Genomic DNA, 461,373 nt, shown 5'->3' on the forward strand with positions numbered 1-461,373 from the left:
ATTTGGCGCGGTAAACCGCCAGCGAGGCCTTATTCATCTTCTTCTGCTCCGCCGCTGTCATCGCTGTCGCTTGGGCTGGCTTCAGTGGCCGGACGCAAGATCCAGCCCTCGTCGTCGGCGGTGACGCTGATACCGGCCTGCGCCAAGGTGCTTTGCCACTCCTGATCATTACCGCCACGACGGGCGTCGCTGAGCAGACTCAGTTGCAAAGTGCCGTCGACAAATGCCAGCCGCTCGACACTGCCGGCCATCGACGGCATGCCGCTGCCGGCCTGCAACACCAGGCGATTGAAAGTCTGCGCCGGATCATCCGCCGCGCCCTTCTGCCGCGCCGCCAGTTGCTGACGGGCCTGTTGCAACGGGTTGAGAATCACCGGCAACTCGGGGAAGGCCTGTTTGACCCGCAGGTTCATCTGGGATTTCAGTTGCTGACCCTGCCCGGCTTCGCGGGCGGCATACAGGTTCAAACCGATCACCCACACCGCCACGGCCAGCGCCGAAAACCCAATCGCTCGGCCCCAACCACGATGCTCGGTGTTTTGCGTTTGCACCGCTCCATGCAGCCCCCAACCGGGTAACGGCCCAGTCCAGCGCTGCGCATCGGTCATCGGCAGTTCGGCGCCCGGCGGCGGTTGCTCACCGATCCAGTGCAAAGTCACACCCGGTTCCCACACAACACCGTCGAGGCCGTCATCGAACAACGGCTGCACCCGCGCGGCTTGCACGCTGTCGCGCAGCAACAGATGCCCGTCCTGCACGCAAGCGACGGTGCCGGGCAGCACCGGCAAACGGTACGGCGCCGGGTAGAGACCGCGCAGGTTCAGCCCAGCGCTTTTCAGCAACTGACCAAAGCGCAACAACGACTGCCGAGGCGCCCAGGCGATCTGCACCTGCCCGGCCTCGTCCCGCGAACTGTGCGCGATGTGCATCTCGCTGCTGTCGCCGAGCATCAGGGCCTGCGCCGCACATTGCACCGCCGCGACAATCTTGTTGGCGGGCAGCGGCGGCAAATCGAGACTCGCCAACAGGCTGTCAGCTGGGTGCAGAAAACACACCAGCGCCGGCAGTTTCGACTGCTGACTCAACTGACTCAAACTGAGGCGTTCTTCCCGCGTGACCTGGCCCTGACGATCCAGCCAGGCGCAGTGCAATTCACTGTGCAAATCCAGCTCCGCCAAGGGCGGCAACGCCACTTTCAACTGGCTCATACGCCCACCCGCGACCAGATCACTTGCGGCAAGCGGTCCTGACTGCGATGCAACAACGCCTCAAGACTGACCCGGCGCTGATCGCGTCGCGCCTCGCCGCGCAGGCGAAACCAGTCACTGGTGATGCCAACCTTGACGCTGGTCAGCTCCAGTTGCGGCATGCGCAAGCGGTTAACGAAATCGCCACGGTTGATAAACCAGCGCCCGGCATCGCGCTCGGCGATCAGCGTATTGGCACGCTCCAGCGACAGCCCCGGCACATAAGCCGCCAACACCGGCGCGGTGGCGGTATTGCCGTTGAGCCAAGTGGTCGCGGGGATCACCGTCAGGTACGGCGCCAGTTTGCCGATCAGCGCCTCATTAACGCCGTCGACACTGCGCAAATCATCGATGCTGCGCAGCATCGGCAGCGTCGGATTCTGTGGTTTGTGTGAAGCGTTTGGCGACGTCGCGCGGCCACTGTCGAAGCCGCTTTTCGGCGCCTCGGCAATCTGCGCATTCAGCAGTCGCGGGTAGGACGCAATCACCCGCTGACTGATGCGCTGACTCAACCCGGCGCTGACCCCGATCAACTCGCACAAGCGCTGAAACGCCGCCACCTGCGCCTCATCGACCCGCTCGTTGGCCACCAGATTGCGCAGGTTGAACTTGCCCTGCTCGTCTTCCAGTCGGCCTTCAAACCCCTGGACAGTCAGACGCTGCGCCCACGGCTGATCGAGCCGTGTCAACGGATCACGCTGACGTGCGTCCCAGAGCAATTGCCGGCTGATCTCCAGCCCACCCTGCACCACCCAACGCCCCTGCACGCGCTGCTGATCCGCCTCCAGCGCACGGGTCGACACGCTCTGGCGCGTCAACATGCCCGCCGCGATCACCGCCACCACGGCCGCAATCAACAACGCGCTGATAATCGCCATGCCCTCTTGCTTCGCCCCGTCAGGCGAACGGCTGTTCATGGCCGGCCTTACAGCTGCCAGGAACCGATATCGGCGTTCACGCCGTCGCCGTCAGGCTGACCGTCGGCACCGAGGGAAAAGATGTCGATCTCGCCGTTGGCGCCGGGGTTGAGGTACTGATAAGGACGACCCCACGGATCGTTCGGCAAGCGCTCCAGATACGAGCGCCAATTGCTGTTCTTCGCATCCGCCGGCCGCTCCACCAGCACTTTCAGGCCCTGACTCTGATTCGGGTAAGTGCCGTGATCGAGGCGATACAGCTTCAAGGCCTGCATCAACCCACCAATGTCCTGCTTCGCCGCCGTCGCCCGCGCCTGATCCGGCCGGTCGAGCACCTTGGGCACCACCATCGCCGCCAAAATCCCCAGAATCACCACGACCACCATGATCTCAATCAGGGTAAAACCCTCCTGACCACGCGGCTTGCGCAACGATTGATGAAGCGATTTGAAAGGTGCGATATCCATCTCGACATTCCCTGGCTTGATTCGATTCGACGCGCAGTGTTGCAAGAAGATATGTCAGGGATGTTGAAAATCCTCGGGTGTTTTCGTCGTCAAGCCGTCAAGGACGGGGGTTAGCGTCGAGGGCTGGGTTTGGGGTTTGGGCGGTTTATGCGTGCGCGTTCGCGGGAAGAGGGTTTCACGTTGATTGAGGTGCTGGTGGCGCTGGCGATTATTGCCGTGGCGATGTCGGCGGCTGTGCGCGTGGCGGGGTTGATGACGCAGAGTAGCGGGGTTTTGCGGGATCGCTCGGTGGCGCTGATTGCGGCGCAAAGCCGCATGGCCGAGCTGCGGTTGGAAGGTAAATTGCCGATGGGCATGAAAGCGCAAGACTGCGATCAGGGGCGGTTGTTGCTGCGTTGCGAACAGGTAATCGCAGCGGCAGAGAATGGGCGATTGCTGAAGATCGGCATTCAAGTATTCGACCGCAACCAGGATACGCCGCCGTTGGCCAGGCTTGAGACATTGTTGTCTCGAACGGAAAGCCCCTCACCCTAGCCCTCTCCCAAGGGAGAGGGAACCGATTCGGGGATATTCGAAAGCTAGACCGACTTGAAAGCTGATCATTGAATCCAAATTCGCCAAAGCTCAACAAAGCCCTGATCGAAAGCTCTTCACCAAAGCTAAAACCGCTAAGGTCCTTCACCAAGGCCAAAACCGCTAAGGTCGTTCACCAAAACCATAATCGCCAAAATCTTCCAGGTCGATGTACCCCGCAAGACACCTCGGTCAGCCCCCTCTCCCTCCGGGAGAGGGCTGGGGTGAGGGCCGCTTCTGCTCACGCCCCCCAGAATCACCAAAGCCATAATCGCCAAAATCTTTCAGGTCGATGTACCCCGCAAGACACCTCGGTCGGCCCCCTCGCCCCCCGGGAGAGGGCTGGGGTGAGGGCCGCTTCTGCTCACGTCCCCAGAATCACCAAATCCATAATCGCCAAAATCTTCCAGGTCGATGTACCCCGCAAGACAACTCGGTCGGCCCCCTCGCCCCCCGGGAGAGGGCTGGGGTGAGGGTCGCTTCTGCTTCCGAGGTACCAAGAAAGTACACCCGATCAATCACCACGCGATCCCTACATCCGCTCGATCATTTCCAAAGCCTGGCATCCACCAAAAGCAGTGATGGCACAACAATGGTATCGTCCACTCCTTTTCAACATTTCTGACAGTGTATGAACAAAACCAAATCCTCAATCCCGGCCGTTGCTCCCGCATCAGGCATCCCTGAATCAATGGATACCTGACATGGCCAACGCATCGCAGAACGCGAGATTAAACAAGCTGCTGGCTGACAGCGAAGCCAGTCTCGCCACAGCTGAATCCAATGCCGACCTGTTAAAGACGATCCATGAGTTCGTCTCATACAATGGCCCGCTAAAATTCAGTTTCACACGCGCATGGTGGTTTTTCGGCGTTGGCTCGTTATTGATCGCGAGCGCTGTGGCCTTATATGCCTATATGAATACCTACACCGTCGCTGCTTTTTTCTACCAGCGGGAAATTGATCCCACCTTGTTCGGCATGGCCACTGGTTTGCTTGGCGTGTTACTTGTCGGTGGAAGTCTGACATGGATGAAAACCAAATCTGATCGCCTGCCTTCGCTCAGTAGCAGAATGGCGCGACTGTCATCCTACTTCCACAACGGATTGTCCCGCCTGGAAGAAGACCCGCGCTACACCCTCAGTAAGCTGAATGCGCAGTTTGCTGATTACCGACGGGGCAACTACAGCCGCGAGTTGCTGCAGTCGATGCAAGGTGTATTTACCGGTCCACTGCACAACCTCACTTACGAGTACCACCGCCTGCACTACGTCGACAAACGAACAGTCAAAACCACTGTTAACGACGGCAAGGGAGGCACCAAAACAGAGACTCGAACGGTGTATGACCACTACGACCGCTACAGTCTGGTCATCGACTTTCCATGGGTCACCGGCGTATCGGTCAGAACTGATGGACAATCACAAAACGACTATCCGAGCCACATGGACACAGCGTCTCCGGATTTTAATAAAGCGTTCCGTTTAACCGGGCGCAGCGAGATGACCTGTGCGAAGTTCATCAAACCTTCGACGGTGCTGCACTTGCTGAAGGTATTCAACGTACTCAAGGTTCCGAACCTGGAGTTTGCCGACAGTGGAAAGCTCTGCCTCAGCTTCGCTACCAGCGACCTACTCACGTTCGTTAATCAATACTCACTGTCTTCACCCAACGAGTTTTACGCAGAAATTGCTGCAGGTATCAAACTGCCGCGCCTGGTGTCTGCGCTCCAATGGAGCCATGCACTCAGTGAACTGCACGATGACAACTTTGCCTCCTCCCCCCTAACAAGCCGCCAAGAGAAGTAAGCCATGGACACTACACTCACCCTCGCCATTGTTATTGCTTTAGTCATCATCGTAGCGGGCGTCATCATCTACAACGGCATTGTTGGCGGCCACAACCGAGTACAACGTGCCTGGTCGGACGTCCTCGTTTACGAACGCCAGAAGACAAAAGTGCTCGACCAACTGCAAAAAGTGCTCGCAGACTTCATGGTCTTCGAGTCCAGCCTGCTCGAAAAAATCGCCGGCCTGCGCAGCGCGATCCACAGCCTGCCTGCTAAAGCGGACGGCAATGCCCTCGCGACAGTAGAAACAGCTTCTAGAGAGCTGATGGGCGGCTTGCGCGTCACCTTCGAGGCTTACCCTGATCTGAAAGCATCCGAAGCGGCGAACAACATGATGCGTGAGATTACCGAACAGCAAGAAAACGTCGGCGCGGCCATCACCATCTACAACCGCAACGTCGAACTGTTCAACAACTCCATCGAAATGTTCCCAGGCTCCGTCGTCAATGGCCTGTTCAACAAGAAATCGCCGGTAATACCGTTCTCCGATGCCGAAGCGTCGCAAGGCTTCTCCTACACCCCGAATTTCTGATTCGCACAATGCGTCGACCATCAGCCATGAGGGTGATGGTCGACCACCTGCCTCCTCAGCCGAACACAATGTCCGTGCCCAACCTAAGCCCCTGTAGGAGTGAGCCTGCTCGCGAAAGCGCAAGAATGAACACCCGATCAATCACCAAGTGATCCCGACACCCGCCTTACCCCGGCAATTGCAAATTATCCAACGCCCGATTCACCGCCAGCTCTCCCTATAACTGAACACGGCAATCGCTCGAACATCGGCTTCCGCCCGCCCGATGACTGACCAACCAGCCATCCCTGCCAGACATTCATATGCCGATCAGCGTTGCGGATAAGGCACACCCAGCTCCCAACGTGATTGCCAATGCGCGATGTATTGACGCGAAACCTCCGGCATATCTCGAATCACCACCACGTTTTCCGAGTTGGCGGTTTCGGCGGACGGCGCGAAATTGAACGAACCGGTTTCGACCGTATTCCCGTCAACAATGATGGTTTTGTCGTGATGGAGATGGAAATGTTCATTGGTGCGCAGTTCCACGCCGTTCAAAACCACAAGGTCCATCGCCGCCTTACTGGACTTGCCCAGATTTCGCTTTTTATCGACCACTATGCGCACCTCCACCCCACGTTTCTGCGCATCAATCAAAGCCTGCACGATATCGGGAGCCTGGAACGCATAGGCGAGCATTTGAATACTGTGCTGCGCAGACCCGATGGTTTCCAAAACCAGCTTTCGCGCAGAGCCTTCCGGGGAAAAACCGACTTGAACGCTTGGTTCGGCATGGGATGTGGTCGCAATACTCAGCAAGATCGCCAGCGCGGCGCATTGCAATCCAGTCATGTTTGAAGACCTTGAGTTGAACAGGCGGGACGTTTTAGTTGCAGGATGTCAGTCCGTGTGAACGATAACATGGCCATTATTCGCGGCAACGAGGTAGCGCCGTGGACAAGTTTTTCTTTCTCCATCGCGAGGTATATCTGCCTCGTCTCATCACTCGATACACGCCACTCTTGGGGCATCTTCCATCCCCGAAAAGGTCAAGCAACATGCTCAATGGTAAATCTGCGCTGATTACGGGTGGCTCGTCAGGTATTGGCCTCGCCACAGCACGATTGATGCTGGTAGCGGAGATCGTGGTTGATGGCGGTCGAGCGGAGCTTTGAATCTTGCGACTGAATACTGATCTGACACGCCGCACCCTCGTTCATGGCGCATTGCTGCCGTGGGTCGCATCCCCGGCTGCGGGCGTCCAGCGGCGCATGCTTCATCGCGACGGGGAAGAAAAAGCCCAGGCGACCTCATTGGTTCGCTATGCGGCGGGGAGCACCTTCCGCCCGCATAGTCATCCCGGGGGTGAAGAATTTCTGGTGCTTGAAGGGATCTTTCAAGATGAACGCGGCGACTACCCCGCTGGCACCTACGTGCGCAATCCTCCCGGCAGCAGCCACACACCGGCATCAACCACGGGTTGCGTGATTTTTGTAAGGTTGCAGCAATTCGACAAAGATGATGTGCGCGAGTGCGTCGTCTGTCCCGACCAACATCAAACGCACTCTGACACCCGAACGCTCTTCAGTGGCCACGACGAACACGTGACCCTGCATGACTGTCCGGCAGGCACACTGCTGGAACTCTCCAACGAAGCCGGTATCGAGTTATTGATACTGTCCGGCTCTGCGGTTGAAAACGGCGACCTGCTCCAGCCTTTATCCTGGCTACGCCTGCCGCCGGGCATTGCGTTACGTGCAATGATCGGAAATGCCGGCGCTCGTATCTGGATCAAGCGCAGGCGCGCCACAGATTCAGTCGCCGAGCTTTCCTGAAGCTTGCGCAAGCAGCCATTCGCGGAAGGCTTTTATCTTCGCCAGATCCGCCACTTCGGGCCGATGAACGATGTAATAAGCGAACGCCAGCGGACAGCTTGCTTCGCCAAAGGGACGGACCAACCGCCCTGCCTCCAGGTCATCCCGCAGCATGACACTGCGCCCAAGCGCCAGGCCCTGCCCGTCAATCGCCGCCTGCAGCACGGCGGCAGAATTGTTGATGCGCAGCCCATGCTCGGCATTGATAGCGGAATGTCCCGAGGCGTCGAGCCATGTCCGCCACGTCGGATAATCGGGATCGGCAACCATCGACAAGTCGTGGATCAACGTCGCTTCGGCGAGTTTGCTGGCTGACAGTCGCCCCTGTTCAAGCAACGGATAAGTCGGCGCACAGACCGGGTACATCTCTTCGTCCATCAGCTTGATCGCCGTCAGCCCCGGCCAACGTCCGGTGCCATAACGCACGCCGATGTCCACGCCTTCGGCAACAAAATCCACAGGCCTGAGATTGGTGTCCAACAGGACATCGATCCGAGGGTGCGCCAACTGAAAACGTTCGATGCGGGGCAACAGCCATTTGGCAGCAAACGCCGGGCTCACTGCCACCGTCAATCCGCTGCTGAGCGAACCTTCCTTCAACCGCGCCAACCCCATGCGCAGGTAGTCGAATCCCTCCCGGATATCGGGCAATGCCTCCCGAGCAACGTCGGTCGGAACCAGCCGCGCAGAACCGCTGGAGGCCCGATTGAACAACGCGACCCCCAGCCATGACTCCAGCGTACGCACCTGCTGCCCCACTGCTGCCGACGTCACGTGCAGCTCAGTGGCAGCAGCCGAGAAACTTTGATGCCGGGCGGCTGCTTCAAATGCCCGGAGAGCGTTGAGATACATCGGCGTATTCATGGGTTAAAGATTTTCTTTAATGGATGAAAAAGAATTCTGGTTTGTGCGGCACCTGTCCGAAGCGAAGAATAGCAGCCAAGGCCAACGCTCATAAGGGCAACCGATAGACAGCCCCAATGAATGGCACAAACGCTCCTATCTTACTCAGCCACAGGACATCCTCAACATGAAAAGATTTTCTTCCAAAGTCGCTATCGTCACCGGTGGTGGTTCAGGTATCGGTAAAGAAGTCGCACAGCGCCTGGTTGCCGAAGGCGCGAGTGTGGTGATCACCGGTCGCGATGCAGCCAAACTCGACAAAGCCGCAGCCCAGATCGACCCTACCGGCAAGCACGTACGCATCCTGGCTGCGGACATTGCCAAACCCGCCTCTGCCAAAGCGCTGGTGGCGCTTGCGACTGCCGAGTTCGGCGGAGTGGACATTCTGATCAACAACGCAGGCGTGTTTAATCCGAAACCGTTCCTGGAGTTGGACGAGGATGAATACGACGGTTTCATCGATATCATCCTCAAAGGCAAGTTCTTCATGGCCCAGGCAGCGGCCAAGGCGATGCAACTGCGTGGCGGCGGCGTCATCGTGCAAACCGGTTCCCTGTGGGCACTGCAAGCCATCGGCGCCACCCCTTCTGCGGCCTATTCGGCGGCCAATGCGGGCGTGCATGCACTGACCCGAAACCTGGCCATTGAACTGGCCTCCTCCAACATTCGCATCAACACCGTTGCGCCAGCCGTGGTTGAAACGCCGGTGTACAACACCTTCATGGACAGCGAACAGGTCAAGGCCGTACTGCCGACTTTCAACGCATTCCATCCGCTGGGGCGCAATGGCCAGCCAGCCGATGTCGCAGAAGCGATTCTGTTTTTGGCGTCCGAGCAAGCGTCCTGGATCACCGGTACCGTCCTGCCTGTCGACGGCGGCGTAACTGCCGGCCGCATTTGAGGAGCGCATCATGATGCTGGACTGGAATGACTATCGCGAAAATCTGCTGAACCGCGTCGGCGATCTTGCCAAGCTATCACCGGATACCGTTCGAGGCCTTCAAGTAATGGACGGCGCAGGTGCAAAAACCGGGCATCTGGACGCCAAGACGCATGAGTTGATCGCGTTGGCCGTAGCCATCACTACACGCTGCGATGGCTGCATCGCCGTCCACACCAAAGCAGCGGCCAGGCACGGCGCTACCCGTGAAGAAATTGCCGAAGCACTGGGCGTGGCCATCGCACTCAATGCCGGCGCAGCGGTGACCTATTCAGCTCGGGTTCTCGACGCCTATGCAGCGCTCGAAAACAACTGATCATTAATCCCGAAGCCCCCCGCACTCCCCAAAAACACTCCGGGCGTGCGGGTTTAGGCATGTCCCCGGAGCATGACCATGAACAACCTGAGGGTAGCGATTATCGGAGGCGGCTTGAGCGGACTATACACGGCCCGTTTGCTGACGCAGATGAACGTCGCTTTCGTATTATTCGAAGCCCGCGAGCGGCTGGGCGGACGCATCCTCTCGACGCCCGGCAACGGCCCCGCCCATGACCTCGGTCCTGCGTGGTGGTGGCCTGATTTTCAGCCTCGCATGGCGGCACTCATATCGGCGCTGGGACTTACCGTTTTCCTCCAGTACAGCGATGGCGCAACATTGCTGGAAAAGTCCCCGCATGAAACGGCCAAGCGTGTCCGCGGGTACGCATCAGGCAATCCCTCGATGCGCATCCAGGGCGGCGTCTCGCAACTGACACAAGCCCTCGCCGCACACATTGCCCCTGAGCGAGTCGTCTTGAATGCCCGAATCAGCGGCATGCGATTGTCAGACTCCGGCATCACGCTACACACAGACGCTGGGCAAGGTGTGAGCGAGCAATCCTTCACTCACGTCATCAGCGCTGTGCCGTTACGCCTGCTTGCACAAGACATCCACTTCGAACCCCGGCTGTCACCAGCGATTATCCAACGCTGGTCCGGGACACCGACATGGATGGCTCCCCATGCCAAGTACGTCGCCCTTTACGACCGCCCTTTCTGGCGCGACGAGGGGCTCAGCGGAACGGCGCAAAGTCATGTCGGACCGATGGTCGAAATCCATGACGCCTCCGATGCCAGTGGGAGCGCCGCACTGTTTGGATTTGTCGGTATCCCGGCAACAGAACGCCTGGCAATGGTCGAGGCCGCGCTGCTGGAGCAATGCCGCCTTCAGCTGGTTCGCCTCTTCGGCGGACAAGCTGCCACACCTGTTGCGCACTACATCAAAGACTGGGCCGCCGACCGACTGACCGCCTCCCCTGCTGATCTCGAAACCAGACAGCACCACCTCGCCACGGGTTACAGCAGGCCAGATCAGGATGCCTGGTCCAAGCGGTTACTGGTGTCAGGGACCGAGGCATCCATTGAGCACAACGGCTACATGGAAGGTGCACTCGATGCCGCCGAATCAGCGGTAGAGCGGCTGCGGATGTTGGTTGAGCAATGAACCTGTCGCGCTACCTATTCCCGGAAAAGATCATCAGCCGCACCAGCCAACTACCCTTCAAAGTCGCAATGTATCTGCATGCTCTCTGTCGGGTTGCGATGAATCTTGAAGCCGCACTGCATCAGCGCAGCCTTGACCTCGTTGAGAACGCTGAGATGTTCAGCCGCCCTGGTGTGTTGAAGGCTCGGCGATGTAAATACGCCCAACGGCAAAAATCGCAGTCTCCTGCCATTCAGAATGATGGAAACATCGACATGAGAGCCATCCACGTCATGCCCATTGGAGCCGAATATATCGCTCACTTCGTCTTTTCGGCCAGGGTAGCAAGCGCAAAACAACCGGATGCCCAGCCACCTCGACAAGAACCTGAATAACCCCAGCTGACTGCTTTTATTTTCATATCCCCGAACGAGCAGTAGTTGAACCGACGGGGGAAGCTTGGACTGCGCTTCAATCAATTTATGGAAGACATTTTGTTCAATGAGTACTTCAGAGGATGGCCAGCGAGGCTTGACCTTCAAGCCCTGATTCTCTCCCTTGAGAAGGGTCAACATAGCGTTCGCGCTCTACTTTCAACTATCTGATTTCTCAAAATTTAGCATGAGCAAGCATCCCTGCGCTTACAGACAAAAGTCCAGGCTGTCGGGCCGCCATCGCGGCCAAGCCAACTCCCCCAAGTTTCAGCGCCGGACACAAAATCCGTAACCAACCCAAAACCCCGTGGGAGCGAGCCTGCTCGCGAAGGCGCCAGAACAGACACCCAATCAATCACCAGATGTACCCGACACCCACATCAATCCGCCAATTGCAGATTATCCAGCGCCCGATTCACCGCCAGTTCCCCAAGCATGATCAACTGCGCAATCCCCAACAACGCCCGCCGCTGCGACGCCGGCAACAGACTGGCGACGTTCTGCGCAATGGTTTGCGCCGAAGCGAGCGTTTCGCTGGCATCGATCAGCAGTTCTTCATTTTTGTTGTCCGCAGTCACGGCGTACATCCCGCGGATTTTACGTGGGGGCGGCGTGGAACCGGGTGGACAGAGGTAATGGTCGAGCGCGCGGTCGGCGGCTTCGTGGAGTTTTTTTGAGTCGAGGGATTCGTAGGGGGAAACCGAGTCGGTTTCGGGCGGGTTGGGTGTTGGTTTGATCATGGTGAAGCTCCTTGATGACTGGAGCCGCCACCGTTCGCGGTCAAACAAACAGGGTGGCAGCTGTACGCGGGTTGACCGACCGGACATCAAGGAATCCGGCACACCCGAAGGTGTCCCACGCACAGCCACCGCGACATGATTTCAGACAATGCCTGAACACGTGCAGAACGCTGGCGCGCCTTGATATTGGGCGGACGGTCAAATCCGATCACTGATTCGTCAGCGACCGCACCACAATAGAACCCACCCCCAAAGCGCACAAGCCGGCGGATTCTGGCGTAGCTGTAGGCAAAGGCGCAAGGATGTGTAGCCTGGGAGAGTGTTTGGAGATGTCTTTTTAAACGTTGGTGTTTATCGGAATCCTCATTGCGTCTCGGATCCCACGACAGAGCCGTCCCTTGCCACAACAGACGCAAGCTTCAGGCGAACGCATCCCCCTGAAGCTGATATGGAGCCATCGCCTCCATTACACCGAGGCAATAGTGGTTATGCGAATTCTGTTCTTTGCATAATGACTGACCGGCCATGTTTAGGGTGCTTGTTATGCCAGCCTCCGCTGATCAAAACTCCGCTGTCGTTTTATGCGCAGCTTCCAATAACGACCTGGAAGAACTGGTAGCCATCAGGATTGAGGCAATGCGCGAAAGCCTTGAACGGCTTGGACGATTTAACCCGGATCGTGCGCGCGAACGATTTCTTGGTGGGTTCGACGTTAACAGCACACGCCGCATAGAAGTATCAGGTGATCTGGTCGGTTTTGTCGTAATCAAAGACCATCACAGCGAGCTACTGCTTGACCACTTGTATGTGATACCCAGTGCGCAAGGAGCAGGAATCGGCTCTGAAGTGCTTACTCGGATTTTCAGAGAGGCTGATGAGATCGGGCGTCCCATCAAGGTGGGTGCTCTGAAGGAAAGCGCTTCCAATCGTTTTTACACTCGCCATGGCTTCGTGTTCGTCGAAAGCGGTGAATTCGATAATTATTATGTCCGGGCTAGCGGTAATGCCGTTAATTTGGGCGACTAGGCAGATCTTGATACGGTGCCACGTCAGAGGTTGTACCGTTAGATGGGCATCTGCATTCAAAAGGGACGGATCTACTTTTCAAAAATAAATCCGTCCCCTTTTCCTCCTGTAGGAACTGCCGAAGGCTCAGGCAACGGAAACAACGTATGTGTCATCGCCATCGCTGCCAGCCCAGCTCCCAAAGGTTTTCAGCGCCGGACACGACATTCCTGACCAACACAAAACCCTGTGGGAGCGGGCTTTGCGACACCTTGCCAAGTACAGTGTCACTCGAGTGCAGATCTAGCGATAATGCCGTCATCACGTCTTACATCCCGCCCATACTTCAGGATCCATTCACCGTGAAGCTGCCCACTGCCCTAGCAAGCTACTTCGATGCCCTCAACGAGGAACGGCTTCAGATAAGTCTGCGTCGGTTGGAAGGCGACTTCAGCTGCGAAGGCGGAACATCTGACCTGATCACAGATTGTTTCCTAGACAACGACGCAACCCTATTCGAGAAAGCTATACCTTGGTTGCAGGAGGCCGTAAAAGAAGCAGCTTTCATGGACAGCATCCTGCGCTCAGAGCGCAAGAGGCTAGGAGAAGAATTGGAGCGGCTTCATATCCACCCAATCTATAACTGCAGAGAAATAGAGATCAGGAAGCGAGAACTCGATGATATGTGCCTCGAGAGTCTTCAAGAGCGAGCCCTGCGTTCTTACGACGATTTTTGCTCTACCTTAGTGGCCGCAAAGGACTTTACTACTCGCCAGTGCAAGAAAAACTTCTTCCTCACCAGCGTGCTGCGCATCCTGTATGAAGCGCACTGTACAGAGGAGCGCGAGCGACGCAGATACATGCGAGAGCCGCAAAGATCTACGCAACTCTACCAGTACTACAAGGCCGCGGATGTCGACTTGCTTGAGACCGACGCACAATATAGCAAGTACCACTTGTACTCAGCCACCGAGAATACAGAACTACTAATAGGAATACCCAATAGGATTTTCGACCCGCAACGACCGCTACAACTGTTTATCGAAAATACCCCAGAACATGTGCTCTGGCTGTTCGAGCGCTTGCGCAATGAGGGACTAATCAAAGATCTCGCACTGCTGGCCAGCAACGATGTGTTGATTGAAACGGACAAGCACATATTTGTCACGTTGGGCTATGAGATCGTCACTGTACCGCTAACGATGCACAATTTGCCCCGACAACCGGACGGGGCGGTGCTACGAACAGTACTCCGCAAAAGCAGTTCGCCGAACGATAGAACTGCCGTATCGCCCTCGGTTTCGTTTTTTTACGGGCCGGATAGTGAGGATAAGATTTGGTGTTCGATTACCGCGGACAGCATGACCTTTGAGGAAATTGCCCACGTCCCGGAGCTGCTTGAGGACTGCGCAGTGACTCGGATGATTCACTTGGAATATTTCATCGACGGAGGTCGGCTATTCGTTTCGCACATCGACCACGAATTCATTTTTTACACACACGAGGAGTTTGACCTGCGCGCCGACGATTTCAGTCAGAAAGGCAACGCTCGTAAACGTTTGAAGACTTTCAAGATCGATCGCTCCGCCATCCCCTTTATACTGGACGACGGCACTTTCTTCGTTCATACGCTCATTGATGCTTGTTTCGAAAGGCCGTACCTGCTCATGGACTTCTTACTCGACATGCTCGATCAGCGCAAATGATCTACGCGGCTGTCGGTATTCATCCATGACACGCCCCCATGCCCCCATCAATGCTAGCTTTCTCCCAGCAGCAAAATAGGGACGGATTTATCTTCCAGAAAATAGATCTATCCCCAATTTTTCTGGGTGCGATGCCGATCGCAGCAACAAAGTGGGCGGCGCTTCCCGAAGGTCCAGGCAAGAAGAATCACTATCCTCCGCAACCTTATGCCGAGTATTCGGACTTTTTATCGACCTACAAATCTGCGGGAGGAACTGTCCAATGAAGGTTTCAATCCTCGTACTCATCGCACTTTATTGCACGGGTATCAGCACAGCGTTTGCCGATGGCTCACAGGCACCATACGACAAGCGCGAGCCAGCAGGCATCGTCTTCGGTGAGCGTTTGGTTGCGGCCAAGTCGAAGCTCCTCAAGCAAGGATGGAAGCCGACGCAGATGCATACCAACGACGGCTATGAATACAGCGGCGTGGAGAAGGAACTGGCTGCACACAAGTTCTTCGAACTGGATACCTGCTCGTTTGATAGCTCGCGCTGCATCTTGTACTACGCGAAGAAAGGAACTTGCCTACGCGTCGATACGATAGGTGAGCAATTCAATGACATGTGGCTTACGCGATGGACCCACGAATGTCCCGATTCGCCTCAATAACCAAATGAAAACCGCGCAGGACAGTAACCGACCCGCTCCCACAGGTTTCAGCGCCGAACACGATACCCGTGACCACCACAAAACCCTGTAGGAGTGAGCCTGCTCGCGAAGGCGCCAGAAAGAACACCCGATCAATCATCGAGTAATCCCGACACCCACATCAATCCGCCAATTGCAGATTATCCAGCGCCCGATTCACCGCCAGCTCCCCAAGCATTATCAACTGCGCAATCCCCAACAACGCCCGACGCTGCGCCGCCGGCAACAGGCTGGCGCAGTCCTGCGCAATGGTTTTGGCCGAAGCGAGTGTTTCACTGGCATCGATCAGCAATTCTTCGTTTTTGTTGTCCGCAGTCACGGCATACATCCCGCGGATTCTACGTGGGGGCGGCGTAGACCCGGGCGGACAGAGGTAATGGTCGAGGGCGCGGTCGGCGGCTTCGTGGAGTTTTTTTGAGTCGAGGGATTCGTAGGGGGAAACCGAGTCGGTTTCGGGCGGATTGGGTGTTGGTTTGATCATGGTGAAGCTCCATTTTTATACCTGGTGGAACCACCAACACCCGTCGCTAAACAAGTAAGGGTGGCAGCTGTGCGCGGGTTAGCGAACCGAGAGGTATAAGACCCGGCAGACCCGAAGGTCTCCCACGCACAGCCACCATATCGTCGTCGCAAACGTCTGCGACAAACTGGAGCGTCGTTGTACTTATACCTGGTCGGGTCGCTAAACCCGGTCGCTGGGTTGCCAGCGACACGTAGACGATATAGACCAGGTACAAAGCGTACAAGCCGGCGGATTCTGGCGTAGCTGTAGGCAAAGGCGCAAGCGTGTGTAGCCTGAGAGAGTGACTGGAGATGTCTTTTTAAACGTTAGTGTTTATCGCCCCTCCACTACCTCACCCTAAATATATCTTTCCCTATGCGTATGTCCTTCTTCTATTCCAATAGTTTCGAGGAACGTACATCTAACGAAGCGGCTTCCATTGCGCGAACCGTTACGATGATAGCTCCTCGTGCCCGAACAATATCCAAAAGCAGGTATCCGCGAAAGCTGGATATCCACTGGCAGTAAATCCAAGCCCAAATCGGAAATCCTGCACTCCCATGAGACATTTATAAAAAACATCGACCACCAAACTAAATTAGCGCGAAAAATAAGAGGGGAATCGCGCAAGCACCGAAATTATCAAAGGTTGATACTCATTGATCGATTCCTGGGTCAAGCCCATAGGACTAACTTTAGAAATCTCAGTCGCAATCATTTTAACCACTTCCCGATCAGGATAATTTCCAGCATACAATCCGATTTCAATATCAGAACCCAGTCCGTATTTAAGACGACTCTGCAACCCGCGAAGGAGGATGACACAGTCGTCCAACATTCCTTTCACCTCAAGTATGTCTGCAACACCACCAACATAAAGCATCGCTTCGTAACCCAGAAACTTATCGCAAAACTCAATAATATTATCAATGGTCACCGCACGCTTTTGCTTACCCGCTTGGTAGTGGCCTTTCGATAATTTAACATACTCAAGCAACGCGTTATAGCTTTGCCCATTGATCCATCTAGATGCAATACCTAATGACAGAGCTTCAGGCATAATTTTGTGACCTATTGAACCTTGTGACAGTTGCATAACAAGAGTCCAAACCACCCGCAACGCATCTTCACAAGATTCCGAAAGACCAAGATCAAATTGATTATTATTTAACCACTCCTCTACAACCAACAACTGATCGATGCCTAACAACGAACGCCCGTAGCCTTTATAAAACTTCACATCCAAAGCTTTCATTTTGTCGAAAATATGGACAAACAATGCTATCAGACTATTTTGTTCATCTTCTGTCGCAAGGCTATATGCCAAGGTCTCTTTAGCTAACCCCTCAATATCAGCTACATCAGCATCCTGGTCATCACCGACATATGCAATAATATAGCTCTCCAACGCACGAAGCCGATCTATCCGTGAGTTCATTTCGAATATCAACGAATCAAAATCCCTTTTCCTATACTTGTCTTTTTCAACTGCCCGGAGATCAATCGCACGCTGTAGCCAAGAATGAGCGTTGGAAAGAAAATCCAAAACATCAATAGTTGAGCCAGGATTAGAAAATTTCTCTACCAAACCTTTTAGACTACTCAAACAGTCTAGAGCACTATCAAAATTCAAAAGCTCTTTAACCTGTCGCCATTTTTTGAACCCTGCGGTCGACCTACGATTATCAAAAATTTGTGGATCAGTAAATATTACATTCCCTTCTGTGTAATACCCAGATCGACCGGCACGCCCCATCAGATTTTGAAAGTCTCGAGTAGATATCGCATTACCAGCCTGAAAAGTACTCGTAATAAGAAGATATCGAATCGGCAAATTTACGCCCTGTGCTAGCGTAGACGTACAAACCACTAGCGAAGCTTTTCCATTCGACAGTGCCCACTCCACAGATGAACGTAGTCCTGCAGGGATATTTGAGCTATGCGGCATTACACCTATCTTAATCGCCTTTGCGTATTCACAACCCCCCATATGCAAAGACGCCAAATAATATAATTTCGCTACTTCTTCAGGGTCACCTGCTGACGCGGGCAATGGTAAGTCCACCCCCTTCTCAAAAATACTCACCAAGTCCTTACAAACAGATCTTACGACAACCTTAGTCCCACAAAAAATAGCAGCACCCCCCAACTCGCAAAGCTTCACTGCCAAGTAGGATGCGACCTCCCGACTATTTAGCCTATCGGGATAACTCCTGACCTTCCCCTTATTCTCTCTAATCTCAATAGGTTGTAATAGGCCGGGAACAAAATATTGATTACTGTCTAGCATCCCCTGATCGAAAAACTGAATACCGCCACCGCCTGGAGTACCCGACCAAGTAGCGAAGCCAATTGCTCTGACTGTCGGAAGAACTTTCGCCCCTTGGATTTCTATTCCTGCTTCAAAGTTAAGCCAGTCACCTATTGACTTAGCATTTGCCATTACTGCTGATATCATAACCTTTTGCGTCTCCGGACTCACTGCATCTCGAAGATAGGATATGAGTAACTCGTATGTAACTCCACGCTTGCCAGTGTCAAATTGGTGACCTTCATCAAACAGCAATAGGTCTATGCTTGCTGCCAACTCATCTTCATGCCGCAAAAGATAGGCCAATTTCTCTGGCGTTGTTATAAGCACACTTCCCTTGGATCGCTCTCTATACGCATCACCAAGTAGAAATTTAAAAAATTCCGAATCTGCCTCGGTAATTTGATTCAGGTCTGGAAGATCATTAATCAGAACGTCATCTGAAGCAAATGCAACTCTGAATGAATCCGATATCTCGGCACACAGAGCTCGAAATGGAGCAACCAAAATTATCAGTTTTGCTCTACCGGATAGTAAAGCACTTCGAACTATTAGTTCCATTGCTCTACTTTTTCCAGCGCTTGTAGGCATCTGCACGACAGCAGACACTCCTTTTAATACACCCTCTTCTCCCATCAAACGTTGAGCCGGCCATAGCTCCTTCATAAAACTAGATCTAGCTAAGATTGATCTCCACGCTTCCAAATCAAGCTCGGTATATAACGGCAGACAAATACGAGATGAATTCCTCATTTTCACCTGTACTACAGCACAAATTACGTCTATAAAAAGCAAGTCTCTGTCTGACCCAGCGCTGTACACCATTTCCCGCAGCTTAAGGGCGCTAGTGTTGACCTCAATATCCGATACTCCCCCCTCATAAAACGAATTTAAATTGTTCACCAGCCTAGTAGCACCTTCCGAAAAATAACCACCTGGCTGACGGTACCAACTATGTTGATGATCAGATTTCAGAACCCAAATCAACACCCCCTCCAGACGGTGAGTGCTCAGTTCGTAATCATATGGGATTTCTTTAGCTAACACGGAAGAGCTTCCTGGCATGTCAGCTAGGTAATATGCAGAAGCACCAAGCATTCTTAAGTACACGCCAGACTTATCAAGAAGACCCGATCCATCAAGTGAATCAAAATACTGTGCAACATCTACAAGCTGTTCTTTAAGACCAGCCAACTCCTTGAAATCTTCATTCTTCAGCGTTAGTGCAGCTAGTTGCCCTAATATGCCAATCGTCAAAATTATGAGCGCGAAAGGATCATCAGCCAATGGAGGATGAATATCCTCAGACACCTTCAACTCTTTCAGCTTCGCCGTCGCTTTAGACAGACCTAGCAATCTTTTAGATCGAGCCTCAAGCTTCATTCGCACCTCGCTCGTAAAGTGCATCAATCAGAGGTATCAAACTATCTCCGCGTATCACGAGCATTTCAACATTACCTTTATAAGGATGTGCGTTTGCCGTTGTCAAAGCGAGTTTCGTCAAATTAAAAGAGGATGTACTTACAACCGCGGCAGCGCCGTACCCCTTATCATATGGATGATCTGAATAATTTTGAAATCTAGCAATTGTTGATAATCCTTGAGCATCTCTCTTATCACCCAATCTTTGCCGCATCGCGTTTAATGTTTCAGCCAAACGGATATCATCCTTAGCTGAATCATCCACCGCCTTTTGTAGCACCTTAGCTCTACCTTTTTCCGATGCGAGCGCCTTAATTTCATAAATTAGTAAATGATCACTGGCACTTGGCGAGGAGTTATTCCACTTAAAGCCCACTACATCTGAACCCTTCGCCGATTCGTTCGCTATAATTTTTCTATCCCATCGTGTTCTAGGAACATCGTAGCCACGCAGGTACTGCATGTAATCCGCAACTAATATTTCAGCAAAATCCCCGGACCTAATACTAGGTCCTGGCTTTTTCGTTTTGGAGGGAAACTTTATCCCCATTAAATAATTGTAACTGGTAACATGAGATGGCTTGATATACTTTAAATCATCATCACTACAGTAATGGCGCCTAAAGTGCCCAGCCCAAGCCGACATTGTTAATTGGTCGGCTATATCGTGTCGAAGTTCAAAGATTGGAACGGTTCGACCACAGGCGGAACTGAATTGACCAGTATTCTTCAACCATCCAATGTGAATAAGACTCACGCTTCAGCTCCCTAAGATAACGTGCCATTCGAACGCGCACTGGCCACATGCCTCCTTTATTAGCCGAGTTTCGTCTTTTTATCCAGGTTCTTAATCTTTTATCACTTTGCAGATCTTTCCTGAGCCTACCCACTACCGGTGATACGCGCACGGAATCCCCTGACTGACGCGTGAGGACGATCGGGAACGTGAGCCATGGCCGACATGGCGTACATTGAGAATGTGATTCTTAACGTTCTGAACAAGAGGTTCAGGCATCCATGGGAAGCATGCTAAAGAATGCTGCTCCAGCAGAGGGCAAGGGAATCAGAGGCCGCTAACTATGAGTCATCCCTGTGAATTGCTGGCTCGAATATCCGATTTTATTGAAAGCAGACGCAAATACTCTGCTCCGGGCTTGCGGCTTTTTTTGGAACAGCACTTGAACCGTAATCATCTGAACGGCAAAAGCAACCGACCTCCTGTAATCACGGCCTCACCAACCTCGGCATCTCAACCCCCCCACCAACCTCTCCACCCCCAACCGCACCCTCTCCCCCCTGCTCAATCACCACCCCATCCCTCTCCACCGCTACCAACTTCACCCCAGGCCCCACCCTCTCCCCCTGCAAAAAACTCCTCGGCGGCCCATCGTTCAGGCTCAATATCGCCACCGCCCCCCGACTCCCCGCCATCACCCCGCTCACCTTGATATCCATCGGCGCTGTTTGATTGGAAAACCACTGCAACGCTGGGCTATCACTGCGCGCCGCCAGCAATTGCGGGGGCGCTGCCGGGGTGTGTGATTCGGCGGAGGTCAGCAGCAGCGACGACCACGTCGCCACGCCGACCAGCGCTGCGAGCAGTGCGAGTGCCTGGACCATTTGGGGTGGGGAAACGCGTGCGGTGAAGGTCATGGGTTGAATCTCCTTTTTATCCCTGCTGTCAGCCTACGCGGCAATTCTCTCCGTTTTATTTCACACGCCTTACATGTTGGCCGTGCAGGATGTTGCTCTACGCAAAGGAGCGCGCTAGCGATGAACAGGCAACAGGGTTTTACGCTGATCGAGTTGATGGTGGTGCTGGTGATCATTGGCATCGCCAGTGCGGCGATCAGCTTGAGTATCAAGCCCGATCCGTTGCAGTTATTGCGCAAGGATGCGGAGCGCGTGGCGCAGTTGCTGCAGGTGGCGCAGGCGGAGGCGCGCGCGGATGGCCGGCCGATTGTGTGGGTGAGTGATGCCAAGGGGTTTCGATTTAGTCGGCGCAGTGACAGTGGCAAGGGGTTTGATCATTTCGCGCAGGATCCGCAGTTGCGGCCGCGTGCCTGGCAGAGTCCGAAGATGGAGGTGCGGGTGGAGCCGAAACAGAGGGTGGTGCTGAACGCTGAGTGGATCAATCCGCCGCTGCAATTGACGTTGTCGGATGGCTTGAATCGGTTGAGTGTGCTGCGCGATGGCACGGGCCGGATCAGTCTGCAATGAAGCGCCAGCAAGGGTTTACGTTGATTGAGGTGATGGTCGCGATTTTGTTGATGGCGGTGGTGAGTTTGATTGCCTGGCGGGGGTTGGACAGTGTGACGCGGGCGGACAGTCATTTGCAGGCGAGTAGTGAGCAGAGTGACAGTTTGTTGCGGGCGTTGAATCAGTTGCAGCGGGATGTGGATATGCGGGCGGGGATTGAGTTGACCGAGCCGAAGAAGGTGGGGGTGGATGATGAGCCGCCTACTGCCCCGCCCGCGATTACTGTGCGTAGTAGCGACAGTCAGGGGTTTCGGCTGGAGATCATTCGTACGGCGGCGGATCAACCGGGGGCTTTGCAGCGGGTGCGTTGGTGGGTCAAGGGCGACACTTTGTACCGCGCGGTGGCTGAGGCGCGGAGTCGGTATCCGTTGCCGGCGCCTGGGAATGGGGTTGCTGTTTTGCAGGATGTGAGTGATGTGCAGGTTCGGGTTTGGGAGGTGGATAAAGGGTGGCGGCAGTTGAGTGGTAATCGGCGGGAGGATCCGTTGGGGTTGGAGATATACCTGACCCGCCAAACACCCCAAGGGCCTGAGAAATACCGTCAAGTGATTGGTCCACTGCAATAAACCAGCATCACAGCACAAGTCCAAGGGCGCGGTCTTGGATTCCTCACGCCCTTCGTCTTGGAAATGTCATTACGTTGACGGGCCGATGCAGACCGCGCTGGCCTTCATGGACTGATCGGCGTCGTAGGCGATTACAGGATGCCGCTCAGCACTTCTTCCAAGCTTTCACCATCTGAGTTCTCAAAAAGACCGCCCTCACCAAACAAAACCTGAATGTTGGCCTGTTTGAAGAAATCCGCTTCTGCAAAATCGGATGCTGTGCTCGCAGGCAGCACCAGGATGAGCTTGGTATCAACATCTCCGAAACGATGCCGGTAGTAGGCAAGCTGGCCAAATCCAGCGTAGAGCTGTGCTGACATGGCGCTGCTGGTTTTGACCTCAAAAATCACCTTGGCCTTTTCTGTGGCTCTGCTGACTAGCGCCAAATCGACACGGTGCTTGCCAACCTTGAGCTCGGAATTTCCCTTAACGAGTTCATCCAGCTTGCGATGGAGGGCATTACAGAGCGGGCCGTGTAGATACTGGTATTCGCATTTGTCCTGCCCAGGTACATAAGACTTGCTGCCCTCAAATTCTTCCCGCTCCCGCCACTTAGCGCCCGATTCGTCTTCGTCGTCGGGGGCCGGATCTGAGTTCTCGGCATCATCTCCAAGCTCCGCCTTTCTTTGCTCCTTGAGCCGCTTCACCTTGAATAGGAACTCGGCAATGTCATTCGCGATACTCGGGGAGTTTGTTGAGGACACAGCGATTACGTCTGCGTTCCGACCGTCGTCTGCTACCTCCATCAACCAATCCTGAAAGTGCTCGAGCGCATCTCTGCGGGGCACCCGGCCACGAAATGCCGTGAAGGTACCGCGATGACCAATTAGAGTTTCGCCGTCAGGACCAGCTATCAAAACCCCTGAAACCTTGCGGTTGAGGCCGTCAGGAATGTTGATCTCAGCGTCGGGAGAGAGTATCCCGCCCTCAAAACCCAGCTTGAACAGGTGTGCTTGTCTCCCATCCCAAGGCGGAGGAATAGCGAACAGCATTTCCCCAAGATCGGTTTCCAATGCATAGGTAAGGCAGGGTGCTCTATCTCCACTCGGAAATGCCCACACCTCTTCCCCGCGGGGCTCTGCCTGATCGATCAGAACCTTTTGAAAAGATCGAATGCCTCTACGAAGCCGAGCGTTCCCTGTAATTACCTGCACCAATCTCTCCCTTCGTTCACCTAGGAGGCCACCGGATCTTCGAAAGAATCAATGGCCCAAATTTCGCGATGCTAGCACTTTGACACGCCTCTATGTTACCTGCTGCTGCACAACCCAGAAGCCGTATTAGGCCAGTTCGCCTGCCCGAGAATAGGGCGGGCCCACTGATAACGGTATGACTGTAAGGAAGCCTTCGCGAGCAAGCTCGCACGGGGGTGGTGGTGGTGGTGTTGGCGGGTGTGGGTTAGCTGAGGACGACTACGCCGCCGGGTAGTTCGGTGCATTTGATGCCGTAGGCATCGCGGATGAGCAGTGCGACGCCGGCGAGTTGGTCAAGGCTAAAGCGAGCCTGCACCCGGCGTTGGCCGAGTTCGCGGTTGAGCAGCAGCAACATGCCGGGGCGGTAACGGTTGATTTCGTCGATCATCTGGCTGAGGGTCGCGCCGTTGAAGACCAGCACTTGTTGGCGCCAGTTCATCACTGCGGCTGTGTCGACGCTTTGTACGCTGCCGACTTGTCGCGCGTCGTAGGTCACCTGCTGTCCCGGTTCAAGACGCAGGCTACGCCCCTCAACATCCACTTCAACCGCACCATCAAGGCAAGTCACGCAGACTTGTTGATCAGTGTTACGCAAGTTGAAACGCCCCTGACTGGCCCGCAACCACCCTCCCCCAGCCTGCATCGCCAACGGCAACCGCGCGGTCTGCACTTCAACTTCACCACTAACCAGCTCAAAACCCTGAACACCCTCAGACACCGCACGCTGATTAATCCGCGTCTGAGTATTCAGCTCCAGGCTCACACCCTGCGCCGGTTCGAAACGACGCTGCTGGCCGACTTCAGTGATGTAGTCAGCGCCCAGCCCTTCAAAGCCACCGGGAATCGTCCCGCGCACCAGCAAAAACGCCGCCGACGCAGCAATCGCGCCACCGAGAAAAGCACGTCGGCCAAACCCGCGCGGTGCCTGCATCTGCTCCACGGCCGGTTGCAGTTGCTGCCACAACCGCTTGGCATCTTCGAACGCGCGGGCATGTTCGGCACTCCGCTCGCACCATTCGCGCAATGCGCGGGCGTCGGCCACGGTGGCGCTACCGGAGGTCAGCAGGACCAGCCAGTCGCGGGCTTCGCTGTGCAGATTGTCGGCCGCCGATGGCTCAGCAGGTGTCAGTCGAAAGATGTTCAAACGCGCAGATTCTCAACGAATTGATCGGGCACTATTCAGAAGACGGTTTTCCGGCCCCGCGACCGAACCGCTGAAACACTTTTCTTTCCAGTTTCGCGGCACAAAAGCCCAATGCGGCTTTGATTTCCTTCTCGACCATGCGCGTGGAAATGCCGAAACGCTGGGAAATTTCCAAGTGCGGCGCCTCTTCCAGACGCGCCGCAATGAAGATCTTGCGACGCCGTGCCGGTAGCTCGTACAAAGCGCTGAGCAGCGACTGGATTTCCTTTTGCCCGCCCACTACCCGCGCCGGGTCGAGGGCTTCGTCGCCGATTTGCAGCAGTTCCTCGACTTCCTCGCCGGTGAGCAGGCGCGCATCGGCCTGACGGCGGTCGGCGGCGATGTTCAGGGCCATGCGATAGAGGTAGGCATTGGGCCGCAGGACGTTCGGCGGCGTCTCCATGCGGTCGACGCGCAGGTAGGTTTCGTGCAGCACGTCGTTGGCCAGATCCTCCGAGCCGAGACGCCTGCGCAGGCGCACCCGAAAGTCCTCGTAGGACGTCAGGAACAGCTGGACCATCGAACCTTGTCCGGTGTCTTTCATCCCCCGGAAACTCCTTCCCATTTCGTGCATTCCATGCGTTTTCCTGACGACTCCGGTAACAACAGCAACGTGACTGGCTGACGCAAGGCGCTGGGCGTCGGCCGGTCGATCTTGAGATTGCGAAAACTTTCCACCAGCGCGTTGTCGCGCCGTATATCGCCGGTCGATGTGACCAACCGGTTGTGCTGCACCACGCCGTCGCGGCCGACCCACACCTGCAACACCGCGCGATAACTGCCCGGGCGGGTCAGCGGCGAGCGGCACAGGTTGCGCTCGATTGCCGCTTGCACCGCCGTGGCGTAACTGCGGTTGACGGCGACGCTTTCGGGCGTCTGTTTTTGCGGCGGCGTCGGTACGTCTTCGACCTGCGCCACTTGCAACGTGAACGCGTCGTCACGGGCATAACGCGCCATCAAACCACTGCCGCCGAGCAATCGACGCAGGGCATCGGCGGCGGTGTATTCACCGTCCACCGCCAACGAGCGACGACCGCGACTCAACTGGCTGTCGACCAGCACCGCAACGCCAGTGGCGTGGCTGTACTGATCCAGCGCGCGGGCCAGATCCTGTGCCGGAATGTGCAGCGTCATCCGCAGGTCCGCCGGCACCGCGTCGGCCATGGCGTGGCCCGCCGCACAGCCGAGCAGCCACCCCAGACACATCCGGCGTACAAGTCTCGTTGAACGCTGAAAACCGTCCCTGGAAATGCCTCGCTGCACGGCTGACGAATCCTTGGAAATCGTCATCCTGAGGGCTGTTTATGAATCTGGTGTGACGGGCGGTGCAAAAAAACCATCACGGGAATTGCGCAAGGCTTGCACTAGACTCAAGCCATAGCGCGGCCTCTCCGGGCCGGCCAGGAGGCGAGCATGAAAACACTGTGGCGATTGAGCCTTGGCGGGCTGTTGTTGATGGCGCTGTCGAGCACTTATGCCGAGCAGCCATTGGGCTGTGTGGAGGTGACAGTTGGTGGCTACAAGGCACCGAATTACGACTGTTTGAGCCAGCAGATGGGCAACAACCCTGAAGGCGCTGCGGCGGCGGAGAAGAATCAGGAGGCGCTGAATGTGCCGGTTAATAAGCGGCCGCCGAATCAGGTTGGCCTGGCGACACCGGCGGCGACCAGTACGCGGATGGGCAACACCTTCGGCACCTCGGTGAAACCGCAACGGCCGGCGAATTAAGTGAATATCGAGATTGGAAGATCGCAGCCTGCGACAGCTCCTACAGGGGATAAAAAACGCGACATCCAACTGACTGAAGATCCATTGTGGTGAGGGGATTTATCCCCGTTCGGCTGCGCAGCAGTCGTAAATCGGGTGCACCGGCTGTGCCTGATGTACCGAGTTCTGAGGTTTTGGGGCTGCTACGCAACCCAACGGGGATAAATCCCCTCGCCACAGGGGGAGTGTGTACGTTAGCCGCTTGGGGTTTGGCGGAAGCTGACGGCTCGGCGGTTCCACGCAGCCTGCGGCAGCTTCTACGGGGGATAAAAAACGCGACATCCAACTGACTGAAGATCCATTGTGGTGAGGGGATTTATCCCCGTTCGGCTGCGCAGCAGTCGTAAATCGGGTGAACAGGGTGTGCCTGATGTACCGAGTTCTGAGGTTTTGGGGCTGCTTCGCAACCCAACGGGGATAAATCCCCTCGCCACAGGGGAATGTGTACGTCAGCCGCTTGGGGTTTGGCGGAAGCTGACGGCTCGGCGGTTCCAGCTTAGGGAGCCTTCAAGATCAAAAGATCGCAGCCTGCGGCAGCTCCTACGGGGGATCAAGAGACCTGGCTGAACGAACAACCATTGTGGTGAGGGGATTTATCCCCGTTGGGTTGCGAAGCAGCCCCAAAACAATCCGACGTTGATCTGTCAGGTAGACCGAGTCCGCTGGATTGGCGACTGCTGCGCAGCCGAACGGGGATAAATCCCCTCGCCACAGGGGGAGTGTGTGCGTTAGTCGCTGGGGGTTTGGCGGAAGCTGACGGCCAGGCGGTTCCAGCTGTTGATGGTGGTGACGGCCATGGTCAGGTCGACCATTTCGCCTTCGTTGAATTGCTCGCGCGCGTGCTGATATACCTCATCCGGCACGCGGCTTTCCGCTAACAACGTCACCGCCTCGGCCCAGGCCAGCGCCGCACGCTCGCGCGGGTTGAAGAAGTTGCTGTCGCGCCACACCGCGATCGCAAACAGACGCCGATCGCTCTCCCCGGCTCGTCGTGCGTCGACCGAATGCATGTCGGTACAGAATGCGCAGCCGTTGAGTTGTGAGGCGCGGATCCTGATCAATTGCAGCAGCGGCTGCTCGATACTGAGGTTGGCGGTCAGCGCCTCCATGGCAATCATCGCTTTCATCGCCTTGGGCGAAGCGTTGTAGTAATCCAGGCGCGGGGACATGGCGGTTCTCGGTAGACGGAATAATGACTTCACCGTAAACGCCGAAAGCGGCGCATTACAGCCCCAATTGCACGGAAAACCGCTACACCATTGCCTCCTGCCCCTGCGCAGATCCCCTGTGGGAGCGAGCCTGCTCGCGAAGGCGTCAGGTCAGTCAGGCCATTTTTGAATGACACACCGCATTCGCGAGCAGGCTCGCTCCCACAGGGGTTAGTGACCAATTTGGAGTTTTTCGGGTAGGCAACTATTGCCGGTCCCACAACAGCGGTAATCTGGCGGGCACGCCTAATAGCCTCGGGAGCCTCGTCGGTATGGAACTTCATGTCGTGATCAACGGCCGCAAGGATCTTGCTGGTCAGTTGTATCAGCAGCTGCGCGGGGCCATCGAGTCCGGGCGCCTGGCCGCTGGCACGCAATTGCCGCCCAGCCGTTTGCTCGCCGAGCAACTGGGTATTTCGCGCAAGACCATTTCCGACACCTACGCGCAGCTGACCTACGAAAACTTCCTCACCGGGGTCATCGGCAAAGGCACTTACGTCAACGCGCGTCCGGCGCAGATTCAGCGCAAACAGAGTCACACCGAACTGGCCAGTGCCGAGGTGATCGAGAGCTGGCGCAATCTGCCGGTATTTCTGCGCCATCCGACGCTGGAAGGCTCGCTGCGCTACGACTTTATCGGTGGGGCGACCAGCAAGGGCCAGTTTCCGCAGGATGACTGGCGCCGCTGCGTCGCTCATGCGATGCGGCAGATGGGCCAGTCCAAAGGCTTCTACAGTGTTGCCGAAGGCCTGCCGGCGCTGCGCAATGCGATTGCCCGGCATATCGCGTTTTCACGGGGTATCAATTGCCAGGACGAAGACATCGTCGTGTGCAACGGCGCGCAACAGGCGCTGGACTTGATCACCCGTGTATTGATCCGCCCCGGCAGTCTGGTCGCCATGGAGGATCCGGGTTATCCGCCAGCACGTCTGTTGTTCGGCACCCATGGCGCCGAAGTGGTCGGGATTCCGGTGGACGCCGAAGGCATTCAGGTCGAACACATCCCCGATGGCACGCGCCTCATCTATGTCACGCCGTCGCACCAGTTCCCGCTGGGCATGCCAATGAGTCAGGCGCGCCGCGAAGCCCTGCTGGCTCGCGCCCACGAACTGGGCGCGATCATCATCGAGGACGACTACGACAGCGAGTTTCGCTACGAAGGGCGGCCTACCGATTCGTTGTTCAATCTCGACCAGCGCGGCATCGTCGCTTATGTCGGCACTTTTTCGAAAACCCTGTTACCCGAGCTGCGCCTGGGTTACGCAATTCTGCCGCCGGCTATCCTTGAAGCGGTAATCCGCGCCAAGCAACTCACCGACCTGCACGCCTCCACCCTGCCGCAATGGGCGCTGGCGAAGTTCATCGCTGAAGGCTGCCTGCTCAAACATATCCGCCGCTGTCACGCGATTTATGCGCAGCGCCGCGAGCGGATTCTCGCGCGGATGGCCACCGATCTGGCGCCATGGCTGGACGCGGTGCCTGCCAGCGCCGGCTTCCACATGGCGGTGTTCTGCAAGGTGCCCATCGACCTGCCGCTGGTGATCGAACTGGCGAAAAAAGTCGAAGTCGGCCTGTACTCCATCAATGGTTTTTATCATCAGCAGCCCGCGAAAAACGGCCTGTACTTCGGCTTTGGCGCCATCGAAACCCTCGACATCGATATCGCTCTGGATCGCCTGCGCGACATTCTGCAACAAGTTGCCTGAATGATTGGTCTGGGCGATTAACCGCCGATTGGTTATTGGTGATCAGCAGGTGCAGGCCTATTCTGCACAGGCGTTATCCCTCAGTGAGCAGGATTCGTCCGGCCTGATTCAGGAGTGTGAGCAATGTCCAACGAAGTGATCAATACGGTCCAGGTGCAGGCTGCCGCAGGCCGCTCGGATGAACTGGGCAGGCAGCTGCAGAAGATCGTCGAGACTCTGCGCGAAACCCCGGGCTGCGATTCCTACCTGGTCGACCGCTGCCCCGAGGACAGTCACCGCTGGACGGTCAGTGCGCGCTGGCAATCGGAAGCGGCGATGCAGGCGCACTTCAACCGGCCCGAGGCGCAAGGGTTTATTGACCTGATCGATAGCCGATTGGCCAATAGCGTCGATTTCAACAGCTTCCCTATCGTCTGATCTGACGCCATCGCTGGCAAGCCAGCTCCCACAGGGTTCAGCGTCGTTCGATAATTAAATGAACGACACAAAACCTGTGGGAGCTGGCTTGCCAGCGATGGCGTATCTGGAAGCGCTGAAAATCCACAGATTGGTCACCTGATCTTCCCGAATATTGGCCGTTTGAATGCACCTCCCCGCGGACTACTGTGATTGCACCCCCAACCCTCACAGGTAATCCGCCATGAAACGCCTGCCCTTGCTCGTCTCTGCCCTCGCCTTAAGCCTTTGCGCCTCGGCCGCTTTCGCCCACGACCCGTCCGAAAAGGTCACCGTGCTGCAAGACCAGATGCTGAAAAACGCTCCCGGCAAAAAAGCCATGATGATCGAGGTCGACTACAAACCCGGTCAGTCCTCCATCGCCCACAAGCACGACGGCACTGCGATGGCCTACGTGCTCGAAGGTGAAGTGATTTCCCAGGTCAAGGGCGAACAGGCGATCACCTACAAGAAGGGCCAGTTCTGGTACGAGCCCGCCGGCTCCGAACATCTGGTGTCGAAGAATGCCAGCAAAACCAAACCCGCCAAGTTGCTGGTGTTCATGGTGCTGTCCCCGGATGAGCAAGTGCTGATCCCGCTGAAAAACTGATGGATGTTTAATCAGCCTGTCTAGTCCTGAAATAGGTTTACACCTATTTCGTTCTCAAAACGCTCGATGCACCGCATCGGGCGTTTTGCATTTCAACGATAGATGCGGTCGCTTGCTGTTGTAGATGTTTACTGACTCGTCGACCATTTGAACCGCCTCAGCCAGATCTTTGGGTCGGTGAAGCAGAAACTCTGTCTTCAAGATTCCGTTAACCCGCTCTGCCAAGGCGTTCTGATAACAGTCATACCCATCGGTCATCGAGCACAGGATTCCATGCTTGGCATGCAGCTTCTGGTAGAGGTCAGAGCAATATTGCGAGCCGCGATCCGAGTGATGCACCAGCGCCTGATCGGTTCTTCTGCCCCGTAAAGCCTTGTTCATCGCTTGAATGACTGATTCGGCGTGCAAGGTTTCATGCACGTGATGACCAACGATCTTGCGAGAGTAGGCATCTGTAACCAAGCTCACGTACGCAACGCTTTGCTCGGTGGGTAAATACGTTATGTCCGCGACCCAGACCTGTTCGGGACCAGTGGCGGTCACTTGATCGGGGCCAGGTTTCAACCGGTTGGGATGTCGGCGGAAGCGATGATGACTGTCAGTGGTCTTGTGATAGGCGCGCTTGCGTGGCACCAATTGGCGACTATCTCGCAGGATATCGAACAGCCGGTCGCGACCGACTGTGCGCGATAGCTCCGGCTCGGACTGCATAAGGCCATGCAACTTGCGAGTGCCCAGTCGAGGCATCTGAAGGCGTGTTTCCAAGACAAACCCCAGCACTTTTCGGGCATGGCTGACTTGCGCGTCATAAGCCCGGTTTCGCTTGTAGTACGCCTGCGGGGAAATACCCAGAAACTGGCAAGCCCTGCGAATACTCAGGCCTTGGATTTGCCCTTGGGTGAGGACTTGCCGGATCGCTTTTTTACGACAGAAACACCGTAATCATTCTTCAACACGTCAACGACCGCCTCGAAGAACTGGGCCTTCTGATTGGCAAGGGCGAGCTTTTCTTCAAGCTCCTTGATTCGCTGTTCAGGCGTCAGCGGCAAACTTTGTTCGTCCATCGGTCGGCTCCTCTGGGCGCGAATAGAGGCGCCCTGGCTCCAGTCCTGCCGCCCATGCTTGCGTAGCCACACCAACACAGTCGACCGACCCTGAATTCCATAGCGCCGTTGAGCCTCTTTATAACTCAACTCGCCTTTTTCAACCTGATCAACGACTGCCAATTTAAAGCCCAGCGTGTAATCACGCTGGCTGCGCCTTTTTCCCGTATCCATTGATTCCTCCTGAAGATAAGTCAGAAGGTGTAAACCTTATTCAGGACGAGACAGCCATAAATAAAAAGGCGCAAATCATCGATTTGCGCCTTTTTATTTCTCGGCGCAATTAACCGAATCGGCTTACAGCAAATAAAACTATTCAACAGCAAACTTGACAGCAAATTGTCAGCTTGCTTACAGCCTCGCGGGTTTAGTCTGAATTAACGGTCAACAACGACCACCACTCAAACTTTCCGACTGATGTTGTTTCACGGGAGAAACACCATGAAACTTGCCTTTGCCAGTACCTTGGCGATATCGGTTCTAGCCTTGTCCGCCTGCTCGGTGCCCACCGCACCGAAAGCCGTTTCATCACTCGACACGCTGTTCACACAACCGATCGGCCGCAGCAGCGCCGGCCAGGTCAAAAGCGGCCCTGGCGTATCGCTTGGCGTGGTCTACAGCCCAAGCACGCAGAGCAACCGCGAATACCTGCGTGACTATCAGGCCAATGCCGGCACCGGTTTCGGCCAGAGCCTGCTGGTGCAACCGATCCATGACGCCTACGTTGCCACGTCAAAACCAGACATGGCGGTGGATTGGGTCAACGCCTCCCTGCAACGTCAGTTCGGTTCAGTGACGGTGTATCCGGACATGCAAAGCCTGCGCGCGGCCCGGCCGGACGTGGTCGCCATCGTCGACACCCACAGCCAATTGATCACCTCGCGCAGCTCCGATATCAAGGCCGATGTCAGTGCCGATTTTTATGATGCGCGGTTGAACTATATCGGTACGGCGAAAGGCTCGGACGCGAAAGAACTGACGCCGGTGTGGGCGGACTTCAAACGTTCGGAAGAGATTGTGGCTGATATTAATCAGCAGCAGGATGTGCAAGTTCGGGCGCTGCAGAAGTTTGACCAGTCGCTCAGTAATTTATTGACCAGGCCGACAGATAAAGTGTCGATGCTTGATAGTAAACAAGGTCAAAAGTTGTATTGATATAAAAGACGTCATCGCGAGCAGGCTCACTCCTACAGGGGGAGCGCATTTCACCTGTAGGAGTGAGCCTGCTCGCGATGAGTCCATAACAGCCACCTAAAAACCTCAGGCAGAAAAAAGCCCCGGCATCTCACGATACCGGGGCTTTTTCATTCAGCGCTTACTTAAGCCAGCTCAGGCTCGGCATTGGCAGTGACAGGTGCCACCACCGCTTGCCCACTCAAGGCCAGATCCAGCAGCTCACGGTTGGCCACCGCATACATGGCGTAGTCCGTGCCGCTCGCCGCACGAATTTCCACCAGCATGGCGCGCCAGCGCGAGATCATGCCTTCGTGCTGTTCCATCCACAGCGCCAGACGTGCTTCCACGTCCAGAGTGCCGTCGCCCTGTTGCAGGACGGAGATGGTGATCGCACGTTGCTGCCAATCGACATCGTCACGGAACGCTTCACGGGCCAGGGCTTGCCAGTTGTTTTCAACTGGCAGCGCGCTGATCTGTTGCAGGTACCAGGTGATGTCGAGCGCACTGCCCACGGCGAAGTAGGCTTTCGCCACTTCTGCAGGGTTCTGGCCAGTCACGTCGGAGGCTTCGATGATCGGCAGCAGGGTGTACAGGTGCGAGGTGCCCGCAACCATACGCGCCAGCAACTCCGGCACACCGGCTTCGACGTACGCCTGATAACGCGCCTGCCAGTTTTCACGGATTTCGCCGCTGAGCAGTTCGTCGAGCTTCAGACCCAGCTCTTTCAGGTGCGGACCGAAGTGCGCCGTGTCACGGGCAGCGTTCTGCTCGTTGCGACGGGCACGCAGGAACCAGCGCGTAGCGCGACGGCCCAGACGCATCAACTCGTCCATCAGCTCCAGCTGGACGTCAGCGCTGACCTGGTAGTCCAGCGCTTCGATCTGACGGAACCAGTGCGGGAGGTGGAAGATGTCGCGCACGATCACATAAGCGCCCGCCACGTTCGCCGGGCTCATGCCGGTCGACTCTTTGAGTCGTTGAACGAAGGTGATGCCCATGTGGTTGACCAGATCGTTGGCGATCTGGGTGCTGACGATCTCGCGTTTCAGGCGGTGACGACGCATGGCTTCGGAGAACTTGCTGACCAGGGTCGGCGGGAACGCCGTTTCCATGTCGCGGGTCAGGTAATCGTCGTCCGGCACCAAGGAGCCCAGCAACTGCTCCTTGAGGTCGATCTTGCTGTACGAGATCAGTACCGACAGCTCAGGACGGGTCAAGCCATGGCCATCGGCGATGCGCTCGGCCAGTTGCTCTTCGGTCGGCAGGAACTCGATGGCGCGATCCAGCTTGCCGCGGCCTTCCAGATCGCCCATCAGACGCTTGTACTCAGCGATGCGCTCGTAGGCACGACGCGCTGCCAGAGACAGCGCCTGAGTCTGCTTGTAGTTGTTGCCCAGCACCAGACCACCGACTTCGTCGGTCATGCTCGCCAGCAACTGGTTGCGTTGCTTGTCGGTCATGTCGCCGGCCTGAACCACCTCGTTCAGCAGGATCTTGATGTTTACTTCGTGGTCGGAGCAGTCAACGCCACCGGCGTTGTCGATGAAGTCGGTGTTGGAACCGCCGCCATTCAGACCGAATTCAACACGACCCAGTTGGGTCATGCCGAGGTTACCGCCCTCGCCCACGACTTTGCAGCGCAGTTCGTTACCGTTCACGCGCAGTGCATCGTTGGCCTTGTCGCCAACATCGGCGTGGCTTTCAGTGCTGGCCTTGACGTAAGTACCGATACCGCCGTTCCACAGCAGATCCACCGGCGCCTTGAGCAAGGCGTTCAGCAGTTCGGTCGGGGTCAGCTTGTCGGCCTTGATGTCGAAGCGTTCTTTCATCTGCGCCGAGATAGCAATGCTCTTCGCGCTGCGCGAGAAGATACCGCCACCTTCGGACATGATGCTGGTGTCGTAATCGGTCCAGGCCGAACGCGGCAGCTCGAACATGCGCTGACGCTCGACGAAGCTGGTCGCCGGGTTCGGGTTTGGATCGATGAAGATGTGCAGGTGGTTGAAGGCCGCGACCAGTTGCAGCTTGTCGGACATCAACAGGCCGTTACCGAACACGTCACCGGCCATGTCGCCGACGCCCACTACGGTGATGCTGTCTTCCTGAACATTGATGCCGCGCTCGCGGAAGTGACGTTGTACGCCAACCCACGCGCCTTTGGCGGTAATGCCCATTTTCTTGTGGTCGTAACCCGCCGAACCACCGGAGGCAAACGCGTCACCCAGCCAGAAGCCGTAGTCGATGGCGATGCCGTTGGCGATGTCGGAGAAGGTTGCAGTGCCCTTGTCCGCTGCCACGACCAGGTACGGGTCATCGTCGTCATGACGCACGACGTTGACCGGCGGCACCAGTGCGCCGTCTTTCAGGTTGTCGGTGATATCCAGCAGACCCGAGATGAAAATGCGGTAGCAGGCGATGCCCTCGGCCGCGATCTCGTCACGGCTGCCGCCCAATGGCAAGCGACGCGGCAGGAAGCCGCCCTTCGCGCCCACTGGCACGATGACCGAGTTCTTCACTTGTTGAGCTTTTACCAGGCCGAGGACTTCGGTACGGAAGTCTTCTTCACGGTCGGACCAGCGCAGGCCACCACGGGCGACGTTACCGAAGCGCAGGTGTACGCCTTCAACGCGTGGCGAGTAGACGAAGATTTCAAACTTCGGCACTGGCTTCGGCAGTTCAGGGATCGCGTGCGGGTTGAACTTGAAGCTGAAGTACGACTTGTTCTGGCCGTTGGCATCAGTCTGGTAGAAGTTGGTACGCAGGGTCGCTTTTATCAGGTCAAGGTAACGACGCAGGATGCGGTCTTCGTTGAGCACCTGAACATCGTCCAGGGCGTTCAGAATCGCTTGTTCCAGACGCTGTTGCTTGTCTTCCAGATCGTCGTCGCTGAGTTTGCGCGCCAGATAGAAGCGAGTCTTGAACAACCGGGTCAGCTCGCGAGCGATGTCGGTGTGGTTGTTCAGGGTGCTGGCGATGTAACCCAGGTCGAAGCCCAGACGAATCTGCTTCAGATAACGCGCGTAAGCACGCAGCAGCGCGACGTCGCGCCATGGCAGACCGGCAGTCAGTACCAGACGGTTGAAAGCATCGTTTTCGGCATCGCCGCTGACGATGTGAATGAACGCGTCCTGCAACGTGTCGTTGAGCTGCTGGATGTCGAGGTCCAGGCCTTCAGCGGCAGTGAACGCGAAGTCGTGAATCCAGAACTCGCGGCCATTGGTGTGGCGCAGACGGTACGGGAACTCGCCCAGCACGCGCAGGCCGAGGTTTTCCAGAATCGGCAGAACGTCGGACAGCGCCAGCGGCGTGTCGGCGTGATACAGCTTGCAATGCAACTCGCGTTGGCCAGAGACCTGACCCAGCGGCTGATAGAAGCTCATCACCAGCGGATTTTTTTCGTTCAGGCTCAGCAGGTGCTGCATGTCGACCACGGCCGAATGCGCAGCGAAACGCTCGCGGTAGCCCGCCGGGAAGCCTTTCGGGAAGTCCGCCAGCACGTTGGTGCCATGGGCTTCGCCGAAGCTTTCGACCGTCAGTGCGGCGTAGTCGTCCTGCCAGCTGCGGCAGGCCTGCACGACTTCTTTTTCCAGCAGCAGCGGATCGATGTCGAGACGGTTTTTCGGGTCGACACGCAGGATCAGCTGTACGCGAGCCAGCACGGACTCAGAGAAGAATGTCCAGAATTCGCAATCGGACGCCTTCAGGCGTTCCATCAAGACTTGCTGGATCTTCTGGCGAACTTCGGTGGAGTAGATGTCGCGCGGCACGTAGGCCAGGCAGTAGCAGAAGCGACCGTACGGGTCTTTGCGCAGGAACACGCGAATCTTGTTGCGTTCCTGGATCTGCACGATCGACATCACGGTGCTGAACAGTTCGTCGACCGGGGTCTGGAACAGGTCGTCACGCGGCAGGACTTCAAGCACCTGCGCCAGTTCCTTGCCCAGGTGCGCCTTGGACTGGAAGCCGGAACGGTGTTCGATTTCAGCGACCTTGCGGCGGATGAACGGGATGACCCGCACGCTCTCGCCATACACCGAAGAGGTGTACAGGCCCATGAAGCGGTGTTCCTTGATGACCTTGCCGTCGGCGTCGATTTCACGGATCGACACGTAGTCCGGGTAGGCCGGACGGTGTACGCGGCTTGGGTGCGCAGCCTTGGCGAACGACAGCAGGGTCGGTTCGCGCAGGTAGTTGACGGCGTAGTCTTCGATGCGCAGGTCATCGTAGGTCAGGCCGGTGCGCAGCAGCTTGGTCAGGCCGAGGAAGGAGTTCTGGTCGTACTCGATGTGGCCGCCATCGGCCTGATCGGTCACCACGAACTCTTCGTAGCCGAGGAAGGTGAAGTGGTTGCCCACCAGCCATTCCAGGAAGCTTTTGATTTCGTTCTTTTCGTCGGCGTCGACGGCAAACGCGCTGTTGTCGAGCTGGGTGAGGATTTCCTGCACCTTGGCTTTCATCGGTTCGAAATCGGCGACCGCGACGCGGACTTCACCGAGAACCTGCTCCAGCTCTTTGCTCAGCACATTCAGTTCGGCCGCGTTGGCGCAGCGGTCGATTTCCAGGTACATCAGCGACTCTTGCAGAATGCCATCGCCCTGGGTGCCTTTCGGCAGAACTTCCAGCAGCTCGCCCTTGCTGCCACGACGTACGCTGAGCACGGTGGTTTGCAGGGTGTGGATGCTGTAGCCGCGGCGGTTCAGCTCGGTGCGGACCGAGTCGACCAGAAACGGCAGGTCATGGTGCAGGACTTCGACCGCGGTGTGGGTCGACTGCCAGCCATGACGTTCGTAATCGGGGTTGTAGACGCGCACTTGCGGTTGCGCGTGATCGAAGCGCTCAAGCAGGCGCCACGCAGAGAGAGTACAGCCAGCGAGGTCGGAGAGGCGACGTTGAGTCAGCTCGTCCAGAGAAATGATGCCGAAGAATTGTTCAGCGAACAGCGCCACTTGTGGCAGTGCCTGTTCACTGATGTGCTGCGCCAGTGCCGCTTGCAGTTGGTGCTGGAAGTCGGCTTTGCTGGCTGCGGTGAAGAACGCCATCTGTGGTACTCCGCTTAAGCTTGTTATTGATGGAAAGCGTCGCGTGCAACACCCCTTTCGGGGCTTGTGTCGCCCTGTTCCTGATTCTCGGGCAGAGGAAACAGGGGGACAGGTGGGTGAAGCTGGACGAGACACTCAGGTCACATTCACCTTCCATAGAATGGGCATCTGCAAAAACGACTGCCAGGGCTGCCGACAATGCCTTTACGGGTGCTCATCCGTTGCGCAGCTTAATGGGTGCGACAATGTGTCTGCTTGCGGTGCTGCGACATATTCGGTCATTGGCACGTAAACGAGGGCTTTCGCACCGGTAAACACTAGCACTCGTGGCGCAAAACGCTGGCCTGAATCCCCGTTTTTACGGTACATGCGTGCCAGAAATGATCATTGACCCACGTCTTGTTCACGACACATCCTCTGACACTCTCACATGCAGAAATTCCCGAGGGCTGGCAGAATCGCGCCCATTAGCGACCAACACGCCCCTTGAGGCAGGAATTGACCATGCAAATGACCACCGCCCTACTGATCGTCAACCCGTGCGACGACGAAGAAGACAACATGGCCATGCTCTGCTGCCATAGCGACAAGGGCGACATGTTCCTGATGAGCCGCTATCCGGACGAGGATGAGCTGGAGATTACGCTGGATGGCGAGCCTTCTACCCTGGAGGGCGTGAAAGTCACCCTGAGCAAGACCCTGCTGAAGATCGAAATCGCCGCGGCGGATGCCGATGTGCTGAATGGCGATGATGTGCTGGAGATCAGCTTTAACCCGGATATGGTGGATATGGATGAGGTTGAGGAAACCTTGAAGAACATCCTCGATGGGACGGGTACCTTCATTAACGAAATTTGATGTCGTCTGGGCTGGCCCTATCGCGAGCAGGCTCACTCCTACAGTTCGGTTGTACGACGATCCATTGTAGGAGTGAGCCTGCTCGCGATGGGGCCGGCACAGGCAACCAATCACTCCCCGCTACAAAAATCCAACAATTCCCCCAGTCATTTCCCGCACTTTGCGCAAAATGCCGTTAGTCGCCACCCCCCGCGATGGATTAAAGTAACGCCCCCAGCCCCGGCGTTATTCGAACGCCTGTGGCCACCCCTTTCCAGGAACAGTCACCGATGGAACATCGTGAAGCGCTGCTGGCGCTGCGAACCTTTCTTTCAACGCAGATTCTCGGCCAGGAAAAACTCATCGAGCGTTTGCTCATCGCCTTGCTCGCCGACGGCCACATGCTGGTCGAGGGCGCTCCGGGCCTGGCCAAGACCAAAGCGATCAAAGAACTCGCCGAGGGCATCGAAGCCCAGTTCCATCGCATCCAGTTCACCCCCGACCTGTTGCCGGCCGACATCACCGGCACCGAGATCTATCGCCCGGAAACCGGCAGTTTCGTGTTCCAGCAAGGGCCGATTTTCCACAATCTGGTGCTGGCGGACGAAATCAACCGTGCGCCGGCCAAGGTGCAATCGGCGCTGCTCGAAGCCATGGCCGAGCGTCAGGTCAGTGTCGGCCGCAGCACGTACGAACTGTCACCGCTGTTTCTGGTGATGGCCACGCAGAACCCGATCGAGCAGGAAGGCACGTACCCACTGCCGGAAGCGCAGCTCGACCGCTTCCTGATGCACGTCAAAATCGGCTTCCCCGACGCCGCCGTCGAACGCCGCATCCTCCAGCAAGCACGTGGCGAAGCGCTGAACGGTGAAACCAAGCCGGAACGCCGCGTGAGCCAGCAGGCGATCTTCGCCGCGCGCAAGGAAATCCTCGGTCTGTACATGGCCGACGCCGTGGAGGAATACCTGGTGCAACTGGTCATGGCCACGCGCACGCCGGCCAAGTTCGACCCGGAAATGGCCGAGTGGATCGCCTATGGCGCCAGCCCGCGTGGCTCGATTGCCCTCGACCGCTGCGCCCGCGCCCATGCCTGGCTGGCCGGTCGCGACTTCGTCAGCCCGGAAGACATTCAAGCCGTGCTGTTCGATGTGTTGCGTCACCGCATCATTCTGTCGTTTGAAGCCGAAGCCGCCGGCATCGATCAGGATCGGGTGGTGCAGCGGATTCTCGACGTCGTAGCCGTCGCTTGACCCCCATGAACGCCCCCCTGCCGTCCGAACCGGGCATCCGCATCAGCCTCACCGACCTGATCGAGATGCGCCACCGTGTGCGTGAAGTGCAGCTGTTTTCCACGCCGAGTCAGCGCAGCCCGCTGATCGGCCTGCATCACTCGAAATTCCGAGGCCGTGGGGTCGACTTCGATCAGGTGCGGGTCTATCAGGCCGGCGACGACGTGCGCACCATCGACTGGCGCGTGACCGCGCGTACGCAAGAGCCGCACACCAAGCTGTTCCATGAAGAACGCGAACGGCCGATCTTCATCATGGTCGAGCAAAGCACGCGGCTGTTTTTCGGCTCGGGACTGATGTTCAAATCGGTGCTGGCAGCGCAAGTGGCGGCACTGATCGGCTGGGCGGCGCTCGGCCACAACGACCGCGTCGGCGGACTGGTGTTTGGCGACAACGAGCACTACGAAATAAAGCCACGGCGTAGCAAACAGAGCCTGCTCCAATTGCTCAATCGTCTGGTCAAGGTCAATCAATCGCTACACAGCGAGCGCGAACCGGATCGCGATGCGTTTGGCGTCGCCCTGCGCCGCGCCCGCGAAGTGCTTCGCCCCGGCAGCCTGGCCATCGTGATCTGCGACGAGCGCGCACTGTCCGACAGCGCCGAACAACAGCTGAGCCTGCTATCGCGTCACTGCGATCTGCTGATGCTGCCAATCTCTGATCCGCTGGATCACGCCCTGCCCGCTGCCGGGCTTTTGAGATTTGCCGAACGTGGCGCGCAGCTTGAAATCGACACGCTCAACTTCGACCTGCGCCAGACCTACCGCGCGCAAGCCGAAGCGCGAATCGCGCGCTGGGAACTGCTCGCGCAAAAGCTGCGCGTGCTACTGATGCCGCTGAGCACGCAAAGCGAGATGGTCGAGCAGATGCGCGAGTTCCTCAATCCGCAGCGTCCGGGGAAAGGTCGATGAACGGCCTCGAACAACTGCAGCCGCTGATCTCGCCGCCACCGATTGCCTTCTGGCCACCGGCGCCGGGCTGGTGGCTGCTGCTGTTGTTATTGCCGCTGCTCGGTTTCGCCGCGTGGAAGCTGCGCCGCTTCATTCCCATGAAGAAACGCCCGATCGTGCGTGCCGAACAGCCACTCGACCCGGTGCGCATCGCCGCCCTCGCCGAACTGGCACAAATGCCCAAACCCTACGACGGCGCTCCGGCCGGCGCTTGGCTGCAACAACTCAACGGCCTGCTCAAACGTCTGTGCCGCAACCATTACCCTTACAGCCAGAGCCACACCCTCAACGGGCGTAAATGGCTGGCCTTCCTCGACAATCGCTGCCCGGCGGCCGGCCTGACGCGCTGGATGGTGTTGGTCGAAGGCGCCTACAAACCGGAATGCAAACTCGACGACAAAGCCATTGCCGGCCTGACTCAAGCCGTCGACACGTGGATTCGCAAACATGTTTGAGTTCGCCTGGCCGTGGATCTTTGTGCTGTTGCCGCTGCCGTGGGTGATGCGTCTGGTGCTGCCGGTGGCCGACAGCGGCGAGCCGGCGCTGAAGGTCAGCTTCCTCGCTGATCTGGAAGGTCTCGCCCGCCGCCGTGCCCGCGCCAATCTGCCGGCGTGGCGCCAACAAGCGCCGTTCATGCTTCTGTGGCTGTTGCTGCTGACCGCTGCTGCCCGCCCGCAATGGCTGGGTGAGCCATTACCGATTGCCGCCAGCGGTCGTGATTTGCTGGTCGCGGTAGACGTGTCCGGCTCAATGGACTTCCCCGACATGCAGTGGCAGGACGAAGACGTCAGCCGCCTCTCCCTCGTTCAGCATTTGCTCGGCGATTTCCTTGAAAGCCGCGACGGCGACCGGGTCGGTTTAATCCTGTTCGGCAGTCAGGCCTATCTGCAAGCGCCGCTGACCTTCGACCGACGTACCGTGCGTGTGTGGCTCGACGAGGCGCGGATCGGCATCGCCGGCAAAAACACCGCCATCGGCGACGCCATCGGTCTGGCGCTGAAACGCCTGCGCATGCGTCCGGCACAAAGCCGCGTGCTGATTCTGGTTACCGACGGCGCCAACAATGGCGGTGAGATCGATCCGTTGACCGCCGCCAGACTCGCGGCCAGCGAAGGCGTGAAAATCTACCCGATCGGCATCGGCGCCAACCCCGAGGACAGCGGCTCGACCGGCCTGCTTGGCGTCAATCCGAGCCTGGACCTCGACGAGCCTGCGTTGAAAGCCATCGCCGAGGTCACTGGCGGCCAGTATTTCCGTGCTCACGACGGCAAGGAACTGCAAGCCATCAAAGACACACTCGACCAGCTCGAACCAGTGACTCAACAACCGACTCAGGCGCGCCCGGCACAAGCCTTGTACCACTGGCCTCTGGCGCTGGCGCTGTGGTTGAGCCTGTTACTGGTCGCCCGTGAATTGTGGCCGGACAACCCGCTGCAACGCCTGTTCAGCAAGGAGCTTTATCTGCAAAGTCCGCTGCCTGACTGGCGCGAGCGTCTCAAGCGTTTGCGCCTGCGGAGGCGCCGATGATCGCGCTCTGGCCGCACTGGTTCCGCCCTTGGTGGTTGCTGTTATTGCCGCTGCTGGGCTGGTTGCTCTGGCAACTGTGGCACCGGCAAAAACGCGCCGGACGCTGGCAGATGATTCTGCCGCCGGCGTTTCACGCCACCCTGCTCAGCGGCGGTAACGGTCGCGACAGCAAACTGCCGTGGATCGCACTGGGCGCGGCGTGGCTGCTGACCATTCTGGCGCTACTCGGGCCGAGCTGGGAGCGCGTCGAACAGACCAGCCAGAAACCCGCCGATCCCTTGGTGGTAGTACTTGAACTGACCCCGGAGATGCTCGCCACCGACTCCCCACCGAGCCGATTGGAACAGGCACGGCGCAAGCTGTTCGACCTGCTGCAGGCGCGCAGCGATGCGCAGACCGCCATCGTCGTCTACGCCGGCAGCGCGCACACCTTGGTGCCGCTGTCGGATGACCTGGCGACCAGTCGTAATCTGCTCGATGCACTCAAGCCATCGTTGATGCCGGAAAGCGGTCATCGCGCCGATCTGGCGGTGAGCAAAGCGCTGGCCCTGTTGAAACAGGGCGCACTGGGTCAGGGGCGGATTCTGCTGATCGGCTCGTCCTTGAACGAAGAGGAACGTCAAGGCATTCGCCGTGCGCTCAGCGGGCAATCTGCACAACTGCTGATGCTCGGCGTTGGCACCGCTGAAGGTGCGCCGATTGCCCAGGAGGACGGTAGCTTCCTCAAGGATGAGCAAGGCGCAATCCGTGTGCCGCAACTCGACAGCCCTGGCTTGAGCGCTTTCCTCAACAGCGTCGGCGGTGAGTACCACCCGGCCCGGCTCGACGAAGCGGATCTCGGTGCGCTTGGCCTGCTCAACGGGCCGCGCAGTTTGCGCGACGATGGCCAGACCGTGCGCCTCGACACTTGGGCCGATCAAGGTTACTGGCTATTGTTGCCGCTGTTGCTGCTGGCGGCCTGTGCCGGGCGTCGTGGCTGGTTGTTCTGCCTGCCGCTGCTGTTCTGCCTGCCGCAGCCGAGCTACGCTTTCGACTTTGAAGATTTGTGGCTGCGCCCGGACCAACAGGGCCTGCACTTGCTCAAGCAGAAACGCCCCGCCGAAGCGGCGCAACATTTTGAAGATCACCAGTGGCAAGGGGTGGCGTTGTACGAAGCCGGCGACTACAGTGGCGCCGCCCAGCGCTTCGCCGAGGGCAGCGATGCCCGCGCCCACTACAATCGTGGCAATGCATTGGCAAAAAGTGGTGAGCTGGAAGCCGCGATAGACGCCTACGAGCAGGCGCTGGAACTGCAACCGGATCTGCGCCCGGCGCAGACCAACAAGGCTCTGGTGGAAAATCTGCTGAAGCAGAAAAACGCGCCACCACCCGCCGAACCGGACAGCAAACCGGACAGCAAACCGAACGAACAGAGTCTGCCGGGCGACGAAACACCGCCCGCGACTGCGCCGCCACCGGCAGTAAAAAGTGAAACGCAAAGCGACGCGCAACCGGCCGAGCCCGCCAGCGAGCCGCCGCCGACCAGCCCACCGCAGCCAGGTCCCAACGAGGTGCCGGGCAGCGATGAGGAAGAGCAAACGGACACCGTGCCCACGCTGCGCCCGAGCGAAAATAACCTCGAAGGCGAGCAGCGCCAGGCATTGGAACAATGGCTAGGCAAGATCCCGGATGACCCGGGCGAACTGCTGCGACGCAAATTCTGGTACGAACAGCAACAACATCAGGATCAGGAAAACACTCGATGACCCGCTTCACCGCTCTCTTGCTGCCCCTGCTGATCTGCTCGGCCACCGCCCAGGCGGCCGAGCTGACCGCCAGCGTGGATCGCAGTCGCCTGAATTCCGGCGAGACGGTCGAGCTCACCCTCGAAACCAGTGATGTCACGCAGTTCGGCAAACCCGACCTGACACCGCTGGAACCGCTGTTCGAAGTGCGCGGCACGCGGCAGGTCAACCAGCTCAACACCCTCAATGGCGACAACCGCGCAACCACGCGCTGGATCATCACGCTGCTGCCCAAAGAGAATGGCAGCGTGGTGATTCCGCCGCTGCAAATGGGTGATGTGCAGAGCCAGCCGATCACTGTGCAAGTGGTCGAAAGCGACACCCGCGAAGACAAAAACAGCCTCGACCCGGTATTCATCGAAGTCAGCCTCGACCAGCCCAGCGTCTACGTGCAGGCCCAGGCAATCCTGACCCTGCGCATCTATCATTCGGTGTCGCTGTACGACGACAGCAGCCTGACCCCGCTGCAAATTGCCGATGCGCGCATTGAACAACTGGGCGATACCCGCACCTACGAGAAAGACATCAACGGTGTGCGTCACGGCGTCATCGAGATGCGCTACGCGATTTACCCGCAGCACAGTGGGTTGCTGACCATTACGCCGCAGACTTTCAGCGCGACACTGGTCGATACTCAGCCCGCTCAAGACGCAAGCGCGCAAGGGCCGAAACCGGGCAAGCTGATGCGCGTCAGTTCTTCAGAGATCCCGCTGACGGTCAAACCGAAACCCCTGACCTACCCCGCCGATGCCCCGTGGTTGCCGGCGCGCAGCCTGAGCCTCAGCGAAAGCTGGAACCCGGAGCCTGAGCATACTCAGGTCGGCGATTCGCTGACGCGCAGCCTGACACTCAAAGTCGAAGGCCTGGCCAGCTCGCAACTGCCGGCGCTACCCGCCACCGACGTCAACGGCCTGCGCCGTTACCCCGATCAACCCGTGTTGACCAACCAAAGCAGCGACCGTGGCCTGATCGGCAGCCGCGAAGAACGCGAAGCGCTGGTGCCCAGCCGTAGCGGTGCAATCGAACTGCCGACGGTGGACGTGGTGTGGTGGAACACCTTCGAAGATCATCTGGAACACAGCAGCCTGCCGGCGCGCACCCTGCAAGTGGCGAACAACCCAAGCCTGCAAGTCGACACCCCGGCCGGCACCCTGCAACCGAGCGTCGTTGATAACGATGTGTTGTGGTGGTGGAAACTCAGCACCCTGATTCTGGCCTGCACCACCCTGCTCGGCTTCGGCCTGTGGTGGCGCGCACGCTGGCAACCGGCGGTGCATCGCGCCGCACAAACCGGCCCGAGCCCGCGCACGTTGCTGGATGACATCAAGCGTGCGAGCCAGGCCAACGACCCGCAAGCCACGCGGCAGGCACTGGATGCCTGGGCGCGGCAGCAGCCGGAGACATTGGCGGACATGGCGGCGCGGTTTGTGCCGTTGTCGGATGCCCTGGATGGGCTGAATGGGGCGCTGTACAGCGAAACCGGCCAGCATTGGCAGGGTGAAGATTTGTGGCGAGCGATCCGCACGATTCCGACCGCTGAGCGCGTACACGACCCAGTGGGCGACAGTGGCCTGCCACCACTTTATCCGAAGTAAAAAATAGCTGAGGAAAATCGGAATCGATAGTTGAATTTCGTTGGTACTTGCTCGCCTTCGCGATAGGAGAAAACAAAAGCCTTCCAGGGTTCACCGCGCTTGACTGCGTTGGCCTGTAATTCGTCTACCAGACGAAGAATGATCGCGCCGTTGATGTCGTTCTCGACGTTCTAGGCCTCTACGCCGTCCTTCTCAACGCACAGCTGCGTCTCAATATATCCTCACCCAGTTCGACACCATAACGAAACGCATCATAGCCATGAACTACGCCGGTTTCGACCAGCTGGAAAATTTCCTGGGTAGTTTTTATATTTTCAGTGATCACTCTATTTAGCCCCTGCCAATTTATTCACACTTGATCAGCTGCTCAGAGCTCTGCTTACTGCTCCACTCACGATTGACTTCCCATTTATTGACTTTCAAATCCAAAAAACTGCAATCGCTAAAAACCTCTCTATCCTGAAAATAAGAAACGGGAACGCTTCCCCATGCCTGACTGACCAAAGCGTCTCTCTCAGGCAAGTGAGCCCCTGTTTCCAATACAACAGCATTTCTATTGCTCATGAGAACGCGTTACAGATAACGGACCTGTTTTGAGAAGTGGTTTTTTCTATTTCCTGCAGCCTAAACATAGTCCATCCAGTCATCAGAATTAACAGAGCGTCCCTTTTCAAGGAAAGCCTTGTAGCGCTCCCTGTATTTATCTAGAGAAACATCTGCAACGTTTATGAAAACAAATCCGCTCTGTCTCTCTTCAACAGACAAAGACACTGGATCTATTTTTATCGGAGCACCGCTTACCACAACCCCCGACAATTTTGACCGATGAAATATAAAGCTCTTCCCTCCCGCCAGCGGAAGAATTAGCTCTGCAACAGCAAATATTATCTCCGGTTTTGAAATTTCATACCTATCACCTTCCTCATAGTTTTCCGAGTGGTTTTCCGGAATAAGAAACAATCTGTAATCTATAATTACCAACCATCCTCGCAAGTCAACACAATCGCCAACAGTCACTGTTACTCCCCACCCACAATAGCGCTATATAGAACCTAGACAGACAACCTTCCTTAACCGAGCATCTTCAATCATTCAATATTTGAAAAATAAGGGTCAACACCCTCACGGATCAATCGCTCCTGCAACTCAAACAAAAACTTAATAACCGCTTCCTCACCCATGGCTGCGGTCAGCGCTTCCTGTTCCGAAATCTCATCCTCACGCATGACATCCACGTGATTACCCGCGTCGTACTTGATGAAATAACTTTCGTGGCGCCGACAAATTTCCACATCGCGAAATTTGAAAAACAAATTATCCATGCTGGCTCACCCTGTACAGAACCACTTGCCGACTTCTGTTAAAGAAGGAAAAGCGTGCGGACAGTTTCCATGTCCGACTGGATAATCTCCAGCTATCGCCATCGACATCTGCCTCAAGCAGATTATCAACGCTGCACTTGCTGTAGGTCTGCACCAGAAGGTGAGGCAAAGTGAGGATTTGTAGCGGACGATTCGTACTATTCCGGCGGCGGAGCGGGTGCACGATCCTGTTGGGGATGGTCGGTTGCCGCCCTTACATCCAAAGTAGAATCGTCCCCGGCTTTGCTCAGTCGACGCCGGTAAAGTCCACATAAACAGCCTCGACGATGGCGCCTTCCTCACCGATATCAGGTGCGTAGAACCGCAGCCCCAAACGCTCCACGTTGAAGCCTGAGTTATTGAAAACCAGTAACTCACCTTGCCCCGTCAGGAACAGCTGAACGACAAGTACCTCTTCGCCTGCCAATCGCTGACCGCGCCAGGTGAATTGGGCCCATTTCAAAAACTCTACACCGACGACCATCAAGGCATCATCGAAGTAGACATGAAGTCCCAAATCATCATATGCGTCGGTCGGGACAACGGAACCCGGACCTTTCAAAAACTCGTCAAAGGGGCTTTCGAGCGCCGACCTCGCATCGTCACGGGTCATACCTGCGCGAATCAGCCCAAGGTCTCGAGGGCCGCGCAAGTCAAAATCAATGCTCATTCATTAAAGCCTTTCGAGTTATTGATCGATTACTACCGCTTCCGAAAGAATCTCCAACTCCCCCCAGAGAGCTGAAAGCCCGAGACGTGTTACATAGGTCCCGTAGTCAAAATAAGGCTCGACCCCGATAGCCTCCACTCCAAACCAGGTGGCATCACATTCCGGGCACAGAAACAGCTCTGTACCAGTAGTCTTGATTCGGACATGCGCGATGTAGTCCTGCTCACACCTTGGGCAAGCTTTCCTCACCTTCGGACTTGAAACCAAAATAAAGCCCCACTCATCTAATAATTTTATTGCAGCCTTGCCGGACAGCTTGAAGTCAAACTATCGAGCAGGGACACCAACAATTCGTAGGCCAATCCATATTCCCCCACCAGATCCAGCCACTCGCGAACTTTGGCCATCCTCTCAGCGTAACCCAAGATCCAGGTGGAAAGCTGGCTGCCAATTCTGACTGGGCTTCCAGTTCTTCGAGCACCCAAGCCGTCGTCAGATTTTCATACCCCATATGTCTCAAGAAACGCCTCGTCACTCGATTCAACGGTAAGCACTGCTTCCTCATACCCCTCGAGGTCATCGCTCAGCCAGGTTTCCCCTGGGCGCAGCAGATGAAACTTCACCGTCGCATCGAATTCGTCACCCGAAATGGCTCCCTGCAGAACTCCCGGCAGACCTGACTTGTTCCACGCCTCAAACACTAAAGACAAGTACGAGAGCGCGCATGCCAAAAAATCAGCGTTTACATAATCATCGGTATGGATTGAATTAACGAAACATTCATATCCCGTTCTATCTGGGAAACTCTTCAGGCTTACATGCTTCTGGAAGCTCACCAGACTCGTCAGAAAAACACAGCCATCCCGCTCCACGAAACCGGAGCTTGCGATATCCGCCAATTCGCCGTCCAGAGAAGCGCACCCCACACGAGCGAGCATTTGCTCCATTTCACTGTTAAGTTTCACACACTTCCCTCAAGCATCACGCCACTCCGCCAGGCACCAGGAGCTGCAAGGGTGTATCGTGCACGGACAAATGCCACTCATCCAAAGACGAGAGTTTTCTCGAAGTCCCATAAAAATCCGGCTCTTGCTCCACATCCTGAAGTCTCATGTTCCGACTCCCAAACTCAATGGCCCAACCTGGTAGAAAGTAATATCCGGGCCATAGTTCTGCTCTGAGTTCGACACCTCGACACAGAACACCTTCTCTGGAAACTTCTCTTTCAGCACCATGCGCCACGCAAAACCAATCACATTGCACAACTGAAGAAATACATCATCCGAAACATCACTGGCACCCTGGCCAAAAACGTCATAGATCCTCACAACATTCAATAACTGCTCAGTCTTTGGAAGATCACCGGAGGCCAGGACAAAACACCTGTCAAACACTTCATTTGAAAAATTTCGCTCTAAAAATACCCCACCCTTGGCGACCACAAAGTCCGGGAAGAACATCTTGGAAAACAACAAAACATGGTCGGGCCTGCATTGGTCAAAGATATACGAATGAACATCCAGACTTTCCTGACTCGACCATTGGTTTTTCCAGGAACCATACGCTTGGGTGTCAGTAACAGAGGGTATCGAATTGACCCGTTTCATTGCACTTGCTCCAAACTCTATCCCTGTGTGAGCTATCGTGGCGTGGAGGTTGAAGCCCGACAAAATCGCCCGCCCGCAAAATGATATCAATATAGTGGCTCGATGGTAGGTAATCGGCGTTGGGTCGTCAATTAATGGGCTCACCGAAATCATGGCCTTCACCTTCCGGACAAGCCCTCCGCTCGCAATAATCTGTAAACTCTCCCCTCTTTCGCCGCCCTTCATTTCCTCGCGGCCATCACCTCTTTAATTGTTGCGGAGTCCACCTTGCGTCTGTTTCACACCTCCGACTGGCACCTTGGGCAAAACCTGCACGGCCAGGAGCGCGATTTCGAGCATGCGTGCTTTCTCGAATGGCTGCTGGGCCAATTGAAACTGGCGCAGCCGGATGTGCTGTTGATTGCCGGTGACATCTTCGACACGGTCAATCCGCCGGTCAAAGCCCAGGAACGCCTTTACGATTTCATCGTCAGCGCCCATGAACAGCAGCCGTTGCTGACCATCGTGATGATTGCCGGCAACCACGATTCCGGATCGCGGATCGAGTTACCCGCGCCGCTGATGCGCCGTTTGCGCACGCATGCGTTGGGTCGGGTGCTGTGGCTGGATGACGGGCAATTGGATGCCGAACGCCTGCTGCTGCCGTTGCCGGATAAAACCGGCGAAATCGCCGCGTGGTGCCTGGCGCTGCCGTTCCTGCGCCCGGCGGAGGTGACCGGCGCGCACTTGGGCGACAACTATCTGCGTGGCATCGGTCAGGTACATGAATGGCTGATCGCAGCGGCCAACGCCAAGCGCCAACCGGGTCAGGCGCTGATTGCCATCAGTCACGCGCACATGGCCGGCGGTTCGGTGTCGGAAGACTCCGAGCGCAGCCTGATCATCGGCAACGCCGAAGCCCTGCCCGCCAGCCTGTTCGGGCCGAGCATCAGTTACGTCGCACTTGGCCATTTGCATAAGCCGCAGAAGGTCAACGGTGAGGAGCGCATTCGCTACAGCGGTTCGCCGATTCCGTTGTCGTTCTCCGAGATCAAATATGAGCATCAGATTCTCGACGTCCTGCTTGAGGGTGAAACCCTGATCAGCGTCGAGTCGAAACACATTCCGAGATCGGTTCAGCTACAACGCATCGGCCCGGCGCCGCTGGCCGAGATCCTGCTGCAACTGGCGGACTTGCCAAACATCGACCTGCTCGCCGAAACCCAGCGCCAGCCGTGGCTGGAGGTGCGCGTAACCCTCGACGAGCCGCAACCGGACCTGCGCCATCAAGTGGAAAACGCCCTGCAAGGCAAAGCCGTGCGGCTGGTGCGCATCGCCGCTGAATACGCCGGCAACCGAGGCGCTGACGGCGAAGAGGACGGCACCACGCTGATCGAACTAGACCAACTCACCCCGCAGGAACTGTTCAGCCGCGCCTGGCTCGACAACTACGGCAACGAGGTCGATGAGCAGACGCTGAAGGACTTCGCCGAACTGCTGCAAGACGTGCAACTGGAGGGCGAGCAGCCATGAAGATTCTCGCCATTCGCTTGAAGAACCTCGCCTCGCTGGCCGGGCCGTTCGAGATTGATTTCACCGCTGAACCGTTGGCCAGCGCTGGTTTGTTCGCGATCACCGGCCCGACCGGCGCCGGTAAAAGCACCCTACTCGACGCCTTGTGCCTGGCGCTGTTCGGCGCCGTGCCGCGCCTGAACAACACCGGCCGCGACGCAAAAGTCCCCGATGCCGACGGCGAAATCGCCACTGGCGACCCGCGCACCTTGTTGCGTCGCGGTACCGGCGAAGGTTATGCCGAAGTGGATTTCGTCGGTGTCGATGGCCGCCGTTATCGGGCGCGCTGGGAGGCCAATCGCGCCCGCGAGAAGGCCGGCGGCAAGTTGCAGGCCAGTCGTCAGAGCCTGCGCGATATCGATCAGGATCAACTGCTCGCCAGCCAGAAAGGCGAGTACAAGACGCAACTGGAAGCCGCGCTGGGCCTCAACTTCGAGCAGTTCACCCGCGCCGTGTTGTTGGCCCAGAGCGAGTTCAGCGCATTCCTAAAGGCTGACGATAACGACCGTAGCGAGTTGCTGGAAAAACTCACCGACACCGCGCTGTACACCCGCCTCGGCCGCCGCGCCTTCGATAAAACCAAAGAGGCCCGCGAAGCGCACAAGCTGTTGCAGGATCAGGCCACCGGGGTCACGCCGCTGGCGCCCGAAGCCCGTGCAGAACTGGATGAGCGCTTCAACGCCGCGCAGCAGCAACAGAAGTTGCAGCAAGCGCAACTCAAGCAGCTTGAGCAACAGCACAGCTGGCTCAGGGATCTGCGGCTTTTACAGGACGCGCAACAAGCCGCCACCGAACAATTGCACAGCGCACAGCAGCAATGGCAAGGTCTGGCCGGAGAACGCGTGAAGCTGACGCGTCTGGAGCAACTCGGCCCACAGCGGCATCAGTTCGCACGCAAAACCGAACTCGATGCGTTGCTGGCGCCGTTGGCGGCACAGATTGCCGAGCACACCCGGCAGCACGCCGAACTGACTGAACGCCAGACGCAACTTGAGCAGACTCTCGATGCCGCGAAAGTCGCACTGACCGACGCGCAACAAAGACAAAACGAAAACGCACCGCTGCTGCGTCAGGCCTTTGAAGAGCAAAGCACCCTCGCCCGTTTGGCCAGGGAAGTCGCCGCTTGTGCTGAAGCCAGAGCCAATGCGCAGCAGGCCTGTACCGATGGCCAGAGCGCCATTCAAACCTTGCAGGAAAAGCAGGGCCAGGTCGCCGAACGCTTGCAACGCATCGCCACCGAGCTGGAACAAAGCGCCCATCTGGCGCCGCTAAGCGACGCCTGGAATGCCTATCGCGATCGTCTCCAGCAATTGATGTTGATCGGCAATCGGCTGAACAAGGGGCAGGCCGAACTGGCGAACCTCGAACAAAACGCCACTCGCAGCGCCGAGGAGTTGACCGCGCAGAAGCAGCAACTTGAAGTGCTGTTCAACGAGGCCGGCGCCGAACCCGACGCCGTAGCTGAACAGATCGGCATCCTAGGCACGCTGCTGCAGGACAACCGTAAACAACTGCGCGCGTTCGAAGACCTGTCGCGCCTGTGGGCCACGCAGCAGGAGTTGGACAAGCGCGGCGCCGAACTGCAACAACGCCAGCTCAGCGCTCAACAGCAACGTGAGCGCCTGACCCAGGACGGCGTGAAAAGCAAAGCCGAACTGACCATCGCCGAGCAAACCCTCAACGTCACCCGCGAACTGCTTGAGCGCCAACGCCTGGCGCGCAGTGCCAGTGTCGAAGAGTTGCGTGAGCAGTTGCAGGATGACCAGCCATGCCCGGTGTGCGGCAGCAACGAGCACCCCTACCATCAGCCGGAAGCATTGCTGCAAAGCCTCGGTCGCCACGACGAAAGCGAGCAAGCCAATGCGCAGCAAGTCGTCGATCAACTCAAGGAAAAGCTCAGCGAACTGCGCGCCGACGTGGGGGCTGTCATTGCTCAGCAAAAAGAGTTGCTGCAACAGCAGGAACAATTGGCGAGTCAGCAACAGGCCCTCGCGCCGAGCCTCGACGCGCATCCGTTGTCCGCGCAGTTGCTGAATCAGCACGCCGACAAGCGCGACGCCTGGCTGCTGCGCCAGAACGAACAGTTGAACCAGAGCATCACTCAGGACGAACAACGCCAGAACGCCCTGCTCACCCTGCAACAGGATGCCGCGCGCCTGACGCAACAATTGCGTCAGGCGGAAACCGCGCACCAGCAAGCGGCGCAACACCTGAGTAATCAGCAACGCGAACTGAGCAGTGACCGTCAGCGCCTCGACGAAGAGCTGACGGCGTTCGGCAATCTGCTGCCCGCCGAGACTCTTGAAGCCTTGCGCCTGGAGCCGGCGGCGACGTTCATGCAGCTCGACCGGCAGATCGCTGAGCGCCTGGCGCAAGTCGATCAACAGAAAGAAGAACTGGCCGAGCAACAGCAACGCCAGCAGACGCTGGACAAAGAACAGGATCGTCAGCAAACCCGCGTGCAGCAGGCGCAAACGGCTGAGCAGCAGTTCAACGCGCTGGCCGGACAACAGCAAATCTGCCAGGAAAAACTCGCGCAATTGCTCGGCGAGCACAGCAGCGCCGAGCACTGGCAACAGCAGTTGGAACAGGCTGTAGAACAGGCGCGCAACGCCGAAACCACGACGGCGCAGGATCTGCAAAACGTCCGCACACAGCTCGTGCAGATCGCTGCCGAACTGAAGGCACAGCAACAACGTTTACACGCGCTGGAAAACGAAGATCAGGATCTGGCCGGCAAGATTGCTGACTGGCGCGCCCGTCACCCGGAACTGGATGACGGTGGCCTCGAAGACCTGTTACGAGTCGACGATGCGCAATTCGCCGATCTGCGCCAACGCTTGCAGCAAAACGAAAAAGCCGTCGAGCAGGCCAAGGTGTTGTTGCAGGAGCGCGATCAGCGCCTGCTGGACCATCAGGCCCAGCACAACGGCAACCTCGACGCCGAACAACTCGCCAGTGCCCTGACTGATCTGCAAAACCAATTCACCGTCAGCGAGCAGCACTGCGCCGAATTGCGCGCTAAACAGGTCGAGGATCAACGCCGGCAGAACGCCAATCAGGCGCTGGCGCAACAGATCGCTGATGCCTACGCCGAGTTTCAGCGCTGGGCGCGACTGAGTGCGCTGATCGGCTCCGCTACCGGCGACACCTTCCGCAAGATAGCCCAGGCCTACAACCTCGACTTGCTGTTGCATCACGCCAACGTACAACTGCGCCAACTGGTCAAACGCTATCGCCTGAAACGCGGCGGCAGCATGCTCGGCCTGTTGGTGATGGACACCGAAATGGGTGATGAACTGCGCTCGGTGCATTCGTTGTCCGGCGGCGAGACGTTCCTGGTGTCGCTGGCGTTGGCGTTGGGCCTGGCGTCGATGGCGTCGAGCACGCTGAAAATCGAATCGCTGTTTATCGACGAAGGCTTTGGCAGCCTCGATCCGGAATCCCTGCAACTGGCGATGGACGCGCTCGATGGCTTGCAGGCGCAGGGCCGCAAAGTCGCGGTGATCTCCCACGTGCAGGAAATGCACGAACGGATTCCGGTGCAGATTCAGGTGCAGCGTCAGGGCAACGGGTTAAGCACGCTGGAGGTGAAATGAACACGCTGTACTCCTTCCGCCGCTGCCCGTACGCCATGCGTGCGCGGATGGCGTTACGTTACTCGGGTGTACCGGTGGACATCGTCGAGGTCAGCCTCAAAGCGAAACCGGCGGAGATGCTGGCGATCTCGCCAAAAGGCACGGTGCCAGTACTGGATGCGGGCGGGCTGGTGATTGATGAGAGCCTGGATATCATGCGCTGGGCGTTGGCGCAGAATGATCCGGACAACTGGCTACTCGACGGGGACTCGTTCGGGGCGTTATGGATGGACAAGCTGATTCAGGGCAACGATCAAGTGTTCAAGGTGCACCTGAATCGCTACAAGTACGCCGAGCGCTATCCCGAACAGCGGATGGAGGTTTATCGGGCTGAGGGCGCGTTGTTTTTGCAGAAGCTGGATGAGTTGCTGACGGATCGCGATTATTTGCTGACTGATCATCCGAGTCTGGCGGATATCGCCCTGCTGCCGTTCGTTCGGCAGTTTGCGCACGTAGATCGCGAGTGGTTTGCGCAGGCGCCTTACCCGCGTCTGCAGGCTTGGTTGCACAATTTCCTCGAGTCCGACCTCTTCACCTCGATCATGAAGAAATAACCCCACCTCTCCTGTAAATGAGTAACCCTGTGGTGAGGGGATTTATTGTGGCGAGGGGATTTATCCCCGTTCGGCTGCGAAGCAGTCGTGAAACCATTCTATGCGGTGAGTCAGGCAAATTTGAGTTGCAGGATTTGGGGCTGCTTCGCAGCCCAACGGGGATAAATCCCCTCGCCACAAATGTGTATATCTCCAGAAAAGTGGTCAGCCTGTTATAGGTTAGGCCAACACTTGGCACATCCCGAGCGCCATGCAATCCACTTCGAAGGGGCCGAGGAAATTGGCGGCGGCCTTCACCGGTGGATTCCCCGCCATCAGCCCCAACGTATTCGCCCGTTCGATGTTATGCGCAATGGTGTGATTGGCCTCTATGGCCCGCGCCAGCCCGCCGACCGAGCCTTGGCCGATTCCCAGCAATGAAGCGCCGTTGGTCATGACCGCCAGACTGGCGATGACCCAAAGTCTGTAGCCTTTCATGCGCCGCCAACTCCCGCGAGTTCAGCCCGGTCGACCATCACGCTCTGCGAGCGGACTTCAAACTGGATGCCGGGGTGAGCGACTTCAATCGGTGCGCTGAAGCGGTGTTCCATTTGCGAGGCGATGCTGACGACCAGCACCACGGCCAGGTAAAGACCGATGGCCAGGTAGGCGCCAAGTTTGGCTGAATGAATGATTGCGCTGGCCATGGTGTTCTCCGTGGGCATGTTTCGATGGCCACAGAATCGATCAAAACAGCTGAGGCAACCACTCAGGGTTTGCCATAGTGAACATCAGCTTCGTTGATTATTTAGCCGGTCTATTTGCGCGGTTGAGAAAACCTATGACTGTGCTTCACGCACACGTGTAGGAGCTGCCGAAGGCTGCGATCTATTGACGTTGAAGATCAAAAGATCGCAGCCTTCGGCAGCTCCTACAGGGGAGTTTTGTGCAGACTTTCAGTGTTGGGCTTTGTGATCCAGGGCGGCGTAGAAATTGGCGCTCTGTTGCAGGTATTTCTGGGTGTAGCTCTGGGTGTGGGATTTTTTGCTGCTGATTTCAACGTTGGCGCTGGCTGGCAGAACCACGGTGGCAGAGATGGCGGAAGCGGCAATAACGGAGAAGAGATTGAAGTTCATGGCGGTAACCCTCGTGTTCGGTTGGCTTGCTTGCCCGGTTGGGCTGTGAAGCAAACTTAACGCTCGACGGTTACTTGCTTGAAATGCTTTGTAGCATTACCGGATATCAGCGCGATTAATACATAGAGACAGGCCCCGTAAACCGGGGCCTGTGGCTTATTGTCGCACCAGGAACTTGAGGTCGCTCGGCGCGTCCATCGGCAGTTTCTGCACAGTTTTGCCGAGCAGACCGGTCTTGCCATCGCGCTCGACGACGACAATCTGGTTGCTCTTCTGGTTGGCGATCAGCAGGAATTTGCCACTCGGATCGAGGCTGAATTCGCGCGGGTGATCGCCTTCCACCGAACGCTTTTGCAGCTCTTTAAGCTGAGCGGTCGCCGGATCAATGCTGAACACCAGCAACTGATTGGCAGTGCCACGGTTGCTGACGTAGAGGAACTTGCCATCCGCCGAGGCGTGCAGCGCTGCGCCAGCCTTGTCCGAAGTTGGCTGACCGGCAGCCAGATCGACCAGTTGCGTCTGGGTCAGCACACCGTCGTGGTAGTCGAACACCGCGACTTGCGCACTCATTTCCATGGTCAGCCAGGCGTGTTTGCCGTCAGCGCTGAACAACAGGTGACGCGGACCGCTGCCCGCTGGCAACGCAACAGAAGGCGTTTTCGCCGGGGTCAGCGGCAGATCCGGGTTGGCCTTCGGGTCGAATTGGTAGATGAAGACTTTGTCCGCACCGAGGTCGTTGGAGAACACATAGCGTCCGTCCGGCGAGGACACGGTCGAATGCACGTGGTTCGACGCCTGGCGCTCGGGATTGACCCGACTCGCCGGGTGCGCACTCATCTGCACCACGGGTTTGAGTTTGCCATCAGCCCCCACCGGCAAGACCGCGAGGGTTCCGCCCGGATCTTCCACCACCGAATAGTTGCTGACGAACAGGTGGCTGGCGTCACCGCTGAGGCTCGAATGCGTCGGCTCGTTGCCCAAGCTCTGCACCTGATTGATCAGGCTCAGCGCGTGGGTTTTCGGATCGATCGCATAGCTGCTGACGCGGCCGACCGGATCTTTCTGGCCCGGGCCGTTTTCATTGACCACAAACAGGCGATGCTGGTCTTTGGAGAGGGTCAGCCAGGACGGGTTTTCGCTCTTGACCACTTGCAGCGGTTTCGCATCGATCTGGCCAGTGGTGCTATCGAAGTTCATTCGATAGATGCCTTGGCTGCTGCCGGCGGTGTAGGAGCCGACCAGCAACTGGAAATTTTCGGCACTGGCGCTGGAAATGCCCATCGCGCCGACGCTGCCAGCCATCAGCAGTGGCCAGAATTTACGCATTTTCATCAGTTTCATCCTCATCATCGCTGCTGCTGACTACATCGCCGAGGCAGACAAGGCGGTGCTCGCCGGTGGTTTTGGTGTCGCTGGCATAACCAATGACCAGCCAGCTCTGCAGATCTTCATCAAACGTGGCCGCTTCAACCTGCGCGGGGGTGAACTCCCAATGCTTGGCCGCTCGACCATCGATGCATTCGATGTGCAGGTTGTCGTCTTCGTCGAGGGCGAATTCGAAGGCATGCAGGCCGTCGATTTCGACCATACCGCAGTGTTCGAGGGCGTTGAGAAGGGTTTGGGCAGTCATGGCAATCAAGTCTTTCAGGGGGAAACCGGCAATGATAGCTCATTGTCGCTGGAGAACCCTGTGGGAGCTGCGGTGCGACGATTCGACTTGCCAGCGATGGCGGCGGCACATCCAACATAGATGTGTCTGACAGATTGCTATCGCTGGCAAGCCAGCTCCCACAGGTTTTTGTGGTGTGACTTAAAGCGCATCGCGCGAAGGTTTGCCGTCCACGAGGCGCTGGACGCGCAACGGGTTGGCGTTTTTCAGCGGCTCCGGCAGCAAGCTGTCCGGGTAGTTCTGGTAACACACCGGGCGCAGGAAACGGTCGATCGCCAACGTACCGACCGAGGTGCCGCGCGCATCGGACGTCGCCGGGTACGGCCCGCCGTGCACCATCGAATCGCACACTTCAACACCGGTCGGATAGCCGTTGAGCAGAATCCGTCCGACCTTCTGTTCCAGCAACGGCGTCAGCTCAGGGAAGCGTTCGAAGTCCGCCAGCTCGCCGATAATCGTCGCGGTAAGTTGCCCGTGCAGCCCCTGCAACGCGGCGCTGAGTTGCGCCTTGTCCGCCACTTCGACGACCACCGTGGTCGGGCCGAACACTTCTTCTTGCAGCACTTCGTCTCCGTTGATCAACAGACTGACGTCAGCCTTGAACAGCTGCGGCTGCGCTTGATTGCCCTGCTGCGGATGGCCGGCCAGATGTTCGATGCCGGGATGCGCCAGCAGCTTCTGCAAGCCTTTGCCATAGCTGCCGAGGGTGCCGGCGTTGAGCATGGTTTGCGCCGGCTGATCGCCCATCAACCCGGCGACCTGCTGCACAAACGCGCTGAACTGCGGCGAGCGAATACCGATGACCAATCCCGGGTTGGTACAGAACTGACCACAGCCCTGCACCACCGACGCAGTCAGGTCGCGGGCGACGGTTTCCGAGCGTTCGGCCAATGCCTGCGGCAGGATGATCACCGGGTTGATGCTCGACATTTCGGCAAACACCGGGATCGGCTGCGGGCGCGCCGCAGCCATATCGCACAATGCCCGACCGCCCTTGAGCGACCCGGTGAAGCCAACGGCCTGAATCGCCGGGTGTTTGACCAGCCATTCACCGACGCCACCGCCGTAGATCATGTTGAACACGCCGGCCGGCATCGCGGTTTTTCCGCCGCGCGGATCAGTGCATCGGCGACCAGTTCTGCTGTCGCCATGTGACCGCTGTGGGCCTTGAACACCACTGGGCAACCGGCGGCCAGTGCCGACGCGGTATCGCCACCCGCAGTGGAGAACGCCAGCGGAAAGTTGCTCGCGCCGAACACGGCGACAGGGCCGAGGCCGATGCGGTATTGACGCAGATCCGGGCGTGGTAATGGCTGGCGATCCGGCAGCGGCAGATCAATTCGCGCACCGTAGAAATCGCCACGGCGCAGGACTTTGGCGAACAACCGCATTTGCCCGCTGGTGCGACCACGTTCGCCCTGAATGCGCCCGGCCGGCAATGCGGTTTCGCGGCAGACCACCGCAACGAAATCATCGCCAAGGGCGTCGAGTTCATCGGCAATCGCATCGAGAAACTGCGCGCGGCGTTCAGCGCTGAGGCTGCGATAGGCCGGGTAGGCAGCGGCGGCGGCTTTGGCGGCGGCGTCGACCTCTTCCATCGTGGCCTGAATGAAATCGTGTGGCAGTTGCTCGCCGGTGCTGGCGTCAACGCTGTGCAGTTTGACGTCGCCAGCAGCGCTGCGCTGACCGCCGATGTAGTTGTGACCGAGAATCTGAGTCATGGGATCTCCTTAAAGGGTGCCGATGCTGTCCGGTTCAAAAGCCGCTGCAATCGGCACAATGCCGTTGACCAGCGGTGCGCCGAATTCGCCCTGGCTGATTTCGAACACGTCACCCGGTTGGGTCCGAATGCCGTCGGCGAAGGACAGGGTCGCGGTGCCGAAGAAATGAATGTGCACGTCGCCTGGACGCAGGAACTGGCGGTATTTGAAGTGGTGGTACTCGAGGTTCGCCAGGCTGTGGCACATGTTCGCCTCGCCACTGAGAAATTCGTTCTGCCAGAGTACTTCGCCATCACGCAGGATGCGGCTGGTGCCCGCAAGGTGTTGAGGCAATTCACCGGTACGAAGTTCCGGGCCATAGCTGCAACTGCGCAATTTCGAGTGCGCCAGGTACAGGTAATTCTTGCGTTCCATGACGTGATCGGAGAACTCGTTGCCCACGGCGAACCCGAGGCGATAGGGTTTGCCGTCATGACCGATGACGTAGAGGCCGGCCATTTCGGGCTCCTCGCCGGCGTCTTCGGCGAACGGCGGCACCGGGAACGGCTGGCCCGGACGCACGACGATGCTGCCATCGCCCTTGTAGAACCATTCCGGTTGTACGCCGGCCTGCCCCGCCGCCGGTTTACCGCCCTCCACGCCCCATTTGAAGATGCGCATGGTGTCGGTCATCGTCGCTTCGTCGCCAGCCTGCTGGTGCATTTTGTCCCGCGCCGAGGCGCTGCCCAGGTGCGTCAGACCGGTACCGCTGACCAGCATGTGCGCCGGATCCGGGTGATCGAGTGGCGGCAGGATGCGCAGTTGCGCGAGCAGTTCGGCGTAGTCATGGCTGAAGCCGAGGCCGAGGGTTTGCACTTGCTGCTCCAGCGTGTGGCCAGCCTCGATGGCGGCCAGCGCCAGATCGCGCACGCTGCGCGCGTCCTGCACCTCGCGCACCAGACCGTTATCGACCACGCCAACGCGGCGCTCGCCGTTGCTTAACTCGAATTGAACCAGATGCATATTCTTCTCCTATTCCTTCGAAAACACCGCTGATCCCTGTGGGAGCGAGCCTGCTCGCGAAAGCGGTGTATCAGTCACCTCAAATGTTGAATGGGGCCGGCCTCTTCGCGAGCAGGCTCGCTCCCACATGGGGCCAGCGTTGGGCTGTCAGGTACGGGTGGCGCCTCGGGCGCTGGCGGCGAATTGCTCGACTGGCAGCACGTGTTTACGTTCCAGCACACGGTAGACGATGCCGGTCAGGATCAAGCCGAACACCATCACCCCGGAAAGGAAATACAGGCCTGAAGCCAGGTTGCCGGTGTACTCCTTTAACGCACCAATCACGAACGGCCCGATGTAACCGCCCAGATTCCCCACCGAGTTGATCAACGCAATCCCCGCCGCCGCACTCGCGCCGGCAAAGAAGCGCCCCGGCAAGGTCCAGAACACCGCCGTGCAGGAAAACAGCGCGAACGCCACCAGACACAGGGCCGCCAGTTGCGCCACCGGCAACGACAACCAGGCACTGAGAAACAGGCCAATCGCACCCAGCACGTAAAGAACGGCGAGATGCCCGTAACGATCATTCAAGCGGTCGGAACTGCGCGGCACGATCAGCAAACCGATGATCCCGAAGATGTACGGCACCGACGACACGAAACCTGTCACCACATCGCTGCCGCCAAACTGTTTGATCAGCGTCGGCAACCACAGACCGAGGCCATAAATGCTCAACGTCACCGGCAGATAAAACAGCGCCAGCAGCAACACGCGTTTGTCTTTCAGCGCGTGCAATGGATTGCCGTGACGGGTCTGACCGTATGCCTGCAGATCCTTTTTCAGCTCGCCGGTCAGCCAGTCTTTTTCTGCCTGATCCATCCACTTCACTTGCTGCGGGCCATCCGGCAGCCAGCGCAATACCGGCCAGGTCAGCAGAATCGCCGGAGTACCGATGACGATGAACAGCCATTGCCAGCCGTGCAGACCGAGGACGCCGTCCATGCCAAGCAAACCGCCGGACACTGGGCCAGTGATCATCATCGCGATCGGTTGGGAGAGGATAAACAGCCCGAGGATCTTGCCGCGATGGCGCACCGGGAACCATTGGGTGATGTAGTAGAGAACGCCGGGGAAGAACCCCGCCTCGGCCGCGCCGAGCAGAAAGCGCATCACGTAGAAACTGTGCGGGCCCTGGACGAAGGCCATGCCGATGGTGATCGCGCCCCAGGTGATCATGATCCGCGCGAACCAGCGCCGCGCGCCGAAGCGTTCGAGCATCAGGTTGCTGGGAATTTCGAGGAGGAAGTAACCAATGAAGAACAGCCCGGCACCGAGGCCATAGGCCGCATCGCCGATGCCGATGTCGGCGCCCATATGCAGCTTGGCGAAACCGACGGCGGAGCGATCCACATAGGCGATCAGGTACAGCAGGATCAGGAAGGGAATCAGTTTCAGCGTGATGCGCCGGATTAGCCGCAATTCCTGGCTCATGAGATCGGTCTCCGATTGTTGTTTTTATAGAACCTCGGGGGACGCCTCTCACGGAAAACCGTCAGGGCCATCCCTCCGTCGAAAACGACTATATAGTAATACTAATTACCCAACAACCACTTCCAAACCGCGGTTTTTGCGCTTATGTTAGGCCATCGCTGGAACACTATAGTCATACAATAAGAGAATCGATCATGTCTGATAAGAAACCCACCCTGCGCTCCGCCCAATGGTTTGGCACCGCCGACAAGAACGGCTTCATGTACCGCAGCTGGATGAAGAATCAGGGCATCGCCGACCACCAGTTCCATGGCAAACCGATCATCGGTATCTGCAATACCTGGTCGGAACTGACCCCGTGCAACGCGCACTTCCGCCAGATCGCGGAGCACGTCAAACGCGGGGTGATCGAGGCCGGTGGCTTTCCAGTGGAATTCCCGGTGTTCTCCAACGGCGAATCGAACCTGCGCCCGACCGCCATGCTCACCCGCAACCTGGCGAGCATGGATGTTGAGGAAGCGATTCGCGGCAACCCGATTGACGGCGTGGTGCTGCTGACCGGGTGCGACAAAACCACTCCGGCACTGTTGATGGGCGCGGCCAGTTGCGATGTGCCGGCGATTGTTGTCACTGGCGGGCCGATGTTGAACGGCAAGCACAAGGGTAAGGACATCGGTTCCGGCACCGTGGTCTGGCAGCTCAGCGAACAGGTCAAGGCCGGCACCATCACCATCGACGATTTCCTTGCGGCCGAGGGCGGCATGTCGCGTTCGGCGGGCACCTGCAACACCATGGGCACCGCATCGACCATGGCCTGCATGGCTGAAGCACTCGGCACTTCGCTGCCGCACAACGCAGCGATTCCGGCAGTGGATGCGCGACGTTATGTGTTGGCCCACATGTCCGGCATGCGTGCCGTGGAGATGGTGCGCGAAGATCTGAAACTGTCGAAGATTCTGACTAAAGAAGCCTTCGAAAACGCCATCCGCGTGAATGCTGCCATCGGCGGTTCGACCAACGCGGTGATTCACTTGAAAGCCATCGCCGGGCGCATTGGCGTCGAGCTGGACCTCGACGACTGGACGCGCATCGGGCGCGGCATGCCGACCATCGTCGACCTGCAACCGTCCGGGCGTTTCCTGATGGAGGAGTTTTATTACGCCGGTGGTTTGCCAGCGGTGCTGCGCCGTCTCGGTGAAGCCAATCTGATTCCCCACCCGAATGCGCTGACGGTCAACGGCAAGACGCTCGGCGAGAACACCAAGGACGCGCCGATCTATGGCGAAGACGAGGTGATCCGCACGCTCGACAATCCGATCCGCGCCGACGGCGGCATCTGCGTATTGCGCGGCAACCTGGCGCCACTCGGCGCTGTGCTCAAACCCTCCGCCGCGACCCCGGAACTGATGCAGCATCGCGGCCGTGCGGTGGTGTTCGAGAACTTCGACATGTACAAGGCGCGGATCAACGATCCGGAGCTGGGCGTCGACAAGGATTCGATTCTGGTGATGAAGAACTGTGGGCCGAAGGGTTATCCGGGCATGGCTGAAGTGGGCAACATGGGGTTGCCGGCCAAGCTGTTGGCCCAGGGTGTGACGGACATGGTGCGCATCTCTGACGCGCGGATGAGCGGCACGGCGTACGGCACGGTGGTTTTGCACGTTGCCCCGGAAGCCGCAGCCGGCGGGCCTTTGGCGACGGTAAAAGAAGGCGACTGGATCGAGCTGGATTGCGCGACCGGGCGTCTGCATCTGGATATTCCGGATGCTGAGTTGGCCGCGCGGATGGCGGATCTGCAGCCACCGCAGCAATTGCTGGTGGGCGGCTATCGTCAGTTGTACATCGACCACGTGCTGCAGGCGGATCAGGGTTGCGACTTTGACTTTTTGGTCGGCTGCCGTGGTGCGGAAGTCCCCCGTCATTCCCATTAAGATCAAAAGATCGCAGCCTGCGGCAGCTCCTACATTGGAATGCATTCCCCTGTGGGAGCGAGCCTGCTCGCTGTCAGTCAATATACAGTTGCCTGACCCACCGCTTTCGCGAGCAGGCTCGCTCCCACATTTGGCTTGTGTATCTGCCTCAAGATTGTGTCGTGCCTGCTATGATGCGCGGCATCTCCATCGCTCAGGATCGCGTCGTTCCCCATGGATTACCGCAAACCCTCCGACCGCAAAAGCATGCATTCGCGCATCGTCCAGGAACTGGGCATGCAGATCGTTTCCGGACGCTTCAAGCCCGACGACAAGCTGCCCGCCGAAGCCCTGCTCTGCGAGGAGTACGCGGTCAGCCGGCCGGTGCTGCGTGAAGCCACGCGGGTGCTGGTGGCCAAGGGGCTGGTGTATTCCAAGCCGCGCGTCGGCACGGTGGTCAAGGCGCGCCGCGAATGGCACATGCTCGACCCGGACGTGCTGCACTGGCTGATGCAAAGCAGCCCGCAGAATGAATTCTTCAATGTGCTGACCAGTGTGCGCAGCATCATCGAACCCGCCGCTGCCGCCCTCGCCGCCCAGCATGCGACCGAGGCTGACATCGCGGCCATCGGCGAAGCCTACCAACGCATGGAAGCGGCGCCGACACCGGAAGCCTTGCTGCAACCGGACCTGGATTTTCACAGCCGAATTGCCGACGCGACCCACAACGACCTGCTGGCTAATCTTTGCAACATGTTGTCGGTGGCGATTGCCGAGGCGTTGAAGCATTCGAATCAGCGGCCGAATCTGCATGAACTGGCGTTGCCGAGGCATAAGGCTATTCTTACCGCGATCGAGAATCGTGATGCGCTTGGGGCACGGCATGCGACGTTGGTGCAGCTGGATGATGCCCGAAGTGCACTAAGTGTCGTGCTCGGAACAGAACTGTCTTAACGCTTGAATTCTCTTGCCCTCACCCTAGCCCTCTCCCAGAGGTAGAGGGGACCGACCGAGGCGTGCTTCGTCATACATCGACCTGAAAATCCGAGTCGATTATGGATTCAAAGCGAATCGTTCAAGTCGGCGTAAATCTCCAATCTCCCCCCAATCAGTCCCCTCTCCCTCAGGGAGAGGGTTAGGGTGAGGGGCTGTTGATCTTGAACCACAAAAAAAGCCGCAACCCTGAGGTTGCGGCTTTGTCGTTTCAGCCTTTCAGATCAGTGGGCAAACAGCGAATTGCCCTTCTGCCCCGCCAGTTTCTCCGGTTTGATCAGGAACTTGGCCAGTGCCGGCAGCAGCCACAGCGCACCGAACATGTTCCACAGCAGCATGAAGGTCAGCATCAGGCCCATGTCGGCCTGGAACTTGATTGCCGAGAAGATCCAGGTGCACACGCCGATTGCCAGGCAGAGGCCGGTGAACAGCACCGCTTTACCGGTGGATTTCAGCGTCTGGTAATAGGCTTCCTGCAACGGCAAACCGGCGCGCAGGAAACTTTCCAGGCGGCTGTAAATGTAGATGCCGTAGTCGACGCCAATCCCCACACCCAGTGCCACCACCGGCAAAGTCGCGACCTTCACGCCAATGCCCATGAACGCCATCAGTGCGTTACCCAGCACCGAAGTCAGCACCAGCGGCAAGACGATGCACAGGGTCGCTGCCCATGAACGGAAGGTGATCATGCACATCACCGCCACGCAGATGTACACCAGGATCAGGATGGTCAACTCAGCCTGTTTGATGACTTCGTTGGTCGCCGCTTCGATCCCGGCGTTACCGGCGGCGAGGATGAATTCCAGACCGTCCTTGTTGTTGTCCTTGGCGAATTCCTGCACCGCATGCACCGCACGATCAAGGGTTTCGGCCTTGTGATCGTTGAGGAACACCAGCACCGGCGCCAGCGAGCAACTGTTGTTGTACAAGCCGTCCGCCCTGGCAATCGAGTTGTTCAGTACATCGGGGTTACGCGACAGGGTTTCCCATTTCAGGTTGCCCTCGTTCATGCCCTTGATCATCTGCTTGGACACGGTCACCAGCGAGATCGCCGACTGCACGCCCTCGGTGTTCTGCATCTTCCACATCAGCTCATCAATGGGCGCCATGGCTTCGTAGCGCGAGCAGCCTTCGTCCTTGGTCTTGACCATGACCACCAACACATCGGAACTGGTCGAGTAGTTATTGATGATGAAGTTGTTGTCCTTGTTGTAGCGCGAATCAGGATGCAGTTCCGGCGCGCCCTGGTCGAGGTCACCGATTTTCAGATTCTGGCTGTACCAGAGGCCGCCACCGAAGGCGATCAGCGCCAGTGCGATGGAGATCGGGGCAACTTTCGGGCTGGCGAAGTTCGACAGCAGGCGCCAGAACGGATGTTCGCGATTCGCGTCTTTTTTGCTCTTGGCAATCGCACGCTTGCTGATGCCGACGTACGAAATGGCTACCGGCAACAGAATCAGGTTGGTGAACACGATCACCGCCACGCCGATGGATGCGCCGATGGCCAGTTCGCGGATCACGCCGATGTCGATAATCAGCAGCGTGATGAAACCCACCGCATCGGCGAGAATCGCGATCATCCCCGGCAGGAACAGTTGCCGGAACGTGCGTCGTGCCGCGGTCAACGCGTTGTCGGCCTCGCTGGATTGCAGGGCGATCCCGTTGATCTTCTGCACGCCATGGGAAATACCGATGGCGAAGATCAGGAACGGCACCAGCATCGAATACGGATCAAGTCCGAAGCCGAAAAAGTGCATCAGGCCCAGTTGCCAGACCACTGCCACCAGCGTGGTACTCAACACCGCGATGGTGCTGCGCAGGCAGTTGGTGAACCACAGCAGCAGGATCAGGGTGATGACGAAGGCGATGCCGAAGAACATCACCACCATCACCAGACCATCAATCAGGTCACCGACCTTCTTGGCGAAACCGACAATGTGAATCTTGACGTTGGGGTTCTGCGCTTCGAACTTGTTGCGGATCTTGTCTTCCAGTTCATGGGAGAACTGGCGATAGTCCAGCGCCAGCAACTTGCCCTGATCCTGCGGGTCCGGGTAAGACTCCAGCAGCGGAATGTCGACGATGCTCGACTTGAAGTCGTTGGCCACCAGACGCCCGACCTGACCGGACTTGAGCACGTTGTTGCGCAGCATGTCGAGGCTGTCCGGCGAGCCGTCGTAGCTTTGCGGGATCACTTCACCGCCGGCAAAACCCTCTTCGGTCACTTCGGTCCAGCGAACGCTCGGGCTCCACAGCGACTTCAGGCCGGAGCGGTCAACGCCAGAGATGTAGAACACTTCGTCGTTGATCTGGCGCAGGGTCTCCATGTACTCCTTGGAGAAGATGTCGCCATCTTTGGCCTCCACCGAAATACGCACGGTGTTGCCCAGGTTCGCCAGATCGTTGCGGTGCTCCATCATCTTTTCGATGAAAGGATGCTTGAGCGGAATCATTTTTTCGAAACTGGTGGACGGCCGGATCAGCGTGGCTTGCCAGAACAGGAAAACGCTCACCACCAGGCAGATCAGGATCACGGCCGGGCGGTTGTTGAAAATCAGGCGCTCAAGAAATGTCGCCTTGTCCTGATGATGAGAGCTCAAGGAAGTCATAGCTGCGCCTTCTTATTATTGACATCGGCACCATTGGGCAGCGTGGTATGGACGCCGCCCTGCCCGGTCAGAATCAGGTTGCCGTCACCCGCGGCGGTGACCGACGACAGGGAAATACGATCCGCACGGTTGAACACACTGAAGGTTTCGCCGTTGTCGCTGCTGCTGATCACCGACCCGCCGTTGCCGACGATCACGATGGAACCGTCCTTGAGCAAGGTCGCGCCGGACAGACCGAATTCCAGCGAACCGCGTGCAGCCTTGACGTTGATCTGGGTCCAGGTGCTGCCGAAATCGCTGGAGCGATAAAGGTTGCCGCGCAAACCGTAGGCCAGCAGCGTCTGTGGCTGGGCGGTACCGATCACGCCAAACAGCGAACCTTCATAGGGGCCCTGGATTTTCTCCCAGGTCTGGCCCCAGTCGGCGGAGCGGAACATGCTGCCCTGTTCGCCGACGATGAACAGCCCGGCGTCTTTGACGGCGGCAATGGCATTGAGGTGGAACTGGTCCTGGTTGTCGAGGCGGTCGCTGACGTCTTCCCAGTGTTTGCCGCCATCAATGGTCTCCAGCAGTGCGCCGTAAGCCCCCACGGCGAGACCGCTGTTGATGTCCTTGAACCAGACGTCGAGCAGCGGCGATTCACGTTTGAGGTCTTCGAACTGTTTGTTCCAGGTCAGGCCGCCGTCCTCGCTGGCGAGGATCTGCGCGTCGTGGCCAACCGCCCAGCCGTGCTTGTCGTCGACAAAATACACCGCCGTCAGCAGTTGCCGGCTCGGCACCTTGGCCTGGGTCCAGGTCTGGCCCTGGTCATCGGAATAGAGAATGTGCCCACGATCCCCGACCGCTACCAATCGCGCTCCGGCGTGGACGACATCGAGCATCAGGCTTTTCGCGGCTTTGGCTGACTCGGTGGCATACACCACGTCGGCCGGTGCCTCGGCGGCAATCACAGGTGCCGACAATGTGGCAAAGCCCAGCAGCGAGAGTGCTGTGGCCAGCAACGCGGTGTTGCGTAACGCCGGCGGGCGGCAACGACTCATAGACCTTCCCCTATTTATTATTGTTAGGCCAATTGGCCTTCAAGGGCGCCGCAAGGGTGCTCCGCTAGCGGCTGGTCAGAAGCATAGTCCTGAAACCCGCAATCCAGAGCCCCTTCGGAAGCTGGCTCATCCTATCGGGCTTTAGAAACGTCTGACAATCGGCGCCACGTTATCTTTTGTTAACCAAAAGCGGCCCCGTATTGCCGAGATATTCCCCCTGTAGGAGTGAGCCTGCTCGCGATAGCGGTGTGTCAGTTGGCGAATCCTTACCTGACACACCGCTATCGCGAGCAGGCTCACTCCTACAGGGGATCGTGGGGGCTTTGGGATTTGAATGCATGACCATTCGCCGGAGTGATGCGGCAAATGTTGCGAGGGGGACTTGCACGATCGGTATTATGGTATACCATCAGACGCACAGACACTCTCAATCCCTCAACGGAGCAGCTCATGAGTTTCGAAATTCGCAAGATCGTCAGCTATGTAGAAGAGACTTTCATTGAAGGCGGCAAAGCCACTGACAAGCCGGTGACCATGGTCGGCCTCGCCGTGGTGATGAAAAATCCTTGGGTGGGCAACGGTTTCGTTGAAGACCTAAAGCCGCAGATCCGCGCCAACTGCTCCGACCTCGGCGCGATGATGGTTGAGCGTCTGGTCGGCATCATTGGCGGTGCGCAAAAGATCGAGGCTTACGGCAAAGCGGCGGTGGTAGGTGCTGACGGCGAGATCGAACACGCCTCCGCCGTGATTCACACCCTGCGCTTCGGCAACCACTATCGCGAAGCGGTAAAAGCCAAGAGCTACCTGAGCTTCACCAACAAGCGCGGTGGCCCGGGCACGTCGATTCAGATCCCGATGATGCACAAGGACGACGAAGGCCTGCGTTCGCACTACATCACTCTGGAAATGCAGATCGAAGACGCGCCGCGTGCCGACGAAATCGTCGTCGTGCTGGGTTGCGCCGACGGTGGTCGCCTGCACCCGCGCATCGGTAACCGCTACATCGATCTGGAAGAACTGGCTGCCGAAAAAGCCCAGTAATCACAATAAAAGGCATTGCAGGAGCGCTCCATGATTCGGCTCACCGCTGAACTCACCCCGGCTGGCACCAGTTTCCTGGCGACCGGCCAAGGCCAGCCCGTGGTTTTGATCCACGGCGTGGGCCTGAACAAAGAAATGTGGGGCGGCCAGATCGTCGGCCTCGCCACGCAATACCAGGTGATCGCCTACGACATGCTGGGCCACGGTGCCAGTCCGCGACCGGCCAGTGGCACCGACCTGCTCGGTTATGCCGATCAATTGCTGGAGCTGCTCGATCATCTCAATCTGCCGCAGGCCGCAGTGATCGGCTTCTCCATGGGCGGGCTGGTAGCGCGGGCATTCGCCTTGCATTACCCGGAGCGCCTGCAAAGCCTGGTGGTGTTGAACAGTGTGTTCAACCGAAGCAAAGAACAGCGTGCCGGTGTCATCGCGCGTACGGCGCAGGCCGCCGAACACGGCCCGGACGCCAATGCCGAAGCGGCGTTGTCGCGCTGGTTCAGTCGCGAATATCAAGCTGCCAATCCAGCGCAGATCGCTGCGATCCGCCAGACCCTGGCCGGCAATGATCCGCAAGGCTATCTGACCACCTACGAACTGTTCGCCACCCAAGACATGTACCGCGCCGACGACCTGGGCAGCATTCAGGCGCCGACGCTGATCGCTACCGGCGAACTCGACCCCGGTTCGACCCCGGAAATGGCCGAGCAACTGGCCTGGCGCATCCCCGGCGCGAAGGTTGCCGTGCTGCCCGAGCAACGGCATATGATGCCGGTAGAGTCGCCGCGCCTGGTCAATCAGACGTTGCTGGAATTTCTCCAATTCGCACACTCCCGACAAAACCATATAAAGGGGATCGTTGCATGACACTCGCACGCTTCCAGATGTGCATCGGCGGAGAATGGGTCGACGCCCTCTCCGGCAAGACCTTCGAAAGCCTCAACCCGGCGTCCGCTCAGGCATGGGCGGAATTGCCCGACGCCGATGAAGCAGATGTCGAACGCGCCGTGCAATCGGCACAAAGCGCTTTCGACAGCCCGGCATGGCGCGGCTTGACCGCCACCGCGCGCGGCAAACTGCTGCGCCGTCTCGGTGATCTGATTGCCGAGAACAAGGAACACCTGGCGCAGCTGGAAAGCCGCGACAATGGCAAGCTGATCCGCGAGACCCGTGGTCAGGTCAGCTATCTGCCGGAATTCTTTCACTACACCGCAGGTCTCGCCGACAAGCTCGAAGGCGGCACGCTGCCGCTGGATAAGCCCGACCTGTTCGCCTACACCGTGCACGAAGCGATGGGCGTGGTCGCCGCGATCATTCCGTGGAACAGCCCGCTGTACCTGACCGCGATCAAACTCGCCCCGGCCCTCGCCGCCGGCAATACGATTGTGATCAAACCGTCCGAACACGCCTCGGCGACCATTCTTGAGCTGGCGCGTTTGGCCCTCGAGGCCGGGATTCCGCCGGGCGTGGTCAACGTCGTCACCGGTTACGGCCCGAGTACTGGCGCTGCCCTCACCCGCCATCCGCTGATCCGCAAGATCGCCTTCACTGGCGGTGCAGCGACCGCGCGGCATGTGGTGCGCAGCAGCGCCGAGAACTTCGCCAAACTGTCGCTGGAACTGGGCGGCAAGTCGCCGAACATCATCTTCGCCGATGCCGATCTGGACAGTGCGATCAACGGCGCGATTGCCGGGATCTACGCGGCCTCAGGTCAAAGCTGTGTGTCGGGTTCGCGCCTGTTGGTGCAGGACGAAATCTACGACGAATTCGTCAATCGGCTGGTCGAGCGCGCCCAGCGCATTCGCATCGGCAACCCGCAGGAAGACGCCAGCGAAATGGGCCCGATGGCCACCGCGCAGCAACTGGCGGTGGTCGAAGGTCTTGTCGCTGATGCCATCGCTGAAGGTGCGCGTTTGCGTACTGGCGGCAAGCGCCCGACGGGTCTCGGCGAAGGCTGGTTCTACGAGCCGACGCTGTTCGAATGCGACCGTAATTCGATGAAGATCATGCAGGAAGAAGTCTTCGGCCCGGTAGCTTCGGTGATCCGTTTCAAAGATGAAGCCGAAGCCCTGGCGATCGCCAACGACTCGCAGTTCGGCCTCGCCGCCGGCATCTGGACCCGCGACCTCGGTCGCGCCCATCGCCTCGCGCGCGACGTGCGTTCGGGGATCATCTGGGTCAACACCTACCGTGCGGTGTCGGCAATGGCGCCGATCGGCGGCTTCAAGAACAGTGGCTATGGACGCGAAAGCGGCATCGACTCGGTGCTGGCCTACACCGAACTGAAAACGGTGTGGATCAACCTTTCTCAGGCACCCATGCCTGATCCGTTTGTGATGCGCTAGGAGTCCTGCGAAATGATCGAACCCGGCATTTACAAAGACGTCATGAGCTCGTTCCCGTCCGGCGTCACGGTGGTTACGACGCTTGACCCGGACGGCGGCATCGTCGGCATTACCGCCAGTGCCTTCAGCGCGCTGTCGATTGACCCGGCGCTGGTGCTGTTCTGCCCCAACTACGCTTCCGACACATACCCGGTACTGCGCGACAGCAAGAAATTCGCGATCCATTTGCTGTCCGCCGACCAGACCGCCGAAGCCTATGCCTTCGCGGGTAAAGGCAAGGACAAGGCCAAGAGTATCGAGTGGCATTTGAGCGAACTCGGTAACCCGATCCTGGCCAAGGCGACGGCGATCATCGAATGCGAGTTGTGGCGTGAATACGATGGTGGTGATCACGCGATCATTGTTGGCGCGGTGAAGAATCTGATCCTGCCCGAGCAACCGGTGACGCCGATGATCTACCACAAAGGCAAGCTCGGCCCGTTGCCAACCCTTGCTTGAGAGAACAATGCAAAACCCTGTGGGAGCTGGCTTGCCAGCGATGACGTCGGAACATTCAACATCAATGCTGACTGAACCACCGCTATCGCTGGCAAGCCAGCTCCCACAGGGATTGAGGTGAGGCAAAGAATATGAGTAACGAGAAGTATGAGAAAGGCCTGAAGATCCGCACTCAGGTATTGGGCGAAGCCTATGTGCAACGCTCGATGGAGAACGCCGACGACTTCACCCGCCCCCTGCAGGAAATGGTCACTGAATACTGCTGGGGTCATGTCTGGGGTCGTGAAGGCTTGTCGCTCAAGGAGCGCAGCATGATCAACCTGGCGATGATCTCGGCGCTCAACCGTCCGCACGAACTCAAGCTGCATGTGCGCGGCGCCTTGCGTAACGGCCTGAGTCGTGAGCAAATACGCGAAATTCTGCTTCAGGTCGGCATTTATTGCGGCGTCCCGGCGGCCGTGGACAGTTTCCGGCTCGCCCGTGAAGCCTTCGCCGAAGCCGACGCCGAGGCCTCCAGTTAACCCCTCGGCTGTTTTGATGCCCGTCTGGCATGGACAGCCACAGTAAAGAGCGGACCCCATGAAACGCCAGCCACTCGACGACAGCTTCAAGGTCAATCGCAACCCCGTTACCCTGCGCGAAATCGTGCTGGATAAACTGCGTAGCGCGATCATGAATTTCCAGCTTATGCCAGGAGATCGTCTGGTCGAGCGCGATCTGTGCGATCGCCTGGGCGTCAGCCGTACTTCGGTGCGCGAAGCCTTGCGTCACCTCGAATCCGAAGGCCTGGTGGAATTCGCCGACGCCAAGGGCCCGCGCGTGGCGATCATCACCCTCGCCGACGCCGTCGACATCTACGAACTGCGTTGTGTGCTTGAAGGCCTGATCGTTCAGCTGTTCACCCTGCGCGCCAAAGCCAAGGACATCAAAGCCCTGGAGAAGGCCCTCGACGAGAACCGCAAGGCACTCAAGGACGGCGAACTGCAACAGGTGATCGACTCGGTGCAGGGCTTCTACGACGTACTGCTGGAAGGTTCGGGCAACCATGTCGCGGCGACTCAGCTGCGTCAGTTGCAGGCGCGCATCAGCTACTTGCGCGCGACTTCGGTTTCTCAGGAAAACCGTCGCGGCGCCAGTAATCAGGAAATGGAAAAAATGGTCGCGGCGATCAAGAGCGGTGATCCGCTGGCGGCGCATCAGGCCTGTGTTGATCACGTTCGCGCGGCGGCTGCCGTTGCTCTCGATTACCTCAAGCGCAAGCAGGAAGAGACCGGGGCTACCCCGCCGATCACCCTGCCGATCGCCTTGAAAGAACCCCGTATAGGTCACTGATATGTTCAGCCCGAGCTATTGCCCGAAATGCGGTGGCCCTGACCTCGGTCAGCAGATACCGGCGGGCGATACGCACGAGCGCCTGATGTGCCGCGGCTGCGGCTACATCCACTACATCAATCCGAAGATCATTGCCGGCTGCATCATCGAGCAGGACGGCAAATATCTGCTGTGCCAACGGGCGATCCCACCGCGCCCGGGCACCTGGACGTTGCCGGCCGGTTTCATGGAAAGCGGCGAAACCACCGAGCAAGCGGCCATCCGTGAAGTCTGGGAAGAAAGCGGCGTGCGCGCGGAAATCGTTTCGCCGTATTCGATCTTCAGCGTGCCGAAGATCAGCGAGGTCTACATCATCTTCCGCGCCATCGCGTTGGAGATCACCGGGCAGTACGGGCCCGAGACCCTGGATTACAAATTCTTCGCCCCCGAAGACATCCCGTGGGAGCAGATCTATTACCCGGCGATCCGGCAGATTCTCGAGCGCTATATCGAAGAGCGCCAGGCTGGGATTTACGGGATCTACATGGGCAACGACGACAGCGGCAAGATTCACTTTATCCGCTGAAAACGCAGTCCGCTCTTTGTAGGAGTGAGCCTGCTCGCGATAGCGGTGGGTCAGTCGTGATGATGTTGACTGATGAAACGCTATCGCGAGCAGGCTCACTCCTACAGGGGTTCTGCGGTGTCTGTTAGATAGGGGCGATGCCCTCGACGATGACGATCTGCGCCTTTGCCCATTCCTCGCGGTAGCTTTTCGCTTCCTGGTACGCCGCCGAGTGGTAGCACGCCACCGCTTTTTCGTAGCTCTCGAACTCGATCACCACGCTGCGTTGCGGCGTCTCGCGCCCTTCCATCGCTTCGCTGCGCCCGCCTCTGGCCAGAAACTTCGCGCCGAACTCGGCGAACGCCGCCGGCGCGCGCTGGGTGTATTGGCTGTAGTGATCGGCATCGGCTATATCCACATGAGCAATCCAGTACGCCTTCATAGTGACCTCTTTGTTGATTTTGTATTATGGTATACCAATATATTTCCAACGAACCCTGAGAGTCCAGCATGGCCTTCAACAGCATCGAAGAAATTATCGAAGATTACCGCCTCGGCAAAATGGTTCTGCTGGTCGATGACGAAGACCGCGAAAACGAGGGCGACCTGTTGCTGGCCGCCGACCGTTGCACGCCCGAGGCAATCAGCTTCATGGCCCGTGAAGCGCGCGGGCTGATTTGCCTGACGCTGACCGACGACCATTGCCAGCGTTTGGGCCTGGAGCAAATGGTGCCGGCCAATGGCAGCGTGTTCAGCACCGCGTTTACTGTGTCGATTGAAGCAGCGGTTGGCGTAACCACCGGTATTTCCGCTGCCGACCGCGCCTGTACGGTTGCGGCCGCCGTAGCAAAAGATGCGCGCGCTGAAGACCTGGTGCAGCCGGGTCATATCTTTCCGTTGCGTGCCAAGGAAGGTGGCGTGCTGACTCGTGCCGGCCATACCGAAGCGGGTTGTGATCTGGCGCGCCTCGCCGGTTTCACCCCCGCCTCGGTGATTGTCGAAGTGATGAATGACGACGGCACCATGGCTCGTCGCCCAGACCTGGAAGTGTTCGCTCGCAAGCACGGGATCAAGATCGGCACCATTGCCGACCTGATCCACTACCGCTTGAGCACTGAACACACCATCGAGCGAATTGGCGAACGCGAGCTGCCGACAGTGCACGGCACGTTCCGTTTGATCACGTTTGAGGATCGCATCGAGGGCGGCGTGCACATGGCGATGGTCATGGGCGATCTGCGCCGTGAAGAGCCGACGTTGGTGCGCGTGCATGTGATCGACCCGCTGCGTGATCTGGTCGGCGCCGAGTACAGCGGGCCGACGAACTGGACGCTGTGGGCGGCGCTGCAACGGGTGGCCGCTGAAGGGCATGGGGTTGTGGTGGTGCTGGCCAATCATGAGTCATCGCAGGCATTGCTGGAGCGAGTGCCGCAACTGACCCAGCCGCCACGACAGTTCAGCCGCTCGCAGTCGCGGATTTATTCGGAGGTGGGGACTGGGGCGCAGATTCTGCAGAACCTCGGCGTTGGCAAACTCCGCCATCTCGGCCCACCGCTGAAATACGCCGGCCTGACCGGCTATGACCTGGAAGTGGTCGAAAGCATCCCCTTCACCGAATAACCGTTACGAGTGATCCCCTGTGGCGAGGGGATTTATCCCCGTTGGCCAGCGTAGCTGGCCCCTAATCCTGCGAAAGCGATCCGTCTGGAATATCGCCTTTTCTGCTTTCAGGGCTGCTCCGCCGCCCAACGGGGATAAATCCCCTCGCCACAGTTTCATCCACTGCACATTTTCGGTGAAAGCCAAAAAACGCGTCTGCCAGATAACCGGTAAGGCAAAGTGCTTGCACAAAGCTTGGAATACCATAATATGATATTCCATAGACCGGACGCTCCAACGAACGTCCAGCTACTGCTCCCGTCAGGCGGGCAACAATGCAAGCCCGCTCAAAAACACAACAATGAGGGCGTAAAAATGGTGTTGAACAAAGCTGCAACCGCGATCTTTTTTGCGGGACTGCTCAGCGTCACCGGCCAGGCTGCAATGGCTGCCGAAAGCGTGAACTTCGTCAGCTGGGGCGGTAGCACCCAGGATGCGCAGAAACAGGCTTGGGCCGATCCGTTCAGCAAGGCCAGCGGCATCACCGTCGTGCAGGACGGCCCGACCGACTACGGCAAACTCAAAGCCATGGTCGAGAGCGGTAACGTGCAGTGGGACGTGGTCGATGTCGAAGCCGACTTCGCCCTGCGCGCCGCGGCTGAAGGCCTGCTCGAACCCCTCGATTTCAAAGTCATCCCGCGCGACAAGATCGACCCGCGTTTCGTCAGCGACTACGGCGTCGGCTCGTTCTTCTTCTCCTTCGTCCTTGGCTACAACGAGGGCAAACTCGGCGCCAACAAGCCGCAGGACTGGAGCGCCCTGTTCGACACCAAAACCTATCCCGGCAAACGCGCCCTCTACAAATGGCCAAGCCCTGGCGTGCTCGAACTGGCGCTGCTGGCCGACGGCGTAGCGGCCGACAAGCTCTACCCGCTGGATCTGGATCGTGCCTTCAAGAAACTCGACACCATCAAGAAAGACATCGTCTGGTGGGGCGGCGGCGCGCAGTCGCAGCAGTTGCTGGCGTCCGGTGAAGCGAGCATGGGCCAGTTCTGGAACGGTCGCATTCACGCCCTGCAAGAAGACGGCGCCCCGGTCGGCGTGAGCTGGAAGCAGAACCTGGTCATGGCCGACATTCTGGTGATTCCAAAGGGCTCGAAAAACAAGGACGCGGCGATGAAGTTCCTGGCCAATGCCAGCAGCGCCAAAGGCCAGGCCGACTTCTCCAACCTGACCGCCTACGCCCCGGTCAACGTCGACAGTGTCGCGCGCCTGGACTCGGTGCTGGCCCCGAACCTGCCGACTGCCTACGCTAAGGATCAGATCACTCTTGATTTCGCGTACTGGGCCAAAAATGGCCAGGCCATCGCGACACGGTGGAACGAATGGCTGGTCAAATGAAAATGGCAGCCATCGCGTCCCGTCCCTCCACTGCCACCGGGAGCGCGACCAGCGCTGCCGGTTCGGCCCACGGAACACAGGCGGTTGCGATGCAGCAAGCCCCGTCCCTCAGACAACGCTGGCGCGGCGCCGGCAACCTCGTCCCGGCGCTGTTGTTCATCGGCCTGTTCTTTCTCGCGCCGTTGATTGGCCTGCTGTTGCGCGGCGTGCTCGAACCGACGCCTGGCCTTGGCAACTATGAACAACTGTTCGCCAACTCGGCGTATGCCCGCGTGCTGCTCAACACCTTTTCGGTGGCCGGCCTGGTGACGCTGTTCAGCCTGCTGCTGGGCTTTCCGCTGGCCTGGGCGATCACATTGGTGCCGCGCGGCTGGGGTCGCTGGATCCTCAACATCGTGCTGCTGTCGATGTGGACCAGCCTGCTCGCCCGCACCTATTCATGGCTGGTGCTGCTGCAAGCGTCGGGCGTGATCAACAAGGCCTTGATGGCGATGGGCATCATCGATCAGCCGCTGGAAATGGTGCACAACCTGACCGGCGTGGTAATCGGCATGAGCTACATCATGATCCCGTTCATCGTGCTGCCGTTGCAGGCGACCATGCAGGCCATCGACCCGATGATTCTGCAAGCCGGCTCGATCTGCGGCGCCAGTCCGTGGACCAACTTCTTCCGGGTGTTCCTGCCGCTGTGCCGGCCAGGCCTGGCGTCCGGCGGGTTGATGGTGTTCGTGATGTCGCTCGGTTACTACGTGACCCCGGCGCTGCTCGGCGGGGCGCAGAACATGATGCTGCCCGAGTTCATCATTCAGCAGGTGCAATCGTTCCTCAACTGGGGCCTGGCGAGTGCCGGCGCCGCGTTGCTGATCGCGATCACTTTGGTGCTGTTCTACTTCTACCTGAAGCTTCAGCCGGAATCCCCGGTTGGCGCCAGTAACGCGAGGTAAGCCGACATGCTCCTGACTCCCAACGCGATGAGCCGGCGCATGCGCTTCGGCCTCTACGCCACCACCGGGCTGATCGGTTTGTTCCTGCTGTTGCCGATCGTTTTCATCGTGCTGCTGTCGTTCGGTTCATCACAGTGGCTGGTGTTTCCGCCACCGGGCTGGACGCTGAAATGGTACGGCCAGTTCTTCTCCAATCCTGACTGGATGAACGCCGCAGCCGCCAGCCTCAAGGTTGCCATACTGACGACAATCTGCGCCGTGGCCCTCGGTTTGCCGACTGCGTTTGCGCTGGTGCGCGGACGCTTTCCTGGCCGGGAAATGCTTTACGGTCTGTTCACCCTGCCGATGATCGTGCCACTGGTGATCATCGCCGTGGCGGTGTACGCGCTGTTTCTCAAGCTCGGTTACACCGGAACGATGTTTGCCTTTGTCGTCAGCCATGTGATCGTCGCGCTGCCGTTCACCATCATCTCGATCATCAATTCGCTGAAGCTGTTCGATCAGTCGATTGAAGACGCGGCGGTGATCTGCGGTGCCTCGCGCCTGCAAGCGGTGTTCAAGGTGACGTTCCCGGCGATTCGTCCGGGCATGGTCGCCGGCGCCCTCTTCGCCTTTCTGGTTTCGTGGGACGAAGTGGTGCTCAGCGTGATGATGGCCAGCCCGACCCTGCAAACCCTTCCCGTGAAAATGTGGACCACCTTGCGCCAGGATCTGACGCCAGTGATCGCCGTCGCCTCGACGCTGCTGATCGGCTTGTCTGTGTTGGTCATGGTCATCGCCGCCGCACTGCGCCGGCGCAACGAAATCAGCGCCTGAGCGCCCAGGAGTACGACATGAGTGCCGTGATCAAAGACGCTTCCCAGCAGAACGACAAACCCCTGGTCAGCCTGCGCAATCTGAACAAGCACTACGGCGATTTTGCTGCCGTCGACAACATCTCGCTGGACATCAAGGACGGCGAGTTCCTGACCTTCCTCGGCTCCAGCGGCTCGGGAAAAAGCACCACGCTGTCGATGCTTGCCGGGTTTGAAACACCGAGCAGTGGCGAGATTCTGGTCAACGGCCAATCGTTGGTGAACGTACCGCCGCACAAGCGCGACATCGGCATGGTGTTCCAGCGTTATTCGCTGTTCCCGCATCTGTCGGTGCGCGACAACATTGCCTTTCCATTGGCAATCCGCAAACTCGCCGCTGCCGAACGCGACAAGCGTGTCGACGCCATGCTGAAACTGGTACAGCTTGACCAGTTCGCCCATCGCCGCCCTTCGCAACTGTCTGGTGGTCAGCAGCAGCGGGTCGCCATTGCCCGGGCGCTGGTCTACGAGCCACGCATTCTGTTGATGGACGAACCGCTCGGTGCGCTGGATAAAAAGCTGCGCGAAGATCTGCAGGATGAACTGCGCCAACTGCATCGCCGCTTGGGCATCACCATTGTTTACGTGACCCACGATCAGGAAGAAGCCATGCGTTTATCACAACGCATCGCGATTTTCAGTCACGGCAAGATTGTCGGTTTGGGCAGCGGTTACGACCTTTATCAGAATCCGCCGAATGCGTTTGTGGCGTCGTTTCTGGGCAATTCGAATTTCCTCAAACTCAAGGCGCAGGGCAATGCGGCGGCGAGTTTTGAAGGGCAGTCGTTGTCGATAAGGCTGACGGCTGGCTTGCACACGGATCAGGATGTGCTGTTGATGGTGCGGCCGGAAAAAGCGCAGGCGTTGAGCGCACAGCAGGCGCTCAATGAGCCGTTGGCGGCGGGTTGGAATGAGGTGTCGGCGAAGGTGGTGGAAGTACTGTTCCTCGGCGAGAGTCAAACGTGCAGCGTGGTGACTTCGGGCGGGACTTCGATGACGGTGAAGGCACTGTCGGCGGCGGGCATGCCGCTCAAGGCAGGGGATCCGGTGAAAGTGCGCTGGGCCACTGCCGACGCCTGCGTCTACACCGAATGGACCGAGAGCGACCTCAACAAGGCTGCCGGTTCTCACTGATAGCGAGTTGTCCGTGAGAATTTACCCCCTCACCCCAGCCCTCTCCCCCAGGGGGACGAGGGGGAAAGGGAGCTGATCTTCGTGCTATTCAAAATCCGGGGCGACTCGGTATCCCACGTCGACGCACCTCGAAAGAACACCTCGATCAGTCCCCTCTCCCTCCGGGAGAGGGCTAGGGTGAGGGGAACAGACGACGCGGTATCAAACAATAGCGCGATAGCCTTCGATCTCATCCGGCCACGCCGTGAGGATTTCGAAGCCCGTTTCAGTCACCGCGACCATATGCTCCCACTGCGCCGACAATGAGCCATCCTTGGTCAGTACGGTCCAGCCATCCGGCATGTTCTTCACATGACGCTTGCCGGCATTGAGCATCGGCTCCACGGTAAAAATCATCCCGGCCTTGAGCTTCATGCCCTGATTCGGGAAGCCGTAATGCAGAATCTGCGGTTCATCGTGGTAGACCTTGCCGATCCCGTGGCCGCAGTACTCGCGCACCACGCTGAAGCCTTCCTTCTCCGCCAGCGTCTGGATCGCGTGACCGATATCGCCCAAGGTGGCGCCCGGTTTGACCACGCGGATACCCGCGCACATGGCCTCGTAAGTGGTCTTGATCAGGTGCTGCGCCTCAGGCGTTGCCTCACCGACCACGTACATGCGACTGGTGTCGCCGAACCAGCCGTCCTTGATCACGGCGATGTCGAGGTTGACGATATCGCCATCCTTCAACGGCGTGCCCGACGGGATGCCGTGACAGACCACATCATTGACCGACGCGCAGACGGTTTTCGGAAAACCGTGATAACCGACGTTGGCCGGCACGGCTTTCTGCACATTGACGATGTAGTCGTTGCACAGCCGATCCAGCTCATCGGTGGTGACGCCAGCCTTGACGTGCGGCACCAGCATCGCCAGCACTTCGGCGGCGAGTTTACCGGCAGCGCGCGATTGGGCGATGTCGGCCGGGGTGTTGATCTTGATCTGGTTTCTCATGCGCTGACGGCTTCCTGAGTCAGTTGTTGCAGATCCAGCCCGCCGTTCTGTTCGGCGCGGATCAGCAAGCGGCAAATGGCGCTGTGGTCGAGGTTGGGGTGCAGCTCGGCGAGCATGCCGATGCGCATCCAGTGCTCGGCCTGCGCGTTGATCGAGCGGCTGAGGGCGTTGCTGGAGATACGCAAGTTCTCGTGCATGTCCTCTGAAATCTTTACGATGCCCATATTCAAATCCGATACGAAGTGTATATGGATCGTATATTAGCCAACCACCACCCAGAATTGCAAACACGCACAACCTGTAGAAGCTGCCGAAGGGATTTCACTGAATTTCAGGCAAAAAAAAAGCTGCCAAAACTGGCAGCCGAAAACTTTAAGAACACGCGATGTATTGGCCCAAGCATAGACGCCAAATAATGACAGTGTCATGACAACCGACAATTCACTGAACCGCCCCTGTCCCGTCATCAGGATGTCATCAAGACAACGGCAGAATCCTCGCAAACCGTCTTGAGCCTTGAGGCGGATGTTTTGCAAGGACTCCCATGAAAGAAGACGCCTCGCTGTTTGCCGCCATCGACCTGGGTTCGAATGCATTTCGCATGATGATCGGCCAATCGGTGCGCAGCAGAAAGGGCTTCATGATCCAGGAAGTGAAAACCTTGCGTGAGCCTGTGCGGCTGGCCGAGGGGTTTGATGGCGGCGCACTGGACGCGTTGGCACTCGATCGTGGCTGGCAGGCGTTGGCGCGCTTCGGCAAGAAATTGCGTGGTTTCGAGGCGGGCCGGGTTCGCGCCGTCGCCACCAGCGCCGTGCGTGAGGCCGACAATGCGCAGCTGTTTCTGGCCAGTGCCGAGCGGCATCTGGGCTTTCGAATCGACGTCATATCCGGGCAAGAAGAGGCGCGACTGGTGTATGCCGGTGTCGCGCACACCTTGCCGGGCGCTGAGGATATGCGCTTGGTCGTCGATATCGGCGGCGGTTCCACCGAGCTGATTCTGGGTCAGGGCTCGCAGCCGTTGCTGACCGAAAGCATCGCCATCGGCAGCGGCACTTTGAGCACGCGGTTCTTCCGCGGTGGCGACATTTCTCCCGGCGCCCTGCAAGAAGCCGAACGCGTGGCCATCCTGCAATTTGAACAAGTCGCGCGGCGCTATCGGGCTCAGGGCTGGCAGCAGACCATTGGTTCCTCAGGCACAGCGCGCATGTTGGCCAAAGTGCTCAAGGCCAATCACCTCAATGACTTCGGCAAGGGTGGCATCACCTATGCCGGGCTGTTGCGTTTGTCATTGCTGTTGCTGAAGGTGAACAACGTTCAGCAACTGAAACTCGCCGGCCTGCAACCTCATCGCCAGAGCATCCTGCCCGGCGGCCTGGTGTTGATGCTGGCAGCATTCAAAGTCTTCGGCATCTCGCAAATGGCCCCCTCCGAACCGGGCCTGCGCCTCGGCGTACTGCACGGCCTGATGAGCAACCACTGACCTTTGTAGGAGCAGAGCTTGCTCGCGAAGGCGGCGTGTCTGACGACACTTGTCTCGCCTGACCCACCGCGATCGCCAGCAGGCTGGCTCCCACAATGTTTATGGGCAGAACCAAAAAACTGTGTGGCTGGCTCGCCAGCGATGCGGTTATTACATTCAAGGAAAATTGCGAACGTGCTGACGCCTTCGCGAGCAAGCTCGGCTCCTACAGGGTTTGGCGGCGTACACACAATCACTGTAGGAGCAGAGCTTGCTCGCGAAGGCGGCGTGTCTGCCGACGCTTGCTCGCCTGACCCACCGCAATCGCCAGCAGACTGGCTCCCCCAATGCTTGGCGGCGTACACACAATCACTGTAGGAGCAGAGCTTGCTCGCGAAGGCTGCGTGTCTGACGACACTTGTCTCGCCTGCCCCACCGCAATCGCCAGCAAGCCTGGTTTAGCGCTTCAAGCCAGTTCTTTGCGCAACTGTCGTGCAGCGGTCACCATGTGTACCAACGCTGCTTCGGTTTCCGGCCAGCCGCGGGTTTTCAGGCCGCAGTCCGGGTTGACCCACAGGCGCTCGGCTGGAATGCGTTTGGAGGCCTTGCGCAGCAAGTTGGCCATTTCCGATGCATCCGGAATGCGCGGCGAGTGGATGTCGTAGACGCCCGGGCCGATTTCGTTCGGGTAAGCGAAGGCTTCGAAAGCGTCGAGCAACTCCATGTCCGAACGCGACGTTTCGATGGTGATCACGTCGGCATCCATCGCCGCGATGGACTCGATCACATCGTTGAACTCGCTGTAGCACATGTGTGTATGGATCTGCGTTTCGTCACGCACACCGCTGGCGCACAGACGGAACACTTCGGTCGCCCAGTCCAGATAATGCTGCCACTGCGCCTGACGCAACGGCAGACCTTCACGGAACGCCGCTTCATCGATCTGTACGATCTTGATGCCGGCGGCTTCCAGATCGACCACTTCGTCGCGGATTGCCAGCGCCAGTTGTCGAGCCTGCACTTCACGGCTGACATCTTCACGCGGGAACGACCACATCAGCATCGTCACCGGACCGGTCAGCATGCCTTTCATGACCTTGTCGGTCAGGCCCTGGGCGTAGCGGATCCACTCGACCGTCATGGCTTTCGGTCTGCTCAGGTCGCCGAAAATCACTGCCGGTTTCACACAACGCGAACCGTAGCTTTGCACCCAACCGAAACGGGTGAACACGTAGCCGTCGAGTTGCTCGGCGAAGTACTCGACCATATCGTTGCGTTCGGCTTCACCGTGCACCAGCACGTCGAGGCCCAAGCGCTCCTGGATTTCCACCGCGTGGCGGATCTCGCTGTGCATCGCCTCGGTGTATTCGGCGGCGCTCAGCTTGCCTTGCTTGAACGATTGGCGTGCCAGACGGATCGACGCGGTTTGCGGGAAAGAACCGATGGTCGTGGTCGGGAACAGCGGCAGATCCAGCCCGGCGCGCTGCTTGGCGATTCGCTTTGCAAACGGCGATTGACGCTGACTGTCGTTGGCGGTGATCGCGGCAACACGCGCCTGAACGGCGGGTTTGTGAATACGTGGCGACGCAGCGCGAGCAGCCTGCACCGAACGGCTTTCGGTCAATGCGCGGAGCACTTTGGGCGCTTCCGGTTCGTTGACGGCGTGCGCCAGAACAGCCACTTCTTCGCACTTTTGCACAGCGAATGCCAGCCAGCTCTTCAGCTCGGCATCGAGTTTATCTTCACGTCCCAGATCCACCGGGCTGTGCAGCAGCGAGCAGGACGGCGCGACCCACAGGCGATCACCCAAACGCTCATGAGCGTGCTGCAAGGTGGCCAAGGCATTCTCCAGATCGCAGCGCCAGACGTTACGGCCGTTGACCACACCCAGCGACAACACTTTATAAGCTGGCAAGCGATCAAGAATGGTCGGGTATTGTTCCGGCGCACGCACCAGATCGATGTGCAGACCGTCGACTGGCAGGTTCGCCGCCAGGCCGAGGTTTTCTTCCAGGCCACCGAAGTAAGTGGCGAGCAGTTTCTTCAGCGGATCGCGCTGGATCTGGTTGTAGGCACGCTCAAAGGCGTTTTTCCATTCCTGCGGCAGGTCGAGCACCAGAATTGGTTCGTCGATCTGCACCCACTCCACGCCTTGGGCAGCAAGGCGCGCGAAAATCTGGCCGTACAGCGGCAGCAAACGATCGAGCAATTCCAGTTTGTCGAACTCGGCGCCTTTGGCCTTGCCCAGCCACAGATAAGTCAGTGGACCAATGATCACTGGCTTGACGTTGTGACCCAGTGCACGGGCTTCATCGACTTCTTCGAAGAGCTGATCCCAGCCCAGCTGGAACTGTTGATCGGCGCTGAACTCAGGGACCAGGTAGTGATAGTTGGTGTCGAACCACTTGGTCATTTCCTGTGCGTGGGCACCGCCGCAGCAACTGTCGCTGACGCCGCGCGCCATGCCGAACAGGGTTTGCAGGCTGGCTTTGCCATCGTGCGGACGAAAACGCTCAGGGATCACTCCGAACATCAGCGAGTGGGTCAGAACCTGGTCATACCAGGCGAAGTCGCCGACCGGCAGCAGCTCGATTCCGGCGTTCTTCTGCAAGTCCCAGTGCGCCTTGCGCAGTTCGCGACCGACGTCACGCAGGCCGGCCTCGTTCAGTTCTCCTTTCCAGAACGCCTCTTGCGCTTTCTTCAGTTCGCGGTCGCGACCGATGCGCGGAAATCCAAGGGAATGGGCCAGTGCCATAACAAACAACTCCAATGTCTTGTTGATGGCGCCATTGTCGGCATCGGCGACGAGTGAGACAAACTCATATTAATATTGATCATCACAAGTTTCTCTCATGATCGAATGATCGTTGTCTGCCGCCGGAAAAATTCCAGCGCGTGCCTGACCGAGCGGATTGCACTGCAGGATATTCGCTCATAGATCAAGCTGTTCGACGCCATGAAGACGCCCTTTGAATACTCAATGGCGCCTCGATATAAACGCGCTCGAAACAGCCACGCACACTCTTTGATTCGGTTCTATCGTTAGATCGAAATGGCTGTATTTGCGGCGGACTAAAGGTTGCGACAGAGGATGTCTGCGCCTATGTTGCAGGCGAGCTTTTCCCCCGCGAATGGAACGCGATCAACACCACAAAGAGGTGAAGAAATGTCTAAGGAATCACGCCCTGCCGTACTTGGGCTGATCGGCAATACTCCGCTGGTTCAAGTCACTCGCTTTGATACCGGGCCGTGCACACTGTTTCTCAAGCTTGAATCACAGAACCCCGGCGGCTCGATCAAGGATCGCGTCGGCCTGGCGATGATCGACGCGGCTGAGCGTGACGGTCGCCTGCAACCGGGCGGCACCATTGTCGAGGCCACTGCCGGCAACACCGGCCTGGGCCTGGCGCTGGTCGGCCGCGCCAAAGGCTACCGCGTCGTGCTGGTGGTACCGGACAAAATGTCCACCGAGAAAGTCCTGCACCTGAAGGCCATGGGCGCTGAAGTGCACATCACCCGCTCCGATGTCGGCAAGGGTCACCCCGAGTATTACCAGGACGTCGCGGCACGTTTGGCCAAAGACATTCCCGGCGCCTTCTTCGCCGATCAATTCAACAACCCCGCCAACCCCCTCGCCCACGAATGCTCTACAGCGCCGGAGATCTGGGCGCAGACCGAGCATGACCTGGATGCCATCGTCGTCGGCGTCGGTTCGGCCGGTACGCTCACCGGGCTGAGCCGCTTCTTCAAACGCGTGCAACCGGATCTGGAAATGGTTTTGGCCGATCCGGTAGGTTCGGTGATGGCTGAATACAGCCGCAGCGGCAAGATGACCACACCCGGCTCGTGGGCCGTCGAAGGCATCGGCGAAGACTTTATCCCGTCGATCACCGACCTCACCAGCGTGCGCCACGCCTACTCGATCAGCGATGAAGAAAGCTTCGATCACGCCCGGCAATTGCTGCGTGCCGAAGGTATTCTCGGCGGCTCGTCGACCGGCACCTTGCTCGCTGCTGCCCTGCGTTATTGCCGCGAACAGACCGAACCGAAACGCGTGGTGAGTTTCGTCTGCGACACCGGCACGCGCTACCTGTCGAAGGTCTACAACGACCAGTGGATGACTGATCAGGGGCTTTTGCAGCGCAAACGCTATGGCGATTTGCGCGATCTGATCGCCCGCCGTTTCGAGGATGGCCGAGTTATCAGCGTCGGTCCCGACGACACGTTGCTGACCGCGTTTCAGCGCATGCGTCTGGCCGACGTTTCGCAATTGCCGGTGCTGGTTGAGGGCAAGCAACTGGTCGGCGTGATCGACGAATCGGACATCCTGCTGCCGGTGCACGAAGACGCCGCACGCTTCAGCCAATCGGTCTCCAGCGTGATGACCGACAAACTGCAAACCCTTGCGCCCGGCGCCGCGCTCGCCGAGCTGGAAGCGGTGCTCAGTCGTGGCCTCGTGGCCATCATCGCCGATGCTTCAGGCTTCCACGGCCTGATCACCCGCACCGACATGCTCAACCAATTACGGAGATCCCTCGCATGAGTCAGCACGACGATAAATCCCAAGGCTTCGCGACCCGAGTGATCCACGCCGGTCAGGCGCCGGATCCGACCACCGGCGCACTGATGCCGCCGATCTATGCCAACTCCACTTATCTGCAAGACAGCCCAGGCGTGCATAAGGGTTTCGACTACGGCCGCTCGCACAACCCGACGCGGTTTGCGCTGGAACGCTGCGTGGCGGATCTGGAAGGTGGCACCCAGGCGTTTGCGTTCGCTTCCGGGCTGGCAACGATTTCCACGGTGCTGGAACTGATCGACGCCGGTTCGCACGTCATCTCCGGCAATGACTTGTACGGCGGCACCTTCCGCCTGTTCGACAAGGTGCGCCAACGCAGCGCCGGGCATCGTTTCAGCTACGTCGATCTGACTGACCTGTCGGCATTCGAAGCGGCGTTGCAGGACGACACGCGTCTGGTCATTGTCGAGTCGCCGACCAACCCGCTGCTGAGCCTGTCCGATCTGGCGGCCATTGCCCGTATCTGCCGTGCGCGCGGGATCATCAGCGTGGCCGACAACACGTTTGCCAGCCCCTATATCCAGCGACCGCTGGAGCTGGGTTTCGACATCGTGCTGCACTCGACCACCAAGTACCTGAACGGTCACTCCGATGTAATTGGCGGTATTGCCGTGGTCGGGCAGAACGCTGAACTGGCGGAAAAACTGGGTTTCCTGCAAAACGCCGTGGGCGCGATTTCCGGGCCATTCGATGCGTTTCTGACCTTGCGCGGGGTGAAAACCCTGGCGCTGCGCATGGAGCGTCATTGCAGCAACGCACTGGATCTGGCGCGGTGGCTGGAGCAGCAGCCGCAGGTAAAACGCGTCTACTACCCGGGTCTCGAGTCGCACCCGCAACATGAATTGGCCAAGCGCCAGATGCGGGGTTTCGGCGGGATGATTTCCGTGGATCTGAACAGCGATCTGGCCGGCGCGCGGCGCTTCCTTGAGAACGTGAAGATCTTCGCACTGGCGGAAAGCCTTGGCGGTGTCGAAAGTCTGATCGAGCATCCGGCGATCATGACCCACGCGACCATTCCACCTGAAACCCGCGCAAAACTGGGGATCGGTGATGGCCTGGTGCGTCTGTCGGTGGGCGTTGAGGACATTGAAGACCTGCGCGCTGACCTGGCGCATGCGCTGACTAAAATCTAAGTTTGCAAGAACGACAAAGCCCGCCATAAGCGGGCTTTGTTTGTTCGAGTAGGCGGCCAGTGCTGGTCTCTGGCTTACAAGGTTTATCGGGCTTCCCACAGTACTGGGCCAACGTGAAAAAAATTGGCGGCCTCAGCTGCTTCACACGGCGTAAGGGCTGGATCTCAGCGCGGAGATCTTTCTAACCGTGTACCCTTCGGAGCGCGCCCCACGCTCCCTTGCTATCCGCTTGCGCATCAGTCTGCGTCTTCGCCTACACCTTTGAGCCTAGCAAAAGGTCGCGAATACGGAGCAAGGTTTTTAGACTGATTTCAGCTTTGCCCCTCAAGTCCAGTAACTGAAGCACCTATCGCCCCTGACGCACTCTGGCCGGCTCAACGCCTGTGCGGTTTTGCCTGCATGGAGATGTTGGCTGTGCTGGCTTAATCGATGGCTTCAGGAAATCGCCCGCGAACTGGACATATCGCCGTTCACGGAACGCATCCACGTGTCGTCGCTGTTGCGCACACTCAACGTGCCCTCGCGCGCAGCCGCCGCCGTAAAATACACAGGAACCCTGTAGGAGCTGCCGCAGGCTGCGATCTTTTGATTTTGTTTTTAAAAGACAAGATCAAAAGATCGCAGCCTGCGGCAGCTCCTACATGGGGTTATGGGTCGACCTGGGCCATCAACTCCGGCACTGATTCCGGGCGCTTTGCGTAACGCTGGGCCAGCACGGCACAGACCATCAACTGGATCTGGTGGAACAGCATCAGCGGCAGAATCAGCACGCCGATGGTGCTGCCGGCGAACAATACCTGCGCCATGGGAACGCCTGTGGCCAGGCTCTTTTTAGAACCGCAGAACAGGATGGTGATGCGGTCTTCCTGACTGAAACCGAACACTTTGCCCAACAGCGTCGACGCCAGCAACACCAGCGCCAGCAGGATGCAGCAGACCACCACCAACCCCAACAGCTCGATGACCGGAATCTGGTGCCAGATGCCTTCGTTGACCGCTTCGCTGAACGCGCCGTAGACCACCAGCAGAATCGAGCCCTGATCGACAAATTTCAGCCAGTTTTTATTGCGCCCGACCCACGCGCCGATCCAGCGACGGGCGATCTGCCCGGCAATGAATGGCAGTAGCAACTGCACGCTGATTTTCAAGATCGCATCAAGGGTCGAACCGCCGTCGCCGTGGACGTCGAGCAGCAGCGTCACCAGCAATGGCGTGAGGAAAATCCCGAACAGGCTCGATGCGGCCGCGCTGCAAATCGCCGCTGGAATGTTGCCCCGAGCCAGAGAAGTGAAGGCAATCGCCGACTGCACGGTGGCTGGAAGTGCGCACAGATACAGCATGCCCATGTACAACTTGTCGCCGATCAACGGCGACAGCAGCGGTTTCAGCGCCAGGCCCAGTAACGGGAAAAGGACAAACGTCAGGCCGAACACCAACAGATGCAGGCGCCAGTGGCCGGCGCCGGCAATGATCGATTCACGGGAAAGTTTGGCGCCGTGCAGGAAAAACAGCAGCGCAATCGCCAGGTTGGTCAGCCAGCCGAAGCCAACCGCGACCTGACCGCTGGCCGGCAGGAAGCTGGCCAGCAGCACGACGCCAATCAGCGTCAGGGTGAAGTTGTCGGGCAAAAATCTTGGGCGAGTCATGGTGTTTTTATCCGGGGGTTGCCAGTGCGTGCTGACGACTCTAACGTGACTGTAAATTACCGACTAACGCCGAAGGGCCACAAGATGCCGCCTAAAGGACACGACAAAAGCATCCGGCGCAGTATTCCCGGGCTGCCCAGCCTGCCGCGCCCGCTCTACGGACGCACCGAATCGCTGCCCAATCGCGCCCTGACCCGCCGCCACAGCCACCCATGGGTGCAATTGTCCTACGCGATTCAGGGTGTGCTGGAAGTACAGACCAGCGCCGGCCGCTTCGTCGCGCCGCCAGAGCGCGCGGTGTGGATTCCGGCGGGTGTGCCGCATCGGGTGTTCAGTTCGCCGCAGACCGAGATGCGCAGCCTGTACATCGATTGCAGCGTTGCCGGCTGGGCGGTTGGGCACTGTCATGTGCTCGGCGTGAATGACTTGCTCAGGGAGCTGATTCGCGCATTCAGTCAGGTGCCGGTGGAATATGACCAGAGTGGCCCACATGGACGTCTCGCCCAAGTGATCCTCGACCAACTGGCCGACGCCCCAGCCATCGACCTGATGCTGCCGCTGCCCCAGGACGCGCGTTTGCGGCAGATCTACCAGAGCCTGGAGCAGCATCCGGAACAACAGACCACGTTGAGCCATTGGAGCGAAAAATTCGGCGTCACTGAAAAAACCCTGACCCGTCTGTTCCTGCGTGACACCGGCCTGACCTTCCGCGCCTGGCGCCAGCGCTTGCGCCTGCTTGGCGCACTGACGCCGCTGGAGAAAGGCGAACGCGTGACAGACGTGGCACTGGCCTGCGGGTACGACTCGACGTCGGCATTTATCGCCGCGTTCCGCCAGCAATTTGGCGAAACACCGGGGGAGTTTTTTCGTTGAGACTACTTGCAAAACGAAATGTCGGTGGTCATCGCTGAAGATGCTGCTCAGTGAGGGGTTGTGCCATGGGGCTCACCGGCTAAACAACGAAGATTGGGAGCGTGATCGCCCGACACTTCGTTTTTATCGAACTCTGCCGCAGAAATAAACGATTTTTCTTCCACGCAAACTCGTCGCTAGCATGAGCTCGACTGACCCCGAGCCCATAAAAGATCAGGAGCGTGCAATGTCAGCCCACGTCATCAATATCGGCGAACCCTGGATGTGGGGCGCCTTCATCGTCTTCGTTCTGGCCATGCTGGCATTGGATCTGTTTGTGTTCGGGGGGCGCAAGGCGCATCGGGTGTCAGTGCGCGAAGCCTTGTCCTGGGTCATTGCCTGGTGCTTGTTGGCGTTGAGTTTCGCCGCCCTGCTCTGGTGGTACCTGAACGGCACGTTCGGCACCGACATCGCCCGGCAGAAAACCCTGGAATTTCTCATCGGTTATCTGATCGAGCAATCGCTGTCGATCGATAACATGTTCATCTTCGTGATGATCTTTGGCTACTTCGCCGTACCGCCGGAGTTGCAGCGACGGGTGCTGCTGTACGGCGTACTCGGGGCGATCGTGATGCGCGCGGCGATGATTTTCGCCGGCGTGTGGCTGGTGTCGCAGTTCGAGTGGTTGCTGTATGCCTTCGGCGTGTTCCTGGTCATCACCGGAATCAAGATGCTGGTGTTCGCCGAGCAACAACCGGACCTCGACAACAACCCGTTGCTGCGTTGGGTGCGCGGGCACTTGCGCATCACCAGCGGCTTCCATGGCGAGCGGTTTTTCATCCTGCAAAACGGCGTACGCTGGGCGACGCCGATGTTTCTGGTGTTGGTGTTGATCGAGGCCAGTGACTTGATGTTCGCGGTCGACAGCATCCCGGCGATCTTCGCCGTGACCACTGACCCGTTCATTATCTTCACCTCGAACATCTTCGCGATCATGGGCCTACGGGCGCTGTACTTCCTGCTGGCGGACATGGCTGAACGCTTTCACTTGCTCAAGTACGGCCTGGCGATTGTGCTGGTATTCATCGGTGGAAAAATGGTGGCGATGCCGTGGTTCCACCTGCCGGTGGAATGGTCGTTGGCGGTGGTGGGTGGGGTCATCCTCGGCTCAGTCCTGCTGAGTCTGGTGACGAGCAAAAACAAAGCCCCCGGACAAAACTCAAACCTGTAGGAGCCGAGCTTGCTCGCGAAGAGGCCGGCACACCAAATATGAATATTGGATGTGCCGACGCTTTCGCGAGCAAGCTCGGCTCCTACAAAGGGCGGGTTTATTTATCGGACTTGATGCTGGTCCAGACGCGGGTGCGTACGCGTTCGAGTTTTTGCGGCAACGGCTGGACCACGTAGAGGGTTTTCAGGGCTTCTGGCGTTGGCGTCAGGTTCGGGTTGTCGGTGATCTCTTTGTTGATCAGCGCCATCGAATCCTTGTTCGCGTTCGGGTAGCCGAGGAAATCACTGATCGGTGCGATGACTTTCGGATCAAGCAAGGTGTTGAGGAACTCGTGGGCCTCTTCGACGTTTTTCGCGCTCTTCGGAATGGCAAAAGTGTCGAACCAGATCGGCGCGCCTTCCTTCGGCAAGCGCCAGTCGACCACCACGCCGTTGCCCGCCTCTTTGGCGCGATTGCCGAACTGGTAGAAACTGCCGGAGTAACCGATGGCCACGCAGATGTCGCCGTTGGCGATGTCGGTCATGTACTTGGCCGAATTGAAGTAGGTCACGTAGGGGCGAACCTTGAGCATCAGCTCCTTGGCTTTTTCATAGTCGGCGGGGTTCTGACTGTTCGGGTCGAGGCCGAGATAATGCAAGGCCAGCGGCAGGATTTCCGACGGCGAATCAAGCATCGCCACGCCGCAGGATTTGAGCTTTTCCATGTTCTCCGGTTTGAACACCAGATCCCAACTGTCCACCGGCGCGTTGTCGCCCAGGGCAGCCTTGACCTTGGCCGGGTTGAAGCCGATCAGCACCGTGCCGACCATGTAAGGCACGCCGTACTGGTTGCCGGGGTCGTTCTTGTCCAGCAGTTTCAACAGCGCCGGGTCCTGGTGACTCCAGTTCGGCAGCTTCGACTTGTCGAGTTTCTGGAACACACCGGCCTTGATCTGCGTGTCGAGGAACTGGTTCGACGGCACAACGAGGTCATAGCCGGAGTTACCGGTGAGCAGTTTGGCTTCCAGGGATTCATTGGTGTCGAAGGTGTCCCAGGTCACTTTGATGCCGCTTTTTGCTGCGAAGTCCTTGGGTACGGCCGGCAGAATGTAGTCGGCCCAGTTATAAACCCGCAGTTCGCGTTGCTCGGCCTGGACGGCGCTGGCCAGCAGCGTCAGTCCACACACGGTGGCACCCAGAATGCGTTTCATCGTGACCATGGTTGTATCCCCAGAATGCGGCGTGAGTTCGATGGTTTTTATGTTCTGTACACGGCAGCGGCTGTAAAGGTAGCCGGGGTAAAAAAGGTCCAGCGTCTAGTTGTGGCTTTGATTCTTGCCGACAGCGTAGACGGATCACAGTGGGGGATGGGCCAAAAGGGGATCGATGTGGCCAATATGAATGACCACCCGGATGCGCGAGCATCCCGCGAATCACTTGTAGCGAGGGGATTTATCCCCGATGGGCTGCGAAGCGGCCCCCCCGTTCAATCCTGGGGAGAAACGCATTCGCTGATTTGACGACTGCTTCGCAGCCGATCGGGGATAAATCCCCTCGCCACAGTTTTGGCTGCGGGGGGACTTAGTCTGTGTAGCCCAGTTGTGCCACCCTGCTCTGTTGAGCCTGGCCACGTGTCGCTAGGCAGTAATACAGCGGCACCGTGACCACCAGGCCGACCAGCCACGACAGATCCGCACCATCGACCAGGTTGGCGTAAGGCCCGACATACAACGAGGTGTTGGCGAACGGCAACTGCACGATGATGCCGATGAAGTAGGCAACGATCGCGTGCAGATTGAAACGACCATAAATGCCACCGTCAGCCTGGAAGATCGAGGCGATGTCGTAGCAACCGCGCTTGATCAGGTAGAAATCGATCAGGTTGATCGACGCCCACGGCACCAGCACCAGCAACAGCGCCAGAATCAGCCCGATGAACTGGGAAATGAAATCCGCCGAAGCTCCAAGCGCCACCACACAGCAACCCGCCAACACCACGCTCGACAACACCACGCGCACTTTGATGCTCGGCGTCCATTGACTGGCAAACGTCTGGATCGAGGTGATGATCGACAGCACCGCGCCGTACAGATTGAGCGCGTTGTGGCTGATGATATTGAGCAGAAACAGCACCATCAGAATCGGCCCCAACCACCCGGTCGACTGCTTGACCGCGACCATCGCCTCGGTGCCTTCCGGGGTCGCCAGCACCGCAACGGCGCCGAAGCTGAACGACAGAATCGTGCCCAGCGTCGCCCCGAGATACGTGGCCCAGAACGGCTTGGCGATGCCGATGTCCGCCGGCAAGTAGCGCGAATAGTCAGAGACGTACGGCGAGAAGCTGATCTGCCAGATGATCCCGAGCGACACCGTCGCCAACCAGCCCGACAGGTTGAAGCTGCCGCGCGTGAGGAAGTCCGTCGGCAAGTCATGGCTGAAGATATAGATGAACCCGGCCAGCAACGCGCTGCCCATCACCCAGGTGCCGATGCGATTCAGCGTGTGAATGAAGTTGTAACCGATCACACCAATCGCTGTGGCTGCCAACGCACCGACCAGAATGCTCAGCGGCGCCGGCACTGACGGCGCGATGCCGACAATGGACTTACCGGCAAGCACAATGTTGGAAATGAAGAAACCGATGTAGATGAGCGCCGCGAAGAACACGATCAGCAGCGCACCATAACGGCCGAACTGACCGCGACTCTGGACCATTTGCGGAATGCCCATGCGCGGACCTTGCGCCGAGGCCAGCGCAATCACCACGCCGCCGATCATGTGCCCCAGCGCAATCGCCAGCAGCCCCCAGAACAAATCGAGATGGAACACCTGAACCACCATGGCGCCGGTGACGATGGGCAGTGGCGCAATGTTGGTGCTGAACCAAAGGGTGAAAAGGTCGCGGGCCTTCCCGTGGCGTTCCGCGAGTGGGACGTAGTCGACCGTGTGATTCTCGATCAACGGATCTTGCCGGGACATCTGGGACATATGCATGAACTCGAGTTTGTCTGTTCTTATCGTTGTATGAAGCCAAACCGGGGGGACTCTCTGGCCGCCCCTCAGATGCCAACCATATTATGGTATTCCACACTTTGCACAAGACTGATCCGCTGATTTGCACGCTATCTGATCCGCTATCCTCGCTGAACCCGCCCTCCTTTAGCTAGACAAAAGCCCCGTAAACATTGCGTTTCTCACGAAAGTGGCACGTTTATCGGTTCACCTAAAAAGATCTTGCAAAGAAGGTATTACGGTATACCATCAGACCTACAAACAAATAAAAACCGAGTCAAAACACCCGAGGACCACCCAATGATCGATGCCGCCATCTACAAACAAGTCATGGGCTCGTTCCCGTCCGGCGTCACTGTTATCACCACGCTGGACGACGACGGTCAGATCGTCGGCCTGACCGCCAGCGCCTTCAGCTCGTTATCGATGGAGCCGGCGTTGGTGCTGTTCTGCCCCAACTACAGCTCCGACTCCTATCCGGTTTTAATCAAGAACAAACGTTTTGCCATTCATGTTTTGTCCGGCGGCCAGCAAACCGAAGCCTACGCTTTCGCCCGTAAAGGCAAGGACAAGGCGCAAGGCATCGAGTGGACATTGAGCGAGCTGGGCAACCCGATCCTGGCCAATGCAACGGCGGTGATCGAGTGCGAGTTGTGGCGCGAATATGAAGGGGGCGACCACGCGATCATGGTCGGCGCCGTGAAGAACCTCATCGTTCCCGAACAGATCGCCGGGCCACTGGTTTACTGCCACGGCAAAATGGGCGCCCTGCCCGTTGTGGCCTGATCCCCCAATCAACACATAGCCCATGTGGGAGCGAGCCTGCTCGCGAAGCGGTTGCGTCAGACAACAATGTGTTGAATGACACAGCGCCTTCGCGAGCAGGCTCGCTCCCACAGGTTTTTAGGGTGTTTGGGCTGGCGGGGTCAGGTACGGAACCGGCTCACCAGCTGATTCAACGTCTGCGACAACGCCGTCAGGTTCTGCGCATCCTGCCGCGTCGAATCTGCCAGGCTCGCGACCAACTGCGCATCGCCATGAATCTGGCTGATGTGCCGATTGATGTCCTCGGCTACTTGATGCTGTTCCTCTGCCGCTGTGGCGATCTGCGTGTTCATGTTGCGGATCACGTCCACCGACTCACGAATCAACCCGAAACTCGCCCGCGCCTCGTTGATCGACACCACGGTTTCTTGCGACACCTCAAGGCTGGCGTGCATCTGCTTGCCCATCTGATGGGTGCGCCGCGCCAGATTGCCGAGCAAGGCATCGATCTCGCCCGTGGAGTCGGCCGTACGTTTGGCCAGTGCACGGACTTCATCCGCGACCACGGCAAAACCACGGCCCTGCTCACCGGCTCGCGCGGCCTCGATAGCAGCATTCAACGCCAGCAAATTAGTCTGTTCGGCGATGGATCGAATGGTGCCGAGGATCGACTGGATATCGTTGCTGTCTTGCTCCAGTTGCTGCATCGACTCGGCGCTGTGGCCGATCTCCTGGCTCAGACGTCCGACGTTATTCACCGCCGCATCGATCTGCTGCTGCCCGGTACGGGCCTGCCGCTGACCGTTGTCCGCCGAGTCTGCTGCCTGACTGCACGACCGCGCGACCTCGTTGGAAGTGGCGACCATTTCATGAAACGCCGTCGAGACCATGTCCACCGCCTCGCGCTGGCGTGAAGCAACTTCGGCCATTTCCGCCGAGACTTCAGTGGCGCTGCCTGAGCTGCTGTGAATCTGTCCGGCCGCCTGACCGATGCGTTGAATCAACGTGCGAATGGCTTCGAGAAACTGATTGAACCAGCCGGCCAACTGCGCCGTTTCGTCCTGCCCGCGCACGTCAAGTCGCGCCGTCAGATCACCTTCACCTTGCGCGATGCCTTCCAGCCCGCTGGCCACCCCGCGAATCGGCTTGACCATCAACCCGGCAAACCACGCCCCGGCCACAGCGAACAGCAGCGCGCAAGCGACCGCAATAGCGGCGATGATCCAGGTCAGACGTGTCGCCCCGGCCATGACTTCGCTGGCCTTGACCACACCGACAAAGCGCCAGCCCAACACCTCTGACGGCCAGACCAACGCCATGTAACGCTCGCCGGCCAGTTCAACTTCCACAAGACCTTTGCCCGCCTCGGCCAGTTGTTTGTAGCCGTCGCCCAAAGCGTCAAGTTGCTTGAAGTTGTGCGCCGGATCACTTGGGTCGACGAGCACCGTATTGTCAGCTTCCATCAGCATCAGATAACCGCTGTCGCCGAGGCGAATTTGCTTGACCAGATCGGTCAGTTGCTTGAGCGACACATCGATATTCACCACCCCGGCATTGCTGCCCAGTTGGTTATTGAAGCTGCGCACCGTGCTGACCAGCACCACGTCATCAGCCGCCCAGTAATAAGCATCAGTGCGCAGCGTCTTGCCGGGATTGGCCATCGCGGTTTTGTACCAGGGCCGCGTGCGCGGGTCGTAATTAGCCAGCTTCGGATCGCCCGGCCAGAACAGATACCCGCCCTGCTCCGTGCCCAGCGACAGATAGGTGTACGCCGGATGCGCCTTGGCCAGCCCGGCAAACAGCTGGAACAGTTGTGGGTCCTGCGGCCCCATCGGCACCTGCGCCGCATCACTGCTCAGATAACGTTTGAGGCTGGCGTCGATGCCCTGCAATTGCGGATGCTCGGCCAGATACGCGACGTTCTGGCTGATGCCCTCGAAGAACAGCTGCATGGCGTTTTCGACCTGGCGTACTTCCCTCCCGGTGCTGTCGATAAAGTTGTCCCGCGCGCCATCCCGTACATTGAGGATGATCAACACAGCCACCAGCAACACCGGCAGGCTGGCGATCACCGCGAACGCCAGGGTCAATTTTTGTTTGATGTTCATCTACTGCGCCTTCCTTGTTCGAAGTGTCGGTCAGAAATATTTTGCGGATATTCCGTATTATGGTATACCAATATTCAATCAACCGACCAGCCGTCCTTGAAGGCGTGCTTGAATGGTGAGAAGACTTGCGAGCGTTCAGCGCTCATGCCAGTGACACAGGCCCGCAAACGACCGGCCATCAACAAAAGATCCGAGGTAGCGTCATGAAATTTTCCCTGTTCGTACACATGGAACGCTGGGACGAAAGCGTCAGCCACCGCCAACTGTTCGAAGACTTGACCGAACTGACCCTGATGGCCGAGGCCGGCGGTTTCAGCACCGTGTGGATCGGCGAACACCACGCCATGGAATACACCATCTCGCCGAGCCCGATGCCGCTGCTGGCCTACCTCGCGGCGAAAACCACGACCATCCACCTCGGCGCCGGCACCATCATCGCGCCGTTCTGGCACCCGTTGCGGGTCGCCGGTGAATGCGCGTTGCTCGACGTCATCAGCAACGGCCGCATGGAAGTCGGCCTGGCCCGTGGCGCCTATCAGGTTGAATTTGATCGCATGGCCGGTGGCATGCCTGCGTCATCCGGCGGCCAGGCGCTGCGCGAGATGGTTCCGGTGGTCCGCGCCCTGTGGCAAGGCGACTACGCCCACGACGGCGATATCTGGAAATTCCCCACTTCCACCAGCGTGCCGAAACCGATCCAGAAGCCCAACCCGCCGATGTGGATCGCCGCCCGCGACCCGGATTCGCACAACTTCGCCGTGGCCAACGGCTGCAACGTGATGGTCACGCCGCTGATGAAGGGCGACGAAGAAGTTCTCGATCTGAAGAACAAATTCCAGACCGCGCTGGACAACAATCCGGACGTGCCGCGCCCGCAGTTGATGGTGCTGCGCCACACTCACGTACACACCGCTGATGACCCGGACGGCTGGAAAGTCGGCGCCAAAGCGATCTCGCGGTTCTACCGCACCTTCGACGCGTGGTTCGGCAACAAGCAGACCCCGGTCAACGGCTTCCTCGCGCCGAGCCCGGAAGAGAAGTTTGCCGGGCGTCCGGAGTTTGAACTGGAAAGCCTGCACAAGACGGCGATGATCGGTACGCCGGAAGAAATCATCCCGCGCATCAAGTACTACCAGGAACTCGGAGTGGATGAGTTCAGTTTCTGGTGCGACAACAGCTTGCCGCATGAAGAGAAGAAGAAATCGCTGGAGCTGTTTATCAAGCACGTGGTGCCGGCGTTTCGTTGAAAAGCGTGTACTAGAGGCGCAATAAAAAGGGGCGAATTCATCGATATGAATTCGCCCCTTTTTGCACTTGTCAGCGAGTGAAAAACTAGCCCTGAACGGAGCCTTTTCGACTCCTGCGCAGCTGCTTCAACGTGAAACGCAATTTGCGCACCCCGTGAGCAATGCGCGGAAACAGCAATGTCCAGCGAGGATGCACCACCACCCCGCAATCACGGCTGTCTTGTCGAGTCATCGAAGTGATCTGCCGCGGCAACGGCACACCGTACTTGATGCACTTGGTGATCAGTGCATCGACATTGCGCTCCATGAAATTCAACGCAACTTCCCGCCCGGCATTGAACGACCCAACGTGTTTCTTCAACGCTGCCAGGGTGTCGCGGTACGCGGCATAACTGCCCATCACGTACTCGACATCCTTATGGCTTTGCGTCAGCGAGCCGCTCCTGACCCGTTGAAAGTAATAGTCCGCCGCGGTGGCAAACGTGGCGTGGCTGTGCAGATAAATGTTCATGCTGAACACATGATCTTCGTGAGCGCGCCCTTCCAGCCGCACCGCGAAACGCTCGCACACCGAACGCTTGAAAATGTACTGCCACGTCGCCGCGTGATACTTGCCGGAGAGAATCAGGTCCTCAAGCAAGTCGCGCCCGGCATCGAACCAGCCGCTACGGCTGGCGGCAGTGTTGCGACGCAGCATTTGCCTTTTGCCGTCAGTTTCGGTGAATGAACGCTTGGAAAAGTAAAACAGCTCAAGTGCAGGGTTCGCCTGGACTTGTTCGACCAGCGTACTGAACATTTCAGGGCTGACCACATCGTCCGGATCGCAGAAGAACACATACTCCCCGCTCGCCAGCGCCAGGCCGTTGCGCCGTGCTGCACCCACACCCTGATTATCCTGGGTCACCACTTTGACGTCCGCACGATGGCCAAAGCCTTCCTCAATGACGCCAAGTGTGCCGTCGGTCGAGCCGTCGTTGATCAGGATGATTTCATGCAACGGCACGGGCTGGTTGATCAGCGAATCGAGCGTTTCAGCGATGTAGGACTCAACGTTATACGTGGGAATGACAACGGAGATTTTCGGAACAGACACGTTGTTGAGCACCTGAAATGACGGCGTAGGCCGATAACGGGAATTATTGAGGCAAGGTTGACGTGCGGAGAACTCAGGAAGGCACGTTTAAACGACCCACGGCAAAGCGATGCCAAAATGATGGCTCATCATAAATGGTCACCGTTGGAGCGTCAAAGAGCGCAAGCAGCGTTACTGCGACATTTCGTTGCTGAGGTCACTGTTTACGTATAAATGACGAGCGATAAACGACGTGCCGGTCATGTTGTAAAATACCGACTGGTGTGAATCGCACCTACCTTTTAATAACGGATCCACTTTCCTGTAGGAATTAATTTCGGCGCATTCGGATCAACCAAATAAAGCCATTCTGGCTCATGCCCTACCGTACCGATCAAAACACCTAGCGTATCTGGATGATCGGGCATTGCGCCTGAATGTATAGCGCCTATGTAACTGTTTTCGCCATAAGGATTGTGCATCTGAAATCGCAAAGTACCATCCGCATTAAAAATCGCTGCATTGCTCGGATATCCGAAAAACCAAGAATTCTCTGAACCACTAAAGTTGTAAGGCTCTTTTTCAAAAACCACAAAAACCCCGGTTCTATCTGGCAATATATTTAGCACCTCTTGTATTGAAACATCAACCTCCACACCATTATCCAGCACCAAATACTGCCGACGCCTTACTACACAACGTCCTTTTGAATCGTGAATATATTGTTTTATATCTTCAAAACTAGTGCCTCCTCCATCCCAGGCATCAAAGCGCTCAAAAACGACACCATTGTCCAGTTCTACAACCGTTACAACCTTATCTATTAAAGTTTTCACTTTAGCGTACTCACTGCGATCTTGTCTCCCTCACAAAGCTTTTACAAAAAAGTAAAATAGGGAGAACTTTATTTTTTCAGAAGAATATCAAAGCCAATTCATGCTTCACTCGACATTCAGTAACGAATCCACTTCCCTGTAGGAATCAATTTCGGCGTTTCAGGATCAACCAAATAAAGCCATTCTGGCTCATGTCCTACCGTACCGATTAATACACCTAACGTATCTGGATGCTCGGGCATCGCACCTGTGTGTATAGCGCCTATGTAACTGCCTTTTCCATCGGGGTTGTACAACTGAAAACGCAATGTTCCATCACCGTTGAAGATAGCAGCATTGTGAGGGCACACAAAAAACCAAGGTGCTTCAGCAGAGCTAAACCTGTGCGGCTTTTCCTTAAACACCACCAGTACCCCAGTCCTATCAGGCAATATGTATGGGATACCAGCAGCGAAAAATACAACCTCTGAACCACTATCTAAAACTATATAATTTTTTTCTCTACAACCTCACTCACATTCACATGTTTAACTTGCGCCATTTCGACTTCAAAAGCGGTTCTCCTGCCCTGCCAATCACAATAGCGCTCAAAAACTGCTCCATCAGCATGCACCACCTCAGTCCTTATACATTCTACAAGATCAATCATTTCATCGACTTCAAACTGTAAAAAACGGCGAAACAAATGGGACGGATTTATTTTCAGACACATTCATCAAAAAACCAGCCCACTTCCACTCGATATTCAATAGCGAATCCACTTCCCTGTGGGAACCAATTTCGGCGCATCAGGATCAACCAAATAAAGCCATTCTGGCTCATGCCCTACCGTACCGATCAAAACACCTAGCGCATTTGGATGTTCGGGCATTGCGCCGGAATGTATGTCACCTATGTAACTGTTCTCTCCATAAGGATTATGCACCTGAAAACGTAAAGTACCATCCGCATTATAAATCGCTGCATTGTTAGGATACCCGAAAAACCATGGGGTTTCGCGACTACTAAGCTTATAAGGCTCCTGACCAAACACCACCAGAACACCGGATCTATCCGGCAGAATAATAATCGACTCATTTATGGGCATTTCAACTTCAACACCACTATCTAAAACCAAAGCCTGTCGCACACTGATCACTTTGTGCTCTTGAGCGTAAATCATATTTTTTTTTCGTTCTTCAAAGCTCGTACACGCGCCATCCCAACGAACAAACTCATGAAATGTGTGCCCACCTTCATATTCGTCCGTTAATCGAACTTCGCTAATTAAATCTTTCATTCTAGCGACCTCACCGACTTCATATTGACCTCATAAAGCTCCGGATTAGTTCTAGGTGATTTATCCATGAAATTCACCTGATGCCCTCCGCCAGGCAAGTGAACGCCATTGAGTTTATCCCACATATCGCCAACGGTTCCCTCGCGCGTGCCTACACCCGGCTTAATCGTAAATTCAATCTGGAACAGTTTTCCACTTTTAAACTCTTCAGAAACTGCGAGTTTATTCCTGACATCTGCTACTGAATTTATTGGCGTATCGGTTGCCCACGCCCCAAGAGCTGAGGATGGACTTCTACCATCCTTAAGTTCGTTCCGCATCTTATTAAGCTGACTTTCGTTGATAGTCATCGTCATCGTTCGCGGCTGATCCAATACCTTATCTGTCACGATTGTCCCCTCTTTCCAAGCTGGACGTTGTGTCCCCCAGTAAGGAGGATCTATTCCACCTGACTGCTCTTTCAGGAGCAGATCATTCGCTGTTTTCTGATCATCCACACGCGGCAGACCATCACGATCAGTGACCAGTCCAGCGTTGATATTCTCCGCACGATGCTCTCTCCCCGGAGCAAAGTCACGCTGTCCAGACAGTCCAAAACCCTCTGCATCGCGAGAGGCGTTGAATTCAACTCTAGAGACTTCAGATGTGGCGCCTGTGGCAGTGCCAGTCTTCTTCGGGGCCAAAACCAACGCCCCAGTCCCTTCGAGGTATTTCCCTGCACCTTTGAGCAGTATTAATTCAAGTGCGGCTTTTGCTGCTTCCGTCCCGTAGTCACGAAGCGGATTCACATCACCGGGGTATGTTGCACTGCTGAAGGACGCAAGTACCCTGTCGCCTTGGGTGTATTCGTAAGGTGCAAACAGTCGCCCGGTAGCTTCCCAGCTTTCCAGGAAGGAAGCGGCACCCGCTGCTCCGGACAGTGCCGGCAGAGTGCAACCAACGAAAGTGACGCAAGCAGGGCTTGTCAATACCGCCCCGCTGTAACCCGCTACAGCGCCGGCCCCGGCGAGTATCGCCTGGACGGCATTACCAGTACGTTGAGCACTTTCTTCATTGCGCACCAAGCCATCGTTGACCTGGTCCCATTTCGAATATTCGTCAAAGGCTCTGGTGGCGAAAAGCGCATTTTGTGCATCCTTGAACCCTCTGCCATCGGCCTCCAGTGCTGTCAGCGCCTCATAATTGGCTTTGTCATCGGGGTGAACCGAAGCACTGCAATGAACCAGGGCGCAAGCTGCCGCTCTGAGTTGGTACGCTTTTTCGGGGTTTTCTTTTTGCAGCTTTTCCAGCGCCAAGACTTCTTTTTGATGGAGCTGACGGTTGTACTGGTCAGCCATCAAAGCGACCCACGATGCCTTGTTAACGTCTCCGCCGGCCAATCCAGCGGCTGTCAAACCGACAATCTGGGAAAATGCCTCGCGCAACCTGGGCAGCGTGTCGAACGTAGAGTTGAGTGCTCCAGCCATGGCCTGACTGGCGCCTGCGGCCACCGCGCCGGTTTTGAAATCTCCACCGGTTGCGCTGGATATCGCGCCGCCCATCAACGCGTGCAACGCGGTGCGGCCAACGCCGCCCTCGGCCCACATTGCCATACCAGTCGTATCACCCACATCATGTGCCGCTTGCCAGTGATCCTGGGCGTAGCCCCCGACAAAGTTGAACGCGGTGGCGGCAGCCACATTGCCTGCCTGGGAAATCAGCCCTTCCTTCAGGTTCTGGCTATAGCTCCCCCCGCTGATCACGGTTTTTATGGCCCCGCCTGCAAGCCCCTGTGCACCTGCATGAACAGCGAATCCACCAATATCTTGAAGAGTGTTTAGGTCAAATCCTTTTCCAGTGAGGTGTTCGGGTTGGCCACCACGATGCCGTCGGCCTGCGCCCAAATCGGTTGCCAGAACATGACGTTCGCCAAGAGAAATGCCAGGCCGCGCTTGGGCATGCCCAGAAAGTGTTCGCGGTTTTTTTCGGCAGCAGCAGGCTGACTGGCCAGAAAGGCCAGTTGACGGATGTCCATGTCAGAATCTCGTGGCGAGCAGTTTTAGAGGAAGAATTCCAGGTGGAAATAAATCGGAGCTTCGCGCTCGGTCAGCGCATCCGGTCGTTCCAGAGAGTGCGCGAAGGTCACGCCAGCGGAGACATGCTGGCCACGGGCGAACAGGTCCAGCGAGTTGCTCGACATGCGGCCGTGCTGATCGCCGTTGTAGCGACCGTTCTGGATCACGCCCTGGTCGTAGCCCAGGCTGGTGCCGTATTCGGAGAACACCGGTTGCAGCCACTCGACAGTCACCGGACGCGTCCAGCGCAAATCGTTACGCCAGTAACCACCGCTGTCGCCGGACAGCGACTGGTCCTTGTAGCCACGAATCGATGGCGATCCGCCGAGGCTGGTGCGCTGCGGACTGAACAGCACGTCCTCACTGCGCTGGCCGGTCATCAGGCTGCTGAAGCTGAACGATTCGCCCCAGAGTTTGAACGGCTGCAAGTAGCTCAGGGTCGCGGTGTATTTGCGGTAGCGTGCGTCGGGTTCGCCCGGTCCCGGATCGTGGCTGCCTTGCGCGTCAAAGGCACCGATGCCTTCCTGCATCCCGGCATCGAAGTTGACGAAGGCACTGCCGACGCGGCGACCGTGGTTGAAACCGAACTGCGCTTCGCTGATGCGGTTGCTGCTCAGTCTGAGTTTGCTGTCTTCGATGAAGTTGTTGGTGCGCATGTACGACAGACCGGCGCTGAGAGACGTCTTGCTGACCGAGTCGCGATGGATCACGCGTTCAGCGCGAAACTGATGGTTTTCGCTGTCGCCGGTCTGCTTGAAGTTGTAGAGGTTGGCGGCGATTTGCGAGCGGTACTCGCTCTGGCTGTAGGTGTAGTTGAAGTTCCACCAGCCCCACGGCACGTTGTAGCTGAGCATGGCGTTGTTGGAAGTGTGCTGATGATCGGTCATCGCATCGTGACCGCCGCGCAGGCTCAACTGATCGGCAAGACCCAACGGGCTGTCCCAATCAAACGTCGTGCCCCACTGCTGTTCACCAGTGCTGCGCTGGCCGTCGTTATTGCGCGACAGGCCAACGCGCCACGGTTTCTGTGGAGTGTTGGTGACCAGCACTTCGCTGCCGCCGACGTTCTGCCCCGGTGCCAACTCCATTTTTGCCTGATTGGACGGCAGGCGATTGAGCTGATCGACCATTTGCTCGATCTCGCGCAGGTTGACCAGTTCACCAGTCTTGCCGGGAAACGCCATGGCCAGTTCGCGATCCGAGATTTTGCTGTTTTCGGCGCCCTTGAGGCCTTCGAGTTTGCCCTCGACCACCAGCACTTTCAGGTGCCCGCCGGACAAATCCTGTTGCGGCAGATAGGCGCGGCTGGTGACCAGGCCCTTTTCGATGTAGTAATCGGTGATGACTTTAAGCAACTCGTTGAGCTGCGGCACGCCGAGGCATTCACCGATGTAGGGTTTGAGCAGACGAGTCCTGGCGCTCTCCGAAAGGCTGTCGGCGCCCTTAAGCTCAATGTCTTTGATCGGGAAGCAACGGGTATCGGTCGGCGCTGCCGGTTGCGCAGGTTTGACTTCCTTGCCCGGCAAATCCTTGAGTTCTTCGAGGCGTCGCTGCTGCTCTTCGAGCAAGCGATTCTGACGTTCGCGAATCAGGTCGGTTTCACCAGGTGTGGGTGCAGCGAAAGCACTCTGGAGTGGAGAAAGGCACAGCAAAGCTACGCACAACCTCGTCACGAGGACGGGTGGGTACATGTTCGATCCCTTGAGACGGAAAGTGACATCAAAATAGTGGCGCGATATTAGATAGCCATCACTTTGGCGTCAAACAATCGTTTCAACCTTTTGTCGGGCTTGTATCAAGGATTGAACAATCGAAGCCATTGCGGCTCGCCCAGCACTGCTTTTGCCAATCAGTGCTCAACAGCCAAGCGGGTCGCTACATCCTCCGGTGCAAGCACACGACCATCGGCGGCCACCAATTCCAGCTTGCGAATCGGCTGGCGATTCTGCGCATCAACCATCACCGAGCCCGTCTCACCCGCCTCGTACATGAACTCCCCGCCCCACTGCGACAGCGCAACGATCACCGTCTGCAGGGCTTTCCCCCGTTCTGTGAGCACGTATTCCTTGTACGCGCCGCCATCCGCCGCCGGGACGGTTTGCATGATCCCCTGCTCCACCAGCGCCTTGAGCCGGGCGCTGAGCATGTTCTTGGCGATATCCAGGTTCTTCTGAAAATCACTGAATCGCCGAATGCCGTCCAGTGCATCACGGATGATCAGTAGCGACCACCAGTCGCCGATCAGGTCGAGTGTCCGGGCGACCGGGCAGGCGGCGCCTTGCAGGCTTTTGCGCTTCACGTGAACGTACTCCATCAAATCAATGGTCAGCCTGACGGCTCAGGGTTGCATCATACAACTCTGTCACGGGTTGGCGATCTTGCGCGGGTCAAACCTGACCCAGCACTTGCATACAAGTAGTGGAACGACTTTGCGCCGATAGTGAATGGAGCCATTTCGGCTTCACGAGCGATCCCTGACGCAAGGAGTTTGCATGAGCACGTTCTTCACTCAAGACGGCATCGAAATCTATTACAAGGATTGGGGCAGCGGTAAGCCCGTACTGTTCAGCCACGGCTGGCCGCTGGATGCCGACATGTGGGAATACCAGATGGAATACCTGAGCAGTCGCGGTTACCGCACCATCGCCTTCGACCGTCGTGGTTTCGGTCGTTCCGAGCAACCGTGGAACGGCTATGACTACGACACCTTCGCCGACGACATCGCGCAACTGATCAATCATCTGGACCTGCGTGAAGTGACACTGGTGGGCTTCTCCATGGGCGGCGGCGACGTCAGCCGCTACATCGCCCGGCATGGCAGCGAGCGCGTGGCCGGGCTGGTCTTGCTGGGCGCGGTGACACCGTTGTTCGGCAAGAAGGCCGACTTCCCGCAAGGCGTCGACAAGTCGGTGTTCGACGGGATCAAGGCCGGTCTGCTGAAGGATCGCGCGCAGTTCATCGCCGATTTCGCCGCGCCGTTTTACGGCACCAACCAGGGCCAGAGCGTTTCTGCCGGTGTGCTCACCCAAACCCTCAACGTCGCGCTGCTGGCGTCGCTTAAAGGCACCGTGGATTGCGTGACGGCGTTCTCGGAAACCGACTTCCGTCCGGACCTGGCCAAGATCGACGTGCCGACCCTGGTGATCCATGGCGACGGCGACCAGATCGTGCCGTTTGAAACCACCGGCAAACAGGCGGCGGCGCAGATCAAGGGTGCCGAGCTGAAGGTTTATGCAGGCGCACCGCATGGGTTTGCGGTGACGCATGCACAAGAACTGAATGAAGACCTGTTGGCGTTCCTCAACCGATAAACCCTTCCAAGGTTCCCGCTACCCTTGTGGCGAGGGGATTTATCCCCGTTGGACTGCGCAGCAGTCCCTTTTTGAAATCAAAAGAGGGGCCGCTTCGCGCCCCAACGGGGATAAATCCCCTCGCCACGATAATCACTCAGACATTGCTTTTTTGTACGCAATCTTCGTTGTTGATCTTCGAGGAAAGCGCCGTATTTAAAGGCTTTCAGCCCTCTGCATCAGAATTTTATCTTCACATCCCAGCTTAATAATATTTTACCGATACCCCCCTCCTCCCTAGTCTGACCGCAAGCAAAACGGACAAGCCAACAGCGCCCGAATCCAACTGCCTTGCTAGGAAGGATGTAGAGATGACCACTGAAATAATAAAAACAGACACGCTGATTGTGGGTGCCGGCCAAGCAGGAGTGGCCATGAGTGAACACCTGAGCAAACTCGGTGTGCCGCACCTCGTGCTGGAGCGCAATCGCATTGCCGAACGCTGGCGCACCGGGCGTTGGGACTCGCTGGTGGCCAACGGTCCGGCGTGGCATGACCGCTTCCCGGGCTTGGAATTCGATGATGTCGATCCCGACGGTTTCGCCCCAAAGGAACGCGTGGCCGATTACTTCGAAGCCTATGCGAAGAAATTCAATGCGCCGATTCGTACCGGCGTCGACGTCAAAAGCGTGGTGCGCAATGTGGGTCGCCCAGGCTTCACCGTCGAGACCTCCGAGGGCGTGATCGAAGCCAGCCGCGTGGTTGCTGCTACCGGCCCGTTTCAGAAACCGGTGATCCCGGCGATTGCCCCGCAAGACCAACGTCTGCTGCAAATCCACTCCGCCGACTATCGCAACCCGCAGCAACTGCCGGAAGGCGCGGTGCTGGTGGTCGGCGCGGGTTCGTCGGGCGTGCAGATTGCTGATGAACTGCAGCGCTCCGGCAAGCAGGTTTACCTCTCGGTCGGCGCCCACGACCGCCCGCCTCGCGCTTACCGCAACCGCGATTTCTGCTGGTGGCTGGGGGTACTTGGCGAGTGGGATCAGGCGGCGATGAAGCCTGGCCGCGAGCACGTGACCATTGCGGTCAGCGGTGCCCATGGCGGGCGCACCATCGATTTCCGTGGGCTGGCCCATCGTGGCATGACCCTGGTCGGCGTCACCGAGTCGTTCAACAACGGCGTGGTGACCTTCAAACAGGATCTGGTCGGCAACCTCAATCGCGGCGACGAAAACTATCTGGCGCTGTTGGACGCTGCCGACGCTTACATCGAGCGCAATGGTCTGGATCTGCCGGAAGAACCTGAAGCGCGCGAAACCTATCCAGAACCTGAATGCGTGAAAAATCCGCTGGCCGATCTGGATCTGGCCAAGGCAGGTATCACCTCGATCATCTGGGCGACAGGTTTTGCCGTGGATTACTCCTGGCTGCAAGTGAACGCTTTCGATGACAAGGGCAAACCGGTGCATCAGCGCGGTGTGTCGAGTGAGCCGGGGGTTTATTTCCTCGGTCTGCCGTGGCAGTCGCGTCGCGGTTCGTCGTTCATCTGGGGCGTATGGCACGACGCCAAACACGTCGCCGACCACATCGCCACCCAGCGCAAGTATCTGGACTATCGCGATGCAGAGCAGCGTGAAGCCGCCCTGCATACCCCTGCACACAGCAAAGCCGCCGACACCGTCGACGCTTGATTCCCCTCTTTGGCCCAGGCGCCGATTGCGCCGGGCAAATCATCTTCAGGAGCTGCACATGAGCACGCCAACCCACACCCGTATTCGCATGTTCAACACCAAAGACACCTACCCGAACCAGACCCTGGACAACGACCTCTGCCAGGCCGTCCGTGCCGGCAACACCGTGTATGTGCGGGGCCAGGTCGGTACTGATTTCGACGGCAATCTGGTGGGCCTCGGCGATCCTCGCGCGCAGGCCGAACAGGCCATGCGCAACGTCAAGCAACTGCTGGAAGAAGCCGGCAGCGACATGAGTCACATCGTCAAGACCACCACCTACCTGATCGACCCGCGTTATCGCGAGGCGGTGTATGGGGAAGTCGGCAAGTGGCTCAAAGGGGTGTTTCCGATTTCGACCGGGTTGGTGGTGTCAGCGTTGGGGCAACCACAGTGGTTGATGGAGATTGATGTGATTGCAGTAATTCCCGAGTAAGGCATCACACCGCGTTGTGGCTTTCGCGGGCAAGCCTTGCTCCTACAGAAGCAGATCTTTGTAGGAGCAGAGCTTGCTCGCGAAGAGGCCCTAAAGGACAACCATTTCCTCAAAAAGGATTAAAACCATGACCTTTTCAATCGCCGCCCGCTGCGCCGAAACCGGCCAGTTCGGTATCGCCATCAGTTCTTCCAGCATCGCCGTCGGCGCCCGTTGCCCATGGCTGCTGCCGGGCGTCGGCGCGGTATCGAGCCAGAACATCACCCTGCCGTCGCTCGGCCCGGAAGTCCTTGCGCTGATGGAGCAAGGCCTGGCGCCTGACGACGCGCTGGACAAAGTGCTCACGCGCAACGGCTACAGCCAGTACCGCCAGATCACCGCAATCAATCACCTCGGCCAGACCGCTCATTTCAGTGGCGCACAAACCCTCGGCGTCAACAATGCGGTTCCCGGCGAACAATGCGTGGCGGCCGGCAACATGCTCGCCGGGCGCTCGGTGATCGAGGCGATGGTCAGTGCCTTTGAAGGCGGCGAAGGGCAACTCGCCGACCGTCTGCTCAAAGCCCTGCACGCCGCTCAAGCCCTTGGTGGCGAAGCCGGTCCGGTGCATTCGGCAGCCGTCGTGGTCGTCGGCGAACAGACCTGGCCCATCGTTAACCTGCGTGTGGATTGGGCCGATGAAGACCCGATCGGCCAGTTGCAAAAACTCTGGGATGCCTATCAGCCGCAATTGCAGGACTACATCAATCGCGCCCTCGATCCCGCCAAGGCACCGGGCTACGGCGTCGCCGGTGATGATCGATGAACAGCGTCGAGTTGCTCAGGGCGCTGGTGGCGTTCGATACCACCAGCCGCGAATCCAACTTGCACCTGATCGAGTTCGTCCGTGATTACCTCGCCGGTTTCGACGTGCCGTGCGCGCTGATCTACAACGACGAGCGCAGCAAGGCCAACCTGTTCGCCACGATTGGTCCGGCCGATCAGCCGGGCATCGTGCTGTCCGGGCACACCGATGTGGTCCCGGTCGATGGCCAGCCGTGGACGCTGCCGCCGTTCGAGCTCAGCGAGCGCGACGGCAAACTGTTCGGCCGTGGCACGGCGGACATGAAGGGCTACATCGCTTGCGTGCTCGCCCTGGTGCCTTCGCTGGTGCAGGCCTCGTTGCGCATGCCAGTGCACATCGCCCTGTCTTATGACGAAGAGGTCGGCTGCCTCGGCGTGCGCTCGTTGCTCAAGGTTCTGCAACAGCGTCCAGTCAAACCGCTGCTGTGCATCATCGGCGAACCGACCGAGCTGCAACCGGTGCTCGGCCACAAGGGCAAACTGGCAATGCGCTGCGATGTGCACGGTCATCCATGCCATTCGGCCTATGCGCCGCTGGGGGTTAACGCCATCGAATACGCCGCCGAACTGATCGGCGAACTGGGTCGCCTCGGCCAGCAACTGAGAGCGCCGGAACTTCACGATGCGCGCTTTGATCCGCCCTACAGCACCGTGCAAACCGGGGTCATCAGTGGCGGCAAGGCGCTGAATATCGTTCCTGCCGATTGCCGTTTCGACTTCGAGATACGCGCCCTGCCCTCACAGGATCCGGCGCGGGTCGCCGAGGCGCTGCAAGCCTACGCCGAACGTGAGGTGCTGCCGCGGATGCGCGCGGTCAGTGAGCACAGCGCTATCCGTTTCAGCGAGTTGTCGGCATATCCGGGGCTGGTCACCGATGCGCAGAGTCAGGCTGCCGAGTTGATTGCGGCGTTCTGCGATTCGACGGATTTCGGCACCGTGGCGTTCGGCACCGAAGGTGGTCTGTTTGATGCGGTGGGCATTGCCACGGTGGTCTGCGGGCCTGGCAGCATGGATCAGGGCCACAAACCCGATGAGTTTGTCAGCCTCGATCAGTTGCACGCTTGCGATGAGATGCTTCAGCGCATGCTGGCATTTATCCGCGGTTGAAACCCGGCTCGACTGCGCTCACGCGTACAGTCGGGCCAACTCCTCACGGCAATGATCGACAAACAACTGCACCGGTTTGGTCAGTTGTACGCGCCGCAACCAAGCCGCCGACAATCCCGAACCGGTCACGGTTTCCGCCAGCGGCACACAGACGACTTTCTGGCCGTCGTAGGTGTAGTCGCTGAACGGTTTGGTCACCAGAATCGAAAAGCCGAAACCATTTGCCACCATGCCGCGCACCATCTCGATCGACGGCGAGCTGAAGACGATGTTTGGCGTCAGTCCGCGTTCTTCAAAAATGCTCACGAAATAGGTTCGGCTCGGCACGACGTCGAGCAGGATCATCGGCTCTAGCACCAGATCATGCAGCGACACTTTTGCCTGTTGCGCGAAGCGGTGGTCGGCCGGCAGCAAGGCGTACGGCTGTTGCGGCGGCATCAACGGGGTGGTTTCGATGGTGCTGTCGAGGTCGTGTTCGAACATCATCGCCACGTCGATGCTGCCGGCGGTCAGCGCCTGCACCAGTTCCTGTTGTTCGCCATCGCGAATGCGGATTTCCACCCCCGGCCAACGCTGCTTGAAACCGGCGATCAGACGCGGCAGGTAGAGCGGCGCGACGGTTTCGAAACAGCCGATATCGATCTGCCCGGCGACCACGTCATTGTCCGCCAGGGCGTTCTGTTCGAACTCATGAGCCACGCGCAACAGCTCCAGCGCCTTGCGATAGAAACGCGAGCCGCTGGGCGTCAGCGAAACACCCTGGGCATGGTGGCGGATGAACAGCTGCACGCCGAAGCTCTCTTCAAGATGCTTGATCGCGGTGGACACCGATGGCTGCGCGATATAGAGCTTGCGCGAGGCCTCGGCGACGCTGCCGCAGTCGGCGGTGGTGACGAAGTATTTGAGCTGACGCAGGTTGTAGGCAGCCATGAGGGACCTCCAGAAAGATTAAAAGATCGCAGCCTTCGGCAGCTCCTACAGTGAGCACCCTGTGTAACTCCTGACAGGAGAGAAGCCTGAACATACCGGAGCTGCGTGCTACCCGGAGCATATTTTTTTTAAGGTCTGTAGCAACAAACTTACTAATTTATCTATCCCGAGCCTTTGCACATGATCACTTCAACAAGAAATGCGCCGTCCGTGCCGGCGCTCACCGAAGTACGTCCACGTACTCATCCTTGCCTTGGAGTTCGTCATGGCTACCCCTGCAGCAGCATCCTCCGCTCCGCTGATTGAAAAACACACGATAGGATACGTGCCCCCCGAAGATCGCCACGGAAAGGTCAGGGATCTGTTCACGCTCTGGTTCGGCGGCAACATCGCGCCGTTGCCCATCGTTACCGGTGCGCTGGGCGTGCAGTTGTTTCACTTGAATCTGGTCTGGGGCATCGTCGCGATTCTAGTCGGCCACCTGGTGGGCGGCGTGTTGATGGCGCTGCACTCCGCGCAAGGCCCGCAGATGGGCATTCCGCAAATGATCCAGAGCCGCGCGCAGTTCGGCTCCCTCGGCGCCCTGCTGGTGGTGCTGATTGCCGGCGTCATGTACATCGGCTTCTTCGCCTCCAACATCGTTCTCGCCGGCAAGTCGTTGCACGGCGTGGTCGACAGCGTTCCGGTGCCGGTCGGCATCGTCATCGGCGCCATCGGTTCGGGGATCATCGGTATCATCGGCTACCGCTTCATCCACGTGCTCAACCGCATCGGCACCTGGGTGTTGGGGATCGGCATCGTCGTCGGTTTCGGCTACATCTTCACCCACATTCAAACCGATGACTTCTTCACGCGCGGCAGCTTCAATCTCTCTGGCTGGCTCGCCACCGTATCGCTCGCCGCGCTGTGGCAAATCGCGTTTGCACCGTACGTGTCCGACTATTCGCGTTACTTGCCGGCTGACGTAAAAGTCTCGTCGACGTTCTGGACGACGTATCTGGGTTCGGCGCTGGGCTCGAGCCTGGCGTTCGTGTTCGGCGCCGTTGCGGTGCTGGCGACGCCCGTGGGCATGGACACCATGGACGCGGTCAAACTCGCCACCGGTTCCATTGGCCCGCTGATGCTGGTGCTGTTCCTGCTCAGCGTGATCAGCCACAACGCCCTCAACCTCTACGGCGCGGTGCTGTCGCTGATCACCCTGGTGCAGACCTTCGCTTACCGCTGGATCCCCACCGCCAAGAGCCGCGCGGTGATCTCGGTCATCGTGTTGCTGGCCTGCTGCTTTGCTGCGGTAGGCGCGTCGAAGGACTTCATCGGCCACTTCGTCGACATGGTGCTGGTGTTGCTGGTGGTGTTGGTACCGTGGACGGCGATCAACCTGATCGACTTCTACGCGATCCACAAGGGCCAGTACGACATCCAGTCGATCTTCCAGGTCGACGGCGGCATCTACGGGCGCTACAACCCGCAGGCGTTGCTGGCTTACGCAATCGGCATCGCCGTGCAGATCCCGTTCATGAACACGCCGCTGTACGTCGGCCCGGTGTCGGCGCACATCAACGGCGCGGATCTGTCGTGGCTGGTGGGCTTGCTGGTGACGTCACCGTTGTACTTCTGGCTGGCCAATCGTGACACCTCCTACCGTCGGCGGATGATGGGCGGGAAGTTGGCGAGCGGCCTGTGATTTGATTCGATGAAAAAAGAAGGCCCGCCACGCGCGGGTCTTCTTCGTTTCGGTGTGGTATTTCTTCACGTCCGACGACTAGAGGGAGGCGAATCCAATGCTGCGAATACTCGGTAAGGCTTCATCGATCAACGTGCGCAAAGTGCTGTGGACCTGCGCTGAACTGCAGATTCCCTTTGAGCGTGAAGACTGGGGCTCGGGGTTCCGGTCGACGCAGACTGCGGAGTTTCTCGCGCTGAATCCATGCGCCATGGTGCCGGTGATCCAGGACGGGGATTTCACGCTGTGGGAGTCCAACACGATCATCCGTTATCTGGCGGCGCGCTATGACGGCGCGCAACTGTATCCGGTTGAGCCAATGGCCCGGGCGCGGGTAGACCAATGGATTGACTGGCAGGCGTCGGAGCTGAATCGCTCGTGGTCATATCCGCTGATGTCGCTGGTGCGCCAGTCGCCGGATTATCAGGACAGCGCTGCGTTGGCCAACGGTATCGAGCAATGGTCGCAGAACATGGCGATCCTCGATCGGCAGCTGGCCTCGACCGGTGCTTACGTCAGTGGCAATGAGTTCTCACTGGCGGACATCCCGATCGGGTTGTCGGTAAACCGCTGGTTCGAAACGCCGCTTGAACATCCGCACTTGCCGGCCGTCAGTGCCTATTACGATCGTTTGAACCAACGCGAAGGCTATCGCCTGTACGGCCGAAACGGCACGCCATGAAGTAAAAAACCTCTGATCCCGAAACCGGGATCAGAGGTTCTGGTCAGCCTGAAGGAATAATCAGGCCGGAACGCCCAGAATGATGTGCGAAGCCTTGATCACAGCAGTCGCGCTGACGCCTTTGGCGAGGCCCAGTTCAACAACGGCATCGCGAGTTACGATCGAGTAAACCTTGGAACCGCCGGCCAGTTCGATCACCACTTCAGCGTTGACCGCGCCATCAGTGACGCTCAGCACTTTGCCTTCCAGGCAGTTGCGCGCCGAGAGACGAATGTCGCTGGATTCGGTCATCAACATTACCCATGGCGCCTTGACCAGTGCGACAGCCTCTTTGCCGACGGCAATGCCGAGGTTCTTGATGCTTTCCATGGTCACGACGGCAACCAATTGCTCACCGCCCGACAGGGTCAAAACCACTTCGGCGTTGACGGCGCCGGCCTGAACATTGCTGACTTTGCCTTTGAATACGTTGCGTGCACTGACTTTCATGACGGGCGCCCTTTTTTTGACTTTAGAGTTAGGAAACGGCGTGCATCATCGAAGTTGACGCTATATAAAAACAACTACAGCGCTGCGCTCTGTTGTCACGCCTGCACGTAAACCCATGCATCGACCCCAGACTTTAGCAGCACGCTGACGCGTTTGTAGTCCGCCACTTCGTATTCATCCGCAGCAGCCAGTTCCTCTGCAGTAATTCGGAAAACCGTGCCGACAATCTCGTCGGCCGCATTGCCGCTTTCCTGCACGATCGGGTGATGGGTTTTGCCGCTGGTGGCGAGCACGGCAGGATCGGTAATCTCGACCATTTGCTGTCTGTAGCCCGGCAGACTGTCCGCGCGACCCTCCAACTCACGGCCAAAGTTGGACAGCTGCACGGCGCGATCCTGCAAAGTGCCGTAGGAAAACAGCAGCACGGTTTGGGGTGTCGGGTGGGTCATGAGGTTTCCTTAAATGAGCAAGTCTTCGTAAAACGCGCCGAACGGCCGTTGCGGGTGAGCAATCTGGATTTCCAGTATCCATACACCGGCATTCGGGGCCTGATCGAAGTCGCCCAGATCGCCGCCACGATGAATCGCATGAGGAAAGTCACTGACCCGGTGGCCCTTGATGTTGAGGTTCAGCACCCAACCCATCGCCTCGGCCTGGTCGCTGGCATAGCGGTACAGTTCGACACCGGAAACACCTTCGCGCCAGAAAGCTTCGACGCGGTCGAACAGTTCCTTGGCAGCTGCCGCACAGGCAATCATCTCCGGGTCGGAGCCTGTGGTGTAGGTCGCGCCCGCATCGCCTTCGTGCCCATGCCAGACCACGCCCATGTCGATAAAGAAAATGTCCTCTTCACCCAACACCGGATCACCCTCAGAGCGCTGTTTGAAGGTCTTCAGCGTGTTGGCGCCGAAACGGATCAACAGCGGATGCCAGATCCGGTCCATGCCCAGTTCAGCGAGGATTTCCTTGCCGCGGGCGATCGCTTCGGACTCAAGCATGCCGGGTTTGATCACTTTGGCAATGGCGTCGACGGCTTCCCAGGTCAGTTGCTGGGCACGGCTCATCGTTTCCAGTACAAAACGATCGCCGACCGCTTCCTTGCCGCTCAAGGCGGTTTTTTCGCTCAGGGCTGTGGTCATTTACGGGTTCCTCATGGCTGCGCTGTATAGTTTTTTATATTGCGAAACGCCGATAAAGATACAGCCATGACACAAAGTGTCAATTACTCTTCTGCACGCACCACGCCGCGCTCCTCCAGCAAGCGCACAAACATGCTCAAACTGCGCGACACCGTGCCCCGTCGCCACACCAGCCAAGTGGTCAGATAACGAAAGTCCGCCGCCAACGGCCAAACGCTGACCGTCGCACTGCCCGGCATGCTCTGGAGCATTTTGCGCGGCATCAACGCCAGCCCGGCACCCGCGCTCACGCAAGCGAGCATGCCGTGGTAAGACTCCATCTCGAAGATCTTGCCCGGCACGGCGGCGTCGGTGCTGAACCATTTTTCGAAGTGATGACGATAGGAACAGTTGGAGCGGAAGGCATAAATGTTCTCGCCGTTCACGTCCGCTGCGCGCTGAACGGGCGCGTGATGCAGCGGCGCGATGATGACCATTTCTTCTTCGAAAGCCGGCACGCCTTCCAGCGTCGGGTGCAGCACCGGGCCATCGACGAACGCCGCCGCAAGACGCCCGGACAGCACGCCGTCGATCATCGTCCCCGAAGGCCCGGTGGACAGGTCGAGATCGACTTTCGGGTGCAACTGGTTATACGCGGCGAGCAATTCGGGAATACGCACCGCCGCGGTACTTTCCAGCGAACCCAGCGGGAACGCGCCTTGCGGCTCCTCGCCCGCCACGGTCGCCCGCGCCTCTTGGACCAGGTCGAGAATGCGCCGCGCATACTCAAGAAAACTCCAGCCTGCCGGTGACAGGCGCAAACGGCTTTTTTCGCGAATAAACAGATCAACGCCCAGATCCTGCTCAAGCTGTTTGATCCGCGTGGTCAGGTTCGACGGCACACGGTGAATCTGCGCGGCGGCGGCGCTGATGCTGCCGTGCTCGGCAACGGCTTTGAAGATTTCCAGTTGCACCAGATCCACGGTCATTCTCCAAACGTGAAAGAAACGATCTTTATTATTCAGTTTCCAGAAAACAAATGCCACCCTACTCTAGGCCCATCCACTGAACACGCAGGACGACGCCATGAGCCAGATTTCCAGCCAGACCCACGCCATTTCGATCAACCCCGCCACCGGCAAGCAGATCGGCCACTACGCCTTTGAATCCGCGACCGCCCTCGACGCTGCGCTGACCCGCGCCGCTTACGGATTCGGAAAGTGGAAGCGCAAGCCGCTGCAGGATCGTTCGCGCTTGCTGAGCGCCCTCGCCGCCGCATTGCGCGAAACGGCTGAAGCGATGGCAACCATGATCACCCTGGAGATGGGCAAGCCGATTGCTCAGGCACGCGGTGAAATCGAGAAGTGCGCCAAGCTCTGCGAGTGGTACGCCGAACACGGCCCGGCCATGCTTGATGCTGAACCGACCCAGGTCGAAGGTGGCAAGGCGCGCATTGAGTACCGCCCGCTCGGCCCTATCCTCGCGGTGATGCCGTGGAACTTCCCGATCTGGCAAGTGCTGCGCGGCGCAGTGCCGGCGCTGATCGCGGGCAACACTTATGTGCTCAAGCACGCGCCGAACGTGATGGGCAGCGCCTATTTGTTGCGCGATGCCTTCACCCGCGCCGGTTTTGCCGACGGTGTGTTTGAAGTAATCAACGTCACCCCGGAAGGCGTTTCCAGCGCCATCGCCGATCCGCGCATCGCCGCTGTAACCCTGACCGGCAGCGTCCGCGCTGGCATGGCCATCGGTGCTCAGGCCGGTGCCGCGCTGAAAAAATGCGTGCTGGAATTGGGCGGTTCCGATCCGTTTATCGTGCTTAACGATGCGGATCTCGACGAAGCCGTGCAAGCCGCCGTCATCGGTCGCTACCAGAACTCCGGGCAGGTCTGCGCCGCCGCCAAGCGCCTGATCATCGAAGAAGGCGTGGTCGAGGAGTTCACCCGCAAATTCGTCGAAGCCACACGCAAATTGAAGGTTGGCGACCCGCTGGCCGCCGACACCTACATCGGCCCGATGGCGCGTTTCGATCTGCGCGATGAATTGGATCAGCAGGTGCGCGACACCCTTGAGGAAGGCGCGACCCTGCTGCTCGGCGGCGGCAAATCCGCAGGTGCCGGCAACTATTACGAGCCGACCGTGCTGGCCAACGTCACCGATCGCATGACCTCGTTCAAACAGGAACTGTTCGGCCCGGTCGCCTCGATCATCACCGCTCGCGATTGCGCCCATGCCGTGGCCTTGGCCAACGACAGCGAATTTGGTCTGACCGCCACGATTTACACCGCCAACGTTCAACTGGCCCAACAACTGACCAGCGAACTGGAAACCGGCGGCGTGTTCATCAATGGCTACTCCGCCAGCGACCCACGCGTGACCTTCGGTGGCGTGAAGAAAAGCGGTTTCGGCCGCGAACTGTCGCACTTCGGCGTACGCGAGTTCTGCAATGCGCAAACCGTGTGGCTGGATCGCAAGTAATCCGCAAACCCACAAGGTCTTGCGCAACGGACTCAGATCCATTCACAACACAAAAACCGTAGGAGCAAAGCTTGCTCGCGAAGGGGCCGTGTCAGTTAACCCCTTGTTGACTGAAACACCGCTTTCGCGAGCAAGCTCGGCTCCTACAGGGTTTTGTGCTGGTAGCTCAGATTCCATTCACAACGCCAAAACCGTAGGAGCAAAGCTTGCTCGCGAAGGGGCCGGTCAGTTAACCCCGTTGTCGACTGATAGACCGCTTTCGCGAGCAAGCTCGGCTCCTACAAAGGTTTGTGCTGTTGGCTCAGATTTCACTCACAACACCAAAACCGTAGGAGCAAAGCTTGCTCGCGAAGGGGCCGTGTCAGTTAACCCCGTTGTCGACTGATAGACCGCTTTCGCGAGCAAGCTCGGCTCCTACAAAGGTTTGTGCTGATGGCTCCGATTTCATTCACAACGCAAAACCGTAGGAGCAAAGCTTGCTCGCGAAGGGGCCGGTCAGTTAACCCCGTTGTCGACTGACACACCGCTTTCGCGAGCAAGCTCGGCTCCTACAAAGGTTTGTGCTGAGAACTCAGATTTCACTCACAACGCCAAAACCGTAGGAGCAAAGCTTGCTCGCGAAGGGGCCGTGTCAGTTAACACCGTTGTCGACTGAAACACCGCTTTCGCGAGCAAGCTCGGCTCCTACAAAGGTTTGTGCTGATGGCTCAGATTTCACTCACAACACAAAACCGTAGGAGCAAAGCTTGCTCGCGAAGGGGCCGGTCAGTTAACCCCGTTGTCGACTGACACACCGCTTTCGCGAGCAAGCTCGGCTCCTACAAAGGTTTGTGCTGTTGGCTCGGATTTCACTCATAACGCAAAACCGTAGGAGCAAAGCTTGCTCGCGATGGGGCCGTGTCAGTTAACACCGTTGTCGACTGACACACCGCTTTCGCGAGCAAGCTCGGCTCCTACAAAGGTTTGTGCTGAGGAATCAGATTTCATTCACAACACAAAAACCGTAGGAGCAAAGCTTGCTCGCGAAGGGGCCGGTCAGTTAATGCCGTTGTTGACTGATAGACCGCTTTCGCGAGCAAACGCAATCAGCATGGGCCTGCAGGTATTTCAATCAGGTGATGTCGCGGCGTCGGGCCTTCAGCGCCGAGAACCCGCGACCACAAAGCCAAAACCCAAACCCAATCGATATTGATTCCAAGAAAAGCCAACCTGTAGTCGTCAGCCAAGTTGCCCAATAGCCTCAGCCTTCTATAGTGATCAAGTCCCCCTGCCCTTGCGGCCTGATGTCGAGCGTTGTCCATGGTCAACACCGAGCACCTGATCATCTGTGAGCATTGCGACTGTGTGTATGAAAAAGTCGTACTGGCCAAACACCAGAAAACCCTCTGCGCCCGCTGCGGCGGTGTGCTCCAGCGCTATAACGGTTTGACGGTGGAGCAACGCCTGGCCCTGACTTTCACCGCGGCCATGTTGTGGTTGTTCGCCAATTTCTATCCGGTGATGAGCATCAGCCTCAAAGGCCTGAAAAACAGCGCCACACTGTGGGATTCGGTGCTGGCGTTGAGTCAGGGGCCGATTACGTTCATGGCAATGGTCGCGGCGATTTCGATCATCATTGCCCCGGCGTTTCAACTGGTGTTGCTGGTCTGGGTACTGAGTTTCGCCCTCCGCTCGCAACGCGCACCGGGCTTCAAACTGTGCATGCGCTGGCTGGAAACCCTGCGGCCGTGGAGCATGCTCGAAGTGTGTCTGCTGGGGGCGATGGTGGCGGTGTTCAAACTTGCCGGCCTGCTCGACGTGTTGCCCGGCATCGGCTTGTTCGCACTGGCCGTGCTGAGCTTGATGATGATCCGCATTGCCGGTCGCGACATCCGTGACCTCTGGGACATTCTATGAAGCGACCACCGACTGCCAGCGAACTCAATCTGTGCCTGTGCCACAGTTGCGGACTGGCCTGCGACATGTCCGACGAGCCGCACCAATGCCCGCGCTGTGATGCGCCGCTGCATCGGCGCAAGACCAACTCGCTGACGCGCACCTGGGCCTACATGCTCGCCGCACTGGCGTTTTACATACCGGCCAATCTGCTGCCGGTGATGAACACCAGCATGCTCGGCAGCGGTGCCGACAGCACGATCATGAGTGGCGTGCTGGAGTTTTGGGAAGGCGGCGCCTGGGACATTGCGCTGATCATTTTCATCGCCAGCATCGCCGTGCCGGGGATCAAGTTCGTCGCCCTGACACTGCTGCTGACGACCGTACAGCGCGACAGCGCCTGGGCGCGCAAGGAACGCTCGAAGCTGTACCGTTTCGTCGAGTTGATCGGCTATTGGTCGATGCTCGACGTCCTCGTCGTGGCACTGGTCGCAGCGTTGGTGAAGTTTCAGGCGCTGGGCGATATCGAACCGCGACCGGGCATTCTGTTCTTTGGCCTGGTCGTGGTGTTCACCATGCTAGCGGCGATGAGCTTCGATCCACGCCTGATCTGGGACAAGGACGTCGACACCTCGCTCAGCGACGAAGAACCTCAAGCAGCACCTGCAACGGATGGCGCAGTGCCTGATCCGACTGGCGCTTGACCTGGATGCGGCAGGAATAACCGGTGGCCAGTGCTTCGCCCTTCTCCGCCGGCGCCTCGACCTGACGCGCCCACGACTGCTCGTAGATCACCGCCGACGTTTCGCGGTTGCGCGCCTCATGCCCGTAAGTGCCGGACATGCCACAGCAGCCGGTGGCCTGCGTCGCCAGTTGCAAACCGACACGGTCGAACACCTGCTCCCACTGGCGGGTGGCGGCCGGGACATTGGTTTTCTCGGTGCAGTGCGCGAGCAGTCGGAACGACGCGGTTTTGGCCTGAAGTGCCTGCTCCGGCATGACGTTGAGTAACCACTCCTGCACCAGCGCGACTTCCGGGCATTGCTGCATGCCCGGCACTTTCAGGTATTCCTGGCGATACACCAGGGTCATCGCCGGATCGAGCCCGAGCAAAGGCACGCCAATGTCCGCCAATTCACGTAACTGCCGGGCATTGCGCAGGGCCGCGCGGTTGAATGCCGAGAGAAAGCCCTGCACATGCAACGGCTTGCCGTTGGCGCTGAACGGCGCCAGATAGACCTGATAACCGAGACGTGAAATCAGCTCGACCAGATCGGCCAGCAACGGAGCTTCGAAGTAGCGGGTAAACGCGTCCTGCACCAACACTACGCTGCGTTCGCGTTGCGCCGGGGTCAGCGTCGACAAGGTCGCCACCGTCGCCGGCCGCACCTGCCAACGACGCATCGCCGCATGGAAATCGAAACGGCTGAGCAAGGGCACATCGACCATGCCACCGACGCGCTCCAGAACGCCGCGAATCAGCGCCGCGCCCATCAAACCGTTGTACAGCGCCGGAATGCGCGCCATGTACGGAATGCTGTACTCCAGCGAGGCAATCAGATAATCCCGCGCCGGGCGCAGATAACGACCGTGATACAGCTCGAGAAAGCGCGAACGAAACTCCGGCACGTTGACCTTCACCGGGCACTGGCCCGAGCAGGATTTGCACGCCAGACACCCGGCCATGGCGTCATACACTTCATGGGAGAAGTCTTCGGTTTGCGTGCGGGTGTTGCGCCAGCGCTGCCACAACGTGCTGAAAAACGCCGGCTTGCGAATGGCCTCCGACAGCACGTCGACACCCGCCTCGCCCTGCAACCGCAGCCACTCACGGATCAACGAGGCGCGGCCCTTGGGCGACTGTGCGCGTTCACGCGTGGCTTTCCACGACGGGCACATCGCGTCATCGGGATCAAAGTTGTAGCAGGCGCCATTGCCGTTGCAATGCATGGCGGCACCGTAGTCCTGCCAGACTTTCTCGTCGATCTGCCGATCCAGCTCGCCACGCAGGGTCACCTCATCGATTTTCAGCAGCTTCGCATCGGTGTTGGCCGGGGTAGCGATCTTGCCCGGATTGAACTGATTGAACGGGTCAAACGCGGCCTTCAGCGCTTGCAGCGCCGGGTACAGATCACCGAAAAATGCCGGCGCGTACTCCGACCGCAGACCTTTACCGTGCTCGCCCCAGAGCAGGCCGCCGTAGCGCTGGGTCAACGCGGCAACGCCGTCGGACACCGGGCGCACCAGCGCCGCCTGCTGCGGGTCTTTCATGTCGAGAATCGGCCGCACGTGCAGTACGCCGGCATCGACGTGGCCGAACATGCCGTACTGCAAGCCGTGGCTGTCGAGCAAATCGCGCAGCTCAGCGATGTATTCCGCGAGGTGTTGCGGCGGTACAGCGGTGTCTTCGACAAACGGTTGCGGCCGCGCTTCACCGGCGACGTTGCCGAGCAGGCCGACCGCGCGTTTACGCATACCGTAAACCTTGCTCACCGCCGCTTGCCCGACTGCCAGCGTGTGACCCAATCGCTCGACGGTTCGATCGCTGCTCAAGTGCTCGATGAACGACTCGACCCGACGCTGCAGGTCTTCTGGGTCATCCCCGCAAAATTCAACGAGGTTGATGCCCAGGGTCGGCCGCTCGGCACTTTGCGGAAAATACTCCGCGACGCCGTGCCAGACGATGTCCTGCATCGCCAACAGCAACACTTTCGAGTCGACGGTTTCGATCGACAGCGGCTTGAGCGCCATCAGCGCCCGCGCATCGCGCAATGCGTCCATGAACCCGGCGTAGCGGATGTTAACCAGCATCGTGTGTTTGGGGATCGGCAGCACATTGAGCCGCGCCTCGACGACAAAACCCAGCGAACCTTCCGCACCGCAGAGCACGCTGTTGAGGTTGAAGCGCTGGTCGGCCTCGCGCAGATGCGCGAGGTCGTAACCGGTCAGGCAGCGGTTCAGATCAGGAAAGCGTTGCTTGATCAGTTCGCCCTGCTCATCAATGATCTGTCGCGCGCAACGGTAGACTTCGCCGACCCGATCTTCACGGGCACACAGTGCGCTCAGTTCGCTTTCCTCAAGCGGCAGACCGTGCAGACGCTCGCCGCCGCGCAGGATCATGTCGAGTTCAAGCACATGGTCGCGGGTCTTGCCATAGGTGCAACTGCCCTGGCCGCTGGCGTCGGTGTTGATCATGCCGCCGACGGTCGCGCGGTTGGAGGTTGACAGCTCCGGAGCGAAAAACAGCCCGGCGGACTTCAGCGCCGCATTGAGCTGATCCTTGACCACCCCGGCCTGCACGCGCACCCAGCGCTGCTCGACGTTGATCTCCAGAATGCGGTTCATGTGCCGCGACAGGTCGACAACGATGCCGTCGGTCAACGATTGGCCATTGGTTCCCGTGCCGCCGCCGCGCGGGGTGATCACCACCTGTTGGTATGCAGGCTCAGCGATCAGCCGTGCCACCCGCGCGACGTCGTCGGCATCCATGGGAAACACCGCCGCTTGCGGCAGGCGTTGATAGATCGAGTTATCGGTTGCGAGCACCACGCGACTGGCGTAATCGGCGCTGATTTCACCGCGAAAGCCGCTGGCCTTGAGGGCTTTGAGGAACTGCTGATAATCGGTGGTCAGTGCGGTGGCGGGCGACAGCTGGGCAATCATCGGTCGGGGTATCTCAGGTCAAAATCAGGCGATGTGGCGGTGAACAGTTGTACGCAACGAATGATTGCGTCAGGCTCCGCCATCTAATGGTGCCCATGTTCATTGCTGGCGAACATTGGGACAACCGTAAATTCCACCCGCTATTGATGACTTTTGCGAATGAATCCGCGCACGCTCACCCCTTCCATGTCGTTATTACTGGCCTTCGAGGCGGCCGCGCGCCACGAAAGCTATACCCGCGCCGCCCACGAACTGTCTCTGACACAAAGCGCCGTCAGCCGTCAGGTGCAGATTCTCGAGAAGATGCTCGGCATGCGCCTGTTCAGTCGTGAAGGTCGGCAAGTGGTGCTCACCGACGTCGGGCGCATGTACCAACGCGAACTGGCCGAGGCGCTTGGGCAGATCCGTAGCGCGACCCTGCAAGCCATGGCGTTTGGTTCAGGCATACACAGCTTGCGCCTGGCGACGCTGCCGACCTTTGGTTCGAAATGGTTGTTGCCGCGACTGAAGGATTTCTACACCGCGCACCCTGGCATGACCGTGCACCTGCACTCGCGCATCGAGGCGATTGACTTCGATACCAGTGAAATCGACGCCGCGATCTGCGTCGGCAGCGGCGAATGGCCGGGGCTGAGTGCTCTGCCGCTGCACACGGAAGAGCTGGTGGTGATCGCCAGTGCGCAACTGTCTGCCGCTGAGCGCAATGACGCCGAACAGCACATCGCCGGACAATTGCTGCTCAACGTCAGCAGCAATGCTCAGGCGTGGGCGGAATGGTTCAGTCATCACACGCTGCCGCATCGCAGCATGCGCATCGGGCCGAGCTTTGAAATGACCGCGCATTTGATACAGGCGGTGCGGGCCAATATTGGTGTGGGGCTGGTACCACGGATTCTGGTGGAAGATGAGTTGCTCAACGGCGAACTCCTGCAACTGGGAGAACCGATCACCAGTCGGCGCAGCTATTACCTGGTCTATCCGCCGCGCAACGAAACGCTGCCGTCGCTGAAGGCGTTTCGGGATTGGCTGATAGAGACGCTGTGAAAATCTTCTGCGGTCTCCGAGTCACCTTCGCGAGCACGCTCCGCTCCCTCAATGGCTCTGCGCGACTCGCAAAACCATTGCAGGAGACAAGCTTGCCGCGGCAGAACAATGACAACCCGCTGCCGCGCACGCAAAGGGTTGGCACCCAAGATCAGACTGATTACGCAACCACAGGAATCATCGGATCCGCCGCCGCGAGCGCACTCTCGCGATCAGCCGCTGGCGGATAAATCCACTGGGTGTTGATCTGAGTCTTCAGGGTTTTGCCTTCCTGCCTGACCAGTTTCACCTGACGATCCCAACCCTCGGTGTACACCGCACCCCAGGCACCGAGATCCAGACAGGTCACGTATTTCGGCTGGCTATACGGCGTCGGATCGACGCCGAGCAGCTGCGCCGCGACATTATTGCCCGCATGACGACCCAGCGAGATCGCGTGCTGGCAGGTCATCAGTGCGTAGTTGCCGAGGCTGTCGGTGGCAGCGTACGCCACGTCGCCCGTGGCGAAGATGTCGTCCTGGCCGATGACTTTGAGGTGGGCATCGACGTGCAGGCGACCTTGTTTATCGCGCTCGCCCGGAATCTGCTCAGTGAGCGAGCTGGCGCGCACGCCAGTGGTCCAGATCACGGTGTTCGCTTCGATACGCTGACCGTCCGACAGTGTCACGCCACCGGCATCGACCGACTGCACAGAAACGCCCAGGCGCCATTCAACACCCAGCTCTTCGCTGGCCTCGACGATGGACTTGCTGATCTCTTCGCCCATCGAAGCGCCGATCTTCAGTCCGCGATCAATGACGATCACCTTGATATCAGCGCCCTCAGCGAAAATCTCGCGCAGACGTCCGGGCAGTTCTGTCGCCGTTTCGATGCCGGTAAATCCACCACCGGCGACAACCACGGTATTGCGCGCCTGGCTGTGCGGCAGGTCTTTCAGGGATTTCAAATGAGCCTCCAGACGGATGGCCGCTTCTATGCGATCAACATCGAAGGCGTGCTGAGCAACGCCTGGAGTGCCCGACTGGGCCAGACCGCTGCCGCTGGCCAGAACGAGTTTGTCGTAGTGGAACACTTGATGGATGCCGGCGGCATCGCTGTAGCCGACGGTTTTCGCCGCCACGTCAATGGTCTCGGCGGCGCCTTTGATGAAGTGAACGCCGACCACTTCGAACAGTTCGTGGAGCGGCGCTGCCAGTTGATGAGCATTCGGCTCATAGAAGCGCGGACGCACGCGCAACTCTGCCTGCGGCGCCAGAACGCTGATCTCAACGTCTGCACGACCCTGAAGATCAACCAGCCGTGCCGCACTCAACGCCGACCACATACCGCCAAAACCTGCACCGATAACCAGAATCTGCTGCTTCATTGTGACGCTCCAAAAAAAACAAACCGTTGAAAGAGATGCCGAGAATTTTTCCGAACGGCATTCGCTGCCACTCCGATAGCTCCGACTCTATTGGTCGTACTTATAGCTAACAAGTCAGATAATTCGATTGGTTTAATCTATTTAATCGATACCGATAGAAAGCGGAGCACTAACAAAACTCAACGTTTCACTGGATTAAGGCGTTAAAACAGACACATCCCACGTAATCGGCAGATTGCCTGGTCGTATTCGGGCTGGTAGTATTTACGACAAATTCAGTCGGAATTAGATATGTCTCTTTACAGTGCTGGGGTCGAATACGGCATTCATTGCCTGGCCTTTCTGGTAGGCAGCGGCGGTGACAGCCGCGAGGCCAGCGTGCGCGATCTTGCGGAGTTGCAAGGTGTTCCCGTGGAATATCTGGCGAAGATCTTCACCAAACTGGCCAAGGGCAAACTGGTGGTGGCCAGTGAGGGCGTACGCGGCGGCTTTAGCCTGGCGCGGCCAGCCGATGAAATCACCCTGCTCGACATCGTCAACGCCATCGACGGGCGCAAGAACATTTTCGAATGCCGCGACATCCGCGGGCGTTGCGCCCTGTTTGAGGGCAATCCGCCGGAGTGGGCAATAGAAGGAACCTGCTCGATTCACGGCGCGATGATGACCGCGCAAAAGCGCATGGAAGAAGCCCTTGCCCAACAGACCATCCTTGACATTGCGAGAAAGGTCGGGCGCAAGGCACCGGCGGAATTCGGCCAGCAAGTGGAAAACTGGATTCAGGATCGGCGAGAGAAAAAAGGCAACGTTGGCAGCATCCCCCTGACCGATATTTCTGACTGAGCGCCGCCCGCGGGCATAAAAAAAGCAGAAACCGTTGCCGCGGTTTCTGCTTTTTTGTACCTGAAAACAGCCTTACAGGCAGTCGCGCACCGATTTACGCAACGAGCCGGACTTGGCCCAGGGCGGCCCCTGATACAACGACACCCGGCTGCCATCCTTGTATTTGACGACATCGAGGATTTCGTCGGCAGTAATGACGCTCGGCGCGGTGATGCGATAACCGTTGGAGATTGACGTTTGCGTAGTCTTGGCAACGTCTTGCTGCCACAACGGTAATACACACGCGGCATAGTCTTTGGGTGCCTTGCCGCTGGTCTTGCTGACATTCGGCTCACCCGGCACCAGTGACGCCGGCAAAGAGCACCCTGCCAACATAACCAACGCCAAACTACCGATCCACATCCGCATGGTGTTTCCCTGCTCTGAAAAAAAGCGAATGTAACGTGTAACAGGGTGCACATCCATCGTGGCGCTGCGTCTTTGTGCATGTTTGGACAATTTTTCACAACCGCTCGGCCCAATCACCGACAAGCCTTGCCCCGCAGGCACAAAATACGACTACTCTTTTCTACCGAGAACGTTCTGGAGGTGATCATGCGGCTCAATGAATACGAACACGAACTTCAGCGCGACCTGCAAAGCGTCGCATCGGACTTACGCTGGTCGGCTGTCGACCTCAAACGTATCGCTGAGCAGTTGCGCAAATCCGGCAACGAAGCGGATGCGCAAACTGTATTGAGATCCTGCGAAGTGTTGCAAAGCGATGAAGAGCGCTTGCAGCTCTATGCAAAGGAAGTGAAAGCACGCGCGATCAGTCGCACCAAAGTCCACTGATCGCGAACTGACCCCGCCCGCAAACAAGAAGCCCCGGCAATCCCCGGGGCTCTTTCGTTACCTTCAATCAGCGTGTTGTGTGACTTTGCACGCGTGCCGAGCGTTTTTTGTAGCCGGGAAGTGCTGCGGCATACGCCAGCGCCTCCTCTCTGTTGGCAAACGACGCGAGCCGGTCACCCTGCGTGCAAACACGCCACGGGCCGTTGTTCACACTGAGCACGTCATAGCCGTTCATGTGCATCTTGTTCAGCATCGGAATGCTCATGGGCACCTCCTTTTTGCTAACGGTGGGTTCAACTTCACGCTTTCACCTTACACCCGGAGCCCCATCAGGTGCCAACCAGGTATCGCCCTGCCCCCCCGGCGGGCCGAGGCGCAGGCACTTTTCACTCATGCACATGCTCCAAGTCCCGACGGAACCTTTGAATTCGGCCTCGGCTCGAATATTGCAAATTCATTACATTTTTATGACGCGTGGTAAACAGGTAACAGATGAAAGTACGTGCAACCGTCATTTGCGAACAGGATCGCCATGTTCTCCTGGTACGCAAACCCCGCTGCCGCTGGACATTGCCCGGCGGCAAAGTCGAGCCTGGAGAAACCCGCGCCGGTGCCGCCGTGCGCGAATTGCAGGAAGAAACCGGGTTGGATGCCGACGATGTGTTGTATTTGATGGAATTGCAAACCGGCAGCACGCGGCATCACGTCTTCGAAGCGTCAGTGCTGAACATTGACGACCTGCGCCCGCAAAACGAGATCATCGATTGCATCTGGCACCCACTGGACGCAGTGCAGAATCTGAATACCAGCGAGGCGACACTGCGCATCGTCCAGGCATTTCAAAGGCGTCTATAAAAGGTTAACAAGGAATCAGCCGGCGAAAGCCCTGCGCCCCGCACTGATTTCGGTGCGCAACTCACCGATAAAATTGGAAATGTCACGGATCGTGACGAGATGCTCCGGGGAAACGCCATTCAGCAGTAATTCCACGCGCCCGCTGCAGGGCTCGTAGACTTTGATCTGCAGCAGCCCTGGCGACGTCTCAATGCAGTCGCATTTGAACGCTGGAAAGCCGGACTCGACGATGTGGCAAATGTCGGTAATGGCAAGCATGGGCGCACGCCTCGCAGGCGGTGAATCGATCGATCCGTTGAGCATAGATGAGCTATTTGTGTCGTGCTCGACACCAGAATGCCAACTCGCTCACAACTTCCGCGCGCTTACTCAGTGGGCATCGTGATCCCAGACCCAGTTCCAGATACCCGGCAACTCCACTGCCTCCGAACTCTGCTGAACCGTGCGTGCCAGCGCGGCTTTCTCCAGTGCCACGTGATCATCATAAAACGGCTTGTCCGCCAGCCTCACGCCCGTGGTCGCAGCGCTGTCGAGGAGGATTTGCAGGTATTCACGGGTATGTCGCGCGGTGTAACGGTTAAGGTCGTGAAAGGTCACCACCACCGGAATCACGCCATCGACCGTGGGAAATTTCCCCAGCGCAATCTCTTCGCGCACGACCGATAGCTGACGCAACAGGTTCGCCCGACGACGCGGGCTGGCATTGAAACCCCAGATCTTGCCGTCATTGGCACTCAAATCCGTAAGCAACACATGCAAGCCATGCTGTTGATAGGCGGCGAACGTGCGCTTGTCGTAATTCCAGAACGGCGGTCGCAGCAACGTCGGTTGAGCGCCGGTAATAGCGGCGATATCAGCCGTGCCATTGGTCAACGACTCTTCGAGCTGCTGCGGATCAAGCGAGCGATGGTTGGTGTGCCAGTGGGTCGCGGTGTGGAAACCGAGAATATGCCCTTCAGCGTGCTCGCGGCGCATGATGCTGCGCCCAATGTCGCTGTTGCCGGCGCGGGGCGCGCGGGTCTGGACGAAAAATACCGCTTTTATGTTCGCTTGCAGCGGATTGTCCTTCAGGCTGTCGAGTACCGTCGCCGAAGGGTTCCAGAAACTCGAGGCACTGGGGCCGTCATCGAAGGTCAGCAGGAAACGCACTGGCGCCTGCGCCTTGAGGCGGGTTTCGGTTTGCGCGGTCATTTCGATCGGCGCAGCAATGCAGCCGGCCAGCCCGAGAGCAATCACCGCTGCACATACAAGTTTGAATCCGGAGGTCATGTTTTGCCTTGAGCCCGACCACTGTGGTCATGTTGTCGATTGGCAAAACTCCTTCGCCCTTATCCCTCCCTGCGCCCGGATCTGCGAGCCGGGGTTGGATAAGGTACACAGGGTTTGGTTCCGGCGCTCGTTCAGTTGGCCAACGCCTGTTCAAAAGAGCTGTCGATAATCCCCGCCGTGGCCAGCGGTGCCGGCAGCGCTTTGACTTTGAAGAGGAAATCCGCAGTGCTTTGCAGGTCTGCGGCGGCTTGCTGATCGACCGGCCCGACGGTCATGTGCGCCTGGCGCAACCAGTGCCGCGAAACCTGCTGATCGAGATTGGCCTTCTTCGCCCACAGGTCGGCGTACTCGTCGGTATGGCTGTCGACCCAGGCGCGCGCCAACTTCAAACGCCCGAGAAAATCGGCGATGGCTTGACGTTTACTGTCGATTGACGGGGCGGAGGCTGCGATAGCGCTGAGCCCCGGCATCAGATTTTTTGCCGTGAGAATCGGTCGTGCACCGGAGAACACGATCTGCTGGGAAATGTACGGTTCCCACACCGGGAACGCATCGATGCTGCCTTGCGGCAACGCGGCGGCGGCATCGATCGGCATCAGTTTGACGAAGTCGACGTAATTTTCCGGCAGACCGCCCTGTTCCAACGCGCGCAAGGTCAACTGCTGACTCCAGGCGCCTGGCCAATAGGCGACTTTCTTGCCCTTCAGGTCGGCGATGGTTTTTACCGGTGAATCCTTCGGCACCAGCAACGCAATGGTGTCGGGGTTCTGGCGTGACACGCCGATCAATTTCACCGGCGCCTGTTTTGCCGCCAGAAACAGAAACCCCGAATCGCCTAGAAAACCCAGGTCGAGCGAACCGGTTTGCAACGCCTCGGCCAGCGGTGCTGCTGCCTGGAAGTGTTTCCAGTCGACCGTATAAGGCGCGTCTTTCAATACGCCGGACGCTTCCACGGAAGCGCGGATGTTGTAGTAGTTCTGATCACCCACATGCAGAACCACCGGCTCGGCGGCGTAAGAAGAAAGAGGTGAGGCAAACAGTGCAGCGGTCAGCGCACCGCGGAGGAACCGGGAAATCTTCATGGCGAGTCCTGCAAAATAGGGATTGCATAGACCATAACGCTCTTGATATTCGATTTTTAAATTCGATTAATGCATAAGCTCATCACTGTCGATTTTTACTGTTTGCTCAGCAACAGCGGCTCACTGAAGTGTTCACTACGCAACAGTTAAAAAACCCTGAACAGCGTCCAAACCCACGTAATCCGGCCCTTCGGCACGCATGGCACAGAGCCTGCAATATTCCATTCATGCAGGACGCATTCGTTAAAAATATCTTTTTGGACATAAAAAACCTGTGCATTCGCCGGAGCGCCCCATGACATCGTTCATTCCTCGTTTTAAAACTCTGCTGGTCGCCAGCGCCCTGGCGCTGGCCTTGAACCCGGTCGCCCACGCGGCCGAAACTGCGCCGACGGAAGTACACCTGGATTACGCCTACTACTCGCCAGTGAGCCTGGTCTTGAAGAATTTCGGTTTCCTCGAAAAAGCCCTGCCCAATACCAAAGTCAGCTGGGTACTGAGCCAGGGCAGCAACCGTTCGCTGGAATACCTCAACAGTGGCGGCGTTGATTTCGCCTCCAGCGCCAGCCTCGCCGCCGTTTTGAGTCGCGCCAACGGCAGCCCGATCAAATCGGTTTACGTTTATAGCCGCGCCGAATGGACGGCGTTGGTGGTGCGCAAAGACTCGCCGTATCAATCCATCGCCGACCTCAAGGGCAAGAAAATCGCCGCCACCAAAGGCACCGATCCGTACCTGTTCACCTTGCGCAGCCTGCAACAGGCCGGCCTGAAAAAAGACGACGTTGAACTGGTACACCTGCAACATCCGGATGGCCGCACGGCGCTGGAAAAAGGCGATGTCGACGCCTGGGCCGGCCTTGATCCGCACATGGCGGCCAGCCAGGTGCAGGCGGGTTCGCGCTTGCTCTACCGCAACCCGGCCTTCAACAGTTACGGGGTGATCAGCGTCACTGAGCAATATGCCAAGGAGCATCCGCAAACCATCGAGACGGTGATCAAGGCCTACGAACAGGCCCGCGACTGGGCGCTGAAAAACCCTGACGCGTTCGCCGCCCTGCTCGCCAAGGAATCCGGACTGCCGCTGGACGTGGCCAAGTTGCAGTTGTCGCGCACCGACCTCAGCAGCCCGCAGCTCACGGCCAACGACATCAGCGCCTCCAAGGCTGCCGCGCCGATTCTGGTCTCCGAAGAGCTGGTGCGTCGCGGGGTGAATGTCGATCAGGTGATCGATCAATTGCTCGACAGCGGTGTGCAGCAAGCCGTCGCCCGCCAGTAATCGAACAGGCTCACCGCCAATCCGCGCGCGTCGCGGATTTGTCGTGAGCGGAGCCACATTCATGACGAGTCACAGCAAAGACCTGCCCGTACCACTCGCCGCGCCACGCCGGCAGCCAGCTCTTCTCAACCCGGCATGGCGGCGCCGCGGCAAAGGCCTGGCCTTACCGGCGCTGATCGTAGTGCTGCTGGAAATAATCGTACGCATCGGCTGGCTGCCGTCTTACCAGATGCCTGCGCCGAGCGAGATAGCCCTGACCCTCGCCGACCTCGCCGAAGGCGCTTTGTGGAAACACATCGGCGCCAGCCTGGTTCGCGTCCTGCTGGGGTTTGCCATTGGTGCCAGTCTGGCGCTGGTGTTTGCCGCGTGGGTCGGTTTGAGCCGCGAAGCCGAGGCGTATCTGGAGCCAACCTTCGCCGCGCTACGCGCGATTCCGAGCCTGGCCTGGGTGCCGCTGTTGTTACTGTGGCTGGGCATCGACGAGACCTCGAAAATCGTTTTGATCGCCATCGGCGCGTTTTTCCCGGTGTACGTCAATGTCGTCGCGGCCATTCGCAACATTGATCGCAAACTGGTGGAGGTCGGTCATATCTATGGCTTCAGCCACTTGCAACTGGTGCGGCGAATCTTGCTGCCCGCCGCCCTGCCCGGCCTGTTCACCGGATTACGCAGCGGCATGAGCCTGGCCTGGATGTTTCTCGTTGCGGCCGAGTTGATCGCCGCCACCAAAGGCCTGGGTTATCTGCTCAGTGACGGCCGCGAAACCTCACGCCCGGACATCGTGCTGGCGGCAATCATCGTCTTGGCCTTGCTCGGCAAGCTCAGCGACGGCTTGCTCGCGGTGCTTGAACGACGCTGGCTGACCTGGCGCGATGCGTTCACCGGTCAGGGCGCGCAGGACTAGTACAAGGAAGCGACTACGCTGAAATTTCCTACCGGAGATTCAGCCATGTGCGGAAGACTCTCGCAGTACCGAGGCATCCACGACTTCGTCGCCGTCCTGAGCATTCCCGATGCGTTAATCAATCATGTCGGCGATGCGCCGCTGAGTCGCTACAACGCCGCGCCGACCACATCGCTGGCCGTGCTCCACCAGCATGAGCAGGCATTATACGCCGACAACTTGCGCTGGGGCTGGCGCCCGCACTGGGCCAAGGACCGCGCCGCGCCGATCAATGCGCGGGTGGAGAAAGTCGCCCATGGCCCGTTCTTTCGCGCGATCTGGCGCCATCGGCTGATCGTACCCGTCGACAACTGGTTTGAATGGGTCGATGACGACGACAAAACCCGACAACCCTGGCTGATTCGTCGGGCAGATCAAGGGCCGGTTTTCTGCGCAGCCATCGGTCAATGTCCTACGCCCCAGGTGCAGGCTCGGGACGACGATGGCTTCGTGATCATCACCGCCGACAGCGTCGGCGGAATGCTCGATATCCATGACCGACGGCCCGTGGTGTTCCGCGCAGAATTGGTGCACGAATGGCTCGACCCGGCAACGCCTGCCGAACGCGCCGAACAAATGCTCCTGTTCGAAGGCGAAAGCCCGGAGGCGTTCGAATGGCACAAAGTCGGCAAAGCAGTGGGCAACTCACGCAATCAGGGCGCCAACTTAATTATTGAGCAAGCCTAAATATCGCCGAATGCCCCCCGTTTTCTCATGTAGGAGCTGCCGCAGGCTGCGATCTTCTGACTTTGATTTTTCGCAAAAAATATCAAGATCAAAAGATCGCAGCCTGCGGCAGCTCCTACCGGTGAGCCGGTGGTGTTACAGAGGGTGTTTCATTCTTGAGACAGCTTTAATAAAACAGTCGTTTGAGCGAACTAACCGCCTGTCTGACATTTCAATCGTCATACATACATTTAGAGGCGCTACGGATAGCATGCGCGCCGCCTTTCCGATTGACATACCAGTTGACCAAAGAGTCAACAGTCAGGAATCCCCTACAACTTTTACAAGCCTTGCAGAGAACTAAGTTGCGCGACGATTTTGCAATCAAACAGGTCGGTGGCCTGGAGTGTATTTATCTGTCGATGACAGAACGCTTTGAACTCGACTGTTTTATCGGCCACTACATCAAGACCCGAAACCTGCGTAGCGTTCCCGATATCGAACGCGTCCTGCGCAGCACCCTCGAAGGCTATCCAGGTCACCCGCCGGTGATGGTCAACGAGCTCAATGCCTGGATCGACAGAACGCTGGGATATCGGGCTTCACACCCCGATTTCACACAGCTGGACGATATCTGAAACGACGAAAAAGCCCCGCACCAGCGGGGCTTTCTTCGTATAGGAGCGATCAAGGTTTCAGATCCGGCCATGAAAGCTCTTTGCCGTCATCGTGCTTCCACGTCTGCTCCTTGCGTTTCTCACGCTCGATCTCTTCTTCTGTCGGCTCATCGACTTCTTCGTCGTCATCCGCCCGCTCTTGCTCGGTCGTCATGTGCACCTCGCTCCAGTTAAAAGACTGTACATGGACAAAGTGTAGAACAATTTTACCAGTGCAACTTACAACCACCAACGCAGTAAAAAGAAGAAGACCATGCTCAATAACATGCTGAGCAATGTATTACGGGTGTAAATGACCAGTGCTATGGCAACCAGCGAACTAAGCAGGTACGGATTATCCCACTGCAAATTCAACTGTTTGTCCGGCATAAACACAATGGGCCCGCAGATCGCCGTGAGCATTCCAGGCACCGCAAAACCAAGGAATTGCCGCGCATTACTGCTCAACCGAACCGGCAAACGCGGCTCGAGAAACACATAGCGATTGAGGAACACCAAAATCCCCATGCCGAAAATCACTGCCCAAACCATCATGTGCGCCCCCAATACAGCTTGTTGCAGATAAACCCGGCGGTCATCCCCGCCAACCCCGACAGCACCAGCGCCGAGCCCCACTGCCAATAGCTGAACAGCACCGAACAGAACAACGAAACCGCCACGCAAACCACCGTTGGCACGTTACGCACCACCGGCGTGATCAGGGCAATGAAGGTCGCGGCAATCGAGAAGTCCAGCCCCAGATGCTCCAGCCCGGGAATGCTGCTGCCAAGGACAATGCCGGCCAGGGTGAAGAGGTTCCAGGCGATGTAAAACGTCAGCCCGACACCCAGTGCGTACCAACGATTGAACTGCTGGCGATCATGCTGGCTGGTCAGCGCAAACAATTCATCGGTGAGCAAAAAGCCCAGGCCAATCCGCCAACGCCCCGGCAGCGGTGAAATCACCGAGCGCATGCTCATGCCGTAAAGCAAATGTTGCGATGTGAGCAGCAGCGTGGTCAGCAGAATCGAGAAAATCCCCGCGCCGCCCTTGAGCATGCCGATCGCCACCAGTTGCGCAGCGCCGGCAAAGACAATGCTCGACAAGCCCTGGCCTTGCAGTGGCGTGAGGTTGGCTTCGATCGCCATGGAACCGGCCAGTAGGCCCCAGGGCGCGGTGGCCAACGACAGCGGCATGATCGCCGCAGCACCGCGAAGGAACGCACTGCGCGGCATGAGTGAGTCAGACATAACGCTCTTCAACCGAGGAAACAGCCCACGACTGTGCCAGCAATCGGCGTTTTCTGGCTTGAACAATCTTGCGCACTTGCGGGAAATCGGCCAATCGCGGGCAAGCCATCAAGGCTCGCCACACGCAGGCGTTGAAGTGTCCCTTCGCGACCGTGCCTCAAGCAGTAACGCTCTGACTGGCGTAACATGACGCCCCTCGCAAACACGTCAGGAAGACACCATGCTGTACCGAATCGCAGCCGACGGGCTGGTGCTGTTTCATTTGTGCTTTATCTTGTTCGTGCTGTTTGGCGGGCTGCTGGTACTCAAGTGGCCGCGCCTGATGTGGCTGCATTTGCCGGCCGCAGCCTGGGGCGTTGCCGTCGAAGTGCTGCACTTGACTTGCCCGCTGACGTACTGGGAAAACCTCATGCGCCACGCCGCCGGGCAGACTGAATATGCGGGCGGTTTCATCGAGCATTACATCTGGCCAATCATCTACCCGGCTGGGCTTACCCCGCAGATCCAGTTAGCACTCGGCAGCGTAGTCTTGGCGATCAACCTGTTGGTTTACGGACGAATGCTCCGTGCGCGCAAACTTCGCCGAGCGCTGTAGGCAAACCTCTCAGCGCGATGCCTGCTTCAAGGCTTCCAGCCAGGCCGGATCCAGGCGCGCCTGATCGGTATCGAGACCGAGCGCCTGCATCCGCTCTTTATGCGCTTCGACTTCGCGCCACAGTTGCCCATGATCGCTGGAGTTACCGTCCAGTTCATGCATCTGCATCAACGCCAAATGATAGAAGCGCAGCACCTTCATGGCCGTCGGATCATTCTTCTCAACCGCGGCCGTCACCTGATGCATCACATTGGTGATGCTCATCAGGTTGCGCTTGAGCCGCCAGCTATAGACGGCCGGCGCCATCCACGTCTGATGCCAGAAACGCCCACGCAACAACCCCGCCGTCAGCAGAAACGCCAGAAACACTCCGCCCACGTTAAAGCGCAGGTTGTCACCGCCAGGCTCGCCGAACAGTGCCACTGCAACGCTGGAAAACAACATCGCCAGTACCAAAAACAGCACGGCAATAATGATCGTGCTGCGCCGGGTCTGCTGGCGAAAAGTGGCGGCATCCATCGGCTGAATTTCGAACATCACAAATGACTTCCTTGAGCGACAAAAGGGGCAATCAAAAAAACTCGCCGACGCATTATCGCCTCAACGAGGGATTTAGCTATGCTGGGGCTCCTTTTCATCTTTTCAGCGTCCAACGGGGACATGGCGGTACAGCGCAGATCGTGCCATCTTCATTCATGGATACACACTATTCGGATGCCATCCGCCTGGTTTTGGGATGACATCGTTTTAAGGATCATTGCATGACCCAACGACACGTAATCAATGCCTCGGTCAGCCCGAAAGGCAGCCTGGAAACCCTTTCTCAACGTGAAGTTCAGCAACTGAGCGAAGCCGGATCCGGCAGCACCTACACGCTCTTCCGCCAGTGCGCCCTGGCCATCCTCAACACCGGCGCCCATGTCGATAACGCCAAGACCATTCTCGAAGCCTACAAGGACTTCGAAATCCGCATTCACCAACAGGATCGCGGTGTACGCCTGGAGCTGCTGAACGCTCCGGCCGACGCCTTTGTCGACGGCGAAATGATCGCCAGCACCCGCGAAATGCTCTTCAGCGCCCTGCGCGACATCGTCTACACCGAAAACGAACTCGACAGCCAACGCATCGACCTGAGCACCTCGCAGGGCATCAGTGATTACGTTTTCCACCTGCTGCGCAACGCGCGCACCCTGCGTCCGGGTGTCGAGCCGAAAATCGTCGTGTGCTGGGGCGGTCACTCGATCAACACCGAAGAGTACAAATACACCAAAAAAGTCGGCCACGAACTTGGCCTGCGCAGCCTCGACATCTGCACTGGCTGCGGCCCCGGCGTGATGAAAGGCCCGATGAAAGGCGCGACCATCGCCCACGCCAAACAGCGCATTCACGGCGGTCGCTACCTCGGTCTGACCGAGCCGGGCATCATCGCCGCCGAAGCGCCAAACCCGATCGTCAACGAGCTGGTGATCCTGCCGGACATCGAAAAACGCCTGGAAGCCTTTGTGCGTGTCGGCCACGGCATCATCATCTTCCCGGGCGGCGCCGGCACGGCTGAAGAGTTCCTCTACCTGCTCGGCATCCTCATGCACCCGGACAACGAAGGCCTGCCGTTCCCGGTAATCCTGACCGGGCCGAAACATGCCGCAGCGTATCTGGAGCAGCTCGATGCATTCGTCATCGCGACCCTCGGCGAGGCCGCTAGGCAGCACTACGAAATCATCATCGACGACCCGGCCGAAGTCGCACGGCAGATGACCCAGGGCCTGAAAGCGGTGAAACAGTTCCGCCGCGAGCGCAACGACGCGTTCCACTTCAACTGGCTGTTGAAGATCGACGAAGGCTTCCAGCGCCCGTTCGATCCGACCCACGAAAACATGGCCAACCTGAAACTGCACCGCGACCAGCCACCGCATGAACTGGCGGCGAACCTGCGCCGGGCTTTTTCGGGCATCGTCGCCGGCAACGTCAAGGACAAAGGCATTCGCCTGATCGAAGAACACGGGCCGTATCAGATCCGTGGTGACGCAGCGATCATGCAACCGCTGGACGCGCTGCTCAAAGCCTTCGTCGCCCAGCACCGGATGAAGCTGCCGGGTGGCGCGGCGTACGTGCCGTGCTACCAGGTTGTAGCGTAACGCCCCTGCAGGAGTGAGCCCGCGCGCGATAGCGGGCAGGCTCACTCCTGCATTTTTCATATCCGCCCCGCCTAACCGATCCGTCCTGTTTTCTGACACAAAAGCCCCGCAGATTCCTCACGACAGCCACCCTCGGCTCGTAATAAGCTGCGCGATCGATTTTTTCAGGGACGAGTCATGAAACGGATTGTCGCGTGGCTGCTGTCATGCCTGGCCATGGGGGCCAACGCAGCCGATCTGCAACTGCTCACCGACAACCACCCGCCGCTGCATTTTCTGCAAGGCGAGCAACTGGTGGGCTTCGGCGTCGAGGTGGTGCAGGCGCTGGCGGAACAGACCGGCGACCGCATTCACCTGCAACAAGTACCGCTGTTGCGCGCCCTGCGCATGGCCAGTGAGACACCCGACACCGGCGTTTTCACCGTGCTACGCACCGACGAGCGTGATAACCGCTACCAGTGGGTCGGGCCGTTGATTGAAGTCGAAACCGCGTTGTACGCGCGCTCCAACAACCAGCCGCCAGTGCACTCACTGGAAGAGGCCGACCAACTGGGGCGCATTACCGTCCCGCGTAAATGGCTGATCTACAGCTACTTGCAACAGCAAAACCTGAAAAACCTCTACGGGGTCGAAACACAAGAGCAGATGATGCGTCTGTTCAGCCTCGGACGAACCGACTTTGTCGTTTCCGACACTTTGTCCAGCGCCGCCCTCGCCCGCGATCAAGGCATGGAGCCCGGGCGTTTGCAGTATCAGATCCCGTTGATGCGGCAAGACACCTACATCGCCTTCTCCCCGCAAACCGATCCCGGACAGGTCGCTCGCTGGCAAAAAGCCCTGGAAACCCTGCGCACCAGCGGGCGACTGGAACAGCTGCGTCAGCGCTGGCTGGTAGGTGCACTGCCAAGATAATTATGGCCATCGCCGGCAAGCCCGCCCCCAACAGGCACTAGTTATAGCCAGGAATCTAAGTGACACCGCAGAACCTGTGGGAGCTGGCTTGCCAGCGATGAGGCCCGATAAAACAACCTCAACCTGAAAGATGCGCGGCCAATGCCTTCGCCTGCAACGCAACATCCGTCACCGCCGTACTCTCCCACCACATCCCACGCAGCGGCGGCCCCATGGCGAACAACCGTTCGGCGGGAACCCCTTCCGCATCCAGTACCGCACCCTTGGCAGTCGCCGCAATCCCCAACGCCAACGGCCCCGGTTGCACCAACCCGCGAGCCAGCAGCTGTTGCGGCAAAGGTCGTGCGACACGGCGCCAGTCGTACTCGATGCCACTGGAATTGATCAAAGCCGCGCCATGGATCACGCAGGTTTCAGCCTCACCACGGCGACGAATACGGATACCCACGCCGTCCTCCGCTCGCGGCTCAAGCCCTTTGAACGAAGCCGCCTGAATCCGCAATCGACCTTCTTTGTGCAACCGCTCAACGAGCTCGGCACTCAGCGGCGGCGAACGATGGTGATGGCTTTCCCACCACGGCCGCACGTGCCGTACGAATTGTCGCCGTTGCACGTCAGTCGCCTGACTCCACAACCGCGGGATATGCACCCGGACGGTGTCCAGCGGCGCCTGCCAGTCGACGCCTTGGGCGATGGCATCGCGGCAATGCCGACGCACTTCGTGCAGTAGCTGTCGCGGCGTGCGAATACTCGGATCGTCACCCAGAAAATCCGCCCACGACGGCGGCTGCCGACGCACATGCGGCAGCAAGCCGTGGCGCGAAAACACCTCGATCGGCCCGCGATGCCCGGCCTGCTCCAGCGAAACAACGGCGTCAACCATGGTCAGGCCGGAGCCGATGATCAACACGCTGGATTGCGGATCGAGCTGGCGCATGGCGGTGACGTCCCAAGGGTCGAGCGCCGCGGCGTTAAGGCCACTGGATCGAGTTTGCGGCGTGCGTGCGGCGGGAAACATACCCGTGGCGATCACCGCGAATGCTCCCTGCAGGTTCTGCCCGTCGTTCAACGTGAGCCGCACCGAATCAGCGTGCATCTGCAGATCAACCACCTCTGCCTGCACGTGCTCGACTGTGGAACCGTGTCGAGCGCCAACCGCTCGCGCCTCGGTCAGACGTTGCTGCACGTAGACACCAAACATTCCGCGCGGCGGGAACAGCTCGCAGACCGGCACATTCTGCTCGGCAGACTGCGGCCAGCCCCCTGAGGCAATGTGTTCGGTCAGCCATTGTGTCAGGTCGTCAGGATTATCCGGATCGACGCTCATTCGTGCCGCATTGCCATTCAGCGTATGGCCCAACTCGACTGCGCTGTAGGCCTCGCCACGACCCAACTCGGCGCGCGGTTCGATGATCAGAATCTTGCGCTGACGAGGCAGGCGCAGCAATTGCACCGCGAGCATGGTGCCGCTGAGCCCACCACCAATAATCAGGATGTCCGCATTCTGGCTCATTCAAATCACCACATTACGCACAAACCGCGCCGCCACTTCACCATCGTTTCGATAGGCGTGCGGCTGGTTGCTGGCAAACATGAAAAACTCCCCGGTGCCGATGTGCTGTGGCTGATCACCCAACATCAGCGTCAGACAGCCCTCGAACACGTAGATTTGCTCACTCCAGCCGTCGGCATCCGGCTGCGATGGATATACCTCACCCGGTTGCAGGCACCATTCCCATTGCTCGACTTCACGGGTCGCGGTGGCTTTCGACAGCAATACAGCTTTACTGCCCGGGATGCTTCCGGCCCATGCCACTTCGTTGATTCGGCTCGGATCGCGCGCGTCGGGTGCCTGGATCAAGTCGCTGAAGGCAACGTCGAGTGCTTCGGCAACGCGATCCAGAGTGGTCAGGCTGACATTCTTTTCGCCCGCCTCGATCGCCACCAACATCCGCCGACTGACCCCGGATTTTTCCGCAAGCGCGGTCTGACTCATGTCCGCCGCATGGCGCAAGCGCCGAACGTTCTGGCTGACGTGCTGGAGGACGGACATTCTTTGGCTGGAATCTTTGGGCACTATATTGCTCACTCGGTGGGGTTGGGCAGTATACTGCGCAACGTTGGGCGCATTGTGCGTCCTGCCTTTTATAGTGCGCAAGGTCATGACGTCGGCGAACAACTCCCCCACTTCCCTCCGTTTCTCCCGTTTCAGCAAAGCCGAATGCGTGTTGGTGCTGATTACCATGGTCTGGGGCGGCACATTTTTGCTGGTTCAGCACGCGATGACCGTCAGCGGGCCGATGTTCTTCGTCGGCCTGCGCTTTGCGGCGGCAGCGTGCATCGTTGCGCTGTTCTCCTGGCGCCATCTGCGCGACTTGACCCTGTTTGAACTCAAGGCCGGCGCCTTTATTGGCGTAGCAATCATGCTCGGTTACGGCTTGCAGACAGTCGGGCTGCAAACCATTCCAAGCAGTCAGTCGGCGTTCATTACTGCGCTGTATGTGCCGTTCGTGCCGTTGCTGCAATGGCTGGTGCTGGGACGGCGGCCGGGGCTGATGCCGAGCATCGGCATCATGTTGGCGTTTACCGGGCTGATGCTGTTGTCGGGGCCGTCGGGCGCCTCGCTGAATTTCAGCCCCGGTGAAATTGCCACGCTGATCAGTGCCATCGCCATTGCCGCCGAGATCATTTTGATCAGCACCTATGCCGGGCAGGTTGATGTACGCCGGGTGACCGTGGTGCAACTGGCGACGACGTCGGTGTTGTCGTTTCTGTTGGTCGTGCCAACCGGTGAAGTGATTGCGGATTTCTCCTGGACGCTGCTGGTGACTGCGCTGGGATTGGGCGCGGCGAGTGCGGCGATTCAGGTGGCGATGAACTGGGCGCAGAAGAGTGTTTCGCCGACGCGGGCAACCTTGATCTATGCCGGTGAGCCGGTGTGGGCAGGGATTGTCGGGCGGATTGCCGGGGAGCGGTTGCCGGCGATTGCGTTGCTGGGCGCCGGGTTGATTGTGGCGGCGGTAATTGTCAGTGAGTTGAAGACCAAGGGTAAGGTCGTCGAGGCTGAGGAAGAGCTGGAGCGGGGAGTGTCATAAATTTTGTGTTCGGGCATAACATGCTGCAGAGGTGCATGTATGCCAACCAAAAAGAAACCGGCCCGTGAGGCCAAGCGTGACCTTCCGTCCATTCCAAAAGAGCTGATCGACCAGTTCCTCAGCGAGACGATGAGTGCCGAAGCGATTCAGGATGCCGCGATGGCGTTCAAAAAGGCGCTTATCGAAAGAGCCCTTGGTGCCGAGTTGGGACTTCACCTTGGCTATCCTCAGGGCGCGGAGCGCCCTGAGGATTCGAGTAACCAGCGTAACGGCAAGAGCGGCAAAACCGTGCTGACCGATGACGGCCCGTTGCGTCTGGATATTCCCAGAGACCGTGACGGCAGCTTTTCTCCGATTTTGATCCCCAAACACGAGCGGCGTTTTACAGGCTTTGATGACAAGATCATTGCCATGTATGCCCGCGGCATGAGCGTTCGTGAGATTCGTGCATTTCTCTCGGAACAGTACGCAACAGATGTCTCCCATGACTTCATCAGCACCGTTACCGACGCTGTTCTGGAGGAAGTCAGTACGTGGCAACAACGGCCCCTCGAGCCCATGTACCCGGTCATTTTCTTTGATGCGCTGCGGGTTAAAATCCGTGATGAAGGCGTGGTTCGCAACAAAGCGATTTACCTGGCTCTGGGCGTACTTCCGGACGGCACCCGCGACATTCTGGGCATCTGGATTGAGAACACAGAGGGCGCCAAGTTCTGGATGAAAGTCTTCAACGACCTTAAAACCCGAGGTGTCGAAGATGTCCTGATTGCGGTAACGGATGGTCTCAAAGGCATGCCTGAAGCCTTGAGTGCAGTGTTTCCTCAGACAGCGTTGCAGACATGCATCGTTCACCTGATCCGCAACAGCCTTGATTACGCGGCATGGGACAAGCGTCGCGAACTGGCCAAGGCCCTGAAACCGATTTATCAAGCACTCAACGCCGAAGTCGCCGAGCAAGCTCTGGATGCCTTCGAATCGGGGCCTTGGGGCAAGCAATATCCAACGGTGGTTGCAGCCTGGCGACGCGCTTGGGATCGAGTTATCCCGTTCTTTGTGTTCCCGCCAGCCATACGAAAGGTGATCTACACCACCAATGCCATCGAGAGTATCAACTCGCAGCTGCGCAAGATCATCAAGACAAGAGGTCACTTTCCAACCGACGAAGCCGCGACGAAACTGATCTGGCTGGCACTGCAAAACATCACCGCCAACTGGGGAAGCGCCGCCCATGACTGGAAAAACGCTATGAATCAATTTGCGGTTTTGTACGGGGACCGATTCATCAGGTCTAACTGGTGAAATGAAGGCCTGCCTGACGGCAGGCCATTAACGGCCCGCACACAAAAAATCTGACACTCTCCTGGAGCGGGAAACACAGGGTTGATGCGCAACATTTCAGCGTCTGCCCCAGCGCTTTCGTGAGCAGGCTCGCTCCTACATTTTGAAATACATTCCAATGTGGGAGCGAGCCTGCTCGTGAAAGGGCCATCTGCTACGGCATCCCTGCCCGCTGAAACAATGCCAAACAGTTAATTTCAGACTACTTTGTAGGATTCTGAGACATCCTGGCGTTTGGTGATCGGGGAGCTGGCACGTATGATGCTTCACAAACTTCCGCAGATTAGAAGCCTATGTCCCTGATAGTTCTACTGCTTCTGCCATTCATTGGCAGCTGTCTGGCAGCGGTGCTGCCACACAACGCGCGTAATACCGAATCCCTGTTGGCAGGTCTGGTCGCTTTGATCGGCACTGTTCAGGTTGCGCTGTTGTATCCGCAAATCGCCCATGGCGGCGTCATTCGTGAAGAGTTCATGTGGCTGCCCAGCCTCGGCCTGAACTTTGTTCTGCGCATGGACGGCTTCGCCTGGCTGTTCTCGATGCTGGTGCTGGGCATCGGCACCCTCGTCTCTTTGTACGCCCGCTACTACATGTCACCGGACGATCCGGTGCCGCGTTTCTTCGCGTTTTTCCTGGCGTTCATGGGCGCCATGCTCGGCCTGGTGATCTCCGGCAACCTGATCCAGATCGTGTTTTTCTGGGAGCTGACCAGCCTTTTCTCGTTCCTGCTGATCGGCTACTGGCACCACCGCGCCGACGCCCGACGCGGCGCTTATATGGCGCTGATGGTGACCGGCGCGGGCGGACTATGCCTGCTGGCGGGGGTCATGATCCTCGGCCATGTCGTCGGCAGCTATGACCTCGACAAGGTCCTGGCCGCCGGCGATCTGATTCGCGCACATGCCCTCTACCCTATTCTGTTACCCCTCATTCTCATCGGCGCACTCAGCAAAAGTGCCCAATTCCCGTTTCACTTCTGGTTGCCCCATGCAATGGCGGCGCCGACACCCGTCTCTGCGTATCTGCACTCGGCAACCATGGTCAAGGCCGGGGTGTTCCTGCTCGCGCGCCTGTGGCCGTCACTGTCCGGCAGCGAAGAATGGTTCTACATCGTCAGCGGCGCGGGCGCGTGCACGCTGTTGCTGGGCGCCTATTGCGCGATGTTCCAGAACGACCTCAAGGGATTGCTCGCCTACTCGACCATCAGCCACCTCGGTCTGATCACCCTGTTGCTGGGTCTGAACAGTCCGCTGGCGGCCGTCGCAGCGGTGTTCCACATCCTCAACCACGCTACGTTCAAGGCCTCGCTGTTCATGGCGGCGGGGATCATCGACCACGAAAGCGGCACTCGCGATATCCGCAAGCTCAGCGGCCTGATCAAACTGATCCCGTTCACGGCGACGCTGGCCATGGTCGCCAGCGCCTCGATGGCTGGCGTGCCGTTGCTGAATGGTTTCCTCTCGAAAGAGATGTTCTTCGCCGAAACCGTGTTCATCAATGCCACGGCGTGGGTAGAGATGTCCTTGCCGATTGTCGCGACCATCGCCGGTATGTTCAGCGTCGCTTACTCCCTGCGCTTCACCGTTGATGTGTTCTTCGGGCCGCCGGCCACCGACCTGCCGCACACGCCACACGAACCGCCGCGCTGGATGCGTGCCCCGGTCGAGTTGCTGGTGTTCACCTGCCTGCTAGTGGGGATTTTCCCGGCGCAAATCGTCGGCCCGCTGCTCGCGGCTGCCGCGCTGCCCGTGGTCGGTGGCGCACTGCCTGAATACAGCCTGGCCATCTGGCATGGCCTGAATGCGCCGATGATCATGAGCCTGATTGCCATGTCCGGCGGCATCGTCCTGTACCTGCTGTTGCGCAACCAGTTCAAACGCGGCCGCTTCAAATACCCGCCACTGGTGGGCCGCTTCAATGGCAAGCGCCTGTTCGAGCGCAGCCTGGTGGTGATGATGCGCATGGCCCGTCGTCTGGAGCGGCGTCTGGGCACCAAGCGTCTGCAAATGCAATTGTTCCTGATGGTGCTGGCGGCAGTGCTCGCCGGCCTGATTCCAATGTTGCACAGCAGCCTGAGCTGGGGCGACCGGCCGAAGATCCCGGGCTCCATCGTCTTCGTGACCCTGTGGCTGCTGGCGATTGCCTGTGCGCTGGGTGCCGCCTGGCAAGCCAAATATCACCGTCTCGCCGCTCTGACCATGGTCAGCGTCTGCGGGTTGATGACCTGCGTGACCTTCGTCTGGTTCTCCGCGCCGGATCTGGCGCTGACGCAACTGGCCGTAGAAGTGGTCACCACCGTGTTGATCCTGCTCGGACTGCGCTGGCTGCCACGCCGTATCGAAGAAGTCTCGCCACTGCCGAGCAGCCTGCGCAAGGCACGCATTCGTCGTCTGCGCGACTTGCTGTTGTCGGTCGCCGTCGGCGGCGGCATGGCGCTGTTGTCTTACGCCATGCTCACGCGGCAGACGCCGAACGACATCTCCTCGTTCTACCTCAGTCGCGCCATGCCCGAGGGCGGTGGCAGCAACGTGGTCAACGTGATGCTGGTGGACTTCCGCGGCTTCGACACCCTCGGCGAAATCACCGTGCTGGTCGCTGTGGCACTGACAGTGTTCGCCCTGCTGCGCCGCTTCCGCCCACCGAAAGAAAGTCTGCAATTGCCGGCCCAGCAGCGTTTGCTGGCACCGGACGTGGTTACCGATCTGGTCAACCCGCGTTCGGCCAGCGACACCGCGCTCGGCTTCATGATGGTGCCGGCGGTGCTGGTGCGGCTGCTGCTGCCGATTGCGCTGGTGGTCTCGTTCTACCTGTTCATGCGCGGGCACAATCAGCCGGGCGGCGGTTTTGTCGCCGGGTTGGTGATGTCGGTGGCGTTCATCCTGCAATACATGGTTGCCGGCACACAGTGGGTCGAGGCGCAAATGAGCCTGCGACCGCTGCGCTGGATGGGCACCGGATTGCTGTTCGCCACGGCCACCGGTCTGGGGGCGATGCTGGTGGGCTATCCGTTCCTGACAACGCACACCTGGCATTTCACCTTGCCGCTGCTCGGTGACATCCATATCGCCAGCGCACTGTTCTTCGACGTTGGCGTGTATGGCGTGGTGGTCGGTTCGACGCTGTTGATCCTCACCGCCCTCGCCCACCAATCGGTGCGGGGTCACAAGACCGCATCGCTGCCCAAGTCCGTCGCCAGCAAAGGAGCCGTCTGATGGAAGAAGTCATCGCAATCGCCATCGGCGTTCTCGCCGCGTCGGGCGTCTGGTTGATCCTGCGGCCACGAACTTTTCAGGTGGTCATGGGCCTGTGCTTGCTGTCGTACGCGGTCAACCTGTTCATCTTCAGCATGGGCAGCCTGTTCATCGGCAAGGAGCCGGTGATCAAGGACGGCGTCACGCAAGACTTGCTGCATTACACCGATCCGCTGCCACAAGCACTGGTACTGACGGCGATCGTCATCAGCTTCGCCATGACTGCGTTGTTCCTCGTCGTTCTGCTCGCTTCGCGCGGCCTGACCGGCACCGACCACGTCGACGGCCGGGAGCCTAAAGAATGATGGCGATGACTCACCTGATCGCCGCACCGATTCTGCTGCCGTTGCTGACCGCCGCCATCATGCTGATGCTTGGCGAACGGCACCGGCCGCTGAAGGCGAAAATCAACCTGTTCTCCAGCCTCGTCGGTCTGTTCATTTCGGTCATGCTGCTGCAATGGACGCAAACCACCGGCGTGCCAGGCTCCATCGGCGTTTACTTGCCCGGTAACTGGCAGGCGCCGTTCGGCATTGTGCTGGTGGTTGATCGCCTGTCGGCGCTGATGCTGGTGCTGACCGGGATCATCGGCGTCAGCGCTCTGTTGTTTGCGATGGCGCGTTGGGACGGTGCCGGTTCGAGCTTCCACGCACTGTTTCAGATTCAACTGATGGGCCTGTATGGCGCGTTCCTGACGGCGGATCTGTTCAACCTGTTCGTGTTCTTCGAAGTGTTACTCGCCGCCTCTTATGGCCTCTTGCTGCACGGCTCGGGCCGGGCGCGGGTGTCGTCGGGGCTGCATTACATTTCGATCAACCTGCTGGCCTCGTCGTTGTTCCTGATTGGCGCGGCGCTGATATACGGCGTCACCGGCACCCTGAACATGGCCGATCTGGCGCTGAAGATTCCGCTGGTACCTGAGGCTGACCGTGGCTTGCTGCACGCAGGCGCAGGGATTCTGGCGGTAGCGTTTCTGGCCAAGGCTGGCATGTGGCCGCTGAATTTCTGGCTGGTACCGGCCTACTCCTCGGCCAGCGCGCCAGTCGCGGCAATGTTCGCGATCATGACCAAAGTCGGCATCTACACCCTGCTGCGCCTGTGGACGCTGCTGTTTTCCGGGCAGGCTGGCGCGTCTGCATTCTTCGGTGGCGACTGGTTGATCTACGGCGGCATGGCGACCATGGCCTGCGCGGCGCTGGCGATTCTTGCTGCGCAACGACTGGAGCGCATCGCCAGCCTGAGCATTCTGGTGTCGGCCGGCATTCTGCTGTCGGCTATCGGTTTCGCTCAACCGAACCTGATTGGCGCGGCGCTGTTCTACATGGTCAGCTCGACCCTGGCGCTGAGCGCACTGTTTCTGCTGGCTGAATTGATCGAGCGCTCGCGCTCGGCCAACGAGATCCCGCTGGAAGACGAAAGCGAACTGCTACCGCGTCCACAAGAATCCCTGCAACCGCCCAAAGGCATCAACCTCGACGACGAGCAGAAAGCCGTGGTCGGTCAGGTCATCCCGTGGACCATGGCGTTTCTTGGCCTGAGCTTCATTGCCTGCGCCCTGCTGATCATCGGCATGCCGCCGCTGTCCGGGTTCATTGGCAAGCTCAACCTGATGGACGCGCTGCTGAATCCACTGGGCCTGGGCACCGGCGCACCGATCTCCAATGCGGCGTGGGCGCTGCTGGCGCTGTTGATCCTCTCCGGGCTGGCTTCGTTGATGGCGTTCTCGCGCCTCGGCATCCAGCGTTTCTGGACGCCCGAGGAGCGCCCTTCGCCGCTGCTGCGCAAACTCGAATGCGCGCCGATCTTTCTGCTGTTGGGGCTGAGCATCGCTCTGACCTTCAAGGCCGAGCCGCTGCTGCGCTACACCCAGGCCACCGCCGAGGCGCTGAACAATCCGCAGCAATACGTCATGGCGGTGCTCGGCACCCGCGCAGTACCGAGCCCGGAAAGCAAAGCCGCGATGCTGGAGGTGCAGCCATGAAGCGCGTGTTCCCTGCACCCTTGCTATCGCTGTCACTGTGGGCCTTGTGGCTGACCCTGAACCTGTCGATCAGCCCCGGCAACCTGCTGATCGGCGCAGTGCTGGGTTTCGCTGCACCGTTGATGATGCGCAAATTGCGTCCTAAACAGGTACGCATTCGCCGTCCGGGGACGATTCTGCGTCTGTTCCTGCTGGTTGGCCGTGACGTGGTGACGTCAAACCTGATCGTCGCCTGGGGCGTTCTCAATGCCGGTCGCCGTCCACTGCGCTCACGCTTCGTCAAAGTGCCGCTCGATCTGCGCGACGCCCACGGCCTGGCGACACTGGCGATGATCTGCACCGTGGTGCCCGGCACGGTGTGGTCGGAACTGTCGCTGGATCGCAGCATTCTGTTGCTGCACGTTTGGGATCTGGATGACGAAGCGCAGTTCATTGAGCACTTCAAAACCGCGTATGAGCGGCCGTTGATGGAGATTTTCGAATGAGCCCGTTACTGTCGAACGCCATTCTGCTAACGCTGTTTCTGTTCTCGCTGGCCATGGTGCTGACCCTGATTCGTCTGTTCAAAGGCCCATCAGCGCAGGATCGGGTCTTGGCGCTGGACTACCTGTACATCGTCGCCATGCTGATGATGCTGACCCTGGGCATTCGCTACGCCAGTGACACGTACTTCGAAGCGGCGCTGCTGATTGCGCTGTTCGGCTTCGTCGGCTCGTTTGCGCTGGCAAAATTCCTGCTGCGTGGCGAGGTGATCGAATGAATGCTGAATTATCTCTGTGGGTCGAAATTCCGGTGGCAATCCTGCTGGTGCTCAGCGGTATGTTTGCGCTGATCGGTGCGATCGGGTTATTGCGCATGAAGGATTATTTCCAGCGCATGCACCCACCGGCACTGGCCTCAACGCTCGGCGCATGGTGCGTGGCGCTGGCCTCGATCATCTGCTTTTCGGCGCTCAAGTCCGGGCCGGTAGTGCACGCTTGGCTGATCCCGATTCTGCTGGCAATCACCGTGCCGGTAACCACGCTGCTGCTGGCCCGCGCCGCATTGTTTCGCAAGCGCATGGCTGGGGATGATGTGCCGGCAGAGGTGAGCAGCCGCCGTACCGAAAGCGGCAGCTGAACCGTTAAAAGATCGCAGCCTTCGGCAGCCCCTACATTGATCCCTGTAGGAGTTGCCGAAGGCTGCGATCTTTTGACTTTGCCCTTTCTCAAACCCACGCCACCGCCAACAACCCCGCCCCTAACGCCAGGCACAACGGCGAATACACCCAGGTATCCAGTCGAGCAAACCGCGAGCCCTTCACTTCCTTGAAAAACCCCACCAGATTCGAATCACCAATCGCCCGGGCAAACATCAACAGCGCAATCGCACTGATCACCCACTGCAACGCTTTGTGACTGACCGCCGGCATCCCCCAACCAACCCGCATACACACCAACGCAGCAATCGTTAACAACGCAGCAGCCACCACCAGCGTCAGCCAGCCCGACGGTTTGAACGCCGGACGCACCGTTGCGACAAAACCGCGCACCGGCACCTGCGGCACCACCACTGCCGCCGCCCACTGCCCACCCAGCGCCCAATACACGTGCATCAAGGCGATCACCGCAAAAATTGTCACCAGCCATTGAGCCAATACAAAGGTCATGGTTGAAATCCTTGGAAAGGGATTTGAACAAATCATCCTAGTCGGCATTTTTTGAAGTGCACGACCGATCAGCGGTACGGTAAAGTGCCGCCCCATGAAATTCTCCCGTACCGATCGCTCACTGCTGGCCTGGATGCTTTATTGCTGCGTCCTGTTCAACGTGTTCGCGTGCAGCATCGGTCACGGACAAATGGTCGGCATGCAACTCAACGGCATCGGCGGCCAATTCTGTACAGTCGACCCGGCCACTCAAGCGCCGTTGGCATCCAATCCCACCGAAGAACAACTGCCGACCCTGTCCAAGGCGTTCGGTTGTCCGCTGTGCTCGGTCGGTGGTGGCATGGGGCCGGCGTTCAACTCCAGCCTGACCCTGGCGATCCTCCCGGAACAACACAGCCCGCCGCTGGCGCCCATCGTCAGCGCCGACCTCCCTGCCCGCTTCACCTGGCCCTCGGCCAACCCTCGCGCCCCTCCGCTCGCCTGAGTGTCCGTGCCTTTTGATTTGTCAGCCCACTGCGCCAACGCGCGGCGTTCGCCTGTGCGCTGACTCCTAGACAAGCATTCAGGATTCAACGATGAAACAACTCACTCTGCTGGCGAGCCTGTGCGGCTGCCTGTCCGTTAACGTCTGGGCGCAATCCACCGTGGATCTGGCGCCAATCACCATCGACGGCGAAGCCGGTAACGAGCCGGGCCTGAGCCTCGACCAATCCAGCGGCATGGCCTCACGCCTCGGTCTGAGCGTACGCGACACGCCCGCCTCGGTCGCCATCGCCAATCGCAACGACATCGAACGCCACGGCGCGCAGAACTTCCAGGACGCCGCCAACACCCTGCCCGGCGTAAACGCCAGCGCACCTCCGGGGTTTGGCGGCTTTGTCTCCTATCGCGGCTTCACCAGCAGCCAGATCACCCAGATGTTCAACGGCATCAACGTCTCCGGCGGCCTCGCCCGGCCGGTAGATGCGTGGATTTATGATCGAGTGGAACTGGTCGGCGGCCCATCGTCCTTGATCAACGGTGCCGGCTCCGTGGGCGGCTCGCTGAACTACGTGACCAAACTGGCCTCTCGCCAAGAGCAAGCCATTGAAGGCCGCGTCAGCTACGGCACCTACGACACCACCGAAACCGCTTTCGGCCTCAACCACGCGCTGACCGCCCCCGGCGCCGATGTGCAGCACTACGCGCGCCTCGACGTCAGCCACAACACCGGCAACGGTTACATCGACCGTCAGCAGCGCGATGCCTGGAGCGTGGCGTTCTCCTTGCTCAGCGACCTCACCCCGAACCTGTCGCACACCCTGGCATTGGAATATCAGGACGAACACGAGGACAGCCCTTACTGGGGCACTCCAGTGCTCAATCCCAAGGCGGGCGAGTTGAAAATCGATAAACACAACCGTTTCAACAATTACAACGTCGATGACGGCCGCTACGAACAGCGGACGATATGGGTGCGCTCGATCATCGATTACCGCATCAATGACAGCACCACGCTGCGTAACACGCTGTATCACCTCGACAGCCAGCGCGACTACCGTAATCTTGAAACCTACCAGTACAACGCTGACAACAGCGCAGTAAACCGTTCCACCGCGTATCAGGTGCGCCATCAGGGCGAGCAGAACGGCAACCAGTTCGAACTGCGCCACGACAACACGCTGTTCGGTCTTGATACGACCTGGTCGGGGGGCTTCGAGTACAAGGTCAATCAAACCACCAACTCGCCGCTGAATATCAAAGGGGCGAGCACGGTTGACCCGAACAACTACCGGCCGGGGTATTTTTATGACATTCCAGGCACCAACCCAACACTGATCAGCGACAAGACCAACGAAGTCACGACCAAGGCGCTGTTCGTGGAGAACCGTCTGGCGCTGACCGACAAATTGTCGCTGCTCACCGGCCTGCGTTATGACGACATCGACCTCGACGTGACCAACCACCGCACCGTGACCGCCGCCAACCCCAAGCACCTGAAACGCAGTTGGGATCCGGTCACCGGCCGCGCAGGTCTGAGCTATCAGTTCATTCCGTCAGCCAACGTTTATGTGCAATACAGCACGGCCGCCGAGCAACCGAATGGCACTCAGGACTTCGATGTCTCGACCGGCAAGCAATGGGAAATCGGCAGCAAATTCGACTACCTGAATGGCCGTGGCTCGGCGACGGTGGCGGCTTATACGATTGAGCGAAAGGACTTCGCCGTGACCGATCCACTCGATCCGACCGGCAGTATTCCGGTTGGCCAGCAGACGTCGAAAGGGATAGAGATCGCGAGTTCGTTGCGGATCACCGACAAGCTGTTGGCTGAAGGCAACTTCGCCTGGGTGAATGCGCAGTACGACGATTTCACCGAGAAAAACGCCGCAGGTGCGGTGGTTTCACGCAAGGGCAATACGCCCACCAATGTGCCGGATCGGGTCGGCAATCTGTGGCTGACCTATGATTTTTCGCCGCAATGGCAAGGTGGGGTGGATGCGCGGTACGTCGCGTCGGTGTTTGCCGATAGCGCCAACACCATGACCGTGCCGTCGTACACGTTGTTCGGCAGCTTCATCAGCTACAAAGTCGACTCGCACACGACAGTGACCGGGCGCGTGCGCAACCTGACCAATGAGGTGTACGCCGAATTTGCGCATGTTTCGCCAGCGTATTACCTCGGCACGCCGCGCACCTTCGAGTTGGCCGTACAGACCCGATTCTGAATCCCGACTTGTAGGAGCTGCCGCAGGCTGCGATCTTTTGATCGTTTTTTTACCAACAAGATCAAAAGATCGCAGCCTGCGGCAGCTCCTACATAAGCGGTGCGATTAGAGGTTGGCGGATACTTTTTCCGCCACATCCTTCGGCAACCACGCCTGCCACACGTCCGGGTGTGCCTTCATGAATGCCACCGCCGCATCGCGTGGCGCGGTGTGTTTCTCGCTCATCTCGGCCAGCGCCTTGTTCAACGGCTCGATCGGAAAATCGACCTTGCTGAAGAACTCGGTAATCTGCGGATATTGCTTTTGAAACGGCGTCGACACGCCAATCGACAGCTTGGAGGCCAGCGAACGCGTTGGTTTCGGATTGGGATTATCAGCGTCGGTCAGGGTCTTCCACGCCTCAGCATCAAACGGCGGCTCTTCCAGTTGCACCAGTTTGAATTTGCCGAGCAGCGGCGTCGGTGACCAGTAGTAAAACAGCACCGGTTTGCCGCGACGAATCGAGGAACTGATCTCGGCATCCAGCGCCGCACCCGAGCCACTGCGGAAATTGGTGTAGTCATCCTGCAGCCCATAAGCGGTCAGCTTCTGTTTATTGACCACTTCCGACGTCCAGCCAATCGGGCTATTGAGGAAACGCCCCTTGCTCGGGGCTTCCGGGTCCTTGAACACGTCCTTGTACTTTTTCAGATCACTGACACTGCGCAAATCCGGCGCCAATGGCTTGATGCCTTTGGCCGGGTCACCCTTGATCACGTATTCCGGCACCCACCAACCTTCAGTCGCGCCCTTGACCGTGTCGCCCAGGCTGACGACTTTGCCTTCGGCCTCAGCCTTGACCCACACCGGACTGCGCCCGGCCCACTCCTCGCCAATCACCTGAATGTCATTGTTGGCCAGTGCCGTTTCCAGGGTGATGGTGGTACCGGGTAGCGTGTCGGTCGGCAGTCCGTAGCCCTTCTCGACGATGATCCGCAGGACATCCGTGATCAGACTGCCGCTTTCCCAGTTCAGGTCGGCAAAATGGATCGGCGCCTCTGCCGCCATCACCGACTGCGCCGACGTCAGCAAGCCGAATGTGGCCACGCTCGCGGCCAACAACCGTCGAAATCCGTTCATGCATTGCACCTCATGCTGTTCACAGCAATAGCAGGATGGCCTGACAGAAGACCGCAAGCCTCTGAATACTCAGTCAACTGACTGTAGCCGAGGTTCCTGCTTTTTCCGGGGCCGAGCCCGGAAGAGGTTATGAATCAGACTTTTCCTGCAAGCTTTGCAGCTCTCTTCTGACCATGCTGGCGTATTCCGCGGGGCGCAACGTATAGAGCTGCGCTGCCACCCAGTTCAGCCACGTGCCTTGCATTTCGGCCTTCGCCGCGAACAAGCGCCGAGCCTCATCGCGCGCCGTGTCGAGGTTCTGCGAATGGAAATCTGCGCGGCTCACTCGCTGGCCTTGAACGTCACCAGTTCGCCCTTGCGCCACTTGGCGGCTTTGGCGGTGACGGCTTTCAGGGTTTTGGTCAGGCCTTCCTGCAGTTGCGCATGGGCGGCGAACACGGTCACCACGCTATGGCCTTCCTTGAACAGAATCGCGTGGCCATCGGCGGTTTCGACGAAGGCGTAATCGCCGATGCCATAAACCGTCATTTTGATTTCGCGAAAACGGATGTCCATCTTGCCGCCTTCACGGCTAGGCAAGACCGACGCACTGAAATGATCGCCAACCTTGAGCTTGAGCCCCGGTTTGTCATCGACCACCAAAGCGCTTTCGGTGTCGATTTCGGCAACGTAAATGCCTTCGGCGTTTTGCTCGGTGATGTAAACAAAACGCGACTGGAACAACTTGACCAGCTTTGCACGCAAATCACCCAGCACGAACAAAGCATGCATATCGAGGTTACTGACTGCCAAAGAAACATCCCCACATGTGGAAAAACCGTCCACGGAAAACGCGCACGGCAAAAATAACGGCAAGGCCGACGGTGCTGCCAAATGACTCAAATAAAAGCCCGAAGTGAGCAGAGTGCTCAATCGATCGCGAGGCGCGTAAGACTACTGGAATGTCACTCGCGAAACTCGTGCCGATGTCGCCAAACCTTGAAGGAAAAATCCTTGCTGGCGGCCAGAGAATACTGACTACAAACTTTAGGGAAAATTCTCACTAAAAAAAGCACTTTTCCGACATATCGCCCGTGAAAAATTGCTTTAGATAAGCACTGTCGTCAACAGGTACTGGCGATTCTAGAGCAGCAATGCTCGTTACGACTACCCGAAACGGCTTGTAAATATCAGCCGACCGATGAAAAGGACTTCACATGTGCACGTTGACTCACTTTGCCTCACACCCTGTCGCCTCGAGCAATTCGCCGTTTATCCTGCATATCAGCAACGTAAACGAGCTGCCGGTGCCCGCGTTGAACGTCCAGCCCCCCAAATTCAAGGTGATTCCGGCCGGGACAGCGTTCTTTCATATCCAGGAAACATCCACCGGACGCGTAAGAGGTTTCCGCAAAGATCACAACCAGGCCTGCGCCCTCGCCCGCTCATTAGAGTTGCAGATCGAACTCCTGGCCAGCGACTGCCTCAGATAAAGAGAATGATCGACAGCGCCATTCCGGCGCACGTAATAGGAGCACACGATGGATCTGGAAGCTTACAACTTGAAAACCCTGTTCGATCAATTGGGTCTGCCTTCGGACAACAAGGCTATCGACGACTTCATCGAAGCGCATCCACTGAGTCCTGACACCAAATTAGTCGATGCGCCCTTCTGGTCGGCGAGTCAAAAACAAACGCTTGAAGAGTGGATTGGCAAAGACGACGACAGAGCAATCGTCTTCGACGAACTCAACGTGCGCCTGCACGACGGCAAGTAACCCTTATCAGTGCAGGCTGTCCCAAGGCTCGGCTTTCAACTGCGCGAGCCATGCAGCCTTGCACTCCTCTGCCTCGTCACGACTGGCAAACGCGGTGCCGCGTCGCTCACCATTGAGCAACACTACCCAGCAAACGCTTTGCCCCATCGCCCTTAAACCGGCAGGCACACCGCTGCCGATCATCACGGCAACATCGACTCTGCATTGCATGCGGACCTCTCGAAATCATTAGCAACCTAACTAAGTGGCCAGATTAATGCTTTCTTTCGAGAGGAAACAGCAACCCCCATGCACAGATTCATTGCATCTGAAGTAACAATCGATCAGCGCGCACGTTCAGGTTTATAGCCCAGACGCAAACCACCCCAATGCCGGCCCTTGATCATGATTGGCACCGAGAGGTCATGCATCAGCTCGCCGGTGTCGCGGGTGTAGGTCTGCAACAACACCGGTTTTTGGTGGCTGCCACAGCGAATGCCCGTGCGATCGGCAAACTTGCGTTTGGTGCGATTGTTGACCGCATCGACCTGCACATCACCGGTCAGCGGCTGACTAAACGCCTGATTGTGCGTCGGCACATAACCCTGCTGCGTGCAGGCAATGGCAAAAACCAAGCCTTCGTGACGCGGCAGCAGAGGCTCCTGAATCGCCGGCAGCACCTGGTCGGTGTAACGGTCGAACCGGGTTTGATATTTGGGCGGCTGGGTATTCGCGATCGCCTGATACTGGCGATCGAACAGATCTTCCAGGCTGATCCGCCCCTGCTCGACATCCGCCTCGAAGCGCGCCGCAATCTGGCTCGCCCCATCGCGCGCCAGGTCGTAGATGCGCTGGTGATAGTCATCCAGCCCGACTTCGGCCAGTCGCTCGCTGATCGTCTCGGCCTGCCCTTCCATCTGCACCGCCGCTTCGGCGAGGCGTCGGGTTTGCTGGTCGCTGATCGCCAGATCGCTGCGCATTTGCTCGATGGCTTTGAACAGACTGTCGAGTTGCTCGCGGTTGGTCTCCGCGCCTCGGGCAATCTCGCCGACCTGACCTTCCACCCCGGCAGCCAGTCGCGCGATGTTCTGCAGATGCTGACCGGTGAGCTCGACCTGCTCGACGCCTGTGTGCAGATCGCTGGACAGCTCACGAATCTGCTCCACCACCTGCGCGGTGCGTTGCTGAATATCGGCAACCATCTCACCGACTTCACCGGTCGCCGACGCCGTGCGCGCCGCCAGCCCGCGCACCTCATCCGCGACCACGGCAAAACCGCGACCATGTTCGCCAGCCCGCGCCGCTTCGATCGCTGCGTTCAAGGCCAACAGATTGGTCTGGCTGGCAATCGACTGAATCACCAGCGTCACGCGCTGAATGTCGTCGCTGCGCACGCTCAACGCCTCGATCAACTCGCGGCTGGTATTGGCGCGCTGACTGAGTTGATGCATGCGCGAAATCGAATCAACCAGTTCCGTACGCCCCGCCGCACTGCTGTGATGCGCTTCACTCGCGGCCTCCAGCGCTTCACGGCTGAGCTGTGAAGTGGCGTGTTCGGTGGCGATCATCACCTCGGCATTACTGACAATTCGCGCCGCCGCATCCAGTTGCGATTCGAGCTTGCTTGCCAGTTCCTTGACCGAAAACGCCACACCCGCCGCCGACAACGCGTTGTGGCTGGTGGTGTAGGAAAGGTCGCGGGTCAGATCGGAAATAGCGCTGCCAGTGTCGGCAGGCGGTACAGCGGGGACGGCTCGGGCGCGCAGGCGCGGCAGCCAGATAATCAGCACCGCCAACGGCATACCAACGTAAAGCGACCACTCACCCAGCGTCATGCCGGCCAACAACAGCATCAGGGCGATGCTTTGCAGGGTCGGAGCGATCCAGCGGTTTTTCGGCAAAAGCACTGGTGCAGGCAGAGCCCCAACCAGAGATCCATCTCTCGTCATTTCAACACCCCACGCTTGTTCTCATTGTTGTGACTGCATTAAACGCCACTACAACGCCACTACAACGCCATTATCCATGGTCCGTTAGTCGTGGGGTCTGCAGCAGGTCAATGAACCGCGTGGAAATATCACAGACGAGCAAAAACAAAGATCGCAGCCCCAACAACCCCAAGTGGAGCTGCCGAAGGCTGCGATCTTTTCCAGGTGCCCCCATTCAAAGGGTCACCCCACAGAATCAGGCCTGACGCTGGTGCTTATCGATCTGCTCGTGACGCTCTTGAGCTTCGATGCAGTACTTGGTGGTCGGGCTGATCAGCAGGCGCTTCAGGCCAATGGCCTCGCCGCTGTCGTCGCACCAGCCAAAGCTGTCTTCCTTGATGCGCTCAAGGGCTTGTTCCAATTGCGGCAGCATGCGCTGGTCGCGATCGATCGCGTTCACCAGCCAGGTGCGCTCTTCTTCAACCGAAGCCGCGTCCGCCGGGTCAGCCGGGGTGTCCAGGCTTTCGATGGCGATGCGGTTTTGCTCAATGCGCTCGTGGGTTTCGACTTTCATGTTCTGCAACAGCTCAGTGAAGAAAGCGTGCTGCTCGGCATTCATGTAGTCATCTGCCGGCATGGCCAGCAACTTGTCCTTTGTCATTGATATCTCTATAAAAAAACGTGCATTAAGGCGAATTAGGGAGCGTTTCGACGAACCGTGTCCGGTCGACGAAAAGGCATCGTTTATTGCAAACGCCACCCGGCACTCAATTTACGAGGGGCGGCAGTCTAAGGCCCGTTTGAGGCCTCAGCAACTGTAAATACAGGGAATCTGTCCAACAAAGCCCGGAAACTGCTCTGACACAGGCTTCATAGCGGTCATCGGAGTGCGTTTATAGCAAGAAATTCAGTCGAGCGGCTGTATATAGAAGACAAACGGCTAACAGAGCAATCTCGGATCGCCGCATTTTCATGCGCCAGTGCATCGTTTCAGCCAAGCAGACCCGCAAAAGCCCTCCTAATATCAGCCACACCGCAACCCTCCTGTGGCGAGCCAGATTGCTCCCTCGCCACAGGATGATCGATCAGCCCGAAGGATGACTTATGCCCCGCCCCGATCTGCCGGCCAATGAAGCGCAGCCGCTCGCCAGCCCCCCGATCAACGCCGAGCGCTTACTGCAACTGATCACCGAAGAATACGAAGCCCTGCCACGCCAGCTCAAACGCATCGCCAGCTACATGAGCCAGCAGAGCGACAGGATCATGGTCGATCGCATCAGCGACATCGCCCGAGAGTGCGAGGTCCACCCGTCCGCCATCGTGCGCTTCTCGCAACGCTTTGGTTTTAGCGGCTTCAGCGAAATGCAGGCGCTGTTTCGCAGCGCCTACACCCACAAAGCCTCGCCCGTGCAGAACTACCAACAACGCATCCGCAGCATGATCGCCAACCAGTCGCAGAAAGCCAGCGACGGCGACCTCGCCCGCGAATGCATTGACGCCACCCGCTCCGGCATCGAACGCCTGGGCCGTGAACTCGACGATGTTGCGTTCGAAACAGCCGTCGACCTCATCGCCAACGCCGACAACATCTACGTCGTCGGCGTACGCCGTTCCTTCGCCGTAGCCGACTACCTCGTTTACAACTTGCAACACACTCACAAGCGCATTCAACTGGTTTCCGGGCTCGGCGGCAGCTATCGCGAGCAGATGCGCAGCGTGCGCGCCAACGACCTGGTCATCGCCATCAGCTTCACCCCCTACGCCAAGGAAACCCAACACTGCCTGCGCTACGCCCGCCAGCAACGGGCCAACACGCTAATCCTCACCGACAGCCACCTCTCGCCCCTGGCAAAACACGCCAACAGCGTGTTGCTGGTCAACGAAGGCAGCGCCCTCGCCTTTCGTTCGCTGAGCGCAACGCTGTGCCTGTGTCAGGCGTTGTTCGTGGCAGTAGCCTATCGCCTTGAACTGAATGTCGATGAGATTCACGAACAAGCCGGATTCGACGACTGACATTTTCCTCAAGCTCGGCTAGGTTATGCCTTCCCATCGGATTGACTTGAAGGAACGCGTCATGAAATTGATCGGCATGCTCGACTCCCCTTACGTGCGCCGCGTAGCGATCTCCGCCAAACGCCTGGGGATTGACCTCGAACACGAGTCAGTCTCGGTGTTCCGCCACTTCGAGCAATTCCAGCAGATCAACCCGGTGGTCAAAGCGCCTACGCTGATCCTCGATGACGGCGTGGTGCTCATGGACTCGACGCTGATCCTCGACTACCTCGAAGCCAGTTCAGGCAAAAGCCTGCTGCCGAAAGAATTGCGCCAACGCGCCCACGCCCTGCGCCTGATCGGCCTCAGCCTCGCCGCCTGCGAAAAAGCCGTGCAGCTTTATTACGAACGCAACCTGCGCCCGGCCGATATCCAATACCAACCGTGGGTCGAACGCGTCGAAGGCCAACTCGCCGCCGCGTTTACCGCCCTCGAACAAGAACTCGAGCAAAACGGCCTGCCCACCGACGGCACCCTGACCCAGGCCGGCATCAGCCTCGCCGTCGCGTGGAGCTTCACCGACCTCGTCGTCCCCGACCAGATCGACACCCGGCGCTACCCCCATATCGCGCAATACACCGCCTACGCCGAAACGCTCGAAGCGTTCGTCAGCACGCCGATGAACTGACCGTGAGCACCACCGACACCGCCGCCCCGGCGTTAAAGGAAATCTTCAACGCCGAACGCCTGCGACATATCGCTGACGAAATGAGCGCCGTGTATCCCGCGTTCAAGGCCAAGGCGTTTCTCAAACATGCTCAGGACGGACTTGCTGAGTTATCAGTGATGCAACGCATGGCGCGTGTCAGCGAAAGCCTGCATGCCGTGCTGCCGCTGGGTTACGAAGATTCACTCGACGTGCTTTTTCAGCTAGCACCACGGCTCAACAGTGGATTCGTCAGCATGTGCCTGCCGCACTACGTCGCGAGCTACGGCGGGCACGCATTCGATACCTCCATGGAAGCCCTGAAATACTTCACGACGTTCGGCTCATCCGAATTCGCCATCCGCCACTTTCTGCGCAGCGACCTGGAACGCTCGCTTGAATTGATGCACGACTGGGCACAAGACGAAAACCACCACGTCCGCCGCCTCGCCAGCGAAGGCAGCCGCCCTCGCCTGCCTTGGTCGTTTCGGCTGGAAGCGGTGCAAGCCAATCCTCAGTTGGCCGCCGGAATATTGGATCGATTGAAGGCCGACGACAGCCTCTACGTGCGCAAGTCCGTGGCGAATCACCTGAATGACGTCACCAAAGAGCACCCGGAATGGGTGCTGGATGTGATTGAGGGTTGGTCGCTGGAGAACAAACACACCGCGTGGATTGCCAAGCATGCGTTGCGGAGTTTGATCAAACAGGGGGACGTGCGCGCGCTGACGGTGATTGGCGCGGGGGCGAAGGCTGAGGTTGAGTTGCTGGATGTGCGGGTTGAACCGGCGGTGGTGCAGTTGGGTGAGACGATTACGTTGTCGTTTACGGTGAAGTCCACCGTGGCGCATGAGCAGCGGTTGGTGATTGATTATGCGATTGACTATGTGAAGGCGAATGGCGGGGTTTCGAGGAAGGTTTTTAAGTTGAAGACGGTGGCGTTGGCGGGGTTTGGGAGTGAGGTGGTCCGGCGGAGTCAGCAGATTAAGGACTTCACTACGCGCAAGCATCATGTTGGGCGGCATGGGGTTCGGGTGATGGTTAATGGTGAGGTGTTGGCCGAGGCAGGGTTTGACATCGTCATAGGCTGATGGCTTTGAACGACTAGGGGGTGGGGCTGCTTTCTTGAATGTGGGTTGACTGATGAAATGCGTTTTGGCTATTCGAATGATTCGCAACGTGACAGATTTATTTTTTGAAGAGAGTGTCAGATTTTTTGTGTGCGGGCCGTTAATGGCCTGCCGTCAGGCAGGCCTTCATTTCACCAGTTAGACCTGATGAATCGGTCCCCGTACAAAACCGCAAATTGATTCATAGCGTTTTTCCAGTCATGGGCGGCGCTTCCCCAGTTGGCGGTGATGTTTTGCAGTGCCAGCCAGATCAGTTTCGTCGCGGCTTCGTCGGTTGGAAAGTGACCTCTTGTCTTGATGATCTTGCGCAGCTGCGAGTTGATACTCTCGATGGCATTGGTGGTGTAGATCACCTTTCGTATGGCTGGCGGGAACACAAAGAACGGGATAACTCGATCCCAAGCGCGTCGCCAGGCTGCAACCACCGTTGGATATTGCTTGCCCCAAGGCCCCGATTCGAAGGCATCCAGAGCTTGCTCGGCGACTTCGGCGTTGAGTGCTTGATAAATCGGTTTCAGGGCCTTGGCCAGTTCGCGACGCTTGTCCCATGCCGCGTAATCAAGGCTGTTGCGGATCAGGTGAACGATGCATGTCTGCAACGCTGTCTGAGGAAACACTGCACTCAAGGCTTCAGGCATGCCTTTGAGACCATCCGTTACCGCAATCAGGACATCTTCGACACCTCGGGTTTTAAGGTCGTTGAAGACTTTCATCCAGAACTTGGCGCCCTCTGTGTTCTCAATCCAGATGCCCAGAATGTCGCGGGTGCCGTCCGGAAGTACGCCCAGAGCCAGGTAAATCGCTTTGTTGCGAACCACGCCTTCATCACGGATTTTAACCCGCAGCGCATCAAAGAAAATGACCGGGTACATGGGCTCGAGGGGCCGTTGTTGCCACGTACTGACTTCCTCCAGAACAGCGTCGGTAACGGTGCTGATGAAGTCATGGGAGACATCTGTTGCGTACTGTTCCGAGAGAAATGCACGAATCTCACGAACGCTCATGCCGCGGGCATACATGGCAATGATCTTGTCATCAAAGCCTGTAAAACGCCGCTCGTGTTTGGGGATCAAAATCGGAGAAAAGCTGCCGTCACGGTCTCTGGGAATATCCAGACGCAACGGGCCGTCATCGGTCAGCACGGTTTTGCCGCTCTTGCCGTTACGCTGGTTACTCGAATCCTCAGGGCGCTCCGCGCCCTGAGGATAGCCAAGGTGAAGTCCCAACTCGGCACCAAGGGCTCTTTCGATAAGCGCCTTTTTGAACGCCATCGCGGCATCCTGAATCGCTTCGGCACTCATCGTCTCGCTGAGGAACTGGTCGATCAGCTCTTTTGGAATGGACGGAAGGTCACGCTTGGCCTCACGGGCCGGTTTCTTTTTGGTTGGCATACATGCACCTCTGCAGCATGTTATGCCCGAACACAAAATTTATGACACTCCCTTTTTGAATATTAAGCTATGCAGATCTATCTCTGCATAGTTCCCCGCCTCGCTGTTGTATAGAAAGATCGAGGACACACTCAGCTCAACTTGTAAAAACTCAACGAGCATTCTGAGACAGCGACTTGCAGGCATAGAAGTCGGCCATACTATCGTTGCTTTACCGAGTTCATCATCGTAAGTCCTAATATGAAGCTCATTCATTTCACTCCGAATCACATAGTTGAACCCGCGGTACTCATACCCCAAATATGGGTCAACATCATCAAAGCGTGCAATTCTTTCAATTTTCAAAGCAGTCTCCTGAAAGGGGGACGGATTTATTTTCAGAAAATAAGTCGGTCTCTTTTGATTCGCTGGTTTTGTGGCTAAGGAAGGTTCGCGCCTGATCAAGAGCAAGCTCCCTCGCCACAGATTGTTGCTCGCCCAGCCTATTTCATTCCGGTGACGGGCTCTGAAACTGGCTGCTTCAGTTCGACGTTATCCAACGCCTTGTTAACCGCCAATTCACCCAACATCACCACTTGAGCGATGCCTTGCAATGTGTGGCGGTGTGGCCCGTCCAGCGTTCCGGCGAAATCGCCGAGCATCACCGTTGCCGATGCCAGGGACTCGCAGGCGTTTGCCAGTAATGACTCGGTGTCGGTTTGCGGGTTGACCATGAACATGCTGCTGGGGCTGTAGGGCGTGGCCGTATTCGTGGCCGTCGGCAAAAGGTAATGATCGAGGGCGCGTTCAGCGGCTTCGTGGAGTTTTCTTGAACCTAATGATTCATAAGGCGATATCGGATCTGTAACCGCTGAATGGGTTGTGGGTTCAGACATCAGGAACTCCAAGCAAGTACCCATCGGGTACTGCAAAAAAATGATCATCCTGTAGGAGCTGCCGCAGGCTGCGATCTTTTGATCTTGATTGTGAAAAAACAAGATCAAAAGATCGCAGCCTTCGGCAGCTCCTACATGGAACTCTGATTTGTGTATGAAGGGGTGGGGCCCTTCATACGGTCTGTCGGTTAGTTGGGTAGGCGGCGGCTATCCAGTATTCGATTGACCATGAGTTCGCTCAGCATGATCACCTGATGCAGCATCAGCATGGCTCGGCGTTGGGAGTGGTCGACGACGTCGCCGATGTCGCGCGCCATGTCGCTGGCGGCTGCCAATGATTCGCAGGCTTCGACGAGCAAGGTTTCTTCGTCCACGGAGGGATCGACGAGGAAGATCTTGCTGGACTTGCGGGAGGGGATTGAGAGTTTCAGTGAGCCAGGATTGAGATAGAAGTTGATGGCGCGGTCGGTCGCCTCTTTTATCTTTTGGGGTTCAAGCGTTGGGTCGTACGGGATCGGATCGGCGTCCGGTGGGTTGGGCGTTACTTTGAACATAGATGAAGTCTCGTATCGAAATAAATAGGAGCCCTCACCCTCGCTACCAAACGATGGGTGGCGGCCATGCGCGGGTTGGTAGACCGGTCGATACGAAACCCGGCGCTCACGAATGAGCCCCACGCATGTCCACCAAAAAAACGCCGCCAAATAGAATGACGACATAGGGTGGCGCAATACGAACGTATCAAAGCGGGCTACCAAACCCGATCACTGTTTTGCAGTGACCGGGAAACGATATAGCCCGCCCCATAGCGGCGTATGCCGGCGGATTCTGTAGTAGGCGTAGGCAACGGCGCAAGCTGACGTAGCCTTTATGGAGTAACAGTTCGTGTAATTTAAACGTGCTTTAAGCGTTACGTTTACGCGCGGAAAGCGCCCGCCTCCTTCGTGGTGTTTTCCTACAAACCGTTAGTGATCCAGCCGCACAGGTCCCGGGGAGAAATCGGCGCCAGACCACGATTAAATCCTGCCACCTCGCTTTTTCCTTTATTGCAGGACGGCTTACCAACTCCCGTAAGGAATGCCCCACTTCTCGATATACCGTTTGGATTTCTCACTGACGGGATAGGCGTAGCGCCCTCCATTCTTGCCCTGACTCGGCCCCAGTGGTTCGATCTCAGCCTGTGCCCGAGCCACTTTGATCGCTTTATGGCAAGAGTCCTTGACCCAAGCCTGCACGACTCCGCCGGGAGCGAGCCCCAAGTAGACCGACGCCATAAATCGCGCTTCTTGATCAGGAGTTTCCGGGCATCGTTTGTGGATGGATGACGCCATCAGTTGCCTTGCTTGCTCAGGAATATCCACCCAGGCTTGCCAGGTTTTCTTTTCAACGATTGACTGCCACCGGACATAGATTCGGACGGGAAGACCGGCGCCCACCACTTGTTTACCACTGCCGTCCACGATTGACCAACCGCGCGCTGACTCGGTGCCGTCTTCAGGCTCACCACCCGCCGCAGAGCCACCATTTGCTCGGTAGTAGACCCTACCGGTGATGTCTTGGACGGAACTGTCCTCTACCCAAACCTGCATGTAATCCGGTTCGACGAAGGCCAGTTCCCACCATTCGGACTTGGGGTCATTCGTTCCGGAGAATGGGTCAGCAGATTGGCAGCCAGTCAAGAACAACACGCATAGCAGGGTCACAATTAATTTCATTACCAAAGCGTCCAATCAGGTACGTGAGGATGTTGCACGCGAATCGAGTCTGCCGTAGGAGCGTTGATGTAGACAGCTCTTATACCGCTACCATCTCTGCGCCCAAGAGGGTGGTTCCAGTTTGCAGAGGTGTGAATGTACTTCAGTTTCAGAAGCTGTTCTTCCTCAGAAGTGACGTTGTAGTCCTTGGCCAAGAACCGATCACACAGCGCTTGTAGTTCTGAGGGGATAGCCAGGTCTGGAGTGTCTGGGATGTCTTTAAACCGAACGCCCTTCTCTTTTGCCAATTGGTGCATTACTCGCAGATAAACCCTGGACAGCATGCCGCTTACAGGGCGTTTGAGCTGGACCGCAGCGTACACGCGCTTCATGCGTGGGCTGATCCCATTGGGCTGGCTATTTGGTAAAGGAGTCGCATCAGGCGTGACGATTTCCAGCATTTCTGAAGGCCAACCTTTCGCAAGCCATTGATCTTTGACTATCGCAGCGTCACGGTAAATCGAGGTAGCAGATACATCAGTGAATTGCGAAACATCAAGTGTTTGCATCGGGCTGATAAGCACGTTTTCTTGCGCTTCTTGGAGGTAACCACCACCCAGATCAGAGTGAACACCCGGCAAGGTGATTTCCAGATGATCGGGTTTAACACGACTCAGAGCGAAGTTGGCTCGACATTCATCGCGGGCTGTCAGTTGAACAACGTCGGAAAAAAATCGTCGATCCAAGTACAGCTTGATGCCCGTCGCGATGGAGCTTTTGATGTTGCCCAGATTGGACCAGCCAGCAATTGAGGGCACGGTGTCGAACAGACCAATAAAGCCCATATTGATGCTGCTTTTATATTGATCATTGAAGGTTGAGCTGAACCCTCTCGCGCTGCTCCGCAAAACCTCCCCGAGCGGCCCCTGCTTTCCACGGGCAATTTCATTGGCAAAATGTCGGGCGGCAGCAGCTCCACGACTGAAGCCAAACGTATCGAAAGTCAGAGAGGTGATTTCACTATTGGGAATGTTCGCTAACACGCCTTCGATGCGCAGTTTGATCTCTGAAAATGAGAACTGAACACGACCCGCAACGCCCGTTTCGCCTCGGCCTGTACCAGCCCCGAGAGTGCTGTCCTCTTCGCCTGAGCGGGTACCGATACCTTGGATATAGACCATACGGAACGCTTGCTTATGCGAGCTATCGCCTTCGGCATTTTGAGGCGCGTAGTACAAGTCACTAAGTTTTTGCACATTGCTGGTGTCGTTGCCATAGCTGCTGTCCGGATTTTTCATGAACGGCTTGCAACTGGCATCAATGTCTTCGGCGGCAATTGGATGATGGGCGCCGCACAGCAAGCCCGCAGCAGCATTACTAGCGTTATTGCCGGTACCGTCGAAGAACACTCCGATACGCAAGGCAATGCCGATTTTTTCACGCGCCGACGCAGGCTCTTTCCCGTGCTTCTCATACTCAGCCCAACGCTGGGCATGAATATCGACGGGTTTGGCTTCTGCGTAGCGATGGTTTTTTGGTGGGTTGGGGACGTAACCACTCAATCCTTGATTCCTTGTTCTGATCCTTGAAGAACGGCGCGAAGGGTGACAGTCGAGACTGCGTGGCACAAGCCGTGGCCCTGTGCCAGCGTTGTTCAGACCGCGTTTAGTGACGAGGGTTTCGCCTCGTTGCGGTGGGTGGTCAGAGGGCGATTTTTACGCTGTCCAACGCTTGATTTACTGCGAGTTCGCCGAGCATCACGTTCTGCGCAATGCCGAGCGCAGCCTTGCGGTGAGACATGTCGGACTCGGGGCAAAGTTGATGAGCATTTCACTGGCCGAACCGAGGGTTTTGCTGTCGTTGGCGACGGATTAATTTCGGAAAATACGTGGGTCTCGTTTGATTCGCTAATTTAGTGGCGAAGGGAGATTCGCGCCTCATTGGGAGCAAGCTCCCTCGCCACAGATCGTTGGCTGCTCAGCCTATTTCATTCCGCTGACGGGCTCTGAAACTGGCTGCTTAAGTTCAACGTTATCCAACGCCTTGTTGACCGCCAATTCCCCCAACATCACCACTTGAGCGATGCCTTGCAAGGTGTGGCGGTTCGGCCCGTCCAGTGTGCCGGCGAAATCGCCGAGCATCACCGTTGCCGATGCCAGGGACTCGCAGGCGTTTGCCAGTAATGACTCGGTGTCGGTTTGCGGGTTGACCATGAACATGCTGCTGGGACTATAAGGCGTGGCCGTACTTGTGGCCGCCGGCAAAAGGTAATGATCGAGGGCGCGCTCGGCGGCTTCGTGGAGTTTTCTTGAACCTAAGGATTCGTAAGGTGATATCGGATCTGTAACCGCTGAATGGGTTGTGGTTTCAGACATCAGGAACTCCAAGCAAGTACCCATCGGGTACTGCAAAAAAATGATCATCCTGTAGGAGCTGCCGCAGGCTGCGATCTTTTGATCTTGCCTTTGATTGTAAAAAAGCAGATCAAAAGATCGCAGCCTTCGGCAGCTCCTACATGGAACTCTGATTTGTGTATGAAGGGGTGAGGCCCTTCATACGGTCTGTCGGCTAGTTGGGTAGGCGGCGGCTATCCAGTATTCGATTGACCATGAGTTCGCTCAGCATGATCACCTGATGCAGCATCAGCATGGCTCGGCGTTGGGAGTGGTCGACGACGTCGCCGATGTCGCGCGCCATGTCGCTGGCGGCAGCCAATGATTCGCAGGCTTCGACGAGTAGGGTTTCTTCGTCCACCGCAGGGTCGACGAGGAAGATCCTTGTGGTCTTGCGGGAGGGGATTGAGAGTTTCAGTGAGCCGGGGTTGAGATAGAAGTTGATGGCGCGGTCGGTCGCCTCTTTTATCTTTAGGGGTTCAAGCGTTGGATCGTACGGGATCGGATCGGCGTCCGGTGGGTTTGGCGTGGACTTGCCCCTTCAAAACCGGACACCAACTCCCCGTTAAATTGATGCCACTGCCAAGCGCCTGAACTCCCTCGGTGAACGGTAGTTCAAGGCGCTGTGCGGATGCTGCTCGTTGTAATGTTCGAAGGCAATTGCCAAGTTACGCAGCGCCGTTTCTCGATCCGGCTTGGGCATGTGCGCCACGTAATCACGCTTGATCGTCTTCACGAAGCTCTCTGCCATGCCATTACTCTGTGGGCTACGCACCGGTGTGGTCACCGGCTGCAAGCCGATCTGTCGAGCAAACAGGCGCGTCTGTTCGGCGGTGTAGGCCGAACCGTTATCGCTGAGCCACTGCACCGGCGTTGCAGGCAGCTGATCACCGAAGCGCTTCTCCACGCTTTCCAACATCAAGTCGCGGATGTCATCGCCGCTGTACCCGGTTGGGCTGGCTACCCAGCCGATGGCTTCGCGATCACAGCAGTCCAGGGCGAAGGTCACGCTCAGTTTAGCGCCGTCCTCGCAACGGAATTCAAAGCCGTCCGAGCACCAACGCGTATCGCTGGTTTGCACCGCAATACGGCCTTCGTGCCGACGCGGCACGCCGGGTTGTTTGATCCGGCGTTCAAGTAGCAGGTTGTGATCACGCATCACCCGGTAAACCCGCTTCACGTTGATCGCGGGTAGCAACTGGGTTTCACGGACGCGACGCAGCAATCCCCAGACTCGACGGTAGCCATAGCTGGGCAGTTCGCTGACCTGTTGCTGGATTTCGGCCACCAACTCAGCGTCGTTCACAGGCCTGCTTCGCCGTGTCTTGGGCGATACCGATTGCTTGATTCGAACCGTTAATTGCGAGCGCGCCACACCGAGACATTCGCTGACCAGTTTCACTGGTCGTCCCCCGGCAACAAGGGTGAGTGCGCAATCCATTTTCGCGACCGGGCGATCTCCACGGCTTCTTTGAGGATTTCCGCTTCCATCGTTTTTTTGCCCAGCATCCGTTGCAGCTCACGGATCTGCTTGAGCGCATCGCTCAGCTCGGAGGCCGGCACCACGGCTTCGCCCGCGCTGACCGCCGACAGGCTGCCGTCCTGATACAGCTTGCGCCACAGGAATAATTGGTTGGCATTGATGCCGTTGCGCCGAGCGACGACCGACACACCTTGCCCTGGCTCAAGGCTCTCGCGAACCATGGCCAGCTTTTGCTCTGGGCTCCAGCGGCGCCGCCGCTCCTGGCCCAAAAGCTCCCCATTCTTATCGTTGCTGTTAGTCATAAACATAACCGTTTGCCTATCCCTTATCGTAAGGGGGAAACGGTGTCCTGTCTTTCATGGGGCTCGTTCATGGCGTTACTTTGAACACGGTGAAACTCCTAGTTAATTAAAAGGAGCCTTCACATTCGCTACCAAACGAAGGTGGTGGCCATACGCGGGTTGGTAGACCGGTAACTAGGACCCGGCACACCCGAAGGTGTCCTGCGCATGGCCACCATTGAGCAGCGACCTGGAGAGGTCTGCAAACGGTGTGCGATGCGACTAGTTATGGCGGGCTACCAAACCCGATCACTGTTTTCCAGCGACCGACAGACAATAGAACCCGCGAGCTAGGCGCACAAGCCAGCGGATTCTGGCTTAGTCGTAGGCAATGGCGCAAGGCGTTGTAGGGCTTAGGTGGTTGCTGGAGGCTTCGTTTAAACAGGAAGGTTATTTCCTGTTTAGTGGTCAGCGGCAAGGATTGGCTTGGCGCTTTCGGGTTTTGGCTGGGTTGGGATTTTTGGTGCGGCTGAAGGCGTTTTCGCGAGCAAGCTTTGCTCCTACGGGAGTATGGGGCGGTAGGGGTTTTGGGGGCGTCGGCTTGGAATGCGGCGCCCTGCACTTCTGCGGGTTTGCTATGGAAAGCGGTGTTGGAACGTGCGCCAGGCAATCGGAGACAAAGCCCCGTTCAAGGAGATGCAGGTGCTGTTTATCGACTCCTATGCGGCCAATTTGCAGGCGGATGAGCTCGATGCGGCGATTCGTGCCCACTTCAATCCCGAACAAGCCAAGAGCATTTTTGCTGACACACCCGACAGACCCGGGTTGTCCGTTTTGGCGAAGTGCACACTTCGTGAAGGACGGCCCGGTTTCAGCCGACGCCGCTTGGCTGATGGTTGGAAGCTGTCCGCCAAACTGCTCTAGCAAAATGGATCCGCCCTGGTTCCTTCGCTGTAGAACTTTGCGTTCAGTTGAATTTCCCGAGGTAGGTAAACGTTGCTGTGCTTTCTGGTGAGCGCACTGGCGACTCAACCTGAGTTGACGCCGAGCGTCTATCCCCCCAGATAGCATTCATCCCCACCAGAATGAGGTGGGTAAATGCTGTCGCTGTAGCTGCCACTCGTTCTCTCTCGGACGGGCTCTGGATCTGCGCGATGAGATCTTCCGGATTATTGGCAAGCTCCACGAAATCCGAGTCCATGTGGAACCCTAGCTCCTCTGATAACCGCCACGTCGGATTGCGCTCTTCCCATGCCGAGTACTCGCTGTCGGATGCTGTTTCGAGAGGCTGCGGCTCCCACTGTTCGAAAACAAATTGCTGTGCCTCGGCCTCACTGGCGAATGTCGCCCCGAAGAGATGGAAGGGCCAGTAATCCTCTTGCATGGCAAGGTCTCAACGCTTGAAAAGTGGTCGGGATAATAGACGAAAGGTGTTGAGAACGCCGGTTGTAGCGGATGCGCGCCTGCCGGTGACTGACGGGTTTCCAACAAGACCGCAAGGTATCCGCATGTCGATATCAGACACGATGGTGGCGTGATCAGGCATCTGAATCAGCAGAAAAGCCGGGTAAGGTGACGCGTCTTTTCATAAAAATAGCCGCATCGAAATGATCGGTTTGATAAGAACTGCAGCGTTTGAAGGGGGATCTTTCCAAGCTATTCGGCAGGCAACAACGATGCTCGGCTGCCCCTTTTCAACCCGCTTAAATGTCGATCAGCAGAGAATAAAAAAAACAATGATTAGCCCGAACTCCAAGGATTCGAGTAGCCAATTGGCGCAGGGCTTCAAGCCTCGTCACGTCACCATGCTGTCAATCGCCGGCATCATCGGTGCCGGTTTGTTCGTAGGCTCAGGACACGCCATCGCAGCGGCCGGTCCGGCGGTGCTGCTGGCGTATCTTTTCTCAGGGTTGCTCGTCGTTCTGGTCATGCGCATGCTCGGCGAAATGGCGGTGGCCAATCCCGACACCGGTTCGTTTTCCACCTATGCCGATCAGGCCATCGGGCGTTGGGCCGGTTTTACCATCGGTTGGCTTTACTGGTGGTTCTGGGTGCTGGTGATTCCGATCGAAGCGCTGGCGGCCGGCCATGTGCTGCACCAATGGTTTCCGCAGATCGATGCCTGGCTGTTCGCCTTGGTGTCGATCATTGCGCTGGTGGTGACCAACCTGTTCAGCGTGTCGAAATATGGTGAGTTCGAGTTCTGGTTTGCGATGGCCAAGGTCGTGGCGATCATTGGTTTTATTGGTGTTGGTTTTGCTGTGTTGATGGGCTGGGTGCCCGACCGGGAAGTCAGCGGGTTGAGCGGTTTGATGGCTGAACACGGTGGCTTTGCTCCTAATGGGCTGTCGGCGGTTGTCGGCGCTTTCATCACCATCATGTTCAGTTTCATCGGTACGGAAGCTGTGACCATCGCCGCCGCCGAATCGAATGACCCGGCGCGCAACATTGCCAAGGCAACGCGTTCGGTAATCTGGCGCATCGGCGTGTTTTACCTGCTGTCGATTTTCGTGGTGATTTCCGTGGTGCCTTGGAATGACCCGTTGCTGGCCTCGGTCGGTTCGTATCAGCGGGCGCTGGAAATCATGAACATTCCCCACGCCAAGTTCATGGTCGATGTGGTCGTGCTGATTGCCGTGGCCAGTTGCATGAACTCCTCGATCTACATTGCCTCGCGCATGTTGTACTCGCTGGGCCGTCGTGGCGATGCGCCGAAAGCGCTGAAGGCGACCTCTTCGGAAGGCGTGCCACGCGCAGCCGTTATCGCCAGCACGGTGCTCGGCGCGGCGATTACCGTGTGGAGCTACATCATGCCCGCCGGGCTGTTTGAATTCCTGCTGGCCAGCTCCGGGGCGATTGCGTTGCTGGTGTACCTGGCGATTGCGGTGTCGCAGTTGCGTATGCGCAAGCTGTTGCGTCAACGCAACGTCGAGCTGACCTTCCGCATGTGGCTGTTTCCCTGGCTGACCTGGCTGGTGATCGTGTTCATCTGCGCGGCGCTGGCGGTGATGATGCTCACCCCGCAACACCGCACCGAAGTCACCACAACCATCGGACTGGCGCTGGTGATTTCCTTCCTCGGGCTGGTGACGTCGCGTGACCCAGCGCAGGCTGCGCGAGTGACGTCTGCGGGGTAAATCGACGCAAAGGCTTCGGGAAATCACATCCAAATCTATCCCTGCTGTTGCTCGGCATAATTCGGCAGCTCGATGGCATCCGCTTTCGGCGAAAGGATTTTCCCGAACAAGCGCTTGAACCCCGGCGCGGTGGCCAATCTCAGCACCGCGTGGCCGAGGGCGATGCCAAGGCGCGAATGTGGCGAGGCCAGTCTGGGTGCGAACTTGGGCACGCTTTGCGCCTGATCGACGTAAGGTCGCATGAGTTTTTCGTAGGCCGCGAAGGCCTGAACGTGGTCAGCGTGGCGACCCAATTCGCCGGCCAGCACGTAGGCGCCGCAAAGTCCCAGGCTGGTGCCCATGCCGCTGATGGGCGAGGCGCAGTAGGCGGCGTCCCCCACCAGCACGACGCGCCCTTTGGACCAGCGGGGCATTTTGACCTGCCCTACCGCGTCCAGATAAAGATCGCTCGCCTGCTCCAGCGCTGCGAGCACGCGCGGCGTCTCCCAGCCGGCGTCGGCAAATATCTGTTTGAGCAATGATTTCTGTTCGGCCTGCGTGAGTTTCTCGTAGCCGCTCGGCGCTTGCTGAAAAGACAGAAAGGCCCGCGTGGTGCCGAGGTTGTCCGGGCGCAGGCAGACACAACGGCCGCCGGGGATGTTGTGCCAGCGCATGATCTGGCCGTCGCTCGGCTGCCGGGGCACGGTGAAATAAGCGGTGTAGAGATCCAGCGGACGACGCTCGACTTCGTCGCCGAATACCTGATTGCGCGTCGCCGAACCAATCCCTTCGGCGACGATGACCAGATCGTAGACCTGCTCATCACCCTGCTCGAAGCGCACCTGCACCTGTTCACCATCGTCTTGAAGAGTTGCGATGCTGTCGCCGAATCGGTAGCGGACCCGGTCCTGACTGTGCTGGATCAACAGCTTGGCCAGCTCGCCGCGCAGGATCTCCAGCTCGGCGATCGGCCCGTCACCGTCGAACGCGTCGACCGCAATAAACGCTTTGGTGCAATTGTCTTGGTCAACAAACGCGATGCCCTGCTCATGGGTGGTGTTCGCCCGAATCCGCTCCTCCAGGCCCATGCGTTGCACGACAACGCGGCCAGCGCCACGCACGTCGATCGTCTGCCCACCATCGCGAAACGCCGGCGCCCGCTCGACCACGGTGACGTCCATGCCCTGCCGGGACAACCAATACGCCAGCGCCGGGCCGGCAATGCTTGCGCCGGTTATAAGCACTTTTTGCGGTTTCATTGCGCGTCCTCACGGGTGGGTTCGGTGCTGCCTGGCAAGGTGCTGCGGTAGACCTCGATCACTTGCCCGAGAAATGCCTCGACCACGGCACGATCCTCACCTTCGAGGGCACCGAGCACCGTCGTCAGGCCATTGAGCATTGGCGCGATGTGCCGATAGGCCTGCGCCACTGAGTCGGGCAGCGGGCACACCAGCACCCGCCGCTTGTCATCGAGCTGGCGCTCGCGGACGACATGCCCGGCGCGTTCCAGTCGGTCGATGACTTGGGTGATGCCGGCGGTGGTCACTGAAAGTCGCGTGGCGAGTTCGGTTGGCGGCAAGGGGCCGTCAGTGATCAGATGCTCCAGTGCGGCCATGTCGGTTTGATTGATGCCGAGCGCGGTGCCGAGATTGCCCGCGGCTTTGCGCGTCAGGATGGCGATTTGCTGGAGCTGCTGGCCGACGGGGTCCGTGGCGATTTGCAGGCTGCGGGGGTCTTCGGCGGGGGTGACGATGGCTTCATGCGGGGTTGTCCGGGGTTTAGCGTGGGGTGGTTGAGGGGTGAACTTAGCATGTAGCTAACTTGCTTAGCTAGTTTTCCGGGGCCGTTGAGCGGAGATCAAAAGATCGCAGCCTTCGGCAGCTCCTACAGGGGGCGGTCGGGGTTGGAGCAGATGAATTCGTCGGGGGATAGGGAAATGGGTTGGCGTAGATGAGGCCTTTCGGGGGTTAGGGGATTGTGCCGGAGAAGATCGGTTCGACCGGGCCGCTCAGGGTGACGGTGTCGGTGCCGTTCCAGTGGACGGTGACGGGGCCGCCGTCGCATTCGACGATGACGGTTTGGTCGAGCAGGCCTCGGCGGATGCCGTTTACTGCGGCGCCGCAAGCGCAGGAGCCGGAGCCGAGCGGAATCGCGCCATTGCGTTCCCAGATGCGCAGGCGGATGTGGCTGCGGTCGATGATTTGGACGAAGTGCACGTTGGTTTTGTGCGGGAACAGCGGGTGGGTTTCGAGGGTTGGGCCGAGGGCGGCGAGGTCGAGGATGTTGAGGTCTTCGACGAAATAGGTGCAATGCGGGTTACCCATGCTGCACGCGGCGGGTTCGCCGGGAAGCGGCAGCACAAGCGTGTCGTATGCCTCGGCCAGGGGAATGTCGGCCCAGTCGAGCAGCGGTTGGCCCATGTCGACCGAGATCAGTCCGCTGGGCGTGCGTTCACAGTGGAGCACACCGCGTTGGGTGCGCAGGGTGATCGATTTTCGGCTGGCTTCGCGCATCAGTCGGTCGGCGGCGCCTCGGGTGGCGCTGCCGCACACGTCGAGCGCCGAACCGTCGGCGTTCCAGAACTGCAGCCGGGCTTCGGCATCCGCGCAATCGAGCAACACGGCGAGTTGGTTGAAACCGATGCCTCGGTGGCGATCACCCAGCTGTCGGGCCAGTTCGCTGGTGATCGGGTTGGTGGTGTTTCGCGCATCGACCACGACGAAGTCATCGCCGTTGGCGTGCATTTTATGGAAGCTCAGCGGCATCGGTGGCGCCTCGACTGCGGGTCATGTGAATGAGCGCTGAGCGACCGCCGTTCGGCGCCGGTCGCTCTTCGATGGCGAACGGCACGAAGCCGAGTTTCGGGTAGAGCAACAGACCGGCGGTGTTTTCGTTGAAGCAGGACAGTTGCACTTCGTTGGCCTGGTACTTTTCGAAGGCCAGTGCCGTCATCGTTTCGATGATGTATCGGGCGACGCCTTGGCCTCGCGCATAGGGCGCGACGATGACGTTGCCGATGCAACAGATGCCGTTGTGTTCAGCGCGGTAGAAATTGGCGAAACCGACGAACTCGCCGTTGGCAAGGAACACCGTGGAGTCGAAGCGCTGGCTGATCGCAGTGTGCATCTGCTCTGCCGTCAGCGGGTACTGCGCTTTCGGGAACATGAAGTACAACTCTTGAACACCCTGCGGAAAACCGCAGATGGTTGTGACATCGTCGGCCGTCACTGGCCGATGGGAGAAGTTCATGGCTGCCCTGCCCTCATTTTTTGTCCTTGGCCAGATGATGCGCGACCAGTGCGTTGGCATGGCCGTGGCCCATGCCGTGCTCATCTTTGAGCCAGGCAACCAGCTCCATGTGTTTTTTGTCGGTGACGCTGGCGAGCAGACTCAACCAGTGGTCGATGGGCTGGCCGTACTTCTTTTCGATGGACGGAAAGTAGGATGCCGGGCCTTTGACTTTGTTGTCTTCGCTCATGCTGCAAGCTCCCTGTGGTCGCGACGGAGAGTCGGCTGACGCTCCTTGTCGGCATGCCATAGAGTGGACGCGCGTCGTGGTCCCGGCAAGTGGCTGCAGTGCTTCAGTTCAAACCGACTTTGAGGGATCGCTCGGACGACCATGAATCCTGGCCTGCCGGCAATATCGGTTCGGCCGGAATGCGGTATTTGCCGAAGGCGTTGAGCACGACCTGGTCGACGTCAGCGTTGCCCGAGCTTTCGAGCACTGCGATGTGCGGCACATTCGAACCCGGTTTGCCTTGCACTTGCAGCGTCACCGGTTTGCTCGCGGTGCCGCGCTGGATTTGCTTCTTCAGGGCAATCTCGATGTCCATGGTCGTACGATTGAGACTCTTGCGACTGGTGTCGCTCCAGACGTCGTTGTAGCGCTGGGTCTGTTCAGGTGTCAGCGCCACTCCTTGAGCGCGAATCCGTTGAATACCCTGCCACGAGACATCGCCGGCATGCTGGCTGGCCTCAACGTAATACATCATTGCCCCGAACAGATCCTGTGGGCCACCACGGCCCTCTTCCATCAATCGGGCCAATGCGAGTTTGCTTTTATCGCTGTCGGTGTTGGTCAGCGCCAACTGATAAAGCCGTCGCGCTTCCACGTCGTTGCGCGGCTGCCCGTGGCCTTCCTCGGCCATGCGCGCGAGTCTTTCGTTACCGGCGCCATCCACGGCAGCGACCGATTCGTACAGCGATCTGGCCTTGCCGAAGTCTTGTGGCAGGCCACCGCGACCGGATTCGTACAAGCCACCGAGTTCGGTCTTGCAGCGCACGTTGCCGTTGTCGCTGGCGTTACGGACAAATTGCACCTCGTTCGCGGTGATTTCTTTCTTCCCGCCAATAAGCATGCATTGGATATTCGCAAAGCTCTGTTGCATGGGACTTTGTACCGGGGCGGTCTGACACCCGGCGATGACGCCTGTGATGGCCAGAACGAGCAATGCCTTTTTCATGTAATGCATCCGTGGAATCGTGTGAATGTAATCGGCTGACGTACGCAAAAAATGAAGCCCTGTAGGAGCTGCCGCAGGCTGCGATCTTTTGATCTTAAAACCGACAGGCCAGAAACCCGTCCCACACCTGCGCAAAGGAGCCATTCAACAGCAGTACATCAACCCTGACCTGCATGAAAACCCGGCGCGACGATTTCGACTTTGATCTTGTCCGGATCTTCACAGAAAAGCGCGTAGTGCTGCGGGCCGCCGGCGTATGGATGATCGCTCTCATAAAGAACACGAAATCCCTGAGCCCGCACCCATGCCGTCAGTTCGTCGACTTGCGCCTGAGAGCTGGCGTGGAAGGCGAGATGATTCAAGCCGACGCCTCTGCGGTTGAAGTCACTTTGCAGATCGCTTGCCTGAACAAAAACCAGGTAAGTGCCGTTGAGGATATAGCTGCGGCCGTCAGGCCAGTTCTGGTGCTCGGCATAGCCGAGCATCTCGAGCAACGGTCGCCAAAAGCGCAGCGATACTTCCAGGGACGTGACATTGATTTCAACGTGGTGAAGCATGCCGGTTTTTGGCATGTCGCTGCTTGAATGGCTACTGGTCATCTGCTGCATTTCCATGAGTTTCGTTAAGCGTTTTCAATAGCGTGTGCCGACTCCATGGCCCGCAGTATCTCGGCACATGCACTATCAATGGGGATCCACACCGTGCGTGTCATCGGGCGACGTCGTCATCCAGTGTTTCGATCAAGGCGTCCACGCATCCGCGTTCACGGCGCTTGCCTCAAGCCTGTGCAAAGCTTCGTGACCTGCTTCGAGCAATGACGACGCCGATCACCTTGGGCGCGTTGCGGCACACAGTATCTGATGTTCCATTATTGGCGGCCGTTCGTCACTCTCGCGAGTGAGTCGTCCATTTGGCGGGTATCTGCTTCGGCACTTGAACACTGCAACGTCTCGGGAACGGCCACCCAAAGCAGAATCAACGCGGCGGCGGCGACCACCGCCAGAGTCAGGAACGCGGCACTGTAGCCGGCGGCCTGCACCACGAATCCCGCAAGGCCGTTACTCAATGCAGCGCCCAGACCGAACGCAGTCGAGAGTGCGCCCAGGCTGACGTTGAAATGCCCGGTGCCCAACGTGAGGTCTTTCACCACCACTGGAAACAGCGCGCCGAAAATCCCCGCGCCCACACCGTCGAGCAACTGCACCGCGACCAGCCAATAAGGGTCGTCGGACCACACATAGAGCACGCCACGCAACGGCAAAATCAGGAAGCCTGCGAGCAGCAACGGCTTGCGCCCCCAGACATCGGCCTTGGCCCCGCACAGCAACGCGACGGGCACCATGACCAACTGCGCCGCCACGATGCAGGCGGAGGTCAGTGGCGTGGCCATCTGCAAATTGGCTTGCGCCAGTTTCTGGCTCACCAGCGGCAGCATCGCCGCGTTCGCCAAGTGGAACAACGCGCAGCACACGGCAAACATCAGCAGCGGTTTGTTCTTGAGGAGTACCGACAAACCAGAGGGTTGTGTGCCATGCCCGGCACCGCCGGGGTTCAGGCCCCGCGCCAGATCATGGTCGATGGCCTTTGGCGAAACAAAGGACACGGCGATGACACTGGCGAGCGCCATCGCCGCCATGAGATAGAACACCGCTACCGGGCCGAACAGGTAGGCAAACAAGCCTGCCAACAACGCCGCACAGGCGTTGCCGGCGTGGTTGAACGTTTCGTTGCGCCCAGTGCGGCGGGTGAACGCGCGAGGCCCGGTGATGCCCAGAGTGATCGCCGAAATGGCAGGAGCAAAAATCGATGCGGCGACAGCGCTGAGGGCTTGAGTCAGCGCCACCAGACTGAATGAGGTAACAAAAGGCAGCAGCAGACAACTGCCCGTCACCAGCAACGCCGCAATGACAATGATCGCCCGTTTGCGACGCGTACTATCGACCAATGCGCCTGCTGGGGTTTGCGTGATGAGCGCGGCGATTCCGGCAATGGTCATCACCAGGCCTATGCTGGCCGGGTCCCATTGATGAACCGCCAGCAGGTAAATCGCCAGATAGGGCCCGAGCCCGTCGCGCACGTCAGCGAGGAAGAAGTTCAGGCTGTCCAGTGACAGGTTGTTGCGACGATCAAGATGAGTGGCCACGGGCAGCGTCTTCGATATTCGAGGTCGTGCGAATTGAATCGACCTCCGCCAATTGAGTGACCTGTGGCTCAGCCAGTTAGTTGCATGGGCCAACTATCCTCGCCTGCGATTAAAACCAGAGCTGAAACACCCCTCCGTCCAGGCCTTCGCCCGGCACATCGTCCAGTAGGCCGAAGCGACGCATGGCGATTTTCTTCAGAACCTTGATCGAATCTCAGCGCATGCAGTTCATTCAATGAACTGCTTGGCCGGATCTATGCTCAAAGCGTCCAGAGCCCCGTCCCTACCCTTTCGGTCACCGCAACCCATGCTCAAAAACCTTTGGTACGTCATCCTTCCCTCATCGCATTTGACCCAAGAGATCGCGCCGATACGCCTGCTCGGCCAGGCGTTTGTCGCCTTCCGCGACAGCCACGGCAAGGCACGTCTGCTGTCCGATATTTGCGTGCACCGTGGGGGTTCGCTATCGGCCGGGGCCAAGGTCGGCGACAGCGTGCAGTGCCCCTACCACGGCTGGCGCTTCGACGGAGACGGCCGGTGCGTGCAGATTCCCGCTCAGCCCACTCTGCGGATCCCGGAGAAGGCGCGGGTTGATGCGTACCCGACAGCGGAACGCTACGGTTGGATTTGGGCCTTTCTAGGCGATTTGCCAGAGGCTGAACGCCCGCCGCTTCCTGCCCTGGATTGGCTCGATGATGCCAACGTTCGCGTGGTCAGTGGGCACTTTGACTGGGAAGCCAGTTGGGATCGGGTCATCGAGAACGGGCTGGATTTTGCACACGCGCCTTTCGTGCATGGTTCGACCTTCGGCGACCCGGCTCATCCGGAAATCGAAGCGTTCGACGTCGACAGCGATGCGTGGCAGGGTCAGGCCCGAATGTTGATGAAGCGACCCAAGCGCACCGGGCTGTTCAGGCGCAAATCAGCCACCGAGCAGGTCAGCGTGACAACCGTGCCCGGGTTTCATTTGTCAGGCCCCTGTACCACGCTGCAATTGCAATTACCCAATGGCTGGCGGATCTACATTGTTGCTGCCCATGTGCCAGTGGACGCCAACCGCACGCGCACGTGGTGGATGATGGGGCGCACGTTTCTACGCTCGCGCTTGCTCGACGGACGCTTCGTCGCCAGCAATCTGAAGATTTTCCGACAGGATCACGCAGTGCTGCGCAACGTGCGCCCGGAGCGCGTACCGGACTCCTGGCAGCAAGAAGTTTCGTTGAAGTCCGATGCGCTGCAGATCGCCTTGCGCAAACGCCTTCGCGAACTGGAACGCCTGGGCTGGCAGATCGATGAAGCACGGCTCGCCCGCGACTTTACCGGGCGCAAGGCCTGCGCCATTCCGTGCCCCGAACGACGCAACAGCAGTGCCTGGGCGATCGAACCGATTCCGCTGATCGACGTAACCGCCAACAGTTGAATCAGGGCTTTTTCTCGCATTCAGATCGACCGCTGATTGACCCTTGCCATCAACTGCTCGGCACTTTCCTTGCGTTCGGAGTAGCGGTCGACCAGATGCGTCTGCTGATCGCGCAATAACACGGTGAACTTCACCAGTTCCTCCATCACGTCGACCACACGGTCGTAGAACGGCGACGGTTTCATCCGTCCTGCCTCGTCGAATTCCATGTAGGCCTTGGGCACCGAAGATTGGTTGGGGATGGTGAACATACGCATCCAGCGGCCCAACACGCGCAGTTGATTGACCACGTTGAACGACTGCGACCCGCCGCAGACCTGCATCACCGCAAGGGTCTTGCCCTGTGTCGGGCGCACGGCGCCGAGTTCCAGCGGGACCCAGTCGATCTGCGCCTTGAACACAGCAGACATGGCGCCGTGACGTTCCGGCGAGCACCAGACCTGCCCTTCCGACCACAGCACCAGATCGCGCAGTTCCTGAACCTTGGGGTGGTCGACGGGCGCGTCGTCGGGCAGTGGCAGACCGGAGGGGTTGAAGATGCGCGTTTCGGCGCCGAAGTGTTCGAGCAACCGAGCGGCCTCCTCCACCAGTAACCGGCTGAATGAGCGCTCGCGCGTGGAGCCGTACAGCAACAGGATGCGTGGTTTGTGCTCGCCGGGCTTCGACGGTTTGGCGTTATCGAACAAGCTGGAATCGAGGTTTGGCAGGTGGGCTGACATGAGTGTTCCTTAAAGCGCGCCGATGCGATCGAGCGCAGTTTTCAATTCATCGCGGCTGAGGTTTTCAAAGGGCAGATCAAGGAAGGCCTGGCAGCGCTGGCCGATATGGGTCAATGTCGCGCGGAAAGCGGCATTCACCGAAGCCTCGTCACCGGCCACCTCAGAGGGATCTTCCAGTCCCCAATGGGCCTTGAGCGCCGGGCCGAAATACACCGGGCAGGCCTCGCCGGCGGCTTTGTCGCACACGGTGATGACGATGTCTGGCGGGTTGCCTTCGAAAGCGTCGTTGCCTTTGCTGTGCAAACCATCAATGGCAATGCCGGCCTGTTGTAGCGTCGACAGGCTGCGCGGCAGCACCTGGCCTTTGGGAAAACTGCCGGCACTGACCGCCTCAAATCCGGGCGGCGCCAAGTGATTGAACATGGCTTCCGAGAGGATGCTGCGGCAGCTGTTGGCCGTGCACATGAACAGGATTCGCATGGTTTTTCTCTCTCAGCAGCAGGCGGCTTCGCGAACCGGGCGGCCATCCATGTTTTGCAGACGGGCCGCGTTGTCCTTGAGCCAATCAGTGTTGGCCCCAGACGTCACCTGGAGAACTTCGCGAACCCAATCGGGCAGCTGCGGATTGAGGCGGTAGTAGACCCATTGCCCCTGACGGCGATCGAGCAGCAGGCCATTGCTGCGCAGTTGCGCGAGGTGACGGCTGATCTTCGGCTGGCTGTCGTCAAGCGCGCACATCAGCTCGCAAACACAGAGTTCACCTTGATCGGCAATCAGCAGGATGGCGCGCACACGGGTTTCGTCGGCGAGGCTTTTGAAGACTTCGGTGGGGGTGATCATGGAACGGCACCAATACATGCGGAAAATCGAATATACGGATATCCATATATAAATCAACCCGGATCAAAAGATCGCAGCCTTCGGCAGCGCCTACACCGCCCCTGTAGGAGCTGCCGAAGGCTGCGATCTTTTGACTTTAAAGGTTAAGCAACAACCCCTGCTCCGCCTCACACAGCCCCACCACATAATCCCAGACCACTCGCAGTCGCACCGATTTGTGCAACTCGCGCCGGGTGCTGATCCAGTAACTGCGCTCGATGCTTTCATCCGGTAGCAATGCCACCAGATCCGGATCGGACTCGGCCATGTAGCAAGGCAGCACCGCAATGCCCAACCCCGACCGCGCTGCCTCCTGCTGGGCGATGACGCTGGTGCTATGGAACACCACGCGAGGATTGCGGCAGAAACTGTTGAGAAACATCAACTCCTGACTGAACAGCAAATCATCCACATACCCGATCCAGGCATGCCGGCCAAGGTCTTCACGGCTTTGCAGCGACGGTGCTTTATCCAGATAGGCCTGACTGGCATACAGCGCGAGGCGGTAATCCGTGAGTTTGCGCGTCACCAGCATGTCTGCCGCCGGCCGCTCCAGATGAATGCTGATCTCCGCCTCACGATTGAGAATGCTGACAAAGCGCGGCACCGCGACCAGTTCCACTTCCAGTCCCGGATAGCGTTCGAACAAGCCGATCATGCGACTGGCAAGAAACTTGATGCCCAGCCCTTCGGTGACGCCGACACGAATCTTGCCCAGCGGCGCGGTGGATTGGGTGATCTCTTCCTGTGCCAGCAACGCAACGTTTTCCATCGCCTCAGCATGTTTGAGCAGCGCCTCCCCCGCCGGGGTCATCTCATAGCCTTGCGCATGCTGAACAAACAACGCAGTGCCGAGGCTTTTTTCAATGGCCTCGATGTGGCGGGCGACGGTGGCGTGGGTGGTGTTGAGTCGGCGGGCGGCGGTGAGCAGGCGGCCGCTGCGTTGCAGTTCGAGAAAAAACCGCAGGTCGTTCCAGTCGAACATGGCGGGTCCTTGTCGGCTATCGTCTATGAGTGCTGTTTAAAAACGCACAGCGGCTGCGCAAAAACTAACATTCTTTTGACGAAAGCTAACAACTAGAGTGTCCGACAATAAAAACAAAAAGCGAGGTCAGGGAATGCAGACTTCCCTCGATGAATATGACTACATCGTGGTCGGCGCCGGCCCTGCCGGGTGCTTGCTGGCCAATCGGCTGTCGGCCGATCCGCACCAGCGTGTGCTGTTGCTCGAAGCCGGCGGACGCGACAACTATGCGTGGATTCACATTCCTGTGGGTTACCTGTTCTGCATCGGCAACCCGCGCACTGACTGGTGCTTCAAGACTGAAGAACAAGCGGGCCTCAATGGCCGCGCGCTGAGTTATCCGCGCGGCAAGGTGCTGGGCGGGTGTTCTTCCATCAACGGCATGATCTATATGCGCGGCCAGGCCGGCGACTATGACGGCTGGGCGGCCGAAGGCAATCCGGGCTGGGCCTGGAATGATGTGCTGCCGCTGTTCAAACAAAGCGAAAACCACTTTGCCGGCGCCGCTGAATTTCACGGTGCCAAGGGTGAATGGCGCGTCGAACAACAGCGCTTGTCATGGCCGATTCTGGATGCGTTTCGCAGTGCGGCCGAGCAAAGCGGCATCGCCAGCATCGAAGACTTCAATCAGGGCGACAACGAGGGTTGCGGCTACTTTCAGGTCAATCAAAAGGCCGGGGTGCGCTGGAACGCGGCGAAGGCGTTTCTGAAGCCGATTCGTGACCGGGCGAATCTGACGGTGCTGACCGGGGTTGAGGTGGATCGCGTGCTGCTGGAGGGCGGCCGCGCATCGAAGGTCAGCGCCCGCCACGAAGCTCAGGTGAAAAGCTTCAAGGCGCGCAAGGAGATTGTGTTGTGTGCCGGTTCTGTCGGTTCGCCGAGCATTCTGCAGCGCTCGGGAATTGGCCCGCGTCCGCTGCTGGAACGCCTCGGCATCGGCGTGATTCATGAACTGCCGGGGGTGGGCGGCAATCTGCAGGATCACCTGCAATTACGCCTGATCTACAAGCTGGAAAATGCCCGCACGCTGAACCAGATCGCAGGCAGCGTGTGGGGCAAGATGGGCATGGGCCTGCGTTATCTCTATGACCGCAGCGGGCCGTTGTCGATGGCGCCAAGTCAATTGGGAGCGTTTGCGCGGTCGGGGCCCGAGCAGACGTCGGCGAATCTGGAGTATCACGTGCAGCCATTGTCACTGGAGCGCTTTGGCGAGCCGTTGCACAGTTTTCCGGCGTTCACTGCTTCAGTGTGTGATTTACGCCCGCAGAGCCGTGGACGCATCGAGATTCGCTCGGCGGATCCGGCGGAGGGGCCACTGATTCAACCCAATTATCTGAGCCACCCCGAAGATTTACGTGTGGCGGCAGACGCCATTCGCCTGACCCGCCGCATCGTCAGTGCCCCCGCCCTGCAAGCGTTCAAACCGGTCGAGTATCTGCCCGGTGCCAGCCTGCAAAGCGAAGAAGAGTTGCAGGAAGCGGCGGCGAAGATCGGCACGACGATCTTCCACCCGGTCGGCACGTGCCGCATGGGCAATGACGGTGAGGCGGTGGTCGACGCGCAACTTCGCGTTCACGGCGTGCCGGGTTTGCGCATTGCCGACGCCTCGATCATGCCGCGCATCACCTCGGGCAACACCTGTTCGCCTACGCTGATGATTGCCGAGAAGGCTGCACAACTGATCCTCAACCCCAACACCAGGAGCAGCACCCCAAAACCGGAGCTGGCCCAAACCCTGTAGGAGCTGCCGCAGGCTGCGATCTTTTGATTTTAAATTTTTGAAATCAAAACCAAGATCAAAAGATCGCAGCCTTCGGCAGCTCCTACAGGGGATATGCGTTTGATTCATGGACATCGAGCACCAGTGGAACAACAAAAACAATCACTGTGAGGGATACCGATATGTCAGAACACGCTCAGCCGCTGGACACCGCAAGCGGCGCCAGCACCCGTAACGACACGCAGAAAGTCATCTTCGCCTCGTCCTTGGGGACGGTGTTCGAGTGGTATGACTTCTTCCTCTACGGCGCCCTCGCGGCAGTCATCAGCAAGCAGTTCTTCGCCGGGGTCAACGACACCACGGCGTTTATCTTCGCGCTGATGGCTTTCGCCGCGGGGTTCGTCGTGCGGCCATTCGGGGCGCTGGTGTTCGGTCGGTTGGGGGACATGATCGGGCGCAAATACACCTTCCTCGCGACCATCATCCTGATGGGCATCGCGACCTTCTGCGTCGGCCTGTTGCCGACCTACGCCAGCATCGGCATCGCCGCGCCAATCATTCTGGTGGTGTTGCGCATGCTTCAGGGCCTGGCACTCGGCGGTGAATACGGTGGCGCTGCGACCTACGTCGCGGAGCACGCGCCGATCGGCAAACGCGGTTTCCACACCAGTTGGATTCAATCCACCGCCACCCTCGGCCTGCTGCTATCGCTGTTGGTAGTGCTCGGTTGCCGCTATTTCACCGGCGATCAGTTTGAAGTGTGGGGCTGGCGCATTCCGTTCCTGTTGTCGATTGTGCTGCTGGGCATTTCCACCTGGATTCGCCTGAGCCTGCACGAATCGCCGGCCTATCTGAAAATGAAAGAGGAAGGCAAAACCTCGAAGGCGCCGATCCGCGAATCGTTCGGCAAATGGGAAAACCTCAAAGTCGTGCTGATCGCGCTGTTCAGCATCAATGCCGGGCAAGCGGTGACCTTCTACGCCGCGCAGTTTTACGTGCTGTTCTTCCTCACCCAGTTCCTGAAAATGGATCCGGCGGTGGCCAACACACTGCTGATCATCAGCGTGGTGATCGGCGCGCCGTTCTTCATCATTTTTGGCTGGCTGTCGGACAAGGTCGGCCGTAAACCCGTACTGATGCTCGGCCTGTTGCTGGCGACGGCGCTGTACTTCCCGATCTTCAAATCGCTGGCGCATTACGCTAACCCGGCCATCGATCAGGCCAGCCGTCAGGCGCCGATCACAGTGTTGGCAGATCCGGCGACCTGCACGTTCCAGTTCGATCCGGTGGGCAAGGCCAAATTCGACAGCCCGTGCGATAAGGTCAAGACCTTCCTGGTCAAGCAAGGCCTGCCCTACTCCAGCGCCGCTGCGCCTGCTGGCAGCGCCGTGCAAGTGAGCGTCGGCGACGTCAAACTCGACGGTTACGACGAAGCCGCACTGCGCGGTGCGATTACCCTGGCCGGCTACCCGCAACAGGCGGATATGCAGCAGATCAACAAGCCGATGATTGTGGCGTTGATTGTCGCGCTGATCATCATTTCGGCCATGTGCTACGGGCCGTTGGCGGCGCTGATGGTGGAGCTGTTCCCGACGCGGATTCGCTACACCTCGATGTCGCTGCCGTACCACATTGGTAACGGCTGGTTTGGCGGGTTTCTGCCGACGGTGTCGTTTGCGCTGGTGGTGTACACCGGAGACATCTTCTATGGGCTGTGGTACCCGGTGCTGATTACCGGGGTGAGCCTGGTGGTGGGAATGATCTGCCTGCGCGAAACCAAAAACATCGACCTCGACAAAAACTGAGCCTACCCCCCCCTGTGGAGAGAGGGATTTATCCCCTCTCCACAGGTTGTTGATCTTAGTGAGTTCAGGCCTCGGCCTTGATCACCTCGAACTTCACTTGATCGGGGTAGAACGCCACGTAATCGCGTATCGGCGCGACCGACACTTTCGGATTTTCGTAAGTCCACACCGCGTTCGCGCCCTCATGCCCCGGCACTTGCAGGCTGAAGTAGTTGGCGTCGCCCTTGTACGGGCAGTAGCTGGTGTGGTCGGTGCGGGCGAAGTATTTTTCGTCGATGTCTTCGCGAGGAACGTAATACACCGGCGGATAGTTGGCCTCGTTGAGGACCATCACATGGGAAGAAGCAGCGACCTGAATGCCGTGAAACTTCACCAGCAGGCAGCCGGCGAGTTGTTCGAGGGTGATGACGGGGCTGAGGCCAGAGCTTTTCATGGGTTTCTCCTGAATACGGCAAAGAGACCGGTTCAGGTATAGCCCATAGGGTCAGGTCAGGGCGATTTTGCAGCCGAACGGCCAGAAGCCCCTCACCCCAAGCCCTCTCCCGGAGGGAGAAGGAGCCTACCGAGGTGTCTTTCGTTCTACACCGACCTGAAAGTGCTTCTTCGATTATGGATTCAGCAAAGTGCTATCAGGTCGGCGTATGTCTTCAGCATTCCCCGATCGGTCTCCTCTCCCACTGGGAGAGGGTTAGGGTGAGGGCCGCGTGTTCAGGCATCACGCAACAATATCAGTCGCCACCGCCTGCCCCACCACACCCACGGCAAAATCAACCTGCCCCTGCCCCGTCAGGTCGACCAGCAGCCCGGTCTGACCGTTCTGCGCGTAGTACGTCAGGATCGCATCGCCAGCATGGCCGGTGAAATTACTGACGAAGTTCAGCGTAGCGGAACCCGAAGCAAACTCGGCAATGCCCGACAGGTCGATCTTGTCCAGGCCGCTTTTGAAATCCATGATCCAGTCCGGCTGGTTGTTGGTCGAGTCGCTTGCCGCGCCGAACACGAAGATGTCCGCACCCTCGCCGCCCCACAGCACATCCGCGCCGCCACCGCCGTAAAGGATGTCGTTGCCGGCGCCGCCGAACAGATGGTTGATCGCCGCGTTGCCGATCAGCAGGTCATTGCCCGAACCGCCCACCGCATTCTCGACGGTCACACCGTAAGCAATGGAAACGTTACCCACCAGGCCGCCGACATCGGAGAACGAACCTTCATTGAGGTTGATCTTCTGGTTCTGGGTGAAACCCGAGAAATTCAGAGTGTCATCACCGCCCCCGTCCCACACCGAGAACACCAGTTTCGACGACGCCGACGTGGCGCTGTAGAAATCGCGCCCGGCATTGGAACCGAAACCGTAGGTGGTGTCGCCGGCACGGGTCTCGTAGTTAGCGCCGTAAAGTTTCTGCACCGCAACGATGTCGTCCAGCAGCGGTGCCGATGCATAGGCCCCGCTGCCGTCCTTGCTGAAGTTCTGGTCAGTGTTGGCTTCGCTCCAGTAGCTCATCAGGCTGTAACCACGGGTGTCTTCGGCGTACTTGGCGTCGTTGTAGGTGGGGTTGCCGTTGCCGGCGTTGTAGGCGCCCGGGTGCGACAGACCGAGGGTGTGACCAATTTCGTGGGTCAGGGTCTGACGCCCGTAGTTGTTGGTGTCGGGGGTCTTGTTGACCTGATATTGATTGTTGATCAGGTACCACGACTGACCGTCATAGCTACTGCCGCTCGGCAAGTAGGCGAACGCCGCGCCGCCGGTGCTGACATCGTAGTTGCCGAAGGTCATGTGGCCATCGCCGCCCTTGCCTTCGCTGAAGGTGACATTGGCGACGTCGGCCCAGGATTGCATGGCCAGCACGGCTTGCGCCTTTTGCTGGGCGCTGAATTCACTGAAGTTGCCCAGCTTGGCGTTGTAGTTCGCCGGTTTCTCGGTGAGGAAGTTGTAGCTGAGGTCGATTTTGCCGTCAGCGTTTTTATCGCCCCACGACAGGCCCTTGCGGAGGATTTCGTCAGCGGCCTGGTCGGCGGTGAACGAGGGTTTGCCGTTGACCAGCGTGTCACCGCCACGGTCGTAGAGGTGGCTGAAGGTGTCGATGGCGGTAAACGCCGTGCTGGCGCTGGAGGATGCTTGAGGCATGGTGTACGTCCTTGTTTCAGAGTAGTCAGTGTCCGACAGACTACGGCGATCTCCTGGCGAGACCGTCCTGTCGCGCGCGTTGTTGAGACGCTGGGAACCTGACACACGCCCAGACAACGGCGCTAATCAATTTCTCGATAGAGCCGTATGCCGTCCCTGTATTGCCCGTCACTTGCGGCAATGCTTTTTATCTGTATATCCATACAGATAAAAGTTGCCCCTGGCGCCAAGTCCGGCCATTCTGTGCACCTGTTCCGACCTTGATCGACGATGGTGGTTATGCGGCTGTACCTCTGTGAAAAACCTTCCCAGGCCAAAGACATTGCGGCCGTGCTCGGTGCCCGGCGCCGGGGCGATGGCTGCTGGCTGGGAACGGACGTCACGGTGACCTGGTGCATCGGCCACTTGCTCGAAACCGCGCCGCCGGATGCCTACGACGCGCGCTACAAACGCTGGGTCCTGGCGGATCTGCCGATCATTCCGGACAAATGGAAGATGACCGTCAAGCCGCGCACCGCCAGCCAGTACAAAGCGGTGAAACGCCTGCTCGGCGAGGCCAGCGAGCTGATCATCGCTACCGATGCCGACCGTGAGGGCGAAATGATCGCCCGGGAACTGGTCGAGCACTGCCGCTATCGCGGGCCGATCCGCCGCCTGTGGTTGTCGGCACTGGACGAAGCGTCAATCCGCAAGGCGTTGGCGGCATTGAAGCCCGGCGCCGAGACATTCAGCCTGTATCACTCGGCACTGGGTCGCTCACGGGCAGATTGGCTGATCGGTATGAACATGAGTCGTCTGTTCACCCTCCTCGGCCGGCAATCCGGTTACCAAGGGGTGCTACCGGTCGGTCGAGTGCAGACGCCGACGCTAAGGCTGGTTGTGGATCGCGACCGCAGCATCGCCGACTTCGTGCCGGTGCCGTACTGGGCGATCGACGTGCAACTGCTGCACAACGGCACCTCGTTTACTGCGCAGTGGCGCGCGCCGTCGGATGCCTGTGACGATCAGGATCGCTGTCTGAATCAGGCGCTGGCACAACAAGCCGCCGCCGCACTCAACAGCGCCGCCAGTGCTCGGGTGATCAAGTTGAAGACCGAGCGTATGCGCGAAGTCGCGCCGCTGCCCTTCGATCTCGGCACTTTGCAGGAAGTCTGCTCGAAGAAGCTCGGCCTCGGCGCGCAGGAAACCCTCGACATCGCCCAGGCACTGTACGAAACCTACAAAGTCGTCACCTACCCACGCAGCGATTGCGGTTATCTGCCGCTGAGCCAGCACAGCGAGGCGCCAGGGATTCTCGCGGCGCTACGTCAGGCCGATCCGAGCCTTGAAGCGTTGAATGGGTTTCTTGAGCCTCAACGCAAGTCGCGTGCGTGGAACGACGCCAAGGTCAGCGCTCACCACGGCATCATCCCCACCGCCGCCGCGAAGAACCTCGAACGCCTGAGTGGCAAGCACCGTGCGGTCTACACGCTGATTCGCGCGCGCTATCTGGCGCAGTTCCTGCCCAATCATGAATACGATCGCACCCAGGCCGACTTCGATTGCAACGGTGAAGCGTTGCGCGCTGTCGGCAAGCAGATCATCGAGCCCGGTTGGAAACGCGCCCTGCCTGAGGCATTGGCACCGGCCAAGGGCCGTGAGGCGCCTGCGCCGCAAACCTTGCCGACATTGAGCCAAGGGGCTGAATGCGCTGTCGCGGAGGTGAAGTTCAAGGATCTGTGGACGCAACCGCCCAAGCCTTATACCGAAGGCGATTTGATCAAGGCGATGAAAAACGTCGCCAAACTGGTCGAAGATCCCCTGCTCAAGCAGAAGCTCAAGGACACCACTGGGATCGGCACCGAAGCGACCCGAGCGTCGATCATTCAGGGCTTGCTGGATCGCGGCTATCTGGTGAAAAACGGCAAGGCACTGGCCGCGACACCTGCCGCGTTCAGCCTGATCGACGCCGTGCCCCGCGCGATTGCCGACCCCGGCACCACGGCGATCTGGGAACAGGCGCTGGACATGGTGCAGAGTGGCGAGATGAGTCTCGAAGAGTTCGTCACCAAACAGGCCGCATGGATGAGCAAACAGGTGACCCGCTGCTCGGCGCTGAGCCTGACTATCAGCGGCCCACCACCGACCGGCAAAGCAGCCGCACCGTGGAAGAAAAAACGCAAATCAACGCGAAGCCCAACCAAGCGCACAGCCAAAACCACCGGCAAATAGAATCCCCTCGCCACAGTTTTGGGTTCAATCCAGACTATTGTGTCAGGAGTCTTATCGCCGGGAGTGAACGCCCAATGCCCATCATCGAACTGCACCCCGCCCAACGCGATGAACTACAAACCATCGAAAACCTCATGCAGTTCTACATGTACGACTTCAGCCAATGGCTGCCGCTCAAATTGGCCGAGCACGGTTTCTTCAGCATCCAGCCGAAAGATGATTACTGGCGCCACCCGGCCACTCAACCGTTCCTGATCCGCGTCGACGGCGAACTCGCCGGGTTCGTGACCGTCGACAACGAAACCCATATCGACGGTGCCGAACACAACATTGGTTACTTTTTCCTCACGCGACGTTTTCGTGGCCAAGGTGTCGCCCAGTTTGTCGTCTCCACCCTCTTGAGCCGCCTCCCCGGTCAGTGGCAAATTTTCCATATCGACGCCAACCTGCCTGCACAACTCTTCTGGGCACGGCTGATTCCTGAATTGAGCGGCGGCGATTTCACCCTTCAACAACGTGAAGTAGACGGTTATCCGTGTACGTTCTACCTCCTGCGCACGCCTTTTTCCGTTGCGTGAACGGATCCTTTCTCATTCCAAAACAGCTTTGTCCGACAATATGTAGTGCTCAAAAATAATCACTACAAAACCGTTGACGGCGTCGTTTTGCTTTTGCATGATGAGGACGTTCCCCGATCGGGAACACGGGTAACACGCTTGAGCAAACTCGTCTGACCGCCGAGTTGTTTTTTCCGGATACACGCTGCCCACAAGGCAGATTGAAGAAGCTGACCTGGCCTGAACGTCCAGTACAAGGACGAGAAGCGCTGGCGAAAATTCTCAAGACGCTTGTGGTCGACACTGAAAATGTCGTCAAGGAGCCTCCCGGTTTTCGCTGCTTCTCCTCGTTGTGACGCTATCGCGTAGCAGTTATTCAACACGACTACATGCAACAGATGCACGACCCCGTACTTCATACGGGCGACCGCTGACGTCCTGGTTTCGGTGCCAGGGATCAACTAACCGATGGGCTACTTGTATTAGCGAATCAACTTTGAAAGATCACCAGACTGGTCAAGGGGCAAAAATGATGAATCTGAACAATCAACCGACTATCGAAGAACTGGCTCGTATGTTCGCGGCGCAAAAAGACAGCCACGACAGCCATATTCTGTGGATCAGCAAATCGGGTCAGGTGCATATCGACTGCCTGGCACCGCACGCTGGTGAAGAAGAGTTCGACCAGAACAACCAGAACCTGCTGGCCCGCCTGAAGATGTACCGTCGCGGCCACGGCTATGTCGGCAAAAAAGCCGCCGCCGACAAGGACTTCATCGGGAATGTTCTGCAAACGCTGAAACAGGCGTGGGACTCGATGCAGAACAAAAACGAAGTACGGGTGATTGATCGGTTCTGCTGATTTACAACTTCAATAATCAAAAGGGCCTGTTCCTGCCAAGGAACAGGCCCTTTTTACATCCGGAATTCACCCCATAACCTGTAGGAGCAGAGCTTGCTCGCGAAAGCGGCGGATCAGCCAATAGAAATATCCGACCGGATTGACCTTCGCGGGCAAGCCTTGCTCCTACAAAGCGTATGTTTGCAGGACGAGGTGGGTGAAGGCCACGGCTGCGGCGCTGTGATAGTTGTTCTTGCGTCGTAACAATGCCGCCCCGCGCTGCGGTGCTTCGCTGTCGACCTGCAACCGCCGCAGCGCCCGATCTTCAGTGGCAATCGCCTGTGGCAGCATCGTCGCCATCGGCGCATGCCGGACCACCTCCAGCAACGTGCTCACTGAGTTCACCTCGATTCGCACCTTGGGCGTAATCCCGTGCTGACGAAAATACTCATCCACCGATAAGCGCGTGATGAAGTCCGGGGCCAACAAGGCGAAGTCCAACTGCGCGATGTCACTCGGCGTCAGTACTGACGCGCTGTCATACAACGGATGCTCGCGTCCGACCATCACCCCCAACGTCTCGACAAACGCCGGAATGCATTCGATATCCGGATTGCGCACTGGCGTAAACGCAATCGCAACATCCAGCGAATCATCCGCCAGCCCCGCCTCGATGTCGTCCATCGACAGCTCGAAAATCTCCAGATGAATCCCGGGAAACCGCGCCGCGAAGTCGCGCACCAAAGGCCCGACCAGATACGCCATGAACGTTGGCGTCATTGCCAGACGCAAGTTGCCACGGGACAAATCTTTCACGTCGTGCAAGGCGCGCTTGCCCGCCTCCAGTTCCACCAACACCCGCCGTGCACATTCGATGTAGGCCTCGCCGGCATCGGTGGCTTTGACCGTGCGTGAAGTGCGATCAAACAGCGTCACACCGAGAGTTTCCTCCAGTTGGCGAATCTGTTGCGACAAGGTCGGTTGCGAGACATGCAACGCCTCGGCCGCACGCGTGAAACCGCCGTGATCGGCAACAGCCAGTAGATAACGCAAATGTCGCAGCAGCATGGGGCACACCATCTATAGGCAGGACTTATGCGTTGCATTGTATATGGATCTTGGACGCTATGGATCAATCGGCAGAAGATCAATCCCACACAGCAAGCCAACCCCTGAAAGGAGTGACAACATGCAACAGTCCCACGCCTACAACGACACCCGCCTGGCCCTGACCACCCGTGTTCTCGACGCCAAGGCACGCAAAGATCTGTCGTGGCAGGACCTCGCCGAAGGCACCGGTCTTAGCCTGGCCTATGTCACCGCCGCCCTGCTCGGCCAACATCCGTTGCCGGAAAACGCTGCCCAGGTCGTAGGCGACAAGCTGCAGCTCACCCCCGAAGACGTCGCAGCGATGCAGATCATTCCATTGCGTGGCAGCCTCAGCGGCGTGCCGACCGACCCGACCATCTACCGCTTCCACGAAATGATCCAGATCTACGGCACCACGCTGAAAGCGCTGGTTCACGAACAGTTCGGTGACGGCATCATCAGCGCGATCAACTTCAAGCTCGACATCAAGAAAGTCGAAGACCCTGAAGGCGGCTCCCGCGCCGTGGTCACCCTCGACGGCAAATTCCTGCCCCTGCGTCCGTTCTGATGTGCCCCGGCCCGCACCTCGATTGCGGGCCTTCCCGATCTCCCTGCAAGAGGACACGCACATGAAAGCCCTGATCGACGGTTTCTTGAAATTTCAGAACGAAGCTTTTCCGCAACGCACCGAGTTGTTCAAGCACCTGGCGACCACGCAGCAGCCCGGCACCCTGTTCATCACGTGTTCCGACAGCCGTGTCGTGCCGGAACTGCTGACTCAGCAAGAGCCTGGCGAATTATTCGTGATCCGCAACGCAGGCAATATCGTGCCCTCTTACAGTCCGCATCCGGGCGGGGTTTCGGCAACGGTGGAATACGCGGTAGCGGTGCTTGGGGTGACCGACATTGTGATCTGCGGCCATTCGGACTGCGGCGCAATGACCGCGATTGCCCAGTGCAAATGCATGGATCACCTGCCCGCCGTCAGCGGCTGGCTGCAACACGCCGAGTCGGCGAAAGTGGTCAACGAAGCGCGGGCGCACGCCAATGACGCGGCGAAATTGAGTTCGATGGTGCGCGAAAACGTGATCGCGCAATTGGCGAATATCCAGACTCACCCGAGCGTGCGCCTGGCCCAGGAGAAAGGCCTGCTGAACCTGCATGGCTGGGTGTATGACATCGAGACGGGTTCGATCGATGCGCTGTCGTCGGATCGGCGCACGTTTGTACCGTTGGCGGAGCAGCCGGCGACGTGTGCGGTTTACGCAAACAGCGCTGACGCAGCCTGAAACACCCGTGCAGGAGCTGCCGAAGGTTGCGATTTTTTGATCTTGAAAACCAACATCAAAAGATCGCAGCCTGCGGCAGCTCCTACAGTGAGGGGTCTGTGTTGCCGGGGTATCAGCGTTTTACGCTGAGGTCGATTTGGCTCATGCGGCTGCGCACGGTGAACACACCGTCACCCGAAAGAATCGCACTGCGCGCAAACAACCGCCCGCTTTCCCAGTTCGAAAGCCCCAGCTCCGGCTTGTTCAACGCGTACTGTCCATCGACCCAACGGGTGATGCCGTTGCCCACGAACGGCGCATTGACCGCGTTATAGAAACGCTCCTGAACGGCGGCATTTTCACTGATCAGCGACACGGTGAATTGCGGGCTGTAACGGTTGAACAGCGCGATCGCCTGATCCAGATCGTCGACGATCATCAGGCTGACTTCCGGGGTTTCTTCCCACTCCCACTCGCGACCTAATGCTGATTCCGCCAGCGGTTCGGCCAGCGCTTCGGTCTGATAACCCTCGGCGCGATAGACCTCGACCGTCGCGTTCTGCCACTCGGTCGGCAAGCAGCTTTCGCTGCCTTCGACGAGGTGCAATTTGCAGCCCTGGCCGCGCGCAGTGCCGGCCTGTTGCAGCGCATCGAGGAACAGAGGCACCAGCTCATCTGCACGATCACGCTGAATCAGGCAGACGTTCAGGGTATTGCAGACTTTACGATCCAGCGAATTGCGCACCACCGCGGCGAAGCGCTTGGCGTCGGCCTCGCGATCAGCGATCAACCACGCACCACCAGTGCCATGCAGGCTGACGGCTGTGCCCGCCTGCTGGGCGATGCTGCCCAACTGGCTGACGGCCCGGCCCGAGCCGCGAGCCACTGCCAGCGACAGACGCCGATCGGCAAACATCGCCCAACCGGCGGCATGGTTGACGCTTTCGACCAACGACACCGCACCGACCGGCAAACCGGCTTCGGCCAGTGCCGGATTCAGGGCATGGGTGACGATGGCTTGCGCCGTGCCCAAGGCATCGCTACCGATGCGCAACACGGCAGTATTGCCGGTGCGCAATACCCCGGCCGCATCAGCGAACACATTCGGCCGACCTTCGAAGACAAACGCGACGATGCCCAGTGGCGAGACCACTTGCTCAACCTTCCAGCCATCGTGCTCGACGCTGCTGATGACTTTGCCACGGGTGGGCGCGGCATCGCGCCAGGCACGCAGGCCGGCGATCATGTCGCGGCGCATGCGCTCGTCGGCGAGCAGTCGGGTGGTGGAACGACCGCGCGCCTTGGCCCGTTCGATGTCGGCAAGGTTCGCCGCCTCGATCAGCACCCAGCACTCTGGGGTTTCCAGGCGTTGTGCGAACAGGTCGAAGAAACGGCTGATCGCTTCATCGGTCACCGCCGACAACGCGGTGAATGCAAACGCCGCACGCTCGATTGCCACCGAAGCCGCTTGTTGATCCGCTACCGGAATCAGCAGCAACTCGCCACTCACCTGCTCCACCAGCAGGTGGTCACCGGGCTGAAAACGCGCGGCCAGATCGGGGCTGACCACGGTGACGCGGTTACCGGCGAAAGGGATCGGCGTGCCAGCGACGAGACGTTCGAGTGCAAGAGACATGAAGCGGATTCACCATGCAGGGAGCGGCCGGAAAATGTATAGGAACACCCTCCCCCCAAGCAACCCAAAACGCTGTAGGAGCAAAGCTTGCTCGCGAAAGCGGTGGGTCAGAGGCATCTGTATTGCCTGATGTACCGCCTTCGCGAGCAAGCTTTGCTCCTACAAGGCGGATGCGGTGGGTCAGAGGCATCTGTATTGCCTGTTGCACCGTCTTCGCGAGCAAACACCCTCCCCCCAAGCAACCCAAAACGCTGTAGGAGCAAAGCTTGCTCGCGAATGCGGTGGGTCAGAGGCATCTGTATTGCCTGTTGCACCGTCTTCGCGAGCAAGCTTTGCTCCTACAAGGCGATGGCGGTGGTTCAGGCAATACTCATGCTGGATGTTCCGGCCTCATCGCTGGCAAGCCAGCTCCCACAGGGATTTGGGGGATTGGCTCAGAAGACTGACCAGCCGATCCGTGAACTGAGCATTTCCAGGGCTGCCATGCCTGCCAGCGAGTTGCCGGCGGCGTTGAGTTCCGGCGACCACACGCACACGGTGAACTGCCCCGGCACTACCGCGACGATGCCGCCGCCGACGCCGCTCTTGCCGGGCAGTCCGACGCGATAAGCGAAATTGCCTGCTTCGTCGTACAGACCGCTGGTGGCCATGATCGAGTTGACTTGCTGGGTCTGGCGCCGCGTGAGGATCTGTTCACCACTGTGCTTGCAGAAGCCATCGTTGGCCAGAAAGCAAAACGCCCGGGCCAGATCGATGCAGTTCATGCGCAACGCACAGTGGCTGAAGTAACTGCGCAAGACTGCTTCGACATCGTTATGGAAGTTGCCGAACGACTGCATCAGGTACGCCATCGCCGCATTGCGCGCGCGGTGCTGATACTCGGAGTCGGCGACTTTACCGTCGATCATGATCTGCGGATTACCCGACAGGCGCCGCACGAAGTCACGCATCGACAGGGTCGGGGCGGCGAAGCGTGACTGGTTGATGTCGCAGATCACCAGCGCACCAGCATTGATGAACGGATTGCGCGGGCGCCCGCGTTCGAACTCCAGTTGCACCAACGAGTTAAAGGGCTGCCCCGAGGGCTCATGTCCCAGACGCTCCCAGATCGACTCACCGGAATGATCGATGGCCTGCACCAGGCTGAACACCTTGGAAATACTCTGCACCGAGAACGGCGTTTCGGCGTCGCCGGCGCAGTACATTTCGCCGTCGTTGCCATACACAGCGATGCCCAATTGATTGGCCGGCACAGTGCCGAGGGCAGGAATGTAGTCAGCCACTTTGCCTTGCCCGATCAGGGGCCGGACAGCGTCAAGGATCTCGTTCAACAGCGCTTGCATGCCGGGTTCCGAAGTCTCGCCCCATGGGATCGCGGGGACACTGGGGCTAGACGCTGCGGATCACTGCCGAATCACACCGGCACGCACACGGACAATGTAGGAGCTGCCGGAGGCTGCGATCTTTTGATCTTGAAAAACAACATCAAAAGATCGCCGCCTTCGGCAGCTCCTACCGCGGCTCAGTTGATCAATGGGCCCGGTCGAGGCCCGCGAGCAATGCGCTGTCGCGGCTGTAGATGTCCGGCGCGTAACGCACGTGGCCATCGTTGCCGACTTGCGCCGTCCAGTAGGTCATCAGGATCGGCACGGGTGCCGAGAGACGGAACTCATGCGTGGTACCTGTCGCCAACAACGTTTCCGTGCGGGCCTTTTCCGCCGGGCTCAGCAGCAGATCACGCAGTTGCATTGGGTGCTCGACGCGCACACAACCGGAACTGAACGCTCGCGGGCCCTTGTCGAACAGTGCCTTGCTCGGCGTGTCATGCAGGTACACCGAGAACGGATTGGGGAAGCGTATGACCATTTGCCCCAGGGGGTTGCGCGGCCCGGCATCCTGACGCAAAAGGATGTTGCCCGGGTTGTCCCAGTCGATGTCCGCCGCCGCCAGAGGCTGGCCGTTGGCGTCGAGCACTTGCAGGTTCTGTCGGCTGAGGAAGGTTTGATCCTTGCGGATCGCCGGCAGTTTGTCTTCTTTCCAGATGGTCGGCGGCACCGTCCATGTCGGGTTCAGGGTCAGGCGCGTCACGCGGGATTTGAGCAACGGCGTCTGGCGTTCGGCGCGGCCGACCTGGGTGCGGGTTTGCCATACCGGCTGGCCGCCCTGATACAGGGTCAATTCGGCAGCGGCGACGTTGACCAGCAAACCATTGGGCTCCATGTCCTGGGCCATCCAGCGGAAGCGCTCGAGGTTGACGCGCAACTGTTCGCGGCGGGTCAGCGGGCTGATGTTCAGTTCGGCAATCGTCCCCGGCCCGACCACACCGTCAGCCTGCAACGAATGATTGGCCTGGAAACTCTTCACTGCCTCCACCAGCACGCCATCGTAGGCATTGCCGGGCGTACCGACGGCATGGGTCAGATAGCCTTCGCTGTACAAACGCTGGGCCAGTTCCGGCACGCGTTTGTCTTCCATTTCGGGACGCAGCAACGGGCCGTTGCCGACCGACTGCCATTGCGGCAAAGCCTTTAGCCTTTGCGCAGCGTAGAGATGACGCAGGTTTTGATATTGGGCCAGACGCGGACGCGCGAGGTCGAACGCCGCAGGAATGTCCTGCATGCCCGGCACGGCGATCGCCAACAATTCCGCCTGACGGTCACGCGGGGTGTCGTCGGCATGCCACAGCGGCTCGAAATGCGACTGCAGCAAGCGGCCGTAATGCAGATCCTGCAGGGCTTGCAGGTAGTAGTGGCTGATGTCGATATCGGCGCATAACTCGCCGTCCTGCGGAGGCACCGCCGCCACCGCATAGCGCTTGGGATTGAGGCCATCGTCGGCCAACAGTTGCAATTGCCCCTGCAAAGCCTGCAATCGCCCGGACTCGCGCGCCCACACCGGCATCCAGTCCTGCTGCTCATAGAACGCCTGCAACTGCACCAGCGCCGGGCCGTTGAGGTGCGCGGCAACGGCCGGACACGCCTGTGGCAGACTGAGCAACACGGCCTGCAACGGACTCTGCGGCTCGACCGGTAATTCCGCCGGTGGCGTCGGCAGTGTTTGCAGCGGCGGCAGCGACTCCTCGGCACAAGCGACAAACGGCGCTGCGAGCAAACAAATGCTCAAGTAGCATGCGTACTTTTTGAACAACTGCTTTACTCCAGTCCATGGCCGTCTTGATGACGGTCAACCTTACATCAGGTGCGCTGAACAGTCAGGCTCGATCTTTGGGCTTGGCGGGGTCGACTGGGAGTCAGGAGCCAAAGTGCCAAATGAGTAGCCAGTGAGGACACTTTATAAATGTTGACGTTTTTGCGCCGACTTCTGCTGACCACCGCAACCGTTGTTGCTGTGACCAGTCCAGCTTTTGCCGCCGGCAAGCCATCGCCGGTTCTCTTCACCAGCCTCGCGCACGCCGCGCCAGAACTCAATCCCCAGGCGCTGAAAGGTGCATTGAGCGCCATGCAATGCGCGGTCAACAACGGTGCGAAACCGTCCCGCCACCTGGCAATCATCGATTATTCGCAACCGTCCACCGCTCGCCGTTTGTGGATTTTTGACCTGACCCGAAAAAAACTGGTACTGCGTGACCTCGTTGCGCATGGCTCCAACTCCGGGGAAAACTTTGCTACGCAGTTTTCCAATCGTGAAGGCAGTTACCAGTCGAGTCTTGGACTGTTCCGCACGCAGGAAAGTTACAGTGGCACCCACGGTTATTCGTTGCGCATGGATGGGCTGGAGCCTGGTTTCAACGATATGGCCCGTGATCGCGCCATCGTCATCCACGCCGCCAGTTACGTGAACCCGTTGTGGAGCAAAAAACAGGGGCGCATCGGTCGCAGCCAGGGTTGCCCGGCAGTGCGACCGCAGGTTGCCAAGCAGGTGATCGACAAGCTCAAGGATGGTCAGTACATGTTCTCGTGGTACCCGGATCAGCACTGGCTGAAATCCTCACCCTACCTCAACTGTCAGCCGCAACAGGTGGCGAGCATCCTCAACACCCACGCCAGCTAAAAGACAGCGCAAACCTATGTTTGGCTTGCCGCTGATGTGACCAGCCAGCTCAACATCAAGGTTGACTGACAGACCTCTCCCACCATTTGGTCCTGGTTCGGCTGATGATCAGTGCCATGCCCATCAGCCCGGTGGCAACGCCAAAAGTGCTGTGCAAGCCGCTGGCGATCATGGCCGCAGGCGCCTCGGTCGGGTTGCCGGTGGCCAGGGCAAACACCGCCCCCATCGCCGCAGCGCCGGTGATCAAACCCAGATTGCGCGCCAGCCCAAGTAACGCAGACACCACACCACGCTGGTCCTGACCGACACCGGCCATCAACCCGGTATTGTTGGCCGCCTGAAACAACGCGTAACTGGCTGCGATCACCGTCATTGGCAGCACATAGGCAGGCAGCCCGAGACTCATCGGCAACAGTGCCAACAAGCTGCAACCGCAGACCATCCCGAACAACGCGCCCGGCACCATCCGTCGTGCGCCGAAGCGATCTACCAGACGTCCGGCCGGGACACCGCCAAGCGCGGCCAGCAACGGCCCGACCGACAACACCAGGCCGACCATCGCACCGCTGAGGCCCAAGCCACGGCTCAGGTAAAACGGCCCGACCACCAGCGTAGTCATCATCACTGACGTCACCAGCAACGTCAGCAGCAGACTGCTGCTCAGTCGCCGATCGGCGAACAGTGACAAGCGTATCAGCGGCGCCCTGGCTTTCGTTTCGACCAACACGAACACTCCCGCACCGCACAGGCTGACCATCAGCAACATCAGCGTCAGACCTTGCAGCGTCATCGCCAACGCATAAGCCGCCAGCGTCAACACCAGCACCGCGGTGCCCCAATAATCAAATGCAACCCGCGTGCTGGCGGTTCGATCGGCCGGTAGATAGCGATACACCAACCCTGCATTGAGTAAGCCCAACGGCACGTTGAGCAGAAATATCGACTGCCAGCCGACATGCGTCATCAACAGTCCGCCCAGCGAAGGCCCGAGGGAGGTGCCCGTCGCCGACATCGTTGCCAGCAGCCCCATCGCACTGCCCGCCCGCGTTTTTGGCACCGCATCTGCCACCAGCGCCAGCGTCAAGGCGAACATGATCGCCGCGCCGAGTCCTTGCACCGCGCGCGCGCCGATCAGCCAGCCAAGTCCGGGAGCCAGTGCGCAGCACAACGAGGCCGCGGTAAAAATGCCAATTCCGATCAACAGCAAGCGCCGCCGACCGAAACCATCGCCCAGACGCCCGACGCTGACAATCAACGTGGTGATCGCCAGCAGGTAAGCCAGAACGATCCATTGCACCTGCCGAAACGTCGCATCAAACGCGGCTGCCAGCGTCGGCAGCCCGGCGTTGGCAATGCTGGTGTCCAGCGACGGCATCAGCATCGACAGTGCCAGACTGGTCAGCGCCCAGCGGGCTGAAGTGCTCAAGGGTTCTCGGGGCATGGGGCCGCTCACAGTGCAAAGGTCAGGCACGCTAGCCTGAGCCTCGACAATACAAGGCGCAAGACGCATGCTTTGCACTCGATACCTGCACGGAACGCCATGTCATGCCTGCACCGGATCTGAACCTGCTGATCACCCTCGACGTGTTGCTACGCGAAGGCAGCGTCGCCCGCGCCGCCAAATGCCTGCGGTTGAGCCCTTCGGCCATGAGCCGCGCCCTCGCCCGCTTGCGCGAGACCACTGGCGATCCACTGCTGGTGCGGGCGGGTCGCTGCCTGGTGCCGACGCCCCGCGCGTTGGCACTGCGTGAACGCGTCAGTCAACTGGTGCAGGAAGCCGAAGCGGTTTTGCGACCTGCCGAGATACTCGATCCCGGCCAGTTGCGCCGCACGTTCACCTTGCGCAACACCGACGGTTTTGTCGAAACCTTTGCCGCCGCCCTGCTCGCCCGCATCGCTGAGGAGGCGCCCGGCGTGCGCCTGCGTTTCGTGCAGAAAGCCGACAAGGACAGCACACCGTTGCGCGAAGGCCGAGTGGATCTGGAGACCGGCGTGGTCGACGACAGCACCGATCCGACGCTGCACAGCCGAATGCTGTTTCAGGATCAGTGGATCGGTGTCGTGCGCGAGGGGCATCCATTGAGTTCGGGCAAGGTCAGCGCCGAACGCTTTGCTTCAGGCCAGCACATCCTGATCTCACGGCGTGGTCGCAACAGCGGTCCGGTCGACGAAGCGCTGCTCGCGTCGGGGCTGACGCGGGACATCGTCACCTCATTTGGCGGATTTTCGGCGGCGCTGACGCTGGTCCGCGAATCAGACCTGATCGCCACCGTCCCGGAGCGCCACACGCGTAAATTGCGCACCGGGCTGCACAGTTTCGCGCTGCCATTCGAGATGCCGCCGATCAGCGTCTCCATGCTCTGGCACCCGCGCATGGATGCCGACCCGGCGCACCGCTGGTTGCGCGATTGTCTGCGTCAGGTCTGCGCCTAACGCGCATCGCCACCCGCAGGTTTATAGAAGAGGAATTTCTTCGTCTCAGCGGTTTTGGTGTATTCCCTGGCCCAGCTCGGATGCACGTTGCGGTCATGGAAGTACAGCGCGCCGTGGGTGTGATCCGGTAACTGACGATTCAGCGCCTTGCCGGCGATTTCCTTGGCCAAGGCATATTCGGCGTCTTCCTTGACCTGATCCGGCTTGCCATCGCACCACCACGAGAACTGGCAGCTTTTGGTTTCCGAACCCTGCTTGACCACCTCGCAGACCGTGCCGGGAAACCCGTCGTGGCCGAGGCGGTTCATCACCACATTGGCCACCGCTTCCATTTCCGGAGTGTCCTTGCCCTTGGCTTCCCAATAGATACTGCGTGCCAGGCACGTAAGCGGATCATCCAGCGGCGCGGCGCCGGCCGGGTCCACCGCTTGCGCTTCGGTCGGCGTGATCGCTTCGGATTTTGGAGCCGGTGCCGCGCTGACTTTGTCGGCGGCTTTTTCTTCCAGCACCTGGGCTTTCTCTTCGGCCTTGGCCTTGATCGGGGCTTGGTCAGTGGCCAGTGCAGCACCTGCCAAGAGGGTTAATACGAGACAACCAGCCAACCATTTAAAACCCATGTCAGTTCTTCCGGCAGGGCCCGAGTCGGGCAACGTGTTACGTGGGGGAGACGCCCGGTTTGCGGGCTCTTCGCAGAGTGTAGACGGCAAATTCCGGCGCATCGTTCCGCAGAAAAAAGCGCCGAATGAAGAAAAAGACATTGCACCCACCGGGGGCGTTTCGCGCATCATGGGCGCATTCAGCCCAAGGGAGATTTCCATGCGCTTCATGCCATCCATTTTGCGCGTTGCCGCGCTGTCCGCAGGCCTGGCTTGCGCCGCCTCGGCCATGGCCACCGATGAATCGCAACTGGTCGAGTCGATCAACAGCTACCGCAGCCAACCGCAGCGTTGCGGCACGCAGGCCTCCAGCGAATTGCCGCCGCTGTCCGCCGATCCACGGTTGATCCTGCCCGCCAGTGGCGCCGTCGACCTGCAACAAGCGATGGCGCGCGCCAGCTATCCGATGGTCAACGTGCAGGCGATCACGCTCAACGGCCCGCGCGATGCGGCGTCGGCGATGACGGCCATTCAGGAGAGTTTCTGTCAGGTGGTGCTGGATCCGCAGTTCGTCGATGTCGGCGTCAGCCGCGCTGATCGCGACTGGCGTATCGTGCTGGCGCGACCGCTGCTGTCGGCCAAACTCAGCGATGCGCAAGGCGAAGGTCAGAAACTGCTCGAACAGCTCAACGCCGCGCGCAGCCAGCCTCGGCAATGCGGTGATCAAGCGTTTGCAGCGGCAGCGCCCTTGGCCTGGAACGCCATGCTGGGCGGCGTAGCCCAGGATCACAGCCGCGACATGGCCAACAAAAACTACTTTGATCACAAGGATCGCGACGGCCGCACGCCGGGCGACCGCGCCGAGTTGGCCGGTTACAGCGGGCAACTGGTCGGCGAAAACATCGCTGCCGGCCAGGACACCGTGCGCAAGGTGGTCGACGGCTGGATCGCCAGCCCCGGCCATTGCGCCAATCTGATGAACCCGCAGTACAAGGAACTCGGCGCAGCCTATGCCACCGACCCTAAAAGCGATGCGGGGATCTATTGGACGGCGATGTTCGGCGCGCAATAAGCGCCATCAACGCCGCTCTTTCACAGGGGCTGATGATCAGTTGGCGACTGGAATCCACGCCGCCCGCGCAACATTGGCCGTATCACCAAACGCCGGCAGCTTCTGCGCCAGATCACGGACGTTCTTCACATCCAGATCGAGCAACTGCTGGCGGGTGATCAGCGTCGGCGGCACCAGCACCTGGTGCCCCGGATTTTCCCCGGCAATCAACATTGCCAGACTGCGCACACTGATTGCCCCGGCGACTTGCGGATTGACTGCCGCCGTCGCCGCCCAGGCGCTGTCAGGTTCTTTCATGATCTGAATATCAGCGGTGGAAATGTCGGCGCTGTAGATTTTCACTTTGCTCGCCAATCCCGCTTCGTCGACGGCGATTTTCGCGCCTTTGGCAAACTCGTCGAACGGCGCGAAGATCACGCTGATCCCGGGATTGGCGCGCAGCACGGCGCTGGCCTGATCGGCCACCGAGTTGGCGATCGGTGGATTCAGCGTGCCAAACCGTGCCTTCTCGACGATCCCCGGATTGGCCTTCTTCACCTGACTCCAGATCTCGTCGCGGCGCTCCATCGGCGTGAAGCCGCTGATGTACACATAGCCCGCATCAAACTTCGTGCCGTTGTCCTTCACCGCCTGGTCCAGTGCCAGACGCGCCAATGCGTGGTGGTCCTGCTCCACCTGGGTCACTTGCGCGGTGTTGAGGTCGACATCGAAGGCGACGACTTTGATGCCTTTGGCGATGGCCCGGTCAATCGGCCCCTTGAGGGTTTCTGCCAGGCCTAGCTGCACGATGATGCCGTCCACGCCCAGATCAATCGCCTGATCGATCATCTCGCCCTGACTCGCGGCCTGCTGCCGCGCATCGAACACACGCAGATTGGCGCCCAGCGCTTCGGTCTGTTTCTCCACGCCGCGCAAATACGCTTCCGGGAAATCCCCGGAAAACAGATACCCCACCAACGCAATCTGCACCTGACCTTTATCGAAGGGTGCAGGCGCGCCGGGTAATGCCTTGGCCTGCGCGTTCAACGCCAGCGTCGACAGCAACGCTGTGGCGAGGCAATGGCGGGCGAATTGTTTGATTGAACCGTGCATACAACTTCCTTGACTGAAAGCGGCTCAACGCGCCCGATGCGCGAGGCCGAAGGTGAACATCAGGGCCAGCACCAACACCAGTCCCTTGACGAAATCCTGTGCGTAGTACGGCGCGTTGAGCATGGTCAGACCATTCAACAACGCAGCCACCAACAGCGCCCCGACCAGCGTGCCGAACGCATTGGGCTTCTTCGCACCGAGCACGGCAAAACCGATCAGCGCGGCGCCGAGTGCGTCCAGCACCAGACCGTTACCCGAACTGACATCGCCACGCCCCAGCCGCGCCGCGAGCAACAGGCCGCCCAACGACGCCAACAGCGACGACAACACATAAGCCAGCAGCTTGAAGCGCTGCACGGGCGCACCGGCCAATAGCGCGGCCTGCTCATTGCCGCCAATGGCATAGAACAAACGACCGATGCGCGTGCGCTCCAGAAACAGCCATACCGCCAGCGCGACCACAGCGGTGATCAACACCGGAATCGGCACGACGTCCCACAACCGTCCACGCCCCAACGCGAGAAATGCCGCACTGAATGTGCCCTCGGTTTCCACGCCGCTGGGCAACGTCATGCCCACCGCAATCGAGCGCCCGCCCGTGGGAATCAGTTGCACACCGATCACCAGAAACATGCTGCCCAGCGTCGCCAGAATGTCCGGCACCCGCAATTTGACGATCAGCCAACCGTTGAGCAGCCCGACCAAGGCACCGCCCGCAAGGCTGATCAACACCGCCGGCACCGCGCCCCAGCCGAGCACCACCATCACGTAGCTGGCGATCATCAGGCTCATCGCTGCCACTGCGCCGATGGACAGGTCGAGGCCGCCGACCGCCATGGTCAACGTCACGCCCAGCGCCAGCAGCGCAACGATCGACACCGACTGGAGCACGCTGAACAGATTACCGACACGTAGGAACGCCGGTTCGGCAACGCTGAAAAACACCACGATCAGCGCCAGCAGCCACAACAGGCCATAACGGATCAACGCCTGCAGCAGGCGCTCGGCGGGTGCCGGGGTGGTCGATAACAGGGAACTTGAATCAGGCACTCGCTCTGCTCCTTGAGGTGGCATGAAGGGGATTTTCAATGACGTCGGTGCCGGCCAGGGCGGCGACCAGATCGGCGCGGCTGAGTGCGGCGCGCGGGTACTCGGCGACCACCGCGTGATCGCGTACCAGCAGAATGCGGTCGGCGATTTCCAGGGCTTCGTCGGCGTCGGCGCAAATCACCAGAGTCGCTCGACCCTGGGCACTGTCGCGCAGCAGTTGGCCGATCTCCCGGCGGGCGCGGACGTCGACACCCTGAAACGGCTCGTCGAGGATCAGCACCCGCCCATCGCCAAGCAGCCAGCGGCCGAGCACGACTTTCTGCTGATTGCCGCCGGACAACGCCGCCATCGGCACATCAATGCCAGCGGTCTTGATCCCCAACGCTGCGACTTGCGCCTCGACCGCCGCCGCTTCGGCGCGATTGCGGATAAACCCACCGCGCGTGAAGCGTTGCAGAAACGGCAAGGTCAACGTGCGACGCAGGGAAAAATCCGCCACCAGCGACTGACTGGCGCGATCCTCGGCGGCGAAAAACACGCCGCTGCGAATCGCCTCGCGGGGCGAACCGGCCAGCCAGTCATTGCCGTCCAGTTGCAAGGTTCCGCCAGCGGCGGTGCGCAAGCCGAACAACACCTCGGCGATTTCGCTTTTCCCGGCGCCGAGCAACCCGGTCAGCACCACCACTTCGTTTTCGTGCAGGCTCAGATCGAAGGTTTTTGACCCGGGCAGGACTTTCATTGCGCTGAGCTTGAGCACTTCGTGCCCGGCCACACGCGGGACGTAGACATGTTCGGCCAGCGCCTGCCCGAGCATCGCCTGCACGGCCTCGGGTAATTGCCGCGAGGTGAACTCCCCGGCCAATCGTCCGTCACGCAACACAATCGCGCGATCCGCGACCCGTTGCAGATCCGAGAGCCGATGGGAGATGTACAGAATCGCCACGCCACGGCTGCGCAAGGTATCGATCAAGCCAAATAATCGCTGCGCTTCGGCATCCGACAGCGCCGCCGTCGGCTCATCGAGAATCAACAGGCGCGGCTGCAAAGCGAACGCGCGAGCGAGCACGACCAATTGCCGTTCGGCCTGACCGAGAAGCTCGATGGGTTGCTCCAGCGGCAAGGTCAGGCCAAGCCCGGCAGCAATCTGCGCGGCACGTTCCAGCAGACGTTTGCGATTGAGCCAGAAGTCGGCATCAGGCCGGCACAGTTCATCGAGCAGCAGGTTTTCCGCGACGCTCAATCCCGGCGCGATGCCTTCGTTGATCTGCTGATGCACCGCAACAATGCCGAGCCGTCGCGCCGACAGCGGCGAACTGAAATGTTGCGACTGAGCATCGATGCTGATCGCGCCGCCATCAGCACTCTGGCTTCCGGCCAGAATCTTCACCAGGGTCGACTTGCCCGCGCCATTGGCGCCAAGCAACGCCACCACTTCAGCGGGATAAATGTCCAGGCTGACCCGGTCCAGCGCCCGGTTCGAGCCAAACAACTTGCTCAACTCACGTACACGAATCAGCGGCTCACGGGCCACGGCGACAGGCGCACTCATAAAATTCCTTAACGTCGATGAGCCAGCGAACGCACCAGCCGATCGCCCAGGCTCTGCACGCCCTGAACGAGAATGACCAACACCACCACGGTGGCGACCATCACTTCATTGTTGAAGCGCTGATAGCCGTAACGGATCGCCAGATCACCCAAACCGCCGCCACCGATGACCCCGGCCATCGAGGAAAAACCGATCAGCATCACCAGCGTCAGCGTGATCCCCGCCAGCAATGCCGGCAGCGCTTCGGGCAGCAGCACTTTGAAAATCACGTGGCGAATGTCACCGCCCATGGCGAGGATCGCTTCGATACGGCCCTTGTCGACTTCGTCCAAAGCGTTCTCGACGATACGGGCGAAGAACGGAAACGCGCCGATGGTGATCGGTACCACGGCGGCGGTGCTGCCCAGCGTCGTGCCGACCACCAGCCGGGTCAGCGGAATCAGAGCAATCAGCATGACCACGAACGGCAACGAACGGCCGAGGTTGACCACGCTGCTCAGCGCCGCGTTGAAGCGCGGCATCGGGTACAGCCCGGTGCGGCGGCTGATGAACAGCAACACGCCCAGCGGCAGGCCGATCAATAGCGTGAACAACCCGGCGAGCAAGACCATGTACAGGGTTTCACCGGTGGCGTTGAACACCAGTTGGAGGATTTCATTCCAGTCGATGCTGCGGTTCATGAGTGCGCCGCCCTTACGCCGTATTGCTTGAGAAAGCTCAGCCCCGGCGAGTCATGGCCTAGGGGCAATCCGCAGGCAGGACGCAGCGAGCTGCCGAGCGGGGATTGCGCATCAGCCAACAGCCGAGGCACTGGCCCGGACTCGACCAGGCGTCCATTGGCCATGAACACTGCGTGATCGCAGATCGATTTGACCACGTCCAGTTCGTGGGTGATCAGCACGATGGTCAGGCCCAGTTGGCGGTTGATGTCGCGCAGCAGTTCAAGGATCGACGCGGTGGTTTCCGGGTCGAGGGCGCTGGTGGCTTCGTCCGACAGCAGATACGCCGGCTCCGCCGCCAAGGCTCGGGCGATGCCGACCCGCTGCTTCTGGCCTCCGGACAATTGCGAAGGAAAGGCTTGCGCCTTGTCGCTCAAGCCGACCAGTTCCAGCAGCTCGCGAACCCGCACGTGTCGCCACGGTTTGCCGACGTTGGCAATCTCCAGCGGCACGGCGATGTTGTCGAAGACGTTGCGCGAATGCAGCAGATTGAAACCCTGGAAGATCATGCCGATGCGCTGGCGTTGTCGGCGCAGGTCGCTGTCGGACAGGGTCAGCAGATCGACACCATCAATCAGAATCCTTCCGCTGTCCGGTCGTTCGAGCAGGTTGAGGCAACGCAGCAGCGTCGATTTACCCGCCCCGCTACGCCCGAGAATCCCGTACACCGCACCGTCGGGAATGCTCAGCGACACTTGATCCAGCGCCGGTGCCGACGCTGAGGGATAGGTCTTGCTCAACTGCTCGACGATGATCATGGCTTGCCGCCCGCCACCGGGATCACCGAACCGGCAAAGTGCTCGGTGATGTACTTGGCGACTTCCGGCGAGGTCAGGTCTTTGGCCAATTGCGCAATGCGTGGATCGTTCTGCAGTTTCGGTGTGGTCACCAGAATGTTCGCGTAGGGATTGTGCTCGGCCTTTTCCAGGCCCAGCGCGTCCTTGGCCGGCACCAGTCCGGCGTCCAGCGCATAGTTGCCGTTGATCACCGCCAGATCGACGTCGTCCAGCGAGCGTGGAATCTGCGGTGATTCGATTTCGAGAATTTTCAGCTGTTTCGGGTTTTCGGCGATGTCCTTGGGCGTTGCCTGATCGGCAGCCGGATCGTTGAAGCCGGGTTTGAGTTTGATCAGGCCGTTGTCCTGTAACAGGTACAGCGCGCGGCTCAGATTTGTGACGTTATTGGGCACGGCGATGGTGCCTTTAACCGGCACGTCGGCGAAGCTTTTGTGACGGTGCGAGTAGATGCCCAAGGGCTCGATGTGCACCGTGGCGGCCACTGCAAGTTTTTCACCGAGGGCCTGTTCCTGGGATTTCAGGTACGGCAGATGCTGGAAGTAATTGGCATCGACATCGCCATGCACCAACAGCTCGTTGGAGTTCACGCCGTTGGGGATTTCAATGACCTTGAGGTTGAGTTGCGGATCAATTTTCTGGATGTACGCGAGGATCTGCGCGTGGGGCACCGGATCGGCCGCAACACGCAGCGGTTCCAGCGCTTGAGCACCGAACGAAGTCACCAGTGCGCCGAGGACGGCCAGGGTCAAACCTGCTTTTTTCAACATAACGAATGTCCTTGAGCGAGTGATCAATCAGGCGGTTTTGCGCGCAGGGGCTGGCGGCAATAGCGCATCGGCATAGAAACGCTGGGCGACATCAGGATGTGAGCGCAAACGACCCTTGAGGTAGTTCCAGCCAACATCGCGAAACAATGGATTCAGCGGATCACTTGCCGGCCCGCGTGCCTCACGCAACAGCGCGGTGGGCAATGGGTAAAGCGGCACCGTGGCATCGAGTTGTGCACCGAGGAAGAAGGCGATGGACAGGCGCTCGCTGCCGTCGGGTGGTGAAACCACGCGATGCACCGTGGCGCGCAGATAACCGTTGGTGGCCAGTTCAAGCAATTCGCCAATGTTCACCACCAAGGTGTTTTCGCGGGGCAATGCGTCGATCCAGCGGCCCTCTTCGATTTCGACTTGCAGGCCAGCCTGTTGGTCTTGCAGCAGGAAGCTGAGGAAACCGGAATCTTTGTGCGCACCGACGCCTTGATGGCTGGCCTCGCTCGCCTGGCCGGGATAGCGCATCAACTTGATGTGTTCGTTGGGTTTGTCGCCGTAGAGCTGATCAAAAGCGTCTGCTCTTAGCGATAGCGCCTGAGCGAACGCCCGCAGCAGGCGCAACGACATGCGCGTCATCGCTTGTTGCCATTCGAGCAGCAGCGGTTTCAGTTCTGGCAATGCCGCCGGCCATTGGTTGGGGCCTTGCAGCCGAGCCCACAATGGGCTGTCCGGGTCTGAGGGCAGGACCTCGCGTTCCGCGCCCAGATCAAACTGCTCACGCTGATCGGGCTGACCGCGAGTGATCTCCGAGGCGGCGCGGTTGTAGCCGCGAAAGTGCGCTGAGTTGATCATGCCGACAGCGGTTTTCTCGCTGTCGGGCAAGGCGAAGAATTGCCGGGCGTGAGCCTGCACCTGCTGGAGCAAGGCACTGTCGATGCCATGGCCGGTGAGATAGAAGAACCCGACATCGCGGGCGGCGTGGCGCAGGCTTTCAAGAAACTCGTAACGCTGTGGCGCAGTGCCTTCGAACAGCGAAAGGTCGAGCGTCGGTAATGCGGTGATGTCGAGGGTATGCGGCATGATTCACTCCCGTGTGAACCAAACCTGAAGAGCCTTTGATCGATTCAGCGTGCGCCGTCATGGCAATCGGGGGTCTATCGGTTTGATGCGTTTATTCGTCGTTGAGGACAAAACTAAACGATCTTAAAAACAGCGGGCCAATATCTTTTTTGCATTACCTTAGGCCTGTTTTCCCCTCACCCCAGCCCTCTCCCAGAGGTAGAGGGGGCCGACCGTGGTGTCTGGCGTGATACATCGACCTGAAAGATCGTGGCGATTATGGATTCGGCAGAAAACGTTCAGGTCGGCGTATCTCGCGAGCATCCCCCATTCAGTCCCCTCTCCCTCCGGGAGAGGGGGCCGACCGTGGTGTCTGGCGTGATACATCGACCTGAAAGATCGTGGCGATTATGGATTCGGCAGAAAACGTTCAGGTCGGCGTATCTCGCGAGCATCCCCCATTCAGTCCCCTCTCCCTCCGGGAGAGGGTTAGGGTGAGGGCCACAAACGACGCGGTATCAATCCGTTTGCAACGCGCGGGGGCGCTGGCTGCGCTGTTCGGCGCTGGCGTCTGGCGCGGGTTGCAGCTGGAAGTCGAACTTGAGTTTGGCGTGGCGTCCCAATGTTTCGTGCTCATGGAACACCACCTCGCCGACCAACCCTTCACGGGTCGCGTAAGCAAAGTCATCCCACAAATATTGATCGCCCGACAGATTGATCTGTGTGGTCAGGTGTCGATGCCCCGGTGCGCTGATGAAAAAGTGCACGTGGGCCGGACGCTGGCCGTGGCGGCCGAGCAGGTCCAGGCATTCCTGAGTAGGGCCTTGCGGGTCGCAGCCATAGCCCGATGGCACGATGCTGCGGGCGCGGTAGCGGCCCTCGGCGTCGGTGATGATCCGTCGGCGCAGGTTGTAATCGGACTGGCTTGGGTCGAAGAACGAATAGGTGCCTTGGGTGTTGGCTTGCCACACGTCGACGGTGGCGCCAGCCAGCGGTTGGCCATGCAGGTCGAACACCTGACCCTCGAGGAACATCACGGTAGCGACGCCCTCCTCGCTGCCGTCATCCATCCGGCACTCACCCTCACACAGCGGCGCGCCAGCGACGTAAAGCGGGCCTTCGATGGTGCGCGGTGTGCCGCCGGTCAAGCCGATCTGCGCGTCCTTGGCGTCCTGCAACAAGTCGAGAAAATGCTCGATGCCGAGACCTGCAACCAACAAACCGGCTTCCGAACGACCGCCCAGACGATTGAGGTAGTCGACGGCTTTCCAGAACTCGTCGTCGCTGATTTCCAGGTCTTCAATCAGCTTGGCGCAGTCCTGCAGCACGCGCAGGACGATGGTTTTCAAGCGCGAGCTACCGTCGTCGTTGGTGAAACCGGCGGCTTCGGCGAAGAATTTTTGCAACTCGGGGGTGTGGGCAATTTTCACGGTCATGGTGGCTTACCTCATCTTGTTGTTGTGTGAACGCAGTTCTTCAAACCAGGCAAGATCCCTGTGGGTAGCTGGCAAGCCAGCTCCAACAGGGTTCAGAAGCGAATCGGGTGTCTGACTTCAGCGGTCGTCGGCGTGGATCGACGACGGATGGCGGCAGAGGCCGTCGATCTCGATGTCCATGTACGGGAACAGCGGCAGCAACATCAGCGTGTCATGCAGGGCCTCGACGCTGGGCACGTCGAACACGCTGTAATTGGCGTAGTGGCCGGCGATGCGCCACAGATGCCGCCACTGGCCTTCGCGTTGCAGCCGTTGCGCCAGTTCTTTCTCGTCGGCCTTGAGTCGAGTGGCGACGGCCGGGTCCATGTCAGCGGGCAATTTCACGGTCATTTTTACGTGGAAGAGCATGGTGTTCTCCTGTTTGAGTGGCGGCGAAAATGCGCCAGACGCTGTTCATCCAGCGTCAGGCCGAGGCCCGGGGTTCTGGGGATGTGCAGGTGAAAATCGCGGTACTCGGGCCTTTCAATGACGATGTCTTCAGTCAGCAGCAGCGGCCCGAACAGCTCGGTGTCCCAGGTCAATTGCTTGAGCGTGAGGAAGGCGTGAGCCGAGGCCAGGGTGCCGATCGAGCCTTCGAGCATGGTCCCGCCGTACAGCGCGATGCCGGCGGCCTCGGCGATATGCGCGGTGCGCAGCACGGCACGCGGGCCTCCGTTCTTGGCGATTTTCAGGGCGAACACACTGGCCGCACCGTCGGCAGCGAGGCTGAAGGCGTCTTCGACACTTTCGATGGATTCGTCAGCCATGATCGGTGCGGGGCTGCGCTGGTTCAGGCGAACTTGCCCGGAGCGGTTGATCCGCGAAATCGGCTGTTCGATCAGGTCAATGCCGTTGTCACCCAATACCTGACAGCCGCGAATCGCTTGGGATTCATCCCAATACTGATTGACGTCGACGCGCACACTGGCGCGCTCGCCCAAGGCTTTTTTGATCGCTACGGCGTGTTTGAGATCCTGCTCCAGCGGGTTGGCACCGATCTTCAATTTGAAGATGCGATGGCGCCGCGCTTCGAGCATGTGTTCTGCTTCGGCGATGTCGCGGGCGGTTTCACCGCTGGCCAAGGTCCAGGCCACTTCAAGGCTGTCGCGCACGCGGCCACCGAGCAGTTCACTGACCGGTAGACCGAGGCGTTTACCTTGCGCGTCGAGCAGTGCGCTTTCGATACCCGACTTGGCGAAGGTGTTGCCCTTGGCGAGTTTGTCGAGCTTGTGCATGGCTGCGTTGATGTTGTCGGCGTCCATGCCCAACAGCACCGGCGCCAGATGCGCATCGATGTTGGCTTTGATGCTTTCCGGGCTTTCGTAACCGTAGGCAAGGCCACCGATGGTGGTCGCCTCGCCGATGCCTTCGACGCCATCGCTGCAACGCAGGCGCAGGATCACCAGCGTTTGCTTCTGCATCGTGTGCATCGCCAGTTTGTGCGGGCGGATGGTGGGCAAGTCGACGATGATCGTCGTCAGGCTTTCAATCAGAATCGGGTTCATTTCAGTGTCCTTTGAAGTGTGCTCAACCGAGATCGCCGCCACCGACCGGCAAGGTCACGCCGGTGATGTACGAGGCGTCGTCGGAGGCAAGAAACAGGATCGCGCCGACCTGTTCGTCGAGGCTGCCGTAGCGTTTCATCAGGCTGCTGTCGAGGGTTTGCGCGACGATTTGCTGGTACCAGGCATGCTCCTGCGACGACTGTTCACTGGTATTGCGCGGGATACGCCGTGGCGGCGCTTCGGTGCCGCCCGGTGCCGTGGCATTGACGCGGATGCCGCGCTCAGCGTTCTCGAACGCCAGGCACGCGGTGAGCGCGTTGACGCCGCCCTTTGCCGCGCCGTACGGCACGCGGTTGACACTGCGGGTGGCAATCGACGAGACATTGACGATGGCGCCCCGGCCCTGCTTGAGCATGTACGGCAGGGCTGCGTGGCAGCACCACAGGGTCGGAAACAACGAGCGACGCACTTCGGCCTCGATCTGCTCGACGTCGTAGTGCTCGAACGGCTTGGCCCAAATCGTGCCGCCGACGTTGTTGATCAGCACGTCGAGACGGCCGAAGGCGTTGATGGCTTCAGCCATGACTCGCGCACAATCGGCGTATTGCTCAAGGTCGGCAGTCAGCGCCACCACGCCCGCGCCTTGCAGTTCGTGAACCAGTTCGGAGCGGTCGACGGCGACCACTTGTGCGCCTTCGGCCAGCAGGCGTTCGCAGACGCGGCGGCCGATGCCCTGCGCCGCGCCGGTAACCAGTGCGACTTTGTTGGAGAATCTGTTGTTCATGACAACCTCGACTGAAACAAATATCGAAACCTGTGGTGAGGGACAGACCCACAGATGGGTGTCAGGCAGCAGCGAATTTTTCGAAGTAGAAATTCACCGGGGTGATGCCCTGCTCGCGGATGTATTGGCTGACCGCTTCAACCATCGGCGGTGGCCCGCACAGGTAGACGTCGACATCACCTTCGTTGAGGTGACGCGGTTCGATGTGTTGGGTGACGTAGCCCTTGAGTGGGTGCGCGCTTTGCGGGTTGGCCACGCAGGCGCCGAAGCTGAAATTGGCGATGCGGGCGGCAAAGGCTTCGAGGCGATCGAGCTCAACCAGGTCGAAGTCATTGGTCACACCGTAGATCAGGTGCACCGGATGCTCACTGCCCTGCTCGGCAATTTTTTCCAGCATCGCGGTGAACGGTGCCAGCCCCGTGCCACCCGCGAGCAAGAGCAGCGGCCGCTTGATGTCGCGCAGGTAAAAACTGCCCAGCGGCCCGGCCAGATTCAAGCTGTCGCCGGCCTTCGCCAGGCCGGTGAGAAAGCTGCTCATCAAGCCGCCGGGGACGTTGCGGATCAGGAAGCTGACCTCGCCATCCTTCTGCAAGGAACTGAATGAATACGCCCGGCTTTGCTGACTGCCCGGCACTTGCAGGTTGACGTACTGCCCCGGCAAAAACGCCAGTTTGCTCAGCGCCTCGCCCTTGATCGACAGGGCAATGGTGCTTTCGGACAACTGCCGCACAGCGCTGATCGAGGCCTGAAAACTCGCCTGTTCGGTCTTGCATACCTGCGAGCCGACCGGCACGCGTATTACGCAGTCACTCTCGGCGCGCATCTGGCAGGTCAGGACGTAACCCTGGGCGAGTTCATCGTCAGTCAGGGCGTCTTCGATGAAGTTGTCGCCCATGGCATAACGCCCGGCTTCGGCGAAACATTTGCAGGTACCGCAGGCGCCGTCACGGCAGTCCAGCGGGATGTTGATGCCTTGGCGATACGCCGCGTCGGCGACGGTTTCATGGCCACCGGCCTCGATGAAACGGGTGACGCCGTCTTCAAAATTCAGTGCGATCTGGAAATTCATGGTGCACCTCGCCGTGTCGACTAGATGTGATAGATGTCGATGACCTGACGGACGTAATCGTTTTTCAGCACGACTTTCTTGGCCTTGATCAGCGGCAGGTCACCGCGCAGGTCGAGGCTGTAGAAACTGCTGCCGAAGTAGCTGTCGGTGACCTGATAGCGAAAGCTCAGGGTGTGCCAGTTGAAGCGCACCTGGCAGTGGCCTTCGCCGTGCTCGACGATTTCGATGTTGCTCAGGTTGTGCGAGGTGCGGGTGTCGGGAAGGGTCGCGCTGGAGCGCTCGGTCTTGATCCGAAAAATACGGTCTTCGAGGCCGCCCCGGTTGCCGTACCAGATCAGTGAAATTTCGCTTTGCGGGTCTTCGGTGAGCGTGTCGTTATCGTCCCAGGCCGGCATCCAGAACGTCGCATCGGCGGCGTACAGTTCCAGCCATTGATCCCACTGACCGTCATCGAGATAACGCGCTTCGCGGTAGAGAAAATCACGCACGGTGTCGTAGAGGTTGCTCATCACACAGCCTCCACAGGGATCAGTTGTGGCTCGCTGGCGGCAGCCTTGAGCATGGTTTCCTGCCAATACTTGTGTTGCAGCACAAACAGGCCTTCGTCCTCGGTACGCATGCCGGACAGCAGCGGTTTCAGATTGATTTCCTCGGCCGCTGCATCAGCGCCTTCGACCCAATGGGTCGCCCCACGGGACATGTCGTTCCAGCCGCGTCCGCCGCCGTAACCGGTCTGGCAGCTGCGAAATTCTTCGAGGTCATCCGGCGTGGCCATGCCACTGACGTTGAAGAAATCTTCGTACTGGCGAATGCGTTTGGCGCGGGCCTCGGCGCTCTCGCCTTTGGGGGCGATGCAGTAAATGGTGATCTCAGTCTTGTCGACCGCGATCGGCCGGGCGATACGGATCTGCGAACTGAACTGATCCATCAGGTACACGTTGGGGTATAGACACAGGTTGCGCGAGTTCTCGATCATCCAGTCGGCACGGGCCTGGCCGAAGTCACGAGCGAGTTCGTCACGGCGCTCGTAGGCCGGGCGATCCTCGGGGTTGGCCCAGCGGGTCCAGAGCAGCAGGTGACCGTGATCGAAGGAGTAGAAACCGCCGCCCTTCTTCGCCCAGCTGCCTGCGCTCATGGTCTTGATCGCTTCACCGGCTTCACGCTGCTGACGCTGATTCTGGGTGGCGGCGTAGTTCCAGTGCACGGAGCTGACGTGGTAGCCGTCGGCGCCGTTTTCGGCGGTGAGTTTCCAGTTGCCCTCGTAGATGTAGGAACTGGAACCGCGCAGCACTTCCAGACCTTGCGGCGACTGGTCGACGATCATGTCGATGATCTTCGCTGACTCGCCGAGGTGTTCACTGAGGGATTTCACTTCGGCATTCAGGCTGCCGAACAGAAAGCCGCGATACGACTCGAAACGCGCGACCTTGGTCAGGTCATGTGAGCCTTCGCAGTTGAAAGCTGCGGGATAACCGGCCTCGCTCGGGTCTTTGACCTTGAGCAGTTTGCCGCTGTTGTTGAAGGTCCAGCCATGGAACGGGCAGGTGTAGCTGGAACGGTTGCCGGATTTATGCCGGCAGAGCATGGCGCCGCGATGGCTGCAGGCGTTGAGAAACGCGTTGAGCACACCGTCCTTGTTGCGCGCGATAAAGATCGGCTGGCGCCCCATGGTGGTGGTCAGAAAGTCGTTGTTGTTGGGGATCTGGCTTTCGTGGGCGAGATAAATCCAGTTGCCTTCGAAGATGTGCGCCATCTCCAGTTCGAACAGACGCGGATCGGTGAACATCTCCCGCTTGCAGCGGTAGGCGCCCTTCTCCTTGTCTTCTTCAAGCATGGCATTGAGGTAGTCGATTCCCAGGGACATGGCCGGGGCCTCCATTGTTATTGTTCAGGCCAGGTCAGATTAGGGAGGCGATGCAAGGGGCAATAGCCGAATCCTGCAGATCGCTATCCGTTTTGTGCAGGATGGCGCGGCAGGTGATTCGGATTGTTTCGAGGCGGGCGATTCAGTGGCGGCGTTTGAAGGTCTGCGACGGCAGTTCGCCGAATTGCTGGTGATAGCTGGCGGAGAAGCGGCCCAGGTGCAGGAAGCCGTAGTCCAGCGCCAGCTCAGTGAGGTTGCGCACCGGGCAACTCGGATCGCTGAGGCAGGTGTGGATGCGTTCCAGTTTGCGCTGACGGATGTATTGCATCGGCGTGACGCCGAGCTGGCGCTGGAACAACGTGTAGAGAGAACGCGGGCTCATGCGTGCCTGCACGGCCAACTGCTCGGCAGGCAGATCGAGCTTCAGGTTGCGTTCGATGTAATCGAGGATGCGTTCGAAGCTGATGCTGGGTGAGTTGAGGCTCTCACGGCTGACGTTGGTGCTCATCAGCGAAATCAGTTTGCTGCCGACGATCTGTGCGTAATGTTCCTGCACCCGCAGCAACGGATCGCTGGCCTCGGCTTCCTGACAGATCATCGCCAGGAGGTTGGTGAAACCTTCCAGCTCATCGAGTCGGTAGTGATTGCGCAGAAAACGAATACCGCTCGCCGGCCGCCCCCAGCGCTGCTCATCGCACACCGATTCGAGGACGCTGACCGGCACCTTGAGAATGAATTTCTCGCAGTCATCCGAATACGTCAGATCGACCGGATCGTCTGGATTGATCAACAGCAACTCGCCCGGCACCAGATGCTGCTCACGCTTGTGCCCACGCCACAGGCAATTGCCTTGCAGCAGCACTTGAAGGTGAAACACGGTTTCCAGCGCCAGTGACGTCACCCGCACGCTGCCGCCATAACTGATGCGCGCCAGATCGAGGTCGGCCAGTTTGCGATGATTGAGGCTGGCTTGCGGATGGGTGGATGGCGACAGGCCGATGAAGTGCTGGCCGACGTGCTGGTTGACGTAGTCGGAAACGGCATACGGGTCTGCGTGACGAAACACGCTGCTGCGATCGCTCAGCAGATGGCTGTCCATGGGGCGGGGCTCGTTCTTGTCGTTATGGTTTTACGGCATCACCGGCCACACTACGCCGGAGCGCTGAGGCGAGCAATTGGACCAAAGATCGGGTGTCCGGTAATCGAACACTTTCAGACAAAATCACACCCCTGCCCCCCTGTAGGAGCTGCCGAAGGCTGCGATATTTTGCTCTGGATCTTAAAAAACCAACATCAAAAGATCGCAGCCTTCGGCAGCTCCTACAGGGGGTGCGATAAGCGCCGGTGAGCAGATTTTGGCGTCGATCGCTTTGTTGCAGGCGATGGCCGCGGTGGAGCGTTTGGCCCCTTCGCGGGCAAGCCTTGCTCCTACTGTGGGAGCAAGGCTTGCCCGCGAAAGCGTTTGCCCGATCACCCGTCTTTCAAGGCACTGGACACAAATCCCGACCCACATTGATCGCAGTAAAACCCGTCAACCAGTTGCTGCAGAGGCGCTGCTGTTCGATTCCTTCCTGATTAAAACGACTTCGCCATCAAACACCGGCAAACGGACTATTTTTCCAACGGCAGAAATCGCAGGCAGGGAAACCCCGTTCTCATGCGCAGTTGCTGGATGGGCTGGACACTTTCTTTGTCGCCCGTTTTCTGCACTACAGCGATCCCGCAGTATTGCTGGTCGTATTTGAAAACAGGAATGAGACCTGGCTTGGTTTCACTCCAGGAACCGGACTTCACCAGGTAAGTCGCGCCGGCCTGCGGCGTGAAAGCAAACGGTATCTGGCATTGAGTGCCACCCACGACATTGCGATACATGAGGACAAGCTCTTGGTTCGCGGCGATTTTTGATTCAATGAAGTCACCGTTGTAGGGCAACGGCGTATACCCGGCGTAGCAGGTCTTTTCGCTGAAAGTGATGGCGTCCAGCGAGGTGCCGCGATCGTATTTCAAACGAACGGTTGCAGAAGGCTCACCCTCACGCGGGAATTCGTATTGCTTGCCCATGAAGAACGAAGTGCAGCCATTCAGCGCAAACGTTGCGGCCAGGAGTACTCCCCAGCCCATCTTGTGAAAACCGTACATCAACTGCTCCCTGATAGTTTCGGATCTCCTTCCAGTAGCCAGGAGCCGGACGTTATTCAACTGTTGTCTTATGGTCTGACTCGGCTGAATGCGCCAAAACTTAATGTTGCAGGCGTTTACCCTCGAGATAGACTGATCCGGGCTGCTGCGTTTTTTTTCCACACGCTCTGGCATGCCAAGGATTATTTGCACTTGGCCAATACCACCTGACACGTGTTGGGCGTGCCCCCGGAGCGCCCGGCGTAACGGATGCAGTTGTTCAGTGACTTCTGCCGCGCAATGCTCAGACTGGAACCCCAGGCGAGGCCGCCCTCGCCCACCGTTGGCAACGCCTTGGCGTAGCAGCTGTCGCCGACGCCTGAGGGCGGATAATGTTTGCGGCTGGAGCAACCCGCGGTCAGGGTCACGCTGAGGGCTGCCAGGGTTAACGCAAGCCATGGCGAGCATCGGTGTTGCAGTGTGCCGATCATCGCGTTTCACCTGGGGCTTGAGGGTTTTGACCTGTGGAGTCTAGCCGCTTGGGCTTGGCTATCTGCACAAATCTTCTAAACGCCGGCGCCATTGCGCGGTATTTTAGCGGGCCGTACCGTTCAACGTTTCACCCTGATTTCTGGAGCTTTCCGTGGATAAACGCAACTGGATCGAGCTGTCCCAGGATGTCGATACCGGGATTGAATCGATTCGCGCGCATTTTCAGGGGCATGCCTACGACCCGCATTGGCATGACAGCTTTCTCGTGGGCGTCACCGAGCAAGGCGTGCAGCAGTTCAATTGTCGCCGTGTGCGCCATCGCAGCACGCCGGGCAATGTCTTTCTGCTGGAACCGGGGGAGATCCACGATGGGCATGCGCCGACCGAGGACGGCTTTACTTATTCGATGCTCTACCTCGATCCGCACTGGCTGGAGCGCGAACTGCATGCGCTGTTCGAGGATGCACCGGCCGACAGCCAGCCCGGTTTTGCCGATACGCTGAGTCAGGATCCTCACCTTTCCACGGCCATTGCTCAAGCCTTCCACGCCTTGCATGACGGCGATTTACGCATCGTCCGTCAGACCGCCATCGACGGCCTGCTGGGCGCGCTCACCCGCCATCTCGATTGGCGCAAACGTCAGGATTTCGATCCGCGCCTACCCTTGATCGCTCAGGTTGCGCGCGATTATCTGCACGCGCACGCCTACGAGGACATTGGTCTGGATGACCTGGCACGGGTTTGCGGGGTGGATCGTTTTCGATTGACCCGCGCCTTCAAGGCAGCCTTTGGCCTGGCGCCGCATGCTTACCTGATCCAGTTGCGCCTGGCCAAGGCCCGGCAGTTGCTCGCGCGCGGGGATTCACCGGCGCAGGTTGCCAGCGTGCTCGGCTTTGCCGATCAGAGTCACTTGGGGCGCTGGTTTCGACGTGCTTATCAACTGACCCCGGCGGACTACCGCAAGCGCTGCTCAAACCTTCCAGACTGATGCGCCGCGACTGACGATCATGGCTCCCTGTTTCTGACTTTCAGGGAATCTGCATCATGGCCTCGTTACTGCCCTTTCTGTTGTTTGCTTTCGTTGCGTCGATCACACCGGGGCCGACCAACATTCTGGTGTTGAGCCACAGTTCGCGCCAAGGATTGCTCGCCACGCTGCCGATCATTTTTGCTGCCTGCGCGGCGGCGGCACTGATTGTCCTGGTGGTTGGGCTCGGTGCCGGCGAGACGCTGCTGCGGTTTCCGCGCGTACAGCAAGCCATGGCTTGGGGCGGTGTGCTCTGGTTGAGTTGGCTGGCCTGGCAGATCTTCCGCAGTGCACCGCCTTCGCTGGACCCTGCGCTTGCGCAAGATCAAGGCATCAGCGTGATGGGCGCTGCGCTTTTGCAATTGGTCAATCCCAAGGTGTGGCTGATGGCTGTGGCCGTGGTCAGCGTGTTTGTCGGCGGCGGTGACAAGACGCTGCGGCTGCTGGTGTTGTCGCTGGCCTTTCTGTTGGTGTCGCTGCCGTGCATGACGTTCTGGGCGCTGCTGGGTGTTGGCAGTGCGCGGCTGTTCGGCACACCGCAGGCGTTCAAGCGGATGAATGCAGGGCTGGCGCTGTTACTGCTGCTGTCGGCATGGCTCACCGTCCTCGCCTGAAATCCCGACTGCGGCAGCTCCTACAGGGGTGTTCCAGTGGTTTCAATCACCCTCACAACCGCGATCCCGATAGCTGGTTTCGTCGAACTCGGGAAAGTCGCGCTTCATCGATTCAATATTTTTTCTCGCCTACATAGGAGGCCATCAGTGCCCCGTGGCCTGACGGTATTGGCGTGGGGTGAACCCGGTCGAGGCCTTGAACTGGCGGGTGAAAGCGCTGTGATCGGTGTAGCCGCATTGCAGTGCCACGTCGGTGATCGGCAGGTCGGTGTGCAGCAATCGATGGGCGTGTTCCAGGCGCACTTTCTGGATCATTTGCCGGGGCGTCAGGTGGAACACCCGTTTGCAGTAGCGCTCAAGTTGCGCGACGGAAATGCCAGCGATGCGGGTCAGTTCACCGAGCGTGACACGACGATTGAAGTGGGCCCGAATATGCTCGTCGACAGCGGCCAGCCGCTCAAACGCCGGATGAGTTTCACTGGCTGATTGCAGGTCGACCGAGATGCCCGCCAAACCGATGATTTCACCGTCGCGGTTGTACAACGGCTGTTTGTGGGTCAGGCACCAGCCCGGTTCGCGACTGCCGTACAGATGCAGTTCGAGCTGATCCTCCAGCACAAACCCCTCTTCCAGCACTTTGCGATCCTGCTCGGTGTAGCCCGGCCCCAACTGCGCTGGGAACACTTGCGCGCTGGTTTTGCCGAGCAGCGGGCGCAAATCCTTCAAGCCACAACGCTGCACCAGTGTGCGGTTGGCCAGCACATATCGGGCCTGCATATCCTTGATGAATATCGCTGCATTGGGGATCACGTCGAGCATCGGCAACAGCAGCGCGGCGCCGGCCACCAGCGCTTCGAGGGTCTGCGGACGATTGCCGTCAGTGCCTTGGGACAGAATCGAAAACGCGCCCTGCATCAAAGATCTCTCCCCTGTAATTGGTCAAGCCAGGTGCCCGCCCGCGCGGCATTCGCCAGCAGATTGCAACATCGTCGAAGGCGTGTCGAGGGCCGCGTTTGTTCTAGGCAATTGTGCTGATTTCGTCATCGATCTCGCGGCAAAACATCAATCGCAGCCCTCTCGATCAGTTCAAAGTCTGGCCCCAGTGACACCACAACTGCCTATCCAATAACTCACAAGAAGGCGATGCCATGTCAGGCCAAGGCAAGTTCAAAAAACAGCTTTCACTGATCGACCTCACATTTATCGGACTGGGTGCCATCTTCGGCTCCGGCTGGTTGTTCGCGGCCAGTCATGTGTCCGCCATCGCCGGGCCGGCAGGGATTTTTTCCTGGCTGCTGGGTGGCTTCGCGGTGTTGTTGCTGGGCATCGTTTACTGCGAATTGGGCGCGGCATTACCACGTGCCGGCGGCGTGGTGCGCTATCCGGTTTACTCCCATGGGCCGCTGCTCGGTTACCTGATGGGCTTCATCACACTGATCGCGTTTTCCAGTCTGGTGGCGATCGAAGTGGTTGCCTCGCGCCAATACGCAGCGGCGTGGTTCCCCGGCCTGACCAAGGCCGGCAGCGGCGACCCGACCCTCCTCGGCTGGCTGTTGCAGTTCGGCCTGCTCTGTGTGTTTTTCCTGCTCAACTACCGCAGCGTGAAAACCTTCGCCAAGGCCAACAACCTGGTGAGTGTTTTCAAGTTCATCGTGCCGCTGCTGGTGATTGGCGTGCTGTTTACCTTCTTCAAACCGGAAAACTTCCAGGTACAGGGTTTTGCGCCGTTCGGCCTCTCCGGTGTGGAGATGGCGGTGTCGGCGGGCGGCGTCATCTTCGCTTATCTGGGGCTGACGCCGATCATCTCCGTGGCCAGTGAAGTGAAGAATCCGCAGCGCACCATTCCCATTGCGCTGATCCTCTCGGTGCTGTTGTCCACACTGATCTACGTACTGCTGCAAATGGCTTTCCTCGGCAGCATCCCGACGGAAATGCTCGCCAACGGCTGGGCCGGTATCAGCAAGGAATTTGCCCTGCCATACCGCGACATCGCACTGGCGCTGGGCGTCGGTTGGCTGGCCTATCTGGTGGTGGCCGACGCGGTGATCTCACCAAGCGGCTGCGGCAACATCTACATGAACGCGACCCCGCGGGTGATTTACGGTTGGGCGCAAACCGGCACGTTTTTCAAGGTGTTCACCCGCATCGACGAGAAGTCCGGCATTCCGCGTCCGGCGCTGTGGCTGACCTTCGCCCTGTCGGTGTTCTGGACCCTGCCCTTCCCGTCGTGGGAGGCGCTGATCAACGTGGTCTCCGCCGCGCTGGTATTGAGCTACGCCGTGGCCCCGGTGTCGGTGGCTGCGTTGCGCCGCAATGCGCCGGACATGCCGCGGCCGTTTCGGGTCAAGTGCATGGGCGTGCTCGGGCCGGTGTCGTTCATCATCGCCGCGTTGATCGTCTACTGGTCGGGCTGGAGCACGGTGTCCTGGCTGCTTGGCCTGCAAATCCTGATGTTCGTGGTGTATCTGCTGTGTGGCCGCTGGGTGCCGACCGCGCACCTCAATCTGGCCAGCCAGGTGCGCTCGTCAGCGTGGTTGATCGCCTTCTACGCGGTGACCATCGTGCTGTCGAAACTCGGCACCTTTGGTGGTCTGGGCATTCTCACCCACCCGTTCGACACCCTCGTCGTGGCGGCTTTCGCGACCGGTATCTATTACTGGGGGGCGGCGACCGGCGTGCCGGCGCACCTGCTGCGCCTTGAGGACGACGATGAAGAAAGCGAAGTCGCCTCCCCCGCCATCAACGTGACGGCGCGCCCTGCCGGCGCCTACTGAAATGACCCAACGGGACTTATTCATGAAACGAGTACACGTCATTGATTCCCACACCGGCGGCGAACCGACGCGCCTGGTAATGAACGGCTTCCCGTCACTGTCCGGCCGGACCATCGCCGAGCAACGCGATGCCTTGCGCACTGAGCACGATGCATGGCGCCGCGCCTGCCTGCTGGAGCCGCGTGGCAACGACGTGCTGGTCGGCGCGCTGTATTGCCAGCCGGTCTCGCCCGATGCCACGTGCGGGGTGATTTTCTTCAACAACGCCGGTTATCTGGGCATGTGCGGCCACGGCACCATTGGTTTGATCAACTCATTGCAGTACCTCGGCCAGATTGCGCCGGGCGAGCACAAGATCGACACGCCGGTCGGCACGGTCAGCGCCACCCTGCATGACGACGGTAGCGTCACGCTGGGCAACGTGCCCGCCTACCGCCACCGCAAACAGGTAGCGGTGGATGTGCCGGGATTCGGCCGTGTGTTCGGTGATATCGCCTATGGCGGCAACTGGTTTTTCCTCGTCTCCGAGCACGGCCAGACGCTGAGCTTGGACAACGTCGAGCACCTCACGGCGTACACCTGGGCGATGCTCAAAGCTCTCGAAGATCAGGGCATTTGCGGCGAAGACGGCGCGGTGATCGACCACATCGAACTGTTCGCCGACGACGCCCATGCCGACAGCCGCAACTTCGTCATGTGCCCCGGCAAGGCCTACGACCGCTCGCCTTGCGGCACCGGCACCAGCGCCAAACTCGCCTGCCTGGCCGCCGACGACAAGCTGCAACCCGGCGAGCGCTGGGTGCAGGCGAGCATCACCGGCAGCCAGTTCGAAGGTCGCTTCGAATGGGAGGGCGAACGCATTCGTCCCTACATCACCGGCCGCGCCTACATGACCGCCGACAGCACCTTGCTGATCGACGAAACAGACCCGTTTGCGTGGGGCATCTGAGCCGCCGCGCAGCCGTTTCACCTCAATTTGAATGATGTGCCAAGGAGTTAAAACAATGAGCGACAACATCTTCACTGGTTGCATGCCGGCCCTGATGACCCCGTGCACCGCCGAGCGCAAACCGGACTTCGATGCACTGGTGGCCAAGGGTCGCGAATTGATCGATATCGGCATGAGCGCCGTGGTCTATTGCGGTTCCATGGGCGACTGGCCGTTGCTCACCGAAGCCGAACGTCAGGAGGGCGTAGCGCGCCTGGTCGCCGCCGGCATTCCAACGATTGTCGGTACCGGCGCGGTAAATACGCGTGAAGCGGTTGCTCATGCCGCGCACGCGGCGAAAGTCGGCGCGCAAGGCTTGATGGTGATTCCGCGTGTGCTGTCCCGAGGCGCTTCGGCTTCCGCGCAAAAAGCCCACTTTGCGGCGATTCTGCAAGCCGCACCGAACCTGCCGGCGGTGATCTACAACAGCCCCTACTACGGCTTCGCGACCCGCGCCGACCTGTTCTTCGAACTGCGCAGCGAGTACCCGAACCTGATCGGCTTCAAAGAATTTGGCGGTGGCGCCGACCTGCGCTACGCCGCCGAAAACATCACCTCCAAGGACGATGACGTGACGCTGATGGTCGGCGTCGACACGCAAGTGGTGCACGGTTTCGTCAACTGCAACGCCACTGGCGCGATCACCGGCATTGGCAATGCCCTGCCGCGCGAAGTCCTGCAACTGGTGGCGCTGAGCAAGAAGGCGGCCCAGGGTGATGCGCAGGCCCGCCGTCAGGCGCGCGAGCTGGAATCAGCGTTGGCGGTGCTGTCGTCGTTCGATGAAGGCTGCGATCTGGTGCTGTATTACAAGCATTTGATGGTGCTCAACGGCGACAAGGAATACACCCTGCACTTCAACGAGACCGATGCGTTGAGCGACTCGCAACGTCGTTATGCCGAGAAGCAGTATTCGCTGTTCCGTCACTGGTACGAGAACTGGTCGGCGGAGCAAAACTTCGCCTGATCGCTTCAGCTCTCCCTGCCGTGAATTTCGCCGATTCACGGCAGGCACTACTTTCTTCATCAGGAATACACCATGACTCTGACGGGCCACATGCTGATCGGGCAGAACTCTGTCGCAGGCAATCGCCAAGCCATTCGCGGGATCAACCCGGCCACGGATACCGCACTGGAACCGGCGTATGCCGGCGGAGCGGCCGAGCATGTCGACCAAGCCTGCGCGTTGGCCTGGACAGCGTTCGACGCTTATCGCGAGACAACCCTGAATGTCCGCGCTGAATTTCTTGAAAGCATTGCCGTGGAAATAGAAGCCCTCGGTGATGAGCTGATTGATCGTGCCATGGCCGAAACCGGTCTACCGCGCCCGCGTTTGCTGGGTGAAAGAGGTCGTACCTGCCAGCAATTGCGGATGTTTGCTCGCACCGTTCGGGCCGGAGAATGGCTGGACGTTCGCGTCGACGCTGCGCAACCGCAACGCCAGCCGATGCCGCGCTCGGATTTGCGTCAGCGCCAGATTGCGCTGGGGCCGGTGGTGGTGTTTGGCGCGAGCAATTTCCCGTTGGCGTTTTCCGTCGCGGGCGGTGACACCGCATCGGCACTGGCGGCCGGTTGCCCGGTGATCGTCAAGGCACACGGTGCGCATCCCGGCACCAGCGAACTGGTTGGCCGCGCAGTGGCTCGGGCGGTGAACACCTGTGGTTTGCCGGACGGTGTGTTTTCACTGTTGTACGGTTCCGGGCGCGAAGTGGGCATTGCGCTGGTCAGCGACCCACGCATCAAAGCCGTCGGTTTTACCGGCTCGCGCAGCGGTGGTCTGGCGTTGATTGCAGCAGCGCAGGCACGGCCCGAGCCGATTCCGGTGTACGCGGAAATGAGTTCGATCAATCCGGTGTTGCTGTTCCCCGCCGCACTGCGCAATCGTGGTCAAGCGTTGGCTGAAGGATTTGTCGCCTCGCTGACCCTCGGTGCCGGGCAGTTCTGCACCAATCCAGGTTTGCTGATCGCTCGCAAGGGGCCGGCGCTGGACACCTTTATCGCGGCAGTTGCCGAACGGGTTCTCGGCAGCCCGGTGCAGACTATGCTGACCCCGGGGATTTTCAACGCCTATGAATCGGCGGTGAATGCACTGGCAGAGAATCCTCGGGCGCAGATGGCTGCCAGCGGCCAGTTGGGTAGCGGCCCGAACCAATGTCAATCCCATGTATTCGTCACCGAAGCCGTCGATTTTCTTGCAGATCATCACCTGCAAGGCGAGGCGTTTGGCGCCACCTCGCTGGTCGTGCAATGCGCGAGTGACGAGGAGATCAGGCAAGTCACCGAACATCTGGAAGGCCAATTGACCGCCACCCTGCACCTTGACGATGAAGATCTTCAGCAAGCCCGAGCATTGCTGCCGATACTGGAACGCAAAGCCGGTCGCCTGTTGGTCAACGGCTGGCCGACTGGCGTGGAAGTCTGCGATGCCATGGTGCACGGTGGGCCCTTCCCGGCAACTTCAGACTCGCGCACGACGTCGGTGGGCACCGCGGCAATCCTGCGTTTCCTGCGTCCGGTGTGCTATCAGGATTTCCCCGACAGTTTGTTGCCCAGCGCACTGAAACACAGCAACCCTTTGCACTTGAGTCGCCTGCTCGATGGGCACAGGGAAGCACTGAACAATGGTGAATAACGTCTCCTACGACATCGCGGTGGTCGGTGCCGGCATCATTGGCGTCGCCTGCGCACTGCGCCTCGCGCGCCAGGGTTTGCGCGTGGTCGTCATCGATCAACAAGCACCCGGCCACGGCGCCTCGTTCGGCAACGCCGGGCATCTGGCGACCGAACAGGTGTTCCCGATTGCCGATGCATCGATCCTCAAGCGCCTGCCGGCGATGCTGCTCGACCCGATGGGCCCATTGCGACTGGACTGGAAATACCTGCCCCGCGCCCTGCCGTGGTTCACGCGGCTGCTGCTGAACCTACGGCCGGAGACGTTTCAGAGGACTGTTGCGGGGTTGCGCGCACTCAACGAAAGCAGCCTGGATGCTTGGCAGCGCTTGCTCGCGGACATCGCGCGGCCTGATCTGCTCAGGATCGACGGTTCATTGCTGGTGTTCGAACGTCCCGAATCGCGTCAGGCCCTCGACGCATTGCAAGCTCGATTGCGTCAGCAGGAAGTGCCCGTCGATTACTGGCAGGCCAAGGCCATTCAGGAAACTGCGCCGCAACTCAGCGAGCAGATTCAGGGCGGTTTGTTCTTCCCGCGCACCGGCCACTTCATTGACCCGTATCGCGTGGTGTGTGAACTGGTCGAAGCGGCAAAGGCGAGCGGCGTGAGTTTCGTCCAACAGCAGGTCAAGGGCGGCCATGTGCAGGAGCACGGCGTTTCGCTGATCACCGGCAACGGTGGCTTGTTGGCTAAACGCGTGCTGATTGCCTGTGGCGCCCACTCGGCAAAACTCACCGCCGCGCTGACCGGCAAGCAAGTCCCGCTGGACACCGAGCGCGGTTATCACCTGATGCTGCCTCAGGAACATGATCGCCTGCCCTTCCCTGTCACTTCGCTGGAACGCAAGTTCATCATGACGCCAATGTCCGAAGGCTTGCGGCTGGCGGGCACGGTCGAATTCGCCGGGCTGGAGAAACCACCGAGTATGGAGCGCGCGTGGCAGTTGCATCGGTTGAGTCAGGGCTTGTTTCGCCAGGATCTCAGCGCCGAAGCAGCGACACCGTGGATGGGCTTTCGCCCGTCGTTGCCGGACTCATTGCCGGTGATTGACCAAGTGTGTGGGGGCAAGGTGTTGCTTGCGTTTGGTCATCAGCATCTGGGGCTGACGCAGGCGGCGGTGACGGCGGAGATGGTGGCGGGGATGGTTTTTCCGACAGTAGAAAGCCGCAAAAGTGCTTTGCCGAGCATCGAGCGTTACAGGCTTGATCGCTTCTGATATCGCCCTGTAGGAGCTGCGGCACGCTGCGATCTTTTGATCCTGAAATAAAGATCAAAAGATCGCAGCGTGCCGCAGCTCCTACAGGGTTATGTGCACGGCGTTGTGTTCAGGCGTCGAAGAACGGCTCGACCGCGACCCGACTGCCGACAAAAAAACTATCCGCCACCAACCGCAGCGGCTGCAGATCCAGATCACTGGCTTTATCGCCAATCAACTGTTGATAGTGCCGATACACCGCCGCGTATTCACCCTCCTCCGACACCGCTTGGCGCACTCCATCAATACTCAACAGTGCCCCACCGTTATCCAGGCGCAGTAACCCTTCAGCACAGCGAACCTCGATGCTCCACAGCTCATCGTGCCCGTGATCAAAATCAAATTCCGCTCGCACATCGAGTTGGCGCGCATCTGACATTTTGATCGACGCGGCAATCGGCGATTGGCAGTTGCTCGGTACGCGCAACTCAGCCGATTCGACAAACAGCGGCAATGCCAGCAGATGGGTGACGATTGATAAGGCGTTGATGCCCGGATCGAATACGCCGAGGCCACCGGGTTGCCAGATCCACGTCTGGCCGGGGTGCCATTTGCGCACGTCTTCTTTCCAGTCGATCTGCACGCTTTGCAGGGTGCGGCTGGCCAGCCAGTCACGGGCGGCGGCAATGCCCGGTGCGTAGCGTGAGTGCCAGGCGAACAAGGCGCTGACGCCTTGCTCCGAGGCCTGATCCACCAGCGCCATGGCCTCACCCAAGGTCGCGCACGGCGGCTTTTCGACCAGTACATGTTTGCCGGCGGCCAGCGCTTGTTGCACCAGTGCGAAGCGCCCCTGTGGCGGCGTGCAGAAGGCAATCGCATCAACCTGCGGGCCGTTTTCGAGCAACTCGCTCAGGGACTGAAAATTCTCTACACCGGGGCAAGGCTTGCCTTGGGTGGCGACAGACACCAACTGGAATCCGGGATTGGCGTTGATCGCCGGGACGTGTTGATCCTGGGCGATTTTGCCGTAACCCACCAGACCGAGACGGATCGGTTGCATCAATGACTCCTGCTTTGATTTTGTTTTAGTCAGAACCGGCAGATTACCTGCAAACAGGGCGAGCGTCTGTCGGCGCAACGTCACAAGGTCTCGCAGGATCAGGCAAGGATTGCACAGGAATGCACTACTGCACGCGTGGGCAAAACCCCAAGAATGTCCCCACGACAAACCGATTGAGGACGTTCCCATGCTTGTACAAGCCTACGGTGCCCACGCTGGCGATAAACCCCTGGAACCCATGCAGATCGAGCGTCGCGCGCCGGCAGCCCATGACGTGCAGATCGATATCGCGTTCTGCGGCATCTGCCACTCGGACCTGCATCAGGTGCGCGCCGAATGGGCTGGCACGCAATTTCCTTGCGTTCCGGGTCACGAAATTGTTGGTCGCGTCTCGGCCGTCGGTGCGCACGTGGCGGATTACAAGGTTGGCGATCTGGTCGGTGTCGGTTGCATCGTCGACAGCTGCAAACACTGCGACGACTGCGAAAGCGGTCTGGAAAATTACTGCGACGGGATGATCGGCACCTACAACTTCCCGACCCCGGACGCACCGGGCTGGACGCTCGGCGGCTACGCACAAAACATCGTCGTGCACGAACGCTACGTGCTGCGCATCCGCCACCCCGAAGCGCAACTGGCGGCCGTTGCTCCACTGCTGTGCGCGGGTATCACTACCTACTCGCCGCTGCGTCACTGGAACGCCGGACCGGGCAAAAAAGTCGGCGTGGTCGGCATCGGTGGCCTCGGTCATATGGGCATCAAACTGGCGCATGCGCTGGGCGCGCATGTCGTGGCCTTTACCACCTCCGAATCCAAGCGCGACGCGGCAAAAGCGTTGGGTGCCGATGAGGTGGTGGTGTCGCGCAATGCCGAGGAAATGGCCGCGCACGCGAAGAGTTTCGATTTGATCCTCAACACCGTCGCGGCACCGCACGATCTCGATGCCTTTCTCGTGCTGCTCAAGCGCGATGGCGCACTGACGCTGGTCGGCGCGCCGGCCACCTCGCATCCATCGCCGAACGTGTTCAACCTGATCATGAAACGGCGCACGATTGCCGGGTCAATGATCGGCGGCATTGCCGAGACACAGGAGATGCTCGACTTCTGTGCCGAGCACGGCATCGTCTCGGACATCGAACTGATCCGCGCCGAGCAGATCAACGACGCCTACGAGCGCATGCTCAAGGGCGACGTGAAGTATCGCTTTGTGATCGACAACGCCACCCTCGCGGGCTGACCGCACAAGCCCTTTGGCAGCACGGTGCTGCCAAAGGGCAGACCCGATTCTGTCGCAGGGATTTGACATGCCCGGCGTTGCTCGACAAAGTCGCACCCCTTTTGCGGCCGCAAATGCCGCAGGTTTGTGTTGAGCAGGGGTTGCCGTTGAACGAACAGACATTGTCCATGCGCCTGGAGCGCGTGGCTGCGCACGTGCCAGCCGGCGCACGGCTGGCCGATATCGGCTCGGATCACGGCTATCTGCCGGTGGCACTGATGCGCCGTGGTGTCATTGCAGCCGCGGTGGCTGGCGAAGTGGCGTTGACGCCGTTTCGCTCGGCCGAACGCACCGTTCGCGAAAACGACCTGCACGATCACATCACGGTTCGCCAGGCCAATGGTCTGGCGGCGATCAAACCCGACGATGGCATCACCGTGATCACCGTCTGCGGCATGGGCGGCGAGACCATCCGCGACATCCTCGCCAGCGGTAAAGCCCACCTGAGCGGCACCGAACGCCTGATCCTGCAACCCAACGGCGGCGAGCAACCGCTGCGCCAATGGCTGATGGATAACGGCTACCGCATCCTCTTCGAGGAAATCCTGCGCGAGAACCGCTTCGACTACGAAATCATCGTCGCCGAACGCGCCACAGCCGTGACCTACACCGACCAGGAACTGTACTTCGGCCCGTTGCAAATGCAGGCACGCAGCCCGGCGTTTCTGAGCAAATGGCAACGCAAGCTGCGCCACAAGCAAAACACCTTGAGCCAACTTGCCCGTGCACAGAAAGCCCTCCCGGAAGGCACGGTGCAAGACGTCGCCCGGCAAGCACAGTGGATCAGCGAGTTGTTGACGAGCACCGCCGCCCCCTCGCCACGTCCATTGCCGTTGCTGAGCAGTCGCCAGCCTTGTAGGAGCAAGGCTTGCCCGCGAAGGCGACAGCAGGCACAACATCGCCACGTCAGAGATACCGCGTTCGCGAGCAAGCTCGGTTCCTACAGGGTGTGGTTTGAACATTGCGCTGGCTCTGGCGACACAGGTAGTATTGAGAGAGATTCTCACTAACATCTGGAAAGCCCACCAGTGCAATCTCCCCCGTCCAGCAAGCTGGGATTCTTTTTCAGCGACCATCACCGTTGGCTGCTGCAACACATCAATCGCCAGGTGCGCAATCACGCGGACGCCGAGGACACTGCCGCCGATACGTTTTGCCAATTGCTGGTGGCTCGCGTCGATCCGGACTCCATCGAACAACCGCGCGCGTACCTGTCGACCATTGCGCGGCGGCTGATCTTCGACCGTCATCGCCGACGCAAACTGGAACTTGCTTACATTGAGCGGTTGTCTGCGTTGCCAGAGGTGCTGGTGCCCTCCCCCGAAGAACAACTGCAATTGATTGAAGCACTGGTCGCCATCGACCGGGCGATCGACGGTTTGCCATTGATCGTAAAAGCCACGTTCCTCTACAGCCAACTGGATGGCCTGAGCTACGTGGCGATTGCGCAAAAACTCGGGCTGTCGGAGCGCACGGTCAGCCGCTACATGAAACAGGCGTTGCGTCAGTGCTACCTGTGCGAAATGGCCTCATGAGCAAGCCGCGCCTCGATCCGGTCAGCGAGCAAGCCATCGACTGGATGGTCGCACTGCGCGCGGGTACGCCTGACGCCGCCCTGCAGGAGCGCTTCAACGCCTGGCTGGCGAGCGATCGTGCTCACCGTCAGGCGTGGGACAAACTGCACGAACGCCTCGGCGCTTCGTTCAATACGGTTCGCGCGCTGGATCGGCGCTTGCCCGGTCAGGCTGGCGAAGCCCGTCAGGTGTTATTGCAGCCAAACGCTTCGCGCCGCGACGCCTTGCGCGTGATTGCCGGCCTCGGCTTGCTTGGCGGCAGCCTGTGGCTTGGCAGCAAAAGCCATTTCGGTGAGTCGCTGCTGGCCGATCTGCACACCGGACGTGGCCAGCGTCAGAATTTCAATTTGAGCGATGGCAGCCGCCTGAGCCTCAACGCCGACAGCGCGGTGGATCTGCGTTTCGATGGCCAGCAACGCATGGTCATTCTGCGCCACGGCGAACTGGTGATCGACGTCGCACCCGACCCGAGCCGACCGCTGATCGTGCGCACTGCCGAAGGTGACATGCGCGCCTTGGGCACGCGCTTTCTCGTCGCTCAGGAGCAGGACGCCAGCCGTCTCGTGGTGTTGCAGCATTCAGTCGAAGCGCGGTTGTTTGACGGCACCACACAAATCGTCCGCGAAGGTCAGGCCGTTGTCCTCTCCTCGCGCAACATCACCTTTGCCCGCGACGACGAGCGTCGCCGAGCCGAATGGTTGAACGGCAGATTGAATGTGCTCGATGAGTCGCTGGAGCAAGTGGTCGATGCGCTACGCCCCTACCATCGCGGTTTTGTGCGCGTAGCACCTGAGGTGCGAGGTTTGCGCGTGCAGGGCGTGTTTCCGCTCGATGATCCCGAACGAACCTTCGGTGCCCTGGCCGAAACCCTGCCGATTCGTGTGGAACGCTACAGCCCATGGCTGACGTTGATCGGCAAAAAATGAGCGCGAAAAAATATTTTATGAAAATCGTTCTTGTTTGTGTCCGGTTTTCATTTCTCATCCGACCTATCTCCTGACGCTTTTACAAAAACAGGAGAATGTTGTGTTCAACACGTGGCCCCGTAACCTTTCCGCTGCCGTTGCATTGGCAACGCTGTCGACTTCAGCGCTGGCGCAAGACCTGACGTTCAACCTGCCGGCAGGCCCTCTCGCCAGCACGCTCAATGCCATTGCCGGCCAGAGCGGGCAGATCATTTCGCTGGAGCCGGCACTGGTGCAGGGCAAACGTGCGCCGGCAGTGACCGGCCAAATGCCCGCTGAACAAGCCATGCAGAAAGCGTTGGCGGGCAGCGGTTTGCAGTTGCGCGTGACGGGGCAAGGCAACTTCAGCGTCGAGCCGGCCCGCGATAACAGTGCCGCCGTGCAATTGGACGCGACGAACATCGTCGAACGCAGCTTCGACGCCACCACCGAAGGCTCGGGCTCCTACGCCGCGCGTGCCGTGACCATCGGCAAAGGCACTCATACGCTGAAGGAAATTCCGCAGTCGATCACGGTAATGACCCGCAAACAGATGGATGATCAAGGCCTCACCGATCTCAAGGACGCGGCGAACAAAACCACAGGTCTGGTCGGTGTTCAGGGCGTGGGCAAAGGCATGATCCTCACCTCGCGCGGTTTTCAGATCGATGACTGGCAGTACGACGGCGTACCGATCCCGCGCAACTTCTATGGCTTGGGCAACTGGGCGACGCAGGATCTGATTTTCTTCGACCGCCTGGAAATTCTCCGTGGCGCATCCGGCCTGCTGCAAGGCACCGGCAGCCCGGGCGGCGCGATCAATCTGGTGCGCAAACGCGGTCAGAATGCGCCGACCGTGACCATTACCGGCAAGGCCGGCTCCTGGGATCACTACGGCCTGCAACTGGATGCCGGTGGCCCGCTGAATTCATCGGGCACCGTACGCGGGCGCTTCGTTGCCGACGAAGACCAGAGCCAGTCGTTCGTCGATTACGAATGGAGCAAAACCCACTCGCTCTACGGCGCACTGGACTTCGATCTGCGCGACGACACTACGCTCGGTCTGGCCATCAGCAACTCTGATGGCGAGTCACGCCCGATGATCCGTGGCCTGCCTCGCTACTCCGACGGCAAGCCGTTGAATGTGCCGCGATCGACCTACGGCGGCGCGCGCTGGAACCATCTGGACATCGACGTCACCACGCTTTACGCCGATCTGGAGCACCGCTTCAACGACGATTGGGCATTCAAGGTCGGCGCAGTGCGCATGGATGAAACCAACAAGGGCAAAAGCCAGCGTCTGCAAACCAGCGGCGACGGTATCAACCCCGATGGCAGCGGCATTCAATACGCGGACTTCGTCACCGATTTCGACTCGACCAAACTCGGTCTCGACATGAATGTCACCGGCCACTTCGAAGCCTTGTCGATGGCCCACGAAGTGATGCTCGGCGGCAACTATTCCAAATACACGTCCGACGACAAATACGCTCGAACCTTTAACACCAACAGCACTGACACGATTTTCGACATCGACCATGACCGGCCGGACATCAGTTACGAAGGGCTACTGAACACACCGGGCGGCCAAGGTACGCCGAGCAAATACGACATTCGCCAAAAGGGCTTGTATGGCAGTTGGCGCGTAAAACCGATCGACTCGCTGACTCTGGTGCTGGGCTCGCGCGTCAGTTGGTTCGACTACAGCTACAAGTACGCAACGCAAAGAGCCTTCAGCAATGTGGCGATCCCTCAACCGGAAAGCACCATGAACGAAACCGGCGAAGTCACACCGTATGCCGGTATCGTCTACGACTTGAGCCGCGAGTGGGCGGTGTACGCCAGCTACACCGACGTGTTCGAGCCGCAGACCAACCGCACGGCGAGCGGCACGGCGCTCAAACCGGTGGTGGGCAGCAACTACGAAGTCGGCCTCAAGGGCGAATTGCTGGATGGCCGGGTGAATACCTCGCTGGCGCTGTTCCGCTACGACCAGGAGAACCGCGCCATCAACGACCTCGCGTCGGGCATGGTCTGCGACGGTTGGTATTGCTCCAATGCCGCCGGCAAAGTCCGCAGCCAAGGGATCGAAGCCGAGATCAGCGGCGAAGTCCTGAACAACCTGCAACTCTTCGCCGGCTACACCTACAACACCACCAAATACCTCGATGACCCGGACAACGAAGGCAAAGTCTTCAGCACCTGGACGCCGAAACACATGCTGCGGGTGTGGGGCGATTACCAGTTCAGCGGTGACTGGGAACGCGTCAGTACAGGCCTTGGTTTCACCACGCAAAGCCATACGCTGGGCTATGAACACACCTACGACGTGGCGGGTTATACCGTCTGGAGCGCTCGCCTCGGCTACCAGTTGAGCAAGGAAATCGGTCTGGCGGTGAACGCCAACAACCTGTTCGACAAGCGCTATTACGCCGCTGCGTACAACCAGCTCAATGGCAACAACAACTTCGGCGATCCGCGCAATGTGATGTTCAGCGTGAAGTACACGCCAGAGTTCTGAGGCGAGCTATCAGCGCTGACCTGTCCGCCAGGTCGGCGCTGGGTAACCATGCGCTCAGGCGCGCAGCAGTTGCCTGGTCATGGCCATCGACGTATTCAAGGATTGCCCCGTACGCTGCAACTTGTTCAGCAAACTGGCGCCCAACCACAGTTGGTACAAGGTTTCCGCCAGTTGCCGGGCATCGCCCTCGGGCAGGCTCTTTTCAGCCTGGCCCTGCTCGATGCATTCGGTGATGCGCGCCACCACTTGTTCGGCGCCATCACGCAAGGTGAGGCGCATCGACTCGGACAAGTCGGCGACTTCGGCACTGAGTTTCACCACCAGACATTCGTCGCCGTGACCTTCCAGGGTGCAGCGATCCTGCCAGCCCTGCCAGTAATCCATCAGCCGTTCATACGCCGTCAGCCCAGGCAACGTCAGGCGTTGCTGCATGTCCGCCAGATAGCCAACGAAGTAATCCGCAAGCAAGGCCTGGCCGTACAGCTCTTTGGATTTGAAGTAGTGATAGAACGAGCCCTTGGGCACGCCGGCGGTTTGCAGGATTTCGTTGAGGCCGACACTGGTGAAGCCCTTCTCGGCCATCATCCGGTGGCCGGTGTCGAGCAAATGTTGGCGGGTATCGTCGTAGGTCGGTTTCATGGGGTGCTGATTACCAAACAATAGACCAGTCGTATATTTCACAGGATGGGAAGTTTGCCACACCTGCCGACGAAAAATCTTCCGATAAAAAAATACTAGACGACTGGTCTAATTGGAAACTATGCTGCGCCCCGTCAACTGAATTCCGGGTGTCGACGCAACGCGAATCCCTCGTGCCGCGATATCACCCAGCCAACCCAGGGTGCTCTATGAAAATCTTGATGGTTCTGACTTCCCACGATCAACTCGGCAACACCGGCAAGAAAACCGGCTTCTGGCTGGAAGAGTTCGCCGCCCCCTACTTCGCATTCAAGGATGCCGGCGCCGACGTCACGCTGGTTTCGCCAGCCGGTGGGCAGCCACCACTCGACCCGAAAAGCGATGAGCCCGACGCACAGACGGCTGAAACCGATCGCTTCCGCAATGACCAGGCCGCCCAACAGGCACTGGCCAACACCGGACGCCTGGCCGACGTCAGCGCTGATGATTTCGATGCGGTGTTTTACCCAGGTGGCCACGGCCCGCTGTGGGATCTGGCCGAAGACAAACACTCGATCGCCTTGATCGAAGCCTTCGACCGCAGCAACAAGCCACACGGTTTTGTCTGCCATGCACCGGGCGTATTGCGTCATGTGGTCGGGGCTGATGGCAAACCGTTGATTCAGCATCGCGAAGTCACCGGTTTCACCAATTCCGAAGAAGCGGCCGTCGGCCTGACGGATGTCGTGCCATTCCTGATCGAAGACGAGTTCCAGCGTCTCGGTGGCCGTTACTCGAAAGTCGCCGACTGGCAAGTGCATGTGGTCGCCGATGGGCAACTGGTCACCGGCCAGAACCCTGCCAGCTCCGCCGCCGTTGCCGAAAAACTGCTGAACATGCTCGGCTGATTATTGGCGCAAGTTTCCACGAATGACCTTTCATCCGAACGCCGTGTGCGCGTCGCACGGCGTTTTTTTCGCCCGAGAAATAGTCGACTGGTCTAATAAACCACTGACAAGGTACCCCATGAATAACAGCGCTTTCTTCACGCCCGCCACACTGGGCCTGCACACCCTGAAAAACCGTATCGTCCTGCCGCCCCTGACCCGTCAGCGCAGCACACAGCCAGGCAACATCGCCAATGAATTGATGGCCGAGTATTACCAGCAGCGTGCCGGCGCCGGTTTGCTCGTCACCGAAGGCACGCAAATCGAACCGCGCGGCCAGGGTTACGCCTGGACGCCGGGCATTCATACCCCCGAGCAAATTGCCGGGTGGCGCAAAGTCACCGAGGCTGTGCACGCCGTCGACGGGGTGATTTTCGCCCAGCTCTGGCACGTCGGCCGCGTCTCCCACACCGCGTTGCAACCTGGCGGCGCAGCGCCGGTATCGGCCTCGGCCGTGGCCACCGACCGAGTCAGCGTGTTCATCGAAACCGCGCCGGGTGCCGGTGAATTGGTCGCACCCTCCGCGCCTCGCGCACTGAGCACCGATGAAGTGCAGGACTTGATTCAGCTGTACATCCAGGCCGCACGCAACGCCATGGACGCCGGGTTCGACGGCATCGAACTGCATTGCGCCAATGGTTATCTGGTCAACCAGTTCATCTCCGCCCACAGCAATCTGCGCACCGATCAATACGGCGGTTCGCTGCACAATCGCCTGCGCTTTTTGCGTGAAGTGGTGGCCGGTGTCGCCGAATGCATCGGCAAAGAAAAAGTCGGCGTGCGTTTCGCGCCGTTGTTCACCACCACCGACGAAGCGCGGACGTATCTGGGCATGGTCGAGGAAGATCCGCACAGCACTTACATCGAAGCCATCAAAGTGCTGGAAGACGTCGGCATTGCTTACCTGTCCATCGCCGAAGCCGATTGGGACAACGCGCCAGCGATGCCACAAACCTTTCGTCAGGCCGTACGCGACACGTTCAGCGGCGCGATCATTTACGCCGGCCGCTACAACGCCGAATCGGGCGCGCAGTTGCTCGACTCAGGCCTTGCCGACTTTGTCGCGTTCGGCCGCCCGTTCATGGCCAACCCGGACCTGCCGGCGCGCATTGCCAATGACTGGCCATTGAATCCGCTGAACCCGGCGACGGTGTATGGCGGCAATGCCGAAGGCTATGTCGATTACCCTGTTTACAGCGCATAACGCAACGATCAAACCGGATCAGTGAATGCTCCCGTCTCGGCGGGAGCCTTGCGTTACATCGCGCAGCAACGTTGTCCCTCCCATTCCTGGGCTTTCCCAAAGCCTCGATCCAGCAAGTGCCCGCCTCCAGAAAAAATTCACGCTGCATTGTCAGTTTGATTATTTCGGCCTATCTTTAAAAAACCTATACAAGCAGTCACCATATGTACAAGCAACGCCGACGCCATTGACGGCCAAGGTTGACGGCGGAGGTTGCTCTGCGCGCAACATTTCGCGCGATGTCGACTGAAAGCTCTGTCGATTTTGCGCCGCGGACGCCCGGTAAACCTGTACAGAAAAAGCAATCCGTACAATCAACTTCACCCATGTTCACTCCCGCTCAACCGTGTGATCAGAGAGAACCTCTATGACCCGTCTATTGGCTTTACTGGCGCTGGCGCTCAGCCTGACCAGCTGCGGCAGCGTCGATGTCGACCACTACGCCAACCAGCAACCGTCGCTGGATCTGGTGCAGTTCTTCAGCAAGCCTGTCAAAGCCTGGGGGATCTTTCAGAAACGCTCGGGCGAAGTTGCCAAGCGCTTCGAGGTCGACGTCCAGAGTCATCGCGAGGGTAATAATCTGATTCTCGACGAGCGCTTCCTTTACAGCGATGGCACTCGTGAACGTCGCGTCTGGACGCTGACCCCGCAAGGGGATGGCCACTGGCGCGGCCGCGCTGGCGATGTCGTGGGCGAAGCAACGGGGCAAGTGGCCGGCAACGCATTACGTTGGCGCTACCGCCTGAGCCTTCCGGTCGATGGCTCCGTTTATGAGGTGAGCATGGACGACTGGATGTACCTGATGGACGACGACACCCTGATCAATCGCACCAGCATGTCCAAGTTCGGTGTCGAAGTGGGCCAGGTGACGCTGTTTTTCCGCCGCCAGGCCGGGGCAGAACATCAATGAACGATTCGCTCTACAGGACTCACCTTGATGCACGCCGGAGCAAAGCGCTGCGGCTGCATTTTTTTTGCTGACACCTTGTTGATGCACCTGACGTTGCGGGACTCTACCGAATGAACAAAGTTAATCGCTTGTACCTGATCCTCGGCGATCAACTGTCGTTTGACCTCGCCTCGTTGCAGGGGCTCGATCGCGCAAGTGATGCGGTCTTGATGGTCGAGGTCATGGAGGAAGCGAGCCATGTGCCTCACCACCCGCAGAAGATCGTCCTGATCTTCAGCGCCATGCGCCATTTCGCCAAGGCGCTGCAGGCCCGAGGCGTACGCGTCGAGTACGTCACTCTGGAAGACCCGAATAACAGTGGATCGGTGCCGGCTGAATTGCGACGCTGGCAGGCCCTCCTGCAACCGGCCGAACTGCACGTCACTGAGTGCGGCGACTGGCGCCTGGAGCAGTCTCTCAAGGAGTGCGGTGTAGCCATTGATTGGCACGCCGATACGCGTTTTCTGTGCAGTCGCGCCGAATTCAGCGCGTGGGCGGCCGGCAAAAAACAGCTGCGCATGGAGTTCTTCTACCGTGAGATGCGCCGCAAGAGCCGCTTACTGATCAATGGCGACGGTACACCGGTCGGCGGTGCCTGGAACTTTGACGCGGAAAACCGCAAAGCCCTGCCCAAGGGCGTGAAAGCCCCCTACCCGGTCGGCTTTTCCGCAGACGCCATTACCCGCGAAGTACTCGCGCTGGTCAAACAGCGCTTCAGCCACCACTACGGTGTCGTGGATGATTTCAACTATCCGGTTACCCACGCCGACGCTCAATCGTTATGGAATTACTTTCTGGATTACGGCCTGGCCGGATTCGGCGACTACCAGGACGCCATGGCCAACGATGAGCCGTTTCTGTTTCATGCGCGCATCAGTGCTGCGCTGAATATCGGTCTGCTCGATCTGCGGCAGCTGTGCAGTGACGTCGAGTCGGCTTACTGGTCAGGCAGCATTGCGCTCAACGCCGCCGAGGGATTCATTCGGCAACTGATCGGCTGGCGCGAATACGTACGCGGTGTTTACTGGCTGAAGATGCCTGATTACGCCCAAGGCAATTCATTCGCCAACAGCAGGCCTTTGCCAGCGTTCTACTGGACTGGCGAAACGCAGATGAACTGCATGCGCCAGGCGATCGGTCAAAGCCTGCAACACGCCTACGCCCATCACATCCAGCGGCTCATGGTCACGGGTAACTTTGCCCTGCTTGCCGGCATCGCCCCGAGCCAGATCTGCGAGTGGTACCTGGCGATCTACATGGACGCTTTCGACTGGGTGGAACTGCCCAACACCCTCGGCATGGTCATGCACGCTGACGGAGGTTACCTCGGCTCCAAGCCTTACTGCGCCAGCGGGCAATACATCAATCGCATGTCTGATTACTGTCGCGGCTGCGCCTACAAGGTCAGCGAAAGCACCGCCGACAACGCCTGCCCGTTCAATGCGCTGTACTGGCATTTTCTGCTGCGCCATGGCGATTTGCTGCGTGGCAATCAGCGTATGGCCATGATGTACAAAAACCTCGACCGTATGCCTCAAGCCAAGCAGCAGGCGCTTTGGCAGCGAGGACAGAAGTTGCTCGACATCCTCGATAACGGCGAAGCGTTATGAAACAGGCTGCACGCACTGTTGCGGGTGCAACTAAAACATCGGCCGGCGTGTCAATGGTGGGATTCCCGATCCAGGTTTGAACCGTGTTTAATAAACGCCAACAAAAACCAACAAAGCCCGAGTGGTGAAAATTCTGAAACGGCTTACTCGCGAAGAACTGGAGGCAGAGCTCTTGCATCTGCGCCAGGTTCTGCAGAACAGCGCAGCAGCAACGCCGAACATGGCCGCCCAACTGGCCGCCAGCCGGGCGGCGCTCGCCAGTAGCGAAGCGCGTTTCAGCACCATCCTGGAAACCATCGAGGCAGCGTTCGCCATCGTCAAAGTCAAGTTCGACGCCGACGACCGCCCCGTGGATTACTGCTTTGTTGAAGCCAACCCGGCATTCGAACGGCACGCAGGCGTCAACCTGCGGGGTAAATGGGTCACCGAGTTCGCGCCCAATCTGGAGAGTTTCTGGTTCGAAACCTATGGCCACGTGGCCAAGACCGGAGAACCGGCGAACTTCGAGAATTACGCCAATACCTTTGAACGCTGGTTCGATGTGCGCGCCGTGCGTGTCGGTGACCCCGCCGATCGACAAATCGCGATCTTTTTCAGTGACGTCACCGAACGCCGAGCGGCCGAGGAACGGCTGCGGATCAGCGAGGCGGTAGCGCGGGAAAACGTCGAGCGCGTGCAACTGGCCCTCGCCGCCGGCGCCATTATCGGCACCTGGCATTGGGACCTGCCGACGGATCGCTTCACCGTGGACGAAGCCTTCGCCAGGGTTTTTGACCTTGATCCGGCGCTGGGCCACATCGGTCTGAGCCTGGAGCAAGTGGTAACCACCGTCCACCCCGATGACCGGGACGGGGTCACGGGCGCGATCAATGAAGCGATTGCCCGTGGTGGCGCCTATTCCCATCAATACCGGGTGCGCGGCGCCGATGGAAAATACAGCTGGATCGAAGCCAACGGGCGTGTCGAGTGCGCCGATGACGGTACCCCGCTGCGCTTTCCCGGGGTACTCATCGATGTTGAGGATCGGCGCAATGTCGAGGCCGAGCGAGATCGCGCGAACGCGGCATTGCGCGCGCTCAACGAAACACTGGAACAACGCGTATCCGCGCGCACGGCCGACCTCATGCAAGCCGAGGAAAAACTGCGCCAGTCGCAAAAGATGGAAGCCGTCGGTCAACTGACCGGCGGCCTGGCCCACGACTTCAACAATCTGCTGGCCGGCATCTCGGCCGCTCTGGAACTGATGGACAAACGTATCGGTCAAGGCCGTTTCAAGGACGTCGACAAATACATGGTGACCGCCCAGAGCGCGACCAAACGTGCCGCCGCCCTGACCCACCGCTTGCTGGCCTTCTCCCGCCGCCAGACACTCGATCCACGGCCGACGGATGTCAACATCCTGATCGTCGGGATGACCGAACTGATCCAGCGCACCGTAGGCCCCGGCATTCGTTTGAAAACGGTCGCGGCCGCGCAATTGTGGCCGACGCTCGTCGATGCCAGCCAACTGGAAAACGCCCTGCTGAATCTGTGTATCAACGCCCGCGATGCCATGCCTGATGGCGGGCGTATCACCGTCGAAACGGCCAATCGCGCCATTGATGCTGCGTCGGCCAGCGCGCTGGACATACCCGAAGGTGAGTACCTGTGCCTGTGCGTCACGGACACCGGAACCGGCATGGCGCCCGACATCATCGCCAAAGCCTTCGACCCGTTTTTCACCACCAAACCACTTGGCCAGGGCACCGGTCTGGGGCTGTCGATGATCTACGGGTTCACCAAGCAATCCGGCGGACAGGTGCGCGCGCAGTCGCAAGTCGGCCAAGGCACCACGATGTGTATCTACCTGCCACGCTACTACGGTGAGGCGCTGCAAAATCACGATGCCACGCACAGCACGACAACACCGCTTGCGAAACCAGGCGAGACGATTCTGATTGTCGACGACGAACCCACGCTGCGCATGTTGCTCAACGATGTGCTTGGCGAACTGGGTTATAACCTGCTGGAAGCCGGCGACAGCGTCGAAGGCTTGCAAGTCTTGCGCTCGAATGCGCAAATCGACTTGCTCATCACCGATGTCGGATTACCGGGCGGCATGAACGGACGACAACTGGCCGATGCGGGCCGGGCCATCCGGCCAAAACTGAAGACTTTGTTCATTACCGGCTACGCAGAAAATGCTGTCATTGGCAGCAGTCAACTCGGGCCGGGCATGCAAGTGCTGACCAAGCCTTTTGCGGTCGACACCCTGGTTTCACGGGTCAATAGCCTGATAGCCGCCAACGTTGAATGAGGCCCCCGCGATCACTCGCGCGGATCGTCGCCATCTTCTCCTGCAACGCAAAAAGCCTGCTTTTCAGGGCAGGCTTGGCGATGCAGCAATGCGTGATTACTTCTGCTGAGCGGTCAGCGCCGCGTAGCCATTCATCAGGTTGCGATAGTTAGGGATCCGCTGCGACAGCAGATTGCCCAGGCCTTCAATGTCGTTGCGCCAGTCACGGTGCAACTCACACGCCACTGAAAACCAGTTCATCAGTTGCGCGCCAGCCTGGGTCATGCGACTCCATGCCGCCTGCTGCACGGTGGTATTGAAGGTGCCGGAAGCATCGGTCACGACAAACACCTCAAACCCTTCCGCCAGCGCCGACAACGTCGGGAACGCCACACACACATCCGTCACTACGCCGGCAATGATGATCTGCTTACGGCCGGTAGCCTTGATCGCCTTGACAAAGTCTTCGTTGTCCCAGGCGTTGATCTGGCCTGGACGAGCAATGTACGGCGCATCCGGGAACATCTCTTTCAGTTCCGGCACCAGCGGGCCGTTCGGGCCTTGTTCGAAACTGGTGGTGAGGATGGTCGGCAAATTGAAGAATTTGGCGAGATCAGCCAGGGCCAGAACGTTGTTCTTGAACTCGTTCGGCGAGAAGTCCTGCACCAGCGAAATCAGCCCGGTCTGGTGATCGACCAGCAGCACGATGGCGTCGTCTTTGTTCAGGCGGTTGTAGGTTGGAGTGGTCATGGTGTGCGTCCCTTTTCGATGTTGGAAGTTGTTGTTGCGTTCAAGTTGGGTACAGATTACTGACGCATCGAACGGGGATAAATCAGTTGAAAGGCGTTTCACTGTCAACCCAAAAGGGACAATCGATATTACTGTTCGAACGCCTTGGGCGTCAGCACTGGCCGGCCCCACTCGGCACGTCCAGCCCGACCTTGACCCGGTCCAGCGCCACGATGGTCTTGAACCAGGTGACGTTAGCGTTTTCGGCAAACAGTTTCCGCGCCAGCAGCTGGTACTCCTGCATGCTGGCAACCGTCAACACGAGGACAAAGTCCACTTCGCCGGTGACGTAGTAGCACTGCTGAACTTCGGGTACGGCAAAGTGCGCTTTCATGGCCTCCAGCGCTTCGAGGCTGGTACGTTCGGCCATCACTTCGACAATGATGGTAATCGGTCGCCCTACCGCCGTCGGGTCGACAATGGCGACATTGCCGGTGATGACGCCCGCTTCTTCCATTCGTTTGATACGGCGCTGAACAGCGGCTGTGCTGAGGTTTACCTGCTCGGCCATCAGGCGCAACGGCGTGGTGTTGTCGCGCTGGACGAGGTCGAGGATGGCCCGGTCGAACTTGTCCAGTGAGTCGAAAGCTGCGAGGTTTTTGGCCATGGTCAATCCGTGAGAAATTTTCTCGAAAACTAGCAGAAAACCGCGACCCTTTATCTGATCGTGAGAAATATTATCGTGCTCGCCGCCTGCATTCGCAGCGACTCACACAGGATTTCATTGGCATGGTCGCTCTGTTTCATCTTTCTCCCGTCCTGTTGGTCACCGCCATGCTCGTCGTGCTGCGCCGCCCACCCGTACACGCAGCCATCGCAGGCACGTTGTTGGTGGTAGTGCTGTGGCTCGCTGGTATCGCTGATGCGTGGCAATGGGCGAGCCTGCTCGCCGCCGCCGAAGACACCGTCGTGCTGTTCGCCAGCACCGCTTTCGTGATTGTGCCGGGGCTGGCGTTCGTCATCGTCATCGAGCGTCTGGGCGTGAATCTGGCCCTGAGCCAATGGGTGCGTTCGCTGGGACTGGGACGCGGCGATCAACTGGTGTTCATCGTTCTCGGACTGGCACCGTTGCTGGAAGCCATGACCGGTTTCGGCGTGTCCTTGATCGCCACGGTGCCGTTGCTCTTGAGCCTATTCGAGCGCCGGGTTGCGCTGCGCATTGCCCTGACCGGCATGGCCATCATGCCGTGGGGAACGTTGGGCCTGGCCACGGTGATCGGCGCCTCGCTGGCTCATCTTGACGCGCGGGCGCTGGCGGCGACTTCAGCACTGACCAGTGCACCGGTGTTCCTCGTTTTGAGTGCGCTGGCGCTGTTCCTCGCCGGCGTGCGTGAGGCGCGGGAATGGCGCGCGCTGGGTCTGTTCTGGCTGGTGTTTGTCGGCGTGCTCTACGTGGCGAGTCGCTGGCTGGGGCCGGAAGTCGCCGGTGTCGCGGCGGGACTGCTGACCGCCAGCACCGTTCTGGCCAGTGGGTTATGGCGTCTGCATCGCCGCAGCAACGGCCACGGTTCAGTGCACTGGCCACGTCAGGCCTGGCCGTATCTGGCGCTGATTGTCAGCATTGTTGCGTTGAAAACCTTGTGGGCCCTCACCGCCTGGCAGGATCTGTGGGTCGTTCACGGTGCCCAAGTGACCTGGAAACCCCTGGCCTCGCCGGGTGTTGCCTTGCTGCTGGTGTTGCTCGGGCTGGAACTGCATCGGCGGAAAACACCGCGCTCAACGAGCCCCGACATCAGCCTGCCGGCAGCCTTGGTGGCGCGGGCCAAGCGACCGCTGCTGACGATTTTTTTCTTCCTGGCGATGTCGCAGATGATGGTCAAGGCCGGATTCCTCGCGGGCCTGATGCAACTGCTCGCCGGCCTGTCGCCCACCGCAGCAACATCTGTGGTTAGCCTGCTGGGCGCACTGTCGGGTTACATGACCGGATCGAACGTCGGTGGCAACGCGATCTTCATGCCGGCCATCGCGATGCTCCCGGACGCCTCGCGCCTGTTGCTGGCGGCGGCACAAAACAGCGCAGCAGGCCATGCCGCCCTGGGCTCGCTGTCGATTGTCATGTTGATTCTCGGGCTGGCCAAGACCCAAGGCACCGAGGAAGGCGAACTGATCAGGTTCGGCTTCGCACTGGCGTGCCTCAACACCGCGCTGGTGGCGGTGGCCGCAGGTTTACTCAGTGGCAGGATCGGATAGGCACGCGCCAAGTCAGGCTTGCGCGGTTATGAGCTAATAACGCCTTCATTAAACGGTCGTCGAAACGTTGTACTAGGATAGGATCGTCGTCTGGAAATGTTTTTGCCGGCCATGGAGCTTCACGCCGGTATTCCAGGGACGCGAGTACCCCATTGCAACTCATGGACGAACAATATGAACTCACACCTGTTCCCGCATATCGGCAAGGTCATCGCCAGCACCGGCAGCCGGCATTTTCCGCGCATGCTGCATGACCTGATCCTCACCCAACTGGCCGTCGATGCCACCCATATTCGGCAGATGCGTGTCGAGCCGGTGGGCCGTGCCACCCGCCGCAATGAACCCGAACCGTTGAAAGAAGCCGCGTTGCTCGCCGAAACGGTGTTTTCCGAGCACAACGCAGCGACCGCCCATGACCTGCCGAACCCTGATTCGTCGACAGTCACCGATGCCTCGCAACTGCATCTGACCCGGCGCAAGGACGGCTACCGCTATGTGATTTCGGTGTATCGCAACGATCAGTCGCAACGTTTTTCCGCGCAGGAGCGCAGCCGCCTGCAAGATATTTCGCCGCTGCTGCTGCCGATGGTAGAAAAACACATCTGTGCCCTGCAACCGGCCGATCCCGACTGCGAACGCCCGGCCGAGGCCACCGAAGGCTCGGGCATCGAGACCCTGCGCCTGCGCTTCAATGAGCGTTTGCAGCAATTGGGGTTGAGCCTGTCGAACCGTGAAAGCGAAGTGTGTATCGGCCTGCTCGCCGGGCGCACGGCCCCGGAGCTGGCCGAACAGTTGCAGCTCAAGGTCAACACCGTGGAGAGCTACCTCAAGCGCGCCGCGATCAAACTCGGCATCAGCGGGCGACATTCATTGATGCGCTGGATGTATTCGCCGCTGGAGACGTCTGCGTCGAGTGCGGCTTGATACACAGGGATTAGCGAGAGCTTCGGTTTTTTTCGGTGTGTCAGTGAGATTCTCCCCCTCACCCCGGCCCTCTCTCCCATAGGGGCGAGGGGGAAAGGGAGCCTGCCTTTGTGCTTTTCAAAATCCGAGTTCGACCCGGTATCCCACATCGGCGCAACTCGAAAGATCAGCACGCTCAGTCCCCTCGCCCTCCGGGAGAGGGTCAGGGTGAGGGGTAGCTCTTAATCCCGTGCCAACGCTTCAATCGGGTCAAGTCGCGAGGCGTTGCGCGCCGGGACGAAGCCGAAGACGATGCCGATCAGCGTCGAGCAGATCACCGCCGTGAGCACCGAGGTCAGCGAGAAGACCATCTCCCATTCCTTGATAAACAGCGAAAACAGATGCCCGATGGCATACGAGAGCGAAATCCCGATCGCCCCGCCCAACAGACACACCATCACCGCCTCCACCAGAAACTGCTGACGAATGTCCGACTGCCGCGCGCCCACCGCCATGCGAATGCCGATTTCGCGGGTCCGTTCAGTCACTGACACCAGCATGATATTCATCACGCCGATACCGCCGACCACCAACGAAATCACCGCGATCAGTGACAGCAGCAACGCCAGTGAGCGGCTGGTTTTCTGTACCGTCTGCAAGACACTGTCGAGGTTGTTGGTGAAGAAGTCCTTGCTGCCGTGGCGTTGCAGCAACAATTGCGTGACGTGTTCCTCCACCACCTTGCTCGGCTGGCCGTCCTTCATGCGCACGCTGATGCTGTCCAGATAACGCTGACCCAACACCCGCCCGGCCGCCGTTTCGTAGGGCACCCAGACGTTAAGGGTCTTGCCCGAGGCAAACAGGCCTTTATCCTGCGCCGCCACGCCGATCACCGTGCATGGCAGGTTACCGATCAGAATCACCTGACCCAATGGATCAACATCCTGTCCGAACAGGCGCTGGCGGGTGTTGTGATCGATCACCACCACCTGCGCCTGGCGCCGCGCATCGCTTTCGCTGAACGGGATGCCCGCCGCCATCTTGATCCCGCGCACCTTGAAATACTGATCGCTGACACCGTTGACCTGCGCATCCAGATCGATATTGCGATAGCGCAGCAACAGGCTGCGGCCGATCATCGGCGTGGCGCTGTCGACGTAGTACAGCTGATTCAGCGCCGTGACATCGGCAGGCGTCAACGTTTCGATGGACGCTGCACGCTTGTCACCGTAACTGCTGCCGGGATAGACATCGATGGTATTGCTGCCGATGGCCGCGATGTCCTTGAGCACGTAGTTCTTGGCGCCCTCGCCAACCGCCGAGATCGACACCACCGAGGTGATGCCGATAACAATCCCGAGCATGGTCAGCAAGGTGCGCATGCGATGGGAAATCAATGCGACCCAGGCCATGCTGAAGGCCTCCTTGAACAGTCCGAGACTGGCGACCAGACGCCGTGAGGCCGTCGCTTTCGGCGCCACCGGCTCGTCACTGAGCAAGTGCGTGGTGTCACGTTCGTTGGCGCGGTCGCTGAGGATTTCGCCGTCACTGACTTCGATGATGCGCTCGGCGTTGGCCGCGACTTTCGGGTCATGGGTGACCAGAATCACCGTGTGCCCGGCGGCGTGCAGCTCCAGCAGGATGCGCATCACTTCTTTGCCGCTGGCAGTGTCCAGCGCGCCGGTCGGCTCGTCGGCGAGGATCACTTCGCCGCCATTCATCAAGGCCCGGGCGATACTAACGCGCTGCTGTTGGCCACCGGACAACTGGCTCGGACGGTGCGTCAGGTGACCCTCCAGTCCCAGCCGTGCCAACAACTCCTTGGCCCGGGCATGGCGCTGAAGCTGAGGCGTGCCGGCGTAAATCGCTGGCATCTCGACGTTGTGCATCGCGCTCAAGTGCGGCAGCAAGTGGTAGCGCTGGAAGATGAAACCGAAATAATCGCGGCGCAATTCGGCCAGCGCCTGATTGTCCAGATCGCGGGTTTCCCGGCCATTGATCTTGTAGCTGCCGGCGGTCGCGTAATCGAGGCACCCGAGGATGTTCATCAGCGTCGACTTACCCGAGCCGGAGGCGCCGATGATCGCAACCATTTCCCCGGCATTGATCGTCAGGTTGATGTTCTTCAAGGCCAGAAACTCGCGATCGCCGGCGGTGAAACTGCGGGTGATACCGGTGAGCTGTAACAGGGGCTCAGTCATGCTCAGGCCCCCGCCACATTGGTCAGCGGATCACCGATGACCACGCGATCGCCTTCAGCCAGACCGCCATTGATCTGCACTTTGACGTTGTTGTTGATCCCGGTCTGCACATTGCGCGACTGCGCGTGGCCCTTTCCGTCCAGTACACGCACCGGAAAACTGCCGTCGGCGTTACGTGGCCCGAGCGCCGCCACCGGCACGGTCAGCACCGACTTGGCGGTGTCGAGGACGATACGCACCTGCGCGGTCATCGAAATACGCAGGCGATGGTCGGGATTCGGCACCTCGAACAGCGCGTTGTAAAACACCGCAGCGCTCTGTTTCGGCGTGCCGGTGGGTGCCGTTTCGAGAAAATTCTGCGGTGCCGGTTCCGTGCCGCGCAGCTTGGCGTAATAGCGTTTGTCTTCGCCAAGAATGGTGAAATACACCTCCTGCCCCGGCGCAATGTGAATCACATCGGCTTCCGAGACTTGCGCCTTGACTGTCATGGTGTCCAGATCTGCCAGCTTCAGCAGGATCGGCGCCAGTTGGTTGGCGATCACCGTCTGCCCTTCCTGCGTGACGACCCCGACCACGTCGCCATCGATCGGCGCGACAATCCGTGTGTACGCCAGATTGACCTTGGCCGTGTCGATCTGGATGTGCGCGCTCTTGATCTGCGCATCCAGCGACATCAGGTTGGCCTGCTGCACCCGGTAGTTCGACTCGGCGGTTTCAAAATCCTGGCGCGAGATCGACGCATCCTCCTGCAGGTTCTGATAACGCTGGTAAATCGCCTTGGTCTGCGTGAGCTGGGCTTGCGTGGCGCGTTTCTGCGCTTGCAGGTTTTCCTCATCGACCTGAGCCTGACGCAAGGTGTTTTGCAGCACCAGCGGATCGATCTCCGCCAGCCACTGACCTTTTTTCACCTTGTCGCCGACCTTGACCTTCAGCGATTTCAGTTGGCCGGAGACCTGCGCACCGACATCAACCTGTTTGATCCCTTCGAGCACGCCGGTGGCCAGCACCGCGTTCTCGATGTCATCGCGTTCGACCGTGGCGGTCAGGTACTGCGGCGCCTCTGCCGGTGCCTGCACCGTGTAAAACACCAACCCCGCCACCACTGCCAACGCCAATCCCATACCGACTTTGCGCCACTTCGACTTTTCCATAAATAACCACAAGTCCGTTCAGGATTGAGCCCGGCGCGACGCCGGGCTCTGGTAGATAAACAACGATCAGGACAATATTTCGCCCGTTGGCACTTTCAGCCCGTCATGCCACCACGCCGCGAGACTGAAGACGTTGGGCGCCTTGAGAATCGTGAAATGGTTCCCCGGCCCGTACCACACCGCCAGATCCGCGACCTGGCGCTGCCAGCCCTCGACCATCGCCGCCTGCTCGCGCTGATTGCCCCACGCATCCAGCGTCGGATCATCGACCAGCGCCAGGCGCACCGGCCCGGTATAGGCCAGTTGTGGTTGATAGACCGTGCGCAGTGCCGTGGCGAAGGTGCGAACCGGGCCATGCATCGCATCAGGCGCGGCGCGCTCCGACAGCACGCCGGCCTGCACCACGCCGGCATGCAGCAAGTGCATTTGCGTGGCGTCATCGGCCTCGGCGAACGTCTGCGGATCAATCTCCAGCGACTTGCCACTGGACAGTTGCAGCGTCTCGATCAAGCGCTCCAGCGCCGCCGTAGCGGTGTACGGTTTGCCCGCCGAGCCGTTGCCGCCCGGCGCCTCGCTGTCGATCAACGTCAGTGATGCCACCTCCCGCCCGGCCGCTTGCAACTGCGCCGCCATGGCATGCGCCACCCAACCGCCGAACGAATGGCCGATCAAATGCACCGCACCTTGCGGGTACAACTGCTCGATGGCTTGCAGGTAGAACGCCGCTGCAGCCTCGACCTGACTGTGCGGCACACTGTTGCCGTCCAGCCCGCGCGGTTGCAGACCAATGATCGGCCACTCCGGGCCGATTGCTTCGGTGAGGTGAATGAACCCGGTGACGCTGTCACCCGCCCCCGGCACACAGAAAATCGGCGCATGACCAAGGTGCCCGGTCTGGATCGTCAGCAGCGGCTGATACACCGCTGCTGCTGGCGCGACTACAGCCTCAAGCGCCTGTGTGATGGCTTGTCCCAGCGCCTGAATATCCGGGTTTTTCATCATGCTGCGGTGATCACCGGGAATGTCGATGCACTGCAGCAGACGGCTGTCGAAGCGCTCCTCCCAGCCGCGTGTCGGGCTTGGCACAGACTGGCCCTCCATCAATGCCTGAGCGCGGAACAGATGAATCGTCTGGCTGGCCGGGCTTACCCGGTAATGCGCCAAGGCCAGGCGATGCGCCGCTTCACGATCGAAGTAATGCCAGGCATCGGCCGTGCTGACCGTCGCCAGTTCCGGATCGGTCAGTTGCTGATCCTGGCAACGCTGGAACAGCGCGTGGAAATCCAGTTGTTCGATGTCGGCTTCCAGTGCCTGCACTGCCGCCAGCGCGGCGGCGCCTTCTGCACCGCGCATCATCGAACGCCCCCGGCAATGCCCCAGTAACTGGCGCTTGTCGAGATCCTTGCCGCTCCACATTGCCTTGTCCTGAGCCAGTGAATTGGGTGCGTAGCTGTCGAGCATGCCGATGAAGTCGACCAGTTGGTCCTGGCCAAGCAATTGCTGGGCAACTTCATGCGCCAGCACGCCGCCGAACGACCATCCCGCCAGACGATACGGCCCGTTTGGCTGCACCGATCGGATGATCCCGGCCATCCGCCTGGCCATGCATTCGATTGTGCGTAGCTGTGGCTGACCCAGCGGCACGCCGGGCAGGCCATAAATCGCAAACTCGCCGCCAATGTGCTGCGCCAGCGTCGGGAAATACACGTCGCGGCCACTGAATTCATGAACCAGGAACAGCGGAGTGCCACGCTCCCCGGCACGCACTACGACCAACCCCTCCGGTTGCCCGGCGACCTCGCCCCGACCGAGCAATGCGGCGGCCGACTCGATACTCGGGTGCTGGAACAATTCGGCCAGCGACACGTGCAATCCGCCGCGTTGCAGCAGATTGACCAACCGCACCGCGAGCAAAGAATGCCCACCCAATTCGAAGAAGTTGTCGTGACGACCGACCTGCTCGACGCCAAGCACTTCGGCCCAGATCCGCGCCATCGCAGTTTCAACCTCGCCTTGCGGCGCCACATAAGGACGGTTGATCACTGCGTCTGCGCCCGGCTCTGGCAAGGCCTTGCGGTCGACCTTGTCGTTGGGGGTCAGCGGCAATGCCTCGAGCACCACGTAGGCGCCGGGCACCATGTATGCCGGCAAACGCTCCAGCACATGGGCGCGCAAGACGTCCAGGTCTGGCGCCTGCAGCCCGGCCCGCACGGTGTACCAGGCCACCAGACGTTCATCGCGGACCATCACCACGGCTTCGCGAATGGCCGGGTGTTCGATCAGCCGCGCTTCGATTTCACCCGGCTCCAGACGCAAGCCGCGCAGCTTGATCTGGAAGTCATTGCGCCCGAGGAATTCCAGATCACCGTCGTTGTTGTAGCGCGCCATGTCGCCGGTGCGGTACAGGCGATCACCCGGCACGAAAGGACTGTCGATAAAACGCTCGGCCTGCATGTCAGGCAGTGCGTGATAACCACGCGCCACACCCACGCCGCCGATGTGCAACTGGCCGCTGACACCCTGTGGCACCGGTTGATCGTGCGCATCGAGAACGTACAAGCGCGTATTGCTCAGCGCTTTGCCGATCGGCACCCCGTTGTGCGGCACCGGCTGATCCGGCTCAAGCGTCCAGCCGGTGCTGTCGACCGTGGTTTCAGTCGGGCCGTAAACGTTATGCAACCGTACCCACGGCAGGCGATCACGCACCTGACGCGCCAGCGCCGCACTGAGCTCGCCGCCACCGTTGAGCACATCGGTGAGGCTGGTGCACTGGCTGACATCATCCTGTTCGATGAAGTCCTGCAGCAGCGCCGGTACAAACTTGACCACCGTCACTTGATGCTCGCGAATCGCCTGCACCACATAAGCCGAATCGCGGTTGCCATCGGGCCGCGCCAGTACCAGACGCAGGCCGGAACACAGCGGCCAGAAGATCTCCCACACCGAACTGTCGAAGCTGAACGGTGCCTTTTGCAGCAACGCACCGTGTTCGGTCGGCGGACTGAGCTGCGACCCCCAATGCACCATATTGCAGGCGCTGCGATGCTCGATCATCACGCCTTTCGGCAGGCCGGTGGAGCCGGAGGTGTAGATCATGTAGGCCAGGTTGGTAGCGCTCAGGCCCGGCACCTGCGGATCGTAATCGGGCAGGTGCTGCCAGGTACCGAGATCGAGGTCGATCAACGTCGTCGTATCCACGTCGAACAATGACCGGGTAGCCGCCTGCACCAGCACCGCAACCGGCGCGCTGTCCTTGAGCATGTACGCCAGACGCTCCGCCGGATATCCCGGATCCAGCGGCACATACGCCCCGCCCGCTTTGAGAATGCCCAGCAGACCGACCACCAGATCCAGTCCGCGCTCGACGCAGATCGCCACACGTGAATCCGGCTGCACGCCCTGCTCGCGCAAGTGATGGGCCAGTTGGTTGGCTCGCGCATTGAGTTGGCCGTAGGTGAGGCACCCGGCTTCGGACTGCACGGCAATGGCATCGGGTTTATCGCGTACCTGCGCCTCGAACAAGTGGTGCAACGGCTGTTCCAGCGCGCAGTCGACTTCGCTGGCATTGAAATCGAGCAACAAGCGCTGACGTTCTTCCTGTGCCAGCAACGGCACCTGCTCCAGCAGCGCTTGGTCATCAGTCACCAGCGCAGCGAGCAACTGCTGGAAGTAACCGACAAAACGCCGCACCGTCGCCTCATCGAACAATGCCGTGGCATAACGCAGCGAGCCGCGAACGCCATCGGCGCTTTCACCCAGACTCAGCGACAGGTCGAACTTCACAAAGTGGCTTTCCCCCGCTACACCTTCCAGCGTCAGGTCACCGAGCTGCAGACTCGGGCCGTCATTGTTGTCCCAGCTCAGCAGGGTCTGGAACAGCGCGCTGTGGGCCAGACTGCGCAGCGGTTTGCTGATGTCCACCACGTGCTCGAACGGCAGATCCTGATGCGCCTGCGCCGCCAGGGTTTGCGCCTTGACCCGTTGCAGCAACGCTTCGCCGCTCAGCGCGCCAGATGTGTCGATGCGCAGGGCCAGCGTGTTGACGAACATACCGATCAAGCCTTCGATCTCGGCGCGGGTACGGTTGGCTACCGGCGAGCCGATCACCACGTCGGTCTGCCCGGACAAGCGACTGAGCAACATTGCCCAGGCGCTCAGGATCACCATGTACGGCGTCACCGCGCGACGCTGACACAGCGCTTTAAGTCCGCGACTCAGAGGCTCGTCCAGCACCACGTCGACATGGCTGCCGGCAAAGTTCTGTTGCGCCGGACGCGGGCGATCGGTCGGCAGGGTCAGCAACGCCGGCACACCGGCCAGGTTGTGCTGCCAGTAATCGCTCTGACGTTGCAGCACCTCACCACTGAGCCAACGGCGTTGCCACACTGCGTAATCGCTGTACTGCAACGCCAGCGGCGGCAGCGGATCTTCCTCATCATGGCTGAACGCCTGGTACAACGCCGCCAACTCACGGGTCAGCACACCCAGTGACCAGCCATCGGAGATGATGTGATGCATCGTCAGCAACAGCACATGGTGATCGTCGGCCAGGCGCACCAGACGTCCGCGAATCAGCGGATCGTGCGCAAGGCTGAACGATGCGCTGGCTTGCTCTTCGATCAAGCCACGCAAGGCGTTGTCGGCCTGCGGGTGCCGGCGCAAATCTTCAACCTGCAACAAAAACCCGGTGTCAGCCGGCAAGATCACTACCTGTGCCTGATCGTCGATCTGGCTGAAGCGACTGCGCAGGGTTTCGTGGCGCTCGACAATGCGTGCCAGTGCCCGTTGCAGGGCGTCTTCATCCAGCCGACCGCGCAGACGCAGACCGAGCGGGATGTTGTACGCCGTGTTGCCACCGTCCATTTGCGCCAGGAACCACAGGCGCTGCTGTGCAAACGACAGCGGCAACGCTTGATCACGCGGGGCCGGCAGAATGTCCGGCAGCGTGCTGCGCCCGGCCCGGCTCAATACTTGCGCCACCACCGCCAGTTCCGGATTAGCGAACAGCTCGGCCAGGGTCAACTCTACGTTCAGCTGTTGCCGGACCTGCGACAGCATGCGCATCGCCAGCAACGAATGGCCGCCCAACTCGAAGAAATTGTCGTGTCGACCAACCTGCTCTACCTGCAACAACCCGGCCCAGATCCGCGCCAGGTGTTCTTCCAGGGCAGTGACCGGCGCTGCATAGACCCGACTGAGCATGGCAGCCGACGTCGGTGCCGGCAGCGCCTTGCGGTCGATCTTGCCGTTGTTGTTCAGCGGCAACACTTCCAGTTGGACCCATGCCGTCGGCACCATGTAGTCCGGCAGGCGCGCCAACAATCGGCCGTGCAGGTCGACGCTGTCCAGTTGCCCCTCGTGCGCGGTGTAATACGCGACCAGACGCGTGGTCTCCTGACCGTCGCGACGTGCCAGCACCACCGCCTCCTTGATTCCCGGGCAATTCAGCAACCGATTTTCGATTTCTCCCAGCTCGATACGGAAGCCACGGATTTTCACCTGATCGTCATTGCGCCCGATGCAGTCCAGTTGCCCCGGCGCCAGCCAGCGTGCGAGGTCGCCGGTGCGGTAGAGCAGCGCACCCGGTTTTTCACTAAACGGATCGCAGAGGAATTTCTCGGCGGTCAGATCCGGTCGATTCAGGTAACCCAGCGCCACGCCCTGCCCGCCGATGTACAGCTCGCCGGTCACGCCCATCGGCACGGGTTGCTGATACGCGTCGAGCACGTACACCTGCGTGTTGCCGATGGGCCCGCCAATCGGCACGCTCTCGGCATTTTCAGCCACCTCCTTCACTTCGAACGTCGTTGCGTAGGTGGTGGTTTCCGTCGGGCCGTAGCAATGCACGATGCGCAGATTCGGCGCCTCGGCCAGCAGCGTGCGGAACGCCGCCGGATCGCCACGCTCACCGCCGCACAGCAGAATCCGCAGGCCTTTGAGCGCCTGCGGGATCAGTTGCACGTATTGGTTGAACAGCGCGGTGGTGACGAACAGGATCGTCGCGCCACGGGTGCTCAACTCACGACCGAAAGCGGTCGGATCAAGCAAGGTCTGATGATCGATGATCACCACGCGACCGCCATTGAGCAGCGGCCCCCAGATGTCCATGGTGCTGGCGTCGAACGCCGGGTTCGAGGCGAAGACCACACGATCCTGCGGATTGAAATCGGCGTAACCGTTGTTGAGCACCAACCGGCCGATGCCACGGTGCGGCACCATCACCCCTTTCGGCGTGCCGGTGGAACCGGAGGTGTACATGATGTACGCCAGCGCCTCGGAAGACTGCACAAGGTTCGGGTTATGCGTCGGCTGGCCGTTGAGGGTCAGCGTGTCCAGATCGATGCGCGGCGCCGCGTAGTCGATCACTTCACTCCTCAAGGTCAACAATGCCACCGCTCGGCAATCCTCGACCATGAACGCCTGACGCTCGCTCGGCGCATTGATATCCAGCGGCACGTAGGCTGCCGCACATTTGGCGATTGCCAGTTGCGCCACCAGCAACTCCAGCGAACGTGGCAGCAGGATCGCCACGTGATCACCCGGTTGCACGCCCTGGCCGATCAGGTGATGGGCCAGGCGGTTGGCCTGCGCGTTCAGTTCGAAATAGCTCAGCGATTGCGCGCCATGCTCCGCCGCCACAGCCTTCGGATGCGCTGCCGCTTGTTGCTGGAAAATCCCGTGCACGGTCAGGGTCTGCGGGTAATCGCGCGCCGTGGCGTTGAAGTCGTACAGCACCTGCTGGCGCTCATCCGCCGCCAGCAGCGGCACCTGTTCCAGTACCGTTTGATCCCCCGCAATCATCGCTTCGAGCAGACGTTCGAAGTAACCGATGTAACGTGCAATCGTCGACGCATCGAACAGCGCCGTGGCGTAGTTGAGCGCGCCGCGAATCACGCCGTTGACCTCGCCCAGTGTCAGCGTCAGGTCAAATTTGGCGACATCGCCCGACCCGGCAACGCCCTCCAGCGTCAGCTCGCCCAAGGCCAGTTGCGGGCCGACGTTGCCCTCCCAGCTCAGTGTGGTCTGGAACAGCGGACTGTGCGCCAGGCAGCGAACCGGCCGGGTAATTTCCACCACTTGCTCGAACGGCAGATCCTGATGCGCCTGCGCCTCCAGTGTCCGCGCCTTGACCCGCGCCAGCAGCGCTTCGACGCTCGGCGCGCCCGAGGTGTCGATACGCAGGGCAAGCGTGTTGACGAACATGCCGATCAAACCTTCGATTTCAGCACGGCTGCGGTTGGCCACTGGCGAACCGATGACCACATCGGATTGCCCGGACAGACGACTCATCAGCAATGCCCAGGCGCTCATGACAGTCATGAACAAGGTCACGCCATGACGTTGGCTCAAAGCCTTGAGCGCCATGCTCAAGCGCTCGTCCAGCAGCACGTCGACGTTGCCGCCGGTGTAATCCTGTTGTGCCGGGCGCGGTCGATCGGTAGGCAGCGTCAACAAGGCCGGCGCGCCGTCGAGGGTCTGCTGCCAGTAGTCGCTTTGCCGCTGCAGCACCTCACCGCTGAGCCAGCGCCGCTGCCACACGGCGTAGTCGCCGTATTGCAGCGCCAGTGGCGGCAGCGGATCAGGCTGCCCCTGGCTGAACGCTTGATACAAGGCCATCAACTCAGCGGTCAGCACGCCCATCGACCAGCCATCGGCGACGATGTGATGCACGGTCAACAGCAGCACATGATGCTCGTCGGCCAGACGCACCAACCGTCCGCGAATCAACGAATCGTTCTGCAGATCGAAAGCGCTCGAAGCTTCCTGTGTCATCAATGTCTGCAAAGTCTGCTCGGCGTGCGGCTGTTGACGCAGGTCGTCCACGCGCAAGAGCACACTGCTGTCGACCGGGGCAATTGCCACCTGTGCGGTGTCGTCGAGGCTGACGAAACGGCTGCGCAGGGTTTCGTGGCGCGCAACGATTCGCGCCAGCGCCGCTTGCAATGCATCGACATCCAGGTGACCGCGCAGGCGCAAACCGAGAGGAATGTTGTACGCCAAGTTGCCGCCGGCCATCTGCGCGAGGAACCACAGACGTTGCTGGGCGAAGGACATCGGCAGCGGTTGATCACGCGGTGCCGGCACAATGTCCGGTAGCGCGCTGCGCCCGGCGCGCTTCAATACTTCGGCCACTGCACTCAATTGGGCGTCGGCAAACAGATCACTCAGCGCCAGTTCGACGCCGAGACGCTGACGGATCAGCGAGACCATGCGCATCGCCAACAGCGAATGGCCGCCGAGTTCGAAGAAGTGATCGTGACGGCCGACCTGCTCGACGTGCAGCACTTCGGCCCAGATCTGCGCCAGCGCGGTTTCCAGTTGGCCTTGCGGCGCCACATATTCGCGAGTCGACAGCGCGGCCAGATCCGGTTTCGGCAAGGCCTTGCGGTCGACCTTGCCATTGGCGGTCAGCGGCAATGCCTCGAGCCGGACAAACGCCGCCGGCACCATGTAGTCCGGCAACTGCGCCAGCAGCTGCTCGCGCAACTCGCCCACCGGCAGTGGCTCGGCCCCGGCTTGTTCGGTGAAATACGCCACCAGTCGCGGCTGACCGGGTTGGTCCTCGCGGGCCAGCAGCACCGCTTCATTGATACCGGGGAGCTGATTGAGGCGGGTCTCGATTTCACCCAACTCAATGCGCATGCCGCGGATTTTCACCTGGTCATCGTTACGCCCCAGATAATCGAGCGAACCGTCGTCACGCCAGCGGGCAAGGTCACCGGTGCGGTACATGCGCGCATTCGGCAAGGGGCTGAACGGGTCTTGCAGGAAACGCTCGGCGGTCAGATCGGCGCGGTTCAGATACCCCCGAGCCACCCCTGCACCACCGACGTACAACTCGCCCATCACGCCGAACGGCACCGGGCGTTGTTGCTCGTCAAGCAAGTAAACCGCTGCGTTCGCCACCGGTTTGCCGATGTGCAACGCCGCGCCGACTTCAATGCGCCCGGAAGTGGCAACTACCGTGGCCTCGGTGGGCCCGTAGTTGTTGATCACGGCGAAGCGCTGCTGACGGCTGAACTGACGCAAGCGATCGCCACCGATCAGCAAGGTGCGCAAGGTTGGGTGATCGAGGTTCTGGCTGAACGCGTATTCGGCGACCGGAGTCGGCAAAAAGCTCACGTCCAGCGGTTGCGCGCGCCACCAATCGAGCAGCGCATCAATGTCTTCAGCGCCGTCATGGGTCGGCGCCAGGTGCAGGGTCGCGCCCGCGCACAGGGCCGGCCAGACTTCCCACGCCATCGCATCGAAACCGAAGCCAGCAAGACTTGAGGTGTGGTTGCCGGAGTGTAAGTCGAACGCTTCACAGTGCCAGTCGACCAGGTTGCACAGCGTCTGATGCTCGACCATGACGCCTTTGGGCAAACCGGTCGAACCCGAGGTGTAGATCACGTACACCAGATGCGCAGCGCTCAAGCCCGGCACTGCAGGGTTGTGTTGCGCCTGCGCCGGCCATGCGCACAGGTCGACATCGATCACTGGCACGCTCAGCCGCGGCAGTCGCTCGTGCAGATCGCTTTGCGTGAGCACCGCGACCGGCGCGCTGTCGCTCAATAAATAACTGATCCGCTCGGCGGGATGCGCCGGATCGATCGGCACATAACCGGCGCCCGCCTTGAGAATGGCGACCAGCCCGACCAGTGTGTCGAGACCCCGACGGGCGACGATGGCCACGCGGTCGTCGGCTTTCACCCCGTTGGCGATCAAGTGATGCGCCAACGCATTGGCCTGGCGATTGAGTTGCAAGTAAGTCAGTGGCTGCCCGGCAAACACCGCTGCCACAGCCTGCGGACGCTCGGCGACCTGCGATTCGAAACGCTGGGCAATCGTCAAACCACGCGGGTAGTTGGCCTCGGTCGCGTTGAAACCCACCAACAACAGTTCACGCTCGTGCATCGGCAAGATCGACAACCGATCAAAGCCCACGTGCGGCGTGTGCTCCAGTGCATCGAGCAATACGCGCAATGCACCCTGCATGTACTCGCAGATGCGTTGTGCATCAATGCCCGCTCCGGCCAATGCGGTCAGGCTGAAACCCTCACCGAAATCGTCAACGCTGAGGGTCAGGCGATAGTTGGTGTGCTCCTCGGCCTTGAGCAATTGCATGCCTTGCCACGCCGCGTGCCCCTCGGCCGATGCAGGCCCGGCCGGCGCGCTGTGACGGTAGTTGAGCAGGGTGCTGAACAGCGGCGTACCCGACGGCATGGCGCTGCATTGTTGCGCCTGCGCCAACTGCGCATGCTCATGAGCCAGCAACTGACTCAAACGTTGATGGGTTGCCAGCGCGGCACCTTTGACACTGTGCGCATTGAGCTCAATGCACAGCGGCAAGGTGTTGATGAACACGCCGAGCGCCCGTTCCGAGCCTTCACCACCCTGCAATCGGCCGAGCAACACCGTGCCGAATACCACGGCGTCGCGCCCGGACAATTGCCCCAGCACCTGCGCCCAGGCGAGGTGCATCAGGCTGGCGGCGCTGACGCCCAGGCGTCGTGCCTGTTGACGTACGCCATGGCTCAGTGGACGTTCCAGCGTCAGCTGCGCCTGTTGCGCAGGTCCGTCGTGGGCCAGATTCTGACCGTAGGGCAAGGTCGGTTCGTCGACATTGCCAAGCATCTCGCGGAAGAAGCTTTCGTGCTGCTGATCGCTCAACCCCGACAACGTCTGCGCCACGTAGTTGCGATACGGCACCGACGCGGCGAGACGCTGTGGCTGGTCGAGCAGGAAGGCCTGCATTTCATGTTGCAGCACCTCCAGCGCGACGTGGTCCATCACCAGATGATGGAACAGCAGCAATGCCACGACACGCTGATTGACCGCATCCCACGCGTGGACCACACGTATCTGCGGCGCCTGATTGACGGCCATGCGGTACTGACCGACATCGAAGCAACGGCGCAATTGCTCCAGCACATCACCGCTGGCGCTATCCAGCGCAACGCCTTCGCAGACCAGCGACGCCCGGCGCCAGACTACTTGCACCGGGTTTTCCAGACCCTCCCAGAACAACGAGGTGCGCAGAATGTCATGGCGCTGAATCACCTTCTGCAAGGCTTCGGTGAAGGTGTGCAGACGCTGTTCATCGGCAAATGCAAACTGCGCCTGCAGGACGTACGGATCGCCCTGCGCGGCAGACAGATGATGGAACAGAATGCCCGTCTGCAATGGCGCCAAAGGGTAGATATCCTGCACATTGGCCGCGCCGCCCGGAATGCTGGCGACGATACGGTCAACAGCCTCTTGATCAAGTGTGACCAGCGACAGCATCTCGGGGGTGATGCGCGTGCAATCGGCGGTGATGCGATTGGCCGGTACTTCGGCCTCGGGTTCACCACCCACGGCAGCCGCCAATGCCGCCAGTGTCGGCTGGTTGAACAGCACGCGAATGTCAGCGCTCAGGCCGGCGCGACGCATTTTCGCCACGAGGTTGACCGCCAGCAGCGAGTGGCCACCCAGTTCAAAGAAGTGATCGTGGCGCCCTACCCGCTCGACATTGAGCAATTCAGCCCACAGTCGCGCGAGGGCGATTTCCACCTCGCCGACCGGCGCTTCGTATTCGCGTGAGATCAGTGCTGTCAGATTCGGGGCCGGCAGCGCCTTACGGTCAAGTTTGCCGTTGGGACTCAGCGGCAGTGCATCGAGATGCACAAACACCACGGGCACCATGTAGTCCGGCAAGTGCTCCAGCAGGTGATCGCGCAGCACGTCGATTTCAAGCCTCTCGCCGGTGTAGTACGCAACCAGACGCTTGTCGCCCGGCACGTCTTCGCGAGCCAGCACCGCCGCTTCCTGCACACCAGCAATCTGGGTCAGACGCGCCTGGATTTCACCCAGTTCGATGCGCAGACCGCGGATTTTCACCTGATCGTCGTTACGGCCCAGGTATTCGATGTTGCCGTCGGCCAGATAGCGAGCGACGTCACCGGTGCGGTACATGCGCCCGCTGGCCTGGAACGGATCGTCGAGGAAGCGTTCGGCGCTCAGCTGCGGTCGGTTCAGATAACCCCGTGCCACCTGCACACCGCCGATGTACAACTCACCGACCACGCCTTGCGGCACAGGTTGTTGTTGGCCGTCGAGGATGTACATCCGGGTGTTGGCGATCGGTTTGCCGATCGGTGTGTTGTCCGGGGTTTGCTCCAGTGGCCCGGAGCAATTCCACGCGGTGACGTCGACGGCGGCTTCGGTCGGGCCGTAGAGGTTATGCAACTCGCTGCCCGGCAATTGCAGTTTGAAACGCCGTACCAGACTGCCCGGCAACGCTTCACCGCTGCACATCACCTGACGCAGGCTGTCGCAGCGTGTGGTGTCGCTGTTAGCGAGGAATACGTCGAGCATCGACGGCACAAAGTGCAGCGTGGTGATGTGTTCGCGTTCGATCACTTCGCTCAGGTACTGCGGATCCTTGTGCCCGCCGGGCTGCGCCATGACCAGTCGTGCGCCCGTCATCAACGGCCAGAAAAACTCCCACACCGACACGTCGAAACTGAACGGGGTTTTCTGTAAAACCGTGTCAGCCGCCGTCAGTTGATAAGCGTCCTGCATCCACAGCAGGCGGTTGACCACCCCGCGGTGTTCGTTGATCACGCCCTTCGGCTGACCGGTCGAGCCGGAGGTGTAAATCACGTAGGCAGTGTGTTGCGGGGTCAACTCAGCGACGCATAGATTGCCCGTCGGCTGCGATTGCCAATGCGCTTGATCGAGATCGATCACCGCTGCGGCCATCTCACCGAGCAGCTCGCGCGTGGAACCCTGTACCAAAACCGCCAGGGGCGCACTGTCCTCCAGCATGTAGGCCAGACGCTCCAGCGGATACGCCGGATCCAGCGGCACGTAACCGCCACCGGCCTTGAGGATCGCCAGCAGTCCGATGACCATGTCCAGACCACGCTCGACGCAAATCGCCACCCGCGAATCAGGCTGCACTCCCAAGCCACGCAGGTGCCACGCCAGTTGGTTGGCCCTGGCGTTGAGTTCGGCGAAGCTCAGGCGCTGCGCGTCACTCTGCAACGCAATCGCCGACGGCGTGCGCGCTACTTGCGCCCCGAACAGACCATGAATCGTCTGCTCAAGGTTGTAATCCGCTGTCGTCGCATTGAAGTCGCCCAACAAACGTTGCTGTTCGTCCTGCGCCAATAGCGGTGCGTGCTCCAGCACCGTTTGATCGTTGGCGACCATCGCCTGCAACAGACGCTGGAAATACCCGACAAAACGCAGCACCGTCGCCTCGTCGAACAATGCGGTGGCGTACTCCAGCGAACCCCGAATCACCCCGTTGGCCTCGCCCAGGCTCAGCGACAAATCAAACTTGGCAAAGTGGCTCGGCTCGGCCACGCCTTCCAGCGTCAAATCACCGAGGGCCAGCGCCGGACCTTCGAGAGCGTCCCAACTCAGCAACGTCTGGAACACCGGACTGTGCGCTAGGCTGCGCAGCGGACGAATAATCTCCACCACTTGTTCGAACGGCAGATCCTGATGCGTCTGCGCGGCCAGCGTCAGCGCCTTGACCCGCGCCAACAGCGCTTCAACGCTGAGCTCGCCCGAGGTATCGATGCGCATGGCCAGGGTGTTGACGAACATGCCGATCAAGCCTTCGATCTCGGCTCGGTTGCGGTTGGCCACGGGCGAGCCGATCACGACTTCCGCCTGACCGGACAACCGACTGAGCAGCATTGCCCAGGCGCTCATCAGCGTCATGTACAACGTCACGCCGTGCCGTTGGCCCAGCGCCTTGAGGCCGGCGCTCAAGCGTTCGTCGAGCACAACGTCGACACTGCTGCCGGCATAGTCTTGCTGTGCCGGGCGCGCACGATCGGTCGGCAACATCAGCAACGCTGGCGCGCCCGCGAGATGCTGCTGCCAGTATTCGCTTTGGCGCTGCAACACCTCGCCGCTGAGCCAGCGTCGCTGCCACACCGCGTAGTCGGTGTATTGCAATGCCAGCGGCGGCAGCGGATCAGGCTGGCCATGGCTGAACGCTTGATACAACGCCATCAGTTCGCGGGTCAAAACCCCCATCGACCAGCCATCGGAGATGATGTGGTGCAGGGTCAGCAACAGCACATGGTGATCGTCGGCCAGACGCACCAGGCGTCCGCGAATCAGCGCATCGTCCTGCAAATCGAACGGCCCCGACGCTTCGCCCTGAATCAGCGCCTGCAAGGTTTCATCGGGTTGCGGGTGCTGGCGCAGGTCTTCGATACGCAGCAGCAGGCCGCTGTCGACCGGGGCGATCAGCACTTGCGCTTCGTCGTTGTACTGGGCGAATCGGCTGCGCAGGGTTTCATGACGGGCGACGATGCGTGCCAGTGCACGTTGCAACGCATCGTCGTCGAGTCGGCCGCGCAGGCGCAGGGCCACGGGAATGTTGTAAGCGGTGTTGGCACCTTCCATCTGTGCCAGAAACCACAGGCGTTGCTGGGCGAACGACAGCGGCAAGGCGCCCTCACGCGGTACCGGCAGGATTTGCGGTTGCGCACAGCGCCCGGCGGCGCTGAGAACCGCAGCGACCGCTGCCAGTTCGGCGTTGGCGAACAAATCCCCCAGAGCCAACTCCACACCCAGCCGTTGCCGCACTTGCGAGACCATGCGCATTGCCAGCAGCGAATGGCCACCGAGTTCGAAAAAGTGATCCTGTCGCCCGACCCGCTCGACTTGCAGCACATCGGCCCAGATCTGCGCCAGCGCGGTTTCCACCTCGCCTTCGGGCACTGCATATTCACGGGTGAACAGCGCCGCACGCTCGGGTTTCGGCAGGGCCTTGCGGTCGACCTTGCCATTGGCGGTCAACGGCAGCGCGTCGAGTTTGACGAACGCCACCGGCACCATGTACTCCGGCAACTGGGTCAGCAGGTGCGCACGCAACTCGGCCACGGCCAGTGGTTCGACCTGACTCTGCTCGGTGAAATAGGCCACCAGCCGCGGTTGACCGGGATCATCTTCACGGGCCAGCAACACGGCTTCCTGAATGCCGGGCAACTGGTTGAGGCGGGTTTCGATTTCGCCGAGTTCGATGCGCACACCACGGATTTTCACCTGATCGTCGTTGCGCCCCAGGTAGTCAATCGTGCCATCGGCGCGCCAACGCGCGAGGTCGCCGGTGCGATACATGCGCGCATTCGGCACAGTGCTGAATGGGTCGTGGAGGAAGCGCTCGGCGCTCAGGTCGGCACGGTTCAAATAGCCACGCGCAACCCCCGCGCCGCCAACATACAACTCGCCCATGACGCCAATCGGCACAGGCCGCTGCTGTTCATCCAGCAGGTACACCGTGGCGTTGGCCACCGGTTTGCCGATGTGCAAGGCATCGCCCGCCTCGATGCGTCCAGAGGTCGCGACCACAGTGGCCTCGGTCGGACCGTAGTTGTTGATTACATCGAATTGCTGATTGCGGCTGAACTGGCGCAGGCGATCGCCACCGATCAGCAGTGTGCGCAGCGTCGGGTGTTCGAGGTTCTGGCTGAAGGCGTATTCAGCCACGGGCGTCGGCAGGAAACTCACGTCCAGTGGCTGCGCGCGCCACCAGTCGAGCAGCGCATCGATGTCCTCGGTGCCTTCGTGAGTCGGTGCCAGGTGCAAGGTCGCGCCGGCGCACAACGCCGGCCAGACTTCCCACGCCATCGCGTCGAAACCGAACCCGGCAAGGCTTGAGGTATGGCGACCGGCGCACAGATCAAACGCGCTGCAATGCCAGTCGACCAGATTCGACAGGGTGCGGTGCTCGACCATCACGCCTTTGGGCAGGCCGGTGGAACCGGAGGTGTAGATCACGTAGGCCAGGTGCGCCGGGGTCAGGCCCGGCACGTGCGGATCACAGGTTTCGCTCAGGGGCCAGGTCAGCGGGTCGAGATCGATCACCGGCACCTGCAGCGCCGGCAAGCGCTCACGCAGAGTGTTCTGGGTCAGTACGGCAACGGGGGCGCTGTCGCTGAGCAAGTAATGCAGACGCTCGGCCGGGTGCGCCGGGTCGACCGGCACATAACCGGCGCCCGCCTTGAGAATAGCGACCAACCCGACCAAGGTATCGAGGCCACGGCGGGCGACGATGGCGACGCGATCATCGGGTTTTACACCGAGCGCGATCAGATGATGGGCCAAGGCGTTTGCATGCCGGTTGAGCTCGGCATAGCTCAATTGCTCAGCCAAAAACTCTGCGGCCAACGCTTCTGGCCGCTGCGCCGCTTGCGCCTCGAACCGTTGGGCAATGGTCATTGTTGCCGGGAAGTCGGCATGGGTGGCATTGAATGCCAGCAGCACCTGCTCGCGCTCTGCCGCCGGCAGAATCGGCAATTGGTTGATCGCGGTGTCGGGCGATTGCTCCAGCGCCAGCACCAGACTTTCCAGTGCGCAGTGCAGGTAATCGCAGAGGCGCTGTGGATCGACCTCGGTGGTCGCCAGCAACGTCAGGCTGAAGGCATCGCCGAAATCATCGACGCTGAGGGTCAGCGGGTAGTTCGTGCGTTCTTCGGAGCTGATCGTGCTGATGCCTTCCCACGCGGCCAGGGTTTCGTCACCGGCCGTCGCCGCCGTGTGGCTGTGACGGTAATTGAGCAAGGCGCTGAACAGCGGCGTCGGCGCAACCACGCCGCTGCAACGCTGGGCCAATGCCAGTGGCGCGTGTTCGTGACGCATCAACGTGGTCAGGCGTTTGTGGGTCGCCTCCACCGCCGCGCGCACGCCTTGCGCATCGACATCGACCCGCAGCGGCAAGGTGTTGATGAAGATTCCCAGTGCTCGCTCGGTGGCTTCGGCGCCCTGCATGCGCCCCATCAGCACCGTACCGAAGACCACGCTGTGTTTGCCGGTAAGCGTGGCCAATACCTGCGCCCAGCCCAGATGAAACAGGCTCGCGGCACTCACGCCGAGCTGCCGCGCCTGCACGCGCAGACGCTGGCCAAGCAGCGGGTTGATCGGCTGGCTCAGTTCGGCGATACCGAGGCCGTCGCCCTGCACGTCCTGCAAACCGTACGGCAGCGTCGGCTCGGCAATGTCCCCGAGCATCTCGCGAAAAAACGCCTCGTGTTCGGCTTCGCTGATGCCCAGTCGCGCTTGCGCCACGTAATTGCGAAACGGCACCGGGCGCCCGAGCGATTCACCCTGACCGGTAAGGCAGGCGAGCAGTTCGTGACGCACCACGTCGAGCGCCGAGTGGTCCAGCGCCATGTGATGGAACAGCAACGTCGCGACCACGCGCTGACCGTCCTCATCCCACGCGTAGGCCAGACGCATCATCGGGGCGTGCTTGACGTCTAGACGGAAATGCCGCGCATCGAAGCGCTCGTGCAATTGCTGCAGCGCATCGGTATCGCCGTCTTGCAACACGACCTCTTCCATCGGCAACTGCGCCTGGCGCCAGACCACTTGCAGCGGCACGTCCAGCCCTTCCCAATGCACCGCCGTGCGCAAGATGTCGTGGCGATCGATGACCTTTTGCAAGGCTTGAGCGAAGTCCTGCAGACGCTCGCGGCTGCTGAACGCAAAGTACGATTGCATGACGTACGGATCGCCCTGCTCGTTGCTGGCGTGGTGATAGAGAATGCCTTCCTGCAACGGCGCCAGGGGATAGATATCCTGCACATTGGCAGCGCCACCCGGGACGGCGGCGATCAAGCGGTCGAGGGTTGGTTGATCGACTTCAGCCAGGGTCACCATCGCCGGCGTGATGTGCGTGCTGCCGGGAAGAATGCCGTTGGCCGGCACGTCGATCTGACCGGCCCGGGCGGCCGAGTATTGCCCCGCCTTGATCAGTTCGATCAGTGCCGGTTTATGCTCGCGCAGCGCCGCCAGCAGCGCCGGATCGCTCAATGCCTGTTTGTTGCCGTTTACGCGCAATTGCTCATCGGTCACCGCCAACTGAATGTCTTTTGCCTTCAGGGTTGCCAACAGTTCGAGCACATTCACAGGACGATCTCCATTCTTTCCGTAATTGCGGCGTAGCCGGCCAGGGTCGGTTGTTCGAACAACGCCCTGACATCGGCTTCCATGCCTTCCTGACGTAACCGGCCGATCAGACTGACCGCCAGTAATGAGTGACCACCCAATTCAAAGAAATGGTCGTGGCGCCCTACCCGTTCGACGTTGAGCAACTCGGCCCATAGCCGTGCGAGGGTGATTTCGACGTCGCCGACCGGCGCTTCGTATTCGCGTTTTTTCAGCGATTGCTGATCCGGCGCCGGCAGCGCCTTGCGGTCGAGCTTGCCGTTGGGGCTCAGCGGCAGCGCATCGAGATGCACGAACACGGCGGGCACCATGTAGTCCGGCAAGTGCTCGAGCAAATGACTGCGCAGCACGTCGATGTCCAGCCGTTCTCCGGTGTAGTACGCGAGCAGACGTTTATCGCCGGGCACGTCTTCACGGGCCACCACCACGGCCTCCTGTACGCCTTCGATCTGGGCAAGCCGCGCCTGAATTTCTCCCAGTTCGATGCGCAAACCACGGATCTTCACCTGATCGTCGTTACGGCCCAGGTATTCGATGTTGCCGTCAGGCCGATACCGCGCGACGTCGCCGGTGCGGTACATCCGCCCGTTGGCTTGGAACGGGTCGTCGAGGAAGCGCTCGGAACTTAGCTCAGGCCGGTTCAGATAACCTCGCGCAACCTGTACGCCGCCGATGTACAACTCGCCGACCACGCCTTGCGGCACCGGCTGCTGGTGCGCATCGAGGATGTACAGGCGGGTGTTGGCGATCGGTTTGCCGATCGGGGTGTTGTCCGGGGTCTGCTCGATAGGCCCGGCGCAATCCCACGCGGTGACGTCGACAGCCGCTTCGGTCGGGCCGTACAGGTTATGCAATCCGCTGCCCGGCAATTGCAGTTTGAAGCGCCGCACCAGACTGCCCGGCAACGCTTCACCACTGCACATCACCTGACGCACGCCGTCGCAGCGCGCGGTGTCGCTGTTGGCGAGGAACACATCAAGCATCGACGGTACAAAGTGCAGCGTGGTGATGTTTTCACGCTCGATCACCTCGCTCAGGTACTGCGGATCCTTGTGCCCGCCGGGCTGGGCCATGACCAGTCGCGCGCCGGTCATCAGCGGCCAGAAGAACTCCCACACCGACACGTCGAAGCTGAACGGGGTTTTCTGCAACACCGAGTCGGCAGCGCTCAGGCGATAGGCGTCCTGCATCCACAGCAAGCGGTTGACCACACCGGCATGCTCGTTGACCACGCCTTTGGGCTGGCCGGTCGAGCCGGAGGTGTAGATCACGTACGCAGTGTGCTGTGGCGTCAGCGCCGGGATCTGCGGATTGTCGGCAGACAAGGATTGCCAGCTGTTCTGATCGAGGTCGACTACCGTTGCCGAGATGTCTTGCAGCAACGCGCGGGTCGCCGCGTGCACCAGCACCACGCTTGGCGCGCTGTCCTCGAGCATGTAGGCCAGACGCTCCGGCGGATAGGTCGGGTCCAGCGGTACATAACCAGCGCCAGCCTTGTTGATCGCCAGCAGGCCAATGACCATTTCCAGGCTGCGTTCGACGCAGATCGCCACCCGCGAATCCACTTGCACGCCAAGGCTGATCAAGTGCCTGGCCAAGCGATTGGCGCGCTCGTTCAACTGGGTGTAGCTCAATGTCTGATCGCCGATGACGAGCGCCACAGCCTGTGGCGTACGCCGCACCTGCGCCTCGAACAAACCGTGCAGCGTCTGCTGCAAATCGTAATTGACGTGGGTGTCGTTGAGGCCGAACAGCAACGCCTGTCGCTCCTCTTCCGGCAACACGCTCAGGCGGTTCAAGGGTTGCTGTGGCGTGTGTTCCAACGCTTCAACCAGCGCGCTCAGCGCGTTCTGCATGAACTGACCGATGCGTGCCGCCCCCAGGCGCGACGGGGTCATTACTGTCAGTTCAAAAGTGTTGCCCAGATCATCGACGTTCAGGGTCAACGGATAGTTGGTGCGTTCCTCACCGGCCAGGGACTGGATGCCTTGCCAGGCTTCACGCTTGGCGTCCTGGCGGGTTTCATTGTCGCTGTGCCGGTAGTTGAGCATCGCACTGAACAACGGCGAGGGCGCCGCGACACCGCTGCAACGCTGGGCCAGTGCCAGCGAAGCATGTTCGTGGGCCAACAGCGCACTGAGCCGCGCATGGGTCGCCTTGACCCCGGCGCGCACGCTGGTTTCGTCGACCTCCACACGCAAAGGCAGGGTGTTGATGAACATGCCCAGCCCGCGATCCGCGCCCGCCCCGCCCTGCATGCGGCCAAGCAGCACCGTGCCGAAGACCACCCGCTCCTGACCGGACGTTGCCGCCAACACTTGCGCCCAGGCGAGGTGGAACAGACTGGCAACGCTAACGCCCAGCAACCGCGCCTGACTGCGCAGACGCTGCGCCACCACGGCGGGCAGTGCCTGGCAGACTTCCTCGATGTCATTGCCGTCGCCGTGCACATCTTGCAAACCGAATGGCAGCGTCGGTTCATCGATGTCCCCGAGCATCTCGCGGAAGAACGCTTCGTGCTCTTGCTCGCTGACGCCAAGGCGGGTCTGCGCAACATAATTGCGGTACGGCACAGCGGCCTCCGGCAGCCACTCATCACCCTGCAAAATCGCCTGCATTTCTGCGCTGACCACCGCCAGCGCGGTGTGGTCCATGGCGATGTGGTGGAACAGCAGCATGGCCACAACGCGCTGATTGTGAGGATCGAGGGCATACACCAGACGCATTAGCGGCGCCTGTTCCAGGTCCAGACGCCAGTGCCGCGCATCGAAGCGCGCACGCAATTGATCGATGGCATCACCCTGCGCCGGCTCCAGCGCCACCGCGTGTACCGGCAGCTCGGCACGCCGCCAGACCACTTGCACTGGCGCCGTGAGCCCTTGCCAGGCAATGGACGTGCGCAGGATGTCGTGGCGCGTCATGACCTGGCGCAACGCCGCAGCGAACGCTTGAACCCGCTCGATGCTGTCGAACGCCAGACACGATTGCAGCAGGTACGGATCGCCCTGCGCGGCGCTGAGGTGGTGAAACAGAATCCCTTCCTGCAACGGCGCCAGCGGATAAATATCCTGCACGTTGGCCGCGCCACCCGGCACCGTGGCGACGATGCGCTCGATGCTGGCCTGATCCAGTTGCACCAGTGGCAGCATGTCCGGAGTGATGTGCGTGCAATCGGCGGCAATCAGATTGTCCGGCACTGCGACCTCGCGACCGCTACCCACCGCCGCAGCGAGTGCGGCCAACGTCGGTTGGCTGAACAGCACGCGCACGTCGGTGCTCAGATCGACCTGGCGCATGCGCTCGATCAGCGTCACCGCCAGCAATGAATGCCCGCCCAACTCGAAGAAATTATCGTGACGACCGACCTGCTCGACGTTGAGTACGTCCGACCAGATCTGCGCCAGCGCGATTTCCACCGAACCTTGCGGTGCAACATATTCGCGGCTCAACCACGCCGTTTGATCCGGTTCCGGCAATGCCTTGCGGTCGAGTTTGCCGTTGGCCGTCAGCGGCAGTGCTTGCAGGCGCACGTAGGCGGCAGGCACCAAAGCTTGCGGCAACTGCGCTTGCAGATGATTGCGCAAATCCTCGATCTCGACGTTCAGGCGTTCGGTAAACCACGCCAGCAACTGGCCGTCGCGCACCAGCACCACGCAATCCTGCACGGCTTCGTGACCGCTCAGCGCCGCCTCGATTTCGCCCAGCTCGACGCGCACGCCGCGCAGTTTGACCTGATCATCGTTACGTCCCAGGTATTCGACGCTACCGTCGGCGAGCCAGCGAGCAAGGTCGCCAGTGCGGTACATGCGCGCCTGTGGCTCATCGCTGAACGGGTCGTCGAGGAAGCGCTCGGCGCTCAGCTCTGGCCGGTTCAGATAACCGCGCGCCACACCGGCACCCCCGACATACAACTCGCCGGCGACGCCGACCGGCACAGGGCGCTGCTGGTCGTCGAGCAGATAAACCCTGGCGTTGGCCATTGGCCGACCGATGTGCAGCACCTGCCCGGCCGCGACGGCGCCGGAGGTGGCAACCACCGTGGCTTCGGTCGGACCGTAGTTGTTGATCACCGCGAAGGTCTGTTCACGCGGGAACTGGCGCAATTTGTCGCCACCGATCAACAGCGTGCGCAAGGTCGGATGACCGAGGTCGCGACTGAATGCATATTCGGCCACCGGCGTCGGCAGGAAACTCACCTGCAACGGCTGCGCGCGCCACCATTCCAACAATTCATCCAAGTGCTCGTTGCGCACCGACTGCGGTGGCAGGTGCAGGGTCGCGCCGACGCACAGCGACGGCCAGACCTCCCACGCCATGGCATCGAAACCGAAGCCGGCGACACTCGACGTGTGGCTGCCGGCGCGCAGATCAAAGGCCTCGCAGTGCCAGTGCACAAGGTTTTCCAGTGTTGCGTGTTCGACCATCACGCCTTTCGGCTGGCCGGTGGAGCCGGAGGTGTAGATCACATAGGCCAGATGCGCCGGGGTCAGCGTCGGCAATTGCGGGTTACTGTCGCAGAGCTGTTGCCAGGTGGGGTTGTCCAGATCAATCAGCGGCACGCTTCCAAGCAAATCAGCCGTCGCAGCCTGCGCCAGCACCGCCATCGGCGCGCTGTCCTGCAACAGATAGGCGATGCGTTCCGCCGGGTACGCCGGGTCGACCGGCACATAACCGGCGCCGGCCTTGAGGATCGCCAGCAACGCGACAAGCATGTCCGGGCTGCGGCGCAGGCACACGGCGATGCGGTCATCGGGCTGCAAGCCGAGCCCGAGCAAGTGATGGGCCAGGCGATTGGCGCGCTGATTGAGCTGCGCGTAGGTCAGTTGCTGCGTGCCTTGAACCACTGCCAAAGCATCCGGTTGCTGCTCGGCCTGAGCTTCGACCAAGCGGTGGATCGTCGCGCCACGCGGATAGGCCGCTGAGTGCTGGTTGAAGCCGACCAGCACGTGCTCGTACTCGGCCACCGAAAGCACTGGCAAACGGTTGAGCGGACGTTGCGGCGTCTGCTCCAGTGCCGTCACCAGATGTTCGAGTGCGGTGTGCATGTAACCGCAGATTCGTTGCGCACCGATGTCGACGAGCGCCAGCACGTCCAAGGCAAAACCTTCGCCCAGATCATCCACCGACAGGGTCAGCGGATAATTGCTGCGCTCCTCGCCGCCAAGCATGCGCACGCCTTGCCAGATGCCCTGACCGTCGTGCGGCTGTTGTTCGGCGGCGCTGTGCCGGTAGTTGAGCAAGGCGCTGAACAGCGGTGCGGAACCGGTCATGGCACTGCAACGTTGGGCCAGCGCCAGTGAGGCGTGTTCATGACCGAGCAGCGCCGTCAGCCGTGCGTGGGTGGTTTTCACCCCGGCGCGCACGCCTTCCGTGAGATCGACCCGCAGCGGCAAGGTGTTGATGAACACCCCCAACGTGCGGTCGGCACCCTCGCCGCCCTGCATGCGCCCCATCAACACAGTGCCGAACACCACGTCGCGGCGCCCGGACACCACGCCCAACACCTGCGCCCAGGCCATGTGCATCAGGCTCGCCGGGCTGACACCCAACTGCCGGGCCTGTTCACGCAGGCGCAGATTGAGTGCGGCATCGACCGGTTGCAGCGCTTCTTCAATGCCGCGCCCGTCACCCTGCACATCCTGCAAACCGAAGGGCAAGGTCGGCTCGTCGATATCACCGAGCATCTCGCGGAAGAACGCTTCGTGTTCCTGCTCATCGGCGCCGAGACGGGCCTGCGCCACGTAGTTACGGTACGGCATCGGCGGCGTCAGCGTGTCGAACTGATCGAACATCAACGCGTGCATTTCCCGACCGATAACGTCCATGGCGGTGTGGTCGAGAATCGAGTGATGGAACAGCACGATGGCGACCACTTGCTGTTGCAACGGATCCTCGGCGTAGACCATGCGAATCAGCGGCGCCTGATTCAGGTCGAGGCGGTAATGCCGGGCATCGAAACGTGCGTGCAATTGTTCGAGAATGTCGCCGTTCTGCGCCTCCAGCGGCAATTGCTGCACGACCATCTGCGCTTCGCGCCAGACCACCTGCTGCGGGCTGGGCAGGCCTTCCCAGACCACGCTGGTGCGCAGAATGTCGTGACGGGCGATGACCTGCTGCAAGTGTGCGGCGAAGGTCTGCAAACGTTCGAGACTGTCGAAAGCCAGACGCGATTGCAGCAGGTACGGATCGCCCTGTTCAGCGCTCAAGTGGTGATAAAGAATGCCTTCCTGCAACGGTGCCAGCGGATAGATATCCTGCACATTGGCGGCGCCGCCCGGCACCGTGGCGACGATGCGCTCGATGCTGGCCTGATCCAATGTGGTCAGGGTCAGCATGTCGGGCGTGATGCGGGTGCAATCGGCCGGAATCAGATTGGCCGGCACTTCGATTTCCCGTCCACTGCCCAAGGCACGCGCCAAAGCAGCAAGGCTCGGTTGGTTGAACAGCACCCGCACGTCGGCGCTCAAACCGGCCCGACGCATGCGTTCGATCAGGCTCACCGCCAGCAGCGAATGGCCACCGAGTTCGAAGAAATTATCGTGACGGCCAATCTGTTCGATGTTCAGTACGTCGGCCCAGATTTTCGCCAGCGCAATCTCCACCGAACCTTGTGGCGCTTCATATTCGCGGCTGAGCCAGGCGTGCTGATCCGGCTCGGGCAAGGCCTTGCGGTCGAGTTTGCCGTGAGCGGTCAGCGGCAGGCTGTGCAGGCGCACGTAAGCCGCCGGCACCAACGTGTCCGGCAGTCGGGTTTGCAGGTGGCGATGCAGGTCGCCGGTTTCGACAGGATCGATTTCGGTGAACCATGCAACCAGACGCCCATCACGCACCAGCACAACGCATTCGCGGACCTTGTCGTGGGCGCTCAACGCCGCTTCGATTTCGCCAAGCTCGATGCGCACGCCGCGCAGCTTCACCTGATCATCGTTGCGCCCCAGGTATTCGATGTTGCCGTCAGCCAGCCAGCGCGCGAGGTCACCGGTGCGGTACATGCGCGCCTGCGGTTCATCGCTGAACGGGTCGTCGAGAAAGTGTGCGGCGGTCAGTTCCGGTCGATTCAGGTAGCCACGTGCAACCCCGGCGCCACCGACATACAACTCGCCCTGCACACCGCTCGGTACAGGTTGTTGCTGACGATCCAGCAGGTAAACCCGCGCATTGGCGATCGGCCGGCCGATGTGCAAAACCCGGCCGGGCTCGATCAGCCCGGAAGTCGCTACCACCGTGGCTTCGGTCGGACCGTAGTTATTGATCACCGCGAAGGTCTGATCACGCGGAAATTGCCGCAACTTGTCGCCACCGATCAGCAGCGTGCGCAGGGTTGGATGGCCCAGTTCACGACTGAATGCGTATTCGGCCACCGGGGTCGGCAGAAAGCTCACCTGCAGCGGTTGCGTGCGCCACCACTCGAGCAGTTCATCGAGGTGTTCATTGCCGATCGAGGACGGCGGCAGGTGCAAGGTCGCGCCGACACACAGTGCCGGCCAGACTTCCCACGCCATCGCATCGAAACCGCAACCGGCGACGCTGGCGGTGTGGCTGCCAGCGTGCAGATCGAAGGTTTCGGCGTGCCAGTGCACGAGGTTTTCCAACGTCCGGTGCTCGACCATCACGCCTTTCGGCTGACCGGTAGAACCCGAGGTGTAGATCACGTAGGCCAGATTCGCCGGCGTCAGCACCGGCCGTTGCGGATTGTTGTCCGGCAAGTGCTGCCAGTCGCTGGCGTCCAGATCGATCACCGGCACCCTGCCGAGCAGTTCGCGTGTCGACGCCTGCGCCAGCACCGCGATCGGGTCGCTGTCCTGCAACAGGTAGGCGATGCGCTCAGCCGGGTAATCCGGATCAATTGGCACATAACCCGCGCCAGCCTTGAGAATCGCCAGCAGCGCAACGAGCATGTCCGGGCCACGACGCAGGCACAACGCGACACGGTCATCGACTTGCACGCCGAGGCCGATCAGGTGGTGAGCGAGGCGATTGGCGCGCTGATTCAGTTCGCGGTAGCTGAGCCGTTGCTCGCCTTGCACCACCGCCAGGGCCTCGGGATGCGCCGCTACTTGCGCTTCGAACAGGCGCGGCACGGTCTGCGCGGGCGGGTATTCACGACCGCTGATATTGAAGCCGACCAGCACCCGTTGGCGCTCGCTCGGCGACACAATCGACAGTTGCTGCAACGGCGCCGTCGGCGTGTACTCCAGCGCCGTGACCAGGCTGTACAAAGCGGTCTGCAAGTAATCGCAGACCCGCGCGCCATCCACCTGCGGCACGGCTTGCACGCTCAAACGGAAACCTTCGCCAAGGTCGTCGACACTGACCACCAGCGGATAATTGCTGCGCTCGCGCGAGCTGAGAATCTGCACGCCATCCCACGCTACAGCGGCCGACTCGGGCGCACTGTGGCGGTAGTTGAGCAAGGTGCTGAACAGCGCCTGCGAACCGGCGACACCGCTGCAACGCTGGGCCAGCGCCAGCGAGGCTTGCTCGTGACCGAGCAACCGCGCCAGGCGCGCATGGGTGGCACGCACGCCGTTTTCTACCGATTCAACACCGACGCTGACGCGCAGCGGCAAGGTGTTGATAAACATGCCCAGCGCCCGATCAGCGCCGTCTCCGCCCTGCATGCGCCCGAGCAGCACGGTGCCGAACACCACGTCCTGCTGGCCGGAAACCTGTGCCAGGACCTGAGCCCAGCCCTGATGCACCAGGCTCGCGACACTGATACCGAGACGCCGCGCCTGCTCGCGCAGACGTTGGCCGAGGCCGGCATCCAGCATCAAGTAACTGTCGAGAATGTCGCTGCCGTCGCCGTGCACGTTCTGCAAACCGAAGGCCACAGACGGCTCGTCAATGTCGGCGAGCATCTCGCGGAAAAATGCTTCGTGGGCCTGATCATCGGCCCCGAGCCGCGCCTGTGCGACAAAGTTACGATACTGCACCGGCGGCGGCAGATCGACGCTACGGCCGAGCATGACGTCGCTCATTTCCGCAACCAGCACTTCCAGAGCGGTGTGATCGAGGACGATATGGTGCATCAGGAGAATGCCGATCCAGCGGTTATGCGACCGATCTTCGGTGTAGACAAAGCGCATCAGCGGCGCGCGATTGAGGTCCAGGCGATAGTGCCGCGGATCGAAACGCGCCTGCATCTGCGCCAGTACATCGCCGTCGAGCTCATCGGCATCGACGCGTTCCAGCGCCAGCGGCGCCTCGCGCCAGACCACTTGCACCGCCTCTTCCAGCCCTTCCCAGACAATGCCGGTGCGCAGAATGTCATGGCGCTTGATCACGCTGTTCAAGGCACGGACGAAGTCTTTGATCTGCGCCAGACCGTCGAAGGCGAATTGCGTCTGCAACACATACGGATCACCGGTACTGGTTGCCAGATGGTGATAGAGAATCCCCGCCTGCAACGGCGCCAGAGCATAAATATCCTGCACATTGGCAATACCGCCCGGCACGCTGGCGATGACACGGTCAACCGCGGCTTGATCGAGATGGGTCAGCGGCAGCATGGCCGGGGTAATGCGCGAGCATCCCGGCTCGATCAGGTTGTCCGGCACGACGATGACGCGCTCATTGCTCAAGGTCGCCGCCAGCGCCGCCACGCTTGGCTGGCCGAACAGCACGCGCACGTCGCAATGCAAATCCTGCTGGCGCATGCGCTCGATCAGCTTCACCGCCAGCAACGAATGACCGCCGAGTTCGAAGAAGTTGTCATGGCGACCGACCTGCTCGACGCCCAGTAATGTTTGCCAGAGCCCGGCAATCAGCGTTTCCACGGCACCGACCGGTGCTTCGAAACCACGCCGGGCAAAGGCCTCGCTGTCCGGCGCCGGCAAGGCTTTGCGGTCCAGCTTGCCGTTGGTGGTCAGCGGCAAAGCGTCCAGACGCACGAACGCGCTCGGCACCATGTACTCAGCCAGCGACGCCAGCAGTTGATCGCGCAATTGCGCCACGTCCGGCGCGGCGCCTGCGTCGGCCAGCCAGTACGCGACCAGACGTTGATCGCCGGGGCTGTCCTCACGAGCGATCACCACGGCTTCACGCACACCTGCGCAGGCCGCCAAACGAGCTTCGATTTCTCCCAGTTCAATGCGGAAACCGCGAATCTTCACCTGATCGTCATTGCGGCCCAGGTATTCGAGGCTACCGTCGGCGGCCCAGCGTGCGAGGTCGCCGGTTTTGTACAACCGCGCATCGGCGTTTTCACCGAACGGATCATTGATAAAACGCTCGGCCGTCAGCGCTTCACGGTTCAGATAACCGCGCGCGACACCTGCGCCGCCAACGTACAACTCGCCAATCACGCCGGCCGGAACCGGTTCACGCTGAGCATCGAGGACATACAGTTGCAGGTCGGGAATGCGCACACCAATCGGGCTGACGCCGACCAACTGCGCATCGGCAGCCTGCAACGGCCGATAGGTCACGTGCACGGTGGTTTCGGTGATGCCGTACATATTCACCAGCCGCGTACCGGCATTGCCGACCCGCGCATACCACGGTTTGAGCAGGCCCGGCTCCAACGCTTCGCCACCGAAGATCACTTCACGCAGGGAGTGCTGCAACGGACTGCGACCCTGTGCGGCGATCAATTGGCGGAACGCGCTCGGCGTCTGGTTGAGCACGGTTACGCCGGTTTTACACAGCAGTGCATAGCAGTCGTCTGGCGAACGGCTGACGGCTTGCGGGACCAGCAGCAATTGCCCGCCAAACGCCAGCGCGCCCCAGATTTCCCACACCGAGAAGTCGAACGCGAAGGAATGGAATAGCGCCCCGATGTCCTGCTGATTGAACTCGAACCAGTCATGGGTGGCAGAAAACAGCCGCGCCACATTGCGGTGCTCGACCATCACACCTTTGGGCAAACCGGTGGAGCCGGAGGTGTAGATCACGTAGGCCAAATGGGCTGGTGTCAGTTCGGGGATCTGCGGATTGCTGTCGAGTTCGGCCTTCAGGTGGCCGCTGTCGAGGTCGATCTGCGGCACGTCGAGATCAGCCACGCACTCGCGCGTCGCGGCTTGCAGGAGCACGGCTGCCGGGGCGCTGTCCTGCAAGGTGAAATGAATACGCTCCAGTGGATAGGCCGGGTCGATCGGCACGTAACCGGCGCCGGCCTTGAGTACGCCGAGCAGGCCGATGATCATTTGCGGGCCACGTTCGACGCAGATGGCCACGCGATCGTCAGGACGAATGTTCAGCGCCAGAAGGTGGTGGGCGACCTGATTGGCGCGGCGGTTGAGTTCGCCGTAGCTGAGCGTCTGCCCTTCGAAAATCAACGCCGTGGCGTCCGGGCGGGCGCGCGCACGGACTTCGAATTGCTGGTGAATCAGCGGCGTTTCGGCGAACTGCGCCAGCGGAGCATTGCCGCCGCGCAGCAGCTGTTGGCGTTCGCTGGCTGGGAGGATTTGCAGAGTGTGCAGCGGCGCATCAGGCGTGTGTTGCAGGGCCGTGGCCAGGCTTTCCAGCGCGGCATTCAGATAAGCCGTCATGCGCTCGGCGCCGAGCACGGCATCCGCCAGCGCGGTGATACGCAAGTCTTCGCCGAGGTCATCGATGTTGATCGTCAGCGGATAGTTGGTGCGCCCTCGGACGCCCACCATTTGTACACCGGAGGCAATGTCGATCACGTCAGCGATTGCTTCGGCGCTGTTGTGCCGATAATTGAGGATCGCGCTGAACAGTGGCGTTGGCACAGCCACTGCGCTGCAGCGTTGGGCCAGGGCCAGCGAGGCTTGCTCATGGGCCAGCAACGCGGTCAGGCGCCGATGTGCCGCCAGCACGCCAGCACGCACGCTCTGCTCGCCGACATCAACCCGCAGCGGCAGCGTGTTGATGAACATCCCCAACGCCTGCTCACCGCCCTCGCCCGCGTCCATCCGCCCCAGCAGCACGGTGCCGAACACCACCGCCGTGCGCCCGGACAATTGCCCCAGTACCCGCGCCAGTGCCACGTGCGTCAGGCTTGCAACACTCACGCCCAACTGCCGAGCCTGTTCGCGCAACTGCCGGATCAAGCGACCGTCGAGCATCAACGAGGCTTGCTCGATGGCGTGGCCGTCGCCCTGTACATCCTGCACACCGCACGGCAGCGTTGGCTCGTCGATGTCGGCAAGCATCTCGCGGAAAAACGCTTCCTGAGCCTGCTCATTGCCAGCATTGCGTGCCCTGGCCAAATGATCGCGATACGGCACCGCCGCCGACACTTGCGCGGTCTGCCCGAGCAGATAGGCTTGAATTTCCCGGCGTATCACCTCCAGCGCCACGTGATCAATGATCATGTGATGAAACAGCAACAGCGCGACAACGCGGCCCTCGGCGGGATCCTGCGCATAGACGATGCGCAGCAGCGGCGCTAGCTGGATGTCGAGACGGAAGTTCTGTAGCGCGTGACGTTCGAGCAGTTGCGCCAGCACGTCGGCACCGCTATCGACGATGATTTCCTGACACACCAGCGGCGCCTCGCGCCAGACCACTTGCACGGCCTCGTCGAGGTATTCCCAGACAAACGAAGTGCGCAGGATATCGTGCCGTTTGACCACCCAACGCAACGCCTGCGCGAACGCCTCCAGCCGTTCCTGGCTGTCGAACACGAAGAGCGCCTGAGAGCTGTAGGGGTCGCCGGCAACCGCCGAGAGATGGTGATAAAGCATGCCCTCCTGTAACGCGGACAGCGGATAAATATCCTGCACATTGGCGGCGCCACCCGGCACCGTGGCAACGATGCGGTCAAGCGCTTCCTGCTGCAGATTTACCAGCGGCAGCATGTCCGGGGTGATGCGAAAGGCCGGGCTCAACCAGTCACCGCCGTGTTCGGCGACCAGCTCCAGCAGTTGCGCCTTGTGCGCCGAAAGGCTATCCCACAACGCATCATCCAGCGCGTCGTCGCTGCCCAGAATGACCAAGTCTTCATCTTCCTGTTGAAGGCGGATCGCATGGGTGGAAATAACAGCCATCAGTTCGCTGAAATGCATGAGGTAACCTGCTGTAAATACGGAAAAAAGGAGCGCGCAGCAGCGAGTCCGTGCACACGGCGCGCAGCCTGGAAAAACTAAAACATCGGGGCGTGGGTGTCTGACATGGGAAGCGGGGACAAGCCACCTGCGTGAGCACCGCAGCCCCCTGTGGGAGCGAGCCTGCTCGCGAAAGCGGTGTGTCAGTCGACATCAACATTGACTGAACCAACGCCTTCGCGAGCAGGCTCGCTCCCACAGGGCTTGCGTCCGACGGTCAGAGGCGGCGCTTGCGGTTGAGACTTGGGATGGTGGTCTGGGCGATTTCGACCTGCCTGGCCTGCCGCGAGGTCTGTGCCGCCAGCGCGGCCAGCGTCGGCTGACTGAACAGCGTCCGCGCGTCGACATGCAGCCCGGCCAGACGCATGCGCGCCACCAGACTGACCGCCAGCAACGAATGCCCGCCCAGTTCAAAGAAGTTGTCGTGGCGCCCAACCTGCTCGACCTTGAGCACTTGCGCCCAGATCTGCGCCAGGGCCATTTCCACGTCCCCTTCGGGTGCCGCATAAGGACGACTGAGCAGCGCCTCCGCCCCCGGCTCCGGCAACGCCTTGCGGTCGATTTTGTCGTTGGGCGTCAAGGGCAGCGCCGCCAGCATCACGTAAGCGCCGGGCACCATGAACTCCGGCAACCTCGCCAACACATGCGCGCGCAAGGCTTCAAGCGTGGGCGCAGCGACGCCGGTACGCACTGAGTAATACGCCACCAGTCGTTCATCGCGTACCAGCACCACCGCCTCGCGGATCGCCGGGTGCTCGAGCAGGCGCGCTTCAATCTCGCCCAGCTCAAGGCGAACCCCGCGCAGCTTGACCTGAAAGTCATTGCGACCGAGGAACTCGAGATTGCCGTCAGCGCCGTAACGCACCAGATCGCCGGTGCGATACAAGCGATCACCGGCCACGAACGGGCTGTCGATAAAGCGTTCGGCCTGCAGTTGCGGCAGCCCCAGATAGCCGCGCGCCACGCCCACCCCGCCAATGTGCAAATGCCCGCTGACGCCAAGCGGCACCGGTTGATCGCAGCCATCGAGGACATACAGCCGCGTGTTGCTCAGCGCCTTGCCGATCGGCACCAGTGTCGGCGGCACCGGCTCGCCGGGCTCCAGCGTCCAGCCGCTGCTGTCGACCGTGGTTTCGGTCGGCCCGTAGACGTTGTGCAGACGCACCCACGGCAGGCGCTCGCGCACTTGCCGTGCCAGGGCTACGGTTAACTCGCCGCCACCGTTGAGCACGTCGGTGAGGCTGGTGCACAGGCTGACGTCGTCCTGTTCGATGAACTGCTGCAACAGCGCCGGGACGAACTTGACCACGGTAATGTTCTGCTCGCGGATCACTTGCGTCACATAGGCCGAATCGCGATTGCCATCGGCGCGCGCAAGCACCAGACGCATGCCCGAACACAGCGGCCAGAAAATCTCCCACACCGAACTGTCGAAACTGTACGGGGCCTTTTGCAGCAACGCGCCGTGGTCAGTGGGCGGCGCAAGTTGCGAGCCCCAGTGCACCATGTTGCAGGCGCTGCGGTGCTCGATCATCACCCCCTTCGGCGTACCGGTGGAGCCGGAGGTGTAGATCATGTAGGCCAGATTCGCTGCGCCAAGACCCGGCACTTGCGGATTGTCGTGCGGCTGCTCCTGCCATGCACCGAGGTCGAGATCGATCAGCGGCACGCCGGGTTCGCTCAGCAGATCGCGCGTCGCGGCATGCACCAGCAGCGCGACCGGCGCGCTGTCCTGCAACATGTAGTTCAGCCGTTGCAGCGGATAATCCGGATCGAGCGGCACATAAGCACCTCCGGCCTTGAGAATGCCCAACAGGCCGATCACCAGCTCAGGCCCGCGCTCGACGCAGATGGCTACGCGCGAATCCGGCTGTACGCCCAGCCCGCGCAGATAATGGGCCAAGCGGTTGGCTTGCTCGTTCAGTTCGCGATAGGTCAGGCACTTCTCGGCGAATTGCACCGCAACGGCATCCGGCTTGCGCTGCACCTGTTGTTCGAACAGCGCTTGCAGCGGCTGGTCCATCGGGCAATCGACTGCCGTATCGTTGAACTCAATCAGCAGCTGTTGCAGCTCTGCTCGCGACAGCAACGGCAGACTGTTCAACGGCCGTTGCGGGGTAGTTTCCAGCGTCTCGACCAAGCCGCTCAAGGCCGCCTGCACGTATGCGCAAATCCGTTGTGCGCCAATGTCCGACAAGGTTCTGGTGGTCAGGCGCAAGCCCGTGCCGAGGTCATCGACACTCAGGGTAAACGGGTAATTGGTGCGTTCCTCGTTGGCCAAGGTCTCGATGCCCTGCCAGGTTTGCCGAGAGGTTTTTTGCTCGACATCATCGCTGTGCCGGTAGTTGAGCAAGGCACTGAACAGCGGCGCAGGTGCGGCGACGCCACTGCAACGCTGGGCCAGCGCCAATGAGGCGTGTTCATGACCGAGTAAAGCGCTCAGGCGCGCATGGGTGGATTGCACCGCCGTGCGCGCGCCCTCGCCGATATCGACCCGCAGCGGCAAGGTGTTGATGAACACCCCCAACGCTCGGTCTGCGCCCGCGCCGCCCTGCATTCGGCCCATCAGCACCGTGCCGAACACCACACTTTGCTGGCCAGAGGTCGCCGCCAACACTTGCGCCCAGGCGAGATGAATCAAACTGGCGACACTCACGCCAGCCAGACGCACCTGCTGTTGCATGCGCTGATAGAGATCGGGCGCCACGGTTTGCTCGGCTTCTTCGATGTTGCTGCCGTCGCCCTGGACGTTCTGCAAAGCGAACGGCAAGGTCGGCTCGTCGATGTCGCCGAGCATCTGGCGAAAGAACGCTTCATGCTCCTGCTCGCTGACGCCGAATCGCGTTTGCGCCACATAGTTGCGATACGGCACCGGTGCTGCCAGCGGTTCGCCGTGCCCGGACAGGCTGGCGTGAATTTCTTCGCGCATCGCCTCCAATGCGATGTGATCCATCGCCAGATGGTGGAACAGCAAGATGCCCACCACCCGGTTTTGCGCCGGGTCACGGGCAACCATCAGGCGCAGCAGCGGCGCCTGGCTTATGTCGAGGCGATAACGCCGCGCGTCGAAGCGCTGGTGTAATTGATCGATGATCGCGCCGTGGGCAGGATCAAGCTCAACCTCTTGCACCGGCAAAATGGCCTCGCGCCACACCACTTGAACCGGTGACGTCAGCCCTTCCCAAACCACTGCCGTGCGCAGGATGTCGTGGCGCGCCATGACCTGACGCAACGCAGCGGCGAAGGCCTCGACCCGCTCGAGACTGTCGAACGCCAGCAGTGATTGCAGCAGGTACGGATCGCCCTGTGCGGCGGTAATGTGGTGATAGAGAATGCCTTCCTGCAACGGCGCCAACGGGTAGATGTCCTGCACATTGGCGGCACCGCCCGGCACGGTGGCGACGATACGCTCGATCATCTCCTGATCCAGTTGCACCAATGGCAGCAGGTCCGGCGTGATGTGCGTGCAATCGGCGGCAATACGGTTGGCCGGCACCTCGACTTCGCGGCCGCTGCCCTCCGCTGCTGCCAGCGCTGCCAGCGTCGGTTGATTGAACAACACCCGCACATCGCTGCTCATGCCGATCTGGCGCATGCGTTCGATCAGCCCCACCGCCAACAACGAGTGGCCGCCCAGCTCAAAGAAATGATCGTGCCGTCCTACCCGCTCGACCTGCAAAACCTCGGCCCAGATCTGCGCCAGGGCAATTTCGACATCACCCTGTGGCGCCTCGTATTCGCGACGGATCAACGCTTCCGGCCCCGGTACCGGCAGGGCCTGGCGATCGAGCTTGCCGTTGGCCGTCAGGGGCAAACTCGCCAGGCGCACGTAAGCGGCCGGTAGCATCGCGGCCGGCAATCGCGACGTCAGATGCGCGTGCAGTCGCAGGATATCCAGCGCCTCACGTTCGGTGAACCACGCCAACAATTGGCCATCGCGCACCAGCACCACCGCTTCTTGCACCGCATCATGGCTGGCAAGAGCGGCTTCGATTTCGCCCAGTTCGACACGCACACCGCGCACTTTTACCTGGTCATCGTTACGGCCGATGTACTCAAGGTTGCCGTCGGCGCGCCAACGTGCGAGGTCGCCCGTGCGATACAGGCGCGCATCCGGCTGCGCACTGAACGGGTCGTCGAGGAAGCGTTCGGCCGTCAATTCCGGGCGATTCAGATAGCCCCGTGCAACCCCGGCGCCGCCGACATACAGCTCGCCGATGATGCCAATCGGCACCGGGCGCTGTTGATCATCGAGCAAATAAGCCGTGGCATTACTCACCGGTTTGCCGATGTGCAACGCTTGCCCCGGCGTGATCAGGCCTGAAGTGGCGACCACCGTGGCTTCGGTCGGGCCATAGTTGTTGACCACCGCAAAACCCTGCGCGCGATTGAACTGGCGCAGGCGATCGCCGCCGATCAACAAGGTGCGCAAGGTCGGGTGATCGAGTTGTTTGCTGAAGGCGTATTCGGCAATCGGCGTGGGCAAAAAGCTGACGTCCAGCGGCTGCGCTCGCCACCACGCCAGCAGCGCGTCGATGTCTTCGTTGCCGTCGGTTGCGGGTGAAAAATGCACCGTCGCCCCGGCACACAACGCCGGCCAGACCTCCCACGCCATCGCGTCGAAACCGAAGCCGGCCAGGCTCGACGTGTGCTGCCCCGGGCCGAGACCGAAAGCCTCGCAGTGCCAGTCGACCAGATTGCCCAAAGTGCGGTGTTCGACCATCACGCCTTTGGGCAACCCGGTGGAGCCGGAGGTGTAAATCACGTAGGCGAGGTTGCCGGGGTTGAGCCCGGCCACTTCGGGATCGGTGAGGCTGTCGAGCGACCATTCGCACCGATCAAGCTCGATGACGGGCAGCGCTGTCGCGGGTAAGCGCTCGCGCAGATCGCTTTGGGTCAGCAGCGCGACCGGCGTGCTGTCGCTGAGCAGATAGTTCAGGCGCTCGGGCGGATGCGCCGGGTCAATCGGCACATACGCCGCGCCGGCCTTGAGCGTTGCCAGCAGCCCGACCAATGTTTCCAGGCCTCTGCGGGCAATAATCGCAATCCGGTCATCAGGTCGTACACCGAGGCCCAGCAGATGATGGGCCAGCGCATTGGCTTGCCGGTTCAGCTCGGCGTAACTCAGCGTCCGTCCCTGGTGAGTCGCGACCACAGCATCCGGCTGTTCGGCAACCCGCGACGCGAAGCGTTGATGAATCGTCTGGTTTTGCGAATAGCTGACCCGAGTGTCATTCCACTTATGTAGCAGGGCGAGCTCGGCCGGGCTGTTCAGGTTGAAATCGGCGACGGCCCGCTCAGGAGATTCCAGGCCTTGCCGCAGAATCAGCAACAAGTGTTCGGTGAACGACGCGATCTCGTCTGCCGTGAAATAGGCCGGGGAATACACCAGATGCAGCCAGGCCTTGTCGTCGTATCGGTTGCTGCGCAGGTGAATGGCCAGCGGTGTCGTCTCATGCTGGTTGGAGACCTTGACCGAGTGCCCCGACGCCTCACCGTAACGGTATTCATGGTCGTCCTGCTCGTACGACACCGACAGCTCGAACAGTTGCGAGCGGTCTTCGCGCAACAGGCCCAGCGCGCGGTTCATCTCGCTCAGCGGGTAACGCTGATGGCGAAAATCCTGCTTGAGAGCGTCGCCAATGGCCTTGATCAATTCGCCAAATGGCAGCGCTCGGCCAAAGTCCATGTGCATTGCGCTGACCTGGGTGAACAGGCCCAAGGTGCTTTTGAAACGCGCCCCGGAGCGATTGAGAATCGGCAAGCCGACCACCCACTCGTCACGTTGCGCGGTGCGACTGAAATACACGTGCAGCGCCGCCAGCAAGACATGAAAGGCCGAGCCACCCGATTGCCGCGCGCAGTCCTTCATGCGCTCGTGCAGTGCGGTTGAAAAAGCCTCGACGTGAATGCGACTGGGGGCTGCTTCAACGTCAAGGGATTCGCGATGGCGGGCAGTCAACAAGGGTTCGGGCAGGCTGCGGTACTTGTGCAGCCAGTAGCGTTGATCGAGTTCATAACGGGGTGACTGCTGGTAGCGCGCGTCATCTTCGATAAAGCCGACATAGGACGGTGCCGCCACACTCGGGCGCTCGCCACGGCACAACGCGCTGTAAATGTCGCCCAGCGACTTGAACAGCAGAGCGAAAGCCCAGCCATCGATAATCAAGTGGTGGGCCTGCGCTGCCAACCAGTGGCGATGGCGATCGAGGCGAATCAGAGTGAAGCGGAACAACGCTTGCCCGTTCAACACAAACGCATGCGCCATCTGCTCTTCGACCAGCTTGCGGGCCGCCGACTGCGGATCGGGGTGCCCACTGAAGTCGTGCAGCGGCATGGCCACGGGCGGCGCCTGCGCAAAGCCTTGCAACGGTAGCCCGTGGTGATCAACATCCGATCGCAGAACAATGCGCAAGGCATCGTTGGCTTCAACCAGATATTCAAGTGCCGATTGCAGCAGTGCCGGATCCAGCGGCCCGCTCAGTTCGACGTAACCGCCAATGTTATACAGCGGCGAATCTCCGCGGCTCAGTTGATCCAGCCAGATATCCCGTTGGGCGGCAGTCAGGGCGAACGTCTCGACAGGCGCGGACTGATCGTCCGCCACGTGGGCAGAAATAGGCGGCATAAGATCCTTCTCATGTGATTTTGCCGGTATTCAAGCATCGGCCCCGCCGCCGACATGACACCTGAAACCCGGACACCCGCAGCCCCTGGCAACGTCCTTGACGACTTTTTGGCCCGCTCAGAGCAGGCACTGTCTAAAAGTTCGGGTGGCTAAATCTGAAAAAGCTGTAGGAAAAGCGCCAATCATCAATAGTGCTTTTTGCCTCGATGTCGCCAATCAAAAAAACCGATCTGCCCGCCTACCGGGTGTTTTGCGTGACCTGACAGTCACAAAACCGCATGTTTGTGCACTGAACTCCGTCAGAACCCCGGCGCCAATATTCAGAAATAGTGGCACTTTGTGTCCCTGTTTCCCCCTACAGACGTAGGACAAATCCATAGGCTTAAATCCCGCTCCAGTTCGTGTTCAAGGAGAAATGACTGGGTGGGCGGCTTTTACAGAGACGGCAGACGATTCAGTGATGGCTCTGAACCAAGGATGAAGGATATGAATCTGACCGGCAGCATTCGCGACATGGAAAATCCGCACTTCTACTGGCAACTTGGGGAACTGATTGCGAGCACCGGCGATGATCACTTCGCCACGAACATGTTCCAGTTGGTCGACACGCTGGTACCGGTCAACCGGGTCGATCTCAGTGAGTGGACGCTGGATGAGCGCCAGGCCAGCGTGGTCGAGATCAAGGCGCTGGGCAGTGCCGGACTGGCACAGCATTGTGCGCCGTCCGTTCCGCTGGAGCGTCCGGACGATCATCCGCTGCTGGAGAAGATGATCGAAATGAACGACTCGTTGCTGATCCAGTTGAGAGCTTCGCTGCAATCTCGCCACCCTGCGTACAGCGTTCATCAGTGCAATCTGGTGTCGCGCACTTCCAACCGGCGCTGCGTCATCTCGTTTTACCGGCCGCACACCCAGCGGGTGTTTTCTCTGCCGGAACTGTCGTTTCTCAAGAGTCTCTCCGACACCCTGTTGCCGCTGATCGAGCGACATGCGCAGATCAGCCGGCAAACCCTCGCCAGGCAACCGCGCCAGCCCATGGCCGAACTGGATCAGGCGCCGCTGGCGCAGGTGTTTGATGAACGGTTGGGGTTCAGCGCGATTGTGCTGTCGGCGCGTGAAAAAGAGGTTTGCCTGGGTTTGTTGACCGGCGCCACCGTGCCGCAAATGGCGGAAAAACTGCGGGTCAAGAACAGCTCGATCGAGACCTATCTCAAACGTGCCACGGCCAAATTGGGTGTCCGTGGCCGGCATGGCCTGGCGAAATGGATGGCCGGGGCCTGACCGGGTTGAGCCTGCACAAAATCTCCCACTGACTTCAACCCCGTGTAGGAGCTGCGGCACGTTGCGATCTTTTGATCCTGCTTTGTTCAAAACCAGATCAAAAGATCGCAGCGTGCCGCAGCTCCTACAGGGGGGGTGTCTGGCTTACGGGTTGTTCACTACAAGTATCTGCTCTTTCATGAACGAGGCTGTTCGATGTCGACGTTGCGATTCTCTCTGCTGTCCTTAGCTATGCTGATGGCCGGCTGCTCGCTGATTCCTGACTACCAGCGGCCCGCAGCCCCTGTTGCCGCGCAATACCCGACGCCGACGTTGGCCTCGGCCAGCACGGAAGACTGGCGCACGCTGTTCAATGATCCAGCCCTGCAACAACTCATCGAAAGCGCCTTGATCAACAACCGCGACTTGCGCGTCGCGGCGCTCAATGTCGAAGCGTTCCAGGCGCAATACCGCATTCAACGGGCCGACCTGTACCCGGCGGTGTCGGCCAATGCCAGCGAATCGCGCCAGCGCATGCCACCCAGTGTGACCAAAAGCAAAGCGCTGATTAATTCGACCTACGCGGTCAATCTCGGCATCAGTGCCTATGAATTGGATTTTTTCGGCCGGGTGCGCAGCCTCAGCGAGCAGGCCTTGCAAACCTGGCTGTCCACCGAAGAGGCGCGGCGCAGCGCGCAGTTGAGTCTGGTGGCCAACGTCGCCAACGCTTACCTGACCTGGCGCGCCGATCAGGAACTGCTTGAACTGACCCGCGACACCCTCGCTGCCGATGAACAAAGCCTGCACCTGACCACGCGCAACCGCGACGCCGGCAAGTCTTCCGCGCTGGAACAGGCTCAGGCGAAAACCAGTGTCGACAGTTCACGGGCCAATCTGGCGCGCTATCAACGCCAGGTCGCGCAGGACTTGAACAGCCTGACGCTGTTGGTCGGTGCACCGGTACCGGAGTCGTTGCCCGTGCGTCCACTCGCCAGCGATCTGGTGGAACAACTGCCTGCCGGGTTGCCCTCGGACCTGTTGCAACGGCGCCCGGACATTCTTCAGGCCGAGTACAAACTCAAAGCCGCCAACGCCAATATCGGCGCCGCGCGGGCGGCGTTTTTCCCCAGTGTCAGCCTGACCGCCAACGCCGGCACCTCCAGCCGCGATCTCTCCGGACTGTTCGGCAGCGGCTCCGGCGCGTGGACGTTTCAGCCGCAAATCAGCCTGCCGATTTTCAATGCCGGCAGCCTGCGTGCGAGCCTGGATTACTCAAAGTTGCAGAAAGACGTGGCGGTCGCCGAATACGAAAAATCGATTCAAACGGCGTTTCAGGAAGTGGCCGATGGACTGGCAGCGCGCGCCACTTATCAGCAACAACTGCAGGCCCAAAGCGACCTGGTGCAAGCCACGCAAACCTATTACAACCTGGCGCAGAATCGTTACAAGAACGGCGTCGACAGCAGCCTGACGTTTCTCGATGCGCAGCGTTCGTTGTTCAGTTCACAGCAAGGTCTGATCACTGATCGCCTCGCGCAACTGGTCGCCGAGGTCAACCTGTACACCGCGCTGGGCGGCGGCTGGCAGGGCGATGAACCGCACGCGCAGTGAGCACTCGTCACTTTTTCTTACACCTTTTGTCGCCCTATCCCACGCCGCACGGCGATCCGCAGCCGTCGTCTGGTCTCAGTTTGGTATCATGCGCCGCTTTTACGGTTAACCCCCCGCCAGTCCTGTCGACTGACGGGCTGCAAAAGGCGGTATTAGATGACGGCTTTGTTGACTCGCCGCAAGGTGCTTGCGGGAATGGGCGTACTCGGGCTCGGCCTGCTCGCCGGCTGCGACACCCGCGGCGAACTGTCGTACAAGTACGGCAAGGATCTGAGTGACAAGATCCTCGGACGCACCTTCAAGCTGAAGAACACCGACGGCGAAACCATGTCGCTGTCGAGCTTTCGCGGCATGATGCCGATGATCTTCTTCGGCTTCACCCAATGCCCGGCAGTCTGCCCGACCACCCTCGCCCGCGCGGCGAAAATCAAGAAACTGATGGGCAAGGACGGCGATCGCTTGCAGGTGATCTTCATCACCCTTGATCCCGAACGCGACACGCCAGAAATCCTCGACGCCTACATGAAAGCCTTCGACCCGAGCTTTGTGGCGCTGTACGGCACGCTTGAGGAAACCAAGGCCACCGCCAAGGAATTCGACGTGTTCTACGAGAAGGTTCCGGCGGGCGATACCTACACCATCTCGCACACGTCCACCAGTTACGTCTACGACTCTCGTGGCGGCTTGCGCATGGGCCTGTCCACCTCGCTTTCGGCAGAAGAATGCACCGAAGATTTGCTTACTGTTATGGAGGTTTGCTGATGCACCCTGTTCTGAACAACATCAAACGCGCCGCGCTGGCCCTGTCGCTGATGGGCCTGGCTTTCCAGGCGTCGGCGCAAACCAAAGTCGACGATGCCTGGGTACGTGCCACCGTGCCGACCCAGACCGCGAGCGGCGCGTTCATGACCGTCACCGCCGACAGCGACAGCAAGCTGCTCAGCGTTGCGACGCCGGTGGCGAAAGACGTGCAGATTCACGAAATGACCATGAAAAACGACGTCATGAGCATGGGCCCGGTGAAGTTCGTCGAGCTGCCGGCCGGCAAAGCCGTCAAGCTTGATCCGAACGGTTACCACGTGATGCTGATGGGCCTGACCGCTCAGTTGAAAGAAGGCGAAAGCGTGCCGCTGACCCTGACCGTCGAGAACGCCAAGGGCGAGAAAGAAACCCTCGAGGTCAAAGCGCCGGTCCGCGCGCTGACCAACATGGAAGGTCACGATCACAGCAAAATGCACTGATCCGACTGACTGAAAGACCTGCGGGGCGGCATGATTGATGATCATGCCGCCCCGTTTTTTTTCCCCAATGGAAAGCGTGCTTTACATCAGAAAACGCTTAGGCGACTATGTAAAGGGTCTTTTACATAGGAAGTGAAGAATGAACCGCTACTACCTCGAACTGGGCGCCGCATTGGTGCTCTACGTGCTGGTGTTGAGCCTTTCCCTGATCGCCAGCCAGTACCTGCTGGATGCCAACATTATTCTGCGATCCGTGGTGGCGCTGACCCCGATCCTTCCGGCAGGCCTGATGTGCTGGGCCATCGTGCGCAACATGCGACGCATGGACGAAATGCATCTGCGCATTCAGTTCGAAGCACTGGGTTTTGCCTTCGCCGCCTCGGCCCTGCTGACGTTCAGCTACGGTTTTCTGGAAAACGTCGGTGCGCCGCACATTCCGTGGACGTGTGTGTGGCCGGTGATGGGGCTGATGTGGATCCTCGGCCTGCAAATCGCCCGACGCCGCTACCAATGAAAAATCGCCTGAAGGAACTGCGCGCCGAGCGCAAGTGGTCGCAGGTCGATCTGGCGGAACGCCTGAACGTGTCGCGCCAGACCATCAATGCGATCGAAAACGAACGCTACGACCCGAGTTTGCCCTTGGCCTTCCAGATTGCTCGGGCATTCGAAATGCCGATTGAAAACATCTTCGACGACAGTCAAGCCTGAGACGATCCCTGTAGGAGCTGACGAGTGCAACGAGGCGGCGATCTTTTGATCCTGGTCTTTAAAAGATCGCCGCGTGCCGTAGCGCCTACAGGAGATTCGGGTACGGGTTAAACAGCCTGAAACAATAAAACCATCGATAGCAATATCGCCAATTGCCGGGGCAGACGAGAGCCACTCAGGGCTGCAAGCCACCAAGCACTCGCCAAAACCAGATCACCCAACTGTTTTAAAAGGCGATCAGACAGCTGACCCTTGGTATCATCGCGCACACTTTTTTGACGTTTTAATGACTGGAAGGTCTTTTTTTGTGAGCGCTCTTTTTAACCGGTTGCGGCAGCCAACTGCCCGCCTCTTTTCGTTGATTGTTTTGGTGCTGATCGTGCCGGTGTGCCTGCGCGCGGCGCTGGGTTGGTCGACACCACTGGGCTATTTGTCAGATCTGGCCATTGGCAGTTTACTGGTGGTTTTGCTGCATCGCCGGGCGTGGTGGCTGGCGTTGCCAGTGCTGCTGTTCTGGGGCCTGCTGGCGGTGGCGACCGCCGAACTGGTCAGCGCGGTCGGGCGTCTGCCGACGCCTTCCGACATTCATTACCTGATCGATCCGCAATTCGTCGAAAACTCCAGCGGCGGCCTCGCCCATCCGGCGCTGGGCCTCACGCTGTTGCTGGCCCTGCTGTTCTGGCTGCTGACGCAATTCACCGCGCGCGGAACGGCGCGCCCAGCGCTGCCCCGCGCGGTATGGAGCGCGCCGTTGGTGTTGTTCGCCGCTCATTGGGGCGTGCAGAACCTGTGGCCGAGCGAGACTGACCCATGGCGCGCCTATAACCTGCCGCATCAACTGATGGCCAGCGAGGTCGCTGATCTGCAGATCCGCGCCGAAGAATGGCTGGACGGCGATGTCGAAGAACCCGCGCCGGTCATGGCCGGACTGACCGATGTCGATCTCAATGGGCAAAAATTGCTGGCGGCACCGGGTCAGGCGCGCAACGTGTTGATCATCGCCCTGGAAGGCATTCCCGGCGCCTATATCCGCGCCAACCGTGAAGCCATCGGCAGCCACTATCAGGAAGACCTGATGCCCAACCTCAGCCGCTGGGCCGAGCGCGGCATGAACACTCCGGATTACGTGCTGCACACGCACCAGACCATTCGCGGTCTGTACGCGATGCTCTGCGGCGATTATGACAAGCTCAATAACGGCACGCCAAAAGGCGTGGAAATGCTCACCCTAAACGAACGCAATCAGGCGTGCCTGCCGGCACAATTGCGCGAGCACGGCTTCAGCACCCACTACCTGCAAGGTGCCGGGCTGCGCTTCATGGCCAAAGACAAAATCATGCCGCACATCGGTTTCGATGCGACCCATGGTCTGGAATGGTTCACCAACGCCAACCATCTGGAATTCCCGTGGGGCAAGGACGACAAAGCGTTCTTCGAGGGTGCGCTGGACTATGTCGGCCAACTGAAAAAGCAGAAAAAACCGTGGATGCTGACGCTGCTGACTGTGGGCACCCACCAGCCCTACTCCGCACCGGAAGATTATCTGGAGCGCTACGAAACGCCCAAGCAAGCCGCCGTCGGCTACCTCGACGATGCGCTGGAGCAGTTCCTCAGCGGTCTCGAACGCCAAGGCGTGTTGAAAGACACGCTGGTGGTGATCACTTCGGATGAATCCCATGGCATCGATGGTGTGCGCCTGGCCTCCTCCTGGGGTTTCAACCTGACACTGGCGCCGGAGCACGAACAACTGCCACGGCTGAACAAAGGCGTGTATGGCCACGTCGACCTGAGCACTTCGATCCTCGACTATTTCGACCTGCCGGTGCCTTCCGCCCTGAGCGGCCGCTCGCTGTTTCGCGACTACGACAGCGGGCGCGAAATCATGTCGTTCACCAACGGCAAACTGCGCTATCACAACGGTCAGGGGATCTTCGCCGAGTGCGACATGCCGCGCCGTTGCCGCTATTACGAGAGTGCCGGTTTCATCGCTGAAAGCGCTACGTTCAAGGGCACTTACAGCGGTCATCCCGCCAGGCAGATCGCCGCCCGCGCCAACGCGCTGGACCTGTCGTTGCTACGCACCCCGCTCAATCACCGCTATCAGTTCGGCAGCACCAACGTCATCCCGCTGCAGGCGCAGATCAAGGATGACTGGGCCGATAATCTGATCGGCGCGCAGTATCTGGAAATGCCCAAGGGTTCGCACACCCGCGTGCGCCTGACAGTGCGTTCGGTTGACCCCCTGCAGGCGGCGTACATTCAGCTCAAGGCCAAGGAGTTTGAACAGGACGTGCAGATCGGTCTGCCGCAGGAAATGGTGGCGACCGCCGACCAGCCACTGGAAATGAACTTCAGCTTCGACAACCCGCAAGAGCGCAAGGCGTTTTCCTTCCACTTGCTGGGTTACGGCCTGGGCGCCGTCGAAGTGACGGACTTCAGCGTGATCACTGAATTGCCCGGCCAAGAGGACATGCTCGACGACGTGCCCGAAGACGACACGGCCCAATCCACCTGAGCACGCCCGTGTAGGAGCTGCCGCAGGCTGCGATCTTTTGATGTTGATTGTAAAAAACAAGATCAACAGATCGCAGCCTGCGGCAGCTCCTACGGGGGATTATCAGAACGTCGTGCGTAACCCGACCTGGATGCTGCGCCCTTCTGCCGGCGCAATGTCGCGCAGGATCGAACTGGCATAGCGCACGGTTTGATTGGTCAGGTTCTCGGCGTTGACGAAGGCCAGCCATTTGCTCTGGCCGACGTCGAAGTGATATCCCACGTTGGCGCCCAGAGTGGTGTAGCCATCGGTGCTGCTTTCATTGGCCGGCACGCGATGCTGTGAACTGGCGTGCTCGACATCGATCCGCGCCTGCCAACGATCCAGTTCCCACAGCAGGCCGCTGTTCAACCGCAACGGGGCAATGCGCGGCAGGTTCTCGCCGCTGTCGAGGTTCTTCGCACGGGTGTAGTCGCCGGACACTTCCAGGGCGAACTTGCCGTACGCATTTTCACCGAGCGCCCAGCGGTCTTGCGCTTCAATACCGCTGAAGCGTGCACGTACGCCGGAGTAGGTGTATTCAGGAATGCCGTCGGCATCCTCCTCGCCGTCGTCATTCAATGAGCGGCCAGTGCCGAGCAAGCCGATGTAATTGGAAAAGTGACTGTAGAACACGCCGACACTGCCCTTGTGCGTGCCGTTGTCGAAACGTAACGCCAGATCGCTGGACACGGCTTTCTCTTTCGACAGCCCGGCATCCCCGACTTCATAAGTGCCGGTCGCGACGTGGGCACCGTTGGCGTAAAGCTCGTAGAACGTCGGCGCGCGCTCGGTATATCCCAGCGTCGCGGCCACCGACCAGATCGGCGTGAGCGTGTACACCGCGCCGGACGACAGACTGCCAGCGGTGAAACTGCTGGAGCGGTCAGCGTTGGCAAAACGCTCGTTACCTTTGGCGTCAGGATCGACCGTGGTGTGCTCAAGGCGCCCGCCGAGGGTAAACAGCAGTCGATCGGTGGCTTGCAGCTCTTCGAGAATAAACAACGCACCGGCATCGGTATCGGTCTGCGGCACGAAGGCTTCTTCGCCCAGTGCCGAGAACTCGTTGCGGCTGACTTGCGCACCGATCACTCCGTTGAACGGCCCCAAAGGCTGGTGCCGCGCCTCGACTCGCGCTTCATAACCTTTGTTCTTGAACGTCGTGCCGACTTCGCCACCTTCGATTTCACGATGCTGGTAATCGGTGTAACCGGCATCGAGTTTGATTGAGCTGAACGGCCCGTCGAGATTGCGCATCTCGGAGGCGAAGGCGTAGTGCTCCTGTTGCATGCGGATGCGCACATCGTCTTCGGCGGGCGAACCGTAGTTCGAATCGTAGTTGCTGTAGGACAGGCCGGCGTATCCGTCATCCCAGGTGTAAGAGCCCCCCACTGCCCCGCCGTCCTGACGCCCGTCGCTGTTGGCCAGGCGATGTTTTTTAGAATCGCCATCGTCGCTGGCACGTTCGCGGCTGGTTTTCGCGTATCCAGGGATTTTCAGGTCATTGAACTCACGGGCGCTGGCGTCCAGGTGCAAAGCGAACTCACCGTTGCCAGCCTCGAGTTTGCCGGCGCTGCTGCGCGTGGTGTCGGCGCCGCCGTAACGCAACTCACCGGCACCGTGGATGCCGTCGATGGCCTCGGTCGGGATGCGATTGTCGAAGGTGTTGACCACCCCGCCGATGGCGCTGCCGCCATAGAGCAAGGCTGCCGGGCCGCGAACGATTTCAATGCGCTCGACGTTGACCGGGTCCAGTGGTACTGCGTGATCGTAAGACAGCGACGAAGCATCCAGCGCGCCGACACCATTACGCAGAATGCGGATGCGGTCGCCGTCCTGACCGCGAATGATCGGCCGGCTCGCGCCCGGACCAAAGTACGACGAAGAGACGCCGGGTTGCTTGTTCAGGGTTTCGCCAAGGCTGCCCTTCGTTTGCAGCGTGAGGTCGTCGCCGCTGAGCACGGTCGACGGCGAAGCCAGTGTCTGGCTGCCAAGTGGATTGCCGGTGATGACTTGGGGTTGCAGTTCAAGTGGCTCGCCGGCGAATACCGGCGAGGTGAACAGCAACGCGACGGCCAGAGGATTGAGGCGTCGTTGCAGGGGGTGGGAACGGGCAGGCATTTCAGAATTTCCGTGAGCTGAACAGTGAAAATCGCAGTCAGCGCTTGCACATCGCGCTGAAGGAAACAGAGTGAAACAAAATTAATGTTATACAATAACGTTTCATTCTGTCATTACGATTCTTGCTTTTAATTTGCCAGCAAGTGCTCAAGGACAAGGATTTCGGACGCTCAGCAGACGTGCGAAGGCGCCTGGTTTTCGTGATTACAACCCTGAAAGACTTTACCTATCGGCGCCCAACAGTCGGCCTATTAGCTGACTGCCCAACTCGGGTCTAGCCTTACTAGTCCGAAGTCGGCATGAGCCGGCCATAGCAGACCTGATAAGGATCCGAACATGGCAAACGAATCGAAATGCCCGTTCAACCACGCCGCCGGTGGTGGTACGACGAACCGTGACTGGTGGCCGAATCAACTCAATCTGAAAATCCTGAGTCAGCACTCGCCCAAGTCCGATCCGTTGGGCAAGGACTTCGACTACGCCAAAGCCTTCAAAAGCCTCGACTTTCAAGCGCTGAAACAGGATCTCACTGCGCTGATGACCGATTCCCAGGACTGGTGGCCAGCAGACTTCGGCCACTATGGCCCGCTCTTCGTTCGCATGGCCTGGCACAGCGCCGGCACCTATCGCACCGCCGATGGCCGCGGAGGTGCCGGCTCCGGTCAACAGCGTTTTGCCCCGCTCAACAGCTGGCCCGACAACGTCAGCCTGGACAAGGCCCGCCGTCTGCTGTGGCCGATCAAACAGAAATATGGTCGCAACATTTCCTGGGCCGACCTGATCGTCCTCACTGGTAACGTCGCGCTGGAGTCGATGGGCTTCAAGACTTTCGGCTATTCAGGCGGACGTCCCGATGTGTGGGAACCGGACGAAGATGTGTACTGGGGTTCGGAACATGAATGGCTGGGCGGCGACAGTCGTTACGGCAAAGACAAGTCCGCCATGCAGGAACCCGGCGACGGCACGTTGGTAGCAGAGCCAGACTTGCACGGTAAAGAGGAAAGCCGCACCGATCAGGGCGAACGCACTCTGGAAAACCCGCTCGCCGCCGTGCAGATGGGGCTGATTTACGTGAACCCGGAAGGCCCTGAGGGCAATCCCGATCCCGTCGCTTCCGCCCACGATATCCGCGAAACCTTCGGCCGCATGGCGATGAACGACGAAGAAACCGTGGCATTGATCGCCGGCGGTCACGCCTTCGGTAAAACCCACGGCGCCGGGCCTGCCGACAATGTCGGGCCTGAACCTGAGGCAGCGGGTTTAGAAGAACAAGGCCTGGGCTGGAGAAACGCGTTCGGCACCGGCAAAGGCGCCGACACCATCACCAGCGGCCTGGAAGTGACCTGGACCACCACACCCACCAAGTGGAGCAACAACTATCTGGAAAACCTGTTTGGCTTCGAATGGGAATTGAGCAAGAGCCCGGCCGGTGCCCACCAGTGGATTCCAAAAAACGGCGCCGGCGCTGGCACCGTTCCGCATGCTCACGATCCGAGCAAAAAACTCTCGCCGACCATGCTGACCTCTGACCTGGCGCTGCGTTTCGACCCGGCGTATGAGCAGATCTCGCGGCGTTTCCTGGCCAATCCCGAGCAGTTGGCAGATGCCTTTGCCCGCGCCTGGTACAAACTGATCCACCGCGACATGGGCCCGCTGTCACGCTATCTCGGCCCGGAACTGCCCGCCGAAGAACTGCTCTGGCAGGACCCGATTCCGGAAGTCACTCATCCGCTGATCGACGACAGCGACGCCGACGCGCTGAAAAGCAAAATCCTCGCGTCGGGTCTTTCTGTTTCGCAGCTGGTTTCCACAGCCTGGGCGGCGCTTTCGACGTTCCGTGGCTCGGACAAACGCGGCGGCGCCAATGGAGGGCGTCTGCGTCTGGCACCGCAGAAATTCTGGCAAGCCAACCAGCCTGAGCAACTGGCCAAAGTGCTGCAAACCCTTGAAGGCATTCAGAACGAGTTCAACGGCGGTGCCGCCGGCAAGAAAGTCTCGCTGGCGGATCTGATCGTTCTGGCGGGTAATGCCGGGATCGAGCAAGCAGCGAAAAACGCCGGGCATTCGATTAGCGTGGCATTCAATCCTGGACGCACGGATGCCACTCAGGAACAAACCGACGTCGACTCGTTTGGTTTCCTTGAACCGATTGCCGATGGTTTCCGCAACTACAGCAAAGGCAAATACACCGTTTCGGCGGAGGCACTGTTGATCGACAAGGCGCAACTGCTCACCCTGACCGCGCCGGAAATGACGGTGCTGTTGGGTGGCTTGCGAGTGTTGAACACCAACGTCGGGCAAAGCCGTCATGGCGTATTCACGTCGCAGACAGAAGCGCTGACCAATGACTTCTTCACTAACCTGCTGGACATGGGCGTGGAGTGGAAGCCGACTTCGCGGGATGCTGACGAGTTCGAAGGACGCGACCGTAAAACCGGCAGCGTGAAATGGACGGCGACGCGGGTTGATCTGGTGTTCGGTTCCAACGCGCAATTAAGGGCACTGGCTGAGGTGTATGCCAGTTCGGATGCGAAGGAGCAGTTCGTTAAGGACTTTGTGGCGGCGTGGACGAAGGTCACCAACCTCGATCGTTTCGACTTGAAGTAATTTCCGGTCAATAAAAAACGCCGCATTGATTAATGCGGCGTTTTTTATGCGTACGGCTCTGGGAATTGTGTTGATGCATAAATCTTACCCCCTCACCCCCAGCCCTCTCCCCCAGGGGGCGAGGGGGAAAGGGAGCAGATCTGTGGGCTTTTCAAACCTGAGTTTGATTTTGGACTTTCGGATCAAGAGTTCGACTTTGGACTTTCGGATCAAGAGTTCGACTTTGGACTTTCGGATCAAGAGTTCGACTCCGGACTTTCAGGTCGGTGTAACTCGACCATCCACCTCGGTCAGTCCCCTCTCCCACTGGGAGAGGGTTAGGGTGAGGGCAAGCCCTACCACAAATCTCAAGCCAGGCTCTTGCTCACCACCTCATACACATCACTCGACAACTGCCCCGAAGCCCGAATCCGCTCCAGCTCGCCTTTCATCAACGCCTGTCGCGCACCGTCATATTTGCGCCAGCGTGTCAGCGGCGCCAGTTGGCGCGAAGCGATCTGCGGGTTGAAGCCGTTCAGTTCGATCACCAGATCTGCGAGGAAGCGATAACCGGAGCCATCCGCCGCGTGGAAGTTGATCAGGTTCTGCCCGGCAAACGCACCGACCAGCGCACGCACCTTGTTCGGGTTCTTGATGTTGAACGCCGGGTGCTGCATCAACGCTTTCACGCGCTCCAGCCCGCCCGGCAAAGTGCTGCCGGCCTGTACGCTGAACCACTGATCCATGACCAACGGGTTGTCCTTGAAGTGCTCGGCGAAACTCGCCAGCGCCAACGCTTTCTGCTCTTCGAACGGCGAGTTGACCAACACCGCCAACGCCGTCAGGCGCTCGGTCATGTTGTCGGCCGTTTCGAATTGTTCCAGTGCCGCTGCCAGCACTTCCGGTTTGCCGCTGAGCATCAGGTACGACAGCGCGATGTTCTGCAACGCACGACGGGCAAAATGCTCAGCCTCGGCGACGTACGGGGTTTGCTTCGACAGGTCGCGGTTGGCCTGATAACGCAGCCACAGCGCTTCGAACAGATTGTCCGCCAGTTGCTTACGGGCGAACTCGCGAGCGATATGAATGGCGTCGACATCCGCCACTTCGCTGATTTCAGTGAGGTACGCCTCACCCGGCAGCGAGAGCATTTCGGCGACCATCGCCTGGTCGAGCGACTCGTCGGACAGCACGGTTTTCAGCGCCGAAATCAGACGTGGATCAAGCACCAGGCTCTCGCCCTTCTGCTGCTGTGCGATCAGCTCTTGCAGCACCTGCACCGACAATTGCTGACCGGCATCCCAGCGGTTGAAGCCGTCGCTGTCATGCTGCATCAGGAACATCAGTTGATCGCGGTTGTACGGAAAGCTCAGTTTTACCGGCGCCGAGAAGCCGCGCAGCAACGATGGCAGCGGTTGTTCGGCGATGTCGACGAAGGTGAAGGTCTGCTCGGCTTCCGTCACAGAGATCACGCGGGTGGTGCTTTGGGCAGCGGCTTCGCCAGCCAGGCGCAGGGCATTTTCGTTGCCCTGACTGTCGAGCAGGCCGAGTTCGACCGGAATCACGAACGGCAGTTTTTCGACCTTGTCCGGGGTTTCCGGGCAGCTCTGGCGGAAGGTCAGGCTATAGGTTTTCGCCGCAGCGTCGTAAGACTCGCTCACCGCCAGACGTGGCGTGCCGGCCTGGCTGTACCAGCGCTTGAACTGGGTGAGGTCGACGCCGTTGGCATCTTCCATGGCCTTGATGAAATCGTCGCAGGTCACGGCTTGACCGTCATGGCGTTCGAAATACAGGTCGCTGCCCTTTCGGAAGCCTTCAGCGCCGAGCAAGGTGTGGATCATGCCGACCACTTCCGAGCCCTTTTCGTACACGGTCAGGGTATAGAAGTTGGAAATCTCGATGAAGCTGTCCGGGCGCACGGCGTGGGCCATCGGGCCGGCATCTTCGGCGAACTGGTGGGTTCGCAGATAAGCCACGTCCTGAATGCGCTTGACCGTGGCCGAGTTCATGTCGGCAGAGAAGCCGGAGTCACGGAACACCGTAAAGCCTTCCTTCAGCGACAGCTGGAACCAGTCGCGGCAGGTCACGCGGTTGCCCGACCAGTTGTGGAAGTATTCGTGGGCGACGATCGCTTCGACGCGCTGATGCGCGGCATCGGTGGCGGTTTCGGCGCGGGCCAGCACGGCGCTGGAGTTGAAGATATTGAGGCCCTTGTTCTCCATCGCGCCCATGTTGAAGTCATTCACGGCGACGATCATGAAGATGTCCAGATCGTACTCGCGACCGTAGACTTCTTCGTCCCAGCGCATCGACTTCTTCAGGCTGTTCATCGCGTGCTGGCACTTGTCGATGTTTTCCGGCTCGACGTAGATGCGCAGCGCAACGTTGCGATGGGTCATGGTGGTGAAGGTGTCTTCAACGCACCACAAGTCACCGGCCACCAGCGCGAACAGGTACGCCGGTTTCATGAACGGGTCTTCCCAGGTTGCCCAGTGGCGGCCGTCTTCGCCCGGGCCCGAGGCGATCGGGTTGCCGTTGGAGAGCAGCACCGGATAGCTGTGCTGCTCAGCGACCACGGTAGTGGTGAACTTGCTCATCACGTCCGGGCGGTCGAGGTAATAGGTGATCTTGCGGAAGCCTTCGGCCTCGCACTGGGTGCAGAACATCGTGCCGGATTTGTACAGGCCTTCCAGCGCGGTGTTGGTTTCCGGGTGGATCTTGACGCTGGTGTCGATCGTGAAGGTTTCGCTGACCGGTTGCAGGGTCAGGTGGTTTTCGGACAACTGATAATCGCCCTCGGCCAACTCTTTGTCGGCGAGGGTCACCGAGAGCAGTTCCAGCTGCTGACCATCGAGTACCAGCGGCGGCAGGCCCGGGCCACGCGCCGGGTTGCGGCGCATCACCAGTTGCGCGTGCACCAGGCTGTGATCCTCGAACAACTCGAAGGTCAGGTGTGTTTCGTCGATCAGGTACTCGGGCGCCTGATAGTCCTTCAGGTAAATCATCTTCGGTTGTTCGGTGCGCATGCTGGAGTCCTTATTGATGCACGGCGAGCTGATAAGCCGTGTACTTACGAATGTTGATCACGCCGGTGTCGAAGATCAGGTACTGGCCTTTGATCCCCATCAACGTGCCTTCGGCAATCGGGTTCTTGTCCAGGTTGAAGCTGACGATTTTGGCCGGGTATTGCTCGACCGGATAGCGGATTTCGAGAGGTTCTACATCGGCAATCGTCTGAATCGCTTGTAGGCCGAATCGCTCTTGCAAGCCTTGCAGGCCTTCGGCGCAACTCTCGAACAACTGATCGCGCACTTGCGCCAGATCGACCGCCACGGCATCGCCCTTGAGCAGTGCACGCCAGTTGGTCTTGTCGGCGACCTGACTGCGAAACAGGTCTTCGACGAAGCCCGATTGCTGACGCGTCGATACGCGCATGATCGGCAAGGCCTGACTCGCGCCCTGATCGAGCCAGCGGGTCGGCAATTGTTTAGCACGCGTGATGCCAACCTTGATCCCCGACGAATTGGCCAGGTAAACCACATGGTCGGTCATGCAGAACTGCTCGCCCCACACCGGATCGCGGCAGGTGCCAGCGTCATAGTGGCAGCGCTCCGGGCTCATGATGCAGAGGTCGCACTGTGCCAGTTTGGTCATGCACGGGTAGCAATAGCCCTGACTGAAACTGGTTTTGGTCTTGCGCCCGCAATGGGTGCAGTGGATCGCCCCCAGGTATTCCAGACGCACCGTGGTGCCGATCAATGGATTGACCGGCACCTCGACGTCATCCAGACGAAACGCGTATTGCACGTTCGGCCCGTCCAGGCGCGCCGACATTTTGCTGATTGCACCGCGGCCAATCTCGATCAATGGATAGCGTCCGACTTGAACAGGATGTTCGGCACTTCGATCGACTTCGACGCACACTCTTGCGGGCCCATGTAACCGGTGCGCTGATCTTCAGGCAGGTTCTGGATTTCCCAGGCGATCATCGCCTGCAACGACAGCTCGCGCTGCTCGGCGGTGAGCTTGCCACCGTCGGACCACTTACCGATCTCCACGGCCAGTTTCAGGCTCTCGTAGATGTCCGGGGTGATGTTTTTGATCATTTCGGCAAAAGACGACATGTATGAACACTCTCCAATGAATGTCGTTAGTTTAACGGCGCTGAAGCGGCAAGACACTGCCGGGCATCAGGTCAGCGAGCGAGTCGACGGGCGCGAGGCCCGACGCCCTAGAACTCCCTTGAAAGTTTTACCTGGGTCAGTTCCTTTTCCAGCGCACGCCGGAAAATCTGCGGTGCGGTGAAGGTATAAAGGGCGAACGCCAGCCACACCCAGTCAATCACCTCGGCGGCACCGGGATAGCCCTGTGCGGTGAGGGTGATCACAGTGACGCGATACACCACAAACATCGCCAGCAACAGGATGATCGCGCCGGTCGTGCTGCGCTCGGTCATCCAGCTGTTGAACCGCCACCAGAAACCCATGAACACATTGCTGCGCGCCTTCACCGCGGTCAGCAGGCTCAGTGCCGAGACATTGCTGGCGTTTTCCTGCAGGGCCCAGATCGCGTGTTCGCGCGCACCGTTAATATCGCCCTGCCGCAGCAGCAAACGACCCAGCACCACCACGGCCCCGGCATGCCCGGGATCGGCCTGCAGCGCCTGGCGGGCGAAACCTTCCGCCTGCTGCCAATGGCCACAGGCCTGATGATATTCAGCCATCGCCACCAGATTGGCCGGATCGTCAGGCCCCAGCTCCAGGGCTTTTTCCAGCAACGCCTGACTCTGACTCAGGCGTCCGGTCAGTTGGAACAGGTCGGCGAGGCTGCGGTAGTAACGCGGCTCCGTCGGCTCCATGTCGAGCAGTTGCAACAGGTGCTGTTCGGCAGTCTTGAATTGCCGCGAGGCCATGTCGATGTGCGCAGCGGCGTAATGTGCCAGCGGCAACGCCGGGTCCATCGCCAACGCCATCGAGGCTTCGTGGCGCCCGGCATGCAGACGGCGCATGTTGAGCAGACACAGCGCCAGCAATGCGTGGGCTTCAGCACATTCCGGGTCATCGGCCAACAGTTGTCGCAGGCTGTCGATGGCGCCGTCATTGTGGCCGGACTGCAACCGCTGATAAGCCACTTGCAGCAGATAGGAGGTATTCATCAGCTCACCACCAGATACCAAAGGGTCGCCGGCACCAGAGTGACGACGATCCCTTTGAGCAAGAACGCGCCTGCGAGCGCGACCAGCGGCGCGAAGCGATTGAGCACGCCGCCATAATATTGGTACAGCTCGATGGTCGAGTTCTGCAGGGTGTACAGCACGTAACCGATGCTCAGTTTCCACACCACCAGCACCAGCAAGGCGTACTGAATCTGCGCCTGAGTGCTCAGGTAGCCGTTGTTCAACAAGCTGATCAAGGCCAGCCCGAGGATTACGCTGCCCACGGCACCGACGCCGACCCAGATCCACTCACGCTTGCGCGTTGGGCTGCCCACGGCAATCGAGTTGAGCACGAACCACGGCAAACCCAGCCACAGCCCGCCCATCATCAGCGCCAGCAATGGCCAGAACGGCGACACGGCAAACCGTGCCAATCCGCCCGGGCGCGGTTCATCTTCAATGCGGTAAATATTCTGGGTTCCCATCAGCGTCCCTTGCCATGTTTGTCGAGGAAGGCCAGCACCTCATCGTACTGATTGCCTTCATTGGCATAGCGCGCGTAGTTGCGAGCGGTGGTCAGCCATTCCAGCGTTGTCGCACGGACTTCTTTCAACGCCTGCTTGAAGTGGCGATCGCAGATCGGCTGCTCGGCACCTTCGCTGATCGACTCCTCGATGGCTTCATCGGCGGCGGTTTCCACCAGTTCGCTGAGGTCAGCGCCGGAGAATCCCGAGGTGTGTTTTGCGAGGAAGGCGAAATCGATATCAGCCGCCACCGGACGGCCCTTGACCATCAGTTGCAGCATGTTTTCGCGGGCCGCACGATCCGGTGGCGGCACAAACAGCACGCGATCGAAGCGGCCGGGGCGACGGAACGCCGAATCCACCGACCACGGCACGTTGGTCGCGGCAAGGATCAGCACGCCATGGTTGTCATGGGTGAAGCCGTCCATTTCCGAGAGGAACTGGCTGACCAGTTTCGACGATGTCGACTCACGGGTATTGGAGCGTTTACCGCCCAACGCCTCGACTTCATCGAAGAACATCACCGCCGGTGCCTGCGCCCGCGCCTGCTCGAACAGGGCATGCAGCTTGCGCTCGGACTCGCCGATGTACATGTCCAGCACGTCGGAAATCGCCACGTTGAAGAACTTCGCCTTGCACTCGCCGGCGGTTGCCCGCGCCAGCAAGGTCTTGCCGCAACCCGGCGGCCCGTAGAGCAGCACGCCGCCGCCGACACGCTTGCGAAAGCGCTCGAACAGCCCGGGCTTCTGATACGGCAGGATGATCTTTTTATGGATGGTCTTCTTCAGATCATCCAGACCGCCGATGTCATTGAAGGTCACCGTCTCACTGTCGGGTACCAGCAGCCGGCGCACTTCGGTCTGGTCGGTGTCATCGTTGGAGATCACGCGCAACTTCGGCCGCCCTTCACCGGCGGAAAAATCCACCACCGACACGTTCAAGCGACGCCACAGCGCCATGTCTTCCAGTGCAGGGTTGGCACTGATGGCGGCGCGGTATTCGACCAGCGCTTCCTTGAGGCGATCAAGATCGGCCAGTGCCCGTGCGCGCAACAGTTGCAGATTGGCGCCCTCACCGCTCGCCAGGCTCAGGGCTTTTTCAGCCTGCCCGGCAGCGAGGTACAACTGCGCGGCGATTGGCTTCAGAGCCTCGGCGTCCGGCAGCTGGTGCAGGTCGGCGGGAACCAGTTTGAGGCCGCGCGCGTTGTCACCGCGTTCAAGGCAGGCCTTGAGCACCAGCGTCAGCAACGCGACGTTTCCCGGCGAGGCCAGCAGCGCAGCCTCCAGTTGATCCAGCGTCGTGTCATCCATGGTGAATCCTTGTGACAGCCAGTTGCGAATTGAAATAGCAGAACGAGCAGGCCGCGATCATTGCAGCACCTCCGGCCGCTCGACATCGACCCAGACAAATTTATGCGGATCCAGGCGCGTTTCCTGATCCAGACGATAAGCGACCAGTTTGCCGTAGAGCACCGCGCTGTAATCCAGACACGCAAGGTTGGGGCGGATCGGCGCCGGTTTGCCGTTGCGCCAGTAATGGCCGACGAACAACAACGGCTCATCGACGCCGTAGCGCAGCAACGAATTCTTTTCCGTGGACGTCAGCGGCGTCTGCGCCACTGGCTCCGGCAAGGCATCGGGCTGGAAGACAATGTCGCCATAGGTTTTCGGATCGTCTTCCCAGAACTTGGTGCGGAAGAACGAACGCACCAGACCGTCGCCGCTGGTCATGGTCAGGCCATGAGGCAGGCGCATGTCGGTGCCGCGCAGCAGGCGGTCGAACACCGTGCAGGCGAAGCTGTCCGGCACCGCCGAGGCCTGCAGAAAGTGTTCGTCGATGCAGCCATTGGGGAACAGTGCGCGCAACGGCTCGATCAGGCCGGCATCCCAACAGGCGTGGACGACGCGAAAGCGCCCGGCGTCGACAAACAGCGGCAGTTGGTAGAACCAGCGCTGGAAATCATGCCAGTCGCCGGGGTGGCCTTCGAACTGCGTCAGGGTTTCGTGGAGCAGGCGCGCGTGGCGCGGCGTGTGTTCTCGGACGAACTGCTTGCCGCTGCCGGGAAGCGCCGGGGTGCTCCAGCCGAGGGCGTTGAATTCGTGGTTGCCCATGATGCACAAGGCCTGACCGGCCTCGACCATGTCGTGGACGATGTGCAGCGCCTCGCGAATCCGCGGGCCACGGTCGATGATGTCGCCGACGAACACGGCCATGCGCGATGGATGCCGCCAGACCCCGCCCTGCTTGTGATAACCGAGTCGGTCAAGCAGGTGTTCGAGGGTCAGGGCGCATCCGTGCACGTCACCAATCAGGTCATAACTGCGCGCGGGATCGAGCATCAGTCGCCTCCACCACCCAACTTGCTGCCCCAGCCGAGCTTGGTGCGGCAGACTTCGTAGTAGTTGTGGTCGAGCGGATGAATCAGCCGCAGCTTCTGCGCTTTTTTGCTGACAGTGATGGTGTCGCCCGGCGCGCAGGTGAAGTGGTTCTGCCCGTCGCAGGAGACCTGCGGGTAGATCTGCATATCTTTGGACACGACGATTTTCAGCTCACTGTTGCCATCGACCACAATTGGCCGTCCCGACAAGGTATGGGGGTACATCGGCACAATCACAATAGCGTCGAGCTTGGGATGCATGATCGGCCCGCCGGCAGACAGCGCATAAGCGGTCGACCCGGTCGGCGTCGCGACGATCAGGCCGTCGGCCTTCTGGCTGCAGACGAACTGGCCATCGATGTACAGCTCGAACTCGATCATCCGCGTCGATTTGCCGGGGTGCAGCACCACGTCATTCAGCGCATCGCCCTGACCAATGGCCTCGCCGTGACGGCGGACTTCGGCTTGCAGCAGGAAGCGGTTTTCGACCAGATAGTGGCCGTCGAGCACTTCGGCGACTTTGACTTCCAGCTCATCGGGGCGAATGTCGGTGAGAAAACCGAGGCTGCCACGGTTGATGCCAAGCACCGGAATGTTGTGCCGCGCCAGCGCCCGGGCAGCGCCGAGCAGGCTGCCGTCACCGCCGACGACGATGACCATGTCGCAGACTTCGCCGAGCATCTTGCGCGACGAGGTTTGCAGGCCGTGGCCGGGCAGGACTTCAGCGATGGTGTCTTCGAGAATCACATGCAGGTGACGGTCGAGCAGAAACCGTTTCAGTCGGCGGACGGTATCCAGCACCTGGGAACTGCCCAGGCGACCGATGATGCCGATATTACGAAATTGCTCCATGGGACCTCTGCGGACAATCGAAAACGCGAAAAACACGATTATGGGCGAAAGCCTGCGATAGACAAAATCCTTTCAGCCTCAAGGGTGGGCTCGTGTTTAAGGCTATGCTCGCAAGATGATCCTATTTCCCGACTTGCTGCAGTTGCCCCATCAATTACGCCATCCCGAAGTGCGTGATCTGGCGTGGGTGATCCTTGCCCCACCGATGCTCGCCACCACACCGTGGCCGCAACGCCATCCGCTGGCGGGCAGCGACTGGGTGAATGATCCCGAGCGACTGGAGCATTGGTTGCGTGGGCTCGACCGTGACAGTTATGGCCTGCTGCACTGGTTATCCCAGGCGCGCACCCGACGCTTGGGTCTGTATTACGAACGGTTGTGGCAATTTGCGGTTCAGCACGCGCCGGGGATCGAACTGATTGCCGCCAACCTGCCGATTCGCCGCGAGGGCCACACCCTGGGCGAACTTGACATGCTGTTGCGCGACCGCGACGGCGTGCATCACCTGGAACTGGCGATCAAACTCTATCTCGGCCCACAGAATGGCGATGGACAGGATCCGGCGCAGTGGTTGGGGCCGGGCTGCCATGATCGACTGGACCGCAAACTGGCGCACCTGGCCGAGCATCAACTGCCGATCTCGGCGCGCCCGGAAAGTCGAGAAGTGTTGGCGGCGCTGGATATCGAGGTGTTCAGTGCGCAGTTGTGGCTGGGCGGTTATCTGCTGTATCCGTGGCCCGGTCAGGCCGAGTCACCGCTCGGTGCGCATCCACAACATTTGCGCGGCAGTTGGTTGCATCAGAAGGATTGGCCAGCATTCGTCACACAGCGCCCGGCCGGGCGCTGGCAACCCCTGCCCCGCCATGCCTGGCTGGCACCGGCGCACTATCCGGCGGATCAGACCTGGACTTTGGAGCATTTGCGCATGTGGCTGGAAGATCTTGAGCCGCTGGCGCCAGCGCAACTGCTGGTGCGTCTGACCGAGAATGCGCAGGGGGGATGGGAAGAGGCGGAGCGCTTGTTTCTGGTGTCCGACCTGTGGCCGAACGTTCCCGGTCAAGGCTGAGACTTTGTAGTGCTTGTGCCGGCCCCTTCGCGGGCAAGCCTTGCTCCTACGGGATCACCGCAGGCCCTGTAGGAGCAAGGCTTGCCCGCGAAGACTTCACCTCGGTCTAAATGGATAACCGCACAGCCAAAGCCGCCAACGTCACCAACAACACCGGCACCGTCAGCACAATCCCGACCCTGAAGTAATATCCCCAACCAATGTGGATGCCCTTGCGCTCCAGCACATGCAGCCACAGCAGCGTCGCCAGGCTGCCAATCGGGGTAATCTTCGGCCCCAGGTCGCTGCCGATCACGTTGGCGTAAATCATCGCCTCCTTGATCACCCCGCTCGCCTGACTGGCATCAATCGACAGCAAACCGATCAGCACGGTCGGCAAGTTGTTCATGATCGACGACAGCAACGCGGTCAGCACGCCGGTACCCATTGCCGCCCCCCACACACCATGACCCGCGAAGACATCCAGCCAACCGGCCAGATACCCGGTCAACCCGGCATTGCGCAGACCGTAGACCACCAGATACATGCCCAGCGAAAACACCACGATCTGCCACGGCGCCTCTTTCATCACTTTGCGCGTGGAAATCTTGTGGCCAAGGGCGGCGATACCCAATAGCAACGCGGCGCACACCGCGGAAATCGCGCTGATCGGAATGCCCAGCGGCTCCAGCGCAAAGCAGCCGATCAGCAAAATCGCCAACACCGCCCAACCGGCATAGAACGTGGCTTTGTCGTGGATCGCGGTCTCGGGGTGTTCGAGCTGTTCAGGATCGTAGGATTGCGGAATATCGCGACGAAAAAACCACAGCAACATCCCCAGCGTCGCCGCCACGCTGACGAAGTTGACCGGCACCATCACCGCCGCATAGCGGTTGAAGCCGATGTGAAAGAAGTCCGCCGAAACGATATTGACCAGATTCGACACCACCAGCGGCAGGCTCGCGGTGTCGGCAATAAACCCCGCGCCCATGACGAACGCCAGGGTCGCCGCCGGCGAAAAGCGCAAGGCCAGCAGCATCGAAATCACGATCGGTGTGAGGATCAGCGCCGCGCCGTCATTAGCGAACAGCGCCGAAACCAATGCCCCGAGCAGCACCATAAAGGCAAACAGCTTACGCCCACTGCCCCGCCCCCACCGCGCCACATGCAAGGCCGCCCAGTTAAAAAAACCGGCCTCATCGAGCAACAGACTGATGATGATCAACGCGACGAAAGTGCCGGTGGCGTTCCAGATGATCTGCCACACCAGCGGGATGTCGCTCAGGTGCACGACGCCGAAGATCAATGCCAGCACCGCGCCAAAGGTCGCACTCCAGCCGACGCCAAGGCCTTTGGGTTGCCAGATGACAAGGGTAATGGTCAGCAGGAAAATCAGTGACGCAGCCAGCATCCGCAACAGCCTTGTTCAATAGAGTTCTTCGGGAAACGCATCTTACCCGTGGCGAGGGGATTTATCCCCGTCGGGTAGCGAAGCGACCCCCCTGCGATCAATAACCATACCGACATCACAGGTTGACGACTGCTACGCAACCGAACAGGGATAAATCCCCTAGCCACAAGGTGTATCAGCCCAATTTATTTTTTGTGTTGCTCGACGAATTGTCCGTAAGCATTGATAAAGCTTTGCAGGAAAGGTTTCACCGTATCGCTCAACTTGCCTGATTCATCAAATGCTGTCCCCGCCCCACCCAGATAAGCCTCTGGCTGCTGCATGCACGGCACATTGAGAAACACAAAGGACTGCCGCAGATGCTGGTTCGCGCCGAAACCACCGATGGCGCCCGGCGACACGCTGATCACCGCACCCGGCTTGCCACCCCAGACGCTCTTGCCATAAGGCCGCGAGCCAACGTCGATGGCATTCTTCAGCGGAGCAGGCACCGAACGGTTGTACTCAGGCGTAACGAACAGCACCGCGTCGGATGAACCCACTTTTTGCCGGAAAGTACTGTAGGCTGCCGGCGGTGAATCACCGTCGATGTCTTCGTTATAAAGCGGCAGATCGCCAATTTCGACAATCTCGAGTTTGAGGTTCGCCGGCGCCAGCTCAGCCAGTGCCAGCGCGACTTTGCGATTGATCGATGCTTTGCGCAGGCTACCGACTACTACGGCGACGTTGTAGACATTGCTCATGGAAGACTCTCGACTGTCCGTGGAAGGAGCCTGTAGTTATAGATGATCCGGTGACGATTCCACCAGCAGACGAGGGAAATTCCCGCGTCCTGATTATTTTTTTCCGACAGGAAAACTTACGGCGCTTGATGACGGTCTACCAAGCCGCAAATCAAGTGTTTTATCTCCAGAGGTTCTAAGCAGATGGCAGCAGTACTCGTCGGTCAGTTCCATGCAAGAGATGCGGAAGGCCGCGTTTATTCCGTGCATGAGTTCCAGGAATCCACTCCGTCGGCAGACGGTTTTACCGGCTCGGAGCCCGTCACCACCTACAAACTGGCCATTGGCGATCGCGTGGAGAAACTCGACGGACTTGAATTCAAGCTCGTTCAGTCGGGCGTTATTCTGACCCGTGAAGTAGAACTTCCTGTTGCTCAATAACCCACTGTTATGAGCAGAAGTCATATGCGCAGACTTGGGGTAGGATTCAGCCACTGATCCCACCTGCTGAACATGGACTTCACGCATGCGTTTACGCCATATCGAAGTGATTCAGGCGCTCTTGCAGACCGGTCACCTGGGCACCGCCGCCGAATGGTTGCAGTTGCCGGTGGCCGAGGTCGAAGAGCGTTTGCGTGAAGCCGAGAGTCAGTTGGGGTTCATGCTCTTCGCCAGTGTTCGCGGGCGCCTGCAATCGACGCCCGAAGCGCGGGCGTTGCAGGTTGAAATCGCCCACGTCTACGCAGCGCTGGAGCCGGTGCAACGGCTGGCCAGCAGCCTCAAGCAATACCTCGCCCCGCCCTTGCGCATCATCGGCACCCCGCCGCTCACTCAACAACTGTTGCCGCATAGCGTCGCCCTTCTGCGTCGTCGACTGCCCGATGCGCCCTGCAGCCTGTTAAACGCTGCCACCCGCGACATCGTCCGCAGCCTGTTGCTGCGTGAAAGCGATCTCGGCTTGAGCCTGCACGACCCCGAACATCCCGACATTCATTGCCAGCCACTGGCGCAAGGCAAACTGCAATTGCTCGCGCCTCACGGCTGGCTGCAACCGAAGCAGAAATACATTTCGCTGCAGGATCTCGCCGGCCAGGCGATGGTCGGTCTCGAAGGTCAGGACCTGCTGAGCCCGGCACTGGAAAACAAACTCCAGGCCTTACGCCCGGCACCGAGTATCCAGACCCGCGTACAAACCCATCAGATGATGCGCAGCATGGTCGAGGCCGGCGAAGGTCTGGCCATCGTCGATCCGTTCACAGCGCTGGGCGCCCGCCCCGCCGGCCTGGACGTGTGCCCGCTGTCGCCAGCGGTGCCGATCAGCCTCTATGCCCTGACCTTCAAGCACGCAGCGCCCTCAGCGGCGATTCAGACGTTATTGGCGATCATCACGGAACAAGCCGAGGCGATGCTGTCGAACTGAGCGGGTTTTCCAGCGGATTATCGAACAATCGATACCAGAACAGCGCCACCTCAGCGGTGTTCGGGTCGATGCCGCGATAGCGCAATTGATCGATGCCGCCAATCACATAACCGCAACGCTCGTACAACCGACAGGCACCGAGGTTATTGTTCTGGGTTTCCAGCATGATCCCCGGCAGCTTTTTCTTGCGGCTCCAGAACTGCGCGACATCCAGCAACGCCTTGGCCACCCCATGACGGCGCGCTGGCGCGTGTACCGCCAGCTCATCGATATGGGCGAAGCCGTTCCAGTTGGTGCTGATCACCAGATGGCCGACCGGCTCATCGTCAAGGTAGGCCATGAAAATCGCGCTGTCCGTCGCCTTGTGAAAGGCGCTGAACTCCTCGGGATCAATGCCGTAGCACTTGCGGTAAGGCACGATCGGCGTTACCGGCCACTGCTCGACAGGCTTGCCAATCACCGCATTGCCGTAAGCGGCGACCTCGAAACTGAAGTCGCTGCCCCAGATATAAGGCGCAAAGCCTTCGTCGGCGACCCGCACCGACAGCCCTGGATATTTCGGATTCATGACCGGTTGCATACTGGGAAAAGTCCTCATTCCTTGACGCAATCGACGGTGTACTGCCGTCCATTGCCTTCATCTTCGTGCTGCAATCCATGCACATCCGCGACAAAACCGGGGAAGCTGCTATCGAACGTGCGAGCAAATTTCAGGTAATCAATGATCGAGCGGGTCGATTCGGTAAAGCGTTCACCGGGCATGATCAAAGGGATCCCCGGCGGATACGGCACCAGCATCACGGCGGCGATTCTGCCTTCCAGTTCATCGATTGGCACTGCCTCGACTTCGCCGCGCACCAAGTGATCGTAAGCATGAGCCGGTTTCATGGCGATTTCCGGGAGTACGGTGTACATGCGTTTGAGGTGCTTGGCGGTGGCATTGCTGCGGTAACAGGCGTGCAACTGATCGCACAGGTCACGCAGGCCCATGCCGCGATAACGCGCAGTGTCTTGTTGCGACACGCAGGGCAGGCAGGTCTCAAGGCGCACGTTGGCATCATAGCTGCGCTTGAACTCAAGCAACTCGGTGAGCAACGTGCTCCATTTGCCTTTGGTGATGCCCATGGAGAACAGCACCAGAAACGAATACAGCCCGGTTTTCTCCACCACCAGCCCGCGCTCCCAAAGGAACTTGCTGACCACCGCCGCCGGAATGCCCTTCTCGCTCAACGCCCCACCGGCATTCAGCCCCGGCATCACCAGCGTGACCTTGATGGGGTCGAGCAGCACGTAGTCGTCACTGACCTCGCCGAAACCGTGCCAATCCGCATCGGGTTGCAGCAGCCAGTCCTTGGTTTGCACGCGGTCGATGCCTTCCACACCGGGCGGCTGCCAGATCGAAAACCACCAATCATCGGCAGCAATGTGCTGGCGCAGATTGGCCAGTGCCCGACGGAAGCTCAGCGCTTCGTCGAAAGTTTCCTGCAACAGCGAACGCCCGGCCGGGCCTTCCATCATCGCCGACGCCACATCCAGTGAAGCGATGATGCTGTACTGCGGCGACGTGGAGATGTGCATCATGAACGCTTCATTGAAACGATCACGGTCCAGTTGCCGTGCACCGCCGTCCTGCACATGAATCATCGACGCCTGACTGAACGCGGCGAGCAACTTGTGCGTGGAATGAGTCGTGAACACCAGCGGACTGTCTTCGCTGCGCGAGGTGGCCATGCCGTAGCGTCCGGCGAAAAATTCATGGAACGCCGCATAGGCATACCAGGCCTCGTCGAAATGCAGCACTTCGACGCTGTTGCCGAGGCTTTGCTTGATCAGTTCGGCGTTGTAGCAGAGGCCGTCGTAGGTCGAGTTGGTGACCACGGCAAGTTTGACTTTCGGCGCGCGGCCCTTGGTCAGCGGGCTGGCGTCGATTTTCGCCTGGATCGATTCGCGGCTGAATTCACTCAGCGGAATCGGCCCGATGATCCCCAACTCATTACGTTCGGGACACAGGTACAAGGGGATCGCGCCGGTCATGATGATCGCGTGCAACACCGACTTGTGACAGTTGCGATCAACCAGCACCAGATCGTCGCGGGCGACCATCGAGTGCCAGACAATCTTGTTGGCGGTCGAGGTGCCATTGATCACGAAAAAGGTGTGATCGGCGCCGAAATTGCGCGCAGCACGCGCTTCAGCTTCGGCAAGCGGCCCGGTGTGATCGAGCAACGAACCCAACTCCGGCACCGAGACCGACAAATCCGAGCGCAGCGTGTTTTCGCCGAAGAACTGGTGAAACGCCTGCCCTACCGGACTTTTGTGATACGCCACACCGCCGCCGTGACCGGGGGTGTGCCAGGAATAATTGGAATCGGCAGTGTGCTGCACCAGCGCCTTGAAAAACGGCGGCAGCAAACCGTCCAGATATTTGCGCGCCGCTCGCGCCACTTGCCGGGCGAGAAACGGCACGGTGTCTTCGAACAGATAGAGAATGCCGCGCAACTGATTGAGTTCGGCCATGGCATCGGCCGGAGCGTTTTCCAGGGTGACTTGCTCGCCCAGGGCAAAGATCGGCAGATCCGGCGCACGCACACGCGCCAGGCCGATCAGTTCGGCCATGTTCTGCAACAGATGCGAGTGGGTGCTGGCGTCCTCGGCGGCGATCAGCATGCACGCGAGGCCATGATGGGTCGACGCCACCAACCGACCTTCGGTGTAGTCGGTGGCCGAAACGATACTGAAACTTTCCTGCTCCAACTCCCGGGCGATGCCACGGATACGGTCGCCGGCGACCGTATCGGCCTTGATGTCACGATGGACGATCAACACCGGAAACTTCAAATCTTTGTACATGGGGCTCAGTGTCCTGAGGCGGCGGGGTTGAATCCGCCAATGCACTCAGGGTAGAGGGTTGTAGCGAAAGTGGCGAGGGTGGCCACTTGGCTTCATGCCGCCAAAAGCAAAAGATCGTCCGATCGCGGCCCGAGCCTTCGGCAGCTCCTACATTGGAATGTGATCCCCTGTAGGAGCTGCCGGAGGCTGCGATCTTTTGATCTTCAAGCCTGCGCGTCAGCCTCGGCAATCTGCGTCCACATCGCCGGCCCACCGGCAGACTTGGCAATAATCTCCAACCGCACCAGATGCGCCGCCAGCTCATCCTCAGTCGCGCGAATGATCCGCGCCGGCTGCCGATCAGCCGGTAATCGGCGAATCTCGGTCGCCGAGTTGTCCGCGCCCTCGCCCGAGCCATTACCGTCCGATGCGTTGCCGGCCAGCGACAGGCTGGTCTGGCCACCGGTCATGGTCAGGTAAACGTCGGCGAGAATCTCCGAGTCGAGCAAGGCGCCGTGGAGTTCACGACCGGAGTTATCGACGCCGTAACGCTTGCACAACGCATCGAGGCTGTTGCGCTGCCCCGGGTGACGTTCCCGGGCCATCATCAGGGTGTCGAGGATCGAGCAGTGCTGAGTGATATCAGCGCGATCGTGCTGGCCCATCAAGGCGAATTCGTTGTTGATGAAGCCAACGTCGAACGCCGCGTTGTGGATGATCAGCTGTGCGCCTTTGATGAATTCGAAGAACTCATCGGCAACTTCGTTGAAGCGCGGCTTGCCCACCAGAAATTCGTTGGTGATGCCGTGAACGCCGATGGCGCCTTCATCACTCTCGCGATCCGGTTGCAGGTAAACGTGAAAATGCCGGCCCGTCAGGCGCCGACCGATCAGTTCAACACAGCCGATTTCGATAATCCGGTGACCATCGGTCACCGGCATGCCGGTGGTTTCGGTATCGAGTACAACCATCCTCTGAGCCATTCTTTGTTAAATCCTCATCTCTCATCACCCTGCGAAGGCCTACGATATTAACACATGAAGTTGAAATCGGTGACTTAGCTAGCACCAAAAAGTGTAAATACAAAAGTTGTCACTCTTTCACTCCGCACTAATGTAAACGCTCTTCTGAATTGCCATAGGACACGATCCGGAAGTATCAGCTCGCCTGAATACTAATCGAAGCGAAGCAGACATACTCTGAGTGCTGCCTCGTCAACCTGACCTCATACCCGATAAAAATCACCGAATATGCCGAAAATCCATTCCAGCGAAAGCCTTCAGCTCGATGATTGGCAAGAGATTGCCACACAGAAAACGCAACAACTTTAGCCACATATTGACACTCCAAAAACTGGAAACGTAGCCATATATTGACAGCCCAGAATCCTGAACCGTAGCCATATATTGACAGCCCCAAAAAACAAAACACTCGCTACATATTGACACTCCAAAAACACCGAGACTTTATATATATATTGTCAGCACCAAATAACACTCATGCAAAGAAAAATAAAGAAAAAAACACCAAAAAAAATCAGAATAAAAAACTTGCACAAAGCTTTTCGACATGGCAAAAATTATTAACTTTTCTTGAAGACTCAAACATGTCGCTCAAAGTAAAAAGCTTTATCGCCAAAAATGGGGAGCGTTTCACTCAAATCTACGACACAGACTTCCCTGGATTCCCTCTTTTTCATCCAACACTATATTGCGCGCTTGAGCTACGCAATGGCATCAAACACAAAACCCAAAAAACACGTATGTATGTCATAAAAAAAATAATTGAATGGTCTCGAGGCATGCAAATAGTCATAGATACTAGATTCGAACGCCTTCACTTTCTCACTAAGGCGGAATGCAGATCGTTAGTAAATTATCTGGCGTTAAAAAAAAATTCGAAAAATGGAGATACTATTTGCAATTCAAAGATCAATGAAGCCATATTGGTCGCAGCCAAATACTTACATTGGCTTGCATATGTAATTTGCGGCGTCTATCTATCAGACTCTACAAAAGATTTAATCTCTCTCATGGAAACCGAGATCCTCCGGCAGAAGCGAAAAAAAGGTTCTTCCGCAGCCGCATCACGAAAAATCGTTGCAAAAAAATTAGTCGAAAGAATAGAAACCGAATTAAAATTAATATTTACGAACTCGCTATTCTCCATCAAAAAAAACGCAGTTTCAGAAATTCACTTCCGAAATATAATTTGCCTACAGATTTTATACGAGACAGGAATGCGCCTAGGCGAATTACTTAGTCTACAATTATCATCATTCGACAATGGAACAGGTGGAAATGAACCATCTTTATCAGTCATACGGAGCCATGATAGCCCCAATGATGACAGAGTCGATCAACCAACCCCTAAGACACTAGAACGAACACTTGCAATAAGCGAAGATCTAAGCAACAAGATAACCTACTACCTAGATAGCGTGCGCCAGCATATACCTAATGTCGGGTTCGCCTCAGAAGATTTTATCTTTGTGAATCATATTCGTGGGCGAAGACAGGGCAAGGCCGTTCAGTATTCAGCATTCGAAAATTCTATTGCAAGATTAAAAGTAAAAAACAAAAACTTAAGAGGAATGCATCCTCATTTACTCAGACACCATTGGAATTATCTGTTTAGCCTAGAAGCTGAAAAATTGGGATACGCCGAGGAAAAAGAGCGAGCCACGCGCGAGTATTGTATGGGCTGGGCTGACAATTCTGCACAAAGCGCTCGTTATAATCTCAGAAAAATTCAAGAAGACGCTATGGTAATTGGAAGGAAGATCGCAAATGACACGAAGCGCAGCGGATTACAAAAAATCGCAACAACTTAACCCTGTCACGACAGATAACAGTGACCAATCGCTACTCCGTCGATTCGATACTATACATCGCCGAGCAGATCACCTCCAGCTAATTGAATGGCGAGAGAATAGTGCTTATATATATGGCACAGGATCAGTAAATATAAGAGATATCAAGAGCACGTTCCCTCCTATTCTTTTTTTAAAAATTACCGCTGCTTTTGATGAGATATGCCGACTGAATGTGTATGCCGACATCACTATCGTGGACATAATTCAGATAGTTTCGCAATACTGCCGATTCAGCAAAACGAATATTTTCTCTTCTGATTCTCTTCTTGATTTTCACGACTATTGCAGGCGCAAAAACTTGACGCACTTCAACAAAATGAAAACCTTTATTTTATATTGGAATAATTTATCACCCGGTACGATCAGCAAAAAATCAATTATAGCTTTGCAGTCCTGCGCGACCATCAAACCGCCTCGTCCATCGGGGAGCAATGTGAGGTCTGACGATGAGTCAGAGGGCTGGCTAACTGACGAAGAATATCATTCTATTATTGACACAATATGGTTTGATTATGAATCAGGCATCAATAGTCTATGGAATACAACGGCGTCACTTTTATGCGCTCAATATGGTCGCCGACCTATTCAATTAGCCCACCTAAAAATAAAAGACCTTAGACAACAATCCGAAACCGAGCGATATATAGAATTTCCGGGCGCAAAAGATCAAGACTCTGAAGGATTCAGATTGTCTAAGTTTGAAATCCACCCAATTGGTGATCATTTGTGGCAAATGTGCCAGCGATTAGCTGATGAGTCTATCAATGAATTTGAAAAAAATTTGGGCCCTCTGCCCTACAACTTAAAACGAGAGCTTCCACTTTTTTATCCTAGATCGCAGCTAACAAAAAGACTACAAATTATAGATGAGGTTCATGCCAACCAACTAGATCGGTGTTCAAGTCGCTTTCTTCATACTCGCGCCAAACGAATGTCAACTGTGTTACGGCGCTCTACCGGTACTCGCGTATGGTCGTCTCGAACGAATGACTATCTAGAGGAATACGCCTACCGCTTTAGATATACAAGAGCACGCCAACTTGCGAGATCAGGAGTATCTAAAGCAACGTTAAGCTTTTGGCTTGGACATGAGCACAGTAAATCACTGGATGCTTATTACGATGACCCTGCAGAAAGGGCCAGAGTCCTTGATGATGGAATATCAAACATAATGGCCCCGCTTGCACAGGCTTTTCGCGGACGTTTAATTCGAAATAAAAGTGAGGCTACGCGTGCGTCCGACGAGTCCAGTCTAATTGAACTAGATGGTAATGATGACTATGCAGTTGGTAATTGCGGTAGCAGTGGATTTTGCGCCGCGTCAGTACCTATACCTTGCTACCGATGCACAAAATTTGAGCCTTGGATTGACGGCCCTCATGAAGAAGTTCTTCAAAGGCTTTTGGAACGTCAAAATGAGGAGAATATGACCCCTTTACCAGGTTCTGGAAGAAGGCTCCTGACTCCATTGCAACTAGATCGCGACATACAGGCTGTCCTCAATGTGATTAACCATTGTAAAAATGCCAAAAGTCTTTAACCAACAAAAAATATATAGTCACTGAGTGAGTAAACATGCCATTTACCCTATCCCTATCACAACCAAAAAAAGACGATAAAGCCTCTGAGAATCTTTACGAATTCATCAGAAAAGCGAAACACGAAATAAAACTCTGGAGCAACCTTCATGGCTTTGATTGGGATAGCACAAAATGGCCAACGCATCACCATCCTGTAAGATTCTGCAACATCCAAGGAACTTATAACAGCCCTCATAATGCAATCAAAGACACTGAAAAAATGTCTTTTCCATTCGTAGAATTTGCTAAAGCATATTTGCGGTACACACAGAACCAAAAAGAAACAAAAGTCTTCCGAAGAGGCATGACAGCAATGAGACTTTTAGAACATTCGCTCATTGAGGACTTGGGGTGTGCGGACATCACTCGCGTAGAGGCGCGTCATTTCACGGCTGCGTGCATCTCTATTCAGAAATTTGTTTTTAAGGATACCGATGGAATTGGGGCTTGCCTGCAAAAGATAGCACAAGACATCTCAACCTTAAACTTAAGCGTTGCCGAAACTTGCAACTGGAAACACCCTTACACCGGCGCCAATTCAGCCTACTCCAAAAATAAACATCTATCCGAAAAAAATCGCATTGAAAAACTGCCTGATGATGAGGGACTTTTGGCCCTAGCGGAAATTTTTTCAAACGGATATTCATCAGAACAAGACGATGAAGATGTTTTCATTTCAAGTGTAACATGCGTACTTCTTTCTGCCCCTCTTAGGATTTCAGAGCTAGGACGCTTTACTGTATCAGTTTTTAAGAATACCCCAGATAAGTATGACACCAAGCAAGGTTACTTAAATTACTGGTCACCTAAAACAGGAGTGTACGTAACAAAAGAAGTACCCGGCGTCATTTCCGACAATACCGAAGAAGCAATCAAACGTCTAAAAACGATAACCGAAGAAGGCAGACTACTAGCCAAGCATTATGAGACATCTGATAAGTTTTATCGACACTCCCATTGCCCCATGGTAGGTGACGACGAGTTATTAACACCCTTGCAAGTTGCTCAAGCGCTAGGATATGGCACCCCCAAAACGGCAAGTTGTTTAATAAATAGCATCACGGGCAACCATACATTATCAGCATGGACATTGAACAAATTATGGAAAGAAGTAGTTTTAGTACGACATAGAAAACTGAATCCAAATTTCCCTTATCAAATACCCGCCACTAAGAATAATGGCACCCGAATAAAAATGTCCAATGCTCTAGTATGTCTTCGTTATCGACAACTCTCGTCGCATCAACGGACGAGCCCAATCTTTCTTACTCCGTACAAGCTTAGCAGTTATTCATTACGTGTTAATGGCGCAGTACAAGAGCGATCAACCAACAACGTCAGCATGAGCATTTTCTTGAAACACGGATATCCTAATATTAAAATTAGATCTCATGAAATGCGCCATTTTTTAAACACAATGGCGCAAGAAGCGGGCATTCCCATGGAGGCAATAACACGTTGGAGCACAAGGGCTTCAAACGCTCAAACACGCACATATATGCATCTCTCCTCCGGACGAAAAGCTGAAAAAATATCTGACTTAAAAACGAAAACCACAACACAAACGCTACCTCCAGTCACCAAGGCTGATTACAACTTAAGAGACAAGGGGCCTCTAATCACTACTCGGTACGGCATTTGCCTCCACCCGTGGACTGTGTCGCCGTGCACTAAACATGCCGATTGCCTAAATTGCAACGAACTTCTGATCTGCAAAGGGCACAAACGCTCGAACGATGCCATTATCCAAGAACGTAATCGCGTATACGAAAACTTCATAGTTGCAGAACAGAAAATTAACAATGGCGAAAAGGTAGCCAATCGGTGGTATGAAGCCCATAAACATAATCTCGAGCGTTTAGATTTGCTTGTTCAAATTCTGTATAAAGATGAAATCCCCAACGGAACTCCGGTCAGAATCTTAGGTAGCAATTTTACTCATGAGGATCGAATCCTAAACGCCACAAACCCTGTTGAAAGCGCTTCAAAAAAAACCCAGCTGCAAGTGCATACCACTGCAAATTATCATGTAGACGTATTAGATTGCATAAAGCTTTTATCCGAGGACTAACATGTCTGTCGCAATTACACAAAAAAAGCTCGTAGCCATTGCCGATATTATTAGAAGCTGGCCCAAGACTGAAAAACTAACATGGGATGCAATATGCTTGGCTTCAAAATTAGAGCTAGATTTCGTCCCCACTCGTCAGGCCCTAGCCAATAAAGCCGTGATAATTAATGCGTACAAAGCAAAGAAAAAGGAAGTTCGCACACCAGCTAGAGCCCTCGACTCTTTTCCCATCCCGAAAAGCATGAACGCCGCTATTGATACAATCTTCCGCATCAAAAAAGAGAATGAGCTACTCAAAGCGGAATTGAACGCGATGGCGGAGGTAGCACAACTGTTCATACATAACGCTTATTTACTTCACGGAATGACAAAAGCTCAACTCATGAAGCCGATGCTAAAAATCAAAAGAAAAGAATCGTAATTACCTCTATCTAGCCGTTGAAAATCAAATAAACAGCAAAACCCAAGATGAAGTCGTTGGCGATACAGCCGCAATTGCGTTTGAGGGGCTATAGATCTGCGGTCTAGAATGAGCATCTTGGCGGTAGGCCTTGATCAGTATCTGTTAGTGATCACCTAGAACTGTGGAAAACTAGGGCTTACTTAAGAGATTGAGATATCCAGCTCCGTCTCCACTGGCCGACCAAGTCGCCGGCAGCGACAATATAACTGTTCAAGCCGTGATCATAGAACTCACCATTTGGCTCGAGTGAACACAGGTTGGCATATCTTTAAAACTTAAAATGCCGCGAGAGAGTACCTAGCATTTGAACTTATCTATTGGCGACCTCGCAATAACTGGCGTGATTTAGAAAACTCGGCTTGCAAGGACATACTGTTCCACTTGGCGCCGATAAGGGATACGCGATGGCGGTTTAAACAATGATCGCGGGGCGGAAGACAGGGGGCAAGTGTTGGTGCCCCCGTCACAAGCCTTAAATATATTGAGTCCAACCCTATACCTCTGCTACCATCGTCAACTGTATCGATTTCCTGGATCGAGCGGTCGGCGCGCATAGCTAACGCACAGGCAGTAGCACCCTCCTTTTTTGCATGCATTCGACATCAGTCACTGCGGGCAGCCGACACCGCGTAGACATATCGAGAATGAATATGCGAGTTCCTATTTTTCCTCAAGATCTTGAAAATGGCGGTTTCACTCGACTGGCAAAACGTCTCAAACGAGACTGGTTAGGTACCAGGCCGCTTCGTCTTTCCGAGGCACAGGAAATCCTCTCACATTGTCTTGGATATTCCAGCTACCATGACGTGGCACAGTCAGCTGAGATACATAACGACGATGTTGACTTCCCTCCTTTGCAATCGCTGACAGTCGAGTTTCTTCAAACAATTTGCGCTGAGCTTTACGAAAATGGCCACTGCAAAGTCTTTGATCTGGGGGAGCTACAAGAAACGATTTATAACTGGCCTTTCTTGCTTCTGAGAGTCTACCGAAATCACTACGGGCACTCGAATAACTACATCGTTAATCAGTCAGTTAAAGCCGCAAATATTGAGACATTCTTGACCTCCCAAACCCCTCGACCTGAACATCATCCAAAAGACTATAAGATTGGTTTCTCCAGCGAGCAGCTACAGCCAATGACGGAGCACCACGACCACCTTTCCTCATCAGCGTACATACCTCGCCATCCTCGTATGGGTGTGTGCCCGAATAATGGGCCCGACGAAACAGTGCAGGGGCTGCGTGCTGCCCAATACCCATGCATCGACAGCGTTAGCTTGGGCAAAACAAACTGACATGAAAATGGGGTAGCAACCGGGGTCGTTGAATGATTGACATGGACTTCTGATAGTCGATCCGCTGGAGATCGTCGATGAAATCCAGCGTTATATCCGCGCTCAAATTAGTCCCCGCCTCCCCGTCTTTCGCGAAGAGCTGAGGTTCCAAGAAATGGCATGCCGGTTTGCATGGCAATCGGCCGAAATCACTTAAGCAAACGGTAGAGGCCATGGGCTTGGTCTGGCACGGTACCTACCACCGAGGGATAGATGATGCGAGAAATGTTGCTTCCATAGTGAAAGAGATGCTCGCCTGAAGCATGAGCCGGGCTCGGGAGCCCGAAGAAGGGATGCCTCCTTCAACGGCATGATCTCAGCACAGCTGAGTTATGTTGAGCATGCCTTACATGCGAACACTAAGCTTCATTCGCTGCGATGATGTGTTTTGCTCGTTCAAAAAGCTCATCGTAAGTCACTATCTCGGGTTGGATTGTATTTCTGCGAAATAATTCGAAGCTCCTGAGATGCTCCCGATTGACCCCGTGCTCGCCAACAAACTGCTCTAGGGAACCAACCACCACAAATGCTCTAGGGGAATAGTTGAAAACCTCTTCAGCGGTGGGATATCCATTGTCGTCAGTCAACCGTACTGATTCCTTCAAAGTTTCTGCTGCGAGGGCCACAGTTCCCTGCACTTGAGCGACCGCGCCTGCAAGCTCATCCGAGGGTGCCCAGCAACCTTCACGATAACTCTTGTTTTTCAACAGGCGCGTCTTGTGAGTTTTGATTTCGACAAAACAGAGGCTAGAGGCCCAAGCCTTTGTTTTCAGAAGCGCATCCACTCTCTTCCCTGGCTGAGCAACGTCATTACCTCTGACCGCTTGCTCTAGCTTCTTCCCATCGAGGCCGGACGCATATATGTAGCTAAGGCCATAGCCAAATATCCACGGATTTTTTTCAAAGAATTTTTGCCATAGGGCTTCCGGTGTACAGCCTTTCCTTGATTGTATTGTTTGGAAGTAGCCTTCATCCTCCAATAGGGACTTAAAGACTTCGAGCTGCTTTTTTCGGTATCCGATTGCGACTACGTCCTGCTTTGTTAGTGAGTTTTTCACGACCTCGGCAATCAGATCTTCGTTTTCCGTGACTAGTTGTTTTGCTTGGAGAGACGTCAGAGCGATTCGTCTCAGCTCTGAATCGGAAATATTGATTTGGCTGCCGCCTTCAAATGCGACCGCTTGGATATTGGCAAGAAACTCACAGAACCTGCCAATCTCCTCTCCGACAAACGAGAAACCACTGCCGTAAGGCTGCCCGGTTTCCGAACTGAATTTTTGAACCGTCAGAACCTGAATCCTTCGAGTGTCCTCGAGGAACTTTGCCGATATATAGGTTGCCGCTTCCGGTTTGTGCCGGAGCACAGCTTCGTCACGCTCACGACCGTACTCATAGCCGTCTACCGATGGCAACACTTTGGACGCGATCCGGATAAGCCGCGATTTATCACCAAAGGAGGGAAGCGCGGGACTGATATATGTCTTTCCTGGCTTTGGATTCTGATAGTTATCCATACTCGAAACTCCTCCTGACTTACGCTTGATCGTAAGCCGATCAGACCCTGGCAACAAGTGAACGCTTGCCCTCTACGCCGTATGCTGGGTGAAGCTACCCCTTCTAGATCCGGGAGGTACGGCACTCATCATCGAGGTATCGACCATGCGAGGAACGTGGCGTGGATCGTTAAGGAAAAGCTAGGCTAGTGACGAGCTAGGCCTTGGGGCCCGAATGTGCGGTTGCCCATCACATGCGCAATAGGCCGAACGAATCGTTCACTGGTAATCTGCGGCGGTAACATCTCAAGCAATGATGGGCTTCTTGATGGATTGATCATCCGAATTCACCAGGCATGCTGAGCAATATCTCGCCGAACAAAGTTCGCAGATCGGATGGCAATATTTCTTCGGTGCAAGCCGTTAACTCACTCTCTGACCACCATTTAATATCACAAATGGCGTCGCGTTCCCGAAGGCTCCAGCTTGTCGTCGAACAATGCTCTGCCCCCACATGCACCGCATAATAATGCTCCACCGCAAGTACATAACCTCCGTCCGGCATTTGCCAAGGAAACTCCTTCCGAGCGATGCAGCGTCCAATGGATTTGACTACGACCCCAGTCTCCTCTTCAAGCTCACGCATAGCGGCGGCTTCAAATGACTCGTCATCCCTTAGCTGCCCACCGGGCGTAGCCCAGTAGCTCATACCTGCCCGCGCACCTGCCTTGTAAGAGATCTTGAACAGCAGCAGTCTCCGAGCATGGCTGACTAATAAAATGCGAGAAGCTAAACGGCGTCGCGGCATGGTGCCTCCGATGCATGACGCTAACCGATGACACCTAACACTTCGCTGCCCTTCATCCGTCGAACCTCCACCACAAAATTAGCAATGTCGGGCACAGCGTAATCGACAACCAGTTCGACTACGGTTTTATCCGGTTTTCCTGAACGCTTAACAGGATAATCTGGAATTCTACGGAAGATGTCTGTACCGCGACGATGCGGTATGGGCCAAGTATTGCCCGAGTTCATATGGCACAGCCAAATGGCCTCTGCATATGCGGGTATGAACGTCGCCGAATCTAGAGTCAGGACATCGTGCTCGAGCCTGCGATAATCACGAGCGCCAAGCAGACCATGAAGACGCTTTTCCTCAGCCCAGAAGAAAACTTTGCTGTTGATCAATTCATACCACTGACGTGGCGTTGTCCCATCGGTGAGGGCCCTGATCAAGCGCCCCTCAGGCATGGGTTTCTGATCACGGAGCACGATGTGGGACGGGTCTCCAGCTCTCACATCCATCTTCTCCCCTCGATGTTCGCTCTCGTAATGAGCTCGGTCGCCACCTCCTACTGCGAGGTGATCCAGTACGGCTGTGGCACTCATCAGTCCGCGCGCTCGAATACTATCCCAAGCGCCGCGTTCGGCCATGTGGTAAACCCGGGGATAAAGCTCGATCATCTTTTCAAGATCCACCATTTATCTCCTGTCAGAACGTGCAGTCCAGTTGCGTCGATCAATCAGCGATCGCAAATCACTGGGGTCTGGGTCACGGGTAAACCGTGTGTTGATTAGCGAAACGGGCGCCTGAGATACGCGTTCAAGCTCCTCCACGAATTTGATCGTATCTGAATGCAGCTGTTCGAATCGACGAGCGTTACGGTTTGTAGCCTTGAGGTAATCCGCAAAGGTCAGCACGATGTCCGTCGGTGCGTTGAGGGCGCATGCTTTTCGAAATTGATCCCACTCGAACCAGCCGACCTTACGGTTACGGTTTGTTGTAGACGTTTTCTCGGCGTCGTTTAAAGCGTCTGCCTCAAGATCTGCAAATTGTGCAATTTCATCAAAAGTCGTCGGATGTTTGAGCCTTCCCGAGATATGGCCCTCGCTGCCATCGGGGTCGCCAACACGGATAGGCATGGGGCGAATTACCATCAGGATCTTTCGAACTCTGCTGGGGGATATCCCTGCCTCAGCGAGACATCCTGCAACGTTGGTATCCCGAGAGGTCACGTACGGATAGTCCCCATGGAAAATGCTCAAACCACTGCCCTGGGTACCTTCCAGTAGGATGGATTGACCACTGCGGTAAGCCTCCTCCAGTCGGTCTGATGTAGAGCCACGATAGTTTCCCAGAGTGCCCACATAAGGTCGCAGCTCATCTACGTCCTTAGCCAACCTGATCGTCGTCTTGCCCCGACTCAAAATGCGCCGTGCAGCTGCAGCACCGCTTCCACTGCCGGTCGAGGCGATCGTCGAGACCAGATGCACTTGTTCTGCGTCGCGGTCAGCTTCTTCAATGATGGTTGCTTGTGGATCAATGAATAAGCGCTCTGGGCCGATGCCACAGTCATCGATCTCTTTCAAAAGCCCAGGTAAATGAATGGTCATGCCGGGCCCTAAAAGCAGTCGCGCTGTCACATCTCGCGACCCCGAAGGCAGATGATGGTATGTATAAGGCCCAGCCGAACTGGCAACGGTGTGTCCGGCGTTAGGCCCACCAACTCGAACCATCACATCGTACTCACGCGCCAGATAGGCGACGATGTTGCCTTTACCCTCGCTTCCGTACTGCCCGCCAATGAGCACATCTACACACCTAATTTCTGGTGGTGTGTACAGATGCAAGCGGGCAGCGACACGCACGAGCGTGTCATTTGAGTCGGAACGTTCGGTGTAGATCCGGACGTCAGCATCATCTTTAAGAGCCTGAATTTCCGACTGATCCCTGAGTTTATTAACCTCGTCATACGGCGATGGATCGGAATCGCCCTTGACTCGAGTTGCATAACGCTCGTGCAGTGTCGGGTCGCTCGCGTAGAGGTGAACATGCACAAGGTTGGCTCCGAACGCCTGTCGAAACTTCAGTACCTGTTCGAGTGTAGTTAAGTGATCAACCACTAACGGTCGGCCAGCCTTTTCCTTCTTGCACATAGCATGGGTCTCAAGAAGCATCCACTGGTCGAAGTCGGCATCATCGAGTTCGCGCCGCCGATCAAGCATCTCTGGTTGTTCCATCCGGAGACGCCACTGTGGGTCATCAATGAGCCGGCGATTGCTGACCACGGCAAAACCAAATTCCTTTTCCAACAGATTGGCCAATCCACTCTTGCCGCTACAGGTTTTGCCGCTAATCACCACAATCTGCCGAGTTTCCATGTGCTACTTCTCCCAGATATTCATGATCTGATCTGCGATTTCCAAGGGTGTATACTGTTTGGTGTCCAGAACTTTGTCCGCAAAACCTGCCAACGAACGGGCACTTTGCTCGTTCGGGTGTAGTACGCTTGCTTGGTAGTCTTCGAGATGACTTAAACCACGCGCAGCGCACCGTTGTTCCAGAACAGACTCTGGCGCGACGATGTGCACGTGCCTCACTACATCTCCAAAATGGAGCCTGAATAACGCTACTTGCTGGGGTTTGCGGACTGCATCCAGCAACCAGTTATGAGCATCTGGTCGAGCTTCGATGGCCGGACTTGCGACAGACTCTATGAGCCAGGAAAAGTCAGTAGCTCTATCGAGAGAGTCGCCGAGCTCTTGGAGGTTACGACGATCAATTGGCTCATTCTGGGCAGCCAGCTGAGCCCGCAGAAAAGAGCCACTGCTAATGGGAACAAACCCATGGCGTTCCTGTAGCGAGGCAGAAACTGACGTTTTGCCACCGGCAATCGGGCCGCTCAAAAGAAGTAGTCGCTTCACGTGATGACGATCCCTGTCTTGCGAATTCACGCTAAAGCGTAGCTGGCCCAGCGAAGTTGATATGTTTTTTCCACACAAATCAGGCAGTAGATCATTCCGCGAATTCACGTATCCGGAAAACGATCCTTTATCACGTCTGACCCAGGGCTTTCATCGCTAACAAAGGGGTCAGATCTCAATAATGGCGTCCGGTATAAACATTACTCAGACTCTCTACAATGATCTAATGAACCCGAAGGACTACCTCCTGGTGGAGGCCTTGCAAATTTAGCTGTCACACTGGCCCGCAGTGCCAAGTTCGCCGCTGTTCGACTCCGACGTCAAACGCGTCTCGCATTACCAGCAACCTTTCGGTTGTCTTAAGTCGCGAAGGTATGGAATCCACTGGAGAACTATTCATCCGACCTTACGCCTAGGCCTATCGCGGAACAGTGCTCCTAGCGAAAAAGCCCGGCACTCTGCTCATAATTTTTCGCCATCTCGGATTTGGTTAGTCTTCAGAAACTAACGAATTTGGAGGGCGATCATGGACAACCAACTACGAAAGCATTCGAAAGAGCTCCGCGAGGCTGTCGGTGTCAGCGTCAATCTTGCCGCGATGTGGGCCAACGTTGCCGAGAGAACCTGGAGATCCTGGGAAACCGATAGCGGCAACGTAACCTCACGCTTACCTTCCCCTGCTGCACTGTGGAGCTTCCTAGCTCGCTCAGGGATCAACCTACGAAAACTGAGTATTGAGATTGATGTAAAACCACGTGGGCTAGCGCTAGCTATCGCTTCCTACAAAGGGGGTGTTGGAAAGACATCCATCACTGTGAACCTCGCAGTCGCACTCGCTGAGCTGGGCTTTCGGGTGGCAGTCGTGACCAATGACTATAACCACCGTTATGCATGCGAAGATGGCGAACAACCATCCACAGACAGTTGGGCAAGTCGAGTTGGGTTCTTTGATGAGCGCGACCTCATCACATTCCCATCGGCGGTGAAGCAGCGTCGCAAGCGGATTCGCGATCAACTGGCGGCTTTGCCCCCAAACGAACAAGCGAAGTACCAGTTTGTTCATGCCGATGAATTAGAATCACTGGAACGAAAACAGCGAGCTACGCAAAAACTCAGCGAACTGATCGCGCGTCATGATTACGTGTTGCTTGATGTGAACGCTGAGCTCGAACTGGTACGGCGATTTGCAAATCTGGTTGCCGTGGTCGTGGACACCAATTGTTCGATGGCTGTGCGCAGCGCTGGGAGATTCGTCTCTGCCCTGAAGAACATCAAATGCCGCGAGACAACACCAAGCTACTTCGGCTTGCTGACAAACTGTGATGTTGGAGGCGTCAGCAGTGAGCTCGAAGAATTTGTTGGCGATTTTGTGAAGCTGAGTGATGAACAATATCAAGACATCGTCGACTCGAAATACTCGACCTGCCGGCGCCGCGAGCGCGTGCTCGAGCTGGTCGACTCACTGGAGTTTCCTCCTCTGCACACTGAGCTGACCGGGGCTTACCGGATCGCCATCGAGATGCTGGAGGACGCCCCTCCCCCGGGACAGGAATACGGGTATTTCAGCGCATTCGTAGATTTCGCACCGCGCTCACATGCCGCTCGTGAGATGCGCCGCCTGGCAGATGAACTCATCCATTGGCGACTTCCCAACAACTGGAAGTAATATAGAAAACTCGGTTTGCAGGGCATGCTGTTCAACTCGGCACGCGATTCCACCACCAAAGAGAAAGTTTACGAAGGTGGGTTCGTTAATCGGTGCTGAGATTGGCTTCGAGATTTTTGGTTTGGTGCCTCATCGGCCAATCCCTCCCAGCGACACCAACAACGTGTTGAGTTCTCAGCCTGGCTACTGTCCTGGATGATTAGAAAAACAGAGGAATTCCGCAGAATGCGTTATGCAAATTCAGTGATGACGACTTACTACGATGGCCTCGCAGGGTTTGAAAAGGAGCCTTGCGTGGTGATCATTCGTGATAAAGAAATAGTGGTCGAATACCTGCGAAAGGGCCGTCCCTCAACGTATCGGGGTGAGCTAGAGGGTGAGCAATACCACCTACATTACTTTCCCCAGATCGAAGGTTTTGTCGGAGAAGCCTATCTCAGTCGATCCGAAGGAAATTTGCTGGATGGCACATGGAACGAGTTTGAAAATGGCTCTAGAGGTGGAGGCACTTGGGACATCCAATTGAACGAGTGAGCTGTATGAGATCGATAATCACGTCCCTAATGGTTGTGGTTATATAGTGCCCCGAGCTTTCAGCGATTCGTTGGGGTCAGTGAGTGATTCAGTCAGGGGCGTCCATTTCTTCACTGCGAGCTGATTTGAGTGAGCAAAGCAAGGCGGGACGCGACAGTCTGCCTTGCAGCATGACTTAAAGAACTGAGCTGGTATCAGGTGTGAGGCCTGCTGCCTTCATCTCTTTTATGAGCCTGTAGTGCCACGCCTCATTAATATCCATTTCTGTATAGAGAACACCAAACAAGTCCGAAGGGATTTCAGGGTTGCCCTTCTTCAAGAGCATAACCTTCCCACGGCCTAGCTTTCCTCTGAAATAGCCAAGCTCGAAGATTACATTCTGGCGTGCACGGGCGTTTGTTGAAGCAGCTTGTGCGGAACCACCAACGTCATCAGGTGTGAGCAAGACCACTGCAAAGGCTGCATCTGATTCGGTTTCAAATTTTTCAATGATGGTCTGGCCTCGGTCAGGCATCTCCCTGAGCACGATCGCCTTTAGGCCGAGCCTCTCGATGAACCTAGCCAAACTCTGAAGTGCTGCCTCGTCGTGACCGTGAACGATGAACACTTTGTTGGATGAGGCTGGGGAAGGCATCGGACGTAGGCTCTTTGGCTGGGATTGAACGTACGATTTGTAGTCCCGAACGAATGGGGCCAGGATCTGCGCGGTGAACCCATGAATGCCTGCGATGATTTTGTTGCTACCGTTGCTGAAGTTATGCATGCCGAAATTCAAGGCAAACCGAGGGTCTTCGCCCATCTTCAGCGCTAGCAGGATGATCAGCCCTAACCTCTCTTCCTCGTTGTCAGGCCAAGGTAGCGGGTTGCCACGGTACAACTTGCCGCTAGCAGCGAGGAATTCATCAAGGTCAACACGAGCAGTCAACTGGTCGTTAACGGTTGCTAATGACGGATCGCTCAGTGCTTTTGCTAATGTCCTCAGTGGCAGCTCATAAGTCTGATGTTGGGAGCCTTGGAGATCAAGGACGGCGTTTGTGATCTTCTTGAAGATGTCACTGGAAGTCATTATTCGCCACCGCTCAAGCGAGCCGCGGCCGCCTTATCAATGATGTGCTGCCTCGCGGTCTCTTTGAATTGCTCGATGAGAGGCTTCACGATTGGATTTGAGGCGTATGAACCTACTCGAGAATCAACATCTCGATAAATCTTTGCGATAGCTTGTTCGATGCTCAGAGGGTCGTTCGGGTCGTATTCTACTGACCCGATGGTTCCATCGAGTTCCTTTAGCGCCTTCGATGCCTCAGTCAAATCGCGCTGGAGCTTATCCAATCCTTTGATCATTCATCTACTCCCGGAGAAAATGCAACGGGGCTGTTGCCGCATGGCCATAGTAATGTCGAGGCTTCGCCATCCACTTACGTTAAAATTTGGCTGACTGACACAAGATAGCTCACATGACGAACCCCGACCGTTTGGAGCTAGTGCATTGCACATAAAATTAACAATCCATATGACATCCCCCTAGCCCTTTTGATATCTAGGCGGGATTATTTTTCTGCTGGAATCGGGTAATGCCGCGCTGTCTAGCCTCAACATAATCATCAGGTCACACCGAGCTCATGCCATCAGTGGCACGGATCGATAGATAGGCAGAAGCTACGTGCACAAGAGCAGTTCGTGAACGCAGTAGGAGCGCTACGCCCTGATTCTTCTTGAGCAATTCGCTGCTGATGGCTTGATAGCGATGTTGATTTTAAGTGCCAGCAGTATCCATGCAAGCGCCCGGCTCGTGAGCTTTCTCCGACACCCGATGTTTAACTACGTCTATGCGCGATGCTGACGAGTACACACCAACTTTATCGTCTACTGCCTGATCTGCAGCTACAGGCGAGCCCGAAGAAAGCATTCTGACCGAGAGATCCTGGGTGAGATCTTTCGGCCACGATGACATTTTGAAAACGGCGGGTTTGGAACAGATCACTCGCAGCGGCTTCTGGGATGATGGCGCACCGGAGGATCATTGGTCTGGAATGGCACCTCGTCTTCGTAAACGATAGCGACATACCATGAGCTCTCTTCCGAATCCGTCCTCGGGGAAAATCGAAGATTAAATCGAACCGGAATGTCGATTTCTTTAGGAAGAGTTACCAGCACGGCATCACTGTGATCAGTCATAAAGGAGTCAGAGGAGAACAACCCAAGCTCTTGGTGAGTCACGCCGGCCTGAGTTTCTCCATTTTTATACACCACTATGAGCATTCAACAGCCTTGATATAGTTTATCGTCTAAGAACAAGTTAACTGTTAGAAAAGCCCAAAGCAGCGCCCGCTATAATCTCAACTCTACAAATGACTTGGTGAAACGATCAGGCGCACTGGAAGATCACCTGAAATTTTCGAAAGATCCATTTGGATTGTTGCGGGGCTTCTTATCAGCCTGCAGCGGTCATAGACGAAAAAAATGATCAACCGGCACTCGGGATGAATTCGATATCGCGCAATATCGTTAATCATCTCATCGTTCAACTTCTTCAATGGCCTTCCTTGGTATGTGTATTTAGTTTCAATAACAATTCCGTATTCAGGCAGCAGAAAGTCTAAGCGAGAGCTGCTAGCCGCAATGCTTGGCGTTGGCTCTTCAGACTTTACGTTATCGAAATGCAGCCCCATTAGCGCATTGACTAAAAACTGCACGTCGTATTCATTATTGACCTGAATGCCCTTTTGGCCTTTACGCGGGTGGGTTTCAAGATCTATCGCGAAATTATGGAATCGCTTCAGCATGCGACCAACGAGCTCTTCTGCGGACTCCACAGGTGTGGGCAGTACAGGCGACTCAAGAGAGAAATGAGTTTGTAAAATCTGCTCCTCGAAACGGCGCTGAGCTTTTGACGACCCTAGCGAAACAGAGGTAATCACTGTTCCGATTAACACCATCTCGGCGCTCAAAAACAAGATTAGATACCCGATGGAAAGCGAGACTTTGTATTGCCCTTCAATTTTATACTTCTGCCCCCCTCCCTCCCTGGGTTCATTACGTGGAGCTAGTTTCAAATTGTACACGACGGTCACGCCCCTAATCGGTTGTACTCCCTGAAGACCATGCAGCGCATCTAGTTCTATTTTTCCTTGGTTATAGAGACTGAGCAGCTGAAAAGTTTCTTCGGTTTCCTCCTGATACCTTTTGGTATTAATCGCCTCGAGCACTGCGGAATTGGTAAGCTCTGAATCCTCGAAGTAAGGAGCAATCCATGCGAAATAAAAAGGTAACAGCATCAACGCTGGCACTGACAACGACACCGCAGATAAAATTCGCCAGCGTCGAATCGACATCACCAATTCACCTGGCGTGTCATATTTCTTGTTTGAAGCAAAAGATGCGTAGATCCATTTTAGCAACGCGTTCTTCTCCGAGGCATTCGATTAAAGTTGGCGCGTATCATACATGCAACGGTGATTAATAGAGCCAACCGTTAGACCACGATTGGAGAGATTTTTGGCCGAATCACCATTGATAATCGAGATTTACGCGATGCGCTTTTCAAACACCACGATCGCTCTTGTTAGAGCAGTTGTAGAGCTTCTATACGTGTGGAGTTTCAGGAGCGGCACTATCTGACGATCACTCTGGATCGCCTTAGGGCACCGCAGAACGTGCCGAGTCTCCTCCATACACATTGCCAGAGAAATAGAGGACTCGAGAAACGTTGCTTCAATCGTAAAGCAAATGCTCAGTTGAATGCGTAAACCGCTCCGTCATGACCCAAGGGGCAGTGGACGCTCACCGATCGTTAAGCCTAGACGTTAGACAAGTACTTACTACCCTCAGTTGGATGAGTTCGATCTCAGTGGTCGATCCCCGAAGAGGCTTGGGTTGCATAATGCAGTTTGCCCCCACCAAAAGTCCTTGGCTGCGAAATGATGGAGAATACTGCTGAATCCATAACCTGCGACGGCTCGCAATTGGTTAATGTCTTTTTCTAGCAGGCTGTTCGGGTACCAGTCATAGGCGGGCACAAGGCCCGAAGGGACGACGCCTACACGTACGGCCCAGCGATTGCGACGCGCCTCTCTACTACGGAGGACACCATGATGTCGTACACCGACCATTAATAAGCAACTCGCTCTGGATGCGAGCGATAATGGAGCTCACTGGGTCGAGCTTTCAGAAGTCTACTGCCCACTCATCACCTCTCCCCTGATTCCAGCCATGCCCCTAGCAACGCTACTGGTGTAGTGGGCCGACGAAACGACAGGTAAGTAAATGAAGAATGTCAGGCTAGTGCGTCATGGAGAAAGTGCGGCCAATGCCGGTGCGGCCACCCCTGATCACGCAAATATCCCGCTCACCGAAAAGGGTATCGAACAAGCTAAACGAGTGGCGCAATCCGTCGGCCGTGCACCTGAGTTAATCGTAGCCTCCCCTTTCTCTCGGGCTCAAGCGACTGCAGATGCGACCATCTCCGTATTCCCTGAAGCACCACACGAAACATGGCCAATCGAGGAATTTACCTACCTTGATCCGACCAGGTGTGTTAACACCACCGTAGGGCAACGGAAAGCATGGGTCGACCAGTATTGGGCGAACGCAGATCCGTCCTACATTGATGGAGAAGGGGCTGAGTCGTTTCTGAAGTTTGTTGGTCGCGCACGATCGTTCCTAGATCACCTCGCCACTCACCCGGCGCAAGACATCCTAGTCTTTTCGCACGGGCAATTTCTCAATGCGGTAGCTTGGCTCATCGAGCACAAGCCACTCCGAGTTGATGCCCAAGCGATGATCGAGTGGCGCAGGTACGAGATCGATAATCATATCCTTAATGGTTGTGGGTATGTCGTGACCCGTGCTCTAGGTAATTCGCCGTGGACAGTGAGTGATTCAATCGACATAGATGGGGTGGTTAATATCAACAAGCTCCAAGCAAGGTCTCCCATGCCATGAGCATCGAAGCAAAGTTTCTTCACATCCAAGCAATCCATAACCTCCTCGCGCCCTACCGCTACCTCTATGGCGTTACCCCTGAGGCAACCTGTAATGAGATTGGAAAATCGGAATAACCTAGAACGTCCCCGACTAGATGGAAACGGTTGAGATTGGCCTGGTGGTAATCGATTTGGAATCTCTTGAGATCGCCGAAGAGTTCCAACGCTTCGTTCGGCTTCAAATCACTCCTACCCTGACTCCTTTGTGCAAAAAGCTGACCTCCACCCAACAAGCCGACGTAGGCAGTACACAGACCTATCAGGAGGTAGGCCAGCAACTACGGACGTTTGTTACGCGATATCCAAACGCAGCCTGGGCTTCGTGGGGAAACTACTATGCTAGGCAGCTTGAGAGTCGCAGGGTTGGTTGGCTGCCTTACCCTTCCCTACTAGAAGGCTTGCCCCATTTCAATGTCAGGAAGTGCAGGCTTGTATGACAATCGACCGAAAGAACTCTAGCAAACGGTGAGACGATAGGATTAGTTTCGAACGGCACCTGTCATCGCGGGATAGGAGATGCGAAAAATGTAGCGTCATCGGTAAGGGGGGATGCTTGGTCGGCGGCGTGAGCTTGGCACAAATGCCCGATGAATCGATTCTCTGCCTGACTACTTTCTCAGCATGCTAAGCGACAGCCTGGGATATCTTTGGCATCCACCTCCTATCCGCAGCGGTTGGTAGGGTATACTCGTGGTAGCACAAAGCCAGTCAACAGAACGGATGCGCCTTTCTTGCTTGAAAATAATCAGTGGTTACGAAAAACGGACGCGGACACAGTTATGGTGTTCGTTCATGGTTTCTTTTCAAACAGCGCAGCCTGCTGGTCAAATAAAGAAGCCACCACTTCGTGGCCTACACTCGTAGCCGGAGATGGAAGGTTTGGAAAAATATCCATTTTTCTAGGGGGATATTTCACTGATGCAAACTCTGAAGAGTACGGAGTACGCGAGTGCGCATCTCAATTGTTTCGAGCTATAGATCGAACTGACGAGGAGGGCACTCCACCTCCAATTTCATATAAATACATTATTTTCGTTTGCCATAGCCTCGGCGGAATAGTGACACGGTATTTATTAGAAAATAATCGAGAAGTATTTCACGACAAAAAAATAGGTTTGGCACTCATAGCCTCACCTTCTTGGGGATCGGATTATGCAGACAAGTACTCATTCATCTCTAGCTTGTACAAAAATAAAATTGCTCACGAACTCCGCCCAGGCAGTGATTTACTAACCGATCTCGACGGTCGCTTCAAGGATTTTTTAGAACTCAAGCATGCCGACTTTCTCGGTAGAGAAGCCATCGAACACCATGGTTTGCTTCAGATAAAGTGGCTTCCCAGGTTTAAACTACTCTCGAAAATCCCTGGCTTTGCCCCAATCGTATTAAGGCAGTCAGCAGATCGCTACTTTTCAAAATCTAGAATCATTCCACAAACAAATCATAGCAGCATCGTAAAGCCGGATTCGCTATTTCACGAGTCACACACTTTTCTAGTAGATTTTCATAGTGATTTTAGAAAAAAATTTGGCATAGCCCCTTCCATTATAAGTAAAAACAGTTCCGACAGTACGCTTCTAACGCGCGGCATCTTATTCGATATTTACAGCGATGAAAGTGAACCTTACTACCTAGTCAGAAAGGTTGACAGGAACCTATCATCAAATTTCGATGTGGCTAGTTTTTGGTTACATGGCCCTTCTGGATGCGGAAAGACCTCCATAATCAAAAGACTGATGTCTAATAGACGGGCTAGAATTATTGAGGCATGTTTCTCCCATTGCACTGAAAAAGATGCGCGATCTCAATTCATCACAGAGCTGTTTGAGACGCTATATATTCGACAGCACGGAATCTCCTGCATACCTACTGCATCCTTCCAAGGGCTGATACAAATACTTTTAGATGAAGTAAACAAAGAAGAATCTAACTTTGTAATATACATAGACGAAGTCCCGTCCGGCGGCTCCGCAAATGGAATCGAGAATGCGTTGGTCTCATTGATCGAAGACATTTTACTGCATATAAAATCTAGAACCAACGGTAACTTTTTCAGGATCTTAGTTTCATCACTATCATGTCCATCTCTTACTTCCGTCCGCCACCCCGAAAAATTTGGTGGCTACTTCTACCTTATTGGTTGCGACGCATGGAGCGAGCAGGAAATAAGAGATCTTGCGAACTTGATAGTACCATTGCTGCCCGTAGAATTCGATGAACTGCCGATATCTATTCTGAATGGCGATACAATATCGCCTCGCAGCCTTAAGAACTTCTTAAAACTAAAGCTTTCCCAGCCCGACTGGCCAGAGTCTAAATTAATTGAAACATCAAGGAGCGCAGGGTAATGGAAAGCATTTATCAAAAAAAAATCAAACCCTACGCAATTGTTCCACCTGAATTATATGTAAAACGTGATGCCGACAGGCAGTTAAGACAGATTATTCAAGACATGGGGCGCCCAGGTTACGTCTTAGTCTCGCGACAAATGGGAAAAACAAACCTACTTCTTAATGCTAAGAGAGAGTTTGCTGACACCCCTCACTGCTTCGTATACTTAGATGTATCAAATACCTTCGGTGATCAGCGTGATTTTTTTCGAAATTTGATCGACACTTGCATTGACAGTAGTGGTGAAGCCGCTGTCGATATCGCTGTCAAAATAGCCGATTCTCGAAAAAAGACAGTGACTCTCCAAGCTCACAGAGAGCATGAGTTCGAGCTTAAAACAGTCATCGATTCTATCGCTGGAAATCTCATCATCTGCTTGGATGAAATTGATGCCCTTTCGAAGGTAGATTATTCAGATAACGTATTTTCCTTGATACGCAGTATTTATTTTTCGGGGCGAACCAATTCCCCCCAACTGAAACGATTAACTTATGTGCTATCAGGAGTAGCCGATCCAGCAGAGCTTATCAAAAATAAATCAGTTTCCCCATTCAACATAGGTGAAAAAATATACCTTAACGATTTCAGCTTAGTTGAATGTAAGAGCTTTATCGAGGCGTCTGGCCTATTACTCGATCAAACCGTCATAGAGAGAGTCTACTACTGGACATCCGGCTATCCTAGGGTGACTTGGGATGTGTGCTCTGCGCTGGAAGGCCGACTAACATCCTTAAAATTACTGAATACTACCGACGTAGATCAAGTTGTAAATGATCTGTACATGCTCAACTATGATCTACCACCATTCGACCACATCCGAGCACGCGTGGCAAAAGATCGTGACATTCGAAACTCCATAATGTCCATACACTATGGAAGAAGCTCTAGCATATCTGACAAGATGAAGGACAGACTCTACCTATCAGGAATATGCACACCGAAATCAGATGATGGCTCAGTGAGCTTCAAAAACCTAATCATGGCGAACGCCCTTTCTGAGAAATGGATTTCAGAGATAGAGCATGATTCGGCTACATCCTTTGAGCGCGCCTCCCTAGCGTCTAAAGAAGGAAATTATACAGCAGCTATCGAGTTCTACAAGGAGGCCCTCGACCAACCTATTTCTGTAGAAATCCGAAGCTTCCTAAGTATCGAGCTAGCCACAAGTTATATGCAGGCAGGAGAGTACGCACACGCCATCAAGATATTTGAAGAATGCACTTTGCCAGAAAATTCAGCGATAGAGCTAAAGCATCGAAAAATCCATAACTATGGAGCCAGCCTACTTCTTTCTCGCAACTACTCGGCCGCAATCGGAGAATTTGACAAGTTACTGGATACAAGCCCTGGAGAAGAAAATGGATTGCATTATTACGAAACACACGTCAATCTTGCCACCGCGCTTACTCTCCAAAGCTCAGAAGCAGATGACTACAACTACAATTCAGCAAATTACGTCCGGGCAGAAAAGCTACTTCAGCACTTGGTCAGCAGCTCCTCTGTAATCACTACTGACCTGCAACCACAATTAGCGCAAAAGATCCTCTTGAGCGCGCACTTCAAGCTATTTGAATTATATTATGAGAAAGGGGAGCTAGAGGCAGCAAAAGAACATATTAATGCTGCTATTAATCTCGGCGAGAAGACCGCATCATTACTGCTCGAAATGCGAAAAATCCAGTTAACGCAGGATGGGGCGGCTCAGCGAGAACAATATAAAAAATTTTCACAGACGCTCATAGAAAACAGGCTTCGCCTAGCCGAAACCGTTCCAATGGATACAATCCAGTTCACATCTGAACGTTGTGCCGAGTTAATAATTAATCTTATTAATCACAACCTATTAGATGAGAGTCACGATCTATGCTCCTACCTACAATCTGCCGACAATGCTCACGGGGCTTTGGTTTGGAACATATTGCATCGCGCCATAGCACTGGAAGCCAACAAGCAAAATTACAACCTCATCTCTACGATAGCTGCAACTGCATTCAGATTTAGCGATTATGTTACGCCTTTTGAGTTGAGGGTAATGCTCATATTTGCATTGCTTTCACCAAATGAAAATCAGTTACAGACTTGCCTAGAAATATATTCGAGAAGAGTTCTCTCAATAGAATCATACAACTTTGAAGATCATGACTTTAGAATTATTTGGATTTTGGCGCACTTCTGTCTAGACCATGAACTAGTCGAAAAACATCACAACCTGCTTAAACTAGCCCAATTAAAGTTTGATAGTTATGAGCAAGCCCTAGGCAGCGCACACGAATCAGTAAAAGCGTTTGCCATACTATTTATTTTTCTCAACTTTAGAGCAAACGCAGCCTTCGGTGTGGATATCAACCTTTCCGACAAGCTGATGACTTACATCAACGAGCTGTCAAACCTTAGAACTTTACACTTCCCAGTAATGCCTAGCAATTTCGGCCTGATACTGGAAAAGCAATTTCGATATTTTTCCGACCTGCAACAACCGGAACAGCAAGAAAAAATTGGCAGAAACACTATTGTCACTGTTGAATTCCTAAATGGAAAACAATTAACAGGAAAACATAAAAAATTCTCAGAGCGCATAGCTCGAGGTGAGTGCAAAGTAGTGAAGCTTTAACAAATAAACCCCACTGCGCATTTATGCCGGTGGGATTTATTTCATTCAAGCATTACTGAGGGGCACCCTAATCGGAGTTGGTTACCAATCACCAGTTCCAAGGTAAGGTAATTATCTACGATCCGAAAAGAATACTACACGTCTTCCTGAAGAGGGTCATGAGCATGAAGTAGCAACCCGCAAGCAATAAAGTACTCTTCTCACAACCCGAACCTCAACTCCATAGCACGGCTATCCGTCGCTTGGTCACTATCAGTCCTAAGAATGCACACACCCTTCTCACTCAGAGAAAAACGATTTAGGCTGCCCCATCAACAGTTTCGAAGCAAAACATTGAAAATCTAGAGTCTTATTAAATCTACGCTTTCCAAGACCACCGTCATCTTAGGGTGAATGTGATGCACAGCAGCTTGAGCGAAACGCAGGGGTTGTCACGTCCCCTTCCCTACTCGAAGGCTTGCCACATTTCAATGCAAGGAAATGGCATGCAGGCTTATATGACGATCGACCCAAATCACTTAAGCAAACAGTTGAGTCGCTGGGCTTGGTTTGGATGGGTGCCTATCATCGTTGGATAGACGACGCGAGAAATGTGGCTTCCATCATCAAGGAAACGCCCGCCTGAGCGCTGAGCCGGGCCCAGGTGCCCGAAGAAGCGATTTACTGCTATCAACAAATTACTTTCCAGCACAGCTATAGCTGACGGCGCTCACTGTCATAAGTTGTCGCATCTGAAATCCGTCCATTTCTTAAATTTGTCTTGTTTTGACGGTACTTGCAGGACAGAAATTTCATGCAGAAAAGCAGCCATACGCGTCAGATTCAGAGTCATTGAAACCAAATCACTGGATGAGGGCGCCGAGCAATATCGAGTGGCAGATCTCGTAGAAGGTGATTCAGCCAGCAAGCTCGGAGTTTTCAAAACCAAAGCCGAGGCTGAAGTCGTGAGCTCGTTGTTGAATGCTGAGCGACCTAGCTCAGTTGGTAACAACCCCCCCGGTCTACAGAGTCCGCCTGACCCTCCTCGTAACGACAGAAGCGCCAACAGTAGTGATTAAGCGACCAGTCTCGTGAATAGAACGAGGCTGGCCGACAAGCACCGTCCACCAGCCGTAAAGCTCTTCTAGCTGAGATAGTTATTGATTGCCTTGAACAATGCGGCGAAGCGAGACTTCGTCGCCGCATCCACTTTTGTGGCGGGAGTACTAGTGAACATCGCCGCAACGGTGTAGTGGTTGAAGCCCCCGCTAGGTCTGAGTTCGATTTTTCGATCCTTCAGGAGCTGTTCTATGCGCTGCACAATCCGGTCGCCTGCAGGCAGCTCTTTCTCTTCGATGATCACACCCGCCAGCTGCTTCGCGAAGGCTTTGTTGAAGCAGGCAAGATAGGTCTTGATCGTGAAGAGATCTTCTATGTCGCTGGGGATCGTATCCTGACCCAAAGCATCCAGATCACGAAATTGCGAAGCATTGAATACGGCCTTTTTTTGCACCAGCTTCTGATGGATAAGGCTTTCAAGCTTTTGATCCTGCCGCCCGTTGTAATCCAATAGCAGTGCTACAGACAACCCATTCGCTCCCAGCAGCGAGGTGAAAGTCGCGACGTTGTTGAGGCCACCAACCGGCACAATCGTGGTGTGCTGATCAAGCCCTGATTCACCAGATGCATCGAGCATCGCAGACATTGCCTGCAGGTAGGCAAGCTCAGAAACGCCCTCGACCAGTAGGTTGCTTTTGCTGATGAACAGATTTTGTGCGACGTTCCAACCAAGCGCTGCTTGGAGGGGGAAAATAGTGCGAGGGTCAGAACCTGACAGGTTCTCGGACACTGTGGTTCCTACGTCCTGCTTATCTTCAACGATTCGAACCTGGTTAAGCCGGGACGATCTCACCATGAAGGGCGAATGGGTCGTGTAAATCACCTGGTGGCTTGCTGAGAGGTTGTCGATGTAATTTAGGAAGTCCTCTTGAGCTAGGGCGTGTAGCGCTAAACCTGGCTCATCCAGAAGCAGAATAAGATCACCCGAAGCCTTGACGCCCGATGAAGTCAGTTGAGCCTGCACACTGTCAAACCAGACCAGAAAACTGAAGAACCAGATGAAGCCTCTGCTACGCTGGTCGAATGGCGTTGTCACGCCACGGTGGCGCCGATTTTTTATCCTGAGGTAAAGGTTAGGCCCGTTGTCGAAGGGGGTAACGTCAGTGCTATCGGGCCTGATATCTACCTCAACCTCCAAGTCTTCGTTTTGCTTCCAAAACTCAAGCACCTTATCGGTAAGGTTGATAGAGACCCCCTCGACCTTGGCCCGCATCTCCTCGTAAGTCGTCTTCCCGTCAAAGTCGTCCAGCTCGACTCCTGCAATCCTCAGTAAAGCAAGGATCGACAGATGCTTCGGTTCAATCAATGCTTTTTTCGTCGGATCGGCTTTAACTGTTGCAATTCGGCTTTTTAAATCAGCCAGGTTGATCTTCCCTGGGAGCAGGTCGTATTCACTGAAGTACAAAAATTTGGGTACCAGTGGTGACAACTGTCGCCATACATCGTAAGCAATGACCGGGGAGCTTTTCCAAGGGGAGCCATCGATTCGCTTCTTTAATCCTTCAGCGAATTGAGAATCTACCTCCGTCAGATTGATCTGACTGAGGCTGGTGTGGGCGGCACGGATAGACGCTGAACTGGAAATCGCTTTGATCGCATCGGTTGAAAGTCCAGCGGTTTTGGCCAAGCCCGCCATTACCGAAGTCTCATCAACGCTCAAGCCTATTGAGCGGTTATTGGCATAGTCATGACTAATGGTGAAGGTGAAGTCTTCACCAAGTGAAGTGTGGAAAGCCGAATTAATGGCTGCAAGCTCAGATTTGCTCGGCTTGAAAGTCAACTCTACAACTTTTTCAGGTTCATCCTCGTGCTTACGCAGATAGGCGGTGAGGTGCCTACGTGGGTAGTCATCAGTTGGATTGAACGCCTCCTCATCCAATGCATCATTGGATTTGTGTAGCGCCTTCAAGAAAACTGTTTTTCCTGCCTCGTTCATGCCAACGAGGACGGTCACATCAGGGTCGATGGCGACGCTTTGTGATGTGTTGATCGAGCGGTACGGCCCTACTGCGGCTTTCGTTAGGATCACGGGCATTTCCTGAGCTGTTGAAGAACCTGAAAGCTTAGTTCACATAACCAGAGGCACCAGACTGGTTGAGACTATTCAGCCGGCACGCTCCGTCCAACCTGGACGCGCGAAAGTGCCTAGTCATAGCCCGCGGTGCGCTCCTGCGTATAACGTAGGTACCTCTCCTAAAGGGCACATAGGCGGGCTCACGAACTCGCTTTCTAAGCAGTAGGCTGCGAAGCGCCAGACTTGGCGGCCTACCTTTTCCTCTCCGCAAGCTTCCCAGTCCTTCCCCTCAGTTCCCGTGATTTCTTACCCGTACGTGAAAAATGACGCCATGACTGCGAAAAGGACAGCCCCGCCTAAAAAATGCTCACTTTACCCTTGGACGCAATTGCTTTAGCCACTCGATCCAATACAGTTTCAAGATAGCGCACTCGACCACTTTCAGTATATTTGCTAAGCGTTTGATTTATTTGACGACGATCGCCATCTTCCAAATGATTCAATGCACGAATTATTACATCCGAATCACTATGTCTTGTTGAAGCCAAATAGGCCAGAGAGTCAAAATACTTATTCTTCAAATCTTCCAGCGCTTTAAGCTTTGATTCAACGTCATCCGAGACACAATGAAGATCCATGTCAAAAGGATCCGCTACCGAAGTAGTTATTTCTTGACTTTCATTCACGGAAGGCGGTAACTGACGAAGCTCATGCAATTCGCCAAAACTAGCCGAGTGGGCTTTCAACGTCTCTAACTCATACTCAATAGCTTTCACGAATTCTTTTTCGGCATGCATCCGAGACCGCAACGAAATCATGACTGCCAGAGTTGCGACAATAGACCCAAACATAGGAAGGAAAGCGAGAATTTTATCAAAGTCCATATTCACTCACTCCTCAGTGAAAAGTCATTATACGGCTGAGACTCAATAACATGATACTTAAATTTTATCATTGCATTGATTAGGAATGACGCTCCGATCACCCAAACCGCATTGTACGAATCATTGAAATTTATAACAGACAGAGAAAACCCAAAAACAGCGATATAGAAAATACAGGCAAACAAAGAGAAAATCAGAAATATACTATTTCTAGACACTACACCTGTACTAATTGAATACATACTGGCTGCAAGTACAAGATTTGAAGCACTGACCTGCTTATCGTGTAAGGCGTACTCAACTCCCAAAGGAAGCAGCGGCAACCCCAGATTGACTGCCATGCTCAAAAACCAAGCCGTAAATCTGTTGCCCCACAGAGGTTTTGCCTTGGGCTTTTCATTCTGGCTGGCGATAGCAGCACCCTCTCCTGTCAACACATCTACTCCTTCTATGTAAAACTAAGCATGCTGGAATGATAGCAAGATGCTTTCATTTTATCGAACCAGACCGTCCTTGAGCAGAGCGTCGAGCCCTTCGATTCCACTTTGGAGGCGTTTTCGCTTTTCCACGATGCGGCCTGATCTGAAAAACAGGCTCTTAACGAAATGCTAACGCCATTTTCGGTCTGGGGCTATTCACACCTAGAGGATGGTTCGCTGATCAACGGGCGATGGAGCCCCAGAATCGGTCACGTATTGGCTAGCGATGTGTCACGCGGGTCGAGCCTTTGATACTTCCGCCCCTCACCGTATCCCAGGTTAGATTTGCCTACTCTGCGGATCATCGTAATAGCCATAGGCATGGAGTTGTTTGAAGACAACGTCAGGGTCAACCGACTTCCAGGCAGCGCCGCGTACGTTGCGCCAACCGACCAGTCTCATCATGGAAACGGTAGCATCGGCAGTCTTTGCGGCCGCGTCAGACTCGCGCAATGCGCCTAGGGAGCGCGTGGTTAATACCTCAACGGGTTTGTAAAGCCCTGTCCAGTCCGATCCTTTGCCGGCGAAATATCGCTTAATACGCGCGTCCGGCTTGCTGCTGTAACCAACGTAGTAGCGGTCGCCTTCCAGCTTTAAAATAAAAAGGAAGTACTCAACTTCCTCCTTAGCATGTCGCGATGACTGGCCGGAGGTGAAAGAAGGAGCCAGGCTCAATGGCAAGCTTGGTAAAAGTGTCCTGGCTGCGCTGCATAGCTGATTACTTGTGTCGGTCAGGCAGTCCAAGGATGACGAGGTCGAGAGTATTGAACCATAGCCATGGCTGATGAGCGCCTTCTCAACATGCTCATCACTTGTGTTCGTAAAAAAACCGCCACGCACGTTCTCATAGCCATATTGACGCATCAGCTGCAACACGACTTCGTTTTCCGCAAGCTCACCAGCGCGATAATCAACGTCCTCAAGACACTTGCGCAACAGCTCCTTTACTGGAGGATGCATACGTGTCCATGCTGAACCGCTCCCGTTGAAGTGCTTGCGAATGCGCCGGTCTGGGTCTTTGGCCTGACCTACGTAGAATTTGCCGTTGGCAAGCTCAAGCACATAGAGATGACGGATGCACCTTTCTAACTTCCAATCCATGAGTTACCAAACACCCCATTTACGTGGGTCGAACCTTTAGACCAAGTTCTCCGGCTCAAAGCTCGGCTAGATGACACTAGGACACCCATGCTATGAGCATCCAAGCAAAATTTAATTTCCTCCAGTCTATCCAAAATCTTCTCGCGCCATACCGCTACCTCCATTGTGTTGACCTTGAGGCGACCTGTGATGAGGTTGGTGAGTCGGAATCACCCAGACCTCTCGCCGTTCTCTCTGATCAGATGGAAACGATTGAGATTGGCCTGGTTGTCATAGACCTGGAATCACTTGAGATCGTCTATGAATTCCAGCGCTTCGTTCGACCCCAGATCAACCCTACCCTGACCGATTTCTGCAAAAAGCTCACCTCCATTCAACAGGTGGACGTGGACGGTGCCCGAATGTATCAAGAGGTCGGCGGCGAGCTACGAACATTTGCTGCAAGTTATCCAAACGCGGCTTGGGCATCTTGGGGTGACTACGATGCGAGACAGCTTGAGCGCGATGCTGGCTTAGCTGGGTGCCCTTCTCTGTTCGAGGGACTGCCACATTTCAATGCCAGGAAATGGCATGCCGGCTTATACGACGATCGACCTAAATCACTTAAGCAAACGGTAAAGTCGTTGGGCTTGGTTTGGCAGGGTATCTATCACCGGGGAATAAACGATGCTAGAAACGTAGCTTCCATTATCAAGGAAATGCTCGGCTGATTAAGTGAGCCGGGCCTCGGGGCTCGAAAGAGCAATAGCGACATTAAATGCCAGAGTGACTCGCTTGCGGCAAATGGCAGGTTTTCTCTTATTGCTTATAGAAACCCAAGTGGGCGACTGGAGCCAGAAACTAAGGATGGTCTCGGCTTATGCATGGCAGAATGCCTGCGGTAGGCACCTAGGGGCTGCGCAAAACGAACAAATGACTGTTCCACCCTTCAAAAGACACGACCTCAATATAACAAAAGTCCTCGGGCCGGTCATACGCTTACCCTTTTCATCCAGCATGGGCAGTCTTACGGACGCCATCCCAATCACTGGCGGCGGAACCTTTTCACCTCGAGCAGCATATGCAGTGAGATTACGGACAATCAGCAATGACAATTTACACGCTTAGACTCATTACCACCTCCACGTACAACCCCGCTCAAATGCGGGCGACCGTGGTTGAGGCGCTAGGTAAAAAGTGCGAACCATTGAGAGTGGAAATCTACCAGGTCTCGAAGGGAGGTTTGGAGATTGAGGTCAAAGGAGAGCGTAAGCCTTTGGATTCTGCGCACATGCTTCTGTCTCAGGACTTCGCTGTCCATCATCCGTTTGTAAGAGTGCTAGATGAGCTAGGTGATGCGCTGCGCAACGAGGCCTATCCACTACTTGGGCGGCTCGAGCAGGAGCTCCGTGCGTTCATCAACGAGGCCATGATCGCAGCCGGGCTGGGCATCGATTGGTTGAGCATGGTAGACGACGCACGAATTTCTTCACGCGTTTTGGCTACCCTTCAAAAGGGTCAGAGTGCGATTTATCAGCATCCTGTGGAATTCACGGAGCTCGATCATCTCCTTGAAATAGTGACGTTGGATCTCGCCGCCTGGGCGGAGCAACGATCAATCACAGCTGATGACTTGTTGAGCTTGCTGGAGGTTGGAACCGATCTGAAGGATATTCGGGCGACCCTAGCCCAACGGATGAAGAAGCGCAGCTTCTGGGACGTGGTTTTCTCGCCCTTCTTCGACGATCTCCCGAGCTGGCAAAGTTGGAAATCTCGGTGGAAAAAAGAAGTTATCGGCTTACGAAACCGGGTGATGCATCATCGCCCAGTCTTTGACTGGGAAATCGATAAGCTCCGTGTGACAGTGGTGGAGTTCACCACGTTGCTAAGTCAGCATCGGAAGAGATTATCCATGAAAGATAGGGAATCGATTCGCCAGTCCGCTCAGGAATTGATGGCGACATTCCAGTTTCGGCGCGACCTGCACGAAGCGCTCGGAGGGTCGAGAATGACGGGGATTTCCGTCGCCTCGGAAGCGAAAGCCATATTTCTGTTCAATTCCGATGAGCCCGCGATGGTTAAAACGCTAGGGCCAAATGGTGCCGAAGAGCTAATCGTTCGGTACCGGGGTTCTGGAACATCAATAGAGCCCATCCTAGTACGAGCCAATCTTGCCTTATACAATCACGTAGTTGATGGCAGAGAGGTGCAGATGTTCGTTTCACTACGCCCCGGTGGAGGGATGTATCACCTAGGGCAGGCGGAGTATCGGCGCCATTCCTACTACGAAAATCAGGACGGCACACTGTCTGTGATGTTCGAGCTCGCACTGACTCCATCACTAGCACTACGCGAACGAAATAAACGGCCAGTCACAGACCTTGATAAGGCTCAATGAAGGTTTTCTTGGCTCTGTCGGCAGGCCAATTCCTGCGGACGCACTGAAGCCCCTCGGAGCCCATCCTCACCATTACGGAGTCCGGCAAATCCCCCCGAATACCGCGACTCCAGTCGAGGCTTGCGTCGGATCCTGTCGTGCATAACGCTAGAGATTAATGGTTAAATCTTTCGCTTAGGGCTCGCTAGCGGCTTGTTAGGAAGATCCATCGAACGTGTAACACCCGAATTTTCGGACTTCTATCAATATGGAGCAAAAGGGGATAATGGAATGAGCGAAAAAAAACGATTAAATGGATTCGCGAGAGCCACTGTACGCATAGCCTCCAAGATATATTTCACTGACACAACACTAGGAGTCTTCCTAGTTTATGGAGCTACAGGATTAGCATGCTTTATATTAACTGCGACGTACCTATCATTTACCGGTGCTCACAATGTACTTCTTAACGTAACAATTATCACATCGAAACTTCTGGCATGGCTGGGACTTGCGTATGGAACAATGCAAAAAATTGGAGCACCTCTAGAAGAGGAAATTAATAATCTACGAAAAACCCAGAAGAAAGCCCCACTTCTTTCGAGATCGGACGAGGCTCCTTGGACTCATTTATGGCTATGGATTGTAGGATTTATATTTCTTTTAATAGCTACAATATTTGACATCATTAAAGCTGCTCACTAATCTTCATCGCCGTAATACTACGAGGTGTTTAGTAGAGTCGTTGGGCCTGTTTTTTGGCTGGGTACCTATCACCCTGGGATCGAGGATGCCAGGAATGTGGCGTCCATTATTAAGGAAATGCTCGGCTGACTAGGTGAGCCGGGCCTATTGGCCCGAAGGAACAAACACTCCCCTCCAGGTCATCATCAAACCCCTGCTACGCTTTGCTCTTCACCCGAACGGAGTCGCGTCATGGCCGAGCAATATTCCCTCCCCGACGTACTGGCAAGAATGTACGAAAACCAACTAGCAATCGAAGCGGCACTGATGGAGCTCGTCCTGCTGGAGGAGCAGCGCGGTTCATCTGAGGCCTGCGACAATGCGCGTATCGCACTGGAAACGATTGGCGAGAATGCGGGGCATATAAAGCAGGGGATTGCGAGATTGGGAGGAGATCCTGGGACATCGATTTATTAGTCCTCACACCTTAAGCAGGCATCGTTGCCTCCAAAATAAAGTATCCCTCAACGGGTATAAATACGAGCGACCGAAGCCTCGTTTACAGATATGGTGACGCGCTCACTCAAGGATGAACCATGACCGCGCATACCGCCAGTAATGCTCAAAAGCGACTCGCAGTGTTGATCGACGCTGACAATGCCCCTGCGGCAATCGTCGAAGGCCTGTTTGAAGAAATTGCTAAGTACGGCGTCGCAAGCGTGAAGCGCATCTACGGCGACTGGACTGGCCCTCATCTCGGCGGCTGGAAGAAAGTCCTGCTTGATCACTCAATTCAACCCATCCAGCAATTCGCCTACACCAAAGGCAAAAATGCCACTGACAGTTCGCTCATCATCGATGCCATGGACTTGCTATACACTCGCCGCTTCGACGGGTTTTGCTTAGTATCGAGCGACAGCGATTTCACGCGATTGGCTTCTCGATTACGCGAAGAGGGCTTGACCGTTTACGGGTTCGGCGAAGAGAAAACACCCAAGCCTTTCGTGGCCGCATGCGACAAATTCATCTACATCGAGTTACTCCGCGAGGATGTCATCGCACCTATCAATGGTGAGCCTAGTATGGCTTCTGTTGCGCCCCCTGATGTGGCCAAGCCATTAGTTACTGAGCCATCCAAAAAGCCTAAGGCACCGGTGGGCTTCATCGCCAAAATCTTGGACGACATTGCTGACGAGGATGGATGGGCACACCTAGGCGCGCTAGGCGCGAACATTACGAAACTACGTCCGGAGTTTGATCCACGCACTCATGGCTACAAAAAACTGAGTGACCTAATCAAAGGCTATCCGCACGCCTTTGAACTACAGGCCAGAGGTACTTCAGGTGGCACGGCAGTAATGTATGCTCGTCACAAGCAGCCAAGCAAATGAGAGGTCGCGTCCAAGCGGATGACCTTACCGTGACCCAGTTTATGCCCGCGAGCCCCACCGCCCCCCCAGGACTAGCCCCGCCCCACCTCGCCTTTTCAGCAATGAGTCTGCTTAAGAAAACCAAAGACTTAGTAAAAAGATCATCTGTAGTGGTCAACCAAGGCCGATCATTCCAGAGCCGCTACGGACATGATCATAAGGTGAGCTTTGAGTGAATCCAACCACTGTAACGTCGAGATCGCCGAATCGTTTCCTGGTGGGACGAACAGACAACGACTGCTCGCTCTCTTCAATGCTGGAATGCCGAAGCCAAGGATTCTGAACAAGCAGGAAAAGGTAAGCGCCTGGCTGCGCACGCAGCCCCTTTGATAGCGACGCGAGATTACGAACGCTTAGCAAACGACTGTGAATTATTTAAATTATTGGCTAGCCATAATTATCGCCCTGCCATAATTCTGAATAATTTTGCTTGTAATCACAGTCGGAACCTAGCAGGCCATTTGGGTCACCAGTCATAGGCGGGCACAAGGCCCGAAGGAACGACTGAGCAAATCAGACCATTGCAGTACGCCCGATCTGCCCTGTGTAACACTTAGATCAGAATCGTCGCCAGGGCTGGGATCTAGGATAATTTTCGAAACGTTACGCTCAAGGGGAATGAAGGCGTCCAGATGCCCGGTCATAGCAGATCTAAAGGTTATGAAGAGAGCCAAGAGTGGCTCACCGTATATCCCTACGCTATACGCTCGCTGGCATGCTGTATATGACATCAAGCTCCGATAACAAAAGTACGTGCACAAGCCCTACACACGCCTATCGACGCTGTGTTCGAGTAAACTAGACCAATGGCAGTCGCATAATGGTAAGCACGTCTAATCAATCAAGACTTGCTGTTCGGATACATGCCTTTAACTCGCCGAGACGCAAACACCGACGTCCGCCTCAAGCCTTCCAACAGCGATTTGGACGCGCTCCAGTTCTTCTTTGCTTATCGTTGTCTGCGTTCCATCAGATTTGAATATGAAAGCAACACTTTTACTTTTGTCGACTCCGGCCATTGGTGCTTTGGCGGATGCAAGCCCCATTTTTAGATAGGATTGGAACTGTACAAAATCTGGAGCGGTACTGACAGCCCTTTTCCGTAATCGAGCAAATAGCTTGTCCTCCATTCGATACATTCCGGCATTTAAAAGCTTCAAGGCGTAAGTAGTAGCATCTCCTCCTCCAGACGGAGCGATAACGAACTCCATGGCAGGGCTATCCAAATTTAGAGCCAGCTCTCTCAGACATTTAGTCGACACATAGGCAGATGTGTATGCGTCATTTTGTTTCTCAACACCATAGAAACTGGAGACCAATGTAGACACACCGACAGTCAGTGCTCCCGCTCCAGCGACTGGAATTGATTGAGCCACTGCACCGATCGCACCTATGCTTCCACCGATCAAGTTGGCAGAACCAGTGTCCCACTCTCGCTCCTCCTGCTTAGCAATTTTAGCCCTGTATTGAAGTATTGTTTTTTCTGAGGCAATCGCAAAGTTTTCAATGGTCGTGGGGCGGTCGGCCACCACCTCCAAGTCCTTGATATTTGGCGCTAGATGGCCGCATCCTGAAACAACTCCTCCAACAACCAATAAAAAAATAACTCTCGTCCTCATTTCCTCTCCCTGCCGTCGATCTCGCGTGTCAGAAGGCTGAAATTGATGATAGTCGTAAGCCGGAAAACTTCCTGCTCGAAAGTGATAGCTCATCACAAATTCCAGCTACGCTGAGTTTTGACTTGAGCGGATTTTCGGTCTTTCTGTATGGCCAGTATCAAACGGAATGCTGTCAGTCACCACTCAGAAGAAGAAACGCTTCAGCCGAGGTGCTCTCAACCTAGGAAAGGACAGAAATGCCTAAGCCAATAGACTATTATTTCCAATTGCCACCTGAAGCACGGCCAAGCTACTCCCCTTTGCAAGAAGAACTCCATCCGGACTTCGAATGGCTTAATCAAAATCGGGCTCGCTCGCGAGGAAAAGACGTATTCGAAGCCATTGATACAGTCGTTATCCATGCGACAGCTGGATACGCCACATCCCACGCGGTAGAAAACTGGCATCAGAAGGTTGCAAGTGCCCATTGGATCATCCCCGACGAGAAGGAGCCCCAACATGGTCACTTCGTTTGGGGAACTGTCGCAGAAGCGAAAGCCGCATATCATGTTCGGGACGCTATTACTGTCGCAGAGACTGCTCTAGGCGATGGGCCGAATGTCAACAACAGAAGCCTCGGTATCGAAATAGTTAACACCCAAGATGTTCAGAACTACCAAGATCCATTTTCAACTTGGCAAGTGACCATGACGGCAAGGATTGTGCTTTACGCTTGGGCCAAGTATCCCAACCTCAAACACGTGATCTCTCATGCAAAATTAGACCCTACACGCAGAGACGACCCGGGAATTCAGTTTCCATGGGACGACTTCAAAAACATGGTATTGACGCACTCTGTATTACCACCGAGGAATCCATTGGTTTTTGAAACGGTAGACCTTGATGCCAAAGAGGGCGGCAGTTGCTGCTCGCCTTGAAAAAATTAACCTATCAGGAATCAAGCAAACCCCACCCCTGACAATCGCATTTTGAAGAGGGTCATCAAGATTTTGCCACGCAGACTAAGACTGTAAGATAGGTGACACGATCTACATCGACATAACGCCGCTCGTCATATCCCACCCACAGCTTAAAATATCACCTAAACTGAAATATGTATGGATTTTTTTAGTAATTCTACTCAATATTGTGGAGCAGATTGCAATGTTAACCCCAGAAAAACCAAGGCTAAGCACCTCAAAACTTGAAGAGTTATTAGAGCCGTATAATATTGACCACAAAAAATACCCCCTCATAGTTATTGGCATTAGAGGTTACTATAGAGATCAAATGGGCGCCCCAGAGGTAAATGATAGAGGCATATATGATGATGCAATTTTTATTTATTCACCTCACGCAATGGTCGCTTACAACGGCAACACCGACCCGTCTAAATATAGAACAGGAGAAGGGAATGGGGCTGAAAAAGGTATGGCTTCGCTGAACCCTGGGGTATGGTATGCGCACCGCTTCGACTATCATAAAGGTGATTATCTTGCACTCTGCCAGCGCGAAGGGAAAGTTACTGTGACTAGAGACGGCGATCCGCCTTACCTAGACACGGGTTTTTTCGGAATTAACATCCATCGCGGCGGTTACAATACCACCTCAAGTGAAGGCTGCCAGACCATCCATCCTTCACAGTGGGAAAGCTTTATACATTTAGCTGAAGACCAGGCCAAAAGGTATTATGCAAGCTCGTGGAAGTCTGAAATCATCCCATATTTACTATTAGATCCTGACTCAGCATTAGTGGATGCGTAGGATTTAAATTAGCTTCTTATAATTGGCAAAATCTTAACTGGATCTTCCGTACCAGACACACTTACCAGAAGGAAAAATGCTATTTTCCTCCTAGATTGCCCGCCACATGTCAACTGACTTGTTTACTGCAATACATCTATAGGTGGCAGCCTATACTACTGACGACCAAAAAATAAAAAATATTATGTGGACACCTAAATTGCACAGCTCAGCTTATTTAATTTCGACATTAGCTCTAATGCATAATTTGACCTCTCTGTTGATCAAACTTGATTATTTTGTCCTGTTGAAATTTCGAACCTGCATCATTGGGAAGTTCAATTATAACCCTCTCTCTGCCACGAAGTTCAGGGGGAACTTCAAATGCCCGGCCTCCACCACTTCCACCACCTGAGCCTACTACCACTCCATCACATGGAGGAGTGCATGGCTGATAGGCTTGCCTGGGCATTATGGCTATGGAGGCGGGAGCAGAAGCGTCGGCTTTAAACGACGAAGCCCCCTTGGTAACGTTAGCCACAACAGTATCTTTTCTGGTGTAGTCGATACCATCCAACACGGCTGCAAAGAATTTTACGTCAGGACAGTGTCTACTCAATTCTTCAATATCCCAGAACGACCTGCTATACATGGCGCTAGCGGCTTGGTCTTTAGCTTTAATGGAGTCTCTTACCCGGTTATACGATTTAGCTGCCAAGTCATCAGCAGTTTTACAGTCAAGGTCTGCTGCCAATACAGCCACAGGAGTTGATAGAACAAACACACACATCATCAACAAGTTATTTGTATTCATTTGTTTTATCCGCGTTTGTGGTGTCCGCTGGTGGAGTGGCTCTGGCCTTTTTAGCATCCTCAACCGAAGGAATTTCCGTGACTTCAACTTGCGGGATGCTCGAGTTCTGCTTGGCGCCGGGATAATAAGTATATCGCTCTGGTGAAGTATAGTTGTACTCTCCTTTTGAATATAACGTAGCAACAATTATGACACCTCCAATAAATATGCCAACAATGCCAGGGGTATTGCTCGCCACCAGCGCTTTAAATGTATCCCCGGCCGTCTCTTTTGCTTGAAGAGAAATTTTAGTTGAGTCGCCACTTGAAAAAAATGAAACGGCCAGACCACCAAAAATAATTCCTGAACCGATAAGCATCGACAAAAGCCGCAAAAGAGTTGTGTTGAGCAGTGTCAGACCTGCAAATGTGAACGATAGATCAGCTCCTGACTTATCGGTGATAATCGTCGCGGTGCTATAAACAGAGTAACCGACCAAACAGATAAGCAAAAAGCTACACAAGCCGAGACCTAGTGCAACCCCTCCCCAAATTTTCGTTTGCCATTGCGGAATATGCCCAGGAGGATTGTTGTCTGTCCCGTCCGGCAGTGATAACAATTTTGGTTTATCTCTAATGATTTCAGTTTCAGCGACTTTAGCTCCGGTGTTGGTAGCTTCTGCAGGCTGATCAAATTCTGCAGTTTTAGCAGTGGCTGAAGTCTCTATAGCAGTCGTATGTCCGGCATTCTCATTAGCGGGTTCTGCTGCCACCTCGACTTTGATCAGCGGGTCATCCGGTTTAGTATCCGCCATGATTCGACTCCTGTACCTGCCGTTAAAAGACAATAATTCGCGCCTACCCGATATTAATTTTTCGAGACCGTTCTAATGTTGACGGAGCCTATACACACCCCCATCATTTGGCCGAAGTTTAGATGACTTTGGATTCCTGTTGCACATCCTCATGCAGGTAACACCAATTGATTCGGCATATCTAATGTAGCCAATGGTTATTTTCATCAACTTTACAGTTGACTTGCGCCACTTCGGAGGGGCAACCCTTTCCGCCCACGTGGGGTGACTATGGTGAAACAGATCAGCGCACGCTCGAAACGCTCTGGCATATTGGCGTCGATTCAACTGGGCTACGAAGCAAATCAATCGACGAGTTTCAGGGGCAGAATTTTCACTATGTTGTCACCTTGTGTGACAAATCATCTGAGGAAGCATCCCGGATGCCATCATCAGAAGAGATAATGACTTGGAACTTCGAGGATCCGGCTAACAGTGAAAAGCCTGAGCCTTTTCGCCATGCCCTCCAGGAAATCCATAACCGCATCAAGATGTTCGTCACGTTAAAAACTCGGAATACATCAGCGTAGGCCTACCCATCGCCTCAGAGCCTAAGGCGGTCAAAAACTGTCGTCCAGAATGTCGACAATAACCGTTGATCCATCGTCATCGCCCTGTCTTCTAACTGTCACATTCGTCACTTAGGTTTCTTCCGCCAAGATTCTCAAAGGGGGCTTTATGAATATTGCGTGCTGGCTAAAGACTTGGTGCATAGCTGCCAACCTCAGCTCACGAAGGAGGATCATTAGTGCGTTTTTTAGCCGTAATTCTCCAGTGATCAGAACAGCTGAATACCAGGCTACCCTTTTACAGCGATATCCAATGGGTCTCATAAGCAGTGCTGAAGTCGAAGCCTTGTTGGACAGTTGGCTGCCCTCTGCCGGGCGTTATCAGAGGTTGGATCTCACCTAATGCCGGATAACTTATAAGATGCTTTGGATTGATCAAAAACAAGTCACGGGAGAGTAATTACTGATTTGACTACAAAACAAAAAAAGGGCCCTGGAGGGCCCTTCGTTCTTACATCCCGAAATTACTTGGTCAGCCAGGACTCGACGGTCGCAGCGCCGTGCTTTGTTTTCCAATCCTTCAGAGTCTTGTGATTACCACCCTTGGTTTCAACGACTTCGCCAGTGTGAGGATTTTTATAAACCTTCAACTGGCGAGGCTTGCGACTACCGTTTTTGGAGTCAGCGGCTGGAGCGCGACGACCTGCTTGCGGATCAAGCAGGTTGATCACATCCTTGAGGCTGTAGCCGTATTTTGCGAGCAAATCGCGCAATTTGGTTTCAAACTCAATTTCTTTCTTGAGGCCTTCATCACCCTTGAGGGCTTCCAGAGCCTGGAGCTGTTCGGCGAGGTGTTTTTCAAGTTGGCGGAATTCTGCGAGTTTAGACATGTGAGCACCCTAAGTAATCAGTATTGTTACGTTACACCAAATCACACACGTGAATGAAGCATCGGCGTCAATGCTGCGATTAAAGCAAGCTCCTGAAATCGAGCATCTAAACCGCTCAGATTTTATCGATGAGGCGCTGCGTGCCCTTCGGGTCGCGAGATCTGCAATCCAGATGCTCGCGCTGGCAATTTCTCAGCACGAAGAAATCCTGAGAAAACAATCGGACGGCCCTATCGGAACACTGACCGTTCCTGATCACGATTGGGTTCGGGGTGAAGATAAAGAGCTCTGATGGTCACTGATACTGCAGCACTCGTGTGGTTATTTGGTGCTGTCCTTGTGAAAGACGCAGGAATTCTTTCAGCAAAATGATCTGCTCATTTAACTTAAAGATGAGGGGGGCAGTAGGATGAGGCGTTGCAATTTGATTGGACGAGGGGTCGATTAGTCGTCTACCCATGGATCGAACTTTTCCCCATATTTGAGGTGTAAGGCGCGATTACGTTCGATCCTCCAGATCCATGGATCGTAGCCCTCGGGCAGAGCGGTGAGCTTGGCGCTGATTATCACTTGCATCGCCTCGTCACGTAGTAACCTGCTGGTCAATTTGCGATACTCGCCAAACGTTACCACGCCATAAATGGCGTGATTATCTTTTACATAGAGGTCAGTCATTCCCACCCGTAAATGGCCGTACTTTTCTACGTCATCGGGGTAGATGTCCTCTAGGCTGAGGTGCCCCATATCGAACTCCAGGTTTCAAGGCGCCATCGAAAGCCCGCGCCATCATTGAAGCCGCCCCTTCGGGCCAGCGCCTACAAAAACCAGCTAACAGCAAGCGATTTAACATGCGCATGATAGCGTTCGCTCAGTTATCAATACTGAGAGTCCGCCTTGAACGCAACTGACGCATGTGTCGATTTCAACACCCTGATCAACGCACCGAAATTTTCGAACGACCCAGTCGGGCAGCACCAGAAGAAACGGTGGCGACTACTGGCAGAAGACATTTACCAAAGCAACACAATAGAGGCATTGCTCGAAGCGAGAGGCAAAGCAGAAGGCTACATCCATGGCCTTGTGGATGCCGGACACCTCTCGACCAAAGACTACGAGCGAGATTACCTAATTCTGTGCATCGCTCAAAGGCGGCGTGAATTCCTGCGCAAATTGCTGAGCAAATACGGTTACTGAAGCAAGAAACTCATGTTTTGCAGCAATGCAAAGCGTCTCGGGAAGTGTTTTTACGTCCTCATCAAGACTCTCAATTTGGACTGTAGCTCCTCCTGGGTCAGCACTGAGCTAAGGCCCAGGTTAGAATCGGTGCGAATCAACCGTCGATCGTGATCTGGCCAGCTTTCAAAAGGATCATCATCCAGGGCGATCCAATCCGTCAGGCCTGCCCTGGTTACTGCAGCACGGATCTGCTGATAGCGGTTGTAAAGGTCATAGCCCTCAAGAGGCGCCCTGGGCATCCTTGAGTGCCATGTACTGCTCACGGTGAGAGCCTGCAACTCTGGCGGTAAAGCAGCGCGTGCACGGCGGTAACCGAGGATGCGCACCCAACTGGTCGATAAGCTGATTCTGACTTGAGGGAAGTCCTCCAGTATCTCTACCAGTATTCCTGCATGCATCATGAGTTGCCCGGGTGCACGCAATTCCAAACCACTCCGGGTACGGTAAACGTCGTCTGGGTGCAGCACTCCATCAAAATCGAGAAATAGAACTCGATCATTCGGCGCCAGCCGGCTGCTTGTCTGGGAGTTCGAATCAAGCATGGTAAAGATCTCTCAAAGTCGGCCTTCCTGGAAATTAGCTGCTTACCGTGGAGGGCACTGCCGTAGGCACTCAATCAACTCCGTCATTAGCTCGTCAAGACTGACTAGGCCATCCGCATATCGCTGCATCTCAGCAAGGTGCGAAGAGGAAGGCCTCACACCATCGAGTACCTGACAAGCAAGAACCTCAGCCACTGCCTTGCGACGTAGTTCGCGCTCGAAATCATCGGTCTCCACGTGCCACCTCTCCTTCGCTTAGAAAGCCTTTACCACAGGGGACGCCTTGCTATGAAGCGCTTACTTAAACGCCTTACTGAAGCGCTGAGAAAGCGTCGCAGCATCGATCACCGCCCAGCTTTCCGGTTGGCTACTTTTTCGAATAAAGTTGATCGCACATCCAACCATGAACACGCCAGCAGCGACTCCTTCCCAAGCCGCAGCCTTAAACGTCGCCGGAACGAGATAACTCGGGCTGACGCTACCCGTTATGAGGTGGATCGGATAAGGAGAAATGAAGCAACCAGCAACGGCCACCGCAATCATTAAGGGTACCGCTGCAACTAGCATTAGAACCGGTACTTTGATCTGGTACTGCTTCGCCGCGACAAGCTTGCCGCTCGAGCCCTTTACTGCGTAGATGATGGCTTTGTTCTCAGTCTTGTCTTTTTTCTTCGTGAAGATGCCGTACAGGGTCACTCGCTCCCCCGCCTCAATCTCTTCAAAAATCTTTCCTGGCAGCAAAACATTCGGCAATACCTGCCCATCGATAACGATGCGCGCGGTCACAGTCCCCTGCTCAGTAGCAATCACTCGTGGCTTCTCGATCACTCCAGTGACCTGCCGGCAATCAAATCGAATCAAAACGGCGCTCCTGCAATTTTTTAAGGCGTAGCTAATCGCACTGCCTGAATGGCAGCGTGGGTGAAAGTGTTGAGTCAGTTACTGTCGAAACGAGAAAACGGTACTAAGTGCTGCTGGTTTCCTTAACCCATCACCAAGCAACAGGTAGGCCGTGCTTTTGGTTTCAAACAAGCACGGGTGGTCATGCGAAATTCCGAAATTGGTGCGCACCCAGTGGCCGGGAGAAAAACGTCGGCGGCTGTCCAGGACGACCTCATGGGAGTAGACAGCTTTTGGAATCAGCCCCATTGATGCGAGTCGATCTTGCTCCGCCTGAGTGAGCTGAAGATCAGCAATGATCCATTGCTTCACTAGGCAGAAAGGCTTCCCCGGAAAATTTTCTTCGGCGAGCGCTATTATTTCTTCTTGCGCGCCATGCCAACCAAGAACGACTTCCCCACTTCCGTAAAAAAACTGAGCAATCTCATCAAGTGTTACTGACATGGCGCCTCCAGTGTTTGAACCATCATGTGCGTGCACTGGTGTAGATATGGCCCGTTCCGGTGATGAACTCGTAGACGGGGTTTTCCTCGGTGCCAGGCTGGATGCGAATTTCAGAGAGAAGCTCCATTGCGTATGACCCCTGCTCGCTCTTTGTGGGTGGAAGTAAGAGATGAATGTTCGTCACGATCAGGAACTCACCCTGCTCCGCTGCACGCATCATCTGAACGGTTTCCACGTCCGTAACTAGGTGAGCAACCGGACTAAAGCCACCATCCTCTAATCCCATTCCCTCAATCAGAAACGAGTACTCGCACCGACTGATATCGACCGATTTCCAGAGCATTCGAATGCTGTCCGGAGTTCTAAACTGCCCCTGCAAATTGCTGCTATTGGTTACAAACACTGCGGATAAACCCTATTTCAAACCCTGCCAAGCTCTGAATAAGCTCAGCGTAAGGCAGCCTTCGATTGACCCTGCTCATGCTTCGGGCAACCGGAAAGGGATGCTGCCGAAAGGCACGCGATTCCTTGGCGCTATGCATCCTGTTGAATGGCCATCATAAGCAAATATCCCACCATTAACAATTAGAGATATTTGGTGGGCCACCGCGAGTATGGCTCTATCCTTCATTTTGAGAAACTGAACGTGAAGGAAGAGCTAGCCGTCACGCTGCGCGCCATCCGGCAAATGAAAGGATTGGGTTATGAGGCCCTGGCGGGAACCATCAGCCAGAGCAACCTTAGCTTGCTCGAGCAAGGGAAAATCCAGGCAACGCTACCGACCCTTGTCAAGATCGCCGAAACGCTCGATATCAACCTTCTGACTCTGTTGGCATTGTGCTTGGCGATCCGTGACAAAGAGGCTCCTGAACATTTGATAAAAAATGCGCAGAAAGAGCTTCAAGGCTTCATCGAGTCGGGCGGCCTAAAAGTCATGGAGGATCAGATTCAGGACGGAGCATTGAAAAAACGATCTCGAGGAACTCGAGCGGATGCTCAGAGGGTCAGTGCCGTTGTTGAACTGAAAAAGCAGGGCCTGACACAAGCCGAAGCTGCGCGTGAATTAGGTTTGCCTACATCGACTGTTCAACGGTACTGGCAAAAAGGGTGAGTATTGAGGGCAGAACCTTCATTAGATGCACACCATTCTGAAACGACGAGGTAGAGCAAGGTCACTCCACCGATAGTACAGATCGCGCAAATCAAGATTCGAGACACGTTAACTCAAATGCGGAAATGGCCAGTGACACAGCAGCAAAGCCTTAATGGTTACGTGTTTCCAAAACTTGGAGCTCGTCGCGTCGCTCACTCGTTTCAATCCTGGGGCAAAGCAATGATTCATTAAGCTTTTCGCCTTTTGAAGCTCCATTTCCAGAAATGTAAACGTAAGGGGGTCAAACACCCCATTTTTTTACATTTTTTGGTTGCAACGGTGCACCGGGAATCCTCACAAGCTTGGAGATACGAGTGTTTACGGTTCTCACCGTGCTTCAAGCCCTGTTTACAAAACAGCTGAGAGCGGGGTCGGAAGCAACGGATCTGGTGGCCATCAGTGCTCAGCTCTCAACGGGTCAATCGTGCAAAAGCGCGGATGTTAACACACCCGGCAGGGGGTTTCAGTCAGACCGTATCGCGCCCTTCGCGAGCAGGCTCGCTCCCACAGGAAATTGCATTCCAATGTGGGAGCGAGCCTGCTCGCGAAGGGCCACAACTCGGTGCATCAGAAAGAATCAGGTTTGTTTGTAACCGCGCACGTCGTCGACGCCACGGTTGGCCAACTGGTCAGCCCGCTCGTTGCCGTGATGGCCGATGTGCCCACGCACCCACTTCCAGGTGACCTTGTGGCGGTTGACCTGCTCATCCAGTTCTTTCCACAGATCAGCGTTTTTCACTGGCTCTTTCGCTGCGGTCTTCCAGCCGCGCTTCTTCCAGTTGGCTATCCATTCGTTGATGCCCTTCATCACGTACTGTGAGTCGGTGACCAGCAGCACTTCACACGGGCGCTTCAACGCTTCGAGGCCGCGAATCGCGCCGAGCAGTTCCATGCGGTTGTTGGTGGTGTTGGCTTCGCCGCCCCACAGTTCTTTCTCGACGCCCTTGCACACCAGCAAAGCGCCCCAGCCGCCCGGGCCGGGATTGCCTTTGCAGGCGCCGTCGGTGAACAGTTCTACGGTGTCGACGCTTTCAACGCTTTCGCTCATGCCAATCTATCCAGAAAAATGCCTGCCTTGCCGATCACGGATCGACAATGGCCCGGGCCGGAACAAGCCCGGCCACAAATAAAAGAAGGTTTACGGTTCGATGCGGCGGCGATTGACCTTCGCCATCGGCAGCGGAATCAGCTTGCCCATCGGCTCGCGGCGCTCCTGGCGCAAAGGTCTGAGTCCGACCACGATCTTGCGCGCCACCAATAAATAGAAGCCGCCACCCGACAATTGCCAGTCACCGGCCTTGCGTTCCCAGCCGGCCAGACGGTTCTGCCACTTGGGTGACGCGAGCGGCGGACGATAGCACCCGAAGCGGCGTTTCTCCAGCGCGAAGCCCAGCAGATTGAGCCAGTCGGCGACTCGCGATGGCGAGATGCAACGGGCCTGACGCAAGGCGTCGTGGGCGAAAACATGGCGCAATCCCCAACTGCTCCAAGGGTTGATGCCGACGATCAACAGATGACCGCCAGGCCGCACACTGCTCGCCGCTTCACGCAGCAAACCGTGGGGCGACAGACAGAAGTCCAGACCGTGCTGTAACACCACTACGTCGGCAGCATGCTCGCTCAGCGGCCAGGCCTGCTCTTCGCAGACAATTTCGACGCCGGGCAACGGCGCACCAAGGCGCACGTTGCGCTGCACTTGCGGCGCCGACGGCGGGGTTTGCGCAGACGGGCCGTAATGCACCAGATAACCGCCGAAAAACCGACCGAGCTCGTCTTCGAGCATGCGCCGCTCTTCATCGAGCAGAAATTGCCCGAGCGGGCCGGACAGCCATTCACGGGCTGCACCGATCAGGGCCAGCCAGTCAGGATCAGCCTGTGCGAACGCTTTATCACTCATCGCATTCTCCAAAGCGCCAGGAACTACTAAGATGCGCCAATGTTTTCCGCTTGGCGAATTCCGACGATGATACAGATCAGTGCCCTGCCCGCGTTCACCGACAACTACATCTGGTTGTTACAGGATCACCGCACCCAGCGCTGCGCGGTGGTCGATCCCGGCGATGCCACGCCCGTGCTGGCGTGGCTGGACGCCCATCCGGGCTGGGTGTTGAGCGACATACTGATCACCCACCATCACCATGATCACGTCGGTGGCATCGAACGCCTGAAAGCGGCAAGCGGCGCCAAAGTCTACGGGCCGGCCAGCGAAAGCATCCCGGCGCGCGACGTAGCGCTGAAAGACAACGACAACGTCAGCGTGCTCGGCTGGGACTTCGCGGTCTATGCGGTGCCCGGTCACACTTTGGGACACATTGCCTATTATCACCACGGCCTGCTGTTCTGCGGCGATACCCTGTTCGCCGCCGGTTGCGGTCGGCTGTTTGAAGGCACGCCGGAGCAAATGCACCACTCGCTCAGCCGCCTCGCCGCTCTACCGGAAGATACGCTGGTCTACTGCACCCATGAATACACCCTGAGCAATCTGAAGTTTGCCGCTGCGGTCGAACCGACCAACCCGGACATTGCCGCCCGTCTGGAAAAAGTCACCCAGCAACGGCAAAACGGCGTCATGACCCTGCCCTCGACCCTGGCCTTGGAAAAGCTCACCAACCCGTTTTTGCGCACCTCTGAAACATTAGTTACACAAAAAGTGGACGAACGGGAAGGCGCTCAAAACCGGGCGCCGAGCGAGGTTTTTGCGGCTCTGCGGGCATGGAAAGATAAGTTCTAAGTACCTCACAACTTGGTACAAAAATTCTGAATGGTTGACCGCAGGGGGTGCGCTTTCTAGAATCGCCCGACATTTTTGCCCGGAACTTACTTCCAGCCAATGTCGTCATCCATACGTAAGTCCGTCAATTCAGACGCATTGACCCGCCTGGCGCAAGCCATCGCGGTGGCTGTGTCCGCCACGCTGGCGGGCTGCTCCAGCCATGCTCCGCAGACTGAAGCGACGCATACGCCGAACATCGCTGCGCGAGCCAAGCAGAAGCCGATCTGGCTGTCCGAAAAGCCCAGCCCACAGGTTCCCCAGGACATCTGGGAACGCATGCGCCAGGGTTTCCAGTTGCAGGAAGGCCTTGGCGTGAACCCGCGCATCGAACAACAGCGTCTGTGGTTCGCCAGTAATCCCTCTTTCCTCGAGAATGCCGGCGAACGCGGCAGTCTCTATATCCACTACATCGTCGAACGCCTCGAAGAGCGCAACATGCCGCTGGAACTGGCCCTGCTGCCAGTGATTGAAAGCGCCTACAACCCGATGGCCTATTCGCGGGCCGATGCCTCGGGGCTGTGGCAGTTCATTCCGTCCACCGGGCGTTACTTCAACCTGCGTCAGACCCGCTTCTACGATGGCCGTCGCGATATCACTGCGTCGACCACAGCGGCCATGGATTACCTGACCCGTCTGCACGATATGTTCAACGGCGACTGGCTGCTGGCCCTGGCGGCGTACAACGCTGGCGAAGGCACGGTCAGCCGCGCGATCGAACGTAACGAGAAGCTTGGTCTGCCTACCGACTACTGGAACCTGCCGCTGCCAGCGGAAACTCAAGCGTACGTGCCAAAACTGCTGGCGCTGTCGCAAGTGGTACTGGCGCCGGAGGCATACGGGGTGAACCTCAACCCGATCGCCAACGAGCCGTACTTCCAGGTCGTCGAAATCAACCAGCGCATGGATCTGTCCAAGGTCGCTGCGGTTGCCAATATCGACGAAGACGAACTGTTCCAGCTCAACCCGGCGTTCAAGCAGCGCACCACCATCGACGGCCCGCAGCATTTGCTGGTACCCACGTCGAAGGCGCAGTTGCTGACTGCCAGTTTGCAGACCATGCGCCCTGAAGAGCTGATCAGCACACGTTCGCTGAAACCAGTGTTCGAGGGTGCCGATCCATCCGAAGTGGCCAAGCTCAAGCGCGCGTATCGCGTGAAGCGCGGCGACAACCTTGGCTCCATCGCCAAGGCCAACAAGGTCGAAGTGAAAGACCTGCAACGCTGGAACAAACTCAGCGGCAAGAACCTCAAGGTCGGCCAGACCCTGGTCATGCAGGACACCAGCAAGCGCAGCCCGGCCCGCAGCAATGGTCGGGTCAACACCGTGGTAGCGGCCAACAGCAAGACCAAAGGCAAAGCCGACAGCGCGCAGCAGACCCAGTACAAGGTCAAGCGCGGCGACACGCTGTACGTCGTAGCCAAGCGATTCAACGTTGAGATGCAGCATCTCAAGCGCTGGAATCCGGGTGCGGGCAAGGCATTGAAGCCTGGGCAGATGCTCACGGTTTATCAGCCGCACTGACAGAAGAGCCCCTGAGTTTTCGGGGGCTTTTTTTTGGGTGATGTTTTTGTGGTGCTCTGTTTAAGCATTACCCTCACCCCAGCCCTCTCCCGGAGGGAGAGGGGGCCGACCGAGGTGTCTTGTGTCTTGCATCGACCTGAAAGATCCAGTCGATTACGGATTCGGCAAAGTAATTTCAAGTCGGCGCACCTCCACAATATCCCCCATTCAGTCCCCTCTCCCTCTGGGAGAGGGTTAGGGTGAGGGGCTCTTCGCGCAAACGATTAACCCTGCATTAACCCGCATCTTTTTCCTGTCCAGACAAGCTGTTACTGTACGGCCCACAAAGCCCAAGCCGCCTGGATCGGATCTGACTTGAAGCGTCCCCTCCTCCTGCTCCTCATCAGCCTGGCCTTGAGCTCAACCGCAAGCGCGACGATCACCGAAAGCCACGGTTATGCGCAGTTCGGCACGCTCAAGTACCCGGCCAGATTTACCCACTTCGACTGGGTCAACCCGCAAGCGCCCAAGGGCGGTACGTTGCGGGTGATGGCGTTCGGCACCTTCGATACGGTCAACCCTTACACCTTCAAGGGCACCAGCCCGGTCACTACCGCCAATTTCCTTCAATACGGCATCAACGAGCTGAACGAGCCGTTGATGGTCGGCACCGGCCAGTACTCGCCGTCCGGCGATGAGCCGGCGTCCAGTTACGGCTTGATTGCGCAGTCGGTGGAATACAGCGAAGATCGCAGCTGGGTGGTGTTCAATCTGCGCCCGGAAGCCCGTTTTCATGACGGTACGCCGATCACCGCCTACGACGTCGCGTTCTCCTATCGACTGCTGCTCAAGGAAGGTCATCCGCTGTATCGCACTGCGTTGCAGGAAGTGTCGCGGGTCGACATCCTCAACTCGCAGCGCATTCGCTTCGTGATGAAACGCTCCGGCAATCCGTTGCTGATCCTGCGCCTTGGTGAACTGCCGGTGCTGCCGCAGCATTACTGGAAAGACCGCGACTTCAAGGCCACCACCTTCGAACCGCCGCTGGGCAGCGGCCCTTACCGCATTACCTCGGTGACGCCGGGGCGGCAGTTGATCTTCGAGCGAGTCAAGGATTACTGGGGCAAGGATCTCGCGGTCAATCGCGGCAAGTACAACTTCGATCGCATGGAAGTCGAGTTCTACCGCGACAGCGACGTCGCCTTCGAAGCGTTCAAGGCCGGCGAATTCGATATCTACATCGAGCATCAGGCGAAGAACTGGGCCAACGGCTACAACTTCCCGGCCGTGCGCCGTGGCGACGTGATCAAGGCGCAAATCCCGCATCAGATCCCGACGCAGAGTCAGGGTCTGTTCATGAACACTCGACGAGCAACCTTCTCTGACGTCAAAACCCGCGAAGCGCTGGGCCTGATGTTCGACTTCGAGTGGACCAACCGCGCACTGTTCAGCGACGCCTACAAACGCACTACCAGTTACTACCCCAACAGCGAATTCAGCGCCAGCGGTCTGCCGGTCGGCCATGAATGGCTAATGCTCAAGCCGTACAAGGAACAATTGCCGGCCAAGCTGTTCACCGAGCCGTTCACGTTGCCGCAAACCGATGGCCGTGGCATTCCCCGGGAAACCCTGCGCAAAGCCCTGGCGCTGCTGGCCGAGGCTGGCTGGAAGCTCAATGGCCAACGTCTGCAGAACGCCGCCGGTCAGCCGCTGAGTTTTGAGCTGCTGCTGGTCAACCCGAATCTGGAACGCATCCTCCAGCCGTACATCGAGAACCTCAACAGCATCGGCATTGACGCGCGCCTGCGCACGGTCGATCGCGCGCAATACAAACAGCGCCTCGATCAGTTCGATTTCGACATGATCCTGATGACGCTCAATCAGACCCTCAGCCCAGGCCTTGAGCAGTGGCAGTACTTCCACTCCAGTCAGGCCGGGGTCAAGGGCAGCAAGAATTACGCGGGCATCGCCAACCCGGTGGTCGATCACCTGCTCGAACAGTTACTCGCCGCGCGCAACCGCGACGAACAGGTCGCCGCCGGCAAAGCGCTCGACCGCGTGCTGCTCTGGCAGCACTACAGCATTCCCAACTGGTACCTCAATTACCACCGCCTGGCCTACCGCAACCGGTTGGCCTTCGTCACCACGCCGCCCTACACCCTGGGCCTGAGCGCATGGTGGCTGAAGTCTTCGGAGAAAGATCGATGAAGCCCATCCGCGCCCTGCTCGTCCAGGCCAGCGGCTTGCTGTTCGCCGGGCTGGCCTTTGCCGCCCCGCAACACGCCGTGACCCTGTATAACGAGCCGCCGAAATACCCGGCCGATTTCAAACATTTCGATTACGTGAACCCCGACGCGCCAAAGGGCGGCGTCTTCCGTCAGGCCGGGTTCGGCGGCTTCGACAGCCTCAACCCGTTCATCAGTAAAGGCGTGCCCGCCGATGATATCGGGCAGATCTACGACACCCTGACCAAACACAGCCTCGACGAGCCATTCACCGAATACGGTCTGATCGCCAGCAAGATCGAAAAAGCCCCGGACAACAGCTGGGTGCGTTTCTATCTGCGCCCCGAAGCGCGCTTCCACGACGGTCATCCGGTGCGCGCCGACGATGTGGTATTCAGCTTCAACACGCTCACCAAGGAAGGCTCGCCGCTGTATCGCGGCTACTACAACGACGTCGCCGAAGTCATCGCCGAAGACCCGCTAAAAGTGCTGTTCAAGTTCAAGCACACCAATAACCGCGAACTGCCGCTGATTCTCGGCCAATTGCCGGTGTTGCCAAAACACTGGTGGGCCGACCGCGATTTCACCAAGGGTAATCTGGAGATCCCGCTGGGCAGCGGCCCGTACAAGGTCGCCGAAGTAAAGGCCGGCCGTTCGATACGGTACGAGCGGGTCAAGGATTACTGGGGCAAGGATCTGCCGGTCAATCGCGGCTTCTACAACTTCGACACGATGACCAGCGATTACTACCGCGATAACACCGTTGCCGTCGAAGCGTTGAAGGCCGGTCAGTTCGACTACTGGCTGGAGATGACCGCAAAAAACTGGGCCAACGCTTACAACATTCCGGCCGTCACCGAGGGGCGTTTGATCAAGGAGTTGATCCCCAACAGCAACCCGACCGGCATGCAGGGTTTCGTCTTCAACCTGCGTCGCCCGGTGTTTCAGGATGTGCGGGTACGTCGGGCGCTCGGCCTGCTGTTCGATTTCGAATGGACCAACAAACAACTGTTCAACGGTGCCTACTTCCGCACCCGCAGCTATTTCGAGAACTCGGAAATGGCCGCCACCGGCCTGCCCGATGCCGATCAACGGGCGATTCTCGAGCCGTTCCGCAGCAAACTGCCGGCGCAGGTGTTCAGCGAGGCTTTCGAAAATCCGAAGACCGACGCCAGCGGCATGATCCGCACCCAACAGCGCGAGGCCTATCAACTGCTGCAAGAGGCCGGCTGGAAGATCGTCGATGACAAAATGATCGACGCCACGGGCAAACCGGTGGTCATCGAGTTTCTGCTGGCGCAGACCGAGTTCGAACGTGTATTGCTGCCGCTCAAGCGCAACCTCAGCGATCTCGGCATCGAACTGGTGATCCGTCGTGTCGACGTTTCGCAGTACATCAACCGCGTGCGCTCGCGGGATTTCGACATGATGGTCGGCAGTTTCCCGCAATCCAACTCGCCAGGTAACGAGCAGCGCGAATACTGGATGAGCGCCGCCGCCGACAAGGCCAGCAGCCGCAACACCATGGGTTTGAAGGATCCGATCGTCGATCAACTGGTCGAGAACCTGATCAACGCCGACTCGCGCAAAAGCCTGGTGGCGCACGCCTGTGCACTGGATCGCGTGTTGCAGTGGGGCTACTACGTGATCCCCAACTGGCACATCAAAACCTGGCGCGTGGCTTATTGGAATCACATTGGCCACCCCAAGGTCTCACCCAAGTACGACATCGGCATCAACACCTGGTGGGTCAAGCCTGACGCAAAACCGGCGATAGAAGTCGAAACCAAACTGCAAGCCGACCCTGTGGGCACGGAGTAATCAGATGCTGGCGTATATTTTTCGGCGACTGCTGCTGATCATCCCGACCCTGTTCGGCATTCTGCTGATCAACTTCGTGATCATCCAGGCTGCGCCCGGCGGCCCGGTGGAACAGATGATCGCCAAACTCGAAGGCTTCGAAGGCGCCACCAGCCGCATTGCCGGCGGTGGTGCCGAGGTGTCGGTGGCGGGCTCCTCGTATCGCGGCGCGCAAGGGCTGGACCCGGCGCTGATCAAGGAAATCGAGCACATGTACGGGTTCGACAAGTCGGCCCCGGAACGCCTGTGGATCATGGTCAAGAACTACGCCTCGCTGGACTTCGGCGACAGCTTTTTCCGCGACGCCAAGGTCATCGACCTGATCAAGGAAAAGATGCCGGTGTCGATCTCGCTGGGGCTGTGGAGCACGCTGATCATGTACCTGGTGTCGATCCCGCTGGGGATCGCCAAGGCCACGCGACACGGCAGCCACTTCGACGTCTGGACCAGCTCGGCGATCATCGTCGGCTATGCGATCCCGGCGTTCCTGTTTGCGATCCTGCTGATCGTGGTGTTCGCCGGCGGCAGTTATCTGGACTGGTTCCCGTTGCGCGGGCTGACCTCGAACAACTTCGATGAGCTGAGCTTCGGCGGCAAGATCCTCGATTACTTCTGGCACTTGGCATTGCCGGTCACGGCGCTGGTGATCGGCAACTTCGCGACCATGACCCTGCTGACCAAAAACAGCTTCCTCGACGAGATCAACAAGCAATACGTGGTCACCGCCAAGGCCAAGGGCCTGACCCGCCATCGCGTGCTGTACGGCCATGTGTTTCGCAACGCCATGCTGCTGGTGATCGCCGGATTTCCCTCGGCGTTCATCGGCATCTTCTTCACTGGCTCGTTGCTGGTGGAAGTGATCTTCTCCCTCGACGGTCTCGGCCTGATGAGTTTCGAAGCGGCGATCAACCGCGATTACCCGGTGGTGTTCGGCACCCTGTTCATCTTCACCCTGCTGGGGCTGGTGGTGAAACTGATCGGCGACCTCACCTACACCCTGGTCGATCCGCGCATCGACTTCGAAAGCCGGGAGCATTGAGATGAACCTGTCCCCTCTCAACCGCCGCCGCTTCGAATTGTTCAAGGCCAACAAGCGTGGCTGGTGGTCGCTGTGGCTGTTTCTGATCCTGTTCGGCCTGAGCCTCGGCGCCGAACTGATCGCCAACGACAAGCCGCTGGTGGTGCATTACGACAACAACTGGTACTTCCCGGCGATCAAGCGCTACCCGGAAACCACCTTCGGCGGCGAATTCCCGCTGGAAGCCAACTACAAGAGCCCGTACATCCGCGAACTGCTCAAGGCCAAGGATGCGTGGGTGCTGTGGGCGCCGATTCCCTACAACTACCAAAGCATCAACTACGACCTGAAAGTCCCGGCACCGGCGCCACCGTCGGCGGACAACCTGCTCGGTACTGACGATCAGGCCCGCGACGTGCTGGCGCGGGTGATTTACGGCTTCCGCATTTCGGTGCTGTTCGCGCTGACACTGACCGTGTTGAGCTCGATCATCGGTGTGATTGCCGGCGCCCTTCAGGGTTTCTATGGCGGCTGGGTCGACTTGGCCGGGCAGCGTTTCCTGGAGATCTGGTCGGGCTTGCCGGTGCTGTATCTGCTGATCATTCTCGCCAGTTTCGTCCAGCCGAATTTCTGGTGGCTGCTGGGGATCATGTTGCTGTTCTCGTGGATGAGCCTGGTTGACGTGGTGCGCGCCGAGTTCCTCCGTGGCCGCAACCTTGAATACGTGCGCGCCGCGCGGGCATTGGGCATGCAGAACGGCGCGATCATGTTCCGCCACATCCTGCCCAATGCGATGGTTTCGACCATGACGTTCATGCCGTTCATCCTCACCGGCGCCATCGGCACCCTCACCGCGCTGGACTTCCTTGGCTTCGGCTTGCCGGCCGGCAGTCCGTCGCTGGGTGAACTGGTCGCGCAGGGCAAATCCAACCTGCAAGCGCCGTGGCTGGGCATGAGTGCCTTTGCCGTGCTGGCGTTGATGTTGAGTTTGCTGGTGTTTATCGGCGAGTCCGCTCGCGATGCCTTCGACCCGAGGAAGTGAAATGAATCAGGACAATCTGATCGAAGTGCGCGACCTCGCCGTTGAATTCGGTTTCGGCGAGCGCGTGCATCGCGTCGTCGAAGGCGTGAGCTTCGACATTAAACGCGGCGAAACCCTTGCGCTAGTCGGCGAATCCGGCTCGGGCAAATCCGTGACGGCGCATTCGATCCTGCGCTTGCTGCCCTACCCGATGGCCCGGCACCCGGCCGGCAGCATCAACTACTCCGGGCAAAACCTGCTGGGGCTGAGCGAAAAGACCCTCCGTCACATTCGCGGCAACCGTATCGCGATGATCTTTCAGGAGCCGATGACTTCGCTCAATCCGCTGCACTCGATCGAGAAGCAGATCAACGAAGTCCTCGGCATCCACAAGGGCCTGACCGGCAAAGTCGCGACCAAGCGCACGCTGGAACTGCTGGAGATGGTCGGCATCCCCGAGCCGCACAAGCGCCTCAAGGCCCTGCCCCACGAATTGTCTGGCGGCCAACGGCAGCGCGTGATGATCGCCATGGCCCTGGCCAACGAGCCGGAGCTGCTGATTGCCGATGAGCCGACCACTGCTCTGGACGTGACCGTTCAGCTGAAAATCCTCGATTTGCTCAAGGAATTGCAGGCCAGATTGGGCATGTCGCTGTTACTGATCAGTCACGATTTGAACCTGGTACGAAGAATTGCGCATCGCGTATGTGTCATGCAGCGCGGTTGCATCGTCGAACAGGCATCGTGCGCAGAGCTGTTCCGTTCGCCGCAGCATCCGTACACTCGGGAATTGCTCGGCGCGGAGCCCAGCGGAGGCCCGGCGACCAATAAAATCGGGGCGCCGTTGCTCGAAGTCGAGAACCTGAAAGTCTGGTTCCCGATCAAGAAAGGCCTGCTCAAGCGCACGGTGGATTACGTCAAGGCAGTGGACGGCATCAATTTCAGCCTGCCTCAGGGTCAGACCTTGGGGATTGTGGGGGAAAGCGGTTCCGGTAAATCCACCCTGGGCCTGGCGATTTTGCGGCTGATCGGCAGCAAAGGCGCGATCCGTTTTGAAGGCAAGCAGCTAGACTGCCTGACGCAGAATGAGGTTCGCCCGTTGCGTCGGGAGATGCAGGTGGTGTTTCAGGACCCGTTTGGCAGCCTGAGCCCGCGCATGTGTGTTAGTGACATCGTTGGCGAAGGCCTGCGGATTCACAAGATGGGCACCGCCGAGGAACAACAGGCGGCGATTATTGCGGCATTGAAGGAGGTAGGTCTGGATCCGGAAACCCGGCACCGCTACCCCCACGAATTTTCCGGTGGGCAACGGCAACGCATCGCCATTGCCCGGGCCCTGGTGCTGAAACCGGCGCTGATCCTGCTGGACGAGCCAACTTCGGCGCTCGACCGGACGGTGCAGCGGCAAGTGGTGGAGCTGTTGCGTTCGCTGCAAGCCAAGTACAACCTGACGTATTTGTTCATCAGCCATGATTTGGCTGTTGTTAAAGCGCTGAGCCACCAGTTGATGGTGGTCAAGCATGGCCAAGTGGTCGAACAGGGAGACGCGCAAGAAATCTTTGCCGCCCCTAAACATCCGTATACACAGCAGTTGCTGGAAGCCGCTTTTTTGGCACCAGCCACTGCGCAATAACCTGAAAGAGGAGCAACACATGGGTTTTCTCGCCGGTAAGCGCGTACTGATCGTCGGTGTCGCCAGCAAGCTGTCCATCGCATCCGGCATCGCTGCCGCCATGCATCGCGAGGGCGCTGAGCTTGCCTTCACTTATCAGAACGACAAACTGAAAGGTCGTGTTGAAGAATTCGCCCAAGGCTGGGGTTCGAGCCCTGAGCTGTGCTTCCCGTGCGACGTGGCCAGCGATGAAGAAATCGCCAAGGTCTTCGAAGCACTGAGCAAGAAGTGGGACGGCCTGGACTGCATCGTCCACTCCGTTGGTTTCGCACCGGGCGACCAACTGGACGGCGACTTCACCGAAGCCACCACCCGTGACGGTTTCCGCATCGCTCACGACATCAGCGCCTACAGCTTCGTGGCCCTGGCCAAAGCCGGCCGCGAAATGATGAAAGGCCGCAACGGCAGCCTGCTGACCCTGTCGTACCTGGGCGCCGAGCGCACCATGCCTAACTACAACGTAATGGGCATGGCCAAGGCTTCGCTGGAAGCTGGCGTACGTTACCTGGCCGGCTCCCTGGGCCCGGACGGCACCCGCGTCAACTGCGTATCGGCTGGCCCGATCCGTACCCTGGCAGCGTCGGGCATCAAGAACTTCCGCAAGATGCTGGCCGCCAACGAAGCGCAAACCCCGCTGCGTCGCAACGTCACCATCGACGAAGTCGGCAATGCCGGCGCCTTCCTGTGCTCCGACCTGGCGTCGGGCATCAGCGGCGAAATCATGTACGTAGACGGCGGCTTCAACACCACCGCCATGGGCAACATCGAAGAGTAATCTTCGCCTGGCCCATAAAAAACCCGCCGCTTCAGGCGGGTTTTTTATGCCCACAACACTCTCCCCTGTGGGAGCGAGCCTGCTCGCGAAAGCGTCCATTCAGTCACCTGTTTATCGCCTGACACAGCGCTTTCGCGAGCAGGCTCGCTCCTACAGGGGATCTGCGGCGCATTCACTAACAACGCTTCAGGGCCTGCTTATGGGCGTACATGGCGCCGTCGGCGTCGGCGAGCAAGCGGTCGACGCTTTCGTGGCGTTTGGCGTCGTATTCGATCTGGCCGACGCTGAAGCGAATCGCGTAGCCGCGATGCAGCGTGGCGTTGCGCTCTTCAAGAATTTCCTTGAGCCGCGCCATGATCGTGTTGGTTTCGATACGGCTCGATCCGGTCAACAACGCGACAAACTCATCGCCGCCCAAGCGCCCGACCACATCGCTCTCGCGAAACGCAATGCGTAGCACATCGGCAAAGGTCTTCAGCGCGCTGTCGCCCTCGGCATGGCCATAGAGGTCGTTGATCTGCTTGAAGTCATTGAGGTCGAAAAACAGCAGCGTCGCCGCCTTGTCCAGACGCGAGCAAGTGTCGAGTGCATGCTGAGCCAGCTGTTTGAAGCCGCGACGGTTGGACAGCAACGTCAGCTCGTCCATGCTCGCCATCTGCACCGCCGTCAGCTCTTGCTCGGCCATTTCCGCCAGATCGCGCAACAACGCGCGTTCTTCTTCGTCGAGATCGCGGGGCTTGGTGTCGATCAGGCACAACGTGCCCATCTTGTTGCCGTTGGGCACCGTCAGCGGATAACCGGCGTAGAAGCGAATATTCGGTTCGCCCGTCACCAGCGGATTGTCATGAAAGCGCACATCCTCCCTGGCGTCGGGCACCAGCAGAAGGTCGTTCTGCAGTATCGCGTGACCGCAGAAGGAAACATCTCGCGGGGTTTCAGTGGCATCCAGCCCCACACAGGACTTGAACCACTGCCGGTTACTGTCGACCAGCGTGACCAGTGCAATTGGCACATTGAACAGGCGCCTGGCCAGCCGAGTCAGTCGGTCGAAGCGCTCTTCCGGCGCCGAATCGAGAAGGTCGAGGCCCTGCAGCACTTGAATTCGCGCAGCTTCATTGGCGGGTTTTCCTGGAACCAGCATTAGCACACTCCATTGGCATCAATGCCTTTCAGCGTAGCGCAAATCACCGAAGGCTCACCTCTTCAGATGCCCGCCACCGGGCATGGCCCGCCCGCATCGGCCCACAGCTTGAATTGCTCGACAAAAATATCGTGTGGTACCGGCACGGACGCCCGCCCTGCTCCGGGGTTCCAACCCCAGAGCACCAGTTTGTCCTCGCTGACGTGTTTGATCAGCGCGGCAAAGTCGCGATCGCCGTTGCTCGAACGATCCTTGATCAGCGCGCAGAGTTTGTCCGGTGGCAGGCCGATCCAGGCCATTTTGTGCGATGCCGGTGGCAGGCTCCAGTGCGGCGCACCCGGTGGCGCGTGCGGGCCGTAACTGGCCGGCGGATTGTTTTGCGCGTGACAGGTGGCGCACGGCAAACCGGCGGCCCCCTTGCCGTCCATGCCGCGCACCACGTTCATTGCATGAGGAATGCCCGCGTCGAACTGCAACGGCGAATCACCGGGAATATGGCAGTTCTGACAGCGCGGGCTCTGGAACACTTTCTGCACCGTGCCGAAGGCTTTCAACGCCTCCTGATCATCGGCAAACAGATCCGAGGCATAACCACCCAACCCCAGCAAAACCACGGTGCCCAATAACAGATGTCGTCTCATCTCACACTCCCGACAGTTGCAGCGGCAACTCACGCAGGCGCTGCCCGGTCAGCGCGAACACGGCGTTGGCCACCGCCGGAGCGGTCGGCGGCACACCGGCCTCGCCGATGCCGCCGGGCTTGTCGCTGCTCGGCACAATGTGCACCTCGACCACCGGCATCTCGTTGAGCCGCAGCACTTGATAATCGTGATAGTTGGACTGCGTGACCATGCCGTCCTTGAGCGTGAGCTTGCTGTGCAGCGCCATGCCCAGACCGAACGTAATACACGACTCCATCTGCGCGGCGATGCTCTGCGGATTGACCGCGATCCCGCAGTCCACCGCACACACCACCCGATGCACACGAATGGCCAGATTGTCCTGGGAGACTTCCGCGACCTGCGCCACATAGCTGCCGAACGATTCGTGCACCGCGACACCGAGGGCATGACCGTCCGGCAGCGGTGCTTTCCAATTGGCCTTCTCCACCGCCAGATTGAGCACACCCAAGTGCCGAGGATGGTCCTTGAGCAAGGTTCGTCGGTACTCGACGGGATCCGTGCCCGCCGCCGTGGCCATTTCATCGATCAGCGATTCCATGACAAAACCCGTGTGGCTGTGCCCTACAGAGCGCAGCCACAACACATTGACGCCGGTCTGCGGCGAATGCAGTTCGACTTGATGATTGGCCAGCCCCTTGACGTAAGGACTGTCGGCCACACCCTCGACCGACGTCGGGTCGATGCCGTTCTTGACCATCGTCGCTTCCATCAACGTGCCGGTCATGATCGATTGCCCGACGAGCACATGTTGCCAACTCAGCGGCATGCCCTGCGCATCCAGGCCGATACGCGCCAGATGCAGGAACATCGAACGGTAATAGCCGCCACGAATATCGTCCTCACGCGACCACACGGTTTTCACCGGCATGCCCGCAGCTTTCGCCACTTGCACCGCTTCGGCGACAAAATCCGAGGTCGGGTTGGCGCGGCGTCCAAATCCGCCACCGAGGAATTCAGTGTGAATGTCCACCTGTTCCGGCTTGAGCCCGGTGATCTTGCCGGCGACCATTTGATCGAGCGTCTGAAATTGCGTGCCGGTCCAGATCTCGCATTTCTCGGCGCTGATTTTCACTGTGCAATTGAGTGGCTCCATCGGCGCGTGGGCCAGATACGGCACGCTGTACTCGACGTCGATCTTCTTCGCCGCTTTACCAAAATTACCTTTGGCATCGCCGGCCTGACTGGCCGACGTGCCAGGTGTGGCGGCCAGTTTGCGAAAACTCTCAAGCATTTTTTCACTGCTAAGGTCGGCGTGCGGGCCTAGGTCCCAATCGACTTTCAGCGCATCGCGGCCCAGTTTCGCTGCCCAGTAATGCTCGGCGATCACCGCCACACCGGTCGGCACCTGCAGCACTTTATGCACGCCGGGCACCGCCAACGCTTCGGCGCCTTCGAATGATTTGACGCTGGCACCGAATACCGGCGCGCGGGCGACCATGGCCGTCATCAACCCTTCAAACTGCACATCCATGCCGAACCTGGCACGGCCGGTGATTTTCTCCGGGGTGTCGAGGCGCTTGGTCGGTTTGCCGATGACTTTCCAGTCCTTGGCCTCTTTGAACGTGATCGACTTGGGATCCGGCACCGGCAGCTGTCCGGCGGCATCCGCCAGTTCACCGTAAGTGGCGCGTTGATCGCCGGCAATGACCACGCCCGATTCGGTGCGGATGGCCGAGGGGGCCACCTCGAAGCGCTTCGCTGCCGCCTCGACCAGCATCTGCCGCGCCGTCGCGCCCGCCAGGCGATAGCGATCAAACTCCATCCAGGTCGACGTCGAGCCGCCGGTAATCTGCATGCCGCCAAACCCCGGCATGCCGTAATCCGCCGCTGATGCGGGCGAGTGTTCAACACGGATTTTCGACCAGTCAGCGTCCAGCTCCTCGGCAATCAACATGGTCAGGCCAGTCCATATGCCCTGCCCCATTTCGGAATGGCCGAGCAGCACGGTGACGCTGTTGTCCGCCGCTATGCGCAAAAAAGCATTCGGCGCAAAGACTTTGCCTTCGTTTTCGGCGGCATAGGCAAATTTATGTCCGCGAGGGACGACAAACGCCACCACCAACCCGCCGCCCAACACGGCACTGCCCTTGAGAAAACCCCGACGCGATACTGGACTGTTCATCAGCTATCTCCCACAGATTGAATCAGCCGATTTCGGATGCACGCTTTACCGCTGCGCGGATCCGCGGATAGGTGCCGCAGCGGCAGATGTTGCCGGAGAGCGCCTGATCGATATCGCTGTCGGTGGGTTTGGGGATTTTCGCCAGCAATGCAGCGGCAGACATGATCTGTCCCGACTGGCAGTAACCGCACTGCACCACGTCGAGTTCGGCCCAGGCTTGCTGCACCGGGTGCGAACCGTCGGTGGACAGGCCTTCGATGGTGAGGATTTTCTGGCCATGGGCTACGGCGGTCGCGGGCGTGATGCAGGCACGTAAAGGCGCGCCGTCAACGTGCACGGTGCAGGCGCCGCACTGGGCCATGCCACAACCAAATTTGGTACCGGTCAGGTGCGCGACATCGCGCAGAACCCAGAGCAACGGCATGTCCGCGGGGACATCGAGCTCCTGATCCTTGCCATTGATATTCAAGGTCAGCATCGGGGGATTTCCTCAGACTCACGGTGTTCTGAAGGGGCGTCGCTGTGGCTGCAAAAGCCTACGCGCGCCTCGGCTTATCCCTTTCAGCAAAGCCTAATTTGCGCCTGAAGCCAGACGGTGCGACCACCGGTCATGCAGATGTCGACTTTAATCCTACAGTTGATAACGGCTCTCACCGAGCCAGCGCAGTAGAACTCTCGTCAACAGCGACACCGGTCCGCGAACACCGCGCGGGTTATTCATTACTGATCTGGAGTAGCGAACATGGGATTTGTCACCACCAAAGATGGCGTCGAAATCTTCTACAAGGATTGGGGCCCGAAAGACGCGCCGGTGATCCACTTCCACCACGGCTGGCCGCTGAGTTCAGACGACTGGGACGCGCAGATGCTGTTCTTTCTGGGGCAAGGCTTTCGGGTGATTGCCCATGATCGACGTGGGCATGGGCGTTCGAGTCAGGTCTGGGATGGCCACGATATGGATCACTACGCCGATGATGCGCTGGCGGTGGTCAATCATCTCGGTGTGAAGAATGTCGTGCACGTCGGCCACTCGACCGGCGGCGGTGAAGTCATTCATTACATTGCCCGGCATGGCCAGGACAATGTGGCCAAAGGCGTGCTGATCAGCGCGGTGCCGCCGCTGATGGTGCAGACCGAGAGCAATCCGGGTGGGCTGCCAAAGTCTGTGTTCGACGAATTTCAGGCGAATTTGGCGGCGAATCGCGCACAGTTTTATCGGGATATTCCGACGGGGCCTTTTTATGGCTACAACCGGCCGGGGGCCACGCCTTCGGAGGGAATCATTGCCAACTGGTGGCGTCAGGGCATGATTGGCGGCGCAAAAGCCCATTACGACGGGATCGTGGCGTTTTCGCAGACAGATTTTACTGAGGATCTGAAGAAGGTCACCGTGCCGGTGTTGGTGATGCATGGCGAGGATGATCAGATTGTGCCGTACGCGAACTCGGGGCCGTTGTCGGCGAAGTTGCTGCCCAATGGCACGTTGAAATCGTATCCAGGGTTTCCGCACGGGATGCCGACAACGGAGGCGCCCACCATCAACGCTGATCTGCTGGCCTTCATTCGCGGGTGAAATGTACCGGCGCCTGACACTGACCTCTGTGGCAGCCAGCCTGCTGGCTCCCACACTAACTATGTGTCACACCAAAAAATCCTCACCCCACCTCAGTCCCTGTGGGAGCTGGCTTGCCAGCGGAGGCGGCGGCGCATTCAACATCATTGTTGCCTGACCTACCGCTATCGCTGGCAAGCCAGCTCCCACAGTGTTTTGTGCCAACCCCCAATTCTGTGATCCACACCATCCCTTGTAGGAGCCAGCCTGCTGGCGATGGCGGCGGGTCAGCCAAAGAAGGTGTTGGCTGAACTAGCCCAATCGCTAGCAGGCTAACGGTGATCCCACAAAGGTCGGCTGAGGGTTGCAATTATTCTTCGGTGCGCGCCGTGCTTTCGCGATCAAGTTCGTAGTGGCGGGCCAGCGGAAACGCCGGCAACCAAGCCTCACGGCGAATCGTCCAGAGTTCATAAGTGGGCTTGAACTGGTCCGGCTCATCCAGCGATCCAACGTTGACTTCAACTTCGTCTGCCGAGCGCGTAAACACCGGTGAACCACAGCGTGGGCAGAAAAATCGGCCGTTGTAGTCGCGGGTTTCGCCGCTGACCGTTAGTGCGCCCTCAGAGAATATGGCCGAGGTATGGAACAGCGCGCCGTGGCGTTTGCGGCAGTCGAGGCAGTGGCAGATGCCGACGCGGTAAGGTTGGCCGAGGACTTCGAAACGGACGTTGCCGCACAGGCAGCCGCCGGCGAGTGGATTCATGGTGCACCTCCTCCTGCTTGTCCTCTCATAACAGACTGTCCAGATCGGGAAAGGTAATCCTGCCCAGCGTCCAAGGCTCCACGATATCGCAATGCACAGTGCGTAAAAATGAACCCCACTCACTCCGGTTATGAGCATCCGGACCAGTGACTGTCAGTAAAAGATATTCATCCCGAAAAGCGTCATAGGCGTAGATCAGCCAAAAATCATTTTCAGCATCACCAACCAAGGCTGTGCGGTGATACTGACGACTGATTTTTCCCCATCGAGCCTGCAGTGTCTGAGTACTGGCAAGGTGGATATGGTGCATATCGGTCAGATCGAGTCGTTCGTCGCGCCCGAAAACCGCGGGTAGTTCGTCGCAGACCTTGTAGTTATAAAAGTGTGCAGCGAAATTTTGCCAGTTACTTAATTGTTCAAAAAGCGCAGAGACCTTGATAGCCGGCATTCAGGCCTACTTTGTAATAGGTAGCCTGCCAGTGATCACAAATTTATCGAACACTTTCTGCCCATCACGCGCGGCTTGCCGAACATCGAGGAATGTCAGTTCATCGCGAACTTCCTTTTTGTTTGGCTTGTCGGTCTTTCGAGTGGTGGCCATCGGAGCCTCCGAAGGGTATGTATTCATTCTGACCAGCTTAAGTGATTAAGTTTTGACCGGCAAACAATAGAACCTTGCTTCAAGCCCGGCAAGTCGGCAGATTCTGGCGGATTTGTAGGTCACGGCACCAAAATGTGTAGTCCATAAAGGTGCTTGAATCTGACGGCCTCGACAGGTCGAGTGATGGGTAAAGAGATAGATTTACTGACACAAGCAAAACCGGTAGCTCTAGCTGTCCGGCATTTCCTGCATTTAAACGTAAATAAATGCGCACGTTTAAATTACACAAATCGTTACGGCTGCAATCTTTTGATTCCATACTGCGGGTTTTCAAAAGTGCGGACCCTGCCATGCCCTCCCCAGAATCGAGCCTTTTACAAAGTTGGCACGACAATGCCGATGCCTGGATCGAAGTGATCCGCAGCGGCGGCATCGAAAGCCGTCAACAGGTGACCAATCAGGCGATTCTGCTGGCAATCATGGGGCGTCAGCCGGAACGTGTGCTTGATCTCGGGTGCGGCGAAGGCTGGTTGTTGCGGGCACTGGCGGACCTGGGGATGGCGGCGGTGGGCGTGGATGGTGATGCGACGCTGGTTGAAGCGGCGCGTTTGGCCGGTTCTCCAACAGTCCATGTCGCCGACTACGATGCGCTGATCGAAGCGAAGGTTGATATCGGCTGTGACTACGATTTGATCTGCGCGAATTTCTCGCTGCTGCATCAGGACATTATTCCTCTGCTGGCCGCGATAAATTTGCTGCTGGTTCCCGGTGGTGCGCTGGTGATTCAGACATTGCATCCGTGGGCAGCAGCGGCAGGCGATTACCAGGACGGCTGGCGCGAAGAATCTTTCTCCGGGTTCAAAGGCCAGTGGCAACCGATGCCATGGTATTTCCGCACGTTGTCGAGCTGGTTCAATGCATTGGACATGGCCGGCTTCCGTCTGGTCAGCATGCAGGAACCACAACACCCACAAAGCCCAATGCCGCAATCATTGCTGCTGGTGGCAGAACGACGCTGAATCCCCAGAATCACCACCAAACGTTGTAGGAGCACAGCTTGCTCGCGAAAGCGGTGTGTCAGGCAACAACCCTGCAAGCTGTGCCGACGTCATCGCGAGCAAGCTCGGCTCCTACAAGGGATTTGGGTTGACCACAGATTCCGGCAACACCACCAAGCGTTGTAGGAGCTGAGCTTGCTCGCGAAGGCGGTGTGTCAGGTAACAACCCTGCAAGCTGTGCCGACGCCATCGCGAGCAAGCTCGGCTCCTACAAGGGATTTGGGTTGACCACAGATTCCGGCAACACCACCAAGCGTTGTAGGAGCTGAGCTTGCTCGCGAAAGCGGTGCGTCAGGCAACAATCCTGCAGGCTGTGCCGACGCCATCGCGAGCAAGCTCGGCTCCTACAAGGGAATTGGGTTGACCACAGATTCTGGCAACACCACCAAGCGTTGTAGGAGCTGAGCTTGCTCGCGAAAGCGGTGCGTCAGGCAACAACCCTGCAAGCTGTGTCGAGGCCATCGCGAGCAAGCTCGGCTCCTACAAGGGATTTGGGTTGACCTTGGATTTTGGATATACCACCGGACATTGTAGGAACTGAGCTTGCTCGCGAAGGCGGAGTGTCAGGCAACAACCCTGCAAGCTGTGCCGACGCCATCGCGAGCAAGCTCGGCTCCTACAAGGGATTTGGGTTGACCTTGGATTTTGGATATACCACCGGACATTGTGGGAGCTGAGCTTGCTCGCGAAGGCGGTGTGTCAGGTAACAACCCTGCAAGCTGTGCCGACGCCATCGCGAGCAAGCTCGGCTCCTACAAGGGATTTGGGTTGACCTTGGATTTTGGATATACCACCGGACATTGTAGGAGCTGAGCTTGCTCGTGAAGGCGGTGTGTCAGGTAACAACTATCCAAGCTGCGCCGACGATTTCGCGAGCAAGCTTTGCTCCTACAAGGGTCAGGCGGTTTGTGGGATCAGGCGTGGGCCGCGCAGGCGGTATTGCGCCAGCAGGCGCATGACGTAGCCGATTTTGAGCAGGGTCGGGCCGAGGATGGTCAGCGCATGCATGGCCACCAACAGGGCAATCGGCATGTGGCCGTTGTAGAAGTAGGCGCCGTAGATGCCGGACAGCAGCATGACCAGGCCAGCGACGAGGATTTTATTCGACAGGTGCAGAACGTTCAGTGGGCTTTCGAAGACAGTGAACATGGTTGCGTACTCCTGAGCGGTTCGATGGATACGCTAACCAGTTCAAATCCCGTGCCAGATTTTTAGTCCAATAAAATCAAATACCTGAGCCAACACGAGTCAATTTGACACGGCAAATAAAAAGTCAAAATGACTCACCACAAGGTCATTACGACTACATCTCACAAAAAATCCAGACCCCGCGGCCTAAAAGCAAACCAATATCATTTGCACACTATCTGCCCTTTTGATTTAATCGCGACCCATTCTTATTTAGACCGGTAAAAGGTCGCTCTGGACGCTTGCTCTGATGACGGTTGCCTACACCTCACTTGTGCAGAATCTCTACCTCAGCCACCACCGCTGGCTGCACGAGCTATTGCGTCGGCGCCTGAGCAATGCGATGGATGCCGCCGACCTCGCCCACGACACCTTCATCCGCGTGCTCAAACGCCCGCAATCGTTCAATGGCGAAGTCCATGAACGCTCGTATCTGGCGACCATCGCCCGGGGTTTGTGTGTCGATCACTGGCGCCGTCGGCAACTGGAACAGACCTGGCTGGACACCCTCGCCAACCGCCCACCAGCCTTGCAGCCCTCGCCCGAACAGCAAGCGATCATCATCGAAACCCTGCACGAAGTGGACGCCATGCTCCAGCGTCTGCCACAGCGGGTCAGCGAAGCGTTCATCCTCGCTCAGTTGCACGGCATGCCTTACCGGTTAATCGCGGAACAGATCGGCGTCAGCGAACGGATGATCAAAAAATACCTCGCCCAAGCGATGATGCATTGCGCGATTCTTGAGGCCGAACTCGACGGCCTGCTGATTGAGTAACGCCATGAACAAACTCAGCCACGCCAGCCTTGAGCAGGCGGCGCACTGGTACGTGCAATTGCACGACGCGCCGGTCGCCGATCAGGAACACCTGCGCTGGCAAGCATGGCTGGCCCAGAGCCCAGAGCATCAGGCGGCCTGGAGCTACGTCGAACGCGTCGGCCAGCGGTTCGCGCCGCTGCAAGGCGACGGCGAAACTCACGCCATCAGCCACGCCTTGCGTACCAGCAGCCGCTCCTCGATCAGTCGTCGACAGTCACTCAAGGGCTTGCTGATTGTTGCGGCGACCGGGCTCACCGGTCTGGCCGCATGGCGCAGCACACCGCTAATCGAGCGGCTCAGTGCCGACCTGTCGACCGGCACTGGCGAAACCCGCGAAACGACACTCAGCGATGGCAGCCGGATCTGGCTCAACGCGTTGAGCACGCTGAATGTGCGTTTCGACACAACGCGTCGTTTGTTGCTGCTTCGTGCTGGCGAAGTGCTGATCGACACCGCCAAGGATCCACACAGGACTTTCCTGGTGGACACTGAACAGGGCCGGATGCGCGCATTGGGCACGCGCTTCAGCGTCCGCCAGAACGACCGCAACACCCTGCTCAATGTGTATGAAGGCGCGGTCGAGGTACGCAACCAGCAAGGTCAGACGCAAGTGGTTCAGGCTGGCCAGCAATTGGCGTTCGGCATGGCTCGATTGGGCACAGTCACCGCGGCCAGCCCGTCACGCGAGGCCTGGCGCCAGGGCCTGCTGCTGGCGGATAACCTGCCGCTGGGCGAACTGATCGAAGAACTCAGCCGTTATCGCCCAGGGCATCTGCATTGCGATCCGGCCGTGGCCAATTTGCCGGTGATGGGTTCGTTCCCCCTCAAGGACACCGATCAAGCCTTGCGCCTGCTGGAAGCGGCATTGCCGATCCGCGTCGACAAGACTTTCAACTGGTGGGTCAGCGTCGGGCCGAAAGCCTGAGGTTTTTTTTACCTGGCGGTTCCCTTTGGGCGCGTTCATTCGGTTAACCCTGAGCAACCCCCACTTCGTTGATCGCCACCGGAAAACTGCATGTTGCGCTCCACTCTAGTTCGCCCCCGTTTTGCTCTGGCCTTGGCATTTGCCGTGTCGGGACTGTGCGCCTCGATTGCGCAAGCAGAGGCGCAGAAACAGCATTATTCGGTCGCTGCGGGCTCACTGGTTTCAGCGCTCAACCGTTTCGCCGAACAAAGCGGCGTGTTCATCGCCGGTCACAACGATCTTGCCGCAGACAAGCACAGCCCCGGACTGAACGGCGATTACACCGCGCAACAAGCCCTGCAAATTCTGCTCAAGGGCAGCGGCTTGCAAGCTCAGCCGCAAACCGGTGGCGGCTATGTCCTGCGGACCAAGGCCTCTGAAGAACCGCTGCAACTGGACGCCACCACCATCAACAGCAAAACCCTCGGAGCCCTCACCGAAGACACCCATGCCTACACCACCGGGCAAATTTCGTCGGCCACTGGCCTGCCGCTGTCCCTGCGCGAAACCCCGCAATCGGTCACCGTGATCACTCGTCAGCAACTCGACGATCAAGGCGCGACTGGCATCGCCGATGTGCTACGCCGCGCGCCGGGCATCAGCGTGCAGAACTACGACAGCGAGCGCTGGGAGTTTTCCAGCCGTGGCGCGCCGATCACCAATTTCCAGTACGACGGGGTCAATACCGACTACGACGGCGTCTACGATTACGGCACCACCAGCACCGACATGGCGACGTTCGACCGGGTCGAAATCATCAAAGGTGCAACAGGCCTGATGACCGGTTCAGGCGATCCTTCTGCCACGGTCAACCTGATCCGTAAACGCCCTACTCCTGCGTTCAAAGCTTCGCTGAGCGGCAGCGTCGGTTCTTGGGACAACTACCGCAGTGAGGCCGACGTCTCCGGCCCGTTAACCGCGAGCGGCAACCTGCGCGCGCGCTTCGTTGGCGTCCATCAGGAACGCAGCGCCCACGCCGATCATTACCAGAACAGCAAGGACATCGCCTACGCCATCGTCGAAGCCGACCTGAGCCCGGAGACCCTGCTGACCCTTGGTTTTGATCAGCAGAATACTCGTTCGCGCGGCGCCAGCTGGACCGGGTTCCCGATGTTCTACAGCGACGGCGCGCGGACGAACTTCTCCCGCTCGTTCAACCCGGCCACTGATTGGAGCCGCAGGGATTTCAGCAACCAGACGCTGTTCGCCGCCGTCACCCGGCACCTGCAGAACGACTGGACGCTGAAGCTCAGCTACGACCGCAAACACCGCGAGCACGACACCCTGCTCGGCTCCGCGAGTGGCGGCAACCCGGATCCTGTGACCGGCGACGGCATGTTCCTGTACATGGGCAAATTCAAGGGCGACGAAGTGCAGGACAATGTCGATCTCAACCTCGGCGGGCCGTTCAGCCTGTTCGGTCGCGAACATCAGTTGATCGTCGGTTTCATGTTGATGAACACCCGCCAGGACAACCCGGTGTACGGCTCGGTTTATCCGGCGCTGGATGACAGCATTTTTGACTGGCACGGTGAGTTCGCCAAACCCGACATCCCGCAGGTCGGCACCGACGCCATCCGTCAGCGCCAGACCGGCGCGTACCTCTCGACCCGCTTCAAGGCCAGCGACGATCTGGCGTTGATACTCGGCGCACGTGTCAGCGATTTCAGCGCCAGCGACCACCTCGACTATCGCGATCCAGACACCGTCAACGTCCGCGACGGCTACCGCCAGACCGGTGTAGTCACGCCATACGCGGGCGCGGTCTACGACCTCGACGACACGTACTCGCTGTACACCAGTTACACACACATCTATCAGCCACAACTGAGCAAGGACGCCTCGCGCCAAGTACTCGATCCGGTGCAAGGCGACAGCTATGAAGCGGGGATAAAAGCCGAATACTTCGGCGGTCGGCTCAACGCCAGTTTTGCCGTGTTCCGCATCGAACAGGACAACGTCGCCGAACAAGTCAGCGGCTTTGACAACGCGGCGGTGTACCGCGCCGTTCAGGGGGCAACGACCAAAGGCTTTGAGTTCGAACTGGCCGGTGAAGTCGCTGAAGGCTGGAATCTCTCCGCCGGCTACGCCTACAACCACACGCGCGATGCTCGTGGTGATCCGGTGTACGCCTCAATCCTGCAGACCACTGCGCCTGAGCAGTTGGTGCGGCTGTTCAGCAGCTATCGCCTGCCCGGCGCTTGGCAGAATCTGACATTGGGCGGCGGCGTCAGTTGGCAAAGTGAATTTTTCGGCAACGTGTTCCAGCCCGCCGCGGGCCAGAACGTGCGCATCACTCAGGACAGTTATTACTTGGTCGACGCAATGGCGCGTTACCGCTTCAACGACCACCTGAGCACCACGCTCAACGCGAAAAACCTCTTCGACAAGCCCTACTACACCGGCCTCGGCAACTTCGGCACCGGGTTCTATGGCGAACCGCGCAGCCTGCAATTGACCACGCGTTGGGATTTCTGAGGTTGCCGCCGATTTACGGTTGCTTCAGGTACTGCACTGGAAACCTTGTTCATAGCAACTGACAGCTCAACGGCGCGGCGCTGGCCGAGGCCGTGGCGAACAGGCAGGCGAACAAGTGAACGTGGGGCAACCGTGATGCGCAGCGTGCTTGCGGCAAAATCGGGGCGGCAAGTCTATTGGCAATCGAATGTGCGCGCACTTGTCGATCTACGGCGCTGCCAGTCGACCAAGGACTGTCTACGCTGATAGTCCAGCGTGTCTAACCTGCCGAGGATGACTGCCATGCAACGCTTTCAGAAACTCACGCCCTGCCTGTGGTTCGACGATCAGGCCGAAGCGGCGGCGAAGTTCTACTGCTCGATCTTCGATCACGCAAAAATCACCGGCCTGACCCACTACAGCAAGGTCGGCCAGGAGTTTCACGGCAAGCCGGAAGGTGCGGTGATGACCGTCAGTTTCGAACTCGACGGCCAGACGTTTACCGGGCTCAACGGTGGGCCGATGCTCGAGTTCAACGAGGCGATCTCGTTTCAGATCAATTGCCAGAACCAGGAAGAAGTCGACCACTTCTGGGGCAATCTTTCTGCCGGTGGCCCGGTCGAGGCGCAGCAATGCGGTTGGCTCAAGGACAAATTCGGCGTGTCGTGGCAGATCGTGCCAACAGCGTTCATGCAGATGATGCTGGATGCCGACACCAGCAAGTCGCAGCGGGCGATGCAGGCGATGTTCCAGATGAAAAAACCAGACATTGCCGAACTGGAACGGGCCTTTGCCGGCCAGAGCTAATACACTCGGGCCCTGGCCTGCCGGGAATAACAACAATGAAGCACACCACCGCCAAAAACCCTGAAACAGCCCCGCGTTTCTGGCGCGACGACGCCCTGCCCTTCATCGAAGCCCGAGCCATCGCCGATGGCCGCGAAGTCTGTTATGCCCGGCACTCACATGCGCACTTCTCGATCGGTGCGATCACTTCCGGGCGCAGTACTTACGTCCACGAGCAGGCGCAATTCGAGGTCGCGGCGGGCACGGTGGTGCTGATGAATCCCGGTGATGTGCACGCCTGTAATCCGATTGATGACCAGCCGTGGTCATACGTGATGTTGTACGTCGAGACGCCCTGGCTGACGGATTTGCAGCATCAATCCGGGTTTACCGAGGATGTGCAGTTTCGGCGGTTTTCAGCCACGCATTTGCAGGACGTCGGGCTTTTTCGCGAACTGATCGCGCTTTATGACGTTCTGGTTGACGATCAACAGGATGTGCTGCGTAAACAGAGCACGGCGGTGGAGTTTTTCAGCGATCTGCAACTGCGCCTCAACCCGGGCGATCAGCCGTTGCGCGAGCCGAACTTCAAGCTCGAACGCGCCGCCGATTACATTCGTGAACATTGCACCGATCTGCTCAGCCTCGACGACATCTGCACTGCGGCGCAACTGTCACCGTCGTATCTGATCCGCGCCTTCAAACAGCATTACGGCATGACCCCGCATGCCTTTCTGGTTAACCAGCGCATCCAGTTCGCCCGCGAACGCCTGCGCCATGGGCAGTTGATTGCCGACGTGGCGCTGGCGGCCGGCTTCGCCGATCAGGCGCACTTTCAGCGTGCGTTCAAACAACATCTGGCGGCAACCCCGGGGCAATATCGGGGTTAAACCAACTCATTCCATAAGCCATATTAAATTCAACTTGTTTCACTAAAAGCAATTCAATAAGCCGCCTATTCTTCCCTGCCCACACTCACTTCCCACTCGCGCGCGCAATAGAAACAATTGCAATCAACAAGTGCCGTGACTTTAACCAACTCGATTAATACCCTGCCCGCACAAGCACACCAATGGCGCGAAAGCCCTCGATAAATATCACCTGACATTCGCGCAATGTCTGCCAAACTAATCAGAATATGGAGATTCATAGATGCAGCAGCCTTATGCTCATTTTTCGACGCATGAAGATAAACTTCAAAAACAATCTGTCAGCAAAGCCCTGTCAAACTTTCTGAAAGATGAGTTTGTAAGAAATACAATCGAATGGGCAAGGGATCGCCTGTCGGTAACCCGCACTCCTGGCTCAAGTTTCGATCAATTGCACCGACCGGCGGCGCTGCTGTTGATCAACATGATCAAGCACCCGGCGTTCCTGGAGATTCGCCGAGCCCAATCCATCGCGCTTAATGTCGTCTTTCAGGTTGATGAACAGGCACGTATGTTCTACACCCACGAGAATGTCAGCGCACAGCCCGGCGTGGCTGATCCGCAGAGCTGGAACGCTACCGGTTTTTTTACTCGGACCGAGATCACTGAGGCGGTCGTCAATGTTGCAGGCTTTAGTGAAGATCTGAAACTATTGGCAAACAGTGCCAAATCGACAGGTGGACTGATCAGTTCGGGTCAGTCGATCACCGTGGACCAATGGTTGAGGTTCAACAAATTGCCACTTCCGGTTTCGGAAGAAACCAGCAATGAACTGATCGACTTACTTAACTTCTCCACACTGCCAGAGCCTCCCCGTTATGCAAACTACTGGCAGTTGCTCAATGCCCCAGAAGAGTCGCCCTTCCAACTGAATAAAGAAAACCGAGCGATCATCCGCCAGATAAACGAACGGGCCACCGCTAATGAAATACCTCTGATCGAGGAATATGGCGCTTCTCTTGTGATTGAAAGTGGCTCACCCGATGGTTTGTCGGACAGCCCGGGGTATCGGTTGAAGCGGCTGATCGACGATATGTTCAGGACGTCTGAACAGGCCCACGAATACATCGAGGCTCTTGACTGGTTTAAAGAAACGACCGACGCGCCAGCTTCGCCCGAGTTTGTCGAACAGCTGATCATTGCCGCGATCCTGCTTGACCTTGATGCCGACGCAGATATCACCGCCACCTCGTTCGCAGGCTACGATCTATATTCATCGCGCCATATGCTCAATGCTCCGGCTACGGTGCGCCGCGAACTGGAAGAGCACCTGATCAACCAACGCGGGCTGAACAAGGTGATTGCACCGCTGGTGGCAGAGTTGGTGCTGGGCGGGATGGCCCCGGAATACCTGGTGACCGATGCCCCGGCCCAACTGAAAATCGCCACCCCTGGCTGGGTCATTTTCAGCCAGGCGGTGCATTTTGCCGAAGCCATTTCGCCGGGTGTTTCGCGGGCTATGACTTATGAGCATCTGCTGGGTTTTGCACAGTTATCGAAGCTGACGCCGGAACTTGAAGCTGTTTATGCGCAGATCGCCGTTGACCCGATCATGACCTGGGCCTTGATGAACAAACTTGTCACGCGGGAAGCGGACGGCAGCCTGAGTGAAGACACCGCTCAAAAAGCATCTGCCGAATACCAGCGTTACGTTGATCAGATATTGCAGGCCTCCTCTCAACTTCGCCGCAAACTGCCCCATCGCAAGCCTCTGGCCCTGGAGGAAATGCGTAAGGAAGTTCCCGGCTGCGACCCTGACGAATTGCTGGTCAAGCACCGTGGCACAGGCGGCGGTAACGGCAGAAAGGTGTCGGTAGTTGATCTGTACATGGGCGACGAGCTGAATAGCGAAGACTGGAATCGAATCAAGGGTCGCAGTATTTATGAATCTTTCCCTAACCTGCTGAGACTGTATCCCGCCAACGATTTATACGAAGAGGCCATCAACAGTTTCTCCATGCGCATGCAGGCGGCGATGGAGTGCAATATCAATGTTGCATTTTCTCAACTGCGCCCTCGCGACCGTGGCTTTATTGAAAACGCTCATTTGGCTATTTATTGCGTTCAGCAGTCTACCTGGACGGACTTCGCAAGACTGCCTATATTCGGAGGCATTACACCCGAGCGCTCGGCGATTCCCGGCGATACCGGACGATTCGGCATTATCATCTGTGCGGTGATCCACTCGGAAATTCGCTGCTATGAATTGTTCCCGCTCAAGTCGCAATGCCGGTTCAACGAGAAACTGACGAGCGCATTCACCGGCCTGGTCAAACCCGATGGATTGGACAAGCCGACAGACTTCACCAGCCGAGAAAAATTTGACCGTCTGCCGATAGACGTCAAGGCCTACCTCAGCAACAGCGAGCCTCGCGACACACATTCCAAGGCATTCATACGCAAAGTCGGGGAGTTCCAAGAGTCCTGGCAAGACACTGACGGCGCAAGCACGCCGAACCGCTTCTTCCGTTCCAGCCGCAAGCAAGCCATCAGCACCCTGATTGCGAAGGAAATACCTGCGTTCACGGTGGCCGAACTCTGGCAAATGGGTTTTGACCAGACTCAGCGAGAAAAAGCCATTGCAACCACCGAGACCATTTTCAACACCCTGCTCAACGTGATTATCCCTTTCAAGGAATGTGTCGAAGAACTGTCCTCCGGCGACAGTTCCAGGCAGATCAAAGCCATCAGTGGCTGTGTCATGGACGTGGTCGGTGTCGCTGCCGTTGTTGCCGCCGTGCCGTTGAAAATCGCCGGTACAGCGGTCAAGGCTACGACCACCGCCGCCCGCCTGCTTAACGGCTCCAAAGTGATCGCGGTGACGATTCTGAACCTGTTCAATCCGCTGGATGGATTGCCGAAACTGTTGCAGGGCGGTGGCAGGCTGATTGGGCGCAGCCTGAAAAAGCTCGGTACACATGCCTCGGCTATCCCGCATGCCACACGCGAGCAACTGCGCCTTTTGACCGGCGCTTACAGCTATGACCTGGTCAAAGCGATCGACCACACTGGCTCTGCTTCACGGATTCGCATGTCGCTCGATACCGTGGCGCATGCCCGCGCACTGTTCAAGGACGACAGCATCGAGACCCTTCAGCATGTTCTCACGCGTTTGAGTGACAAGAGCAGTGCCTTGCCCAAAGGGATGAGCTCAATTGAACTCGACCATTTGTTCGAAAATGCCGTGCGAGAGGCGTCTCTGCATTACCCGTCGTTTACAAAGCTGCAATCACTGATCGGCGCAGACGCGGCGGAGAGTATGTTGCGCTCTTACATGCAGTCTTTAGGTTTTCGTCATGGCGACAATTTCTATACGGCGAAGGACTACGCTGAAACCCTCGACGATGTTGCGCGGATTGAGATTAAAAAAGCCACGTACATGACCGACTACCAGCAGAACGTGCTGAAAACTGATCTCGACAAAGCCCCTTACACTGATGTCATGCCCGAAGCGGCGTTCAATTTCCAGGGTCACACTGAACATTCAAAGAGAGCCGCCGCGTGGATGCTCAATGGCTCATCCTCGAAAGGAAACGATTTCGACAACATCCTCGCCGTGTTGCGCGAATACACGGGCAACAGCAAGTCACTGACTGATCCGGCCGTCATCACCGAAGTACACCGACGCCTGGTTCCTTCGGCCAGTGGGGTGATTCGCGACGCCGGCTCGGATGGCAAGTACGGCAGCAGCGTCACCGGTTTCTCGCTGCTTGGACAGCATCTGAAAACACTCGACACCACCCACCAACACTTTGACAAACACTTGCTTGCAGCGATCGTGGGTTTTCAGGGATTTGGCGACGGTAACGGCCGTACGGCGAGTGCGATGTATGCAATCAGCCAACTGCGTAACAACAATTTCACGCCTATGACGCCGCAGGCATTTCGCGTGTTGAACGGAATATTTTGAGGTTGATCTTGTGAGGAGATGAAAGCGCTTCGTGCCGCCAGAGGTCGCGGCACGAAGCGTCAGGGCAATGCTTTCTAGGTCGCCAACAAGTACGCCGCACACACCGCCAGCAAAAACGCCATGCTGCGATTGAACAAACGCATCCCCGCCGCGTTGCTCAAATACCCACGCAAAAACGTCCCGGCATACACCCAACAGCCGACCGACACATAGCAAATCACCAGATACACCGCCGCAAACTGCCAGACCAGCCGCGCCTCGCCATCCGCCACAAACGCGCCCATTCCCGCCACACAGGCCAGCCAGGCTTTGGGGTTGAGCCACTGCATCACCGCGCCATAAAGCATCGACGGCGCCCGTGCGCAATCCCTGGCGTTCAATTGGCCGTTATCGGTAGCCAGTTTCCAGGCCATGAACAGCAGAAACGCCACCCCAGCCAGTTGCACCACCCGCGTCATGAACGGCCAGAGCTGCAGAACCTCATGCAGGCCGAGGCCCATCAACACCAACAACAGCACAAACCCCAATGTCGCTCCGGCGACATGCCGCTGGCTGGCCCGAAAACCGAACTGCGCCCCCGAACTCAACGCCACGATATTCACCGGCCCCGGCGTGATCGACGCCGCCAACGCAAACGCCGCCATCGAAACAATCAGACTCATCGCACACCCGCTTCAACCCAAGGAACAAGGTGCCCACAGTAACGAGCACCCCGCCTACGGTATTGAACAAAACACCCCTATGCAGGAGCTGCCGCAGGGCTGCGATCTTTTGCTCTTGTCTCTGAAAAACAACATCAAAAGATCGCAGCCTGCGGCAGCTCCTACAGGGGGGTCAGTCGAGGCGTGGCACGGTGAAGCGGAACTCGCTGCCGCGCCCCGGCTCGCTCTCGGCAACGATCCGCCCGCCGTGGGCTTCGACGATGCCTTGGGTGATGTACAAACCGAGGCCGGTGCCGTTCGGGTTGCCTTCTTTTACTGTCCAGTAACGGTCGAATACGTGCGGCAGATTTTCCTTGGGAATGCCTTCGCCGCTGTCTCGCACGGTGAAGACGATTTCATCGCCAACCGAATGGGCATGCACGCCCACCGTGCCAAGGCGCGGGGTGAACTTGATCGCGTTACCGACCAGATTCGACAGCACCTGAAACAACCGCTCCGGGTCGGCGTGAATACGCAGGTCAGGATCGGCCTCGAAGGAAATACTGATGTCCTTGTCCAGCGCCAGCGGCGTGAGCAATGTCTGCGCCTCTTCGAACATCTGCCCGACATCGAGTTTCTGCGGGGTGATGACGTAGCGCCCGGCATCGATTTTCGAGGTGTCGAGCAGATCTTCCAGCAGCGTGTTCATGCGCCCGGCGGCTTGTTGCATGGTGTCGATAGCCGTGGAGATACGCCGCGAGGTGTGCGGGCCATCAGAACTGAAAGCCTTCTGCATCATGCCGCAGAGCATCGAGATGACGGTCATCGGGTTGCGCAGGTCATGCGAGACCACCGCCACCAGTTCATCACGGGCGCGCACCGCTTCCTGCTCGCGACGCACCTGCCGAGCCAGGTCATTTTCCAGTGCCGAGCGGCGCAGATCGTTGGCGGCGAACAGGTCGCCGTGGCTCCACTTGGTGGAAATCCCGGCCATCTCGACCTTCCAGATTTCGAACGAGGTGCGCGGGCGCAGACGCAGGCCGGCGTCGGAGTTTTCCAGGTCCAGTGGCTTGCGTGGATCGCCGCTCCAATTGATGTTTTCTTTGACCTCGGGGCGGAACCACAGCACGCCGTTGTCCACCGGTTTCGGCAGGCTCATGGCAAGCACGCCACTGGCCACTTGCTGATAGTGCTCGGCGGGCGGATAGACGCTGGCCAGGTGATGACTGGCGAAAACCGGCTCGCCGCTGTCCTGCAGCCATTTGTGCAGGGCGCGGATTTGCGCGGGCTCCGGGCAGTTACCGTAACGGTGCAACTGATTGTCTTCGATGATCGCGATGCCGCCAGCATTGGTCAGCGCCATGAGCACTTGCGGCTGGTTGGCCAGGCCATCGAAAACATTCTGCGGCGAGTCGATCATCGCTTGATTGAGCAAGGCCAGCGCCTCGACTTTTTCTTCACGCTGGCGGCTGATTTCCAGCGCTTCCATCGCGCTGATCTGCAGCGACAGCACCTGGCCGATGGTCTGGCACGCCGCACGCAATTCATGCGGAACGTGCAGCGGCTGACGGTTGCCGCAGCTGATCAGACCCCAGAGTTTGTCGCCCTTGAGCAAGGAAATGCTCATCGACGACAGCACACCCATGTTCTTCATGTACTGGCAATGGATCGGCGACACGCTGCGCAGAGTGGCGAAACTCAAGTCCAGCGGCGTTTGCGTATCGGGCCGCAGCTTCGGCACCAGCGGCACCGGTTGATAGTCGGCGTTGGGGATGATCCGCAGCCAATTGGTGCGGTACAGCTCGCGGGCCTGCTCGGGGATGTCGGACGCCGGGAAAAACAGGCCGTTGAACACCTCCATCGACGGGTCGGACGCTTCGGCGATCACCTGGCCGTGCCCTTCCTCCTCGAAACGGTAGATCAGCACCCGGTCGTAACCGGTCATCGCCTGGATTTCCTTGACGCTGATGTCGTACAAGGCCTGTAACGTAGTGGCCGCTTGCAGGCGCTGGAGCATCCGCCCCAAATGAGTCTGATTGCCGGCCACGTTGCGCGGCTGAAAGTTATCGACGTGGATTTCCAGTTCCAGAATCAGCACACCCTGATGCCGGTGCAGCAAGCCTTCGAACGCCGAGCCATTGAGCCTGAAGAGCAGCGGCGGCGTGTCAGACAATGCCGGTTGCAGCAAGGCTTCGCGCACTTGCGCGGCTTCGGCGGCACCGATCAGTTGCTCCAGTGGCTGCCCGATCAGGCTCTCCGGCTCGCGACCCAGCAGGGTTTCAACGTTGGCGCTGACCTGAATGATCGTCAGCGCAGGCTCGCTCAGGGTCAGCAGCAAACCGTGGGGCTGAATTGCGCCGGGGAAACGAATCGGCTCGTCGGCACAGTTGGCCAGCAGTTCTTCAAAGGCTTCTTTGTCTTGCGGAGTCATGCCAGTACCTCCCGGCTTTCGAGCCAACGCTCGAAACAGCTGAATGTGGTTTGTGCGGCCGCAACCACGGCCTCGCGCTCGCCCGCATCCATCGGTCGAGTGCCCAGATATTCAATGAAATCGCGCCAGCGACGTCCCGTGGCGGCGCCATAGATATCGAGAAAAGCAGCGCCGTTTTCGGCTTCCAGGCCCAACCGGCTGGCGATTTCCCGGCGCAGGATTTGCCCGCCGAGTGTCGCCCCCTCAAGTACGTAGAGGACACCCAGGCAGGTGGCGGCAGATTCGATGACAGGCAAATGATCGCACTGCGGCAGGCTGCCCAGCGCCTCGGCGGTCAAGCCCAATGCTTGCAGGTCGGCGCGCAAGGTTGGCGCCTTGAGACGAGGCGTCAGATCAAAGTCGGGAGGAATTGAGCTGCTATTGATCAGCGCGTTTTCCAACGGTAGATAGAAGCCGTAATACGCTTGCATCAGACGCACGAAAGCGGGTGTATCGAGCGTATCGGAGAAAAACGGAAGGCGTTTTTCCAGTGCGATGTGCAGCTCAGCAGTGCCGGCTCGCAGATCTTGCAGCACCGGTGGCACATAAACTTCACGGGCCTTTGCTTGCATGTATGTCGCTCTTGGTGGGGCCGCCTGCGGCCATACGGGGTATTTGAAACAGGGGGAAATGTTACACGGCAATCGCCGTTTCTGACCGGACAGATAACTTTTTCTGACGAAAGCATCGCCCTCTGACTGTCTCAGAGTTGCGCCATTAACGAAAAGTTCGACCGCGTTGTCCAGCATGGCCGGGCGCTGTACCGCGACAGCTCGGCCTGACTGTATGGGTCTGGAGACGCGTGGGCTGTGATAAAAATGTCTTCATCGTTTCTGGAGCGCCGTTATGGATCTCGCCACTCTCACCCTGTTTCTCCCGGCCTGCTTCGCCCTGAACATGGCCCCCGGCCCGAATAATCTGCTGTCGGTCAGCAACGCGACCCGGTACGGTTTTCGCCGCGCCTGCACGGCCGGCATCGGACGCATTCTGGCGTTTGCCGGGATGATCGCGCTGGCCGGCGCGGGTCTGTCGGTGGTGTTACAGACGTCGGAATGGCTGTTCCACGCGATCAAGATCATCGGCGCAGCGTATCTGTTGTATCTGGCATGGCAGCTGTGGCGGGCCAATCCTGAGGCCGAGCAACAGGTAACCGGGGCTGCGGTGGGGTTCTTCGCTTTGGCGCGCCAGGAATTTCTGGTCGCGGCCGGTAACCCGAAAGCCATCCTCCTGTTTACCGCGTTCCTGCCGCAGTTCGTCGATCCGGCCCGCCCGGTGCCGGCACAATTCGCGGTACTGGGTGTGCTGTTCCTGCTGCTGGAATGGATCGCCATCAGCGCTTATGCCTGGATGGGCCTGCACATGCGCCGCTGGTTCGCCGAGCCGCGCGGCAAGCGGATTTTCAATCGTTGCTGCGCGGGACTGTTGTCGGCGGCAGCTTCGGTGCTGTTGATGGCCAAGCGTGCTTAAGCCTCGGATGGCCCCTTGAGTTCAACCTGGTTACCGTCCGGATCCAAGCAGTACAGCGACAAGCCGTTACCCTCGGCGCCGAAGCGGGTGGCGGCTTTTTCCACGTGCAGACCGAAGGAGTGCAAATGTGCGCTCAGCGCTTCTTCATCGAACGGCTCGATGCGCAGGCAGAAATGATCGACATTACGCCGCTCGGCCCCGGCCGCCCCGCCGCCCTTGCGGCCGAGTTCACCTTGCAGGTCGACCAGATCGATCAACGACGTACCCGCGCGCAGGTGGATCAACCCCAACGGCTCGTTGCGCTTGACCACTTCAGCGCCGAATACCTGGCCGTAGAATTCGATGCTGCGCTGCAGGTCTTTCACGCGCAGGACGATGTGATCAATATGTCGAATCGAAAACGGATGCATCAGACACACCTCAACAAACTGTAGATACCGTCTTGCCCCTCATCGGGCAAGTGCAAATTTCGGGTCAAATGGTTGGCCCGATTTTAGAACGGCGTAAACGAAATGCAGCAGCTTGCGCATCGCTGCACAGATGATCTGCTTGGGAGCCTTGCCGTTGGCCTTCAGGCGATCCTTCATGGCGATTATCGCTTCGTTGTGCTTCAGCGCCACCAAGCCTGGCATGTACAGACCAGCCCGAACCCGTGCCGAGCCGATCTTCGAAATCACAGTTCGCCCCTTGAGCACCCCTGAGTCCTGAAGCTTTGGGTTCAACCCAGCGGCAGCGACCAGTTTGCGAGGATCGTCATATTTGCGCAGGTCGCCCAGTTCGGCCAGCAGCCGTTCAAGCGTTTTCTGTCCGATGCCGTCGATGGTGACGATCAAGTCACGCATCTGGCGCATGTCCGGGTCATCGTCGATGTGTTTTTTGATCGCCTTGTGCGTTTCAGCGATCTCTTTTTCGATGTGGCGCAGCACAGAGTTGATCGATTCTTTGACCTTCTCGTCGGACACATCCAGTCGATTGAGCTCCATTCGCTCCATCTCCTGAAGGTCGTCCAACCGCCGCACCATCGCCTTTAGCTGGCGATACTTCAACGGCTCCGGCGCCCACAGTTGAAGCTTCTCAGCCTTTTCCCGAGCAAAGTCAGCGATCAGTTTGGCGTCGCTTTTGTCGGTTTTGATCCGGCGTAACTCGCTGCCGGCGTAAGCGCTGGTCGTGGACGGATTTACAACACAGACCCGGTAGCCCCTGTTGTAAACAAACTCGGCAAGTTCCAGGTGATACACGCTGGTGGCTTCCATCACGATCAGGGACGAAGGCTCGACCTGCTTGTTCAGCCAAGCTTCAAACTCTTTGAAACCCTTCGGGTCGTTGGCCAGTTTGGCTTTGGTTTTGTGTTTACCGTTTGGCAGGTGAGTGGCGATATCAAAGGTGTTTTTAGCGATATCGACGCCGACGAAATTGGACATGACTGTCTCTCCATTGATCCGTTTTCGATCATCACTGCACTCTGTCCAACCTTGCGAATGCGGGCTCTCGCCAAAGACGGGCCCAGATACCGTTCGAACTATATGAGTGAGTGTGGAGGGCAGGAGCACGATCTACATCACAGGCAAAAAGCCTAAGGAGCTGCACGGCTTCCAAGTCCCTCCCTCGATGATCAGTCGAGAACTATCGCTCCTGACGGAGCGATAGTCGAGATACAAGGAGCTGCCGCAGGCTGCGATCTTTTGATCCTGTTCTTTTAAAATCAAAGCCAAAAGATCGCAGCCTGCGGTAGCTCCTACACGGTAGTTCAGGGGGATCGGAAATTCATTGTCGATTTTTCGGTGGAGCCATCGAGAATCTGGTTTTAACCTCATGCCATGAACATACAAACCGCTGTCCTGCCGCCCCACGCCGAAATGGTTCGCGCCATGCTCGAACGCGACACTGCCTATGAAGGCGTGTTCTTCACGGCCGTGAAAACCACCGGGATCTTCTGCCGCCCCAGTTGCACCGCGCGTAAGCCGAAACCCGAGAATGTCGAGTTCTTCGCGCAGGCCGATGAGTGCCTGTCGGCCGGTTATCGTGCCTGCCTGCGCTGCAAACCGCTGGACGCCGCCGCTATTGCGCCGGATTGGGTGCAGCGCCTGCTCAAAGCCGTGGACGCCGACCCGGAAGTGCGTTGGAGCGATGCGCAATTGCTCGCCGAAGGCATCGAGCCGCTGAAACTGCGGCGCTGGTTCAAACAGCATTTCGGCATGACCTTCCACGCCTGGCTGCGTACCCGGCGGCTGGGCATGGCGCTGGGCGGGATCAAGCAAGGCACGTCGATTGATCATGCGGCGTTCGATTCCGGTTATGAATCGCTCAGCGGTTTTCGCGATGCATTCCAGAAGTCGTTCCACATCACTCCGGGCCGCGCCGAACAGAGCGAGCCGCTGCTGTTCACCCGGCTGACCACGCCGCTGGGGCCGATGATCGCCATGGCTGAACGCCGAGGGTTGGTGTTGCTGGAGTTTCTTGATCGGCCGGCGCTGACCCGTGAAGTCGAGGCGCTACAGAACCGTTACGGCTATGCGGTCGCGCCGGGGCATAACGCGCATTTGCAGGCGATCGAACAGCAATTGGCGGCGTACTTCTCCGGCCAGCTGAGCGAGTTCACGGTGCCGCTGCATTTGCCCGGCAGTGAGTTTGCCCGGCAAGTCTGGTCGGCATTGCGGCAAATCCCCTATGGGCACACCAGCACCTACGGCGCGATTGCGGCAGGTTTGGGCAAGCCCGGCGCCAGTCGTGCGGTCGGGCTGGCCAACGGGCACAATCGGCTGTCGATCGTGGTGCCTTGTCATCGGGTGATCGGCGCGGACGGCTCGCTGACCGGTTATGGTGGCGGACAACCGCGCAAGGCGTTTCTGCTGAGACTGGAAAACGCTGCGGTGCAGCTCACGCAGCAACGGCTTTTCTGAGGTATTTGTTCCATCAACCTGAAGGGATTTCAATGAGCACGCTCGATACGCAGTTTCACCAGTTGCACCAGCAAGGCCTGCTGATTCTGACCAACGTCGCCGACGCCACCGGCGCGCGGCTGGTCGAGCATCTGGGCGGCAAAGCCGTTGCCACCAGCAGCGCAGCAGTGGCTTGGGCCCATGGTTATCCGGACGGCAACACGTTACCGCTCGAACGTCTGGTGGCGACGGTGGAATCCATCGCCCGGATCATCAGCGTGCCGCTAACCGTGGACGTCGAGGCCGGATATTCCGATGACCTCGGGCGGGTCGCCGAAGTGCTCGACGCGGTCGTTGCGGCGGGCGCGGTCGGCATCAATATTGAAGACGGCGCGCAAGCGCCGGAGTTGCTCGCGCGCAAGATCGAAGTGGCGCGGCAAGTCGCCGACAAGCGCGGCGTCAAGCTGTTCATCAATGCGCGCACCGATGTCTATCTGAAAAGCCTGGTGCCGGCTGAAGATCGCGTCGCCGAAACCCTGCGCCGTGCCGCGCTGTATCAGGCGGCGGGTGCTGATGGACTGTTCGCCGCGGGCGTGACCTCGGCTTACGAAATCGAAGCGATCTGCAAAGGCACGCCACTGCCAGTCAACGTCCTCGGTTTCGCCTGCCTGCCCTCTCCCGAAGAACTGCAAACGCTCGGCGTGCGGCGTTTGAGCGCCGGCTCCGGAATCGCCGAATTCCTCTACGGCGCGATGGGCGGGCTGGTGAAAAGCTTCCTCGCCAGCGGCAAACTCGACACCCGCGACCTCAAGGCGTTCAGCTACGGCGAAGTCAACGGCTTGCTCAAATAGCATGCCCGATACCTATCAAGCGGCCAGCGAATACCTTGCCGCGCTCGACCCCGACTGGCAGCGACACATTGCGGCGGTAGGCCCTTGCCTGCATCAGCCGCATCCGGCACGCGATCCCTACGAGTCGCTGGTGCGGGCGATTGCCTATCAGCAACTGCATGCCAAGGCCGGTGACGCGATTGTCGGGCGGTTGGTGGGGCTGTTTCCTGCGCAATCATTTCCGCGGCCGGAACAAATCCTAGCGACCGACTTTGAACGAATGCGCAGTTGCGGGTTTTCGGCGGGCAAGATTGCGACCATTCAAGGGATCGCCCAGGCAGCGCTCGACGGTGTGGTGCCGGATTACGCCACGGCGTTGGCGATGGACGATGAAGCGTTGATCGAACGCCTGATCAGCCTGCGCGGGGTTGGCCGCTGGACGGTGGAGATGCTGCTGATTTACAGCCTTGAGCGCATGGATATTCTGCCGGCCGATGACTTTGGTGTGCGCGAGGGTTATCGGCGGTTGAAGGGGCTGGAGGTGCAGCCGACGCGCAAGCAGATGATCGAGATCGGGTTGAAGTGGAGCCCGTTCAGAACCGTCGCCGCCTGGTATCTGTGGCGCGTTGCCAAGGTGTAGACCGCGTTATCGTTCATCGCTGGCAAGCCAGCTCCTACAGGGAAAATGTGGGGTTAGAGGCCGGACTTCAACCGGCTGAACGCCCGGATCAACGCACGATTGAAGGCTTTGCCGTTGTCGTTTTTGCTATACAGCGTGGCCCTGACGTCGGCCGAGGGGTAGGTCCCCGGATCATTCCGAATGGCCGCATCGACCAGATCATCCGCCGCCGTGATCGCATTGGCGTAGTGAATGGTGTCGGTGATGGGCGCCATGACTTCCGGTGTCATCAGATAATCCATCAGCGCCAGCCCGGCCTGCGGGTGCGGGGCGTCCTTGGGAATGACCATCGCGTCAAACCAGATCAAAGTACCCTCTTTCGGAATCCGGTAACTGAGCTTGAACGGCTTGTTCGCCGCCTCCGCCTGCCCCGCCGCAATCGCCACGTTGCCGTTCCACGACATCGCCACGCAGGTGTTGCCGTTGGCCAGATCGCTGATGTTCAGGTCATTGTCGAAGTAGCGTATGTACGGACGGATTTTCGCCAGTTGCTGCTCGGCGAGTTTCAGGTCGTCGAGGTTTTGCCGGTTGATGTCCAGGCCCATGTACTTCATCACCGCCGCGAACACCTCATTGGGATCATTGAGCAGGCTCACCCCGCAGTCAGCAAATTTCGAGACCACCGCCGGATCGAACAGCATCGCCCAGCTGTCCTTTGGCGCATCGGGCAAACGCTTTTTCACAGCCTCCTCCTGATAGCCCACGCCCGTGGTGCCCCACGCGTAGATCCCGGCGTAACGATTGCCCGGATCGAACACCGCCATGTGCTGACGGAATTCCTCACCGACGCCGGCAAAGTGCGGCACCCGCGCCTTGTCCAGCGGCTGGATCGCACCGCTTTCGATGGCTCGCGACAGGTGCTGGCCTGCGGTCAGCACCAAGTCATAACCGCTGCGTCCGGTGAGCAGCTTGGTCTCGACGGTTTCCAGTGAATCGAAATGATCGGCAACCACATGAATGCCGGTTTTCGCCTCGAAATTCTTCAAGGTGTCCGGGGCCAGATACTCGCCCCAGATGTACAGATTAACCACCGGTTTGGCGGTGTCGGCAGCCTGCACACACAAGGGTGCAAGCACCAGCAATAAGGCTTGAGTCAGTTTGTGCAGGCGCATGGTCACGCTCCCTTCTTGTGGACAGGCGTGCCGGCGTATTGCGGCATGGTGATGCACGCGACGTTACCGCCTCCGAGAAGGATTTCCCGGGAGTTTTCGATGCCGACGATCTTGTGCTGCGGGAACAGTTCGGCCAGCGTCGCCATCGCGACTTTATCGTTGCGATCACCGAACAGCGGCACCACGATCGAGCTGTTGCCGGCGTAATAGTTGATGTACGACGCGCAGATTTTCGTCCCGGCCTGGCGCGTGTGGGTGCTGTCCTGCTGGTCGAGGCCTTCGGCTTCCTCGGCGGTCCATTCGAGCACGTCCGGTTGCGGCAATTTGTGCACGGTCAGCTCGCGGCCACGGCTGTCGCGGGTGCTGCGCAAGATGTCGTAGGCCTCTTGATAGATTTCCCACTGCGGATCGTCGCGGTTGTCGGTCCATTGCAGTACCACTTCGCCGGGACGGACGAAACAGGCGAGGTCGTCGACATGGCCATCGGTTTCGTCGAATTTGCAGCCGCGCGGCAGCCAGATGACTTGTTCTGCGCCGAGGTAATCGGTGAGTCGGCGGGTGACTTCGTCCTTGCCCAAGTGCTGGTTGCGGTTGCGGTTGAGCAGGCATTGTTCGGTGGTGAGGATGCTGCCCTGACCGTCGCTCTGAATGCCGCCAAGCTCGGCAATCAACGGTGCGCGGTAGCGGTCGAAGCGTTCGATTTCGAGGATCTTGCTGGCAATCTGGTCGTCCTTGTCCCACGGGTAGTAGAGACCGCCGTCAAGACCGCCATAGGCGTTGAACTCGAAATCGACGCCGCGCACTTCGCCACTCTGGTCGTTGACCACAAAGCACGGGCCGCTGTCGCGGAACCAGGTGTCGTTGCAGGTCATTTCCACGACACGCACTTGCGGTGGCAACTGTCGGCGAGCGGTGGCGAATTGCGCGGCCGAGGCGCAGACGGTGACCGGTTCGCTGTGGGAGATGGCGGTGACGATCTGCACCCAGACTTTCTGCGCCGGCTTGGCGCCGTTGCGCCAGACGTCGGTGCGCTCTGGCCAGCCGAGCCAGCAGCCGGACTTGGGTTCGAATTCACCGGGCAGACGGAAGCCGTCGTGTTTAGGGGTGGAGTCGAGCAAACGTGCCATGGTCAAACCTCGTCTTCGCGATGGGAATGACCACAAGGTAAGGTCGCGGCTCGCCTGCTCGCCAACGATGATTATTGCGGAATAGTTGAATTCAACTCATCAATCCGCCAGCTGATCGTTGAACCATTCAAGCATCTGTGCGACGGCCGGGCGCTCGATCCGCACGCGCTCACACACCAGCGCGTATTGGCCGAGCGCGGTCATGCTCCAGGGGAACGGCCGCACCAACCGACCGCTCTGCAAGTCCTCCTGCGCGGTGAGGTTGTCGCCCATCGCCACGCCCTGCCCTTGCGCCGCGGCTTCCAGCGCCAAGCCTGCATGGGCGAAATACAACTGACGCTGCGGGCGCTGGTCGCCGGCATGACTGGTCAGCCAGGCAGTCCAGGTCTTGCCGTCCTGGTCGTCGTGCAGCAGGCAGTGGCGGGCCAGATCCTTTGGGGTTTTCAATGTGCCCTGGTTGAACAGGCCGGGGCTGCACACCGGGAAGAATTGCAGCGCCGGCAAGGGCCGGACGAAATAAGCGCTGCTGTCGGCCGGGCCGGTGCCGTAGGTGATCGCCAGGTCGATGTCTTCGCCGGGGGCGCTGGCATCGATCGGTTGTTCGTAGAGGTGCAAGGTGATGTGCGGGTAGCGCGCGTAGAAATCGCTGAGGCGACTCATCAGCCACTTTTGTGCGAGTTCGGCGGTGACGGCGAGTCTGAGGACTGCCAGCGAGGATGGATCGCGTAATTCATCGCAAGACTCGCCAATCAGTTCGAAGGCTTGCTGCAGGCTTTGCATCAAGCGCCCGGCGGCGATGGTCGGGCGAATCTGCCGGCCTTCGCGGATGAACAGCGAGACGCCGAGTTGTTCTTCGAGCTGGCGGATCTGGTGGCTGACGGCACTGTCGGTGACGCACAGTTCAGCGGCGGCCCGGCCGAAGTGCGCGTGACGGGCGGCGCATTCGAAAGTGCGCAGTGCGGCCAGTGAGGGAAGTCGTCGCATGAATATTGAGCCCCTTTTTGCCGCCCATGCTGACCGTCGCGCCTGAGCGAGTCCAGTAGGAGCTGCCGCAGGCTGCGATCTTTTGATGTTGTTTTTGAACAGCAAGATCAAGAGATCGCAGCCTGCGGCAGCTCCTACAAGGATTAACGTCGTCCACAGATCTTGTCATCAACACTTGACCCTGTGGCAGCTGGCTTGCCAGCGATGGCGGCAACACATCCACCACAACTCTTCTAGGCTAAATCGAACCATTCCAGCCAACCGGAGGCCTCTGTCATGCATTTAGAAGGTTCCTGTCACTGCGGCGCTGTCACTTTCAGCCTGACCAGCGCCCACCCCTACCCTTATCAACGCTGCTACTGCTCGATCTGCCGCAAGACCCAGGGCGGCGGCGGTTATGCGATCAACCTCGGCGGCGACGCGACTACGCTCAAGGTACAGGGCCGCAAAAACATCGCCATCTACCACGCGAAGATGAAAGACGAAGGCGACAAACGTGCCCACCGCAGCAGCGCCGAACGGCACTTCTGCTCGCTGTGCGGCAGTGGACTGTGGCTGTTCAGCCCTGAATGGCCTGAACTGATCCACCCGTTTGCCTCAGCCATAGATACGCCGCTGCCCGTGCCGCCGGAGCACACGCACCTGATGCTCGGCTCGAAAGCGCCGTGGGTGGAAGTCGAGGCCAGCCCCAAAGACCAACAATTCGACGTCTACCCCGAAGAATCCATCGCGCAGTGGCACGAACGCCTCGGCATCAGCACCTGATAACCCCCCCCAACGTAGGAGCTGCCGAAGGCTGCGATCTTTTGATGTTGGTTTTTAACGACAAGATCAAAAGATCGCAGCCTGCGGCAGCTCCTACAGGGGGGATGTGGGGATTTTTGCTGGGCCGGTTCCCTTTTGCCTTTCTCGTTCGGTTAACCCCTCAGAAGCACTTCAACGACCGATCGATTTGATGCAAAGGGATCTCCATGCCGTACGTCCGTTTTCGTTTTGCCTTGTGCCCGTTGGCGCTGGCGCTGCTGAGCCTCAACGCCCAAGCCGCTGAAACTGCCGCCAAAACCGATCAAGCGCTGCAATTGGGCGCCACTAACATTTCTGCCGAGGGTCTGGGCGCCACCACCGAAGACACCCACGCTTACACCACCGGTACCATGTCCTCGGCGACCGGCCTGCCGCTGTCGATTCGCGAAACCCCGCAATCGGTCACCGTGATCACCCGCCAGCAAATGGACGATCGCGGCGTGCAAAGCGTCGGCGATGCGCTGCGCAACACTCCGGGCATCTCCAGCCAGAAATACGACAGTGACCGCACCGAGTTTTCCGCGCGAGGCCTGGCCATCACCAACTTCCAGTACGACGGCATCAACATCCCGTACGACGGTGTTTACGGCGAGAACCCGAACAACGGTGACGACGCCGCCAGCATCGACCGCGTGGAAATCATCAAGGGTGCGACCGGGCTGATGACCGGTAACGGCGACCCGTCGGCCACGGTCAACCTGATCCGCAAGAAACCGACCAAAGAATTCAAGGCGTCGATCAGCGGCACGGTCGGCTCGTGGGATGCCTATCGCACCGTCGGCGATGTTTCCGGTTCGCTGACCGATTCGGGCAATGTGCGCGGACGTTTCGTTGGCGCTTATTCGGACAAGAATTCCTATCTCGATCACTACAGCCAGAAGAAAGACCTGTTCTACGGCATCCTCGAAGCCGACCTGACGGACGATACCTTGCTGACCTTCGGCATCGACAAGTCCAGTACTACCCCACGCGGCACTTCCTGGACCGGTAACCCGGTGTACTTTGCCGACGGCGGGCGCACCGATTTCCCCCGTCATTTCAACTCCGGTGCCGACTGGAGCCGTCGCGATTTCGACAACATCACCTACTTCGCCTCGCTCGAACAGTCGCTGGCCAACGACTGGAAATTCAAGGTCAGCGTCGACCAGAAAACCACCGACCACGACACCCGTCTGGCTTCGGCGAGCGGCGGCAACCCGAATCGCGCCACCGGTGAAGGCATGTTCATGTACTGGGGCCGCTGGGAGGGGCATCGCGTACAGAACACCGCTGACGTCAACGTCTCCGGCCCTTTCACACTGGGTGGCCGCGAACATGAACTGGTGGCCGGCGTGATGACCGCGCACTCGCGCCAGACCGGTTCGACCTACGACACCAGCGCCTTCGCCGAAGTCCCGGGAAGCATCTATGACTGGCGCGGCGACTTGCCGAAGCAGGACTTCCCGAAGAACGGCAAGTACGAACGCACGCAGAGCCAGAACGGCATTTACCTGGCCACGCGCCTGCACCCGACCGACGATTTGTCGGTGATTCTCGGCAGCCGGTTGAGCACCTTCAAATACAACGAGGACTATGGCTACAACCCTGGTGCCGGGCTTGACGACACCCACGCCAGCTACAAGGAACACGGCGTGGTCACGCCGTACGCCGGGGTGGTCTATGACCTTGATGACACTTACTCGCTGTACGCCAGTTACACCAACATCTATCAGCCGCAAACCTACAAGGACAGCAACGGTTCGACCCTCGCACCGGTCGAGGGCGACAGCTACGAGGCAGGCCTGAAGGCTGCGTATTTCGACGGTCGCTTGAACGCCAGTCTGGCGTTCTTCCGCATCGAGCAGGATGGCGTGGCCGAGTCGATTGGCACCAACGCGGTGACTAACGAAGGCATCTACAAAGCCATCGACGGCGCCACCACCAAAGGCCTTGAGCTCGAATTGGCCGGCGAACTGGCCGACGGCTGGAACGTCTCCGCCGGCTACACCTACGCGCGCAGCCGCGATGCCGATGAGCAGCGCATCTATGGCTATCCGCTGTCGACCACCAAGCCGGAACACGTGGTGCGCACCTTCACCACCTACCGCTTGCCCGGTGTGCTCGACAAAGTCACCGTCGGTGGCGGCGTGAGCTGGCAGAGTGCGTTCTACGGCAAGATCTACAGTGCGCCGGCCGGCGATTACACGCGCATCAAGCAAGGTGGCTACACCCTCGTCGACCTGATGAGCCGCTATCAGTACAACGAGCACCTGAGCTTTACGGTCAACGCCAACAACGTGTTCGACAAGCGCTACCTGACAGGGCTGGGCAACTTCGACACGACGTTCTACGGCGAGCCGCGCAATTTGATGCTGACGACGAAGTGGGATTTCTGATCTTCAGTTGATTTTTTGCTGCCTGTGCCGGCCCCATCGCTGGCAAGCCAGGCTCCCACAGGTTTCGAGGTGTAGCTGAGATCCTGACGACACCGTGTATCCCTGTGGCAGCTGGCTTGCCAGCGATGGCGATGGTTCAGTCACAACAATGCCGAGCGGACCGCCCCCATCGCTGGCAGGCCAGCTCCCACAGGTTTCGAGGTGTAGCTGAGATCCTGACGACACCGTGTATCCCTGTGGGAGCTGGCTTGCCAGCGATGGCGGTGGGTGAGTCACAACAATGCCGAGCGGACCGGCCCCATCGCTGGCAAGCCAGGCTCCCACAGGTTTCGAGGTGTAGCTGAGATCCTGACGACACCGTGTATCCCTGTGGGAGCTGGCTTGCCAGCGATGGCGATGGGTCAGTCACAACAATGCCAAGCGATGGCGGTGGGTCAGTCACAACAATGCCGAGCGAACCGGCCCCATCGCTGGCAAGCCAGACTCCCACAGGTTTCGAGGTGTAGCTGAGATCCTGACGACACCGTGTGTCCCTGTGGGAGCTGGCTTGCCAGCGATGGCGGTGGGTCAGTCACAACAATGCCGAGCGGACCGGCCCCATCGCTGGCAGGCCAGGCTCCCACAGGTTTCGAGGTGTAGCTGAGATCCTGACGACACCGTGTATCCCTGTGGGGGCTGGCTTGCCAGCGATGGCGGTGGGTCAGTCACAACAATGCCGAGCGAACCGGCCCCATCGCTGGCAAGCCAGACTCCCACAGGTTTCGAGGTGTAGCTGAGATCCTGACGACACCGTGTATCCCTGTGGGAGCTGGCTTGCCAGCGATGGCGGAGGGTCAGCCACAACAATGCCGAGCGGACCGACCCCATCGCTGGCAGGCCAGCTCCCACAGGTTTCGAGGTGTAGCTGAGATCCTGACTACACCGTGTATCCCTGTTGGAGCTGGCTTGCCAGCGATGGCGGTGGGTCAGTCACAACAATGCCGAGCGGACCGACCCCATCGCTGGCAGGCCAGCTCCTACAGGGAATCGGGGGGCGAACACAAATCCCCTGTGGGAGCTAGCCTGCTGGCGATGGGGCCAGCACGGGCAACATCATTCAATCCAGGTGCGCCCAGGTCATCCGAAACGACGCCCCACCCCATTCCGATTCCCCGACTTCAACCTGCCCGCCATGGGACTGCGACACCCGCCGCACCAACGCCAACCCCAAACCAAACCCGCCGGTACGCCGATCGCGACTCGCGTCCAGCCGCGAGAATGGCTCGAAAATCTTCTCCCGCCCGTCTACCGGAACGCCCGGTCCATCGTCGTTGACGCGCACCTCGTAATAATCGCCGTGGCGTACCAGCGTCACTTCAACGCGCTGCTCGGCGTAACGAATTGCGTTGCGCAGCAGATTGATCACCGCTCGCGCCATAAAGCGCGGTTCGATGCGTACCGTTTCGAGCCGGCAATCGCCAATCAACAACTGCACCCCCGCCGCTTCCGCCTCCAGCGCGACGCTGCCAACGACACTGTCGAGCCAGTTGGCCGCCTGAATGTTTTCACGTTTGATCACCGTCGCACCCCGCTCAAGACTGGCGTAAGTGAGCAGTTCCGAAACCATCTCCTCCAACTCGCCGAGGTCGGCGTACATGTCGGCGATCAACTCGCGGTTCTGGCTGGCGCCCGGCTGTTGCTTGAGTTGGTCGAGCTCGAATGACAACCGCGCAATCGGCGTGCGCAGTTCGTGGGACACCGCGTTGGTCAGCTCGCGCTGATTGGCGATCAAGCCTTCGATACGTGCTGCCATCAGGTTGAAGTGCTCGGCCAGATCGCGAATGTTCGAACGCTTGGACAGTTGAATGCGCACCGCCAGATCGTTGTCGCCGAAGCGCTCGGCGGCCAGGCGCAGTTTCTCCAGATCGCGCCAGTGCGGACGTACCCAGAAGAACAGGACGATGCCGATCAACACCGCGAGCATCATGTAAGCCACGGTGATGTAGAACGGCATCAGGCTCGGTTCAGGCGGCAGCTTGATGCTGAGCAACTGCGACCCGCCGTCAATGTTGCTGATGAACTGCGTGTAGTTGTCGCGAATCACCAACAGATTCTGCGCCAGCTCGGTTTTTTCCTGTGGCGTCAGGGCCAGTTGATCGGCCTCGACCAGCGCCAATGAAAGGCCGTAATGTGGGCGCAAGGCCTCAAGCTGCTGCTCACGCGCTTTGCCCTGCTGATCGCGCATATGCTCGACCAGCGACCACGCCTGACCGCGCACCGCCTCGCGGTTGTATGCCTGCATCTGCCCGTCGAGCAAGGCGTTGAACGTGTGTTCTACGGTCTGCAACGCCAACACCAGACCGATTGTCATCACCACAAACAGCCCGAGAAATAACCGCAGCATCTACAGCTCCCACGCAAACGGATTGAACAGATAACCTTTGCCCCACACGGTCTTGATACACACCGGTTCACGGGGATTGTCCTTGAGCTTGTTGCGCAATTTACTGATGTACACGTCGACGCTGCGGTTGAGTCCATCGAAGGCAATGCCGCGCATCCGGTTGAGAATGTCATCACGCGAGAGGATCTTGCCGGCGGCGCTGGCCAGCAACCACAGCAGTTCGAATTCCATGGTGGTCATTTCGATGATCTCGCCCGCCAGGCGCACTTCGCGACAGCTGCGGTCGATGCTCAACCGGCCAAACTCCATGCAACTGACCACGCCGCTGTCCGGCACCTGACGCCGTTGCAGGGCACGCAACCGAGCGAGCAGAACCGGCGGCTTGATCGGTTTGATCAAGTAGTCGTCGGCACCGGATTCCAGGCCGAGAATGTGGTCGAGGTCGTCTTCCTTGGCGGTCAGGATGACAATCGGCGTGTCCGAGACGCTGCGAATCTCGCGGCACACGTGCAGCCCGCTCTGCCCCGGCAGCATCAGGTCGAGCACCACCACTTTCGGTTTGAATTCGACAAACACGGCCATCGCCAGATCGCCGCGATGCACCGAGCGGACTTCGTAGCCATGTTGTTCGAGGAAGTGCGCGATCAGCGCGGCAAGACGCTCGTCGTCTTCCACCAGCAGGACTTTGCCAAAACCCAGGTTATCCATAACGACTGTGTGCCAACCCATGTGTGAAAGGGTCGTCATTATGGAGGGATTCACGCGCGAGGGCCGGGTTCCGGCGATGTTTCATACTCTTAAGAGTTTTTAACAGATTGTGCAGGAGCCTGGCTTGCCAGCGAAGGCGTTATTGAGATCGCTATCGCAGGCAAGCCGTGCTCCTACCGAGTTATGCCGCGACGGGCACACCGCTATGGAAGCGGAATTCTTCATCCGGGGATTCGATCAACTCTTGCTCCGCCGCGCGAACCCGCAGGATTACCTGTTCAACATCCTTCGCATCACCGTACTGATACGCCAGCTTCAGATAACCCTGAAAATGCCGGGCCTCGCTTTTCAGCAGGCCAAAGTAGAACTTGCCGAGTTCTTCGTCCAAATGAGGCACCAATGCTTCGAACCGCTCACAACTGCGCGCCTCGATGAACGCGCCAACCACCAGCGTATCAACCAGTTTCACCGGCTCGTGACTGCGCACCACTTTGCGCAAGCTCGAGGCGTAACGGCCGGCGTGCAGCTGGCGCAGTTCGATCTTGCGGCGCTTCATCAGGCGCATCACCTGTTCGTGGTGCACCAGTTCTTCGCGGGCCAGACGCGACATCATGTTGATCAGGTCGACGTGGGAATGGTACTTGGCAATCAGGCTCAGCGCGGTGCTGGCGGCCTTGAACTCGCAGTTCTTGTGGTCGATCAGCAGGGTTTCCTGATCGGCCAGTGCCGCCTGGACCCAGGCGTCAGGTGTGCGGCAGCCAAGGAATTCGTGGATTTCGGGAAGGATCATGGGGCTCACGGTAAAGGTGTTCGAGCGAAGGGCGCCGATTATACCGGCCTGTCCGCAGACCACCAGTCGCCAGCGTTGATATGCATCAAGTCGCAGGCGCATGAGCAGCAACTATAGTTGAGCAACGCCGTGCCTTTTCTTTGCTGGAGACTCCGCTCATGCAAGCCATTCGCAGCATTCTGGTGGTCATCGAACCCGAACATTCGGAAAGCCTGGCGCTCAAGCGCGCCAAGTTGATCGCGGGCGTGACCCAGGCCCATCTGCACCTGTTGGTGTGCGACCGCAAGCACGACCACACCGGCATGCTTGGCGTGCTCAAAGCCGCGCTGTTGGCCGACGGTTACAGCGTGACCACCGAACAGGCGTGGAACGAGAGCCTGCACGAAACCATTATCGATGTGCAGCAGGCCGAGGGCTGCGGGCTGGTGGTCAAGCAACATTTCCCCGACAGTTCATTGAAAAAAGCCCTGCTGACCCCGGCCGACTGGAAACTGCTGCGCCACTGCCCGACGCCGGTGCTGCTGGTGAAAACCTCTACGCCCTGGAAGGACCGAGTGATTCTGGCGGCGGTCGATGTCGGCAATGCCGATGGCGAGCACCGGCATTTGCACACGACAATCATCGATCACGGCTATGACATTGCCAGCCTGGCCAAAGGGCATTTGCACGTGATCACTGCGCATCCGTCGCCCATGCTGTCAGCAGCCGATCCGACCTTCCAGCTCAAGGAAACCATCGAGGCGCGTTATCGCGACCAATGCCGGGCGTTTCAGGCGGAGTTTGATGTCGATGACGAGCATCTGCACATCGAGGAAGGCCCGGCGGATGTGTTGATTCCGTTCATGGCGCACAAGCTGCAGGCGGCGGTAACCGTGATCGGCACGGTGGCGCGGACCGGGTTGTCGGGGGCGTTGATCGGCAATACTGCGGAAGTGGTGCTGGATGCGCTGGAGAGTGATGTGCTGGTGCTCAAGCCGCAGGAGGTTGAGGATCATCTGCTGGAGTTGGCGGTGAAACATTAATATCTGGGGTGTCTGAACCGGCCCCTTCGCGAGCAGGCTCGCTCCCACATCTGAAATGCGGTCTCCTGCAGGAACGCATTTCCCTGTGGGAGCGAGCCTGCTCGCGAAGCTTCTAGGCGCCGAAGGCGTCTTTCAGGAAACCGGGGGCGATGTAGCGCTGATAGTGCGCTTCCGACAGCAGGAAAAATTCCCGATCAATGGCATCGCGCAATTCCGGCAGATTCCAGTCGCGAAACTCCGGCAGCAGGACCATCCCGTACGCGTCCAGATTAATGATCACCCGCGCCCCACGGGCAATCAGCTGATACGCCCAGCAATATTCCGACTGATGCGGCACGAAGCGGATCTTGCGCTGTTCAAGCTGCTGGCGCAGGCGCGCCGAATCAAAAATCTCGACCTTGCCCGCCATCACTTGTGACAGCAATTGTTCCAGACGCAGCCACACCGCGCGTTTTTCCTCCTCGTTGTATCCATTCCAATGGATTACTTCGTGATGGAAACGCTTGCAGCCACGGCACACCAGATCACCGTAAACAGTGGAGCAGAGGCCGACGCAGGGGGTCTTGATGGTCTGATTGGGCATAGGATGAACAAAACACTGAAACGCGGAACAGGTCGGCATGTTAGCCCTTTGTCGGGCATTGATCACCCCTCAAACATCAGGGGCAACGGCGTCACCGAAGTTTGACCGGGCCACGCACAACGCCACCAAAGTCCAATAGAGCCCGACTTACCTTTAAATTTTTTTTGCCGTAGAATCAGCCAGCCTTTTAAGGCGCCAATGTCCGTTAGAAGCTGTTTTCAAAGCGTCACGAGCACAGTCGTTCCTTCAGAGCGGTGTTGGCGAAGGGTTTTTCCAGCGGGGAAAAGCCCAACGCCAACCCTCATCAGCTCCCCGTTCTGCAGGCGTAAAACTTTGAAAGCAGCTTCTGTAAGGAATTGCCGGTAATTCTGGCCGAACGACCCACAACGTCGTGAGGCGCATGAGTACGGCAATTTCGGGATGAGCGTCCCGGACACCCATTTGGGACCACTGATGAGGGTAATAACTGTGCTTGAAGCCTACCGCAAACATATCGAAGAGCGTGCAGCCCTGGGTATCGTTCCCCAGCCGCTTAACGCCGAACAAACAGCAGGCCTGGTCGAGCTGCTGAAAAACCCTCCGGCTGGCGAAGAAGAATTTCTCGTTGACCTGATCACCAATCGCATTCCACCAGGCGTGGACGAAGCGGCTTATGTAAAAGCCGGCTTCCTGTCTGCACTGGCCAAGGGCGAAGTTTCCTCCCCTCTGCTGGACAAGAAACGCGCTGTAGAACTGCTCGGCACCATGCAGGGCGGCTACAACATCGTGACCCTGGTTGACCTGCTGGACGACGCCGAGCTGGCGCCAGTCGCTGCCGCGCAACTCAAGCACACCCTGCTGATGTTCGATGCGTTCCACGACGTCGCGGAAAAAGCCAAGAACGGCAACGTTCACGCTAAAGGCGTCCTGCAATCCTGGGCTGACGGCGAGTGGTTCAAGAACCGCCCGACGCTGGCCGACAAGATCAGCCTGCGCGTGTTCAAGGTCACCGGCGAAACCAACACCGACGACCTGTCCCCTGCTCCAGACGCCTGGTCCCGCCCGGACATCCCGCTGCACGCCCTGGCCATGCTGAAAATGGCTCGCGAAGGCATCGTTCCTGATCAGCAGGGCGCCATCGGCCCGATGAAGCAGATCGAAGAAATGCGCGGTCAAGGCTTCCCGATCGCCTACGTCGGTGACGTGGTCGGTACCGGTTCGTCGCGTAAATCCGCTACCAACTCGGTACTGTGGTTCTTCGGCGACGACGTTCCTTACGTGCCGAACAAGCGTGCTGGCGGTTTCTGCTTCGGCAGCAAAATCGCTCCGATCTTCTACAACACCATGGAAGATGCTGGCGCCCTGCCAATCGAGTTCGACGTTTCCAACATGAACATGGGCGACGTGATCGACCTGTACCCGCATGCTGGCAAAGTCTGCAAACACGGCACCGACGAAGTCCTGACCACCTTCGAAATGAAGACTCCGGTCCTGTTGGACGAAGTTCGTGCTGGCGGCCGTATCCCGCTGATCATCGGCCGTGGCCTGACCGAGAAGGCTCGCGCCGAACTGGGTCTGCCACCGTTCGACCTGTTCAAGAAGCCGGAAGCGCCGGCTGAAAGCACCAAGGGTTTCACCCTGGCGCAGAAAATGGTCGGCAAGGCTTGCGGTCTGGGTGAAGGCCAAGGCGTTCGTCCTGGCACCTACTGCGAACCGAAGATGACCACCGTGGGTTCTCAGGACACCACCGGTCCTATGACCCGTGACGAACTGAAAGACCTGGCGTGCCTGGGCTTCTCCGCTGATCTGGTGATGCAGTCCTTCTGCCACACCGCGGCCTATCCAAAGCCGATCGACGTAACCACCCACCACACCCTGCCTGACTTCATCATGACCCGCGGCGGCGTTTCCCTGCGTCCGGGCGACGGCATCATCCACTCGTGGCTGAACCGCATGCTGCTGCCAGACACCGTCGGTACCGGTGGTGACTCGCACACCCGTTTCCCGATGGGCATCTCGTTCCCGGCCGGTTCCGGTCTGGTCGCGTTCGCCGCCGCCACTGGCGTTATGCCGCTGGACATGCCGGAATCGATCCTGGTGCGTTTCAAAGGCAAAATGAAACCTGGCATCACCCTGCGCGACCTGGTTCATGCCATTCCTTACTTCGCCATCCAGAACGGTCTGCTGACCGTTGAGAAGAAAGGCAAGAAAAACGCCTTCTCCGGCCGCATCCTGGAAATCGAAGGTCTGGAAGGTCTGACCCTGGAACAGGCGTTCGAACTGTCCGACGCCTCGGCCGAACGTTCGGCTGCCGGTTGCACCATCAAGCTGTCGAAAGAGTCGATCACCGAGTACCTGAACTCCAACATCACTCTGCTGCGCTGGATGATCGGCGAAGGCTACGGCGATGCACGTACGCTGGAACGTCGCGCACAAGCGATGGAAGCCTGGGTTGCCAACCCGGAACTGATGGAAGCCGATGCCGACGCCGAGTACGCCGAAATCATCGAAATCGATCTGGCCGACATCAGCGAGCCTGTGCTCTGCGCGCCAAACGATCCGGACGACGCCCGTCTGCTGTCCAGCGTTGCTGGCGAGAAGATCGACGAAGTGTTCATCGGTTCGTGCATGACCAACATCGGTCACTTCCGCGCTGCCGGTAAACTGCTGGATCAGGTCAAGGGTCAGCTGCCAACCCGTCTGTGGCTGTCGCCGCCGACCAAAATGGACGCTCACCAACTGACCGAAGAAGGCTACTACGGCATCTACGGCAAGGCTGGCGCGCGCATGGAAATGCCGGGCTGCTCGCTGTGCATGGGTAACCAGGCACGCGTTGAGCCGAACGCGACTGTTGTGTCGACGTCGACCCGTAACTTCCCGAACCGTCTGGGCGACGGCGCGAACGTTTACCTGGCTTCGGCCGAGTTGGCGTCCGTGGCTTCGATCCTGGGTCGCCTGCCGACCGTCGAGGAGTACATGGAATACGCTGGCAAGATCGACAGCATGGCGGCCGATATCTACCGCTACCTGTCCTTCGACCAGATCGCCGAGTTCCGTGAAGCTGCTGCGAACGCCAACATTCCGGTCGTTCAAGCCTAACGTTACAACGCAATGAAAAACGCCGCCCATCGTCAGATGCGCGGCGTTTTTTTATCCCCGCCCCCACCCGCGCAGGAGCAAAGCTTGCTCGCGATGGCGGTGTATCAGCCAACACCTGCGTTGAATGCTAGACCGCTTTCGCGAGCAAGCTCGGCTCCTATAGTTTTCGCGGGACGCCTGCGAAGGCCGGCAGCACCACAACTTCGTAGGAGCAAAGCTTGCTCGCGATGGCGGTGTATCAGCCAACACCTGCGTTGAATGCTAGACCGCTTTCGCGAGCAAGCTCGGCTCCTACAGTGTTCGCGGGACGCCTGCGAAGATCGGCAGCACCACAACTTCGTAGGAGCAAAGCTTGCTCGCGATGGCGGTGTATCAGCCAACACCTGCGTTGAATGCTAGACCGCTTTCGCGAGCAAGCTCGGCTCCTACAATTTTCGCGGGACGCCTGCGAAGATCGGCAGCACCACAACTTCGTAGGAGCAAAGCTTGCTCGCGAAGGCGGTGTATCAACCAGCACCAACGTTGAATGCTAGACCGCTTTCGCGAGCAAGCTTTGCTCCTACGAGATTGGCGGTGCTTAGAAGAGTTCGTTGAAGGGTATGAAGCGCAGCGGGTCGCCGACCTGGTGCGTGCTGTTCTCGGTGATTTCCACTAGGCCATCGGCCCAGGTCGCGCCGAGCAGTACGCCGGAACTCTGATTCGGGTAGAGCACCGCAACCCCCGTTTCCAGACGCGCCCGCAGGTATTCACGGCGGCTGGCCGATTTCGTCCAGGCAAACCCGGCCTTCACCGTGAAGCTCAGCGGCATCACGTCTTCGACACCTTGAATCCTCAACAGATACGGTCTGGCAAGCAAGCCAAAGGTCACGAGCGCGGCAGTCGGATTACCCGGCAGACCGATCACCGGCACTGCGCCGATATGGCCAACCGTCAGCGGCTTGCCGGGCTTGATCGCCAATTTCCACAACAGCGCTTTACCGTTGTCACGCAGTACCTGACCGAGGCAATCAGCATCGCCTGCGGACACCCCGCCCGTGGTCAGAATCAGGTCAGCGCTGACTTGCAACTGCTCAAGCTTGAGCCGGGTTTGCGCCGGGCGATCCGGCAAGATACCAGCGTCGATCACCTCGCAACCCAGTTCACGCAACCAGTGCGCGAGCAACACACGGTTACTGTTATAGATGCTGCCAGGACGCAGCGGCAGGCCCGGTTCGACCAGTTCGTCACCGGTCGACAACAACGCCACCCGAGGCCGACGCACAACGTGCAGTTGCGCCAACCCCTGCCCTGCCGCCACTGCCAGCTCGAACGGTCCGAGACGCTTGCCGACGCGCAGCAAAATGTCACCGGCACGGTTCTCCTGACCTTGCGCGCGGATGTTCTGGCCAATTTTCAGCGGCTGCAAAAACCGCACGCGACCGTCTTCCAGTACCTCGACGTTTTCCTGCATTTCCACGCAATTGGCACCGGGCGGCACAGGTGCTCCCGTAAAGATCCGTGCACAACTGCCCGGCAACAAGGCATCCGGCGCGAGCCCCGCGTAGACGCGTTGCGACACCGCCAAAGGCTGGCGATGCAGATCCGCAAGGTTCAGGGCGTATCCGTCCATGGCGCTGTTCGGCCACGGCGGCAGATCGAGTGTCGCTACCAGATCACTCGCCAGCACCCGCCCGCACGCGTCATCCAGCGCGAGGATTTCACTGTCCGCCAGACACTGCTCATTGGCCATGGCCAGTAATTGCTCCAGCGCATCCTCAACCGGCATCAACGCTGCCCAGCTCATCCGCGGGTGCCGCAGGCTTGTACCGATTTAAGGTGTGGGACGAAGTTGCACGGGCGGTGACGGTTGTCGAGTTGCTCGGCCAGAATACCTTCCCACGCCGTGCGGCAGGCGCCGGTCGAGCCCGGCAGGCAGCACACCAGCGTGCCGTTGGACAACCCGGCCAATGCACGGCTCTGTACGGTGGAAGTACCGATGTCGAGGATCGAGATCGCGCGGAACAACTCACCGAAACCATCAACCTGTTTGTCGAGCAGGCAGACCACCGCTTCGGGGGTGCTGTCGCGCCCGGTGAAGCCGGTGCCGCCGGTAATCAGCACGACCTGAACGCTTTCATCGGCAATCCAGTTCGCCACCTGAGCACGGATCTTGTACAGATCGTCCTTGAGTAAATTGCGCGCGCTCAGCGTGTGACCCGCCTCCAGCAGACGACTGACCAATAATTGGCCGGAGGTATCGCTGGCGTAATCGCGCGTATCACTGACCGTCAGCACAGCAATGTTCAGGGGGACAAACAGGGCATCCGATTTGACGCTCAAGGGGATTCTCCGGCAACAATCGATTCAATTGCCAACAAGCCTAAGTGCCTCTTCTTATGAGTGTCTAATCACTCTCGCCAACCACTCTATCGAGCGCCTCTATCAGACGGGTTTGCCGCACTGAAAGCCATCAAGGCAGGGACTGATAGACAGCCTTTAAACACTTCCGATTGGACGCACAATCGCTGAAATGAGATCGTCGCACCCTGCGCTTTTTGTGCGCCGTGCGCCTCTGCGTAATGTCAATCACCCCCCCTTCGAGCAGGTGCCGTCTTGGACATCAAACAACTCAAGTTCCTGATCGCGCTGGACGAAACCCGCCACTTCGGCCAAGCCGCCGCACGCTGCCACATCACGCAGCCGACCCTGTCGATGCGTTTGCGCAATCTGGAAGATGAGCTGGATCTGGTGCTGGTCAACCGCGGTCAGCGCTTTGAAGGCTTCACGCAAGCAGGCGAACGCGTATTGGCATGGGCCCGCACCTTGCTGGCAGCGCACGATGGCCTGTTCGCCGAAGCAGCGGCTTGTCGCGGGCAATTGGTCGGTAGCTTGCGTCTGGGGTTGGTGCCACTGAGCAGCTTCAACCCGGTCAATTACATTCAGGGTTTGTCGCGGTCGTATCCGGAGCTGAAATTCAGCCTGTCGTCACTCAGTTCCGATGAAATCATCGCCAGTCTGGGCAACAACCAACTGGACTTGGGCGTGTGCTATCTCGATCACGTCAACCCGAACTATTTCGAGTTTTTCGAGATTGGCGAAACCCGCGTCGGTTTGCTCTATGACAACCGTCACTTTCATTTCGAAGGCACGCAAATGAGCTGGGAAGACGCCGCCGAACTGCCACTGGGCATGATCACCACCGGCATGCATTACCGCAAATCCATCGACTTGAGTTTTCGCAGCCGCGGGCTGAGTCCACAGCCGATCATGGAGAGCGATTCGACCTATCAGCTGTTGCAGGCGATTCACCAAGGCTTTTGCTGCTCGATCATGCCGCTGGACAGTGGCCTGGAGGAGCCGATCGAACATCTGTCATTCATGAATTTGCCGGACGCCAGCGTGCTTGCGCCATTGGGTCTGGTGATGCGCAAGACGGAACCGCGCTCGGCGATTGCCGAAAAGTGCTTTGCCGAAGCACGCAAGCTCTTCGGGATCGAAGCACCTGCTGTTTGAGTGATTTCTCCTGACATTGATGCTGGATGTCAGGCTGCCTTCGCATGCAGGCTCGCCCACCGCAACCTGAGTGTTGAAGATATTTCACATTGATCGTTTACACGCCCGCGGATTCCCCCTTACTATCCGGGGCACACCGGTCGGCGGGCCAGCCCCGTCACCGACGTTTTCCGCCAACGGAAACACGCGTTATGAGCACGTCACCACAACAATTAAAATCGTTGAACGTCTCCGCTGTGTGCGCCCTCTGCTACGGGGGCCGCGCATGAATCGTATCGTCAATCTCCCCATGGCCCTGCGCCGTTCCAAGCTGCGTCACTCCGCACGCCCGCCGGATATCGCCTGCTGATTTCTTTCAGTCAGCAAACAAGCAATGTGGCGAGGGAGCTTGCTCCCGCCGGGGCACCAAGCGGCCCTGAGAGATCGGACTGCTGTGCAGTCGCGCGCGAGCGAACTCCCTCGCCACAGGTTCGTTGTCACTTCTGACTGATCACTTTTGATATCCCTGCCAGGACACCCTAAACGTGTCCGGCCCGAATCTGCGCGCCTGTGCGGCGCCCCCATGAGTGTTTGCCATGAAATTCGCAGCCATTGAAGACGCACGCCTGTTCCTCGAACAAAACCCCGATATCGACATGATCGAACTGTTCATTCTCGACGCCAACGGTGTGCCACGCGGCAAGCTGTTGCACCGCGAAGAACTGCTCGCCGTGTACCAAAGCGGGCGCCCGCTGCCGAGCACCATCCTCGGCCTGACCGTACAAGGCGAAGACGTCGAAAACTCCGGCCTGGTCTGGGACGTCGGCGACATCGACTGCCGCGCCTATCCGCTGGAAGGCAGTCTGGTGCGTTTGCCATGGCGGCAGATTCCGACCGCTGCGGTGCAGGTCAGCATGCACCCGACCGAGGGCATGCCGGCCAGTATTGCCGACCCGCGCCACCTGCTGATCAAGGTCATCGATAGCCTGAAAGCCGAGGGCTACTACCCGATCATGGCGTGCGAACTGGAGTTCTATCTGCTCGACGCCAAACGCGATCACAACGGTCGCCCGCAACCGGCGCTGGACGCTGACGGCGGTCGACCGCGACACACGCAAGTCTATGGTTTGCGCGAGCTGGAACAGATCGAACCGTTCCTCGCCGACCTCTACAGCGCCTGCAAACTGCACGGTATTCCGGCGCGCACGGCGATCTCCGAATACGCACCGGGCCAGGTGGAAATCACCCTCGAGCACGGCGATGCGCTGGAGGCAATGGATCAGGCCGTGCGTTACAAACGTCTGGTCAAAGCCGTGGCACACAAACACGGCATGCAGGCGACATTCATGGCCAAGCCGTTCGATGATCTCGCCGGCACCGGCATGCACATGCATGTCAGCCTCGCCGACAGCGAGGGTCGCAATCTGTTTGCCTCCGAGGATCCCGCCGGCACCCCGCTGCTGCGCACGGCGATTGGCGGCATGCTCGCCTCGCTGCTCGATACGCTGTTGCTGTTCTGCCCGAACGCCAACTCCTACCGCCGGTTCCAGGCCAACAGCTACGCACCGCTGGCGCCGACCTGGGGCGTCGACAACCGCACCGTCAGCCTGCGCGTACCGGGTGGTCCGGCCAACACACGGCACATCGAACACCGTATTTGCGGCGCCGACGCCAACCCTTATCTAGCGGCCGCAGCGATTTTGGCCGGGATCCATCGCGGCATTCGCGAGGATCTCGATCCGGGCGAGCCGGTGGAAGGCAACGGCTATGCGCAGGCCAAGGAATTGCTGCCGACCGACTGGCTGACGTCGTTGCAAGCGCTGGAGAATTCCGCGTGGGCACGCGATGCTCTGGGCCAGGAATTTCTCGGGGTGTATCTGGCGGTGAAACGCGCCGAGTACCGGCAGTTCATGGCCGAGGTGGGTGAGCAGGATTGGCGTTGGTACCTGACCGAAGCCTGAGAACCCGACACCAGACCCTGTGGGAGCTGGCTTGCCAGCGATGAGGCCGGAACATTTAGCATCTCTGCTGACTGACACTCCGCTATCGCTGGCAAGCCAGCTCCCACAGGGACCGCGTACCGATTCGAAATTTGTGTGGACACTGACATGACCGAACGCTGCAATTCCTACTACACCGCCACCCTCAACCAGGACACCGACTACCCGACCCTGCAAGGTCGGCACTCGGTTGACGTGGTCATCATCGGCGGCGGCTTCACTGGCGTCGCCACTGCCGTCGAACTCGCCGAAAAAGGCCTGAAAGTCGCCATCGTCGAGAGCAACAAAGTCGGCTGGGGCGCCACCGGGCGCAACGGCGGCCAAGTCACTGGCAGCCTTTCCGGCGACGGTGCGATGCGCAAACAAATGCGCGGCAAACTCGGCGATGACGTCGACGATTTCATCTGGCACCTGCGCTGGCGCGGGCACGAAATCATCAAGCAACGCGTGGCGAAATACGCCATTCAGTGCGACCTCAAACACGGTCATTTGCACGCGGCGTACAAGCCCAGCCACATGACTGATTTGCGCAACGATTACGAGGAAGCCGTGCGTCGCGGACTGGGTGATGAAGTCAGCCTGCTCGACCGCAGCCAGGTCCGTGACCTGCTGCAAAGCGAGCTCTACCACGGCGCGATCAAGAACACCCGCAACATGCACCTGCACCCGCTCAACCTGTGCATCGGCGAAGCGCGGGCGGCGGAAAGTCTGAGTGCGCTGATCTTCGAAAACAGCGAAGTGCTGGAGATCATTCACGGCGATACGCCAGGCGTAAGGACCGCTCACGGTCAGATCGACGCCAAGCAAGTGATGCTCGCCGGCGATGTCTACCACAAGCTCGAACCGGGCCAGCTCAAGGGCAAGATTTTTCCGGCCATGGGCGGCATCGTCACCACCGCGCCGCTCGGTGATCTGGCGCGGCAGATCAACCCTGAAGATCTGGCGGTGTACGACTGCCGTTTCGTCCTCGATTACTACCGCCTCACCGCCGACGGTCGCCTGCTGTTCGGCGGCGGCGCCAATTACAGCGGCAAGGACTCACGCGATATCGCCGGCGAACTGCGCCCGTGCATCGAACAGACCTTCCCAGCGCTCAAAGGTGTGCAGATCGACTACCAGTGGAGCTGCGCGATGGGCATCGTCATCAACCGCATTCCGCAACTGGGCAAGCTCTCCGACAACGTCTGGTATTGCCAGGGCTACTCCGGCCACGGCATCGCCACCACGCACATCATGGGCGAAATCATGAGCCGGGCAATCACCGGGCAACTGGAGCAGTTCGATACGTTTGCCGCGTGTCAGCACATTCGTGTGCCGATGGGCGATTTGCTGGGCAATCCAATGCTGGCGGCGGGGATGTGGTATTACCAAATGCTTGAAAAGCTGCGTTGATCGCACTGGCCCTTTCGCGAGCAGGCTCGCTCCCACATTTGAAACGCATTCCAATGTGGGAGCAAGCCTGCTCGCGAAGAGGCCGGCAGCATCAGCAAAAATCTCAGTCCGGCAACTGCTCCACCTCGATCCCCAATCGCCGGTAATCCTCAACACTGCCCGACGCCAGATGCCGTTCAGTGATCAACATGTGTAACCGCTCACACCCCGCCACCACAAACGGCTCTACCGCCCCGAGCTTGTCCGCCGTGGTCACCGCAATCACCCGCGTCGCGCCGTCGAGCATCGCCTGTTTCACCGGCACTTCATCGAAATGCAACGAGGTGATCCCCACCTCCGGATGAATCGCGCACACGCCGGTAATCGCCAGATCAGCCTTGATCCCTGCGAGCAAGCGCAAGGCCTCATGACCACCCGCCGACATTGTCCGTGGATTCAATGTCCCGCCCGCCAGAATCACCTTCACGCCCTCGAATTCCGACAACGCAATCGCCGTCATCGGCGACGCTGTCACCGCCGTAATGCTGATATCCGCCCGCAACGATCGCGCGACCTGCAACGTCGTCGAGCCGGAATCGAACAAAACAATCTGTCCATCCTCAACCTGCTGCGCCGCCAATTGCGCCAGACGGATTTTCACCTCATCCGTTTCATCCAGCCGCGTGTAGTAATCCTTCCCGGAATCTTTTGGACGCGGCAGCGCACCGCCGTGTACACGCTGCACAAGGCCGGCGTTGTCCAGTTCGGCGAGATCGCGGCGGATGGTGTCTTCAGAGACAGCGAAGTGCTGACTCAACTCGGAGGCCATGACTTTGCCGTCGCGTTCGAGGATCAGGAGGATTTTTTGCCGGCGTAGGGATGGGAGTTCGGATGCGGAATGATCGTGCATGGTTCTGCCTGTTTATGCTTGTAATTGCAGGTTCGCCGAGACTAGCGAAACCCTCAAGCAAACACAAACCGGCGGCTATCAATTGTTTCGATCATTGGAATCAACAAGGCGAATTTTTTCTTTGCTTCGCGCCTGTTCAGAATGGCCCCACTTCTAAAAGGCTCAGGATGAACACCTCATGAATCTCAATTTCGCGTTTGCGTGCATGATCGTCGTGTCGTTCGCCGTTGCGCTCGGCCACGCCTGACACGCTTCAGACCGACGCCAGCAGATGCTGGCGGAGCCATTTATGGGCCGGATCGCGGTGCGAGCGTACGCCCCATAGCTTGGTACTTTCAGCGGTGCGTCGACCACTTGCAGCGCGAGATGATCAAAAGATCACAGCCTGCGGCAGCTCCTACAGGGGGTTTCAGCCGCGCAGTCTTGCGATGGCGCGGCGGTACTTCTCGATACGTTCCAGGTCATCCCAGCTCGGCGAGGCGATTCGCGACAGGTCGCTGTTCTCTTCCAGATCCGCCAGTTTCACCACCCGACCGATCGGGTTCTGGCCGGCACGTTCGACGAAGTCCTCATAGGATTCGCCGGGCACTTTGGTGACGGCTGCAATCGCCGTCAGCACTTCCTCGCTGAAACCTTCCTGGCGCAGATCCTCAAGGCTGATGTCACAGTCCTCGACCACATCGTGCAGCACGGCGACGATGCGTTGCTCCAGCGAGGACATGCGCATCATCACTTTCAGCGGATGCAAAATGTACGGCGCCCCGCCTTTGTCGACCTGCCCCGCATGGGCCGTGGCAGCGATGGCAATAGCGCGTTCGAGTGTCTGAGTCATGGGAGTCTCCGAGGGTTAAAGGCCGTAGCGGCCGCCGACGTGAATATTGCGCTTGAGCCAGCCACCAATCGCCTTCAAGCGCCCGCCGGACGTACCCGGCTCGGCGTGCCGCTTGAGAATCATCGACACCAGCGTCGCCTGATCGGTATCAGGATTGGCATCAAGCAACTCGACGACCCAGGCACAATCAGCTTTTTTCAGGTGCTCCCGACATTGGCCGGGCCAGGCGTCCAGCTCATCCAGCGCCAGCCAGCGCGCCCCGCCCTGCTCGGCATGCCCACCGCCAATCGACTGCTCGAAACAGAACGGCGTCGCGGGTTGCGACAGGTCGATGCTGAACAGATAAACATCGTGGCTTTTGTGCTGCGGCGTGGGGGCGTTGTTGCGGCTGCCGATTTCGATCATGGCAATGTTCCAATCCTTGGTGCGCTGGAGAGTCGCGATAGTTGGCAGTCTACCGGAGCGGTGTAACTGAACAACCCGATTGAGCCTTAGTCCTCTGTGCAATGTGCGCTGGTTGGTAAAACGCTGAGTTTTCAGACGGACATACTGAGTATCGTTGAAAGCCAGGCAAGGCAATCGATCAACTCGACCCGATACATTCCCGATGCGATGGGATACGCCAGGCGCAAGTCCTCAGGGCTGTTGACCCAAGCGACTTGATCAATGTTTTCTTGAGGATTTCAGGCGCAAAAAACCGATGCCAGATCTGACATCGGTTTTTTTGGGGTTCCTCTCCGTAAAAAAGGTATCGCTGTGTTACCGCTTCATGGCCTCACACTGATTACGTAGATCCCCATCTCTGATGCTGGCGCAGGTACTGCCCTTTTTGGCTTCACAGAACGCGCGCTGATCGCTATCCCGAATAGAGGCGCACGTACTGCCCTTCTCTGCTTCGCAAGACGCACGCAAATCCGAATCCCTGATGCTGGCGCAAGTGCTGCCCTTCTTGGCCTCACAGTAGGCACGCTGATCATTGTCACGAATGCTGGCGCACGTACTGCCCTTCTCCGCTTCGCATGACGCACGCAAGTCATTGTCCCGGATAGAGGCGCAGGTACTGCCTTCCTGCGTGGCCTGGCAATAATTGCGCTGATCGTTGTCACTGATGCTGGAACAACTGGCAAACGTGAAACCACTGAACATCAATAACATCGCAAAAATCAGCTTCATCTCACACTTCCTTGGGCTTACCAGGAAACAGCCTGGCACTGCTAGATCCGTTCAAAACGAGCGTCGCGACACGCCATCAAATTGACATCGTTTTAAAGGAAAGTTCCCAACGGGATGCAAAGCCATGATTTGAGATTCGACCGAATTTGAAGTCTGAAAAACGCGTAGGAAAACACCCCTTGTGGCGAGGGGATTCATCCCCGCTGGGCTGCGAAGCGGCCCCATCCCGGCGAGCTATGTCCCACCCCGCCACCGACCACCCTGTCCTCCTGATCGACGCCGACGCCCCATTACAGGTTCTCCATGCGTGCGTCGCTGAACGCCTCAACGCTGTCCTCAAATATCTCGACCTCATCGCATGCACCCGCCTGCCCGACCACGCCGAGCATGACATTAACATCGTAACTAACATCGCTAGGATCATGGTGCAAGACGTGAGTGATGTGTTTCGGGTGATTGGGAAACGAGGTTTGATATGACCTCGAAACTCCCGAATCGATGATGTGCTTCAAGAATGAGGCTTCAGTCATAAATACGCGTTTACCACGTTAATGGATGCTTAGGATGGCAACCAAATCTGCTCAGCGTTTTTGATCCTCCACACACAGGAAACGACGAAATACGCTTGGTTAGTTAAGCTGAAGACGATAGATTGGCTCGGGCAAAAAGCCATCATCTACACCAAAAAGCTATTCAACCACACACAAGGACCTCGTATGGGACGTTTGTTAGTCGTAAAGGATTCAAGCAATTTCAATCCAGATCTCGGCAGTGTAATCCCCGTAGCTCTGGAGCATGAAGACGGTAGCTTCAGAAACGTGGAAATTTCGGAGTTCCCAAACTCAGGGATCTTTATATCAAAAGAATACATGAAAATTGACGAGCTTTTTAAGGATGACGAGCTTTTCATAATCAAAGAATGGCATGAAACAGATAATGAATGGCAGGAAGACAAGCGAAAGCAAAAGTACTATTCGAAAGGTGAATGGGCTGAACGGCTAGAGCATAACGCCTTAATTCCAGTTATAAAAATGCCGATGCCAGATATAGACACTGGCAAAGTAAGCTTAGGTTACGATCTGCCTAGAAACATCCTGTTCTTTATAGAAAATGAGGGCAGTGTAAATGGCCCATTTTTAGCTACAAAAGACGAAGATGATTGGTTTTTAACGCCATCAACTGGATTGACACCTTTAAATCTACCTACCGATCATATCGCCAAATTTGATAAAAGCACTTTAGAGCATAGTGGCGAACTACTCCGATTTGAAGTAAGGGGCGGACCAAGAAGTTTTATTACCTCACTCAAAAAATTAGAAAAATTAGAATTCGATAAATTAGATTATATCTCAGCATCTCGACTTATTAAATATTACGCAAAATCTGGCTTTGGCAAGGGCAACCCTACACTGGGAAAGAACGAAGCAACCAAGCTAACCCAAATAATAGATTCATATAAAAAGAAAAACAAAGCAATGGACAACGATCAGCGCTTAAAGCGACTGGAACTTGTACTTGCGGATTTTTTGGATGACGAAGGTTACGGAAAAGGTATAATTGAAGAATTCTTACTAGACAATATCGAAGGAAAAAAATACTTAGATAGCTACTTCGAAAAAAACAAAGACATCCTTATAAAAGAAAAAATACAGGAAATTGATGAGCAAACCATAGAAAAAAAGGAAAAAATACAGAGAGAAATAAATGATATGTCTCGGATTGCTGACCAAAAAAGAAAGGAACTCGAAACAATAGATCAAGATGTTGAGCGAGCGCGAACAGAAGCGGAACTGGAGTTAAAACGAATTCAAGAACAGTCCGCGGAGCAAGCCCACCAAAGCCTGCTTGAGAAACAAACCTTACTGACCAACACGAACACTGAACTAGAACAAAAAATAAAAGAAAACCAAAAAACACTGGAAGAAATACTTGAGAAAAATCAAGACCTAAAACATGTAACTAGTCTAAAGGAAGAAATCCAGTTCCAACAAAGAACAAACCAAGATCGACAAAAAGAAATTATAGACTTGGAAAGAACTCTAGAAAGTCAAAAAACCCTCATTGCATCTCCTCAGCTAGGGGAGAAATTAACAGAATTAAAAACGTTAATTCAAATGCTGAATGGGAAGCCGGACTACGAAACAAAACAGACGCAAAGACTGTGCACCTGAAGGCTTCAGAAATTGAATTAACAAAAGAGAACCGATCCGACTACATACACCATTTACTTAATACGTTTCATGCTGATGAGGGCCGGCCATTTACTTATGACGAAATGGCCAACTTGGTAATTAGCACTACTCAATCCTTCCTCACATTCCTATCAGGACCACCGGGCACCGGTAAAACCTCCACAGCTCTACGACTGGCACATGCGCTGAAGTTAAATGGAGCAGGAGATGATCATGGTGCCGGCAATTTCCTTAACGTTGCAGTCGGCCGTGGCTGGGTGGCCGGGCGAGATATTCTAGGGTTTTATAACTCATTAAAAGATGTCTATCAACCTTCGCGCAGTGGTCTCTATCAATTCCTAAAGAATAAAGAAACATCCGCGGAAAAATTCACGAAAATAGTATTGTTGGATGAGGCTAATCTTTCTAGCGTTGAACACTACTGGTCCGACTTTTTAGGTATGTGTGATACAGAGGGAACCAAGCGTCGAATTGACCTAGGTATACCCGACACTACTCAACGGTACCTTGAAGTTGGCGGCAACCTCAGATTCATTGCGACTATAAACAACGATGCGACAACTGAAAAACTTTCCCCGCGATTAATTGATCGAGCACCAATTATTTCTCTCGGGGAAGATGTTAACCTGGAAGACATATCCTCACTAATAAGCTCTCACAGATTCAACGGGGCAGTTCCACACGAGCAAATTAACCAAGCCTTTAACATTTCTTCCAGCGAAGCTGACCTCCTTCCAGATGAGCAAGCTTCGCTTGAACAGATACTCTCTATTCTGACATCGCAAGTAGCAAAAACAAGCGCAATCCATATTAGCAAACGCAAAACCAATGCAATAAAAAGATATTGCTACATCGCAAATGAGCTCGGAGGAATGCGTAACCGCCCTCTAGACTATGCTGTAGCCCAGCATATCCTACCCGCAATTGAAGGATATGGTGCCGCCTTTCGAGATAGGTTATTAAAACTAGAACAAAAACTAAGCGACTTCGATTTGAATATTTCAAAACGCGCCCTACGAAACATCATTGAGGAAGGAGACAATTACGCCGATACCTATTCTTACTTCTAGAGAGGGGCATCAAATGCGATTCACAGCACGTATAATTAGTGGAAAAAGAAAAGATCAAATATTTGAAATTACCCCTATAGAAGCACATATCGGCGAGAATATTTATTTTCTTGAAGACGAGGCGATTGAATTCAAACTTGAGCTAGAAAGACCAGTTGATGACATTACTTTATGCCTGCATGAAAATGAAATCTCCGCCACAAATATTTTTAAAGAAGGTGAAAAATGGATATACGAATGGAAACCAAAATCACTAGCAAAGTGGGGCTACGAATGCTTTTTTCATAACTACTACGGAATGGCTGAACTATTACTAGCCACAAAAATAGACAATTACAACGAAAGAATAATTATCGAGCAATTTTCGCCAATTGAGGTATTGGCAAAAAAAATAAACGCAGAACGTGCAGAAAAAATGCTTTCTTTCCTAGCGGCTCATGACAACGAAGCGCTGGCTGCTTTTTTTCGAGTAACTCGATTAAAGGCCGGATTCAAAGAGGGAGATAAGTCCGTAAGTTTTCTTATCGACCAACTCGAGAGAAACGTACTACTACTGAGCGCAGAACTACCAAAGATATACTCCAAGCCTATAGCAAAACTCATCCCAGTAACAAAGGTAGTTGCATTTTCTGAGAACTCGGTGATAGACGACACTACTTTAGCATGGATCGCTGAAAACTGTGACGGCTTATTCCCTGCTGACGATATCGAACGAGCATTACTTGAGTTCGATAGCAAGCTATATTCTTCAGAAAAAATCTTAGAGAATCATTTAAAGGAAGAGCTAAGCATATATGAGAACCAAGTAGTACATGGATTCATTATTTCACTTATGAGGGCAGCATCAGAGCTGCTTCGGAGATTAGAAGATTACCCAGTTTCTAAAATCCGCACACAACAGGATCTCTCCGGCTACCTTTCGTTTTTTTCTCAACTCAGCAAATACGCCAAAATTATTAATCGAAAAAAAGCGGAAAGATGCAGAGAGCTAATAGAAGCGCTTCAGGGTTTAAAACGCAAATTTGATGACAAGGTGCCAGTTACTAGCCCTATCATAGGACCCCCTCAATTCACAAGAAAAGCTCGCTACAACCTTCACTATCAAAAAATATTTCACAAAATTATCGCATGGCACCGATTCGGCTCACCAGACTGGAGTGTTCAAGAGGAACTCTTCTCAATTCAAAGCATCCCTAAGTTATTCGAGTACTATTTATTATTCTTAGTAAAAAATCACTTGGACACCGAAACAGTTCTGGGCGAAAAGTTTGAATTACTGCAAAACCCATCACTGAGCAAAAATGACTTCGAGTATCAATGGGGCGAGTACAACATAAAGATAATGTACGAGCCCAAGGCGTGGACTCATGAGCACTTACAATCAAGCGCATCACAAATAATCAACTCCGAAGGCTGGACTTTCAACCAATACAATGGTGACTTAAAACCTAGAGGTCAAACGGGTGCAAACGCCAATCGCTGCCCAGACATACTGTTAGCAATCACATCATCTGATGGAGAAACCCGACAGCTGATCATCGATGCGAAATACACGAACAGCAAGAAGGCTTTTACTCACTACCTCCCAGAACTTACGATGAAGTATTTACATGGACTTCACGAGAAGGAAACTGGACTTAACCCATCAATTGGCCTAATGATTGTTAATCCGAGCGAGCAGTGTACAACACGACACTTCCATCACCAGCGCTATAGTATTTATGGTGCGACCCCAGTCACACCAGCCTTGCTAGTGAGTTCCATCACACCAGGCGAGACAGAGGAAAAAAACTCAGACCTAAAGAATAACATTTCTCAAATTTTATATTTAATGAGATCAAGCTTTAAAAAAGAAAGCAGGAAAATTCACCTAGAAATAGTTGCATAACATAAGCATCAATCACAAGGGCAGCTCTATCAAATAGGGCTGCCTTTGTGAGAGTAAATCCTCCTCAAAAATTCGCCGGCGTATTCGCACTAATAATCTCCGCCTCATCCGCCCCGATATTCCGGAACTTGTGCGGCAACGTCGTCGGGAAGTAATACCCATCCCCCGCATTCAACACGCTCACCGAGCCATCCACGGTCAACTCAACCGTCCCGCGAGTGACAAGCCCACACTCCTCGCCCTCGGTATGCACAATCGGCTCTTCCCCGGAACTTGCGCCCGGCGCGTATTGCTCGCGCAGCAAGCGCATCTGGCGGCTTGGCACGGAGGCGCCGATCAGCAGCAGGCGCAGGCCATGGCGGCCAAGATCCGGCTGTTCGTTGGCGCGGAAGACGTATTGATGTTCACGCGGCGGCTGGTCGAAGGTGAAGAAGTCGGCCAGGGACATGGGGATGCCTTCGAGCAGCTTTTTCAATGAGCTGACGGAAGGGCTGACGCGATTCTGTTCGATCAGGGAGATGGTGGCATTGGTCACGCCGCTACGTCGGGCCAGCTCGCGCTGGGAGAGTTTGTAGCTTTCGCGTACTAGTTTGAGTCGAGAACCCGTATCCATGACAGCCTTATGTGAGAACGACTTAAGGGCGATGGGGGTGGGTGGCGGGTGACGCGCCGAGGGCGCGGATCACGTTGCTCCCGTGTCCCGGAACCGTGAAAGGCGGCTATTAAATCACGTTTGCTGGTGTTGCTCAGCAGGTTCGATGGACGGTGCGGCAAAAGTCCTTCTTGTCTTGGTCATACAGTCATTGTGGGAGCGAGCCTGCTCGCGAAAGCGCTGTCTCAGGCGACATCGATGTTGGTTGATATGAACCTCTTCGCGAGCAGGCTCGCTCCCACAGTTGGATCTTTTTTGTGTCAGTCGGCTTTGTGGAGGTGGTCAGGCCGTCATCGCTGGCAAGCCAGACTCCCACAGGGTTTGGGTGTTTCTGTGGGAGGGATGGTGTGTCAGGTAAAAAACCGGCGGGGTCTTGGGGGCCGCCGCCGGGGAGGTAACTTAGATGCCGAAGCGGTCGCGTAGCGAGTAGTACACGGCGCCCAAGGCTGTTAGCGGCGCGGAGAAGGTGCGGCCGCCGAGCATTGGCATGTGCGGCAGCGAGGCGAAGGCGTCGAAGCGCTCGGCGTCGCCGCGGATCATTTCCGAGATCAACTTGCCAGCGAGGTGCGAGCAGGTCACGCCGTGGCCGCTGTAGCCTTGCATGTAGTAGGCGTTTTTCTCGATGCGGCCGAATTGCGGCATGCGCGACATGGTCAGCAGGAAGTTGCCGGTCCAGCGGTAGTCGATTTTGACGTCCTTGAGCTGCGGGAAGGTCTTGAGGATCTTCGGGCGGATCAGTTGTTCGATGTCATCCGGTTCCCGCGCGCCGTAGACCACACCGCCGCCGTAGAGCAAACGGTTGTCGGCGGTCAGGCGGTAGTAATCCAGCAGGTAGTTGCAGTCTTCGACGCAGTAGTTGTTGGTGATCAGGCTGCGCGCCTGCTTTTCGGTCAACGGTTCGGTGACGACGATTTGCGAGCCGCACGGCATGCTTTTCGCGGTCACGCGGTTGTCCAGACCTTGCGGCAGATAGGCGTTGCCGGCGATCAGCAGGTACTTGGCACGGACCAGGCCTTTGGCCGTGCGCACGACGTTTGGCTCGCCGTATTTGATTTCCACCGCAGCGGATTGCTCGTAGATCTTGCCGCCCAGGCGCACGATGGCTGCTGCTTCACCCAGTGCCAGATTCAGCGGATGAACGTGGCCGCCCTGCAGGTCGAGCAGGCCGCCCACGTATGCATCGGAGCCGACTTCGCGACGAATGTCGGCTGCGTCGAGCATCTTCAGATTGCGGTTGCCATAACGTTCCCAGCTGCGCTTCTGCTCAGCCAGACCGTTGAGTTGTTTCTTGTTCATCGCGGCGAAAATACCGCCCGGGCGATAGTCGCACTTGATGTCGTATTCCTTAATGCGCGAACGGATGATGTCAGCGCCTTCGAAGATCATGCTGCCGAGGATTTCTGCGGTCTTGTCGCCATAGCGTTCTTCGATCACATCGACGTCACGGCTGTACGAGTTGACCAGTTGACCGCCGTTGCGACCGCTGGCGCCGTAGCCGACTTTCGCCGCTTCCAGCACCGTCACTTTATAGCCGGCTTCAGTCAGGAACAGTGCCGAGGACAGGCCGGTGTAACCGGCGCCGATGATGCAGACGTCGCACTCGACCGACTCTTCGAGAACCGGGAAGTCGATGACTTCGTTGCGAGTGGCGGCGTAGTAGCTGTTTACGTGTTGCTGTTTCATTTTATTGTTCTCCGAAGGTCGCTCATCAAAAGCGACCACCGCTGTAGAAAATCAGAGCTTGATCCAGGTCGCTTTCAACTCGGTGTACTTGTCGAACGCGTGCAGCGATTTGTCGCGACCGTTGCCCGACTGTTTGAAGCCACCGAACGGTGCGGTCATGTCGCCGCCGTCGTACTGGTTGACCCACACGCTGCCGGCGCGCAGGCCACGAGCGAAGGTGTGCGCCTTGCTGAGGTTGCTGGTCCAGACACCAGCGGCGAGGCCGAAGATGCTGTCGTTGGCGATTTGCAGCGCTTCTTCAGCCGTGTCGAAGGTGATCAGCGACAGTACCGGGCCGAAGATTTCTTCCTGGGCGATGGTCATGGCGTTGGTCACACCGTCGAACAGCGCCGGCTGCACGTACAGGCCACCGGTTTCTTCGAGGGTGCGTTGGCCACCGGCAATCAATTCGGCGCCCTGCTCGCGACCGATGCTGATGTAGCGCAGCACGTTGTCGAGTTGACGCTGATCGACGACGGCGCCGACCGTGGTGGCCGGATCCAGCGAGTGGCCGGGTTTCCACGCTTGCAGCGCTTCCACCAGCAGCGGAATGAATTGCTCGCGGATCGAACGTTCGACCAACAGCCGCGAACCGGCGGTGCACACTTCGCCCTGGTTGAACGCAATGGCGCCGGCCGCCGCTTGTGCTGCCGCGCGCAAGTCCGGTGCGTCGGCAAACACCACGTTCGGGCTCTTGCCCCCTGCTTCGAGCCAGACGCGTTTCATGTTGCTTTGGCCGGCATAAATCATCAGTTGCTTGGCAATCGCCGTGGAGCCGGTGAAGGCCAGCACGTCGACGTCCATGTGCAACGCCAACGCTTTGCCAACGGTGTGGCCGAAGCCTGGCAGGACGTTGAACACGCCTTTCGGAATGCCAGCATCCAGCGCCAATTGGGCGATACGGATCGCGGTCAGCGGCGATTTTTCCGAAGGTTTGAGAATGAACGAGTTGCCCGCGGCCAGCGCCGGGGCGAATTTCCAGCTGGCCATGATCAGCGGGAAGTTCCACGGCACGATGGCCGCTACGACGCCGGAGGGTTCGCGAGTGATCAGGCCGAGTTGGTCGTGCGGGGTCGCGGCGACTTCATCGTAAATCTTGTCGATGGCTTCGGCGCTCCAGCGGATCGCGTTGGCGGTCGCCGGGATGTCGATGCTCATCGAATCGCTGATCGGTTTACCCATGTCGAGGGTTTCCAGCAATGCCAGTTCTTCCTGGTTCTGCAGGATCAGATCGGCGAAGCGAATCAGGATGCGTTTGCGCTCGGCCGGGGCTTTTTTCGCCCAGATGCCGGACTCGAAAGACTGGCGCGCGACTTCAACGGCAAGGTTGGCGTCGGCTTCATCGGTACTGGCCACGGAGGCGAGGAAACGGCCGTCGACGGGGCTCAGGCATTCGAAAGTGTCGCCACTGATAGCCGGGCGATATTCACCGTTAATGAACGCGCGGGCTTCGATGGACAGGGACTGGAAGCGTTGTTCCCAGTCGTTGCGGGTCGTTGTCATTGCTGTGGCTCGACAAGGGGGGAATGGATGACGAGCGAATACCCGTCAATCAAAATCTGATAACCCGATCCCCTGTAGGAGTGAGCCTGCTCGCGATCGCGGTGAGTCAGTCATCATCACGTTTGAATGTGATGACGCTATCGCGAGCAGGCTCACTCCTACAGGGTTTGCGGTGGTCTTTAGACGGTATGCAGATACCAGTTGTACTCAAGGTCAGAGATCGAGTTTTCGAACTCGGCCAGCTCACTTTCCTTGCACGCGACGAACACGTCGATGTACATCGGATCGATGTAGCGGGCCATGACTTCGCTGTCATCCAACTCGCGCAATGCATCGCGCAGGTTGTTCGGCAGGCTCTGTTCGTTCTGCTCGTAGCTGTTGCCTTCGACCGGGGCGCCCGGTTCGATCTGATTGGTCAGACCGTGGTGAATACCGGCCAGTACTGAAGCCATCAGCAAGTACGGGTTGGCGTCGGCACCGGCGACACGATGCTCGATGCGTACGGCATCCGCCGAACCGGTCGGTACACGAACAGCCACGGTGCGGTTGTCGATGCCCCAGCTCGGCGAGTTGGGTACGTAGAACTGCGCGCCGAAGCGGCGGTACGAGTTGACGTTGGGGCACAGGAACGCCATTTGCGCAGGCAGGGTCTCCAGCACACCGCCGATCGCGTGACGCAGTGCGGCGTTCTGCTCGGGATCCTCGCTGGCGAAGATGTTGTTGCCTTCTTTGTCCAGAATCGAAATGTGCACGTGCAGACCGTTGCCCGCCTGGCCCGGATACGGCTTGGCCATGAAGGTGGTGTCCATTTCGTGGTCGTAGGCGATGTTCTTCACCAGACGCTTGAGCAGGACGGCGTAGTCGCACGCCTTGATCGGGTCGGAAACGTGATGCAGGTTGACTTCGAACTGCGCCGGGGCGCTTTCCTTGACGATGGCGTCAGCCGGGATGCCCTGCTCTTTCGCACCTTCGAGGATGTCTTGCAGGCAATCGACGTATTCGTCGAGATCGTCGATCAAATAAACCTGAGTCGACACCGGACGCTTGCCGGAAACCGGCGAACGCGGCGACTGCGGACGACCATTAACGTTGTCCTGGTCGATCAGGTAGAACTCGAGTTCGAACGCGGCGCAAATGGTCAGGCCGAGGTCGTCGAATTTGCGCACAACGTTAGCCAACACTTCACGCGGGTCAGCGAAGAACGGCTGGCCTTCGATCTCGTGCATGGTCATTAACAGTTGTGCAGTTGGGCGCTTTTGCCACGGCTCGATGCTCAGGGTGCCGGGGATTGGGTAGCAGATTCGGTCAGCGTCGCCGATGTCCAGACCCAGGCCGGTGCTTTCCACCGTGGAGCCGTTGATGTCGAGAGCGAAAAGCGAGGCCGGCAGGTTGATGCCTTTCTCGTAAACCTTATGAAGACTGGTGCGTTCGATGCGCTTGCCGCGCACCACACCGTTCATATCCGCAATCAGAAGGTCGACGTACAAAACCTCAGGATATTTCTTAAGGAATGCGTTTGCTTCGTTGAGTTGAACGGTACGCAGAGGGACCGACATGATGCACCTATTTAGCTGTTAATTATTATGTTCACTGCCCTTTCACGCAGCCAGTCAACCCGAACGGCAAAGTGAAGTCAATAGCGAACAGATGGCCGCTCAGGGTTTATTTTTAGGGCTTTTTTTAACACTTGCGTGCCAATACAGGCGCCAGAGCCCCGAGAATCATGAAGATATGATGAACGGCGTTTAGAATTTTTTACATGGCAGTTGTTAATTAAAATCAACGAGGCTAAGCTCCGGAAAAGCTCGTTCAAGTGTCAAACTTCGAGGTGAATAAAAATGGCATTCAAGCCATTGATCGGCGTTACTGCGTGCGTCAAACAGATTGGCCTGCACCCCTATCACATCAGCGGCGACAAGTACTTACGTGCTGTCAGCGTTGGCGCTAATGGGCTGCCAGTGGTCATTCCTTCCCTTGGCAACCTGACTGAAATCGAAGACCTGCTCGGTCAACTCGACGGTCTGTTGCTGACCGGCTCGCCATCGAACGTGGAACCCTTCCACTATCAAGGCCCGGCCAGCGCCCCCGGCACGGATCACGATCCGGCGCGGGATGCCACCACCCTTCCTTTATTACGTACAGCCATCGCGGCGGGCGTTCCAGTGCTCGGCATTTGCCGTGGTTTCCAGGAAATGAACGTGGCGTTCGGCGGCAGCCTGCACCAAAAGGTGCATGAGTTGCCGGGCATGCTCGATCACCGTGAAGCCGACAGCCCGGACGTGGCCGTGCAATACGCACCGGCCCATGCGGTGACCGTGCTGGGTGGCGGTGTGTTCGAAGCGCTGGAGTTGCCGGACGAGTTCCAGGTCAACTCGATCCACAGTCAGGGCATCGATCGCCTTGCTCCCGGCCTGCGCGCCGAAGCGCAGGCGCCGGACGGTTTGATCGAGGCGGTCTCGGTCGAGCACAGCCCGACCTTCGCCCTCGGCGTGCAATGGCACCCGGAATGGCAAGTTCTCGACAACCCGAATTACCTGAAGATTTTCCAGGCGTTCGGCGAGGCTTGCCGGCAACGGGCGGCGCGACGCAACCAGCGCTGACACCACCCAGGAATACGTAACGATTTACTGCCCCCACGAATGCCGGGTGTGCCTTTGCGCATCCGTCATCCGTGAAAAACAACACCCGTAATAACAACAAGTACGACCCAGGCAGCCAGGACGGCGGCGCCGAACAAGCCCTCGGCAGTGCAAGGTCAGTCAGGCATGCGCAATTCCCCTGTAGGAGTGAGCCTGCTCGCGATAGCAATAGACCAGTCAACAAAGATGTCGACTGAGACGGCCTCATCGCGAGCAGGCTCACTCCTACAGAGGGATGTGTAACGACTGACATTGCGTTTACAGGCTTGCAATCCACTTAAGCCCGGCCACATTGGCCGCGCGACTGAAACCTGTTGGGAGTTTCACATGGCAAACGCCTCCAGCACTTACAGGAAGGCACTTGAAGGTCATCAGCAACCGAAAAAGGTGTTGGTGAAAGTCGATCGTGTCACCAAGAAGTTCGACGAAACCACGGCAGTGGACGATGTGTCCCTGGAGATCCATCAGGGTGAAATCTTCGCCCTGCTCGGCGGCTCCGGGTCGGGCAAATCGACCCTGCTACGCATGCTCGCCGGTTTCGAACGGCCGACTGAAGGGCGGATTCTGCTCGACGGCGTGGACATCACCGACATGCCGCCGTACGAGCGGCCGATCAACATGATGTTCCAGTCCTACGCGCTGTTCCCACACATGACCGTCGCGCAGAACATCGCCTTCGGCTTGAAACAGGATCGTTTGCCGGCCAGCGAAATCGACGCCCGTGTCGATGAGATGCTGCGTCTGGTGCACATGACCCAATACGCCAAACGCAAGCCGCATCAACTCTCTGGCGGCCAGCGTCAGCGCGTCGCCCTCGCCCGCTCGCTGGCCAAACGTCCGAAGCTGTTGCTGCTCGACGAGCCAATGGGTGCCCTGGATAAAAAGCTGCGTTCGCAGATGCAACTGGAGTTGGTGCAAATCATCGAGCGCGTCGGCGTGACCTGCGTGATGGTGACGCACGACCAGGAAGAGGCCATGACCATGGCCGAGCGCATTGCGATCATGCACCTGGGCTGGATCGCGCAAATCGGCAGCCCGATCGACATCTATGAAGCGCCCGTCAGTCGCATGGTCTGCGAGTTCATCGGCAACGTGAACGCCTTCGATGGCACCGTGGTGGAGGACCTCGAAGGTCACGCGATTATTCACAGCCCGGACTTGCAACAGAAGATTTACGTCGGCCACGGCGTCAGCACTTCGGTGCAGGACAAGTCGATCACCTACGCGATTCGTCCGGAAAAAATGCTCGTCAGCACGGTTAAACCCGAGCACCGCTACAACTGGTCCGAAGGCAAGGTGCATGACATCGCCTACCTCGGTGGCCACTCGGTGTTCTACGTCGAATTGCCGGGCGGCAAGATCGTCCAGTCGTTCATGGCCAACGCCGAACGCCGTGGCGCACGGCCGACCTGGGACGACAAGGTCTACGTCTGGTGGGAAGACGACAGCGGCGTGGTACTGCGCTCATGAAAACTTTCAATCAGCAATTCCTGCGCTTGGTGCCCAGCGGGCGAAAACTGGTGATCGGCATTCCGTTCATCTGGCTGTTCCTGTTCTTCATGCTGCCGTTTTTCCTGGTGATGAAGATCAGTTTCTCGGAAGCCGCGCTGTCGATTCCGCCGTACACCGAGATTTACACCTACGCCGAACAGAAATTCCAGCTGCTGCTGAACATCGGCAACTACACCATGCTCGGCGAAGACGAGTTGTACCTGTCGGCCTACCTCGGTTCGCTGAAGGTCGCCGCACTGAGCACGCTGATGTGCCTGGTGATCGGTTTTCCGATGGCCTACGCGATCACCAAGACCGGCAAGGAAACGCAAAACGTCCTGCTGCTGTTGATCATGATGCCAACCTGGACCGCGATCCTGATCCGCGTTTACGCGTGGATGGGCATCCTCAGCAACAACGGTCTGCTCAACGCGTTTCTGATGTGGACGGGGCTGACCGATCACCCGATCGAGATCCTCAACACCAACACCGCCGTGTATATCGGCGTGGTGTATGCCTACCTGCCGTTCATGGTGTTGCCGCTCTATGCCAACCTCGTGAAGCACGACGGCAGCCTGCTGGAAGCCGCGTCGGATCTGGGTTCGAGCAACTTCAACAACTTCTGGAAAATCACCGTGCCGCTGGCCAAGAACGGCATTATTGCCGGTTGCATGCTGGTGTTCATCCCGGTGGTGGGTGAGTTCGTGATTCCGGAACTGCTGGGTGGCCCGGAAACGCTGATGATCGGTCGCGTGCTGTGGCAAGAGTTCTTCAATAACCGCGACTGGCCGGTAGCGTCCGCGCTGGCGGTAGTGATGCTGTTGATCCTGATTGTGCCGATTCTGCTGTTCAACCGCAGCCAGGCCAAAGAGATGGAGGCACGGGGATGAAACGCTTCGGTTTTTCCAAGTTCATGCTGATCTTCGGTTTGATGTTCATTTATCTGCCGATGCTGATTCTGGTGATCTACTCGTTCAACGCCTCGAAATTGGTAACGGTGTGGGGCGGCTGGTCGGTGAAGTGGTACGTCGGTTTGCTCGACAACACGCAACTGATGGGCTCGGTGGTGCGCTCGCTGGAAATCGCCTGCTACACGGCAATTGCGGCGGTGGCACTGGGTACGCTGGCGGCATTCGTGCTGACTCGCGTTACACGCTTCAAGGGTCGCACGCTGTTTGGTGGCCTGGTGACGGCGCCGTTGGTGATGCCGGAAGTGATTACCGGCCTGTCGCTGTTGCTGCTGTTCGTGGCGATGGCGCAACTGATCGGCTGGCCGCAGGAACGTGGCATTGTCACCATCTGGATCGCCCATACGACGTTTTGTGCCGCCTATGTGGCGGTGGTAGTCTCCGCCCGCCTGCGTGAGCTGGACCTGTCGATTGAAGAAGCGGCGATGGATCTCGGTGCGAAGCCGTTCAAGGTGTTTTTCCTGATCACCATTCCGATGATAGCGCCGTCGCTGGCGGCGGGCGGGATGATGTCGTTCGCCTTGTCGCTGGATGACCTGGTGTTGGCGAGCTTCGTGTCTGGTCCGGGGTCTACGACTTTGCCGATGGAAGTGTTCTCGGCGGTGCGTCTGGGCGTGAAGCCTGAGATCAACGCGGTCGCGAGCCTGATTCTGCTGGCGGTGTCGCTGGTGACCTTCCTGGTCTGGTACTTCGGCCGCCGGGCAGAAGCCAACCGCAAGCGTGCGATTCAGGAAGCGATGGATCAGACGGCAAACGAGTCGTGGCAACAGCCGGCAACGGCGACTGCCTAAGCAACACCGATGAACAACTGTGGCGAGGGGATTTATCCCCGTTCGGCTGCGCAGCAGTCGTAAAACCTGAATACACAGTTTTCAGGTTGAACTGCAAGGGGCTGCTTCGCAGCCCAACGGGGATAAATCCCCTCGCCACAAGGTTATGTGTACAGCTGGTTTGTGCTTTTGATTAAAGTTTTTGAATAAGAAGAATGGAGTTGTACCGATGAAAATGTTTGGCAGGACTCTGCTGACACTGTCCTTAATGGGCGCAATGGTCATGGGCGCCCAAGCCAACGACAAAGTGCTGCGTGTTTATAACTGGTCCGATTACATCGCCCCGGACACCGTCAGGAAGTTCGAAGACGAGACCGGCATCCGCGTGACCTACGATGTCTTCGACAGCAACGAAACCCTTGAGGCGCGGTTGCTGGCGGGCAAATCCGGCTACGACCTGGTCGTGCCATCCAACAGTTTCCTCGCCAAACAGATCAAGGCCGGCGTCTATCAGACGCTGGACAAATCGAAGCTGCCGAACTGGAAGAATCTCAACCCGGTGCTGCTGAAAAACGCCGCCGCCAGTGATCCGGACAACGCTCACGCGTTCCCGTACATGTGGGGCTCGATCGGCATCGGTTTTAACCCGGCCAAGGTCAAGGAAGTGCTCGGCGCCAATGCCCCGACCAATTCCTGGGACTTGCTGTTCAAACCGGAAAACGCCGAGAAGCTGAAAGCGTGCGGCATCAGTTTCCTCGATTCGCCGACCGAAATGATCCCGGCCGCCCTGCACTATCTGGGCTATCCGGTGAGCGACAAGGACCCGGCGCACATCAAGGAAGCCGAAGCGCTGTTCATGAAAATCCGCCCGAACGTGGCGTACTTCCATTCCTCGAAGTACATCTCGGATCTCGCCAACGGCAATATCTGTGTTGCGGTCGGCTACTCCGGCGACGTGCTGCAGGCCAAGGCCCGCGCCGTGGAATCGGGTAACGACGTGAAGATCGACTACAGCATTCCCAAGGAAGGCGCCGGCAGCTTTTACGACATGGTCGCCATCCCGCGCGATGCCGCAAACGTCGACAACGCGTACCTGTTCATGGATTTCCTGATGCGCCCGGACATCATCGCCGAGATCACCAACAGCAACGGCTACAGCAACGCCAACTCGGCGGCGACGCCATTGGTGGATGAAGCGATCCGCAACGACCCGGGCTCGTACCCGTCGCAAGCGGTGATGGCGACGCTGTATGCAGTGCCGGATCAGCCGATTGCCACTCAGCGGATCATGACCCGCGGCTGGACCCGGGTGAAACTCGGCAAGTAAGCCGATGATCGTTCCCACGTACCGCGGGGGAACGATCAATCAACTACCCCCTGTAGGAGCTGCCGCAGGCTGCGATCTTTTGACTTTGATTTTAGAAGCAAGATCAACAGATCGCAGTCTTCGGCAGCTCCTACAGAGGGATGTGCAAGACATGACAGATTTCCCGTTCGCGCAGCGCCTTACCACCGCTGCATCCTGCAACTGAACGGCCTCACCTGGCTCCCTCGGCTCAGGTGAACTTCAGGCGCCCTCGGGCGCCTTTTTTTGTGGGCTCAAGCCAGCGGCCAATCCTGCAAAACCCGGTAGCGGCCCTTGTGCGATTCGAACAGGGCAAACCGTTCAGCGCGCAGGAAAAACTCTGCAGGTGTAGCGGATTCCGGCTCCGGGGCTCGGTAGTCCCGAGCCAATGTCAGATGCGGGCGAAACTCACGTGCCGACTCTTCAAAGCCGAACGGCAACATCGCTTGCTCCAGCGCATAAACCAGCCGCAGCAACGCTTGTGGTGCCTGCTCCGGTGCCAACGACAGCACCCCGGAGCGATGCCAGACCTGCAAACGATCCAGCGAAATCCGTAAGGCCTGACCCGGTGTACGCACTTGGCCGGCGGCCTCGCAGACCTCATTGATTTGCGCCAACGGCACCGCACCGAGAAACAGCAGTGTCAGATGAAAATTGTCCGCCGGCACTGGTTTACCGGTTCGCAAGCCCAGATCAGCACGCCACTGAGCAATTGCCTTGCGTTGCGCCGGAGGGCAATCCAACGCAAAAAACAGTCGTTTGCACGGTTCATCCCTGCGCGCTTCATCGATCATGGCCCTGCTCCTTCGCTCATCGTCTTCGCCCCGATTCTACACAGCCTGATCTGACGACTCGTGACAGGAAGCTATAGTTCAAGGATTGCCATCAACCGGAGGCTGCCATGCGCGAGATCCTCAGCAAAGAGCCGTGGTGGGCCAGACCGCCGAACCCCGGGCAGAATGAAGCCGAGTTGGAGTGGGGCTGGCTGGTGCATTACAGCGAGGGTGAGCCGCGCTTCGAATTCGTCCGCGAACGCCCGACGGATGAGCAGATTCGCGAGCGCAAAAGCTGCCGAATCAACCCCTCCTCCGAGTGACAACATTCGCTGTAGGAGCTGCGGCACGCTGCGATCTTTTGATGTTGATTGTAAAAAAAGATCAAAAGATCGCAGCGTGCCGCAGCTCCTACAGGGATGTGTGCGTGGTTCAGGATTCAAGGATGTTCTTGAACCCGCCAAAGATCATGCGCTGGCCATCAAACCCCATCGGGTTGACGTCCGGTTGCATGCGCGGGTCTTCCATCATTTTCGCCATGCCGGCGTCGCGGGTGGCTTTGTCTGGCCAGATCAGCCAGCCGGACGAAACCGTCTCGCCGTCCTTGAGTTTTACCGCCATCGGGAATGACGTGACTTTGCCCTCCGGCACGTCATCGCCCCAGCACTGAACGACATCCGTTGCACCGTATTCCTTGAACAGTTTCGCAGCGATCTCACAGTGTTTTTTGTACTGCTCACGATTGGCGGTCGGAACCGGTGCAACAAAAATATCGATGTAAGCCATGATTATTCTCCTTGTACGGTGGGTTCGATCTGCTGAGTAGTCGAATCCGGCGGGCGCCATTCGACATTCTCCACGCCCCGTCCGACCGACGGTTCTGCGCCCCCGCCAAGGCTGCCTTCTACTTTCCCGGCCATGTGCAGCGTGCCAGCCATGACCCCGGTGGTCGGGCTCTGCACCAGTTTCAGCCAGGCTTTGTCGAAGGTATTGCCCAGGCTGCTGCGAATCAGCGCCTCGCTGTCGGGGCGGTCATTGGCCTGGAGGATCGCGCGGATGCCCACCACGCCCACCGAGATCAGCCCGCCGACCAGCTTGCCTGCGGCGGCGGCAACGGCGCTGGCAGCACCGCGCGGGGCCATTTCCGCCTCCATTCGCTGGCTGGCTCTTTTCGCTACAGGTGCCATGCCGGCGTCCGTCGAGGCGATGCCCTTGGCGCCGCCGTCGGTGTGGATCTTGTCGATCAGCGCGGCATACGCCGGCAGCGTGTTCAGCGGTTCGGTGCTGATGACCTGAAACAACGATGCATCGCGCGCGGGTGGTGGACCGAGGGAAATGGCCGGAACCTTCTGCAACCGGGCATTGAGCTGCGCAATCGGCACGCTGTGACGCTGGGCGATGAGCGGCATCTGCTGCGCCATCAGTTGCGCATAAAACGCTGTGGCCTGGCCAAGGATGGCGTCGGGATCAATCTCCACCGCCACCGGCGCCAGCACCCTTTCCTGATACTGCTCAAGCAGATACGCCGCCAGACGTTTGGCCGATGCGTCCTGTTCGCCGCTGGCGCTCATGGTGTACCAACTGACCTTCATCGACAGCCATTCCTGGGTCCAGTAGCTGCTGAACCACGGGATGAAATTTTCTTCAGTTTGCTCATAGACACGAATGCGCCAATGTTCCATCGAGCCACGGGCGAACAGCTTGACCTGCTCGGTGGACTGCTGCGAGGCGCTGACGATTTCGCGGTCGATCTGCTGCCAGGTGGACGGTGAGACCATCACGGCCCGCGTTGGCGCCACCGGGGCTCGCACCGACGTCGCGCAACCGGCCAGCAGAAACAGTGCGGCGATCAGCAGCGCGCGCAGGTTCACGGTGGTTGAGTCCTTTGAATGATTGGCAGGCAGATTTGAGTATAGGTGGGCGAGTCGGGCCGTTGGTCTGGTTGTTTGACGCTGCTCTCAAGGGCCCCATCGCGGGCAAGCCTTGCTCCCACAGGGGCCGCGCCACATCTGCAGGGGCAAGGCTTGCCCGCGATGAGGCCATCAGCAACAACGTAAAACCCGAATCATCAATGCTGTCGATATACACCATCGCGACGATTGCCTTCCGTACGCCGCCCTCCAAAGGCACGATTGCCCCATCCGAAACGCAACGAGGAGTTCACAGCATGATTCACACCCACGTCACCCTCTCCGTGAGTTTCCCGGTGTTCGGCAGCAATTTTTACGACCAGCACGCGGTGTCGCACAAAACCCAGGCACTGGTGTTCAACGAAGATTTCGAAGATCTGCTGATGCCCGCCGCCAGCAATCATTTCAACAATGAAGTGGTCGGCATCAACGATCAGTTCCGCTTTCTGAGCGACATACTCGCCACCCATTTGCTGGACATCGAGGCCTCAGTGCCTGCGCGATCCAGCGTCCGGGCGAGCGCTCATTTTTAACAACAAAGGGCGTCCCATTGCGGGGCGCCCTCTTCGGTTCAATCAATCATCATCGCGATCACGGTAACGACGGCCGTCGCGGCGGTCATCATCGCGGTCATCCCAACGGCGGTCATGGTCGTAATTGCGTCCGTGGTCGCGATCGTAGTGCCGGCCATGACGGTGGTCATCATCAAAATCCGCCACACAGCCACCGAGCAATACGGCGGCGGTTACGGTCAGCAGCATCGTTGTAGCGCGCTTCATTCAACACTTCCCTAAAACCAAGTTCTTGACGACGGAATCGGTCTGCGCTGCCCTCGCCTTCAGGACGCGGTGCGCGCAGCCGCAGATACGACCGGTCAAACCGGCGTTGATTCAGTGGCCACTACCGACCGTTTGTCGCCGTCTACGCCGCAGGTTGCGGTCTTTCGATTTTGCTTTTTAAAAAAGATTGATGAGCTGTGCGCATAACTTTATAGCGAAAATCCGCAAAAACCTTTTCCTTTCTCTAGCAGTCACTCGTAGAACGAGACTGGCAAGCATGCCGGCGTGCCTCAGCGGGCCATTCACAACCCTGCTGCCCTGATGAAGAGAGAACAGGAATCGAACCATGACGATTTCCCGACGCAAATTTTTGATCCTCGGCGCCGTCACCGCGACGGCGTTCGCGATGCCACCGTTCATCAGCCTCAAGGCCTATGCGGCCAATCTGGAGCAACCGGCCATGAGCAAAGTAACCATCAACGTCAACGGTAAGCCACGGGCGTTAGAGGTCGACAATCGCACCACTCTGCTCGACGCTTTGCGCGAAAACCTGCACCTGACGGGCACTAAAAAAGGCTGTGACCACGGCCAGTGCGGCGCTTGCACGGTGATCGCCGATGGTCGGCGGATCAACGCCTGCCTGACCCTGGCGGTGATGCACGAAGGCAGCGCGATCACCACCATCGAAGGCCTCGGCATGCCCGACAGCTTGCACCCGATGCAAGCCGCGTTCATCAAACACGATGGCTATCAGTGCGGTTATTGCACGCCCGGGCAGATCTGTTCGGCGGTCGCTGTCATCAAGGAAATCCGCGACGGCATTCCCAGTCATGTCAGCGCCAGTCTGACTGAGCCGCCACAACTGATCGCCGCTGAGTTTCAGGAACGCATGAGCGGCAATATCTGCCGGTGCGGTGCCTACTCGAACATCATCGAAGCCATCAGCGAAGTCGCGGAGGTGCCGGCATGAGACCGTTCAATTACCACCGCGCCGACTCGCCTGCCGCAGCCGCCGCGCTAGCCGCTCAAATAGACGGTGCGAAGTTCATTGCCGGCGGCACTAACCTGCTCGATTTGATGAAACTCGACATCGAAACTCCGCTGCAACTGATTGATGTCAACCACTTGGGGCTGGATCAGATCGAAGCCACAGCCGAGGGCGGCTTGCGCATCGGCGCGTTGGTGCGCAATACCGATCTGGCCGCCGACAGCCGCGTCCGAAAAGACTACGCCCTGCTTTCGCGCGCCTTGCTGGCCGGCGCTTCCGGCCAGTTGCGCAATATGGCGAGCACCGCCGGCAACCTGCTGCAACGCACACGCTGCCCGTACTTTTATGACGTCAACCAGGCCTGCAACAAACGCAAACCCGGCAGCGGTTGCGCAGCGATTGGCGGGGTCAGCCGGCAACTGGGAATCATCGGCGTCAGTGACGCGTGCATCGCCACTCACCCCAGCGACATGGCCATCGCCATGCGTGCGCTCGATGCACAGGTAGAAACGGTGAAACCTGACGGCAGCACTCGCCGCATCGCCATGGTCGACTTTCATCAATTGCCGGGCACCACGCCGAATGTCGAAACCAGCCTCACCCCCGGTGAATTCATCACCGCCGTGACCTTGCCCGCACCGCTCGGTGGCACGCACATTTATCACAAGGTGCGCGATCGCTCGTCTTATGCGTTCGCGCTGGTCTCGGTCGGTTTGATTGTGCAAAAGGACGGCACCGGCCGCGTCGCCGTCGGCGGCATCGCACCAAAACCGTGGCGGGTCGAAGCCGCTGAAGCGCTGCTGCCCGACGGCGCGAAAGCCGTCAGCGAACGTCTGCTCGATGGCGCTACGCCCACCCACGACAACCAATTCAAACTGACCCTGGTCGAGCGCACGCTCGGTTCGGTGTTGGCGCAAGCGAGGGAGCAGGCATGAAATTCGATACGCCCGCCACTACCAACCCGATCGACCAATTGAAGGTCATCGGCAAACCCACCGACCGCATCGAAGGCCCGCTGAAGACCAGCGGGCAGGCGCCCTACGCTTACGAACAGCACGAAGCCGTGGCCAATCAGGCTTACGGTTTCATGGTCGGCTCAGCGATTGCCAAAGGCCGCATCAACAACCTTGACGTTGAGCAGGCCAAAGCCGCGCCCGGTGTGCTGGCCATCGTCACGGCGGCCAATGCTGGCAAGCTCGGCAAAGGCAAATACAACGCTGCGCATTTGTTGGCCGGGCCAGACATCCAGCATTACCACCAGGCTGTCGCGCTGGTAGTTGCCGAGACATTCGAACAGGCCCGCGCCGCTGCGCAAATGGTCAAGGTCGATTACGTTGCCGCCAAAGGTCAATTCGATCTGGCCAGCGTGCGCGACCAAGGCGTCGAGCCGAAAGAAGAACTGCCCGACGTCAGTCACGGCGACTTCTCCAAGGCTTTCGCCGCCGCGCCAGTGCAGTTTGATCAGACCTACACGACGCCGGATCAGTCCCACGCGATGATGGAGCCGCACGCCACGCTGGCCGCGTGGAAAGGCGATCAGCTGACGCTGTGGACGTCGAATCAGATGATCGCCTGGAGCGTCGACGACATCGCCACCACCCTCGGTTTACCCAAGGAAAATGTCCGGCTGATTTCGCCCTACATCGGCGGGGGGTTCGGCGGCAAACTGTTTGTGCGCGCGGATGCCATTCTCGCCGCCCTGGGCGCACGCATGGCCGGCAGACCGGTAAAGGTCGCCCTCGCCCGTCCACAAATGGCCAACAACACCACGCATCGCCCCGCCACCATTCAGCGCATCCGTATGGGCGCGACGGCGGACGGCAAACTCACGGCGATCGCGCATGAGGGCTGGTCGGGCAATCTCGCCGATGGCAAAGTCGAGGTCGCCGCGCAGCCCAGCCAATTGCTGTACGCCGCCGCGAATCGGCAGGTCAGCATGCGCCTCGCACCGCTCGACCTGCCGGAAGGCAATTCCATGCGCGCACCCGGCGAGACCCCGGGGTTGATGGTGCTGGAGATCGCCATGGATGAAATGGCCGAGCAGTTGAAACTCGATCCGATTCAGTTCCGTATCCTCAACGACACCCAGGTCGACCCGGTAAAAACCGAGCGGCCGTTTTCCCAACGACGCTTGATTGAATGCCTGCAAACCGGTGCCGACAAGTTCGGCTGGAGCCAGCGCAATGCACAACCGGGTATGCGCCGCGAAGGGCGTTGGTTGATCGGCATGGGCGTGGCAGCGGCCATTCGCAACAACCTGCTGATCAAGTCGGGCGCGCGCGTGCGATTGGAGCGCGATGGCAGGATCACGGTGGAAACCGACATGACCGATATCGGCACTGGCAGCTATACGATCATCGCGCAGACCGCGGCCGAGATGATGGGCGTTGAACTGAAGGATGTGACGGTACATCTGGGCGATTCGAGCTTCCCGGTGTCCTCCGGTTCCGGTGGCCAATTCGGCGCCAACTGCTCGACCGCCGGGGTGTACGCCGCGTGCATGAAACTGCGTGAGGCCGTGGCAACGAAGCTGGGCATGACCGGCGGTGAAGTCGAATTCGCCGAGGGTCAGGTGCGCGCCGGCGGCAAGACCCTGCCGCTGCGTGATGCGTCAAAAAATGGCGCCGTCGAGGCCGAGGACAGCATCGAATTCGCCGACCTCGCCAAGCAGTATCAGCAGTCGACTTTCGGTGCGCATTTCGTTGAAGTGGCGGTGGATGCGGCGACCGGTGAAGTCCGCGTGCGACGCATGCTCGCGGTGTGTGCGGCGGGCCGGATTCTCAACCCCAAAGCAGCACGCAGTCAGGTCATCGGCGCAATGACCATGGGCGTCGGCGCGGCGTTGATGGAGGAGTTGGCGGTGGACAAGCAACTTGGCTTTTTCGTCAACCATGATCTGGCGGGGTACGAGGTGCCGGTGCATGCCGACATCCCGCATCAAGAGGTGATTTTCCTCGATGAGACCGACCCGATTTCCTCGCCGATGAAGGCCAAGGGTGTCGGCGAACTGGGCATTTGCGGCGTCAGTGCGGCGGTGGCCAATGCAATCTACAACGCTACCGGGGCGCGGGTGCGGGATTACCCGATCACCCTCGACAAAATCCTCTCTTCATTGCCGGAGATGATCTGAAGCCATGGCGATGTCTTGTGGCGAGGGAACTTGCTCCCTCGCCACAAGGTGTGTCGTGCACTGGTAATACCGTTAATTCGTGTGCGGATACTGTTGATCGCTCACCTGCTCCATCCACTCCACGACGTTACCGTCGAGCATTTCAGCAATCGCAATATGCGTCATCGCCGTCGTCGGCAGTGCGCCATGCCAATGCTTGGCACCCGGCGCAATCCATACCGTATCACCCGGACGGATTTCCCTAACCGGCTGACCCCACTCCTGCACAAAACCAGCCCCGGCAGTCACGATCAACGTCTGCCCCAGCGGATGCGTATGCCACGCCGTGCGCGCACCCGGTTCGAAGGTCACGGTGGCGCCGCTGACTCGCGCCTCATCAGAACCCTTGAATGGCGCGTCGACGCGCACCGTGCCAGTGAACCAATCCGCCGGGCCACGGGCCGAAGGTTGAGAACCATTGGGTATCACGGTCACACGCGGATTTTCATTGGCTTGAACTTCGCCAGCCAGCAGGGAAAGCGTCAGCGCGGAAGCGGTTAGCGGATTCATGACGGTGTCTCCAAATGAACAGTGCGTTCACTTTACCGGTCGGTACTCTGCGAATAATCGACTAGAATTCGAAAAAACTTATGCAGGACACTCATCAATGCTTCGCGAAAACGCCACCGACCTGCTCGCCTTTCTTGCCGTGGCACGCGAGCGCAGCTTTACCAAAGCCGCCGCCAAGCTCGGCGTTTCGCAATCGGCGCTCAGCCACACCATTCGCGCCCTCGAAGCCCGCTTGGGGCTGCGCCTGCTGACCCGTACCACCCGCAGCGTCTCGCCCACCGAGGCCGGCGAACACCTGATGCAGACCATCGGCCCGCGTTTCGAAGAGATCGAACTGGAACTGGCGGCCCTGAGCACTCTGCGCGAAACACCTGCTGGCAAAATCCGCATCAATGCTACTGACCATTCACTGGATTGGCTGTTGCGCCCGGTACTTAAGGTGTTTTTGCCGAAGTACCCGGATATTGCCGTCGAAGTCAGCTGCGACTACGGTTTTGTCGACATCGCTGGTCAGGGTTTCGACGCCGGCATTCGTTTGGGCGAAGACGTTGCGCAGGGCATGATTGCCACCCGCATCGGGCCGGACATGCGCATGGCGGTGGTTGGCTCACCCGGTTATTTCGCCCGCCGCCCCACCCTGAAAACTCCACGTGAGCTGACCGACCACGCCTGCAACAATCTGCGTCTGCCCACCAATGGCGGGCTCTACAGCTGGGAGTTCGAGAAAGATGGCGAAAGCCTGAAAGTGCGGGTGTCCGGGCAAATCATCCTGAACGGCGTCTACCCGTTGCTCGACGCCGCGCTGGACGGATTCGGCCTGAGCTATATACCGGAGAATATCGTCGCACCGTATCTGGCCGACGGCCGCCTGGTGCAAGTGCTGGAAGATTGGTGCCCGACCTTCGCCGGTTACCACCTTTACTACCCGAGCCGACGCCAGGCCGCACCGGCATTCGCGTTGTTGCTGGAGGCGTTACGTTATCGTCCCTGACCCAACAACCAGCCCCGCTTTCTGTAGGAGCCGAGCTTGCTCGCGAAGACGCCATTGCAGTCGACACTGTTGCTGGCTGATACGCCGCTTTCGCGAGCAAGCTCGGCTCCTACAGGGCTTGTCGCAGGTGCCGGGCCGCGCGCTCCAGGTCTGGGCGTGACTGACTAACCCACCAACGCAATCAATTGCTGGCGCTGCGCATCCGTCAGCATAGGCCCGAACCCGGCACCGGCATTGTCAGCCATGTAGCGCGGATTGCTCGTTCCCGGAATGACACACGTCACTGCCGGGTGCGAGAGCAAAAACTTCAGCGCCAGTTGCGGCCAACTGTTGACTTGTACATCCGACACCCACCCCGGCAGCGGCTTGCCCTTGAGGCGCGCGAGCAAGCCACCGCCGCCGAACGGCCGGTTGCAGATCACCGCTACGCCGCGCTCACGGCACAACGGCAGGATGCGTTTCTGCACACCACGGTCATCGAGGGCGTAGTTGATTTGCAGAAAGTCGATTTTTTCAGCCTGCAACACCGCTTCCACTTCATCGTAAGCCGAGGGCGTGTAATGGGTGATGCCGATGTAGCGGATGCGCCCCTGCTCTTTCCAATCGCGCAGAGTGGGCAGATGAGTTTGCCAGTCGAGCAGGTTGTGGATCTGCATCAAGTCGATGCGATCGGTGCGCAGCAGGCTGAAGGATTTTTCCATCTGCGCAATACCCTCCTCGCGCCCGAGCGTCCACACCTTGGTGGCCAGGAAGGCCGGCGAGCGCGGTTCGTGGATCGACAGCAACTCACCGGTGGTCTCTTCGGCGCGGCCATACATCGGCGAACTGTCGATCAGGGTGCCACCCTTCCTGAACAACTCGTCGAGCACCGCTGGCAGTTGTTTATAGGCTGTGTCACCGGGCGCGACATCGAAGCCGCGGTAGGTGCCCAGCCCTATCAGGGGCAGCAACTCGGAGCTGGAAGGGATGGCGCGGGTCTGCATGGTCTGGACTCCTGAGGCGCTCGGCAACGTGGCAGTGGCCAGCGCCCGGTCAAACGTGAAAACTGCCGAAACGCCGGCAGCCAGCGTGAGCAGTCGGCGGCGCGAGTACCCTTCAGTGTGGTGCATGCTGGTGACCCCGTTGCGTGGATCTGTTGCATGTTGTGTGCGCAGGCAGTCTGGCCTGACCGCTGGACTACACTGCGACAGCACACCTTCATACCCGTTAAAAGTAGCCGAATGTCCCGAACCCTGATGTCACTCGTCGTATTGATCGTCGCCGTGTACCTGGCGTTGTGTGCGGCGATGTTCTTTTTTCAGCGCTCATTGATCTATTTTCCGCAGCCCGCCGCCGTCGATTCTGCACAGTCTCGGCTGAAGCTATCGATGCCCGACGCAGAGATCTGGGTGTCCACGCGCGAACGCGTCGGGGCGCGGGCGTTGATCTATTTCGGCGGCAATGCCGAAGACGTCTCGCGCAACCCGCCGGAGTTCGCCGCAGCGTTTCCCGATTACGCGTTGTATTTCCTGCATTACCGTGGCTTCGGTGGCAGCGGCGGTTCGCCTTCCGAGGAGTCGATTGCCGAGGATGCGCTGGCGCTGTTTGATCAGGTGTACGCCAGCCATCCGCAGGTTGCCATCATCGGGCGCAGCCTCGGCTCGGGCGTCGCGGTGCGCCTGGCCAGTCAACGGCCGGTGGAAAAACTGATTCTGGTGACGCCGTACAACAGCCTCGAAGAAATCGCCGTGAAACAGTATCCGTGGGTGCCGGTGAAATGGTTGCTCAAGGATCGCTACGAGTCGGGCAAATACGCTGCGCATCTTCGCGTGCCAACGTTGCTGCTGGGCGCGAGTGACGACGAGGTGATTGCGCGGGACAGTACGCAACGCTTGCTGGAGAACTTCCCCAAAGGCGTGGCGACGCTGAAGATTGTGCCGGATTCAGGGCATAACTCGATTTCCGAGCGCGGGGAATATTGGCGGTGGATGGAAGACATGTTGAATCGGTGAGGGCTGCAGCGTCTGGCCGGGTGCTTTCGCGAGCAAGCTTTGCACCTACGCTATTGCGTGATCCTGGTAGGAGCAAAGCGTGCGCGCGATGAGGCCAGCCCAGCCAATATCCATTCATTTGCCATTGCCGCTCTGAACCAAGTTAAAAAACCCCAGTCCTACTCGCGCCGCTTTTCCTCCTCCCGAGCCATCCACTCCATGCGCCACGCCGTTCGTTCGTCTCGCCTCGTTTCGCTGTGCCTGCTGATCCTTTCCCCGCTGTTCGCCGCCACCGCCCATGCCGGTTCGGAACGACAATTGGTGGCAGCCATCAATGACTACCGCGCCCACCCGCAACGCTGTGACAGGCGTCCCGCGCAACGCCTGGCGCCGCTGGCGCTGAAGTCGAATCTGCTGCTGCCGAACGGTTATCGCTATGGCGGCGGCATGCGCGAGGCGCTGAAATCATCGGGGTATTCGGCGGTGGCAGTGCGCAGTATTCGCATCGTCGGTGCGCAGGATGCAGAAGAAGCCTTCGACAGACTGCAAAGCGACTATTGCGGCGCGCTGCTCGATGCGACCTACGCCGACATCGGCATCAGTCGCACTCGCAGCGAATGGCAAGTGGTACTGGCGCAACCGGTGCTCGACAATCGTGTGGCGGATAACCGCAGCGTCGGCAAAGCGTTGCTCGCCGAAGTCAACGCCGCGCGCGCGCGACCAAGAATGTGCGGGCGCCAGCGTTTCGCCGCAACACGACCGCTGAGCTGGAATGCTGCACTGGGCGCAGCGGCTCAGGGCCACAGTAAAGCCATGGCGTACGGCAATTACTTCGCCCACCGTGATCCGGACGGTGATTTGCCGGCAGATCGCGCCAGAGCAGCGGGCTATCGCGGCCGGCAGATCGGCGAAAATATCGCCGCCGGACAGAGTTCACCAGGCAAGGCGATGGCCGGCTGGCTGGCCAGTCCCGGGCATTGCGCCAATCTGATGAACCCGATGTTCACCCAGGTCGGGGCCGGGTTTGCCAGTGAGGCGCGCAGTGATGAAGGGGTTTACTGGACGATGCTGTTCGGCGCGCCCTGATCTCCCTCTGTAGGAGCTGCCGCAGGCTGCGATCTGTTGATGTTGTTTTTTCAAGATCAAAAGATCGCAGCCTGCGGCAGCTCCTACATGAGAAGGGAGAGTCATTTCGCACCTGTCGACCTCGGCCATCTGCGCACCCAGCGGATCGTCTGCGGACTGCGCCCGGCCAGTCCATGAGCGATTCATCCCGGTGGGTTTGAAGGAGAGAGGCGTTGCACGTTGCAACGGGGCGGAAGGTGTCGTGAACTTCCGCTGAATTCAATCAAGCAACCCGGCGTTCTTCAGCAGACTCTCCAGGCCCACCGGCACCAATGGTGTCTGCTCGCTGAAGCTGGCGCTGTTGTGCCAGCGCACGGTGAAGGCAGCGCCGTCACTTTCGTGCCCCTCAAGGTGGGATCGCTCATAGAGGCTGGTATCGGCGAAGTGGGCGTCATACACCTGGACGAACTCGTGGCCAGGCTTGCCGTTGTAAACGAACAGACTTTCGAGCGTCCCAAGCAAGCGAAGCTCGCTCATCGCAAAGCCCAACTCCTCCTCGACTTCTCGGGCAATCGCCTGGGCGCTGGTTTCGCCGAATTCGA

General features: G+C 58.2%; 392 protein-coding genes and 6 pseudogenes (1 of these 398 only partly in view). 194 read left to right on the forward strand and 204 right to left on the reverse strand.

Annotated features, from left to right (window positions below; all coding sequences use genetic code 11):
• Positions 1-29 precede the first annotated feature (29 nt).
• The 3 genes from gspL to gspG are packed head-to-tail and all read right to left on the reverse strand — an operon-like array spanning position 30 to position 2,631.
• The gene (gene gspL, locus JFT81_RS06915; RefSeq protein ID WP_201226678.1) at positions 30-1,208 is read right to left on the reverse strand and encodes a type II secretion system protein GspL; all 1,179 of its coding nucleotides are present in this window, start codon (positions 1,206-1,208) and stop codon (positions 30-32) included.
• Positions 1,205-2,164 (reverse strand): type II secretion system minor pseudopilin GspK, encoded by a 960-nt coding sequence (gspK, locus tag JFT81_RS06920; RefSeq protein ID WP_201226679.1) that lies wholly within the window; start codon positions 2,162-2,164, stop codon positions 1,205-1,207. The genes gspL and gspK overlap by 4 nt, the downstream gene beginning before the upstream one ends.
• Positions 2,165-2,172: 8 nt before the next feature.
• A complete protein-coding gene (gene gspG / locus JFT81_RS06925) occupies positions 2,173-2,631 on the reverse strand; it encodes a type II secretion system major pseudopilin GspG (protein ID WP_201226680.1) in 459 nt (152 codons plus the stop codon).
• 147 nt (positions 2,632-2,778) lie between these two features.
• Here gspG and gspI point away from each other — a divergent pair, with 147 nt between their 5' ends.
• From gspI to JFT81_RS06940, 3 genes are all read left to right on the forward strand, one after another.
• Positions 2,779-3,165, forward strand: coding sequence for a type II secretion system minor pseudopilin GspI (gene gspI, locus JFT81_RS06930; protein ID WP_201226681.1), 387 nt, complete (start codon positions 2,779-2,781; stop codon positions 3,163-3,165).
• 743 nt (positions 3,166-3,908) lie between these two features.
• The gene (locus JFT81_RS06935; protein WP_201226682.1) at positions 3,909-5,012 is read left to right on the forward strand and encodes a hypothetical protein; all 1,104 of its coding nucleotides are present in this window, start codon (positions 3,909-3,911) and stop codon (positions 5,010-5,012) included.
• Positions 5,013-5,015: 3 nt separating this feature from the next.
• Entirely contained in the window at positions 5,016-5,585 is a 570-nt protein-coding gene (locus tag JFT81_RS06940; protein WP_201226683.1) for a LemA family protein, read from the forward strand.
• Positions 5,586-5,894: 309 nt separating this feature from the next.
• Here the strand turns inward: JFT81_RS06940 and JFT81_RS06945 are convergent, their stop codons facing one another.
• A complete protein-coding gene (locus tag JFT81_RS06945) occupies positions 5,895-6,419 on the reverse strand; it encodes a phospholipase D family protein (RefSeq protein ID WP_201226684.1) in 525 nt (174 codons plus the stop codon).
• Between the two features lie 326 nt (positions 6,420-6,745).
• Here JFT81_RS06945 and JFT81_RS06950 point away from each other — a divergent pair, with 326 nt between their 5' ends.
• Positions 6,746-7,402 (forward strand): cupin domain-containing protein, encoded by a 657-nt coding sequence (locus JFT81_RS06950; protein ID WP_242485581.1) that lies wholly within the window; start codon positions 6,746-6,748, stop codon positions 7,400-7,402.
• On the opposite strand, the gene gcvA is transcribed toward JFT81_RS06950, so the two are convergent.
• Entirely contained in the window at positions 7,382-8,305 is a 924-nt protein-coding gene (gene gcvA, locus JFT81_RS06955) for a transcriptional regulator GcvA (protein ID WP_201226685.1), read from the reverse strand. The two genes, JFT81_RS06950 and gcvA, sit on opposite strands and share 21 nt — an antisense overlap.
• Positions 8,306-8,471: 166 nt before the next feature.
• Here gcvA and JFT81_RS06960 point away from each other — a divergent pair, with 166 nt between their 5' ends.
• From JFT81_RS06960 to JFT81_RS06975, 4 genes are all read left to right on the forward strand, one after another.
• Positions 8,472-9,245: an SDR family NAD(P)-dependent oxidoreductase gene (locus JFT81_RS06960; protein WP_201226686.1), complete on the forward strand. Its 774-nt coding sequence runs from the start codon at positions 8,472-8,474 to the stop codon at positions 9,243-9,245.
• Between the two features lie 13 nt (positions 9,246-9,258).
• On the forward strand, positions 9,259-9,600 hold the full coding sequence (locus tag JFT81_RS06965) for a carboxymuconolactone decarboxylase family protein (protein ID WP_201205237.1): 342 nt from the start codon (positions 9,259-9,261) through the stop codon (positions 9,598-9,600).
• 78 nt (positions 9,601-9,678) lie between these two features.
• Positions 9,679-10,767 (forward strand): FAD-dependent oxidoreductase, encoded by a 1,089-nt coding sequence (locus JFT81_RS06970; RefSeq protein WP_201226687.1) that lies wholly within the window; start codon positions 9,679-9,681, stop codon positions 10,765-10,767.
• Positions 10,764-11,141, forward strand: coding sequence for a hypothetical protein (locus JFT81_RS06975; RefSeq protein WP_201226688.1), 378 nt, complete (start codon positions 10,764-10,766; stop codon positions 11,139-11,141). Before JFT81_RS06970 ends, JFT81_RS06975 begins: the two co-directional genes overlap by 4 nt.
• A gap of 419 nt (positions 11,142-11,560) precedes the next feature.
• On the opposite strand, the gene JFT81_RS06980 is transcribed toward JFT81_RS06975, so the two are convergent.
• Positions 11,561-11,920: a hypothetical protein gene (locus JFT81_RS06980; protein ID WP_201226689.1), complete on the reverse strand. Its 360-nt coding sequence runs from the start codon at positions 11,918-11,920 to the stop codon at positions 11,561-11,563.
• A 543-nt stretch (positions 11,921-12,463) separates the two neighbouring features.
• Here JFT81_RS06980 and JFT81_RS06985 point away from each other — a divergent pair.
• The 3 genes from JFT81_RS06985 to JFT81_RS06995 all read left to right on the forward strand — a co-directional run bounded on the left by JFT81_RS06985 (position 12,464) and on the right by JFT81_RS06995 (position 15,283).
• On the forward strand, positions 12,464-12,946 hold the full coding sequence (locus JFT81_RS06985; RefSeq protein ID WP_201226690.1) for a GNAT family N-acetyltransferase: 483 nt from the start codon (positions 12,464-12,466) through the stop codon (positions 12,944-12,946).
• A 341-nt stretch (positions 12,947-13,287) separates the two neighbouring features.
• Positions 13,288-14,631: a hypothetical protein gene (locus JFT81_RS06990; protein ID WP_201226691.1), complete on the forward strand. Its 1,344-nt coding sequence runs from the start codon at positions 13,288-13,290 to the stop codon at positions 14,629-14,631.
• Positions 14,632-14,893: 262 nt separating this feature from the next.
• Positions 14,894-15,283 carry a hypothetical protein gene (locus JFT81_RS06995; RefSeq protein ID WP_201226692.1) on the forward strand — a complete coding sequence of 130 codons (390 nt, stop codon included), beginning with the start codon at positions 14,894-14,896 and terminating at the stop codon, positions 15,281-15,283.
• 160 nt (positions 15,284-15,443) lie between these two features.
• Here the strand turns inward: JFT81_RS06995 and JFT81_RS07000 are convergent, their stop codons facing one another.
• From JFT81_RS07000 to JFT81_RS07015, 4 genes are all read right to left on the reverse strand, one after another.
• On the reverse strand, positions 15,444-15,803 hold the full coding sequence (locus JFT81_RS07000; RefSeq protein WP_103302434.1) for a hypothetical protein: 360 nt from the start codon (positions 15,801-15,803) through the stop codon (positions 15,444-15,446).
• 619 nt (positions 15,804-16,422) lie between these two features.
• Positions 16,423-19,518, reverse strand: coding sequence for a DEAD/DEAH box helicase (locus JFT81_RS07005; protein WP_201226693.1), 3,096 nt, complete (start codon positions 19,516-19,518; stop codon positions 16,423-16,425).
• Complete coding sequence (locus JFT81_RS07010) at positions 19,508-20,314, reverse strand: virulence associated protein (protein WP_201226694.1); 807 nt, start codon at positions 20,312-20,314, stop codon at positions 19,508-19,510. Before JFT81_RS07010 ends, JFT81_RS07005 begins: the two co-directional genes overlap by 11 nt.
• 467 nt (positions 20,315-20,781) lie before the next feature.
• On the reverse strand, positions 20,782-21,210 hold the full coding sequence (locus JFT81_RS07015) for a type II secretion system protein N (protein ID WP_201226695.1): 429 nt from the start codon (positions 21,208-21,210) through the stop codon (positions 20,782-20,784).
• A gap of 120 nt (positions 21,211-21,330) precedes the next feature.
• Here JFT81_RS07015 and gspH point away from each other — a divergent pair, with 120 nt between their 5' ends.
• Positions 21,331-21,777 (forward strand): type II secretion system minor pseudopilin GspH, encoded by a 447-nt coding sequence (gene gspH / locus JFT81_RS07020; protein ID WP_201226696.1) that lies wholly within the window; start codon positions 21,331-21,333, stop codon positions 21,775-21,777.
• Entirely contained in the window at positions 21,774-22,382 is a 609-nt protein-coding gene (locus JFT81_RS07025) for a prepilin-type N-terminal cleavage/methylation domain-containing protein (protein WP_201226697.1), read from the forward strand. The genes gspH and JFT81_RS07025 overlap by 4 nt, the downstream gene beginning before the upstream one ends.
• A gap of 131 nt (positions 22,383-22,513) precedes the next feature.
• On the opposite strand, the gene JFT81_RS07030 is transcribed toward JFT81_RS07025, so the two are convergent.
• From JFT81_RS07030 to JFT81_RS07045, 4 genes are all read right to left on the reverse strand, one after another.
• The gene (locus tag JFT81_RS07030; RefSeq protein WP_201226698.1) at positions 22,514-23,575 is read right to left on the reverse strand and encodes a hypothetical protein; all 1,062 of its coding nucleotides are present in this window, start codon (positions 23,573-23,575) and stop codon (positions 22,514-22,516) included.
• Positions 23,576-23,819: 244 nt separating this feature from the next.
• On the reverse strand, positions 23,820-24,758 hold the full coding sequence (locus JFT81_RS07035; protein WP_201226699.1) for a DUF4880 domain-containing protein: 939 nt from the start codon (positions 24,756-24,758) through the stop codon (positions 23,820-23,822).
• A gap of 31 nt (positions 24,759-24,789) precedes the next feature.
• Positions 24,790-25,341 carry an RNA polymerase sigma factor gene (locus JFT81_RS07040; protein WP_007913935.1) on the reverse strand — a complete coding sequence of 184 codons (552 nt, stop codon included), beginning with the start codon at positions 25,339-25,341 and terminating at the stop codon, positions 24,790-24,792.
• A complete protein-coding gene (locus JFT81_RS07045) occupies positions 25,338-26,003 on the reverse strand; it encodes a secretin and TonB N-terminal domain-containing protein (protein ID WP_201226700.1) in 666 nt (221 codons plus the stop codon). Before JFT81_RS07045 ends, JFT81_RS07040 begins: the two co-directional genes overlap by 4 nt.
• A 207-nt stretch (positions 26,004-26,210) precedes the next feature.
• Between JFT81_RS07045 and JFT81_RS07050 the strand changes: the two genes are divergently transcribed.
• On the forward strand, positions 26,211-26,525 hold the full coding sequence (locus tag JFT81_RS07050) for a hypothetical protein (RefSeq protein WP_201203069.1): 315 nt from the start codon (positions 26,211-26,213) through the stop codon (positions 26,523-26,525).
• A gap of 767 nt (positions 26,526-27,292) precedes the next feature.
• Here JFT81_RS07050 and JFT81_RS07055 read toward each other — a convergent pair.
• Complete coding sequence (locus JFT81_RS07055) at positions 27,293-27,733, reverse strand: carboxymuconolactone decarboxylase family protein (RefSeq protein ID WP_201226701.1); 441 nt, start codon at positions 27,731-27,733, stop codon at positions 27,293-27,295.
• 311 nt (positions 27,734-28,044) lie between these two features.
• On the opposite strand from JFT81_RS07055, the gene JFT81_RS07060 reads away from it, so the two are divergent.
• The 3 genes from JFT81_RS07060 to JFT81_RS07070 all read left to right on the forward strand — a co-directional run bounded on the left by JFT81_RS07060 (position 28,045) and on the right by JFT81_RS07070 (position 30,523).
• The gene (locus JFT81_RS07060) at positions 28,045-29,478 is read left to right on the forward strand and encodes a PLP-dependent aminotransferase family protein (protein ID WP_201226702.1); all 1,434 of its coding nucleotides are present in this window, start codon (positions 28,045-28,047) and stop codon (positions 29,476-29,478) included.
• 123 nt (positions 29,479-29,601) lie between these two features.
• Positions 29,602-29,895, forward strand: coding sequence for a putative quinol monooxygenase (locus JFT81_RS07065; protein WP_016984406.1), 294 nt, complete (start codon positions 29,602-29,604; stop codon positions 29,893-29,895).
• 223 nt (positions 29,896-30,118) lie between these two features.
• The gene (locus JFT81_RS07070) at positions 30,119-30,523 is read left to right on the forward strand and encodes a cupin domain-containing protein (RefSeq protein WP_201226703.1); all 405 of its coding nucleotides are present in this window, start codon (positions 30,119-30,121) and stop codon (positions 30,521-30,523) included.
• A gap of 54 nt (positions 30,524-30,577) precedes the next feature.
• Here the strand turns inward: JFT81_RS07070 and JFT81_RS07075 are convergent.
• A protein-coding gene (locus JFT81_RS07075; RefSeq protein WP_201226704.1) for an IS3 family transposase occupies positions 30,578-31,800 on the reverse strand; the annotation gives its coding sequence in 2 pieces (ribosomal slippage) (positions 30,578-31,449 and positions 31,449-31,800; 1,224 coding nt in all).
• A 267-nt stretch (positions 31,801-32,067) separates the two neighbouring features.
• Between JFT81_RS07075 and JFT81_RS07080 the strand changes: the two genes are divergently transcribed.
• The gene (locus tag JFT81_RS07080; RefSeq protein WP_201226705.1) at positions 32,068-32,781 is read left to right on the forward strand and encodes an ATPase; all 714 of its coding nucleotides are present in this window, start codon (positions 32,068-32,070) and stop codon (positions 32,779-32,781) included.
• A gap of 164 nt (positions 32,782-32,945) precedes the next feature.
• On the opposite strand, the gene JFT81_RS07085 is transcribed toward JFT81_RS07080, so the two are convergent.
• Positions 32,946-37,841, reverse strand: a complete 4,896-nt coding sequence (locus tag JFT81_RS07085) for an NAD-glutamate dehydrogenase (RefSeq protein WP_201226706.1) — start codon at positions 37,839-37,841, stop codon at positions 32,946-32,948.
• A 504-nt stretch (positions 37,842-38,345) separates the two neighbouring features.
• Here JFT81_RS07085 and JFT81_RS07090 point away from each other — a divergent pair.
• The 7 genes from JFT81_RS07090 to JFT81_RS07120 all read left to right on the forward strand — a co-directional run bounded on the left by JFT81_RS07090 (position 38,346) and on the right by JFT81_RS07120 (position 45,823).
• Positions 38,346-38,699 (forward strand): hypothetical protein, encoded by a 354-nt coding sequence (locus JFT81_RS07090; RefSeq protein WP_201226707.1) that lies wholly within the window; start codon positions 38,346-38,348, stop codon positions 38,697-38,699.
• 269 nt (positions 38,700-38,968) lie between these two features.
• Positions 38,969-39,928 (forward strand): MoxR family ATPase, encoded by a 960-nt coding sequence (locus JFT81_RS07095; protein ID WP_003218556.1) that lies wholly within the window; start codon positions 38,969-38,971, stop codon positions 39,926-39,928.
• Positions 39,929-39,933: 5 nt separating this feature from the next.
• Positions 39,934-40,878, forward strand: a complete 945-nt coding sequence (locus JFT81_RS07100; RefSeq protein ID WP_201226708.1) for a DUF58 domain-containing protein — start codon at positions 39,934-39,936, stop codon at positions 40,876-40,878.
• Positions 40,875-41,372, forward strand: coding sequence for a DUF4381 domain-containing protein (locus JFT81_RS07105; RefSeq protein ID WP_064119837.1), 498 nt, complete (start codon positions 40,875-40,877; stop codon positions 41,370-41,372). Before JFT81_RS07100 ends, JFT81_RS07105 begins: the two co-directional genes overlap by 4 nt.
• Positions 41,365-42,444: a VWA domain-containing protein gene (locus JFT81_RS07110; protein WP_201226709.1), complete on the forward strand. Its 1,080-nt coding sequence runs from the start codon at positions 41,365-41,367 to the stop codon at positions 42,442-42,444. The genes JFT81_RS07105 and JFT81_RS07110 overlap by 8 nt, the downstream gene beginning before the upstream one ends.
• A complete protein-coding gene (locus tag JFT81_RS07115) occupies positions 42,441-44,189 on the forward strand; it encodes a tetratricopeptide repeat protein (protein WP_201226710.1) in 1,749 nt (582 codons plus the stop codon). Before JFT81_RS07110 ends, JFT81_RS07115 begins: the two co-directional genes overlap by 4 nt.
• Positions 44,186-45,823, forward strand: a complete 1,638-nt coding sequence (locus JFT81_RS07120; RefSeq protein ID WP_201226711.1) for a BatD family protein — start codon at positions 44,186-44,188, stop codon at positions 45,821-45,823. Before JFT81_RS07115 ends, JFT81_RS07120 begins: the two co-directional genes overlap by 4 nt.
• Before the next feature lie 624 nt (positions 45,824-46,447).
• Here the strand turns inward: JFT81_RS07120 and JFT81_RS07125 are convergent.
• From JFT81_RS07125 to JFT81_RS07145, 5 genes are all read right to left on the reverse strand, one after another.
• Positions 46,448-46,840, reverse strand: a complete 393-nt coding sequence (locus JFT81_RS07125; protein WP_201226712.1) for a hypothetical protein — start codon at positions 46,838-46,840, stop codon at positions 46,448-46,450.
• Between the two features lie 71 nt (positions 46,841-46,911).
• Positions 46,912-47,145: a hypothetical protein gene (locus JFT81_RS07130; RefSeq protein ID WP_201226713.1), complete on the reverse strand. Its 234-nt coding sequence runs from the start codon at positions 47,143-47,145 to the stop codon at positions 46,912-46,914.
• 286 nt (positions 47,146-47,431) lie between these two features.
• Entirely contained in the window at positions 47,432-47,854 is a 423-nt protein-coding gene (locus JFT81_RS07135) for a hypothetical protein (protein WP_201226714.1), read from the reverse strand.
• Between the two features lie 500 nt (positions 47,855-48,354).
• Positions 48,355-48,819: a hypothetical protein gene (locus JFT81_RS07140; RefSeq protein WP_201226715.1), complete on the reverse strand. Its 465-nt coding sequence runs from the start codon at positions 48,817-48,819 to the stop codon at positions 48,355-48,357.
• 144 nt (positions 48,820-48,963) lie between these two features.
• Positions 48,964-49,686: a hypothetical protein gene (locus JFT81_RS07145; protein ID WP_242485582.1), complete on the reverse strand. Its 723-nt coding sequence runs from the start codon at positions 49,684-49,686 to the stop codon at positions 48,964-48,966.
• 42 nt (positions 49,687-49,728) lie between these two features.
• Between JFT81_RS07145 and JFT81_RS07150 the strand changes: the two genes are divergently transcribed.
• The 3 genes from JFT81_RS07150 to JFT81_RS07160 are packed head-to-tail and all read left to right on the forward strand — an operon-like array spanning position 49,729 to position 55,204.
• On the forward strand, positions 49,729-50,973 hold the full coding sequence (locus tag JFT81_RS07150) for an exonuclease SbcCD subunit D C-terminal domain-containing protein (RefSeq protein WP_201226716.1): 1,245 nt from the start codon (positions 49,729-49,731) through the stop codon (positions 50,971-50,973).
• Positions 50,970-54,611, forward strand: coding sequence for an AAA family ATPase (locus JFT81_RS07155; protein ID WP_201226717.1), 3,642 nt, complete (start codon positions 50,970-50,972; stop codon positions 54,609-54,611). Before JFT81_RS07150 ends, JFT81_RS07155 begins: the two co-directional genes overlap by 4 nt.
• Positions 54,608-55,204, forward strand: coding sequence for a glutathione S-transferase (locus tag JFT81_RS07160; protein ID WP_201226718.1), 597 nt, complete (start codon positions 54,608-54,610; stop codon positions 55,202-55,204). Before JFT81_RS07155 ends, JFT81_RS07160 begins: the two co-directional genes overlap by 4 nt.
• A gap of 219 nt (positions 55,205-55,423) precedes the next feature.
• On the opposite strand, the gene JFT81_RS07165 is transcribed toward JFT81_RS07160, so the two are convergent.
• The 8 genes and pseudogenes from JFT81_RS07165 to JFT81_RS07200 all read right to left on the reverse strand — a co-directional run bounded on the left by JFT81_RS07165 (position 55,424) and on the right by JFT81_RS07200 (position 62,181).
• Positions 55,424-55,681 (reverse strand): hypothetical protein, encoded by a 258-nt coding sequence (locus JFT81_RS07165; RefSeq protein WP_201203037.1) that lies wholly within the window; start codon positions 55,679-55,681, stop codon positions 55,424-55,426.
• The gene (locus JFT81_RS07170) at positions 55,678-55,890 is read right to left on the reverse strand and encodes a hypothetical protein (RefSeq protein WP_201226719.1); all 213 of its coding nucleotides are present in this window, start codon (positions 55,888-55,890) and stop codon (positions 55,678-55,680) included. Before JFT81_RS07170 ends, JFT81_RS07165 begins: the two co-directional genes overlap by 4 nt.
• 249 nt (positions 55,891-56,139) lie before the next feature.
• A complete protein-coding gene (locus JFT81_RS07175) occupies positions 56,140-56,319 on the reverse strand; it encodes a hypothetical protein (RefSeq protein ID WP_201148133.1) in 180 nt (59 codons plus the stop codon).
• Between the two features lie 156 nt (positions 56,320-56,475).
• Positions 56,476-57,651 carry a lactonase family protein gene (locus tag JFT81_RS07180; RefSeq protein ID WP_201226720.1) on the reverse strand — a complete coding sequence of 392 codons (1,176 nt, stop codon included), beginning with the start codon at positions 57,649-57,651 and terminating at the stop codon, positions 56,476-56,478.
• The gene (locus tag JFT81_RS07185; RefSeq protein WP_201226721.1) at positions 57,638-57,949 is read right to left on the reverse strand and encodes a DUF5629 family protein; all 312 of its coding nucleotides are present in this window, start codon (positions 57,947-57,949) and stop codon (positions 57,638-57,640) included. The genes JFT81_RS07180 and JFT81_RS07185 overlap by 14 nt, the downstream gene beginning before the upstream one ends.
• 180 nt (positions 57,950-58,129) lie before the next feature.
• Positions 58,130-59,709: pseudogene (locus JFT81_RS07190) on the reverse strand (aldehyde dehydrogenase (NADP(+))).
• Between the two features lie 9 nt (positions 59,710-59,718).
• Positions 59,719-60,711, reverse strand: a complete 993-nt coding sequence (gene araD1 / locus JFT81_RS07195; RefSeq protein WP_201226722.1) for an AraD1 family protein — start codon at positions 60,709-60,711, stop codon at positions 59,719-59,721.
• Positions 60,712-60,858: 147 nt separating this feature from the next.
• Complete coding sequence (locus JFT81_RS07200) at positions 60,859-62,181, reverse strand: MFS transporter (RefSeq protein WP_201226723.1); 1,323 nt, start codon at positions 62,179-62,181, stop codon at positions 60,859-60,861.
• A gap of 194 nt (positions 62,182-62,375) precedes the next feature.
• Here JFT81_RS07200 and JFT81_RS07205 point away from each other — a divergent pair, with 194 nt between their 5' ends.
• Positions 62,376-64,112 carry an IlvD/Edd family dehydratase gene (locus JFT81_RS07205; RefSeq protein ID WP_201226724.1) on the forward strand — a complete coding sequence of 579 codons (1,737 nt, stop codon included), beginning with the start codon at positions 62,376-62,378 and terminating at the stop codon, positions 64,110-64,112.
• A 213-nt stretch (positions 64,113-64,325) separates the two neighbouring features.
• Positions 64,326-65,045: a FadR/GntR family transcriptional regulator gene (locus JFT81_RS07210; RefSeq protein ID WP_095122912.1), complete on the forward strand. Its 720-nt coding sequence runs from the start codon at positions 64,326-64,328 to the stop codon at positions 65,043-65,045.
• A gap of 263 nt (positions 65,046-65,308) precedes the next feature.
• Here the strand turns inward: JFT81_RS07210 and JFT81_RS07215 are convergent, their stop codons facing one another.
• Both JFT81_RS07215 and JFT81_RS07220 read right to left on the reverse strand, forming a co-directional pair.
• Positions 65,309-67,693: an RND family transporter gene (locus JFT81_RS07215; RefSeq protein WP_201226725.1), complete on the reverse strand. Its 2,385-nt coding sequence runs from the start codon at positions 67,691-67,693 to the stop codon at positions 65,309-65,311.
• Complete coding sequence (locus JFT81_RS07220; RefSeq protein ID WP_201226726.1) at positions 67,690-68,733, reverse strand: YCF48-related protein; 1,044 nt, start codon at positions 68,731-68,733, stop codon at positions 67,690-67,692. Before JFT81_RS07220 ends, JFT81_RS07215 begins: the two co-directional genes overlap by 4 nt.
• Before the next feature lie 450 nt (positions 68,734-69,183).
• On the opposite strand from JFT81_RS07220, the gene JFT81_RS07225 reads away from it, so the two are divergent.
• The 7 genes from JFT81_RS07225 to JFT81_RS07255 all read left to right on the forward strand — a co-directional run bounded on the left by JFT81_RS07225 (position 69,184) and on the right by JFT81_RS07255 (position 74,511).
• Positions 69,184-69,774, forward strand: a complete 591-nt coding sequence (locus tag JFT81_RS07225) for an amino acid synthesis family protein (protein WP_201226727.1) — start codon at positions 69,184-69,186, stop codon at positions 69,772-69,774.
• A gap of 30 nt (positions 69,775-69,804) precedes the next feature.
• Positions 69,805-70,638 (forward strand): alpha/beta fold hydrolase, encoded by an 834-nt coding sequence (locus tag JFT81_RS07230; RefSeq protein WP_201226728.1) that lies wholly within the window; start codon positions 69,805-69,807, stop codon positions 70,636-70,638.
• Positions 70,635-72,116: an aldehyde dehydrogenase gene (locus tag JFT81_RS07235; RefSeq protein WP_201226729.1), complete on the forward strand. Its 1,482-nt coding sequence runs from the start codon at positions 70,635-70,637 to the stop codon at positions 72,114-72,116. Before JFT81_RS07230 ends, JFT81_RS07235 begins: the two co-directional genes overlap by 4 nt.
• Before the next feature lie 12 nt (positions 72,117-72,128).
• The gene (locus tag JFT81_RS07240) at positions 72,129-72,614 is read left to right on the forward strand and encodes a flavin reductase family protein (RefSeq protein WP_201226730.1); all 486 of its coding nucleotides are present in this window, start codon (positions 72,129-72,131) and stop codon (positions 72,612-72,614) included.
• A gap of 131 nt (positions 72,615-72,745) precedes the next feature.
• Entirely contained in the window at positions 72,746-73,135 is a 390-nt protein-coding gene (locus JFT81_RS07245) for a carboxymuconolactone decarboxylase family protein (RefSeq protein WP_102356542.1), read from the forward strand.
• A 58-nt stretch (positions 73,136-73,193) separates the two neighbouring features.
• On the forward strand, positions 73,194-73,946 hold the full coding sequence (locus JFT81_RS07250; RefSeq protein WP_103305749.1) for a GntR family transcriptional regulator: 753 nt from the start codon (positions 73,194-73,196) through the stop codon (positions 73,944-73,946).
• A 1-nt stretch (position 73,947) separates the two neighbouring features.
• Complete coding sequence (locus tag JFT81_RS07255) at positions 73,948-74,511, forward strand: NUDIX hydrolase (RefSeq protein ID WP_201226731.1); 564 nt, start codon at positions 73,948-73,950, stop codon at positions 74,509-74,511.
• A 124-nt stretch (positions 74,512-74,635) separates the two neighbouring features.
• On the opposite strand, the gene JFT81_RS07260 is transcribed toward JFT81_RS07255, so the two are convergent.
• Positions 74,636-74,932, reverse strand: a complete 297-nt coding sequence (locus tag JFT81_RS07260; protein WP_201226732.1) for a DUF1330 domain-containing protein — start codon at positions 74,930-74,932, stop codon at positions 74,636-74,638.
• A 68-nt stretch (positions 74,933-75,000) separates the two neighbouring features.
• On the opposite strand from JFT81_RS07260, the gene ribBA reads away from it, so the two are divergent.
• The 5 genes from ribBA to JFT81_RS07285 all read left to right on the forward strand — a co-directional run bounded on the left by ribBA (position 75,001) and on the right by JFT81_RS07285 (position 80,422).
• Positions 75,001-76,110, forward strand: coding sequence for a bifunctional 3,4-dihydroxy-2-butanone-4-phosphate synthase/GTP cyclohydrolase II (ribBA, locus tag JFT81_RS07265; RefSeq protein WP_201226733.1), 1,110 nt, complete (start codon positions 75,001-75,003; stop codon positions 76,108-76,110).
• Positions 76,111-76,464: 354 nt separating this feature from the next.
• Entirely contained in the window at positions 76,465-77,490 is a 1,026-nt protein-coding gene (locus JFT81_RS07270) for an ABC transporter substrate-binding protein (protein WP_201226734.1), read from the forward strand.
• A complete protein-coding gene (locus JFT81_RS07275) occupies positions 77,487-78,434 on the forward strand; it encodes an ABC transporter permease (protein ID WP_201226735.1) in 948 nt (315 codons plus the stop codon). Before JFT81_RS07270 ends, JFT81_RS07275 begins: the two co-directional genes overlap by 4 nt.
• Before the next feature lie 6 nt (positions 78,435-78,440).
• Positions 78,441-79,250, forward strand: a complete 810-nt coding sequence (locus JFT81_RS07280; RefSeq protein ID WP_123533497.1) for an ABC transporter permease — start codon at positions 78,441-78,443, stop codon at positions 79,248-79,250.
• A gap of 17 nt (positions 79,251-79,267) precedes the next feature.
• Entirely contained in the window at positions 79,268-80,422 is a 1,155-nt protein-coding gene (locus JFT81_RS07285) for an ABC transporter ATP-binding protein (RefSeq protein WP_201226736.1), read from the forward strand.
• Positions 80,423-80,623: 201 nt separating this feature from the next.
• On the opposite strand, the gene map is transcribed toward JFT81_RS07285, so the two are convergent.
• On the reverse strand, positions 80,624-81,415 hold the full coding sequence (gene map, locus JFT81_RS07290; RefSeq protein ID WP_103305742.1) for a type I methionyl aminopeptidase: 792 nt from the start codon (positions 81,413-81,415) through the stop codon (positions 80,624-80,626).
• Positions 81,412-81,639: a ParD-like family protein gene (locus JFT81_RS07295; protein ID WP_007918027.1), complete on the reverse strand. Its 228-nt coding sequence runs from the start codon at positions 81,637-81,639 to the stop codon at positions 81,412-81,414. The genes map and JFT81_RS07295 overlap by 4 nt, the downstream gene beginning before the upstream one ends.
• 320 nt (positions 81,640-81,959) lie before the next feature.
• On the opposite strand from JFT81_RS07295, the gene JFT81_RS07305 reads away from it, so the two are divergent.
• Positions 81,960-82,895: a Ppx/GppA family phosphatase gene (locus JFT81_RS07305; protein ID WP_201226738.1), complete on the forward strand. Its 936-nt coding sequence runs from the start codon at positions 81,960-81,962 to the stop codon at positions 82,893-82,895.
• Positions 82,896-83,340: 445 nt separating this feature from the next.
• On the opposite strand, the gene metE is transcribed toward JFT81_RS07305, so the two are convergent.
• A complete protein-coding gene (gene metE / locus JFT81_RS07310; RefSeq protein WP_201226739.1) occupies positions 83,341-85,629 on the reverse strand; it encodes a 5-methyltetrahydropteroyltriglutamate--homocysteine S-methyltransferase in 2,289 nt (762 codons plus the stop codon).
• A gap of 411 nt (positions 85,630-86,040) precedes the next feature.
• On the opposite strand from metE, the gene JFT81_RS07315 reads away from it, so the two are divergent.
• The 3 genes and pseudogenes from JFT81_RS07315 to JFT81_RS07325 all read left to right on the forward strand — a co-directional run.
• Positions 86,041-87,417: a cystathionine beta-synthase gene (locus tag JFT81_RS07315; RefSeq protein WP_201226740.1), complete on the forward strand. Its 1,377-nt coding sequence runs from the start codon at positions 86,041-86,043 to the stop codon at positions 87,415-87,417.
• Positions 87,414-88,586 carry a cystathionine gamma-synthase gene (locus tag JFT81_RS07320; RefSeq protein WP_201226741.1) on the forward strand — a complete coding sequence of 391 codons (1,173 nt, stop codon included), beginning with the start codon at positions 87,414-87,416 and terminating at the stop codon, positions 88,584-88,586. The genes JFT81_RS07315 and JFT81_RS07320 overlap by 4 nt, the downstream gene beginning before the upstream one ends.
• 436 nt (positions 88,587-89,022) lie before the next feature.
• Positions 89,023-89,148: pseudogene (locus tag JFT81_RS07325) on the forward strand (LuxR C-terminal-related transcriptional regulator); the annotation flags it as partial.
• 85 nt (positions 89,149-89,233) lie between these two features.
• On the opposite strand, the gene JFT81_RS07330 reads toward JFT81_RS07325, so the two are convergent.
• Positions 89,234-90,232, reverse strand: a complete 999-nt coding sequence (locus tag JFT81_RS07330) for a bile acid:sodium symporter family protein (RefSeq protein ID WP_201226742.1) — start codon at positions 90,230-90,232, stop codon at positions 89,234-89,236.
• Between the two features lie 84 nt (positions 90,233-90,316).
• On the opposite strand from JFT81_RS07330, the gene JFT81_RS07335 reads away from it, so the two are divergent.
• On the forward strand, positions 90,317-91,105 hold the full coding sequence (locus tag JFT81_RS07335; protein ID WP_201226743.1) for a helix-turn-helix transcriptional regulator: 789 nt from the start codon (positions 90,317-90,319) through the stop codon (positions 91,103-91,105).
• A gap of 226 nt (positions 91,106-91,331) precedes the next feature.
• Positions 91,332-92,315 carry a TerC family protein gene (locus JFT81_RS07340; protein ID WP_201226744.1) on the forward strand — a complete coding sequence of 328 codons (984 nt, stop codon included), beginning with the start codon at positions 91,332-91,334 and terminating at the stop codon, positions 92,313-92,315.
• Between the two features lie 97 nt (positions 92,316-92,412).
• Here the strand turns inward: JFT81_RS07340 and JFT81_RS07345 are convergent, their stop codons facing one another.
• The gene (locus JFT81_RS07345) at positions 92,413-93,513 is read right to left on the reverse strand and encodes a polyamine ABC transporter substrate-binding protein (RefSeq protein ID WP_201226745.1); all 1,101 of its coding nucleotides are present in this window, start codon (positions 93,511-93,513) and stop codon (positions 92,413-92,415) included.
• 361 nt (positions 93,514-93,874) lie between these two features.
• Positions 93,875-95,281, reverse strand: a complete 1,407-nt coding sequence (locus tag JFT81_RS07350) for a cytosine permease (RefSeq protein WP_201226746.1) — start codon at positions 95,279-95,281, stop codon at positions 93,875-93,877.
• A 324-nt stretch (positions 95,282-95,605) separates the two neighbouring features.
• On the opposite strand from JFT81_RS07350, the gene JFT81_RS07355 reads away from it, so the two are divergent.
• The gene (locus JFT81_RS07355) at positions 95,606-96,091 is read left to right on the forward strand and encodes a flavin reductase family protein (protein ID WP_201226747.1); all 486 of its coding nucleotides are present in this window, start codon (positions 95,606-95,608) and stop codon (positions 96,089-96,091) included.
• Positions 96,092-96,231: 140 nt separating this feature from the next.
• Here JFT81_RS07355 and JFT81_RS07360 read toward each other — a convergent pair whose 3' ends face one another.
• Complete coding sequence (locus JFT81_RS07360) at positions 96,232-98,178, reverse strand: methyl-accepting chemotaxis protein (protein ID WP_201226748.1); 1,947 nt, start codon at positions 98,176-98,178, stop codon at positions 96,232-96,234.
• A gap of 203 nt (positions 98,179-98,381) precedes the next feature.
• Here JFT81_RS07360 and JFT81_RS07365 point away from each other — a divergent pair, with 203 nt between their 5' ends.
• The gene (locus JFT81_RS07365; protein ID WP_039763087.1) at positions 98,382-99,425 is read left to right on the forward strand and encodes an LLM class flavin-dependent oxidoreductase; all 1,044 of its coding nucleotides are present in this window, start codon (positions 98,382-98,384) and stop codon (positions 99,423-99,425) included.
• A gap of 85 nt (positions 99,426-99,510) precedes the next feature.
• On the opposite strand, the gene JFT81_RS07370 is transcribed toward JFT81_RS07365, so the two are convergent.
• The 8 genes from JFT81_RS07370 to JFT81_RS07405 all read right to left on the reverse strand — a co-directional run bounded on the left by JFT81_RS07370 (position 99,511) and on the right by JFT81_RS07405 (position 106,965).
• Positions 99,511-100,518 carry a glycosyltransferase family 2 protein gene (locus tag JFT81_RS07370; protein ID WP_201226749.1) on the reverse strand — a complete coding sequence of 336 codons (1,008 nt, stop codon included), beginning with the start codon at positions 100,516-100,518 and terminating at the stop codon, positions 99,511-99,513.
• Between the two features lie 281 nt (positions 100,519-100,799).
• The gene (locus tag JFT81_RS07375) at positions 100,800-101,333 is read right to left on the reverse strand and encodes a hypothetical protein (protein WP_201226750.1); all 534 of its coding nucleotides are present in this window, start codon (positions 101,331-101,333) and stop codon (positions 100,800-100,802) included.
• A gap of 116 nt (positions 101,334-101,449) precedes the next feature.
• On the reverse strand, positions 101,450-101,737 hold the full coding sequence (locus JFT81_RS07380; protein WP_201226751.1) for a hypothetical protein: 288 nt from the start codon (positions 101,735-101,737) through the stop codon (positions 101,450-101,452).
• A gap of 341 nt (positions 101,738-102,078) precedes the next feature.
• Entirely contained in the window at positions 102,079-102,612 is a 534-nt protein-coding gene (locus JFT81_RS07385) for a hypothetical protein (RefSeq protein WP_201226752.1), read from the reverse strand.
• A complete protein-coding gene (locus JFT81_RS07390) occupies positions 102,609-104,495 on the reverse strand; it encodes a DUF637 domain-containing protein (RefSeq protein ID WP_347340482.1) in 1,887 nt (628 codons plus the stop codon). Before JFT81_RS07390 ends, JFT81_RS07385 begins: the two co-directional genes overlap by 4 nt.
• Complete coding sequence (locus tag JFT81_RS07395) at positions 104,429-104,626, reverse strand: hypothetical protein (protein WP_242485583.1); 198 nt, start codon at positions 104,624-104,626, stop codon at positions 104,429-104,431. Before JFT81_RS07395 ends, JFT81_RS07390 begins: the two co-directional genes overlap by 67 nt.
• A gap of 24 nt (positions 104,627-104,650) precedes the next feature.
• Positions 104,651-106,357: a ShlB/FhaC/HecB family hemolysin secretion/activation protein gene (locus tag JFT81_RS07400; RefSeq protein ID WP_201226753.1), complete on the reverse strand. Its 1,707-nt coding sequence runs from the start codon at positions 106,355-106,357 to the stop codon at positions 104,651-104,653.
• Between the two features lie 158 nt (positions 106,358-106,515).
• Complete coding sequence (locus tag JFT81_RS07405; protein ID WP_201226754.1) at positions 106,516-106,965, reverse strand: helix-turn-helix domain-containing protein; 450 nt, start codon at positions 106,963-106,965, stop codon at positions 106,516-106,518.
• A 193-nt stretch (positions 106,966-107,158) separates the two neighbouring features.
• Here JFT81_RS07405 and JFT81_RS07410 point away from each other — a divergent pair, with 193 nt between their 5' ends.
• From JFT81_RS07410 to argE, 5 genes are all read left to right on the forward strand, one after another.
• Positions 107,159-107,977, forward strand: coding sequence for an alpha/beta hydrolase (locus JFT81_RS07410; RefSeq protein WP_201226755.1), 819 nt, complete (start codon positions 107,159-107,161; stop codon positions 107,975-107,977).
• A 350-nt stretch (positions 107,978-108,327) separates the two neighbouring features.
• Positions 108,328-109,647, forward strand: a complete 1,320-nt coding sequence (locus tag JFT81_RS07415; RefSeq protein WP_201226756.1) for an NAD(P)/FAD-dependent oxidoreductase — start codon at positions 108,328-108,330, stop codon at positions 109,645-109,647.
• A gap of 58 nt (positions 109,648-109,705) precedes the next feature.
• Positions 109,706-110,122, forward strand: a complete 417-nt coding sequence (locus JFT81_RS07420) for a RidA family protein (protein ID WP_201226757.1) — start codon at positions 109,706-109,708, stop codon at positions 110,120-110,122.
• A 127-nt stretch (positions 110,123-110,249) separates the two neighbouring features.
• Positions 110,250-110,927 (forward strand): DUF1028 domain-containing protein, encoded by a 678-nt coding sequence (locus JFT81_RS07425; protein WP_201226758.1) that lies wholly within the window; start codon positions 110,250-110,252, stop codon positions 110,925-110,927.
• Positions 110,924-112,072: an acetylornithine deacetylase gene (gene argE, locus JFT81_RS07430; RefSeq protein ID WP_201226759.1), complete on the forward strand. Its 1,149-nt coding sequence runs from the start codon at positions 110,924-110,926 to the stop codon at positions 112,070-112,072. The genes JFT81_RS07425 and argE overlap by 4 nt, the downstream gene beginning before the upstream one ends.
• An 18-nt stretch (positions 112,073-112,090) precedes the next feature.
• Here the strand turns inward: argE and JFT81_RS07435 are convergent, their stop codons facing one another.
• Positions 112,091-113,002, reverse strand: a complete 912-nt coding sequence (locus tag JFT81_RS07435; RefSeq protein ID WP_201226760.1) for a LysR family transcriptional regulator — start codon at positions 113,000-113,002, stop codon at positions 112,091-112,093.
• 265 nt (positions 113,003-113,267) lie between these two features.
• Between JFT81_RS07435 and JFT81_RS07440 the strand changes: the two genes are divergently transcribed.
• On the forward strand, positions 113,268-114,686 hold the full coding sequence (locus tag JFT81_RS07440; RefSeq protein WP_201226761.1) for a cytosine permease: 1,419 nt from the start codon (positions 113,268-113,270) through the stop codon (positions 114,684-114,686).
• Between the two features lie 97 nt (positions 114,687-114,783).
• A complete protein-coding gene (locus tag JFT81_RS07445; protein ID WP_201226762.1) occupies positions 114,784-115,407 on the forward strand; it encodes a glutathione S-transferase in 624 nt (207 codons plus the stop codon).
• A 60-nt stretch (positions 115,408-115,467) separates the two neighbouring features.
• Here JFT81_RS07445 and JFT81_RS07450 read toward each other — a convergent pair whose 3' ends face one another.
• The 4 genes from JFT81_RS07450 to JFT81_RS07465 all read right to left on the reverse strand — a co-directional run bounded on the left by JFT81_RS07450 (position 115,468) and on the right by JFT81_RS07465 (position 117,997).
• Complete coding sequence (locus JFT81_RS07450) at positions 115,468-115,896, reverse strand: TOBE domain-containing protein (RefSeq protein ID WP_201226763.1); 429 nt, start codon at positions 115,894-115,896, stop codon at positions 115,468-115,470.
• Between the two features lie 95 nt (positions 115,897-115,991).
• Positions 115,992-116,345, reverse strand: coding sequence for a gamma-glutamylcyclotransferase family protein (locus JFT81_RS07455; protein WP_201226764.1), 354 nt, complete (start codon positions 116,343-116,345; stop codon positions 115,992-115,994).
• A 9-nt stretch (positions 116,346-116,354) separates the two neighbouring features.
• Positions 116,355-117,035, reverse strand: a complete 681-nt coding sequence (locus tag JFT81_RS07460; protein ID WP_201226765.1) for a M24 family metallopeptidase — start codon at positions 117,033-117,035, stop codon at positions 116,355-116,357.
• Positions 117,036-117,118: 83 nt separating this feature from the next.
• Positions 117,119-117,997 (reverse strand): LysR family transcriptional regulator, encoded by an 879-nt coding sequence (locus JFT81_RS07465; RefSeq protein ID WP_201227111.1) that lies wholly within the window; start codon positions 117,995-117,997, stop codon positions 117,119-117,121.
• A gap of 103 nt (positions 117,998-118,100) precedes the next feature.
• Here JFT81_RS07465 and JFT81_RS07470 point away from each other — a divergent pair, with 103 nt between their 5' ends.
• The 3 genes from JFT81_RS07470 (at position 118,101) to JFT81_RS07480 (ending at position 122,071) form a co-directional block, all read left to right on the forward strand.
• Entirely contained in the window at positions 118,101-119,492 is a 1,392-nt protein-coding gene (locus JFT81_RS07470) for an aldehyde dehydrogenase family protein (RefSeq protein ID WP_201226766.1), read from the forward strand.
• 1,299 nt (positions 119,493-120,791) lie between these two features.
• A complete protein-coding gene (locus JFT81_RS07475; protein ID WP_201226767.1) occupies positions 120,792-121,388 on the forward strand; it encodes a paraquat-inducible protein A in 597 nt (198 codons plus the stop codon).
• Positions 121,385-122,071: a paraquat-inducible protein A gene (locus JFT81_RS07480; RefSeq protein WP_201226768.1), complete on the forward strand. Its 687-nt coding sequence runs from the start codon at positions 121,385-121,387 to the stop codon at positions 122,069-122,071. The genes JFT81_RS07475 and JFT81_RS07480 overlap by 4 nt, the downstream gene beginning before the upstream one ends.
• On the opposite strand, the gene JFT81_RS07485 is transcribed toward JFT81_RS07480, so the two are convergent.
• A complete protein-coding gene (locus JFT81_RS07485; RefSeq protein WP_201226769.1) occupies positions 122,004-125,030 on the reverse strand; it encodes an FAD-binding and (Fe-S)-binding domain-containing protein in 3,027 nt (1,008 codons plus the stop codon). The genes JFT81_RS07480 and JFT81_RS07485 overlap by 68 nt on opposite strands.
• A gap of 159 nt (positions 125,031-125,189) precedes the next feature.
• Here JFT81_RS07485 and JFT81_RS07490 point away from each other — a divergent pair, with 159 nt between their 5' ends.
• The gene (locus JFT81_RS07490; RefSeq protein WP_201226770.1) at positions 125,190-126,074 is read left to right on the forward strand and encodes a LysR substrate-binding domain-containing protein; all 885 of its coding nucleotides are present in this window, start codon (positions 125,190-125,192) and stop codon (positions 126,072-126,074) included.
• 160 nt (positions 126,075-126,234) lie between these two features.
• On the opposite strand, the gene JFT81_RS07495 is transcribed toward JFT81_RS07490, so the two are convergent.
• Positions 126,235-127,440 carry an NAD(P)/FAD-dependent oxidoreductase gene (locus JFT81_RS07495; protein ID WP_201226771.1) on the reverse strand — a complete coding sequence of 402 codons (1,206 nt, stop codon included), beginning with the start codon at positions 127,438-127,440 and terminating at the stop codon, positions 126,235-126,237.
• 291 nt (positions 127,441-127,731) lie between these two features.
• Here JFT81_RS07495 and JFT81_RS07500 point away from each other — a divergent pair, with 291 nt between their 5' ends.
• Positions 127,732-128,280, forward strand: coding sequence for an Rrf2 family transcriptional regulator (locus JFT81_RS07500; protein WP_201202958.1), 549 nt, complete (start codon positions 127,732-127,734; stop codon positions 128,278-128,280).
• Between the two features lie 72 nt (positions 128,281-128,352).
• On the opposite strand, the gene JFT81_RS07505 is transcribed toward JFT81_RS07500, so the two are convergent.
• The gene (locus JFT81_RS07505) at positions 128,353-128,688 is read right to left on the reverse strand and encodes a hypothetical protein (RefSeq protein ID WP_201202955.1); all 336 of its coding nucleotides are present in this window, start codon (positions 128,686-128,688) and stop codon (positions 128,353-128,355) included.
• 186 nt (positions 128,689-128,874) lie between these two features.
• On the opposite strand from JFT81_RS07505, the gene JFT81_RS07510 reads away from it, so the two are divergent.
• Complete coding sequence (locus JFT81_RS07510; RefSeq protein WP_008085812.1) at positions 128,875-129,114, forward strand: hypothetical protein; 240 nt, start codon at positions 128,875-128,877, stop codon at positions 129,112-129,114.
• Between the two features lie 67 nt (positions 129,115-129,181).
• On the opposite strand, the gene JFT81_RS07515 is transcribed toward JFT81_RS07510, so the two are convergent.
• Positions 129,182-129,379, reverse strand: a complete 198-nt coding sequence (locus JFT81_RS07515) for a DUF2188 domain-containing protein (RefSeq protein WP_201202953.1) — start codon at positions 129,377-129,379, stop codon at positions 129,182-129,184.
• 227 nt (positions 129,380-129,606) lie between these two features.
• On the opposite strand from JFT81_RS07515, the gene JFT81_RS07520 reads away from it, so the two are divergent.
• Positions 129,607-129,969 carry an NUDIX hydrolase gene (locus tag JFT81_RS07520; RefSeq protein ID WP_201226772.1) on the forward strand — a complete coding sequence of 121 codons (363 nt, stop codon included), beginning with the start codon at positions 129,607-129,609 and terminating at the stop codon, positions 129,967-129,969.
• 15 nt (positions 129,970-129,984) lie between these two features.
• Here JFT81_RS07520 and JFT81_RS07525 read toward each other — a convergent pair whose 3' ends face one another.
• The 3 genes from JFT81_RS07525 to JFT81_RS07535 all read right to left on the reverse strand — a co-directional run bounded on the left by JFT81_RS07525 (position 129,985) and on the right by JFT81_RS07535 (position 132,320).
• Entirely contained in the window at positions 129,985-130,227 is a 243-nt protein-coding gene (locus tag JFT81_RS07525; protein ID WP_201202949.1) for a DUF1652 domain-containing protein, read from the reverse strand.
• Between the two features lie 111 nt (positions 130,228-130,338).
• Positions 130,339-131,238, reverse strand: a complete 900-nt coding sequence (locus JFT81_RS07530) for a polysaccharide deacetylase family protein (protein WP_201226773.1) — start codon at positions 131,236-131,238, stop codon at positions 130,339-130,341.
• 131 nt (positions 131,239-131,369) lie between these two features.
• The gene (locus tag JFT81_RS07535) at positions 131,370-132,320 is read right to left on the reverse strand and encodes an ABC transporter substrate-binding protein (RefSeq protein WP_201226774.1); all 951 of its coding nucleotides are present in this window, start codon (positions 132,318-132,320) and stop codon (positions 131,370-131,372) included.
• A 295-nt stretch (positions 132,321-132,615) separates the two neighbouring features.
• Here JFT81_RS07535 and JFT81_RS07540 point away from each other — a divergent pair, with 295 nt between their 5' ends.
• From JFT81_RS07540 to JFT81_RS07555, 4 genes are all read left to right on the forward strand, one after another.
• Positions 132,616-133,596, forward strand: a complete 981-nt coding sequence (locus JFT81_RS07540; RefSeq protein ID WP_201226775.1) for an aliphatic sulfonate ABC transporter substrate-binding protein — start codon at positions 132,616-132,618, stop codon at positions 133,594-133,596.
• A gap of 61 nt (positions 133,597-133,657) precedes the next feature.
• Positions 133,658-134,500: an ABC transporter permease gene (locus JFT81_RS07545; RefSeq protein WP_201226776.1), complete on the forward strand. Its 843-nt coding sequence runs from the start codon at positions 133,658-133,660 to the stop codon at positions 134,498-134,500.
• 45 nt (positions 134,501-134,545) lie between these two features.
• Positions 134,546-135,226 carry an SOS response-associated peptidase family protein gene (locus JFT81_RS07550; RefSeq protein WP_201226777.1) on the forward strand — a complete coding sequence of 227 codons (681 nt, stop codon included), beginning with the start codon at positions 134,546-134,548 and terminating at the stop codon, positions 135,224-135,226.
• A gap of 344 nt (positions 135,227-135,570) precedes the next feature.
• Entirely contained in the window at positions 135,571-135,843 is a 273-nt protein-coding gene (locus tag JFT81_RS07555; RefSeq protein ID WP_201202937.1) for a hypothetical protein, read from the forward strand.
• A 49-nt stretch (positions 135,844-135,892) separates the two neighbouring features.
• Here JFT81_RS07555 and JFT81_RS07560 read toward each other — a convergent pair whose 3' ends face one another.
• From JFT81_RS07560 to JFT81_RS07570, 3 genes are all read right to left on the reverse strand, one after another.
• Positions 135,893-136,036, reverse strand: a complete 144-nt coding sequence (locus tag JFT81_RS07560) for a hypothetical protein (RefSeq protein WP_201202935.1) — start codon at positions 136,034-136,036, stop codon at positions 135,893-135,895.
• 65 nt (positions 136,037-136,101) lie between these two features.
• Positions 136,102-136,413, reverse strand: coding sequence for an AzlD domain-containing protein (locus JFT81_RS07565; protein ID WP_201227112.1), 312 nt, complete (start codon positions 136,411-136,413; stop codon positions 136,102-136,104).
• Positions 136,413-137,111 carry an AzlC family ABC transporter permease gene (locus JFT81_RS07570; RefSeq protein WP_201226778.1) on the reverse strand — a complete coding sequence of 233 codons (699 nt, stop codon included), beginning with the start codon at positions 137,109-137,111 and terminating at the stop codon, positions 136,413-136,415. The genes JFT81_RS07565 and JFT81_RS07570 overlap by 1 nt, the downstream gene beginning before the upstream one ends.
• Positions 137,112-137,331: 220 nt before the next feature.
• On the opposite strand from JFT81_RS07570, the gene JFT81_RS07575 reads away from it, so the two are divergent.
• Positions 137,332-137,706, forward strand: a complete 375-nt coding sequence (locus JFT81_RS07575) for a DUF2784 domain-containing protein (RefSeq protein WP_201226779.1) — start codon at positions 137,332-137,334, stop codon at positions 137,704-137,706.
• A gap of 9 nt (positions 137,707-137,715) precedes the next feature.
• Here JFT81_RS07575 and JFT81_RS07580 read toward each other — a convergent pair whose 3' ends face one another.
• Positions 137,716-138,243 carry a DUF3087 domain-containing protein gene (locus JFT81_RS07580; protein WP_201202928.1) on the reverse strand — a complete coding sequence of 176 codons (528 nt, stop codon included), beginning with the start codon at positions 138,241-138,243 and terminating at the stop codon, positions 137,716-137,718.
• Positions 138,244-138,467: 224 nt separating this feature from the next.
• Between JFT81_RS07580 and ppnN the strand changes: the two genes are divergently transcribed.
• Positions 138,468-139,841 carry a nucleotide 5'-monophosphate nucleosidase PpnN gene (gene ppnN, locus JFT81_RS07585; protein ID WP_201226780.1) on the forward strand — a complete coding sequence of 458 codons (1,374 nt, stop codon included), beginning with the start codon at positions 138,468-138,470 and terminating at the stop codon, positions 139,839-139,841.
• A gap of 177 nt (positions 139,842-140,018) precedes the next feature.
• Complete coding sequence (locus JFT81_RS07590; RefSeq protein WP_201226781.1) at positions 140,019-140,753, forward strand: transporter substrate-binding domain-containing protein; 735 nt, start codon at positions 140,019-140,021, stop codon at positions 140,751-140,753.
• A 118-nt stretch (positions 140,754-140,871) separates the two neighbouring features.
• Here the strand turns inward: JFT81_RS07590 and JFT81_RS07595 are convergent, their stop codons facing one another.
• Positions 140,872-142,266, reverse strand: a complete 1,395-nt coding sequence (locus JFT81_RS07595) for an FAD/NAD(P)-binding protein (RefSeq protein ID WP_201226782.1) — start codon at positions 142,264-142,266, stop codon at positions 140,872-140,874.
• On the reverse strand, positions 142,267-142,830 hold the full coding sequence (locus JFT81_RS07600) for an XRE family transcriptional regulator (RefSeq protein ID WP_201148570.1): 564 nt from the start codon (positions 142,828-142,830) through the stop codon (positions 142,267-142,269). It lies immediately after the preceding gene.
• A gap of 85 nt (positions 142,831-142,915) precedes the next feature.
• Between JFT81_RS07600 and JFT81_RS07605 the strand changes: the two genes are divergently transcribed.
• From JFT81_RS07605 to JFT81_RS07640, 8 genes are all read left to right on the forward strand, one after another.
• Positions 142,916-143,848 carry a DMT family transporter gene (locus tag JFT81_RS07605; protein WP_201226783.1) on the forward strand — a complete coding sequence of 311 codons (933 nt, stop codon included), beginning with the start codon at positions 142,916-142,918 and terminating at the stop codon, positions 143,846-143,848.
• A 39-nt stretch (positions 143,849-143,887) separates the two neighbouring features.
• Positions 143,888-145,147 (forward strand): IS256 family transposase, encoded by a 1,260-nt coding sequence (locus JFT81_RS07610; protein ID WP_201225351.1) that lies wholly within the window; start codon positions 143,888-143,890, stop codon positions 145,145-145,147.
• A gap of 332 nt (positions 145,148-145,479) precedes the next feature.
• Positions 145,480-148,398 carry a monovalent cation/H+ antiporter subunit A gene (locus JFT81_RS07615; protein WP_201226784.1) on the forward strand — a complete coding sequence of 973 codons (2,919 nt, stop codon included), beginning with the start codon at positions 145,480-145,482 and terminating at the stop codon, positions 148,396-148,398.
• Positions 148,398-148,742, forward strand: coding sequence for a Na+/H+ antiporter subunit C (locus JFT81_RS07620; protein ID WP_008085854.1), 345 nt, complete (start codon positions 148,398-148,400; stop codon positions 148,740-148,742). The genes JFT81_RS07615 and JFT81_RS07620 overlap by 1 nt, the downstream gene beginning before the upstream one ends.
• Positions 148,739-150,418, forward strand: coding sequence for a monovalent cation/H+ antiporter subunit D (locus JFT81_RS07625; RefSeq protein WP_201226785.1), 1,680 nt, complete (start codon positions 148,739-148,741; stop codon positions 150,416-150,418). The genes JFT81_RS07620 and JFT81_RS07625 overlap by 4 nt, the downstream gene beginning before the upstream one ends.
• Entirely contained in the window at positions 150,415-150,903 is a 489-nt protein-coding gene (locus tag JFT81_RS07630; RefSeq protein WP_201226786.1) for a Na+/H+ antiporter subunit E, read from the forward strand. Before JFT81_RS07625 ends, JFT81_RS07630 begins: the two co-directional genes overlap by 4 nt.
• Positions 150,900-151,178, forward strand: coding sequence for a K+/H+ antiporter subunit F (locus JFT81_RS07635; protein ID WP_090284207.1), 279 nt, complete (start codon positions 150,900-150,902; stop codon positions 151,176-151,178). Before JFT81_RS07630 ends, JFT81_RS07635 begins: the two co-directional genes overlap by 4 nt.
• A complete protein-coding gene (locus tag JFT81_RS07640; protein WP_201226787.1) occupies positions 151,175-151,537 on the forward strand; it encodes a Na+/H+ antiporter subunit G in 363 nt (120 codons plus the stop codon). Before JFT81_RS07635 ends, JFT81_RS07640 begins: the two co-directional genes overlap by 4 nt.
• 88 nt (positions 151,538-151,625) lie before the next feature.
• Here JFT81_RS07640 and JFT81_RS07645 read toward each other — a convergent pair whose 3' ends face one another.
• A complete protein-coding gene (locus JFT81_RS07645) occupies positions 151,626-152,066 on the reverse strand; it encodes a DUF3995 domain-containing protein (protein ID WP_201226788.1) in 441 nt (146 codons plus the stop codon).
• A gap of 94 nt (positions 152,067-152,160) precedes the next feature.
• Here JFT81_RS07645 and JFT81_RS07650 point away from each other — a divergent pair, with 94 nt between their 5' ends.
• Both JFT81_RS07650 and JFT81_RS07655 read left to right on the forward strand, forming a co-directional pair.
• The gene (locus tag JFT81_RS07650; protein ID WP_201226789.1) at positions 152,161-152,550 is read left to right on the forward strand and encodes a DUF2946 domain-containing protein; all 390 of its coding nucleotides are present in this window, start codon (positions 152,161-152,163) and stop codon (positions 152,548-152,550) included.
• A 91-nt stretch (positions 152,551-152,641) separates the two neighbouring features.
• Positions 152,642-154,774: a TonB-dependent receptor gene (locus tag JFT81_RS07655; protein WP_201226790.1), complete on the forward strand. Its 2,133-nt coding sequence runs from the start codon at positions 152,642-152,644 to the stop codon at positions 154,772-154,774.
• A gap of 105 nt (positions 154,775-154,879) precedes the next feature.
• On the opposite strand, the gene JFT81_RS07660 is transcribed toward JFT81_RS07655, so the two are convergent.
• The 3 genes from JFT81_RS07660 to JFT81_RS07670 form a co-directional block, all read right to left on the reverse strand.
• On the reverse strand, positions 154,880-155,893 hold the full coding sequence (locus tag JFT81_RS07660; RefSeq protein ID WP_201226791.1) for an ABC transporter substrate-binding protein: 1,014 nt from the start codon (positions 155,891-155,893) through the stop codon (positions 154,880-154,882).
• A 127-nt stretch (positions 155,894-156,020) separates the two neighbouring features.
• On the reverse strand, positions 156,021-156,218 hold the full coding sequence (locus JFT81_RS07665) for a hypothetical protein (RefSeq protein WP_201226792.1): 198 nt from the start codon (positions 156,216-156,218) through the stop codon (positions 156,021-156,023).
• Positions 156,215-156,664: a hypothetical protein gene (locus JFT81_RS07670; RefSeq protein ID WP_201226793.1), complete on the reverse strand. Its 450-nt coding sequence runs from the start codon at positions 156,662-156,664 to the stop codon at positions 156,215-156,217. The genes JFT81_RS07665 and JFT81_RS07670 overlap by 4 nt, the downstream gene beginning before the upstream one ends.
• A gap of 425 nt (positions 156,665-157,089) precedes the next feature.
• Between JFT81_RS07670 and JFT81_RS07675 the strand changes: the two genes are divergently transcribed.
• Together JFT81_RS07675 and JFT81_RS07680 are read left to right on the forward strand one after the other, a co-directional pair.
• Positions 157,090-157,365, forward strand: coding sequence for a hypothetical protein (locus JFT81_RS07675; RefSeq protein ID WP_201226794.1), 276 nt, complete (start codon positions 157,090-157,092; stop codon positions 157,363-157,365).
• Positions 157,366-157,413: 48 nt separating this feature from the next.
• Positions 157,414-157,650 (forward strand): DUF2789 family protein, encoded by a 237-nt coding sequence (locus tag JFT81_RS07680; protein ID WP_201226795.1) that lies wholly within the window; start codon positions 157,414-157,416, stop codon positions 157,648-157,650.
• Between the two features lie 6 nt (positions 157,651-157,656).
• Here JFT81_RS07680 and JFT81_RS07685 read toward each other — a convergent pair whose 3' ends face one another.
• The 3 genes from JFT81_RS07685 to JFT81_RS07695 all read right to left on the reverse strand — a co-directional run bounded on the left by JFT81_RS07685 (position 157,657) and on the right by JFT81_RS07695 (position 160,218).
• On the reverse strand, positions 157,657-157,860 hold the full coding sequence (locus JFT81_RS07685) for a hypothetical protein (RefSeq protein WP_201226796.1): 204 nt from the start codon (positions 157,858-157,860) through the stop codon (positions 157,657-157,659).
• 113 nt (positions 157,861-157,973) lie between these two features.
• Positions 157,974-159,578, reverse strand: coding sequence for a methyl-accepting chemotaxis protein (locus JFT81_RS07690; RefSeq protein WP_201226797.1), 1,605 nt, complete (start codon positions 159,576-159,578; stop codon positions 157,974-157,976).
• Positions 159,579-159,813: 235 nt separating this feature from the next.
• Complete coding sequence (locus JFT81_RS07695; RefSeq protein ID WP_003225981.1) at positions 159,814-160,218, reverse strand: TraR/DksA family transcriptional regulator; 405 nt, start codon at positions 160,216-160,218, stop codon at positions 159,814-159,816.
• 443 nt (positions 160,219-160,661) lie between these two features.
• On the opposite strand from JFT81_RS07695, the gene JFT81_RS07700 reads away from it, so the two are divergent.
• The 3 genes from JFT81_RS07700 to JFT81_RS07710 all read left to right on the forward strand — a co-directional run bounded on the left by JFT81_RS07700 (position 160,662) and on the right by JFT81_RS07710 (position 163,346).
• A complete protein-coding gene (locus JFT81_RS07700) occupies positions 160,662-161,570 on the forward strand; it encodes a MurR/RpiR family transcriptional regulator (RefSeq protein ID WP_201226798.1) in 909 nt (302 codons plus the stop codon).
• Between the two features lie 61 nt (positions 161,571-161,631).
• Positions 161,632-162,237 carry a glutathione S-transferase gene (locus tag JFT81_RS07705; RefSeq protein WP_201226799.1) on the forward strand — a complete coding sequence of 202 codons (606 nt, stop codon included), beginning with the start codon at positions 161,632-161,634 and terminating at the stop codon, positions 162,235-162,237.
• 2 nt (positions 162,238-162,239) lie between these two features.
• Positions 162,240-163,346 carry a DNA alkylation repair protein gene (locus JFT81_RS07710; protein WP_201226800.1) on the forward strand — a complete coding sequence of 369 codons (1,107 nt, stop codon included), beginning with the start codon at positions 162,240-162,242 and terminating at the stop codon, positions 163,344-163,346.
• A 170-nt stretch (positions 163,347-163,516) separates the two neighbouring features.
• On the opposite strand, the gene JFT81_RS07715 is transcribed toward JFT81_RS07710, so the two are convergent.
• The 8 genes from JFT81_RS07715 to JFT81_RS07750 all read right to left on the reverse strand — a co-directional run bounded on the left by JFT81_RS07715 (position 163,517) and on the right by JFT81_RS07750 (position 171,529).
• Positions 163,517-164,776, reverse strand: a complete 1,260-nt coding sequence (locus JFT81_RS07715; RefSeq protein WP_201225351.1) for an IS256 family transposase — start codon at positions 164,774-164,776, stop codon at positions 163,517-163,519.
• Between the two features lie 482 nt (positions 164,777-165,258).
• Positions 165,259-165,651, reverse strand: coding sequence for a DUF6124 family protein (locus JFT81_RS07720; RefSeq protein WP_201226801.1), 393 nt, complete (start codon positions 165,649-165,651; stop codon positions 165,259-165,261).
• A gap of 188 nt (positions 165,652-165,839) precedes the next feature.
• Positions 165,840-166,205: a DUF6124 family protein gene (locus JFT81_RS07725; protein WP_008083877.1), complete on the reverse strand. Its 366-nt coding sequence runs from the start codon at positions 166,203-166,205 to the stop codon at positions 165,840-165,842.
• A gap of 504 nt (positions 166,206-166,709) precedes the next feature.
• Positions 166,710-167,366, reverse strand: coding sequence for a DUF2931 family protein (locus tag JFT81_RS07730; RefSeq protein WP_201226802.1), 657 nt, complete (start codon positions 167,364-167,366; stop codon positions 166,710-166,712).
• Entirely contained in the window at positions 167,366-168,907 is a 1,542-nt protein-coding gene (locus JFT81_RS07735; protein ID WP_201226803.1) for a DUF2235 domain-containing protein, read from the reverse strand. Before JFT81_RS07735 ends, JFT81_RS07730 begins: the two co-directional genes overlap by 1 nt.
• A 420-nt stretch (positions 168,908-169,327) precedes the next feature.
• Entirely contained in the window at positions 169,328-169,720 is a 393-nt protein-coding gene (locus JFT81_RS07740; RefSeq protein WP_201226804.1) for a DUF6124 family protein, read from the reverse strand.
• A 193-nt stretch (positions 169,721-169,913) separates the two neighbouring features.
• On the reverse strand, positions 169,914-170,240 hold the full coding sequence (locus JFT81_RS07745; RefSeq protein ID WP_201227113.1) for a DUF6124 family protein: 327 nt from the start codon (positions 170,238-170,240) through the stop codon (positions 169,914-169,916).
• Between the two features lie 63 nt (positions 170,241-170,303).
• Positions 170,304-171,529 (reverse strand): IS3 family transposase gene (locus tag JFT81_RS07750; protein WP_201226805.1). Its coding sequence is split into 2 segments (ribosomal slippage): positions 170,304-171,178 and positions 171,178-171,529, totalling 1,227 coding nucleotides; the frame shifts between segments, so codons are not numbered across the junction.
• 630 nt (positions 171,530-172,159) lie between these two features.
• Between JFT81_RS07750 and JFT81_RS07755 the strand changes: the two genes are divergently transcribed.
• Positions 172,160-172,426 (forward strand): hypothetical protein, encoded by a 267-nt coding sequence (locus tag JFT81_RS07755; RefSeq protein ID WP_201226806.1) that lies wholly within the window; start codon positions 172,160-172,162, stop codon positions 172,424-172,426.
• A gap of 43 nt (positions 172,427-172,469) precedes the next feature.
• Here JFT81_RS07755 and JFT81_RS07760 read toward each other — a convergent pair whose 3' ends face one another.
• Entirely contained in the window at positions 172,470-172,886 is a 417-nt protein-coding gene (locus tag JFT81_RS07760; protein WP_201226807.1) for a hypothetical protein, read from the reverse strand.
• Positions 172,887-173,238: 352 nt separating this feature from the next.
• Between JFT81_RS07760 and gabP the strand changes: the two genes are divergently transcribed.
• Entirely contained in the window at positions 173,239-174,639 is a 1,401-nt protein-coding gene (gene gabP, locus JFT81_RS07765; RefSeq protein WP_201226808.1) for a GABA permease, read from the forward strand.
• 35 nt (positions 174,640-174,674) lie between these two features.
• Here gabP and JFT81_RS07770 read toward each other — a convergent pair whose 3' ends face one another.
• The 9 genes and pseudogenes from JFT81_RS07770 to JFT81_RS07805 all read right to left on the reverse strand — a co-directional run bounded on the left by JFT81_RS07770 (position 174,675) and on the right by JFT81_RS07805 (position 181,224).
• Positions 174,675-175,877 carry an FAD-dependent monooxygenase gene (locus JFT81_RS07770; protein WP_201226809.1) on the reverse strand — a complete coding sequence of 401 codons (1,203 nt, stop codon included), beginning with the start codon at positions 175,875-175,877 and terminating at the stop codon, positions 174,675-174,677.
• Positions 175,874-176,371, reverse strand: a complete 498-nt coding sequence (locus tag JFT81_RS07775; RefSeq protein WP_201227114.1) for a MarR family transcriptional regulator — start codon at positions 176,369-176,371, stop codon at positions 175,874-175,876. The genes JFT81_RS07770 and JFT81_RS07775 overlap by 4 nt, the downstream gene beginning before the upstream one ends.
• Before the next feature lie 214 nt (positions 176,372-176,585).
• On the reverse strand, positions 176,586-177,383 hold the full coding sequence (dapF, locus tag JFT81_RS07780) for a diaminopimelate epimerase (protein ID WP_201226810.1): 798 nt from the start codon (positions 177,381-177,383) through the stop codon (positions 176,586-176,588).
• Complete coding sequence (locus JFT81_RS07785; protein WP_201226811.1) at positions 177,364-177,867, reverse strand: GNAT family protein; 504 nt, start codon at positions 177,865-177,867, stop codon at positions 177,364-177,366. The genes dapF and JFT81_RS07785 overlap by 20 nt, the downstream gene beginning before the upstream one ends.
• 13 nt (positions 177,868-177,880) lie before the next feature.
• Positions 177,881-178,096 carry a DUF4287 domain-containing protein gene (locus JFT81_RS07790; protein ID WP_201202873.1) on the reverse strand — a complete coding sequence of 72 codons (216 nt, stop codon included), beginning with the start codon at positions 178,094-178,096 and terminating at the stop codon, positions 177,881-177,883.
• A 103-nt stretch (positions 178,097-178,199) separates the two neighbouring features.
• A complete protein-coding gene (locus tag JFT81_RS07795) occupies positions 178,200-179,081 on the reverse strand; it encodes an SEL1-like repeat protein (protein WP_201226812.1) in 882 nt (293 codons plus the stop codon).
• Between the two features lie 158 nt (positions 179,082-179,239).
• Complete coding sequence (locus tag JFT81_RS07800; protein ID WP_242485585.1) at positions 179,240-179,689, reverse strand: VOC family protein; 450 nt, start codon at positions 179,687-179,689, stop codon at positions 179,240-179,242.
• Positions 179,670-179,884: pseudogene (locus JFT81_RS29420) on the reverse strand (GNAT family N-acetyltransferase); the annotation flags it as partial. The gene JFT81_RS07800 and the pseudogene JFT81_RS29420, both read right to left, overlap by 20 nt.
• A 65-nt stretch (positions 179,885-179,949) precedes the next feature.
• Entirely contained in the window at positions 179,950-181,224 is a 1,275-nt protein-coding gene (locus JFT81_RS07805) for an MFS transporter (RefSeq protein ID WP_201226813.1), read from the reverse strand.
• Positions 181,225-181,531: 307 nt separating this feature from the next.
• Between JFT81_RS07805 and JFT81_RS07810 the strand changes: the two genes are divergently transcribed.
• Entirely contained in the window at positions 181,532-182,644 is a 1,113-nt protein-coding gene (locus JFT81_RS07810; protein WP_201226814.1) for an aromatic ring-hydroxylating dioxygenase subunit alpha, read from the forward strand.
• 20 nt (positions 182,645-182,664) lie between these two features.
• On the opposite strand, the gene arsH is transcribed toward JFT81_RS07810, so the two are convergent.
• From arsH to JFT81_RS07830, 4 genes are all read right to left on the reverse strand, one after another.
• Positions 182,665-183,363: an arsenical resistance protein ArsH gene (arsH, locus tag JFT81_RS07815; RefSeq protein ID WP_201226815.1), complete on the reverse strand. Its 699-nt coding sequence runs from the start codon at positions 183,361-183,363 to the stop codon at positions 182,665-182,667.
• A 9-nt stretch (positions 183,364-183,372) separates the two neighbouring features.
• On the reverse strand, positions 183,373-183,843 hold the full coding sequence (locus JFT81_RS07820) for an arsenate reductase ArsC (RefSeq protein ID WP_201226816.1): 471 nt from the start codon (positions 183,841-183,843) through the stop codon (positions 183,373-183,375).
• A gap of 12 nt (positions 183,844-183,855) precedes the next feature.
• On the reverse strand, positions 183,856-184,203 hold the full coding sequence (locus tag JFT81_RS07825; RefSeq protein ID WP_201226817.1) for a metalloregulator ArsR/SmtB family transcription factor: 348 nt from the start codon (positions 184,201-184,203) through the stop codon (positions 183,856-183,858).
• A 136-nt stretch (positions 184,204-184,339) separates the two neighbouring features.
• Positions 184,340-185,227, reverse strand: coding sequence for a LysR family transcriptional regulator (locus JFT81_RS07830; protein ID WP_201226818.1), 888 nt, complete (start codon positions 185,225-185,227; stop codon positions 184,340-184,342).
• Positions 185,228-185,360: 133 nt separating this feature from the next.
• Here JFT81_RS07830 and JFT81_RS07835 point away from each other — a divergent pair, with 133 nt between their 5' ends.
• Positions 185,361-187,007: a GMC family oxidoreductase N-terminal domain-containing protein gene (locus tag JFT81_RS07835; protein WP_201226819.1), complete on the forward strand. Its 1,647-nt coding sequence runs from the start codon at positions 185,361-185,363 to the stop codon at positions 187,005-187,007.
• Between the two features lie 161 nt (positions 187,008-187,168).
• Positions 187,169-188,791 (forward strand): MFS transporter, encoded by a 1,623-nt coding sequence (locus JFT81_RS07840; protein WP_201226820.1) that lies wholly within the window; start codon positions 187,169-187,171, stop codon positions 188,789-188,791.
• Between the two features lie 64 nt (positions 188,792-188,855).
• Here JFT81_RS07840 and JFT81_RS07845 read toward each other — a convergent pair whose 3' ends face one another.
• Positions 188,856-189,224 (reverse strand): DUF427 domain-containing protein, encoded by a 369-nt coding sequence (locus JFT81_RS07845; RefSeq protein ID WP_201226821.1) that lies wholly within the window; start codon positions 189,222-189,224, stop codon positions 188,856-188,858.
• Between the two features lie 282 nt (positions 189,225-189,506).
• Positions 189,507-190,916 carry a serralysin family metalloprotease gene (locus JFT81_RS07850; RefSeq protein WP_201226822.1) on the reverse strand — a complete coding sequence of 470 codons (1,410 nt, stop codon included), beginning with the start codon at positions 190,914-190,916 and terminating at the stop codon, positions 189,507-189,509.
• Positions 190,917-191,195: 279 nt separating this feature from the next.
• Here JFT81_RS07850 and JFT81_RS07855 point away from each other — a divergent pair, with 279 nt between their 5' ends.
• The 3 genes from JFT81_RS07855 to JFT81_RS07865 all read left to right on the forward strand — a co-directional run bounded on the left by JFT81_RS07855 (position 191,196) and on the right by JFT81_RS07865 (position 194,546).
• On the forward strand, positions 191,196-193,127 hold the full coding sequence (locus JFT81_RS07855) for a DNA topoisomerase III (RefSeq protein ID WP_242485586.1): 1,932 nt from the start codon (positions 191,196-191,198) through the stop codon (positions 193,125-193,127).
• A gap of 74 nt (positions 193,128-193,201) precedes the next feature.
• A complete protein-coding gene (locus tag JFT81_RS07860) occupies positions 193,202-193,705 on the forward strand; it encodes a GNAT family N-acetyltransferase (protein WP_201226824.1) in 504 nt (167 codons plus the stop codon).
• A gap of 511 nt (positions 193,706-194,216) precedes the next feature.
• Positions 194,217-194,546: a hypothetical protein gene (locus tag JFT81_RS07865; protein WP_201226825.1), complete on the forward strand. Its 330-nt coding sequence runs from the start codon at positions 194,217-194,219 to the stop codon at positions 194,544-194,546.
• A 165-nt stretch (positions 194,547-194,711) separates the two neighbouring features.
• On the opposite strand, the gene cynR is transcribed toward JFT81_RS07865, so the two are convergent.
• Positions 194,712-195,593 carry a transcriptional regulator CynR gene (gene cynR / locus JFT81_RS07870; protein ID WP_201226826.1) on the reverse strand — a complete coding sequence of 294 codons (882 nt, stop codon included), beginning with the start codon at positions 195,591-195,593 and terminating at the stop codon, positions 194,712-194,714.
• A gap of 121 nt (positions 195,594-195,714) precedes the next feature.
• Between cynR and cynS the strand changes: the two genes are divergently transcribed.
• Together cynS and JFT81_RS07880 are read left to right on the forward strand one after the other, a co-directional pair.
• Complete coding sequence (gene cynS, locus JFT81_RS07875; RefSeq protein WP_201226827.1) at positions 195,715-196,182, forward strand: cyanase; 468 nt, start codon at positions 195,715-195,717, stop codon at positions 196,180-196,182.
• Positions 196,183-196,243: 61 nt separating this feature from the next.
• Positions 196,244-196,903: a carbonic anhydrase gene (locus JFT81_RS07880; protein ID WP_201226828.1), complete on the forward strand. Its 660-nt coding sequence runs from the start codon at positions 196,244-196,246 to the stop codon at positions 196,901-196,903.
• 112 nt (positions 196,904-197,015) lie between these two features.
• Here JFT81_RS07880 and JFT81_RS07885 read toward each other — a convergent pair whose 3' ends face one another.
• The 3 genes from JFT81_RS07885 to JFT81_RS07895 form a co-directional block, all read right to left on the reverse strand.
• Positions 197,016-198,518, reverse strand: a complete 1,503-nt coding sequence (locus JFT81_RS07885; protein WP_201226829.1) for an aldehyde dehydrogenase family protein — start codon at positions 198,516-198,518, stop codon at positions 197,016-197,018.
• A gap of 434 nt (positions 198,519-198,952) precedes the next feature.
• Positions 198,953-199,861, reverse strand: a complete 909-nt coding sequence (glsB, locus tag JFT81_RS07890; RefSeq protein WP_201226830.1) for a glutaminase B — start codon at positions 199,859-199,861, stop codon at positions 198,953-198,955.
• 187 nt (positions 199,862-200,048) lie between these two features.
• Positions 200,049-201,665 (reverse strand): L,D-transpeptidase family protein, encoded by a 1,617-nt coding sequence (locus tag JFT81_RS07895; protein WP_201202839.1) that lies wholly within the window; start codon positions 201,663-201,665, stop codon positions 200,049-200,051.
• A gap of 150 nt (positions 201,666-201,815) precedes the next feature.
• Between JFT81_RS07895 and JFT81_RS07900 the strand changes: the two genes are divergently transcribed.
• Positions 201,816-202,529 carry a murein L,D-transpeptidase catalytic domain family protein gene (locus JFT81_RS07900; RefSeq protein WP_201226831.1) on the forward strand — a complete coding sequence of 238 codons (714 nt, stop codon included), beginning with the start codon at positions 201,816-201,818 and terminating at the stop codon, positions 202,527-202,529.
• A gap of 55 nt (positions 202,530-202,584) precedes the next feature.
• Here JFT81_RS07900 and JFT81_RS07905 read toward each other — a convergent pair whose 3' ends face one another.
• Complete coding sequence (locus JFT81_RS07905) at positions 202,585-203,970, reverse strand: MFS transporter (RefSeq protein ID WP_201226832.1); 1,386 nt, start codon at positions 203,968-203,970, stop codon at positions 202,585-202,587.
• Between the two features lie 104 nt (positions 203,971-204,074).
• On the opposite strand from JFT81_RS07905, the gene JFT81_RS07910 reads away from it, so the two are divergent.
• Positions 204,075-204,962: a LysR family transcriptional regulator gene (locus JFT81_RS07910; protein ID WP_201226833.1), complete on the forward strand. Its 888-nt coding sequence runs from the start codon at positions 204,075-204,077 to the stop codon at positions 204,960-204,962.
• On the opposite strand, the gene JFT81_RS07915 is transcribed toward JFT81_RS07910, so the two are convergent.
• On the reverse strand, positions 204,959-205,579 hold the full coding sequence (locus tag JFT81_RS07915; RefSeq protein ID WP_201202832.1) for a cell wall hydrolase: 621 nt from the start codon (positions 205,577-205,579) through the stop codon (positions 204,959-204,961). The two genes, JFT81_RS07910 and JFT81_RS07915, sit on opposite strands and share 4 nt — an antisense overlap.
• 199 nt (positions 205,580-205,778) lie before the next feature.
• Between JFT81_RS07915 and JFT81_RS07920 the strand changes: the two genes are divergently transcribed.
• Positions 205,779-206,630: a CAP domain-containing protein gene (locus JFT81_RS07920; protein WP_201226834.1), complete on the forward strand. Its 852-nt coding sequence runs from the start codon at positions 205,779-205,781 to the stop codon at positions 206,628-206,630.
• Between the two features lie 36 nt (positions 206,631-206,666).
• On the opposite strand, the gene JFT81_RS07925 is transcribed toward JFT81_RS07920, so the two are convergent.
• The 17 genes from JFT81_RS07925 to JFT81_RS08005 form a co-directional block, all read right to left on the reverse strand.
• Positions 206,667-207,722 carry a substrate-binding domain-containing protein gene (locus tag JFT81_RS07925; protein WP_201226835.1) on the reverse strand — a complete coding sequence of 352 codons (1,056 nt, stop codon included), beginning with the start codon at positions 207,720-207,722 and terminating at the stop codon, positions 206,667-206,669.
• Positions 207,723-207,746: 24 nt separating this feature from the next.
• Positions 207,747-208,772: an ABC transporter permease gene (locus tag JFT81_RS07930; RefSeq protein WP_201226836.1), complete on the reverse strand. Its 1,026-nt coding sequence runs from the start codon at positions 208,770-208,772 to the stop codon at positions 207,747-207,749.
• The gene (locus JFT81_RS07935) at positions 208,765-210,321 is read right to left on the reverse strand and encodes a sugar ABC transporter ATP-binding protein (protein ID WP_201226837.1); all 1,557 of its coding nucleotides are present in this window, start codon (positions 210,319-210,321) and stop codon (positions 208,765-208,767) included. The genes JFT81_RS07930 and JFT81_RS07935 overlap by 8 nt, the downstream gene beginning before the upstream one ends.
• Before the next feature lie 8 nt (positions 210,322-210,329).
• The gene (locus JFT81_RS07940) at positions 210,330-211,001 is read right to left on the reverse strand and encodes a methionine ABC transporter permease (protein ID WP_201226838.1); all 672 of its coding nucleotides are present in this window, start codon (positions 210,999-211,001) and stop codon (positions 210,330-210,332) included.
• Positions 210,998-211,798 (reverse strand): ATP-binding cassette domain-containing protein, encoded by an 801-nt coding sequence (locus tag JFT81_RS07945; RefSeq protein ID WP_201226839.1) that lies wholly within the window; start codon positions 211,796-211,798, stop codon positions 210,998-211,000. The genes JFT81_RS07940 and JFT81_RS07945 overlap by 4 nt, the downstream gene beginning before the upstream one ends.
• Positions 211,795-212,604 carry a MetQ/NlpA family ABC transporter substrate-binding protein gene (locus tag JFT81_RS07950; RefSeq protein WP_201226840.1) on the reverse strand — a complete coding sequence of 270 codons (810 nt, stop codon included), beginning with the start codon at positions 212,602-212,604 and terminating at the stop codon, positions 211,795-211,797. The genes JFT81_RS07945 and JFT81_RS07950 overlap by 4 nt, the downstream gene beginning before the upstream one ends.
• Before the next feature lie 27 nt (positions 212,605-212,631).
• Entirely contained in the window at positions 212,632-213,678 is a 1,047-nt protein-coding gene (locus tag JFT81_RS07955) for an isopenicillin N synthase family oxygenase (protein ID WP_201226841.1), read from the reverse strand.
• 497 nt (positions 213,679-214,175) lie between these two features.
• On the reverse strand, positions 214,176-215,093 hold the full coding sequence (catA, locus tag JFT81_RS07960) for a catechol 1,2-dioxygenase (RefSeq protein ID WP_201226842.1): 918 nt from the start codon (positions 215,091-215,093) through the stop codon (positions 214,176-214,178).
• Between the two features lie 117 nt (positions 215,094-215,210).
• Positions 215,211-215,501 (reverse strand): muconolactone Delta-isomerase, encoded by a 291-nt coding sequence (catC, locus tag JFT81_RS07965; RefSeq protein WP_201226843.1) that lies wholly within the window; start codon positions 215,499-215,501, stop codon positions 215,211-215,213.
• Entirely contained in the window at positions 215,486-216,637 is a 1,152-nt protein-coding gene (locus JFT81_RS07970; protein ID WP_201226844.1) for a muconate cycloisomerase family protein, read from the reverse strand. Before JFT81_RS07970 ends, catC begins: the two co-directional genes overlap by 16 nt.
• A gap of 22 nt (positions 216,638-216,659) precedes the next feature.
• The gene (locus JFT81_RS07975) at positions 216,660-217,421 is read right to left on the reverse strand and encodes a 1,6-dihydroxycyclohexa-2,4-diene-1-carboxylate dehydrogenase (RefSeq protein WP_201226845.1); all 762 of its coding nucleotides are present in this window, start codon (positions 217,419-217,421) and stop codon (positions 216,660-216,662) included.
• Between the two features lie 61 nt (positions 217,422-217,482).
• Complete coding sequence (gene benC, locus JFT81_RS07980; RefSeq protein WP_201226846.1) at positions 217,483-218,490, reverse strand: benzoate 1,2-dioxygenase electron transfer component BenC; 1,008 nt, start codon at positions 218,488-218,490, stop codon at positions 217,483-217,485.
• 20 nt (positions 218,491-218,510) lie between these two features.
• A complete protein-coding gene (benB, locus tag JFT81_RS07985) occupies positions 218,511-218,999 on the reverse strand; it encodes a benzoate 1,2-dioxygenase small subunit (protein WP_201226847.1) in 489 nt (162 codons plus the stop codon).
• Positions 218,999-220,354 carry a benzoate 1,2-dioxygenase large subunit gene (gene benA, locus JFT81_RS07990; protein WP_201226848.1) on the reverse strand — a complete coding sequence of 452 codons (1,356 nt, stop codon included), beginning with the start codon at positions 220,352-220,354 and terminating at the stop codon, positions 218,999-219,001. Before benA ends, benB begins: the two co-directional genes overlap by 1 nt.
• Before the next feature lie 142 nt (positions 220,355-220,496).
• Positions 220,497-221,453, reverse strand: a complete 957-nt coding sequence (locus JFT81_RS07995) for an AraC family transcriptional regulator (protein ID WP_201226849.1) — start codon at positions 221,451-221,453, stop codon at positions 220,497-220,499.
• Between the two features lie 512 nt (positions 221,454-221,965).
• Positions 221,966-222,493 (reverse strand): hypothetical protein, encoded by a 528-nt coding sequence (locus JFT81_RS08000; RefSeq protein ID WP_201202782.1) that lies wholly within the window; start codon positions 222,491-222,493, stop codon positions 221,966-221,968.
• A gap of 182 nt (positions 222,494-222,675) precedes the next feature.
• Positions 222,676-222,963, reverse strand: a complete 288-nt coding sequence (locus JFT81_RS08005; RefSeq protein WP_201226850.1) for a hypothetical protein — start codon at positions 222,961-222,963, stop codon at positions 222,676-222,678.
• A 152-nt stretch (positions 222,964-223,115) separates the two neighbouring features.
• Here JFT81_RS08005 and JFT81_RS08010 point away from each other — a divergent pair, with 152 nt between their 5' ends.
• Positions 223,116-223,952, forward strand: coding sequence for an AraC family transcriptional regulator (locus tag JFT81_RS08010; RefSeq protein WP_201226851.1), 837 nt, complete (start codon positions 223,116-223,118; stop codon positions 223,950-223,952).
• Between the two features lie 56 nt (positions 223,953-224,008).
• Complete coding sequence (locus JFT81_RS08015) at positions 224,009-224,605, forward strand: LysE family translocator (RefSeq protein ID WP_201226852.1); 597 nt, start codon at positions 224,009-224,011, stop codon at positions 224,603-224,605.
• A gap of 144 nt (positions 224,606-224,749) precedes the next feature.
• On the opposite strand, the gene JFT81_RS08020 is transcribed toward JFT81_RS08015, so the two are convergent.
• A complete protein-coding gene (locus JFT81_RS08020) occupies positions 224,750-225,520 on the reverse strand; it encodes an AraC family transcriptional regulator (protein ID WP_201226853.1) in 771 nt (256 codons plus the stop codon).
• Positions 225,521-225,753: 233 nt separating this feature from the next.
• Here JFT81_RS08020 and JFT81_RS08025 point away from each other — a divergent pair, with 233 nt between their 5' ends.
• The 5 genes from JFT81_RS08025 (at position 225,754) to JFT81_RS08045 (ending at position 232,251) form a co-directional block, all read left to right on the forward strand.
• Positions 225,754-227,379: an APC family permease gene (locus JFT81_RS08025; protein ID WP_201226854.1), complete on the forward strand. Its 1,626-nt coding sequence runs from the start codon at positions 225,754-225,756 to the stop codon at positions 227,377-227,379.
• Positions 227,380-227,401: 22 nt separating this feature from the next.
• Complete coding sequence (locus tag JFT81_RS08030) at positions 227,402-228,328, forward strand: 4-hydroxyproline epimerase (protein ID WP_201226855.1); 927 nt, start codon at positions 227,402-227,404, stop codon at positions 228,326-228,328.
• Between the two features lie 55 nt (positions 228,329-228,383).
• Positions 228,384-229,331, forward strand: coding sequence for a dihydrodipicolinate synthase family protein (locus tag JFT81_RS08035; protein ID WP_201226856.1), 948 nt, complete (start codon positions 228,384-228,386; stop codon positions 229,329-229,331).
• Between the two features lie 72 nt (positions 229,332-229,403).
• Positions 229,404-230,996 (forward strand): aldehyde dehydrogenase (NADP(+)), encoded by a 1,593-nt coding sequence (locus JFT81_RS08040; RefSeq protein WP_201226857.1) that lies wholly within the window; start codon positions 229,404-229,406, stop codon positions 230,994-230,996.
• Positions 230,986-232,251, forward strand: a complete 1,266-nt coding sequence (locus tag JFT81_RS08045; RefSeq protein ID WP_201226858.1) for an FAD-dependent oxidoreductase — start codon at positions 230,986-230,988, stop codon at positions 232,249-232,251. Before JFT81_RS08040 ends, JFT81_RS08045 begins: the two co-directional genes overlap by 11 nt.
• A 109-nt stretch (positions 232,252-232,360) precedes the next feature.
• Here the strand turns inward: JFT81_RS08045 and JFT81_RS08050 are convergent, their stop codons facing one another.
• Positions 232,361-233,290, reverse strand: a complete 930-nt coding sequence (locus tag JFT81_RS08050) for a Gfo/Idh/MocA family oxidoreductase (protein ID WP_201226859.1) — start codon at positions 233,288-233,290, stop codon at positions 232,361-232,363.
• Positions 233,291-233,477: 187 nt separating this feature from the next.
• Here JFT81_RS08050 and JFT81_RS08055 point away from each other — a divergent pair, with 187 nt between their 5' ends.
• The 5 genes and pseudogenes from JFT81_RS08055 (at position 233,478) to JFT81_RS08075 (ending at position 239,605) form a co-directional block, all read left to right on the forward strand.
• Positions 233,478-234,527, forward strand: coding sequence for an NAD(P)-dependent alcohol dehydrogenase (locus tag JFT81_RS08055; protein WP_201226860.1), 1,050 nt, complete (start codon positions 233,478-233,480; stop codon positions 234,525-234,527).
• 146 nt (positions 234,528-234,673) lie between these two features.
• A pseudogene (locus JFT81_RS08060) lies at positions 234,674-235,363 on the forward strand (tRNA (adenine(22)-N(1))-methyltransferase TrmK); the annotation flags it as partial.
• Positions 235,364-235,594: 231 nt separating this feature from the next.
• Complete coding sequence (locus JFT81_RS08065) at positions 235,595-236,101, forward strand: sigma-70 family RNA polymerase sigma factor (protein WP_201226861.1); 507 nt, start codon at positions 235,595-235,597, stop codon at positions 236,099-236,101.
• Positions 236,098-237,066 carry a FecR family protein gene (locus tag JFT81_RS08070; protein ID WP_201202760.1) on the forward strand — a complete coding sequence of 323 codons (969 nt, stop codon included), beginning with the start codon at positions 236,098-236,100 and terminating at the stop codon, positions 237,064-237,066. Before JFT81_RS08065 ends, JFT81_RS08070 begins: the two co-directional genes overlap by 4 nt.
• A 100-nt stretch (positions 237,067-237,166) precedes the next feature.
• Complete coding sequence (locus tag JFT81_RS08075) at positions 237,167-239,605, forward strand: TonB-dependent receptor (RefSeq protein ID WP_201226862.1); 2,439 nt, start codon at positions 237,167-237,169, stop codon at positions 239,603-239,605.
• A gap of 54 nt (positions 239,606-239,659) precedes the next feature.
• Here the strand turns inward: JFT81_RS08075 and JFT81_RS08080 are convergent, their stop codons facing one another.
• Positions 239,660-240,244 (reverse strand): TetR/AcrR family transcriptional regulator, encoded by a 585-nt coding sequence (locus JFT81_RS08080; protein WP_201226863.1) that lies wholly within the window; start codon positions 240,242-240,244, stop codon positions 239,660-239,662.
• Positions 240,245-240,453: 209 nt separating this feature from the next.
• Between JFT81_RS08080 and JFT81_RS08085 the strand changes: the two genes are divergently transcribed.
• The 5 genes from JFT81_RS08085 (at position 240,454) to JFT81_RS08105 (ending at position 247,268) form a co-directional block, all read left to right on the forward strand.
• Positions 240,454-241,131, forward strand: coding sequence for a type 1 glutamine amidotransferase domain-containing protein (locus JFT81_RS08085; RefSeq protein WP_201226864.1), 678 nt, complete (start codon positions 240,454-240,456; stop codon positions 241,129-241,131).
• A gap of 118 nt (positions 241,132-241,249) precedes the next feature.
• Positions 241,250-242,374 (forward strand): alkene reductase, encoded by a 1,125-nt coding sequence (locus JFT81_RS08090; RefSeq protein WP_201226865.1) that lies wholly within the window; start codon positions 241,250-241,252, stop codon positions 242,372-242,374.
• 406 nt (positions 242,375-242,780) lie between these two features.
• Entirely contained in the window at positions 242,781-243,323 is a 543-nt protein-coding gene (locus JFT81_RS08095; RefSeq protein WP_201202752.1) for a DUF3833 domain-containing protein, read from the forward strand.
• Between the two features lie 110 nt (positions 243,324-243,433).
• Positions 243,434-244,972, forward strand: coding sequence for a cryptochrome/photolyase family protein (locus JFT81_RS08100; RefSeq protein ID WP_201226866.1), 1,539 nt, complete (start codon positions 243,434-243,436; stop codon positions 244,970-244,972).
• A 124-nt stretch (positions 244,973-245,096) separates the two neighbouring features.
• A complete protein-coding gene (locus JFT81_RS08105) occupies positions 245,097-247,268 on the forward strand; it encodes an ATP-binding protein (RefSeq protein WP_201202751.1) in 2,172 nt (723 codons plus the stop codon).
• A 96-nt stretch (positions 247,269-247,364) separates the two neighbouring features.
• On the opposite strand, the gene ycaC is transcribed toward JFT81_RS08105, so the two are convergent.
• Both ycaC and JFT81_RS08115 read right to left on the reverse strand, forming a co-directional pair.
• Complete coding sequence (ycaC, locus tag JFT81_RS08110) at positions 247,365-247,997, reverse strand: isochorismate family cysteine hydrolase YcaC (RefSeq protein ID WP_201226867.1); 633 nt, start codon at positions 247,995-247,997, stop codon at positions 247,365-247,367.
• A gap of 151 nt (positions 247,998-248,148) precedes the next feature.
• Positions 248,149-248,643 carry an Lrp/AsnC family transcriptional regulator gene (locus JFT81_RS08115; protein ID WP_201226868.1) on the reverse strand — a complete coding sequence of 165 codons (495 nt, stop codon included), beginning with the start codon at positions 248,641-248,643 and terminating at the stop codon, positions 248,149-248,151.
• Positions 248,644-248,765: 122 nt separating this feature from the next.
• Here JFT81_RS08115 and JFT81_RS08120 point away from each other — a divergent pair, with 122 nt between their 5' ends.
• Together JFT81_RS08120 and JFT81_RS08125 are read left to right on the forward strand one after the other, a co-directional pair.
• Positions 248,766-250,226, forward strand: a complete 1,461-nt coding sequence (locus tag JFT81_RS08120; protein WP_201226869.1) for an L-lactate permease — start codon at positions 248,766-248,768, stop codon at positions 250,224-250,226.
• Between the two features lie 174 nt (positions 250,227-250,400).
• The gene (locus JFT81_RS08125) at positions 250,401-251,150 is read left to right on the forward strand and encodes a helix-turn-helix transcriptional regulator (RefSeq protein ID WP_201226870.1); all 750 of its coding nucleotides are present in this window, start codon (positions 250,401-250,403) and stop codon (positions 251,148-251,150) included.
• A 221-nt stretch (positions 251,151-251,371) separates the two neighbouring features.
• On the opposite strand, the gene JFT81_RS08130 is transcribed toward JFT81_RS08125, so the two are convergent.
• From JFT81_RS08130 to JFT81_RS08150, 5 genes are all read right to left on the reverse strand, one after another.
• On the reverse strand, positions 251,372-253,330 hold the full coding sequence (locus JFT81_RS08130) for a MacB family efflux pump subunit (protein WP_201202747.1): 1,959 nt from the start codon (positions 253,328-253,330) through the stop codon (positions 251,372-251,374).
• A gap of 2 nt (positions 253,331-253,332) precedes the next feature.
• Positions 253,333-254,481, reverse strand: a complete 1,149-nt coding sequence (gene macA / locus JFT81_RS08135; RefSeq protein WP_201202742.1) for a macrolide transporter subunit MacA — start codon at positions 254,479-254,481, stop codon at positions 253,333-253,335.
• A gap of 66 nt (positions 254,482-254,547) precedes the next feature.
• Positions 254,548-272,382: a non-ribosomal peptide synthase/polyketide synthase gene (locus JFT81_RS08140; RefSeq protein WP_201226871.1), complete on the reverse strand. Its 17,835-nt coding sequence runs from the start codon at positions 272,380-272,382 to the stop codon at positions 254,548-254,550.
• Entirely contained in the window at positions 272,379-285,395 is a 13,017-nt protein-coding gene (locus JFT81_RS08145) for a non-ribosomal peptide synthetase (protein WP_201226872.1), read from the reverse strand. Before JFT81_RS08145 ends, JFT81_RS08140 begins: the two co-directional genes overlap by 4 nt.
• A 256-nt stretch (positions 285,396-285,651) precedes the next feature.
• A complete protein-coding gene (locus JFT81_RS08150; RefSeq protein WP_201226873.1) occupies positions 285,652-292,062 on the reverse strand; it encodes a non-ribosomal peptide synthetase in 6,411 nt (2,136 codons plus the stop codon).
• Between the two features lie 486 nt (positions 292,063-292,548).
• Between JFT81_RS08150 and JFT81_RS08155 the strand changes: the two genes are divergently transcribed.
• From JFT81_RS08155 to JFT81_RS08185, 7 genes are all read left to right on the forward strand, one after another.
• Positions 292,549-293,343, forward strand: a complete 795-nt coding sequence (locus JFT81_RS08155; protein WP_201202736.1) for a helix-turn-helix transcriptional regulator — start codon at positions 292,549-292,551, stop codon at positions 293,341-293,343.
• A gap of 195 nt (positions 293,344-293,538) precedes the next feature.
• Entirely contained in the window at positions 293,539-294,933 is a 1,395-nt protein-coding gene (locus JFT81_RS08160; RefSeq protein ID WP_277952766.1) for an efflux transporter outer membrane subunit, read from the forward strand.
• 156 nt (positions 294,934-295,089) lie between these two features.
• Positions 295,090-295,695, forward strand: a complete 606-nt coding sequence (locus JFT81_RS08165; protein WP_201202734.1) for an SCO family protein — start codon at positions 295,090-295,092, stop codon at positions 295,693-295,695.
• Positions 295,695-296,174: a copper chaperone PCu(A)C gene (locus JFT81_RS08170; RefSeq protein ID WP_201226874.1), complete on the forward strand. Its 480-nt coding sequence runs from the start codon at positions 295,695-295,697 to the stop codon at positions 296,172-296,174. Before JFT81_RS08165 ends, JFT81_RS08170 begins: the two co-directional genes overlap by 1 nt.
• Before the next feature lie 139 nt (positions 296,175-296,313).
• Complete coding sequence (locus JFT81_RS08175) at positions 296,314-296,688, forward strand: hypothetical protein (RefSeq protein ID WP_201202732.1); 375 nt, start codon at positions 296,314-296,316, stop codon at positions 296,686-296,688.
• Positions 296,685-296,882, forward strand: a complete 198-nt coding sequence (locus JFT81_RS08180; RefSeq protein WP_201202731.1) for a helix-turn-helix transcriptional regulator — start codon at positions 296,685-296,687, stop codon at positions 296,880-296,882. Before JFT81_RS08175 ends, JFT81_RS08180 begins: the two co-directional genes overlap by 4 nt.
• Positions 296,883-297,189: 307 nt before the next feature.
• Entirely contained in the window at positions 297,190-299,397 is a 2,208-nt protein-coding gene (locus JFT81_RS08185) for an LTA synthase family protein (protein ID WP_201226875.1), read from the forward strand.
• Positions 299,398-299,499: 102 nt separating this feature from the next.
• Here the strand turns inward: JFT81_RS08185 and JFT81_RS08190 are convergent, their stop codons facing one another.
• Entirely contained in the window at positions 299,500-301,536 is a 2,037-nt protein-coding gene (locus JFT81_RS08190) for a TonB-dependent receptor (RefSeq protein WP_201226876.1), read from the reverse strand.
• 336 nt (positions 301,537-301,872) lie between these two features.
• Here JFT81_RS08190 and katG point away from each other — a divergent pair, with 336 nt between their 5' ends.
• Positions 301,873-304,143, forward strand: coding sequence for a catalase/peroxidase HPI (gene katG, locus JFT81_RS08195; RefSeq protein ID WP_201226877.1), 2,271 nt, complete (start codon positions 301,873-301,875; stop codon positions 304,141-304,143).
• 347 nt (positions 304,144-304,490) lie between these two features.
• Here the strand turns inward: katG and pepN are convergent, their stop codons facing one another.
• The 8 genes from pepN to JFT81_RS08235 all read right to left on the reverse strand — a co-directional run bounded on the left by pepN (position 304,491) and on the right by JFT81_RS08235 (position 313,030).
• Positions 304,491-307,148 (reverse strand): aminopeptidase N, encoded by a 2,658-nt coding sequence (gene pepN, locus JFT81_RS08200; protein WP_201226878.1) that lies wholly within the window; start codon positions 307,146-307,148, stop codon positions 304,491-304,493.
• A gap of 10 nt (positions 307,149-307,158) precedes the next feature.
• Entirely contained in the window at positions 307,159-307,989 is an 831-nt protein-coding gene (locus tag JFT81_RS08205; RefSeq protein ID WP_201226879.1) for a DUF2797 domain-containing protein, read from the reverse strand.
• Positions 307,986-308,246, reverse strand: coding sequence for a DUF1315 family protein (locus tag JFT81_RS08210; RefSeq protein ID WP_008079610.1), 261 nt, complete (start codon positions 308,244-308,246; stop codon positions 307,986-307,988). Before JFT81_RS08210 ends, JFT81_RS08205 begins: the two co-directional genes overlap by 4 nt.
• Before the next feature lie 107 nt (positions 308,247-308,353).
• The gene (locus JFT81_RS08215) at positions 308,354-309,277 is read right to left on the reverse strand and encodes a tetratricopeptide repeat protein (RefSeq protein WP_201202725.1); all 924 of its coding nucleotides are present in this window, start codon (positions 309,275-309,277) and stop codon (positions 308,354-308,356) included.
• Positions 309,277-309,762, reverse strand: coding sequence for a hypothetical protein (locus JFT81_RS08220; RefSeq protein WP_201202723.1), 486 nt, complete (start codon positions 309,760-309,762; stop codon positions 309,277-309,279). The genes JFT81_RS08215 and JFT81_RS08220 overlap by 1 nt, the downstream gene beginning before the upstream one ends.
• Positions 309,762-311,111 carry an ATP-binding protein gene (locus JFT81_RS08225; RefSeq protein WP_201202721.1) on the reverse strand — a complete coding sequence of 450 codons (1,350 nt, stop codon included), beginning with the start codon at positions 311,109-311,111 and terminating at the stop codon, positions 309,762-309,764. Before JFT81_RS08225 ends, JFT81_RS08220 begins: the two co-directional genes overlap by 1 nt.
• Before the next feature lie 57 nt (positions 311,112-311,168).
• The gene (locus JFT81_RS08230) at positions 311,169-312,140 is read right to left on the reverse strand and encodes a metallophosphoesterase (RefSeq protein ID WP_201226880.1); all 972 of its coding nucleotides are present in this window, start codon (positions 312,138-312,140) and stop codon (positions 311,169-311,171) included.
• A complete protein-coding gene (locus tag JFT81_RS08235; protein ID WP_008079605.1) occupies positions 312,140-313,030 on the reverse strand; it encodes an NAD(+) kinase in 891 nt (296 codons plus the stop codon). The genes JFT81_RS08230 and JFT81_RS08235 overlap by 1 nt, the downstream gene beginning before the upstream one ends.
• A 115-nt stretch (positions 313,031-313,145) precedes the next feature.
• Between JFT81_RS08235 and JFT81_RS08240 the strand changes: the two genes are divergently transcribed.
• Positions 313,146-314,096, forward strand: a complete 951-nt coding sequence (locus JFT81_RS08240; protein ID WP_201226881.1) for a DUF1853 family protein — start codon at positions 313,146-313,148, stop codon at positions 314,094-314,096.
• 106 nt (positions 314,097-314,202) lie between these two features.
• Here JFT81_RS08240 and JFT81_RS08245 read toward each other — a convergent pair whose 3' ends face one another.
• Positions 314,203-315,486, reverse strand: a complete 1,284-nt coding sequence (locus JFT81_RS08245; RefSeq protein WP_201226882.1) for an arsenic transporter — start codon at positions 315,484-315,486, stop codon at positions 314,203-314,205.
• A 185-nt stretch (positions 315,487-315,671) separates the two neighbouring features.
• Positions 315,672-316,229 carry an NAD(P)H-dependent oxidoreductase gene (locus tag JFT81_RS08250; protein WP_201226883.1) on the reverse strand — a complete coding sequence of 186 codons (558 nt, stop codon included), beginning with the start codon at positions 316,227-316,229 and terminating at the stop codon, positions 315,672-315,674.
• Positions 316,230-316,412: 183 nt separating this feature from the next.
• On the opposite strand from JFT81_RS08250, the gene JFT81_RS08255 reads away from it, so the two are divergent.
• Together JFT81_RS08255 and JFT81_RS08260 are read left to right on the forward strand one after the other, a co-directional pair.
• Positions 316,413-316,649 (forward strand): hypothetical protein, encoded by a 237-nt coding sequence (locus tag JFT81_RS08255; protein WP_201226884.1) that lies wholly within the window; start codon positions 316,413-316,415, stop codon positions 316,647-316,649.
• Positions 316,650-316,734: 85 nt separating this feature from the next.
• Positions 316,735-317,628, forward strand: coding sequence for a LysR family transcriptional regulator (locus JFT81_RS08260; RefSeq protein WP_201226885.1), 894 nt, complete (start codon positions 316,735-316,737; stop codon positions 317,626-317,628).
• Here JFT81_RS08260 and JFT81_RS08265 read toward each other — a convergent pair.
• The 3 genes from JFT81_RS08265 to dnaQ all read right to left on the reverse strand — a co-directional run bounded on the left by JFT81_RS08265 (position 317,594) and on the right by dnaQ (position 321,440).
• A complete protein-coding gene (locus JFT81_RS08265; RefSeq protein WP_201226886.1) occupies positions 317,594-318,208 on the reverse strand; it encodes a GNAT family N-acetyltransferase in 615 nt (204 codons plus the stop codon). The two genes, JFT81_RS08260 and JFT81_RS08265, sit on opposite strands and share 35 nt — an antisense overlap.
• Positions 318,209-318,222: 14 nt before the next feature.
• The gene (locus JFT81_RS08270; protein WP_201226887.1) at positions 318,223-320,478 is read right to left on the reverse strand and encodes an Orn/Lys/Arg decarboxylase N-terminal domain-containing protein; all 2,256 of its coding nucleotides are present in this window, start codon (positions 320,476-320,478) and stop codon (positions 318,223-318,225) included.
• 203 nt (positions 320,479-320,681) lie between these two features.
• On the reverse strand, positions 320,682-321,440 hold the full coding sequence (gene dnaQ, locus JFT81_RS08275; RefSeq protein ID WP_201226888.1) for a DNA polymerase III subunit epsilon: 759 nt from the start codon (positions 321,438-321,440) through the stop codon (positions 320,682-320,684).
• 494 nt (positions 321,441-321,934) lie between these two features.
• On the opposite strand from dnaQ, the gene JFT81_RS08280 reads away from it, so the two are divergent.
• The 5 genes from JFT81_RS08280 (at position 321,935) to JFT81_RS08300 (ending at position 328,744) form a co-directional block, all read left to right on the forward strand.
• Positions 321,935-323,290, forward strand: coding sequence for a tyrosine-type recombinase/integrase (locus JFT81_RS08280; RefSeq protein WP_201226889.1), 1,356 nt, complete (start codon positions 321,935-321,937; stop codon positions 323,288-323,290).
• The gene (locus tag JFT81_RS08285; RefSeq protein WP_201226890.1) at positions 323,247-324,872 is read left to right on the forward strand and encodes a hypothetical protein; all 1,626 of its coding nucleotides are present in this window, start codon (positions 323,247-323,249) and stop codon (positions 324,870-324,872) included. The genes JFT81_RS08280 and JFT81_RS08285 overlap by 44 nt, the downstream gene beginning before the upstream one ends.
• 35 nt (positions 324,873-324,907) lie before the next feature.
• Positions 324,908-326,983, forward strand: coding sequence for a hypothetical protein (locus tag JFT81_RS08290; RefSeq protein ID WP_201226891.1), 2,076 nt, complete (start codon positions 324,908-324,910; stop codon positions 326,981-326,983).
• Between the two features lies 1 nt (position 326,984).
• On the forward strand, positions 326,985-327,404 hold the full coding sequence (locus JFT81_RS08295; protein WP_201226892.1) for a hypothetical protein: 420 nt from the start codon (positions 326,985-326,987) through the stop codon (positions 327,402-327,404).
• A gap of 692 nt (positions 327,405-328,096) precedes the next feature.
• Positions 328,097-328,744, forward strand: a complete 648-nt coding sequence (locus tag JFT81_RS08300; protein WP_201226893.1) for a hypothetical protein — start codon at positions 328,097-328,099, stop codon at positions 328,742-328,744.
• Positions 328,745-329,142: 398 nt separating this feature from the next.
• Here the strand turns inward: JFT81_RS08300 and JFT81_RS08305 are convergent, their stop codons facing one another.
• The 5 genes from JFT81_RS08305 to JFT81_RS08325 form a co-directional block, all read right to left on the reverse strand.
• Complete coding sequence (locus JFT81_RS08305; protein ID WP_201226894.1) at positions 329,143-330,297, reverse strand: Shedu immune nuclease family protein; 1,155 nt, start codon at positions 330,295-330,297, stop codon at positions 329,143-329,145.
• Positions 330,298-330,613: 316 nt separating this feature from the next.
• Positions 330,614-331,084, reverse strand: a complete 471-nt coding sequence (locus JFT81_RS08310; protein ID WP_201226895.1) for an NUDIX domain-containing protein — start codon at positions 331,082-331,084, stop codon at positions 330,614-330,616.
• 20 nt (positions 331,085-331,104) lie between these two features.
• On the reverse strand, positions 331,105-331,755 hold the full coding sequence (locus JFT81_RS08315) for a hypothetical protein (RefSeq protein ID WP_201226896.1): 651 nt from the start codon (positions 331,753-331,755) through the stop codon (positions 331,105-331,107).
• Positions 331,756-331,758: 3 nt separating this feature from the next.
• Positions 331,759-333,438: an adenylosuccinate synthetase gene (locus JFT81_RS08320; RefSeq protein ID WP_201226897.1), complete on the reverse strand. Its 1,680-nt coding sequence runs from the start codon at positions 333,436-333,438 to the stop codon at positions 331,759-331,761.
• 3 nt (positions 333,439-333,441) lie between these two features.
• Positions 333,442-333,981 carry an AAA family ATPase gene (locus JFT81_RS08325; RefSeq protein ID WP_347340483.1) on the reverse strand — a complete coding sequence of 180 codons (540 nt, stop codon included), beginning with the start codon at positions 333,979-333,981 and terminating at the stop codon, positions 333,442-333,444.
• A gap of 526 nt (positions 333,982-334,507) precedes the next feature.
• Between JFT81_RS08325 and JFT81_RS29580 the strand changes: the two are divergent.
• Both JFT81_RS29580 and JFT81_RS08335 read left to right on the forward strand, forming a co-directional pair.
• Positions 334,508-335,245, forward strand: a pseudogene (locus JFT81_RS29580) (AAA family ATPase); the annotation flags it as partial.
• Between the two features lie 627 nt (positions 335,246-335,872).
• Positions 335,873-336,181 carry a hypothetical protein gene (locus JFT81_RS08335; RefSeq protein ID WP_201226899.1) on the forward strand — a complete coding sequence of 103 codons (309 nt, stop codon included), beginning with the start codon at positions 335,873-335,875 and terminating at the stop codon, positions 336,179-336,181.
• 175 nt (positions 336,182-336,356) lie between these two features.
• Here JFT81_RS08335 and JFT81_RS08340 read toward each other — a convergent pair whose 3' ends face one another.
• The 3 genes from JFT81_RS08340 to JFT81_RS08355 all read right to left on the reverse strand — a co-directional run bounded on the left by JFT81_RS08340 (position 336,357) and on the right by JFT81_RS08355 (position 339,579).
• The gene (locus JFT81_RS08340) at positions 336,357-337,247 is read right to left on the reverse strand and encodes a nucleotide-binding protein (protein WP_201226900.1); all 891 of its coding nucleotides are present in this window, start codon (positions 337,245-337,247) and stop codon (positions 336,357-336,359) included.
• Positions 337,247-337,522: a hypothetical protein gene (locus JFT81_RS08345; RefSeq protein ID WP_201226901.1), complete on the reverse strand. Its 276-nt coding sequence runs from the start codon at positions 337,520-337,522 to the stop codon at positions 337,247-337,249. Before JFT81_RS08345 ends, JFT81_RS08340 begins: the two co-directional genes overlap by 1 nt.
• A 1,001-nt stretch (positions 337,523-338,523) precedes the next feature.
• Positions 338,524-339,579 (reverse strand): hypothetical protein, encoded by a 1,056-nt coding sequence (locus tag JFT81_RS08355; RefSeq protein ID WP_201226903.1) that lies wholly within the window; start codon positions 339,577-339,579, stop codon positions 338,524-338,526.
• 865 nt (positions 339,580-340,444) lie between these two features.
• Here JFT81_RS08355 and JFT81_RS08360 point away from each other — a divergent pair.
• The 3 genes from JFT81_RS08360 (at position 340,445) to JFT81_RS08370 (ending at position 346,165) form a co-directional block, all read left to right on the forward strand.
• Positions 340,445-341,122, forward strand: coding sequence for a histidine phosphatase family protein (locus JFT81_RS08360; RefSeq protein ID WP_201226904.1), 678 nt, complete (start codon positions 340,445-340,447; stop codon positions 341,120-341,122).
• A gap of 772 nt (positions 341,123-341,894) precedes the next feature.
• A complete protein-coding gene (locus JFT81_RS08365) occupies positions 341,895-343,511 on the forward strand; it encodes an AAA family ATPase (protein ID WP_277952767.1) in 1,617 nt (538 codons plus the stop codon).
• Positions 343,511-346,165, forward strand: coding sequence for a tetratricopeptide repeat protein (locus JFT81_RS08370; RefSeq protein ID WP_201226906.1), 2,655 nt, complete (start codon positions 343,511-343,513; stop codon positions 346,163-346,165). The genes JFT81_RS08365 and JFT81_RS08370 overlap by 1 nt, the downstream gene beginning before the upstream one ends.
• Positions 346,166-347,288: 1,123 nt before the next feature.
• Here JFT81_RS08370 and JFT81_RS08375 read toward each other — a convergent pair.
• From JFT81_RS08375 to JFT81_RS08390, 4 genes are all read right to left on the reverse strand, one after another.
• Positions 347,289-349,292: an AAA family ATPase gene (locus tag JFT81_RS08375; RefSeq protein WP_201226907.1), complete on the reverse strand. Its 2,004-nt coding sequence runs from the start codon at positions 349,290-349,292 to the stop codon at positions 347,289-347,291.
• 341 nt (positions 349,293-349,633) lie between these two features.
• Positions 349,634-350,161 carry a hypothetical protein gene (locus JFT81_RS08380; protein WP_201226908.1) on the reverse strand — a complete coding sequence of 176 codons (528 nt, stop codon included), beginning with the start codon at positions 350,159-350,161 and terminating at the stop codon, positions 349,634-349,636.
• Positions 350,162-350,163: 2 nt separating this feature from the next.
• Complete coding sequence (locus tag JFT81_RS08385; protein WP_201226909.1) at positions 350,164-350,598, reverse strand: hypothetical protein; 435 nt, start codon at positions 350,596-350,598, stop codon at positions 350,164-350,166.
• 321 nt (positions 350,599-350,919) lie between these two features.
• Positions 350,920-351,741, reverse strand: a complete 822-nt coding sequence (locus tag JFT81_RS08390) for a GIY-YIG nuclease family protein (protein ID WP_201226910.1) — start codon at positions 351,739-351,741, stop codon at positions 350,920-350,922.
• 92 nt (positions 351,742-351,833) lie between these two features.
• On the opposite strand from JFT81_RS08390, the gene JFT81_RS08395 reads away from it, so the two are divergent.
• The 5 genes from JFT81_RS08395 to JFT81_RS08415 all read left to right on the forward strand — a co-directional run bounded on the left by JFT81_RS08395 (position 351,834) and on the right by JFT81_RS08415 (position 356,172).
• On the forward strand, positions 351,834-352,451 hold the full coding sequence (locus tag JFT81_RS08395; RefSeq protein WP_201226911.1) for a 3'-5' exonuclease: 618 nt from the start codon (positions 351,834-351,836) through the stop codon (positions 352,449-352,451).
• Positions 352,452-352,828: 377 nt separating this feature from the next.
• Positions 352,829-354,118 (forward strand): hypothetical protein, encoded by a 1,290-nt coding sequence (locus tag JFT81_RS08400; RefSeq protein WP_201226912.1) that lies wholly within the window; start codon positions 352,829-352,831, stop codon positions 354,116-354,118.
• 270 nt (positions 354,119-354,388) lie between these two features.
• The gene (locus JFT81_RS08405) at positions 354,389-354,802 is read left to right on the forward strand and encodes a hypothetical protein (protein ID WP_201226913.1); all 414 of its coding nucleotides are present in this window, start codon (positions 354,389-354,391) and stop codon (positions 354,800-354,802) included.
• Between the two features lie 231 nt (positions 354,803-355,033).
• Positions 355,034-355,258 carry a hypothetical protein gene (locus JFT81_RS08410; RefSeq protein WP_201226914.1) on the forward strand — a complete coding sequence of 75 codons (225 nt, stop codon included), beginning with the start codon at positions 355,034-355,036 and terminating at the stop codon, positions 355,256-355,258.
• 119 nt (positions 355,259-355,377) lie between these two features.
• Positions 355,378-356,172 carry an NYN domain-containing protein gene (locus JFT81_RS08415; protein ID WP_201226915.1) on the forward strand — a complete coding sequence of 265 codons (795 nt, stop codon included), beginning with the start codon at positions 355,378-355,380 and terminating at the stop codon, positions 356,170-356,172.
• A 908-nt stretch (positions 356,173-357,080) separates the two neighbouring features.
• Here the strand turns inward: JFT81_RS08415 and JFT81_RS08420 are convergent.
• Positions 357,081-357,923, reverse strand: a complete 843-nt coding sequence (locus tag JFT81_RS08420) for a hypothetical protein (RefSeq protein ID WP_201226916.1) — start codon at positions 357,921-357,923, stop codon at positions 357,081-357,083.
• A gap of 143 nt (positions 357,924-358,066) precedes the next feature.
• On the opposite strand from JFT81_RS08420, the gene JFT81_RS08425 reads away from it, so the two are divergent.
• Positions 358,067-358,747, forward strand: a complete 681-nt coding sequence (locus tag JFT81_RS08425; RefSeq protein WP_201226917.1) for an N-acetylmuramoyl-L-alanine amidase — start codon at positions 358,067-358,069, stop codon at positions 358,745-358,747.
• Between the two features lie 226 nt (positions 358,748-358,973).
• Positions 358,974-359,573 carry a hypothetical protein gene (locus JFT81_RS08430; protein WP_201226918.1) on the forward strand — a complete coding sequence of 200 codons (600 nt, stop codon included), beginning with the start codon at positions 358,974-358,976 and terminating at the stop codon, positions 359,571-359,573.
• A 235-nt stretch (positions 359,574-359,808) separates the two neighbouring features.
• Here JFT81_RS08430 and JFT81_RS08435 read toward each other — a convergent pair whose 3' ends face one another.
• Together JFT81_RS08435 and JFT81_RS08440 are read right to left on the reverse strand one after the other, a co-directional pair.
• Positions 359,809-360,366, reverse strand: coding sequence for a hypothetical protein (locus JFT81_RS08435; protein WP_201226919.1), 558 nt, complete (start codon positions 360,364-360,366; stop codon positions 359,809-359,811).
• Positions 360,353-361,159: a hypothetical protein gene (locus JFT81_RS08440; protein ID WP_201226920.1), complete on the reverse strand. Its 807-nt coding sequence runs from the start codon at positions 361,157-361,159 to the stop codon at positions 360,353-360,355. The genes JFT81_RS08435 and JFT81_RS08440 overlap by 14 nt, the downstream gene beginning before the upstream one ends.
• A gap of 218 nt (positions 361,160-361,377) precedes the next feature.
• Here JFT81_RS08440 and JFT81_RS08445 point away from each other — a divergent pair, with 218 nt between their 5' ends.
• The gene (locus JFT81_RS08445) at positions 361,378-361,728 is read left to right on the forward strand and encodes an arsenate reductase ArsC (RefSeq protein ID WP_201226921.1); all 351 of its coding nucleotides are present in this window, start codon (positions 361,378-361,380) and stop codon (positions 361,726-361,728) included.
• 503 nt (positions 361,729-362,231) lie between these two features.
• Here the strand turns inward: JFT81_RS08445 and JFT81_RS08450 are convergent.
• Positions 362,232-362,597 carry a histone-like nucleoid-structuring protein, MvaT/MvaU family gene (locus JFT81_RS08450; protein ID WP_201226922.1) on the reverse strand — a complete coding sequence of 122 codons (366 nt, stop codon included), beginning with the start codon at positions 362,595-362,597 and terminating at the stop codon, positions 362,232-362,234.
• Positions 362,598-362,667: 70 nt separating this feature from the next.
• Here JFT81_RS08450 and JFT81_RS08455 point away from each other — a divergent pair, with 70 nt between their 5' ends.
• A complete protein-coding gene (locus JFT81_RS08455) occupies positions 362,668-362,889 on the forward strand; it encodes a hypothetical protein (protein WP_201226923.1) in 222 nt (73 codons plus the stop codon).
• 152 nt (positions 362,890-363,041) lie between these two features.
• On the opposite strand, the gene JFT81_RS08460 is transcribed toward JFT81_RS08455, so the two are convergent.
• Positions 363,042-363,341 carry a hypothetical protein gene (locus JFT81_RS08460; RefSeq protein WP_201226924.1) on the reverse strand — a complete coding sequence of 100 codons (300 nt, stop codon included), beginning with the start codon at positions 363,339-363,341 and terminating at the stop codon, positions 363,042-363,044.
• Between the two features lie 150 nt (positions 363,342-363,491).
• On the opposite strand from JFT81_RS08460, the gene JFT81_RS08465 reads away from it, so the two are divergent.
• Positions 363,492-363,791: a hypothetical protein gene (locus JFT81_RS08465; RefSeq protein WP_201226925.1), complete on the forward strand. Its 300-nt coding sequence runs from the start codon at positions 363,492-363,494 to the stop codon at positions 363,789-363,791.
• A 50-nt stretch (positions 363,792-363,841) separates the two neighbouring features.
• Here JFT81_RS08465 and JFT81_RS08470 read toward each other — a convergent pair whose 3' ends face one another.
• From JFT81_RS08470 to JFT81_RS08490, 4 genes are all read right to left on the reverse strand, one after another.
• Positions 363,842-364,375: an HAD domain-containing protein gene (locus JFT81_RS08470; RefSeq protein WP_201226926.1), complete on the reverse strand. Its 534-nt coding sequence runs from the start codon at positions 364,373-364,375 to the stop codon at positions 363,842-363,844.
• Between the two features lie 297 nt (positions 364,376-364,672).
• Positions 364,673-365,236 carry a hypothetical protein gene (locus JFT81_RS08480; protein ID WP_201226928.1) on the reverse strand — a complete coding sequence of 188 codons (564 nt, stop codon included), beginning with the start codon at positions 365,234-365,236 and terminating at the stop codon, positions 364,673-364,675.
• Positions 365,237-365,314: 78 nt separating this feature from the next.
• A complete protein-coding gene (locus tag JFT81_RS08485) occupies positions 365,315-365,719 on the reverse strand; it encodes a hypothetical protein (protein ID WP_201226929.1) in 405 nt (134 codons plus the stop codon).
• A 22-nt stretch (positions 365,720-365,741) separates the two neighbouring features.
• Complete coding sequence (locus JFT81_RS08490; RefSeq protein WP_201226930.1) at positions 365,742-366,122, reverse strand: hypothetical protein; 381 nt, start codon at positions 366,120-366,122, stop codon at positions 365,742-365,744.
• Between the two features lie 195 nt (positions 366,123-366,317).
• Between JFT81_RS08490 and JFT81_RS08495 the strand changes: the two genes are divergently transcribed.
• A complete protein-coding gene (locus JFT81_RS08495; RefSeq protein WP_347340484.1) occupies positions 366,318-366,830 on the forward strand; it encodes a helix-turn-helix domain-containing protein in 513 nt (170 codons plus the stop codon).
• A gap of 619 nt (positions 366,831-367,449) precedes the next feature.
• On the opposite strand, the gene rnhA is transcribed toward JFT81_RS08495, so the two are convergent.
• On the reverse strand, positions 367,450-367,920 hold the full coding sequence (gene rnhA / locus JFT81_RS08500; RefSeq protein ID WP_201226932.1) for a ribonuclease HI: 471 nt from the start codon (positions 367,918-367,920) through the stop codon (positions 367,450-367,452).
• A 90-nt stretch (positions 367,921-368,010) separates the two neighbouring features.
• Positions 368,011-368,769, reverse strand: a complete 759-nt coding sequence (locus tag JFT81_RS08505) for a methyltransferase domain-containing protein (RefSeq protein ID WP_201226933.1) — start codon at positions 368,767-368,769, stop codon at positions 368,011-368,013.
• Positions 368,770-368,835: 66 nt separating this feature from the next.
• On the opposite strand from JFT81_RS08505, the gene gloB reads away from it, so the two are divergent.
• From gloB to fabI, 8 genes are all read left to right on the forward strand, one after another.
• Entirely contained in the window at positions 368,836-369,603 is a 768-nt protein-coding gene (gene gloB, locus JFT81_RS08510) for a hydroxyacylglutathione hydrolase (protein WP_201226934.1), read from the forward strand.
• A 99-nt stretch (positions 369,604-369,702) separates the two neighbouring features.
• Positions 369,703-371,166: a LysM peptidoglycan-binding domain-containing protein gene (locus tag JFT81_RS08515; protein WP_201226935.1), complete on the forward strand. Its 1,464-nt coding sequence runs from the start codon at positions 369,703-369,705 to the stop codon at positions 371,164-371,166.
• A 354-nt stretch (positions 371,167-371,520) separates the two neighbouring features.
• Positions 371,521-373,353, forward strand: a complete 1,833-nt coding sequence (locus JFT81_RS08520; protein ID WP_201226936.1) for an extracellular solute-binding protein — start codon at positions 371,521-371,523, stop codon at positions 373,351-373,353.
• Entirely contained in the window at positions 373,350-375,191 is a 1,842-nt protein-coding gene (locus tag JFT81_RS08525; RefSeq protein ID WP_201226937.1) for an extracellular solute-binding protein, read from the forward strand. Before JFT81_RS08520 ends, JFT81_RS08525 begins: the two co-directional genes overlap by 4 nt.
• Positions 375,192-375,195: 4 nt before the next feature.
• The gene (locus JFT81_RS08530) at positions 375,196-376,269 is read left to right on the forward strand and encodes a microcin C ABC transporter permease YejB (RefSeq protein WP_201226938.1); all 1,074 of its coding nucleotides are present in this window, start codon (positions 375,196-375,198) and stop codon (positions 376,267-376,269) included.
• 1 nt (position 376,270) lies between these two features.
• Entirely contained in the window at positions 376,271-377,290 is a 1,020-nt protein-coding gene (locus tag JFT81_RS08535) for an ABC transporter permease (protein WP_201226939.1), read from the forward strand.
• Position 377,291: 1 nt separating this feature from the next.
• Entirely contained in the window at positions 377,292-378,902 is a 1,611-nt protein-coding gene (locus JFT81_RS08540) for an ABC transporter ATP-binding protein (RefSeq protein WP_201226940.1), read from the forward strand.
• 19 nt (positions 378,903-378,921) lie between these two features.
• On the forward strand, positions 378,922-379,716 hold the full coding sequence (gene fabI, locus JFT81_RS08545) for an enoyl-ACP reductase FabI (protein ID WP_007910591.1): 795 nt from the start codon (positions 378,922-378,924) through the stop codon (positions 379,714-379,716).
• Between the two features lie 175 nt (positions 379,717-379,891).
• Here fabI and JFT81_RS08550 read toward each other — a convergent pair whose 3' ends face one another.
• From JFT81_RS08550 to JFT81_RS08565, 4 genes are all read right to left on the reverse strand, one after another.
• Positions 379,892-380,857, reverse strand: a complete 966-nt coding sequence (locus JFT81_RS08550; protein WP_201226941.1) for a sensor domain-containing diguanylate cyclase — start codon at positions 380,855-380,857, stop codon at positions 379,892-379,894.
• A gap of 62 nt (positions 380,858-380,919) precedes the next feature.
• Complete coding sequence (locus JFT81_RS08555; RefSeq protein ID WP_201226942.1) at positions 380,920-381,498, reverse strand: hypothetical protein; 579 nt, start codon at positions 381,496-381,498, stop codon at positions 380,920-380,922.
• A gap of 1 nt (position 381,499) precedes the next feature.
• On the reverse strand, positions 381,500-383,662 hold the full coding sequence (locus JFT81_RS08560) for a xanthine dehydrogenase family protein molybdopterin-binding subunit (protein WP_201226943.1): 2,163 nt from the start codon (positions 383,660-383,662) through the stop codon (positions 381,500-381,502).
• 22 nt (positions 383,663-383,684) lie between these two features.
• On the reverse strand, positions 383,685-384,140 hold the full coding sequence (locus JFT81_RS08565; RefSeq protein ID WP_003224136.1) for a (2Fe-2S)-binding protein: 456 nt from the start codon (positions 384,138-384,140) through the stop codon (positions 383,685-383,687).
• Between the two features lie 264 nt (positions 384,141-384,404).
• On the opposite strand from JFT81_RS08565, the gene JFT81_RS08570 reads away from it, so the two are divergent.
• Positions 384,405-385,235, forward strand: a complete 831-nt coding sequence (locus JFT81_RS08570) for an alpha/beta hydrolase (protein WP_201226944.1) — start codon at positions 384,405-384,407, stop codon at positions 385,233-385,235.
• A 349-nt stretch (positions 385,236-385,584) separates the two neighbouring features.
• On the opposite strand, the gene JFT81_RS08575 is transcribed toward JFT81_RS08570, so the two are convergent.
• Positions 385,585-385,977 (reverse strand): GFA family protein, encoded by a 393-nt coding sequence (locus tag JFT81_RS08575; RefSeq protein ID WP_201226945.1) that lies wholly within the window; start codon positions 385,975-385,977, stop codon positions 385,585-385,587.
• Between the two features lie 25 nt (positions 385,978-386,002).
• Complete coding sequence (locus JFT81_RS08580) at positions 386,003-386,425, reverse strand: type II toxin-antitoxin system YafO family toxin (RefSeq protein ID WP_201202641.1); 423 nt, start codon at positions 386,423-386,425, stop codon at positions 386,003-386,005.
• 503 nt (positions 386,426-386,928) lie between these two features.
• Between JFT81_RS08580 and JFT81_RS08585 the strand changes: the two genes are divergently transcribed.
• Positions 386,929-387,597: a class I SAM-dependent methyltransferase gene (locus tag JFT81_RS08585; RefSeq protein ID WP_201226946.1), complete on the forward strand. Its 669-nt coding sequence runs from the start codon at positions 386,929-386,931 to the stop codon at positions 387,595-387,597.
• Positions 387,598-388,533: 936 nt separating this feature from the next.
• On the opposite strand, the gene JFT81_RS08590 is transcribed toward JFT81_RS08585, so the two are convergent.
• Positions 388,534-388,785: a transmembrane sensor/regulator PpyR gene (locus JFT81_RS08590; RefSeq protein WP_201202635.1), complete on the reverse strand. Its 252-nt coding sequence runs from the start codon at positions 388,783-388,785 to the stop codon at positions 388,534-388,536.
• A 289-nt stretch (positions 388,786-389,074) separates the two neighbouring features.
• Between JFT81_RS08590 and JFT81_RS08595 the strand changes: the two genes are divergently transcribed.
• The 6 genes from JFT81_RS08595 (at position 389,075) to JFT81_RS08620 (ending at position 398,687) form a co-directional block, all read left to right on the forward strand.
• Complete coding sequence (locus tag JFT81_RS08595) at positions 389,075-389,599, forward strand: sigma-70 family RNA polymerase sigma factor (RefSeq protein ID WP_201226947.1); 525 nt, start codon at positions 389,075-389,077, stop codon at positions 389,597-389,599.
• A gap of 4 nt (positions 389,600-389,603) precedes the next feature.
• Positions 389,604-390,566 (forward strand): FecR domain-containing protein, encoded by a 963-nt coding sequence (locus tag JFT81_RS08600; protein WP_201226948.1) that lies wholly within the window; start codon positions 389,604-389,606, stop codon positions 390,564-390,566.
• Positions 390,567-390,656: 90 nt separating this feature from the next.
• Complete coding sequence (locus tag JFT81_RS08605; protein ID WP_201226949.1) at positions 390,657-393,083, forward strand: TonB-dependent siderophore receptor; 2,427 nt, start codon at positions 390,657-390,659, stop codon at positions 393,081-393,083.
• Positions 393,084-393,365: 282 nt separating this feature from the next.
• Complete coding sequence (locus tag JFT81_RS08610) at positions 393,366-393,869, forward strand: VOC family protein (protein WP_201226950.1); 504 nt, start codon at positions 393,366-393,368, stop codon at positions 393,867-393,869.
• Between the two features lie 35 nt (positions 393,870-393,904).
• On the forward strand, positions 393,905-394,738 hold the full coding sequence (locus JFT81_RS08615) for an AraC family transcriptional regulator (protein WP_201226951.1): 834 nt from the start codon (positions 393,905-393,907) through the stop codon (positions 394,736-394,738).
• Between the two features lie 262 nt (positions 394,739-395,000).
• Positions 395,001-398,687, forward strand: a complete 3,687-nt coding sequence (locus tag JFT81_RS08620) for a hypothetical protein (protein WP_201226952.1) — start codon at positions 395,001-395,003, stop codon at positions 398,685-398,687.
• 74 nt (positions 398,688-398,761) lie between these two features.
• Here JFT81_RS08620 and JFT81_RS08625 read toward each other — a convergent pair whose 3' ends face one another.
• From JFT81_RS08625 to JFT81_RS08635, 3 genes are all read right to left on the reverse strand, one after another.
• A complete protein-coding gene (locus JFT81_RS08625; RefSeq protein WP_201226953.1) occupies positions 398,762-399,349 on the reverse strand; it encodes a LysE family translocator in 588 nt (195 codons plus the stop codon).
• Positions 399,350-399,521: 172 nt separating this feature from the next.
• Positions 399,522-401,759: an ATP-binding protein gene (locus JFT81_RS08630; protein ID WP_201226954.1), complete on the reverse strand. Its 2,238-nt coding sequence runs from the start codon at positions 401,757-401,759 to the stop codon at positions 399,522-399,524.
• Positions 401,756-402,370, reverse strand: a complete 615-nt coding sequence (locus JFT81_RS08635; protein WP_201227118.1) for a biliverdin-producing heme oxygenase — start codon at positions 402,368-402,370, stop codon at positions 401,756-401,758. The genes JFT81_RS08630 and JFT81_RS08635 overlap by 4 nt, the downstream gene beginning before the upstream one ends.
• A gap of 274 nt (positions 402,371-402,644) precedes the next feature.
• Here JFT81_RS08635 and JFT81_RS08640 point away from each other — a divergent pair, with 274 nt between their 5' ends.
• Positions 402,645-403,265 carry a LysE family translocator gene (locus JFT81_RS08640; RefSeq protein ID WP_201202615.1) on the forward strand — a complete coding sequence of 207 codons (621 nt, stop codon included), beginning with the start codon at positions 402,645-402,647 and terminating at the stop codon, positions 403,263-403,265.
• Here the strand turns inward: JFT81_RS08640 and JFT81_RS08645 are convergent.
• Both JFT81_RS08645 and JFT81_RS08650 read right to left on the reverse strand, forming a co-directional pair.
• The gene (locus tag JFT81_RS08645) at positions 403,262-403,675 is read right to left on the reverse strand and encodes a VOC family protein (RefSeq protein ID WP_201202614.1); all 414 of its coding nucleotides are present in this window, start codon (positions 403,673-403,675) and stop codon (positions 403,262-403,264) included. The two genes, JFT81_RS08640 and JFT81_RS08645, sit on opposite strands and share 4 nt — an antisense overlap.
• 39 nt (positions 403,676-403,714) lie before the next feature.
• Positions 403,715-404,815: an IS110 family transposase gene (locus JFT81_RS08650; protein WP_347340485.1), complete on the reverse strand. Its 1,101-nt coding sequence runs from the start codon at positions 404,813-404,815 to the stop codon at positions 403,715-403,717.
• Between the two features lie 267 nt (positions 404,816-405,082).
• On the opposite strand from JFT81_RS08650, the gene JFT81_RS08655 reads away from it, so the two are divergent.
• Genes JFT81_RS08655 through JFT81_RS08665 form a run of 3 tightly spaced genes read left to right on the forward strand, consistent with a single transcriptional unit; the run spans position 405,083 to position 407,614 of the window.
• Complete coding sequence (locus tag JFT81_RS08655) at positions 405,083-406,165, forward strand: bifunctional transcriptional activator/DNA repair protein Ada (RefSeq protein WP_201226955.1); 1,083 nt, start codon at positions 405,083-405,085, stop codon at positions 406,163-406,165.
• Positions 406,166-406,197: 32 nt separating this feature from the next.
• The gene (locus JFT81_RS08660; RefSeq protein ID WP_201226956.1) at positions 406,198-406,995 is read left to right on the forward strand and encodes an isocitrate lyase/phosphoenolpyruvate mutase family protein; all 798 of its coding nucleotides are present in this window, start codon (positions 406,198-406,200) and stop codon (positions 406,993-406,995) included.
• Position 406,996: 1 nt separating this feature from the next.
• On the forward strand, positions 406,997-407,614 hold the full coding sequence (locus JFT81_RS08665; protein WP_201226957.1) for a DNA-3-methyladenine glycosylase: 618 nt from the start codon (positions 406,997-406,999) through the stop codon (positions 407,612-407,614).
• 53 nt (positions 407,615-407,667) lie between these two features.
• On the opposite strand, the gene JFT81_RS08670 is transcribed toward JFT81_RS08665, so the two are convergent.
• From JFT81_RS08670 to JFT81_RS08680, 3 genes are all read right to left on the reverse strand, one after another.
• Positions 407,668-408,765: an extracellular solute-binding protein gene (locus JFT81_RS08670; protein WP_201226958.1), complete on the reverse strand. Its 1,098-nt coding sequence runs from the start codon at positions 408,763-408,765 to the stop codon at positions 407,668-407,670.
• A 2-nt stretch (positions 408,766-408,767) separates the two neighbouring features.
• Positions 408,768-409,892, reverse strand: coding sequence for an agmatine deiminase (gene aguA / locus JFT81_RS08675; protein WP_201226959.1), 1,125 nt, complete (start codon positions 409,890-409,892; stop codon positions 408,768-408,770).
• 99 nt (positions 409,893-409,991) lie between these two features.
• Entirely contained in the window at positions 409,992-410,876 is an 885-nt protein-coding gene (locus tag JFT81_RS08680) for a LysR substrate-binding domain-containing protein (RefSeq protein WP_201226960.1), read from the reverse strand.
• Between the two features lie 276 nt (positions 410,877-411,152).
• Between JFT81_RS08680 and JFT81_RS08685 the strand changes: the two genes are divergently transcribed.
• Positions 411,153-411,641 carry a GFA family protein gene (locus tag JFT81_RS08685; RefSeq protein WP_201226961.1) on the forward strand — a complete coding sequence of 163 codons (489 nt, stop codon included), beginning with the start codon at positions 411,153-411,155 and terminating at the stop codon, positions 411,639-411,641.
• A 206-nt stretch (positions 411,642-411,847) separates the two neighbouring features.
• Complete coding sequence (locus JFT81_RS08690) at positions 411,848-414,055, forward strand: TonB-dependent siderophore receptor (RefSeq protein WP_201226962.1); 2,208 nt, start codon at positions 411,848-411,850, stop codon at positions 414,053-414,055.
• Between the two features lie 1,096 nt (positions 414,056-415,151).
• On the opposite strand, the gene JFT81_RS08695 is transcribed toward JFT81_RS08690, so the two are convergent.
• The 3 genes from JFT81_RS08695 to miaE form a co-directional block, all read right to left on the reverse strand.
• The gene (locus JFT81_RS08695; protein ID WP_201226963.1) at positions 415,152-416,438 is read right to left on the reverse strand and encodes an ATP-binding protein; all 1,287 of its coding nucleotides are present in this window, start codon (positions 416,436-416,438) and stop codon (positions 415,152-415,154) included.
• Entirely contained in the window at positions 416,439-417,146 is a 708-nt protein-coding gene (locus tag JFT81_RS08700) for a response regulator (RefSeq protein WP_201227120.1), read from the reverse strand. It abuts the gene before it with no gap.
• 181 nt (positions 417,147-417,327) lie between these two features.
• Positions 417,328-417,936 (reverse strand): tRNA isopentenyl-2-thiomethyl-A-37 hydroxylase MiaE, encoded by a 609-nt coding sequence (gene miaE, locus JFT81_RS08705; RefSeq protein ID WP_201226964.1) that lies wholly within the window; start codon positions 417,934-417,936, stop codon positions 417,328-417,330.
• A gap of 158 nt (positions 417,937-418,094) precedes the next feature.
• Here miaE and JFT81_RS08710 point away from each other — a divergent pair, with 158 nt between their 5' ends.
• The gene (locus JFT81_RS08710) at positions 418,095-418,958 is read left to right on the forward strand and encodes a universal stress protein (RefSeq protein ID WP_201226965.1); all 864 of its coding nucleotides are present in this window, start codon (positions 418,095-418,097) and stop codon (positions 418,956-418,958) included.
• A gap of 112 nt (positions 418,959-419,070) precedes the next feature.
• Here the strand turns inward: JFT81_RS08710 and JFT81_RS08715 are convergent, their stop codons facing one another.
• Positions 419,071-419,541, reverse strand: coding sequence for a DUF1289 domain-containing protein (locus tag JFT81_RS08715; RefSeq protein WP_201226966.1), 471 nt, complete (start codon positions 419,539-419,541; stop codon positions 419,071-419,073).
• A gap of 468 nt (positions 419,542-420,009) precedes the next feature.
• Here JFT81_RS08715 and acnB point away from each other — a divergent pair, with 468 nt between their 5' ends.
• Positions 420,010-422,619, forward strand: coding sequence for a bifunctional aconitate hydratase 2/2-methylisocitrate dehydratase (acnB, locus tag JFT81_RS08720; RefSeq protein ID WP_201227121.1), 2,610 nt, complete (start codon positions 420,010-420,012; stop codon positions 422,617-422,619).
• A gap of 577 nt (positions 422,620-423,196) precedes the next feature.
• Here the strand turns inward: acnB and glp are convergent.
• Together glp and moaB are read right to left on the reverse strand one after the other, a co-directional pair.
• Positions 423,197-424,402: a gephyrin-like molybdotransferase Glp gene (glp, locus tag JFT81_RS08725; protein ID WP_201226967.1), complete on the reverse strand. Its 1,206-nt coding sequence runs from the start codon at positions 424,400-424,402 to the stop codon at positions 423,197-423,199.
• Positions 424,399-424,938, reverse strand: coding sequence for a molybdenum cofactor biosynthesis protein B (moaB, locus tag JFT81_RS08730; protein ID WP_201226968.1), 540 nt, complete (start codon positions 424,936-424,938; stop codon positions 424,399-424,401). The genes glp and moaB overlap by 4 nt, the downstream gene beginning before the upstream one ends.
• A 273-nt stretch (positions 424,939-425,211) precedes the next feature.
• Here moaB and JFT81_RS08735 point away from each other — a divergent pair, with 273 nt between their 5' ends.
• The 3 genes from JFT81_RS08735 to JFT81_RS08745 all read left to right on the forward strand — a co-directional run bounded on the left by JFT81_RS08735 (position 425,212) and on the right by JFT81_RS08745 (position 429,482).
• A complete protein-coding gene (locus tag JFT81_RS08735) occupies positions 425,212-426,111 on the forward strand; it encodes a LysR family transcriptional regulator (RefSeq protein WP_201202595.1) in 900 nt (299 codons plus the stop codon).
• A 575-nt stretch (positions 426,112-426,686) separates the two neighbouring features.
• Positions 426,687-428,051 carry a glutamine synthetase family protein gene (locus JFT81_RS08740; RefSeq protein ID WP_201226969.1) on the forward strand — a complete coding sequence of 455 codons (1,365 nt, stop codon included), beginning with the start codon at positions 426,687-426,689 and terminating at the stop codon, positions 428,049-428,051.
• A gap of 147 nt (positions 428,052-428,198) precedes the next feature.
• Positions 428,199-429,482 carry an FAD-binding oxidoreductase gene (locus JFT81_RS08745; protein ID WP_201226970.1) on the forward strand — a complete coding sequence of 428 codons (1,284 nt, stop codon included), beginning with the start codon at positions 428,199-428,201 and terminating at the stop codon, positions 429,480-429,482.
• Positions 429,483-429,585: 103 nt separating this feature from the next.
• Here the strand turns inward: JFT81_RS08745 and JFT81_RS08750 are convergent, their stop codons facing one another.
• The 5 genes and pseudogenes from JFT81_RS08750 to JFT81_RS08765 all read right to left on the reverse strand — a co-directional run bounded on the left by JFT81_RS08750 (position 429,586) and on the right by JFT81_RS08765 (position 432,376).
• Positions 429,586-430,371 carry a DeoR/GlpR family DNA-binding transcription regulator gene (locus JFT81_RS08750; protein WP_201226971.1) on the reverse strand — a complete coding sequence of 262 codons (786 nt, stop codon included), beginning with the start codon at positions 430,369-430,371 and terminating at the stop codon, positions 429,586-429,588.
• Positions 430,372-430,624: 253 nt separating this feature from the next.
• Positions 430,625-430,731: pseudogene (locus JFT81_RS29425) on the reverse strand (LysR family transcriptional regulator); the annotation flags it as partial.
• Positions 430,732-430,780: 49 nt separating this feature from the next.
• Positions 430,781-431,203, reverse strand: coding sequence for an HD domain-containing protein (locus JFT81_RS08755; RefSeq protein ID WP_201226972.1), 423 nt, complete (start codon positions 431,201-431,203; stop codon positions 430,781-430,783).
• 15 nt (positions 431,204-431,218) lie between these two features.
• Positions 431,219-431,608 (reverse strand): hypothetical protein, encoded by a 390-nt coding sequence (locus JFT81_RS08760; protein WP_201226973.1) that lies wholly within the window; start codon positions 431,606-431,608, stop codon positions 431,219-431,221.
• A gap of 354 nt (positions 431,609-431,962) precedes the next feature.
• Positions 431,963-432,376, reverse strand: a complete 414-nt coding sequence (locus JFT81_RS08765; RefSeq protein WP_201226974.1) for a hypothetical protein — start codon at positions 432,374-432,376, stop codon at positions 431,963-431,965.
• 236 nt (positions 432,377-432,612) lie between these two features.
• On the opposite strand from JFT81_RS08765, the gene JFT81_RS29430 reads away from it, so the two are divergent.
• From JFT81_RS29430 to JFT81_RS08780, 4 genes are all read left to right on the forward strand, one after another.
• Complete coding sequence (locus JFT81_RS29430) at positions 432,613-432,855, forward strand: fructose-bisphosphate aldolase (RefSeq protein ID WP_242485587.1); 243 nt, start codon at positions 432,613-432,615, stop codon at positions 432,853-432,855.
• Positions 432,856-433,092: 237 nt separating this feature from the next.
• Positions 433,093-434,547 carry a hypothetical protein gene (locus tag JFT81_RS08770; RefSeq protein WP_201226975.1) on the forward strand — a complete coding sequence of 485 codons (1,455 nt, stop codon included), beginning with the start codon at positions 433,093-433,095 and terminating at the stop codon, positions 434,545-434,547.
• Positions 434,538-435,638 (forward strand): AAA family ATPase, encoded by a 1,101-nt coding sequence (locus JFT81_RS08775; protein WP_201226976.1) that lies wholly within the window; start codon positions 434,538-434,540, stop codon positions 435,636-435,638. The genes JFT81_RS08770 and JFT81_RS08775 overlap by 10 nt, the downstream gene beginning before the upstream one ends.
• A 13-nt stretch (positions 435,639-435,651) precedes the next feature.
• On the forward strand, positions 435,652-437,526 hold the full coding sequence (locus JFT81_RS08780) for a hypothetical protein (RefSeq protein ID WP_201226977.1): 1,875 nt from the start codon (positions 435,652-435,654) through the stop codon (positions 437,524-437,526).
• Positions 437,527-437,590: 64 nt separating this feature from the next.
• Here the strand turns inward: JFT81_RS08780 and JFT81_RS08785 are convergent, their stop codons facing one another.
• The 4 genes from JFT81_RS08785 to JFT81_RS08800 all read right to left on the reverse strand — a co-directional run bounded on the left by JFT81_RS08785 (position 437,591) and on the right by JFT81_RS08800 (position 442,959).
• Positions 437,591-438,139 (reverse strand): cupin domain-containing protein, encoded by a 549-nt coding sequence (locus JFT81_RS08785; protein ID WP_201226978.1) that lies wholly within the window; start codon positions 438,137-438,139, stop codon positions 437,591-437,593.
• Positions 438,140-438,577: 438 nt separating this feature from the next.
• The gene (locus tag JFT81_RS08790) at positions 438,578-439,861 is read right to left on the reverse strand and encodes an FAD-binding oxidoreductase (protein ID WP_201226979.1); all 1,284 of its coding nucleotides are present in this window, start codon (positions 439,859-439,861) and stop codon (positions 438,578-438,580) included.
• 51 nt (positions 439,862-439,912) lie between these two features.
• Positions 439,913-441,403 carry an aldehyde dehydrogenase gene (locus JFT81_RS08795; protein ID WP_201226980.1) on the reverse strand — a complete coding sequence of 497 codons (1,491 nt, stop codon included), beginning with the start codon at positions 441,401-441,403 and terminating at the stop codon, positions 439,913-439,915.
• A 179-nt stretch (positions 441,404-441,582) separates the two neighbouring features.
• Positions 441,583-442,959: a glutamine synthetase family protein gene (locus tag JFT81_RS08800; protein ID WP_007918694.1), complete on the reverse strand. Its 1,377-nt coding sequence runs from the start codon at positions 442,957-442,959 to the stop codon at positions 441,583-441,585.
• Positions 442,960-443,241: 282 nt separating this feature from the next.
• Between JFT81_RS08800 and JFT81_RS08805 the strand changes: the two genes are divergently transcribed.
• The 5 genes from JFT81_RS08805 (at position 443,242) to JFT81_RS08825 (ending at position 448,598) form a co-directional block, all read left to right on the forward strand.
• Complete coding sequence (locus JFT81_RS08805; protein ID WP_201226981.1) at positions 443,242-444,003, forward strand: gamma-glutamyl-gamma-aminobutyrate hydrolase family protein; 762 nt, start codon at positions 443,242-443,244, stop codon at positions 444,001-444,003.
• A gap of 366 nt (positions 444,004-444,369) precedes the next feature.
• Positions 444,370-445,512 carry a polyamine ABC transporter ATP-binding protein gene (potA, locus tag JFT81_RS08810; protein ID WP_201226982.1) on the forward strand — a complete coding sequence of 381 codons (1,143 nt, stop codon included), beginning with the start codon at positions 444,370-444,372 and terminating at the stop codon, positions 445,510-445,512.
• 29 nt (positions 445,513-445,541) lie between these two features.
• A complete protein-coding gene (locus JFT81_RS08815) occupies positions 445,542-446,423 on the forward strand; it encodes an ABC transporter permease subunit (protein ID WP_201227122.1) in 882 nt (293 codons plus the stop codon).
• Positions 446,420-447,292, forward strand: coding sequence for an ABC transporter permease subunit (locus JFT81_RS08820; RefSeq protein ID WP_201226983.1), 873 nt, complete (start codon positions 446,420-446,422; stop codon positions 447,290-447,292). Before JFT81_RS08815 ends, JFT81_RS08820 begins: the two co-directional genes overlap by 4 nt.
• A gap of 208 nt (positions 447,293-447,500) precedes the next feature.
• The gene (locus JFT81_RS08825) at positions 447,501-448,598 is read left to right on the forward strand and encodes a polyamine ABC transporter substrate-binding protein (RefSeq protein WP_201226984.1); all 1,098 of its coding nucleotides are present in this window, start codon (positions 447,501-447,503) and stop codon (positions 448,596-448,598) included.
• A 272-nt stretch (positions 448,599-448,870) separates the two neighbouring features.
• Here JFT81_RS08825 and thpR read toward each other — a convergent pair whose 3' ends face one another.
• Positions 448,871-449,410 carry an RNA 2',3'-cyclic phosphodiesterase gene (gene thpR, locus JFT81_RS08830; RefSeq protein ID WP_201202574.1) on the reverse strand — a complete coding sequence of 180 codons (540 nt, stop codon included), beginning with the start codon at positions 449,408-449,410 and terminating at the stop codon, positions 448,871-448,873.
• A gap of 107 nt (positions 449,411-449,517) precedes the next feature.
• Between thpR and JFT81_RS08835 the strand changes: the two genes are divergently transcribed.
• Positions 449,518-449,712 (forward strand): hypothetical protein, encoded by a 195-nt coding sequence (locus JFT81_RS08835; protein ID WP_201226985.1) that lies wholly within the window; start codon positions 449,518-449,520, stop codon positions 449,710-449,712.
• A gap of 109 nt (positions 449,713-449,821) precedes the next feature.
• Here the strand turns inward: JFT81_RS08835 and JFT81_RS08840 are convergent, their stop codons facing one another.
• Positions 449,822-450,175 (reverse strand): DUF1428 domain-containing protein, encoded by a 354-nt coding sequence (locus JFT81_RS08840; protein ID WP_201226986.1) that lies wholly within the window; start codon positions 450,173-450,175, stop codon positions 449,822-449,824.
• Positions 450,176-450,177: 2 nt separating this feature from the next.
• A complete protein-coding gene (locus JFT81_RS08845; RefSeq protein ID WP_201226987.1) occupies positions 450,178-451,260 on the reverse strand; it encodes a hypothetical protein in 1,083 nt (360 codons plus the stop codon).
• Between the two features lie 296 nt (positions 451,261-451,556).
• On the opposite strand from JFT81_RS08845, the gene JFT81_RS08850 reads away from it, so the two are divergent.
• Positions 451,557-451,832, forward strand: a complete 276-nt coding sequence (locus JFT81_RS08850) for a hypothetical protein (protein WP_201226988.1) — start codon at positions 451,557-451,559, stop codon at positions 451,830-451,832.
• 42 nt (positions 451,833-451,874) lie between these two features.
• Here JFT81_RS08850 and JFT81_RS08855 read toward each other — a convergent pair whose 3' ends face one another.
• Positions 451,875-452,078, reverse strand: a complete 204-nt coding sequence (locus JFT81_RS08855) for a hypothetical protein (RefSeq protein WP_201202566.1) — start codon at positions 452,076-452,078, stop codon at positions 451,875-451,877.
• A 346-nt stretch (positions 452,079-452,424) separates the two neighbouring features.
• Here JFT81_RS08855 and paoA point away from each other — a divergent pair, with 346 nt between their 5' ends.
• Genes paoA through paoC form a run of 3 tightly spaced genes read left to right on the forward strand, consistent with a single transcriptional unit; the run spans position 452,425 to position 456,196 of the window.
• On the forward strand, positions 452,425-453,048 hold the full coding sequence (paoA, locus tag JFT81_RS08860) for an aldehyde dehydrogenase iron-sulfur subunit PaoA (protein ID WP_201226989.1): 624 nt from the start codon (positions 452,425-452,427) through the stop codon (positions 453,046-453,048).
• Entirely contained in the window at positions 453,045-454,001 is a 957-nt protein-coding gene (locus tag JFT81_RS08865) for a xanthine dehydrogenase family protein subunit M (protein WP_201226990.1), read from the forward strand. Before paoA ends, JFT81_RS08865 begins: the two co-directional genes overlap by 4 nt.
• Positions 453,998-456,196, forward strand: a complete 2,199-nt coding sequence (gene paoC / locus JFT81_RS08870; protein ID WP_201226991.1) for an aldehyde oxidoreductase molybdenum-binding subunit PaoC — start codon at positions 453,998-454,000, stop codon at positions 456,194-456,196. Before JFT81_RS08865 ends, paoC begins: the two co-directional genes overlap by 4 nt.
• Before the next feature lie 72 nt (positions 456,197-456,268).
• On the opposite strand, the gene JFT81_RS08875 is transcribed toward paoC, so the two are convergent.
• A complete protein-coding gene (locus tag JFT81_RS08875; RefSeq protein ID WP_201226992.1) occupies positions 456,269-456,745 on the reverse strand; it encodes a cupin domain-containing protein in 477 nt (158 codons plus the stop codon).
• A gap of 97 nt (positions 456,746-456,842) precedes the next feature.
• On the opposite strand from JFT81_RS08875, the gene JFT81_RS08880 reads away from it, so the two are divergent.
• Positions 456,843-457,736, forward strand: a complete 894-nt coding sequence (locus tag JFT81_RS08880) for a LysR family transcriptional regulator (RefSeq protein ID WP_201226993.1) — start codon at positions 456,843-456,845, stop codon at positions 457,734-457,736.
• 164 nt (positions 457,737-457,900) lie between these two features.
• On the opposite strand, the gene JFT81_RS08885 is transcribed toward JFT81_RS08880, so the two are convergent.
• The gene (locus tag JFT81_RS08885; RefSeq protein ID WP_201226994.1) at positions 457,901-458,845 is read right to left on the reverse strand and encodes an aldo/keto reductase; all 945 of its coding nucleotides are present in this window, start codon (positions 458,843-458,845) and stop codon (positions 457,901-457,903) included.
• A gap of 111 nt (positions 458,846-458,956) precedes the next feature.
• Here JFT81_RS08885 and JFT81_RS08890 point away from each other — a divergent pair, with 111 nt between their 5' ends.
• A complete protein-coding gene (locus JFT81_RS08890; RefSeq protein WP_201226995.1) occupies positions 458,957-459,727 on the forward strand; it encodes an alpha/beta fold hydrolase in 771 nt (256 codons plus the stop codon).
• A gap of 198 nt (positions 459,728-459,925) precedes the next feature.
• Positions 459,926-460,792 (forward strand): CAP domain-containing protein, encoded by an 867-nt coding sequence (locus JFT81_RS08895; protein ID WP_201226996.1) that lies wholly within the window; start codon positions 459,926-459,928, stop codon positions 460,790-460,792.
• A gap of 258 nt (positions 460,793-461,050) precedes the next feature.
• Here JFT81_RS08895 and JFT81_RS08900 read toward each other — a convergent pair whose 3' ends face one another.
• A protein-coding gene (locus JFT81_RS08900; RefSeq protein ID WP_201227123.1) for an NUDIX hydrolase crosses the window boundary here: on the reverse strand, positions 461,051-461,373 show its 3' portion. It continues 124 nt past the right edge of the window; 323 of the gene's 447 nt are visible here — the last part of the coding sequence; its start codon lies beyond the right edge, outside the window; it ends in the stop codon at positions 461,051-461,053.

It is taken from the genome of Pseudomonas sp. TH43, from assembly GCF_016650635.1.
Lineage (GTDB): Bacteria > Pseudomonadota > Gammaproteobacteria > Pseudomonadales > Pseudomonadaceae > Aquipseudomonas.

What these genes read in the sequence shown, in the direction of transcription:
- JFT81_RS07590 (WP_201226781.1), top strand. Translation starts at nt 140,019, where the DNA reads ATGAAACGGATTGTCGCGTGGCTGCTGTCATGCCTGGCCATGGGGGCC.
- cynR (WP_201226826.1), bottom strand. Translation starts at nt 195,593, where the DNA reads ATGCTGCTGCGACATTTGCGTTATCTACTGGCTGTTGCCGATCACGGC.
- JFT81_RS07200 (WP_201226723.1), bottom strand. Translation starts at nt 62,181, where the DNA reads ATGAGCCAGGAATTGCGGCTAATCCGGCGCATCACGCTGAAACTGATT.
- ribBA (WP_201226733.1), top strand. Translation starts at nt 75,001, where the DNA reads ATGGCCTTCAACAGCATCGAAGAAATTATCGAAGATTACCGCCTCGGC.
- JFT81_RS07955 (WP_201226841.1), bottom strand. Translation starts at nt 213,678, where the DNA reads ATGCCGCATACCCTCGACATCACCGCATTACCGACGCTCGACCTTTCG.
- JFT81_RS07270 (WP_201226734.1), top strand. Translation starts at nt 76,465, where the DNA reads ATGGTGTTGAACAAAGCTGCAACCGCGATCTTTTTTGCGGGACTGCTC.
- JFT81_RS07175 (WP_201148133.1), bottom strand. Translation starts at nt 56,319, where the DNA reads ATGAACTTCAATCTCTTCTCCGTTATTGCCGCTTCCGCCATCTCTGCC.
- JFT81_RS07070 (WP_201226703.1), top strand. Translation starts at nt 30,119, where the DNA reads ATGAAACGCCTGCCCTTGCTCGTCTCTGCCCTCGCCTTAAGCCTTTGC.
- JFT81_RS07645 (WP_201226788.1), bottom strand. Translation starts at nt 152,066, where the DNA reads ATGACCTTTGTATTGGCTCAATGGCTGGTGACAATTTTTGCGGTGATC.
- JFT81_RS08240 (WP_201226881.1), top strand. Translation starts at nt 313,146, where the DNA reads ATGATCCTATTTCCCGACTTGCTGCAGTTGCCCCATCAATTACGCCAT.
- JFT81_RS07000 (WP_103302434.1), bottom strand. Translation starts at nt 15,803, where the DNA reads ATGATCAAACCAACACCCAATCCGCCCGAAACCGACTCGGTTTCCCCC.
- JFT81_RS07635 (WP_090284207.1), top strand. Translation starts at nt 150,900, where the DNA reads ATGAGCCCGTTACTGTCGAACGCCATTCTGCTAACGCTGTTTCTGTTC.
- JFT81_RS08235 (WP_008079605.1), bottom strand. Translation starts at nt 313,030, where the DNA reads ATGGAGCAATTTCGTAATATCGGCATCATCGGTCGCCTGGGCAGTTCC.
- JFT81_RS08130 (WP_201202747.1), bottom strand. Translation starts at nt 253,330, where the DNA reads ATGACTGAGCCCCTGTTACAGCTCACCGGTATCACCCGCAGTTTCACC.
- JFT81_RS07470 (WP_201226766.1), top strand. Translation starts at nt 118,101, where the DNA reads ATGAGCCAGATTTCCAGCCAGACCCACGCCATTTCGATCAACCCCGCC.
- JFT81_RS07385 (WP_201226752.1), bottom strand. Translation starts at nt 102,612, where the DNA reads ATGAAAGATTTAATTAGCGAAGTTCGATTAACGGACGAATATGAAGGT.
- JFT81_RS07345 (WP_201226745.1), bottom strand. Translation starts at nt 93,513, where the DNA reads ATGGTCACGATGAAACGCATTCTGGGTGCCACCGTGTGTGGACTGACG.
- JFT81_RS07440 (WP_201226761.1), top strand. Translation starts at nt 113,268, where the DNA reads ATGGCTACCCCTGCAGCAGCATCCTCCGCTCCGCTGATTGAAAAACAC.
- JFT81_RS07360 (WP_201226748.1), bottom strand. Translation starts at nt 98,178, where the DNA reads ATGAACATCAAACAAAAATTGACCCTGGCGTTCGCGGTGATCGCCAGC.
- JFT81_RS08085 (WP_201226864.1), top strand. Translation starts at nt 240,454, where the DNA reads ATGAAAATCTTGATGGTTCTGACTTCCCACGATCAACTCGGCAACACC.
- JFT81_RS08430 (WP_201226918.1), top strand. Translation starts at nt 358,974, where the DNA reads ATGTTAACCCCAGAAAAACCAAGGCTAAGCACCTCAAAACTTGAAGAG.
- JFT81_RS07770 (WP_201226809.1), bottom strand. Translation starts at nt 175,877, where the DNA reads ATGAAACCGCAAAAAGTGCTTATAACCGGCGCAAGCATTGCCGGCCCG.
- JFT81_RS08310 (WP_201226895.1), bottom strand. Translation starts at nt 331,084, where the DNA reads ATGCCGCGACGCCGTTTAGCTTCTCGCATTTTATTAGTCAGCCATGCT.
- JFT81_RS07550 (WP_201226777.1), top strand. Translation starts at nt 134,546, where the DNA reads ATGTGCGGAAGACTCTCGCAGTACCGAGGCATCCACGACTTCGTCGCC.
- gspH (WP_201226696.1), top strand. Translation starts at nt 21,331, where the DNA reads ATGAACAGGCAACAGGGTTTTACGCTGATCGAGTTGATGGTGGTGCTG.
- JFT81_RS07595 (WP_201226782.1), bottom strand. Translation starts at nt 142,266, where the DNA reads ATGAGCCAGAATGCGGACATCCTGATTATTGGTGGTGGGCTCAGCGGC.
- gabP (WP_201226808.1), top strand. Translation starts at nt 173,239, where the DNA reads ATGATTAGCCCGAACTCCAAGGATTCGAGTAGCCAATTGGCGCAGGGC.
- metE (WP_201226739.1), bottom strand. Translation starts at nt 85,629, where the DNA reads ATGGCACTGGCCCATTCCCTTGGATTTCCGCGCATCGGTCGCGACCGC.
- dnaQ (WP_201226888.1), bottom strand. Translation starts at nt 321,440, where the DNA reads ATGGCTCAGAGGATGGTTGTACTCGATACCGAAACCACCGGCATGCCG.
- JFT81_RS07320 (WP_201226741.1), top strand. Translation starts at nt 87,414, where the DNA reads ATGAGTCAGCACGACGATAAATCCCAAGGCTTCGCGACCCGAGTGATC.
- JFT81_RS07415 (WP_201226756.1), top strand. Translation starts at nt 108,328, where the DNA reads ATGACCACTGAAATAATAAAAACAGACACGCTGATTGTGGGTGCCGGC.
- JFT81_RS07950 (WP_201226840.1), bottom strand. Translation starts at nt 212,604, where the DNA reads ATGTTGAAAAAAGCAGGTTTGACCCTGGCCGTCCTCGGCGCACTGGTG.
- glp (WP_201226967.1), bottom strand. Translation starts at nt 424,402, where the DNA reads ATGAGCTGGGCAGCGTTGATGCCGGTTGAGGATGCGCTGGAGCAATTA.
- JFT81_RS08295 (WP_201226892.1), top strand. Translation starts at nt 326,985, where the DNA reads ATGTCTGTCGCAATTACACAAAAAAAGCTCGTAGCCATTGCCGATATT.
- JFT81_RS08220 (WP_201202723.1), bottom strand. Translation starts at nt 309,762, where the DNA reads ATGGGAACCCAGAATATTTACCGCATTGAAGATGAACCGCGCCCGGGC.
- JFT81_RS08000 (WP_201202782.1), bottom strand. Translation starts at nt 222,493, where the DNA reads ATGTACGGTTTTCACAAGATGGGCTGGGGAGTACTCCTGGCCGCAACG.
- JFT81_RS06945 (WP_201226684.1), bottom strand. Translation starts at nt 6,419, where the DNA reads ATGACTGGATTGCAATGCGCCGCGCTGGCGATCTTGCTGAGTATTGCG.
- JFT81_RS07340 (WP_201226744.1), top strand. Translation starts at nt 91,332, where the DNA reads ATGTCAGCCCACGTCATCAATATCGGCGAACCCTGGATGTGGGGCGCC.
- JFT81_RS07260 (WP_201226732.1), bottom strand. Translation starts at nt 74,932, where the DNA reads ATGAAGGCGTACTGGATTGCTCATGTGGATATAGCCGATGCCGATCAC.
- JFT81_RS08260 (WP_201226885.1), top strand. Translation starts at nt 316,735, where the DNA reads ATGCGTTTACGCCATATCGAAGTGATTCAGGCGCTCTTGCAGACCGGT.
- JFT81_RS07110 (WP_201226709.1), top strand. Translation starts at nt 41,365, where the DNA reads ATGTTTGAGTTCGCCTGGCCGTGGATCTTTGTGCTGTTGCCGCTGCCG.
- ycaC (WP_201226867.1), bottom strand. Translation starts at nt 247,997, where the DNA reads ATGACCACTCCAACCTACAACCGCCTGAACAAAGACGACGCCATCGTG.
- JFT81_RS07225 (WP_201226727.1), top strand. Translation starts at nt 69,184, where the DNA reads ATGAGTTTCGAAATTCGCAAGATCGTCAGCTATGTAGAAGAGACTTTC.
- JFT81_RS08115 (WP_201226868.1), bottom strand. Translation starts at nt 248,643, where the DNA reads ATGGCCAAAAACCTCGCAGCTTTCGACTCACTGGACAAGTTCGACCGG.
- JFT81_RS08425 (WP_201226917.1), top strand. Translation starts at nt 358,067, where the DNA reads ATGCCTAAGCCAATAGACTATTATTTCCAATTGCCACCTGAAGCACGG.
- JFT81_RS07185 (WP_201226721.1), bottom strand. Translation starts at nt 57,949, where the DNA reads ATGACTGCCCAAACCCTTCTCAACGCCCTCGAACACTGCGGTATGGTC.
- JFT81_RS07535 (WP_201226774.1), bottom strand. Translation starts at nt 132,320, where the DNA reads ATGAAGATTTCCCGGTTCCTCCGCGGTGCGCTGACCGCTGCACTGTTT.
- JFT81_RS08395 (WP_201226911.1), top strand. Translation starts at nt 351,834, where the DNA reads ATGAGCATCCAAGCAAAATTTAATTTCCTCCAGTCTATCCAAAATCTT.
- JFT81_RS08080 (WP_201226863.1), bottom strand. Translation starts at nt 240,244, where the DNA reads ATGAAACCGACCTACGACGATACCCGCCAACATTTGCTCGACACCGGC.
- JFT81_RS07135 (WP_201226714.1), bottom strand. Translation starts at nt 47,854, where the DNA reads ATGAGCATTGATTTTGACTTGCGCGGCCCTCGAGACCTTGGGCTGATT.
- JFT81_RS07810 (WP_201226814.1), top strand. Translation starts at nt 181,532, where the DNA reads ATGCTCAAAAACCTTTGGTACGTCATCCTTCCCTCATCGCATTTGACC.
- JFT81_RS08290 (WP_201226891.1), top strand. Translation starts at nt 324,908, where the DNA reads ATGCCATTTACCCTATCCCTATCACAACCAAAAAAAGACGATAAAGCC.
- JFT81_RS08180 (WP_201202731.1), top strand. Translation starts at nt 296,685, where the DNA reads ATGAAAAATCGCCTGAAGGAACTGCGCGCCGAGCGCAAGTGGTCGCAG.
- JFT81_RS08645 (WP_201202614.1), bottom strand. Translation starts at nt 403,675, where the DNA reads ATGCATCCGTTTTCGATTCGACATATTGATCACATCGTCCTGCGCGTG.
- JFT81_RS07015 (WP_201226695.1), bottom strand. Translation starts at nt 21,210, where the DNA reads ATGACCTTCACCGCACGCGTTTCCCCACCCCAAATGGTCCAGGCACTC.
- JFT81_RS06995 (WP_201226692.1), top strand. Translation starts at nt 14,894, where the DNA reads ATGAAGGTTTCAATCCTCGTACTCATCGCACTTTATTGCACGGGTATC.
- JFT81_RS08640 (WP_201202615.1), top strand. Translation starts at nt 402,645, where the DNA reads ATGGATCTCGCCACTCTCACCCTGTTTCTCCCGGCCTGCTTCGCCCTG.
- JFT81_RS07410 (WP_201226755.1), top strand. Translation starts at nt 107,159, where the DNA reads ATGAGCACGTTCTTCACTCAAGACGGCATCGAAATCTATTACAAGGAT.
- JFT81_RS08145 (WP_201226872.1), bottom strand. Translation starts at nt 285,395, where the DNA reads ATGCATTTCAGCGAACTGATGGCTGTTATTTCCACCCATGCGATCCGC.
- JFT81_RS07695 (WP_003225981.1), bottom strand. Translation starts at nt 160,218, where the DNA reads ATGACAAAGGACAAGTTGCTGGCCATGCCGGCAGATGACTACATGAAT.
- aguA (WP_201226959.1), bottom strand. Translation starts at nt 409,892, where the DNA reads ATGGCACGTTTGCTCGACTCCACCCCTAAACACGACGGCTTCCGTCTG.
- JFT81_RS07705 (WP_201226799.1), top strand. Translation starts at nt 161,632, where the DNA reads ATGAAATTGATCGGCATGCTCGACTCCCCTTACGTGCGCCGCGTAGCG.
- rnhA (WP_201226932.1), bottom strand. Translation starts at nt 367,920, where the DNA reads ATGAGCGAAAGCGTTGAAAGCGTCGACACCGTAGAACTGTTCACCGAC.
- JFT81_RS07575 (WP_201226779.1), top strand. Translation starts at nt 137,332, where the DNA reads ATGCTGTACCGAATCGCAGCCGACGGGCTGGTGCTGTTTCATTTGTGC.
- macA (WP_201202742.1), bottom strand. Translation starts at nt 254,481, where the DNA reads ATGGAAAAGTCGAAGTGGCGCAAAGTCGGTATGGGATTGGCGTTGGCA.
- JFT81_RS07520 (WP_201226772.1), top strand. Translation starts at nt 129,607, where the DNA reads ATGAAAGTACGTGCAACCGTCATTTGCGAACAGGATCGCCATGTTCTC.
- JFT81_RS08580 (WP_201202641.1), bottom strand. Translation starts at nt 386,425, where the DNA reads ATGCCGGCTATCAAGGTCTCTGCGCTTTTTGAACAATTAAGTAACTGG.
- JFT81_RS07255 (WP_201226731.1), top strand. Translation starts at nt 73,948, where the DNA reads ATGTTCAGCCCGAGCTATTGCCCGAAATGCGGTGGCCCTGACCTCGGT.
- JFT81_RS08555 (WP_201226942.1), bottom strand. Translation starts at nt 381,498, where the DNA reads ATGAGACGACATCTGTTATTGGGCACCGTGGTTTTGCTGGGGTTGGGT.
- JFT81_RS07605 (WP_201226783.1), top strand. Translation starts at nt 142,916, where the DNA reads ATGACGTCGGCGAACAACTCCCCCACTTCCCTCCGTTTCTCCCGTTTC.
- JFT81_RS08155 (WP_201202736.1), top strand. Translation starts at nt 292,549, where the DNA reads ATGAATCTGACCGGCAGCATTCGCGACATGGAAAATCCGCACTTCTAC.
- JFT81_RS07530 (WP_201226773.1), bottom strand. Translation starts at nt 131,238, where the DNA reads ATGACCTCCGGATTCAAACTTGTATGTGCAGCGGTGATTGCTCTCGGG.
- map (WP_103305742.1), bottom strand. Translation starts at nt 81,415, where the DNA reads ATGAGAAACCAGATCAAGATCAACACCCCGGCCGACATCGCCCAATCG.
- JFT81_RS07055 (WP_201226701.1), bottom strand. Translation starts at nt 27,733, where the DNA reads ATGTCCCCGCGCCTGGATTACTACAACGCTTCGCCCAAGGCGATGAAA.
- JFT81_RS07120 (WP_201226711.1), top strand. Translation starts at nt 44,186, where the DNA reads ATGACCCGCTTCACCGCTCTCTTGCTGCCCCTGCTGATCTGCTCGGCC.
- JFT81_RS07425 (WP_201226758.1), top strand. Translation starts at nt 110,250, where the DNA reads ATGACCTTTTCAATCGCCGCCCGCTGCGCCGAAACCGGCCAGTTCGGT.
- JFT81_RS07840 (WP_201226820.1), top strand. Translation starts at nt 187,169, where the DNA reads ATGTCAGAACACGCTCAGCCGCTGGACACCGCAAGCGGCGCCAGCACC.
- pepN (WP_201226878.1), bottom strand. Translation starts at nt 307,148, where the DNA reads ATGCGCACCGAACAACCGAAGATGATTTACCTGAAGGACTATCAGGCG.
- JFT81_RS06980 (WP_201226689.1), bottom strand. Translation starts at nt 11,920, where the DNA reads ATGATCAAACCAACACCCAACCCGCCCGAAACCGACTCGGTTTCCCCC.
- JFT81_RS07180 (WP_201226720.1), bottom strand. Translation starts at nt 57,651, where the DNA reads ATGAAAATGCGTAAATTCTGGCCACTGCTGATGGCTGGCAGCGTCGGC.
- potA (WP_201226982.1), top strand. Translation starts at nt 444,370, where the DNA reads ATGGCAAACGCCTCCAGCACTTACAGGAAGGCACTTGAAGGTCATCAG.
- JFT81_RS06940 (WP_201226683.1), top strand. Translation starts at nt 5,016, where the DNA reads ATGGACACTACACTCACCCTCGCCATTGTTATTGCTTTAGTCATCATC.
- JFT81_RS08245 (WP_201226882.1), bottom strand. Translation starts at nt 315,486, where the DNA reads ATGCTGGCTGCGTCACTGATTTTCCTGCTGACCATTACCCTTGTCATC.
- JFT81_RS08380 (WP_201226908.1), bottom strand. Translation starts at nt 350,161, where the DNA reads ATGGACTTTGATAAAATTCTCGCTTTCCTTCCTATGTTTGGGTCTATT.
- JFT81_RS07560 (WP_201202935.1), bottom strand. Translation starts at nt 136,036, where the DNA reads ATGACGACCGAGCAAGAGCGGGCGGATGACGACGAAGAAGTCGATGAG.
- gcvA (WP_201226685.1), bottom strand. Translation starts at nt 8,305, where the DNA reads ATGAATACGCCGATGTATCTCAACGCTCTCCGGGCATTTGAAGCAGCC.
- JFT81_RS07090 (WP_201226707.1), top strand. Translation starts at nt 38,346, where the DNA reads ATGCAAATGACCACCGCCCTACTGATCGTCAACCCGTGCGACGACGAA.
- JFT81_RS08165 (WP_201202734.1), top strand. Translation starts at nt 295,090, where the DNA reads ATGACGGCTTTGTTGACTCGCCGCAAGGTGCTTGCGGGAATGGGCGTA.
- JFT81_RS08540 (WP_201226940.1), top strand. Translation starts at nt 377,292, where the DNA reads ATGAATCAGGACAATCTGATCGAAGTGCGCGACCTCGCCGTTGAATTC.
- argE (WP_201226759.1), top strand. Translation starts at nt 110,924, where the DNA reads ATGAACAGCGTCGAGTTGCTCAGGGCGCTGGTGGCGTTCGATACCACC.
- JFT81_RS08040 (WP_201226857.1), top strand. Translation starts at nt 229,404, where the DNA reads ATGACTCTGACGGGCCACATGCTGATCGGGCAGAACTCTGTCGCAGGC.
- JFT81_RS07490 (WP_201226770.1), top strand. Translation starts at nt 125,190, where the DNA reads ATGAATCCGCGCACGCTCACCCCTTCCATGTCGTTATTACTGGCCTTC.
- JFT81_RS08835 (WP_201226985.1), top strand. Translation starts at nt 449,518, where the DNA reads ATGCGCGAGATCCTCAGCAAAGAGCCGTGGTGGGCCAGACCGCCGAAC.
- JFT81_RS08160 (WP_277952766.1), top strand. Translation starts at nt 293,539, where the DNA reads ATGTCGACGTTGCGATTCTCTCTGCTGTCCTTAGCTATGCTGATGGCC.
- fabI (WP_007910591.1), top strand. Translation starts at nt 378,922, where the DNA reads ATGGGTTTTCTCGCCGGTAAGCGCGTACTGATCGTCGGTGTCGCCAGC.
- JFT81_RS08695 (WP_201226963.1), bottom strand. Translation starts at nt 416,438, where the DNA reads ATGCTGCGGTTATTTCTCGGGCTGTTTGTGGTGATGACAATCGGTCTG.
- JFT81_RS08440 (WP_201226920.1), bottom strand. Translation starts at nt 361,159, where the DNA reads ATGGCGGATACTAAACCGGATGACCCGCTGATCAAAGTCGAGGTGGCA.
- JFT81_RS08225 (WP_201202721.1), bottom strand. Translation starts at nt 311,111, where the DNA reads ATGGATGACACGACGCTGGATCAACTGGAGGCTGCGCTGCTGGCCTCG.
- JFT81_RS07475 (WP_201226767.1), top strand. Translation starts at nt 120,792, where the DNA reads ATGGTCAACACCGAGCACCTGATCATCTGTGAGCATTGCGACTGTGTG.
- JFT81_RS07115 (WP_201226710.1), top strand. Translation starts at nt 42,441, where the DNA reads ATGATCGCGCTCTGGCCGCACTGGTTCCGCCCTTGGTGGTTGCTGTTA.
- JFT81_RS06970 (WP_201226687.1), top strand. Translation starts at nt 9,679, where the DNA reads ATGAACAACCTGAGGGTAGCGATTATCGGAGGCGGCTTGAGCGGACTA.
- JFT81_RS07460 (WP_201226765.1), bottom strand. Translation starts at nt 117,035, where the DNA reads ATGACCACAGCCCTGAGCGAAAAAACCGCCTTGAGCGGCAAGGAAGCG.
- JFT81_RS08635 (WP_201227118.1), bottom strand. Translation starts at nt 402,370, where the DNA reads ATGCAAGCAAAGGCCCGTGAAGTTTATGTGCCACCGGTGCTGCAAGAT.
- JFT81_RS08685 (WP_201226961.1), top strand. Translation starts at nt 411,153, where the DNA reads ATGCATTTAGAAGGTTCCTGTCACTGCGGCGCTGTCACTTTCAGCCTG.
- glsB (WP_201226830.1), bottom strand. Translation starts at nt 199,861, where the DNA reads ATGCAAGCGCTGTTGAACGAGATCCTTGACGCTGTCCGGCCCCTGATC.
- JFT81_RS08455 (WP_201226923.1), top strand. Translation starts at nt 362,668, where the DNA reads ATGCTGCGATTAAAGCAAGCTCCTGAAATCGAGCATCTAAACCGCTCA.
- paoA (WP_201226989.1), top strand. Translation starts at nt 452,425, where the DNA reads ATGACGATTTCCCGACGCAAATTTTTGATCCTCGGCGCCGTCACCGCG.
- JFT81_RS08150 (WP_201226873.1), bottom strand. Translation starts at nt 292,062, where the DNA reads ATGCCGCCTATTTCTGCCCACGTGGCGGACGATCAGTCCGCGCCTGTC.
- JFT81_RS07205 (WP_201226724.1), top strand. Translation starts at nt 62,376, where the DNA reads ATGTCTGATAAGAAACCCACCCTGCGCTCCGCCCAATGGTTTGGCACC.
- cynS (WP_201226827.1), top strand. Translation starts at nt 195,715, where the DNA reads ATGCAACAGTCCCACGCCTACAACGACACCCGCCTGGCCCTGACCACC.
- JFT81_RS07025 (WP_201226697.1), top strand. Translation starts at nt 21,774, where the DNA reads ATGAAGCGCCAGCAAGGGTTTACGTTGATTGAGGTGATGGTCGCGATT.
- JFT81_RS06935 (WP_201226682.1), top strand. Translation starts at nt 3,909, where the DNA reads ATGGCCAACGCATCGCAGAACGCGAGATTAAACAAGCTGCTGGCTGAC.
- JFT81_RS07685 (WP_201226796.1), bottom strand. Translation starts at nt 157,860, where the DNA reads ATGCAATGCAGAGTCGATGTTGCCGTGATGATCGGCAGCGGTGTGCCT.
- JFT81_RS07690 (WP_201226797.1), bottom strand. Translation starts at nt 159,578, where the DNA reads ATGACGAGAGATGGATCTCTGGTTGGGGCTCTGCCTGCACCAGTGCTT.
- JFT81_RS08605 (WP_201226949.1), top strand. Translation starts at nt 390,657, where the DNA reads ATGTTGCGCTCCACTCTAGTTCGCCCCCGTTTTGCTCTGGCCTTGGCA.
- JFT81_RS07785 (WP_201226811.1), bottom strand. Translation starts at nt 177,867, where the DNA reads ATGAACTTCTCCCATCGGCCAGTGACGGCCGACGATGTCACAACCATC.
- JFT81_RS08585 (WP_201226946.1), top strand. Translation starts at nt 386,929, where the DNA reads ATGCCCTCCCCAGAATCGAGCCTTTTACAAAGTTGGCACGACAATGCC.
- JFT81_RS07640 (WP_201226787.1), top strand. Translation starts at nt 151,175, where the DNA reads ATGAATGCTGAATTATCTCTGTGGGTCGAAATTCCGGTGGCAATCCTG.
- thpR (WP_201202574.1), bottom strand. Translation starts at nt 449,410, where the DNA reads ATGATCGATGAAGCGCGCAGGGATGAACCGTGCAAACGACTGTTTTTT.
- JFT81_RS07915 (WP_201202832.1), bottom strand. Translation starts at nt 205,579, where the DNA reads ATGGGTTTTAAATGGTTGGCTGGTTGTCTCGTATTAACCCTCTTGGCA.
- JFT81_RS07500 (WP_201202958.1), top strand. Translation starts at nt 127,732, where the DNA reads ATGTCTCTTTACAGTGCTGGGGTCGAATACGGCATTCATTGCCTGGCC.
- JFT81_RS07855 (WP_242485586.1), top strand. Translation starts at nt 191,196, where the DNA reads ATGCGGCTGTACCTCTGTGAAAAACCTTCCCAGGCCAAAGACATTGCG.
- JFT81_RS08690 (WP_201226962.1), top strand. Translation starts at nt 411,848, where the DNA reads ATGCCGTACGTCCGTTTTCGTTTTGCCTTGTGCCCGTTGGCGCTGGCG.
- JFT81_RS08670 (WP_201226958.1), bottom strand. Translation starts at nt 408,765, where the DNA reads ATGCGCCTGCACAAACTGACTCAAGCCTTATTGCTGGTGCTTGCACCC.
- JFT81_RS08515 (WP_201226935.1), top strand. Translation starts at nt 369,703, where the DNA reads ATGTCGTCATCCATACGTAAGTCCGTCAATTCAGACGCATTGACCCGC.
- JFT81_RS08805 (WP_201226981.1), top strand. Translation starts at nt 443,242, where the DNA reads ATGGCATTCAAGCCATTGATCGGCGTTACTGCGTGCGTCAAACAGATT.
- JFT81_RS08305 (WP_201226894.1), bottom strand. Translation starts at nt 330,297, where the DNA reads ATGGATAACTATCAGAATCCAAAGCCAGGAAAGACATATATCAGTCCC.
- JFT81_RS08090 (WP_201226865.1), top strand. Translation starts at nt 241,250, where the DNA reads ATGAATAACAGCGCTTTCTTCACGCCCGCCACACTGGGCCTGCACACC.
- JFT81_RS08170 (WP_201226874.1), top strand. Translation starts at nt 295,695, where the DNA reads ATGCACCCTGTTCTGAACAACATCAAACGCGCCGCGCTGGCCCTGTCG.
- JFT81_RS08025 (WP_201226854.1), top strand. Translation starts at nt 225,754, where the DNA reads ATGTCAGGCCAAGGCAAGTTCAAAAAACAGCTTTCACTGATCGACCTC.
- JFT81_RS08485 (WP_201226929.1), bottom strand. Translation starts at nt 365,719, where the DNA reads ATGTCAGTAACACTTGATGAGATTGCTCAGTTTTTTTACGGAAGTGGG.
- JFT81_RS08820 (WP_201226983.1), top strand. Translation starts at nt 446,420, where the DNA reads ATGAAACGCTTCGGTTTTTCCAAGTTCATGCTGATCTTCGGTTTGATG.
- JFT81_RS08535 (WP_201226939.1), top strand. Translation starts at nt 376,271, where the DNA reads ATGAACCTGTCCCCTCTCAACCGCCGCCGCTTCGAATTGTTCAAGGCC.
- JFT81_RS08565 (WP_003224136.1), bottom strand. Translation starts at nt 384,140, where the DNA reads ATGCTGACCTTGAATATCAATGGCAAGGATCAGGAGCTCGATGTCCCC.
- JFT81_RS08255 (WP_201226884.1), top strand. Translation starts at nt 316,413, where the DNA reads ATGGCAGCAGTACTCGTCGGTCAGTTCCATGCAAGAGATGCGGAAGGC.
- catA (WP_201226842.1), bottom strand. Translation starts at nt 215,093, where the DNA reads ATGACCGTGAAAATTGCCCACACCCCCGAGTTGCAAAAATTCTTCGCC.
- JFT81_RS08630 (WP_201226954.1), bottom strand. Translation starts at nt 401,759, where the DNA reads ATGACTCCGCAAGACAAAGAAGCCTTTGAAGAACTGCTGGCCAACTGT.
- JFT81_RS07105 (WP_064119837.1), top strand. Translation starts at nt 40,875, where the DNA reads ATGAACGGCCTCGAACAACTGCAGCCGCTGATCTCGCCGCCACCGATT.
- JFT81_RS07230 (WP_201226728.1), top strand. Translation starts at nt 69,805, where the DNA reads ATGATTCGGCTCACCGCTGAACTCACCCCGGCTGGCACCAGTTTCCTG.
- JFT81_RS08890 (WP_201226995.1), top strand. Translation starts at nt 458,957, where the DNA reads ATGTCCCGAACCCTGATGTCACTCGTCGTATTGATCGTCGCCGTGTAC.
- JFT81_RS08740 (WP_201226969.1), top strand. Translation starts at nt 426,687, where the DNA reads ATGAAATTCGCAGCCATTGAAGACGCACGCCTGTTCCTCGAACAAAAC.
- JFT81_RS07900 (WP_201226831.1), top strand. Translation starts at nt 201,816, where the DNA reads ATGTTGACGTTTTTGCGCCGACTTCTGCTGACCACCGCAACCGTTGTT.
- JFT81_RS08410 (WP_201226914.1), top strand. Translation starts at nt 355,034, where the DNA reads ATGGCCGAGCAATATTCCCTCCCCGACGTACTGGCAAGAATGTACGAA.
- JFT81_RS07100 (WP_201226708.1), top strand. Translation starts at nt 39,934, where the DNA reads ATGAACGCCCCCCTGCCGTCCGAACCGGGCATCCGCATCAGCCTCACC.
- JFT81_RS08300 (WP_201226893.1), top strand. Translation starts at nt 328,097, where the DNA reads ATGCGAGTTCCTATTTTTCCTCAAGATCTTGAAAATGGCGGTTTCACT.
- JFT81_RS08550 (WP_201226941.1), bottom strand. Translation starts at nt 380,857, where the DNA reads ATGCTGGTTCCAGGAAAACCCGCCAATGAAGCTGCGCGAATTCAAGTG.
- JFT81_RS07825 (WP_201226817.1), bottom strand. Translation starts at nt 184,203, where the DNA reads ATGATCACCCCCACCGAAGTCTTCAAAAGCCTCGCCGACGAAACCCGT.
- JFT81_RS08595 (WP_201226947.1), top strand. Translation starts at nt 389,075, where the DNA reads ATGACGGTTGCCTACACCTCACTTGTGCAGAATCTCTACCTCAGCCAC.
- gspL (WP_201226678.1), bottom strand. Translation starts at nt 1,208, where the DNA reads ATGAGCCAGTTGAAAGTGGCGTTGCCGCCCTTGGCGGAGCTGGATTTG.
- JFT81_RS07715 (WP_201225351.1), bottom strand. Translation starts at nt 164,776, where the DNA reads ATGCCAACCAAAAAGAAACCGGCCCGTGAGGCCAAGCGTGACCTTCCG.
- gloB (WP_201226934.1), top strand. Translation starts at nt 368,836, where the DNA reads ATGATACAGATCAGTGCCCTGCCCGCGTTCACCGACAACTACATCTGG.
- JFT81_RS08620 (WP_201226952.1), top strand. Translation starts at nt 395,001, where the DNA reads ATGCAGCAGCCTTATGCTCATTTTTCGACGCATGAAGATAAACTTCAA.
- JFT81_RS07580 (WP_201202928.1), bottom strand. Translation starts at nt 138,243, where the DNA reads ATGTTCGAAATTCAGCCGATGGATGCCGCCACTTTTCGCCAGCAGACC.
- JFT81_RS08250 (WP_201226883.1), bottom strand. Translation starts at nt 316,229, where the DNA reads ATGAGCAATGTCTACAACGTCGCCGTAGTAGTCGGTAGCCTGCGCAAA.
- JFT81_RS07975 (WP_201226845.1), bottom strand. Translation starts at nt 217,421, where the DNA reads ATGAACAACAGATTCTCCAACAAAGTCGCACTGGTTACCGGCGCGGCG.
- JFT81_RS07740 (WP_201226804.1), bottom strand. Translation starts at nt 169,720, where the DNA reads ATGTCTGAAACCACAACCCATTCAGCGGTTACAGATCCGATATCACCT.
- JFT81_RS07615 (WP_201226784.1), top strand. Translation starts at nt 145,480, where the DNA reads ATGTCCCTGATAGTTCTACTGCTTCTGCCATTCATTGGCAGCTGTCTG.
- JFT81_RS08095 (WP_201202752.1), top strand. Translation starts at nt 242,781, where the DNA reads ATGACCCGTCTATTGGCTTTACTGGCGCTGGCGCTCAGCCTGACCAGC.
- JFT81_RS07830 (WP_201226818.1), bottom strand. Translation starts at nt 185,227, where the DNA reads ATGTTCGACTGGAACGACCTGCGGTTTTTTCTCGAACTGCAACGCAGC.
- JFT81_RS07620 (WP_008085854.1), top strand. Translation starts at nt 148,398, where the DNA reads ATGGAAGAAGTCATCGCAATCGCCATCGGCGTTCTCGCCGCGTCGGGC.
- JFT81_RS07445 (WP_201226762.1), top strand. Translation starts at nt 114,784, where the DNA reads ATGCTGCGAATACTCGGTAAGGCTTCATCGATCAACGTGCGCAAAGTG.
- JFT81_RS07865 (WP_201226825.1), top strand. Translation starts at nt 194,217, where the DNA reads ATGAATCTGAACAATCAACCGACTATCGAAGAACTGGCTCGTATGTTC.
- JFT81_RS08120 (WP_201226869.1), top strand. Translation starts at nt 248,766, where the DNA reads ATGGTCGCTCTGTTTCATCTTTCTCCCGTCCTGTTGGTCACCGCCATG.
- JFT81_RS07155 (WP_201226717.1), top strand. Translation starts at nt 50,970, where the DNA reads ATGAAGATTCTCGCCATTCGCTTGAAGAACCTCGCCTCGCTGGCCGGG.
- JFT81_RS08660 (WP_201226956.1), top strand. Translation starts at nt 406,198, where the DNA reads ATGAGCACGCTCGATACGCAGTTTCACCAGTTGCACCAGCAAGGCCTG.
- JFT81_RS08765 (WP_201226974.1), bottom strand. Translation starts at nt 432,376, where the DNA reads ATGAAGCTGATTTTTGCGATGTTATTGATGTTCAGTGGTTTCACGTTT.
- JFT81_RS08760 (WP_201226973.1), bottom strand. Translation starts at nt 431,608, where the DNA reads ATGATCGAAATCGGCAGCCGCAACAACGCCCCCACGCCGCAGCACAAA.
- ppnN (WP_201226780.1), top strand. Translation starts at nt 138,468, where the DNA reads ATGACCCAACGACACGTAATCAATGCCTCGGTCAGCCCGAAAGGCAGC.
- JFT81_RS08470 (WP_201226926.1), bottom strand. Translation starts at nt 364,375, where the DNA reads ATGCTTGATTCGAACTCCCAGACAAGCAGCCGGCTGGCGCCGAATGAT.
- JFT81_RS07680 (WP_201226795.1), top strand. Translation starts at nt 157,414, where the DNA reads ATGGATCTGGAAGCTTACAACTTGAAAACCCTGTTCGATCAATTGGGT.
- JFT81_RS07545 (WP_201226776.1), top strand. Translation starts at nt 133,658, where the DNA reads ATGACGAGTCACAGCAAAGACCTGCCCGTACCACTCGCCGCGCCACGC.
- JFT81_RS07905 (WP_201226832.1), bottom strand. Translation starts at nt 203,970, where the DNA reads ATGCCCCGAGAACCCTTGAGCACTTCAGCCCGCTGGGCGCTGACCAGT.
- JFT81_RS08855 (WP_201202566.1), bottom strand. Translation starts at nt 452,078, where the DNA reads ATGAAGCGCGCTACAACGATGCTGCTGACCGTAACCGCCGCCGTATTG.
- JFT81_RS08320 (WP_201226897.1), bottom strand. Translation starts at nt 333,438, where the DNA reads ATGGAAACTCGGCAGATTGTGGTGATTAGCGGCAAAACCTGTAGCGGC.
- JFT81_RS07860 (WP_201226824.1), top strand. Translation starts at nt 193,202, where the DNA reads ATGCCCATCATCGAACTGCACCCCGCCCAACGCGATGAACTACAAACC.
- gspI (WP_201226681.1), top strand. Translation starts at nt 2,779, where the DNA reads ATGCGTGCGCGTTCGCGGGAAGAGGGTTTCACGTTGATTGAGGTGCTG.
- JFT81_RS07215 (WP_201226725.1), bottom strand. Translation starts at nt 67,693, where the DNA reads ATGACTTCCTTGAGCTCTCATCATCAGGACAAGGCGACATTTCTTGAG.
- JFT81_RS08570 (WP_201226944.1), top strand. Translation starts at nt 384,405, where the DNA reads ATGGGATTTGTCACCACCAAAGATGGCGTCGAAATCTTCTACAAGGAT.
- JFT81_RS07170 (WP_201226719.1), bottom strand. Translation starts at nt 55,890, where the DNA reads ATGGCCAGCGCAATCATTCATTCAGCCAAACTTGGCGCCTACCTGGCC.
- JFT81_RS08700 (WP_201227120.1), bottom strand. Translation starts at nt 417,146, where the DNA reads ATGGATAACCTGGGTTTTGGCAAAGTCCTGCTGGTGGAAGACGACGAG.
- JFT81_RS07245 (WP_102356542.1), top strand. Translation starts at nt 72,746, where the DNA reads ATGAGTAACGAGAAGTATGAGAAAGGCCTGAAGATCCGCACTCAGGTA.
- JFT81_RS07250 (WP_103305749.1), top strand. Translation starts at nt 73,194, where the DNA reads ATGAAACGCCAGCCACTCGACGACAGCTTCAAGGTCAATCGCAACCCC.
- JFT81_RS07485 (WP_201226769.1), bottom strand. Translation starts at nt 125,030, where the DNA reads ATGATTGCCCAGCTGTCGCCCGCCACCGCACTGACCACCGATTATCAG.
- benC (WP_201226846.1), bottom strand. Translation starts at nt 218,490, where the DNA reads ATGAATTTCCAGATCGCACTGAATTTTGAAGACGGCGTCACCCGTTTC.
- JFT81_RS06985 (WP_201226690.1), top strand. Translation starts at nt 12,464, where the DNA reads ATGCCAGCCTCCGCTGATCAAAACTCCGCTGTCGTTTTATGCGCAGCT.
- JFT81_RS07295 (WP_007918027.1), bottom strand. Translation starts at nt 81,639, where the DNA reads ATGGGCATCGTAAAGATTTCAGAGGACATGCACGAGAACTTGCGTATC.
- JFT81_RS07510 (WP_008085812.1), top strand. Translation starts at nt 128,875, where the DNA reads ATGCGGCTCAATGAATACGAACACGAACTTCAGCGCGACCTGCAAAGC.
- JFT81_RS08215 (WP_201202725.1), bottom strand. Translation starts at nt 309,277, where the DNA reads ATGAATACCTCCTATCTGCTGCAAGTGGCTTATCAGCGGTTGCAGTCC.
- JFT81_RS07235 (WP_201226729.1), top strand. Translation starts at nt 70,635, where the DNA reads ATGACACTCGCACGCTTCCAGATGTGCATCGGCGGAGAATGGGTCGAC.
- JFT81_RS08070 (WP_201202760.1), top strand. Translation starts at nt 236,098, where the DNA reads ATGAGCAAGCCGCGCCTCGATCCGGTCAGCGAGCAAGCCATCGACTGG.
- JFT81_RS07450 (WP_201226763.1), bottom strand. Translation starts at nt 115,896, where the DNA reads ATGAAAGTCAGTGCACGCAACGTATTCAAAGGCAAAGTCAGCAATGTT.
- JFT81_RS07790 (WP_201202873.1), bottom strand. Translation starts at nt 178,096, where the DNA reads ATGAGCGAAGACAACAAAGTCAAAGGCCCGGCATCCTACTTTCCGTCC.
- JFT81_RS07080 (WP_201226705.1), top strand. Translation starts at nt 32,068, where the DNA reads ATGAAACTTGCCTTTGCCAGTACCTTGGCGATATCGGTTCTAGCCTTG.
- gspK (WP_201226679.1), bottom strand. Translation starts at nt 2,164, where the DNA reads ATGAACAGCCGTTCGCCTGACGGGGCGAAGCAAGAGGGCATGGCGATT.
- JFT81_RS07970 (WP_201226844.1), bottom strand. Translation starts at nt 216,637, where the DNA reads ATGAACCCGATTCTGATTGAAAGCCTGACGACGATCATCGTCGACTTG.
- JFT81_RS08885 (WP_201226994.1), bottom strand. Translation starts at nt 458,845, where the DNA reads ATGCACCACACTGAAGGGTACTCGCGCCGCCGACTGCTCACGCTGGCT.
- JFT81_RS08340 (WP_201226900.1), bottom strand. Translation starts at nt 337,247, where the DNA reads ATGACTTCCAGTGACATCTTCAAGAAGATCACAAACGCCGTCCTTGAT.
- JFT81_RS08710 (WP_201226965.1), top strand. Translation starts at nt 418,095, where the DNA reads ATGCAAGCCATTCGCAGCATTCTGGTGGTCATCGAACCCGAACATTCG.
- JFT81_RS07355 (WP_201226747.1), top strand. Translation starts at nt 95,606, where the DNA reads ATGATCGATGCCGCCATCTACAAACAAGTCATGGGCTCGTTCCCGTCC.
- JFT81_RS08755 (WP_201226972.1), bottom strand. Translation starts at nt 431,203, where the DNA reads ATGACTCAGACACTCGAACGCGCTATTGCCATCGCTGCCACGGCCCAT.
- JFT81_RS07940 (WP_201226838.1), bottom strand. Translation starts at nt 211,001, where the DNA reads ATGAACCGCAGCATCGACTGGAATGAAATCCTCCAACTGGTGTTCAAC.
- JFT81_RS08055 (WP_201226860.1), top strand. Translation starts at nt 233,478, where the DNA reads ATGCTTGTACAAGCCTACGGTGCCCACGCTGGCGATAAACCCCTGGAA.
- JFT81_RS07670 (WP_201226793.1), bottom strand. Translation starts at nt 156,664, where the DNA reads ATGCATGCTTTGTTCGTGCTGGGTGATTTGCGTGCAAAGCTGGTCAAG.
- JFT81_RS07505 (WP_201202955.1), bottom strand. Translation starts at nt 128,688, where the DNA reads ATGCGGATGTGGATCGGTAGTTTGGCGTTGGTTATGTTGGCAGGGTGC.
- katG (WP_201226877.1), top strand. Translation starts at nt 301,873, where the DNA reads ATGGCAAACGAATCGAAATGCCCGTTCAACCACGCCGCCGGTGGTGGT.
- JFT81_RS08360 (WP_201226904.1), top strand. Translation starts at nt 340,445, where the DNA reads ATGAAGAATGTCAGGCTAGTGCGTCATGGAGAAAGTGCGGCCAATGCC.
- JFT81_RS08435 (WP_201226919.1), bottom strand. Translation starts at nt 360,366, where the DNA reads ATGAATACAAATAACTTGTTGATGATGTGTGTGTTTGTTCTATCAACT.
- JFT81_RS08530 (WP_201226938.1), top strand. Translation starts at nt 375,196, where the DNA reads ATGCTGGCGTATATTTTTCGGCGACTGCTGCTGATCATCCCGACCCTG.
- JFT81_RS07910 (WP_201226833.1), top strand. Translation starts at nt 204,075, where the DNA reads ATGCCTGCACCGGATCTGAACCTGCTGATCACCCTCGACGTGTTGCTA.
- JFT81_RS07945 (WP_201226839.1), bottom strand. Translation starts at nt 211,798, where the DNA reads ATGATCATCGTCGAGCAGTTGAGCAAGACCTATCCCTCAGCGTCGGCA.
- JFT81_RS07210 (WP_095122912.1), top strand. Translation starts at nt 64,326, where the DNA reads ATGGATTACCGCAAACCCTCCGACCGCAAAAGCATGCATTCGCGCATC.
- JFT81_RS07725 (WP_008083877.1), bottom strand. Translation starts at nt 166,205, where the DNA reads ATGTTCAAAGTAACGCCCAACCCACCGGACGCCGATCCGATCCCGTAC.
- JFT81_RS07935 (WP_201226837.1), bottom strand. Translation starts at nt 210,321, where the DNA reads ATGAGTGCGCCTGTCGCCGTGGCCCGTGAGCCGCTGATTCGTGTACGT.
- JFT81_RS07660 (WP_201226791.1), bottom strand. Translation starts at nt 155,893, where the DNA reads ATGAACGGATTTCGACGGTTGTTGGCCGCGAGCGTGGCCACATTCGGC.
- JFT81_RS08795 (WP_201226980.1), bottom strand. Translation starts at nt 441,403, where the DNA reads ATGACAACGACCCGCAACGACTGGGAACAACGCTTCCAGTCCCTGTCC.
- JFT81_RS06960 (WP_201226686.1), top strand. Translation starts at nt 8,472, where the DNA reads ATGAAAAGATTTTCTTCCAAAGTCGCTATCGTCACCGGTGGTGGTTCA.
- JFT81_RS08840 (WP_201226986.1), bottom strand. Translation starts at nt 450,175, where the DNA reads ATGGCTTACATCGATATTTTTGTTGCACCGGTTCCGACCGCCAATCGT.
- JFT81_RS07720 (WP_201226801.1), bottom strand. Translation starts at nt 165,651, where the DNA reads ATGTCTGAACCCACAACCCATTCAGCGGTTACAGATCCGATATCGCCT.
- JFT81_RS07610 (WP_201225351.1), top strand. Translation starts at nt 143,888, where the DNA reads ATGCCAACCAAAAAGAAACCGGCCCGTGAGGCCAAGCGTGACCTTCCG.
- JFT81_RS08450 (WP_201226922.1), bottom strand. Translation starts at nt 362,597, where the DNA reads ATGTCTAAACTCGCAGAATTCCGCCAACTTGAAAAACACCTCGCCGAA.
- JFT81_RS08405 (WP_201226913.1), top strand. Translation starts at nt 354,389, where the DNA reads ATGAGCGAAAAAAAACGATTAAATGGATTCGCGAGAGCCACTGTACGC.
- JFT81_RS08020 (WP_201226853.1), bottom strand. Translation starts at nt 225,520, where the DNA reads ATGCAGGGCGCGTTTTCGATTCTGTCCCAAGGCACTGACGGCAATCGT.
- JFT81_RS07845 (WP_201226821.1), bottom strand. Translation starts at nt 189,224, where the DNA reads ATGAAAAGCTCTGGCCTCAGCCCCGTCATCACCCTCGAACAACTCGCC.
- JFT81_RS08800 (WP_007918694.1), bottom strand. Translation starts at nt 442,959, where the DNA reads ATGTCGGTCCCTCTGCGTACCGTTCAACTCAACGAAGCAAACGCATTC.
- JFT81_RS07700 (WP_201226798.1), top strand. Translation starts at nt 160,662, where the DNA reads ATGCCCCGCCCCGATCTGCCGGCCAATGAAGCGCAGCCGCTCGCCAGC.
- JFT81_RS07330 (WP_201226742.1), bottom strand. Translation starts at nt 90,232, where the DNA reads ATGACTCGCCCAAGATTTTTGCCCGACAACTTCACCCTGACGCTGATT.
- JFT81_RS08680 (WP_201226960.1), bottom strand. Translation starts at nt 410,876, where the DNA reads ATGCGACGACTTCCCTCACTGGCCGCACTGCGCACTTTCGAATGCGCC.
- JFT81_RS08560 (WP_201226943.1), bottom strand. Translation starts at nt 383,662, where the DNA reads ATGAACAGTCCAGTATCGCGTCGGGGTTTTCTCAAGGGCAGTGCCGTG.
- JFT81_RS08230 (WP_201226880.1), bottom strand. Translation starts at nt 312,140, where the DNA reads ATGCTCGATCCCGCGCGCAGTTATGACCTGATTGGTGACGTGCACGGA.
- JFT81_RS08615 (WP_201226951.1), top strand. Translation starts at nt 393,905, where the DNA reads ATGAAGCACACCACCGCCAAAAACCCTGAAACAGCCCCGCGTTTCTGG.
- JFT81_RS08750 (WP_201226971.1), bottom strand. Translation starts at nt 430,371, where the DNA reads ATGCACGATCATTCCGCATCCGAACTCCCATCCCTACGCCGGCAAAAA.
- JFT81_RS07335 (WP_201226743.1), top strand. Translation starts at nt 90,317, where the DNA reads ATGCCGCCTAAAGGACACGACAAAAGCATCCGGCGCAGTATTCCCGGG.
- JFT81_RS07420 (WP_201226757.1), top strand. Translation starts at nt 109,706, where the DNA reads ATGAGCACGCCAACCCACACCCGTATTCGCATGTTCAACACCAAAGAC.
- JFT81_RS08285 (WP_201226890.1), top strand. Translation starts at nt 323,247, where the DNA reads ATGACACGAAGCGCAGCGGATTACAAAAAATCGCAACAACTTAACCCT.
- JFT81_RS07515 (WP_201202953.1), bottom strand. Translation starts at nt 129,379, where the DNA reads ATGAGCATTCCGATGCTGAACAAGATGCACATGAACGGCTATGACGTG.
- JFT81_RS07655 (WP_201226790.1), top strand. Translation starts at nt 152,642, where the DNA reads ATGAAACAACTCACTCTGCTGGCGAGCCTGTGCGGCTGCCTGTCCGTT.
- JFT81_RS07285 (WP_201226736.1), top strand. Translation starts at nt 79,268, where the DNA reads ATGAGTGCCGTGATCAAAGACGCTTCCCAGCAGAACGACAAACCCCTG.
- JFT81_RS08125 (WP_201226870.1), top strand. Translation starts at nt 250,401, where the DNA reads ATGAACTCACACCTGTTCCCGCATATCGGCAAGGTCATCGCCAGCACC.
- JFT81_RS08370 (WP_201226906.1), top strand. Translation starts at nt 343,511, where the DNA reads ATGGAAAGCATTTATCAAAAAAAAATCAAACCCTACGCAATTGTTCCA.
- JFT81_RS07280 (WP_123533497.1), top strand. Translation starts at nt 78,441, where the DNA reads ATGCTCCTGACTCCCAACGCGATGAGCCGGCGCATGCGCTTCGGCCTC.
- JFT81_RS08875 (WP_201226992.1), bottom strand. Translation starts at nt 456,745, where the DNA reads ATGAATCCGCTAACCGCTTCCGCGCTGACGCTTTCCCTGCTGGCTGGC.
- JFT81_RS08600 (WP_201226948.1), top strand. Translation starts at nt 389,604, where the DNA reads ATGAACAAACTCAGCCACGCCAGCCTTGAGCAGGCGGCGCACTGGTAC.
- JFT81_RS08895 (WP_201226996.1), top strand. Translation starts at nt 459,926, where the DNA reads ATGCGCCACGCCGTTCGTTCGTCTCGCCTCGTTTCGCTGTGCCTGCTG.
- JFT81_RS07540 (WP_201226775.1), top strand. Translation starts at nt 132,616, where the DNA reads ATGACATCGTTCATTCCTCGTTTTAAAACTCTGCTGGTCGCCAGCGCC.
- arsH (WP_201226815.1), bottom strand. Translation starts at nt 183,363, where the DNA reads ATGTCAGCCCACCTGCCAAACCTCGATTCCAGCTTGTTCGATAACGCC.
- JFT81_RS07625 (WP_201226785.1), top strand. Translation starts at nt 148,739, where the DNA reads ATGATGGCGATGACTCACCTGATCGCCGCACCGATTCTGCTGCCGTTG.
- JFT81_RS07880 (WP_201226828.1), top strand. Translation starts at nt 196,244, where the DNA reads ATGAAAGCCCTGATCGACGGTTTCTTGAAATTTCAGAACGAAGCTTTT.
- JFT81_RS08610 (WP_201226950.1), top strand. Translation starts at nt 393,366, where the DNA reads ATGCAACGCTTTCAGAAACTCACGCCCTGCCTGTGGTTCGACGATCAG.
- JFT81_RS08590 (WP_201202635.1), bottom strand. Translation starts at nt 388,785, where the DNA reads ATGTTCACTGTCTTCGAAAGCCCACTGAACGTTCTGCACCTGTCGAAT.
- JFT81_RS07760 (WP_201226807.1), bottom strand. Translation starts at nt 172,886, where the DNA reads ATGCAAGAGGATTACTGGCCCTTCCATCTCTTCGGGGCGACATTCGCC.
- JFT81_RS08015 (WP_201226852.1), top strand. Translation starts at nt 224,009, where the DNA reads ATGGCCTCGTTACTGCCCTTTCTGTTGTTTGCTTTCGTTGCGTCGATC.
- JFT81_RS08045 (WP_201226858.1), top strand. Translation starts at nt 230,986, where the DNA reads ATGGTGAATAACGTCTCCTACGACATCGCGGTGGTCGGTGCCGGCATC.
- JFT81_RS08390 (WP_201226910.1), bottom strand. Translation starts at nt 351,741, where the DNA reads ATGGATTGGAAGTTAGAAAGGTGCATCCGTCATCTCTATGTGCTTGAG.
- JFT81_RS07065 (WP_016984406.1), top strand. Translation starts at nt 29,602, where the DNA reads ATGTCCAACGAAGTGATCAATACGGTCCAGGTGCAGGCTGCCGCAGGC.
- JFT81_RS07730 (WP_201226802.1), bottom strand. Translation starts at nt 167,366, where the DNA reads ATGAAATTAATTGTGACCCTGCTATGCGTGTTGTTCTTGACTGGCTGC.
- miaE (WP_201226964.1), bottom strand. Translation starts at nt 417,936, where the DNA reads ATGATCCTTCCCGAAATCCACGAATTCCTTGGCTGCCGCACACCTGAC.
- JFT81_RS07920 (WP_201226834.1), top strand. Translation starts at nt 205,779, where the DNA reads ATGCGCTTCATGCCATCCATTTTGCGCGTTGCCGCGCTGTCCGCAGGC.
- JFT81_RS07565 (WP_201227112.1), bottom strand. Translation starts at nt 136,413, where the DNA reads ATGGTTTGGGCAGTGATTTTCGGCATGGGGATTTTGGTGTTCCTCAAT.
- JFT81_RS07160 (WP_201226718.1), top strand. Translation starts at nt 54,608, where the DNA reads ATGAACACGCTGTACTCCTTCCGCCGCTGCCCGTACGCCATGCGTGCG.
- JFT81_RS08210 (WP_008079610.1), bottom strand. Translation starts at nt 308,246, where the DNA reads ATGTCGTCTTTTGCCGAAATGATCAAAAACATCACCCCGGACATCTAC.
- dapF (WP_201226810.1), bottom strand. Translation starts at nt 177,383, where the DNA reads ATGCCGCTGAGCTTCCATAAAATGCACGCCAACGGCGATGACTTCGTC.
- JFT81_RS07005 (WP_201226693.1), bottom strand. Translation starts at nt 19,518, where the DNA reads ATGAAGCTTGAGGCTCGATCTAAAAGATTGCTAGGTCTGTCTAAAGCG.
- JFT81_RS07795 (WP_201226812.1), bottom strand. Translation starts at nt 179,081, where the DNA reads ATGAAAAAGGCATTGCTCGTTCTGGCCATCACAGGCGTCATCGCCGGG.
- JFT81_RS08460 (WP_201226924.1), bottom strand. Translation starts at nt 363,341, where the DNA reads ATGGGGCACCTCAGCCTAGAGGACATCTACCCCGATGACGTAGAAAAG.
- JFT81_RS07350 (WP_201226746.1), bottom strand. Translation starts at nt 95,281, where the DNA reads ATGTCCCAGATGTCCCGGCAAGATCCGTTGATCGAGAATCACACGGTC.
- gspG (WP_201226680.1), bottom strand. Translation starts at nt 2,631, where the DNA reads ATGGATATCGCACCTTTCAAATCGCTTCATCAATCGTTGCGCAAGCCG.
- JFT81_RS08030 (WP_201226855.1), top strand. Translation starts at nt 227,402, where the DNA reads ATGAAACGAGTACACGTCATTGATTCCCACACCGGCGGCGAACCGACG.
- JFT81_RS08005 (WP_201226850.1), bottom strand. Translation starts at nt 222,963, where the DNA reads ATGATCGGCACACTGCAACACCGATGCTCGCCATGGCTTGCGTTAACC.
- JFT81_RS08265 (WP_201226886.1), bottom strand. Translation starts at nt 318,208, where the DNA reads ATGCAACCGGTCATGAATCCGAAATATCCAGGGCTGTCGGTGCGGGTC.
- JFT81_RS07675 (WP_201226794.1), top strand. Translation starts at nt 157,090, where the DNA reads ATGTGCACGTTGACTCACTTTGCCTCACACCCTGTCGCCTCGAGCAAT.
- JFT81_RS07525 (WP_201202949.1), bottom strand. Translation starts at nt 130,227, where the DNA reads ATGCTTGCCATTACCGACATTTGCCACATCGTCGAGTCCGGCTTTCCA.
- JFT81_RS08825 (WP_201226984.1), top strand. Translation starts at nt 447,501, where the DNA reads ATGAAAATGTTTGGCAGGACTCTGCTGACACTGTCCTTAATGGGCGCA.
- JFT81_RS08420 (WP_201226916.1), bottom strand. Translation starts at nt 357,923, where the DNA reads ATGAGCTATCACTTTCGAGCAGGAAGTTTTCCGGCTTACGACTATCAT.
- JFT81_RS08345 (WP_201226901.1), bottom strand. Translation starts at nt 337,522, where the DNA reads ATGATCAAAGGATTGGATAAGCTCCAGCGCGATTTGACTGAGGCATCG.
- JFT81_RS08575 (WP_201226945.1), bottom strand. Translation starts at nt 385,977, where the DNA reads ATGAATCCACTCGCCGGCGGCTGCCTGTGCGGCAACGTCCGTTTCGAA.
- JFT81_RS07925 (WP_201226835.1), bottom strand. Translation starts at nt 207,722, where the DNA reads ATGCACGGTTCAATCAAACAATTCGCCCGCCATTGCCTCGCCACAGCG.
- JFT81_RS07480 (WP_201226768.1), top strand. Translation starts at nt 121,385, where the DNA reads ATGAAGCGACCACCGACTGCCAGCGAACTCAATCTGTGCCTGTGCCAC.
- JFT81_RS06965 (WP_201205237.1), top strand. Translation starts at nt 9,259, where the DNA reads ATGCTGGACTGGAATGACTATCGCGAAAATCTGCTGAACCGCGTCGGC.
- JFT81_RS08335 (WP_201226899.1), top strand. Translation starts at nt 335,873, where the DNA reads ATGCGTTATGCAAATTCAGTGATGACGACTTACTACGATGGCCTCGCA.
- JFT81_RS06975 (WP_201226688.1), top strand. Translation starts at nt 10,764, where the DNA reads ATGAACCTGTCGCGCTACCTATTCCCGGAAAAGATCATCAGCCGCACC.
- paoC (WP_201226991.1), top strand. Translation starts at nt 453,998, where the DNA reads ATGAAATTCGATACGCCCGCCACTACCAACCCGATCGACCAATTGAAG.
- JFT81_RS07240 (WP_201226730.1), top strand. Translation starts at nt 72,129, where the DNA reads ATGATCGAACCCGGCATTTACAAAGACGTCATGAGCTCGTTCCCGTCC.
- JFT81_RS08790 (WP_201226979.1), bottom strand. Translation starts at nt 439,861, where the DNA reads ATGAAACAGCAACACGTAAACAGCTACTACGCCGCCACTCGCAACGAA.
- JFT81_RS07060 (WP_201226702.1), top strand. Translation starts at nt 28,045, where the DNA reads ATGGAACTTCATGTCGTGATCAACGGCCGCAAGGATCTTGCTGGTCAG.
- benB (WP_201226847.1), bottom strand. Translation starts at nt 218,999, where the DNA reads ATGAGCAACCTCTACGACACCGTGCGTGATTTTCTCTACCGCGAAGCG.
- JFT81_RS07395 (WP_242485583.1), bottom strand. Translation starts at nt 104,626, where the DNA reads ATGGACATCCGTCAACTGGCCTTTCTGGCCAGTCAGCCTGCTGCTGCC.
- JFT81_RS07455 (WP_201226764.1), bottom strand. Translation starts at nt 116,345, where the DNA reads ATGACCCACCCGACACCCCAAACCGTGCTGCTGTTTTCCTACGGCACT.
- JFT81_RS08035 (WP_201226856.1), top strand. Translation starts at nt 228,384, where the DNA reads ATGAGCGACAACATCTTCACTGGTTGCATGCCGGCCCTGATGACCCCG.
- JFT81_RS07400 (WP_201226753.1), bottom strand. Translation starts at nt 106,357, where the DNA reads ATGTACCCACCCGTCCTCGTGACGAGGTTGTGCGTAGCTTTGCTGTGC.
- araD1 (WP_201226722.1), bottom strand. Translation starts at nt 60,711, where the DNA reads ATGCATCTGGTTCAATTCGAGTTAAGCAACGGCGAGCGCCGCGTTGGC.
- JFT81_RS07650 (WP_201226789.1), top strand. Translation starts at nt 152,161, where the DNA reads ATGAAATTCTCCCGTACCGATCGCTCACTGCTGGCCTGGATGCTTTAT.
- JFT81_RS08880 (WP_201226993.1), top strand. Translation starts at nt 456,843, where the DNA reads ATGCTTCGCGAAAACGCCACCGACCTGCTCGCCTTTCTTGCCGTGGCA.
- JFT81_RS07835 (WP_201226819.1), top strand. Translation starts at nt 185,361, where the DNA reads ATGCAGACTTCCCTCGATGAATATGACTACATCGTGGTCGGCGCCGGC.
- JFT81_RS07305 (WP_201226738.1), top strand. Translation starts at nt 81,960, where the DNA reads ATGAAAGAAGACGCCTCGCTGTTTGCCGCCATCGACCTGGGTTCGAAT.
- JFT81_RS07050 (WP_201203069.1), top strand. Translation starts at nt 26,211, where the DNA reads ATGAAAACACTGTGGCGATTGAGCCTTGGCGGGCTGTTGTTGATGGCG.
- JFT81_RS07085 (WP_201226706.1), bottom strand. Translation starts at nt 37,841, where the DNA reads ATGGCGTTCTTCACCGCAGCCAGCAAAGCCGACTTCCAGCACCAACTG.
- JFT81_RS07275 (WP_201226735.1), top strand. Translation starts at nt 77,487, where the DNA reads ATGAAAATGGCAGCCATCGCGTCCCGTCCCTCCACTGCCACCGGGAGC.
- JFT81_RS07315 (WP_201226740.1), top strand. Translation starts at nt 86,041, where the DNA reads ATGTCTAAGGAATCACGCCCTGCCGTACTTGGGCTGATCGGCAATACT.
- JFT81_RS08190 (WP_201226876.1), bottom strand. Translation starts at nt 301,536, where the DNA reads ATGCCTGCCCGTTCCCACCCCCTGCAACGACGCCTCAATCCTCTGGCC.
- JFT81_RS08415 (WP_201226915.1), top strand. Translation starts at nt 355,378, where the DNA reads ATGACCGCGCATACCGCCAGTAATGCTCAAAAGCGACTCGCAGTGTTG.
- JFT81_RS08050 (WP_201226859.1), bottom strand. Translation starts at nt 233,290, where the DNA reads ATGCAACCGATCCGTCTCGGTCTGGTGGGTTACGGCAAAATCGCCCAG.
- JFT81_RS08625 (WP_201226953.1), bottom strand. Translation starts at nt 399,349, where the DNA reads ATGAGTCTGATTGTTTCGATGGCGGCGTTTGCGTTGGCGGCGTCGATC.
- JFT81_RS07045 (WP_201226700.1), bottom strand. Translation starts at nt 26,003, where the DNA reads ATGTGTCTGGGGTGGCTGCTCGGCTGTGCGGCGGGCCACGCCATGGCC.
- JFT81_RS07095 (WP_003218556.1), top strand. Translation starts at nt 38,969, where the DNA reads ATGGAACATCGTGAAGCGCTGCTGGCGCTGCGAACCTTTCTTTCAACG.
- JFT81_RS08745 (WP_201226970.1), top strand. Translation starts at nt 428,199, where the DNA reads ATGACCGAACGCTGCAATTCCTACTACACCGCCACCCTCAACCAGGAC.
- JFT81_RS08785 (WP_201226978.1), bottom strand. Translation starts at nt 438,139, where the DNA reads ATGGATACGGGTTCTCGACTCAAACTAGTACGCGAAAGCTACAAACTC.
- JFT81_RS29430 (WP_242485587.1), top strand. Translation starts at nt 432,613, where the DNA reads ATGTCCCACCCCGCCACCGACCACCCTGTCCTCCTGATCGACGCCGAC.
- JFT81_RS08780 (WP_201226977.1), top strand. Translation starts at nt 435,652, where the DNA reads ATGCGATTCACAGCACGTATAATTAGTGGAAAAAGAAAAGATCAAATA.
- JFT81_RS08770 (WP_201226975.1), top strand. Translation starts at nt 433,093, where the DNA reads ATGGGACGTTTGTTAGTCGTAAAGGATTCAAGCAATTTCAATCCAGAT.
- JFT81_RS08505 (WP_201226933.1), bottom strand. Translation starts at nt 368,769, where the DNA reads ATGAGTGATAAAGCGTTCGCACAGGCTGATCCTGACTGGCTGGCCCTG.
- JFT81_RS08400 (WP_201226912.1), top strand. Translation starts at nt 352,829, where the DNA reads ATGACAATTTACACGCTTAGACTCATTACCACCTCCACGTACAACCCC.
- JFT81_RS07435 (WP_201226760.1), bottom strand. Translation starts at nt 113,002, where the DNA reads ATGGCTGCCTACAACCTGCGTCAGCTCAAATACTTCGTCACCACCGCC.
- JFT81_RS07820 (WP_201226816.1), bottom strand. Translation starts at nt 183,843, where the DNA reads ATGCGAATCCTGTTCATGTGCACGGCCAACAGCTGCCGCAGCATCCTC.
- JFT81_RS07040 (WP_007913935.1), bottom strand. Translation starts at nt 25,341, where the DNA reads ATGAAAGACACCGGACAAGGTTCGATGGTCCAGCTGTTCCTGACGTCC.
- JFT81_RS07630 (WP_201226786.1), top strand. Translation starts at nt 150,415, where the DNA reads ATGAAGCGCGTGTTCCCTGCACCCTTGCTATCGCTGTCACTGTGGGCC.
- JFT81_RS08655 (WP_201226955.1), top strand. Translation starts at nt 405,083, where the DNA reads ATGAACATACAAACCGCTGTCCTGCCGCCCCACGCCGAAATGGTTCGC.
- catC (WP_201226843.1), bottom strand. Translation starts at nt 215,501, where the DNA reads ATGCTCTTCCACGTAAAAATGACCGTGAAATTGCCCGCTGACATGGAC.
- JFT81_RS07165 (WP_201203037.1), bottom strand. Translation starts at nt 55,681, where the DNA reads ATGAAAGGCTACAGACTTTGGGTCATCGCCAGTCTGGCGGTCATGACC.
- JFT81_RS07220 (WP_201226726.1), bottom strand. Translation starts at nt 68,733, where the DNA reads ATGAGTCGTTGCCGCCCGCCGGCGTTACGCAACACCGCGTTGCTGGCC.
- JFT81_RS07145 (WP_242485582.1), bottom strand. Translation starts at nt 49,686, where the DNA reads ATGAAGGGCGGCGAAAGAGGGGAGAGTTTACAGATTATTGCGAGCGGA.
- JFT81_RS07850 (WP_201226822.1), bottom strand. Translation starts at nt 190,916, where the DNA reads ATGCCTCAAGCATCCTCCAGCGCCAGCACGGCGTTTACCGCCATCGAC.
- JFT81_RS07995 (WP_201226849.1), bottom strand. Translation starts at nt 221,453, where the DNA reads ATGGACAGCCATCTGCTGAGCGATCGCAGCAGCGTGTTTCGTCACGCA.
- JFT81_RS08715 (WP_201226966.1), bottom strand. Translation starts at nt 419,541, where the DNA reads ATGCCCAATCAGACCATCAAGACCCCCTGCGTCGGCCTCTGCTCCACT.
- JFT81_RS07570 (WP_201226778.1), bottom strand. Translation starts at nt 137,111, where the DNA reads ATGTCTGACTCACTCATGCCGCGCAGTGCGTTCCTTCGCGGTGCTGCG.
- JFT81_RS08100 (WP_201226866.1), top strand. Translation starts at nt 243,434, where the DNA reads ATGAACAAAGTTAATCGCTTGTACCTGATCCTCGGCGATCAACTGTCG.
- JFT81_RS07130 (WP_201226713.1), bottom strand. Translation starts at nt 47,145, where the DNA reads ATGGATAATTTGTTTTTCAAATTTCGCGATGTGGAAATTTGTCGGCGC.
- JFT81_RS07885 (WP_201226829.1), bottom strand. Translation starts at nt 198,518, where the DNA reads ATGTCTCTTGCACTCGAACGTCTCGTCGCTGGCACGCCGATCCCTTTC.
- benA (WP_201226848.1), bottom strand. Translation starts at nt 220,354, where the DNA reads ATGTCCCTGGGAATCGACTACCTCAATGCCATGCTTGAAGAAGACAAG.
- JFT81_RS07495 (WP_201226771.1), bottom strand. Translation starts at nt 127,440, where the DNA reads ATGAAGCAGCAGATTCTGGTTATCGGTGCAGGTTTTGGCGGTATGTGG.
- JFT81_RS08850 (WP_201226988.1), top strand. Translation starts at nt 451,557, where the DNA reads ATGATTCACACCCACGTCACCCTCTCCGTGAGTTTCCCGGTGTTCGGC.
- JFT81_RS07365 (WP_039763087.1), top strand. Translation starts at nt 98,382, where the DNA reads ATGAAATTTTCCCTGTTCGTACACATGGAACGCTGGGACGAAAGCGTC.
- JFT81_RS08270 (WP_201226887.1), bottom strand. Translation starts at nt 320,478, where the DNA reads ATGTACAAAGATTTGAAGTTTCCGGTGTTGATCGTCCATCGTGACATC.
- JFT81_RS08525 (WP_201226937.1), top strand. Translation starts at nt 373,350, where the DNA reads ATGAAGCCCATCCGCGCCCTGCTCGTCCAGGCCAGCGGCTTGCTGTTC.
- JFT81_RS08865 (WP_201226990.1), top strand. Translation starts at nt 453,045, where the DNA reads ATGAGACCGTTCAATTACCACCGCGCCGACTCGCCTGCCGCAGCCGCC.
- JFT81_RS08175 (WP_201202732.1), top strand. Translation starts at nt 296,314, where the DNA reads ATGAACCGCTACTACCTCGAACTGGGCGCCGCATTGGTGCTCTACGTG.
- JFT81_RS08665 (WP_201226957.1), top strand. Translation starts at nt 406,997, where the DNA reads ATGCCCGATACCTATCAAGCGGCCAGCGAATACCTTGCCGCGCTCGAC.
- JFT81_RS07800 (WP_242485585.1), bottom strand. Translation starts at nt 179,689, where the DNA reads ATGCAGCAGATGACCAGTAGCCATTCAAGCAGCGACATGCCAAAAACC.